The sequence below is a fragment of the Chelatococcus sp. GCM10030263 genome, assembly GCF_042666455.1.
In the GTDB taxonomy this organism is placed as follows: Bacteria; Pseudomonadota; Alphaproteobacteria; order Rhizobiales; family Beijerinckiaceae; genus Chelatococcus.
On the sequence record NZ_JBHTDB010000005.1, the window covers coordinates 1 to 459,674 of the forward strand.

401 protein-coding genes, 2 tRNA genes and 8 pseudogenes (1 of these 411 running past the window's edge) are annotated in these 459,674 nt (G+C 64.4%); 188 read left to right on the forward strand and 223 right to left on the reverse strand.

The features are described 5' to 3' along the window. From ACFQU1_RS10390 to ACFQU1_RS10430, 9 genes are all read right to left on the reverse strand, one after another. Positions 1-11,232 (reverse strand): beta strand repeat-containing protein (locus tag ACFQU1_RS10390; protein WP_378132121.1); only part of this gene is annotated, 11,232 nt, incomplete at its 3' end. 1,375 nt (positions 11,233-12,607) lie between these two features. Beyond that, positions 12,608-13,525, reverse strand: a complete 918-nt coding sequence (locus ACFQU1_RS10395) for an ABC transporter substrate-binding protein (RefSeq protein ID WP_378132123.1) — start codon at positions 13,523-13,525, stop codon at positions 12,608-12,610. Positions 13,526-13,534: 9 nt separating this feature from the next. Further along, the gene (locus ACFQU1_RS10400; protein WP_378132125.1) at positions 13,535-14,743 is read right to left on the reverse strand and encodes a 2Fe-2S iron-sulfur cluster-binding protein; all 1,209 of its coding nucleotides are present in this window, start codon (positions 14,741-14,743) and stop codon (positions 13,535-13,537) included. Next, positions 14,740-15,594 carry an FAD binding domain-containing protein gene (locus ACFQU1_RS10405; protein WP_378132127.1) on the reverse strand — a complete coding sequence of 285 codons (855 nt, stop codon included), beginning with the start codon at positions 15,592-15,594 and terminating at the stop codon, positions 14,740-14,742. Before ACFQU1_RS10405 ends, ACFQU1_RS10400 begins: the two co-directional genes overlap by 4 nt. A 1-nt stretch (position 15,595) precedes the next feature. Then, positions 15,596-17,950 carry a xanthine dehydrogenase family protein molybdopterin-binding subunit gene (locus ACFQU1_RS10410; RefSeq protein ID WP_378132129.1) on the reverse strand — a complete coding sequence of 785 codons (2,355 nt, stop codon included), beginning with the start codon at positions 17,948-17,950 and terminating at the stop codon, positions 15,596-15,598. Positions 17,951-17,993: 43 nt separating this feature from the next. Further along, complete coding sequence (locus ACFQU1_RS10415) at positions 17,994-19,079, reverse strand: ABC transporter substrate-binding protein (RefSeq protein WP_378132131.1); 1,086 nt, start codon at positions 19,077-19,079, stop codon at positions 17,994-17,996. Then, positions 19,076-20,092 (reverse strand): acetamidase/formamidase family protein, encoded by a 1,017-nt coding sequence (locus ACFQU1_RS10420; protein WP_378132133.1) that lies wholly within the window; start codon positions 20,090-20,092, stop codon positions 19,076-19,078. The genes ACFQU1_RS10415 and ACFQU1_RS10420 overlap by 4 nt, the downstream gene beginning before the upstream one ends. 1 nt (position 20,093) lies before the next feature. Continuing rightward, complete coding sequence (locus ACFQU1_RS10425) at positions 20,094-20,888, reverse strand: ABC transporter permease (protein WP_378132136.1); 795 nt, start codon at positions 20,886-20,888, stop codon at positions 20,094-20,096. Further along, positions 20,878-21,687, reverse strand: coding sequence for an ABC transporter ATP-binding protein (locus tag ACFQU1_RS10430; protein WP_378132138.1), 810 nt, complete (start codon positions 21,685-21,687; stop codon positions 20,878-20,880). Before ACFQU1_RS10430 ends, ACFQU1_RS10425 begins: the two co-directional genes overlap by 11 nt. A 442-nt stretch (positions 21,688-22,129) precedes the next feature. Between ACFQU1_RS10430 and ACFQU1_RS10435 the strand changes: the two genes are divergently transcribed. Next, positions 22,130-23,179: a Gfo/Idh/MocA family protein gene (locus ACFQU1_RS10435; RefSeq protein WP_378132140.1), complete on the forward strand. Its 1,050-nt coding sequence runs from the start codon at positions 22,130-22,132 to the stop codon at positions 23,177-23,179. Positions 23,180-23,204: 25 nt separating this feature from the next. On the opposite strand, the gene ACFQU1_RS10440 is transcribed toward ACFQU1_RS10435, so the two are convergent. The 4 genes from ACFQU1_RS10440 to ACFQU1_RS10455 all read right to left on the reverse strand — a co-directional run bounded on the left by ACFQU1_RS10440 (position 23,205) and on the right by ACFQU1_RS10455 (position 27,200). Further along, positions 23,205-24,020: an ABC transporter permease gene (locus ACFQU1_RS10440; protein ID WP_378132142.1), complete on the reverse strand. Its 816-nt coding sequence runs from the start codon at positions 24,018-24,020 to the stop codon at positions 23,205-23,207. Further along, positions 24,017-24,868: an ABC transporter permease gene (locus ACFQU1_RS10445; RefSeq protein WP_378132145.1), complete on the reverse strand. Its 852-nt coding sequence runs from the start codon at positions 24,866-24,868 to the stop codon at positions 24,017-24,019. The genes ACFQU1_RS10440 and ACFQU1_RS10445 overlap by 4 nt, the downstream gene beginning before the upstream one ends. Positions 24,869-24,963: 95 nt before the next feature. Continuing rightward, on the reverse strand, positions 24,964-26,094 hold the full coding sequence (locus ACFQU1_RS10450) for an extracellular solute-binding protein (RefSeq protein ID WP_378132147.1): 1,131 nt from the start codon (positions 26,092-26,094) through the stop codon (positions 24,964-24,966). Between the two features lie 11 nt (positions 26,095-26,105). Next, positions 26,106-27,200: an ABC transporter ATP-binding protein gene (locus ACFQU1_RS10455; RefSeq protein ID WP_378132149.1), complete on the reverse strand. Its 1,095-nt coding sequence runs from the start codon at positions 27,198-27,200 to the stop codon at positions 26,106-26,108. A 393-nt stretch (positions 27,201-27,593) separates the two neighbouring features. Between ACFQU1_RS10455 and ACFQU1_RS10460 the strand changes: the two genes are divergently transcribed. Next, positions 27,594-27,914 carry a hypothetical protein gene (locus ACFQU1_RS10460; RefSeq protein WP_378132151.1) on the forward strand — a complete coding sequence of 107 codons (321 nt, stop codon included), beginning with the start codon at positions 27,594-27,596 and terminating at the stop codon, positions 27,912-27,914. Positions 27,915-27,934: 20 nt separating this feature from the next. Here the strand turns inward: ACFQU1_RS10460 and ACFQU1_RS10465 are convergent, their stop codons facing one another. Both ACFQU1_RS10465 and ACFQU1_RS10470 read right to left on the reverse strand, forming a co-directional pair. Next, positions 27,935-29,245 (reverse strand): polysaccharide biosynthesis/export family protein, encoded by a 1,311-nt coding sequence (locus ACFQU1_RS10465; RefSeq protein ID WP_378132153.1) that lies wholly within the window; start codon positions 29,243-29,245, stop codon positions 27,935-27,937. Between the two features lie 47 nt (positions 29,246-29,292). Then, entirely contained in the window at positions 29,293-30,867 is a 1,575-nt protein-coding gene (locus ACFQU1_RS10470) for a lipopolysaccharide biosynthesis protein (protein WP_378132155.1), read from the reverse strand. 157 nt (positions 30,868-31,024) lie between these two features. Here ACFQU1_RS10470 and ACFQU1_RS10475 point away from each other — a divergent pair, with 157 nt between their 5' ends. Then, entirely contained in the window at positions 31,025-31,825 is an 801-nt protein-coding gene (locus ACFQU1_RS10475) for a glycoside hydrolase family 16 protein (protein ID WP_378132157.1), read from the forward strand. A 74-nt stretch (positions 31,826-31,899) separates the two neighbouring features. On the opposite strand, the gene ACFQU1_RS10480 is transcribed toward ACFQU1_RS10475, so the two are convergent. The 10 genes from ACFQU1_RS10480 to ACFQU1_RS10525 all read right to left on the reverse strand — a co-directional run bounded on the left by ACFQU1_RS10480 (position 31,900) and on the right by ACFQU1_RS10525 (position 44,204). Next, on the reverse strand, positions 31,900-32,961 hold the full coding sequence (locus ACFQU1_RS10480; RefSeq protein ID WP_378132159.1) for a glycosyltransferase: 1,062 nt from the start codon (positions 32,959-32,961) through the stop codon (positions 31,900-31,902). Next, on the reverse strand, positions 32,958-33,857 hold the full coding sequence (locus tag ACFQU1_RS10485; RefSeq protein ID WP_378132161.1) for a hypothetical protein: 900 nt from the start codon (positions 33,855-33,857) through the stop codon (positions 32,958-32,960). The genes ACFQU1_RS10480 and ACFQU1_RS10485 overlap by 4 nt, the downstream gene beginning before the upstream one ends. A 41-nt stretch (positions 33,858-33,898) precedes the next feature. After that, positions 33,899-35,131 (reverse strand): acyltransferase family protein, encoded by a 1,233-nt coding sequence (locus ACFQU1_RS10490; protein ID WP_378132163.1) that lies wholly within the window; start codon positions 35,129-35,131, stop codon positions 33,899-33,901. Then, positions 35,128-36,453, reverse strand: a complete 1,326-nt coding sequence (locus ACFQU1_RS10495; RefSeq protein WP_378132165.1) for a glycosyltransferase family 4 protein — start codon at positions 36,451-36,453, stop codon at positions 35,128-35,130. Before ACFQU1_RS10495 ends, ACFQU1_RS10490 begins: the two co-directional genes overlap by 4 nt. Beyond that, positions 36,453-37,418: a glycosyltransferase family 2 protein gene (locus ACFQU1_RS10500; RefSeq protein ID WP_378132167.1), complete on the reverse strand. Its 966-nt coding sequence runs from the start codon at positions 37,416-37,418 to the stop codon at positions 36,453-36,455. Before ACFQU1_RS10500 ends, ACFQU1_RS10495 begins: the two co-directional genes overlap by 1 nt. Positions 37,419-37,539: 121 nt before the next feature. Further along, entirely contained in the window at positions 37,540-39,372 is a 1,833-nt protein-coding gene (locus ACFQU1_RS10505) for a GumC family protein (protein ID WP_378132169.1), read from the reverse strand. A gap of 42 nt (positions 39,373-39,414) precedes the next feature. Next, positions 39,415-40,881 (reverse strand): hypothetical protein, encoded by a 1,467-nt coding sequence (locus tag ACFQU1_RS10510; protein ID WP_378132171.1) that lies wholly within the window; start codon positions 40,879-40,881, stop codon positions 39,415-39,417. After that, on the reverse strand, positions 40,872-42,167 hold the full coding sequence (locus ACFQU1_RS10515; RefSeq protein WP_378132173.1) for a polysaccharide pyruvyl transferase family protein: 1,296 nt from the start codon (positions 42,165-42,167) through the stop codon (positions 40,872-40,874). The genes ACFQU1_RS10510 and ACFQU1_RS10515 overlap by 10 nt, the downstream gene beginning before the upstream one ends. 4 nt (positions 42,168-42,171) lie before the next feature. Next, complete coding sequence (locus ACFQU1_RS10520) at positions 42,172-43,383, reverse strand: glycosyltransferase (RefSeq protein ID WP_378132175.1); 1,212 nt, start codon at positions 43,381-43,383, stop codon at positions 42,172-42,174. A 119-nt stretch (positions 43,384-43,502) separates the two neighbouring features. Then, positions 43,503-44,204 carry a sugar transferase gene (locus tag ACFQU1_RS10525; RefSeq protein ID WP_378132177.1) on the reverse strand — a complete coding sequence of 234 codons (702 nt, stop codon included), beginning with the start codon at positions 44,202-44,204 and terminating at the stop codon, positions 43,503-43,505. Between the two features lie 665 nt (positions 44,205-44,869). On the opposite strand from ACFQU1_RS10525, the gene ACFQU1_RS10530 reads away from it, so the two are divergent. From ACFQU1_RS10530 to ACFQU1_RS10540, 3 genes are all read left to right on the forward strand, one after another. Beyond that, positions 44,870-45,202 (forward strand): hypothetical protein, encoded by a 333-nt coding sequence (locus ACFQU1_RS10530; protein ID WP_378132179.1) that lies wholly within the window; start codon positions 44,870-44,872, stop codon positions 45,200-45,202. Between the two features lie 266 nt (positions 45,203-45,468). Further along, entirely contained in the window at positions 45,469-45,900 is a 432-nt protein-coding gene (locus ACFQU1_RS10535) for an Hsp20 family protein (RefSeq protein ID WP_378132181.1), read from the forward strand. Positions 45,901-46,004: 104 nt separating this feature from the next. Continuing rightward, complete coding sequence (locus tag ACFQU1_RS10540; RefSeq protein WP_378132183.1) at positions 46,005-46,274, forward strand: DUF1150 family protein; 270 nt, start codon at positions 46,005-46,007, stop codon at positions 46,272-46,274. 32 nt (positions 46,275-46,306) lie between these two features. Here ACFQU1_RS10540 and pheT read toward each other — a convergent pair whose 3' ends face one another. The 6 genes from pheT to ACFQU1_RS10570 all read right to left on the reverse strand — a co-directional run bounded on the left by pheT (position 46,307) and on the right by ACFQU1_RS10570 (position 52,900). Then, the gene (pheT, locus tag ACFQU1_RS10545; RefSeq protein ID WP_378132185.1) at positions 46,307-48,730 is read right to left on the reverse strand and encodes a phenylalanine--tRNA ligase subunit beta; all 2,424 of its coding nucleotides are present in this window, start codon (positions 48,728-48,730) and stop codon (positions 46,307-46,309) included. Between the two features lie 126 nt (positions 48,731-48,856). Then, positions 48,857-49,939: a phenylalanine--tRNA ligase subunit alpha gene (gene pheS / locus ACFQU1_RS10550; RefSeq protein WP_378132187.1), complete on the reverse strand. Its 1,083-nt coding sequence runs from the start codon at positions 49,937-49,939 to the stop codon at positions 48,857-48,859. A 158-nt stretch (positions 49,940-50,097) separates the two neighbouring features. Further along, positions 50,098-50,460: a 50S ribosomal protein L20 gene (gene rplT / locus ACFQU1_RS10555; RefSeq protein WP_378132190.1), complete on the reverse strand. Its 363-nt coding sequence runs from the start codon at positions 50,458-50,460 to the stop codon at positions 50,098-50,100. 38 nt (positions 50,461-50,498) lie between these two features. Next, entirely contained in the window at positions 50,499-50,699 is a 201-nt protein-coding gene (rpmI, locus tag ACFQU1_RS10560; RefSeq protein ID WP_378132192.1) for a 50S ribosomal protein L35, read from the reverse strand. Positions 50,700-50,915: 216 nt separating this feature from the next. Further along, complete coding sequence (gene infC / locus ACFQU1_RS10565) at positions 50,916-51,446, reverse strand: translation initiation factor IF-3 (protein ID WP_378132194.1); 531 nt, start codon at positions 51,444-51,446, stop codon at positions 50,916-50,918. A 179-nt stretch (positions 51,447-51,625) separates the two neighbouring features. Beyond that, positions 51,626-52,900 (reverse strand): glycosyltransferase family 4 protein, encoded by a 1,275-nt coding sequence (locus ACFQU1_RS10570; RefSeq protein ID WP_378132196.1) that lies wholly within the window; start codon positions 52,898-52,900, stop codon positions 51,626-51,628. A 53-nt stretch (positions 52,901-52,953) separates the two neighbouring features. Between ACFQU1_RS10570 and ACFQU1_RS10575 the strand changes: the two genes are divergently transcribed. Beyond that, positions 52,954-53,727 (forward strand): alpha/beta hydrolase, encoded by a 774-nt coding sequence (locus tag ACFQU1_RS10575; RefSeq protein WP_378132198.1) that lies wholly within the window; start codon positions 52,954-52,956, stop codon positions 53,725-53,727. Here the strand turns inward: ACFQU1_RS10575 and ACFQU1_RS10580 are convergent. After that, a complete protein-coding gene (locus ACFQU1_RS10580; protein ID WP_378132200.1) occupies positions 53,717-54,499 on the reverse strand; it encodes a HesA/MoeB/ThiF family protein in 783 nt (260 codons plus the stop codon). The two genes, ACFQU1_RS10575 and ACFQU1_RS10580, sit on opposite strands and share 11 nt — an antisense overlap. A 123-nt stretch (positions 54,500-54,622) precedes the next feature. On the opposite strand from ACFQU1_RS10580, the gene ACFQU1_RS10585 reads away from it, so the two are divergent. Together ACFQU1_RS10585 and ACFQU1_RS10590 are read left to right on the forward strand one after the other, a co-directional pair. Further along, positions 54,623-55,060, forward strand: a complete 438-nt coding sequence (locus ACFQU1_RS10585; RefSeq protein ID WP_378132202.1) for a cytidine deaminase — start codon at positions 54,623-54,625, stop codon at positions 55,058-55,060. Next, the gene (locus ACFQU1_RS10590; RefSeq protein WP_378132204.1) at positions 55,050-55,880 is read left to right on the forward strand and encodes a purine-nucleoside phosphorylase; all 831 of its coding nucleotides are present in this window, start codon (positions 55,050-55,052) and stop codon (positions 55,878-55,880) included. The genes ACFQU1_RS10585 and ACFQU1_RS10590 overlap by 11 nt, the downstream gene beginning before the upstream one ends. Before the next feature lie 24 nt (positions 55,881-55,904). Here the strand turns inward: ACFQU1_RS10590 and ACFQU1_RS10595 are convergent, their stop codons facing one another. From ACFQU1_RS10595 to ACFQU1_RS10605, 3 genes are all read right to left on the reverse strand, one after another. Beyond that, a complete protein-coding gene (locus tag ACFQU1_RS10595) occupies positions 55,905-56,771 on the reverse strand; it encodes a C40 family peptidase (RefSeq protein WP_378132206.1) in 867 nt (288 codons plus the stop codon). 62 nt (positions 56,772-56,833) lie between these two features. After that, a complete protein-coding gene (locus tag ACFQU1_RS10600) occupies positions 56,834-57,184 on the reverse strand; it encodes a MarR family transcriptional regulator (RefSeq protein WP_378132208.1) in 351 nt (116 codons plus the stop codon). A gap of 92 nt (positions 57,185-57,276) precedes the next feature. After that, entirely contained in the window at positions 57,277-58,671 is a 1,395-nt protein-coding gene (locus ACFQU1_RS10605; RefSeq protein WP_378132210.1) for a leucyl aminopeptidase family protein, read from the reverse strand. A 165-nt stretch (positions 58,672-58,836) separates the two neighbouring features. On the opposite strand from ACFQU1_RS10605, the gene ACFQU1_RS10610 reads away from it, so the two are divergent. Then, on the forward strand, positions 58,837-59,856 hold the full coding sequence (locus ACFQU1_RS10610) for a tetratricopeptide repeat protein (RefSeq protein ID WP_378132212.1): 1,020 nt from the start codon (positions 58,837-58,839) through the stop codon (positions 59,854-59,856). An 83-nt stretch (positions 59,857-59,939) separates the two neighbouring features. Here the strand turns inward: ACFQU1_RS10610 and ACFQU1_RS10615 are convergent, their stop codons facing one another. The 4 genes from ACFQU1_RS10615 to ACFQU1_RS10630 all read right to left on the reverse strand — a co-directional run bounded on the left by ACFQU1_RS10615 (position 59,940) and on the right by ACFQU1_RS10630 (position 63,321). Beyond that, positions 59,940-60,098, reverse strand: a complete 159-nt coding sequence (locus tag ACFQU1_RS10615; protein ID WP_378132214.1) for a hypothetical protein — start codon at positions 60,096-60,098, stop codon at positions 59,940-59,942. Between the two features lies 1 nt (position 60,099). Further along, positions 60,100-61,893: a protein-disulfide reductase DsbD gene (dsbD, locus tag ACFQU1_RS10620; RefSeq protein ID WP_378132216.1), complete on the reverse strand. Its 1,794-nt coding sequence runs from the start codon at positions 61,891-61,893 to the stop codon at positions 60,100-60,102. A 49-nt stretch (positions 61,894-61,942) separates the two neighbouring features. Continuing rightward, positions 61,943-62,497, reverse strand: coding sequence for a thioredoxin domain-containing protein (locus ACFQU1_RS10625; RefSeq protein WP_378132218.1), 555 nt, complete (start codon positions 62,495-62,497; stop codon positions 61,943-61,945). A gap of 113 nt (positions 62,498-62,610) precedes the next feature. Then, entirely contained in the window at positions 62,611-63,321 is a 711-nt protein-coding gene (locus ACFQU1_RS10630; RefSeq protein ID WP_378132220.1) for a L,D-transpeptidase, read from the reverse strand. A gap of 200 nt (positions 63,322-63,521) precedes the next feature. On the opposite strand from ACFQU1_RS10630, the gene ACFQU1_RS10635 reads away from it, so the two are divergent. Both ACFQU1_RS10635 and ACFQU1_RS10640 read left to right on the forward strand, forming a co-directional pair. Then, complete coding sequence (locus ACFQU1_RS10635; RefSeq protein ID WP_378132222.1) at positions 63,522-64,184, forward strand: response regulator; 663 nt, start codon at positions 63,522-63,524, stop codon at positions 64,182-64,184. 8 nt (positions 64,185-64,192) lie between these two features. Then, positions 64,193-65,581, forward strand: a complete 1,389-nt coding sequence (locus ACFQU1_RS10640; RefSeq protein WP_378132224.1) for an ATP-binding protein — start codon at positions 64,193-64,195, stop codon at positions 65,579-65,581. Between the two features lie 34 nt (positions 65,582-65,615). On the opposite strand, the gene ACFQU1_RS10645 is transcribed toward ACFQU1_RS10640, so the two are convergent. The 5 genes from ACFQU1_RS10645 to ACFQU1_RS10665 form a co-directional block, all read right to left on the reverse strand. Further along, entirely contained in the window at positions 65,616-66,140 is a 525-nt protein-coding gene (locus ACFQU1_RS10645) for a DoxX family protein (RefSeq protein WP_378132226.1), read from the reverse strand. Positions 66,141-66,343: 203 nt separating this feature from the next. Next, complete coding sequence (tcyN, locus tag ACFQU1_RS10650) at positions 66,344-67,105, reverse strand: L-cystine ABC transporter ATP-binding protein TcyN (RefSeq protein ID WP_378132228.1); 762 nt, start codon at positions 67,103-67,105, stop codon at positions 66,344-66,346. 25 nt (positions 67,106-67,130) lie between these two features. After that, positions 67,131-67,796 (reverse strand): cystine ABC transporter permease, encoded by a 666-nt coding sequence (gene tcyL, locus ACFQU1_RS10655; RefSeq protein WP_378132230.1) that lies wholly within the window; start codon positions 67,794-67,796, stop codon positions 67,131-67,133. Positions 67,797-67,804: 8 nt separating this feature from the next. Beyond that, the gene (gene tcyJ / locus ACFQU1_RS10660) at positions 67,805-68,605 is read right to left on the reverse strand and encodes a cystine ABC transporter substrate-binding protein (protein ID WP_378132232.1); all 801 of its coding nucleotides are present in this window, start codon (positions 68,603-68,605) and stop codon (positions 67,805-67,807) included. Positions 68,606-68,784: 179 nt separating this feature from the next. Further along, entirely contained in the window at positions 68,785-69,177 is a 393-nt protein-coding gene (locus tag ACFQU1_RS10665; RefSeq protein ID WP_378132234.1) for a response regulator, read from the reverse strand. 299 nt (positions 69,178-69,476) lie between these two features. Between ACFQU1_RS10665 and ACFQU1_RS10670 the strand changes: the two genes are divergently transcribed. From ACFQU1_RS10670 to ACFQU1_RS10680, 3 genes are all read left to right on the forward strand, one after another. Next, positions 69,477-69,791, forward strand: a complete 315-nt coding sequence (locus ACFQU1_RS10670; RefSeq protein ID WP_378132236.1) for a PepSY domain-containing protein — start codon at positions 69,477-69,479, stop codon at positions 69,789-69,791. A 45-nt stretch (positions 69,792-69,836) separates the two neighbouring features. Continuing rightward, a complete protein-coding gene (locus ACFQU1_RS10675; protein WP_378132238.1) occupies positions 69,837-70,442 on the forward strand; it encodes a general stress protein in 606 nt (201 codons plus the stop codon). 215 nt (positions 70,443-70,657) lie between these two features. Then, entirely contained in the window at positions 70,658-71,002 is a 345-nt protein-coding gene (locus ACFQU1_RS10680) for a hypothetical protein (protein ID WP_378132240.1), read from the forward strand. A 48-nt stretch (positions 71,003-71,050) separates the two neighbouring features. On the opposite strand, the gene ACFQU1_RS10685 is transcribed toward ACFQU1_RS10680, so the two are convergent. Together ACFQU1_RS10685 and fabF are read right to left on the reverse strand one after the other, a co-directional pair. Next, the gene (locus ACFQU1_RS10685) at positions 71,051-71,245 is read right to left on the reverse strand and encodes a hypothetical protein (RefSeq protein WP_378132242.1); all 195 of its coding nucleotides are present in this window, start codon (positions 71,243-71,245) and stop codon (positions 71,051-71,053) included. Positions 71,246-71,328: 83 nt separating this feature from the next. Next, positions 71,329-72,597, reverse strand: coding sequence for a beta-ketoacyl-ACP synthase II (fabF, locus tag ACFQU1_RS10690; protein ID WP_378132244.1), 1,269 nt, complete (start codon positions 72,595-72,597; stop codon positions 71,329-71,331). 256 nt (positions 72,598-72,853) lie between these two features. Between fabF and ACFQU1_RS10695 the strand changes: the two genes are divergently transcribed. Next, a complete protein-coding gene (locus tag ACFQU1_RS10695) occupies positions 72,854-74,185 on the forward strand; it encodes a class I SAM-dependent methyltransferase (RefSeq protein WP_378132246.1) in 1,332 nt (443 codons plus the stop codon). 36 nt (positions 74,186-74,221) lie between these two features. Here the strand turns inward: ACFQU1_RS10695 and ACFQU1_RS10700 are convergent, their stop codons facing one another. The 12 genes from ACFQU1_RS10700 to ACFQU1_RS10755 form a co-directional block, all read right to left on the reverse strand. After that, on the reverse strand, positions 74,222-76,276 hold the full coding sequence (locus tag ACFQU1_RS10700; RefSeq protein ID WP_378132248.1) for an ATP-binding protein: 2,055 nt from the start codon (positions 76,274-76,276) through the stop codon (positions 74,222-74,224). 1 nt (position 76,277) lies between these two features. Further along, positions 76,278-77,792 (reverse strand): ATPase domain-containing protein, encoded by a 1,515-nt coding sequence (locus ACFQU1_RS10705; RefSeq protein ID WP_378132250.1) that lies wholly within the window; start codon positions 77,790-77,792, stop codon positions 76,278-76,280. Continuing rightward, positions 77,773-78,204 (reverse strand): HigA family addiction module antitoxin, encoded by a 432-nt coding sequence (locus tag ACFQU1_RS10710; protein WP_378132252.1) that lies wholly within the window; start codon positions 78,202-78,204, stop codon positions 77,773-77,775. The genes ACFQU1_RS10705 and ACFQU1_RS10710 overlap by 20 nt, the downstream gene beginning before the upstream one ends. Before the next feature lie 73 nt (positions 78,205-78,277). After that, positions 78,278-79,252, reverse strand: coding sequence for a type II secretion system F family protein (locus ACFQU1_RS10715; RefSeq protein ID WP_378132255.1), 975 nt, complete (start codon positions 79,250-79,252; stop codon positions 78,278-78,280). A gap of 40 nt (positions 79,253-79,292) precedes the next feature. Further along, on the reverse strand, positions 79,293-80,273 hold the full coding sequence (locus ACFQU1_RS10720) for a type II secretion system F family protein (RefSeq protein WP_378132257.1): 981 nt from the start codon (positions 80,271-80,273) through the stop codon (positions 79,293-79,295). Between the two features lie 7 nt (positions 80,274-80,280). Beyond that, complete coding sequence (locus ACFQU1_RS10725) at positions 80,281-81,732, reverse strand: CpaF family protein (RefSeq protein WP_378132259.1); 1,452 nt, start codon at positions 81,730-81,732, stop codon at positions 80,281-80,283. Positions 81,733-81,764: 32 nt separating this feature from the next. Continuing rightward, a complete protein-coding gene (locus ACFQU1_RS10730; RefSeq protein ID WP_378132261.1) occupies positions 81,765-83,036 on the reverse strand; it encodes an AAA family ATPase in 1,272 nt (423 codons plus the stop codon). Further along, entirely contained in the window at positions 83,033-83,791 is a 759-nt protein-coding gene (locus ACFQU1_RS10735) for a CpaD family pilus assembly protein (protein WP_378132263.1), read from the reverse strand. Before ACFQU1_RS10735 ends, ACFQU1_RS10730 begins: the two co-directional genes overlap by 4 nt. A 7-nt stretch (positions 83,792-83,798) precedes the next feature. Next, complete coding sequence (locus tag ACFQU1_RS10740; protein ID WP_378132265.1) at positions 83,799-85,256, reverse strand: type II and III secretion system protein family protein; 1,458 nt, start codon at positions 85,254-85,256, stop codon at positions 83,799-83,801. A 29-nt stretch (positions 85,257-85,285) separates the two neighbouring features. Next, a complete protein-coding gene (cpaB, locus tag ACFQU1_RS10745; protein ID WP_378132267.1) occupies positions 85,286-86,068 on the reverse strand; it encodes a Flp pilus assembly protein CpaB in 783 nt (260 codons plus the stop codon). Between the two features lie 125 nt (positions 86,069-86,193). Then, positions 86,194-86,706, reverse strand: coding sequence for a prepilin peptidase (locus ACFQU1_RS10750; protein WP_378132269.1), 513 nt, complete (start codon positions 86,704-86,706; stop codon positions 86,194-86,196). A gap of 152 nt (positions 86,707-86,858) precedes the next feature. Further along, on the reverse strand, positions 86,859-87,059 hold the full coding sequence (locus ACFQU1_RS10755) for a Flp family type IVb pilin (RefSeq protein ID WP_378132271.1): 201 nt from the start codon (positions 87,057-87,059) through the stop codon (positions 86,859-86,861). 406 nt (positions 87,060-87,465) lie between these two features. On the opposite strand from ACFQU1_RS10755, the gene ACFQU1_RS10760 reads away from it, so the two are divergent. Genes ACFQU1_RS10760 through ACFQU1_RS10775 form a run of 4 tightly spaced genes read left to right on the forward strand, consistent with a single transcriptional unit; the run spans position 87,466 to position 89,942 of the window. After that, positions 87,466-88,023, forward strand: a complete 558-nt coding sequence (locus ACFQU1_RS10760) for a pilus assembly protein N-terminal domain-containing protein (protein WP_378132273.1) — start codon at positions 87,466-87,468, stop codon at positions 88,021-88,023. 4 nt (positions 88,024-88,027) lie between these two features. Further along, on the forward strand, positions 88,028-88,609 hold the full coding sequence (locus tag ACFQU1_RS10765; protein WP_378132275.1) for a TadE/TadG family type IV pilus assembly protein: 582 nt from the start codon (positions 88,028-88,030) through the stop codon (positions 88,607-88,609). Continuing rightward, entirely contained in the window at positions 88,609-89,274 is a 666-nt protein-coding gene (locus ACFQU1_RS10770) for a TadE/TadG family type IV pilus assembly protein (RefSeq protein ID WP_378132277.1), read from the forward strand. Before ACFQU1_RS10765 ends, ACFQU1_RS10770 begins: the two co-directional genes overlap by 1 nt. A gap of 35 nt (positions 89,275-89,309) precedes the next feature. Continuing rightward, on the forward strand, positions 89,310-89,942 hold the full coding sequence (locus ACFQU1_RS10775) for an HAD family hydrolase (protein ID WP_378132279.1): 633 nt from the start codon (positions 89,310-89,312) through the stop codon (positions 89,940-89,942). Between the two features lie 52 nt (positions 89,943-89,994). Here ACFQU1_RS10775 and ACFQU1_RS10780 read toward each other — a convergent pair whose 3' ends face one another. From ACFQU1_RS10780 to ACFQU1_RS10830, 11 genes are all read right to left on the reverse strand, one after another. Continuing rightward, positions 89,995-90,324, reverse strand: coding sequence for a hypothetical protein (locus ACFQU1_RS10780; RefSeq protein WP_378132281.1), 330 nt, complete (start codon positions 90,322-90,324; stop codon positions 89,995-89,997). A gap of 94 nt (positions 90,325-90,418) precedes the next feature. Further along, a complete protein-coding gene (locus tag ACFQU1_RS10785) occupies positions 90,419-91,918 on the reverse strand; it encodes a phosphomannomutase/phosphoglucomutase (RefSeq protein WP_378132283.1) in 1,500 nt (499 codons plus the stop codon). A 115-nt stretch (positions 91,919-92,033) separates the two neighbouring features. Continuing rightward, a complete protein-coding gene (gene upp / locus ACFQU1_RS10790) occupies positions 92,034-92,663 on the reverse strand; it encodes a uracil phosphoribosyltransferase (protein WP_378132285.1) in 630 nt (209 codons plus the stop codon). Positions 92,664-92,714: 51 nt separating this feature from the next. Next, a complete protein-coding gene (locus ACFQU1_RS10795) occupies positions 92,715-94,349 on the reverse strand; it encodes an ABC transporter ATP-binding protein (protein ID WP_378132287.1) in 1,635 nt (544 codons plus the stop codon). Next, positions 94,346-94,777, reverse strand: a complete 432-nt coding sequence (locus tag ACFQU1_RS10800) for a type II toxin-antitoxin system VapC family toxin (protein WP_378134006.1) — start codon at positions 94,775-94,777, stop codon at positions 94,346-94,348. Before ACFQU1_RS10800 ends, ACFQU1_RS10795 begins: the two co-directional genes overlap by 4 nt. Further along, on the reverse strand, positions 94,767-95,039 hold the full coding sequence (locus tag ACFQU1_RS10805) for a hypothetical protein (RefSeq protein WP_378132289.1): 273 nt from the start codon (positions 95,037-95,039) through the stop codon (positions 94,767-94,769). Before ACFQU1_RS10805 ends, ACFQU1_RS10800 begins: the two co-directional genes overlap by 11 nt. A gap of 32 nt (positions 95,040-95,071) precedes the next feature. Continuing rightward, positions 95,072-96,238 (reverse strand): ABC transporter permease, encoded by a 1,167-nt coding sequence (locus tag ACFQU1_RS10810; RefSeq protein ID WP_378132291.1) that lies wholly within the window; start codon positions 96,236-96,238, stop codon positions 95,072-95,074. Positions 96,239-96,242: 4 nt separating this feature from the next. After that, positions 96,243-97,340 (reverse strand): microcin C ABC transporter permease YejB, encoded by a 1,098-nt coding sequence (locus tag ACFQU1_RS10815; protein WP_378132293.1) that lies wholly within the window; start codon positions 97,338-97,340, stop codon positions 96,243-96,245. Beyond that, complete coding sequence (locus ACFQU1_RS10820; RefSeq protein WP_378132295.1) at positions 97,337-97,744, reverse strand: DUF4260 domain-containing protein; 408 nt, start codon at positions 97,742-97,744, stop codon at positions 97,337-97,339. The genes ACFQU1_RS10815 and ACFQU1_RS10820 overlap by 4 nt, the downstream gene beginning before the upstream one ends. After that, positions 97,741-99,627, reverse strand: coding sequence for an extracellular solute-binding protein (locus ACFQU1_RS10825; RefSeq protein WP_378134008.1), 1,887 nt, complete (start codon positions 99,625-99,627; stop codon positions 97,741-97,743). The genes ACFQU1_RS10820 and ACFQU1_RS10825 overlap by 4 nt, the downstream gene beginning before the upstream one ends. Before the next feature lie 29 nt (positions 99,628-99,656). Then, positions 99,657-101,456 (reverse strand): extracellular solute-binding protein, encoded by a 1,800-nt coding sequence (locus tag ACFQU1_RS10830; RefSeq protein WP_378134010.1) that lies wholly within the window; start codon positions 101,454-101,456, stop codon positions 99,657-99,659. Positions 101,457-101,792: 336 nt separating this feature from the next. Here ACFQU1_RS10830 and ACFQU1_RS10835 point away from each other — a divergent pair, with 336 nt between their 5' ends. Next, positions 101,793-102,980 (forward strand): pyridoxal phosphate-dependent aminotransferase, encoded by a 1,188-nt coding sequence (locus ACFQU1_RS10835; protein ID WP_378132297.1) that lies wholly within the window; start codon positions 101,793-101,795, stop codon positions 102,978-102,980. Between the two features lie 121 nt (positions 102,981-103,101). Then, complete coding sequence (locus ACFQU1_RS10840) at positions 103,102-104,157, forward strand: AbrB family transcriptional regulator (protein WP_378132299.1); 1,056 nt, start codon at positions 103,102-103,104, stop codon at positions 104,155-104,157. Between the two features lie 45 nt (positions 104,158-104,202). On the opposite strand, the gene ACFQU1_RS10845 is transcribed toward ACFQU1_RS10840, so the two are convergent. Beyond that, positions 104,203-104,955, reverse strand: coding sequence for a fumarylacetoacetate hydrolase family protein (locus tag ACFQU1_RS10845; protein ID WP_378132301.1), 753 nt, complete (start codon positions 104,953-104,955; stop codon positions 104,203-104,205). Positions 104,956-105,228: 273 nt separating this feature from the next. Here ACFQU1_RS10845 and ACFQU1_RS10850 point away from each other — a divergent pair, with 273 nt between their 5' ends. Beyond that, positions 105,229-105,432: a Thivi_2564 family membrane protein gene (locus ACFQU1_RS10850; protein ID WP_378132303.1), complete on the forward strand. Its 204-nt coding sequence runs from the start codon at positions 105,229-105,231 to the stop codon at positions 105,430-105,432. Between the two features lie 178 nt (positions 105,433-105,610). On the opposite strand, the gene ACFQU1_RS10855 is transcribed toward ACFQU1_RS10850, so the two are convergent. Both ACFQU1_RS10855 and ACFQU1_RS10860 read right to left on the reverse strand, forming a co-directional pair. After that, positions 105,611-105,859, reverse strand: coding sequence for a hypothetical protein (locus ACFQU1_RS10855; protein WP_378132305.1), 249 nt, complete (start codon positions 105,857-105,859; stop codon positions 105,611-105,613). Between the two features lie 277 nt (positions 105,860-106,136). Then, positions 106,137-106,601 (reverse strand): MarR family winged helix-turn-helix transcriptional regulator, encoded by a 465-nt coding sequence (locus ACFQU1_RS10860; protein ID WP_378132307.1) that lies wholly within the window; start codon positions 106,599-106,601, stop codon positions 106,137-106,139. Between the two features lie 541 nt (positions 106,602-107,142). Here ACFQU1_RS10860 and ACFQU1_RS10865 point away from each other — a divergent pair. Continuing rightward, positions 107,143-108,453: a porin gene (locus tag ACFQU1_RS10865; RefSeq protein WP_378132309.1), complete on the forward strand. Its 1,311-nt coding sequence runs from the start codon at positions 107,143-107,145 to the stop codon at positions 108,451-108,453. A 241-nt stretch (positions 108,454-108,694) separates the two neighbouring features. On the opposite strand, the gene ACFQU1_RS10870 is transcribed toward ACFQU1_RS10865, so the two are convergent. From ACFQU1_RS10870 to hemA, 6 genes are all read right to left on the reverse strand, one after another. Continuing rightward, positions 108,695-109,039 (reverse strand): EamA family transporter, encoded by a 345-nt coding sequence (locus ACFQU1_RS10870; RefSeq protein WP_378132311.1) that lies wholly within the window; start codon positions 109,037-109,039, stop codon positions 108,695-108,697. A gap of 1 nt (position 109,040) precedes the next feature. Beyond that, complete coding sequence (locus tag ACFQU1_RS10875; RefSeq protein ID WP_378132314.1) at positions 109,041-109,796, reverse strand: class I SAM-dependent methyltransferase; 756 nt, start codon at positions 109,794-109,796, stop codon at positions 109,041-109,043. An 11-nt stretch (positions 109,797-109,807) separates the two neighbouring features. Continuing rightward, a complete protein-coding gene (locus ACFQU1_RS10880; protein WP_378132316.1) occupies positions 109,808-110,785 on the reverse strand; it encodes a glycosyltransferase family 2 protein in 978 nt (325 codons plus the stop codon). Between the two features lie 283 nt (positions 110,786-111,068). Then, positions 111,069-112,559 carry a hypothetical protein gene (locus ACFQU1_RS10885; protein ID WP_378132318.1) on the reverse strand — a complete coding sequence of 497 codons (1,491 nt, stop codon included), beginning with the start codon at positions 112,557-112,559 and terminating at the stop codon, positions 111,069-111,071. Between the two features lie 300 nt (positions 112,560-112,859). Continuing rightward, a tRNA-Thr gene (locus ACFQU1_RS10890) sits at positions 112,860-112,934 on the reverse strand. A gap of 183 nt (positions 112,935-113,117) precedes the next feature. Next, positions 113,118-114,344: a 5-aminolevulinate synthase gene (gene hemA, locus ACFQU1_RS10895; protein WP_378132320.1), complete on the reverse strand. Its 1,227-nt coding sequence runs from the start codon at positions 114,342-114,344 to the stop codon at positions 113,118-113,120. A 238-nt stretch (positions 114,345-114,582) separates the two neighbouring features. Here hemA and ACFQU1_RS10900 point away from each other — a divergent pair, with 238 nt between their 5' ends. Continuing rightward, on the forward strand, positions 114,583-114,762 hold the full coding sequence (locus tag ACFQU1_RS10900; protein ID WP_378132322.1) for a hypothetical protein: 180 nt from the start codon (positions 114,583-114,585) through the stop codon (positions 114,760-114,762). 6 nt (positions 114,763-114,768) lie between these two features. Beyond that, positions 114,769-116,058, forward strand: coding sequence for a UDP-N-acetylglucosamine 1-carboxyvinyltransferase (gene murA / locus ACFQU1_RS10905; RefSeq protein ID WP_378132324.1), 1,290 nt, complete (start codon positions 114,769-114,771; stop codon positions 116,056-116,058). Positions 116,059-116,079: 21 nt separating this feature from the next. Here murA and ACFQU1_RS10910 read toward each other — a convergent pair whose 3' ends face one another. Next, on the reverse strand, positions 116,080-116,460 hold the full coding sequence (locus ACFQU1_RS10910) for a hypothetical protein (protein ID WP_378132326.1): 381 nt from the start codon (positions 116,458-116,460) through the stop codon (positions 116,080-116,082). 218 nt (positions 116,461-116,678) lie between these two features. Here ACFQU1_RS10910 and ACFQU1_RS10915 point away from each other — a divergent pair, with 218 nt between their 5' ends. Genes ACFQU1_RS10915 through ACFQU1_RS10930 form a run of 4 tightly spaced genes read left to right on the forward strand, consistent with a single transcriptional unit; the run spans position 116,679 to position 119,365 of the window. Next, positions 116,679-117,131 (forward strand): DUF2948 family protein, encoded by a 453-nt coding sequence (locus ACFQU1_RS10915; protein WP_378132328.1) that lies wholly within the window; start codon positions 116,679-116,681, stop codon positions 117,129-117,131. Further along, positions 117,121-118,413, forward strand: coding sequence for a histidinol dehydrogenase (hisD, locus tag ACFQU1_RS10920; protein WP_378132329.1), 1,293 nt, complete (start codon positions 117,121-117,123; stop codon positions 118,411-118,413). Before ACFQU1_RS10915 ends, hisD begins: the two co-directional genes overlap by 11 nt. A 23-nt stretch (positions 118,414-118,436) precedes the next feature. After that, a complete protein-coding gene (locus ACFQU1_RS10925) occupies positions 118,437-118,913 on the forward strand; it encodes a UPF0262 family protein (protein ID WP_378132330.1) in 477 nt (158 codons plus the stop codon). 5 nt (positions 118,914-118,918) lie between these two features. Then, entirely contained in the window at positions 118,919-119,365 is a 447-nt protein-coding gene (locus tag ACFQU1_RS10930) for a low molecular weight phosphatase family protein (protein WP_378132332.1), read from the forward strand. 9 nt (positions 119,366-119,374) lie between these two features. On the opposite strand, the gene ACFQU1_RS10935 is transcribed toward ACFQU1_RS10930, so the two are convergent. Further along, on the reverse strand, positions 119,375-120,091 hold the full coding sequence (locus ACFQU1_RS10935) for a TerC family protein (RefSeq protein WP_378132334.1): 717 nt from the start codon (positions 120,089-120,091) through the stop codon (positions 119,375-119,377). Positions 120,092-120,406: 315 nt separating this feature from the next. Between ACFQU1_RS10935 and ACFQU1_RS10940 the strand changes: the two genes are divergently transcribed. After that, positions 120,407-120,667, forward strand: a complete 261-nt coding sequence (locus tag ACFQU1_RS10940; protein WP_378132336.1) for a hypothetical protein — start codon at positions 120,407-120,409, stop codon at positions 120,665-120,667. Here ACFQU1_RS10940 and ACFQU1_RS10945 read toward each other — a convergent pair. Further along, on the reverse strand, positions 120,653-120,964 hold the full coding sequence (locus ACFQU1_RS10945; RefSeq protein WP_378132338.1) for a hypothetical protein: 312 nt from the start codon (positions 120,962-120,964) through the stop codon (positions 120,653-120,655). The genes ACFQU1_RS10940 and ACFQU1_RS10945 overlap by 15 nt on opposite strands. Positions 120,965-121,700: 736 nt before the next feature. Here ACFQU1_RS10945 and ACFQU1_RS10950 point away from each other — a divergent pair. Continuing rightward, on the forward strand, positions 121,701-122,120 hold the full coding sequence (locus ACFQU1_RS10950; RefSeq protein WP_378132340.1) for a hypothetical protein: 420 nt from the start codon (positions 121,701-121,703) through the stop codon (positions 122,118-122,120). Between the two features lie 47 nt (positions 122,121-122,167). On the opposite strand, the pseudogene ACFQU1_RS10955 reads toward ACFQU1_RS10950, so the two are convergent. Continuing rightward, positions 122,168-123,699: pseudogene (locus ACFQU1_RS10955) on the reverse strand (gamma-glutamyltransferase family protein). Positions 123,700-123,885: 186 nt separating this feature from the next. Beyond that, a complete protein-coding gene (locus tag ACFQU1_RS10960; RefSeq protein WP_378132342.1) occupies positions 123,886-125,100 on the reverse strand; it encodes an ROK family transcriptional regulator in 1,215 nt (404 codons plus the stop codon). 238 nt (positions 125,101-125,338) lie between these two features. On the opposite strand from ACFQU1_RS10960, the gene ACFQU1_RS10965 reads away from it, so the two are divergent. From ACFQU1_RS10965 to ACFQU1_RS11000, 8 genes are all read left to right on the forward strand, one after another. Continuing rightward, a complete protein-coding gene (locus ACFQU1_RS10965; RefSeq protein WP_378132344.1) occupies positions 125,339-126,820 on the forward strand; it encodes an ABC transporter substrate-binding protein in 1,482 nt (493 codons plus the stop codon). A gap of 127 nt (positions 126,821-126,947) precedes the next feature. Further along, the gene (locus ACFQU1_RS10970; RefSeq protein ID WP_378132346.1) at positions 126,948-127,886 is read left to right on the forward strand and encodes an ABC transporter permease; all 939 of its coding nucleotides are present in this window, start codon (positions 126,948-126,950) and stop codon (positions 127,884-127,886) included. Further along, a complete protein-coding gene (locus ACFQU1_RS10975) occupies positions 127,883-128,761 on the forward strand; it encodes an ABC transporter permease (protein WP_378132348.1) in 879 nt (292 codons plus the stop codon). Before ACFQU1_RS10970 ends, ACFQU1_RS10975 begins: the two co-directional genes overlap by 4 nt. A gap of 22 nt (positions 128,762-128,783) precedes the next feature. Next, the gene (locus ACFQU1_RS10980) at positions 128,784-130,031 is read left to right on the forward strand and encodes a Gfo/Idh/MocA family protein (protein ID WP_378132350.1); all 1,248 of its coding nucleotides are present in this window, start codon (positions 128,784-128,786) and stop codon (positions 130,029-130,031) included. Between the two features lie 151 nt (positions 130,032-130,182). Next, on the forward strand, positions 130,183-130,824 hold the full coding sequence (locus ACFQU1_RS10985) for a hypothetical protein (protein WP_378132352.1): 642 nt from the start codon (positions 130,183-130,185) through the stop codon (positions 130,822-130,824). Between the two features lie 4 nt (positions 130,825-130,828). Next, positions 130,829-131,641 (forward strand): hypothetical protein, encoded by an 813-nt coding sequence (locus ACFQU1_RS10990; protein ID WP_378132354.1) that lies wholly within the window; start codon positions 130,829-130,831, stop codon positions 131,639-131,641. 78 nt (positions 131,642-131,719) lie between these two features. Next, complete coding sequence (locus ACFQU1_RS10995; RefSeq protein ID WP_378132356.1) at positions 131,720-132,190, forward strand: HXXEE domain-containing protein; 471 nt, start codon at positions 131,720-131,722, stop codon at positions 132,188-132,190. Between the two features lie 181 nt (positions 132,191-132,371). Continuing rightward, entirely contained in the window at positions 132,372-132,944 is a 573-nt protein-coding gene (locus tag ACFQU1_RS11000) for an HXXEE domain-containing protein (RefSeq protein ID WP_378132358.1), read from the forward strand. 222 nt (positions 132,945-133,166) lie between these two features. Here ACFQU1_RS11000 and ACFQU1_RS11005 read toward each other — a convergent pair whose 3' ends face one another. The 4 genes from ACFQU1_RS11005 to ACFQU1_RS11020 all read right to left on the reverse strand — a co-directional run bounded on the left by ACFQU1_RS11005 (position 133,167) and on the right by ACFQU1_RS11020 (position 138,256). Then, positions 133,167-134,441 carry an LVIVD repeat-containing protein gene (locus tag ACFQU1_RS11005; RefSeq protein WP_378132360.1) on the reverse strand — a complete coding sequence of 425 codons (1,275 nt, stop codon included), beginning with the start codon at positions 134,439-134,441 and terminating at the stop codon, positions 133,167-133,169. Positions 134,442-134,503: 62 nt separating this feature from the next. After that, a complete protein-coding gene (locus ACFQU1_RS11010) occupies positions 134,504-135,631 on the reverse strand; it encodes a substrate-binding domain-containing protein (protein ID WP_378132362.1) in 1,128 nt (375 codons plus the stop codon). A 76-nt stretch (positions 135,632-135,707) separates the two neighbouring features. Beyond that, complete coding sequence (locus ACFQU1_RS11015) at positions 135,708-136,772, reverse strand: ABC transporter permease (protein WP_378132364.1); 1,065 nt, start codon at positions 136,770-136,772, stop codon at positions 135,708-135,710. Then, a complete protein-coding gene (locus ACFQU1_RS11020; protein WP_378132366.1) occupies positions 136,760-138,256 on the reverse strand; it encodes a sugar ABC transporter ATP-binding protein in 1,497 nt (498 codons plus the stop codon). The genes ACFQU1_RS11015 and ACFQU1_RS11020 overlap by 13 nt, the downstream gene beginning before the upstream one ends. Positions 138,257-138,422: 166 nt before the next feature. Between ACFQU1_RS11020 and ACFQU1_RS11025 the strand changes: the two genes are divergently transcribed. Continuing rightward, a complete protein-coding gene (locus ACFQU1_RS11025) occupies positions 138,423-139,292 on the forward strand; it encodes a helix-turn-helix domain-containing protein (RefSeq protein WP_378132368.1) in 870 nt (289 codons plus the stop codon). Positions 139,293-139,395: 103 nt separating this feature from the next. Here ACFQU1_RS11025 and ACFQU1_RS11030 read toward each other — a convergent pair whose 3' ends face one another. Next, positions 139,396-139,923 carry a 2,4'-dihydroxyacetophenone dioxygenase family protein gene (locus tag ACFQU1_RS11030; RefSeq protein ID WP_378132370.1) on the reverse strand — a complete coding sequence of 176 codons (528 nt, stop codon included), beginning with the start codon at positions 139,921-139,923 and terminating at the stop codon, positions 139,396-139,398. A gap of 106 nt (positions 139,924-140,029) precedes the next feature. Then, positions 140,030-140,800, reverse strand: a complete 771-nt coding sequence (locus ACFQU1_RS11035; protein ID WP_378132372.1) for an SDR family NAD(P)-dependent oxidoreductase — start codon at positions 140,798-140,800, stop codon at positions 140,030-140,032. Between the two features lie 394 nt (positions 140,801-141,194). On the opposite strand from ACFQU1_RS11035, the gene ACFQU1_RS11040 reads away from it, so the two are divergent. The 9 genes from ACFQU1_RS11040 (at position 141,195) to ACFQU1_RS11080 (ending at position 150,580) form a co-directional block, all read left to right on the forward strand. Next, positions 141,195-142,166 (forward strand): tripartite tricarboxylate transporter substrate binding protein, encoded by a 972-nt coding sequence (locus ACFQU1_RS11040; protein ID WP_378132374.1) that lies wholly within the window; start codon positions 141,195-141,197, stop codon positions 142,164-142,166. Positions 142,167-142,335: 169 nt separating this feature from the next. Then, a complete protein-coding gene (locus ACFQU1_RS11045; RefSeq protein ID WP_378132376.1) occupies positions 142,336-142,791 on the forward strand; it encodes a tripartite tricarboxylate transporter TctB family protein in 456 nt (151 codons plus the stop codon). 21 nt (positions 142,792-142,812) lie between these two features. Next, the gene (locus ACFQU1_RS11050; RefSeq protein WP_378132378.1) at positions 142,813-144,309 is read left to right on the forward strand and encodes a tripartite tricarboxylate transporter permease; all 1,497 of its coding nucleotides are present in this window, start codon (positions 142,813-142,815) and stop codon (positions 144,307-144,309) included. A gap of 287 nt (positions 144,310-144,596) precedes the next feature. Next, positions 144,597-144,800: a 4-oxalocrotonate tautomerase family protein gene (locus ACFQU1_RS11055; protein ID WP_378132380.1), complete on the forward strand. Its 204-nt coding sequence runs from the start codon at positions 144,597-144,599 to the stop codon at positions 144,798-144,800. Positions 144,801-144,996: 196 nt separating this feature from the next. Then, a complete protein-coding gene (locus ACFQU1_RS11060; RefSeq protein WP_378132382.1) occupies positions 144,997-146,013 on the forward strand; it encodes an ABC transporter substrate-binding protein in 1,017 nt (338 codons plus the stop codon). A gap of 33 nt (positions 146,014-146,046) precedes the next feature. Then, on the forward strand, positions 146,047-147,519 hold the full coding sequence (locus ACFQU1_RS11065; RefSeq protein WP_378132384.1) for a sugar ABC transporter ATP-binding protein: 1,473 nt from the start codon (positions 146,047-146,049) through the stop codon (positions 147,517-147,519). Positions 147,520-147,524: 5 nt separating this feature from the next. Next, positions 147,525-148,514 (forward strand): ABC transporter permease, encoded by a 990-nt coding sequence (locus tag ACFQU1_RS11070; RefSeq protein ID WP_378134012.1) that lies wholly within the window; start codon positions 147,525-147,527, stop codon positions 148,512-148,514. Further along, on the forward strand, positions 148,511-149,476 hold the full coding sequence (locus ACFQU1_RS11075) for an ABC transporter permease (protein ID WP_378132386.1): 966 nt from the start codon (positions 148,511-148,513) through the stop codon (positions 149,474-149,476). The genes ACFQU1_RS11070 and ACFQU1_RS11075 overlap by 4 nt, the downstream gene beginning before the upstream one ends. A gap of 195 nt (positions 149,477-149,671) precedes the next feature. Then, positions 149,672-150,580 carry a ribokinase gene (locus ACFQU1_RS11080; RefSeq protein WP_378132388.1) on the forward strand — a complete coding sequence of 303 codons (909 nt, stop codon included), beginning with the start codon at positions 149,672-149,674 and terminating at the stop codon, positions 150,578-150,580. A 9-nt stretch (positions 150,581-150,589) separates the two neighbouring features. On the opposite strand, the gene ACFQU1_RS11085 is transcribed toward ACFQU1_RS11080, so the two are convergent. Further along, positions 150,590-152,032, reverse strand: a complete 1,443-nt coding sequence (locus tag ACFQU1_RS11085; RefSeq protein ID WP_378132390.1) for an NAD-dependent succinate-semialdehyde dehydrogenase — start codon at positions 152,030-152,032, stop codon at positions 150,590-150,592. Positions 152,033-152,658: 626 nt separating this feature from the next. On the opposite strand from ACFQU1_RS11085, the gene ACFQU1_RS11090 reads away from it, so the two are divergent. Then, positions 152,659-152,735 (forward strand) — tRNA-Met (locus ACFQU1_RS11090). A gap of 66 nt (positions 152,736-152,801) precedes the next feature. Here the strand turns inward: ACFQU1_RS11090 and ACFQU1_RS11095 are convergent. Continuing rightward, positions 152,802-153,227, reverse strand: a complete 426-nt coding sequence (locus ACFQU1_RS11095; RefSeq protein WP_378134086.1) for a hypothetical protein — start codon at positions 153,225-153,227, stop codon at positions 152,802-152,804. Between ACFQU1_RS11095 and ACFQU1_RS11100 the strand changes: the two are divergent. Further along, positions 153,181-154,125: pseudogene (locus tag ACFQU1_RS11100) on the forward strand (DUF3363 domain-containing protein); the annotation flags it as partial. The gene ACFQU1_RS11095 and the pseudogene ACFQU1_RS11100 sit on opposite strands and share 47 nt — an antisense overlap. 305 nt (positions 154,126-154,430) lie before the next feature. On the opposite strand, the gene ACFQU1_RS11105 reads toward ACFQU1_RS11100, so the two are convergent. From ACFQU1_RS11105 to ACFQU1_RS11120, 4 genes and pseudogenes are all read right to left on the reverse strand, one after another. After that, the gene (locus ACFQU1_RS11105; RefSeq protein WP_378132392.1) at positions 154,431-155,378 is read right to left on the reverse strand and encodes an autotransporter outer membrane beta-barrel domain-containing protein; all 948 of its coding nucleotides are present in this window, start codon (positions 155,376-155,378) and stop codon (positions 154,431-154,433) included. A gap of 183 nt (positions 155,379-155,561) precedes the next feature. Next, complete coding sequence (locus ACFQU1_RS11110; RefSeq protein ID WP_378132394.1) at positions 155,562-157,184, reverse strand: DUF1254 domain-containing protein; 1,623 nt, start codon at positions 157,182-157,184, stop codon at positions 155,562-155,564. Between the two features lie 74 nt (positions 157,185-157,258). Next, a pseudogene (locus tag ACFQU1_RS11115) lies at positions 157,259-157,636 on the reverse strand (DUF1214 domain-containing protein); the annotation flags it as partial. 248 nt (positions 157,637-157,884) lie between these two features. Further along, the gene (locus ACFQU1_RS11120) at positions 157,885-158,754 is read right to left on the reverse strand and encodes a hypothetical protein (RefSeq protein WP_378132396.1); all 870 of its coding nucleotides are present in this window, start codon (positions 158,752-158,754) and stop codon (positions 157,885-157,887) included. A 240-nt stretch (positions 158,755-158,994) separates the two neighbouring features. Between ACFQU1_RS11120 and ACFQU1_RS11125 the strand changes: the two genes are divergently transcribed. Next, positions 158,995-159,999, forward strand: a complete 1,005-nt coding sequence (locus ACFQU1_RS11125; RefSeq protein ID WP_378132398.1) for an AraC family transcriptional regulator ligand-binding domain-containing protein — start codon at positions 158,995-158,997, stop codon at positions 159,997-159,999. 25 nt (positions 160,000-160,024) lie between these two features. On the opposite strand, the pseudogene ACFQU1_RS11130 reads toward ACFQU1_RS11125, so the two are convergent. Beyond that, positions 160,025-160,270, reverse strand: a pseudogene (locus tag ACFQU1_RS11130) (mannitol dehydrogenase family protein); the annotation flags it as partial. Between the two features lie 195 nt (positions 160,271-160,465). Between ACFQU1_RS11130 and ACFQU1_RS11135 the strand changes: the two are divergent. Both ACFQU1_RS11135 and ACFQU1_RS11140 read left to right on the forward strand, forming a co-directional pair. Next, complete coding sequence (locus ACFQU1_RS11135; RefSeq protein WP_378132400.1) at positions 160,466-160,741, forward strand: FAD-dependent oxidoreductase; 276 nt, start codon at positions 160,466-160,468, stop codon at positions 160,739-160,741. Between the two features lie 342 nt (positions 160,742-161,083). After that, positions 161,084-161,302: a hypothetical protein gene (locus tag ACFQU1_RS11140; RefSeq protein ID WP_378132402.1), complete on the forward strand. Its 219-nt coding sequence runs from the start codon at positions 161,084-161,086 to the stop codon at positions 161,300-161,302. A gap of 396 nt (positions 161,303-161,698) precedes the next feature. Here the strand turns inward: ACFQU1_RS11140 and ACFQU1_RS11145 are convergent, their stop codons facing one another. Further along, a complete protein-coding gene (locus tag ACFQU1_RS11145) occupies positions 161,699-162,721 on the reverse strand; it encodes a TRAP transporter substrate-binding protein (RefSeq protein WP_378132404.1) in 1,023 nt (340 codons plus the stop codon). A 251-nt stretch (positions 162,722-162,972) separates the two neighbouring features. Beyond that, a pseudogene (locus tag ACFQU1_RS11150) lies at positions 162,973-163,268 on the reverse strand (NAD(P)-dependent oxidoreductase); the annotation flags it as partial. A 331-nt stretch (positions 163,269-163,599) separates the two neighbouring features. Here ACFQU1_RS11150 and ACFQU1_RS11155 point away from each other — a divergent pair. Then, the gene (locus ACFQU1_RS11155) at positions 163,600-164,727 is read left to right on the forward strand and encodes an iron-containing alcohol dehydrogenase (RefSeq protein ID WP_378134014.1); all 1,128 of its coding nucleotides are present in this window, start codon (positions 163,600-163,602) and stop codon (positions 164,725-164,727) included. A gap of 143 nt (positions 164,728-164,870) precedes the next feature. After that, positions 164,871-165,617 carry an SDR family oxidoreductase gene (locus tag ACFQU1_RS11160; protein WP_378132406.1) on the forward strand — a complete coding sequence of 249 codons (747 nt, stop codon included), beginning with the start codon at positions 164,871-164,873 and terminating at the stop codon, positions 165,615-165,617. Positions 165,618-166,075: 458 nt separating this feature from the next. Here the strand turns inward: ACFQU1_RS11160 and ACFQU1_RS11165 are convergent, their stop codons facing one another. The 3 genes from ACFQU1_RS11165 to ACFQU1_RS11175 all read right to left on the reverse strand — a co-directional run bounded on the left by ACFQU1_RS11165 (position 166,076) and on the right by ACFQU1_RS11175 (position 168,406). Then, positions 166,076-167,353, reverse strand: a complete 1,278-nt coding sequence (locus ACFQU1_RS11165; RefSeq protein WP_378132408.1) for a TRAP transporter large permease — start codon at positions 167,351-167,353, stop codon at positions 166,076-166,078. Then, complete coding sequence (locus ACFQU1_RS11170; RefSeq protein WP_378132410.1) at positions 167,350-167,895, reverse strand: TRAP transporter small permease; 546 nt, start codon at positions 167,893-167,895, stop codon at positions 167,350-167,352. The genes ACFQU1_RS11165 and ACFQU1_RS11170 overlap by 4 nt, the downstream gene beginning before the upstream one ends. Before the next feature lie 220 nt (positions 167,896-168,115). After that, the gene (locus ACFQU1_RS11175) at positions 168,116-168,406 is read right to left on the reverse strand and encodes a DUF1330 domain-containing protein (protein ID WP_378132412.1); all 291 of its coding nucleotides are present in this window, start codon (positions 168,404-168,406) and stop codon (positions 168,116-168,118) included. Positions 168,407-168,617: 211 nt separating this feature from the next. On the opposite strand from ACFQU1_RS11175, the gene ACFQU1_RS11180 reads away from it, so the two are divergent. Beyond that, complete coding sequence (locus ACFQU1_RS11180; protein ID WP_378132414.1) at positions 168,618-169,427, forward strand: IclR family transcriptional regulator; 810 nt, start codon at positions 168,618-168,620, stop codon at positions 169,425-169,427. Positions 169,428-170,099: 672 nt separating this feature from the next. Here the strand turns inward: ACFQU1_RS11180 and ACFQU1_RS11185 are convergent. The 3 genes and pseudogenes from ACFQU1_RS11185 to ACFQU1_RS11195 all read right to left on the reverse strand — a co-directional run bounded on the left by ACFQU1_RS11185 (position 170,100) and on the right by ACFQU1_RS11195 (position 179,052). Then, a complete protein-coding gene (locus ACFQU1_RS11185) occupies positions 170,100-176,861 on the reverse strand; it encodes a hypothetical protein (RefSeq protein ID WP_378132416.1) in 6,762 nt (2,253 codons plus the stop codon). 331 nt (positions 176,862-177,192) lie between these two features. After that, positions 177,193-177,353 (reverse strand): annotated as a pseudogene (locus ACFQU1_RS11190) (helix-turn-helix domain-containing protein); the annotation flags it as partial. 220 nt (positions 177,354-177,573) lie between these two features. Next, positions 177,574-179,052: a sulfatase-like hydrolase/transferase gene (locus tag ACFQU1_RS11195; protein WP_378132418.1), complete on the reverse strand. Its 1,479-nt coding sequence runs from the start codon at positions 179,050-179,052 to the stop codon at positions 177,574-177,576. A 566-nt stretch (positions 179,053-179,618) separates the two neighbouring features. Between ACFQU1_RS11195 and ACFQU1_RS11200 the strand changes: the two genes are divergently transcribed. Together ACFQU1_RS11200 and ACFQU1_RS11205 are read left to right on the forward strand one after the other, a co-directional pair. After that, on the forward strand, positions 179,619-180,458 hold the full coding sequence (locus ACFQU1_RS11200; RefSeq protein WP_378132420.1) for an IclR family transcriptional regulator: 840 nt from the start codon (positions 179,619-179,621) through the stop codon (positions 180,456-180,458). 456 nt (positions 180,459-180,914) lie between these two features. After that, entirely contained in the window at positions 180,915-181,283 is a 369-nt protein-coding gene (locus ACFQU1_RS11205; RefSeq protein WP_378132422.1) for a nuclear transport factor 2 family protein, read from the forward strand. A 16-nt stretch (positions 181,284-181,299) separates the two neighbouring features. On the opposite strand, the gene ACFQU1_RS11210 is transcribed toward ACFQU1_RS11205, so the two are convergent. The 5 genes from ACFQU1_RS11210 to ACFQU1_RS11230 all read right to left on the reverse strand — a co-directional run bounded on the left by ACFQU1_RS11210 (position 181,300) and on the right by ACFQU1_RS11230 (position 185,944). Continuing rightward, positions 181,300-182,007, reverse strand: coding sequence for a class II aldolase/adducin family protein (locus ACFQU1_RS11210; RefSeq protein WP_378132423.1), 708 nt, complete (start codon positions 182,005-182,007; stop codon positions 181,300-181,302). A gap of 68 nt (positions 182,008-182,075) precedes the next feature. After that, positions 182,076-182,846, reverse strand: coding sequence for an ABC transporter permease (locus tag ACFQU1_RS11215; RefSeq protein ID WP_378132424.1), 771 nt, complete (start codon positions 182,844-182,846; stop codon positions 182,076-182,078). Between the two features lie 29 nt (positions 182,847-182,875). Beyond that, positions 182,876-183,691 carry an ABC transporter permease gene (locus ACFQU1_RS11220; RefSeq protein WP_378132426.1) on the reverse strand — a complete coding sequence of 272 codons (816 nt, stop codon included), beginning with the start codon at positions 183,689-183,691 and terminating at the stop codon, positions 182,876-182,878. 23 nt (positions 183,692-183,714) lie between these two features. After that, on the reverse strand, positions 183,715-184,851 hold the full coding sequence (locus tag ACFQU1_RS11225; protein ID WP_378132428.1) for an ABC transporter ATP-binding protein: 1,137 nt from the start codon (positions 184,849-184,851) through the stop codon (positions 183,715-183,717). Between the two features lie 25 nt (positions 184,852-184,876). Further along, complete coding sequence (locus ACFQU1_RS11230) at positions 184,877-185,944, reverse strand: ABC transporter substrate-binding protein (RefSeq protein WP_378132430.1); 1,068 nt, start codon at positions 185,942-185,944, stop codon at positions 184,877-184,879. 341 nt (positions 185,945-186,285) lie between these two features. Here ACFQU1_RS11230 and ACFQU1_RS11235 point away from each other — a divergent pair, with 341 nt between their 5' ends. The 5 genes from ACFQU1_RS11235 (at position 186,286) to ACFQU1_RS11255 (ending at position 193,234) form a co-directional block, all read left to right on the forward strand. After that, positions 186,286-187,587: an aspartate aminotransferase family protein gene (locus ACFQU1_RS11235; protein ID WP_378132432.1), complete on the forward strand. Its 1,302-nt coding sequence runs from the start codon at positions 186,286-186,288 to the stop codon at positions 187,585-187,587. After that, positions 187,584-188,843, forward strand: coding sequence for a Zn-dependent hydrolase (locus ACFQU1_RS11240; RefSeq protein WP_378132434.1), 1,260 nt, complete (start codon positions 187,584-187,586; stop codon positions 188,841-188,843). Before ACFQU1_RS11235 ends, ACFQU1_RS11240 begins: the two co-directional genes overlap by 4 nt. Then, the gene (speB, locus tag ACFQU1_RS11245) at positions 188,840-189,793 is read left to right on the forward strand and encodes an agmatinase (RefSeq protein ID WP_378132436.1); all 954 of its coding nucleotides are present in this window, start codon (positions 188,840-188,842) and stop codon (positions 189,791-189,793) included. The genes ACFQU1_RS11240 and speB overlap by 4 nt, the downstream gene beginning before the upstream one ends. A gap of 73 nt (positions 189,794-189,866) precedes the next feature. Beyond that, a complete protein-coding gene (locus ACFQU1_RS11250; RefSeq protein WP_378132438.1) occupies positions 189,867-190,826 on the forward strand; it encodes a D-2-hydroxyacid dehydrogenase in 960 nt (319 codons plus the stop codon). Between the two features lie 731 nt (positions 190,827-191,557). Then, the gene (locus tag ACFQU1_RS11255) at positions 191,558-193,234 is read left to right on the forward strand and encodes a sulfatase-like hydrolase/transferase (protein ID WP_378132440.1); all 1,677 of its coding nucleotides are present in this window, start codon (positions 191,558-191,560) and stop codon (positions 193,232-193,234) included. A gap of 21 nt (positions 193,235-193,255) precedes the next feature. On the opposite strand, the gene ACFQU1_RS11260 is transcribed toward ACFQU1_RS11255, so the two are convergent. From ACFQU1_RS11260 to ACFQU1_RS11270, 3 genes are all read right to left on the reverse strand, one after another. Then, a complete protein-coding gene (locus tag ACFQU1_RS11260; RefSeq protein ID WP_378132442.1) occupies positions 193,256-194,215 on the reverse strand; it encodes an amidohydrolase family protein in 960 nt (319 codons plus the stop codon). 126 nt (positions 194,216-194,341) lie between these two features. Then, positions 194,342-194,941, reverse strand: a complete 600-nt coding sequence (locus ACFQU1_RS11265) for a UbiX family flavin prenyltransferase (RefSeq protein WP_378132444.1) — start codon at positions 194,939-194,941, stop codon at positions 194,342-194,344. Further along, positions 194,938-195,519, reverse strand: a complete 582-nt coding sequence (locus ACFQU1_RS11270; RefSeq protein WP_378132446.1) for a TIGR02444 family protein — start codon at positions 195,517-195,519, stop codon at positions 194,938-194,940. The genes ACFQU1_RS11265 and ACFQU1_RS11270 overlap by 4 nt, the downstream gene beginning before the upstream one ends. 249 nt (positions 195,520-195,768) lie before the next feature. On the opposite strand from ACFQU1_RS11270, the gene ACFQU1_RS11275 reads away from it, so the two are divergent. Together ACFQU1_RS11275 and ACFQU1_RS11280 are read left to right on the forward strand one after the other, a co-directional pair. Further along, positions 195,769-196,194: an SRPBCC domain-containing protein gene (locus tag ACFQU1_RS11275; protein WP_378134016.1), complete on the forward strand. Its 426-nt coding sequence runs from the start codon at positions 195,769-195,771 to the stop codon at positions 196,192-196,194. Between the two features lie 27 nt (positions 196,195-196,221). Next, entirely contained in the window at positions 196,222-197,850 is a 1,629-nt protein-coding gene (locus tag ACFQU1_RS11280; RefSeq protein ID WP_378132448.1) for a UbiD family decarboxylase domain-containing protein, read from the forward strand. Positions 197,851-197,947: 97 nt separating this feature from the next. On the opposite strand, the gene ACFQU1_RS11285 is transcribed toward ACFQU1_RS11280, so the two are convergent. Beyond that, positions 197,948-199,018: an FUSC family protein gene (locus ACFQU1_RS11285; protein WP_378132450.1), complete on the reverse strand. Its 1,071-nt coding sequence runs from the start codon at positions 199,016-199,018 to the stop codon at positions 197,948-197,950. Between ACFQU1_RS11285 and ACFQU1_RS11290 the strand changes: the two genes are divergently transcribed. Next, on the forward strand, positions 199,004-200,410 hold the full coding sequence (locus ACFQU1_RS11290; protein ID WP_378132453.1) for a UbiD family decarboxylase: 1,407 nt from the start codon (positions 199,004-199,006) through the stop codon (positions 200,408-200,410). The genes ACFQU1_RS11285 and ACFQU1_RS11290 overlap by 15 nt on opposite strands. A gap of 162 nt (positions 200,411-200,572) precedes the next feature. Here ACFQU1_RS11290 and ACFQU1_RS11295 read toward each other — a convergent pair whose 3' ends face one another. After that, positions 200,573-201,163: a recombinase family protein gene (locus tag ACFQU1_RS11295; protein WP_378132455.1), complete on the reverse strand. Its 591-nt coding sequence runs from the start codon at positions 201,161-201,163 to the stop codon at positions 200,573-200,575. A gap of 480 nt (positions 201,164-201,643) precedes the next feature. Here ACFQU1_RS11295 and ACFQU1_RS11300 point away from each other — a divergent pair, with 480 nt between their 5' ends. Genes ACFQU1_RS11300 through ACFQU1_RS11320 form a run of 5 tightly spaced genes read left to right on the forward strand, consistent with a single transcriptional unit; the run spans position 201,644 to position 206,026 of the window. Further along, a complete protein-coding gene (locus ACFQU1_RS11300; RefSeq protein ID WP_378132457.1) occupies positions 201,644-202,420 on the forward strand; it encodes a 2-keto-4-pentenoate hydratase in 777 nt (258 codons plus the stop codon). A gap of 10 nt (positions 202,421-202,430) precedes the next feature. Further along, complete coding sequence (locus ACFQU1_RS11305; protein ID WP_378132459.1) at positions 202,431-203,219, forward strand: SDR family oxidoreductase; 789 nt, start codon at positions 202,431-202,433, stop codon at positions 203,217-203,219. Between the two features lie 13 nt (positions 203,220-203,232). Further along, positions 203,233-204,141 (forward strand): NAD(P)-dependent oxidoreductase, encoded by a 909-nt coding sequence (locus ACFQU1_RS11310; protein WP_378132461.1) that lies wholly within the window; start codon positions 203,233-203,235, stop codon positions 204,139-204,141. After that, positions 204,138-205,061, forward strand: coding sequence for a DMT family transporter (locus tag ACFQU1_RS11315; protein WP_378132463.1), 924 nt, complete (start codon positions 204,138-204,140; stop codon positions 205,059-205,061). The genes ACFQU1_RS11310 and ACFQU1_RS11315 overlap by 4 nt, the downstream gene beginning before the upstream one ends. Continuing rightward, positions 205,058-206,026 carry an NAD-dependent epimerase/dehydratase family protein gene (locus ACFQU1_RS11320; protein WP_378132465.1) on the forward strand — a complete coding sequence of 323 codons (969 nt, stop codon included), beginning with the start codon at positions 205,058-205,060 and terminating at the stop codon, positions 206,024-206,026. Before ACFQU1_RS11315 ends, ACFQU1_RS11320 begins: the two co-directional genes overlap by 4 nt. 54 nt (positions 206,027-206,080) lie before the next feature. Here ACFQU1_RS11320 and ACFQU1_RS11325 read toward each other — a convergent pair whose 3' ends face one another. The 10 genes from ACFQU1_RS11325 to ACFQU1_RS11370 all read right to left on the reverse strand — a co-directional run bounded on the left by ACFQU1_RS11325 (position 206,081) and on the right by ACFQU1_RS11370 (position 217,697). Beyond that, positions 206,081-206,518: a MaoC family dehydratase gene (locus ACFQU1_RS11325; protein WP_378132467.1), complete on the reverse strand. Its 438-nt coding sequence runs from the start codon at positions 206,516-206,518 to the stop codon at positions 206,081-206,083. Next, a complete protein-coding gene (locus ACFQU1_RS11330; RefSeq protein WP_378132469.1) occupies positions 206,515-207,771 on the reverse strand; it encodes a CaiB/BaiF CoA transferase family protein in 1,257 nt (418 codons plus the stop codon). The genes ACFQU1_RS11325 and ACFQU1_RS11330 overlap by 4 nt, the downstream gene beginning before the upstream one ends. Before the next feature lie 30 nt (positions 207,772-207,801). After that, on the reverse strand, positions 207,802-209,328 hold the full coding sequence (locus ACFQU1_RS11335; protein ID WP_378132471.1) for an acyl CoA:acetate/3-ketoacid CoA transferase: 1,527 nt from the start codon (positions 209,326-209,328) through the stop codon (positions 207,802-207,804). Between the two features lie 23 nt (positions 209,329-209,351). Continuing rightward, positions 209,352-210,419: a Gfo/Idh/MocA family protein gene (locus ACFQU1_RS11340; RefSeq protein WP_378132474.1), complete on the reverse strand. Its 1,068-nt coding sequence runs from the start codon at positions 210,417-210,419 to the stop codon at positions 209,352-209,354. Positions 210,420-210,550: 131 nt separating this feature from the next. Next, positions 210,551-211,339, reverse strand: a complete 789-nt coding sequence (locus ACFQU1_RS11345) for an SDR family NAD(P)-dependent oxidoreductase (protein WP_378132476.1) — start codon at positions 211,337-211,339, stop codon at positions 210,551-210,553. A gap of 68 nt (positions 211,340-211,407) precedes the next feature. Further along, complete coding sequence (locus tag ACFQU1_RS11350; protein ID WP_378132478.1) at positions 211,408-212,022, reverse strand: EthD family reductase; 615 nt, start codon at positions 212,020-212,022, stop codon at positions 211,408-211,410. 46 nt (positions 212,023-212,068) lie between these two features. Further along, the gene (locus ACFQU1_RS11355) at positions 212,069-212,896 is read right to left on the reverse strand and encodes a shikimate dehydrogenase family protein (protein ID WP_378132480.1); all 828 of its coding nucleotides are present in this window, start codon (positions 212,894-212,896) and stop codon (positions 212,069-212,071) included. 7 nt (positions 212,897-212,903) lie between these two features. Continuing rightward, positions 212,904-215,423, reverse strand: coding sequence for an ATP-binding cassette domain-containing protein (locus ACFQU1_RS11360; RefSeq protein WP_378132483.1), 2,520 nt, complete (start codon positions 215,421-215,423; stop codon positions 212,904-212,906). After that, positions 215,420-216,289: a branched-chain amino acid ABC transporter permease gene (locus tag ACFQU1_RS11365; protein ID WP_378132485.1), complete on the reverse strand. Its 870-nt coding sequence runs from the start codon at positions 216,287-216,289 to the stop codon at positions 215,420-215,422. The genes ACFQU1_RS11360 and ACFQU1_RS11365 overlap by 4 nt, the downstream gene beginning before the upstream one ends. 133 nt (positions 216,290-216,422) lie before the next feature. Beyond that, entirely contained in the window at positions 216,423-217,697 is a 1,275-nt protein-coding gene (locus tag ACFQU1_RS11370) for an ABC transporter substrate-binding protein (protein WP_378132487.1), read from the reverse strand. A gap of 257 nt (positions 217,698-217,954) precedes the next feature. Between ACFQU1_RS11370 and ACFQU1_RS11375 the strand changes: the two genes are divergently transcribed. Next, positions 217,955-218,797: an IclR family transcriptional regulator gene (locus ACFQU1_RS11375; RefSeq protein WP_378132489.1), complete on the forward strand. Its 843-nt coding sequence runs from the start codon at positions 217,955-217,957 to the stop codon at positions 218,795-218,797. Positions 218,798-218,807: 10 nt separating this feature from the next. Here ACFQU1_RS11375 and ACFQU1_RS11380 read toward each other — a convergent pair whose 3' ends face one another. Genes ACFQU1_RS11380 through ACFQU1_RS11395 form a run of 4 tightly spaced genes read right to left on the reverse strand, consistent with a single transcriptional unit; the run spans position 218,808 to position 223,054 of the window. Beyond that, a complete protein-coding gene (locus ACFQU1_RS11380) occupies positions 218,808-219,644 on the reverse strand; it encodes a shikimate dehydrogenase (protein WP_378132491.1) in 837 nt (278 codons plus the stop codon). Positions 219,645-219,678: 34 nt separating this feature from the next. After that, complete coding sequence (locus ACFQU1_RS11385) at positions 219,679-220,479, reverse strand: shikimate dehydrogenase family protein (protein WP_378132494.1); 801 nt, start codon at positions 220,477-220,479, stop codon at positions 219,679-219,681. Positions 220,480-220,504: 25 nt separating this feature from the next. Next, positions 220,505-221,290 (reverse strand): enoyl-CoA hydratase-related protein, encoded by a 786-nt coding sequence (locus ACFQU1_RS11390; protein WP_378132496.1) that lies wholly within the window; start codon positions 221,288-221,290, stop codon positions 220,505-220,507. 48 nt (positions 221,291-221,338) lie between these two features. Next, a complete protein-coding gene (locus tag ACFQU1_RS11395; protein ID WP_378132498.1) occupies positions 221,339-223,054 on the reverse strand; it encodes an FAD-dependent oxidoreductase in 1,716 nt (571 codons plus the stop codon). A 202-nt stretch (positions 223,055-223,256) separates the two neighbouring features. Here ACFQU1_RS11395 and ACFQU1_RS11400 point away from each other — a divergent pair, with 202 nt between their 5' ends. The 5 genes from ACFQU1_RS11400 to ACFQU1_RS11420 are packed head-to-tail and all read left to right on the forward strand — an operon-like array spanning position 223,257 to position 228,124. Beyond that, positions 223,257-223,877, forward strand: coding sequence for an NIPSNAP family protein (locus ACFQU1_RS11400; protein ID WP_378132500.1), 621 nt, complete (start codon positions 223,257-223,259; stop codon positions 223,875-223,877). A gap of 14 nt (positions 223,878-223,891) precedes the next feature. Beyond that, the gene (locus ACFQU1_RS11405) at positions 223,892-224,782 is read left to right on the forward strand and encodes an NAD-dependent epimerase/dehydratase family protein (protein ID WP_378132503.1); all 891 of its coding nucleotides are present in this window, start codon (positions 223,892-223,894) and stop codon (positions 224,780-224,782) included. Positions 224,783-224,793: 11 nt separating this feature from the next. Then, complete coding sequence (locus ACFQU1_RS11410) at positions 224,794-225,624, forward strand: sugar phosphate isomerase/epimerase family protein (protein ID WP_378132505.1); 831 nt, start codon at positions 224,794-224,796, stop codon at positions 225,622-225,624. A 41-nt stretch (positions 225,625-225,665) separates the two neighbouring features. Continuing rightward, entirely contained in the window at positions 225,666-227,393 is a 1,728-nt protein-coding gene (locus ACFQU1_RS11415; protein WP_378132507.1) for an FAD-dependent oxidoreductase, read from the forward strand. Next, positions 227,390-228,124, forward strand: a complete 735-nt coding sequence (locus tag ACFQU1_RS11420; RefSeq protein ID WP_378132509.1) for an SDR family NAD(P)-dependent oxidoreductase — start codon at positions 227,390-227,392, stop codon at positions 228,122-228,124. Before ACFQU1_RS11415 ends, ACFQU1_RS11420 begins: the two co-directional genes overlap by 4 nt. A 29-nt stretch (positions 228,125-228,153) precedes the next feature. Here ACFQU1_RS11420 and ACFQU1_RS11425 read toward each other — a convergent pair whose 3' ends face one another. Continuing rightward, a complete protein-coding gene (locus ACFQU1_RS11425; RefSeq protein ID WP_378132512.1) occupies positions 228,154-228,813 on the reverse strand; it encodes a hypothetical protein in 660 nt (219 codons plus the stop codon). A 65-nt stretch (positions 228,814-228,878) separates the two neighbouring features. Here ACFQU1_RS11425 and ACFQU1_RS11430 point away from each other — a divergent pair, with 65 nt between their 5' ends. The 7 genes from ACFQU1_RS11430 to aroQ are packed head-to-tail and all read left to right on the forward strand — an operon-like array spanning position 228,879 to position 236,306. Next, positions 228,879-230,243: a Gfo/Idh/MocA family protein gene (locus ACFQU1_RS11430; RefSeq protein WP_378132514.1), complete on the forward strand. Its 1,365-nt coding sequence runs from the start codon at positions 228,879-228,881 to the stop codon at positions 230,241-230,243. Between the two features lie 3 nt (positions 230,244-230,246). After that, the gene (locus ACFQU1_RS11435; protein ID WP_378132516.1) at positions 230,247-231,983 is read left to right on the forward strand and encodes an ABC transporter permease; all 1,737 of its coding nucleotides are present in this window, start codon (positions 230,247-230,249) and stop codon (positions 231,981-231,983) included. Positions 231,984-231,999: 16 nt separating this feature from the next. Further along, on the forward strand, positions 232,000-233,070 hold the full coding sequence (locus tag ACFQU1_RS11440) for an ABC transporter ATP-binding protein (protein WP_378132518.1): 1,071 nt from the start codon (positions 232,000-232,002) through the stop codon (positions 233,068-233,070). Continuing rightward, positions 233,070-233,846 carry a hypothetical protein gene (locus ACFQU1_RS11445; protein WP_378132521.1) on the forward strand — a complete coding sequence of 259 codons (777 nt, stop codon included), beginning with the start codon at positions 233,070-233,072 and terminating at the stop codon, positions 233,844-233,846. Before ACFQU1_RS11440 ends, ACFQU1_RS11445 begins: the two co-directional genes overlap by 1 nt. Further along, the gene (locus tag ACFQU1_RS11450) at positions 233,843-234,907 is read left to right on the forward strand and encodes an ABC transporter substrate-binding protein (RefSeq protein ID WP_378132523.1); all 1,065 of its coding nucleotides are present in this window, start codon (positions 233,843-233,845) and stop codon (positions 234,905-234,907) included. Before ACFQU1_RS11445 ends, ACFQU1_RS11450 begins: the two co-directional genes overlap by 4 nt. After that, positions 234,871-235,851 (forward strand): sugar phosphate isomerase/epimerase family protein, encoded by a 981-nt coding sequence (locus tag ACFQU1_RS11455; RefSeq protein WP_378132525.1) that lies wholly within the window; start codon positions 234,871-234,873, stop codon positions 235,849-235,851. Before ACFQU1_RS11450 ends, ACFQU1_RS11455 begins: the two co-directional genes overlap by 37 nt. A 14-nt stretch (positions 235,852-235,865) precedes the next feature. Next, complete coding sequence (gene aroQ, locus ACFQU1_RS11460; RefSeq protein WP_378134018.1) at positions 235,866-236,306, forward strand: type II 3-dehydroquinate dehydratase; 441 nt, start codon at positions 235,866-235,868, stop codon at positions 236,304-236,306. Positions 236,307-236,336: 30 nt separating this feature from the next. Here the strand turns inward: aroQ and ACFQU1_RS11465 are convergent, their stop codons facing one another. Then, the gene (locus ACFQU1_RS11465; protein WP_378132527.1) at positions 236,337-237,137 is read right to left on the reverse strand and encodes a sugar phosphate isomerase/epimerase family protein; all 801 of its coding nucleotides are present in this window, start codon (positions 237,135-237,137) and stop codon (positions 236,337-236,339) included. Positions 237,138-237,262: 125 nt separating this feature from the next. On the opposite strand from ACFQU1_RS11465, the gene ACFQU1_RS11470 reads away from it, so the two are divergent. Further along, entirely contained in the window at positions 237,263-238,063 is an 801-nt protein-coding gene (locus ACFQU1_RS11470) for a shikimate dehydrogenase family protein (protein WP_378132529.1), read from the forward strand. Positions 238,064-238,090: 27 nt separating this feature from the next. Here ACFQU1_RS11470 and ACFQU1_RS11475 read toward each other — a convergent pair whose 3' ends face one another. Further along, positions 238,091-238,879 (reverse strand): IclR family transcriptional regulator, encoded by a 789-nt coding sequence (locus tag ACFQU1_RS11475; protein ID WP_378134020.1) that lies wholly within the window; start codon positions 238,877-238,879, stop codon positions 238,091-238,093. A gap of 167 nt (positions 238,880-239,046) precedes the next feature. Here ACFQU1_RS11475 and ACFQU1_RS11480 point away from each other — a divergent pair, with 167 nt between their 5' ends. The 4 genes from ACFQU1_RS11480 to ACFQU1_RS11495 all read left to right on the forward strand — a co-directional run bounded on the left by ACFQU1_RS11480 (position 239,047) and on the right by ACFQU1_RS11495 (position 242,466). Then, the gene (locus ACFQU1_RS11480; RefSeq protein WP_378132531.1) at positions 239,047-239,667 is read left to right on the forward strand and encodes a nuclear transport factor 2 family protein; all 621 of its coding nucleotides are present in this window, start codon (positions 239,047-239,049) and stop codon (positions 239,665-239,667) included. 21 nt (positions 239,668-239,688) lie between these two features. Beyond that, a complete protein-coding gene (locus ACFQU1_RS11485; protein WP_378132534.1) occupies positions 239,689-240,756 on the forward strand; it encodes a maleylacetate reductase in 1,068 nt (355 codons plus the stop codon). Between the two features lie 112 nt (positions 240,757-240,868). After that, a complete protein-coding gene (locus tag ACFQU1_RS11490) occupies positions 240,869-241,747 on the forward strand; it encodes an intradiol ring-cleavage dioxygenase (RefSeq protein ID WP_378132536.1) in 879 nt (292 codons plus the stop codon). A 26-nt stretch (positions 241,748-241,773) separates the two neighbouring features. Further along, a complete protein-coding gene (locus ACFQU1_RS11495) occupies positions 241,774-242,466 on the forward strand; it encodes a hypothetical protein (RefSeq protein WP_378132539.1) in 693 nt (230 codons plus the stop codon). Between the two features lie 151 nt (positions 242,467-242,617). On the opposite strand, the gene ACFQU1_RS11500 is transcribed toward ACFQU1_RS11495, so the two are convergent. After that, on the reverse strand, positions 242,618-242,899 hold the full coding sequence (locus ACFQU1_RS11500; RefSeq protein WP_378132541.1) for a LysR family transcriptional regulator: 282 nt from the start codon (positions 242,897-242,899) through the stop codon (positions 242,618-242,620). A gap of 373 nt (positions 242,900-243,272) precedes the next feature. On the opposite strand from ACFQU1_RS11500, the gene pcaH reads away from it, so the two are divergent. From pcaH to ACFQU1_RS11530, 6 genes are read left to right on the forward strand one after another with little or no spacing between them, the layout of a single operon-like run. Continuing rightward, positions 243,273-244,016, forward strand: coding sequence for a protocatechuate 3,4-dioxygenase subunit beta (pcaH, locus tag ACFQU1_RS11505; protein WP_378132544.1), 744 nt, complete (start codon positions 243,273-243,275; stop codon positions 244,014-244,016). Then, complete coding sequence (gene pcaG, locus ACFQU1_RS11510; protein ID WP_378132546.1) at positions 244,016-244,642, forward strand: protocatechuate 3,4-dioxygenase subunit alpha; 627 nt, start codon at positions 244,016-244,018, stop codon at positions 244,640-244,642. Before pcaH ends, pcaG begins: the two co-directional genes overlap by 1 nt. A 41-nt stretch (positions 244,643-244,683) precedes the next feature. Beyond that, a complete protein-coding gene (pcaF, locus tag ACFQU1_RS11515) occupies positions 244,684-245,892 on the forward strand; it encodes a 3-oxoadipyl-CoA thiolase (RefSeq protein ID WP_378132549.1) in 1,209 nt (402 codons plus the stop codon). A gap of 46 nt (positions 245,893-245,938) precedes the next feature. Continuing rightward, a complete protein-coding gene (locus ACFQU1_RS11520) occupies positions 245,939-246,649 on the forward strand; it encodes a CoA transferase subunit A (RefSeq protein WP_378132551.1) in 711 nt (236 codons plus the stop codon). Next, positions 246,649-247,311 carry a 3-oxoacid CoA-transferase subunit B gene (locus ACFQU1_RS11525; protein WP_378132553.1) on the forward strand — a complete coding sequence of 221 codons (663 nt, stop codon included), beginning with the start codon at positions 246,649-246,651 and terminating at the stop codon, positions 247,309-247,311. The genes ACFQU1_RS11520 and ACFQU1_RS11525 overlap by 1 nt, the downstream gene beginning before the upstream one ends. Before the next feature lie 22 nt (positions 247,312-247,333). Then, entirely contained in the window at positions 247,334-249,241 is a 1,908-nt protein-coding gene (locus ACFQU1_RS11530) for a bifunctional sugar phosphate isomerase/epimerase/4-hydroxyphenylpyruvate dioxygenase family protein (protein ID WP_378132555.1), read from the forward strand. A 140-nt stretch (positions 249,242-249,381) separates the two neighbouring features. Here ACFQU1_RS11530 and ACFQU1_RS11535 read toward each other — a convergent pair. Beyond that, a pseudogene (locus ACFQU1_RS11535) lies at positions 249,382-249,684 on the reverse strand (alpha/beta family hydrolase); the annotation flags it as partial. A 393-nt stretch (positions 249,685-250,077) separates the two neighbouring features. Between ACFQU1_RS11535 and ACFQU1_RS11540 the strand changes: the two are divergent. Then, positions 250,078-250,662, forward strand: a complete 585-nt coding sequence (locus ACFQU1_RS11540) for a GNAT family N-acetyltransferase (protein WP_378132557.1) — start codon at positions 250,078-250,080, stop codon at positions 250,660-250,662. A 582-nt stretch (positions 250,663-251,244) separates the two neighbouring features. On the opposite strand, the gene ACFQU1_RS11545 is transcribed toward ACFQU1_RS11540, so the two are convergent. The 7 genes from ACFQU1_RS11545 to ACFQU1_RS11575 all read right to left on the reverse strand — a co-directional run bounded on the left by ACFQU1_RS11545 (position 251,245) and on the right by ACFQU1_RS11575 (position 261,014). Then, the gene (locus ACFQU1_RS11545) at positions 251,245-252,051 is read right to left on the reverse strand and encodes an ATP-binding cassette domain-containing protein (protein ID WP_378134022.1); all 807 of its coding nucleotides are present in this window, start codon (positions 252,049-252,051) and stop codon (positions 251,245-251,247) included. A 38-nt stretch (positions 252,052-252,089) separates the two neighbouring features. Then, on the reverse strand, positions 252,090-253,871 hold the full coding sequence (locus tag ACFQU1_RS11550) for a cyclic peptide export ABC transporter (RefSeq protein WP_378132559.1): 1,782 nt from the start codon (positions 253,869-253,871) through the stop codon (positions 252,090-252,092). Continuing rightward, positions 253,868-255,886, reverse strand: a complete 2,019-nt coding sequence (fhuB, locus tag ACFQU1_RS11555; protein WP_378132561.1) for a Fe(3+)-hydroxamate ABC transporter permease FhuB — start codon at positions 255,884-255,886, stop codon at positions 253,868-253,870. Before fhuB ends, ACFQU1_RS11550 begins: the two co-directional genes overlap by 4 nt. Further along, the gene (locus ACFQU1_RS11560; RefSeq protein ID WP_378132563.1) at positions 255,883-256,779 is read right to left on the reverse strand and encodes an ABC transporter substrate-binding protein; all 897 of its coding nucleotides are present in this window, start codon (positions 256,777-256,779) and stop codon (positions 255,883-255,885) included. The genes fhuB and ACFQU1_RS11560 overlap by 4 nt, the downstream gene beginning before the upstream one ends. Positions 256,780-256,791: 12 nt before the next feature. Then, positions 256,792-259,239 carry a TonB-dependent siderophore receptor gene (locus ACFQU1_RS11565; RefSeq protein ID WP_378132566.1) on the reverse strand — a complete coding sequence of 816 codons (2,448 nt, stop codon included), beginning with the start codon at positions 259,237-259,239 and terminating at the stop codon, positions 256,792-256,794. Positions 259,240-259,395: 156 nt separating this feature from the next. Next, positions 259,396-260,391 (reverse strand): FecR family protein, encoded by a 996-nt coding sequence (locus ACFQU1_RS11570; RefSeq protein ID WP_378132568.1) that lies wholly within the window; start codon positions 260,389-260,391, stop codon positions 259,396-259,398. A 107-nt stretch (positions 260,392-260,498) separates the two neighbouring features. Continuing rightward, positions 260,499-261,014 (reverse strand): RNA polymerase sigma factor, encoded by a 516-nt coding sequence (locus ACFQU1_RS11575; protein WP_378132570.1) that lies wholly within the window; start codon positions 261,012-261,014, stop codon positions 260,499-260,501. A gap of 302 nt (positions 261,015-261,316) precedes the next feature. Between ACFQU1_RS11575 and ACFQU1_RS11580 the strand changes: the two are divergent. Continuing rightward, positions 261,317-261,763: pseudogene (locus ACFQU1_RS11580) on the forward strand (type IV secretory system conjugative DNA transfer family protein); the annotation flags it as partial. A gap of 63 nt (positions 261,764-261,826) precedes the next feature. Here ACFQU1_RS11580 and ACFQU1_RS11585 read toward each other — a convergent pair. The 7 genes from ACFQU1_RS11585 to ACFQU1_RS11615 form a co-directional block, all read right to left on the reverse strand. Continuing rightward, positions 261,827-262,660 (reverse strand): CoA-transferase, encoded by an 834-nt coding sequence (locus ACFQU1_RS11585; protein WP_378134088.1) that lies wholly within the window; start codon positions 262,658-262,660, stop codon positions 261,827-261,829. Continuing rightward, the gene (locus tag ACFQU1_RS11590) at positions 262,657-263,565 is read right to left on the reverse strand and encodes a CoA transferase subunit A (protein ID WP_378132572.1); all 909 of its coding nucleotides are present in this window, start codon (positions 263,563-263,565) and stop codon (positions 262,657-262,659) included. Before ACFQU1_RS11590 ends, ACFQU1_RS11585 begins: the two co-directional genes overlap by 4 nt. Beyond that, a complete protein-coding gene (locus ACFQU1_RS11595) occupies positions 263,562-264,569 on the reverse strand; it encodes an ABC transporter permease (protein WP_378132574.1) in 1,008 nt (335 codons plus the stop codon). Before ACFQU1_RS11595 ends, ACFQU1_RS11590 begins: the two co-directional genes overlap by 4 nt. A gap of 56 nt (positions 264,570-264,625) precedes the next feature. Continuing rightward, positions 264,626-265,612: a sugar ABC transporter substrate-binding protein gene (locus ACFQU1_RS11600; RefSeq protein WP_378132576.1), complete on the reverse strand. Its 987-nt coding sequence runs from the start codon at positions 265,610-265,612 to the stop codon at positions 264,626-264,628. 136 nt (positions 265,613-265,748) lie between these two features. Beyond that, positions 265,749-266,423 carry an HAD hydrolase-like protein gene (locus ACFQU1_RS11605; RefSeq protein ID WP_378132578.1) on the reverse strand — a complete coding sequence of 225 codons (675 nt, stop codon included), beginning with the start codon at positions 266,421-266,423 and terminating at the stop codon, positions 265,749-265,751. Further along, positions 266,420-267,613, reverse strand: a complete 1,194-nt coding sequence (locus ACFQU1_RS11610; RefSeq protein WP_378132580.1) for a CaiB/BaiF CoA transferase family protein — start codon at positions 267,611-267,613, stop codon at positions 266,420-266,422. Before ACFQU1_RS11610 ends, ACFQU1_RS11605 begins: the two co-directional genes overlap by 4 nt. A 2-nt stretch (positions 267,614-267,615) precedes the next feature. After that, on the reverse strand, positions 267,616-269,094 hold the full coding sequence (locus ACFQU1_RS11615; RefSeq protein ID WP_378132582.1) for an FGGY-family carbohydrate kinase: 1,479 nt from the start codon (positions 269,092-269,094) through the stop codon (positions 267,616-267,618). 193 nt (positions 269,095-269,287) lie between these two features. Between ACFQU1_RS11615 and ACFQU1_RS11620 the strand changes: the two genes are divergently transcribed. From ACFQU1_RS11620 to ACFQU1_RS11635, 4 genes are read left to right on the forward strand one after another with little or no spacing between them, the layout of a single operon-like run. Further along, complete coding sequence (locus ACFQU1_RS11620) at positions 269,288-270,970, forward strand: thiamine pyrophosphate-binding protein (RefSeq protein ID WP_378132584.1); 1,683 nt, start codon at positions 269,288-269,290, stop codon at positions 270,968-270,970. Further along, on the forward strand, positions 270,970-271,992 hold the full coding sequence (locus tag ACFQU1_RS11625) for an ABC transporter permease (RefSeq protein WP_378132586.1): 1,023 nt from the start codon (positions 270,970-270,972) through the stop codon (positions 271,990-271,992). Before ACFQU1_RS11620 ends, ACFQU1_RS11625 begins: the two co-directional genes overlap by 1 nt. Positions 271,993-272,037: 45 nt before the next feature. Further along, the gene (locus ACFQU1_RS11630) at positions 272,038-272,958 is read left to right on the forward strand and encodes a substrate-binding domain-containing protein (RefSeq protein ID WP_378132588.1); all 921 of its coding nucleotides are present in this window, start codon (positions 272,038-272,040) and stop codon (positions 272,956-272,958) included. A gap of 55 nt (positions 272,959-273,013) precedes the next feature. Next, complete coding sequence (locus ACFQU1_RS11635; RefSeq protein ID WP_378132590.1) at positions 273,014-273,763, forward strand: ATP-binding cassette domain-containing protein; 750 nt, start codon at positions 273,014-273,016, stop codon at positions 273,761-273,763. 161 nt (positions 273,764-273,924) lie between these two features. Here the strand turns inward: ACFQU1_RS11635 and ACFQU1_RS11640 are convergent, their stop codons facing one another. Genes ACFQU1_RS11640 through ACFQU1_RS11655 form a run of 4 tightly spaced genes read right to left on the reverse strand, consistent with a single transcriptional unit; the run spans position 273,925 to position 277,198 of the window. Then, on the reverse strand, positions 273,925-274,671 hold the full coding sequence (locus tag ACFQU1_RS11640) for a CoA transferase subunit A (RefSeq protein ID WP_378132593.1): 747 nt from the start codon (positions 274,669-274,671) through the stop codon (positions 273,925-273,927). 5 nt (positions 274,672-274,676) lie between these two features. Next, positions 274,677-275,468, reverse strand: a complete 792-nt coding sequence (locus ACFQU1_RS11645) for a CoA-transferase subunit beta (protein WP_378132595.1) — start codon at positions 275,466-275,468, stop codon at positions 274,677-274,679. Then, positions 275,461-276,393: a CoA transferase subunit A gene (locus ACFQU1_RS11650; protein ID WP_378132597.1), complete on the reverse strand. Its 933-nt coding sequence runs from the start codon at positions 276,391-276,393 to the stop codon at positions 275,461-275,463. Before ACFQU1_RS11650 ends, ACFQU1_RS11645 begins: the two co-directional genes overlap by 8 nt. A gap of 28 nt (positions 276,394-276,421) precedes the next feature. After that, a complete protein-coding gene (locus tag ACFQU1_RS11655; RefSeq protein WP_378132599.1) occupies positions 276,422-277,198 on the reverse strand; it encodes an ATP-binding cassette domain-containing protein in 777 nt (258 codons plus the stop codon). 224 nt (positions 277,199-277,422) lie between these two features. Here ACFQU1_RS11655 and ACFQU1_RS11660 point away from each other — a divergent pair, with 224 nt between their 5' ends. Together ACFQU1_RS11660 and ACFQU1_RS11665 are read left to right on the forward strand one after the other, a co-directional pair. Continuing rightward, positions 277,423-278,481: a LacI family DNA-binding transcriptional regulator gene (locus tag ACFQU1_RS11660; protein WP_378132601.1), complete on the forward strand. Its 1,059-nt coding sequence runs from the start codon at positions 277,423-277,425 to the stop codon at positions 278,479-278,481. A 9-nt stretch (positions 278,482-278,490) separates the two neighbouring features. Then, complete coding sequence (locus tag ACFQU1_RS11665; protein ID WP_378132603.1) at positions 278,491-279,636, forward strand: CaiB/BaiF CoA transferase family protein; 1,146 nt, start codon at positions 278,491-278,493, stop codon at positions 279,634-279,636. 24 nt (positions 279,637-279,660) lie between these two features. Here ACFQU1_RS11665 and ACFQU1_RS11670 read toward each other — a convergent pair whose 3' ends face one another. From ACFQU1_RS11670 to ACFQU1_RS11680, 3 genes are read right to left on the reverse strand one after another with little or no spacing between them, the layout of a single operon-like run. After that, positions 279,661-281,409 carry an acetolactate synthase catalytic subunit gene (locus ACFQU1_RS11670; protein WP_378132605.1) on the reverse strand — a complete coding sequence of 583 codons (1,749 nt, stop codon included), beginning with the start codon at positions 281,407-281,409 and terminating at the stop codon, positions 279,661-279,663. Positions 281,410-281,446: 37 nt separating this feature from the next. Further along, entirely contained in the window at positions 281,447-282,286 is an 840-nt protein-coding gene (locus ACFQU1_RS11675) for a CoA-transferase subunit beta (RefSeq protein WP_378132607.1), read from the reverse strand. 4 nt (positions 282,287-282,290) lie between these two features. Then, positions 282,291-283,181: a CoA transferase subunit A gene (locus tag ACFQU1_RS11680; protein WP_378132609.1), complete on the reverse strand. Its 891-nt coding sequence runs from the start codon at positions 283,179-283,181 to the stop codon at positions 282,291-282,293. Positions 283,182-283,350: 169 nt separating this feature from the next. Here ACFQU1_RS11680 and ACFQU1_RS11685 point away from each other — a divergent pair, with 169 nt between their 5' ends. From ACFQU1_RS11685 to ACFQU1_RS11730, 10 genes are all read left to right on the forward strand, one after another. Beyond that, entirely contained in the window at positions 283,351-284,865 is a 1,515-nt protein-coding gene (locus ACFQU1_RS11685) for a sugar ABC transporter ATP-binding protein (protein WP_378132611.1), read from the forward strand. After that, positions 284,862-285,851 (forward strand): ABC transporter permease, encoded by a 990-nt coding sequence (locus ACFQU1_RS11690; protein ID WP_378132613.1) that lies wholly within the window; start codon positions 284,862-284,864, stop codon positions 285,849-285,851. The genes ACFQU1_RS11685 and ACFQU1_RS11690 overlap by 4 nt, the downstream gene beginning before the upstream one ends. A 23-nt stretch (positions 285,852-285,874) precedes the next feature. Next, positions 285,875-286,882 carry a substrate-binding domain-containing protein gene (locus ACFQU1_RS11695; RefSeq protein ID WP_378132615.1) on the forward strand — a complete coding sequence of 336 codons (1,008 nt, stop codon included), beginning with the start codon at positions 285,875-285,877 and terminating at the stop codon, positions 286,880-286,882. 119 nt (positions 286,883-287,001) lie between these two features. After that, entirely contained in the window at positions 287,002-288,015 is a 1,014-nt protein-coding gene (locus ACFQU1_RS11700; RefSeq protein WP_378132617.1) for a hypothetical protein, read from the forward strand. Between the two features lie 457 nt (positions 288,016-288,472). After that, positions 288,473-290,521 (forward strand): hydantoinase/oxoprolinase family protein, encoded by a 2,049-nt coding sequence (locus ACFQU1_RS11705; RefSeq protein ID WP_378132619.1) that lies wholly within the window; start codon positions 288,473-288,475, stop codon positions 290,519-290,521. Between the two features lie 15 nt (positions 290,522-290,536). Further along, positions 290,537-292,297 (forward strand): hydantoinase B/oxoprolinase family protein, encoded by a 1,761-nt coding sequence (locus ACFQU1_RS11710; protein WP_378132621.1) that lies wholly within the window; start codon positions 290,537-290,539, stop codon positions 292,295-292,297. Positions 292,298-292,361: 64 nt separating this feature from the next. Further along, a complete protein-coding gene (locus ACFQU1_RS11715; protein WP_378132623.1) occupies positions 292,362-293,942 on the forward strand; it encodes an ABC transporter substrate-binding protein in 1,581 nt (526 codons plus the stop codon). A 46-nt stretch (positions 293,943-293,988) separates the two neighbouring features. Continuing rightward, positions 293,989-294,942 carry an ABC transporter permease gene (locus ACFQU1_RS11720; RefSeq protein WP_378132625.1) on the forward strand — a complete coding sequence of 318 codons (954 nt, stop codon included), beginning with the start codon at positions 293,989-293,991 and terminating at the stop codon, positions 294,940-294,942. Continuing rightward, entirely contained in the window at positions 294,939-296,849 is a 1,911-nt protein-coding gene (locus tag ACFQU1_RS11725) for a dipeptide/oligopeptide/nickel ABC transporter permease/ATP-binding protein (protein WP_378132627.1), read from the forward strand. Before ACFQU1_RS11720 ends, ACFQU1_RS11725 begins: the two co-directional genes overlap by 4 nt. Continuing rightward, positions 296,846-297,841 carry an ABC transporter ATP-binding protein gene (locus tag ACFQU1_RS11730; RefSeq protein WP_378132629.1) on the forward strand — a complete coding sequence of 332 codons (996 nt, stop codon included), beginning with the start codon at positions 296,846-296,848 and terminating at the stop codon, positions 297,839-297,841. Before ACFQU1_RS11725 ends, ACFQU1_RS11730 begins: the two co-directional genes overlap by 4 nt. 9 nt (positions 297,842-297,850) lie before the next feature. Here the strand turns inward: ACFQU1_RS11730 and ACFQU1_RS11735 are convergent, their stop codons facing one another. Continuing rightward, complete coding sequence (locus tag ACFQU1_RS11735) at positions 297,851-298,741, reverse strand: LysR substrate-binding domain-containing protein (protein ID WP_378132631.1); 891 nt, start codon at positions 298,739-298,741, stop codon at positions 297,851-297,853. 97 nt (positions 298,742-298,838) lie between these two features. Between ACFQU1_RS11735 and ACFQU1_RS11740 the strand changes: the two genes are divergently transcribed. The 15 genes from ACFQU1_RS11740 (at position 298,839) to ACFQU1_RS11810 (ending at position 315,272) form a co-directional block, all read left to right on the forward strand. Next, positions 298,839-299,960 carry an NAD(P)/FAD-dependent oxidoreductase gene (locus tag ACFQU1_RS11740; RefSeq protein ID WP_378132633.1) on the forward strand — a complete coding sequence of 374 codons (1,122 nt, stop codon included), beginning with the start codon at positions 298,839-298,841 and terminating at the stop codon, positions 299,958-299,960. Beyond that, a complete protein-coding gene (locus tag ACFQU1_RS11745) occupies positions 299,941-300,243 on the forward strand; it encodes a (2Fe-2S)-binding protein (RefSeq protein WP_378132635.1) in 303 nt (100 codons plus the stop codon). The genes ACFQU1_RS11740 and ACFQU1_RS11745 overlap by 20 nt, the downstream gene beginning before the upstream one ends. Further along, positions 300,233-301,630 (forward strand): FAD-dependent oxidoreductase, encoded by a 1,398-nt coding sequence (locus tag ACFQU1_RS11750; protein ID WP_378132637.1) that lies wholly within the window; start codon positions 300,233-300,235, stop codon positions 301,628-301,630. The genes ACFQU1_RS11745 and ACFQU1_RS11750 overlap by 11 nt, the downstream gene beginning before the upstream one ends. Further along, a complete protein-coding gene (locus ACFQU1_RS11755; RefSeq protein ID WP_378132639.1) occupies positions 301,627-302,757 on the forward strand; it encodes an NAD(P)/FAD-dependent oxidoreductase in 1,131 nt (376 codons plus the stop codon). The genes ACFQU1_RS11750 and ACFQU1_RS11755 overlap by 4 nt, the downstream gene beginning before the upstream one ends. 303 nt (positions 302,758-303,060) lie before the next feature. Continuing rightward, the gene (locus tag ACFQU1_RS11760; protein WP_378132641.1) at positions 303,061-304,038 is read left to right on the forward strand and encodes an NAD(P)-dependent oxidoreductase; all 978 of its coding nucleotides are present in this window, start codon (positions 303,061-303,063) and stop codon (positions 304,036-304,038) included. Between the two features lie 199 nt (positions 304,039-304,237). Continuing rightward, a complete protein-coding gene (locus ACFQU1_RS11765) occupies positions 304,238-305,281 on the forward strand; it encodes an ABC transporter substrate-binding protein (RefSeq protein ID WP_378132643.1) in 1,044 nt (347 codons plus the stop codon). Between the two features lie 247 nt (positions 305,282-305,528). Then, positions 305,529-307,103, forward strand: a complete 1,575-nt coding sequence (locus tag ACFQU1_RS11770) for an ABC transporter permease (protein WP_378132645.1) — start codon at positions 305,529-305,531, stop codon at positions 307,101-307,103. Between the two features lies 1 nt (position 307,104). Next, positions 307,105-308,226: an ABC transporter ATP-binding protein gene (locus ACFQU1_RS11775; RefSeq protein WP_378132648.1), complete on the forward strand. Its 1,122-nt coding sequence runs from the start codon at positions 307,105-307,107 to the stop codon at positions 308,224-308,226. Beyond that, the gene (locus tag ACFQU1_RS11780) at positions 308,223-308,840 is read left to right on the forward strand and encodes a glutathione S-transferase family protein (protein WP_378132650.1); all 618 of its coding nucleotides are present in this window, start codon (positions 308,223-308,225) and stop codon (positions 308,838-308,840) included. Before ACFQU1_RS11775 ends, ACFQU1_RS11780 begins: the two co-directional genes overlap by 4 nt. A gap of 11 nt (positions 308,841-308,851) precedes the next feature. Continuing rightward, the gene (locus ACFQU1_RS11785) at positions 308,852-309,823 is read left to right on the forward strand and encodes a LysR substrate-binding domain-containing protein (RefSeq protein WP_378132652.1); all 972 of its coding nucleotides are present in this window, start codon (positions 308,852-308,854) and stop codon (positions 309,821-309,823) included. Positions 309,824-309,964: 141 nt separating this feature from the next. Beyond that, positions 309,965-310,891, forward strand: coding sequence for a 3-keto-5-aminohexanoate cleavage protein (locus tag ACFQU1_RS11790; RefSeq protein WP_378132654.1), 927 nt, complete (start codon positions 309,965-309,967; stop codon positions 310,889-310,891). A gap of 31 nt (positions 310,892-310,922) precedes the next feature. Then, positions 310,923-311,966 carry an ABC transporter substrate-binding protein gene (locus ACFQU1_RS11795; RefSeq protein ID WP_378132656.1) on the forward strand — a complete coding sequence of 348 codons (1,044 nt, stop codon included), beginning with the start codon at positions 310,923-310,925 and terminating at the stop codon, positions 311,964-311,966. Between the two features lie 70 nt (positions 311,967-312,036). Beyond that, positions 312,037-312,930, forward strand: a complete 894-nt coding sequence (locus ACFQU1_RS11800) for an MBL fold metallo-hydrolase (RefSeq protein ID WP_378132658.1) — start codon at positions 312,037-312,039, stop codon at positions 312,928-312,930. Next, positions 312,927-313,730 (forward strand): alpha/beta fold hydrolase, encoded by an 804-nt coding sequence (locus ACFQU1_RS11805; protein WP_378132661.1) that lies wholly within the window; start codon positions 312,927-312,929, stop codon positions 313,728-313,730. Before ACFQU1_RS11800 ends, ACFQU1_RS11805 begins: the two co-directional genes overlap by 4 nt. A 90-nt stretch (positions 313,731-313,820) precedes the next feature. Continuing rightward, a complete protein-coding gene (locus ACFQU1_RS11810) occupies positions 313,821-315,272 on the forward strand; it encodes an NAD-dependent succinate-semialdehyde dehydrogenase (RefSeq protein WP_378132663.1) in 1,452 nt (483 codons plus the stop codon). Between the two features lie 314 nt (positions 315,273-315,586). Here ACFQU1_RS11810 and ACFQU1_RS11815 read toward each other — a convergent pair whose 3' ends face one another. Continuing rightward, entirely contained in the window at positions 315,587-317,365 is a 1,779-nt protein-coding gene (locus ACFQU1_RS11815) for a DEAD/DEAH box helicase (protein WP_378134024.1), read from the reverse strand. A 475-nt stretch (positions 317,366-317,840) separates the two neighbouring features. Here ACFQU1_RS11815 and ACFQU1_RS11820 point away from each other — a divergent pair, with 475 nt between their 5' ends. After that, positions 317,841-318,551 (forward strand): L,D-transpeptidase, encoded by a 711-nt coding sequence (locus ACFQU1_RS11820; protein WP_378134026.1) that lies wholly within the window; start codon positions 317,841-317,843, stop codon positions 318,549-318,551. A gap of 539 nt (positions 318,552-319,090) precedes the next feature. Here ACFQU1_RS11820 and ACFQU1_RS11825 read toward each other — a convergent pair. The 3 genes from ACFQU1_RS11825 to ACFQU1_RS11835 all read right to left on the reverse strand — a co-directional run bounded on the left by ACFQU1_RS11825 (position 319,091) and on the right by ACFQU1_RS11835 (position 324,262). Beyond that, entirely contained in the window at positions 319,091-320,101 is a 1,011-nt protein-coding gene (locus tag ACFQU1_RS11825) for a TRAP transporter substrate-binding protein (protein WP_378132665.1), read from the reverse strand. Positions 320,102-320,162: 61 nt separating this feature from the next. Then, positions 320,163-322,199, reverse strand: coding sequence for a hydantoinase B/oxoprolinase family protein (locus ACFQU1_RS11830; RefSeq protein ID WP_378132667.1), 2,037 nt, complete (start codon positions 322,197-322,199; stop codon positions 320,163-320,165). Next, positions 322,196-324,262 (reverse strand): hydantoinase/oxoprolinase family protein, encoded by a 2,067-nt coding sequence (locus ACFQU1_RS11835; protein WP_378132669.1) that lies wholly within the window; start codon positions 324,260-324,262, stop codon positions 322,196-322,198. The genes ACFQU1_RS11830 and ACFQU1_RS11835 overlap by 4 nt, the downstream gene beginning before the upstream one ends. A gap of 479 nt (positions 324,263-324,741) precedes the next feature. Here ACFQU1_RS11835 and ACFQU1_RS11840 point away from each other — a divergent pair, with 479 nt between their 5' ends. Continuing rightward, positions 324,742-325,875 carry a hypothetical protein gene (locus tag ACFQU1_RS11840; RefSeq protein WP_378132671.1) on the forward strand — a complete coding sequence of 378 codons (1,134 nt, stop codon included), beginning with the start codon at positions 324,742-324,744 and terminating at the stop codon, positions 325,873-325,875. A 191-nt stretch (positions 325,876-326,066) separates the two neighbouring features. On the opposite strand, the gene ACFQU1_RS11845 is transcribed toward ACFQU1_RS11840, so the two are convergent. Continuing rightward, entirely contained in the window at positions 326,067-327,494 is a 1,428-nt protein-coding gene (locus tag ACFQU1_RS11845) for a gamma-aminobutyraldehyde dehydrogenase (RefSeq protein ID WP_378134028.1), read from the reverse strand. Positions 327,495-327,937: 443 nt separating this feature from the next. On the opposite strand from ACFQU1_RS11845, the gene ACFQU1_RS11850 reads away from it, so the two are divergent. The 14 genes from ACFQU1_RS11850 (at position 327,938) to ACFQU1_RS11915 (ending at position 344,662) form a co-directional block, all read left to right on the forward strand. Then, a complete protein-coding gene (locus ACFQU1_RS11850; RefSeq protein WP_378132673.1) occupies positions 327,938-328,834 on the forward strand; it encodes a LysR substrate-binding domain-containing protein in 897 nt (298 codons plus the stop codon). 143 nt (positions 328,835-328,977) lie between these two features. Further along, complete coding sequence (locus tag ACFQU1_RS11855; protein ID WP_378132675.1) at positions 328,978-330,690, forward strand: AMP-binding protein; 1,713 nt, start codon at positions 328,978-328,980, stop codon at positions 330,688-330,690. Beyond that, positions 330,690-331,775 (forward strand): hypothetical protein, encoded by a 1,086-nt coding sequence (locus ACFQU1_RS11860; protein ID WP_378132677.1) that lies wholly within the window; start codon positions 330,690-330,692, stop codon positions 331,773-331,775. The genes ACFQU1_RS11855 and ACFQU1_RS11860 overlap by 1 nt, the downstream gene beginning before the upstream one ends. A 60-nt stretch (positions 331,776-331,835) precedes the next feature. Next, positions 331,836-333,119: a 4-aminobutyrate--2-oxoglutarate transaminase gene (gene gabT, locus ACFQU1_RS11865; RefSeq protein WP_378132679.1), complete on the forward strand. Its 1,284-nt coding sequence runs from the start codon at positions 331,836-331,838 to the stop codon at positions 333,117-333,119. 235 nt (positions 333,120-333,354) lie between these two features. After that, positions 333,355-334,401, forward strand: coding sequence for a TRAP transporter substrate-binding protein DctP (gene dctP, locus ACFQU1_RS11870; RefSeq protein WP_378132681.1), 1,047 nt, complete (start codon positions 333,355-333,357; stop codon positions 334,399-334,401). A gap of 41 nt (positions 334,402-334,442) precedes the next feature. After that, on the forward strand, positions 334,443-335,018 hold the full coding sequence (locus ACFQU1_RS11875) for a TRAP transporter small permease (RefSeq protein ID WP_378132683.1): 576 nt from the start codon (positions 334,443-334,445) through the stop codon (positions 335,016-335,018). Next, positions 335,015-336,301, forward strand: coding sequence for a TRAP transporter large permease (locus ACFQU1_RS11880; protein ID WP_378132685.1), 1,287 nt, complete (start codon positions 335,015-335,017; stop codon positions 336,299-336,301). The genes ACFQU1_RS11875 and ACFQU1_RS11880 overlap by 4 nt, the downstream gene beginning before the upstream one ends. Positions 336,302-336,317: 16 nt before the next feature. Continuing rightward, positions 336,318-337,283: an alpha/beta hydrolase gene (locus ACFQU1_RS11885; protein WP_378132687.1), complete on the forward strand. Its 966-nt coding sequence runs from the start codon at positions 336,318-336,320 to the stop codon at positions 337,281-337,283. Between the two features lie 58 nt (positions 337,284-337,341). Then, positions 337,342-338,358, forward strand: coding sequence for a TRAP transporter substrate-binding protein DctP (dctP, locus tag ACFQU1_RS11890; protein ID WP_378132689.1), 1,017 nt, complete (start codon positions 337,342-337,344; stop codon positions 338,356-338,358). A gap of 51 nt (positions 338,359-338,409) precedes the next feature. After that, entirely contained in the window at positions 338,410-338,907 is a 498-nt protein-coding gene (locus ACFQU1_RS11895) for a TRAP transporter small permease (protein WP_378132691.1), read from the forward strand. Next, positions 338,904-340,211 carry a TRAP transporter large permease gene (locus ACFQU1_RS11900; protein WP_378132693.1) on the forward strand — a complete coding sequence of 436 codons (1,308 nt, stop codon included), beginning with the start codon at positions 338,904-338,906 and terminating at the stop codon, positions 340,209-340,211. The genes ACFQU1_RS11895 and ACFQU1_RS11900 overlap by 4 nt, the downstream gene beginning before the upstream one ends. 300 nt (positions 340,212-340,511) lie before the next feature. Further along, on the forward strand, positions 340,512-341,522 hold the full coding sequence (locus ACFQU1_RS11905) for a TRAP transporter substrate-binding protein (RefSeq protein ID WP_378132695.1): 1,011 nt from the start codon (positions 340,512-340,514) through the stop codon (positions 341,520-341,522). Positions 341,523-341,587: 65 nt separating this feature from the next. After that, positions 341,588-343,462 (forward strand): TRAP transporter large permease subunit, encoded by a 1,875-nt coding sequence (locus ACFQU1_RS11910; RefSeq protein WP_378132697.1) that lies wholly within the window; start codon positions 341,588-341,590, stop codon positions 343,460-343,462. 54 nt (positions 343,463-343,516) lie between these two features. Then, the gene (locus tag ACFQU1_RS11915; RefSeq protein ID WP_378132699.1) at positions 343,517-344,662 is read left to right on the forward strand and encodes a dipeptidase; all 1,146 of its coding nucleotides are present in this window, start codon (positions 343,517-343,519) and stop codon (positions 344,660-344,662) included. An 86-nt stretch (positions 344,663-344,748) separates the two neighbouring features. Here the strand turns inward: ACFQU1_RS11915 and ACFQU1_RS11920 are convergent, their stop codons facing one another. From ACFQU1_RS11920 to ACFQU1_RS11935, 4 genes are read right to left on the reverse strand one after another with little or no spacing between them, the layout of a single operon-like run. Then, positions 344,749-345,564 (reverse strand): ABC transporter permease, encoded by an 816-nt coding sequence (locus tag ACFQU1_RS11920; RefSeq protein WP_378132701.1) that lies wholly within the window; start codon positions 345,562-345,564, stop codon positions 344,749-344,751. Between the two features lie 2 nt (positions 345,565-345,566). Next, positions 345,567-346,424: an ABC transporter permease gene (locus ACFQU1_RS11925; protein WP_378132704.1), complete on the reverse strand. Its 858-nt coding sequence runs from the start codon at positions 346,422-346,424 to the stop codon at positions 345,567-345,569. Then, positions 346,421-347,119, reverse strand: a complete 699-nt coding sequence (locus tag ACFQU1_RS11930; RefSeq protein WP_378132706.1) for a TetR/AcrR family transcriptional regulator — start codon at positions 347,117-347,119, stop codon at positions 346,421-346,423. Before ACFQU1_RS11930 ends, ACFQU1_RS11925 begins: the two co-directional genes overlap by 4 nt. After that, positions 347,116-348,720 carry an AMP-binding protein gene (locus tag ACFQU1_RS11935; protein WP_378132708.1) on the reverse strand — a complete coding sequence of 535 codons (1,605 nt, stop codon included), beginning with the start codon at positions 348,718-348,720 and terminating at the stop codon, positions 347,116-347,118. Before ACFQU1_RS11935 ends, ACFQU1_RS11930 begins: the two co-directional genes overlap by 4 nt. A 411-nt stretch (positions 348,721-349,131) precedes the next feature. On the opposite strand from ACFQU1_RS11935, the gene ACFQU1_RS11940 reads away from it, so the two are divergent. The 7 genes from ACFQU1_RS11940 to ACFQU1_RS11970 all read left to right on the forward strand — a co-directional run bounded on the left by ACFQU1_RS11940 (position 349,132) and on the right by ACFQU1_RS11970 (position 358,148). After that, the gene (locus tag ACFQU1_RS11940; RefSeq protein ID WP_378132710.1) at positions 349,132-350,076 is read left to right on the forward strand and encodes a PotD/PotF family extracellular solute-binding protein; all 945 of its coding nucleotides are present in this window, start codon (positions 349,132-349,134) and stop codon (positions 350,074-350,076) included. Positions 350,077-350,161: 85 nt separating this feature from the next. Next, a complete protein-coding gene (locus tag ACFQU1_RS11945; RefSeq protein WP_378132712.1) occupies positions 350,162-351,337 on the forward strand; it encodes a dipeptidase in 1,176 nt (391 codons plus the stop codon). A gap of 34 nt (positions 351,338-351,371) precedes the next feature. After that, the gene (locus ACFQU1_RS11950; protein WP_378132714.1) at positions 351,372-352,436 is read left to right on the forward strand and encodes an ABC transporter ATP-binding protein; all 1,065 of its coding nucleotides are present in this window, start codon (positions 351,372-351,374) and stop codon (positions 352,434-352,436) included. A 256-nt stretch (positions 352,437-352,692) separates the two neighbouring features. After that, a complete protein-coding gene (locus ACFQU1_RS11955) occupies positions 352,693-353,748 on the forward strand; it encodes an ABC transporter substrate-binding protein (protein ID WP_378132716.1) in 1,056 nt (351 codons plus the stop codon). Between the two features lie 75 nt (positions 353,749-353,823). Beyond that, positions 353,824-354,933, forward strand: a complete 1,110-nt coding sequence (locus ACFQU1_RS11960; protein WP_378132718.1) for an ABC transporter ATP-binding protein — start codon at positions 353,824-353,826, stop codon at positions 354,931-354,933. 11 nt (positions 354,934-354,944) lie between these two features. Next, complete coding sequence (locus ACFQU1_RS11965; protein ID WP_378132720.1) at positions 354,945-356,666, forward strand: ABC transporter permease; 1,722 nt, start codon at positions 354,945-354,947, stop codon at positions 356,664-356,666. A gap of 3 nt (positions 356,667-356,669) precedes the next feature. Next, positions 356,670-358,148 carry an NAD-dependent succinate-semialdehyde dehydrogenase gene (locus ACFQU1_RS11970; protein ID WP_378132722.1) on the forward strand — a complete coding sequence of 493 codons (1,479 nt, stop codon included), beginning with the start codon at positions 356,670-356,672 and terminating at the stop codon, positions 358,146-358,148. A gap of 52 nt (positions 358,149-358,200) precedes the next feature. Here the strand turns inward: ACFQU1_RS11970 and phnN are convergent, their stop codons facing one another. From phnN to ACFQU1_RS12060, 18 genes are all read right to left on the reverse strand, one after another. Further along, positions 358,201-358,776 (reverse strand): phosphonate metabolism protein/1,5-bisphosphokinase (PRPP-forming) PhnN, encoded by a 576-nt coding sequence (gene phnN / locus ACFQU1_RS11975; RefSeq protein ID WP_378132724.1) that lies wholly within the window; start codon positions 358,774-358,776, stop codon positions 358,201-358,203. Positions 358,777-358,822: 46 nt separating this feature from the next. Continuing rightward, on the reverse strand, positions 358,823-359,557 hold the full coding sequence (gene phnL / locus ACFQU1_RS11980; protein ID WP_378134030.1) for a phosphonate C-P lyase system protein PhnL: 735 nt from the start codon (positions 359,555-359,557) through the stop codon (positions 358,823-358,825). Between the two features lie 22 nt (positions 359,558-359,579). Then, entirely contained in the window at positions 359,580-360,377 is a 798-nt protein-coding gene (phnK, locus tag ACFQU1_RS11985; protein WP_378132726.1) for a phosphonate C-P lyase system protein PhnK, read from the reverse strand. Further along, entirely contained in the window at positions 360,374-361,267 is an 894-nt protein-coding gene (locus tag ACFQU1_RS11990; RefSeq protein WP_378132728.1) for an alpha-D-ribose 1-methylphosphonate 5-phosphate C-P-lyase PhnJ, read from the reverse strand. Before ACFQU1_RS11990 ends, phnK begins: the two co-directional genes overlap by 4 nt. Further along, positions 361,267-362,376 carry a carbon-phosphorus lyase complex subunit PhnI gene (locus tag ACFQU1_RS11995; protein ID WP_378132730.1) on the reverse strand — a complete coding sequence of 370 codons (1,110 nt, stop codon included), beginning with the start codon at positions 362,374-362,376 and terminating at the stop codon, positions 361,267-361,269. The genes ACFQU1_RS11990 and ACFQU1_RS11995 overlap by 1 nt, the downstream gene beginning before the upstream one ends. Beyond that, the gene (gene phnH, locus ACFQU1_RS12000) at positions 362,377-362,997 is read right to left on the reverse strand and encodes a phosphonate C-P lyase system protein PhnH (RefSeq protein WP_378132732.1); all 621 of its coding nucleotides are present in this window, start codon (positions 362,995-362,997) and stop codon (positions 362,377-362,379) included. Further along, positions 362,994-363,491 (reverse strand): phosphonate C-P lyase system protein PhnG, encoded by a 498-nt coding sequence (gene phnG, locus ACFQU1_RS12005; RefSeq protein WP_378132734.1) that lies wholly within the window; start codon positions 363,489-363,491, stop codon positions 362,994-362,996. Before phnG ends, phnH begins: the two co-directional genes overlap by 4 nt. Before the next feature lie 35 nt (positions 363,492-363,526). Then, positions 363,527-364,669: an alpha-D-ribose 1-methylphosphonate 5-triphosphate diphosphatase gene (locus tag ACFQU1_RS12010; RefSeq protein WP_378132736.1), complete on the reverse strand. Its 1,143-nt coding sequence runs from the start codon at positions 364,667-364,669 to the stop codon at positions 363,527-363,529. Beyond that, on the reverse strand, positions 364,666-365,538 hold the full coding sequence (locus ACFQU1_RS12015; RefSeq protein WP_378132738.1) for a DeoR/GlpR family DNA-binding transcription regulator: 873 nt from the start codon (positions 365,536-365,538) through the stop codon (positions 364,666-364,668). The genes ACFQU1_RS12010 and ACFQU1_RS12015 overlap by 4 nt, the downstream gene beginning before the upstream one ends. Before the next feature lie 148 nt (positions 365,539-365,686). Next, the gene (locus tag ACFQU1_RS12020) at positions 365,687-367,159 is read right to left on the reverse strand and encodes an alkaline phosphatase family protein (RefSeq protein WP_378132740.1); all 1,473 of its coding nucleotides are present in this window, start codon (positions 367,157-367,159) and stop codon (positions 365,687-365,689) included. A 10-nt stretch (positions 367,160-367,169) separates the two neighbouring features. Continuing rightward, the gene (locus tag ACFQU1_RS12025) at positions 367,170-368,048 is read right to left on the reverse strand and encodes an ABC transporter permease (RefSeq protein WP_378132742.1); all 879 of its coding nucleotides are present in this window, start codon (positions 368,046-368,048) and stop codon (positions 367,170-367,172) included. A gap of 1 nt (position 368,049) precedes the next feature. Continuing rightward, positions 368,050-368,985 (reverse strand): ABC transporter permease, encoded by a 936-nt coding sequence (locus tag ACFQU1_RS12030; RefSeq protein ID WP_378132744.1) that lies wholly within the window; start codon positions 368,983-368,985, stop codon positions 368,050-368,052. Continuing rightward, positions 368,985-369,977 carry an ABC transporter ATP-binding protein gene (locus ACFQU1_RS12035; protein ID WP_378132746.1) on the reverse strand — a complete coding sequence of 331 codons (993 nt, stop codon included), beginning with the start codon at positions 369,975-369,977 and terminating at the stop codon, positions 368,985-368,987. The genes ACFQU1_RS12030 and ACFQU1_RS12035 overlap by 1 nt, the downstream gene beginning before the upstream one ends. Continuing rightward, entirely contained in the window at positions 369,974-371,023 is a 1,050-nt protein-coding gene (locus tag ACFQU1_RS12040) for an ABC transporter ATP-binding protein (RefSeq protein ID WP_378132748.1), read from the reverse strand. Before ACFQU1_RS12040 ends, ACFQU1_RS12035 begins: the two co-directional genes overlap by 4 nt. Then, the gene (locus ACFQU1_RS12045) at positions 371,020-372,591 is read right to left on the reverse strand and encodes an ABC transporter substrate-binding protein (protein ID WP_378132750.1); all 1,572 of its coding nucleotides are present in this window, start codon (positions 372,589-372,591) and stop codon (positions 371,020-371,022) included. The genes ACFQU1_RS12040 and ACFQU1_RS12045 overlap by 4 nt, the downstream gene beginning before the upstream one ends. Before the next feature lie 253 nt (positions 372,592-372,844). Next, entirely contained in the window at positions 372,845-374,116 is a 1,272-nt protein-coding gene (locus ACFQU1_RS12050) for a methylaspartate ammonia-lyase (RefSeq protein WP_378132752.1), read from the reverse strand. Between the two features lie 57 nt (positions 374,117-374,173). Then, a complete protein-coding gene (locus ACFQU1_RS12055) occupies positions 374,174-374,983 on the reverse strand; it encodes a metallophosphoesterase family protein (protein WP_378132755.1) in 810 nt (269 codons plus the stop codon). Beyond that, positions 374,983-376,542 carry an ABC transporter substrate-binding protein gene (locus ACFQU1_RS12060; protein WP_378132757.1) on the reverse strand — a complete coding sequence of 520 codons (1,560 nt, stop codon included), beginning with the start codon at positions 376,540-376,542 and terminating at the stop codon, positions 374,983-374,985. Before ACFQU1_RS12060 ends, ACFQU1_RS12055 begins: the two co-directional genes overlap by 1 nt. A 110-nt stretch (positions 376,543-376,652) precedes the next feature. Between ACFQU1_RS12060 and ACFQU1_RS12065 the strand changes: the two genes are divergently transcribed. After that, on the forward strand, positions 376,653-377,450 hold the full coding sequence (locus ACFQU1_RS12065) for a DeoR/GlpR family DNA-binding transcription regulator (protein ID WP_378132759.1): 798 nt from the start codon (positions 376,653-376,655) through the stop codon (positions 377,448-377,450). 314 nt (positions 377,451-377,764) lie between these two features. Here ACFQU1_RS12065 and ACFQU1_RS12070 read toward each other — a convergent pair whose 3' ends face one another. From ACFQU1_RS12070 to ACFQU1_RS12095, 6 genes are read right to left on the reverse strand one after another with little or no spacing between them, the layout of a single operon-like run. Beyond that, positions 377,765-379,081, reverse strand: coding sequence for an NAD(P)/FAD-dependent oxidoreductase (locus ACFQU1_RS12070; RefSeq protein ID WP_378132761.1), 1,317 nt, complete (start codon positions 379,079-379,081; stop codon positions 377,765-377,767). A 34-nt stretch (positions 379,082-379,115) separates the two neighbouring features. Continuing rightward, the gene (locus tag ACFQU1_RS12075; RefSeq protein ID WP_378132763.1) at positions 379,116-380,408 is read right to left on the reverse strand and encodes an NAD(P)/FAD-dependent oxidoreductase; all 1,293 of its coding nucleotides are present in this window, start codon (positions 380,406-380,408) and stop codon (positions 379,116-379,118) included. After that, entirely contained in the window at positions 380,383-381,822 is a 1,440-nt protein-coding gene (locus ACFQU1_RS12080) for an MmgE/PrpD family protein (protein ID WP_378132765.1), read from the reverse strand. The genes ACFQU1_RS12075 and ACFQU1_RS12080 overlap by 26 nt, the downstream gene beginning before the upstream one ends. A 37-nt stretch (positions 381,823-381,859) precedes the next feature. After that, positions 381,860-382,576: an amino acid ABC transporter permease gene (locus tag ACFQU1_RS12085; RefSeq protein WP_378132767.1), complete on the reverse strand. Its 717-nt coding sequence runs from the start codon at positions 382,574-382,576 to the stop codon at positions 381,860-381,862. Between the two features lies 1 nt (position 382,577). Beyond that, positions 382,578-383,294, reverse strand: coding sequence for an amino acid ABC transporter permease (locus ACFQU1_RS12090; RefSeq protein WP_378132769.1), 717 nt, complete (start codon positions 383,292-383,294; stop codon positions 382,578-382,580). 48 nt (positions 383,295-383,342) lie between these two features. Continuing rightward, entirely contained in the window at positions 383,343-384,194 is an 852-nt protein-coding gene (locus ACFQU1_RS12095; protein ID WP_378132771.1) for a transporter substrate-binding domain-containing protein, read from the reverse strand. A gap of 161 nt (positions 384,195-384,355) precedes the next feature. On the opposite strand from ACFQU1_RS12095, the gene ACFQU1_RS12100 reads away from it, so the two are divergent. The 11 genes from ACFQU1_RS12100 to ACFQU1_RS12150 all read left to right on the forward strand — a co-directional run bounded on the left by ACFQU1_RS12100 (position 384,356) and on the right by ACFQU1_RS12150 (position 397,384). After that, the gene (locus tag ACFQU1_RS12100; RefSeq protein WP_378132774.1) at positions 384,356-385,135 is read left to right on the forward strand and encodes an IclR family transcriptional regulator; all 780 of its coding nucleotides are present in this window, start codon (positions 384,356-384,358) and stop codon (positions 385,133-385,135) included. A 294-nt stretch (positions 385,136-385,429) separates the two neighbouring features. Then, positions 385,430-386,329, forward strand: coding sequence for a LysR substrate-binding domain-containing protein (locus ACFQU1_RS12105; protein WP_378132776.1), 900 nt, complete (start codon positions 385,430-385,432; stop codon positions 386,327-386,329). A 268-nt stretch (positions 386,330-386,597) separates the two neighbouring features. Continuing rightward, positions 386,598-387,515, forward strand: coding sequence for an ABC transporter permease (locus ACFQU1_RS12110; RefSeq protein WP_378132778.1), 918 nt, complete (start codon positions 386,598-386,600; stop codon positions 387,513-387,515). Positions 387,516-387,519: 4 nt separating this feature from the next. Next, positions 387,520-388,491, forward strand: coding sequence for an ABC transporter permease (locus tag ACFQU1_RS12115; RefSeq protein WP_378132780.1), 972 nt, complete (start codon positions 387,520-387,522; stop codon positions 388,489-388,491). Then, positions 388,491-389,570, forward strand: a complete 1,080-nt coding sequence (locus tag ACFQU1_RS12120) for an ABC transporter ATP-binding protein (protein ID WP_378132782.1) — start codon at positions 388,491-388,493, stop codon at positions 389,568-389,570. The genes ACFQU1_RS12115 and ACFQU1_RS12120 overlap by 1 nt, the downstream gene beginning before the upstream one ends. Further along, positions 389,563-390,570 (forward strand): ABC transporter ATP-binding protein, encoded by a 1,008-nt coding sequence (locus ACFQU1_RS12125; protein WP_378132784.1) that lies wholly within the window; start codon positions 389,563-389,565, stop codon positions 390,568-390,570. The genes ACFQU1_RS12120 and ACFQU1_RS12125 overlap by 8 nt, the downstream gene beginning before the upstream one ends. Before the next feature lie 24 nt (positions 390,571-390,594). Next, complete coding sequence (locus tag ACFQU1_RS12130) at positions 390,595-391,704, forward strand: NAD(P)/FAD-dependent oxidoreductase (protein WP_378132786.1); 1,110 nt, start codon at positions 390,595-390,597, stop codon at positions 391,702-391,704. A gap of 44 nt (positions 391,705-391,748) precedes the next feature. After that, a complete protein-coding gene (locus ACFQU1_RS12135; protein ID WP_378132787.1) occupies positions 391,749-393,491 on the forward strand; it encodes an ABC transporter substrate-binding protein in 1,743 nt (580 codons plus the stop codon). 65 nt (positions 393,492-393,556) lie between these two features. After that, positions 393,557-394,645: an NAD/NADP octopine/nopaline dehydrogenase family protein gene (locus tag ACFQU1_RS12140; RefSeq protein ID WP_378132789.1), complete on the forward strand. Its 1,089-nt coding sequence runs from the start codon at positions 393,557-393,559 to the stop codon at positions 394,643-394,645. Positions 394,646-394,701: 56 nt separating this feature from the next. After that, positions 394,702-395,817, forward strand: a complete 1,116-nt coding sequence (locus ACFQU1_RS12145; RefSeq protein WP_378132791.1) for an NAD(P)/FAD-dependent oxidoreductase — start codon at positions 394,702-394,704, stop codon at positions 395,815-395,817. Between the two features lie 550 nt (positions 395,818-396,367). Then, positions 396,368-397,384, forward strand: a complete 1,017-nt coding sequence (locus ACFQU1_RS12150) for an LLM class flavin-dependent oxidoreductase (protein ID WP_378132793.1) — start codon at positions 396,368-396,370, stop codon at positions 397,382-397,384. A gap of 192 nt (positions 397,385-397,576) precedes the next feature. Here ACFQU1_RS12150 and ACFQU1_RS12155 read toward each other — a convergent pair whose 3' ends face one another. From ACFQU1_RS12155 to ACFQU1_RS12185, 7 genes are all read right to left on the reverse strand, one after another. Then, the gene (locus ACFQU1_RS12155) at positions 397,577-398,743 is read right to left on the reverse strand and encodes an NAD(P)/FAD-dependent oxidoreductase (RefSeq protein WP_378132795.1); all 1,167 of its coding nucleotides are present in this window, start codon (positions 398,741-398,743) and stop codon (positions 397,577-397,579) included. A 7-nt stretch (positions 398,744-398,750) separates the two neighbouring features. Continuing rightward, entirely contained in the window at positions 398,751-400,382 is a 1,632-nt protein-coding gene (locus ACFQU1_RS12160; RefSeq protein ID WP_378132797.1) for an NAD(P)/FAD-dependent oxidoreductase, read from the reverse strand. Positions 400,383-400,544: 162 nt separating this feature from the next. Further along, complete coding sequence (locus ACFQU1_RS12165) at positions 400,545-401,297, reverse strand: amino acid ABC transporter ATP-binding protein (protein WP_378132799.1); 753 nt, start codon at positions 401,295-401,297, stop codon at positions 400,545-400,547. 2 nt (positions 401,298-401,299) lie between these two features. Continuing rightward, on the reverse strand, positions 401,300-402,154 hold the full coding sequence (locus ACFQU1_RS12170; protein ID WP_378132801.1) for an amino acid ABC transporter permease: 855 nt from the start codon (positions 402,152-402,154) through the stop codon (positions 401,300-401,302). Continuing rightward, the gene (locus ACFQU1_RS12175; protein ID WP_378132804.1) at positions 402,151-402,891 is read right to left on the reverse strand and encodes an amino acid ABC transporter permease; all 741 of its coding nucleotides are present in this window, start codon (positions 402,889-402,891) and stop codon (positions 402,151-402,153) included. Before ACFQU1_RS12175 ends, ACFQU1_RS12170 begins: the two co-directional genes overlap by 4 nt. A gap of 187 nt (positions 402,892-403,078) precedes the next feature. Beyond that, positions 403,079-403,936, reverse strand: coding sequence for a transporter substrate-binding domain-containing protein (locus ACFQU1_RS12180; protein ID WP_378132806.1), 858 nt, complete (start codon positions 403,934-403,936; stop codon positions 403,079-403,081). An 85-nt stretch (positions 403,937-404,021) separates the two neighbouring features. Continuing rightward, a complete protein-coding gene (locus ACFQU1_RS12185; protein WP_378132808.1) occupies positions 404,022-405,026 on the reverse strand; it encodes a GlxA family transcriptional regulator in 1,005 nt (334 codons plus the stop codon). Positions 405,027-405,108: 82 nt separating this feature from the next. On the opposite strand from ACFQU1_RS12185, the gene ACFQU1_RS12190 reads away from it, so the two are divergent. The 10 genes from ACFQU1_RS12190 to ACFQU1_RS12235 all read left to right on the forward strand — a co-directional run bounded on the left by ACFQU1_RS12190 (position 405,109) and on the right by ACFQU1_RS12235 (position 417,158). Then, positions 405,109-406,359, forward strand: coding sequence for a sarcosine oxidase subunit beta family protein (locus ACFQU1_RS12190; protein WP_378132810.1), 1,251 nt, complete (start codon positions 405,109-405,111; stop codon positions 406,357-406,359). A 22-nt stretch (positions 406,360-406,381) separates the two neighbouring features. Beyond that, positions 406,382-406,657, forward strand: a complete 276-nt coding sequence (locus ACFQU1_RS12195) for a sarcosine oxidase subunit delta (protein WP_378132812.1) — start codon at positions 406,382-406,384, stop codon at positions 406,655-406,657. Beyond that, positions 406,654-409,656, forward strand: coding sequence for a sarcosine oxidase subunit alpha family protein (locus ACFQU1_RS12200; protein ID WP_378132814.1), 3,003 nt, complete (start codon positions 406,654-406,656; stop codon positions 409,654-409,656). Before ACFQU1_RS12195 ends, ACFQU1_RS12200 begins: the two co-directional genes overlap by 4 nt. Beyond that, entirely contained in the window at positions 409,649-410,278 is a 630-nt protein-coding gene (locus tag ACFQU1_RS12205; RefSeq protein WP_378132816.1) for a sarcosine oxidase subunit gamma, read from the forward strand. Before ACFQU1_RS12200 ends, ACFQU1_RS12205 begins: the two co-directional genes overlap by 8 nt. Before the next feature lie 78 nt (positions 410,279-410,356). Then, the gene (gene purU / locus ACFQU1_RS12210; protein WP_378132818.1) at positions 410,357-411,220 is read left to right on the forward strand and encodes a formyltetrahydrofolate deformylase; all 864 of its coding nucleotides are present in this window, start codon (positions 410,357-410,359) and stop codon (positions 411,218-411,220) included. Positions 411,221-411,392: 172 nt separating this feature from the next. Next, positions 411,393-411,725: an ArsR/SmtB family transcription factor gene (locus ACFQU1_RS12215; protein WP_378132821.1), complete on the forward strand. Its 333-nt coding sequence runs from the start codon at positions 411,393-411,395 to the stop codon at positions 411,723-411,725. 128 nt (positions 411,726-411,853) lie between these two features. Then, entirely contained in the window at positions 411,854-412,624 is a 771-nt protein-coding gene (gene arsH / locus ACFQU1_RS12220; RefSeq protein ID WP_378134032.1) for an arsenical resistance protein ArsH, read from the forward strand. A gap of 339 nt (positions 412,625-412,963) precedes the next feature. Further along, positions 412,964-413,410, forward strand: coding sequence for a hypothetical protein (locus tag ACFQU1_RS12225; protein ID WP_378132823.1), 447 nt, complete (start codon positions 412,964-412,966; stop codon positions 413,408-413,410). Between the two features lie 2 nt (positions 413,411-413,412). Continuing rightward, on the forward strand, positions 413,413-414,537 hold the full coding sequence (locus ACFQU1_RS12230) for an exonuclease SbcCD subunit D (RefSeq protein WP_378132825.1): 1,125 nt from the start codon (positions 413,413-413,415) through the stop codon (positions 414,535-414,537). Further along, on the forward strand, positions 414,534-417,158 hold the full coding sequence (locus ACFQU1_RS12235) for an AAA family ATPase (protein ID WP_378132827.1): 2,625 nt from the start codon (positions 414,534-414,536) through the stop codon (positions 417,156-417,158). Before ACFQU1_RS12230 ends, ACFQU1_RS12235 begins: the two co-directional genes overlap by 4 nt. Before the next feature lie 19 nt (positions 417,159-417,177). On the opposite strand, the gene ACFQU1_RS12240 is transcribed toward ACFQU1_RS12235, so the two are convergent. After that, on the reverse strand, positions 417,178-418,074 hold the full coding sequence (locus ACFQU1_RS12240; protein ID WP_378132829.1) for an SDR family oxidoreductase: 897 nt from the start codon (positions 418,072-418,074) through the stop codon (positions 417,178-417,180). A 93-nt stretch (positions 418,075-418,167) separates the two neighbouring features. Here ACFQU1_RS12240 and ACFQU1_RS12245 point away from each other — a divergent pair, with 93 nt between their 5' ends. The 3 genes from ACFQU1_RS12245 to ACFQU1_RS12255 all read left to right on the forward strand — a co-directional run bounded on the left by ACFQU1_RS12245 (position 418,168) and on the right by ACFQU1_RS12255 (position 420,335). After that, entirely contained in the window at positions 418,168-419,001 is an 834-nt protein-coding gene (locus tag ACFQU1_RS12245; protein WP_378132831.1) for a helix-turn-helix transcriptional regulator, read from the forward strand. Between the two features lie 131 nt (positions 419,002-419,132). Further along, a complete protein-coding gene (locus tag ACFQU1_RS12250) occupies positions 419,133-419,492 on the forward strand; it encodes a hypothetical protein (RefSeq protein WP_378132833.1) in 360 nt (119 codons plus the stop codon). Positions 419,493-419,975: 483 nt separating this feature from the next. Continuing rightward, complete coding sequence (locus ACFQU1_RS12255) at positions 419,976-420,335, forward strand: nuclear transport factor 2 family protein (protein WP_378132835.1); 360 nt, start codon at positions 419,976-419,978, stop codon at positions 420,333-420,335. 129 nt (positions 420,336-420,464) lie between these two features. On the opposite strand, the gene ACFQU1_RS12260 is transcribed toward ACFQU1_RS12255, so the two are convergent. The 4 genes from ACFQU1_RS12260 to ACFQU1_RS12275 all read right to left on the reverse strand — a co-directional run bounded on the left by ACFQU1_RS12260 (position 420,465) and on the right by ACFQU1_RS12275 (position 425,100). Beyond that, complete coding sequence (locus ACFQU1_RS12260) at positions 420,465-421,970, reverse strand: tripartite tricarboxylate transporter permease (protein ID WP_378134034.1); 1,506 nt, start codon at positions 421,968-421,970, stop codon at positions 420,465-420,467. A 2-nt stretch (positions 421,971-421,972) separates the two neighbouring features. Further along, positions 421,973-422,431: a tripartite tricarboxylate transporter TctB family protein gene (locus ACFQU1_RS12265; RefSeq protein WP_378132837.1), complete on the reverse strand. Its 459-nt coding sequence runs from the start codon at positions 422,429-422,431 to the stop codon at positions 421,973-421,975. 161 nt (positions 422,432-422,592) lie between these two features. Next, a complete protein-coding gene (locus ACFQU1_RS12270) occupies positions 422,593-423,579 on the reverse strand; it encodes a Bug family tripartite tricarboxylate transporter substrate binding protein (RefSeq protein ID WP_378132839.1) in 987 nt (328 codons plus the stop codon). 387 nt (positions 423,580-423,966) lie between these two features. After that, positions 423,967-425,100 (reverse strand): mandelate racemase/muconate lactonizing enzyme family protein, encoded by a 1,134-nt coding sequence (locus ACFQU1_RS12275; protein WP_378132841.1) that lies wholly within the window; start codon positions 425,098-425,100, stop codon positions 423,967-423,969. Positions 425,101-425,284: 184 nt separating this feature from the next. On the opposite strand from ACFQU1_RS12275, the gene ACFQU1_RS12280 reads away from it, so the two are divergent. After that, the gene (locus tag ACFQU1_RS12280; RefSeq protein ID WP_378132843.1) at positions 425,285-426,475 is read left to right on the forward strand and encodes an alpha-hydroxy acid oxidase; all 1,191 of its coding nucleotides are present in this window, start codon (positions 425,285-425,287) and stop codon (positions 426,473-426,475) included. 215 nt (positions 426,476-426,690) lie between these two features. On the opposite strand, the gene ACFQU1_RS12285 is transcribed toward ACFQU1_RS12280, so the two are convergent. The 5 genes from ACFQU1_RS12285 to ACFQU1_RS12305 form a co-directional block, all read right to left on the reverse strand. Continuing rightward, positions 426,691-427,764: an ABC transporter ATP-binding protein gene (locus ACFQU1_RS12285; RefSeq protein WP_378132845.1), complete on the reverse strand. Its 1,074-nt coding sequence runs from the start codon at positions 427,762-427,764 to the stop codon at positions 426,691-426,693. Positions 427,765-427,815: 51 nt separating this feature from the next. Next, positions 427,816-429,477, reverse strand: a complete 1,662-nt coding sequence (locus ACFQU1_RS12290) for an ABC transporter permease (RefSeq protein WP_378132847.1) — start codon at positions 429,475-429,477, stop codon at positions 427,816-427,818. Positions 429,478-429,522: 45 nt separating this feature from the next. Then, positions 429,523-430,593, reverse strand: a complete 1,071-nt coding sequence (locus tag ACFQU1_RS12295; protein WP_378132849.1) for an ABC transporter substrate-binding protein — start codon at positions 430,591-430,593, stop codon at positions 429,523-429,525. 61 nt (positions 430,594-430,654) lie between these two features. Next, positions 430,655-431,752: a mandelate racemase/muconate lactonizing enzyme family protein gene (locus ACFQU1_RS12300; protein WP_378132851.1), complete on the reverse strand. Its 1,098-nt coding sequence runs from the start codon at positions 431,750-431,752 to the stop codon at positions 430,655-430,657. Between the two features lie 2 nt (positions 431,753-431,754). Then, the gene (locus ACFQU1_RS12305) at positions 431,755-432,858 is read right to left on the reverse strand and encodes an isocitrate/isopropylmalate dehydrogenase family protein (protein WP_378132853.1); all 1,104 of its coding nucleotides are present in this window, start codon (positions 432,856-432,858) and stop codon (positions 431,755-431,757) included. Positions 432,859-433,513: 655 nt separating this feature from the next. Between ACFQU1_RS12305 and ACFQU1_RS12310 the strand changes: the two genes are divergently transcribed. After that, positions 433,514-433,780, forward strand: a complete 267-nt coding sequence (locus ACFQU1_RS12310; protein WP_378132855.1) for a hypothetical protein — start codon at positions 433,514-433,516, stop codon at positions 433,778-433,780. A gap of 337 nt (positions 433,781-434,117) precedes the next feature. Here the strand turns inward: ACFQU1_RS12310 and ACFQU1_RS12315 are convergent, their stop codons facing one another. The 3 genes from ACFQU1_RS12315 to ACFQU1_RS12325 all read right to left on the reverse strand — a co-directional run bounded on the left by ACFQU1_RS12315 (position 434,118) and on the right by ACFQU1_RS12325 (position 436,586). After that, on the reverse strand, positions 434,118-434,510 hold the full coding sequence (locus ACFQU1_RS12315; RefSeq protein WP_378132857.1) for a hypothetical protein: 393 nt from the start codon (positions 434,508-434,510) through the stop codon (positions 434,118-434,120). Positions 434,511-434,583: 73 nt separating this feature from the next. Beyond that, the gene (gene groL / locus ACFQU1_RS12320) at positions 434,584-436,218 is read right to left on the reverse strand and encodes a chaperonin GroEL (RefSeq protein ID WP_378132859.1); all 1,635 of its coding nucleotides are present in this window, start codon (positions 436,216-436,218) and stop codon (positions 434,584-434,586) included. Between the two features lie 50 nt (positions 436,219-436,268). After that, positions 436,269-436,586 (reverse strand): co-chaperone GroES, encoded by a 318-nt coding sequence (locus tag ACFQU1_RS12325; RefSeq protein ID WP_378132861.1) that lies wholly within the window; start codon positions 436,584-436,586, stop codon positions 436,269-436,271. Positions 436,587-436,956: 370 nt separating this feature from the next. On the opposite strand from ACFQU1_RS12325, the gene ACFQU1_RS12330 reads away from it, so the two are divergent. The 4 genes from ACFQU1_RS12330 to ACFQU1_RS12345 are packed head-to-tail and all read left to right on the forward strand — an operon-like array spanning position 436,957 to position 437,936. Then, positions 436,957-437,217 (forward strand): hypothetical protein, encoded by a 261-nt coding sequence (locus ACFQU1_RS12330; protein WP_378132863.1) that lies wholly within the window; start codon positions 436,957-436,959, stop codon positions 437,215-437,217. Further along, positions 437,214-437,537, forward strand: coding sequence for a hypothetical protein (locus tag ACFQU1_RS12335; protein ID WP_378132865.1), 324 nt, complete (start codon positions 437,214-437,216; stop codon positions 437,535-437,537). The genes ACFQU1_RS12330 and ACFQU1_RS12335 overlap by 4 nt, the downstream gene beginning before the upstream one ends. Further along, the gene (locus tag ACFQU1_RS12340; RefSeq protein ID WP_378132867.1) at positions 437,530-437,658 is read left to right on the forward strand and encodes a hypothetical protein; all 129 of its coding nucleotides are present in this window, start codon (positions 437,530-437,532) and stop codon (positions 437,656-437,658) included. The genes ACFQU1_RS12335 and ACFQU1_RS12340 overlap by 8 nt, the downstream gene beginning before the upstream one ends. Then, on the forward strand, positions 437,655-437,936 hold the full coding sequence (locus ACFQU1_RS12345; RefSeq protein ID WP_378132869.1) for a DUF1488 domain-containing protein: 282 nt from the start codon (positions 437,655-437,657) through the stop codon (positions 437,934-437,936). Before ACFQU1_RS12340 ends, ACFQU1_RS12345 begins: the two co-directional genes overlap by 4 nt. A gap of 27 nt (positions 437,937-437,963) precedes the next feature. Here ACFQU1_RS12345 and ACFQU1_RS12350 read toward each other — a convergent pair whose 3' ends face one another. The 4 genes from ACFQU1_RS12350 to ACFQU1_RS12365 all read right to left on the reverse strand — a co-directional run bounded on the left by ACFQU1_RS12350 (position 437,964) and on the right by ACFQU1_RS12365 (position 447,845). After that, the gene (locus ACFQU1_RS12350; protein WP_378132871.1) at positions 437,964-446,501 is read right to left on the reverse strand and encodes a GH36-type glycosyl hydrolase domain-containing protein; all 8,538 of its coding nucleotides are present in this window, start codon (positions 446,499-446,501) and stop codon (positions 437,964-437,966) included. Between the two features lie 81 nt (positions 446,502-446,582). After that, a complete protein-coding gene (locus ACFQU1_RS12355; protein WP_378132873.1) occupies positions 446,583-446,969 on the reverse strand; it encodes a hypothetical protein in 387 nt (128 codons plus the stop codon). A gap of 317 nt (positions 446,970-447,286) precedes the next feature. Further along, positions 447,287-447,418 carry a hypothetical protein gene (locus tag ACFQU1_RS12360; RefSeq protein ID WP_378132875.1) on the reverse strand — a complete coding sequence of 44 codons (132 nt, stop codon included), beginning with the start codon at positions 447,416-447,418 and terminating at the stop codon, positions 447,287-447,289. Between the two features lie 214 nt (positions 447,419-447,632). After that, on the reverse strand, positions 447,633-447,845 hold the full coding sequence (locus ACFQU1_RS12365) for a cold-shock protein (protein WP_378132877.1): 213 nt from the start codon (positions 447,843-447,845) through the stop codon (positions 447,633-447,635). Between the two features lie 458 nt (positions 447,846-448,303). On the opposite strand from ACFQU1_RS12365, the gene ACFQU1_RS12370 reads away from it, so the two are divergent. Next, positions 448,304-448,546 (forward strand): glutathione S-transferase N-terminal domain-containing protein, encoded by a 243-nt coding sequence (locus tag ACFQU1_RS12370; protein ID WP_378132879.1) that lies wholly within the window; start codon positions 448,304-448,306, stop codon positions 448,544-448,546. A gap of 30 nt (positions 448,547-448,576) precedes the next feature. Beyond that, entirely contained in the window at positions 448,577-448,948 is a 372-nt protein-coding gene (locus ACFQU1_RS12375) for a glutathione S-transferase family protein (protein WP_378132881.1), read from the forward strand. A gap of 140 nt (positions 448,949-449,088) precedes the next feature. On the opposite strand, the gene ACFQU1_RS12380 is transcribed toward ACFQU1_RS12375, so the two are convergent. The 9 genes from ACFQU1_RS12380 to ACFQU1_RS12420 form a co-directional block, all read right to left on the reverse strand. After that, entirely contained in the window at positions 449,089-450,090 is a 1,002-nt protein-coding gene (locus tag ACFQU1_RS12380) for an ABC transporter substrate-binding protein (RefSeq protein WP_378132883.1), read from the reverse strand. A gap of 64 nt (positions 450,091-450,154) precedes the next feature. Then, on the reverse strand, positions 450,155-451,252 hold the full coding sequence (locus ACFQU1_RS12385) for an isocitrate/isopropylmalate dehydrogenase family protein (protein WP_378132885.1): 1,098 nt from the start codon (positions 451,250-451,252) through the stop codon (positions 450,155-450,157). After that, a complete protein-coding gene (locus ACFQU1_RS12390; protein ID WP_378132887.1) occupies positions 451,249-451,959 on the reverse strand; it encodes a GntR family transcriptional regulator in 711 nt (236 codons plus the stop codon). The genes ACFQU1_RS12385 and ACFQU1_RS12390 overlap by 4 nt, the downstream gene beginning before the upstream one ends. Positions 451,960-452,056: 97 nt before the next feature. Beyond that, the gene (locus ACFQU1_RS12395) at positions 452,057-452,389 is read right to left on the reverse strand and encodes a putative quinol monooxygenase (protein ID WP_378132889.1); all 333 of its coding nucleotides are present in this window, start codon (positions 452,387-452,389) and stop codon (positions 452,057-452,059) included. Between the two features lie 74 nt (positions 452,390-452,463). Further along, the gene (nanR, locus tag ACFQU1_RS12400; protein ID WP_378132891.1) at positions 452,464-453,192 is read right to left on the reverse strand and encodes a transcriptional regulator NanR; all 729 of its coding nucleotides are present in this window, start codon (positions 453,190-453,192) and stop codon (positions 452,464-452,466) included. Continuing rightward, the gene (locus ACFQU1_RS12405) at positions 453,189-454,070 is read right to left on the reverse strand and encodes an NAD(P)-dependent oxidoreductase (protein WP_378132893.1); all 882 of its coding nucleotides are present in this window, start codon (positions 454,068-454,070) and stop codon (positions 453,189-453,191) included. Before ACFQU1_RS12405 ends, nanR begins: the two co-directional genes overlap by 4 nt. 92 nt (positions 454,071-454,162) lie before the next feature. Further along, positions 454,163-455,173 (reverse strand): ABC transporter substrate-binding protein, encoded by a 1,011-nt coding sequence (locus tag ACFQU1_RS12410; RefSeq protein WP_378132895.1) that lies wholly within the window; start codon positions 455,171-455,173, stop codon positions 454,163-454,165. A gap of 54 nt (positions 455,174-455,227) precedes the next feature. Next, a complete protein-coding gene (locus ACFQU1_RS12415; protein ID WP_378134036.1) occupies positions 455,228-456,097 on the reverse strand; it encodes an ABC transporter permease in 870 nt (289 codons plus the stop codon). A 23-nt stretch (positions 456,098-456,120) separates the two neighbouring features. Further along, entirely contained in the window at positions 456,121-456,987 is an 867-nt protein-coding gene (locus tag ACFQU1_RS12420) for an ABC transporter ATP-binding protein (protein ID WP_378132897.1), read from the reverse strand. A gap of 151 nt (positions 456,988-457,138) precedes the next feature. On the opposite strand from ACFQU1_RS12420, the gene ACFQU1_RS12425 reads away from it, so the two are divergent. Further along, positions 457,139-458,209, forward strand: a complete 1,071-nt coding sequence (locus ACFQU1_RS12425; protein ID WP_378132899.1) for an Ldh family oxidoreductase — start codon at positions 457,139-457,141, stop codon at positions 458,207-458,209. A 56-nt stretch (positions 458,210-458,265) separates the two neighbouring features. Here the strand turns inward: ACFQU1_RS12425 and ACFQU1_RS12430 are convergent, their stop codons facing one another. Beyond that, the gene (locus tag ACFQU1_RS12430; RefSeq protein WP_378132901.1) at positions 458,266-458,499 is read right to left on the reverse strand and encodes an alpha/beta hydrolase; all 234 of its coding nucleotides are present in this window, start codon (positions 458,497-458,499) and stop codon (positions 458,266-458,268) included. Between the two features lie 76 nt (positions 458,500-458,575). Here ACFQU1_RS12430 and ACFQU1_RS12435 point away from each other — a divergent pair, with 76 nt between their 5' ends. Further along, positions 458,576-459,040, forward strand: a complete 465-nt coding sequence (locus ACFQU1_RS12435; protein WP_378132903.1) for a DUF1348 family protein — start codon at positions 458,576-458,578, stop codon at positions 459,038-459,040. Positions 459,041-459,231: 191 nt separating this feature from the next. Here ACFQU1_RS12435 and ACFQU1_RS12440 read toward each other — a convergent pair whose 3' ends face one another. Then, a protein-coding gene (locus ACFQU1_RS12440; protein WP_378132905.1) for a response regulator transcription factor crosses the window boundary here: on the reverse strand, positions 459,232-459,674 show its 3' portion. It continues 250 nt past the right edge of the window; only the last 443 of its 693 coding nucleotides appear in the window; the start codon falls outside the window, past its right edge; it ends in the stop codon at positions 459,232-459,234.

Sequence of the window (459,674 nt, forward strand, 5' to 3'; positions counted from 1 at the left end):
CGAGGTCGGGTCGACCTCGACCTGATAGGTCGCGCCGCTCGCCTGCGTGTAAGTGCCGGCGACCTGGAGCGTGCCGATCGAATGGCCGGGGGCGACGGTGGCGCCGGCGGCGACCGTCAGGCCCCCGACCGTGCCGTTGCCGGTGAGCCGCGCGCCCTGGTGCACGGTCACGGCGGAGCTGGCGATGGCGCCGTCCACCGCCAGGGTGCCGCCGAGGACATCGGTCGCGCCGGTGTAGCTGCTGGTGCCGGTGAGCGCCAAGGTGCCGGCATCGGTCTTGGCGAGGCCGGCCGAGCCGGTGAGCGCGGCGGCGATGGTCGCCGTATAACCGGCGCCGTCCGCCGTGCCGTCGCCGACGCGGACAATCGCCTGGGTGCCGCTGCTCGGCACCAGGGTGATCGACCCGCCCTGGACGGTGTAGCCGTCGGTGGCGAACTGCATGCCCGACGCGCGCACCTCGCCATTGGTCGTGTCGACGCTCACTGTGCCGGCCTTGCCCGCGAAGATGGCGAAGCTGCCGTTCGAGTAGGGCGCATTGGCCGCGCCGTTCACATCCGTCCAGTTGTCGTCGCCGGTTGCCCGCCAGATGCCGTCGCCGCCATTGATGGCGCCGTCGTTCTTCGGCCCGAGATCGCCGTCCCAGTAGCTGAGCGGCAGGCCGCCGCTGTTGACCAGATTGACCTGATTGGCGATCGACGTCTGCACGGAGGCCTGCGCGCCGGCCGGCAGGGTGCCGAGCTGGAGGCCATTATCGGTGAGCGTGCCGCTATAGCTGATGATGCGGTAGAGCCCCGGCCCGAAGCTGCCGCCGGCCGTCTGAGAGACATTCAAGGTGCCGTCGAGGGTGAGGTCGCCGCCGACCGTGAGGAGGTCGTTGAGGCTCCCGCCCGGCACATTCGCCTGGCCGAAGTCGTAGTTCAGGGCCGAGCCCATCCCGAGCGCGAGGCCGCCGTTGATGGCGAGCGTGCCGACGGCATTGGGCTGACCGGGATTGATCGCCCCATCGGCGACGGTGACGCCGCCGCCGATCACCCCCGTGCCGCCCAAGGTGCCCGTGGTCACGCCCACCGTGCTCGCCGCATTGCCGAGCGTGCCGTCGACGAGCAGCGTGCCGCCCGAGACGCTCGTCGTGCCGGCGAAGCCGGAACTGTCGCCCGTGAGGTGAGTGACGCCCGCCACCTGGTTGATCGTGCCGACGCCCGACATGGCTGTCGCGAAGGCGTAATCGGTCTCGGTGTGGTTGAAATTGACCCGACCCGTGCCGGGCGTTGCGAAGGTGAGCGTCGGCGCGTCGAGGGTACCCGCCGCCGCGGCAGGCTGGCCTTCCCCGCCGCCGATGTTGAGGACGGCCGAGGCCCCGAGCGCCAATTGGCCGCCGACGCGCAGCTCGCCGTCATCGGCGAGCGTAACGGTCGGGCTCGTGCCCGCGCCTTTGACAGCCAGATCGCCGGCACTCGAAAATATCGCGTTCGCGCCCGAGACGATGAGGGCCGCCGGGACGGTGACAGCCGTCATGTCGAACGAGCCGGTGCTCAGTTGCGCGCCGTCGAGCACGGACAAGGTTCCGCTGCGAATGTTCAAGCTGGTCGTATTCGTCCAGCTGGTTCCCGCGCCCGAGAGCGTGACCTTTTTGTCCCCTAGGGAGGTGAAGGGGGCGCCCATCAGCGCACTGTTGCTCAGGATCTGCGCGCCGTCGGCGATGTTCGCGTCCAACGCCGCTTGGGAGCGTGTCCCCAAAAGAAGCGCGCCACCGACTTGCAGCGATGAACCCGCACCATTGACGGTGAGCGTCGCGGCATCGGCCGCCAACGGAACGCCCCCGAAGTTGGCATCGCCACCGACCTTCACGACACCGCCATTGTCGATAACGACTTTGGATGTGCTGCCTGCGGCCTCCCCAACGCGCAGGGTTCCGGTCGAGAGCTCCGAACCGGCTCCGCTCACGGTAAGAGTGCTGTTGTCGTTCAGAGTCGTGCTGGCCGTGCCGTTGATCGAACCGCCGCCGGACAGCGTGAGCCCGCTGCCACCGTTGATGGTGGTGTTGCCGGAATAATTGCTGTCGCCGGTGAAGGTGTAGCCGGCGCCGCCGGTCAGGTTCACCGCGCCCGTGCCGGTGATGGCGCCTGCATAGGTCAGCACACCCGTGCGGTTGAAGGTCAGCGTGCCGTTGTTCGTCACGTCGCCGGTAATGGATCCGGTCGCGGCGCCATTGCCGACCTGCAAGGTGCCGGCGGCGATGGTGGTGCCGCCCTGGTAGCTGTTGTCAGCGGCGAGCACCAGCGTGCCCGCGCCGTCCTTGGTGAGGGCGCCGGCACCGGTGACGGCCTGGGTCAGCGTCGTCGTCGTTCCGGCGTCGGTGAGGAGCCTGCCGGCCCCGGCGAGCGTCACATCACGGTTGGAGGTCAGGCTGGCTGTCGTCGCCAGCGTGCCGCCATTGAAGGTGAGCCCGCCCGCCGCATCGCCCAGATTGGCGTCCGACGAAATGCTCAGCGTGCCGCCGTTGATCGCCGTGCCGCCCGTATAGCTGTTCGTCCCGGAAAGCACCAACGTCCCAAGATCGTCCTTCACAAGCTGCTGCGTTCCGGTAAGCGCCGACGAGATTGTCGCCACATAGGCGGCGCCGTCCGCCGTACCGTCACCGACGCGGATGACAGATGCCGGATTGGTCGGGTCGGCCGCATCCGCCGCCAGCGTGATCGTGCTGTCTTGAATGGTGTAGCCGCCGGTCGCGAACTGCATGCCGGAGGCGCTGACGCCTCCGGTATCGACCGTGACGGTCCCGGCCGTACCGGCGAAGATGGGGTAGCCGCCGTTCTGGTAGGCGGCATTGACTTGCCCGTCCTTGTCCGTCCAGTTGTCGTCGCCGCCCGCCCGCCAGGTGCCGTCGCCACCATCGACGGCATCATCGCCCTTCGGCCCGGCATCGCCGTCCCAGAAGTTCAAGGTCACGCCGGTGGTGTTGACCAGGTTGACCTGCTGGGCCACCGCGGTCTGGACGACATAATTGGGGGAAGTGACCGTCAGGCCCTGATCGTTCAGGCCTCCGGCATAGCTGATGACACGATAGATGCCGGGGCCGAAATTGCCGCCAGCCGTCTCCGTGACGTTGATCGTGCCGTCGAGGGTGAGACCGCCGCCGACCCTGATCAGATCGTTGAGCGGCCCGCCTTCCACCCCCGCCTGGCCGAAATTGTAGTTGAGGGCGGAAGTGCCCGCGAGCGTTAGATTGCCGTTGACATTGAGCGTGCCCGGTGCGGCGCCCAGATCGCCGGGACTGATCGTGCCGTCGGCCACATCGACGTCGCCGCCGATGATGCCGATGCCGCCGAGCGTGCCGCCGGTGGTAACCCACGTTTGCCCGTTTGCCGCCGACTGGTTGCCGTTCACGATCAGCGTGCCCGCGCTCACCTGCGTCTCGCCGGTGTAGCTGTTGTCGGCCGTCAGGATGGTGATGCCGCCGCCGATCTGCTGGACAGTGCCGGCGCCGGTGATCAATCCGGCGAAGGTGTAGCTGTCTGAGCGGTTGAAGGCGAGCGCGGCACCGTTGCTGATGGCGACGTCGCTCGCAAGCGTTCCGGAGGTGCCGCCATTGCCGATATAGAGAGCCCCGCCCTGAACGGCCGTGCCGTTGCCGTAGGCGTGATCGCCGATGAGCGTCAGCGTGCCGCTGTTCTGCTTCGTCAGGCTCTCGAAACCGGTGACGCTCGCCCCGTCGAGGATCAAGGTCGAGGCATTGTCGGCGACGAGCGCGTCGGTGCCGGTGCCGCCGTCGACGCCGGCGCCGTTGATCGCCGCGCTGTCGGCGAGCGTCAGGCTATCGTCGCCGTCGCCGAGGCGAAGCCGGCCACCGGCGGTGTCGAGCAGACCCGCAAGGGTCACGATATCGCTGCCGGCACCGAGGTCACCGTTGGCGCGCAGCGTGCCGCCCGTCCCGACGGTAATCGTCGCCGCCCCGGCATCGCCGGTGATGGCCGCCGGGCCCGCCCCCACAGCCTCGATCGTGCCGTTGACGGTGAGCGCGGAGGTGCCGGTCATGGCGAGCGTCGGCGTGGTCAGGTCGCCGTCGACCTGGAGCAGGCCGGCCGTGACACTGGTCCCGCCGGCGCTGTTGCCGGAAGCGGTCAGCACGAGTGTGCCGTCGCCGGACTTGGTGAGCGGGCCGGCCCCGGCCACGCTGCCGTTCAGCGTGGTCGTGGTGGCGCCGTCGACGAGGAAGGTGGCTGCGCCGGTGAGTGTCACCGCGCGGGCGCTCGTCAGATTCTGCGTCGTGTGTAGCGTGCCGCCATTGAACGTAAGCCCGCCCGTCACCTCGCCGAGATTGGCGTTCGAGGAAATCCGAAGCGTGCCGCCGTTGATCGTCGTACCGCCGGTGTAGCTGTTGGTGCCGGTGAGTACGAGGGTGCCGAGGTCGGTCTTGACCAATTGCTGCGAGCCGGCGAGCTCCGACGAGATTGTCGCCAGATAGCTGGTGCCATCCGCCGTGCCGTCACCGACGCGAATGACCGACGCCAGATTGGCCGGGGCGGACGCATCGGCGACCAGCGTAATCGCGCCGCCCTGCACCACATATCCATCGGTCATGAACTGCATGCCGGACGCGCTGACGCCGCCGGCATCGACGGTGACCGTCCCCGCCGTTCCCTGGAACACGGCGAAGCTGCCGGCATCGAAGCCGGCGTTCATGGCACCGTCGTGGTCGGTCCAGTTGTTTCCGCCGCTTGCTAGCCAAGTGCCGCTGCCGCCATTGACGGCGTTGTTGTTCTTCGGTCCGGCATCGCCGTCCCAATAGCTGAAGGCAAGGCCTGTCGTATTGATCAGGTTGACCTGGCCGGCGACGGAGGTCTGGATGGCAAGGTCGGATCCCGTGACGGTGAGGCCATTGTCCGCCAAGGTGCCGTTATAGGCGATGATACGGTAGACGCCGGGCCCGAAAGTGCCGTCCGTGGTCTGCGAGACATTGAGCGCGCCATCGAGCGCGAGATTGCCGCCGACCCGGATCAGGTCGTTGAGCGGACCGCCCTCCACATCGGGCTCGCCGAAATTATAGTCGAGGGTCGAACCGCCGCTGAGCGCCAGATTGCCGTTGATGGTGAGCGTGCCTGCCACCGGGCCGGTATTGCCGGGGCTGAGGGTGCCGCCGTCGGCGACAGTGACATTGCCGCCGATGATGCCGGTGCCGCCGAGCGTGGCGCCGCTCGCCACCGACGTCAGCCCCGTCGCCGCAGACTGGTTGCCGTGGACGAGCAGGGTGCCCGCATTCACCTGCGTTGCACCGCTATAGGTATTGGCGCCGGTGAGGACGGTCGTGCCGCTGCCGTTCTGCTGCACCACGCCCGAGCCTGAGATCACGCCACCGTAGGCGAGGGCGTCCGAGCGGTTGAAGGCGAGCGTGCCCTCATTGGCCACATTGCCGGCGAGCGTACCGGAGGCTCCCCCCGCGCCGATCTGCAGCGTGCCTGCCTGGATGCTGCTGCCGGCGCTGTAGACGTGGTCGCCAGTGAGCGTCAGGGTGCCTGTGCCGAGCTTGTTGAGGCTTTCGAAATTCGTGACCGTAGCGCCGTCGAGCGTGCGCCCGGCGGTGGTGTTGACGGCGAGCGTGTCGCCGGGGCCGCTCTCGCCCCCGCTGCCGGCATCGACGCCTCCGCCGCTGAAGACTGCGCTGTCGTTAAGGACAAGGGTGTCGTTGCCCCCCCCGAGGCTCAGCTTCGTTGCCGCGCCGGTATCCAAGGTGCCGGAGACATTGACGATGTCGCTGCCGCCCTCAAGATCGCCGCTCGCACGCAGAATGCCGCCGCTGTTGATGTTGATCGTCGCCGCGCCGGCGCTTCCGGTCATCGTCGTCGGCGCCCCCGCGGCGGCGCTCACCGTGCCGTTCGCCGCCACCGTCAGGGTCCCGGCGTTCATGGCGAAGGTCGACGTCGTCAGGCTGCCGGTCGCCGTGCCGTCGCCCACCTGCAGCGTGCCGGCATCGATCCGCGCCGCGCCGATCATGTTCGTCGCGGAGGTCAGCACGGTCGTGCCCGTGCCGATCTGCGCGATGTTGCCGGGGCCGCTCAGCGTGCCGGCGAAGTTGAACGTATTGTTGCGGTTGAAAGACAACGTCGAGGTCGCCGCATTGACGATGACATTGCCGGTGCCGGCGTTGCCGGTACCGCCGCCATTGCCGATCATCAGACTGCCGGCGTTGACGACAGTGTTGCCGCTATAGGTATTGTTGCCGGTCAGCGCCCAGGTGCCGGAATCGTTCTTGGCAACGGTGGTTAAGCCGCCCGGACCATTGATGATGGTTCCACCCATCGTGTTGAGGCCGGTGTTGGTGCCGCCGAGCGCCAGCGTGCGATTGCCGCTGCCGGTATAGGCAGCCGAGCCGGTGTTCGAAAAGACGATCGCCCCCGTGCCCGAGGATTCGATGAGGGTGATGCCGGTCGAGAGCGTGAACAGACGGTTGGTCGTGTCGCCCGTACCCGTGTAGCGCAGGGTCGAGCCGCTGCCGATCACGAGACTGGAGGCTGCGTTGGACGACCGCCCGATCGAGCTCGCCTCGCCGCCGTCGGCGAGCTTGTCGACCGCGAGCACGCCGCCCGAGATCGTGGTGACACCCGTATAGGTGCTGCCCGCGTTTTCCAGAACCCAGGTGCCGGTGCCGGTCTTGGTCACTGAGGTGGTGCCACTGGCCGGATTGTCGATGCGGGCCGACAGCGTGTTATTGCCGGTATTGGCGCCGCTGAGCGTCAGCGTGCGATTGCCGGAGTCCGGCAAGGCGACGGGCGCTGTGCTGGTGAAATTGATCGCGCCGGTGCCGGAGGCGTCGAGGGTGCCGCCGCCGGTGCCGAGGGTGAACTGCCGGTCGGTGCTGCCGCCGGTGCCATTATATTGCAACGTGCCGCCGTTGAGCACGAGATTGGTCGCCGCGTTGCTGGAGGCGCCGATCGAGCTGTTATTGTTGCCGTTGGCAAGGCTCGCCACGGCGAGAACGCCGCCATTGACGACGGTCGGGCCGGTATAGCTGCTGGCCGTGCCGGACAGCGTCTGTGTACCGGGGCCGCTCTTCACGAGGCCGCCCGTGCCGCTGATCCCGCCGCTGAAGGTCAGGCCGGCCCCGTGGCTCAGGGTGAGCGTTGCGGAGCCGAGCGTGACATTGCCGGCCCCGGCGAGGCCGGAAACCGTGTTGCTGAGATTGGCGAGGTCCAGCGTGGCCGTGTTGACGGTCATGCCGCCGGTGCCGAAGGCGCTGGTCGATCCAGCGCGCAAGATGCCGCCCGAAACTGTCGTCCCGCCGGTGTAGTTGTTGGTGCCCGACAAAACCAGGGTGCCGGGGCCCAACTTGACAAGCTGGCCACCGCCGGTCGCCTGTCCGGTGAAGGTCAGCGTGGTCGCGGCTTTCGATACGGTGATCCACCCACCCGTGGTGAAACCGCGATCGGTGGTCACGGTATCGCCCACGTAGTTCAGCGTGCCCCCGGCGAGAACCAGATTGGTCGGTGCGGCTCCGGACGCGCCGATATCGCTCGGCGAGCCGCCATTGGCGAGGCATGAGACGGCGAGCGTGCCCCAAATGGTCGTGGGCCCAGCATAAGTATTCTTGCAGCCGCTGACGGTCAGCGGGCCGGAGCCGAGTGTTACCCCGCCCGCGCCGCTGATGATGCCGCTGAAGACACTGCCGTTGCCGTCGATGATATAGCGGGTCGTGGACAGGACGCCCAGATTCACCGTCCCGTCGCCTCCGAGCCCGCCCGTTCTGACGTTGGCGATATCCGCAATGTCCAGCGTGGCTGGGCTATTCACCGTTATGGCTCCGGTGCCGAAAGCATTCGCGGAGCCGGCGCGCAAGATGCCGGCGCTCACCGTGGTGCCGCCTGTATAGGTGTTCGCGCCCGACAGCACCAAGGTGCCCGGGCCGTTCTTGGTCAAGCTGCCCGCGCCGGCGGCCACGCCGCTCATCGTGAGTGTCGTGGCGCCCTGGGCGACATCGATGGCGCCGCCGCCGGAACCGAGCGTGAAGCCGCGATTGCTGGTGGTCGTTCCCCCGAGATATTCCAGCTCGCCCCCGCCCTGCAGCACCAGGTTGGACGAGGCATTGTCGGCTGCGCCGATGCTGCTCGGCGAACCGCCATTAGCCAGCGTGGTGACGGCGAGCGTTCCGCCGCTTACGGTGGTGGTGCCGGTATAAGTGTTATTGGGATTCGACAGGGTCAGCGTGCCCGGGCCGGTCTTGATGAAGTTGGCACCGTCGGGGCTGACCACCTGCCCGGAGACGGTGAGATTGGCGGCGGCATTGGTGACGGAGATCGTGCTCGCGGTGACGGCGCCCGAGCGGGCGAGGGTGAAGCCGCGGTTCGTGGACCCGCCGGTGCCGGTATACTCCAGCGTGGCGCCTTCGATCACGAGGTTCGATGGGTTTGTCGACGCCGCGCCGATGGCGCTCGCGATGCCGGCATCTGCGACCGAATTGATCGAGAGCGTGCCCTGGCTCACGGTGGTGGCGCCGGTATAGGTGTTGAGGCCTGTGAGCGCCACGCGACCCGTGCCAGCCTTGCTGAAGCCGACAGTGCCGGTGTTGTCGACGATGGTCGAGGCGATGGTGAAGGTGCCGGTGCCGTTCTGCTGGACGCCCAGCACGCCGCCGCCGAGCGTGCCCGTCATCGCGCCGCCGGTGATCGTCTGGTTCGCCGCGCCCACCGAAGGGGCGACGATAATCGTGCCGTCCACCCCGAGGGTTTGGCCGTCGGCGACGGTGACGGTCGAGTTTCTCGGCACTGTATATTGCAGCCCGCCGATCTGAATGGAGGCGCCGACCGTGTTGAAGAAGGGCGTGTTCGCGGCCCCGCCCGAATCGCTCAGGATCTGGTTAGATTGCCAGAGGCTTGCGTCATCCTGCTGCACATAGTCGCTCGCGGTGAAGGCGACGATGTTGCCGCTTACCACCTTGGCGTAGTCCGTGCCGTTGACCGTGGCCCAGCCGCCGAGCGCGCGGTCGGCGCCGGTCGTGGTGATCGCGCCCGCGGTGGGCAGCACGAAATTGGCGAGGCCGCCCGTGCGGGTAATACCGCCGAGACTGATGGTGGTGCTGCCGCCGGTGTCGGAGGTGGCGCTTACCGTATTGTTGCCCGTCGTCACCGTCAGGCCACCGAAACTCTGGATATTAGTCTCGCCCGCCGCTCCCGTGACCCTGACCGTGCCGCCGTTCATGATGAGGGGGGACGACGCGGAGATGATGTTGCTGGTCGGCCCGCCGCTCGGCGAGAAGTCGAGTGCCAGCGTGCCGCCGCCGATGGTCGTCGCCCCGGTATAGGTGCTCTGGCCGGTGAGCGTCAGCGTGCCGGCGCCGAGCTTGGTCAAGCTGCCGCCGGTGCCGGTGATGCTGCCGGCGTAGCTGTTGGTGACGCCGGTGCCCAGATTGAGGGTGAGATCGCCGCTCCCCAACGCTACGGTGCCGCCCGTGCCGGCAAGCGAGGTCAGGGATAGGTCATTTCCATTGAGGTCGAGCGTGCCGCCGTTCACCGTCACGCTGGTGGTCGCGCTGAGGGGCGTGTCGGCGCGCAGTGTGCCGTTTTGGACGGTGACGCCGCCCGTAAAAGTGGTGGCGCCGGTGAGCGCCCAAGTGCCGGCACCGTCCATGACCACGCCGCCGGAACCGGTGATGTCGCCCGAGATCGTATTCTCGCCCGCGAAGCTGCCGCCGAGCGTGAGCGTATCGATGCTCGCCACCGGGTCGAACGTCACTGCGCCGCTCAGCGCCAGAGCGCCGGTGCCATTGTTGAGCACGCTTGAAAGGTTCGAAATCTGCCAGGTGCGGTTGCTGCCGTGACCGCTGCCCGTATAGTCCAGCACGCCACCGTTGATCTGGATGTCGGCAGGTTCCGCGCCCGTATTGTCGTTCGTGCCGAGCGAGCTGGCAGTGCCGCGGTCGGCGAGAGTCGAGATCGTCAGCGTCACTGCGCTGATGCTGTTGGCACCGGTATAGGTGTTGGCTCCGCCGAGCGTGATCGTGCGCGCCGTGCTGGTTCCGCTATAGGTTACAGTAGAGGTGCTGGTGCCGCTGATGGGCCCGGAGAGGTCGAGATCCGCGCTGTTGGCGCTTAACGAAATACCGCGGGCGGAGCCCTCGAGGCTGATGGTGCCGGTCAAGGCCAGGGTGCCTGTACCCTGGTTGACCAGTCCGACCCCTCCGTTGCTGGAAGGCGTAATCCGGAATGTGCGGTTGGTGCTGTCGCCGTCGCCGGTGTAGATTGCGAGGTCTACAAAATTGTTCACGCCCTGGATCACGATATCGCCGTTCGCTCCCAGAGAACTGGCGATGCTGGTATCCCTGACGGACGTGAACCAGATTCTTCCCTGGCCGGCGCCTTGCAGTATGGTCTGGCCGGTATAGGAGCTGGCGTCGTTACTCATGGTGACGCCGTTCATGACGGTGAGGGTCCCAGTACCCGTGACCAGGGCGGAGCCCACCCCAGCGCCCCTAACCGTGGCAGAGCCGTTCAGGACGACCTGGCGGTTGGTGCTCAGGGCGCCTGTGGCCCAGAACGTGGCGCTGTCATTCAGTGTCACGCTGTTGTTGATGTCGCCGAGCGCCTCGTTCGAACCGACGAGGAGCGTCCCCGCGTTGACGTTGATGGCACCCGTGAAGCCGTTTGTGCCGGTCAGGCTCAACGTGCCGGCGTTGACGTTGAGATTACCCGAGAACGTGTTGTTGCCGGATAGGGTCAGCGCGCCTGCGCCGTCCTTGGTCAGCCCCGACGTGCCGGCGACAATCGAGCTGATGGCAGAGGTGCCGGCGTTCACCGTGATCGTGGGCGTTGTGCCGTCGAGCGTCAGCGTGCCGCCCGCGATCGTATAGCCATTGACCTCAAACGTCAGATTATGGACGGTGATCGGCGCCCCCAGCGTCACCGTGCCGGCCGTGCCGGCGAAGATGGCATTGTCCAGCCCGGCGTTGTTCCAGGTGAAGAACGGGCCGGCCACCGCATTGTCGCTGGAATTCCAGAGAGGCGGATTCGTAGTATTCCAGGTTCCGGTGCCGCCGAACCCGATCCCCGATCCGTCGGCGTCCCAATATCGATTGGCGTCCTGCGCCATTGCCGGACTTGCGGCAGCTCCCATGATGAACGCCAGGGCGGCGAAGGTAGCGTTGCGCGGCCTCGCGAGCGTCGGAATGAGTTGCGCAAGATTGGGCGCGTAGCTCGCCGCCTCGCCCTTCCACTTGGTGAGACAGCCGCCTCGCGAAAGGTGCAAACCAAAGGCCTCCTTCCGGATACTATCCGCCGCCCTGTTAGTCGTCGTTGCGCGAGCTTGAGCCTCAATATTGGTTGCCGCCACCGTAGCCCTCATATCGCCCTCGCGTTACCTGCTTGGTGGCGTGTCGAGCCGCCGCCATTCGATGGCCAATCGTCGCCCGGCAGCTTCAATGAAGTGCCGATACGGATCATTAGGTGAATGTTGCAGAGAGTGACCCCGTCGCGGTGCGAACCCTCGGCGACTTGGCCTGGCTCTACTCGAAACCGCCGCTGGCCCACGCCGCCAGACCCTGAGTGAGGGTCGACCCAGTGCAGCGTGCGAAGGATAACCAAAGGGGCTACCGTCGGCCTTGAAACCGCCTGTAGACGCGTCATGCGTCCATGCCCACCAGCGCACGGCCTACTCAGCCCCAATACCCCACCCTCACGCCGTAATGGCTCCGGGAAAGCCGCCGTCTCAACAAACCCCAAACGCGGGGATCGAGAGCGCCAGAATCCGCGTTCGTCGCGTTTCGCCCCGAATCGCGATGATAACGATTGCTGGAGCGCGGGAACTTTTGCAACAGTGAATATGATAGACTAGGCCGTTAACAACTCGTTAACCTTAAGCGTACGCTTACTGGATCGAGTGCGCCCGGAGATGCACTCGCGCGAATATTGGAAATTGACCAGCGGTCGACGCGCCTGCTCGGTGTCGACACCGAGCAGGCGCGTCGACCAAACCTTATGATTGGTCATATGTGGATCGAACACCCCAAAGGCGAGGCAAAGATCGCGATCGCCTATACACGCGGGCGGAAAAGCCGGCAGCGCCCACCTGCTGAGCCGCGCTGGCCAGCGTGAGGCCATTCAGCGCTTCGCCAGGGCCGAGGGCTTCCAGGTTGTCGCCGAGTTCGCAGATCAGGAAACGGACGGCGACGACACCCTCGTAGGGGACCGGGTCTCGCCGCGGCCCTTGGGCAAGCCCGCAAGTTAAGGCGCCGATTATCGCCCCCGAACTTGATCGGCTCGCGCGTGACGTCAAGTTGCTTCCCGAGCTGATCGCCGACGGTGTCCCGGCCTTTATCGCCCGACGGGATGCACGCGAAGGCGGCTTGGTGCTGCATTCCTATGCCGCGCTTTCTGAAAAGGAACGCGCCAGGATAAACGTGAGCACGCGCGAAGCTTTGGCGAAAAAGAGCCCAAGTTCGCCGCCCGCGATCGTCCGAGCCTTCGGGAACTCAGTCCGTGCTGCGGATGTCTTCGCGGACAAAATGCTGCCGAGCGGCTCGTCCTGCACGCGAATGCTTCGAGGAAGCCCGCGACCGTAAGCGCTCTCCGCCGTTCGGAACTGGATAGGCGAGAGTGATGGCCTCTATCGCGACACATCGCGATCACGTCCAACGATGGCTGAACGGCTCGGCGACGACAGCCCCGTAAGGAACGTCGCAGTCGAGAATGCCGAGATCACGGGCAAAGCGGTTCATCCCCGTCACGAAGTCGGCCGACAGATGCGTCTGGTAGAACGGCAGGTCGCGCCGCACCAGTTCGACGATGTGCTCCGCCTCGCCCGGAAAGAGCTGTTCGCCGACCTTTGCGGCACGTCCGACATCGGCCTTCAGCAGACGGTGAGCGGCGGCGATGGCACGGACGGCACCGGCTGCCTTCTCGGGATTGCGGGCGATGAATTCGTCGGTCGCGGCGAGCGTCGCCATCGTATAGTTGAAGGCCCCGCTCGGCCCATCGCCGCGGCGGACGTCGAGCACGAGCGTGCCGATACCCGAGCGCACGGCGATTTCGGCCCCCATGCCGTTCGCCCAAAAACCATCGATCGTCCGCGCCTCCAGGGCGCGCGCTGCAGCCACGCCGAAGTTGACTTTGTTCTCGAGCGAGCCGGGCGTTGGCGCGATCGTCACGCCGTCGCGCTCGGGATCGATACCCGCCTCGATCAAAAGCTGGCGCAGGCCCATGCCGACCCAGGGCGCCGCACCGATGCGCCTGCCTTTGACGACGCTGAGATCGCCGCGCTTGGCGCCGAGGTCGGCGCGCATGACGAGAAACCAATACATGCCCTGCGACTGCGCGCAGAGGAGCTTGACGCCCTGCCAGCGCGGAAAGGCCGACAGGGCCGAATGCGCCGAGCCGGCGACGATGTCGATCGCACCGTCGCGCAGCCCGGCATAGGCCCGCTCGACGGGCGAGACCAGTTCGAGCTCGGCATCGATGCCCTCGTCGGCGAAGCAGCCGAGAACGACCGCCGCCTCCGCCGGAAAATAGGACGGCGAGATGATATCGGGAACGGCGATCTTCATCGGGCTCTCCTAGGGGGTACGCCTGAACCGGAAACGGCCGAGCATCTTTCTCACCCGCGCCATGATGACCGAGACGAGAAGTGCTGCCGGGTTGAGAGGAGCTTGATCGGCCGGGGCCTCTTCGCCCGTGGCGAGGCTATGCTCGAGCCGTCGTGCGAATTCACCGGCAAGCCGTGCCATGAGATCCTGCACGATGCCGCTGCGGCCGAACTGGGCGAGCGGCCCGGCGAGAAGTGCCCGCACGCTGAGGTCGACGCGCGTCCCGGTGCCGTCCGGGACGAGCGCATAGCTCACCTCGGCGCGCGCTCCCGAACCGCTCAAGCGGTCGCGTCCGGCACCGTAAAGGACACCGCTCCGGCCAGCCTCGTCGCGCAGGATCCGCGCGCGGCCGCTGAAGCTCGTGGCAATGGGGCCGACTTTGACGGCAACCGTGCCTTCGAGCCGCCCGCCGACAGGTGGCCCCGCGAGCTTCGCACCCGGCATGCACCGTGCAACACGTTCGATGTCGTCGAGCACGGCCCAAACCTCGTCGATCGGCCGGGCCACGACAAAGGACAGGGCGGTTTCGAGATTAGCCTGGCGCCCGCCGAGCCCGAGGTCCTCGTCCGCAACGCTGATGGCGTCGGCCTGGTCCCTTGCAGCTGCTGGGCGCTGGATGGTCTCGGCGGCGCGCGGCGAAAGCGGGATGCGCGATCCCACCGGGCCGAGCCCCGAAGGCCGGCTTCCGGCATCGGCCCGCGCCTGTTGGGCACCGGCCTGCCGTTCCGCGAGGACACGGCAGATCGCGCGCACAATGCCGGCATAGCCGGTGCAACGGCAGAGATTGCCGCTGAGCTCCTTGCGCACCCGCGCTGCGTCGGCATCCGGCAGGCGCAGCACGATATCGCGCGCGGTCACCAGCATGCCGGGCGTGCAGAAGCCGCATTGCAGCCCGTGCTCGGCCGTGAACGCCGCCCGGAGCGCCTCGATCACCGGGTCGGTTTCCAGGCCCTCGAGGGTCATCACCTCGGCGCCCCGGCACGATACGGCGTAGGTGATGCAGGAACGCGCCGGCTCGCCATCGATCAGGAGCGTGCATGCACCGCAGACGCCCTGCTCGCAGCGCAGATGCGTGGCGGTGAGATGCAGCCGCTCGCGCAGGAAATCGCCGAGATGCATGCGTGGCTCGGCTTCGCCGCTGATCGGCCGGCCATTGACGGTAAGCTCGATGCCGCTCATGGAGCAGAGACCTCGCGGGAAAAAGCTTCCTCAGCCGCACGCCGCAGCGCCGTGAGGTGGAGCCGCCGCGGCGCCCCTGCTGCGACGCCGTTGCGCGCCAGGAGATCCGTGCCGAACCCCTCGTCGAAACGCAGTGGTTGGGCCAATGGCCGCTCGCCGAACAGGGCGCGCGCGTCCGCGACGACGATTGGCTTGCCGTGGGTTGCGCCGATGACGGCGCGGAAGATATCTCGCTCGGGATCGAACAGCACGACCCCGCTCGCCATGGCGAATTTGCCGGTCTTGCGCGAGATCTTGGCATAGCCGAAACGCGCGGCTCGGGAGATCTTCGGGACGATGATGGCCCGCAAGAGCTCCGTCTCGGCGAGGGCGTTCTCGAAGGCGGCGGTCATGAAATCCGCGACAGGCACGCGGCGGGTGGCGCCCCGCTCTCCCCCGATCACGCAGGTCGCGCCGAGCGCCGGCAGGGTATTCACCCAGTCCGCGGCAGGATCGGCATGGCAAAGGCTGCCGCCGATGGTGCCGCGGTTGCGCACGGCGCGATAGGCGATGCCGCCGGCGATGCGCGGCAGCATGGGCGCCGTGCCGGTCGGCAGCCGTCCGTCCTCAATGACAGCGGCCGTGACCCCCGCGCCGATCGTGAGCCCGTCGGCATCCTCGCTCACGGCGGTGAGCTCGGCGACGCCGGAGATGTCGATCAGCAGACTTGGTTGGACGAGACGCAGATTGAGCATGGGGCCGAGCGATTGCCCACCGGCGATCAGCTTGCCGCCGCCATCCGCCGAGGCGAGCGCGGCGGCGGCATCCTCGATGCTCGCCGCCCGGACATAGTCGAAAGGCGCCGGCTTCATGTCAGGCCACCTGATCCGCGGGCGCGTGAGTGCGCTCGATGGCATCGAGGATGCGCTCGGGCGTGAGCGGCAGGTCGTAGACCGCGACCCCGAGCGGGCGCAGCGCATCGTTGACCGCCGAGACGATGGCCGCGGGCGGGCCCACCGCACCGCCCTCGCCGATGCCCTTCACACCGAATTCAGTGTGAGGCGAGGGGGTCTCCATGTGGAGGATGCGGATGTCCGGCACCTCGGTCGAACCCGGTAGGACATAGTCGAGCAGGGTGGAGGCGAGCGGCTGGCCCTGGGCGTCGAAGGGCATCGCCTCGTAGAGGCAGGTGCCGATGCCCTGCGCCGTGCCGCCGGCAATCTGGCCGTCGACGATCATCGGATTGACGAGCACGCCGCCATCCTCGACCACCACATAGTCGAGAAGCTCGACCAGGCCGGTCTCCGGATCGACCGCCGTGACCACGGCATGCGCGGCATAGCTGAAAGTGCCGCTGTCGCGGCCGGGACGATAGCCGCTGGTGACTTCGAGCCCGCCCGGGTTGACGTCCGGCGGCAACTGCTGCGGTTGCAGATACCAGGCGTGCGCCACTTCCTTCAGGGACACGCTCGCGCTGCCGCCGACCACGGCGCCGCCCTCGACGCCCACATCCTGCGGATCGGCTTGCAAGAGCCAGGCGCCGATGCGCTTGGCGCGTTCGGCGAGGGCGCGCGAGGCCTCAGCCACGGCACCACCGCCCATGACAATAGAGCGTGACGCGTAAGTGCCGGTCGAGAAGGGGCTGTAGAGCGTGTCGCCTTGCAGAATCTTGATCTTGTCGAAATCGACGCCGAGAATCTCATGGGCGATCTGGGCGAAGGTCGTCTCGTGCCCCTGCCCGTGGGAATGGGTGCCGACGCGAATTTCCACATCCCCGTCCGCCGTCAGACGCGCGCTCGCCTGCTCGTAGCCCGGCACGACCGGTCGTCCCCAGCCCGCCAACACCGAAGTACCGAGCGCGCCTTGCTCGCAAAAGATCGAGATGCCGACGCCGATGAGCCGCCCGTCTGGTTCGCCCCGGCGCTGCCTCTCACGGATCTTGTCGACGCCGATCGCTTCCGCGGCCTGACGCATGCATTCGGGATAATCGCCTCTGTCGAAAAACTTGCCGACGACATTGACGAAGGGCATCTGCTCGGCGCGCACGAGATTGCGCAGCCGCACCTCATGCGGCTCGAGGCCGGTCTCGCGGGCGATGCCGTCCATGATCATTTCGATCGCGAGGCAGACGCCGGTGCGGGCCACGCCGCGATAGGGCAGGATCGGGCATTTGTTGGTGGCGACGGCGGTTGCGCGGCAGCGATAGACCTGGAAGTCGTAGGGGCCCGGCAGGAGGCTGGCGATCTGCGAGGCCTCCAGCGCCGACGACGTCGGATAGACCGAATAGGCGCCGGCATCGACGCTCGCCGTGCAGTCAAGCGCAAGCAGCCTGCCGTCACGATCCGCATAGCCGGTGATGCGATAATGGTGCTCGCGGCAATCGGCATTGGCCGTCAGATGTTCGCGGCAATCTTCAAGCCACCGGACGGTCTGGCCGATCCGCCCCGCGAGCCAGGCGACGGCAACCTCCTCGCGCAGCAGCAGCCCCTTGTAGCCGAAGCCGCCGCCGACATCGGGCGAGATCACGCGGATGGCGCTGTCGGCGACGCCGAGGCAGTGGGCGAGCCCGGTCTGCACGATATGCGGCATCTGCGTCGAGGTGACGAGGGTGAGAAAACCGAGGCGGTCGTCCCGATAGGCGAAGCAGCCGCGGCCCTCCATCGGGAACATGCAGTGCCGGGCCGTGCGGATCTCGCGTGTGATGACGACAGGTGCCGTGCGCGCCACCGCCTCGATATCGGCATCGACCGCGATCTCGATGAAGACATTGTCGCCCCAGGCCTCGTGAACAAGCGGCGCGCCGGGCTCTTGCGCCGCCAGCATGTCGGTCACCGGCGGCAGTTCCTCGTAGTCCACGACCACCGCGGCGGCGATGTCCTCCGCCTCGGCGCGGGTCGGCGCGACGCATATGGCCACGAGCTCGCCGACATAGCGCACCTTTTCGGAGGCGAGGATCGGCTCCGAGGAATGTTTGAAGCCGGGCAAGGCGGTGGCCGCCCGGATCGGCTTCACGTCCGCGAGGTGAGCGGCCGTGAACACCTTCTCGGTGAGGGCGTCCGGGACGTGGATCGCCCTGATGCGCCCATGCGCCACCGTGCTGCGCACAAAGGCCACCTCCAGTGCCCCGGGCACCGGAATATCGGCGACGAACTGGCCACGCCCCCTGAGCAGCCGGTCGTCCTCCTTGCGGGTGACCGACGCGCCGACGCCGGCGGTGCTGCGCGCCATCATGGCCCCGCGAGATCGCTCATGAACGCCGCTATCCTGTTGCTCAAGCCTTGTGCGGCAGGTATTTAGCTGACCGCGCTTCGACTTCCGCCCACTCCTGGTCGGTCAGCTTGGCGGCGCCGATGAACTTGTTCGTATAGAGCTTGTCCGTGGGCGGCACGTTCGCCACGCCCATATAGGTCTTCACCGTGTTGACGGTCTCGGCCATGAGGCTCGGATCCATATAGCCGAGACCATTCTTCTTGACGGATTCGACGAGGCCCAGTGCCGTGCTCACGGCTTGGCCGTATTCGATCACCTTCTGGTTGGTGATGCTGCCGCCCTGGAATTCCTTGACGCTCTCGATATGCATCTCGACGGACTTCTCGGGGTTCAGATAGACATATCTCAGGCCGTCCATGAGACCGTCGACGAAAGCTTGGCAGAGCTCCGGCTTCTTATCGATGGTCGACTGCTTGCAGGCCACGACGTTGCTGAAGCTTTTGACGCCGTAGCTTTCATAGAGAATGCTGTTGATCTCGAGCCCCTGCGCCCAGAGACTCGGGGCGATGCTGCCGAAGAAATTGCCTTCCGCCTTCACCTGCTTCTCGATGAGCGCCTTGATCAAGGCGGCTGCATCCATCGTCACCTTGTTGACTTTGCTGTCATCGATGCCGGTCGCTTTGACGAAAGCCGGCCACAGCTGGAAGTCGCCGCTGCCGACGTCGAAGGCGATTGTTTGGCCTTCGAGCTGCTTGGGCTCGGTGAGGCCGGTCTCCTTCAGCGAGAAGATGCCGATCGGCGAACGTGGCCAGACGCCGGCGATAGCGGTGAGATCGAGGCCGCGCCCGGCACAGTTGAGCATGACGCTGAAGTCGATGATTCCGAAGTCGTACTGGCCCTGGTCGACCGGCACGCAGACCTTGCCGGAGCCAAAGCCGCGGTCGATGGTCACGTCGAGCCCGCGCTTTTCGAAGAAGCCCATCTTCTTGGCCACGAAGGCGTAGCTGAAGGTGCCGAGCGGCAGCCAGGGCAGCGTCATCTTCACCGGCGTAGCGGCGCGGACGATGGCCGGCATGGCGAGGCCGAGGGCGCTGCCGGCGCCAAGCGTGCCGGCCGCTTTGAGGATAGTGCGTCGGTCCAGGGTCATTGCTTGGGTTCTCCTATCGGTCCGGTCGTGACGAGAAAGGCGGGCTGGGAGGGCAGGCCGGCCAGCGGAGACCGGGGCAACATCACGTGAATGCCTCGGTTGCCGTTCACGAACTGCGTGACGCGCAGATCGGCGGCGACGCTGCAGAGCCGGTAGGCTTCGTGAAACGACAGGCGGTAGTCGTCGGTGAGCAGCCGGATCATGGCGCGCATGGCGAGCCTTGCGGCATCGTCCAGGTCTTCGTGAACGGCCATGGTCATCAGATGCGTCGGCGTCACGGCAATCGGCCAGTCGATCTCGACGTCGCGCCGCACGGACAGGCGGAAGCGCCCGTCGAGGCTAGTCTCAATGGCCGTCTGGTTGACCTCGCCATCGCCCTGTGCGGCATGCCCATCCCCCACGCTAAACAGCGCGCCTTCATTGGCGACGGGCAGGAACAGGCGAACGCCGGGAACAAGTTCCTTGTTGTCGATATTGCCGCCGTAGCGGCTGGGCGGCCGGCTGTCGAGGCGCCCCCAGCTCGGCGGTGGCGCGACACCCATCTGTCCGAAGAAGGGACGTGTCGGGATGGCGACGCCGGGAGCCACCACGGCAGTGCCGGTCTCCAGATCGATGGGGATGATGTGGGTGCGCTGGACGGGTTCCTCGCCCGCGAACATGCCCTTGAGCGGGCTGACGATATTGTAGCCGTAGGGCTGGGTGAGGCGGAGCTCGCGAATGTCCACCTCCAGGACATCGCCGGGCCTTGCCCCACGCACGGCGATCGGCCCGGTCAGGATATGCGGGCCCGTGCCGCATTCAGCGTTTCTCAGGAGGGTTTCGATCCCGGCCGGCAGCCACTCCCGCGGGACCTCGTGCGACGGATCGGCCGAGACCGTATTGATCCAGATCTCCTGCCCGTCGTCGATTTCGATCACCGGCGCGAGCGTCGCATCGTGAAACCCGACGTGAACCGTGTCCGCTCTCGCTTCGAGACGAGGGATGGTTGAATTTGCCGACGATTGGCTCGTCATATCAGCCCCTCCCTTCCGCGACGCTCATATCCGGAGACGACTGCCAATAGACGGCGCGGCGCTCCACCTCGACGATGATCCAGTAGAGCAGCAAGCCGCTGATGCTGAGCGCGACGATCGCCGCCATCATCAGCGGCGTGTCGAGCAGACCGCCCGCCAGCTTGATGAGGTAGCCGATGCCTTCCTGGGAGGCGACGAACTCCGAAACGATGACGCCGATGATTGCGAGCGTCACGGAGATTTTCATGCCGCCGAAGATGTAAGGCAAAGCATTGGGCATCCGGATCTTCCAGAAGATCTGCCAGCGCGACCCCATAAAGGTCCGGGCCATCTTGTAGATATCCTCATCGACGGACTGGAACCCCATGGTCGAATTGATCGTCATGGGAAAGAAGGCGATGAGAAAGGCGAGCAACAAGCTCGACATCGTGCCGGTGCCGAACCAGACGATGAAGAGCGGCGCTATCGAGATCTTCGGGATCACCTGAGAGACGACGAGGACGGGATAGAATCCCTTCCGCAGGATCTTGGAATAGGTGATCAGGATAGCGACCAAGATGCCGCCGACGACCGACAAGGCAAAGCCCAGCACCGTTAGGTAAAGCGACGGCCAGAGATGCGTCAGGATCAGGTCGTGACGGTCGATCATCACCACCGCGATCTCGGACGGCGGCGGCAGGATGATGCTGCGGATGCCGAGGAGGCGGACGGCGGCTTCCCAGCCGACGAGGATTGCGACCATGACCAGCGTGGGCCAATAGGCGGTGCTCGCCGCCGCGCGAAGCTTACTGTTCATGGCTCGCCTCGATCGACTTGCGCAGGCGACGGGTATAGCGGTTGAAGCCTTCTTCCTCGGTCATGGCGACGTTGCGCGGCCGTGGCAGATCGATCTCGACCTCGTCGATAATGGTGGCCGGCCGCCGGCCCATGACGAGCACGCGATCGGAGAGGAAAGCGGCTTCCCGGATGCTGTGGGTGACGAAGACGACGGTCTTGCGGTTCGCCTGCCAGATGCGCTGCAACTCGACGGCCATGTCGTCGCGCGTGATGGCGTCGAGCGCGCTGAACGGCTCATCCATCAACAGGGTGCCGGGATCGTGGACAAGCGCCCGGCAGATCGCCGCGCGCTGCCGCATTCCGCCGGAGAGCTGACGCGGCAAGGCTTGGGCGAACTCGTCGAGCTTCGTCATCTTCAGGAGTTCGAGGGCGCGAGGCCGATATTGCGCGAGCGGCAGCCGCAACAGCTCGATAGGAAACAGGACGTTGTCGATGATGTTGCGCCACGGCAGCAGCACCGGGCTCTGGAAGACGACCCCGACATCCCGACGCGGTGCCACGACCGGCTTGCCGGCGAGGACGATCTCGCCTGAGGTCGGCTGCGTCAGCCCGGCGATCATCATGAGAAGCGTGCTTTTTCCGCAGCCGCTCGGCCCGAGCAGACTGACGAATTCACCCTGCGCGATGTCGACGGTGATGTTCCGGATCGCCTCCAGCTTGTCGAAGACTTTTCTGACGCCCGCAATGCGCAGGGCAGAGCGGTCCTGCGACAAGCCCTCCCGTCCGGTGTCTGCCGCGAGGCCCCGGAGATTCATCATGTCAGTACCCCTCAACCGAAACGTCGGGGCCGAGGCTGCGTTGTGAGCCGAAGGGCGCCGAGCAACGGTGATCTTTTATTTATATACTATCTTTCTATCTTTAATAACTTAGTACCCGAGCTGATGCAAGCTGCCCGGCTATGCATCGCGAATAAAAATTAGGCAGAGTTCCAGGACGAGCAGTTTTGCCGATATGGGGCGCCTGATCTGTCGGCTGACTGCTATGTCCGGTGAGACGAATGCGACGGCGAACAGCGGTCTTATCGCGATGACGGCTGATGTCGGTTGCATCTGCAGCATTAATGAGCAGTGACGGATGCGTGGGGCTGCATGCTCCGCGTCTTTCTGTCATTCAATCATCATGATCGTGGTTGATCTCTGCTGCTTTGGCGCTACCTACTTTGGTAGTGGAGCATGGGGTGACGGTCTGGTCGAGGGGCGCATGAGAGATGCCGTACGCGTCGGCATCGTAGGAGCGGGGCGGACGTCCGCGTCGCATGCGAGAGCATTGCGGCGGCTGCCGCAGGTCTCGCTCGTCGGCGTCTTCGACGCGGACCGCGAACGGGCGGCGTCGCTGGCCGGCCGCTTTCAGGTCCCTCATCACTTCGATGATCCAGATGAATTCTATCGGGTGGCGAAGCCCGACATCGTCCACGTCCTCACGCCACCCGACACGCACGAGAACTTGGTGCTGGAGGCGCTGCGGCGAGGCTCTCACGTTCTCGTCGAAAAGCCGCCCTCGCTCACGTCGGCGGGTTGCGACACCATCGAGGAGACGGCCGTCACTGCTGGTCTCACGGTCGGTCTCAACGAGAACTTCGCCGCCGATCCCCGCGTGACGGCCGCCCGCCGGAAGATCGCGAGCGGCGCCCTCGGGCGGCTTGTCCATATCGATACCTTCTTCGGCTTCGACGGAAGCGCCCTTCGCGCCGATTTGTCCGACTGGCCCTGGGCCAAGTCCCTGCCGGGCGGCATTCTCGAAGATCTGCTCCCTCATCCGCTGACGGTGACGCGATCGCTGAGCGGGGAGGATCTTCGGGCGCAGCATTGGGAGGTTTTCCGCAGCGGGCGTCTCCCCTTCACCTTGCCAGACGAGTTGCGCTTGATGCTCTCGAACGGCGACGGCGTGACCGCTCAGGTGAAGCTGTCATTGTCAGCCCATCCGCCGGGCTTCGGCATCAAGGTCTACGGCACTGAGGGGACCTTTCAGATCGACCTGCGCAACATGCTCGTGAATCTCGACCGGGTGGGGCCGGGGGCCTCAGCCGTCGCCCGTGGCCTGCGCCTCAGCGGGTGGGCTTTCGAGATTTTGGGGCAGACCGCATCCAATGCGGTCGCGACGGGCCTTTTCCGGGCTCCACGGCCGGGCGATCCACTTTATCTGCTGCGAGCCCATTATGAGGCGCTGCGAACCGGCGGCGAATTGCCCGCGCCGATTGCGCGCGCCAAGCGCACGCTCCAGATCGCACGGCAGATCTGGCCCCATCCTTGATCGGATCGAACGGCGGGCGATGCGGTCAGCCGCCGACCCGTGACAGTACGTCGGCGCGCAGGAAGCGTTCGATGAACAGCATGAAGAGAACGGAAGGCACGAGCAGGATCAGCGCCGTGATGGAGGCGATCTGGTAATTGCCGCCCATGGCCGCCGAATAGAGCAGCAGCGGCAATGTGGTCACCTGCGGCACGCCGACGAAAAAGGTGCCGGTGAATTCATCGAGCGATTCGAGAAAGACGAAGATGCCGCTCGCGAGAATGCCGGGAGCGGCGAGCGGCAGCGTGACCGTAAGAAAGACGTGAAACGGCTTGGCGCCCAGATTGCGCGCGGCGAGTTCGAGTTCCTTGTCGACGGCGGCGAAGGCCGCGGCTGTTATCCATACGGAATAGACGAGCCCGTGCGCGGCATGGACCAGGACGACGCCGAGAACGGTGCCGTTGAGACCGAGATCATAGAAGATCCGCGCCACATTGATGTAGATCGCGACCGACGGAAAAGCCTGCGGCAGCAGGAAGAGCACCATGAGGACGCTGCGCGCCGGCAGCCTGAGGCGGCCGAGGGCATAGCCGGCCGGGATCGACAGCGCGAGCGCAACGACGACCGTGAGCACCGCGATCCAGACGCTCGTCCCGAGCGAGGCCATGGCGTCGCCGGTCGGCCGGAAGACCTGCGCCCAATAGCGCAGGCCATAGCTCACCGGCAGCTTGTAGGGCGTGTACCAGCGCTCGGCGACCGACCAGAGCGCGAGATTGGCGAGCGGGCCGATGAGCGCGAAGGCGAAGGCGGCGAGGAGTGCCGCCGCCACGACCGCGCGCAGGCCGGAGGCGAGCCGTGTCACGGCCGGCCCTCCTTCGCCACGCCCTGGCGCAAATAGAGGACCGCGGCCACCGCGCTGATGCCATACGAGATCACCCCGAGCGCATTGGCGGTGGCGTAGTCGCCATAGGCATTGATGCGGAAGGCCATGTCGACGGTCAGCATGGTGGGCTGCGAGCCGGCTACCATCATGGGCACCGACAGCACCGACATGATCGTCACGAAGGACAGGACCAGCGCGACGAGCAGCGTGGGCACGATCTGCGGCAGAGCGAGCTCGACGAGCACGCGTAGGCGCGACGCGCCGAGATTGCGGCCGGCCTCCAGCGTTGCGCGATCGATGGAGGCGAGGGCGCCCGCGATGAGCAGGGTCACAAAAGGCACCTGCTTCCACACGAAGGTGATGATGATGCCGCGCCAGTCGAGCAGGCTCACCGTCTGAAGCGGGTCGACGAGGCCGAGCGCCACGAAGGAATTGTTCATGAGGCCGTTCTTGGCGAGGAAGGTGCGCATGCATTGCGCCGCCACGATGAACGGGATGAAGAGCGGCCAGCGGTAGAGCGCCTTCAGCGTGCTGACGATCCACGGGGTTTCGCCGAGCGTGAGCACACCCGCGATGGCGATGGCGATCACCGCCGTGAGCGCCGTCGAGGCGACCACGATGAGAATGGTGAAGATGATGTCGCCGGAATAGAGCTCATAGGCCTTGGCGAACCAGGCGAGCGTCGGCCGCCCAGCCTCGTCGGAGAAGGCGGAGATGAGCGAGAAGGTGAGAGGATAGACAAAGAGCCCGGCGATGAGCGCCAGGCTCGGCGCAATCAGCACCAGGGCGAGCGGGCTTTGTGACGATGTCGATATGTTGGATCGCATAACACGGCGCCTGCAAGTCTATCCACCGAGACTTTCAGCCGGGCGTCCTCTCCCCGCACGCGGGGAGAGGGGACGAGCGCCACAGCTCGTCTTCTTCAATTCGCGACCTTCTTCTCGTAGCTCTCGAGAATGTCGTTGAAATAAGGGGCGACGGGGAAGGGCTTGCCATTGGCCGAGAGGTCATCGGGCGTGATGTCGCTGAAGAGCTTGTTCCAGGCTGCCTGGTCGAGCTTGCCTTCAAGGTTCTTGGCATCGATGCCGGGATACCAGTTGAACTTCTTGACAATGCCTTCCGCCTGGACCTCGGGGCTGGTCGCGAGCGCGATGAATTCTTCCGCGAGCTTCTGGTTGGCCGATTTGGCCGGGATGGCGTAGTACATCGGCTGGCCGGGCATGCCGGGTGCTGCGAGCTTCAGCTTCATATTGGGCGGCAGCTTGCCGTCGGCCTGCCAGGAATAGAACATGTCGACCCAGACCGGGCCCATGGCGATCTCGCCGCGGTTCAGCATGTCGAGCGTGCCGGCGTTGCCGGGCGTCATCACGACGTTTTTGTTGAACGCCTTGAGGTCGGCGAGCGCCTTGTCCCACGAAGCCTTCACGGCAGGGTCGTAGGGGCCGTTGATGAGCTTGCCGGCATCGCCGCCGAAGGCATAGATCCAGCCCGTGACGAAGGCGACGCCGGACATGCCGCCCTTTATCCCGTTATAGCCGAACTGCTTCGGGTTCTTCTGCGCCCATTCCTTCAGCTCGGCGAAGGTGTTCGGCGGGTTCTTGAGGAGATCGGCATTATAGGCGAGCGCCGTCTGCGATTGGAACATCGGGATGACGAAGCCGGAAACGTCAGCGCCGAGCGAATTCTTGGCGGTTTCGCTGGTCACGAGCTTCGCCGTCGGCACCTGGTCGGTGTATTTGGCGAGAAGACCTTCCTTCACCATGGTGCCGGCGGCCTTCTGGTGAATCACCAACACGTCGAAATCGGTTGCTGCCGCCGACTTCTGCGCATCGAGCTTCTCATAGATCTTCTGCGAGCCGGCATCGCCCGGACCGGTGCCGACGGAGACGATTTTCACGCCCGGATGCGACTTCTCGAAGATCGGGCCGAGATAATCCTTGACGTAGTCGACCATATTCTGGTCGCCGGCGGTGACCACGTTCAGCGTCTGCGCCATCGCCGGAGAGGCGGCGGCAAGCGCGATGAGGGACGAAACGATCGGTATGAGGCGCATGGGAATTTCCCTCAGTTCATTGAGCCGGTATCGGCTGCTGGGAAGACGTGAAGACGGCGGGGGGCGAGGCGCAGGCCCACCTGCACCCCCACGGGATGAAGCTCTGTATCGTCGACGGAGACCTCGCCGCCGGCGACCGTGACGCGGTACCGATAATGGCCGCCGGGATAGGCGCGGGCGGCGACGGTGCCAGGCGCGATGAGATCGCCGCCGGGCGGCGCATCGACCGCATCGAGGCGCGCGGCGTCGTCGCGGAAATAGGCGACGGCGGGCCCGGTCGGCAGAGGCCCGTCATAGGCAGCGTTCGCGGTCAGGCTGGGCACGCGCAGCACGGCCCCGCTTGCATGCCGCTCTATATGGACCGGAAGACTGTTCTCGGCCCCCATGAAGCTCGCGACGAAGGGGCTCGCCGGCTGGTCGTAGACCTCCTCCGGCGTGCCGACCTGCACCACGCGTCCGGCGCGCATGATGACGAGCCGGTCGGCCATGGTCATGGCCTCCTCCCGGTCGTGGGTCACGTGGATCGCGGTGAGGCCGAGCTTCTGCTGGATGGCCCGGATCTCGTGCCGCATCGTGAGGCGGATCTTGGCGTCGAGATTGGACAGGGGCTCGTCGAGAAGGAGGATGCTCGGCTCGATGGCGAGCGCCCGGCCGAGCGCCACGCGCTGGCGCTGGCCGCCGGACAAGGCCGTGACCTTGCGTTCCTCGTAGCCCGAGAGGCCGAGGAAGGCGAGCATCGCGGCGACCTTCTCGGCGATCTCATGTCGCGACTTGCGCCTGAGCTTGAGCCCGTAGCCGATATTTTGCGCCACGGTCATATGCGGCCACAGCGCGTAGGACTGGAAGACCATGGCCATGTCGCGCTTTTCCGGCGGCAGGGCGGCAAGGTCCCGCCCGTCCACCAGGATGCGTCCGCGACCGACGGGCACGAAGCCGCTGAGCGCCCGCAGGAGGGTGGTCTTACCGCAGCCCGACGAGCCTAAGAGCGCCGTGAAGCTGCCCGGCTCGAAATCCAGGTCGATCTCTTGCAATATCGGCGTTGCCCCATACGCGACAGCGAGGTCGCGAACGGCGATCGCGGCGCCGGTGCGCAGATTCCCGTGCACGCGTCAGCTCCTTCATCCCCGGTCTTGCTCATGCCGGGTTCGTCTGACAGCCGTATGACAAAACATTGCACAGGTGTGCAGTATGCGTGAAGCGAGGGCAAACCACGCGTAATGGTGGCCGTCCCGGCGGGTGTTTGCGCTGGTGATGAGCGGCTGTTCAAACGCGGTTGACGACCTGTGGTATTGTAGCCCCCGCGTCCTCCGCCCGATGGGCGGGGGGTGTTCGGTATGATCAAGGGGGTGTGCCGGAGCTCGTTAACGGCCTATCGCCGCTGCTGACGGGGCTAAATTGCCGAGGTTATGGTTAATTGCGACCTTTCAGGCGAGGCGTTAATCCCCTATTTTGGATAGAAGGCATCCGCATATGCAGGGGGCCGAGGAGGGAAGGGTGATATGATCACCTGGGTTGGGCTTGCCACCATCGGCTTCATATGCAGCCTATTCGTCCGGCTTCCGCTGTTTGGGCTTATTTCGCTTGCCGTCGTGCTCGTCGTCGGCTTCGCCGCCGGGCGTGATGGCGCCGCGGGCCTTGGTCTTACCCTGACGATCATTCTGGCCGTCGTCGCCTTGCAGGTGGGCTATTTCGTCGGGCTGTTGGGCAAGGTCCTGTTGGATCTGCGCACGAGGCGCCGTCATGCGGTGACGGAAAATGGCGGCGGGGACAGCCAGACCCCGCTGTTTTCGCCCCATGCGCGCAGCGAGCCGAACGAGTAGTCGGCCGACTTACGATCGGCTTACCGGTCGGCTTGGCCCAGCACCTGCGTGAAACCTGCGGTCCTGTCGGGCATGACCGATTTGACGCGGATCACGTCCCCGGGCTCGACCGTGGCATTGGCATCCACCTCGGTTTCGACGATCCGGTCGCCGTTCTTGCGCGAGATGAAGAAGCTGCGGGTCGGCTCCGCCGATCGCTCCGTCGCGAGCTGGGTCGCCGAGGTCTCGGTCTCGGCGATCAGCGCATCGGCGGTCTTGAGCTTCACGGTGATCTGATCGATTTGCGCCCGCGTTCCCTGCAGCTCCGTCTCGGTGTTCGATTTGAAGGCCTTCTGCAGGTCGAGGGCGTCGCGCTCCGCTTTCGAGATTTCCTGCCGGGCGCGCACGGATGCGGTCTGTAGATCGAGCATCTGGCCCCTGAGATCCGACAGTTCCTTCTCCAGGGAGAGCTGGCGCGCGTTGACCGAGAGGCCCTTCTGAAGGAGCGAACCGATATTGTTCAGATCACGCTGCGTGAGATCGACCTGCTCGTTCTGGTTGGCCAGTCGCCGGTCGAGTTCCTCCACCTCCTTCGTATAGAGGTCCTTCAGGGCGGCGAGCGAGGTGAGTTGCGACTGCAAGGCATCGCTTCTGGCCCTCATCACCGCCGTTTCGCCCGCGATCAGGCGCTCGGCGTCCTTGTCGTTGCGAAGTTCGGGAGGGATTTCGATGGTTGTGGCACCGGCGAGTTCCGCCTCGAGCCGCGCCCGGCGCGCAAAGGCGCGCCGGAGATCGAGCCGCGCGCTCGTCAGGTCGCCGCTCGCGCTGATCTGGTCACGGCCGAGGCGCAGGAGCCCTGTGTCCGGCAGGCGGTAGAACCCGCCCGACAGGCTGACGGCCTGCAGCACCGTCAGCCCCGGCCGGTAGGCATATTCGCCGGGCGTCTGGACGTCGCCCAGGACATAGACCGGCCTGAAGGTGATGACCTCCACCGAGACGGCCGGGCGGTTTTCAAGTCCGGCTCTCTTCTGCAGCGTATCCGAGACGGTCTCGCCGAATTCCGCGGTTGTCTTGCCGGCGGCCGGGACGTCCCCGAGCACGGGGATGGAGACGGCCCCTTCCGGATTGACGGCGTAATCGGCGTTGAGCGCGGTCCACTCGAAGGTCTCGCCCTTGCCGGCCCGATATTCCACCACCTTGATGCGCAGGCGGTCCTGGGGACCGAGCCGATAAGCGTCGGCGAGCGCCGCGAACGGAAAAAGCGCGATGCACAGCGACAGCGAAAGCCATGGCGACAGCCGGCGGAGATGTCGCCACCGGACGAGCCGCGGAGGAGACTCGGTGCCGATCATGTTCGTTCTTCCGTCGATGATGCCATGCGGCATAGGCAACTCCATTGTCAGGCTCCGGTTTCCTGTGGCAGCCGCGGGCCGGCCGCGTCGGGCGGCGGCGGCGCCAGGAACTTGAGCAGGGCGCGGGCAATTTTCGACATCGGCTTCGGCAGCGCCGAGGCGACCTTGTCGAGCAGGGTGAAGTCTGAAGGCGGAAGCGCCCGAAGAAGCCGCAACGCCAGGATATAGGCGACCGCTCCGGCCGGGATAGCTGCCAACAGCGACAATGGGCCGGGAATGGTGGCGATGCAGAGTGCGGCGGCTGCCCAGCAGGCGAAGCCCGCCAAGGCGAGGAGGCCGAGCGACCCGAAGGGCAGTGGATAACGGAGCCGCCGGACGACGAACCAGCATCCGATCCCAACCAGCAGGCATTGAATGGCGGCGCGTGAGGCTGCGGCCCCGATCAGTCCGAAGACCGGAATGAACAGGAAGCCTGAGAGGATGGAGAGAACCGCGCCGGTGGTCGCCGTATAGAAGACGAAGTCGCTGCGCTCATTGGCGTGGATGAGGTTCGTCGCCACGACGCTGGTAACGCTGACCGCTGCCGCCATGACCAGGATGATGGCAGCAAGTGTGGCGCCGCCAAAGGCCGGGCCATAGATCAGCGGCAGCAGTACCGGCATGACGGCCGCCATGCCGAAACAGGCGGGGAAGGCGAGCGCTGCCAGAAGCCGCGTGCCGGCGGCAAAGGCCGTCTTCGTGGCGTCCATGTCGCGCTGGCCGAGCTTGGCTGAGAACAGCGGCAGGAAGCCGGTCGTCAGCAGCTGCGGCCCCTGCACGGCGATGCTCGTCAGCGCCAGGGCGACGGTGAACTGGCCGACCGCCTCATAGCCCGACGAGCGCTCGAGAAAGAAGACTTCGATGCGCGACCAGACGAAGGTATTGGCGACATTTCCGGCCCAGGCGAAGAGCGCATAACGGAAGACGCGCTTGCGCAGGTCACTGTCGGGCGTTCCCGACGAGCGCATGAGCCGGCAGGCCATGATCGCAGGAAGCAGTTGGCCTGCCGCAAAGCCAGCGACTGCGCCGGCAACGCCGAACCACAGGCTGCCCATCGCAACGCAAGCAAGCTGGATCACGAGCGAGACGCCGGCCACCTTCGCCACCTGGTCGAAGGCCTGGGCGCCGCGCAGATAGGCATAGGCGTAGGCGCCGAGCGCCTGCGCCGCGACGAAGAGCGGCAACACATAGCGCAGCACGTCCGGCCCGGCCTTGCCAACGACCGGCTGGGCCGTGTGCCAGTGGCTCGCGAGACCCGGGAGCCCGCTGATCATCCACACGGCGATGACCCCGAGGGCGACCGAGACGCCGAGCAGGCGTCCGAGATGGCCGGATAGCCAGCTGGCGCGGTCGTTTTCGCCGCGTGCACGCAGATCCGGCACCGTCCTCATGATGGCCGGCGACATGCCGAGGTCGAGCACCGGCGCGAGCATCAGCACGAGCCAGACGACATAAGCCACGGCTCCGGTACCTTCCAGGCCGAGCATTCGGGCGACGATCACTCCGCTCAGAAAACTCGAGAGCGTAATCGATACGGCTGCCAGGGCGCCGAGGAAGGACTTCCGTGCAAATTGAACGGACACGCGGCTCTCCTTGTCAATCGCCGCCGGCGATATCTATATGCTCGCGCAGGATATTGAGGCTATTATTTGGCATATTATTATTTCTACTTGACGATAAAGAATGGATGTTCCAGTATCTTACGGTGGGGTGGTGATGGTTCAATGAATTGAGGTCGGAATGATTGTCTCCCGACGCAGCCTCCTCGGCGCCGTCCTGGTGCCTGCCTTGCCCCGTCTCGCCTGGGCTCAAGATGAGGCGACGATCGATCTCAGCCGATATGAGCTCGTCTTCGACGAGCCCTTCGACACCCTCGACGTGTCCGCCTGGGGCCCGGGCACCCGTTGGATCGCGCATACCCCTTGGAACGGCGACTTCGGCGATGCCCGCTTCGCCGATCCCGTCGAAGGCTTTCCTTTCACGACGGAAAACGGCGTGCTCAGGATCGAGGCGCGCAAGGGGACGGATGGCAAGTGGCGATCCGGCCTCCTGGCATCCGTCGATCGCAACGGCAATGGCTTCTCCCAGCGCTACGGCTATTTCGAGACGCGCGCGAAACTGCCGCCTGGGCTGGGGCTGTGGTCCGCCTTCTGGCTCATTGGCCGCACCAATCCCGGCTACACGGCCGAGGTCGACATCGTCGAGCACTACGGGCAGTTTCCGGAGCGCTTTACCAGCTCGGTCCATGTCTGGAACCGGGTGGACAAAACCAAGAGCCGCAGCGTTTACAGCCGGATCCCAGTGCCGAGCGGCTCGCTTTACGACGACTTCCACACCTATGGCGCGAGCGTCGATCCACAATGGATTCGGATCTTCCTCGACCGTAAGGAGGTCTGGCGGACGCCGACTCCGCCCGAATTCGACGTGCCGCTGTATCCGATCGTCAATCTGAACCTCGGTGCCGGCTGGCCGATCGATCAGGCGCCGAGCCCGTCCTTCATGTATGTCGATTACGTCCGCGCCTGGAAGCCGAAGGCTTAAGGGGAGCGCGCCTGCCGCTGCGCCGCGCCGGTTCGACGCTCGGCGCGCGGTGTCTCGTGAGGACTGTAGGGCCGTCATGCGGCTTTCCTCACGATCGCCAGCAAGCTCTCGAGCTGGTTGTCGAGGTTGAGCTCCGGGCGGCTCGAATGGACGAGCGCCGCCTCCGAGAGCCGGGCATAATGGCCCGCATCGCCCCACAAGCGGCGGAGCTCACCGGCCCAGATCTCAGCCGGCGCGTCATGGGGGAGAACGATGCCGCCCGGGCCGACGGCCTCAGGCAAGCCGCCCCTGTCGCTCGCCATCACCGGCAGCCCGCTGAACTGCGCCTCCGACACGACCCGCCCCCAGGTCTCGGCATCCCACTGGCTCGGCACGAGCAGCACGCGCGTGGCGCCGTAGATCGGCAGCATGTCGCGGCTGCGCTCCACGAGCTCGACATTCGGCAGGGCGCGGATGCGCGCCTTGAGGCGCATGAGCTCCTGGGTCTTCAGCGGCCAGCCCTTGACGAAGCGGAAGGGGATATCCGGGGTCAGTGCCGCGATGGCGAGAGCAAGGTCCACACCCTTCTCCGGCACCGGATTGATGAAGGTGACATAGCGTCGCTCGCCCGAGATGCGGTAGCGCTCCGGCCGGAAGATCGGCGGAATGACATGGGGCAGGATGCCGAAGCGGGCCTCAAAGCGTCGCGCCGTGTAGGTCGAGACGGCGATATAGGCTGAGAACGGCAGCTCCGACGGGTCGTCGTTCCAGCGGCGTTTGCCGATGTCGAATTCGAGCCCGTGCAGATAGGCGATTGAGGGTACGCCGCGGCGGCGAAAGGCCTTGCCGATTTCGATCATATTGCCGTTCTGGACGACGGCGACCTTCGGCATGGGCATGCCGGCGAGATCCGACCAGGGCCTGCGGGAGCGATAGACCTCGTAGCCGAGCCCGCTGTCGACCGAGACCTCCTTGCGCTGCACCGTATTGGCGAGCCAGCGTGTCGCGCCGAACCAGTCGCGTGGCGAGAGCTTGGACAAGACCTTGGTCTCGAAGCCGCGGCGGTTCAACTCGAGCGCCGTCTCGTGCGTGTTGATCTCGACCCCGCCGATCACCTGCGGCAGATGCGGCGTGCCCGCCGCCAAAAGGAGGCTCATGCGTTGTCCCCGCTGTTGCGGCCGCGACGCTGCCGGCTCCCCGATGGCGCCGCTCCCGACGCAGTCTCTTTCGCGGTGAGGAATAGCCACTGCTGACGCCCCTGCCTCCGTTCGTTCATCAGCTCGACCGTGGTGTCCGGCAGGAGCAGCGGCAGCCGCGGCAGCACGCCCTTTGGAAAATCGGACAACCGGCGTGGTCTGGCCCAAATGCGCTCGATGTCGTGCGTGGTCCGGAATCGGGAGATCAGGATGTCGGTCACGCCCGGCACGAGCGCATCATGCGTTTCGACGAGAATGTCAGTCTGGCGCAGGCCGTTGATCTTGTCGGGGGCGAGCAGGTCGATTTCCCCGCCCTCGATATCCGCGACGAGGATCGCCGGGGCTGCCGCCCGCCTGAGCTCGCGATCGAGATCGCAGGCGCTGCAGAACCCTTGCAGCCGCACGCGTTCGGCGACGCCGTTGGCCTTGGCCGCGCGCCGAAGTTGCGAATGGTGTTCCGGCAGAGCCTCGAAGGCGACCACGGATGCACCCGGCAGCTTCATGGCGAGGCCGATGGCGTAGTAGCCGTCAGCGGCGCCGACGTTCAGGATGGTCCGATAGCCCCGGGCGATGATCTGCTCGATCGCCGGCCGCAGCTCGAGCTCCTGCGTTCCAAGGAGATAGCCGAGCAGTTGCCGCCGTGAGGTCTGCGTGAGTTCCATCCGCATGCCGGCGAAGGGGCCGCTGAGAACCCGCCCGTCGGCGGCGCGTCGCACGCTGGCAGTCGCCAGATGCCATCGCGGCATGGCGATGAAGGCCAACGGCCTGCGAATGCGTTCGGGCAGCCGCCGAAAGTAGCGATAGAGCCGAAGGGCGGTAGGAGTGGACTCGATCGTAGTCCAGGTGGCGTGACGCATCGTGCCGGTTCCTCCTCCCGGAGTGAATGTTTGTTTGTGGCTCATCGTCCGTCGGTCCATACCGCCGCCTCGTCGAAGTCGCGGTCCGGCCGCAGGACCGTGCGTGCCCGGCCGGCATCGCCGCTGGGATGCGGGTTCCCCGAAAACGGCAGCGGGCTTGCGCTTGCTCCCGATCCGGTTCGAGACCGCGCCGGGATCAGCCGGACGCGCAGCCAGCGCTCGATCGGCGTCTCGATGAGATGATGGATGACGATCCCGGACGCGACAGAGGTGAAGAAGGCGGCGATGAGGAAGACTGATGCTGGCAGCGGCGGGTCGAGCGCCCACCAGACCTTCTCGGTCGCGATGACCACGAAGCTATGGAACAGGTAGATGCTGTAGGACGCATCGCCGAGCTTGATCAGCGGCGCGGTGAACCAGTTCACTTTCACCGGCCGGCCGAACACGCAAAGCGCGACGAGGGCGACGCAGACGGTCCAGAATATGAGCCGCCAGGCGAGCGGCACCTGATACGCGGTGGCGCTCAGGTCTGCGAGCTCTTGCGCAAAGATCCACACGGTCCAGGCAATCAGGGCGGCGCAGATCGGAAGCGGATAGGCGGTTATGAAGCGCGCAGCCGTGCTCCGCGCCTTCCACGCCACGGCGATAAGGGCGCCCGCCAGGAAGAGAAGGATCGTCGGATTGGTCCAAAAGGTAAGTGTCGTGATCGGGTCGCTCGTGTCGGTGAGCGGTTTTAGCAAGGTGCCCCCCAACACGAGGGCGAGCATGGTTGATACGAGGACGCCGATGCCGATCCGCCTCTCCCAGAGGAGGGCCACGGCGAATATCACGTAGAAGAACATCTCGTAATTGAGCGTCCAGCCCACTGCCAGCACCGGCCGTATCGCCGCCGTCGGGCCGGGATCCACGGACTGCGGGATGAAGAGCAGCGAATAAAGGACTTTCGTCGGGTCGATCGGCGCGCCTTTTATGGCGCGCAAGGTGAGCTCGGTCGCCGTTGCGATCCAGTAGAGCGGCACGATCCGGGCGAGCCGCCGGGCCATGAAGTTCGATGGCGCACCTCCTTTCCCGAAGGAATCATAGGAGGTGTGCACCATGATGAAGCCGCTGATGACGAAGAAGATATGAACCCCGAAGGCGCCCATATGCATGGCGGTGAGCTGGGTCGTCCACGCATAGGTGCCCCACTCCGCCTGGCGCAGGATCGCGTGGTCGACGACGACGAGACTGGCCGCTGCCCCCCGCATGATCTGAACAGAGTGGAGCCTGTTCATCGGGCGATGCCCCGCTGCAGCAGGTTGCCGTAGATCGTGAGAAGCGCGTCGGTCCAGCCGGATGGGGTCGGAGCGAGACGTCTGGCGTCCGTATGGGCTTTGCGGCTCATCGCAGCGACCAGTTCGTCGTCCTCTGCGAGACGCTGCAGGGCGGCAGCAAAGCCCGCCTCGTCATGCGGGTCGCAGGACAATCCGAAGCCACCGTCCACCACCTCGTCGGCGATCATCGCGTAGTCGGACACGAGAACCGGCAGGCCGCTCGTCAGGGCTTCCAGCGCCACCAGGCCGAAGGGCTCGCGATAGCGGCTCGGCATGACGAGCGCCCGCGCATCGGCCACCAGCTCGGCGATCTCCGCACTCGTCTTCCACCCGACCTGCTCGGCCTCGGGAAAATCTGCCGCGAGCTGGCCGGCAAGCGGCCCGTGCCCGATGATGCGCAAGGGCACGTTCGCGCGGCGCGCGGCACGGGCGAGAAGCTCGATGCCCTTGTCCGCCTCGAGCCGCCCGACGAACACGAAGCGGCTGTTGCGCTCCGCCTCGATCCGGCTCTCGCGCCATGGCAGGACCGGATTGCGCAGGCTCTGCAGCAGCTCCCGGGCGATGCCGCCGCGATGAAGATGTTCGATCATGCCGTCGTGAACGGCGAGCACCGCCCCGACCTTGCTTTCGCCGCCCAGGTCGCAGAGGGCGCGCAGAAGGCCCTGCCGGGCGAAGCGCCAGAGCTTGTGGGCGTGGTTGCGCCGGTCGCAGCGGGTGGCGAGGCAGGCGCCGCTCATCGGTGTGAGCGCACAGGGTTGGCTGTGCCGGAAATCGAAATAGCCGCCGTTCGGGCAGACCAGGAAGAAGTCGTGCGCATTGACGACGAGGCGCGGCGCGACCGGCGCCAAGGCGCGCAGGACCGCCGGCGACAGGATCTTCGACCATCCATGCAGATGATAGACAGTGTCCGGCGTGTCGTTCGCCGCGATCCACCGCCGGATCAACTGCTCAGCCTCGCGGTTATAAAGCCCCGTGACGAAGCCGCTGAGCTGGGAGTCGCGGATGTGCCGGCCGCCGAGGCCGACGAAGGCGACGCCCGGCAGGGCCGCAGCCCCGGTCGTATCGTCGCCGCTCAGGAAGGTCACCGGGACGGAACGCTCGGCCAAGTGCTGCGCGGAAGCGAGCGCAATGGTCGTGGCGCCGCCGCGGGCCACCGAGACGTCGTTGATGACGACCACGCGCGCCGGCCTCGGAAGGGCGTCTGTGGAGGCGATGACGCCCTGCGCGCCGAGGGTCGGAAGAGGAAGATCGAGAGGCGGTAGTTCAAGGCGTGCGTGCAGCATTACAGCAGCCTCCGCTCGAAATTGAGGATGCGGGCCGGCGTCAGCCGCCCGGTGAGGAGATCGGCGAAGGCGCGGGCATTGCCCACCGCCCTGCCGGTCCGGTCGATGTAGGGCTCCGGCCGCACCATCCCGATGAGATTGGCGAGGCAGTTCCGGCTCATGAGATGCAGGGCCTTGCGCCAGGAGCAGCTTCCCTTGCGCACGAGATAGAAGGGATTGGCGATCTGCGAATAGCCGAGGCGGATGCCCGACTGCCGGCCCGACTTGGTGCCGAGATGGACGCCGCTGGCCGCTTCCGTCTTTACGATGCGGCCATAGCGTGCGAGACGCCGGCTGAAGTCGATATCCTCGAGCCACGCATAGAGCGGCAACGCCTCGTCGAACATGAGCGCGTGCTCGCGCACCGGCGCGAGCCGCACGGCCATGTTGCAGCCATAGCCGTTGTAGACGTCCTTGATATCGCGCCAGTCGCTTCGCGCGTCGTGATCCTTGTCGAGCAGCGCGACGGCCGTCGCCATGTCGAGCCCCGGCCCGCCGATGCCGTCGGCGACCATGCGGCCGGTCGTCATGGCGACATCCGGATTGGAGGAGAACACCTTCTCGACCACCTCGATGTAACGGGCAGAGGGGATGAAGTCGTCGTCGAAGAAGACGACCACGTCGAAGCCGTCCAGATGGCGCAGGATTTGGTTGCGTTGGTGCGTGAGGCCGCGCGGTCCCTGTATCAAGCGGACATCCGGGGCGGCATCGGCGAGCCCGGCGACATCGGCCTCCGATGGCGAGCAGACCACGATGGCATCGGGCTTCCTGGTCTGCCCGTCCAGCGCGCGTATGGTATGGGCGACCACGCTCGGCCGCCCTGCCGTCGCAATGCCGACCGCCACGACGAGCGGGCGAACGCGCCCCTTGCGATCGAGGCCCGTCTCGGCTCCTTGCATTTCAAGCGCTTCTTCAGTCAACGACATCTTTTGCCCCGCATGCCCAGCTTCGAGATCATCTGTTCGGCGACAGCGCTGCGCTGCGATCGAGCGCAATGCCGGTCTCCACACTGGCCTCCATTGGACGGCGGTTTCCTCCACGCGCCGGTCAGGCCGCTTTGCGCGGTGATTTGCGCTTGACCTCTGCCGCCGGCATCTTGTTCAGCACCACTCCGAGCAGATTGCCGCGCCCCGCCCTGAGGGCATCGGCGGCATCGGCCACCGCCTCGACCGAGGTCGCGGTCGCATCGGCGACCAGCAGCACGCCATCGAGGTAGGGCGCGATGGCGCGTGCATCCGACGAGGAGTCGAGCGACGGCAGATCAAAGATGACGAGATCGAACAGCTGCCGCATTTCCCCGATCTGGAAGGCGCCCGCCTGCGTGCTGATGTGATCGCCCGGCGTGACCGCGGTGCGCATCTTGCCCGCAGGCAGGACGGGGAACTGGCGCGAAGCCTGGCCGGCGACGAGGCGGGCGAATGCGTCGGGCTCTTCCAAGGCCTGCATCAGGCCGAATTCCGCTCCGCCGGCGAATTCGCGGCTGACCGTCGGCTTCTCGACGCAGGTGTCGACCAGGAGCGTGCGCGTTCCCGAGAGGGTGCCGAGAAGCGCGAGGTTCACGGCGACGGTCGTCGCTCCTTCCCCGGCTTCTGCTGCGACGACGCCGATCAGGCGCGACTTGTAGGCCATGGTCGAGGCATTGAGCGATGTCCTGAGACCACGCATGTCTCTCAAGAGGAGAGACGACGGTCCCTCGGCGGTGATCCGCGGGATGCGTGTCGGAAGGGCGAGCATTTTTGGCTCGGGATGGATCTTCCGGCGTAGTCGCGGCAGGCCCGGTCCGGCCGGCTGAGGCCGCCGTTGCGTCCCGGCTGCGGTCACCTGGTGGATGATGCCGAGGCATGCCACGCCGACTTCGCTCGCGACCTGACCGGGCGAAAGAAGCCGCCGCACCGGCCGAATCGCCGCCACGGCCGTTCCGAGCCCCGCGCCGACGAGGCAGGCGAAAGCGAGGATCAGGCTCGCCTTCGGCCAGCTCTTGCTCAGCGGAATTGTTGCCGGCGAGACGATGCGAGCCACGCCCTCGGGATAGGAAACCCGCTGCACCGTCTCGGCGAGTTTATGCACGAAGGTTTCATAGACCTGCTGATAGGTCTGCGACGTGCCCTCGAGCTGCGCCAGCTTTGCCCGGGCCTCGACCTGATTGAGGCCCTCCTTGTCCCCTGCCAGCCTGAACTGTTCGGCGGCGCGCTGGGCCTCGAGCGTCTTCTGCTGGAGGTCGATAAGCCGCGACCGCAGCCAGTCCGTGGTGCGCTGAGCAGCCTCCGATCGGGCCGCGATGTCCTGATCGAGATAGGCCTGGGTGATGGCATTGGTGATCTTCGCCGCGAAGACCGGGTCCTGGGCGGTGAAGGCGACCTGAATGACGAGCGACTGGCCGATGCGGCGCACCGACATCTGCTGCTGCAGCCGGGCTGCCGCACGGTCCTCCTTCGTTGCGCCGCCGGACGAGACCTTGCCGGAACCCAGAAGAGCCCCCGGCAAGGACATGATGCGGGCGACGATCGAGGGGGCCGGCATGAAGCTCGGATCGTCGGCGAGGCCGAACTTGCGCACGACGGCGAGAGTCACCGGATTGGACTTGACCACCTCCATCTGGCTCTCGACCCGCGACTGGTCGGTCGTCGGCTCGGGCGGGCTGTCACCCTTGAACATGCCGTTGACGTCGACGGAGTCGGTCAATACTTCGGCCGTCGCCGTGAACCTCGGCGGCGTCACCAGCAGGTAGAGCAGCGCAAGCCCGGCAAAGCCGACTGTGAACAGCCCAATCAACCGATAGGACGAGCGCAGGAAGGCCATGATGTCGGCGACGCCGACGGAGTTCTGCCGCTGCTCTCGACCATCGGGAGGGATCTGGGTCACGAAGAAAGGCGCTTCCACGACGTCACCTCTCGATCCGGGTTGGAAGGGCGGAGGATGCTGTCATGACGGTGCTCCCGATGTTGCGCTCCGGGCTGTGACCATTGAACCGGCCAGCAACTGCGGCGCCGGCCGGCGCCGCAGGACGGTCGCCGGCGCGTGCACCCGCTCGCGTGCGCCTGCCGCGAGGCCGGCGAACATGCTGAAGGTGAGCCCTAGGTCGACGCCTCCGCCCGAGATGGACGCGGCGACGACAAGTGCGAGGCAGGCGGAGGCTGCCGCCCGGCTGATGGCGCCGTCGAGGGTTGCGGTCGCCACGCGGAAGCCGGGCACGACGATGGAAACGAGGAAACCCGCATAGAGCAGCAGGCCGAGAAGCCCCATATTGGCGAGGATGGCGACGAGAAAGCTCGACGCGCGCACGCTCCCGAGCCCCGCGCCGAACCCGCCGGTATCGAGGAAGGACCGCAGCGCAAATTCGTTCCAGCGCATGCGTTCCACGCCGGACTGGCTGTCCAGCTTGTTGACGACGGTCGCGTCGATCAGATTGCTGACGACGGTCCACAAGGAAGGCAGGACGACGATTGCGGCCAGGATCAGGAAGGGAACGCCGACGACCACCCCGGCCGCAAAGCCGAACTGCTGCCGCGTCGCTCTGCCCGTCTTCAGTTTCACGAGGCAATCGGTGAGGACGATGAGCGTGAAGATCACCAGGGCCGCATAGGCCGTGGTCGAGGTTGACAGCACGAGCGTCAGGCCGAGCAGGCCGGCGAGGCTCCCCGTGACGCGGGGCTCGCGCCCGGCAAGCCACAGGCTGAGCGTAAAGGCATAGAGCCCCAGCGCCATGTAGCTGTAGGCGCTCGCCTCCGGAAAGGAGCCGACGATGCGCTTGATGCCGCCGATCGCGCCGTCATCGAGCATGCGGTAGTTCGCGTTGCGGATGGGCTGCAGGATATCGGCCGTATGCGTGGCATAGGTGACGAGATCGGCGGCCGCGAAGAACAGGCACAGCCCGGCGGTTGCCGCCATGGCGCGCATGAGGGTGGCGCTGTGGCCGAGCCGCGCATAGCCGGCAACGAGCGCAAAGCAGATCACGTCACCGATGAAATAGGCGGATTGGGTGATGTTGCCCGACTGCGGCGCCAGAGGCAGATTGACGGTCGTCCCCACCGGGCCGCTGCGTGCCAGCGAGAAGACGTCGGTCATGCCGGCGAAGATGCGGGGGAGGAACACGGCAGTCAGGGCGCCATAGGCCACGACGGCCAGATACCAGGCGCCCGGCCTGGGCGGTGTGAAACTGGTGAGGGCGGCGGTCCGCAGCTGCGGGTGGAGCATCGCAGTCCCGGCGACGAACAACAGGATAAACGGCGCAGGCGGCACGCTCGCGCCGCCGAGCGCCGGCAGTTGCGCTACCGCCGCCGCCCCGAAGACATTGGCGATGGCGAGCGCATAGAACCCGTAGCTTGCACGGAGAAAGAAGATCAGGAGGCCGGCGAGGAGGGTGACGGCCCCGATCGGCTCTAGCGCCATGCCGTCGCTCCTTGGGCGAGACCCGCCTGCGCGAGCTCTGCCGGGGGGGCGAGCTCTGCCGCAACCGGCTCCCGGTCGGCCTCCGCCCCGCGTGGCAGCGCGGCGACCAGAGCACGGGCGAGTGCATCGATGGCATCGCTCGTGTCGTTCAACACGCGGCTGTGGACGCCCGCGTCGATGCCTTCGGCGCGAGCGCGCCCCAGCAAGGGCACAATGGTCGGGATGGTGGCCGCCGACAGCGGAACGGCGTAATCGGCCCGCTCGACCGAGGCGAAATAAGCGCTGAGCTTGCCGTCCCACAACAGGCCGATATGCGGCACACGGTAGGAATAGGCGAGGATCGATGCATGAAGCCGATGGGCGATGAGCGCGTCGAACTGGGCGAGCAGCGCCGCCAATTCCCGCGGCGTACCGCACCGTGGGACGATGCGAATATGAGTGCCCGTCGAGCCGGCCTGTCGCAGCCGCTCGCCCAGCATGCCGATGAAGGCCTCGTCTTCCGCCGCACCATTCGAGAAGAGGGCGACGTCATAACCGGCCGCAACCAGTGACTCGCTGAGCTGAACATAGAGCCCCATGACGGCCTCGTCGCCGTCCCGCACCGTATCCGTGCCGTGGTAGCGCAGAACCGCCGGATGGGTGACGCCGAGGCCGACCACCGGGCGCTCCCGCGCCGGACGTTCGGCTGCCGGCCAGACGCGGCTCGCGAGGAGCGCCGGGTCGCGCCCGACCGTGACGTCCTTGCCCGTGAGCTGTGCGAGTTCGCGGGCCGACTTGGTATCACGCGCCGCGATATGGATGTCGGCCGCGGAGCTCAAGAAGCGCAAGAAGAGCTGCCGTCCGCGGCGCGAGCGGATGGGCGCCGCGCCGACCGCGTGGACGGCGTAAGGGATGCGCAGGCGGCGGCATTCGTCTGCCGCCGCGCCGAGCTTCAGCGGGAAATTGAGATCGCCGTCCTGGATGAGCTGCCCGCCCCCGAACACCGCCACATCCGCGCCGGCTAGGGCGCGGCGCCAGAGGGGACGCAGCCGGCTCCGCAGCCTCGCTCCGAGCACGGCCTCCACTGCGATGTCGCGGCACCACCGCGGCATGCGCTGGAGAATGCCGAGCTTGGATACGCGCGCCTGCCCGCCTTCCGGGGCCCGCCACTCGGTCCGGCCGGCGAGATCGAGCGACAATACCTCTGCGCCGGCAAAGCGCCGCTCGAGCTCCCGCTCGAGACATTCGGCGATCGCCCCATCGCCCAGATTGGGGCTGTATTTGACGTTGAAGAGAACGATCTTCATCGCCTCAACTCCGCGCCGCACGGGGCGAAAGGCCTGCCTGCGCCTCGACGGCGAAGGGTGGAAGTTCGCCCGCGGCCCTCAGCCGGGGCCGTGCCGGTGCGACGGCATAGGCCTCGCGCTCGCCGCGCTGGGTGGCGAAGGCAGCGCGCACCGCGTCCTGCATCTGCTGCTTGAACTGGGAGCGGCTGAACTGGCGCGCATGGAAGGCAATTTGCGCCGGATCGAAAACCGAGGCTTCGAGCCGCTCGACGGCGGCATTGAGGCCCTCGACCGTCTGTTCCTGGAACAGCACGCCGGTGCTGCCGTCGACGACGGTTTCCGTGGCACCGCCTCTGTCGTAGGCGATCACCGGCCGCCCGCTCGCCATGGCCTCCACCGGCACGATGCCGAAGTCCTCTTCGCCCGGAAAGATCAAAGCGCGGCAATGGGCATAGTGGAACCGCAGCACCTCGAAGGGCTGTGGCCCCATGATCTCGACATTGGGACCGGCGAGGCCGCGCAGTTCCGACAGCATCTCGCCGCCGCCGATCACCACGAGCTTGCGGCCCGTCGCATTGAATGCGGAGACGGCGAGATCCGGCCGCTTGTAGCGCACGAGTTCGCCAACCATCAGATAATGGTCGCCGACTTCAGGCGCAGGCACGGCCGAAAAGGCATCCACATCGACGGGCGGATGAACGACCGCGGCGTCACGACGGTAATATTTGCGGATGCGGTCGGCGACGTTGCGCGAATTGGCGACGAATTTGTCGACCCGCGCCGCCGATGTCTGGTCCCAGTTACGCAGGTAATGCGCCATGAAGGGCATGCTCAGCCGGGTAATCCTGCCGGCCGATGCGCGATAGTCATGGTACATGTTCCAGATGTAGCGCATGGGGGAATGGCAGTAGCAGACATGCAGGGCCCCCGGCGGCGGGATGATGCCTTTCGCCGGTCCCGATTCGCTGCTGATGATCAAATCGTAGTCGCGCAGATCGAGATGTTCGAGCGCCAGCGGCATGAGCGGTAGGTACTTCTTGTACATCACATGCGCGCGCGGCAGGTTGGCGATGAAGGACGTGCGGATGGTGTGTTCGGCGAGCCTGGGCGAGATCGCCTCCGGCACGACGACATGGGTGAAGATATCGGCGTCCGGATAGAGCTCGCAGAGCCCCTCCAGCACCTTTTCCCCGCCGCGCATCCCGACGAGCCAATAATGGACGATCGCTGTACGCATGGCATGTTCCCGACGTGATCCAGAGGGGCTGACCGCCTACGCGGAACGGCCATAGCCGTGCCGTCGCGAATTAATGAGCCGGCGCATTATTGCGCCCGCCTCCAGCCTAGCCAGCGTGTTCAGTAAGTGCCTTTGGCGACGACGACAGCCGGCACCGTCTTGGCGATGATCACCAAGTCGGTCCACAGCGACCAGTGCTCGACATAGTCGCGGTCGAAGGCGACGCGTTCTCCATAGGAGACGTCGTTGCGGCCGTTGATCTGCCAGGCCCCGGTAAGGCCCGGACGGGAACGCAAGTAATAGCCTGCATCCTGTCCATAAAGGGCGAGTTCGTCGAACACCACGGGCCGGGGCCCGACGATGCTCATTTGCCCACGCAGGATATTGATGAGCTGAGGCAGCTCATCCAAGCTGAGCCGGCGCAGGACCGCGCCGACGGATGTGATCCGTGGATCGTCTTTCAACTTGCGCGTCGCTGCCCATTCGCGGGCGGCGTCGGGAGATGTCTGCAGATGGCGACGAAGCACCTCGTCGCTGTTGACGACCATGGTGCGGAATTTCAGGCATGGAAATAGTTGTCCGCCATGTCCGACGCGCATATGGCGATAGAGCACCGGTCCCCTGTCCGTCAGCTTGATGAGCAAAGCGACGAGCAGGAACAGCGGCGAGAACCAGATTAGCGCAAGGGAGGCGATGGAGACATCCAACGCCCGTTTGAGCAGGCCGCCTAGCGGTGCGACCTGCACGTCCGTGTCGAGTGGCAGTTGCGACGCCAGTGCCGCGTGGTTTGCACTCTCGTTTGCCGAGACATTGATGTTCATGGAGGCTCCCATCGATGCGTCCCGATGACAAGCTTCCCCCCGGTAAGATATACCCTTTATGAGTGAACCCCAGTTTGGCCCTTTGATAGTATGCGTAATCTGCAATAGGCACATGACTAATTTATGGCGCTGGCATGCCCAACTTAAGGCGAAGCTTAAGTTGGAATGTTACGATTCATGTATTTTAATGTATAACTTGCGGCTGGAGAAAAATAAAACGTTAGAAATCGCGCGAAATAAGCTGACTTCGTTATGCTGAAAAAATCGGCATTCGTTGTTAGACCATGATGACGTGGGCAACTTCTCGAATAACTTGGCGAGTTTGTCACGCTGACTTAGGCGGCTCCATAGCCGGCGCAACCAACGCGTGTGGCGTATAGTGGCCTTGTTGTAGAGGCTGGACAAGCAACCGCCGCCGCAGGCTGACCCTGCCCGACCGACAGTCATGCACGGAATGCCACATTCTTGGGCATCGCCCAGCGCCGAGGCCAACCGAACTGCGACCAAAATGCGGCCGATCCCCATCAAGGATACCGCAACTGCGAACTCCCGCAGACGGAAACGTAGCCTTGGCGATTCGGCGAGGCTCACGCCGAGCCTGTCGCAGCCCTTCGCGATGCTGTAGATTCTTTATAAGAGACGGCACAACGGAGAGGTGCATATTGATGTTCTGGCGCTTCCGCTCGCGAGCCCGCGATGAGCAGACCGATGTTGCGCGGCTTGTCCCGGTCAGAGCGGCGATCGAGAAGGCTCTGGCCGAGGCGGAACGCGAATTCAATGGGCTCAAGACGCGCTTGGAGGACGCGCGCGTCAGGGCCGCGCTCATGATGGGGAATGACCTCGAGGATGCGGCGCTGCAGCGCGATTCGGTGCCCCTGCGTGAGATCGAGGATTTCTTCCTCATCGCCGAAAGGCGCCTCCGCGGTCTCGACGACCAGATCGCGACCTTCCGCAAGCTGCGCGACATGGTCGACGGGATCGGCAGGCCGGAGGCCTGAGAGTGATCGCCTGAGGCCTAAGGTCGCGCTGGCCGAGGGGGGCTCCGGTTTCCCGAGACAGGTCCGTCGACGCTGACAATCATGGTCAGGGCTGCACCGGCCCAGTTTTGCCTTGGCTGTTAGCTTGGGCGCTACCCCTGGCCACTACCCTTGACCAGGGGACTTCGAGCCGCCATATGCCGTGATGACCAAAGGGGGATCCCCCGCGGCCAGAGAGCGCCACAAGGGCTCTATTCACGAAGTGCCTCGCAATAAGGGCTTCGCTCATGTCACGGGTACCGTCGCTGTCGTCGCCTTTTCTGCTCGGTTTCGACGAAATCGAGCGTGCCTTGGACCGGGTCGCCAAAGCGGCGACCGATGGTTATCCGCCCTATAACATCGAGCGGATCGCACGCTGTGAGAACGAGCCGGAAAAGCTGCGGATCACCCTCGCGGTGGCTGGCTTCACGCGCGACCAGCTCGAGGTCACGCTCGAGGAAAGCCAACTGGTCATCCGCGGCCGCCAGAACGAGGATCGAACGCGCCATTATCTGCACCGCGGCATCGCCGCGCGACAGTTCCAGCGCACGTTCTTTCTCGCCGACGGCATGGAAGTGATGGGTGCGGATCTCTCCAACGGGTTGTTATCCGTCGATCTGGTCCGTCCGGAGGCGGAACGCATCGTACGACGGATCGATATCGTATCCCGCGACGATTGAACCGGATGGCCCGTCCGCCGTTTCAGAATCAATAAGGGTGAAGGCCGACCGGAATCGCTCCCGTCGGATCCATAGGTTCACGACCGCTTCTCGAGGAGGGTGTGATGAACAACAGTGATGCTTTCGAATTCATCGGCGATGTGAGCGATGTGCAGGCCTTTGCGCTCGCTGGGGAGGGCAAGGTGGCCTATGTCAGGCCGATCCGCTCCGAGGATGTCAATCGTCTCTTTCCGCAGGTGCCGGAGATCCAGCCCGGTCTGGAGCTCTTTGCGCTGCTCGGTGCCGATGGCACGCCGATTCTCCTGACCGACTCCAAGGATGCCGCGATTGCCAATGCCTGGGAGAACAACCTGGAGCCGGTGAGCGTCCACTAACGCCCGCCGGGCCCGGGAGGGCAATCCGCTCCTCACCCTCGCAGGGTGGCGCCCGTCCTTTTGGCCACGGCCGCCACGATCTTCTCCGATACGGCCTCGATATCCTGATCCGTCAGTGTCTTCTCCATCGGCTGGAGAACGACGGCGACCGCGATCGATTTCTGGCCCGCGGCAATGCCGGGGCCTTCATAGACATCGAAGACCGAGACATCGGTGACCAGGGCGCGATCTGCGCCCTGGGCTGCCTTCAGGATCTCGGCGGCGGCAATATCCTTGTCGACCACGAAGGCGAAATCGCGCGTCAGCGGCTGGAATTCCGAGAGCACGAGCTTCGGCTTGACCTTTGTCGGCCGCGCTTTCGGCGGCGGCAGCAGATCGAGCGTGATCTCGCACGCGACCACCGGCCCCTTCATGTCGAGCGTAGCGAGAACGCGCGGGTGAAGCTCGCCGAAGGCGCCGATCACCGTCTTCGGCCCGAATTGCAGCGTCGCCGAGCGGCCGGGGTGGTACCAGCTCAGACCGCCCGGCACGACCTGCACGCCCGCCGTCGGGATGCCGAGCGCCGTGAGCAGACCGAAGGCATCCGCCTTGGCGTCGAAGGCATCGACCGGCTTTGCCTCGCCGTCCCAATGGCGGCCGACGCTTTCGGCATGCGCCGTGCCACGGCGAATGGCGACCGCCGACAGGCTCTGGCCGTCCGGCTCGTCCGAGGCGAAGACCTGGCCCACCTCGAAGAGCGCGACATCCGGGAAGCCGCGGTCGGCGTTCTTCTGAACAGCTTTCAGGAGAGCGGGCAGCAGGCTCGGGCGCATGTCCGAGAGATCGGCGGCGATCGGATTGGCGAGCGCCAAGGCCGCATTGCCGCCGCCGAACAGCTCCGCCTCTTGCCGGCTGATGAAGGACCAGGTCACGGCTTCCACGAGGCCGCGCGCCGCAAACGCACGCTTGGCGAGCCGGATGCGCTTCTGAAGGAGCGTCAGCACGGGCTTCGCCACGGCGGCATCGAGCCGCGGGAAAGGTGTCGAGGCCACCCGGTCTAGACCGGCGATGCGGATGATCTCTTCGGCGAGATCCGCCTTGCCCTCGACATCCGGCCGCCAGCTCGGCGGCGTCACAGTGGCGACCTCGTCGCCGTCGTCGGTCACGAATCCGAGCGCAATGAGATGCCTTTCCATGTCCGCTCGCGGCAGATCGAGACCGCTCAGGCGCTTCACCTCGCTCCAGGGGAAGCGAATCGCCGGCCGGGCGCTCTCGATTTCGCCAGCGAGGGTCACCGTGCTCGGAACGCCACCGCAGAAATCCAGCACCATGCGGGTCGCAAGCTCCAATCCCTGCATGGTGAAGGCCGGGTCGACACCACGCTCGAAGCGGTAGCGCGCATCCGTGACGATGCCGAGCTTGCGGCCCGTCTGAGCGATCGTGCGCGGGTCCCACAGGGCGGATTCGATGAGGACGTCGGTCGTCTCCTCGTCGCAGCCGGAAGCCTCGCCGCCCATGATGCCGGCGAGCGATTCCACACCCTGATCATCGGCAATGACCACCACCGAAGGATCGAGCTGGTAAGTCCGGCCATCGAGCCCGAGAAGTTCTTCCCCTTCGCGCGCGCGCCGCACCACGAGATTGCCCTTCACCTTCTTGGCGTCGAAGACGTGCAGCGGCCGGCCACGATCGAAGGTGATGTAATTGGTGATGTCGACGAGCGCGTTGATGGGCCTGAGCCCGATGGCGCGCAGCCTGCGCTGCAGCCAATCCGGCGACGGGCTGTTCTTGACGCCGCGCACGAGGCGCAGCCCGAAGGCCGGCGCGAGATGCGCATCCTCGGCGCTGAAGGCGAGGCTCACCTCGACCGGACAGAGGCTCTCACCGGGAATGGCGGCGACCGGCGGCGTCTTCAGCCGGCCGAGGCCTGCAGCGGCCAGATCGCGCGCGATGCCGGCGATGCCGAGCGCATCGGGCCGGTTCGGCGTGACGGCGATGTCGAAGACGGCATCGTCGAGCCTGGCCCAGGTGGCATAGGGCGTGCCCACCGGCGCATCCTCGGCCAGGTCGATGATGCCGTCATGGTCGTCGGAGAGCTCGAGCTCGGCTTCCGAGCAGAGCATGCCGTTCGATTCGACGCCGCGGATGACGCCCTTGCCGAGGGTCAGGTTCTTGCCGGGAATATAGGTGCCGGGCGGCGCGAAGACCGAGATCATGCCAGTCCGCGCATTGGGCGCGCCGCAGACCACCTGCACCGGCGCGCCATGGCCCGTATCGACGGAGCAGACGCGCAGCCGGTCGGCATTCGGATGCTGCTCGGCTGAGATCACACGGGCGATGACATAGGGCGCGAGCGCCTTGGCCTTGTCGTCGACCGACTCGACTTCGAGGCCGATGCGGTTCAGCGCATCCGCGATATCGCCGACGGACGCCTCGGTTTCGAGATGATCTTTCAGCCAGGAGAGCGTGAATTTCATCGTCTTCCATCCCTCTGACCGTCATCCCCGGCCTTGTGGCGGGGATCCCGATCAGAAGGACCTGGCCTGCGGATCGGGATGGCCGGGACAAGCCCGGCCATGACGGCTGATAGCTTCAATATCGGCTCAGCTGGACAATCCCCCGGCCAGCGTCGGCAGGTCGAGCGGGCGGAAGCCGTAGTGGTTGAGCCAGCGCACGTCCGCCTCGAAGAAGGGGCGCAGGTCCGGCATGCCGTATTTGAGCATGGCGATGCGGTCGATGCCCATGCCCCAGGCAAAGCCCTGATACTCGTCCGGGTCGAGGCCGCAATTGCGGATGACGTTCGGATGCACCATGCCGCAGCCCAGGATCTCCAGCCAATCCTCGCCCTCGCCGAAGCGGATCTCGCCGCCCTTGCGCGAGCACTGGATGTCGACCTCCGCCGAGGGTTCGGTGAAGGGGAAGAACGAGGGGCGGAAGCGCATCTTGACGCTCTCCACCTCGAAGAAGGCCTTGCAGAACTCCTCCAGGATCCACTTGAGGTGGCCGAGATGCGAGCTCTTGTCGATGACGAGCCCCTCGACCTGGTGGAACATGGGGGTATGCGTCTGGTCGCTGTCGCAGCGATAGGTGCGGCCCGGGCAGATGACGCGGATCGGCGGCTTCTCAGCCAGCATGGTGCGGATCTGCACGGGGCTCGTATGGGTGCGCAGCACCTTGCGCTCGCCGGCCGCGTCGGGCGCGAAGAAGAAGGTGTCGTGCATCTCGCGCGCCGGATGGCCCTCGGGAAAATTGAGCGCCGTGAAATTGTAGAAGTCCGTCTCGATATCCGGCCCCTCGGCGATGGAGAAGCCCATGTCGGCGAAGATCGCCGTGAGCTCGTCCATGACCTGGCTGATGGGGTGGATGCGCCCGCGCGTTTCCGGGCCTTCCTGGACGGGGAGGGTGACGTCGATGCGCTCGGAGGCGAGCCGGGCTGTGAGTGCGGCCTCGGTCAGCGCCGTCTTGCGCGCGGCGATGGCGGCCGCCACCCGGTCACGCAGGCCGTTGATCAGCGGGCCCTGCTCGCGCCGCTCGTCGGGGCTCATGCTGCCCAAGGTCTTGAGAAGCTCGGATACCGAGCCCTTCTTGCCGAGAGCGGAGACGCGCACGGCCTCCAGTGCGGCCTCGTCTTCGGCAGCCGCAATGGCGGAAGTGATCGTGGATTCGAGCCCTTGCAGATCGCTCATCGGTTCCTCGGCGGCAGTGAAATCGACCTTCGGTCGAGGATTGCGCGGCTCGGGGAACGCGGGCTCGCCCGAGACGCATGAAAGCCCGGCGGCTTTCGCCGCCGAACATGTCCGGCCTCGGTCTGGCGTGAGGGGAGGGGCTCCGAAGAGCCCCCAGGTCAGGCCGCGGGAAGTGCCGTCTTTGCCTTCTCGACGATCGTCTTGAAGGCCTCCGGCTCGCGGATCGCGATATCAGAGAGGACCTTGCGATCGATCTCGACCCCTGCCTTGCCGAGGCCGTCGATAAATCGGCTGTAGGTCAGCCCGTGCTCGCGTACCGCCGCATTGATGCGCTGGATCCAGAGCGCGCGGATCGTGCGCTTCTTGTTCTTGCGGTCGCGGTAGGCATATTGCATCGCACGATCGACGGCGGCCTTGGCCGTGCGGATCGTGTTCTTGCGGCGGCCATAGAAACCTTTGGCAGCCTTGAGGACTTTTTTATGCTTGGCGTGGGATGTCACGCCGCGTTTGACGCGGGCCATGATCGATCTCCTGGAATGGCGTTAGATAGCGGAAAAGCTCAGCCGTTGGGGAGGAAGAACTTCTTGACGTTCTTCGCGTCGCCGTCGAACAGCACGGTCGTGCCGCGCTGATTGCGGATGAACTTCTTGGTGCGCTTGATCATGCCGTGGCGCTTGCCTGCCTGTGCGGCGATGACCTTGCCCGTTCCCGAGATCTTGAAGCGCTTTTTGGCGCCCGATTTCGTCTTCAGCTTGGGCATTTGGCTCTCCTATGGCTTTGCAGGTGCGGTTACCCGCCCTGGCTCGCCGTCACATGTGATGTGAGCAAAAAGAACCGCCACGGCAGCCCTGGTGGCCGGGCGGTTCCAACGAGGCCGCGCTTATCGCAGAAACGGGGCCGATTGGCAACAGCGAGGTAGCGGCGCGACGGCAAGGTGCGTCCGGGCGCCCAAACTCGGTCTGACGGCTTACGAACCTCAGCGAGGCGCCAGGATCATGACCATCTGGCGGCCTTCGAGCTGGGGGTCGCTCTCGACTTTGGCCACCTCGGACATCTCGTCCCTGACGCGCAGGAGGAGCTTATAGCCGAGGTCCTGATGCGCCATCTCGCGACCGCGGAAGCGCAAGGTGATCTTCACCTTGTCGCCTTCCTCGAAGAAGCGCCGCACAGCCCGCATCTTGACGCCGTAGTCGTGGTCGTCGATGCCCGGCCGGAGCTTGATCTCCTTCACTTCGACGGTCTTCTGCTTCTTGCGCGCCTCGGCAGCCTTCTTTTGCTCGAGGAACTTGAAGCGGCCGAGGTCGAGGAGCTTGCAGACCGGTGGAACGGAATTCGGAGCGATCTCGACAAGGTCGAGGCCGGCTTCCTCGGCTGTGCGCAAAGCGTCGAACAGCGGCACGACGCCACGGTTCTGCCCACTTTCGTCGATCAGCTGGACTTCCCGAACACCTCGGATGTCTCTATTGGCGCGCGGTCCTTCCTTTTGCGGAGCCGCAATGGATCTCATAGGCCTGCGAATGGCAATTCTCTCCTGTTATCGTCCGGCTGCCCTGGCTTCGTCCGCGATGGCCGGGATAGGGGCCGGCGCGACGCTGGGCTGCCAAGACGGGTTGCTGTAGACGAGATGATACGCTGAACCAACGACATTCATGAGAACCGGGCTCAAAGTCAACAGGTTCCGGCGTTTCACGCTCCAGTGTCTTTATAAGAGGGTGTCGCGTTCGCTTCTTCGAAACGCCTGCGTTCGAGAAGCGCGGCATAGGTATCGAGAGTCTCGGATACCATGCGCTCCAAGGAAAAATGCTGCTCCACATGGGCGCGCGCCCGGGCGGCCATGCCCTGCAGGGCTGTTGCGCCCAGCGAAAGCGCATCTCCGATGGCACTCGCCAGGGCGGCTGCATCGCCCGGCGGCACCCGCCAGCCCGTGCGTTCGGAAGGCGATACCTGGGGTGGGCTCAACACCGTCTCCGGCACCGCGCCGAGATCCGAGACCACTACGCAGGTGCCCATGGCCTGCGCCTCCACCGCAACGCGGCCGAAGGCTTCCGGCTCCGTCGAAGGCACGGTGACGACCGAGGCCGCGAGAAAGGCCGCGGGCATGTCCTGGCAATGGCCGACGCGGTGCACGACTCCCTGGAGCCCCAGCCGCGCGATCCGGTTGTCGAGGTCGCGCACATAGCCGTCTCGGCCCTGGTGGTCGCCCGCCAGGACGAAGGCGACGTCGTTCACTCCCTGGTCCACGAGCTTGCGCGCCGCCTCGATCAGGACGGTCTGGCCTTTCCAGCCCGTCAGCCGCCCTGCGAGCAGCACGATGCGCTCATGCGGCGCCACGCCCCAGGCGCTGCGCAAGGCCTCGACGCGCGCCGGCGAGACCGCTCCCGGCGCGTATTCCGCGAGATCGGTGCCGCGATAGATGACGCGAATTCGCGACGCAGCGAAGGGGTGGGCGGCGCGGATGAGATCGGCGGTATAGATCGAATTGGCGATCACCGCGTCACCACGCGCCATCACCGAATTATACATGACCTTCACCGCCGACCGGCCGGCATAGCTGCCGTGGTAGGTCGTCACCAGCGGCAGCGTGAGGGTCCGCGCGGCGGCAAGCGCCACCCAGGCTGGCGCGCGCGAGCGCGCATGCAGCAGGTCCACGCCGTCATCGAGGCAGATCTTGATCAGCCGCCGCACGTTGAGCGCCATGGCGAGCGGATTCTTGGTGCGTGCCGGAAAGGGGATCCACACGCCACCCTTGGCCTGGAGTTCGCCGACAAGGCGGCCGCCTTCCGTCGCGACCAGCGCGCGCGCGCCCACCGCTGCAAGGGCAGCAGCCATATCGACCGTCGTTCGCTCGGCGCCGCCCGCTTCGAGTTCGGGTACGACCTGCAAGACGGTACGGCCTGCGAGCGGATGGCTTGTCACCGTCGGCAGGACAAGTGGCGCCCCCGCTCGTTTCGAAACGGTCACCGGTGTAAGACGCCTCCACGATCGATTCGCCAGCGTATGGCAGGAGAAGTCTTATGGCGAATGCGCCTGATCTGCAATTTTTGGCCGTCGGCGAGGGGGATGATGCCCGCAATGTTGCAATCCTGGCTCGTCCGGGGAGTGGCCCGGCAGTCGTCTGGCTCGGCGGCTTTCGCTCCGACATGCGCGCGACCAAGGCGACCGCGCTCGACGACTGGGCCGCGGAAGCGGGCCGGGCCTTCGTCCGTTTCGACTATTCCGGCCATGGGGAATCGGGCGGCGAGTTCACCGCCGGCACGATCTCACGCTGGCTCGAAGAGGCGCTCGCCGTGATTACGGCGAAGACCGAGGGACCGGCTGTGCTCGTCGGCTCGTCGATGGGTGGCTGGGTCGCGCTTCTCGCCGCGCTCCGCCTGAAGGTCGAGCGGCCCGACCATGCACCGGCCGGCCTCGTGCTGATCGCCCCTGCGGTCGATTTCACCGAGCGCCTGATGTGGGAGGCTCTTTCCGAGGATGCACGGCGAGAGCTCGAGACCACGGGTGCCTTCCTGCGACCCTCGCTCTACGGCGACCCCTATCCGATCACGCGCGGCCTGATCGAGGATGGGCGCAAGCATCTCCTGCTCGGCGGCGCCATCGAGCCCGGCTGCCCGGTGCACATCCTCCAGGGCATGGAAGATCCGGACGTGCCCTGGCGGCATGTGTTGGAAACGGTCGAGCATCTGCCCGGCGAAGCGGTGACGCTCACCCTGATCAAGGACGGCGACCATCGGCTGTCGCGGCCGGAGGATATCGAGCGGCTCATCGCCGCCGTGGCGGCTATCGCGTGACGTGGGTTCCGCTCAACGGGTTTTCCGAATCCCAGCTGTAGTTCAGCGTTTCGAAGCGCATGCTGAGGCCATCGACGAGGAGAAGGCGGCCGACGAGCCCCTCGCCGAAACCGACGATGGCGCGGATGACTTCGAGCGCCATGAGCGCACCCATCACGCCGGCGAGCGCGCCGACGATTCCGGCCTCCTCGCAGGTCGGCACGGTGCCGGGCGGCGGCGGCTCAGGAAACAGGCAGCGATAGGTCGGGTTCGGCGTGCCGTCGGCCCCGGCCTCATGCGCGCGAATCGTCGTGAGCGATGCATCGAAGGTGCCGAGCGCCGCCGAGACGAGCGGCTTTCTTTCATGAAAAGCCGCGTCAGCGACGAGATAGCGCGTCTTGAAATTATCGGAGCCGTCGGCGATCACGTCATAGTCGCGCAGCAGCGCGCGGACATTCTCCGCGTCGACTCGAACCGGATGCGTGACCACCTCCACATGCGGATTGAGGCGGGCGATCGCATCCGCCGCGCTTTCCACCTTCGGGCGGCCGACATCCGGTGTGCCGTGGATGATCTGCCGCTGCAGATTGGACAGCGACACCACGTCGTCGTCGGCGATGCCGAGCGTGCCGACCCCGGCGGCGGCGAGATATTGCAGGAGCGGGGCCCCGAGCCCACCGGCGCCGATGGCGAGGACCCGCGCCCGTTTGAGCTTCATCTGCCCCGGCCCGCCGACATCGCGCAGCACGATATGGCGCGCGTAGCGCTCGACTTCCTCACCCGACAGGCTCATGCGACCGACCCACAGCTCTTTGCGAAGACGCGCCGAAATATGCGCGATCTTCGGGTAAGATCATCCTGCCACAGATGGATGGCGTCGTCGTCAGATGCAACACGCCGGGGGAGCGGCAAGTCCATGGTGAAGCAGGATCCGGAGGATATCGAGAGATTATTCGCGGCCGCCCGTGCGTCCCGCGCCAGGGCCTATGCGCCTTATTCGGGCTTTCCCGTGGGTGCGGCCGTTCTGACCGAGAACGGGCAGATCCACGCCGGCACCAATGTCGAGAATGCCGCATACCCGGCCGGGCTCTGCGCCGAGGCCGGGGCGATCGGCGCGATGGTCGCGGCGGGCGAGACGCGGATCGCGGCCGTGATGGTCGTCGGTGGCGGCCACGAGCTCGTCACGCCTTGCGGCGTGTGCCGGCAGCGCATCCGCGAATTCGCGACGCCCGACACCATGGTGCATGTGGGGGACGACGCGGGCGTGCGCCGCAGCTTTACCTTTGCGGAGCTCTTGCCCTTCGCCTTCGGGCCGGCAAATCTCGGCTTGTCCGGAGATCACCATGACGAATGACACGCCGGAGAGCCGGCTCGACGAGGCCGAGGCGGTTCTCGCGTCCCATGGCATCACCGGCCCCTTCAATCAGGCGCTGGTGCTCGGCACCGGGCTCGGCAAGCTCGTGGAGGACATCGAGGACGCGATCGAGCTGCCCTATGCGGCGATCCCCGGCTTTCCGCAGATGAGCGTCTCCGGCCATGTGCCGCAGCTCGTCGCCGGGCGGCTGGAGGGGCGGCGGGTCCTGATCTTCGGCGGCCGGGCTCATTTCTACGAAACGGGTGATGCCCGCGCCATGGCGCTGCCTATCGCGCTGCTCGCCCGCTACGGCGCGCCCCCGCTCATCCTCACCAATGCCGCGGGCTCGCTCAAGCAGAGCATTCGCGTCGGCACGCTCTGCCTCATCACCGACCATATCAATTTTTCGGGGCCCAACCCCCTGGTCGGAGACCGCGGCGACGGACGCTTCGTCAATATGACGGACGCCTATGACCAGCACCTGCGCAAGCGCCTGAAGCTCGCCGCCATCGCGGCGGGGATCACCATGAACGAGGGCATCTACATGTGGTTCTCGGGGCCGAGCTTCGAGACGCCGGCGGAGGTGCGCATGGCGCGGATGCTCGGGGCCGATCTCGTCGGCATGTCGACTGTTCCGGAGGTCATCCTCGCCCGCCGCCATGGCATTCGGGTCGCGGCCATGTCCGTCGTCACCAATCTGGCTTCCGGCGTAGAGGGGGCACGGCCCAGCCACCGCGAGACCAAGGAGGTCGCGACCACCGCGGCCGCCAGCCTGCGCCGCGTCATCCGCGCTTTTCTCGCGCGGCCGGAGGAGATCTGAGGCGTCGGCTATAGGGCCGGCTCGTCAATCCCGCAGCCGCCGGATGCTGGTGATCGGCCCGCCACCTCGGGAGAGGATGCGCTCGGCGGCTTCCGCCAGCGGCTCGACCGCGACGAGCATGTGATAGGCATTGGCGTGAATGAGCCTGGTCTCGTTGAGCATCATGCCGACATGGCCTTTCCAGAAGACGAGATCGCCCCGCCTCAAACGTTCCTGCCGTTCGCCGCCGGGCACGGGCTTGGCGGCGGGCGAGGCCTCCTGGCGATAGGTGTCGCGTGGGAAATTGACGCCGGCGGCGCGCAACGAGAGCTGCACCAGGCCGGAGCAGTCGATGCCGAGGCTCGTCTTGCCGCCCCAGAGATAGGGTACGCCGACGAAGCGCTCGGCGGTCGCCATATAATCGGCGTCGCGCCAGCCGCGCGCCGCGGCGAGATGGCGGGCGATCACATAGCCGCCGCCGGCGAGTTGCGCGAAGGGCTCCGGGCCTTCCTTCACCACCGCCACTTCGGCGGCATAGGGCAGCGCCGCGAGCGGCGGCTGCTTGATGCTGGGACCCGGAAAGACGAAGCTGCGCGGCACCGTGACCACATGGGTCGGGGCGGGCGCCGACGCGCTGACCGCCTCGGTCGGCAGATAGCCGACATAGCCGTCGCGCAGGAGCTGGCCCCAGACCCAGCCTTCGTTCTCGTCGAGCACGGCAACCGGTTCGCCGGCGAGCGCTTCCGTATCGAGTGGGGCATCCGGCACCGGTTCGCGCCGCACGACCGCACTCGGCGCCACGATCCGGCAGAGCTGCGGCGTCACGTAGCGCTGTGCCTCGACGATGCCGCGCAGATGCACCGACGCAAGATCCGGCCGGGCGGGCGTCAGGCGGGGATCATGCGCTGTCATTCCGGAAGGCTCCTAACGGGGCAGATCTTCTAACGGGGTCTTCTTCTAACGGGGCAGGTCTTCTAGCGGGGCAAGTCTTTGGCCCGCGCCACGACAATATCACCGAGCCGCTCGACCGCCAGCGCCCCTTTCACCGTGCGCTGCACGAGCACATTGCGCCGGTCCGCGTCGTCGCGGCGGCGGGCCACCAGCTCGAGCTTACCCATGCTGTCGAGCGCGCGCGTAATTACGGGCTTCGTCACGCCGAGCTTGGCGGCGAGCCCGCGCACGGTATGGGGCGGCGTGTCCAGATAGACGGTCAGCAGAATAGCCATCTGCCGGAGCGACAGGTCGAACTCCTCGTCGCGCACGAGACCGAGCGTGACGTAATGCCAGAGCAGGAGCGCCTGCAGTGGTCTGAGTTCGACGGGCATCGGCCGGCATCTGGTTCGTTACGGACCCGTATTCTTATCGGGCCGGCCGTCCGCACCACAAGCTGCACTTGCCGTTGGAGTTAAGGACATCCTTACCGCGAGCCCGTGCCGAAGCGCTCCTTGAGATAGGCGTAGACGAGCCGCGCGCCCTGCACCTCGCCACCCTCGGGGCGTCCGGGCTTCACCGAGGGCGTCCAGGCGAAGATGTCGAAATGCACATGCGTCGCCTTTTCCACGAAACGGCGCAGGAAGAGTGCCGCCGTGACCGAGCCGGCGAAGCCGCCGCTCGAAATGTGATTGATGTCGGCGATCTTGGAGGAGAGGAGGCTGTCGTAAGGCCGCCACAAGGGCATGCGCCAGACCGGATCATTGACGGCCAGACATAGCGCCGCGAGCCGCTCCGCGACGGCGTCGTCGTCCGTATAGAAAGGCGGCAGGTCCGGGCCGAGCGCGACGCGCGCGGCGCCCGTCAGCGTCGCATAGTCGATGATGAGCGCCGGTTCCTCCTCGTCGGCGAGCGCCAGCGCATCGGCGAGGATCAACCGTCCTTCGGCATCGGTGTTGCCGATCTCGACGGAGAGCCCCTTGCGGCTCCTCAGGACGTCGCCCGGACGGAAGGCGGCGCCGGAAATCGCGTTCTCGACCGCCGGGATGAGCACGCGCAGGCGGACCTTCAGGCCGGCGTCTATGACCATATGGGCGAGCGCCAGCGCCGCCGCCGCCCCGCCCATATCCTTCTTCATGAGCGCCATGGCGCTCGCCGGCTTGATGTCGAGACCACCCGTGTCGAAGGCTACCCCCTTGCCGACGATCGTGACCTTCGGATCGGCAGGGTCGCCCCAGGTGAGATCGATCAGGCGGGGCGGAACAGCGGAGGCGCGCCCGACCGCATGCACCATCGGGAAGTTCTGCGCGAGGAGATCGTCACCGACGATGACATTGATCGCTGCGCCGTGACGCGCGGCGAGCGCCCGCGCTGCCGCCTCGATGCCGTCCGGCCCGAGGTCGTTGGCCGGCGTATTGACGAGATCGCGCCCAAGCGCGACCGCTTCGGCGATCCGCGTGAGTTCCCGGCCATCGACACCCTCCGGCAGCACGAGGCGGACGTCCGATGTCTTAGGGTTGGCGCGATAGCGCTCGAACCGATAGCTGCCGATGAGGAAAGCGAGCACTGCGGAAGGCGCCGCCTCGGACGGCAGTCCCTCGAGCCGGTAGGTTCCGGGCGGAAGGAGGCCGGGCAGCTTTCCGGGCATGAATGGGTCATGTCCGGCCGCCCGCGGGTCCCAGCCGAAGAGCACAGCGGCGATGCCGCCCTCGACGTCCGGCAAGACGAGGTGGCGGCCGTCTTTCGGTTCGAAACCTTGCGCCGCCACAAAGGCGCGCGCCGGCGGCGGCAGCGCGGCGATTGCGCTTGCAAAGGTTTCCGCGGAGACGATCAGGACGGGCGTGACATGAGCTGTGGAGGCATCGGCGATGGCAGGATGCAAGGGCGGGTCCTCAGCTGGCTAACGGCGCGATGGTCCTTGTTTCGTATCACGCACAGGAGAATGGAGCGAGGGGCCGGCGAGCGGCTTAACGGATTGTTAGGGTTAACCGACTATCAATACTAAGCCCCGCTCTCGCCGGGGGTGCACCCACTGTGAAGACAACGCATGGCCCTCTTGCCTCCACTCGGTGTCGGCTCGCGATCGAAGGTTTTGCGGATCGCCGCTTGCCTGGCGGTCACGATGCTCGGGGGCTGCATGTCGAGCCTCAAGAGCGATATCACCGCGTCGATCTTTCCGGCGAAGCGGCAGGCGACGCGTGTCGAGCCGACCCAGGCGGACTGGCGCGAGCTCGCCGAGAAGGCGGGCAGACGCTACGAGGCCGATCCCGGTGACAAGATCGCCGCCTTGGCCTATGGCCGGGCGCTCAGGGAAATCGGCCAGCACGAGCAGGCAGCCGCCGTGCTGCGCCAGGCCGTCATTCGCGCGCCTGGCGACAAGACCCTGCTCGCCGCCTATGGCAAGGCCCTCATTGACGTCGGCAATTTCAAGCAGGCGGGTGAGGTTCTTGCGCGCGCCCACACGCCCGACAATCCGGATTGGAGCGTGCTCTCCGCCCAGGGCACCGTCGCCGATCAGCTCGGCGATCACGAGGCAGCCCGTCGCTATTACCTGGCGGCGCTCAGGCTGGCGCCCGGTGAGCCGACGCTCCTGTCCAACCTTGGCCTGTCCTACGCTTTGTCGCGCGACCTGCCGCAGGCGGAACGGGCGCTGCGGCAAGCGGCGGCGAGCCCCAAGGCCGACGATCGGGTCCGGCAGAATCTCGCCCTCGTGCTCAGCCTGGAGGGCAAGGCCAAGGAGGCCGCGACCTTTATGCGGAGCGACATGCCGCCGGAGCAGCTCGCCGAGGCGCTTGCCTATTTCAAATCACTCAATGGCCAATCGTCGGCCATGACGTCGCGGCTGGCGCAGCGCTCCACGCCTACGCCCAACCTGGCCGATGGGGACATGAGCGTGACCGGCTCCTCAAGGACCGGCCTTGGGGGGCCCGAGCCGGAGATCGCCGGCAGTACCGTCCAGGTGAAGACCTCCGAGGCGCCGGTCAGGATCATCGCCGGCGATTCTGGCGGCATCCGCCCGTCCGTCGACGACGCGCCACAGATCGCGTTGAGACCCGCCGTCGAATAATGCGGCCGGGCTGAGTGTCGCATCATTTGCGACAGGTTGGAGCGCGGCAGTTGTGCTGTGCTGAGCAGCTCCCGTTGTTTCCCTCATCGTCCCATGCCCGCTTGCGCCGCCTTGAGGGCGTCATAGCGCGGGTCGAGGCGTAGCGCCATGACCTCGGCGGCGATCACGAATATCGCGGCTGCCAGCACGGCGGCGAAGCGCTCCGGGGCGAACATCAGCGGCCCGATCGTGATCGCGCCCATATCAGCGCTTCCCCTGCTGCGCAGAGGCCACCAGCGATTCGGCGGTTATGTCGCCGACCAGCCGCGTCGCGGGAACTTCGCTCGACGCAGCATCGAAGAAGATCATGGTCGGCGGACCGACGACTCCGAGATCGTGCAGCAAGGCGCGGTTCAGGCCGTCGGGCTTGGTGAGGTCGATCTTGATGCGACGGTAATCGCCCAGCGCCGTGAGGACCGTTGGCGCTGCGAGCGCATTCTTGTCGATGACCTTGCAGGTCACGCACCAGTCCGCAGTGAAATAGACGAGCGCGGGCTTGCCGCTCGACGATGCGCTTGCGAGCTGCTCCTTCAGTTCGGCAACCGATGCTGCGCTGTCGAAGCTCAAGGCCTCTGCCGCTTGCGGCGGCCGTCCGCCGCCTGAGAACCCGGCCAGCGGATGCAGCGGATCCGATGAACCGCTCGCCGCGCCGAGCGAGAGCATGCCGCCATAGAGCGTGAGAAGAAGGCCGGCGGTCTTCATCACCCGTTGGCGGTTGCTGGCGTTGCTCGTGAGATGGTCGAAGGCGCCGATGAATACACCGGCGCAGATCAAAACGATGCCCCACGCCGCCAATAGAGCGGTTGGCGGGAGGATGGGGGCGGCAAGCCACGTGGCCGCGCCGAGGAAGACGAGGCCGAATAGATATTTGACATAGACCATCCAAGCGCCGGCACGCGGGAGAACGCGGCTGCCGAGCGTGCCGAAGGCGATCAGCGGAAGCCCCTGGCCGAGGCCGAGCGCAAAGAGTGCGGCGGCGCCGAGGCGCAGGTCGCCGCTCTGGCCGATGTAGAGAAGCGCAGCCGCCAGCGGAGCCGTCACGCAAGGCCCGACGATCAGCGCGGAGGTGAAGCCGAGGGCAGCGGCAGATCCCGCCGATCCGCGCCGGCCGCTTTGGAGTGAAGTGATCCGATTAAGCCAGCGCGCGGGGAGCGCGAGCTCGAAGGCGCCGAACATGGAGGCGGCGAGGGCAACGAAGACGAGTGCCATCGCGCCTGCCGCATAAGTGGATTGGAGTGCGATCTGCAGGTTCTGGCCAGACCACGCGACGGCGATGCCGAGGAGGCTGTAAGCGGCGGCCATGGCGACGACATAGATGGCGGAGAGGGCAAAGCCTCGGCCCGCCGTCAGTTGCTCTCCCGACCGCGCCAGCGTCGCCGCGAGGATCGGATACATCGGCAGCACGCAAGGCGTGAAGGCGAGAAGCAGGCCAAAGACGAGAAAGCTTCCCACCACCCAGAGCGGTCCGCCACTGACGAGGAGCGTCGGTATGAGGCCCGTGCTGGTGCCGCCCGCCAATTTGAAGCCGGCAGAGGGGTCTGTATCCGCGCTATCGCTTCCCGCCAGCGGGTCGAAGACAGCATCAGCGATGGAAAGTGATTGCACGTCGACGATCTTTTCGATCGGCGGATAGCAGATGCTGTGGTCCTTGCAGCCTTGATAGCGGACCCTCAGCTCTGATGCGTCGTCGACGGAAGCGCTCGCAGTCGCCTGCTGCGTATAAATCTCGGTCGATCCGAAATTCTGGTCCTCCATCGCCTGTCCGCGCGGAAGGTCGAGCTGCACGGACTTGCCGGTGCCGGTCTCCCTGGCGGCCATGCGATCGCGGTACATGTAATAGCCGTCCGCGATCGCCCAGTTGAACTGCAGCCGCCCTGCCGCATCGCGGGTGACGGCCATCTGGAAGGCCTCATCCACGGGCAGGATGTCCGTTTGCGCCACCGCCCGCCCTGCCGCCATGCCGAGGACGACGGTAACGGCTATCATCAGAATTCGCATGTGCTGCTCTGTGTGGCGCGCCGGCGTCGGCGCCTGTGCGAGAGGGGCGTTATGATTTGCGCGGCCGGGCCTTCGGCTTTTCAGGACGCCCAGCGCCGGCTTTGGATTGCGAGAAGGGCCGAAGCCTCGCCACGAGGTTCTCGACGTCGAACCATCCAAGCGAGCGCGTCCCCGAGAGCTCCCGGCCGGTTTTCGTCTCGATGATGAACATGGTCGGCGGGCCCTTCGCGCCCAGGAGCTCCAGTAGGACGCGACTGTCGTCGTCCATCGGGGTAACGTCCACCTTGATGAGCGCCAGATTCGTCAGATGCTCGACGATGCGCGGGTCCGGCAGAATCTCCTCGTCGATGATGCGGCAAAAGCCGCACCAGTCGGCGGCGATGTCGACGAGGGCGTTGCTGTTGTGCCGGCCGGCTATGGCGACGGCCTGGACATACTGCGCGGCGGTACGGATCGGCCCGATTTTCGTGGAGATCGCCTGTGCAGGGCGAGCGAAGCCCGCGAGGCCGGCGATACCTGCGAATGCGCCGAGACCGCCCAGGACGGTGCGGCGGGAGCACGAAGCCGCAGGCAGCTGTCCAGGCTTGCGCGGTTCTTCCATCATCGGAACGACTCGATCTGTTGTGTCGGGATCACCTTCGCGCGGCAGCTTAAGGCAGGCTTAAGCTCACCAACACCGCTGCAAACCGGATGGAGGCTCACGACCGACTGGCGGGGTCACGCCTTCGTGCTCGCGACGGCCGACAGGAGCTGCGGGGACATGGCGGGGTCGGGGATGACCACAATCGGGCTTCCGTCGCGAACGTTGTCGTAGAGATGGATGACGTCCTGGTTGAGCAGCCGGATACAGCCGGAAGAGACGGCTTTGCCGATCGACGCCGGTTCCGTCGTTCCATGAAGACGGTAGAGGGTGTCACGCCCGTTCTCATGGATATAAAGCGCGCGTGCGCCGAGGGGGTTGCGAAGGCCCGGCGGCATTCCGCCATTCGCGACGCTGTAGGGCGCGAGTTCCGGCTGGCGTTGGATCATGCTGTCCGGAGGCGTCCAGCGCGGCCATTTGCGGCGATAGGCGACTATCGCACGCCCGGACCACTCGAAGCCTTCGCGGCCGACGCCGATGCCGTACCGCGTCGCGCGGCCGCCCGGCTTGACGTGGTAGAGATATTTTGCCGGCGTATCGACGATGAGCGTGCCCGGCTTCTCGCCGCTGTCATAAGCGACGTCCTGGCGCCAGAACTCTTCTGGAACGACCCTGGTGTCGACTGCCGGAATATGGAAGCCGCCGTCGTCCAGGGCCTGATACATCGCCGGTACCACGGGTTCGGGAATGATTTCAGCCTCGGCGACCGGCGGCGGCGATGGCCAGGTCGAAACGCAGCCCGAAAGCACCATCGCGCCCATCCCGCCGAGCACCACTCTGCGGCTCATCTGAAAACCGGGGCGGCGTGCTAAAGCCGTTGGATCGGATTTCTCCGAAGCCGCCATGGATGGCAGCGAGATACTCGATATGAGAACAGGCGACATCGTATTGCCCCTTTATCGCGGAAGCGATCGAGGGACAGGGGCGACCTTAAGCCAGCCTTAAGGCGTGGGCGGAGGATGGGCGGAGGCTGGAGACGGAGTGAGCCATGCGCGTGCTGGTCGTCGAAGACGACGAGATCTTGAAGGACGGGCTGCAGGTCGGGCTCGCGTTGAACGGCTTCATCGCCGACGCGGTCACGACCTGCGTCGATGCGGATGCGGCACTGGCGGCCAATCCCTATGACGTCGTCGTCCTCGATCTCATGCTTCCGGACGGCTCCGGTTTGACGGTCCTGAAGGCGCTCCGCCAACGGCGGAACCATGTTCCCGTGCTTCTGCTCACCGCGCGTGACAGCGTCGCCGACCGGATCAATGGGCTCGACCTCGGTGCGGACGATTATTTGGGAAAGCCCTTCGATCTCGATGAGGTGGCGGCGAGGTTGCGGGCGCTCGTCCGGCGCGCTGCCGGACGCTCCGCCTCTGTCCTGGAATGGGCGGACATCACCCTCGATCCCGCACGCCTGCATGTGGAGAAAGGGGGGCTGGAGGTCCGGCTGTCGCGGCGGGAATTCTCCGTCCTGCGCGCGCTGATGGATCGGCCCGGCACGGTGCTGTCGAAATCTCAGATCGAGGAAAAGCTCTACGGCTGGCAGGAAGAGATCGAGAGCAATGTCATCGAGGTTCATGTCCACAACCTCCGCAACAAGCTCGGCCAAGGCGTGATCGAGACGGTGCGCGGCGTCGGATATCGCATGGGCCTGTCCAGATGATCCGCTCGATGCGCGCACGCCTCTTCCTGATCCTCGTGGTCACCACCGGCGTCGTTTGGCTCTCGGCCGTCGTGTGGATCTACGGCAGCACGAAATCCGAAGTGGAGCGCGTGCTCGATGCCCGGCTGATGGAAGCCGCGAATATGGTCAGCTCTCTAATGACTGAGCGCGGCGTCGGTCTCGCCGACCGAGCTGAGACGAGCATGAGCAAAGTGATGCAGCCGGCGTCATACGAACGCCAGCTGGCCTGCCAGATCTGGTCCTTCGAGGGCAATCTGCTGAGCAAGACCGAGGGGACGCCCAGTGATGAGCTGACCGCACAACGGACGGGCTTTTCCGACACGGTCGTGAATGGCGAGACGTGGCGGGTCTATGCCGTCGAGAACAAAGACAGCGGCATCCGGGTTCTCGTCGGCGACACGCGTCGCATCCGCGCCAATCTCGTCGGCGACCTCATCAAGGGGCTGCTGCTCCCCCTGTTGCTGATCATGCCGATCCTGGCGGGGCTTATCTGGCTGTCCGTAAAAGGCGGGCTCGCCCCATTGAACCGTCTTGCCACCGCACTCGGCACCCGGTCTGCGGCAGATCTCAGCGCTTTGACCGACGATAAGTCGACGTCGGAAATGACCCCCGTCTTCAACGCGTTGAACGGGCTCTTCAAGCGGGTCGCAGACGCCCGCGAGCGCGAACGCAATTTCACGACCTTCGCGGCGCATGAATTGCGCACGCCCCTGGCCGGTCTCAAGACGCAGGCTCAGGTGGCGCTCGCGAGCAACGACCCGCAGATCAGGGAAAGGGCGCTCGAACAGATTGCGGTCGGCGTCAACCGCACGGGACGCCTGGTGCGCCAGCTCCTTGATCTCGCATCCGTCGACGCGGAAGAGAGGGAGACGTCCCAAGGCAAGGTCAACCCCGGCGACGCGCTCGCCATGCTGCGAGGCGAGTTCCTCGCCCATAGCGGACAGAACACGCAGGTTCTCATCACTGAGGCGCTCAGGGGCGTCGCTCTGGGGATCAATCCCGATCTGTTCTCGATCGCCGCGCGAAATCTGCTCGAAAATGCCCTGCTCCACAGTCCGCCTGGCGGGATCGTTCGATGCGACCTCGATATCGATGCCGAATGGGTGACCGTCGTCATCGACGACTGCGGGCCGGGCATTCCCGAGACCGAGCTTGCGCATGTCACGGAGCCGTTCTTTCGCGGCCGCAACAAGAGCGCCGTGGGAAGCGGCCTCGGCTTGAGCATCGCGCAGCTGGCGCTGGCACATGCCGGCGCAAGACTCGTGCTGCGCAACCGGGGTGAAGGCGGGCTCTCGGCCCGCATCGTTCTTCCAAGAGAGACGATGGCTCTTGCCGTCGATCCCGGCGCCACGCGCCACACCCGCTCCCCCGCGTGACGATCGCGCCGCCGGTTCGACGATGCAAGTCCGGTCAGATCCTCGCGGAGCGGTCGTCGGTCACGCGCGCCGGTGACCATCGAGCCCGCTTCAACAGGCCGTCGACCGAAAGAGGGCCGGCGCCTCCGAAACACAGGGCCGCGAGGCCGGCGAGATAAAGGAGGTCGGTTTCATAGCCCGGCTGCCCGAAGTGAGCGCCCGCTGCGTCGTAGGATTGCAGCTTGATCGAGCTGAAGCCGTTCGGAAGGTGGACGGTGAAAATCGCCACGAGCAACACGAAGACCATCGGGATCGTCGCGAGTGGCACGAGCGCTCCTATAACGATCAAGGCGCCGCCAACGACCTCGACGATAATGGTTGCCCAGCCGGCCAGAAAGGCCAGCGGCATGCCCATCGCGTGCAGCACGCCGATGAAATCTTCCGGTCCTCGTGCCAGCTTCGCATAACCATGTTGCATGAAGCCGAGGCCGACGATGAGGCGGAGCGGGATCGGGTACCAAGCGGGTGGAACGGGTAGCGGCGAGATGGCGAGGTCGCGAAGGCGGAGATGTTGGTTCATCTGGTAGTCTCCCTATTGATGCGAGTAGTAGTTCGCGAGGGAGGCGGCGATGGTTACAGTCCAAGAAGCAAATCCGATAATATAATTTCCGGTAGCAAGGCAGAAATATCCGTATAGTGCGATCACACTTGCCAATCGGCCTCACATCATACAGGGAAAGCCCGCCCGGCATGAGGCGATAGTCTTGTCTATGGCTAAAAGCATCAGGACCCGTTGGTGCGGCCGTCCAGGAACTTGCGTAGGAAGCGCTGGGTGCGCTCCTCGTGCGGCGCGGTGAAGAGCCGCTTTGCCTCGTCTTGTTCCACGATGACGCCATCGTCCATGAAGATCGCCCGGTCGGCGACGTCACGGGCGAACTGCATTTCATGGGTGACGATGACCATGGTCCGCCGCTCCTCGGCGAGGCTCCTGATGGTGGCGAGCACCTCACCGACCAGTTCCGGGTCGAGCGCCGAGGTCGGCTCGTCGAAGAGGATCACATCCGGCTGCATGGCGAGCGCCCGGGCGATGGCGACGCGTTGTTGCTGTCCGCCGGAGAGCCGGGCGGGGTAGGCGTCCGCCTTCTCGGCGAGGCCGACCTTGGCGAGCAGCGCGCGGCCGCGCTCTTCCGCTTCCCGCCGCGGCTCGCCCTTCACGATCACCGGGCCCTCGATGACGTTTTCGAGCGCCGTGCGGTGCGGAAAGAGGTTGAAGTTCTGGAAGACGAAACCGACGTGCTGGCGCAGGGTCCGCACGCGCGTCTTCTGCTCCTTGAGCGGAAGGTTGCCGTCGATCGCGATGTCGCCCACGCGGATGAGGCCGCTCGTCGGCGTCTCCAGGCAGTTGAGGCAGCGCAAGAGCGTCGTCTTGCCGGAGCCGCTCGGACCGACGATCGCGACGATCTCGCCGGTCGGGACAGAGAGGTCGATGCCGCGCAGCACCTCGGTGTCGCGGAAGCGCTTGGTGAGGCCCGATACCTCGATCATCGGCCTGTCGCTTCGAGCCTCCACCTCAGCGCTCCCGGCTGTGCAGCGTCACGCGCTTTTCGAGATAGGTCTGGCCGGAGGCGAGCAGGCTCGACAGCACCCAGTAGAGGAAGGCCGCCGCCAGATACATCGTGAACACCTCGAAGGTGCGCGCCGTGATGAGCTGGGCCTGGCGGAAGAGCTCCGGCACCTGGATGGTGGCGGCGAGAGAGGTGTCCTTGATCAGGCTGATGAAGCTGTTGCCGAGCGGCGGCAGCGCGGTGCGCGCCGCCTGCGGCAGGACCACGCGGCGCATGGCCTGCAGGGGCGTCATGCCGATGGAGAAGGCCGCTTCCCACTGGCCGCGCTCGATGGCGCCGATGGCGCCCCGCAGGATCTCCGACGAATAGCCGGCGACATTGAGCGAGAAGCCGATGAGCGCCGAGGTGATGGGGTCGAAACGGATCCCGAACTGCGGCAGCCCATAATAGATCAGGAAGAGCTGCACCAGGAGCGGTGTGCCGCGGATGAAGGACACATAGACACGGGCGATGAAATCGAGAACCCGGCTCGGCGAGAGCCGCATCATCGCCAGTGCAAAGCCGAGCGCCAGCCCGAAGATCATGCCGCCGAGGCTAAGCTCCACGGTATAGAGGGCGCCCCTGAGCAGCAGGGGCGCCGAATCGAGAACGAGTTGCAGGCTTGAGTCCATCCAGGCGGTTATTTCGTCACGTCCGTGCCGAACCACTGCTGCGAGAGCTTCGGCAGCGTGCCGTCCTGCCGCAACTTATCGATGGCTCCGTTGACGGCGGCGAGCAGCTTGGGATTGCCCTTGCGCATGGGGATGCCCGCCTCCTGCTTGGCGAAGGGCTCGCCGGTGCCGACGATGCGCCCGTTCGACTCCTTGACGAGATCGGCGGCGACCAGCCGGTCGTTCAGCACGGCGTCGATGCGGCCGTTGTAGAGGTCCTGGATTTTGGTCGCATCGTCGTCGTAGGTGCGGATGTCCGCCTTCGGCTGGTTCTCCTTCAGCCACTGCTCGTAATTGGTGCCGAGCCCGACGCCGACCGCCTTGCCGGCGAGGTCGTCCGGCTTGCTGATCTTCGTCTCGTCACCCTTGCGCACGATGATCTGGATGCCCGAGACGGTATAGGGGGCGGAGAAGTCGTATTTCTTCTTGCGCTCGTCGGTGATGGTCACCTGGTTGATGACCACGTCGATGCGGCCGGATTCGAGCGCGGCCAGGATGCCGTCCCATTTGGTGGGCTGGAAATCGGCCTTGACCCCGAGTTCCTTGGCGAGCGCATTGGCGAAGTCGACCTCGAAGCCGACGAGCTTGCCGCTCTCGTCCTGGTAACCGAAGGGCCGGTAGGTGCCTTCAAGCCCGACGAGGAGCGTGCCGCGGCTTTTGATGGTGTCGAGGAGGTCCTCCGCGGCACCGGCGGGCCCGGCGGTTGCGGCACCGAGGGTCAGCGCGAGCCCTCCGAGGAGAGCGAGACGGCGAAGACGGTCGAAATCCATGGAAGCCTCCTGCCCGGGGCGCCGGGAATTTTTGATTGCAACAAGCCTTAACCGGATTTCGCCGACCCGGTAAAGTGCGTCTCTTGGTGCAAGGGGCCGCCGTGGGCCTAGCCGGGAAGCCGCGCCTGGGCCGGTCGCCCGCTAATGGGGACGCGGGGTGGGCAAAGCTCAGCGCGTCGTTACTGCCTGCGCAGCGGGTGGATCGCAGCGGCTGCCTCGATCTCCAGCAACAGGCGCTCGGGGGCAAAGGGCTTGGGCAGGAAGCGCACGCCTGCCGGAAGGTCTCCCTTGGCGGGGGCTTGCCGACCGGAAACCACGACAACGATCATAGATGGGCTCTTCTCGCGCACGGCTCGGGTGAGCGCAAAGCCGTCCATCCCCGGCATCTCGACGTCCGTCACGAGGAGCTTGGCATCGGGATGAGCGGAAAGGGCGTTCAATGCCTCCTCCGCGCAGGAGACGGCAAGCACCTCGTGACCGGCGTCCTCGAGGGTCGCCGTGATCACGAGACTCACAAGGGGCTCGTCCTCCGCCACGATAGCCAAATGCGAATGGTCGCTTGCGCTGCACATGCAAGGCTAACTGCGACGATCAGCCCTGGTTCCTGGAGGCATAGTAGTTTTCTGCTTTCAGGCTCTCGGCTCGGTCATGTGCGAGCGAACTGCTCGCAATAGGACCTTTGTAGCCCTGCGCTCAAGAGATTAGTTCAGGGAACTTATTGTCAAGCAGACGATTAACAATGACTGGGCGGAGAACTTCTATTTATGAAGATAGAGTTAAATTCTGAATAAATGGGGCCCTATCCGGGAAAAGTGCCTGAGCACTGAGACGACGCCAAAATGTCAGTCGATACAACAGTTGGAGATATAATATGAGGCATGTTCTCGCCGCCGCCATTCTTGGGATTACCGCGAGTGCAGCCATGGCGCAAACGCCTCCGGCCGCCAATCCGGATCCAAGCACACCCGCTGTGAGCACGCCCGGTGCCAATAGTTCGGGAGCGCCGGCCGCTGGCGCCAATAGCTTCACGGAAGCTCAGGCGAAGTCGCGGATCGAGGCTGCCGGTTACAGCCAAGTCTCTGCCCTTGCCAAGGACAAGGATGGCATCTGGCGGGGCAAGGCCTCGAAGGCCGGAGCATCGCACGAAGTCAGCCTCGACTATCAGGGCAACGTCGTCCCCAAATAATACGCCGCGCCTCATCTTACTGCAGATCCTCAAAGGAGTGATCCAATGACAAAGACCGTATCCGCTCTCTATGACAGCTATGCCGATGCCTCCGCGGCCGTGACGACACTCGAACAGGCAGGTGTTGATTCGTCGGACATCAGCATTGTGGCCAATAACTCGGACAACTGGCATGCGGATGACCGCACGTCCGATGCTGCTGAAGGCGCTGGCACGGGGGCCGGGATCGGCGCGGCCATCGGCGGCGTCGGGGGGCTCCTCACAGGTCTTGGTCTTATGGCCATTCCGGGTGTCGGTCCCGTCGTTGCAGCCGGATGGCTTGCCGCTACTGCGGCGGGAGCCGCTGCTGGCGCAGCGGTTGGCGGCGCCACCGGCGGCCTCGTCGGGGCGCTGACGAATTCGGGCGTGCCCGAAGATCATGCGCATGTCTATGCTGAAGGCGTGCGTCGCGGCGGCACGCTCGTGACGGCGAAGGTCGACGAGGCGCGGGCAGGCCAGGCCGAGGCGGTCCTCCAACAAAGTAAATCCGTGGACGTCGGCAGCCGGGAACGCGCCTACCGGGAAAACGGCTGGTCGTCTTTCGATGAGAAGGCGCCTCCCTATGATCCGGACGAGGTTGCGCGCGAGCGGACCCGATACACCGCTCTGTGAGCTGACCTGTCTTCTTAGCCGAGCGAACTGTCGCATGGAGCCCGTCTTCTCCCGGAGAAGGCGGGCACATTCCGGTGACCGCGGCGTCGGTTCCGCTGCCGCGCAACTTCAGCAGAAGAAGCCCCGTGCCTTCACGATACCTCTAGCTTTGCTGCAACGTTCCGGCGCCTGCGCCGTTGAGCCTGAGCGCGACGTCTCACGCCATTGGAGGACCTATGCTGCACACAAAGGCCGCCGCTCTGATCGCTGGGCTCCTGCTTGTCGCCTTCGCGGCGGCGCCGGCCGAAGCGCAAGAGCCACCCGAGTCCGCTATTTGCCGTAAGGCTGCGATCGCCACATTGAAGGCCGAAACCGACCACTCGCCCCTGAAGGACGTGAAGCTCGACCTCGATAGCCTGACGGTGGCCAAGTCGAAGGGGGATATCGAAGGCATCAAGGTGACGACGGTCCTGATCGGCCAGGCGACCATTCAGCGCGAGAGCTCAGACGAGCCGCATACCTTCCTCTGCCTGCTCGGCGAGAACGACAAGGTCTTGCTCACCTTCTTCACCAAGCGCTGATCCATGTTCCTACGGCGTCACTGACCATTATCGCCGGTCGGCGTCGTGTTAAGCCTTTTCCTTGTCGTCCTTTGCGAGGCGGAGCGCTTTCAGCTTCGCGGTCTTGTCGCGAACGACCTTGCTTTCAGCTTCCTGCCGCGACAGTTCGCGACCGGGAGTGACAATGGCCTTCGATGCTCGTTTGAGCTGTTCGTCGGCGCGCTTGCGCGAGTCGCTTCGATTGTCTGCCATAGGTTTATCCATTTCAGTTGGCCAAGCTCGGCCGATTTCATCAAGGCACTGGAGAGGCGATACGTCCAGCGGGTTTTGTGCACGATCTTAATAGGTCAGATGCGGCGAAAGATAATCGACGCGTTGACGCCGCCAAAACCAAAACCGTTCGACAGGGCATAGGTGATCGGCTTTTCGCGCGCTTGCGGCCCGATTAGGTCGAGATCGCCGGCAGCGGGGTCGTGGTCTTCGAGGTTCAGGGTCGGCGGCAGCATGGAGGTGCGTAGCGCCTGGATGCTGAAGATGGCCTCGACGGCACCGGCCGCTCCTAGAAGATGGCCGATTGCCGATTTGGTGGAGGATATGGAGACGTCGGCATTGGGACCGAAGATCCGGCTGATCGCCATCAGTTCGGCCGCGTCCCCCATCGGCGTCGAAGTGGCGTGCGCGTTGATATAGCCGATCTCCGAGGGATCTATGCCGGCGGCGGTGATCGCAAGCCGCATTGCGCGCTGCACGCCTTCTCCGTCGGCTGGCGCGGCCGCCATGTGGAAGCCGTCTGAACTGGTGCCGTAGCCGACGAGTTCGGCGAGCGGCGTTGCGCCCCGTGCCAAAGCGTGGTCCAGGGCCTCGACCACCACCATGCCCGCGCCTTCGCCCATCACGAAGCCGTCGCGATGGATGTCAAATGGCCGGGAGGCGCGTTCGGGCTGGTCGTTGAAATGAGTCGAGAGCGCATGCGCGGCAGCGAAACTGCCGAGGCTGACACGTTCGATGCAGGATTCCGCGCCACCGCAGACGGCGACATCGGCTTCTCCGCTGGCGATCAGCCGCGCGCCGTCGCCGATGGCCTGGACGCTCGCGGCACAGGCCGTCACCGGCGCGCCGATCGGCCCGCGGAAACCGTGCCGGATCGAGACCTGGCCCGCCGCCAGATTGACCAGGAAGGAGGGCACCGTAAAGGGCGACAGCCGCCGTGCACCCTTGGTCTGCACCGTGATCATCGCCTCGCTCATCGCCGTGAAGCCGCCGATGCCCGATGCGATGATGGTCGCGGTCCGTTCACGCGCGTGCCCGCTCGCCGGGCGCCAGCCCGCCTGGGCGATCGCCTCTTCGGCGGCGGCGAGCGCGAGATGGATGAAGGGATCCATCCGTTTCTGGTCCTTGGGTGAAACCAGAGCCTGAGGATCATAGCCCGCTTCGGGGTCTTCCACCTTGGTCGGTACGCGTCCGCCGATCTTGGCGGCCACGTCGTGCACCATCGCGTCGGGAAGCCGCCTGATGCCGGAGCGGCTGGCGATCAGCCGGCTCCACACCGGTTCGACGCCGCAGCCGAGAGGCGAGACAAGCCCGAGACCGGTAACCACGATGCGGCGTTTGTTCACTCAGAGATCACTTCCGGGACGAGGAGACATCGTCCGCCGTGCGGCGGCGGACATCGAATAGTTGCCGATCAGACAAGGGAAAAACGTGAAACCTCATCCTCTCTGAGCGTTTCCAACGAGGAAAATCCAGCTTGCCTCCCAAAACCCAGCGTCGCGCATTGCTATCCATGGATAGCCATGCCGACAAGGCTTGCAAGGGATTGATTCGGCGTCAAGACTGGCGCTCGCGCATGGTGAACGGGAAAACGGGGGTGAGATGCTGCTGCTGTCCAATCTTTTGAACAAATTCGTCCGGAACGGAGCCATGCATCTGACCGACGCCGACGGGAAGGTGCATGTCTTCGGCGGCAAGGGTACGGGACCGGAGGTCCATGTGCGGCTCCACGACAAGGCGCTCCACACCAAGCTCTTCCTCAATCCCGAGCTGCACGCGGGCGAAGCCTATATGGACGGCACGCTCACCTTCGATCAGGGCTCGTCGGTCTACGACTTCCTCTATCTGTTTTCGATCAACCGCACCGGGCTTGGTGCGCACCAATCACAAAAGCTCATTCGCACCCTGTGGCGCGCCTTGAAACGCCGTCAGCAAGCCAATCCGGCCAAGGTCGCGGCGGCCAATGCCAGGCACCATTACGATCTTTCGACGGATCTCTATCGCCTCTTTCTCGACGAGGGGCTGAACTATTCCTGCGCCTTCTTTGAAAATCCCGAGACAGATACACTCGAAGACGCCCAGCGCAACAAGCTGGAGCGCATTGTTGCCAAGCTGAAGCTCGAATCCGGCATGAGTGTCGCCGAGATCGGATCGGGCTGGGGCTCGCTCGCCATTCAATTGGCAAAGAGTGGCGCGCATGTCACCGCGATCAATGTCTCGCCCGAGCAGCTGCGCATCGCGCGCGAGCGGGCAGCAGAGGCCGGGGTGGTGGATCGCATCGATTTTCGCGAGCTTGACTACCGCGCCCTCGAAGGGCGTTTCGATCGTGTCGTCTCGGTCGGCATGATGGAACATGTCGGCATCGGTCATTTCGACGATTATTTCCGCAAGATCAGCTCGCTTCTCACCGACAACGGCTACGCCTTCGTCCATTGCATCGGACGCATGACACCGCCCGGCACCACCGGGCCCTTCATCCGCAAATACATCTTCCCGGGCGGCTACGTGCCGGCCCTGTCGGAGGTCTTCGCCGCCACGGAGCGGGTTGGGATGTGGGTCGCGGACATGGAGGTATTGCGGCTGCACTACTATTACACGATCAAGCATTGGCGCGAGCGCTTCGAGGCCCATCGCGCCGAGGCGGCCGCGCTTTATGACGAGCGCTTCTGCCGGATGTGGGAGTTCTACCTCTGTGCGGTCGAGCTCGGCTTCCTCAACGGCTCCAACATGGTCTTTCAGCTCCTTCTGTCGCCGCAACGCGACGCGGTGCCCATCGTGCGCGACTTCATTTTCGAGGCGCGGCAGAAAAAGAAGGCTTCGCCGAAGCGGCGGAGCTCCGCGTCGGGAACGAATGCAGTGGATGGAGGCAGCGAACTCCCTCCCGGTGAGGTTCAGGACCAATTGCAAACGGTGAGCGGTCGAGCGAGGTCGTGAGGCGGTCGTCGCCTGCAAGCGCGCCAGGAAGGCCCCTCAGCGGTCCTGGGCGCCAGCACCCCTGGGCGCCAGCATCTTGGCGATCGCTGAAGCCAACTGCCCTTGCTGGTAAGGCTTGCTGATCCGCGGAATGTCCTGGCCAGCGCCAGGCGGCAGATCCGCATAGCCGGTAACGAGCAGGATCGGGAGGTCCGGCAAGGCTTGTCGAACAGCCTCGGCGAGCTGAGCCCCATTCATCTTCGGCATCGAGTAATCCGTGATGAGGAGGTCGACAGACCGGCCGTTCCCTAGAATCTCGAGCGCCTTGCTGCCGGAATTTGCCTCGATGGCCTCATGGCCGAGATCCTCGAGCATGTCGGCCGTGCTCATCGCGATCAGGGCGTCGTCGTCGACGACCAGAACCGTGAGTTTCCTGGCCGTGTGGGCTATCGCGGCGGAGGCCTCCGCCTTCTCGTCTTGTGGAGCGGCGTCCGTGACCGGCAACCAGAGCTCCGCCCTCGTGCCATCGCCCACCTCACTCTTCAGCCGAAGCGCGCCATTGAGCTGCATCGCCAAACCATGAACCATTGAGAGTCCGAGGCCCGTTCCCTTGCCGAGCTCCTTCGTCGAGAAAAACGGCTCCGTCGCCTTGGCGAGCGTCCAGGCGTTCATGCCACAACCGGTGTCGCTCACGACCACGCGCACATAAGGGCCGGTGGCGAGCTCGCTTCCGGGGCCGACTTCTTGCTGGCTGCCTTCGATCGTCAGCACGCCGCCCGTCGGCATGGCGTCCCGCGCGTTGACGATGAGATTGAGAAGGGCGAGCTCGATCTGGTTCGCATCGACGAGCACTGCCGGCAACTGCTCGGGAAGATCGAGGACGAGCTCGATTTGGCTTCCCACCGAACGTTCGATCAGGTCGGTCATGCCCCGCAGCAGTTCGACGAGGTTCCTCGGTTCGACCTGCAGATCCTGCCGGCGCGCAAAGGCCAAAAGCCGCTGTGTCAGCGCCGCCCCGCGCTTGGCGCCCTGCATGGCGCCGTCGATCAGCCGCGACGCTTTCGCGTCATGCGCGAGATGCTTGCGCAAGAGGTCTAGGTTGCCGACGACGGCCATCAGCAGATTGTTGAAGTCATGGGCCACGCCACCCGTGAGCTGGCCGATCATCTCCATCTTCTGCGCCTGCCGCAGGAGGTCTTCGGCGCGTTCCCTCTGCTCGATTTCTGCCAATACGGCGGCATGAGCCTGCTTCAGCTCGATGGTGCGTTCGGCGACGCGCTCCTCCAGCACCCCATTCAAGCGCCTGAGCGCTTCCTCGCTCACCTTCCGGTCGGTGATATCGGAGGCAACCCCCACCAGCCGGGATGTGCCCGCCGCCCGGTCCTTCACCAGGCGAGCCCTGATGTCGACCCAGTGGCTGGTGCCGTCCGGCCAGACATCGCGAGATACGAAGGCAAGATTGCCTCCATCTTCGATCGCGGACCATAGGGCGTCGGGGAATGATCTCTGGCTATCGGACTGGATGCTTCGGACCAGGTCATCGTAGTTCAGCGGCTCATCCTCGGCGCGGCCGAAGATCCCCTTGAACATGGCGGAAGCTCTCAGCTCCCCTGTCGCCAGATCCAGTTCCCAGGAGCCGAGCCGACCGGCTGCCAGGGCGGTTCTGAGCCGCTCTTCGCCCTCATGAAGCTCTTCCATCCGGGCGCGCGATTCATATTGGCGCTGGCGGCCCTTTTGGGCGGTTCTTGCAACGCTGATGAAAGTCGAGGGATGAAATGGCCGCTCCAGGAAGGTCACATTGCCGAGCAGCTCCGACAGGCGCGCTGCCGTCGGATTCCGCTCTGGACCACCGCCCCGTTGGGTAAAAATGATGAAGGGCAGGTCCGACCACGTTGGTTGGGAGCCGACCCAGCCCGCAAGCTGCCGCAGATCCGCCGACCGCGTGGCCTCCTCCGCAACGACAGCGAAGGATACGTTCTCGTTAAGCGCTTCATGAAAAACGGCGAGATCGGCGCAGACCACTGAATCGATCTTCGCTTCCGCCAGCAACGCGCCGACGATTGCCGCGTCACGACCGTGCGGCGTGAAGATAAGCGCCTTCGATGTAGTCAACTTATGAATTGCCGTCTCTCTCTGTGTCGTTCTTCAGCAAAGGGCTGGCACTTCCCACGAAGGTGGGCACGCCGCGCAGAACGCCTTGAAATTCTGTGAGCGGTTCGCCCATGATAAGGCCGCTTTTGCCGATGCTGAATTCCCGAATGCTGTCCTCGTGACGTCCACTGCGCTTCTTCATGATCGAAACGGCGCGTCGCACCTTCCCCAGCGCCTCGAAATAGCGCAGCAAGATGACCGTATCGGCGAGATAAGTAACGTCGACCGGCGTCTTCATGTCGCCGACCAGTCCGTGCTGCGCGACCGTCAGGAAAGTGTTGGCTCCCTGCCTGTTGAGATACTGCAGGAGCTCGTGAATGTGGAGAATGAGAGAGTTCTCAGTCGGCATGGCGGCCTGATAGCCATTCAGACTGTCGATGACGACCGTCTTCGCCTGTGCCTTGTCGGTCCGCTCGCACACCCGCGACGCGAACTCCCCAGGCGATAGTTCGGCCGCATCGAGCTGTTCGATCTGGAGCGAACCGGACTCCCGCATGGCCTCGAGATCAAAGCCCATTGCCCGCGTCCGGTCGAACAGTAGCCCGAGTTCTTCGTCGAACAGAAACATCGCGGCCTTCTCGCCGCGGTGCACGGCCGCCGCGACGAATTGCAGGGCGAAGGTGCTTTTGCCCGTGCCTGACGGCCCGAGGACGAGAGTGCTCGAGCCTTGCTCGATGCCTCCCCCCAGGAGAGCGTCCAACCCCGGGATCTCGCTGGTCATCTGGTTGCGCGGAAAGGTCCTGCGGTGTTCGAGCGCCACGAGGCGCGGAAACACCGTCACGCCACCCATCTTGATGCTGAAATCATGGTAGCCGCCGCGAAACGCCTGCCCGCGATATTTTGAAACACGAAGCCGCCTACGCTCCGCACCGTAGTCGGGCGCGAGCTCTTCGAGTTGAACGACCCCGTGCACGACGCTGTGCGCCGTTTTATCCGATGTCTCCGAGGTCCGGTCGTCGAGAAGCAACACGGTCGCGCGGTGGCGTGCAAAATAATGCTTGAGGGCGAGGATTTGGCGTCTGTAACGAAGTGAACTCTGAGCCAGAAGCCGAATTTCCGACAGGCTGTCCAGAACCACCCGGCTCGGCCTCACGCGCTCGAAGATGTCGAAGATCGATCTGGTCGCTTCGCCGAGTTCGAGATCTGAGGAATAAAGGAGGCTCTGCTGCTGGTCGGAATTGAGCACGCTCTCCGGCGGCACCAGCTCGAAAACGTCGATATTGTCCTCGAGCGTCCAGCCGTGGGACGCAGCACCCGCGCGCAACTCGCCCTCGGTCTCGGACAAGGTGATGTAAAGGCCCCGTTCTCCAGCTTGGGTGCCTTCGATGAGGAAACGAAGCGCGATCGTCGTTTTTCCCGTTCCGGGATTTCCTTCGAGGAGAAACACATTTCCCCTCGAAAAGCCGCCGGCCAGAATATCGTCGAGCCCAGGAACGCCTGTGCGGGCCTTATCAGGACTAGCTGCTATCTTTTCCATCCTCTCCCCCGATCTGTTTGATGACGTCATCTGGAAGAGCGCGCGATGGTATTCGCGCCAGCACGTCCTCACAGTCAGTTTGGATGCGAGACAACTCGTAGTCGTATTGGCGATCGAGCCAGAACCGTGAGGCTACTCCGCAAAAACGTTCAAGGCGAACCGCCATCTCAGGCGTAATGGCGGCTTCACCGGCCAGGATCCGGTGAAGGGTCTGACGCGTAATGCTGAGGTCGCGCGCAGCTTGGCTGACTGACAGTCGCAACGCCGGCAAGATATACCGGCGCAACAAAACGCCCGGGTGCTCCATCTTCCGGTGGCTCGGTTGGTCGTCAGCCCTCGCCTTCATGACGCCTGTAACGTCAAACGCGACAGCTGGGTTCCCTACCCATTTACCGAATCCGGAAGATTTCATCTCTTGCCGATGGGCCAAGCCTATGGCTGCATCGGCTTTCCGCTGTTTCGGAAGCGCTGACTACAATCCTCTTTCATTGCCATTTGAACACCTGGATCAGTGCCGGCGTAATGATTACCACGAAAAGAACCGGCAGGAAAAACAGGATCATCGGCACGGTGAGCTTCGGCGGCAGCGCAGCCGCCTTCTTCTCCGCCTCGTTCATGCGCATGTCGCGGCTTTCCTGCGAGAGGACGCGCAGCGCCTGGCCGATGGGCGTGCCATAGCGCTCGGCCTGGATCAGGGCGGTCGTTACGTTCTTCACCGCTTCGACGCCGGTGCGGGCGCCGAGATTCTCATAGGCCTGCCGTCGCTCCGAGAGATAGGAGAGTTCGGCGGTCGTCAGCATCAGCTCCTCGGCGAGCGCGATCGACTGCGCACCGACCTCCTGGCTCACCTTGCGGAAGGCCTGCTCGATCGACATGCTCGATTCCACGCAGATCAGCATGAGATCGAGCGCGTCAGGCCAGGCCCGCTTGATGGATTGCTGCCGCTTCTGGATGACATTGGCGAGGAAGAGCTCGGGCAGCTTGATGCCGAGATAGGTCGCGGCGATGACGATGCCGATGCGGACGAGGCCGGGGAAATGCCCGACCTGGAGAACGAACATATAGATGGCCGCGATTACGCAGAGGCCGATCGGCATGACAAGGCGGAAGAAGAGAAAATTGATTTCCGCCGAATGCCCGCGATAGCCGGCCATGGTGAGCTTCGCCTTCGCCGTCTCCGTCCCGAGCCATTGGCTCAGGTTGAGGCGCTCGACGACCTCCTTCATATAGGGCTTGGGGGCGGGCCGCAGATTGACGCGCTGATTGGCGGCGCCAAGCCGCGCGCGCTCGCGCTGGCGGATGCGTTCGCGCTCGAGCGCCACGGCCTTCATGCGCCGTTGCAGCCGGTCGCCGCCGACGAGCGGCATGGCGAGCGTCAGCACCGTCGCCGCGACGGCGATCGCGACCAGGAGGCTCGTGAGGAACTGGCGGTCTGCTAGGGTCGCGAGAAGCGCCGACATTGCCTTCTTCTTTCCGCATCGTGCCGGACGGACCGGCCCTTCAGATGTCGAAGCTGATCATTTTCTTCATGACGAAGACGCCGACGAGCATCCAGAGCCCGGAGAGGACAAGCGCGATGACGCCGGTATGGGTGGTCCAGAGGAAGGCGACATATTTCGGGCTGGTCATATAGACGAGGCCGGCCACCACGAAGGGCAGCGCGCCGATGATGCTGGCGGAGGCCTTGGCCTCCATGCTCATGGCGGTGATCTTGCCTTTCATCTTTCGCCGCTCCCGCAATACGCGCGAGAGATTGCCGATCGCCTCCGAGAGATTGCCGCCGGCTTGCTGCTGAACGGCGATGACGATGGCGAAGAAATTGGCCTCGGCCACCGGCACCCGTTCCGGCAAGCGCGCAACCGCTTCGGCGATCGGCATGCCGAGCACCTGCGCCTCGACGATGCCGCGGAACTCGCTGCGCACCGGCTCGGAGGCCTCGGAGGCGATGATCTTGATACAATCCCCGACGGGAAGGCCGGCGCGGATGCCGCGGACGATGATGTCGAGCGCGTTCGGCAATTCCTCGATGAAGCGGGTGATGCGTCGTTTCGCGAGAAAGCCGAGGCACCAGCGCGGCAGGCCGAAGAGCCCGACGAAGAACCCCGACGCCGCAATCAGCAGATTTTGCGAGATGACGAGGAGAATGAGCCCGGCGACGAACCCCAGCAGGGCGGAAAAGACATAGAACCGGCGCTTCGACCAGCCGAGCCCGGCGCGCGCCAGGCGGGTTTCCAGCGAGACCTTGTGTTTGGCCTTTTCGCGCGCCTCGAGCTCCTTCAGGCTCTGGGCGATCTGTTCGCGCCGCCGGCTGGCCGAGCCCTGGGCGCGTTCCAGCGCGCGCTGTGCCGGCGGGGCGACGAAGATCTTCTGGCGTTCCTCCACCCGGCCGCGGGCCGAGAGATAGGGCAGGAGGATGGCATAGGCGGTCGCTCCCGCCGCCACGGTCGCCAGCAGAACGACCAGGAGATCGTGGAGGTTCATCGGCCCCTCACGCCGATCCGGCGATGCCGGCCTTCTGCTCGATCGAGTCGAGCGCCTTCGCCAGGCGCTGCTCTTCGCCGAAGTAGCGCGCCCTTTCCCAGAAGCGCGGCCGGCCGATACCTGTCGAGCGGTGCTGGCCGACAATGCGCCCGTTCACATCCTCCCCGACGATTTCGAAGGTCATGAGGTCCTGCGTGATGATCACGTCGCCCTCCATGCCGAGGACCTCGGTGATATGCGTTATGCGGCGCGACCCGTCGCGCAGGCGCTCGGCCTGCACGACGACGTCCACCGACGCGCAGATCATCTCGCGGATGGTGCGCGAGGGCAGCGAGAAGCCGCCCATGGTGATCATCGATTCGAGGCGCGACAGGGCCTCGCGCGGCGAATTGGCGTGCAGCGTGCCCATGGAGCCGTCATGGCCGGTATTCATGGCCTGCAACAGATCGAAGGCCTCCGGTCCGCGCACCTCGCCGACGATGATGCGCTCGGGCCGCATACGCAGGCAGTTGCGCACGAGATCGCGCATGGTCACCTGCCCCTGGCCTTCGAGATTGGGCGGGCGGGTTTCCAGGCGCACGACATGCGGCTGCTGCAGCTGCAGTTCGGCCGCGTCCTCGCAGGTGATGACGCGCTCGTCATCCTCGATATAGCGTGTCAGGCAGTTGAGCAGCGTCGTCTTGCCCGAACCGGTGCCGCCGGAGATGATGACGTTGCAGCGCACCCGGCCGATGATCTGCAGCACGTCCGCGCCTTCGGTGGAAATCGAGCCGAAGCGTACGAGCTCATCGAGGGTGAGCCTGTCGCGGCGGAACTTGCGGATGGTCAGCGCCGGCCCGTCGATCGACAAAGGCGGGCAGATGACGTTGACGCGCGAGCCATCCGGCAGGCGCGCGTCGCAGATGGGCGAGGATTCGTCGACGCGCCGGCCCACCTGGCTCACGATGCGCTGGCAGATGTTCATCAGCTGCTGATTGTCGCGGAAGCGCACATTGGTCAGCTGAATGCGGCCATTGACCTCGATATAGGTCCGGCCCGCGCCGTTCACCATGATATCGGCGATGTCGTCGCGGGCGAGCAGCGGCTCCAGCGGTCCATAGCCGAGGACATCGTTGCAGATGTCCTCGAGCATCTCCTCCTGCTCCGAGATCGACATCACGACGCTTTTCAGCGCGATGATCTCTGTGACGATGTCGCGGATCTCTTCGCGCGCGCTGTCGGCGTCGAGCTTTACCAGCTGCGTCAGATCGATCGCCTCGATCAGGGCCCCGAAGATCATGCTCTTCGTCTGGTAATATTCGTCCGAATGGCGTGGCGGCTCGGTCGTGCGCGCCGCTTGCGCGGGCTGCTCGGGCGTCGCGGTGCGTGCTTCGAGCGAGCGCGGCTCGGTCGGTTGCCGCGCCGCGATGACGGCCGCAGGCTGTGTCGCCGCGCCCTGGTCCGTCCTCTTCCCGAACATCGCCGTCAAACCCCGTCAGCCGCCGTCGATCATCAGTGCCGCACCTTCATGCTCGCCAGTTTGGCAAGAAAGGGTTGCAGAAAGGTGGAGCCGGAAGCCGGCGTCTTGGCACGGCCCATGATCGTGGCCGCCAGCTCCTGGATGATCGTGGTGGCCTTGGCCGTCGGCTGGACTTCGTGGAGCATCTGCCCGTTATTGGCCGCCGTTCCGAAGAGATTGGCGTCGAAGGGCAGGATCGCTGCGGGCTCGATGGAGAGCGCCTTGGTGAATTCCGCGATCGCGATCTCCGGGCGCTTGGGCAGTCCGACCTGGTTCACGACGAGATGCGGCGGGCGATCGGAGGCCCGAGTCTGGCGCAGCATGTCCATCATATTTTTGGCATTGCGCAGATTGGCGAGATCTGGCGCGGCGACGAGCACGATCGCGTCGGCATCGATCAGCGTGCGCCGCGCCCAGCTCGTCCAGACATGCGGGACATCGAGCACGACTACCGGATTGGTCGCCCTGAGCGTCTCCAGAAGCTTATCGACAACGGTTTCATCGAGGTCCCACGGCCGGTCGAGAACGGCCGGGGCGGCGAGCAGGTTGAGATTGTCGGCGCATTTCACCATGAGCCGATCGAGGAAATTGGCATCGATCCGCTCCGGTGCCGCGAGCGCTTCGGCGACGCCTTGGGGCGGGTCCTGGTTGAGGTCGAGGCCGGCCGTGCCGAAGGCCACGTCGAGATCGACGATCAGCGTGGCGGCGCCGAGGTCGCGAGCGATCGTCGCGGCCAGGTTATGCGCGATGGTCGAGGCGCCGGTACCGCCCTTCGCCCCGACGACGGCGATGGTGCGGCCGAGGGGCGCAACGCCCGGCCCACTGAAGATCGTGCCGATGGCGGCGACCAGATCGAGCGGCGCGACCGGCGCGACGAGATAGTCGCTGACCCCGCGGCGCATCAGCTCGCGGTAGAGCTTGATGTCGTTGACATGGCCGATGACGATGACCTTCGTGTCGACATGGCAGACCTCGGCGAGGGCATCGAGGCCGCCGAGGGTCTCCTCGCGGCCGGCGACCGTTTCGACGATGACGACATTCGGCGAGGTGGTTTCGCTGAAGACCTGCCGGGCGGCCGCGATGCCGCCGTCATGCGTGCCGAGCTGCGCGCGCGCCATATGGCGGTCGCGTGCCGCCGCGGTCACAGCGCTGATCGCCTGCTGGGTCTCGCAGAAGGCCTCGATGGCGATGCGCGGAACGGGCGGGATGGGCGGGGCGATGCCGCCCTGATCCTCCGGCGCCGCAGTCTGCGCCGGCCGTGTCATTGGCCCACTCCGTTTTCGATGGACATGGCATCGTTATATTGAGTGGACGGGTCCTGCCCCTTGCGCAGCTTCTCGATGGCCCCGAGGCGCTTTTGCGTGTCGATGGGGCCTTCTGGGCGCGGGCGCACGAGGTCGAGCGGATCGGCAACCTGCGCGGCGAGATTGGCCTGGGAGGCGCAGCCGAGATTCCAATAGGGACGGTTCTTCCATCCGTCGGTGGAGGAGCCGCTCGCCAGATCCTGAGGCCACTTGCCACAACTGCCGGCGACCTTGGCGCCGAGCCTGATGAAGCTGAGGCGCACGACCGGCGCAAGGTTCGCGTCGCCGGGATGATAGCCGGAGACCATGACGTCCGAGGAGCGGATGCCGCTTGCGGCGAGAACGCGTCGCGCTGCCGCGAGCGTGTTGCGGACTGCCGCCTCCTGCCCGGTGTCGGCCGGGACGAAAGCGAGAATCCGGCTTTTGCCGTGCCTCAGGTAACTCGCCGCGAAAGCGCGGACATCATCGACCTGGCGGTGCCCGAGATTGCCGTTCGTGACGAAGACGTCGAGCGCCTCGGGCTTGTCGGTGATCTCGATGGGATGGCGCTCGCGGTAGTCGTAAGGGAAGGTTGAGCTCGTCACCACGCGGTTCGAGCCGCAGGACGAGAGGCCGACGCCCAGCAGCACGAGCAGGGCGAGCCGCGAGCCGCCCTCGCGCCGCTTCCTGCCGGCATGGAGCATGCGATCATTGGTCGGTGATGATTGACCGGTCATGCCGCCCTCAGTCGTTGATGAAGCCGATCCGGCCGAGGGAACTGGCCTTCGGTGGCGGGGCTTTCTTCGCGCCATAGATGCGGTTGACGCGCCCGAGAAAGACCGACTGCGGATCCATGGCGTCGGCGAAGCCTTCGTCGGGCTGCGTGATGTCACGGGCGCTGATGGGCTTGGCGAGATAGGGTGTGACCGCGATCATGAGTTCGGTCTCCTGCCGCTGGTAGTCACGCGAGCGGAACAGCGTGCCGAGGATCGGTACGTTCATGAGGCCGGGAAAGCCGTTGATCGCCTGCCGGGAGTTCTGCTGGATGAGGCCCGCGGTCACGAGCGATCCGCCGGACGGCAATTCGACGGTCGTCTCGGAGCGGCGCACCTTGAAGCCCGGCACGGTGAAGCTCGCGTAGCGGGCCGAGTTCTGCGGGTCGACCTCCGACACTTCGGTCGCGACCCGCAGGCTCATGCGGCCCTCGGAGAGGACGACGGGGGTGAAGGTGAGCGCGACGCCGAATTTCTTGAACTCGATGGTCGGCGTGCAGCTCGTGGTGGCGGTGCCGGCGCAGCTATAGCCCGAAGGAATCGGCACCTCGCCGCCGACGAGGAAGGATGCCGTTTCGCCGGAGATCGCGGTCAAGGTCGGCTCGGCGAGCGTGCGCGCCACGCCCGCTTGCTCGAGCGCCCGCAGGGTGACGCTGTTCTTCGACCCGAAATTGGCGGTCACGGACGTGTCCGGCGGCTGCCCCTGCAGGCCGAAGGGATTGTTCATGATGGAATCGAGGCTCAGATGCCCGAGATTCCAGGTGCCGGTGGAATCGACGCCGAGCTGCTTCAGCACGTTGCGCTGCACCTCGGCGACGGTCACCTTCAGCATGACCTGGTCCTTGGTGCGCAGGGTGAGTGCATTGATGACCTTGCCCTGAGACGCTCCTCCCTGACCTCCTCCGCTATTCGAGGCGAAGGCCGTGGCGATATCGACCGCGCGCTGCGCCTCGTCGGCGGAGCCGACCGTGCCGGTCAGCAGCACCGAGTCGCCAACAGTTCGCGCGTCGATCTGCGCGCCGGGCAGGGCGGTGCTCAGCGTCTGGCGCAAAAGATTGAGGTCGCGCCCGACGGCTATATCGAAGGCGGCGATCTGCCGGCCGTCGGCATCCATGGCGATCAGCGAGGTGGCACCGTCGCCCATGCCGATGATGAACAGCTTGCGTGCCGAACGGACAACCGCATTGGCGATCTTGGGATCGGCGACGAAGACCTCTTTGGCATCACGCGCCAGCGTGATCACCACCGAGCGCCCGATCGACAGGTCGATGTGGCGCGCGGGCGCGGCGTCGTAGGTATAGCTCGAGCGCAGGCCGACGGCGTCGAGATCGGCAGCCCGGGCCGGTAGCGCTGGCGCGGCGGCCATTGCGGCGAGAAGCGTTATCAGCCGAAGCCCGCGATGCAGCGCCTTCGTCTTGTTTGATGTCATACCCGGCGCCGCTCCCCCCATCGTCATAGTCAGCGCCTCGGGATTTCGACGGGCACACCGAAACGGATGACCGTAATGTTGTCGTTGCGGGCGACCGCGGGCGGGCTCTTGGCGTCGGTGATCGAGCGTAGTGTGAGAGAAAGCTGGCCGCTCCTCTCTGCATGGACGAGGACTTGCGCCTGCTCCGGGTCGACTTCGAGCGTCGCCGTTCCGCCGGAGGCCGTGCGCTCGCCGGCCTTTTCCTGCACCGCCTGGCCGATCGCGAGCACGCGGATGTTCTGCAGAATGGTCTGGGAGAATACCTTCTGGCCCCCGTCAGCGCCGCCCCGGTTCTCGAGCCGGACCGTCCAGATGACGTCGACGCGGTCATTGGGAAGGATGAAGCCGCCGGCCGTCGTCGCGCCATGCTCGTCGATGGTGATGGCAACCGCCCGTTTGCCCGTGGGCAGAACGGCGGCCATGAAGCCCGAGCTGCCCGCCTTGACCAGCGTGTCGCGCCGGATGATCTGGCCGCGGGTGAGACCCGTGCGGGCGTAGGCACCGGAGAATTCGGTCATCGCATCCGGCGCGGCGCGGCGCGTCACCGCCTGTTCGGGCAGGTTGTCGGCCGGCCAGGCCTGCCAGCGCAGCTTGGCGGGCTCGACGGCATCGCCCAGGCCGATATCCTCCGCCGCGACCAGGACGTCCATGGTCGAAGCGGTTGGAGCGGCTGTGGGGTTGGTGGGTGTCTGGCGCGATCCATAGGCCAGGAATGCCGCAGCAAGGCCGGCTGCGAGCGCGACGCCAAGAACGACAAAACGGGCTGATCTCATTGGCGCGACGAACCGGCGTACAGATAAGCTGAACTACTGCTCGTTTCTGCACTGCCATTCGTCAATTTATGGTTAAGAAAGTGTAGCCGTCCCAGGCGCTTGGACCGACGCTCCGAGAGGGCGCCTCAGACGCTGAGAACCGCTTTCCAGATGGCGGTTTGCGGATAGACGGCCAGCCCCCCCAAGGCGAGCGCGATGCCATAGGGCACGCCGGTGCCGGCGCTGTGCAGGCGCGCGAGCCAGGTCCAGCCCGTGGCAAAGGCGGGCAGCGGATAACGCCGGAGCCGCAGCAGGGCGAAGGTGAGTATTCCGCCGTAAACGGAGGCGATGAGGGCGTAGTCGAGGAGGAGCGGCGACCAGCCGATCCACAAGGCGGTGGCGGCGGCGAGCTTGGCATCGCCCCCACCCATCCAGCCGCAGGCGAAACAGCCGAAGGTAATAGCCAGCACGACGGCGCCGGCCACGAGATGGAAGCTGATCGTCGCGAGGTCGAGCCCGCCGAGCGCGGCCATGAGGAGAAAACCGCCCGCGAGCGCCAGCGAGACGCGGTTGGAGATCGTCATGGTGACGAGATCGCTCGCCGCGGCGAAGCTCATGAGCGCGGGAAAAAGGCCGAGAACGAGCAATTGGTTCAGCATAGGCGAGGTTGAGCTAGCTATCGACTGTCAGGCGAAATGCGGCCCTGGGTCACCGATCCTGTTATAGGCAGATTTCGCAAGCCAAGAAAGACAAGAAAAGCGACCACGAAGACGCTGAAGGGTCCTTCGTGGCCGCTTTGACGACTGTGATCTTAGCCGCCCGCGCCCGCGCCGCCGGTATTCGTGGTGGTGCTCAAGCCATCGCGAACCTCACCGAAAACGTTTTGAAGATTGGTTCCAATAGTAGTTAGGACGCCGATAATGACGACAGCAATAAGGGCAGCGATTAAACCATATTCAATCGCGGTAGCACCCGACTCATCTTTGACAAAGCGAGACAAAAGATTGCTCATAACTTGCTCCTTGCACCTGGCTCTCGCAACCGGACACCGTTGATTGTTTTGGCATCCACGGAACCGGGGGCGACGCTATCGTTCACTTGTTTCGCGTGTGTTAAATTTGGGCGAAAAGAAAGCCCGAGTTTGGCGACCATCCAAAATGGTTAATGGATTTATACTTGAATGTGAAGAAAATAGCAAGTTTAAATGAGACGGGAGCGCCCCTTTGCCCTAGCTTACCGGGAGAAGCTTGCCATAAAGGTTAACGGTGGCCCGTCGTCTCGCAGCTCTTCTGCCAAAGTCCGCGGCGACTGAACAGCTTGAATTGCCGATCGAAGCAAAAAAGTTGCGGCGATTAGTTAACTCTTCATGGTTAACGTGTAGCCTATCCAGGCTTCGGATTCCGTTTAAGGTTTTGAAAATGCGTCCGTTCCGTGTTGCGTCGGGTTCGGCTTTTGCATTCGACCCTGCCAAGGTTCCGTGCCTGCTGCGGCAGGGGCCAGTGCTGGCGCTGGTGCTCGGCACGGCAACTATATGGGCGCCATCCCCAAGCTTGGCTGCCGAAGCGATGGCCGAGGTCGCGGGACCGGCCACGGTGGCGCTAGAGACGATCGTCGTCACCCTCAATCAGGCCAAGATCATCCGCCTGCCGGCGAACGCGCAGACGGTGATCGTCGGCAATCCGGCGATCGCCGATGTCACGGTGCAGAAGAACGGAATCCTCGTCGTTACCGGCAAAAGCTATGGCATGACCAATGTGATCGCGCTTGATGCCAAGGGCACCGTGCTCGGGGAATCGCAGCTTCGGGTCGACAATGCCAATGACGCCATCGTCATGGTGCAGCGCGGGCTGGAGCGCCAGAGCTATACCTGCACTCCGACCTGCGAGCCGACCGTGACGCTCGGCGACGACGCTGGCTATTTCGAGAGCCTGCGGAAGCAAATCGAGGACCGCAATGGGCTCGCCGGCGGTAGATGACCGCATGCAACGCTCGTGCGTTCTAGGTCGGCATCGCCCCAAAGACCCGACGCGCCGTTGTTTCTGGCGCGACACGCGTGGCGTTACCGCCATCGAGTTGGCGCTGGTCGGGCCCTTTTTCCTGGCGCTCGCCTTCGCCATCCTTCAGACCGCGCTCATCTTCTGGGCACAGCAGGTGCTGGAGACCAATGTCGCCGATGGCGCGCGGCTGATCCTCACCGGTCAGACCCAGAACAATCCCAACCTCAAGAGCGACAACGAGCGCTTCCTCAGCCTGCGCGATGCGATCTGCGACCGCGGCCCGGTGGTCATGGTTGGAAGCGACGAGTGCAAGGCGAACCTCCATCTCGACGTGCGCGTGCTCTCGAGCTTCAACGACGCCGATCTCGCCGTGCCGATCGAAGATGGTCAGCTCAAAACGGACGGTTTCGGTTACCAGAACAGCTCTGGCAGCCAGATCGTGCTCGTGCGCGCCATCCTGGAGATCCCGGTCTATCTCACTTTCATGAATCCGGGGCTCGCGAATCTCGCCAATGGCTCTCGCGCGATCATGGCGACCGCGGCCTTCCGCACGGAGCCCTTCTGATGGGGGGCAGTTGCTCCATCCGCGAGCGCTGGCGCGCGGGCTGGGCTTTCAGGCGGTGGGCGGCAGGATTTGGCCAGCGCCTGCGCGGCTTCGCGCGTGCCGAGGAGGGCGTGGCGGCGATCGAATTCGCCATGATCCTGCCGGCGATGCTGTTGATCTATCTTGGGCTCGTGGTCATCACGACGGGGATCGCCATCGACCGCAAGGTCGGCACCATGGCTTTCACGCTCGCGGATCTCACCGCACGCGCGCAGGCGATCACCAATGCCGACCGGGATATCATGTTCAGTGCGGCGCGCGCGATACTCGCGCCCTATTCCGCGACTGGGGCCACCCTTGTGCTGACGAGCATCTATATCGACGATAACGGTCGGGCGACCGTGAGCTGGAGCGATGCCAATAAGGCCGGCGCTGCCCTCACGCGCGGCGCGAATTACGTGCTTCCCGACTATGCCGCGGGCCTGGCGATGCCCAGTTCCTCACTCATCATCGGCGAGGTGACCTATCCCTATGCGGAAGGCTGGACCGGTGTGCTCGCCTCGCTCGGCTTTTCCATCGGCGGCTTTCGCGATGGCATTCTCACCATGCACGAGAAGAGCTATATGAGGCCGCGCCTCGTCCCGCGCATTCCGCGCGTGGTGGACGAAGACACGGTTTATCCCTGACCGGGATCGTCCCGGCCGTGGCCCGGGAGATCGCGATGGATGAGAGCAGGCCGAGGAGAAGACCGCGTGTCGTCGTCTTCGACATCGGCAATGTGCTCATCGAATGGGATCCGCGCCATCTCTATCGCAAGATCTTCTCCGACGACGAGGCGCGGATGGAGCATTTTCTCGCCACCATCTGCGACGCCGCTTGGAACCTCGAGCAGGATCACGGCCGCAGCTGGGCCGAGGCGGTCGCCGAGCGCGCGGCGCTCCACCCTGAATGGCGGGAGGAAATCGCCGCCTATGATGCGCGCTGGATGGAGATGGTGCCGGGCGCGATCGCCGGCAGCATCGCTCTTTTGGAGCGCCTGCGGCAGGCCGGCGTGCCGACCTATGCGATCACCAATTTCTCGACCGAGAAATTCGTCGTGGCACGCGAGCGCTTTCCCTTTCTCGGCGGCTTCGAGGATGTGGTCGTCTCGGGCGAGGTCGGGCTCGTGAAGCCCGATCCGGCGATCTTTGCGCTATTTCTCGCACGCAATGGTCTCGAAGCCGCGGACTGCCTGTTCGTCGACGATATCGCCATCAATATCGAGACGGCGCGCGCGATGGGCTTCATCACACATCCCTTCACCACGCCGGAGGCCTTCGCGGCCGTCTTGCGAGCGAACGGCTTTCCGGTGTGACGTCGCCATTGGCTCCCGTGCGGGGCGCCAATGGCTGGCGACTGCGACGGCGCTAGCGGCGCAATGGCAGCTCCGTGCCGAGCTCCGCCTTGCCGGATCGCTTGTCCATGACGCATAGGAAGGCCCGTCCCTGGTCACCCCCGGCCTTCGCGGTCTGACCCTTTCGCCCGGTGACGAGAAGGGCGAGCCCGTAGCTTTCGCTGCCGAAGGGATCGACCTCTACGTCCACTTGGCCAAGACTCTGCGCCTTGGCGAGCTGAAGGCACTGGTTGCGCACCGCCGCGCGCATCTCATCCCACGCCTCCTCGCTCGAGGCTTGGGCACCCGTCGCTGCGGCGATGACGAGGACGGCGAGACCGAAAATCCCTGCGCTGCGGCGCATCAATACCATTCTCCATTCTTTCGTAGCCGTGCCTCGTGGCAGCCGGGCGCGCCGGTGGCCTCACGGTCCGCGCCGGCCGGCTCGCGTCGGACGATCAGATCGTCTGATTATAGGCGCCGACTTCCGGGTTCTCGCGCAGCACCGTATCGACCGCCTTGAACATTTCGCGCATGCGCGCTTCAGCGACCGGGCTTTCGACCACGACGACGAGCTCGGGCTTGTTGGAGGAGGCGCGCACCAGCCCCCAGGTGCCATCTTCCGCCACCACACGCACGCCGTTGACGGTGACGAGGTCGCGGATTGCCTGGCCGGCGACCTGCTCGCCCCTGGCCTTCATGTCCTCGAAGCGTTTCACGACGCGGGTGACCACCTCATATTTCACTTCGTCCGGACAATAGGGCGACATGGTGGGCGAGCCCCAGGTCTTCGGCAGCTCACGGTAGAGCTCGGCCATCGTCTTGTCCGGGTTGCGATCCATCATGTCGCAAACGGCGATGGCGGTGATGAGGCCGTCGTCGTAGCCGCGCCCGACCGGTGCATTGAAGAAGAAATGGCCGGATTTCTCGAAGCCGGCGAGGGCGTTGAGCTCCGTCACGCGGCGCTTGATATGGCTGTGGCCGGTCTTCCAGTAGTCGGCCTTCACGCCGTTGGCGAGGAGCACCGGGTCGGTCGCGAAGAGACCCGTCGACTTCACGTCCACGACGAAGGTGGAATTGGGATGGAGCTTGGAGAGATCGCGCGCCAGCATCACGCCGATCTTGTCGGCGAAGATTTCCTCGCCCTCGTTGTCGACCACGCCGCAGCGGTCGCCGTCGCCGTCGAAGCCGAGGCCGACATCGGCGCCGGTCTCGCGCACCTTGGCGGCGATGGCGTGCAGCATCTCCAGGTCCTCGGGATTGGGATTATAGCGCGGGAAGGTGTAGTCGAGCTCGGTGTCGAGCGGGATAACCTCGCAGCCGATCGCTTCCAAGAGCTGCGGCGCGAAGGCGCCGGCCGTGCCGTTGCCGCAGGCGGCGACCACCTTCAGCTTACGCTTGATCTTCGGCCGGTTCGTCAGATCGGCGAGATAGCGCTCGGGAAAGTTCTCGATGAACTCATAGGCCCCGCCCTCGCGCGTCTTGAAGGCTCCGTCGATGACGATGTCCTTGAGCCGCCCCATCTCGTCGGGCCCGAAGGTCACCGGGCGCTTGGCGCCCATCTTCACGCCGGTCCAGCCGTTGTCGTTATGCGAGGCGGTGACCATGGCGACGCAGGCCGTGTCGAGCGCGAACTGGCCGAAATAGGCCATCGGCGTGATGGCGAGCCCGATGTCCTTGACGCGCACGCCGCCGGCCATCAGGCCGGAGATCAGGGCGTATTTGATGGAGGAGGAGTAGCTGCGGAAGTCATGCCCCGTGACGAGTTCGGGCTTCACGCCGAGCTCGTGGATCAAGGTGGCGAGGCCAAGCCCGACGGCCTGCACGCCCATGAGGTTGATTTCCTTTTCGAACAGCCAGCGCGCGTCATATTCGCGGAAGCCCGTCGGCTTCACCATCGGCAGCGACTCGTAGTCGTAGGTGTTGGGCTTCAGGGACGGCTGAGGCTTAGGAAACATGGGCTACCACTTCATGAGAACGGTGGAACGGACGCTTCGCGTGTGCACCATACGCGTGCTCGCGAGCTTCGCACAGAGACCATGAACCGCAAGCTTAAGCTTGTCGGAAATAGGGTTATTTGGTGCCGAACATGCGGTCGCCGGCATCACCGAGGCCGGGCAGGATATAGCCGTGATCGTTGAGCCGCTCGTCGATCGCCGCCGTCCAGATAGGGACGTCCGGGTGCTCCGCCCGCATATGGGCGATGCCTTCCGGGGCCGCGAGCAGGCAGACGAAGCGGATCTCGCGCGCGCCGCGCTCCTTCAGGCGTGAGACGGCGGCGACCGCCGAATTGGCCGTCGCCAGCATGGGATCCATGACGATCACCAGGCGCTCAGCGAGGTCGGCGGGAGCCTTGAAGTAATATTCCACCGCCGCGAGCGTCTCCGGATCCCGGTATAGCCCGATATGGGCGACGCGCGCCGAAGGCACGAGCTCGAGCATGCCGTCGAGAAAGCCGACGCCGGCCCGCAGGATCGGCGCGAAGACGAGCTTCTTGCCGGCGATCTTCGGCGCCTTCATCGGTGCGAGCGGCGTCTCGATATCGACGAGTTCGAGCGGCAGGTCGCGCGTCACCTCATAGGCGAGGAGCATGCCGACCTCGTTGAGGAGCAGCCGGAAGCTCTTGGTCGACAGGTATTTGTCGCGCATCAGCGTGAGCTTGTGCTGCACCAGCGGATGACCGACGACCGTGAGACCTTCCATGGGCGTGCTCCTCGGCGCATCCGTCATCAATCGGCCACGCCTCGCGGCCGGTCAATCCCTGACGACCGCGCCATCGGCGGCCGCAAGCGAGAAGGCAGCCGCAAACAGCGCTTTGGTGTAATCCGTCTTCGGCCGAGCGAAGATCTCGGCGGCCTCGCCTTCCTCCACCACGAGGCCGTCCTTCATGACGATGATCGAGGATGCGAGCGCCCGCACCACCTTGAGATCGTGGCTGATGAAGAGATAGGCGAGCTTCTTCCTCTCCTGGAGATCGCGCAAAAGATCGACGATCTGCGCCTGCACGGACATGTCGAGGGCCGAGGTCGGCTCGTCGAGCACGACGAATTTGGGGTCGAGCGCCATGGCGCGGGCAATCGCGATGCGCTGGCGCTGGCCGCCGGAGAATTCGTGCGGGTAGCGGTCCATGGTTGCCGGATCGAGCCCGACATCAATGAGCGCGCGGGCCACCACCTCGCGCCGGTCCTCGTAGGAGAGCCCCCGCTTCTGCACGAGAAGCCCTTCCTCGACGATTTCGGCGACCGAAAGGCGCGGCGACAGCGAGCCGTAAGGGTCTTGGAAGACCACCTGCATGTCTTGCCGCAGCGGCTTGATGGCGGAAGAGGCGAGGCCGTCGATCCGCTGCCCCAAGAAAACGATCGGCCCCTCCGAGCGGATGAGGCGCAGCAGCGCGAGCCCGAGCGTCGTCTTGCCGGAGCCCGATTCCCCGACCACGCCCACCGTCTCGCCCGCGCGGACGCTGAGTGAGATGCCGTCCACGGCCTTCACATGGCCGACGGTACGCCGCAGGAAGCCGCGGTTGATCGGAAACCACACCTTGACCGGTCCCGCCTCGACGACGACCGGGGCGTCGGGCGCGATCCGGTGCGGCTCGCCCTTGGGCTCGGCGGCGAGAAGCTTCTTGGTATAGGCATGCTGAGGGTTCTCGAAAATCTGCCTGACCGGCCCGGCTTCGACGATCCGGCCGTCGGTCATCACGCAGACCCGGTCGGCGATCTTGCGCACGATGCCGAGGTCGTGGGTGATGAACAGCATCGCCATGCCGAGCCGCGACTTCAGATCGGCGAGGAGTTCCAGGATCTGCGCCTGCACCGTCACGTCGAGCGCCGTCGTCGGCTCGTCGGCGATGAAAAGGTCCGGCTCATTGGCGAGTGCCATGGCGATCATGACGCGCTGGCGCTGGCCGCCCGACAGCTGGTGCGGATAGGCGCCGAGACGGCTTTGCGCGTCGCGGATGCCGACGAGCTCCAACAGTTCGATGATCCGCTTGCGCGCCGCAGCCCCGGTCAGGTTCTTGTGCAGCCGCAGGATCTCGCCGATCTGGCGGTCGATGGTGTGGAGCGGATTGAGCGAGGTCATCGGCTCTTGGAAGACCATCGTGATCTCATCGCCGCGCACCTGCCGCAGCGCGTCGTCGTCGAGGGCGAGGAGGTCGCGTCCCTTAAACAAGACGCGGCCGGAGGGGTGGTGCGCGGCAGGATAGGCGAGGAGCTTCAGGATCGAGAGCGCGGTGACCGATTTGCCCGAGCCGGATTCCCCGACGAGCGCCACCGTCTCCCCGGGAGCGACATCGAAGGACACGCGGTCGACCGCGAGCGTCTCGCCTTCGCCCTGACGGAAGGCGACGGAAAGGTCCTGGACGGAGAGGAGGGGGGATGTTGCCGTCATTGCGAGAGATCGGCCAATACAAGCTTCTTTAATGGAGATGGGGGCCTCAGCCGGTCATCCTCGGTCAGGAAGCCGCCGCAATGGGTCGCAAGGGCCGTGGCCACGTGAATGGCGTCCGGTGTGGACATCCCGAGGGAAGCGCGCAGGTCGGCAGCGTGAAAGAGAAGCGGCCGATCGATGGCTATCACTTGGAGCGCGGGCCGGTGCTTCAGAAGTCGGCTATATCCGTTCGCCAGCTTCTGATTGCCGGTTTTGAGCGGATGCGGCAGAACCTCGATTATCGTCAACTCGCTGGTGACGGCCCGGATCTCTGAACGCTCGACCTTTTTCAGCCAGCGCCGTGCGACAATGCCGCGCTCGTCGTCCTTTTCCATACCGTAAATGAAGACATTCGCGTCGAAATAGATAGTTGGGCGCTCATTGGTCATGGCCACGCCGGATGCGCTCCATGATTTCGTCACGGTCGTCCCATTCGGCACGCAGAGCCCTGATACGCTCAACCGGATCGTCCGATGCAACGCGCTGGTCCTGCATCTCGTCGAGAATCCGTGTGAGCGGCACGTCCTCGTCCGCTTCAATGGGCTCGAGAATGACGCGCACCGCCGCCCCGAGATCGTGCCCTCGGCGCAGGTCCTCGGGCAGATTCGCGACAGGGTAGCTGTCGATCACAATGCGATCGCGGTCATCCATCACCATCTCCTCCCGCCTATCATACCATCCCCTCACTGATAGGTCTTGCGGGGATCGAAGGCATCGCGCACCGCCTCGCCGACAAAGATGAGAAGCGAGAGCATGATGGCGATCACGGCAAAGCCGGAGAGGCCGAGCCAGGGCGCCTGCACATTGGCCTTGCCCTGGTTGAGGAGTTCGCCGAGCGACGGCGAGCCGGGCGGCAGGCCGAAGCCGAGGAAGTCGAGCGACGTCAGCGTGGTGATCGAGCCGTTGAGGATGAAGGGCAGGAAGGTGAGCGTCGCCACCATCGCATTCGGCAGCAGATGCTTGAACATGATGGTGATGTCGGAAAGCCCGAGCGCCCGCGCCGCGCGCACATATTCGAAGTTGCGCGCCCTCAGGAACTCCGCCCGCACCACCCCGACCAGCGCCACCCATGAGAACAGGAGCAGGATGCCGAGCAGCACGAAGAACCCCGGCGTGATGACCGCCGAGATGATGATGAGCAGATAGAGTGAGGGAATCGAGTTCCAGATCTCGATGACCCGCTGCAGGATGAGATCCGTCCAGCCGCCGAAATAGCCCTGCACGGCCCCGGCGATGACGCCAACGACCGAGGAGATGATGGCAAGCGTCAGCCCGAACAGCACCGAGAGCCTGAAGCCGTAGATGACGCGGGCGAGCACATCGCGGCCCTGGTCGTCGGTGCCGAGCCAGTTCCACTCGATATCGCGGCAGCCGGTACCGCCGGTACGCTCGGCGATCGGCCGGCATTGCGCATCGTCGAGCATCCAGGTGGGCGGGGAGGGCGCCGGCACCGGCAGGTCGAGATTATGGGTGTTGTAGGAGAAGCGGATGGGTGGCCAGACCATCCACCCATGGGCGTTGATCTCGTCGGCGATCACAGCCGCGCGATAATCCGTCTGCGCGAGGAAGCCGCCGAATTTCTCCTCGGGATAATCGACGAAGATCGGAAAGAGGATTTCGCCCTTGTACATCGCCACGATCGGTCGATCATTGGCGAGGAACTCGGCAAAGAGCGTGACCACGAAGAGGATCATGAAGATCCAGAACGACCAATAGCCGCGGCGGTTCGCCTTGAAATTCTGCAGCCGGCGGCGGTTGAGCGGCGACAGCTTGAGAAAGCCCCTGCGGGGCAGGGGCGGCGCGAGCCGCTCCGAGGGGGCTACGTCGCGCAGGAGCGTGGCGTCGGTCATGGGATCACACCTCCCGCGTCTCGAAATCGATGCGCGGATCGATCCAGGTATAGGTGAGATCGGACAGGAGGTTCACGACGAGCCCGAGGAGCGAGAAGATATAGAGATTGGCGAAGACCACGGGGTAGTCGCGATTGACGATCGACTCGAAGGAAAGGAGCCCGAGGCCGTCGAGCGAGAATATGGTCTCGATCAGCAGCGATCCCGCGAAGAAGGCGCTGATGAAGGCGCCGGGAAAGCCGGCGATGACGATCAGCATGGCGTTCCGGAAAACATGGCCGTAGAGCACCTGGCGCTCGTTCAAGCCCTTCATCCGCGCGGTCAGAACATATTGTTTGCGGATCTCGTCGAGGAAGGAATTCTTGGTCAGCAGCGTCGAGGTCGCGAAGGCGCCGAGCGCCATGGCGGTGATCGGCAGGGTGATGTGCCAGAAGTAATCGAGGATCCTCTCCGGCCAGGGCAGTTGCGCCCAGTTTTCCGACGTGAGCCCCTGCAGCGGAAAGATCTGCCAGAAGGAGCCGCCGGCAAAGAGCACGATCAAGAGGATGGCGAAGAGGAAGCTCGGGATCGCATAGCCGATGATGACGACGACCGATGTCCACACATCGAAGCGCGAGCCGTCGCGCACGGCCTTGGCGATGCCGAGCGGGATGGAGATGGCGTAAGATATGAGCGTCATCCATAGGCCGAGAGAGATCGAGACGGGCAATTTCTCCTTGATGAGATCGAGCACCGGCACGTCGCGGAAATAGCTCTTGCCGAAGTCGAACACAGCGTAGTCGCGCAGCATCATCAGAAACCGCTCCGGAGCCGGCTTATCAAAGCCGAACTGCTTTTCGAGCTGGGCGATGAAGGCCGGGTCGAGGCCCTGGGCTCCGCGATAGCGGGAGCCGCCGCCGGTGGCGGCCGCTCCCTGTGCGCCGAAATCGCCGCCGCCTCCACCGATCCGGCCGAGCGCCCCGGCATCGGTTCCCTGCAACTGCGCCAGCACGCGCTCGACCGGCCCGCCCGGGGCGAACTGCACGAGCACGAAGGAGATGAGCATGATCCCCAGGATCGTCGGGATCATCAGGAGAACGCGCCGGGCGATATAGGCAATCACGGCCCGCTCCGTTCTCTGCCGATGCGACCGAGATGCGTCTCGCCGAAGCCGTCGGCATATTTCAAGCCATAACCGAGCAGGCGGTCAAAACCGACGTGAGCCGCCCAGATCGCGGCGATAGCAAGCATCAGTGTTGCGCCGAGCGCGAGGGATAGCGCGGCGAGAAGGGCCGGCACCACCGTCGTGTGCACGGCATTGTAAGCGACAGCGCCCGCCTTGGGGCCGGCGAGATAGCCGGCAAAGCTCACGTCCGGTGCGAAGAACAACCCGACATAAAGCCACCACGATGTCCGGGTGTAGGAAAAGACCGCCGTCGCGAGGGCGAGGAGCGCCAGGCCCTCCACCCTCAGGATGATTCGCGGCACGCCGCGCACGTCGCCGCCAACCATGCTCTTGCTGCTCATCCGCCGATCCGCCGTGCCTTGGCCGCGTCGTACCACCAGGTCACCGGCGCGCCGGTTGCATGTTTCGGCAGTGTTGCCGGCCGCGAGAAAAAGTCCCAGTAGGCGACCCAGGACTCGGAGCGATAATACATCGGCACCCAGTAATGGCCGGCGCGCAGCACGCGGTCGAGCGCCCGGCAGGCAATGGTGAGCGCGGCGCGGCTCTTGGCGCTGCCGATCGCCTCGATGAGGCGATCGATCGCCTCATGGGCGATGCCGGCTATATTCTGGGAGCCCGGCGTGCGCGCCGCCTCCGATCCATAGACCACGCGCAGCGAATCGCCCGGGGTCAGGCTGCCGCCCAGCGCCATGGAGATGATGTCGAAATCGAAAGCGTTGCGCCGCTGGGTGTATTGGGCGCCGTCCACGAGGCGGGAATGGGCGTTGATGCCGAGGCGGCGCAGATTGGCCTGGAAGGTCTGGGCATGCGGCTGCAGCGCCGGGTTCGAATCGAGGAACTCGATCTCGAACGGCTTGCCGTCCGGCCCTTTGAGCATCTGCCCTTCGCGCCGGCAGCCGGCATCGCGCAACATCTGGTCGGCTTGGCGCAGGAGCTTGCGGTCCGAGCCAGAGCCGTCGGAGACCGGCGGCATGACCGCCTCGCCAAAGACGACGGCGGGCAGCTTGTCGCGGAAGGGTTCGAGCAGCGCGAGCTCCTCGGGGCTCGGCTTGCCGACCGCCATATTGTCGGAATCCTGGAAGAACGAGCTCAAGCGCTTATAGGACGAGAACATGATGTTGGCATTCGTCCATTCGAAATCGAAGCAGAGCCCGATCGCCTCGCGAATGCGCGGATCGGCGAATTTCTCCCGGCGCGTGTTGAAGTACCAGCCCTGAGTGGGGATGGCCGCGCCGGTCCTGATCATCTCGCGCTTGACGCGGCCTTCGCGAAAAGCCGGAAAATCGTAGCCGGTCGCCCAGATGCGGGCGGTATATTCCTCGTTGTAATTGTAGACGCCGGCCTTGAACCCCTCGAAGGCCACCTCCCGGTCGCGGAAATACTCGTAGCGGATACGGTCGAAATTATTCTGGCCGATATTGACCGGCAGGTCCTTGCCCCAATAGTCCGGCACCCGCTCGATCTCGATGAAACGGCCCTGCTCGAAGCGGCCGACGCGATACGGCCCGGAGCCGAGCGGCGGCTCGAGCGTCGCGGCTTCGAAGTCGCGATTGGCCCAATAGGCCGCGGAAAAGATGGGAAGCGTCGCTACCGTGAGGTGGAGGTCGCGGTCGCGCCGCGGCGTGAACCGCACGAGCGCCACATGTTCGTCCTCCGCCTCGGCCGCGTCGAGCTCCGCCAAAAGCACGCGGAAGTTGGGATGGCCTTTGGCCTTCAGGACGTTAAGTGAAAAGGCGACGTCGCGCGCCGTCACCGGCGTGCCATCGTGGAAACGGGCCTCGGGTCTGAGCAGGAACCGGTAGCTCAGCTTGTCCGCCGAGATGCGCACGGAATGGGCAAGGAGGCCGTAGAGAGCGTCCGGCTCGTCGAGCGAGGAGACCATCAGGCTATCGAAGGTCTCCGGCATTCCGGCGGCACCATCGCCCTTCATCACATAGACATTGAGCGTGTTGAAGGTGTCGAAGCCCTGGTTGCCGGTGCCCTGCTTGATCTGCAGGGAGAGCACGCCGCCCTTCGGCGCGTCCGGATTGATATAAACGAAGTGCTTGAAATCCGGCGGATAGATGAGGTCGCCGAAGGAGGAAAGCCCGTGGCTCGTCGCCTCGCCGGCGGGCGGCGTCTCCTGGGCTGCGAGGCTGCGCGGCAGCAGGCCGGCGGCCAGTGTCGCGCCGCCGGCAAGCAGCACGCGACGTGTGAAATGGGGCGGCGCCGCGAGCCTCCGCAGGCTGCGGCCGTTCGCACCCTCCCGATCCGTCAAGGCCGCGCTCCCGCCTTGCCGGCGTCCTTCGACCACCAGATGCTCGGGAAGGATGACCCGCCATACTGCGGCATCGTCCCGGGATGGTCGAAGCGGTTCCAGCGCGCCGTCAGCTCCAGCATCATGTAGTATTGAGGCACCACATAGGCGTTCCACAGGAGCACGCGGTCGAGCGCGTGGGTTGCCGCGACCAGCTCCTCGCGGTTCTTGGCATAGATGATGCGGTCGACGAGGGCATCGACCGCCGGATTCTTGATGCCGGCGAGATTGTCCGAGCCCGGAATGTCGGCGGCCTGCGACGACCAATAGCCGCGCTGTTCGTTGCCCGGCGAAAGCGACTGTCCGATCACCGTCGCCGTCATGTCGAAATCGAAATTGCGCAGCCGGTTCTGGTACTGCGTGGCATCGACGGTGCGCACGCTCACCGCGATGCCGAGACGCTCCAGGGCGGCCTTGTAGGGCAGGGCCCAGCGCTCCATGGTCGAGTCGTAGCCGAGAATCTCGATGGTGAGCTGCTGGCCGGTCTGTTTATTGACGAGGCGATTGCCCTTGAGCTCGTAGCCCGCTTCAGCGAAGAGGCGTAGCGCCTCGCGCAGATTGGCGCGGGTCTTCTCCGGCGTGCCCCCCACGGGATTGGTATATTCCGTGGTGAAGACCTCCGGCGGAACCTTGTCCTTCACGGTGTCCAGGATCTCGCGTTCCAACCCCTGCGGCAGGCCGCTGGACGCAAGCTCGGTGCCGAAGAAGTAGGAGTTGATGCGCTGGTACCGGCCGAAGAACAAGGTGCGGTTCAGTTCCTCGAAATCGAAGGCGTAGTTGAGGGCGCGGCGCACGCGGATGTCCTTGAACTTGTCGCGGCGCAAGTTGAAGACGACGCCCTGCATGAGACCGAGATTGCGGATCGGGAACTCCTCCTTGACGACACGACCCTCGCGCACGGCCGGAAAGTCGTAGGCGGTCATCCAGTTGCGGATGACGTTCTCGCGCCGCCAGTCCACCTGGTCACCCTTGAAGGCCTCGAACAGCACGGTGGCGTCGCGGTAGTAGTCGATGCGGATCTCGTCGAAATTATTGGTGCCGCGGTTGACCGGCAGATCCTCGCCCCAATAGTTCGGCACGCGCTCATAAACGGCATAGCGTCCCGCTTCGAAGCTTTTGAGGCGATAGGGTCCGGAGCCGAGCGGCGGCTCGAGCGTCGTCGCCGTCACGTCACGCTTGCGCCCGTCGGGGCCGGCGCCCTCCCACCAATGTTTGGGAAGCACCGACAGTTGCCCGACGATCTGCGGCAGCTCCCTGTTGCCTTTTTGATCGAAGGTGAATGTGACCTCGTGGTCTCCCGTCTTCTCCACCTTCACGACATTATGCCAGTAGCGGGCATACATCGGGCTATTGGCCTTGAAGGCCTCAAAGGAGAAGATGACGTCCTCGGGGGTCACCGGCGTGCCGTCGCTGAAGCGGGCCTGCGGCCGCAGGCGGTAGGTGACCGAGGAAAAGTCCTCCGGATAGCTCACCGCTTCGGCGATGAGCCCGTATTCCGAGCCGATCTCGTCGGTGGCCGGCGTCGTGAGCGTGTCGAACACGCGCATGATGCTGCCCTCGAGCTCTCCCTTCACGCCCGCCACGACGGGATTGAAATTGTCGAAGCTGCCCATGGTGCCGAGGCGTACCGTGCCGCCCTTCGGCGCGTCGGGATTGACATAGTCGAAATGCGTGAAGTCCGGTGGATATTTGGGCTCGCCGATGAGCGACAGGCCGTGGCGCCAGACCGGCTCGGCGAGCACGGCCCGAGCCGGCATGGCGAGCGCGAGGAGACAGAGCACGAGGAGGCGAAGCCGCAATCAATCACTCCGTTCAATCTGGTCGCCGGCCGAAGCGGCGGCATGCATTGGGCGAACTCGTCTTACTATGGGCAATCGAGGCGCCGCCGCCAACCGTGCATCGCCGCCCACCCTTGTTACCTGCCGGCCTTCCCTTGCGAATCTGCCCCGATGGGGCGACATCAGCGAGGCATTTATCACGCATTTCAGGTCAATTGATCGCGAGATTTGATGGTTCCCAGCGCCCGATCCACGCTAAAGACCGGTTTCGATCCCGCGACGCGGGCCTCTTCTCAGACGGCGAATGATTCCACCATGATCGAGCAGGATCGTCTTTTGTCCGCCTTGCGCTCGGAAGCGCGGCAGGCACCCGTCAGCGGCATCGTCGATGTCTTCAACTACGGCCGCCACCGGGAAGGCCTGATCCCGCTCTGGGTCGGCGAAGGCGATCTGCCGACACCGGCCTTCATCGTGGAAGCGGCGAATGCCTCGCTCGCCGCCGGCGAGACCTTCTACACCTATCAGCGCGGCCTGCCGCCGCTGCGCGAGGCGCTCGCCGGATATATCGGGCGGATTTACGGTCGCCCTGTTTCGCCGGAGCGCTTCTTCATCACCAATGGTGGCATGCATGCGCTGCAGATCGCCGTCCGCATGGTGGCGGGAACCGGCGACGAGGTGATCCTTCCGACCCCGGCCTGGCCGAATTTCGCCGGTGCCATCGGCATTGCCGGCGCGCGCACGGTCGAGGTGCCGATGACCTTCACCGATCACGGATGGCTGCTCGACATGGAGCGGATCGCTGCGGCGATCACGCCGGCGACGAAGGCGATCGTCATCAACTCGCCCTCGAACCCGACGAGCTGGATGGCGAGCCGCGAGGACATCGCCACCGTTCTCGCCTTTGCCCGCAAGCACGGCCTGTGGATCATCGCCGACGAGATCTACGGCCGCTTCGTCTATGAGGGCGAAGCGGTCGCGCCCTCCTTCCGCGAGGTGATGGAGGCCGACGACCGCATCCTCTTCGTGCAGACCTTTTCCAAGAACTGGGCCATGACGGGCTGGCGCATCGGCTGGCTGGAAGCGGATCCGCGGCTCGGCCAGGTCATCGAGAACCTCGTCCAGTATTCCTCCTCCGGCACGGCCGCCTTCATGCAGCGTGCGGCGCTCGCCGCCTTGGAACAGGGCGAGCCGTTCTTTGCCGAGCAGTATGAGCGTGCACGCCACAACCGGGCGATCGTCTCGCAGGGTCTCGCGGCCACCAATCGCGTGCGCTTCGCGCCGGCACAGGGCGCTTTCTACCTCTTCTTCTCCGTCGACGGCGTCACGGACACCGACAGTTTCGCCCGGGTGCTGGTCGACGAGGCGGCAGTTGGGCTGGCGCCTGGCGGCACCTTCGGTGCGGGTGGCGAGGGGTTCTTCCGCCTCTGCTTCGCGCGCAACTCGCGGGATTTGGAGGAAGCCACGACCCGCCTGGCGACCGCGCTCCGCCGGATCGCCGGCTGAGCCGGCCATCCGGCTTTCTGCGGCTCCAGCCGCGCTGTTCGGCGCCGCGAGACGTTTGACGTAGCCTTGCGTGACGGGCATAGGAGCGTTCTCGCCCATCCCCCGCTGCACCCAAGCCTCCATGACCCCCAGTCGCTCCGTCGCTCTGGCCTTTGCTCGACAGCTCGGGCAGATCGCCTTTGCCGGCGCCGGCGGCCTCGTCTTCGCGCTCATCGGCGCGCCCGCCGCATGGGTCTCCGGCCCGGTTGCGGCAGTCGCGCTGCTCTGCCTTATGCGCAGGTCAGTCCCGGTGTCGATGCCGATCGTCGACCTCGCGATGTTGCTCGGCGGCATGTCGATGGGAGCTGCAGCAACCCCCGAGGCGCTCTCCGCCATGGGCAGCTACCCGGCGAGCCTGGCCCTGCTCGGCCTGTCGATCGTCGCGGTGATCGGCATGACCGCACTCTGGCTCATCCGCATGTCCGGCTGGAGCTGGACGGATGCGGTGCTCGGCGCCACGCCTGGCGCTTTGTCGACCGTGATAGCGGTTGCCGCCGATCGCGGCCGCAATGTCGGCGTGATCGCCGTGGTGCAGTCCTTCCGCCTGGCCGTGCTCGTCATACTGCTTCCGGTCGCCATCGTGCTCATGGGCAACGACATGGAGATCGCGCCTGCCAGGGAGGTCATGCCGCCCCTGCCGTTCGCGCTGGTGATCGGTGCATCGGCCGTCCTCGGGCTCGTGCTTCGGCGCATCAACATGGCCGCGCCCATGCTGCTAGGCGCCACGGTCGTGAGCCTCGTCAGCCATGCCTCCGGCGTGGTCCACGGCGGATTGCCGGCACCCGTTTATACGCTGGCGCTCGTCCTTATCGGCACCTTCGTCGGCTCGCGCTTCAGCACCGTAGACCGGCGCTCCCTCGTGGCAACCCTGCCGGCAGCCCTCGGCTCCTTGATTGTGTCCTTCGCCGTCGCCCTCATCTTCGCTGCGGCCTCGGCCCAGGTCGCCGAGGTGTCATTGGCTGCGGCGGTGATTGCCTTCGCCCCCGGTGGGTTGGAGGTGATGGCCGTGCTGGCGTTGCTCCTCGGGCTCGATCCGATTTTCGTCGGCACCCATCACCTCGCCCGGTTTATTCTGATCGGCCTTTTCCTGCCGCTGCTCATCGGCTGGATAGAGAAGCTGTCGCAACGGCAGAGGTGACCCCGTCCGGCGGGTTGGCGCTCGGCTAATGGATGAGAGAAGCGATCAGCGCGGCGTCAGCTTGGCGGCGAGGGGGCCAATGACGGTCATCGCCGCGATGGCGCTGGGCACGGGCACCTCGATGGCACCGCATAATGTGCCGGTCGTGATGAACTGCCCGCGCTTCAGCCCGCCGCAGTGCGATGGCGGCTCCGCCAGCATCGCCCGCATGGGCAATGCGATATCGCCTTGCGGATGGGCGACCGTCTGCCCCCAGATCATGTCGCCGTCGCGCATGACCGTGAGATGCAAGCTGTCGAGATCAGGCGAGCTCGCCCAAGGTGTCGATATCGACAGGAAATAGGCTCCATTCGACAGATTGTCGGTGAGCGTCGACAAAAAGGGCTGGGCTGTGCGGTCGCGGAAACGCGACTGAATGACCTCCATGCCGAGCGCGATGGTCGAGACCACCTCCGTGGCATCGGCGACGGCCTGGCCGGCCGTCACGTCTTCGTCGAGAATGAAGGCGATTTCCACCTCGATGACGCTGGGCGCATCCCGTGCCACCGGCAGTTCCGGCCCGCCCTTGCGCGTCAGGCGCTCGAGAACCGGCGCATAGACGGTCTTGCCTTGCGCATCGAAGCCGACCTTCCAGCCGGCGACCTCCGTTTCCAGCAGCTCGGCCACCCGTTCCTGAACGGCATAGGCGTCTGCGATACTGGTCACGAGATCGCTGGGCAGGTTTTCGATTCCCTCGCCGCTGGCATGGGCCGCCGCGAGGATGGCCGCCGCCCCTTCGATACGCTCCAATGCCGTCATGACGTCTCCAACCCATTGGCTCAAGAGCCAGACCAGCGGCATGATAGCCGCGCTATCCCGCCTTCGACCAGCCGATTGAGGCCAGCCTGTGACGGCTGGTCAGCCTCTGGTGGGCGAGGGGACAATCCGAGGCGCGATGGCGCGACGGAACTCTAGCGTGGCTTTGGGGTTGTCCTGAGCGAATGAACTGAAGCAAGGCTCGGACGTGGACGATCCCGTCAGCCGTTATGGGGCAGGTGCGAGTGCCACCGGCCCCTGTTCCAAGGGGTGCCTATGGCCATAACCGTTCTGACCCATGCGATCGTCACAATCCTGATCTGCGGGCTGGTGATCTGGCTCGTGTCCTTCCTACCCTTCGACGGCCGCATCAAGATGATCGTCCGGGTGGTGGTGGTCGTGCTGGGCCTGGTATCGATCGTCCGCTCGCTTGATCTGCTGGCGATCTCGCCGGCCCCCTCGACGCGCATCAGCGAATAGGAACCGTTCAGTCGGCTGTGCTGGCGCCTGGACCGTCGCGCCGCACCCGCTCACCGCGGGAGAGAGGCCTGTCGTCTCGGCATGTGATGTCCGCTCCTCGGCGGTTCGCACAGCTCATGCCGATCCTCGCTGAAAGAGCCTCCGGCGTGCCGGCCTGGCTCTCTCCGCGCAAGGATAGCTACGACGCTCGCGATGAACGCAGGTTCGGATTGCGGCGGAACTCTACGACGCCACCTGCGGCGATGACGGTTCGGGCAATTCCCTCGACCAGTTCCCGGTTCGAGAGCTTGCAATGGGGATTGGCGCGCCGGAATTCGGCAGCGGTCTGGTCGGCGCAGACCGGAAAATCACGCTTGATGGCGACGGCGACGTGCTTGCGGATCTCCTCGGATATGTCCTTTGGAATGGCTTGCGTGCTGCGAGGCATGTCAATCCTCCGCATAAATCGTGGCGCTCGGATCCTTGAGGGGATCATAGGAGCGCAACAGGTGCATGACGCTACATTGCGCTCTTTGAGTTGCGGAGTCGATGAATTTGAGACGGCCATGCCGGCGTCGCTCGGGTGACGTCGATCCGCCCTCCATCCGCGCGAGCGCCAAGCCGCATGTGCTTGGATAGGATCCCAGTTCGAGCAAAAAGCCCCTCATCGGGATGCGCGGAATTGGCGCAGAGCAAGCAGGGGGCATTCGGCCCAAAAGGATGGATTATGTCTCCAAGTTGCGGATGACGGACCTCATCAGAGTGACCAAAAGAGTCTTGCTCTCCTCCGAGAGGTCGCGGAGAGCCTGGGCGCCGATCTCATGGTAGGTTTTCTTGAGATATTCGGCCATCTCCCGGCCGGGTTCGGTCAGAACGAGCTTCTTGATACGGCGATCATGCGGATCGGGCTGGCGCTGGACGTAGCCGGCTTTCTCGAGCTCGTCGATCAACCGGACAGCAGTCGGCCCCTCGATTTCGAGATAGGCCGCCACCGAGGTCTGAGTCAGCCCCGCCTGATTGTACAAAATCGACAGAGTCCGCGCCCGGGCACGGGTCAAGCCGACCGAGGAAATTTTCGTGCTGATGGAAGTCGCCAATCGCCGCCTGGCCTTGCCCATCTCGACCAGAAACTGGTCTTCGAGGGAGGGGAGGGGCGGCAGCGATGTGCTTTCGACGGGGTAGCTTGCCATGGTGATCTCTTGGCTACGATCGATCTCCCTCCCGATATGAAACGCCTCTGGAGCGTTCTGTATAGTAAACATAAAACATAAGTCCTGAGCCGTATTTTATTGAGGTAGTCATGATCGTCAATTTGGCCGCCAATGGCGGATGTGAATGTGTGAACCGAATGGACACCAAGGCGAATCAACTTATCGTTACTACCTAAGTAAAGAGATCATCCACGATTGTGATAAAAAAATGGCGACGCAATCGATGCGCCGCCATCAAAGTGAAGGTCGATATCTGGAGGTCAGTCCAAAATATCGATTCCAATCTAGTAAGAGTTATCGGAATAAGCAATCCAAATTTATTAGCTTTCCTAACTAGTGTATTCGCAAGATATTAGGAATAACAACATTGTGTCTTATCAAAAACACAATTTCCGCAAATCGGTTGCCTGTCTGATGATTACAAGTAATAGACATTGAAAATTCTGCTCATCTATCGCTGTCTAGGCGAACTGCTCGAAGCGAGCGAGCTCAGCAGATTGGTAGATAGCGGAGATTGATGATGAAGCTGATGAAGGGCTTTCTGCTCGGTTCGATTGCGAGTGTCGCCGCAATCGTGCAGGCGCAGGCCGCCGACCTCCCCATGACGAAATCCGCGCCGGTGGACTACGTGCGTGTCTGCTCCGTGCATGGCGCCGGCTTCTTCTACATTCCCGGCAGCGATACCTGCCTGAGGGTGGGCGGCCGTCTCCGCGCTGATTACGTTTATGCGGAGCCGCTCTGGACGACGCCGGGAGACGGCCGTCAGAAGGATGCGACCGGCTTTCGCGCCCGTGCACGTCTGATCATCGACTCGCGCACCGCGACCGAATTCGGAACCGTGCGCGCCTTCTTCCGCTTGGATGTGACGCGCGACACCGGCTATTTCAACAATGGCTTCGCCTCGGGCAGCACCACCAAGACCAACCTCGACAAGGCCTTCATCCAGTTCGCCGGCATCACCGCCGGTGTGGCCCAGTCGATGTTCGACTTCTTCGCCGAGGATTGGAACTACGGCTCGGCGCCGAACGTCCTGCCCGGCTCCGACGCTGGCCAGACCCAGATGCTTGCCTATACCGCTACCTTCGGGAGCGGCTTCTCGGCGACCCTGTCGCTCGAAGACCGCAACCAGCGCAACATCGGCGCAACCGCGATCTTCGACGGCAGCGGCAATGTTCTCGCCGGCTATAACCCTGCAGGCGAGCGCATGCCCGACGTCGTCGGCAATGTCCGCGTCGACCAGAGCTGGGGCTCTGCCCAGCTGTCAGGCGCCATCCACCAGATGAATTCGTGGGAGCTCGACCCCTTCGGCGGCCGCATCGACGATGAATACGGCTACGCCGTGCAGGCCGGCGTGCATGTCTTCCTGCCGCAGCTCGCGGCCGGCGATAATCTGTGGTTGGAAGCGGCTTACGCCCAAGGCGCTCTCAACTACCTCGGCGTGACGGGCGACGTCTCCGTCGGCTCCTATGCAGACCTCATCGCGACCGACGGTGTCATCGTCGGCGACAGCATCAAGCGCACGACGGGATGGAACCTGCTCGCCGCCTTCACCCATTACTGGACGCCGAGCATCCGCTCCGGCGTCTGGGGCAGCTACACCGACGTGAACTACCCCGGCACGGTGACGGCGCCGAGCTACTCCATCCTGCGTGATTTCAAGGTCTACCAGCTCGCCGGCCAGCTCGTGTGGTCGCCGACGAAGGCCTTCGATATCGGTGTCGAGGTGCTCTACACGAAAACCGACGCCAGCCACAACGGCAATCCCTCGCTGGTCGTCAAGAACAGCCAGGACCAGTGGCAGACGCGCTTGCGGTTCCAGCGCGACTTCTGATCGGCCACCGCGACCGGTCTCGAGAACCCCGGCCCCCGTGCCGGGGTTTTTTGCGGGCGCGGGCATGGCCTCCGCCAGTCCAGATGCGTTGCCGTACTCCCGCTAAACGCTGCCGGGCCCCGGCAGATCGGTGCGGTGTCGGACGGGATGGGTCTTGGGGCATCCCGAGAAGACTGATGGGATCATGAGACGATCCCGGAGCTGGCCAATTCGCTGATTGGCAGCTTATCGGAACAAAGCCTCACGATTCTGCGCCAAGATAGACCAGAACGAGACCGACGATGATGGTAAGCCACCCTACCACGGAAATCGGGGCCGGGCGCTCGCCGAACCAGATAATGCTGGCAAGCCCGACGAGTACGAAGGTTAGAAGTGTGAACGGGTAAACCAAGAAAAGTGGGACGCGGGACAAGCCATAGAGCCACAACAAAACGCCGCCACCGTAGGCCGCAAGACCAAGTGCGACGTAACCGTTGACGAAAGACATAAGAGTCGTTCGATCGGTAGCACCGACCTTGAGGAGCACTTGTCCGAGCGCAGCAAATGCAGAACTGAGGGTCAGAACGAACGCAAGACTCGATGTCATCTCAACCGGCGTTTTGAATGGCGCGAAAGGTCGTCATTACGCGGTAGTTTATCCGCGAGAGCTTTGTCACCGTCTCGACCGAAAGGCTCCGTAGCAGTAGCTTGCGCGCCCTCCATGCCAAGCCGCCATATTCCTTTGCCTTGACCGCGGCGGGTAGCTGCGTTGCGCGTGCCGCATCCGACAAGCGCTCTTGGCCATCCCCGTTGGCGAACAGAAAGGCATTGAACCGGTACCACGGTTCGATGCTCCGATCCTTCGCTACTTGCGCTCGCAAACAGTCGAATCTGGCGTAACCATGCTTTTCGAACAGACGGGCCCAAAATTCGGGGGTCTGCTCATTGATGTGCATCTCTCCGCCTTGGCCCGGTTGAGCAGCGGAAAACAGAACAACGTCTCCAGAGGCACAAAGGCGAGCAATGAACGCCTCGGAGCAATCCGGCGGGATGTGCTCTGCCACTTCCATTGACTGCACCAGGTCGAAGCGCCGCCCGAGGTCCCAATGCTGCGTTATATCGGTTGCAACAAATCTGTCCGGAGGGACCGCCAGGCGAGCACGGTTTACATAAGCCCCATCAATTCCGACCACGTCATCGATCCCGAACTCGCGCCAGACACCGAGCCAAGTTCCTCGTCCGCAGCCGACGTCCAGAACGCTTTTCAGGCTCACTGCCTTCCGAACACTCGGAAGCAAGCCACGGGCCGACCGACGTGCTCCGGAGTCGACCCAATCAAAAAAGCGCTCATCATAGAGATGCAAGGCCTTTCCCTTCAATCACGATGCAACTGTTTGACGATGTACAATGGGCGCCCCTTCACCTGGATGAAGATTCGTCCAATGTATTCTCCGATAATTCCCATGGCGAATAATTGTACGGCTGAGAACGTCAGCAATGCCACCATGAGACTTGACCAGCCCGGTACGACGTCCTCGAACAGGTAGCTATAGATCGACCAGCCAATAAGTAGGACCGCGAGCGCCGCCGCCCCGAACGCCATCGTGTAGACGAAACGCAGGGGTGCTAAAGCGAAAGCGGTCATCGCATCCGAGGCCAGTGAGACCATCTTCGCGAGCGGGTATTTCGTTTCGCCTGCGAAGCGCGACGCCCGCTCATATTGGATCGCCACCTGGTTGAAGCCTATCCAAGACACCATGCCACGAATGAAGCGATGCGTTTCCGGCATAGAGTTGAGAATGTCGACGACCTGCCGGCTCATGAGGCGAAAATCGCCAACATCCGGCGGGATGTGCACTGATGAGACATGCGAAAGGACACGGTAGAACAGCTTCGCGCTCGCAATTTTAAACCAGTTTTCGCCGTCTCGGCGCCTCCGTTGGCCGTACGCCACGTCGGCGCCTTGATCCATGGCAGCCATCATCTCGCCGAGAAGCTCAGGCGGATCCTGGAGGTCCGCGTCGATGACGAGGATTCGCTCCCCCCGAACCACCGACAGGCCGGCGGACAAGGCTGTTTGATGGCCATAGTTGCGAGCCAAATCGACGATCACGACCCGAGGGTCACGCTTACGAAGACACTGCAGCGACTGAAGCGTACCGTCGGTCGAACCGTCATTGACGAAGATGAGCTCGAAGCGAGAGACTCCGAGATCGCTGCACACTCGGGCGAGCCTATCATAGCAAGCGCCGACACATTCGCTTTCATTGAAGCACGGGACGACGACGCTCAGCGAAATGCCCCGTGCCGCAGCGGCGGTCTCCTTCGTCGGTAGTGGACTGACGCCATGCATACGATCGCAAGCCCCCCTGCCATCTCGCTCTCTACGGGCTCTTCGCGCCCGATTAGGTATCCTTGTCGACCGAAATGTCCTAAAGATCAACGCTTTCGATAATCATTCTAGCAGTGGAATGCATCCCCGTCTGCCGCAAGGTGCTTCGACTGGCTTGAGCGATCACGAGGCACACCATGAAGCGATCGTTCTCGGGCATGGCTCGAATTCCAGAACGCCGCCGCACGTGGGATGCCTTTTGGCGCGATTACCCGACGGAATGTTGTCAACGCGTACCCGTAATCTAATGCTGCGGGGGCATGCAGACGAGGATTATGTCGTCGCGTTTCCTGACCTCCCAAGGACCGGATGCCCCATCACACAGCGTCTTGTCGACACGAACGAGTTGCAGGTCGAGACCGCTTGCTCGCCGGAGGATGTTGGCATTGCTCCATTCGGTCGAAAACGCGGACAGGTTCATGTCCATATACTGCGCTCGATGCAATTGAGCAACCGACCGCCAATCACTCACAATCGCGATCTTGACGCCTTGGTGGAGTGCTCCGATCCGCCTCAAGTCATCGACGATCGCACGTGCGATCACCTCGTCCTGCTCCGCCTGCCGAAACCGTTCGTGAAGGAGTGATATCTGGTTTGCGGCAGATAGGCATACGAAGGCTACAGCGAACCAGCGGGGCGCGGCCTGAATGCGGACGAGCTGCTTGAGCGCTGTCCAGGCGATGAGCAGGCATCCGACCTGCCAAAAGGCCGACTGCGACATGCTCCTAAGTGTTGGCCAATACGTAGCAGTCGTCAGGTTCATGGGATTGGGAGTAACGGCGACCGCCGCGGCGAAGGCCAGAGTAGCCCACCACGCATCGGCGTTTCGAGGCTGTTTCAGGATCCGCCAGATCAGGGCCCCCAAAATGCCGATCTGTGCGGCCGCATAGATGATCCGTTCATGAAGCGGAAACGTGATGCGATACGGGACAACACCGTTCCAGAATGGGTGGATGATGTCGAGGGCGTACGGTCCGAGATTGGCCGAAACTGAGGACACCGTTCCTGCTCGGCCCGAAGAGGGTAGTCCCATTACCGTGGCGAGACGCGTCGAAAGCAGGAACAAGACGCAGGCCAGAAGGAAGCCGGCTACCAGGGGGGCTAGGTTCCGTATCGAACGAGGCGACTTTTCAAACGTGAGTTGATCGTGGACCAACGCAAGCGCCGCAGCGAAGAGCAGCGTGAGTGCGAACGGCTGGTACGAAACAAGAGCGATCCATCCGGCTCCTCCGATGGCGGCGACGCTGCGCAACGGACGGTCTGATAATCGCCGGGCAGCGAAGATGGCCAAGCCGGATCCGCCTAGGGCAATCGCGTAATTGATGTACCCCATAGTGAAGGGATACAGTTCCGAAAAATAGCCATGCAGGCCGACGAGGAGCGTCATCCATGGCACAAGCGACGGCGGTAACCGTGCATAGCGGACGATCTGGTCTGAGCAGAACCAAACGCTCAGAGGGAAGGCAATGATCCAAAAGCCAGCGGTGCTGAAATAGTCATATCCGAAGCGGCTTACGACATAGTTTACCACCGAGACTGCGTAGCGATAATTCGCGGCGTTTCCGCCTATGAGCCAAACCGCAGCTTCGCCGCTATAGGCCGGCCCGATGTCGTCCGGGGTTGCGAGAAAAGGTCCGGCGGCGCACAAGAGGATCAGCGCCACTACACATAGGCTCGTGAGGAGCTCACGCATGATGCGGCTCTGGAAATTATTCGGGTCGGGCAGTTCGGCCATCATCGGATCCCCAGAAGCGACGGAGCCTTAGCATGCGTACGACACTGCCCTCAATCCACCGGTAGCCGACGATCTAGCCCAATTCGCAACGAAACCGCAGTTTGGACTGTTGCCTCATGGCTCCCGCCGCCATGAGTGGGGATCGAGAACAAATCGAAAAGGGAAGGGAAGAGACGGGTGCCGGAATATCCGTGGATATCTCTAGGGATATTCCACGTCCGCAGCACGCTCGTTTCGGCTTCACTGTGCCTGGAGCAGGTTATCCGGGCGCGGCCGTCGCGAGAAGTTCGAGAGTTTGTCTGGTGCTGCCGGAGAGGATTGAACTCTCGACCTCTCCCTTACCAAGGGAGTGCTCTACCACTGAGCTACGGCAGCATAGGCTTCGGGCTGAAAGCGGCCGGACACTGCCACAAGGCTCTGGCAGGTGCAAGGCCGCAAGCGCCGCTATTTCCTCCTGCGGCGCGTCGGCCACAAGAAATCCCCGGACGTCAGCGCAAGTGACTGAACGTCAAGGATTTGCGCGCAGGATCTCGCGTCGGAGACACAGCAGATTGTGCCTCAGGCAGCCGCAGCCCGGCTTTGCAGCGGCAGGCCGAGCTTGCGCCAGACGGTAACGAGGCCATGGGCCAAATGATCGACCAGATCGTCCGTATGGAACGGTGTCGGCGTGATGCGCAGACGCTCCGTGCCACGCGGCACCGTCGGATAGTTGATCGGCTGTACATAGATGCCGTGCTCCGTCAGGAGCAGGTCGCTGGCGCGCTTGGTGAGCTCCGGATCGCCGACGACGACGGGCACGATATGGGTCGGATTGCCCTTCACCGGCAGGCCGGCTGCGGTCAGCACGGCTTTCGTGCGCGCCACCTGGGCGCGGTGGCGCCGGCGCTCCTCTCCGCTGACGGCGAGATGCCGCACCGAAGCGAGCGCCGCAGCGGCGATCGCCGGCGGCAGCGCCGTCGTGAAGATGAAGCCGTGCGCATTCGAGCGGATGGCGTCGATGACGAGGTTCGAGGAGGCGAGATAGCCGCCGATGCAGCCGAAGCCCTTGGCAAGCGTCGCCTCGATGACGTCGAGCCGCTCACGCGCCCCGATCTCCTCGGCATAGCCTCCGCCGGTCGCGCCGTAGAGGCCGACCGCATGCACCTCGTCGATATAGGTCATCGCGCCGTAGCGCTCGGCGAGATCGCAGATGGCATGAATCGGCGCGACGTCGCCGTCCATGGAATAGACGCTTTCGAAGACGATGAGTTTCGGCCGGGCAGGGTCGGCCGCCTTCAGGAGCTCTTCGAGATGGGCGAGATCGTTGTGGCGGAAGATCACCTTCTCGGCGCCCGAGCGGCGCACGCCCTCGATCATCGAATTGTGGTTCTGCGCATCCGACAGGATGAGGCAGCCGGGCAGAAGCATGGCGATGGTGGCGATGCCCGTCTCGTTGGAGACATAGCCCGAGGTGAAGACGAGGGCGTTCTCCTTGCCGTGGATGCCCGCCAGCTCCCGTTCGAGCTCGACGATCGGCCGGCTCGTGCCGGCGATGTTGCGGGTGCCGCCGGCACCGACCCCCATGCGCCGCGCGGTCTCCGCGGCGGCTTCGATCACCGCCCCGTGCCGACTCATGCCGAGATAGTCGTTCGTGCACCACACGACCACATCCCGCGGACCGGCGGGAGAGTGCCAGATGGCTCTGGGAAAACGCTCGACATCGCGTTCGAGCGTCGTGAACACCCGGTAACGCCGTTCCTCACGCAAGGTGTCGAGGGCGGATTGAAAAAAATGGTCGTAGATCATCCAGCCTCCCGTGCGACCGGCGAATGCGCCCTGCGATCAGCCTCGAAACACAATCGCAACCCATCCCACCATAATTGGAGAAATTCCATATTGAAACCGGCGATACAAGACGTCGCGACGCCGCAGGCGCGGCCCGGGTCGGTCGGGGCCCCGGGGCAACGCCTCGGCCCCGTCAACCTTGCCTCTTGTTTGGGGCAGTGGAGATGGCTATTCGCTTGAGGCATGAGGGCAGTTGCACATGCCGAGGAACGAGATCGATAAGCGGCAGGCGCGTTTGGCGGCTGCATTGCGCGAAAATCTCAAGCGCCGCAAGGAGCAGGGCAGGGCAAGGCGTTCCGCCGTGGCGGAGACCGCCGAAGCCGACCTCTTGCGCGGCCAGGAACAGATGGACCGGCCGCGGCCGGAGACGAAGGACTGATTGTCGATGGATCGAATTCGCATCACCGGTGGTGAGCCGCTCAACGGCACCATCCCCGTCTCCGGCGCCAAGAATGCGGCCTTGCCGCTGATGATCGCGAGCCTTCTCACCGAAGAAACGCTCGAACTGCACAATGTGCCGCGGCTCGCCGATGTCGCGCTTCTTCTGCGCATTCTCGGCAACCATGGCGTCGATCACGCCATTGCCGGCAAACGCCCCGGCCAGACGGCCGAGACGGGCCAGAGCATTCGCCTCAAGGCCGGATCGATCATCGATACGGTCGCGCCTTACGAGCTGGTCTCGCGCATGCGGGCGAGCTTCTGGGTGGTCGGTCCGCTCGTGGCGCGCATGGGCGAGGCGCGCGTGTCGCTGCCCGGCGGCTGCGCCATCGGCACGCGCCCCGTTGATCTCCTGCTGATGGTTCTGGAGCGGTTCGGCGCCACCGTCGATATCGACGCGGGCTATGTCCTGGTGCGCGCTCCACGCGGGCTGAAGGGAGCCGAGATCAGCTTTCCCAAGGTCACCGTCGGCGGCACGCATACGGCGCTGATGGCCTCCGTGCTGGCGGAAGGCACCACGGTCATCGACAATGCGGCGTGCGAGCCGGAGGTGGCCGATCTCGCGCAATGCCTCATCAAGATGGGCGCCCGCATCACCGGCGCCGGCACGTCGCAGATCGTGGTGGAAGGCGTGGCGCGGCTCGGCGGTACCGAGCACACGGTGCTGCCGGATCGCATCGAGACGGGCACCTATGCCATGGCGGTCGCCATGACCGGCGGCGACGTGCTGCTCGAAGGCGCGCAGCCACATCTGCTGCAATCGGCCCTCGATGTGCTGACGCAGGCGGGTGTCGAGATCGCCGTCAGCAATGCCGGCATCCGCGTGAAGCGCAACGGTGCCGGAATTTCGCCGGTCGATGTCACCACTGAGCCCTTCCCGGGCTTCCCGACGGATCTTCAGGCCCAGCTCATGGCCCTGATGAGCCGCGCCAAGGGCACCACCCGCATCCGCGAGACGATCTTCGAAAACCGCTTCATGCATGTGCAGGAGCTGGCGCGGCTCGGCGCACGGATTCGCCTCGACGGCGACGTAGCCTATGTCGACGGCGTGGAGCGCCTGAAGGGCGCTCCGGTCATGGCGACGGATCTGAGGGCGTCCGTCTCCCTGGTCATCGCCGCGCTCGCAGCCGAGGGCGATACCATGGTCAATCGGGTCTACCATCTCGACCGCGGCTTCGAGGCGCTCGAGAGCAAGCTCGCGCGTTGTGGCGCCCGGATCGAGCGCATTTCGGGCTGATCCGGGCCGCCTAGCTGCTTCTCAGCGCACGATGCCGCGCTTGCGGCCGAAGCCGGGGATCTCGCAGCGGCAGGAGATGCCGCGCGGGGCCGAGACGCGGCAGTTTCCGCGTGATGTCACGCAGACGCGGCCCCAATCGGAGCGTCCACCGCGGCCGCGGCCCCAATCGGAGCGGCGATCGCGGCCCCGCCGGCCGTCGTCATCCCAGCCGTCGCGGTCATAGCCGCCACGTGGACCGCGACGCCAGTTCGGGTTGCGGTCGAGATCCCGCGGATTGTCTGGATAAAGTCCCTGCCCTTGCCGGTCGTAGCCGGGGGCGTATTGCGCCTGCGCGCTTGGCGGTGCGGCGAGCCAGCCGCCCGCCACCATGGCAAGCAGCAGGAAAAGGTACCGGTAAGACATGCTTTCCTCCAAAGATCCCCTCGGACCAGCGGCAGCCGGCACAATCGCCGCGAATCGCCTTGCCGCACGGCGGAACAGTAATAGTTAAACGCTGTTGGTTCATGGATGTTTCACGCCGGCCTCCGCGATCAGGCACCGTGGCGGTTGCGCGGTGCCCGCACGCGGGATAACACACCAGGGTGGGCCCCATTGGCATCGATCGGATGGCGGATTTGGCCATGGAGCAGATCAAGCTCGTTGCGCTCGATCAGGAGGATCTCGCTGTCGTGTCGGCGCATCTTCAGGATGCGCTTCTGCGAGTCGAGGACCTTGCCTACTTGCCGCGGCGGCGGTGTTTCATCATGGCGCTCCGCCGGTTCGACTGGGAAGCCGCGGATGCCGAGAAACCGCGTCGCAGGCTGTCGGCGCTTCACTTCAACAGGGTAGAAGCGGTCCGTCGGCAGAAGGTCGACCCCGCCCGTCCGAAAGACGTGCTCAACCTGCTGGCGATCGATTTCGTCGAGACGGAGGCGCCCTCCGGCCGTGTCCTCCTTCTATTCTCCGGCGGGGCCGTCATTGAGCTCAGCGTCGAATGCATCGAGGCACAGCTGAACGACCTCGGTCCCGTATGGGAGGCCTCGGGCCGCCCTGTCCATGACATTCTCGAAAATGACAGCAACGATGCCCGTTGAACTCGACAGTACGGCCGCTGACTTTCCCGAGCGTTTTGCCGCCCTCCTCGCCATGAAACGCGAGGTGGCGGAGGAGGTCGACCAGGCGGTCGCCGCGATCCTGCGTGAAGTCGCCGACCATGGCGACGGGGCGGTGATCGCGTTCTCTCGGCGGTTCGACCGGCTGGAGCTCACGCCGCAGACACTGCGTGTCAGCGAGGATGAGCTCGCCGCGGCCGCCGGCGCCTGCGATCCGCAGGCGCTGGCAGCGCTCGAAACGGCGCGGGCGCGCATCGAGGCCTATCACACCCGCCAGAAGCCGGCGGATATGCGCTTTACCGACGATCTCGGTGTGACGCTCGGCTGGCGCTGGACGGCGATCGCCGCCGTCGGCATCTATGTGCCGGGCGGTACGGCGAGCTATCCCTCGTCGGTCCTCATGAACGCCGTGCCGGCGAAGGTGGCGGGCGTCGAGCGCATCGTCATGGTGGTGCCGACCCCGGGCGGTGTGGTCAATCCGCTGGTTTTCGCGGCGGCCAAGCTCGCCGGCGTCGACGAGGTCTATCGGATCGGCGGCGCTCAAGCCGTGGCGGCACTGGCCTATGGCACGGAAAGCATCCGGCCGGTCGACAAGATCGTCGGGCCGGGCAATGCCTATGTGGCGGCAGCCAAGCGCCGGGTCTTCGGGCGCGTCGGGATCGACATGATCGCCGGCCCTTCCGAGGTGCTCGTGCTTGCCGATGGCACAGCCAATCCAGACTGGATCGCCGCCGACCTGCTCGCCCAGGCCGAGCACGACACGGCCGCCCAGTCCATTCTCGTCACCGACGACGGCGCGCTCGCCACGGCGGTGGCGGCCGCGGTCGAGGGTCAGCTTACCACCTTGCCGCGCGCCGAGATCGCCCGTGCCAGCTGGCGGGACTTCGGCGCGATCATACACGTTCCCACGCTGTCGGATGCCGTGCCGCTCGTCGATCGTCTCGCGCCGGAGCATCTCGAGATCATCGCCGCCGATGCCGAGCGCCTCGCCGCTTCCATCCGTAATTGCGGCGCGATCTTCCTCGGCGGCCATACACCGGAGGCGATCGGCGATTATGTCGGCGGGTCGAACCACGTGCTCCCCACCGCCCGGTCGGCGCGCTTCTCCTCGGGGCTCGGCGTGCTCGATTTCATGAAGCGGACCTCGATCCTGCACTGCACGGCTGAAAGCCTGGCGGTGCTCGGCCCTGCCGCGGTCGCGCTCGGCCGCGCCGAGGGGCTCGATGCGCATGCCCGCTCGGTGAGCATCAGGTTGAATCGGTGAGCGGCGGGAGCCAACCGGCGAGAATGGACGACCGACGCTGCCGGCTCGTGTCGGTGACGCTCGACGAGGTCTCGATCGGCCGGGGCAATCCCGATCAGGAGCATGAACGGGCCGTCGCCATCTGGGACATTCTCGAGGACAATACCTTCGCGGTGCCTGGCGACGACGGCGGGCCCTACGTGCTCTCCATCGCTCTGGTGGACAAGAAGCTCGCGCTCGACATTCGCCGCGAGGACGGCGCGCCGGTCGCCTTCCATGTGCTGTCGCTCACGCCGTTCCGGCGCGTCATCAAGGACTACAAGCTCGTCTGCGACAGCTATTACGCTGCCATCCGCAGCGCCTCGCCGGCCCAGATCGAGGCCATCGACATGGGCCGTCGCGGCCTGCACGACGAGGCCTCGCAGCTCTTGCGCGAACGGCTTCAGGGCAAGATCGACATCAATTTCGACACGGCGCGGCGGCTCTTCACCTTGATCTTCGCTCTTCACTGGAAGGGCTGAGCAGCATGGAGCCGCCGCCCCGCCAGGACCGGCGCATCCGAGCCGTCTTGTTCATGTGCGCGCATAACGCCGTGCGCTCCCCCATGGCGGCGGGCATCGCGCGTCATTTCTTCGGACGCTCGCTCTATGTGGAGTCCTGCGGCGTGCGGCCCGACGATCTCGACCCCTTCGCGGTCGCGGCGATGGATGAGGTGGGCATCGCCATTGCCGAGCACCGGCCCCAGTCCCTCGACGACCTCGTCGATACGAGCTTCGATCTGATCGTGACTCTATCGCCCGAGGCCCATCACCAGGCGCTCGAATTGACGCGCAGCCAGGCGCTCGAGGTCGAATATTGGCCGACCTACGACGCAACGGCCTGTCATGGCACGCGTGAACAGCGGCTTCAGGCCTACCGCGGCGTCCGCGACCAGCTCCTGGAGCGCATCCTGGGGCGGTTCAGGCGCAGCTGAACCGCAGGGTCATTCCGCGCTCTCCGGCGCTGCCTTATGCCGCCTCAGGAAGATCGCGATGGTGACGACCAGGATCGCGCCCACCACCGCGGCCGTATAGAGCAGGCCCGAAACCGGCATCGGCGCTCCCCCATGGGCGGTGTCCGGCGCGACGAGCTGGGACGCCGTCGTGGCGAGTTGGCCGACAATGAGCGGATCCGACACGAGCATCTCGCCGGCGATCCAGCCGAGCAGCAGCGCGCCCGCCCAGACGAAGACGGGAAACCGCTCGACGAGGGTCATGATGAGCGCCGATCCGACCATGATCAGCGGGATCGAGAGGAGAAGCCCGAAGACGAATAGCCATGGATTGCCATGTGCGGCGGCCGAAATCGCGACCACGTTATCCAGGCTCATGACGGCATCGGCGATTGCGATGGTGCGCACCGCCTGCCAGAGACTCGTGCTTTCGCGGATATCCTGCGCGCCGTCCTCCTCGCCGACCGCGAGCTTCACGGCGATCCAGATGAGGAGCAGGCCGCCGGCGATGCGCAGGAAGGGCAGTTCCAGCAGGCGGCTGATGATCAGCGCGAACAAGATGCGCAGGCCGACGGCGGTTGCCGCCCCCAGAAAAATGCCTAATCGCTTTTGCCCGGCTGGCAGCGAGCGGCAGGCGAGGCCGATCACCACGGCATTGTCGCCGGACAAAAGAATGTCGATCCAGACGATCTGGAGGACTTGCCACAAAATTTGTGTATCGAAAGACATTATGGCGGGAGACTTTCAGGCGAATAGCTCCGGATGAGGGGCAGACGTAGCCCGATCACATGACAGGGCCTTCGGGCTTTGCCCCAAATCTCGGCCTCTATGGCGTGCATCGGAGCATCGATAGAGCGGGTAGATATGCCGAACGCTGTGCATTTTCACCACCATTGCCGCACTGGGACAAGGTGCCGCTATGTCGCTGCCGCATGGTTCCGGTGCTCGCAGCACCGGCGATCCGCTTCCCTCGGTGCCGCGGGTGAGGTACCAAGGAGAGTTCAATGGGATGGCGCGCGGATCATGTGGCAGGCCTGGATGCGCTTATCGCGCGATATGACGCTTCTCGGCTTGGAGGCGCAGGAAGTCGTGGCGCTCAGGCTTATGCGCCTCGCTGAAGGCGGCACGGTGGCCGAGGCCGAGGCGGGCCGCATGGTCGACGAGAAGGTCTCGGCCTTTTTCGAAGCCGCCACCACCTTGGCGAGCGGCGGCGCGGCCGAACATGTGGTGAGCAGGTTGCGCCGGCGGGTCCGCGCCAACGGGCGGCGGCTACGGCGCCGATGAGCCTTCCGCGGCTGCGGCGCTGTTGCAGGCGGGGTGCCCGGCGGCATCGCTGGTGATCTGCCCCTCCGGCTTCAGGCGTCCGGTAACCGGATCGCGCCAGACGTGGGCCGTGAGAGCTCCGCAGTCGACCTGCTGCCGGCCGTCGCTCTGGCCGAAAGTAAGCGCCGCCCCGACCCACAGCGCAGTCCCCAGCAATCCGGCGGTCAGCCAGAGAATGCCCTGCTTCGAGAGGCGACGGGCAGCTCGGCCGCCTACGCCGCCCGTGATCAGAGATGGAACGCTGACAAACATTCCCATTGGGCTATCCAAGCCTTCTTTGGGCCGGCGCGCGTGGCGCGTTCTGCGCCAAACGTAGCTCCGACGGCGGATTGTGATCGCTTCAGGGTCTGAGGCTTTCCACGCGGCGCGGCTCTGCCGGCGCGCGGCCGGCGGACGCTGAATTGGCTCACCCTTGCCCGCGACATCTTTGTAGCCGCGGTGACGAGATCAGCATGTTACCGGCCGATCATGGCATCCGTGTGGGCCACGCGTTCGACCGCTCAATCGCGCTGATCCACAGTTTTTCGGCGCGCGCGCCGCGAATCATCTGAAGACGAACAAATAAAGAAGTATGATGATCGAGATCGGAACCCCGAGTATCCAGAGAATGATGCCACGCATTCTGCCTTCCTTTCCTGAACTCTCGGTCCGGATAACAGATCCTGCGCGAATTTGTTCCCGCTTGGCTTGAGGTTGGCCTTCTGTCTCTCAATTAGACAGTGAGGTACTTGGTGCTTCTGTGACCCGGAAATTCATTGCCGTATGCGATCGGTAATAGAGACATGCATCATGAGGATTCGTCCGATTTGGAGCGACGATATTCGGCTGAGCATGAGATGAGCGTCCTGAAATAGACGCGTGACATTTTCTGGCCATGCCAGTACCCCAGATTCGCTTCGATTCGCTGTCAGCGGACTTGCCCCCGGGTTCGTACAGATGTGATGTCGCTGTCGAATTCACTCGCGTATGACTGTGCCCTCGTTGGAGCGTAACCATGACCAATGTTCCGCCACAATCCGATATGGACCAATCGAGCACCGTCGCGGCGCTCGGCCTGCGTTGGGCTGCGTTGCGCGGCATGCTCGCCTCACCGCTGATCAATGCCGAAGACCAGAAGTCGCTGCGCGACGATCTCCTGCGCGAATTGCGCAGCGTCGAGCGGTCGATCGGCGGCATCGAGGCCCGCAATACCTTCGAGGTGTCGGCCAAGATCGATGTGATCAAGGAAGCGCTGACGCATATCGGGTTCGGCGACACGGGCTGGGGGCAGGATCTGCTCGAGAGCATCCGCCGCGACGTCATGAGCCTGACGCAAGGGGCTCCACGGAACGAGCAGCGCCAGCCGGGCGGCCCCATTCGCCAGATGGCAAGGGGCAATGAGAGCGCGCCGGCCCAGCCGCGAAGCGAGGGCTGACGTACCCGGTCTCCGGTCGAGGAAGGGCGGGGGTGTCCCGCCCTCCTTCAGAAGCCCAGCGCCACGCCGTCCTTGCGGTGATCTGAGGCGCCGAAGAGCGCACCGCTCGCTTCGTCGATCCAGATCATCTGGCAGCCGCCGAGCGGTTCGTCGGCAACGCTTGTGCGATGGCCGCGGCCGGCGAGATCGGCCACCGTCGCCTCCGGGAAGGTCGCTTCCAAGCTCAACGTCCCGTCGAAGGCAAAGCTGCGCGGACTGTCGCAGGCATGCTGCAGATCGAAGCCCCGGTCGAGGATCTGCGAGAGAACATGGGCGTGGCCGGCCGCCTGATATTGGCCACCCATCACCCCGAAAGACATCACCGCTCGGCCATTCCGCGTCAGCATGCCAGGAATGATCGTATGCATGGGCCGGCGGCGCGGGCCGATGGCATTGGCATGACCCGGCACGACACGGAAGCTCGCACCGCGATTGTGCAGGAGTACGCCCGACTTCGGCGCATAGATGCCGCTGCCGAAAGCGAAGAAGATCGAATTGATGAAGGACACGGCGTTGCGATCACGGTCGACCACGCTGACATAGACCGTGTCCTTGTGCTCCGTCTCGTCCCACGGCGGTGTCGGCAGGACGGCATCCCGGCTGATGCGGCCGCGCAGCCGGCCGATCGCCTCGTCCGCGAGGACGGCGTCCACGTCGAGAGCGCTGCCCTCAGGATCACCGACGAGCCGGTCGCGCAGGTGGTAGGCGCATTTCGTCGCCTCGGCGAGCAGATGCACCCGGTCGGCCTCGCTGAGCGAGGAATCGGCGAGGTCGAAGCCCGACAGAATGCGCAGGATGATGAGCGCCGCGAGCCCCTGGCCGTTGGGCGGGCATTCGTGCAGTCGATAGCCGCGATACTCGGCTGAAATGGGGTCGACATAATCGGCGCGCTGGGCGGCAAAGTCGTCGACCGTATGGAGCCCGCCGAGCGCCTTGAGGCAGGCGACGATCTCCTCGGCGACCGGCCCTTCGTAGAAGGCCAAGCGGCCATGCTTAGCAATGGCGCGCAGCGTCGCCGCCAGCGCCGGATTGCCCATGCGGCCACCGACCGCCGGCGGCCTACCGCCCGGCAGGAACTGCTTGACTGCCGCCTCGGTCGTCTTGAGCCGGTCGGCGTAGCGACGCCAGTCGAGCTGAACGCGCGGTGTCACGCGGTAGCCGTCTTCGGCGGCGGCGATCGCCGCCGCAAGCACCGCTTCGAGCGGCATCGTGCCATGGTCGGCCGAGAGCCGGCACCAGGCATCGACCGCGCCGGCACGGTGACGGCATGCGGTGAAGTGTCGGGTATCGCCGCGAAATCGCGCTCGCGATACCAGTCGAGCGACGCGCCGGCGGGCGCGCGACCCGAGCCGTTGATGGCGATCGGCATGCCGCCGCGCGGCGCATAGAGCGCGAAGCAATCGCCGCCGATGCCGGTCATATGCGGGTCGACCACGCATTGCACCGCAACCGCGGCGATGGCGGCATCGACCGCATTGCCGCCGGCCTTCAGGATATCGAGTGCGGCGAGCGTCGCGGCGGGATGCGAGGTCGCCGCCATGCCGCGTTCCCCGACGGCGAGGGAGCGCCCGGGGCGGATGAAATCACGGAGCGTTTCCAAGGTGATGTTTTCCGAACCGAAGTGAAGGAGCCCTAGTCTTGCAGAGAATGAGCGGCTGCGAAACACCGCTGTCGCCGGAGCGAGGCTCGGCTCACGCGTGTCGCGTGAACCGGCGAGCCGACTGGCTCACGCGCTGATTCGCCCTTCGACGATGGGCAACGACAAGCCACCGGTCGTGACATCGAGCCCGAACAGGCTGTTGTGCAGCTGACTCAGAGCCGTGCCGATGGCGCCGACCAGAGCGGCGCGGTTGCCGAGGAGGCTCACCTCGATGCGCGGCGTGACATGGCCGCAGCGGGCCAGATAATGGCGGATGCGCTCGAAGAGTTCGAGCCGCACGCCGATGCTGCCGCCGAGGACGACCACCTCCGGATCGAGGACGGCATTGACGGCGACGATGGCCGGGGCGATCAGCCGCGCCGTCTCGTCGATGGCAGTGGCGGCCGCCTCATCGCCCGCGGCGAGGGCGGCGAAGACCTCGCGCACATTGCTTGCGGCCGTGCCGCCATAGCCGCGGTAGCGCTGCAGGATGGCGCGACTGCCGACCGCCGTCTCCAGCGTCCCGAGCGTGAAGCCGCGCGGATCATAGGGATCTCCGCCGACCGGCAGATAGGCGATCTCGCCGGCCGCCCCGCGGGCGCCGCGCAGGAGCTTGCCCTCGGCGATGATGCCCATGCCGATGCCGGTGCCGAGCGCGATGAAGACGAAACTGCGCGTGGCCGCGCCATGGCCCTGCCACTGCTCGCCTTGCGCATGCAGGTTGATGTCGTTCTCGATGGCGACGTCGAAGCCCAGCCGGCTTTTGAGCCCGCCGATCACATCGATGCGGTCGACGCCGGGAATATTGGGCGCGACCTGGATGGAGCCGTCAGTCGAGTCGACCACGCCGGGGGTGCCCATCACGCCGAGGCGCAGCGCCTTGGGCCCGATCTCGGCCGCGGCCGCGAGCCGCCGGGCGAGATCGGCGATCTGGTCGAGGACGTGGACGCCGCCGCGGTGATCGGTCGGCACCTCCTCTTCCTGCACCACGATGCCCTTCAGATCGGCGATGGCCATGCGGATCTTCGTGCCGCCGAGATCGATGCCGAGCACGAAGGCGGCGCGGTCATTGATCTCGTAGGTCAGCGCGCTGCGTCCGATGGCGCCTTGCGTGCGGCCGCGCTCCCTGAGCCAGCCTCGCTCCTCGAGCTCGCGCACGACGTCGGAGGTGGTCTGTTTCGACAAGCCCGTCATCTTGGCGATCTGCGCACGCGAGATCGGGCCCTGGTGCAGCACGGCTTCCATGACCATGCGCAGGGAAATCTGCCGTGCGACGGGAGGCGTCGATGCGTCGGAAGCCATCAGGGCCCTCATTATGTCCGGGGCCTTGACTAAATGGCGCATGAGAACCCGTCAATACGCATCTCCAGAGGCTCGCGCTGTCAGGTTGCAACGGTATTAGGCGCCACTTTGTTCGAGGCCTTTACAAAAGTCGCGGGGCCGTGCCAAAATCGGCGCCGTAGAGCGAGCAGTACAACAATCCAGAAGCGGGGGTTCGGCAGTGAGGATCAGGCATGCGTGGTGGGTCGCGGCGTCCTTGATGGCGGCGACCATGGTGGGGGCGACGGCCGGCTCGGCCGCAACACTCAGGGTCGGCGTTCAGGATGATCCCGACGCCATGGATCCGGCGACGAGCAACACCTATGCCGCCCGCTTCATCTTCAGCGCCATGTGCGACAAGCTCGTCGACATCACGCCGGATCTGAAAGTCGTGCCGCAGCTCGCCACGAGCTGGGAATGGTCGCCCGACCACAAAGCGCTGACCTTCACCTTGCGTTCGGGCGTCAAGTTTCAGGACGGCACGCCCTTCGACGCCGAGGCGGTGAAATTCAACATCGAGCGCATGAAGACCATGCCGGAATCGAGCCGCAAGGCCGAGCTCGCTTCGGTCACGGGTGTCGATGTGCTCGATCCGCTGAAGGTGCGCCTCAATCTCTCGCAGCCCTTCGCGCCGCTGCTCACCACGCTGACGGACCGCGCCGGCATGATGGTGTCGCCGAAAGCAGCCAAAGAGCAGGGCAGCAATTTCGGCGTGCATCCCGTCTGTGCCGGGCCTTACCAGTTCGTCGAGCGCAAGGCGCGCGATGTCGTCCGGCTAAAGAAATTCCCGGATTACTGGAACGCCAAGGACATCGGCTACGACGCGGTCGACTACTACTATATCGAGGATTCGACCGTGCGCCTCGCCCGCCTGCGTGCCGGCGACCTCGACCTTATCGAGCGCGTGGCGCCGACCGATCTAGGCGCGGTGCGCGGCGACGGCAATGTCACGCTCCATTCCATCGGTGGCCTCGCCGTCTCGCATCTCATGATCAATATGGGCGCCGGCGAGAAGGCCAATAATCCGCTCGCCAAGGATGCGCGCCTGCGCGAGGCCTTCGAGCTCGCGCTCGATCGCAACGTCATCAACAAAGTCGCTTTCAACGGCGAATTCCTGGCCGATAACCAGATGATCCCGCCGTCGAGCCCCTTCTACAGCAAGGCGCATCCCGTGCCGGCGCGCAATATCGAACGCGCCAAGGAGCTGATTGCCGCCACCGGCCAGACCCGCGTGCCCGTCGAGATCACCTATGCGAATGCGCTCACCGACAACCGCGTCGGGCAGATCGTGCAGTCGCTCGCCTCGCAGGCCGGCTTCGACGTCAAGCTCCTGCCGCTCGAAAGCGCGACCGCCATCGAGCGCTATCTCAACGGCAATTTCCAGGTCTTCATCGGCAATTGGAGCGGCCGCAGCGATCCCGACGGCACGCTCTATGCCTTCTTCTCCTGCAACGGCTCGCAGAACGTCAATAAATACTGCAACAAGGAGCTGCAGCAGGTGCTCGACGAGGGCCGCGCCGAGAGCGACGATGCCGCCCGCGTGAAGATCTACGAAAAGGCGGCGGACATCTATCTCACCGACCGCCCGACGATCCCGATCTACCATCCGAACTGGTTCTTCGCCGCACGCAAATCGGTCGACGGCATCGTCATGTATCCGGACGGGCTCCTGCGGCTGACCGGTGTGAAGCCGAAAAGCTGATCGGGGGGAGGGCCTCGCCCGGCAGGGGGAGTGCCGGGCGAGGCTCGCCGTCTGGCCCCTCCCGCTTGTGGGCAGGGGTGAGGGGGCGGGATTACGCCAGTAGAGCAAGCGCCGAACGGACCTGTCGATGATCGGCTTCATCCTGCGCCGCCTGGCGCTCGCGATCCCGACGCTCTTCCTGGTGTCGGTGATGGTCTTCGGCCTGCAGAAGCTCCTGCCCGGTGATCCGGCGCTCGCGCTCGCCGGCGAGGAGCGCCAGCCCGAGGTCATCGAATATCTGCGCGAGAAGTACCACTTCAACGATCCGATCCCCGTGCAATACGGCTATTGGATCGGCGCGGTGCTCCACGGCGATTTCGGCACCTCGGTGCGCACCAAGCTGCCGATCGGCACCATGATCGTCGAGCGCCTGCCGGTCACCATCGAGCTCGCCGTGCTCTCGATGATCTTCGCGCTCGTCATCGGCCTGCCGACGGGAATTCTGGCGGCGCTCGGGCGCGGCACGATCATCGACTATGCCGCGAGTTTGCTGGGCCTTGCCGGCCTCTCCATCCCGAGCTTCTGGCTCGGCATCATGCTCATTCTTCTCTTTTCGGTCACGCTCGGCTGGCTGCCTTCCGGCGGCTATGTCAGCCCCTTCGAGAGCCTTGCCGGCAATCTTGAAGCCATGCTGATGCCGAGCCTCGTGCTCGGCACGGCGACGGCCGCCATCATCATGCGCCACACCCGCAGCGCCATGCTGCAGGTGATGCAGCAGGACTATATCCGCACGGCCCGCGCCAAGGGCCTGCGCGAGGGCTTCATCGTCGTCCGCCATGCCCTGCGCAACGCGATGATCCCGGTGGTTACCATGACGACGCTGCAATTCGCCGAGATGCTCGCCGGCGCCGTGCTGACGGAACAGGTCTTCGGCATTCCCGGCTTCGGCAAGATGATCGTCGACGGCGTCTTCAGCCGCGATTATGCGGTGGTGCAGGCAGTCGTGCTCTGCACCGCCGCGGGCTTCCTGCTCATGAGCCTCGTCGCCGATGTCGCCTATCGGCTCTTGAGCCCGAGGCTCGCATGACGACGCCGCCTACCCTCGCCACCGCCGCCCCGACCGCCGCCCTGCCGGCCCGCCCGCAGGCCTGGCGCAGGCTCTTTCGCCAGTCGAATGCGCTTGTCGGCGGCACCATCGTCCTCGTCTTCTGCCTCGCCGCGATCGCCGCGCCCCTCATCGCGCCCTATGATCCGAACGCCTCCGACTGGCTCGCGGTGCGCGAGGCGCCTTCTCTCGCGCATCTCTTCGGCACGGACGATCTCGGCCGCGACGTGCTCTCGCGCGTCATCTTCGGCGCGCGCGCCTCGTTGTCGGCCGGCGTCATCTCCGTCGTCATCGCCATGCTGGTCGGCGTGCCGTTCGGGCTCATCGCCGGCTATTTCGAGGGGCTCGCCGACATCGTCATCTCGCGCTGCACGGATGCGCTGCTCGCCTGCCCCTTCCTCATCCTGGCGATCGCCTTCGCTGCCTTCTTGGGCCCCAGCCTGCAGAATGCCATGGTGGCGATCGGCATCTCGGCCATGCCCGTCTTCGTCCGCCTCGCTCGCGGCCAGGTGCTCGTCGTCAAGCGCGAGGAATTCGTCGATGCGCTGCGCTCCATCGGCGTGCCGGACCGCCGCATTCTCGTCCGCCACATCGTGCCGAATGTGCTGCCGCCGCTCATCGTCCAGGGCACGCTGACCATGGCGATCGCCGTCTTGGCGGAGGCGAGCCTCGCCTTCCTCGGCCTCGGGCAATTGCCGCCGGCGCCCTCCTGGGGCTCCATGCTCGACACCGCCCGGCAGTTCCTGTCCGAGGCGCCGTGGATGGCGGTCTGGCCCGGCCTTGCCATCGTCACCGCCGTCATCGGCTTCAACCTCTTGGGCGACGGCCTCAACGACGTGCTCAACCCGAAGAACTAGACCAAACGCCAAGGATCCTCCGATGTCGCTGCCCACTCTCTCCACGCTCCGCATCGGCTTCATCGGCTCGGGCTTCATCGCCCGCTTCCACCTGCAGGCGCTCGCCGGCGTGCGCAATGTGGTGGTCGCCGGCGTCTACAGCCCGCGCGCCGAGCGCCGCCAGTCCTTTGCCGCGCTCGCGGACAGCCTCGACCTCGGCCCCTGCCGCGCCTTCGACAGCCTGGAGGCCATGCTCACCTCCGGCGAGGTCGATGCGGTCTGGATCACCAATCCGAACTACGCCCGCCTCGAGGCCATGGCCGAGATCCATCGCCTCGTGAAGGCCGGCGCGCCGATCCGCGCGGTCGCCTGCGAGAAGCCGCTGGCGCGCACGCTGAAGGAAGCGCGCGAGATGCTGCGCCTCGTGGAAGATGCCGGGCTGCTCCACGGCTATCTCGAAAACCAGCTCTTTTCCACCGCCGTGCAGCGCGGCCGCGACATCATCTGGCGTCGCGCCGTGCCCACCACCGGCCGGCCCTATCTCGCCCGCGCCGCAGAAGAACATTCCGGCCCGCACGAGCCCTGGTTCTGGCAGGGTGAGCAACAGGGCGGCGGCGTCCTCTCGGATATGATGTGCCACAGCGTCGAGGTCGGCCGCTTCCTGCTGACGGCGCCGAACGAGCCGCGCGAGGCGCTCCGCCTCGTTGCCGCCAATGCCACCGTCGCCAATCTCAAATGGACGCACGCGCCCTATGTCGACCGGCTGCGGGCCGCCATGCCCGGCGTCGATTATGCCAAGCGCCCGTCGGAGGACTTTGCCCGCGGCATCCTGACCTTTGCCGATCCCGACGGCCGCGAGGTGATGATCGAGGCCACTACCTCCTGGGCCTATGTCGGGCCGGGGCTCAGGATCACGCTCGAACTCCTCGGGCCGGAATATGCCATGGAGTTCTCCTCCCTCAACACGGGCCTTAAAATCTTCCTGTCGCGCGCCGTGGAGGGCTCGGCCGGCGAAGACCTCGTCGAGAAGCAGAACGCCGAGCAGGGCCTGATGCCGGTGCTGGAGGACGAGCCCGGCATCTACGGCTATACGCTGGAGAACCGCTATTTCGTGGATTGCTTCCGCCGCGGCGAAATGCCCTTCGAGACCTTTCGCGACGGCGTCGCCGTGGTCGAGATGCTGATGGCGCTCTACAAATCCGCCGAGCTCGGCCGCACGGTCGAGCTGCCGGACGCGGACCTCGACACTTACGTGCCCGTGGTGGCGAGGGGGGAGGGTGAGGGAAGGTGAAGGCACGGGGCACCATTCGATCCGCCGTGAAGGCTAGGGTTGCGCCTGCCCAGTTCGAGCCGCTGTCTGAGTAGTCATCCTAGATGCCCAGCGATTGATTCCGCGATCGCTGCAATCGCGCTAACAACTTGTCGTCGAATACACTTGACACATGCTGCTCGCTGCTCAAACTCCCTTCCAGGGGGAGGCGATTCTCGTGTCTACAAGCAAGATTTTTGTTGATTTGAAACAGCGGACTTTCACTATCGAAGTTCCGGATGAACGGCTCGAGGCCATTCTGGATCGAATTGAGTCACTGTTCAAAAATCACACGATTCCCGATGCTGAGATAGGCAGCCCGCTTGTTCAAGATTTCCCATCGTCGGATGATGACGAGGGGGCTTCTGAACGGCCTGAGCCCACTGCCAAAGTGAATTCGGAAGGCGGTAGGAAACGTGCTAAGGGAAATGGTAAGGCCAGGTCTTGGGAATTGGTTGACCTGCCTATGACGGTCGAGCAACGACAGGCTCTAAGAGGGTTTTTTAGTGAGAAGTCACCTGCAACTCAAAATGACCAAGTTGCGGTTGTTGCGGTCAAGCTGAAAGAATTCTTGGGAAAGTCTATGTTTAGTGGAGACGAAATCCACTCTGCCTTCAAAATTGTTGATTTGCCTACTCCTAAGAATTTACCGGCCGTCTTCACTAATATGAAAAAGGGCGGCATTTCAGGTTATAGCAACAGCCAAATAGTGGTTAGCTCTCATACCGAAGATTATGTGTCGTATCGTATGAGCGCTTCCAAAAAGAAGGGCTAAGGGGGTGGACTATCGAAGTTTTTTCGTCTCGACGCTACCACTGCGTGCCAACTTAATTATCGATAGGTCCGTTCTTATTTGTTCTTTCTTGAAGAAATTTGATCATAAGGGGGTGTTATCCATTGGCGAAATATGTCACTTTTTTGAAGAGGCGGATTTAGCCAGACCAAATTCCACGGTCTTGATGAGAAAAATGTCTGCAGATAAGCGAGTATCTGTTCGAGCAAGGCAGGTAAAAGCGTTGCACGCAGCCGATATGTATCTTGAAAAGGCATTTCCTGAGCTATTTACAAGTTTAGCTCCGAATGAGATTCCGGCGATAGATCGTTCTCTGCTGTCGGCAGCACCTTTTATTGATCAATCCTACCGGAGCGATTTAAGTGATATGGCGCGCCTCTATGAGGCTTTGCATGTCCTTGAGAATTCAATGCGTCGGCTGATTCAGGCTGTGCTTGAACGAAAACTCGGTAAAGAGTGGTGGGATGTCGCGGCGAGTAATCCGATGCAGAAGAAACATAAAGATCGTTTAGAAAAGGAGAACACTCGAAAGTGGCTCCCATCCCGTGCGACAACGGGACCATTGTACTCATTGGACTGGTCTGATCTCATTACTTTAATACGGAAATACGAGGCCGATTTCCTGCCTTTCGTAGGGGAGATCGATTTCATGCATCGCTATGCCGATCTTGGGCTCCTGCGGCACGTAGTGGCACACCATGGATTTATTGAGGATAACTCTGAGTTTCAGCGGATCGCGCTCGCACTGCGGGACTGGAATAGTCAAGTTGGTCCGTTAGTGCGGAAAGAGTTCCCCTGATTACCCTCGATCCAGCTTAACCCCCACACCCGTCAGCCATGCTACTCTCCCCCGTCACGGATCCTGAGGGAGATTCGCGTGAGTCTAACCGATCTGATCTGGCTCGCCACGGCGTGCTACGGCGTCCATATTCTCGAGGAATACCAGCTCGATTGGAGGGGTTGGGCGCGCACGACGCTGAAGCTGCCGGTGGAGTGGGCGGACTTTTATGTCGTCAATGCGCTCGTCATCGTCATCGGCATCGTCGCGGCCAATCTCGCCGCCTCCGCGCCGATGCTGGCGCTCGCCTTTCCGGCGCTCATGCTGATCAATGCCACCTTCTTCCACGTGGCACCTTTCCTGCGCACCAAGGGCCGGTTTTCGCCGGGCCTCATCTCGGCACTCGTGCTGTTCTATCCGGTCGGCATCGCCGCCTATTGGCGCGCCGCCGCCGACCGCGTCCTCGACAGCGAGACGGTCCTCGGCTCGCTCCTCATCGGCGCGGCGCTGATGGCCTGCCCCGTCGTCCTCCTGCTCATCAAGGACCGGCCGTATTTTCGGCAGCGGTGATGGGAGAGGGGGGCTGAGCGCTGGTACCAGGGCCGTCATGGCCGGGCTTGACCCGGCTATCCCGATTGGAAAACCTCGGCGCTCCACAACAATCGGGATAGCCGGGTCAAGCCCGGCCATGACGACAGAGCAATCAGTGTGTCATAGCGTCGGCGTTGACGGCGCAGCTGGGAGGGCGGCGATGAAATGGTTCCTGCATAACTGGATGTATGGCGGCTTCATCGCCGGCCTGTTTCTACTCGCCGTGCTGCCGGTGGTGGCCGATGCGCTGAGCCCGGCGCTCATCGCCGTCTATCTGCAATTGCCCATCTACATGCTGCACCAGCTCGAGGAGCATGACCGCGACCGCTTCCGGCGCGCCGCCAATACGCTCATGGCCGGCGGGCGCGAGGCGCTGACGACGCCCGCGGTGGTCCTCATCAATGTCGTCGGCGTGTGGATCGTCGATCTCGTCGCGCTCTATCTGGCGCGCTTCGTCCATCTCGGATTCGGCCTCATCGCCATCTATCTTATGCTGGTGAATGCCGTGGTGCATATCGTCGGCGCCATCGTCATGCGCGGCTACAATCCCGGGCTTGCCACCAGCATTGTGCTCTTCCTGCCCGCCGGCCTTGGCGGGCTCTGGCTGGTCTCCGCCGCGCCCGAGGTGACGGCCGCCGACCATATCCTCGGCCTCGGCATAGCGATCGTCCTCCACGCCGTGATCATCATCCATGTGAAGCGGCGTGCGGCGATGCTGGCGCGGGCGGCGTAGGGACTCGTCACCCCACCCCGGCTCGCTGCGCTCGCCGACCCTCCCCATCGAGGGGAGGGTCGAAACGTCCTCGGGATAACGCGGGACATGCAAAGCCGGCGCCGTTGCCCCTCCCCCTCTGTGGGGAGGGGTAAGGGGTGGGGGTGTAAGCGGCGCGCGAGTCCTCTTCTACCCCCCTCTCCACCTCTCCCCCTCAAGGGGGGAGAGAGCAGGTTGGCGCCTTCACCCCTGGTATTCCAAAATAAACAGCCCGCCGTTGTAGTCGTTGCTGTAGACGAGGCCTTGGGCGTCGACGAAGACATCGCAGGACTGGATGACGCGCGGGCGGTTCGGCCGGTGGTCGACGAGGCGCGCCGGCGCCGGCGGCACGAAGGCCGCGATCTCCTCCGGCCGGTAGGGGTTGCGGATGTCGAACACGCGCACGCCGGCGTTCTGATAGGTGGCGAAGATGAGCTCGGAACTCACGAAGCTGCCCGGCCGGTTCTCGTGCACATTATGCGGGCCGAAATGCCCGCCCTTGCGCACATAGTCGTCTTCCGCCGGCGTCGGGAAGGTGGAGATGCTGACGGGATTGGTGGGCTCGCGGATGTCGAACAGCCAGATGAGCTTGAGCCCGTCCTCCTGGTTGTCGAGCACCGCCTCGTCAAGCACCACGAGGAGGTCGCGGTCGGGCAGCGGCAGGCAGTTGTGCGTGCCGCCGCCGAAGGGCGGCGACCAGTTGCGGTGGGTGATGAGCTTGGGCGCCGTGCGGTCGGCGACGTCGATCATCACGAGCCCGGCGTCGCGCCAGGCGGCATAGGCCGTGTCGCCGCTGATGATGGGGTGATGCAGGCCGTAGCGCCGCTGCGGCGGCCATGTCGGCGTCTCGCCGGCGGCGAGATTCATGCCCGGCAGCCAATAGCGCCCGGCTTCGCGCGGGTTGGCAGGGTCGCTCATGTCGATGCTCATGAAGATATAGTCGGTGAAGCCGTCGAGCAGCGCCGAGACATAGGCCCAGCGCCCGCCCGTGTACCAGATGCGGTGGATGCCGCCGCCGGCGACCGGCATGAAGCCGATCTGCCGGGGCTCGGCCGGCCGCGAGATGTCGTAGACCGTGAGCCCGGCCGTCCAGTCGCGGGCGGCCGCGGCCTGGGCGGCGGCCGTGCCGACCTTTTGGCCGAGCGCGCCGGTGTAATACTGCTTCTCGTCCTGGAACTCGCTCGCCGCGAACATGTCCTTGGCATTGATGACGAGCAGCAGGTCGTCATGCGTTTGCAGATGGATGTTCCAGGTGTTGTGCGGCGCTGCGATGTAATTCACCGGCACGGGATTCCTGGGGTCGCGCACGTCGATGATGCTGAAACCCTTGGAGAACATGTGCCCGGTATAGGCGTAGCCCTTGTTGACCATGAGCTGCACGCCGTCCGGGCGGCCGCCCTGGTCGGAATGGCCGATGAGCCGCATGTTCCGGGCGTGATCGGGCTTAGGCAGATCTTGGCTAGCGACTTGGCTCGCCATGGCAGGTCTCCAAGGGTTCGACTGCGGAAAGGGAAGGGGCGGCCGGGCCGCCCCGGGCTTGTTCAGCTGCCGGCGCCCCAGATCTTCAGATAGGCGTCCGTATAGCCATTGTCGGGATCGTAGACGTCCTTCGCACCGCCATCGAATTTGATGTTCGAGGGAAGGAAGAGATGCGGCGGGGCGACATAGCCGCTGTCCTTCTGGCTGTTGAAGGCGCGGTTGGCCTCGTCGACGATCTGCCAGCCGTGCAGGCGCAGCGGCTCGGCGACGGTCGCCACCTGGTACTCGTTCTGGCGGATGCGCTGGAAGGCGGCGCCGCTGCCGTCGCCGGCGGAAATGTTGCGCGGATGCCCGTCGCCGGCGATGCCGGCTGCGGCGAGCGAGGGCGCCATGAAATCGAAGGTGAGATCATTGATGCTGAGTGCATAGGTCCACTGGCTGCCGTAGCGCTGCAGCAAAGTCGTGGTCAGCGGCGGCATGCGCGTGGAGACGTCGCTGAGCGGCGTGTCGACCACCTCGAGCAGCTTGCAGGTGGCGCAGGCCTTGATGATATCGGCCATCGCGTTCGATTTGGCGACGGCGATCTGGTAGACGCTGTCGGTGAAGATCACCGCATTGGCCTTGCCGTCGGAATCGGCCACCGCATAGGAGGCCGCGGCCTTCGCGACTGCCAGCGGGTCGGTCGTGATATTGGTGAAGAGCTTCAGCTTCTCGTCGGGACCGGGCTTGGCGGCGGCATGCCAGCCAAGGATCACGATGCCCTGCTGCGCGGCCTTCTCGAGGCCGGCGATCTGCTCATTGGCGTCGACCGCGCCGAGGATGATCGCCGAGGGCTTGGAGGCGATCGCCTGGTCGATGGCCGTGGAGCGTCCGGACACCGTGCCCTGGCCGTCGATGAGGCGGAAGGTCCAGCCGATCTTCTCGGCCGCCTCCTTCACGCCCTCGCCGACGCCGCGGGCGCCGCCGTTGCGCTGGTCGGCCGACACATAGATGAGGGTCTTGCCCGCCGTCGCCCGTGGCCCGGTGGTCGGGCCGTCCCAGGGCGGGTTGGGTTTGCTCGCCTGTTCCACATAGGCCCTGGCGTCGGAGACGGCATCGGCCGCGGCCGGATGCGCGGCCAAGATCAGGGCGGATGAGGTGACGAGTAGAACGGCAGCGATCGATTTGGCTGGCATGGCGCAGATTGACATGGGCAGGCTCCTGTTCCTCCGGATCGGCGATTTGACGCTTCTGGTGGCCGTCGCCTGGCTCGCACACGGGCGAAGCTCAGGCGGGCGGCGGGTCGGCTCCCTTGGCAGGCGATGCGATCACGCGGCGTACATGGCCGCGCTTGCGTTGGGCATAGCCGGCAAGCCCGATGGCGAGCAGCAGGGTGAGGCCGTTGAACAGCGGCTCCACATAGAAGGCGCCGCCCATCTGCTGGATGCCGGATATGCCGACCGCCAGAATGGCGACGCCGGCGATCGTGCCCCAGACATTGACGCGCCCGGGCTTGATGGTGGTGGAGCCGAGAAAGGCGCCCACGAGCGCCGGCAGGAGATATTCGAGGCCGACGCTCGCCTGGCCGATCCTGAGCCGCGCCGCGAGTACGACGCCGGCGATCCCGCCGAGGAGGCCGGAGACGACGAAGGCGCCGATGACGTAGCGGCGCGTCGGAATGCCGTTGAGCTGGGCGGCGCGCGGATTGGCGCCGATGGCATAGAGATAGCGCCCGATCGGCAGATATTCCGTGACGATCCACAGCGCGACGGCGAGCGCGAAGACGTAATAGGCGGCGATCGGAATGCCGAGCGGCTGCAAGGTGTAGAGCGCCGTGAAGCCCTGCGGCAGCATGCCGATGACCTGTCGGCCCTCCGTGTACCAGAGGGCGAGCGCATAGAGCACCGTGCCGGTGCCGAGGGTGGCGATGAAGGAATCGATATGCGCGAGCTCCACGAGGAGGCCGTTGAAGAGCCCGAGCGCGCAGCTCAGGACGAGCACGATGAGAACCGCGACCGGCCAGTCGAGCCCGAGCTGCGTCTGCAGCGCAATCGCCAGCACATGCCAGAGCACGATGCCGTAGCCGACGGTGAGATCGATGCGGCCGGCCATCATCGGGATCATGGCCGCGAGCGACAGGATGGCGATGATCGCCTTGTCGCCCAGGATCGAGCGCAGGTTCAGCATCGTCGGGAAGGTGTCGGGCAGCGCGATCGAGAAGATGACGATGAGAAGAACGGTGAGCAGCGGCAGGCCGTAGACGGGCAGAAGGCGCCCGAGGCGCTGGCCTGCGCTCAGGCCGGCGAGCTCGGCCCGGGTCGGTTCGAGAGCGGTCGACTTCAGGGATTGCATGGCGGCTCGATCGCCTCCGGGGGGCCAGGCGTGGGCGCGGGCGTCAGGGACGAGGCCCGCACCAGATGCTCGATGGACAACTGGTCTTCCCCGAGCTCGGCGACGATCTGCCCGCCGCGGAAGACGAGGGCGCGGTGGCAGATGGCTGCCACCTCCTCGAAATCGGTGGAGACGAGGACGACCGCCTGCCCCTCGCGCACGGCCTCGGCGAGAAGCCGGTAGATCTCCGCCTTGGCGCCGACATCGACGCCGGCGGTCGGATCCTCGAGCACGAGTACCGAGCCGCCGATGCGCATCCAGCGGGCGAGGACGACCTTCTGCTGATTGCCGCCCGAGAGCGTCTCGATGCCGGCGGTTGGCGCATTGGGCGTGAGGCCGACCCGCTGCCCGAGGCGGTGCGCCTCGTCCATTTCATGCTGCGGCCTGCGCCAGGCGAAGAGCCGCCGTCCGGAGGCGGCTGGATTGAGGAACATATTCTCCTGCACCGTAAGGCCATGGGCGACGGATTCGGCGAGCCGATCACCCGGCACGAGAGCGACCCCGCTGGCGATCGCGGCCGGCGGCCGCGACAAATCGGGTTGTGCTCCGGCGAGCCGGATCTCGCCCGCGCGGACCGGTTCGGTTCCGATCAAGGCGCGGCCGATCATTTCCTGACCCGCGCCACGCAGGCCGACCAGGCCGACGATCTCGCCCCGACCGACCGAAAAGCCGAGCGGTCCAACCTCGCCGATCGTCACTCCATCGAAGGTGAGCGCCGGCGCATGCTGCTGCCGCGCCGGGCGCACGAAGACGGACCCCGGCGGCCGGCCGATGATGGCGCGCACGACACCGTCGGCATCGGCTTCCTGCGTCCGCCGCTGGTCGACCAGCTTGCCGTCGCGCAAGACGGCGAGCCGGTCGGAGATGGCAAAGACTTCATCGAGCCGATGCGTGACATAGATCATCGCAACGCCGCTTGCCTTCAGTCCGCGCAGCACGCGGAAGAGGAGCTCCACCTCTTCCTTCGGCAGGCTGGCGGTCGGCTCATCGAGCACGAGAACACGGGCATTGACGCCGAGCGCCCGGGCGATGGCGACGAGCGACTTTTCCGTGCGCGTCAGATCCTGGACGCGCCGGTTCGGATCGATGTCATGGGCGATGGTGGCTAGAGAGCGCCCGGCTGCGTCCTCCACGGCTGTCCAGTTGATCAGCCCGCGCCGGCGGCGATAACCCTGGGCGAGGGCGATATTCTCGGCCACGGTCATCCATTCGATCAGGCCGAGATCCTGGTGGATGAAGGAGATCGCCCCGTCGTTCTTCGATGGATCGAAGGTCTCGCCGGAAAACCGGATCTCACCGGCATCCGGCCGGTATACGCCGGCCAGCATCTTGATCAGCGTCGACTTGCCGGCGCCGTTCTGGCCGAGAAGGGCAAGGATTTCTCCGGGGAATAGGTCGAGATCGACGCCACTGACCGCGAGCGTTCCGCCGAACGCCTTGGCCATGTTGCGAAACGAAAGAACAGGTTCGCTCCGCGATGATCGTCGATCATCGCGCGCAGCATCAGCTGTGCCCACCGGTCGTTTCCCCGTCTCGACTGAGTTGACAGCAAAGACATTCTATTTTGTATCGATTAGAGTGGCGTATTCCCGCAAAAGGGGCAACAATTTTTTGATTCAGGTCAACACGATCGCGCGGCTCGGTCGCTCGGCGCGGCCCTTCGAGCCGCTTCTGTCGGCAGAGCGGCGGCTGCTTTCGCCCGTTCCGGCCGCCAGAGCGCTGGCGCTCGGCGAATGGCAGGAGGGCTCGCTCGGCGATCCCTTGCACAAGCTTCTTCTGGTGGTTTCCGGGCAGATCGATCTGGAAGGTGCCTCCGGCGGTTGGTTGATCGTCCCCAACCACCTCGTCTTCATTCCGGCCGATCGCACCTTTGCCCTGCGCGCCTCGCCCGGCACGGTGGTGCAGGTCGCGCATGTCGACCCCGCCGATACCGAATGGCATCACGAAGGCTGCTGGGTCACCGCGGCAAGCCCACTCGCCCGCGAGATGCTGGCACAGGCGGTGCGCTGGTCGGCGGAGGATTTCAGCCGGCTCCCGGTCGCGCGCCTCTTCCTGCGCACGCTGGCGCATCTCTGCGCCGAGTGGTTTTCCAACCCGCGCATGCTGTGGCTGCCGGCCGCCCACTCACCTGAGATGCGGGCGGTCCTCACCTATGTGCGCGATCATCTGGCCGATGCTTCGCTGACGGGAGCCTGCACTGCCACCGGCATCTCGCCGCGCAGCCTGCAGCGCCGCTGCCAGGAGGAACTGCAGCTCGGCTGGCGCCAGCTCATCCGCGAGGCGCGCATCATGCGCGCCATGGAACTCCTCACCCAGGGGCGGCACTCGGTGAGCGCGGTTGCGCGAAGCATCGGCTTCCGCAGTCTCGGCGCCTTCACCGCTGCCTTCTCCGAACGCGTCGGAACAGTGCCTAGCGAGTTCCTGCGCCGTTATGGCGAGGGCGCGCGCGAGCGGGAAAATCGCGGAGCGGATTGGGCTTAAGACACTTGCCGCTAGCTGCTGCGGGTCAGCCGTTCCCCGGAGGGCAATTCATGTGTCGATGGGCGTTGGTCCCCTCGCCCCGCTTGCGGGGAGAGGGGACGCCTTACCGGATGAACTGGTCGATATAGTCGGCGCCGAGACCGTTCTTGGCGTAATGCGCCCGGCATTTGTCGATGCGGGTGAAGACGTCGTCATAGCCGACCGTCTTGCCGTCGGGGTCGACATAGATCATCGCACCGTTCACCTGAAACAGCGTGATCATCTCCTCCACATGCGGGTCGACGACGAGGGTATGCGTCTCGCCCGGCGCCTCATAGGCATAGGAGCCCTCGCGCGCCACCCAGTCATGTTCGAGATAGCGCCATTCGCCCTTGATGACATAGGCATGCACCGGTTGCGGGTGGCGATGGCGTGAGAGCACGCCGGATTTGCGCACCTTCAGCAGGTTCATCCAATAGCCGCGAGAGGCGGCCATCAAGAGCGGCCGGAACCAGACATTCTCCTCGACCGGAACCCAGATGCGCTCATCCGTGGGGATGGCATTCGGGACCACGAGCTCCGGCGGCGATTCCTTCGGCTGGGGATGGCGATAGGGCACCCACTTGTCGTTGGGGGCGGTCTGGTCGGTCATGATTGGTCTCCAACTGTCGAAGCATTTTCAAGCGAGGCGCATCCGGTTCGCGTCGAGACAATGCGAGGAAAATGGCAAGGCGCGTCCGGCTGGAAGGGATCGCGCATCAGACGACGAGATAACCGCCGTCTATGGCGAGAATGGCGCCTGTGACGAAACGGGCGGCGGGGGAGGCCAGAAAGAGCACGCCGCCGGCGACCTCTTCCGGCGTGCCCCAGCGGCCCATCGGCGTGCGCGAGAGGATCGGGCGGCTGCGCTCCTCGTCCTGCTGCAGGGCCTCGGTCAGCGGTGTCGCGATCCAGCCCGGCGCAACCGCATTGACGCGGATGCCGTCGCCGGCCCAGGCGGCTGCGAGGCTCTTCGTCAGCTGCCCGATGCCGCCCTTGGAGGCGCTGTAGGCGGGCACGCGCGGCCCGCCGAAGAAGGTGAGCATGGAGGCGACATTGACGACCGCGCCACGGCGCTCGGCGAGCTTCGTCTTTGCCGCGGCAGAGACGCGCATCGTCCCGGTGAGATTGATGTCGATGACATCCGCGAAGACGTCTGGATCGTGCTCGGCATCGCGGCGGATGACGCCGGCCGCGTTCACCAGGACGTCGAGTCCATCGAGCGTGCCGACGAGCCGCTCGATATCCGCGGCATTGCGCACATCGAGCACCGCGAAGGCAATCCCATCATTGGCGGGATCGTCGGCGGCACGCTGCCGCTCCGCCTCGGTCGCGCCGGTCGCCGTGACCCGGGCACCGAGCGTCTTGAACGCCCGGGCGACCCCGAGGCCGATGCCGCTGGTGCCGCCGGTGATGAGCACTGTGCGCTCCGCAAAGAGATCGGGCGCATAGGCGGTGGTCACGGGCGGCGGGCCTGCGTCAGTGTTCATGATCATCTGTCCAGCGAGAGACTCGCGGGCGAACCGCCCAGGTGGAAATGTCCGACCTGCAGCGGCCGACACGAGACGCGGATGCAAGGGTATCAGTCTTCGGAGCCTCTTCGCGACCTGATTCGCATCCTGGAAGGGCCACTACCGCCATCCCGCGCACCACCGACACTGCCCGGATCTGCGTCCCGATTGGCTGTTCCCTCCATATCCAACTTGGCCGAGCTGAACAAGAACAGAAGCTTGCGGCATGCTCGCGTTGATTGTCGGCGGGAGTCTTTGGTCGAATTGACATGCAACAGCTAGGGCGGGCTTGTTAGCGATCATGATTCCGTTCAGAGAGCAGAACGGACCAGAAGGGAAACGGGCAATCGTCAGCCCGCATCGGAGGAAATACATGCGATCGTTGCTGAAATCGCTGGCCTTTGGCCTGACCGCGGCTCTCCTCGGCCTCGCCCCTGCGGCGCATGCCGAATATCCCGAGCGGCCGATCACACTCATCGTGCCGTGGGGCGCCGGCGGCGGCACCGACGCGACCGCGCGCATCATCGGCTCGCTTCTCGAAAAAGAGCTCGGCCAGCCTATCAACGTGGTCAACCGCACCGGCGGCAACGGGGTCGTCGGTCATTCGGCGATCGCCTCGGCGTCGCCGGACGGCTACACCATCGGCATGCTGACGGTCGAGATCGCCATGATGCATTGGCAGGGGCTGACCAAGCTCACGCCCGCCGACTACACGCCGATCGCGCTGATGAACAACGACCCGGCCGGCCTGCAGGTGCGTGAGGATGCTCCCTACAAGTCGGTGAAGGACGTTTTCGAGGCGATCAAGGCCAATCCCGGCTCTCTCAAGGCCTCGGGCACGGGCCAGGGCGGCATCTGGCATCTCGCCATCGCCGGCATGCTCGATGCGGCCGGTCTGAAGCCCGGCGATGTGCCCTGGGTGCCGTCGAACGGCGCCGCTCCCGGTCTGCAGGATCTCGTCGCCGGCGGCGTGCAGCTCGTGCCCTGCTCCATACCCGAAGCGCGCTCACTGATCGACGCCAAGCGCGTCCGCAGCCTCGTCATCATGGCGGACAAGCGCAACCCGACCCTTCCCGACGTCCCGACGCTGAAGGAAGAGACCGGGCTCGATTGGACCATGGGCGCCTGGCGCGGCATCGCCGCCCCGAAGGGCCTGCCCCAGGACATCGCCGACAAGCTCACCGCCGCTCTCGAAAAGATCAATAAGAGCGAGGAATTCCAGAAGTTCATGAATGACCGTGGCTTCGGCATCAGCTGGGCGCCCGGCCAGGAATTCGGCGCCTTCATGGCCAAGAGCGACGAATCGCTCGGGGCGGTGATGAAGAAGGTCGGTCTCGCCCGCTAGGGCAAAATGCAGATCTTCGGTAAAGCGGGATCGACGCCTCCAAAAGACGTCGTCCCGCTTCGGCATTTTTCGAGTGAGATCCATCCTGGTCCGCGTGAGACAATGCGTCCAATCAAAAGCGTGGAGCCCTTGATCCGTACCGGATCAAGGCTCGAACCGAGGTCTGGTCATGCGTAGATCCGATGTCGTGACAGGCGGCGTTCTCGCGGTGTTCGCCGCTGCCGTCGCCCTGCATGCCCAGACTTTTCCGGACATTCCCGGCCAGCAATACGGCGCGGCGGTCTTCCCGACCGTCGTGGCTGTCGCGCTCGGGATTTGCGGCGTCCTGCTGGTCCTGCGCGGGTGGCGCGCCGCCCCGCGGGAGCCCACCCCGGATCGCGCGCTCTCCGCACACGGAATCCTCGGCTTTGTCGGCACGGTGGCGCTGGTCATTTTCTATGGCGTGGCGGTCGGCTTTCTCGGCTTCGTCCCGACGATGCTGATCGTCATCCTGCCGCTCATGATCTTCCTCGGTGTGCGCTGGTGGGTGGCTGCCATCGTCTCGCTCGCGGTGACATTCGCGACCTTCGAAATCTTCACGGTGCTCCTGCGCGTGCCATTGCCGCAGGGGCCTCTCTTCGGATGATACAGTTCTCTTGGGGTGAACATGCAGGCCATTGAAAAGGCCACCGAGCTCGTCTTCGCGCCCTCCGTTCTCATCACGATCCTGCTGGCGTCGATCTTCGGCATCGTCATCGGGGCCATTCCCGGCCTGACCGCCACGATGGCCATCGCACTGCTCGTGCCGGTCACCTTCTTCATGGATCCGATCCCGGCGGTCGGGGCCATGATCGCCTGTTCGGCCATGGCGATTTTCGCCGGTGACATTCCCGGCACGCTTCTACGCATTCCCGGCACGCCGGCCTCCGCCGCTTACACGGACGAGGCCTATGCGATGACCCGCAAAGGCGAGGCGGAAATTGCGCTCGGTGCCAATCTGCTGTTCTCGGCGGTCGGTGGGCTGTTCGGCACGGCCGTGCTGATCCTCGCCGCGCCGACGCTCGCCGAGGTGGCGCTGAATTTCTCCTCTTTCGAGTATTTCTGGCTGGCGCTTCTCGGTCTCACCTGCGCCGTCTTCATCGGCGCCTCATCCCCGCTCAAGGGCTTGATCAGTCTCTTCATCGGCCTTCTCGTCTCGACGGTCGGCCTCAACAACCCAGCGGGCGTGGCGCGCTTTACCTTCGACAACACCGATCTTCTCGGTGGTATCGGCTTCATCCCGGCCATGATCGGCCTCTTCGCCGTCTCGGAGGTGCTGCGCAGCATGGTGCATGGCGTCACCACCCTGCAGGTGACGCAGGCCAGGATTGGTGGGTTGTTCAAGGGCTGGGGTCGCCTGTTCGCGACCTATTGGCCGCAGCAGCTGCGTGGCAATATCCTGGGCACGGCGATCGGCACGCTCCCCGGCGCCGGTGCCGATATCGCCGCCTGGGTGGCCTATGCCGTTTCCAAGAAATTCTCGCGAACGCCGGAGAAGTTCGGCAAGGGCCATCTCGAAGGGATCGTCGAGAGTACCTCGGCCAATAATGCGGCCCTCGGCGGCGCCTGGGTGCCGGCGCTGGTCTTCGGCATTCCCGGCGATTCCATCACGGCCGTCGTCATCGGCGTGCTCTATCTCAAGGGCCTCAATCCGGGGCCGACGCTCTTCATCAATAATCCGGAGAGCATCTACGCGGTCTTCGGCATCTTCATCCTGGCCAATATTCTGATGGTTCCGCTCGGTTGGGCGGCGATCAAGGGCGCGCGGCCGATCCTCAAGGTGCCGCGCTCCATTTTGATGCCGAGCATCCTGTGCTTTGCCGTCGTCGGCGCCTTCGCCGTCAACAACACCGTTTTCGACGTCTACGTCATGCTGGCCTTCGGCGTCATCGGCTACATCATGGAGGAAAACGACATCCCGGTCGCGCCCTGCATTCTTGGCATCGTGCTGGGCCCCATGATCGAGGACAATTTCGTCACCTCCATGATAAAGTCGGATGGTGGCTTCCTCGCCTTTTTCGAACGGCCGATCGCCGGTGTGCTGGGCGTTGCCACGATCGCCATATGGATCGTGCCACCGCTTCTGCGGGCGCTGCGAGGCGGGCGATCACCGGTCACCGGGTAGGAGGCGGGCCAGATGGTCAACGAGCTGCCGTGTCCCCGTTTGCCGGTTGACTGAGCCGAGCGGGCTGCCGCTGAGCGCCGGTAGGCGATCGGATGCAGCCCAAGCATGCGCCTATTCCGGTTCCTGCTGGCGGCCTTCTTGTCAGCCCTTCGCCGGGGGTGAATGATATCCCAGGGGAGCTCTCCAGCCGTGCGTCGTCTCGCGTCACGGCCCTGCCGCCCTGCCGAAGATCTTTCAACCAAAAGCCCGCTTGCCAGCCGTGGCTGCGGGCGAGGGAGGACCACGCCATGCCTTTCGTGAATATCCGCATCCTGGAAGGTCATTCGCAGGAGCGGAAGAACGAGATGACGCGCCGTATCGTCGACGCCGTCAGTGAGATCGCCGAACTGCCGAAGGAATCCGTCTGGGTGGTGTTCGAGGACATCTCGGCCGACGACTGGTTCGTCGGCGATCGCTCCGTCCGCACCATCCGCTCGGAGAAGCGCTCATAGAAGTCGCAGTGAAGTTCACCTTCGGCGGCGAGGACTATCGCGATCTATTCATCACGGCCTCGATAACACTCTATCGAACCCCGGTGACTGTACCCGGGCGTCCGGTGTACTGAAGCGGCCGCGAATCATTGCTTGCGGCGGCGACGCATTGAGTTGTGGTGCAAACAGCGGGCAAGGCCCGATCGGGAGGACAGTCATGAAATATCTCGTCTCGACAGCAATCGCCGCCGTCATGGTCGCGGCGTCCCTCGGTGCGGCCTCGGCCGAGACCGCGAGCAAGCGCATTGCGCTCTCCAACAACTACGCCGGCAATTCCTGGCGCCAGGCCATGCTCCAGAGCTGGGACAAGGTGACGAAGAAGGCGGTTGCCGACGGTGTCGTCGCGGCGGCCGATAGCTTCACCACAGCCGACAAGGAAGTGCCGACCCAGGCCGCTCAGGTGCAGAACCTGATCCTGCAGGGATATGACGCCATCGTCATCAACGCCGCCTCGCCGGATGCGCTGAACGGCGCCGTCAAGGCAGCTTGCGACGCAGGCATCGTCGTCGTCTCCTTCGACGGTATCGTCAACGAGCCTTGCGCTTATCGCGTCGTGGTCGATTACAAAAAGATGGGCGAGGCACAGGTCGATTATCTCGCGCAGCGCCTGCCCAAGGGCGGCAATCTCCTCGAGATCCGTGGCCTTGCCGGCACGTCCATCGACGACGCCATCCACGCCGGCATCGCGGCGGGCGTCGCCAAGCATCCGCAGTTCAAGATCGTCGGCTCGGTCCAGGGCGACTGGGACCAGGCGACCGCGCAAAAGGCCGTGGCGACGGTGCTTTCCTCGCTGCCCGAGATCGTCGGCGTGGTCGATCAGGGCGGCGACGGCTATGGCGCGGCGCAGGCCTTCAAGGCTGCCGGGCGGCCGACGCCCATCATCATCATGGGCAACCGCCAGGACGAACTCGCCTGGTGGAAGGAGCAGAACAAGGCGAACGGCTACACCACCTGGTCGGCGTCCATCGCGCCGGGCGTGTCCTCGCTCGCCTTCTGGGTGGCGCAGCAGATCCTGGACGGCAAGCAGGTGCCGCATGATCTCGTCGTGCCCTATCTGGAGATCAGCCAGGACGGGCTGGACGAGGCCCTGAAGACGACGCCCGTCGGCGGCGTCGCCAATAAGGAATATTCGCAGGAAGAAGCCGTCCAGGCCATCGCCGCCAATGCCAAGTAAGACGGATCGGGCCTTCCCCGGCCGGTTGATGCCATGATGGGCACCAAGCGCAACATCGTCGAGCTCGCGGGTGTCACCAAGAGCTTCGGCGCAGTGCGGGCGCTCGCCGGCATCGACCTCTCGGTGGCGGCCGGCGAGAGCCTCGGGCTCGTCGGCCACAACGGCGCCGGCAAGTCGACCCTGATGAATGTGCTCGCGGGCACGCTCGCCCGCGATGCCGGCCGCATCGTCATCGCGGGCATGGAGAGGCCGGCCTATTCGGTGACGGTCGCCCAGAAGCTCGGCATCCGCTGCGTCTTCCAGGAGCTGTCGCTCTGCCTCAACCTCACCGTCGCGGAGAACACGCGCATCATCCACCCGCATATCCGCGGGTTTGGCTGGCGCCGCCGCGCCGGTGCGCTGATCGAGGCGAAGCTCGACGAGATTTTCCCGGGCCACGGCATCGCCCCGGACGAGATGGTGGGTGACCTCTCCCTCGGCCGCCGGCAGATGGTGGAGGTGGCGCGCGCCTTTACTGTCACCGACGATCCGCTCAATCTCGTCATTCTCGACGAGCCGACCTCCTCGCTCGATCCCAACACCTCGCGGCAGCTCATCGCTTTCGTGCGCCGCTTCGTAGACGGCGGCGGCGCGACGATCCTCATCTCGCATCTCCTGGGCGAGATCCTGGAGAGCTCGGACCGCATCGTCGTGATGCGCGATGGGCAGGTGGTGGCGAGCGATGCGGCAGCCGCCTTCGACCGTGCCAAGCTCATCGCCACCATGGGCGGCGCGGCCCGCGGCGTCGGCGAGGCTGTTGCGGGTACGGCCCGGACGCGGCGCGCCGATGCGCCGCTCAGCGTCCGCGCCCGGTTGGCCGGCGAACGGCGTGGCATCGAGCTGCGCGCCAATGAAGGCGAGATCATCGGGCTCGCCGGCCTTGCGGGCCACGGCCAGACGGATCTGCTCGTGTCGGTCTTCGAGGCGCGCAGCCGGCGCATCGCCGGCATCGAGGTGACTGCGCCCGTCGCCTTCGTCGCCGGCGACCGGCAGTCGGACGGCGTCTTTCCACTCTGGTCCATCGGCCGCAACATCACCATCCGCTCGATGCGGGCGCTGCGCCGCGGACCGCTCATCGCGCCCGAACGTGAAGATGCGCTGGCGCAGGAATGGCGGGAGCGCATCGGCATCCGCACGCCCAACGTCGGCAACAACATCCTGTCGCTCTCCGGCGGCAACCAGCAGAAGGCGCTGTTCGCGCGGGCGCTCGGCTCGGCCGCCCGCATCATCCTGATGGACGATCCCATGCGCGGCGTCGATATCGGCACCAAGCTCGATGTCTACCGGCTCATTCGGGCCGAGGCCGATGCTGGCCGCACCTTCCTCTGGTACACGACCGAAATGGAAGAGCTCGAGCACTGCGACCACGTTTACGTCTTCCGCAACGGCGTCATCGTCGCCGACCTCGGACGGGGCGAACTCACGGAGGAGAAAATCATCCAGTCGTCGTTCCAGGAGGTCGCGTGAATCCGATGTCCATGCCGGCCAAAGGTACGGGAACCCTGCAGGGCGCCGGCGGCACGCGGCGCATGCTGCGGCGCCTGTTGCCGGCGCTGTCGCTCGCCGTCGTCCTCGTGGCGATCTACGTGTTCAACCCGCGGGCCATCAGCTATTTCGGCCTGAATCTGATGCTCAACCTGGCGATCCCGATCGCGCTCGCGACGATCGCCCAGATGTTCGTCATCACCATCAATGAGCTCGACCTGTCGATCGGCCCCTATGTGGGCTTCGTCGCCTGCGTCACGGCGACCTGGATGCCAGGCGATCCGCTCATTGCCGCCGCCGCCATCCTCGCCGGCATCGCTGTCTATGCCGGCGTCGGCGCGCTCATCCATCTGCGCAACCTGCCGTCCATCGTGGTGACGCTCGGCATGAGCTTCGTCTGGCTCGGCGTGGCGCTCATCATCCGGCCGACGCCGGGCGGCACGGCGCCGGCCTGGCTGCGCGCCTTGGTCGGCTTCCATCCGCCCCTCGTGCCCTTTCCCATTCTGGCGGCCGTGGTCATCGCGCTCGCCGTGCATGTCGGGCTCATGACGACGTCTTACGGCGCCGTGCTGCGCGGGGCCGGCGGCAATGCGGCGGCGATCGGCCGGGCTGGCTGGTCGCTGCTGCGCATCAAGGTCACCATGTTCGCCCTGGCCGGGCTCTTCGGCGCCTTCGCCGGCATGATGCTCGTCGGGGTCTCGACCTCCGCCGACGCCAATATGGCCACTGGCTATACGCTGCTCGCGATTGCCGGGGTCATCCTCGGCGGCGGAGAGTTCATCGGCGGCCGAGTGTCGCCGATCGGCGCCGTCCTCGGCGCGCTCACGCTGCAGCTCGCAGCCGTGGCGCTCAACTTCTTTCGCCTGCCGCAATGGCCCTCGCTCCGCATCCCGCCGGAATGGCAGGTGGGAGCGCAGGGCATCATCCTGATCCTCATTCTGGCGCTGCGGGCTATCATCAATCGGGGGCGGTCATGACGAATGCGACCGGTGCCGCATCCCTGCGGCGCGTCTTCGAGGCGCCCTGGATCTGGTCTTTTCTCGGCGCGGCGGCCGTCTGGGCGGCGGCGATCGCCGTGGCGAGCGGGCAGGGCGCGCAGGGCATGTTGACCGCGGCGCTCGCCTTCGGGGTGTTCACGGTCATCGTCGGCATCGGCCAGATGTTCGTCATCACCCTCGGACCGGGCAATATCGACCTGTCCCTGCCCTCGACCATTGGCCTTGCCAGCGCCATCGCCATGAAGGTGATGGACGGATCGGATACGCGCATCGCGCTTGGTCTTGCGGCGGCCATCGGCGCGGGGCTGGTGATCGGCGTCGCGAATTATCTGCTCATCCGCCTCCTGCGCATCCCGCCGATCATCGCAACGCTCTCCATGAGCTTCATCCTGCGCTCCGTCGGCATCAGCTATGGGCGTGGACTGCAAATCAAGCCGCCGCCGGCCTTCGCCGATTTTACGCTGGCGCGCATCGGCGGCATTCCCGTGCTGGCGATCGCCGCCATCGTCTTTTCCATTCTCGTCGGCGTCATTCTCCACCGCACCGTCTATGGGCGCTCGGTGCTGGCGATCGGCCAGAACATCCGCGCCGCCAAGCTCGCCGGCGTTGCCGTGGAATGGACGAGCCTTGCGACCTACGCGCTCTGCGCCGCGCTCGCCGGCCTCTGTGGCGCCCTGCTTGCGGGCTTCACCGGCGGCTCCTCGCTCGACGTGGGCGCGGAATACCTCCTCTCCTCCATCGCCATCGTTGTCATCGGCGGCACGTCGGTGGCCGGCGGCATGGCCAATGTGCCTGGCCTCTGGGGAGCGGCGCTCTTCCTCTTCATGGTGGCGACGCTGCTCAACACCTCCGGTTTCGGCGTCGGCGTGCGCAACATCTTGACTGGTGTCATCATCATCGCCGTCATCGCCATTGCCGGTGGGCGCCGGCAAAGCCGTTAGGAGCGTATTCGAGCGAAGGGGATACCGGTTTGCGTCAAGAAGGCGCGATAATCGAGAAACGAGCTCTTTCGCGATTCGCGGAAGCACGAAAGAGCTCAGCCGGTTGCGGCGCGCCGCCACATTCTGGCCCGGAGCGCAAGGTCTGGTAACGCACTGCGGTCATGCCATGACAGGGCAGTCCGCCAAGGAGGCTCAATGATTGTCGTTTTCGGTTCCGTGAATGTCGACCTCGTGGCGCGCGTCGATCGCTTTCCGCATGCCGGCGAGACCGTCACCGGCAGCGACCACGTGGTGGCCGCCGGCGGCAAGGGCGCCAACCAGGCGCTCGCCGCCCGCCGCATGGGCGCGGATGTCACCTTCATCGGTGCGACCGGCACGGACGCCTTCGCCGATCTCGCCCTTGCGCATCTTCGCCGCGATGGCGTCGACCTCCGCCATGTCGCGGTGGTCGAGGGGGCGACGGGCCTCGCCTTCATCACCGTCGACGGCTATGCCGAGAACCAGATCGTGCTGTCGCCGGGCGCCAATGGCCGGCTGAAGGCAGCCGCTCTCGACGCTGTCGCGGTGAAGCCGAACGATGTCCTGCTCGTGCAGGGCGAGGTCTCGATGACGGAAACGGAGAAGGCGCTCGCCTGGGGCCGCGAACGCGGCATGCGCCGGCTGCTCAATCTGGCACCGGCCGTGCCCGTCTCGAGCCGGCTCCTCTCGCATGTGGACATTCTCATCGTCAACGAAGCAGAGCTCAGGCAGGTGGCCGAGCGGGTGGGCGCCTCAGGCTCGGCCGCGAGCGCCGCGGAGCAACTCGCGTCCGAACTCGGCCTCGGCGTGGTGGTGACGCTCGGCGCGCTCGGCGCCATCGCCCATGTGGATGGCGAGGTGGCGCGCTCTCCAGGATTTCCGGTGACGCCGGTCGATACCACGGGAGCGGGGGATGCCTTCGTCGGCGCCTTTGCGGCGGCGCTCGATGCCAGCCGGCCGGTGATGGAGGCCGTGCGGCTTGGATGCGCCGCCGGCAGCCTCGCCTGCCTCAAGGCAGGGGCGCAGCCGAGCCTGCCGACGCGCCAGGAGGTCGAGCGGGTTCTGACCGAACCCGCCGCCTCGTGAGCGGAGTGCTCAGCGGCCCAGCTGAGTCACATATTTGGTGTTGAGATAGGCCTCGATCGCCTCGATGCCGCCCTCCGAGCCGTAGCCGGACTCCTTCACGCCCCCGAAGGGCACTTCCGGCAGGGCAAGGCCGAGGTGATTGATGGTGAGCATGCCGACTTCGACGGAATCGGCGAGCGCCGCCATCCGGCCGCTCGACTGGGTGAAGGCATAGCCCGCAAGCCCGTAGGGCAGGCGGTTCACCTCCGGCAGCACCTCCTCGAAGGTCGAGAAGCGCGTCACGAGCGCGACCGGCCCGAAGGGCTCCTCGTTCATGATGCGCATGGAGGGCGTCACCCCGGTGAGCACGGTGGGCTCCAGGAAATTGCCCGTATTGCCCACGCGCTTGCCGCCGGTGGCCAGCTCCGCGCCGTTCTGCACCGCGTCGTTGATGAGGTCCTCGACCGCAAGCCGCCGGCGTTCGCTGACAAGCGGCCCCATGGTGGTATCGGGATCGAGGCCGCTGCCGACCCTCACGGCCTTGGCACCGGCGACGAATTGGTCGAGGAACGCGTCATGGACGCGTTCCTGCAGGTAAAAGCGCGTCGGCGACACGCAGACCTGGCCGGCATTGCGGAATTTCGCTCCGACCATCAGGGCTGCCGCCTGCTTCACATCCGCATCGTCCATGACGATGACCGGCGCATGACCGCCGAGCTCCATCGTCGTGCGCTTCATATGCGTGCCGGCGAGTGCAGCGAGCTGCTTGCCGACGGGCACCGAGCCGGTGAAGGACACCTTGCGGATCACCGGATGCGGGATGAGATAGGACGAGATCTCGGCCGGGTCGCCATAGACGAGATTGAGCACGCCCGGGGCGAGGCCGGCATCGGCGAAGACGCGGATGAATTCGGCCGGCGAGGCGGGCGTGTCCTCGGCCGCCTTAATGACGAAGGAGCAGCCGGCGGCGAGGCCCGCGCCGATCTTGCGCGCCACCTGGCTAACGGGGAAGTTCCAGGGCGTGAAGGCGGCGACCGGGCCGATGGGCTCCTTGATCGCGAGCTGCTGCACGCCCGGCATCCGCGCCGGGATGAGGCGTCCATAGGTGCGGCGCGCTTCCTCGGCGCACCAGTCGATGACGTCGGCCGACATCATGAGCTCGGCCTTGGCCTCGGCGAGCGGCTTGCCCTGCTCGAGGGTCATGACGCGCGCGATCGTCTCGACGCGCTCGCGCAGCAGCTCCGCCGCGCGGCGCATGAGCTTCGAGCGCTCGAAGCCGGACACCTTGCGCCAGGTCTCGAAGCCGCGGGCGGCGGCTGCCAGCGCCCGGTCGAGATCGGCCTTCTCGGCCTTGGCGACGGTGCCGAGCACCTCGCCCGTTGCCGGGTTGAGCACGTCCAGGCTTTGCCCCTCCGTTCCATGTGTCCACACGCCATCGATGAAAAGCAGAACGTCGGGATACGCCGTGGTCATGGATAGAACTCCCATTGGGCGGAGGCTCACACTGGAGAGCGGAAGAGCCGTGCACTATGTCGTCGGCCGGCTGGAGCGCATCTGCCGCTCTCACCGGTCGACCAGTGAAATGGCAGGTCGAGCACGCGAATTCAACTGCCGGGCGGTGGGTCGCGGCGCGACCAATGGCGCAAGGCCAGGGGAAGGCCGGTCTCAGGAAGATGACCGGATTCTGTAGGACTTTGCCGGCTCATCGCACCGTTCAACGGGTGTTGGCGCTATCAGTACGGTGTAGATGCCGTGCTGCCGCTCGGCCTCATTCTGTCGTCGGCGATCGCCGCGATCCTCGACAGGCGTAAAGGGCGAGCGACCGCCCCCCGGTTTCCAAAGCAGACAATCTCGGCAGGGCGAATGATGATTGCCCGTCATGGACGATCGTGGAGTCCTGATGCACCGCTTGCGATCTCGCGTTGTCCCATGCGGCGGCCGAGGGCCGAACTGCGGAGGGCAGGCGCGCGCTCGGGCCTTACGCCGATGTCCGTTGTCCGAGGTGCTTGCGCGGCCGAGCCTTGCCGGCGCCTTGCGTGCAGCTCCTGATTGACAGGGGTGCAATGGCTTCCTTATATCGCAGCCGCGCACGGCGCCGTGGCGGAGTAGCTCAGCTGGTTAGAGCAGCGGAATCATAATCCGCGTGTCGGGGGTTCGAGTCCCTCCTCCGCTACCACGCGTCCCCCACTATAGCGGGCCTGGGGGAACGCCTCTCCGCCAACCAGGGCGGCGAGCTTGCCCTTCACCTCGACCTCGAACCCTGCTCGTGGCCCTTCGGGTGGATAGTCACGCTGTGAACCAGGGCTCTGAAGCTCTGAACCAGCGGACCGCGGTCGTCGTCGGCCGCAGCGTGCTCGATCACGGCCTTGGCCAACCGGTCGACGGTCTCGCTGTACCGTTCCAGGGTCGCAGGATGGAGGCTGATCATCGAAGGCGCTTGGTCCAGGGTCGCGAGCTCCGCATCAACCTCGGCCCGCTGTGCCTTCAGCTCGGCAATCCGGTCCCGGGCGTCTTCCTCGCCGATGATGCCCCTGATGACGAGATCGATCGTGCGCTGCCGCTCGCGCTCGATGCGCGTCCGTTTTGCCTCGAGCCTGGTGCGTGTCGCCGTCCCTTCGGCGGCGAGGCGGGGACCGGACGAACTGGACGTTCTCGAGATCGGGCGCATGCGCAAGCTCGAACGGCTCGGTCTCGCCCGGCCGGTCGGGCCCGGACGATGGATCCTCGCCGAGACGGCCGAGCCGACCTTGCGCGAGCTCGGGATCCGCAACGACGTCATCAAGCGCATCGAGCAGGGACTCGCGGAACGAGACATCGAGCGCGATGGTGCGAGCTTCGTGCTCGCCGGCGAGAGCCTCGCCGAGCCGATCGTCGGCCGCCTGATCGCCCGCGGTCTCGACGACGAGCTGAAGGGGACGGCCTATGCGGTGGTCGACGGCATCGACGGGCGCACGCACCACATCCGCCTGCCGGACCTCGACGCGGCGAGCGACGGTGCTCCCGGCGCGATCGTCGAGGTCCGGCGCTATGACGATGCCCGGGGCCGCAGCCGCATGGCGCTCGCCGTGCGCTCCGACCTCGGCCTCGAGAATCAGGTGATCGCGCCGGGCGCGACCTGGCTCGACCGGCAGCTCGTCGCCCGCGGGCCTCTCCCGCTCGGCGAGGGCGGCTTCGGCGCCGAGGTGCGCCGGGCGATCGAAGCCCGGGCCGACCATCTGATCGGGGAGGGGCTCGCGCGCCGGCAGGGGCGACGGCTCGTCCTCGCGCGCGATCTCCTCGACACGCTCCGCCGACGCGAGCTCGACGCCGCGGCCGAAAAACTGTCCGCCGACACCGGCCTGCCGTATCGGCCCGCCGCGGCAGGCGAGCCGGTCGCGGGCACCTATCGCCGGCGGATCGACCTCGCCTCGGGCCGCTTCGCCATGATCGACGACGGCCTCGGCTTCGCCCTCGTTCCCTGGTCGCCGTCCCTCGAGCGGCACCTCGGCCGCGAGATCTCCGGGATCGCCCGGACCGACGGCGGCATTGCCGGGAGCTTCGGCCGGAAGAGGGGGCTCGGGTTGTGACGGGGCCGCTCGCCCCGGTCCGACGCCACAGTATGTGCAGGGGTTGGGGGCCGACACGCTTGACCCGAAGCAGACTCGCGGACACCGAGCCATGGGTGGCCGCTTCGCGCCCCATAATGGTCATTCCCGGGCTTAAAGGATTCGCCCGACAGCGGACGTTCGTTCGGCCGCGTCTGCCGAGCGGATTTAGAACGATCGTGCAATCAGCGTTCTTACCCGAGGCTGGGCGCCGAGCGCTCGCAGAGGAACGTCTGTTCCATGACAGCCGCGCTGATCGTACAAGCTGGGGGACCTGTGGCAGTTCGTCAGAAATGGAGTGCCATGCTGACGAACGGCCCGTGCATGGTCGTGTCGTAGCGGAAAGTGCCCGCGTGATTGCCGCTCGCTTCATAGTCCGTGTAGAGCACCCGGTAGCCGACGGCGGTCGACAGACTCTCGGTCCATTTGTAGCCGACTGAGACGAAGCCTTGCGAGGTGATCTGCGAGCCCACGCCGAAGCCGCCGATATCCACGAGCCCATTCAGGAACCATCGATCGGCCATGCGATACTGCAGGGCGAGCCCGACGATCGGGTCGATCCAATCTTTTCTTTGCTCATTGCTGAAGCTCAGCGCCGGGAGGGCACCCGGAGTAAGTGTCGCGTCGAGCGTGAGGCGCTGATAGCGCAGACCGGCCGTGACGCTGAGGTCGAGGTCGGGGTTGCCCAGCGGCAGGCGGTAGCCTGCAATGGCGGAGGCTATAAGCAGGCGCTGCTTGAATTTTGCGGTCGGGTTGTCGGCGACGTTCAGGGTCGCGTCGTCGGAGAGCTGCGACCATATGAGATCGGTGAGGATCATCCAGTCGCCGTTCTTGGCGAGGAAGGACCCCATGACGGCTCCGTCCAGCTTCTCCAGGACATCGGAGATGGAGGCGTCCACCTTGGCGGGCGGCAGGTTGCGGACGCCGACGGTGCCGTCGAGGGCCGTGAGCCAGCCGTAGAACGTCGCCTGGAATGTCCAACCGGGCAAGGCGGCAGGCTGAGTAGGAGGCGATGGGGGCAGGTCCGCGGCAGACCCTAATCGTGCGAACGCCGCAACACCGAGCATTGCTACGAGCACCGTCCGGAACAGTCCTGCCACACCATCCTCCTCAAGGGCCGCCGCCGGCCGTAAGCCCACAACGGCGGCGTTCGCCTCATGAACCTCGCGAATCGCGCTCGGCCCGACCACAATTTGCTTCCAGCATGCGCGAAGTCCGAGCAGTGCGTCGAGCATCTCCCCGCGGTCGTACTAGGCGTGTTCTTCCTCGGCCCCGTCTATTTGACGATGGACGTCGGTGATTGCGCCAGTCGCCGACCTCGGCCGTCCCGTACGCTTCGCCCGCCAGTCCTTCGCCGGTCGTTCGCCCTCTCGACGACTTCGGCGGAAACGCCAATACCGCGCCCTATGCCGTGGGGCTTACTGCACCAAAGCGATTTCACTCGGCCGCCAGGACTTGTCGAAGAAGGACGGGAGCGGGCTATAGAGGCGCAGAATCGTGAACCAGCCCTTCTTGGGGTCGGTCTGAATCCAGTTGCCGCGAGCTACACCTTTGGGCTGGTTGGGGCCGAAATAGACCGTTGTGGTGCCGTCGCTGGCCGCCTCCGCTGCGGGTGAAGGATAGCCTTGGCTGCCGGCGCGCGGGTATTTCTGCGGCGTCTGCAACATCGAGCGCGTCTGATTGTCATAGAGCGTGAAGGACCAGAACGCTGCCGCCGGAACGTCCTTCGGCAGGGTCACCTTGTAGGTCTTGGCACCATCGAACGGTTTGCCGTCGGAATCGAGGAACCCCATCAGGTACTGCGAGCCCACACCGGGGATACGCATGATCATGCCCGGCGAATCGAGCGTGTAGCCGTAGTAGAAGGCCGTGCGCGAATCGAGGGTGCGAGCGCCCGTCGGCGGTAAGGGCTTGAAGATGCCGCCCTCGAACGCGGGCGGAGGCGTCTCGAAGAAGGCGCCACCTTCCCACAGCATGTTGCCCCAATGCGAACCTTCATAGTAGGCCCACTCTGGATGCTTCATTGCAAAGCGCCAATTGAGCGCCCGACCCGTCGCCTGCCCGACCGCTGCGGCTTCGGACAGGATCTTCTTCATCCGATCGTCCGGCTTGAACGGCTTGCCATGCACGATGCCGATCGCGGCAAGCTGGCCGGCAAGTTCCACGTCGTAACTGGTGGCGGGCTGGTTCTGGACGTTCTCGTTGATCAGTTCGAAGAAGCCGAAGTCACTGGGCGGGATCGTATTGAACGAACGCCCCGAAGCTTCGATGAACTTCGTCTCGGGAACCTTCGGTTCGCCGGCGATGCGCACGGTTCCATCGAGGGCCTGGGCGATGCTGGAGCCGAAGGCCCCGGGCTGATAGGGATAGACCTTCATGTTGCGCTTGATGTTCTCCACAGCCGGCTTCGGATCGTTGTCGACCAGGTTCGCACGCGATGCATAGAGCGCGAAATTCGTCTTCGATCGGGCAATGAAGTAGCCGCCTTCCGGCAGCGGCCCTTTATAATCGGGGCCGACGATCAGGTACTTGCCGCCGAGTCCCCGATCGGGCCCTGGCTTGCCAATGTCGATGATCCACGAGAACCACATGTCGTTGATCGTGCCTGTGGCCCCCGACGGCTGCTCGATCACCATCGGGCCTTTACTCAGGTCGAGACCAGTGAAGTAGTATACTGTGTCTGCATTCGCGGTCAGGAACAGTGAGTTCGAGTCCATCAGCTCGGAGAAGATGACGACGTCTCCAGGCTTGGCGCCGATCTCCTCGACACCCTTGGCGATGGCCAGTGCGGACGCTCCCCGGAAGCTATTGTTGTAGACGTTGAGCGCGCGGGTGAAGTCCAGCGTGTCGTATACTTTGCGGGCGGTTTCGGCGGTTGGTGCACCGTCCTTGAACTCCAGAGTGCCGATGCGCGTCTGTGCCGCGTCGGGTGCGCCAAGCGATCGAACGGCCTCCTGCGACACCTGCGCGACGACAGCGACGGTGGGCAGCGTGAGGGCAGCGACCACGGTAGCGCCGGCCAATTTCAGGTAGCGTTTCATGGCTTTTCTTCCTTTGTCGCAGTTCGGGATTTGCGGTGCCTCACCCGGCACCGCGCACGGCATGGTCGCGATGATCACCGCGCCACATTCACACCGGGCGGTCGCCAAGTGCCGTTGCCGACTGGCAGGACCGACGGCTGCCCGGTCTTCGGCCAATACATCCGCGACGACAAATAGATTGGCCGATCCGGTGCCGGCAGCCAGTTCGCCTCCTTGTCCGCGCCGGGGGAATCTTTCTGAAGGTAGAGAGTTAGCGAGCCGTTGGCATTCTTCTTCATGCTCGGCAGCATTGCGGAGTTGATGAGATAGCGATTGATAGGGTTCTCGATCAGGAGCTGCGTCTTTCCGTCATACATCGTCACAGACCAGAACGCGCTGACCGGCGGCAACTGTCCGGCGGAAAATGTCAGCGTGTACTTCTCCTTGCTGCCGTCGAGCTTTTCGCCATTGGCGATGTTCTTCGCCTCAATCAGACTGGGCCATTCGGCCCTCGCCGTTTGGCAAGACAATGCCAGGATTGTGCCGGCCAATCCGAGGATTGCAACGCCAGCCGCCCGGCTGAATTGCGTCGTCATCTGTCCACCTCACTGAGAGTGCCTGCGGCGGTGCATGGTCTCTGGCTAACGACCGCAGTGGCGCGTGCAATCCAAAATACCGATATGCCCAAATGCGTAGTGACTTTGTCAGGCGATGCCATTCGCTATTTAGGAAAGAGGAACTGCAGTTGCGCCCGGATCTGCCATTTCGGCCCGACATCGTCGGGTGCGATGATGTTGTAGTAAGCGCCGAGCTGCGCATTGATCGGTTGCTTGCCGACCCGGAAGACCCGACCAACAGCTCCGCCGACCGGCAGCGTCCACCGATTGTCGTCGTCGGCCATCCAGTTCGCCGTGATGAGCGGAGAGGACGAAAGATACCATCCACCCTTGAAATTGTAGTTGACGAAGGGCTGCAAGGTCGTCTGGTTGACGTCCTGGCGACCGCCCTCCCCGGCAAATGACCAGATGTTGTTAATGAGCGCTCCAAAGACCCAAGGGCCCTCCATGATAAGGCCAACGGCCGAGGGGCCTGCGCCCCATTTTCCGGATCCGAGGTTTTTATCCGTGGCTGTCGGCAGCAGAAAGGCCGGCCCAATTCCCCAGATAAATTTGCCGGAATGTGCAGGCGATAGAAAAAGCGTCGCCGTTGTGTCGCCGAGACCGAAGGTCCGTTCGTCGCCAGGATAGAGTTTTGGCTGAGAAATAACAGGTACGATAGTTCGCGTTATCAAGTTCCATTCTGTTGAAATGTTGAATGGTATAACTGGCTGTATATTGATTATTTCTTGTGCCTTACCGAAGGGACCAGAACCAAAATTGGTATTGAACTGAAATGGCACGCTGATCATATCAGCGACCGGATTTTGGGCCGCCTTGGCGAGGTCCTCGGTGCTGGACGTTGCTTCCTGTGCCTGGGCTGCTCCCGACCACACCAGGGCCGTAACGAGTGCCCGTCCGGCCGGAAGCCATGAGAGGCGCGCCGCGACAACGTTCACGCGCGCCCGAAACACCGGCCTGGTCGCCGGGACCATGGATGCACTCGCTGCGGCAGAAGAGCCACAGATGGATCGAAAGCCCAAGACGCGACTGACGAGCAGGGGTATCTTCCTGACGCTCACGCCGACATGTCCTTCGCCTACATTCGAAGCTACGCCCACAGCCACAAACGAGTTTACTCGCTTGCCCCGATACACGTATACTGCAAAGCAGCAAAGTGACTTAGATACCACTCATTTTGCGCCACCGTGGCAGTATTTTGGAGTATCGTGGGCATGACAGAGGTTCCGGTCATCTCCAGCCACATACTTCACGGCATGCCGGCCTTTGTGCGTCAGGAGATGGGGGAAAGGGCGCTTCGGCAGGCCAATCGTGCGGTGGGCTTTGATCTCGAGCTTGTCGAGGGCCGGAATTGTTTCATCCCGCACGCGGCAGTTGTTGGCTTCGTCAATGCCGCGGCACGAGCGGCGGGCGAGCCTAACCTCGGGATCCTGATCGCCCCGGTGATGAATGTTGCCAACTATGGGAGTTTCGGGCGGTATGTACTTGGGGCCGAAACGCTAGGCGAAGCCATCGAGCACAGCATTAGCGCGCTGGGCTATCATAGCACGGATGACAGAATATCGGTCACAATCGTCGGTGACGAGATCCGGTATAGCTATGCCTTTGCCTTAGCCGGCCGGACCGGCTATGATATTATCGCCTGTGCGGCGGCTGGCGTCCTGCTGAGCGTCTTCAGGGCCTATTTGCCTGTTGACTGGAAGCCGCTGCGCATCGAGCTAGATCTCGATAAGCCGCGCCAGACCGAGTTGTTCGAAGATGCCTTTCAGTGTCCGGTCCTGTTCAACTCATCCGCAGTCACCGTTGTCATAGAACGCCATCATTGGTCTGCGGCCCTGAGGCATCCCTCTCGGCCGATCGTCACCATTGAGGATGTGGCGCGAGACCGACGGGGCGGCGCTCCACGCGAAGTGCTCGACGTTGTCACGGAGCAGATCCGCGCCCAAGTTCTCACTGGCAGCGTGTCCATCGATAGCGCTGCACAATCGATGGATACCAGCGTCCGAACGCTGCAGCGTGAACTGAATCGGGCTGGCACCGATTTTCGCAGCTTAGTGAACACAGCAAGGCTTCGTCGAGCCACCGAACTCCTTCGGCATACGAACGGCTCGATCACCCGCGTTTCGGCGGAGATGGGATATTCCTCTCCCGCCAATTTCGCGCGCGCTCTCCGAAAAGCGACCGGCCTTGCACCACGGGAGTTTCGCCTCAAAATCTAGCCGGGGCACGTCCGTCTGCCTGGCCCTGCGAGCCGTCCATGGCGATCTGCCAGGTGCGGTGCTTCAGCGCCCTGTTGCGGAAGCGTTCGATGAGCGAGGCCTTGTAGCCCGCAACGTCAGCGCCGGCCGGCAGGGTGAGCGTGACCGTCGTATCGTCCATGAGCGCTGCGACATAGGGATCGGCCATGGCATCGGCCACCGTTTCATGGCTGGCGAGATAGCCGAGATAGGCGATGGCCGAATGGCTGCCGTTGAGGAGCCGGAGCTTCATCTAACCCGCCGGTTCAAGAGTCGGCTAGGCGGTATCGGGAAGCTGCGCGGCAGTTTGTCGAGCGGGAAACACCGCGAAACTCCGACTTTTTGCAAATGACATATGGGACAGGTGAGGCTTTAATCGAACCGGAGGGTAGACCGGCGAGAGAGACGGGTTCATGCGCATGTTGAATCTTCGAAGGACGATCGAGGTATGGTGAGCCGCGGGCTCCAAGTCGTCGTGGTCGACGGCGGTGTGGTGGGTGCTTCCACCGCTTGGCATCTCGCGCGAGCGGGCGCGCGCGTGACGCTCAGTGATGCTTTTGGAGAGACAGCCCGAGATCCCCGGTGGCAGATCTCTTCGCGCAGCCGCCGAAGCTGTCACTACTTTCCGTCAATGCAGCGCACCGCCCTACGACAGCAGACGGATTGCTGCTTCGTAGATGTATGCCGGGGGCTGGGCTGTACGCGGTTGTCGCCCACCCTGTGATCTTGGCTCCATGCCTCGGCCGACCTGCCGCGAATGATGCATGCAAGCCTAGGCTTAGCGATTCTTGGATCATGTATTGCGCGGCAAGAAGGTCGCAGAAGTGTCATAACTAGAACGGCCGCTTCAGCCAAACGCCTCTCGATAGCGGACAGTCCGCTGTCGGCCCTCTGCGGTCGCAAAGCAGTCAGGCGAGAATGCGCCCCATCCCGGTCGTTCAGGCGAACTTATCCTTCGTTTCAGAGCGGACATCATTCGAGCGAGGGAGGGCGGCCGCCTCCAAGACCGGCACCGCACCATAGTCGTTTGAGCTTAGTCGGCATGGCCGCGCGAATTCATCCACACATGGACGAAGGCCGTCTCTATCACAACCATTTTGACGAGGCGCGAGCGGCCGTTGCGCCGGCCGAACCGCTTCCGTCGATGTGGCTCAATCAGTCGGTGACCAACCTGAGCGCGTTCCGCTACGAGGATTTCCGGTTGTTGCCCACGCCTCGATCAAGGCTCCGATCGCTGTCTGACGCCGCGCACCTTCGCATGTCCATCCACGTTGCCGTGGCTTGAAATGTCGTCATTGGCAGCGGATGCGGACTATGCTGCCGGCGCGGGGCGCTGACGCGATTTGCATCATCGGCGGCGAAATCTAAGGCCATGCGCGGTGCGTCTCGCTCCGCTCCCAGAACTGGCGACTGTGAGGCGCGGTTGCTCGCGGTGTGGGTCTAGCCCGATACCGCCATCGATTGGGTGCCGCATGACTCTTGGGGCAAGGGCATGCGTGGGGTCATCTGACGATCTTCAGGGCCGCTCGACCGAGCAAGAGCCATCGTACGCTCCGCCGACTTTGGCCTGCCCGTCGCGGTGCGCCGACGTGGCCGACGCCAGACGAGGCTCCGTGATCCGATTGAATTTAGAGAAGTGGCGATGCGGGGCTGCACCGCATCGCCGACATAGGCATGTTCTTTACTGACCGGCGACTGCAGCCATAGCCGCTCGTGCCTGCTCGACCACATCCGCGCCGATCTTCTCGCTGTATTCCTTCACGACAGGTGCAACGCGCTCGCGCATGGCTGCGAGGGCTTCGGGCGTGGGTTGGGTAATCTTGAAGCCCTTCGCCACGAGCTCCTGCTCCAGATCCTCCGCCGACTTGCGAGAAACTTTTCGCTGGAAGGCTGCCGATTCCTTCGCGGCGTCCATGACGATCGCCTTGTCTTCGTCCGAGAGGCTTCCGAACCATTTCTGGCTCGCGAGAAGAACGAACGGCGTGTAGACGTGGCCCGTCTTGGCCAGATATTTCTGCACCTCATAGAACCTTGCGGTATAGATCAGAGCGTAAGGCGTCTCCTGGGCATCGACGGCGCCATTTTCGAGGGCGCTGTAGAGTTCAGGCCAGGGAAGCGGCGTCGGATTGGTTCCCAGAGCCTTCCAGGTCGCGATGAACAACGGGTTGGGTATGACGCGGATGTTGATCCCTGCCATATCCTCCACCGTGTTGATGGGACGGATCTTGTTGGTCATGTGGCGGAAGCCGTTGTCCCACCACGCCAGCCCGACTATGCCGGTCTTTTTCTTCAGCTGCGAGAACAGCTGCTCGCCGACCGCGCCGTCCATGACGGCATCCACGGCGGCGAAGTCCTTGTAGAAGAACGGAAGGTCGAAGATCATGAACTGCGGAACAACGCCGACCAGGTTGGGCGTCGGGCCGACCATGATGTCGATGAAGCCGGCCTGAACCGACGCCTGCATCTCGGGCTCGCTGCCGAGCACGCCGTTGCCGAACGTATCGATCTTGATGCGACCGCCGGTCTTCTCGTCTACCAGCTTCGCGAAGTAGCGCGAAGCCTGCCCCACCGGATGATCTTCCGTGGGCACGTAGCCCAGGCGGGCATTCTGGGCCATGGCCGGCGTGGCGGCCAGAAGGCCTCCGACAAATGCCGCAGTCAGAAGCAAAAGTTTCATTGAGTTCTCCTCCCCAGGATGGTTCACGGAACCAGTATGCGCGGATTGTTCACAGACGCGAACAAGTCCGGTATTACGTGTATTGCGGCCTAAACTTTGGACGAGAGAAATTGTCCACAATATGGGCGAATTGTCCAACAAGATATGATGGGCAGACTACTCCCGATTGTCAACGCTTCTCGCCACGCTCCAAAGCACGGCGACGAGATGGCTGGCGTTGGGTTGACGCCTTGGCCGCTGTGCCGGTTGAGGCGCGCGGACCCTGGCCGCCACCGAGCCTAGGGCACGGGCGTAATCGCCGCTCCGCTTTGGAACCAGGCGATCAAGTTCCGCGTGAGGAGATCGGCCATCGTGGTGCGCGTCGCGATCGACGCGGATCCGATGTGCGGAAGGATCGTAAGGTTCTCGAGCGCCAGCATGTCATCCGAGACATTGGGCTCATCAGCAATGACATCGAGACCGGCCGCCGCAATGGTTCCTGTCCGGAGGGCGCCGATCAATGCATCTCGTCCACCACGGTTCCGCGGCCGACATTGATGAACACGCCCTCCGGTCCAAGGGCAGACAGCACGTCGTGTCACTGCCGGTGCGAATTTCCGCGAGCGGATCAGTGCAACGCCAACGTCACCGCCAGGTTGTCCACAATGTAGTCATTATGCCCACATTGATGCTAAGGTTATAACGCTGCTGTCAATGGCCGCCGCAGCGGGCCTGCGAAACGCCACGCTTGACATCTGAAGAGTTCCGATCGACACTTGGGCAATATGTCCACAATATGGACGCAAGTGGCGAGGGCGTCACGTTTTTGCACGGCTCCTCAAAGCGTGCCGAGTGCCACCCGGTGGCTGCGGCGGTGCATTGGGGGGCGGTATATCGAGGAGAGCGGCAGCGTGAATACTCGCGGCGTGAATACCATAACTTATCTTACAAACATTAGTTTCGGGCTTGGGGCGGCCGAGTCGTTAGCGGAAACTTTGCGCGAACTCGGAGTGTCGAACCCCCTGGTAATCAGCGATCACGGAGTCCGGGCCGCTGGCCTGCTCCAGCGCCGTGCTTTCGCGTTTCTGAACACCGCGCCGACTTTCCTGGACGTCCCCTCCAACCCGACCGAGAGCGCAGTTGCGGCCGGTCTGGAGCTATACAGACAAAGCGGTTGCGACGGGGTGGTGGCGATTGGCGGGGGCTCTCCGATTGATCTCGCCAAGGGTGTTGCGCTGCTCGCCACGCACGACGGCGAACTCGAGCGCTATGCGGCGATCCTGGGCGGCGTGGCGCGCATCACAGGCGCGGTGGCGCCGCTCGTGGCTGTCCCGACAACCGCGGGTACGGGATCCGAGGTGGGGCGCGCCGCATTGATCACGCTGAACAATGGCCGGAAGCTGGGGTTCATCAGCCCCTATCTGATCCCTCGCAGGGCGGTCTGTGACCCGGAGTTGACGTTGGGGCTTCCTCCGGCATTGACGGCCTCGACAGGACTCGACGCGCTGTCCCATTGCATCGAGACCTACCTTTCTCCCCGCTACAATCCGCCTGCCGAGGCAATTGCCGTCGACGGCTTCAAACGCATCTGGAAGGCTTTGCCCGTCGCCTACGCGGATGGCTCGAACGCGCAAGCGCGGAGCGATCTCATGATGGGTGCCCTCGAAGGGGGCATGACGTTCCAGAAGGGGCTTGGAGCCGTCCATGCGCTCAGCCACGCCCTGGGTGGTCTGAAGGAGGCGCAACTCCATCATGGGACGCTCAACGCCATCCTGATGCCGCCCGTCCTCCGGTGGAATGTGAAAGTCGAGGCCGTGGCTGAAAAAGTAGGCCACCTCGAGAGCCTGGCAGGACTTGACCAGATAACGCTCGCAGACGCGCTGGACGCGTTGAACCGCCGTCTGGGCATCACGCCGAGATTGTCCGAATTGGGTGTGCCCCGGCATGTCATCGATTGGGTATGTGAGCGGGCCCTCGCAGATCACAGCCACCCCACCAATCCACGCCCGCTGACCAAGGAAGACTACGCCTCGATACTTGAGTCCGTCTTCTAGAGCATTTCCGGTGAACTTCGGTTCACCGGAAATGCTCTAGGTCTTTGTTTATATGCATTTTCTTCACGCGAACCGGTGTCCACTTCGCTCGAAAATGCTCTAGGCCGGGAACGCCTTCAGACAGGAAGCGGGGAGGCAAGTCCTTGAGACCGATTGTAATCGTAACGGGCGCAAGCCACGGCATCGGCGCCGCGACGGCTCGGCTGTTCGCCGCTGACGGCTACGATATCTGCATAAACTATCTCTCGGACGCCGCGGCTGCATCGACGGTCGTTGAGGACTGCAGGGCCGCAGGCGCCCGCGCCATCGCGGTGCAGGCAGACGTGGGGAAAATCGAGGACATCCAGGCCCTGTTCAGCGCATGCGACGATGCGCTCGGGCGGGTGACCTGCCTGGTCAACAATGCGGGGATCATCGGCAATGCCTGCAGAATCGAGGATCTGCAGCCTGCAACCCTGGAGAGAACCTTCAGGGTGAACGTATTCAGCGTCATGTATTGTATCCAGGAGGCCGTGAAACGCATGTCGACCCGTCGGGGCGGGAAGGGCGGGACGATCGTGAATATGTCGTCCCTCGCGGCCTACCTTGGTAGCCCCAACGAGTACGTCCACTATGCCGCGAGCAAGGGTGCGGTCGAATCCATCTCCTTCGGTGCGGGCAAAGAGTTGGCATCGGAGGGCATTCGCGTGAACGCCATACGTGTCGGGACCACCAACACGCGGATACACACCCAAGGCGGAAACCCCGAGCGGCCAGCCAGGATTGCGGCGGCAACCCCCATGGGCCGCATCGCAGAGCCCGAAGACATCGCGCGCGCGGCCCTGTGGCTTGCGTCTCCTGGCTCCGGGTTCATGACAGGCACCCTGATCACGGTGTCCGGGGGGCTCTGACGCCCCAGGCATATCTCACAGGGAGTGCCAGGTTCCCTGGCACACTTGCCGAGATCGGTTGCCTCCCTCATTCCCGGACCTGCCACTGAACTTTCCTCCAGCGGCGATTGACGCGGATTCGAGCCGATTGAATCGCGGATTCTCAGGTCAGGCTCCTGTTCAAGCTGCCGCCCGTGATGGAGGGACGCCGCGCCGGCCAAGCGAGTTCTGAAGGCTGAACGAATGCCGACCAGTCGGCGTACCCCCAACCGGAAGCTTCTTTGTCTGGCTATCGAATGCCGGCGGCAAGGTCGCCTCGCCGAGCGCCTTCGCCTACCAGCACGCGCATTTGACCTGCTCCAGCGGTTGCATTTCCTTTCGCGTAAGGCGCCCCCGCTATCGGCCTCGTCGAGGCCCTGTGTCGCATGGGTGGAGAAGCCGTCGTCGAATATTTAGAGCAACTCCTCGATGGTTTGAGCTCAGTGCAACCAAGATGCTGGTACGGTCACCAGAGCCGGAAACAGAACCAGCAGCACAATGAGTACCATCTGAGCCACGAGGTAGGGCATGGCACCCTTCGTAGCCGCCTCCATTGAAACCCCGCTGATTCCACACACTGTGTTGAGCACCGTTCCAACAGGAGGCGTGATAAGGCCGACCGCATTGACCATCATGAAGATGACCCCGAAATAAACCGGGTCAATCCCCGCCGCCTTGACGATCGGAAAGAGGATAGGCACCAGAATTGTGATGCAGGGTGCGAAATCGAGCGCCGTGCCGACGACGAAGACGGCCACAACCATCATACCCATCAGCAGGATCGGCGAGTCGATGAATGGACCGAGGAGGCTGACAAGCTGGGCGGGCATATTGGAGATCGTCAGCATGAAGCCGGAGATCATAGAGGCTGCCACCAGAAGCATGATCACTGCCGTCAGGCGCCCGGAGGCCAGCAGCGCGTCATAGAGTAGCCGCGGTGTCAGCTCTCGATAAACAAACACCCCCACGAACAGTGCATAGGCGGCGGCAACGACGCCGGCCTCCGTAGGAGTGAAGAGACCGAACCGCAGTCCGGCCAGGATAATCACCGGCATCATCAACGCCCAACCGGCGGTCATGATGGTTTTCGGGAGGTCCCTGCGCGGGAGTTTGAGCCGGACCGACGCCGTTTCCTTTTTGGAGAGGAACCGCCAGGCGATCATGAGGCTCACCCCCATCAAAAGCCCCGGTATGATTCCGGCGAAGAATAGGCCGACGATGGAAATATTTGCGGTGACGCCCAGAAGGATGAACCCGACAGACGGCGGGATCACAGGGGCGATGATGCCCGTCGCCGCCATCAAGCCCGAGGCTCGACCCATGTGATAGCCCGCATCCCGCATAAGGGGGACCAGCATGACGGCTAGCGTCGCCGTATCCGCGATTGCCGACCCGGAGACGCTGGCAAGCACCAGGCCCGTGCCGATGACCACGTAACCGAGGCCGCCACGTATATGACCGACGAGCGCCAAGGCCACGTTCACGATCCGGCGGGAGAGGCCGCCTGCGTTCATGAGCTCGCCCGCAATAAGAAAGAACGGGATCGCCATCAGCGGATAGCTGTCTGCGCCATTGACCAGCCGTTGTGCCAGGATCTGCGCATCCAGATTTCCCATGAGCAGCATCATCGCAACGCCCGACAGCATCAGGGCGAAGGCAATGGGGACCCCGATGCCCATCGCACCGAGGAGAGAAGCGATGAATACCAATCCGCTCACGGTGTTTTCTCGGAATTTAGCGCCGGGGACACGACCGGTGGCAGCTCGACGTGCTCTACTCCCGACCAAGGGGCTGGCAGGAGGCCGCGCAGCGAGCGCCACAGATCAACAAGGAGAACCAGAGCCATCAGGATGGCGGCGGCGAACCCCGCGGCGTAGATGGCGCCGACGGGAATTCCCGATAGTGCCTGAACGTTGCCCCACTCGATGAGGGTGAGCGACCAGCTGCCCTTTGCCAGGAGCCAGCAGCACCAAAGCATCAGGCCGTATGAGGCAAGAAAGCAGACGAAGCGTGCCCCGCGAGGCAAACGGACGACTAACGAGTCGACGCCGAGATGCGCGCCCTTGGCCAGGGCCACCACGGATCCCATAAAGATGACCCAGACGAGGACCACACGGGAGACTTCGACGGCAAACGGAATGCCTGAGCTGAAACCGTAGCGCAGCACGACGTTTGTAAAGATCAAGAGGCTGATGACGGCCATGCCGATGACGACGAAGACGTCAAAAGCCTTGAAAAGCCACTGCAACGGTGCGGGCATAGTTCCCCCCAGAAGGTTGTGCGCCCATGCGACGTCCTCGCCGCACTCTGACGAGGCTACGGAGAAGGCGAGCATGGCGCCCCCGCATGCCGGTCGGGCCCGAAAGGCCCCATCGCGTGATCAAGCCCTGTGCTGCTACTCCGGCCGAACAGCGCACAGCGGCAGAAGCAACGTTCCCTCCAACCACCACTACAGGAAGGTTCAAACCTTGCTTCCGGCGTCAGACGCCTTCCACCACGGTCAGATGTGCCTTGGCGTACTTGGAGCGTGCCTCGATGGCCTTCCGATACTCAGGGGAGTTGTAGCAGGCGAGGGCAGTCTCGTAGTCCTTGAACTCGATCACAGCCACGCGGTTCGCGTCTGGCCCTTCCATGACCTGGTGTTTTCCGGCGCGAACGACAAAGGTCGCGCCGTATTTGTCGAAAGCGGCCTTGTTCAAGGCAATGTATTCTTTGTAGCCCTCCTGGTCTGCAATATCGACCATAGCAACCCAGTACCCTTTTTTTGTCATTGCTTATCCTCCCAGCAGCAATTCCCGCGCCCTCTCGCCGAAGGTCGGACTGCCCGATGCGTTCACTTTCGGTGCACGTGAACTTGCCGTTGACCCTCCCCGATCATACGACTAGAACCGAATTCCGGAACACTGACTACAATATGGACAATTTGCCCACGAAGGTGTAGTGCCGCCATGTTCCGTTGTCAAGCTTCCGGGGAGTTATGCCATGAGCCTGAGTGACCTCCAGGACGAAGCAGATGTGAGGGCTCCCAAACCCGTGCAGGGAGCGGCTTCGTTCTCGAAGTTCATGACGGTGCTCCAGATCATCGCGGATTCCCCCGGGACACTGGACATTGCCCAACTGACCAAGCGTGCGCGTTTCCCGCGGGGGACGGTCTACCGACTCGTGTCGGCGCTGATCGCCGAGGGACTCATCACGCAGTCCGGGGAGAGCGGAACGTTTCGCCTTGGGCCGCGCCTTCTCCAGCTCGCTGCCAAGACCTGGGAGGATTCCGACCTGCGGACGATCGCAAGGGATTTTCTGGTATCGCTCCGCGACGCAACGGATGAGGTCGTGCACCTTGCGGTGCCCAGCAACAACCAGATGGTCTACATAGACAAGTTGGTCGGCTCCAGCACAGTTCAGATGAAGACGAGCATTGGCGGCCAGGTTGAACTTCACTCCACATCCGTGGGCAAGGCGTGGCTGTCTGGCCTGCCGGACGAGCGGTTGCTGGAAGTTATCAAGGGGTTGGAGTTAAAGCGCCACACCGCCAAGACGCTAACGACGCCCGAGGCGCTGCTCGCGGAACTGAAGCGGACGCGCGAGCAGGGGTTTGCATTTGATGACGAGGAGAACGAGCCGGATATTCGTTGTCTCGGCAGCCCGATCTTCAATCGTCAGCGGGAACCGGTCGGAGCGATAAGCGTCAGTATGCCCGTATACCGGCACGACGCGCGACGTCACGAACTCTGCGCCAGGTTGGTGCGTCAAACGGCGGAACGGATCACTGCCGAATTATCCAGGATTCTGTAGCGCCGTCGTTCGAGGAGAGGCATCGAAAGACAGTTGTGCTCGTGCCCGATGACCTGGGGGCGCCGGCAGCTCGGCTGCCGCTGATCTATATCATTTAACTTGAGGCCCTACCCTCCTCTGGTTTTAGGGAGAGTGCTGGGTTCCATTTCTGACCTCATGCGGCTTGTTTTCCGGTGTAAATTTCATTGCGAGCTCGGCCGGTGGCATGTTGCCGAGCTCCGAGGATACTCTTTAGTGGTTGTAGTCTTCCTTTCATGAGGTGATGGCGCTGCGGGCCTTGGTCAGCATCGATGACTTGGCAGACTTTGACTGAGGCATGGCCCAGAACGGCAGCTCACCGGGAACATCTCATAACCGGACCGTCCGGCGAAGCCCCCGTGTGGCAAAATTTGCCTAGTCAGCTTCGCGCCCCATGTCGGTCATTCAGGGTATCGAGGTGACTACCCGAAAGCAGACATTCCGACGCGGTCTCAACGGCGGATTGAAGGTATAACAGCCTTTAGAGGCTGTTGAGGATGCTTCGCTTGAGGTTCGGAGCGTGACATGCGCCAGCCCAAGCTGTTCGAAGAGCCCCCCGCGTGGCTTGGCACCCCTTGTAACCGCCCTGCCGGCCGCATGAGGCCGGTTGCAACGTGTAGCCGCGTCGACTGCTACGCCGCCTCGCTATCCCGCTCAAAAATGATAGGCGAAGCGCAGGCTGCCCTGTTGCGCCAGGAACGAGTCACCGGCCGACAAAGTGTACTCGGCCTTCGCCTCGACGCCGTTCGCCGCGTAGAAGGTGAGGCCGGCCGAGACGTTGCCCAGGACGGCGGGCGAGTTCAGGTAGGTCTGGAAGGTGCCATTCTCCAATCCAGCCCCCACGACCCGCGATTTCACCACCCGCGAGTCGTTGGAGTTGAAGCTCAGCCCGGCGCTCAGGAACGGCCGCAGGATGGCGTCGTCGAGGGTGAAGCGGCCGCCGATCTCCACTGTCGGCGACACGATGACGCTCGTGTGAATGCTGCCCTGCACGTCGAGGGCGTAGCTCGCGAAGCCCCGCTCCCGGTAGCTAGGCGCGTTGGCGTAGACCAGGTCGAGGTCGATCTGGGGCCGGATGTACCAGCGAGGGAAGGCGAACTCGTAGCCGGCCCGCATCCGGCCGGCGACGAAGGTCATGCTGCTGTCGCTGTCGAAAACGCCCGTGCCTGAGCCGAAGCCCGGCAGGAAGACGAAGCGGCTGTTGTCGAAGCTGCCATAGGCCGCGGCCAGCGAGCCGGCCAGCAGCCACGGGCCCGCCACGTGCTTCAGCGAGACGCTGCCGTCGACGGAGAAGCCGTGGCCACTGGAGCCGTTGCTGGCCGACGACCAGCTCTGGCCGGCGCCGAACGAGCCGCCCAGATACCAGCCTGGCGCCAGCTCCTTCTGGCCACCCAGCCGGTACATCACGTCGGAGACGCGATAACCCTGGGTGTCCCTGGTCTGCCCCTGGTTGGCCCAGCCGGCGGTGACCTTTGCCCAGGCGCACTCGTCCTCGCCGAGTTGCGTGCCGGCGGTGACGAACACCGGGCAGCTCAGCGCCGCGCCCAGCACCGTGCCGGCATTGGCGAGCAGAGCGGTGGCCTGCGACTGCGCCGCCTCCGGGGAGAGCGAGCGGAGAGCCGAGATGTAGGAGCTGCCGCTGCCGCTGCCCATCTGCGAGAGATAGCCGAAGAAGGGCGCGAAGAACGCATCGGAGTTGCCCCAGGCGCCGTTAAGATAGCCTGCCAAGGAGCCCTCGCTACGCGACAGGGCCAAGCCACTCGGCGCGAAGCGCGCGTTCGGTGTCAGCGACAGCGTCTTGCCGTCGTTGCTCGTGTTCCAGTCGAACAGCAGCGAGGACGGCGCGACGGCACCCGCGTTGAGCGAACCGGCGCTCAGCACCGGGTAGGTGCCCGGCAGCAGGCGCGTCGCGGTGGGGACGATGGCCCCCTGGATGTCGGCATTGCCCGTGACGGTCAGCAGGTCCGCCCGGCGGGCCGACAGGGCGTCGATATCCACACCGAGGGTGCCGGACGATAGCTGCCTATAGTTGCCGGTGAGCGTCGTTGCGCCCACCGCGCCGCCGCCGCCGACATTGACGAGGCCGCTGTTCTCGACGAGGCCGGCCACGACCGCCGGCCCGGCATTGAAGGTTGCCGACGGCCCAATTTGGACTTGTCCCGAACCACCCGCATAGACGCTTCCGGTGATGACGCCTCCCAAGTTCTGCACGTCTATCGACCCCCCGCCAGTTGCCACGATGGCCGTACCGCTTGCTCCCAGCCCCGAAGTGACCTCGCTGGTGATATCAATGGAGACCATGCTCGCGCCGGGACCGTCGATCTGAATGGCGCTCGCGCCCGGTTGATCAGGTGTCGCCTGCGTACCGACGCCGCCTGTCACGGTACTGGCAAAAAAGCCGGGGGCGGAGGTGAGGACGTACTGGACTGACACTGTGCTGCCGGCTCCCCCACCAGGGCCGGTGCTCTGCGCGAAGATGCCAATGCCCTGGGGACCGCTGGCCGTAACCGTTGCGCCCAAAACGTTGACGACGACGGGGCCGCCGGCGCCGCCGCTCCCGGTGGACGAGCTGCCGGCGAACGTTCCGTTGCCGTCTAGCGTCAGCCCGCCGCCGCCGCCGATGCTCTGTGCGAGCACGCCCACCGCGCCAGCGCCGCTGACATTCACGCTTCCGCCGGTGTCGACGTAGACCGTCACGGCGCCGCCATTGCCGGAGCCGGCTTGCGACCGCGGACCTGGCCAATTGGTGGACAGGGAGGGCGAGCCGGTGGTGGGATACGCCACGCGAATGACACCACCGCCGCCGCCGATCGACTGCGCCACGATGCCGTGCGCCGCGACGCCCGTCGTCGTGATGTTGAGGTTGTTGCCGACGATGTTGACGGCGCCGCCGGAGCCGCCGGAGGCGTCGCCGCCGATCGTCGTCGTCACCGTCTGGGCGCTCGGCTGTGCGGTGATGAGGCCGCCGCCACCGCCGATCGACTGCCCCAGCACGCCGAAGGCGTAGTCGCCCGACGTCGAAATGTTGAGCGGATTGTTGGTGGAGTTGGGAGCAGCCTGCAGGTTGACGGTTCCGCCATCACCGCTCGCGCTCCGGCCGCCGCCGGCCGACAAGGTCAGCGTCTTGCCCGGAGACGTGAAAGTTGAGGCGAAGAGGCTGCTGCCGGCACCCCCGACGCCGCCGCCGCCACCGATCGACTGGAGCACGACGCCGTCGGCGGCCGTGCCCGTGGTGGCGATGCTGCTGCCATTGGTGTTGGTGTACTGGAGCTGTACATAGCCGCCGTTGCCGCCGACACCCCCGCCGCCGCTCGTAGACGCACCCAGCGAGATCGTCCCGGTCGCGTTGTCGGAGCCGTCGGCACCGACGCCGCCGCCGGCGCCGATGCTTTGGGCGATGATGCCGGCCGCGACATAGCCGGCTGTGGTGATGGCGGCGCCCTCGTTCAGATTGACGTAAACAGTGCCGCCATTGCCGCCCTGTCCGCCCTGCCCGCCGATGGCGTGGTCGATATTGACGGTGGTCTCCGGCTCTCCACCCGTGCCGGTTGCCGTGGCCGTGCCACCTTTGCCGCCGCCGCCGCCGATCGAATGCGCGATGACGCCGTTCGCCCAATCGCCTGACGTCGTAATCGCGTCATAGAGGTTCACATTCACGAGGCCGCCCTGGCCGCCGCCGCCGCCCGTGCCGCCCATCGCAATGGAGAGAGTGGTCTCCACCGCGACCTTGCCCTTCTCGAGGAAGCTCTTGACGTTGCTGATGCCTTGACGGGCCTCCAGCACCCGAATGATGGGGTTGTCCGCTGAGGCGTCCGCGCCGGACGAGCCGCCGATGCCACCGCCGCCGCCGATCGATTGCGCCACCACGCCGGTGGCATCGCCGCCATGGGTGACGATCGGAGCGGCAACGTTGACGTTGGCCGTGCCACCGTCGCCGCCGCCGCCGCTCGTGGTGCCGAACGACTCCTTGAAGTCGGGCTCGTAGTTGACGGTGCCGATCGAGAAGGTCTTGCCGACGTTCACCGACCCGCCCTGCGAGATGCCGCCGCCACCGCCGATCGACTGGGCCGCGATGCCGATCGACCCGGAGCCGAAGGTGGTGATGCCGTTGCCGGCAAACAGGGAGACAGTGACGTCGCCACCCGCGCCGCCGCCCCCGCCCATCGAGCCCAGTCCGATATTGGACGAGATGGTGGAGCCGGTGCCGACGGACTGCGTGTTGCCGCTGCCGGTACCCGCATTGCCGCCGCCGCCGCCGATGGAATGGGCCGTGATGCCGTTCGAGAAATCGCCGTAGGTGGTGATCGAGGTCGGCGCACTGCCGGCCGCGTCCTGCTGCGGCGCGCCGTTGACGATGGTGCCGCCGACCGCCACCAGCACGGTGCCGCCGCCGTTGCTGCTGCCGCCCGAACCGCCCATCGTGAAGGTCCGCGTGACGCCCAGCGACTGGGCCCCCTCCGGCACCGTCTGCCCATAGCCGACCACCACGGCCGAGGCCGACGAATCACCGCCGGCCCCGCCGCCGCCGCCGATCGACTGCACCAGCACGGCCGTGGAGCCCTGGCCGCTGGTGACGATGGAGCCGCCGCTCGACAGGCCGAACTGCGCGGTGCCGCCCGCGCCGCCGCTGCCACCGTTGCCGCCGAGGGCGGCCGACGCCGCCAGCCCGACCTGGTTTCCGCTTGGGCTATACGGCACGGCGATGGCCACGGACTCCGCCGTTGCCGTGCCGCCCAGGCCCCCGCCGCCGCCGATCGACTGCACCACGACGCCGAAGCTGTCGATCGGCAGCGCATTGCATTGCACCGTTCCGCAGATCCCGTTGGTCACGGTGCCGCCGTTGACGAGGAAGTCATTCTGGCCGGTTGAAATGAGCCCGCCCACCACGGTGGCGGATGCCGTGCCGCCGCTGTTGCCACTGCCGGCCGAGCCGCCGACCGCCACCGAGGCTGAGAAACCCGCCCCGATCGAGCCGGCGAGCGCATTGCCGCCGGTGCCGCCGCCACCGCCGATCGACTGCACCAGCAGGCCGGGCGATTTCGACCCTGCCGTCGTGATCGTCGCCCCGTTGGAGGTGATCGTCGCCGCCCCGCCGGCACCGCCGGCGCCGCCGGTGCCGCCGAGGGCGACCGAGGCGAACAGCCCCGTGCTGCTGGCGTTGCCGGCGTTGCCGCCGCCACCGCCGATCGACTGCATCACGACCCCCGCCGCAAAGTTGCCGGTCGTCGCCACCGCTGTCTGACCGCCGAGCGTGGCCAGCACCGCTCCGCCGCCACCGCCGGCGCCGCCGGTGCCGCCCACCGTGACACCGAGGCCGGCTGCGCTGCCGGCGTCGCCACCGCCGCCGCCGATTGATTGGCCCAGCATGCCGAAGGCGGAGGTGCCGCTCGTCCTCACGATGTTGGTGGCCGACAGGTCGATGGTGACGCTGTTGCCGGCAATCTGGAAGGGATCGCTGCTCGCACTGCCGCCAACCGTATAAATCACGCCGTTGGCCTGACCGCCGACCCCGCCGCTGCCGCCGATCGATTGCGCGAGGATACCCTTGGCGCCGTCGCCGCTCGTGCTGATGGCGCCGGTGTTGGCGATCATGATCGAGCCAACGCTGCCGGCCGAGGCGCCGGTGCCGCCACTGCCGTGAAAGACGCCAAAGGAGCTGCCGCCACTGCCGCCGGCGCCCGCCATGGATTGCGCAAGGATGCCGCTGGCTTGTGCGCCGCTCGTGCTGATGCTGCCGTTGGCGCTCACCTCCACATTGCCGGCAGTGCCGCCGCTTCCGCCGTTGCCGCCGCTGCCCGCATCACCGGTCTCGCCGTTGCCGTTGCCGCCGGCGCCGCTGAAACTCTGCCCGACGATGCCGTAGGAGCCGGAGCCCTGCGTGCTGATCGACGAGGCTCCGTCGAGCCAGATCGATAGATTGCCCGCATTGCCGCCGTTGCCCCCATTGTTGCCGCCGGCTGCCCCGATACCCGCTGCGCCGAAGCCGCCGATGCCACCGATGCCGCCCTCTGATCGCACGACGATGCCCGGTGAGTTCGTGCCTACCGTTGAAATGGTCGTGCCGGCGAGTGCGAGGGTCACCCCGCTCGAGTAGCCGCCATTGCCGCCCACGCCGCCGAACGCGCTTCCGATCGTCCCCTTAGCGCCGCCGGCATTGCCACCGTTGCCGGCAAGACTGGCCACGTAGATTCCCGGGGAGCTGCTGCCTGTCGTGCTCACGTTGACAGGCGCGCTGGCGGTGCCGACGAAATTGATGTTGACCGTCGATTGGACGTTGCCGCCATTCCCGCCGGCACCTCCGTCCGCGTGATCGAAGTTGGTCTGCGATCCGCCCGCGCCGCCGGCGCCGGCCTGCAGCACGGCCGCCACCCCCGGAGAACTCGTGCCGGCCGTCGCAATGGTGATCGCTGCGTTCGACGTCGCGATCGACACCGCGTCCTGCGGCAGCACGACATCACCGCCGCTGCCGCCATCGTTGTGCGGTCCCGACTGGCTTTCGCTGCAATCCTGGCCGTATTGGCAGCCGCTGTACTCGCCGTCGCCTCCCACACCATAGACGAGGACGCCGGGCAACTGGTCGCCGATCGTTTGGACGCTCGCGTTCCCGCTCAGCTGGACGCCCACGCCGTTAACGGCGCCGCCGTTGCCGCCGGGCTTGTTGCCGTTGTTGCTGCCGTACGGTCCGTAGCCTCCGTCGCCGCCGTACGCCGCCGCTAAAATGCCGGCGCCGGTTCCCAGCCCTTGCGAGGACGGAGGCGTGCCGGCCACCGTCAGGTTCACGCTGCCGCTATGATCGACGAAGACGAGTCCGCTGTCGCCCCCGGCGCCACCGGGAGAGTCATGGTTCCAGTTGCCGTTGCCGCCTTGGGCCTGGGCTTGGATGCCATAGACCCCGGTGTTGGCGCTTCCGACATTCTGCCATGTCCAGTCGAGCGAGACGGACGATGAGTTCGTCAGCCAGGCGCCGCCGCCGGCACCGCCCGCGCCGCCCCCGTGGCCTGGCCCGCCCGACCCCCCGTTGCCGCCGTTGGACAGGACCTGGATGCCGGCAAAGCCGAGCGTGCCAGTCGCCGTGATGTCGATCGGGCCAGTGTTGATGAAGGTCAGGCCGCCGGAAGAGCCGCCGGCCCCGCCGGACGATCCGTCGCCGCCTGCATTATTCGCCCAGATGCCGGCCCCGTTCGTCAGCCCTTTTGGACTGAGCATGAAGGCAGCGGAATTGTTGGAGGTGATCGCCTCGGTGCCGCCACCCGGATTGCCGGTGCCGCCTAGCCACTGTCGCCAGATGCCGAAGGTGTAGGGCACCGACTGCGCTACCGCATGGCCGGGAATGATCAGCCAGGCCGCCGTGCCGAGCAGCAGAGCGCGCCGCGTCAGCGGCCGACCGACCGAGAAAGTGTCGAAAATCGAAATCATACGCACCCCCAAGCTGCCGCATCGCCCCAGCTTCCTAAATAGCATCGGGTCCTCAGCTCGCCAAGAGTATCTAAGCACAGTTTCTCGCCATTCACGAACAGATTAGATCCCTGGGCGGCCGACGCACGTTTAATTCTTTATACCGGCCACAATCGCAACGGCGGAGGACGGTGTTCCCATGCGGCTATAGATCAGAATGCCGCCCGAACACGTCGTGACGTGGCAAGAACTCCAATAAGACGCGAGGACGAATGTCCTTCCAACGCTAGGCAGCACCACTAGGCTCAGGACTCAATGATCTCAAAGCCAGATGATGACGGCTGCGGCGATGCTTGTCGGCATAGGGATCGAGCTTGCTGGCCGGTCGGGGACGTGCAACCGGGGTTCGACGCTGTCCGCCCGCAGGTACTTGCGCACGGTGTTCCTCGGGAGGCCGGTGCGGCGGGATATCTCTCGGATCGAGCAATGATCCCGATGATGCCAACGCCTGATGACGCTTAATAAACTCCATGTCGATCACTCCGCTGTCCTCTGCGTGTGCCGTGTGAGACGTGGTGAAAACATCGGTCACTTCTCGATGGAAAAATCCGAGCCTACCGGGTCAACTCTCAATGGAAATCAACAGACCAAACTTATCCCTGGCCGGAAGTGGGGAGCACGTCAGCACAAATCCGAATGAGCGCTTTGAGCCGAAAGGTCACCCCGACCCTTCTCACTCGAAGCCCAACTTGCGATCAAGAGCGTGCTCGCCAGGGTGTCCGCGTGCGATCACCTTCTCGACGCCGCCGAAACGCCTGATGGTCTCCGCCTGGTCCGCAAACGCGGCCTCCGTGACGGCCTCGGGATCCACAATTTCGCGAAGCCATCCCCGGCATGCCTTCTCGGCATCCGCGAAACTCGCCTTTCCGGCCAGGTTAGTCGATTCGTTCGGGTCCGTTTCGAGATCGTAGAGTTCCGGCGAGAAACCGACATACTCGGTATACTTCCACCGTCCGCGGCGGATTGCAAAGCAGCCGGTGATCGAAGCGCCGGCGTGATACTCGGAGAACGCGGTTCGTTCAGCGTCGGGATTGCTGGCGATATAGATCAGCGAGCAGCCGCTAAGTCCTCTATTGGCTGGCAGGCCGGCAAGATGCAGCATCGTCGGCGCGAAATCAATATGGCTGACTTCCGTATTCACGACGCGCCCCGCCGGAACAAGCGGGCCGGCAACGATGTAGGGCACTCCGATGGAGGGCTCGAACATCGCGGAAGTGCTCCAAATGCCCTTGCGGCCCAGCATCTCACCGTGATCGCTTAGATAGATCACATGCATGTCGTCGAGATTTCCGGTCGCCTTGGCGGCGTCGAGTATTCGCCCCATGTTATGATCAAGGAAGCTGATCAGCCCGTAGTATCCGCAGATGGCGCGCCGCAGCTTCGCCGGATCGAAGAAGTCATCGTAATTCCACATCTTCATCATCGCCTGAACAACCGGATGAACCGATCGCGCGGCTGCATCATAATCCACCGGCAGCGGCACCTTCTCCTCATCATAGAGGCGATAGAATTCCTCCGGCGCCATCAGCGGAAAATGCGGAGAAACGAAGCTGACATACAACGCCCACGGCTTGCCGGACCGGCGTTCGGGGCTGTGAAGCCATTTGCAGGCTTCGTCGGTAATGAGCCGGTCATACTCTGTGTGATTGCTTTCGCCAGCACCTGCCGCCTCGGCCATTACGGCAGGTCCGCGAATGACGGTCCCCACGTTTGAACCGGCAACGCGCTCGGTGGGATATTGCGCGCCTTCCTTGCGCAACATGCCGAAAAGATCGCCGATTCCGTCGCGCACATGCATCGGCAGGAGTTCTTCGGTGAAGCCGTTATCGTCGTTAATGCTGCGGTAGTGATTCTTGCCTATCGAGGTGACGTGCCAACCCGCACTTCGCAACGCATGAGCCCATCCCGGCGGCACGCCATGATATGGATGCCCGTTGTCCCAGCTGCCGATTTCGTGCACTAGCTTCCCGGTCGCAAGGCTTGCCCGGCTCGGCACGCAAAGCGGCGATGTGCTGTAGGCGCGCTCGAACCGTGTGCCGCGCCGTGCCAGCGCGTCGAGATTCGGCGATTTAATGATTTCCGAGCCGTAGCAGCCGAGTGCGGATCTTGTGTGTTCGTCTGAACAGATGACTATAATGTTCGGCTGCGCCATGGCCTCCGGTCTCCGACGTTACGCATGCATGCAAAGACTTGCGCGAAAGACACACCCGCATGGATGGGATGTCAAAACTGATGAGCGAGGACACCGCAGCAAATCGTTTCAAGAGCGACTATACAGGCATCGTCGCAGCCAAATAACCACGACTTACGAGCTCGTTCAATCCGAAAAATGGATGTTTGGTCCATTTTTTGGAATATGAACTCCTATCGACGAGGCGATGCAAACGCGCGAAGCAATTTGCACAGGATCTCGACGTAGCGCTCCGAGAAGACCAGGGCCGTGCTCGCAAAGGCCATTCGGCCGGCCCCCTCGCCACGCTTCACCGCGCCGTGCTCAACATGCCCCGGCGCGGATCTTCCAGGAGCTCGCTCAAGCGCAAGCGCCCCAAGGCCCTCTCGAACCCCACCGTCCGCAAGCCGTCCTTGCAGCTTAACGATTCATGATTTAGCCCTGATGCGAGCGTGGTCGCGCATTGATTGGCACCGGGAACAATGCAGTACTCAAACTGGACGTTCGGTACGAATCCGTGCTGACGCCGAGGAATACCGAGCCATCAGATGTCCGAAAAATCTATCTCCGAATCGACCGGCTCTGCTCCGCTTCGCAGGGCTGCCAGCATCGTTGATGCGGTTGCCATGTTTCCGAACGGCGCGACACTTACCGAGATCGCGGAGATTGTCGGCCTTCCGTCGTCGACCGTTCACCGCGTTTCGACCAGCCTGGTCGGTATCGATTATCTCGAGATAGACCGAACCCGGCGCGTGTACCGCCTCGGATCGCGGGTCCGCCGTTTGCTGCATTTCACCCTGGACGCACCGACACTTGAAGCCGTCCTCACTCCGAGCCTTCGCGAGCTTGTCCAGGATATCAAGGAAATCGCGTTCGTTGCTCGTCTCGTCGGTCAACGCATCGAACTTGTGCATAGCGTTCTCCCCGAGCCCGCCGATCGCTCTCTCGTTTATCCGGGACACGAGTTCCCACTACATGCCACGGCAACGGGCAAGGCCATCTTTGCATTCCAGCCCAGCGAGGTCATCCAAAAGGCGTTGCAGCAGAAAGCGGAGAAATACCAAGCGACAACAATGACACGCAAGGAGGACATCCTGAAGGCACTTAAGGATGTTCGAAAGCGCGGACACGCCGTTCATGACTCTGAATATGATGCCGACGTCTACGCGGTTGCCTGCCCAATTGAGATCGAGGGCATCGGCGTGATGTACAGCGTTGGCATCGTCGGCCTGAAAGAACGCATGCAGCGCGAACATTCGCTGGACGAGGTAATCGTACGCCTGAAGGAAACGGCGAAGGCCCTGTCTCGGGTTCTGAACGCCCACCAGAAGCTTGCGGCCCGTCCGCAGAAGAGGGCCGGTCGCCCCACGAAGGCCGCGGGCCGCTGACGCGAACGGGGCGTATCCAGCAGTTCGGGACGTCAGCACCGGAATTCCGGAAAGCGCACGCCGCGACCGCGGGCGCTTGCCGCTCTCCGTCACAAACACCTGCCCTTCGGTGACCAGCACCCCGATGGCGTCAGCGGCCGATCATAGAGATCTGGCCGACCTGACTCGCCGCGTACCATGTCGAGCCGGCGTCATGTCATCCCACTCCAGCAGGATGATGTCTTTCGAGCCGTGTTGCGTCAGGTGATAGAGAATGTTTGCCGAGCAGCACACCCGCGCCGTAGGCGCCATCGATGTCGGAACGTCAGAGGATGCTTCCGGGAGACACTGTACCTCCCGCCATCGTCGCATTTTTAAGAATACATTTTCGAGTATCGAGATTTCATTTGAACCGCCCGAAGTCAACCGGTATGCATCATCTGCAGTGTCAGCTTCAGAACCTCGCCGAGGCCGAGAATGAGTTCAGTTCACCAGCTCCTGGATCGCTTCACTGCGGCGTGGAACGCGCACGATGTCGATGCACTGCTCGCCTGCATGACCGACGATGCCGTGTTCTGGGCGGCGGCCGGCCCCGCGCCTCACGGCGCCGAGGCGCGCGGCACAGCCTCGCTGCGAGAAGCATATGAAGCGATTTGGCAAACCTACCCTGACGCCGCCTGGCATGACGCGAAGCACATCGTCAGCAGCGATCGCGCCGTGACCGAATGGCGCTTCACCGGCACGCGCGCCGACGGCACGCGCGTCGAGGTGAGAGGTTGCGACGTCTTCCTGATCCGCGACGGCAGGATTGCGGTCAAGGACACGTTCCGCAAGCAGGCCGGCTGACGCCGCCGCCGCGGCCTTACAACTTGTAGTCCGGCGCCTCCCGATCGAGGAGCCTCATCGACGCGGTGAACAGGGCGTCGGCTCGGCTTGCGGGGCCCGCGAAATCCGCAGCGGTGGCTGCGGCGATATTGTCCGGGATCCTCTGCAGTTTCCGGTTCAAGCTGCAGGCCAGCACCTGCACCTGAGCGGCCCGCTCCAGATAGTATGTCAGCTCATACGCCTCCGCGATGGACCGGCCGCTGACGAAAACCCCGTGGTTGCGCGAAATCAGGATGTCCGCGTGCTTGAGCTTGGACGCGATACGCTGCGCCTCCTCTGCGAAGCCGAGACCGCCATACTCATCCTCGTAGGCGATGCGGCCGTGAAATCGCAACGCGTTCTGCGAAATCGGCTCCAGTACGGCGTCCATCGTGCACGCGATCGCCAGCGTGTAGGGCATATGCGAATGAATGACGCAGACCTGATAACCTTTCACCGCCTGAACCGCGCGGTGAATTTCGAACGTGATCTCGTCCACCGCCATGCGGCCTTCGACGACCGTGCCGTCCTGTCCGACCCTGACGATGTCGCTCGCCGACACCATTTCCCAGCAGATGTTGTCGGGCGTCAGCAGGAAGGTGCCGTCGCCCAATCCGAGGGACACATGATTGTCGATGCCTTCATTGAGCCCTTCCCGCTTCAGCAGCCGGTGCACGGCCGCCATCTCGATGAACTTGTTCTTCATGTTCGCACCTCCGGCTGTTGGCTATCGTCGCACGAGCGTCTGCTTCGTTCCGGCGGCCGTGACCGCCCTCAGTGAGACCGCGTGGATGGCGTTGCCCGCGTCAGAACGATGGCAATCGAGGCAAGCGCCACGTTGAAGACGACGAGGCAGACGGATACGGCCGCCAGCATCGGCGACAGATCGAAGAAGATCCCGTCCAACATCCGTTTCGGAAGCGTCGACGAGGTTGCGCTGCTCAGGAACATCGCGACGACGACTTCATCGAACGACACGACAAATGCGAAGATTGCACCCGCGAACAGGCCGCGCCACACCAGCGGCAGCGTGACATCCCAAAGCACCTGAACGGGCGAGCCGCCGAGGCTCATGGCGCCGTTCTCCGTATCGGCCGGAATATTGCGCAGCGCCGATGCGACGTTGAGGATGACAAACGGCAGCCCAAGGACTGCATGAGCCAGCACAAGGCCGAGCTTGGAGCCCGCGAGCCCGAGACTTGCGAAGACGGAATACATCGCAATCGCAAGAACGATATGAGGAATCAGCATCGGGCTGATAAGCACGAAGGAGAAAACCGCGAGCCCGCGCATGTGCTCGCGCGAGAGCGCAATCGCGGCGCCGCAACCCAGAATCGTCGCGATCAGGCTCGAATACGCGGCGATCTCCAGACTGCGTATCGTCGAGTCAAGCCACGCCCGGTTCGACAGATAGGCCTGATACCAGCGCATGCTGAATCCGGACGGGGGAAACCGCAGGGAGCTTCCCGGTTCGAGAGACAGCGGGAACAGCATCAGCACCGGCAGGATCAGGAAGACCAGCCCGAACAAGCCGAGCGCGAACATGGTTCGATCGATTGCCGAGCGCCGAGCGTTCATTTCACACCCGATAGGCGGCCAAGTCCGACAACCCTGGCATAGGCCAGAATGATCATCAGCACGAAGAAGAATAGGATGACGGCCGCGGACGCCGCCAGCGGCCAGTTCAACGTCACTTCGATTTCTCGCGTGATAAATGTGGCGGCGAGCAGCACCTTGCCGCCGCCCAGAAGCGCCGGCGTAACATAGAAACCGACCCCAGTCGCGAAGACGATCAAACTGCCGGCAACGATGCCCTGAAAGGCCAGGGGCAGCGTCACGTCGAAGAATGCGCGTGTCGGAGGGGCGCCCAGAGACGCTGCCGCTTCCAAATGCGAGCCGTCCTGGTCCTGAAGCGCGACATAGATGGGGAAGACCATGAAGGGCAGCAGCGCATTGGTCATCGCAAAGGCGACCGCGAACTCGTTGTAGATGAGATCGAGCGGCTGATCGATGATGCCGAGCGACATGAGGGCGTTGTTCACGGCGCCTCGCCGCTGCAGAAGGTAGATCCATGCATAGTTGCGGACTAGAAGACTGGTCCAGAACGGCAGCACCACGAGCAGGCCGATCACCGCCTTCGTCGCCCCCGTGGTGCGCGCCATCAGATAGGCGATCGGAAAGCCAAGAACTGCGCATGCCAGCGTCACCACCAAAGTGACGCGCAGCGTCACGGCGATCACCGATAGGAACCCGGACGACCCGAGCGCAGCGCCATAGTTCGACAGCGACAGATTCGGCGCGTCGAGGCTGATCGCGAACAGCCGGGCGAGGGGCAAGAGGAACAGGAGCCCGACGGCGAGCAAGGCTGGGCCGATAAGGAAAATACTCAATCGCCGAAGATCTTGCCCCCGTTTCAAGTTACCGCTTCTCCCGGTTGCGCGGCCAGGCCGGACTCCCGAGGGAGGATGAGCGTGTCCGATGCCCTCCAGTTCAGCCTGACGTCTCCACCCGGCCTTAGATCGACTCGCTGCAGATGATTGTTGGTCACGCGGACCATCAACCTCACGCCCGAGAGATTGACCACGACGCGCGTGGATTCGCCGAGATAGACGACTTCCTCGACCCGGGCCTGCGCGCTGTTGTCGTTGCTGACATCCGCCGCCGACGACGAGATCTCGACGCATTCGGGCCTGAGCAGCAGGCGGGCGGGACCTGAAACCTCCGCCGACGCGGCGCGAACGGCAAAGCCGTTGGCCAGCTTCGCAATCGGTCCTTCGGCCGTGTTGCTGACATCGCAATTCAGAAGGTTGGATTCGCCGATGAAACTCGCGACGAATTCCGTGGCGGGCCTTGCGTACAACTCCGACGCCGTTCCGAACTGTTCGATGCGTCCCTGCTTCATGATGGCGATGCGATCGGAAATCGCCATGGCCTCGATCTGATCATGGGTTACGAAAATCGTCGTGATGCCGAGCGTTCGCTGAATCCGGCGCACCTCGAACTGCATGCGATCGCGTAATTGCTTGTCCAGCGCACCCAGCGGCTCGTCGAGCAGCAGAACCTGCGGCTCGAACACGATGGCTCTGGCGAGTGCCACGCGCTGCTGCTGGCCGCCGCTGAGCGTCGTCGGGTTACGATCCGCAAAACCCGACAGGCCAACCAGATCGAGCGCACGGTCGACGCGCTCCAGCCGCTCATTGCGGGCGACGCCGCGTTTTGCCAGCGGATACGCGATGTTTCCCGCAACGGTCATGTGCGGAAAAAGAGCATAGCGCTGGAACACGAAACCGATGTTGCGCCGATACGGCGGCAGGTGCTCGATGCTGTTGCCGCCCAGGATGATGGCACCACCATCCGGATATTCAAGCCCGCCGAGCATCCGCAAAATGGTCGTCTTGCCGCAGCCGCTTGGCCCCAGCAGCGAAACGAGCTCGCCCCGCCGGACGCTGAACGACACGCCATCGACGGCCGTGAACGGGCCGAAGCGTTTCACGACCGCTTTAACTTCCAGTCCCGCGCCGTCTGCGCTGACGTTGTCCGCTGATGGCATCTTGCACTCGGGCGTCCGGCTCACATCATCCGGAAACAAGTTTGTTCCACCGGGGCGTCAGCTTGTCCAGATTGTTGGCCCACCAGGCGCCGTCGAGCTGAACCTGCTTGCTTAGGTGGTCGGGATACGTCGACAGCTTTTTCGCAAGCTGGTCGTCCTTGATGTGCTCGAACGCCTGCAGATTCGTCGGACCCGAATAATAGGCGCGCGCATAGGCGGCCTGCCGATCCGGCAGCGAGCAGAACTCTATGAAAAGGTTCGCGCTGTCCTTGTTCGGCGCGTTGTTCGCGAGCACCAGGGTCAGGAGGTTCATCACGGCTTCGTTGTAGACGAATTCCAGCTTGAGATTCTGCGACTGCATGTAGTGTGCGCGACCCGACAGGCATTCGCCGGCATCGATCTCGCCGTTCTGGAACAGCGATTCCATCTGCGAACTCGATTGCCACCAGACGTTGGTGATCGGCTTGACCTTTTCGAGTTTCGCGAACGCCTTCTCGACCTTGGCGTCGTCCAGCGGATTTACGGCGCCGGCGGCGACACCGTCGGCCATCAGTGCGTATTCGATATGGCGGGCAACCAGTGCGCCGAAGAATGCGCGGCGGCCCTTGAACTTGTTGGCGTCCCAGAAATCGGCCCAGGTTGTCGGGCCGCCGTCGGGATAGCTGTCCTTGAGATAGGCGAGACCCCAGGACACCGTGCCGTATCCGTAGCCCATCTCGTCGATTGCACCCGGGATATGCTTCTGTACATCGCTCATGCGGGCCGAGATCGGCTGCAGCAGCCCGTTCTTCTTGCCGATCGTCGCCCAGAAGGGCGGACCGTCGAGCAAATCGACTTCCACGCGCTTGGCATCCGCCTGGGCCTTGAGGCGCGCCAGCCCCTGGCCGCCCCAGGTCAGCTCTTCGACGATGATGCCTGTTTCCTTGGTGAACGGATCGAAGAACACCTGACGGAGGATGTCCTGATTGCTACCGCCCCAACCGCTGAAGACAATCTTCTTTGCCTGAGCCTGCGCGCTCCTGATGAACGACGGCGCAGCCAATGCCGCGACCGAGCCGGCCAACATGCCTCGACGAGACACCGTTCTGATCATCCGACGCCCCCTCTCGAAGGTTCGCGTTTTCCGCTTTACGGGAATTCATTCCGGAATTTATCGTAGATCCTGCGCGCCGCCGATGTCAAGCAGCGGAAACATGCAGTAGCGGCGAAATTATAGGCCTGAAATCGATCTTTCGCACTCGCGCCGCCGCTTCTTGCAATTCTCGAAAAATGGAATACAAATCGAAAAAATGGAAGTACGGCAGGAATGGAAGTACGGCAGGCTTGGCGGCCTTTCGACCGGGCGCCTTGCGATACGGAAAGCACTCCGCCGGGCCGGCAACCGCGGCGACGCGACCCCGCCGCAAGTTTGCCGAGACAAGCTCCGGAGGCCTCATGAGCGCGTTGATACACACCGGCCTGAATGCCGGGAAAGCCAGCGACATCCGCGTAGTCGGCGGTGAAGGCGTCTATTTCCATCTCGAGGACGGGCGGCGCGTCCTCGACGCCTCAAATACCGGCGGGCCTCTCGGACACCGCCACCCGGACATCGTCGAGGCCGTACGTAAGGCTGCCGAGAACCCCGTGATCAATGAAGGATGGGTGTGGTCGGTGCGCGAGAAGGCAGCCGACGACCTGATCGACATCGCATTCGATGGCGAAGGCTGGGCCGGCGGCGTGAGGTTCTTTCTGTCCGGCAGCGAGGCGAACGACATGGCGTGCTCGCTCTCCCAGGTCCTCACCGGCCGGACCCCGCTCGCGACGCGCATACGCGCGTATCACGGCATGTCCGGCCTATCGCAGCACCTGACGGTTCAGCCGCAATGGCACGGCGGACTCTCCGTTCAGAACGGAAAGTCGCGTCCGGTTCCGAACCCGTTCGATATCCGGCAGCTTCCAGAACCCTTGGGAGCGAAATACGGCCGGGCCTCGTCGAACCAGCCCCTCGGCGAACGGTTGGCGAATGCCGAGCAGATCCTTGAAGGTGTCGCGGCGACGATTATCGACTACACGCAGGGCGGGATCTATTACGACGCGGCCTATCAGGATCGCGTCGCGGAGGCCGCACGCAACGCGGGCTCGCTGTGGATCGCCGACGAAGTCGTCACCGGCGCCGGCCGCGTCGGACGCATGTTCGCGTTTCAGGGCGCCAGCAGCCGTCCGGACATCGTCACGCTCGGCAAGGGACTGGCGGGAGGTGCATCCCCCATCGGCGCGGTGGTGCTCTCCCAGGACATCGTTGAGCATTTGAAGGACAAAAGCTGGCAAACCTATTCGACGCTGCGCGGGCATCCGCTTGCGATGTCCTGCGTCCGCACGTTCCTGAAGGTTCTCAAGCGCGACAGGCTGATCGACCGGGTGAAGAGCCTCGAGGATATCATGTCACGGCGCCTGATCGAGATTGCCCGCAAGCATCCGTCGGTCGCCCGGGTCGACGGCAACGGCCTGCACTGGACGGTTGAACTCCACGGCCCCGACTGGCGAACCTGGGAGAACAACTCGATCGAGGTGCCGATCGCCTCCCGCGTGTCGAACAGGGCCCTGGAAGCCGGAGCACTGATTGGAACGAGCAGCGAGCAAATCTCACTCTTCCTTGCACCGGCCTTCACGATTTCCGAATCCGAGCTCGAGGCAATCCTCTCCGCGCTAGACTTCGGCCTTGATGTGGCCGACGACGAACATGGGCGCCGTGCATGACAGCGCGGCACGACCTTCGCATCAACGGCGACAGACTCTGGTCGTCACTGATGACGCATGCCCGGATCGGCGCGCTCGACAATGGCGGCATTTGCCGGGAAGCGCTGACGGTAGCGGACCGGGATGGCCGCGACCTGTTCGGCGCGTGGTGCCGCGCGACAGGACTGGACGTCGTGGTCGACCAGCTCGGCAACATGTTCGCAACGCGCGCAGGCACGGACGCGCGCAGGCTGCCGATCGCCTGCGGCAGTCATCTCGACACGCAGCCTTGCGGCGGAAAATTCGACGGTGTCCTGGGCGTGCTGGCCGGACTTGAAATCGCAAGGACGCTCCGGGACGCCGACATCCGGCTCGCGCACCCCCTGACTGTCATCAACTGGACGGCCGAAGAAGGAAGTCGTTTCTCGCCCTCTATGGCCGGGAGCGGCATCTATGCGGGCGTCTTTCCGCTAGGCGACGCCAAACGATGGACGGACCGCGACGGCACCGGCTTCATCGAGGCGTTGCGCGCTATCGGCTACGAGGGATCCGAACCCGTCGGCCTGCGCAAGTTCCGCGCCTATCTCGAACTTCACATCGAGCAAGGACCGCTTCTCGAAGCCCTCAACACATCCGTCGGGATCGTGACCGGCGCGCAGGACATGCGCTGCTACGCCATTACCATTCTCGGCACCGAAGCGCACGCCGGCACCACGCCCATGGAGACAAGGCTGGATCCGATCTCTGCCTTCAGCCGGATATTCGTTGCCTGTGAAAAATATGCGCGTTCCACCCGGGATGCGCGTTGCACCGTCGGTGCGATGACGCTGCAGCCGGGTTCTCACAGCGTGATCCCGCGCGAGCTGTCGTTTCTGATCGACCTGCGGCACCCGGACAATAACCAGCTGCTCAAGATGCTGTCGGTGCTACGGACGGCGCTGGAGGTCGAGCGTGCCCATGGCTACGCTATAACCTGCAGCGAAACGTGGTCGTCGCCTGCAATCGCATTCGACGCCGATTGCGTCTCCGCCGTGCGTCAGGCCGCCGAGGTGTGCGGCTACTCCGCCGGCGACATCGTCAGCGGCGCCGGCCACGATGCCGTTTATGTCGCACGCGTGTGCCCGACCGCGATGATCTTCACACCGTGCAAGGACGGCATCAGCCACAATGCCGCCGAGAGCATTACTCCCGAAGACGCCGAACGTGGCGCGAATGTGCTCCTTCAGGCGGTCCTCCACCTCGACAAAACATACGAAGAGCAAGAGAGAACATCATGAGCAACGGACTCTATGAACCCGTCGACGCGTCCGAATTTCCGCGGTTCTCCGATGTCGCCACGTTCCTGAGGACCAAGCGCGCGGACATGAGCAAGGACATCGATATCGGCCTTGTCGGGGTGCCATTCGATCTCGGCCTCAATTTCCGGGGCGGACCCCGCGAGGCGCCGGGCGCCGTGCGGCAGGCAAGCCGCGTGATCCGGCGGATTCATCCGACGTCGGGCGTCCAGCCGTACAAGTTGTGCAACGTCGCCGATCTCGGAGATGCGCCGGTCAATCCGATCAATCTGGACAAGAGCGTCAAGCAGATTGAGCAGTTCTTCGTAAACATGCTGTCGCTCGGCATCCGACCGATATCGGTCGGCGGCGATCATACGATACCGACCCCAATCCTGCGCGGACTCGCGCGCGCGGAGCCGGTGGGAATCCTGCAGATTGACAGCCATTCCGACACGCTGGACGAATTGTTTGGCACCAAGGTTAATCACGCGACCTTCATGCGGCGGGCCCTGGAAGAAGGCCTGATCGATCCGAAGCGCGTCGTCCAGATCGGCCTGCGCGGCTCGCGCTTCAGCGAAGATGACATCGCCTTCGGATACGAGGCCGGATTCACCGTCATCACGTTCGACGAATACGAGGAGATGGGCCGGGCGAAGGTGATCGAGACGATCCGCGACGTGCTCGGCACCGGGCGGACTTACATGACCATAGACATCGATGGTCTTGACCCGAGCTTCTGCCCCGGGACACCCGTTCCGGAAATCGGCGGCCTGACCCCACGAGACTGCCAGATGATCATCCGCTCCATACGCGGTGTGGATCTGGTGGGCGCGGACATCTCCGAGGTGGCGCCGTGTTACGACCCCACCGGCATCACCGCGGTAACGGCGGCAAACCTGATGTTCGAATTGCTGTGCGTCATGGCCGAGCGGGTGGCGTCGAACAGATAACGGTGTTCATTAACGCGGCGGCGATCCGAAGCGAGAACGCCGCAGCCACAACTCGGCGCGAACGGCCGGACACATGACAAACGCGGATGATCTCATCCACTTCCTGCATCCCGCCTACGACTTTGCCGCGGAGCTTTCAGCGCGGCAGGCGGGCCTGCGGTGCGTTCAATCGCGCTCGTTCGCGGAGGCGTTGCCGAAGATGGCGGAGACCGACATTCTCGTAGTGTCCAGTCTCTGGACCAGCGACATTCTCGCGAAGGCGCCGAAGCTGAAATGGGTTCAGTCGCCCGGAGCGGGGTACGACCAGTTCGATCTGGCTCGGTTAAAGGCGGCCGGCATCAAACTCAGCCATGCAAGCGGCCTCAATGCCAACGCCGTCAGCGAACACGCGCTTGCATTGATCCTGACCTTCACGCGACAGCTGCATCTGGCCAGAGACCGCCAGAGGCGCGCCGAATGGCGCGGAATGATTACGTTGAGGGCGCAACGCGAAAGCGAATTGAAAGGCAAGCTGCTGCTGGTTGTCGGGCTTGGCGTGATCGGGATGCGGATCGCGCAAAGCGCGCGATGGTTGGGGATGAACGTCGTTGGCGTTCGTCGCCGGCCACCCACCCCCTCGGAGACGCAGATGCGCATCGTACCGCCCGCGCAGCTTCACAGCGTTCTTCCCGAGCCGGACTTTGTCGTGCTTGCGTGTCCGCTTACGCCGGAAACGCGAAACCTGATGGGTGCGCGGGAGTTCGGGTTGATGAAGCAATCGGCCGTATTCGTCAACATTTCCAGGGGGGCCTGCGTCGATCAGGCCGCGCTGACGGAGGCGCTGGCACGCCGGGCGATCGCGGGCGCGGCCCTGGACTGCTTCGTGGACGAACCGCTGCCGGCGTCGGCGCCGCTATGGGCCTTCGAGAATGTCGTAATCACGCCGCACTCAGCTGGCGAACGGCAAAATCACGAGACAGAGGTGATCGACTTGCTGCTGGACAACCTTCAGCGCTTGCGGAACGGGGACGAACTGCGCAACCAGGTCATCTGAGATTGCCTGAATATGTACAGATGCTGCGCGCTCTTCCGGGGATAAATCAGCGGTCGTCAGGCACCGCGGCATAACGTCGGCTTAGCCGTGCGATATCTCGGCTGATGGGCTCATGCTGGTTCAGGTTAGAACCGCGCCGATGCGTCAGCCATGACGGTTCGAGAGCGACGGCCACACTCTAGATTGCGAACGGCAGCTCTGCGCCCCAAAGCAGACATTCCGACGCGGTCTCAACGACGAATGATAGGGATAACAGCCTCTAGAGACTGTTGAGGATACTCCGCTTGGGGTTCGGAGCGTGACATACGCCAGCCCAACCCGGCCGAAGCCAACCGGGCAACCCGAAAGTAAGGCGACAACTTCTCGCGCGTGGCCGGCCACTGTTACGGCCGACCGATGTCGGGATGGATCGAGGGCGGCTCGACGATCTGCTTTCCGTGGGCAAGCAAGTCGACACGCGCTCATTGTCGAGGGGATGGCTCACGCCGTCGCCTCGCGCCCTTGTTCCAATAACTTTAATAAGCTGTAATTCCGTTCGCTATCTATTCAACGCACCCGACTGAAACTATCGTGAAGCTGCAGCTTCCTCCATCGAATCCAGGAGACTCGGAACAATGGGTAAGCCAACTGGGCAGCGGCCGACGCCGTCGCGGCGTGATCTCTTTGCATCGGGCGCCACCCTTCTGGGCGCAAGCCTGCTGCCGGAACGGGCGCGGGCCGAAGGCGCGGTCGTGCCCTCTCCCATCAAGGCACCCGATGCGCCTCCGGGCGGCTACAACATCCTCTTCATTCTCGTGGACCAGGAGCATTTCTTCGAAAGCTGGCCATTTCCCGTTCCGGGCCGCGAGTGGATCAAGAAAAACGGCACCACCTTCAACAATCACCAGGGCGCTTCGTGCGTTTGCTCCCCGGCGCGCTCGACGCTCTACACCGGCCTGCACATTCCCCACACCGGAGTTTTTGACAACGCCAACGCCCTCTGGCAGCGGGACATGTCTACCGAGGTAAAGACCATCGGTCATCGCATGGCTCAACTCGGCTATCACGCTTCTTATCAGGGTAAGTGGCATCTCAGCGTCAACCTCGACCAGGTGACCGAGGCGATCGACGCGCCCTTCCTCGAATATCGCAAGATCATAGAGAGCTATGGATTCGACGATTTCTTCGGCGTTGGCGATATCAATGACACCACGCTCGGAGGTTATAATTATGATGACACCACGACGGCGTTCGTAACCCGATGGTTCCGCACCAAGGGACAGGAGCTCGCGCAACAGGGCAAGCCCTGGTATCTGGCGGTGAATTTCGTCAATCCGCACGACGTGATGTACGTCGATTCCGACCTGCCGGGTCAAACCGTGCAGGGCAAGCTGACGGCGATGCCCATCGCCCGCCCGCCCGCCAATGATCTCTACAAGGCGACATGGGATGAAGTTCCACTGCCCAACACGCGCACCCAAGCGTGGAGCGCTCCGGGCCGTCCCAAGGCCCATAAGATCTACCAAGAGGTGATGGACGTTCTGGTGGGCCAATGGCCGGACGAAGATCGCCGCTGGAGGGTACTGCAGAACTATTACTTCAACTGCATCCGCGACTGCGACCTGCAAGTCTACCGCGTGCTCGAATCGTTGAAGGTCAACGGGCTGGATCAGAACACCATCATCGTGTTCACCGCGGACCACGGCGAGTTGGGCGGCCATCATCAGATGCGCGGCAAAGGCAACTGCACCTACCGGCAGCAGAATCATCTGCCCTTGATGATCGTCCATCCCGCCTATCCGGGTGGGATCAGCTGCAATGCCGTGACGTCTCAGATCGATCTGACGCCGACCCTGCTCGCCTTGACAGGCGCCGATCCCGAGGCGCTGAAGAAGGCGAGCGCGGGCCTGCCCGGGCGGGACTTCTCGCCGCTCCTGACGGACCCGGCGAAGGCCACAGCCGAGACGCTGCGCCCGGCAGCCCTGTTCTGCTACGATATGTTGTCCTATCAGGACGCGAAATGGGCCACTCATTTCGACATCTATATGAAGAACAAGAAGATCCCGCTGGCCGACAAGCTTGTGGAGCTGCAGAAGAACGAACCCAATTTCAACAACCGCTGCAGCATTCGCAGCGTCTTTGACGGACGCTACCGCTTCAGCCGCTATTACCCTCCCATCGGCTTCAACACGCCCGACACCTACGAGGATCTGACCGCGAAGAACGACCTCGAACTCTACGACCTCCAAAACGACCCCGACGAGACCAACAATCTTGCGTTGAACCCCAAGGCCAACGGCGACTTGATCATGTCCATGAACACCAAGCTGAACGATCGCATCGCCGAAGAGGTGGGAGACGACAACGGCAGTTTCCTACCGATCCGCAACGGCAAATGGCACTTTCCACCGGCCAGCGAGCGTGGATAGTGAGGCCGCCCGTCGCCGCTCTCACTGTTCGATGTTCATGACCTCGATGGCGTTGAGGCGCGAAACCTTCGCGCGGATCGCATCGTCAATGGGGGCCGCATCGAGGAATCTGCCGGCAACGGCGGAGTCCTCGTACGGATAGTCCACGGAGAACAGCACGCGGTCGTTTCCGAGAGCGGAGAGCGCAGCGAGCAAAGGAACGTTGTCGCACTGGCCGGACGTCGTCACGAACATGTTCCGCCTCAGGTAAAAGGAAGGCGCCTCCTTCAGCGGTCGCTTTCGGTCGATCAACGCAGCACGGCTATCGAAGCGCCACAAATGATACGGCATCGTCTCGCCCATATGGCCGACAATGATCTTCAGCTTCGGATAACGGTCGAAGACGCCCGAGAACAGAAGCCGTAGGAAATGAGATGAAGTCTCGAAATTCCACTCCCATGTCGGCTTGACCAGCTCCGGGCAGTCTTGCAGAACGTGGGGCATCACCACGGAATCGGTGGGATGGAGGTAAAGCGGTGTATCGAGTGCCTCCATTCTTTCCCAGAAAGGATCATACCTCCGATCGTCCAGATAGATGCCGCCGGTATGGCCATTGACCATGCAGCCGACAAAACCCAATTCGGTGACGCATCGTTCCAACTCGGCAGCCGCTTCGGGCACGTCTTGCATGGGCAGATGGGCGAAGCCCCGATATCGGGTCGGCTGCTTTTGAATAGCGGCCGCGAGGTGGTCATTGGCGTCGCGAGCGAGCTTCACCGCAAGCCGCGCGTCTGCCTCGGCCTGGACTCCCGGTCCGGAAATGGACAGCACGGCGATGTCGATGCCGGCGGAATCCATCGCCGCTAGCCGCCGTTCTCCGAAATCATGCATCAGCTCGATCAGATGCTGGGCATTCTCTGGAGGCACCGCAGGCATCGCCGCCCGCATATGGGGTTCGAGTGCCGGCGTGATGAAGTGTTCTTCAAGCGCGATTTTGTTCATGGCGGACCCGCTTCTTGGGAGGAGGCCGACGACATACTCGGCCGGGATTATCTTCTCGATTGCGTCGTAAGATGATGCACAAGCGCCTGGCTCCGTCCGCTCATTACCCCACCATGCTGGCCGGGGCTATTGATCTGCTCGAACGACTGAATATTTCGGTTTACTGCTTTCCTTCCAACGCTTCGTCACATCGAGCCGGATGTCGAAAAGATCGAGGGCTCTGGCCACCGTCTGGGTCACGACGTCGTCGAGCGTCTGCCGGCCGTGGTAGAATGCGGGAACCGGCGGCATGATGATCGCCCCGTTCTGAGTGGCTTGCGCCATCAGCTGAATGTGCCCGGCGTGTAACGGGGTTTCCCGCAGCAGCAGAACGACGCGGCGGCGCTCCTTCAGGCAGACGTCGGCGGCGCGCACCGTCAGCTCATCGTTGTAGCAATGGGCAATGCCACTCAGCGTCTTGATGGAACACGGCGCCACCAGCATTCCGTCCGTCACGAACGAGCCGGATGAAATTGCTGCGCCGATATCCTTATGATTATGGACCTCGCCGGCCAAGGCCCGCACCTCGTCCGGCCGATGGCCAGTCTCCTCGGCCAATGTGCGGGCGCCCGAAGCGGTCAGCACCAAGTGTGTCTCTACATCTTTGACGTCTTTTAATAATTCAAGAGCGCGGACACCATAGATCGCGCCTGAGGCTCCAGTTATGGCGATAATCAAGCGCTTCATGAGGTGGGTCCTGTCGCAGCGGCAACTATGGTGCCCATGGCGTCCCTCTCCTGCTCGTCCGCCGGCCGACTTGCAAATGCTGCAACGACCGCTAGCATACCGGCCATAGCATTGTCACGGAGCGTGCCAGCGCTCTCGCGCTCAGGCATCTCCTCGGCGAGCATCTCGAGTTGATCGAGCTCGATCAACTCGGCCGAGATCTCGAGCTTCTGGAGCTCCGCGCGTAGGCGATGGGTCTCGTCGGAGGGGGCTGGGTGTGGTCCTTGCTTCAACCGCCGCCGGACGGCGCGCAGCGGGCGTACGACTTCCTGGTGCCAATCCACGACCCGAAGCCGTGCCCGCCGGGCATCCGCTTCGTCAAGCGCTCGGTCTTTGCACGCCGCCATCCAAACTGCCATGAGAAGGACGTTGACGTCCACTCCAGCGCGCTCCTGAAGAAGCAGACAGGCGGCGGGCACACCGTCGCGCTGATAGAGCCCGACCGCGTAAGGTTTCAAACCCTCTTCTTGCGGAAACATCCTCTCTCCTCTTCGGCTGCCGACCATTCCCTCAGGGACACCATAATGTTTCGTGGTCATATATCTTGTCGCGGGATGTCACCGCCTGCGCCTCTCACAACCATGAAGAACCATAACAGATTGGCGACAGCTCCCGACAATCCGCCGGCGGGCACCATTCCGGACGTCTTCCCCTTCTTGGCTAATGTTGTGCAGCCGTGCCGGCTAAACGTTAACAAAAAAACTATTGAGATTAACCTTACGGCTGTTTCATTCTACGGGGGACGGTATTATGACAGGCATACGGGCGAATATTCGGGAAGGGGCACCATGTCAGGTCATTCTCTACGTCACGCGGTTCATATCAACGCGGATCATCACAGCGTCTACAATGCCTTGACCACCCTCGATGGGCTGAAGGGCTGGACGATGGCCGAAGCGTCGGGCGGGGGCGATGTTGGTGCCAAATGGTCGCTGAACTATAAGGGCGGCCCGAGCTTCGTCTGGGAAATCACGAAACACGATGCGGATACGGTCGCCTGGAAATGTATTCGGGGCCCGGGCGACTCCGTCGGCACGACGGTGACCTTCAAGCTCGGGAAAGATCCGCACGGCCGCATACATCTTGCCTTCGATCATTCCGGATGGCCGCACCAGGAAGGCAATTTCGCCAAATGCAACAGCCTCTGGGGATTGATGCTTCACCAGCTGCGCGGCTTTGCTGAAAAGGGAACGGTTGCGCCCGCCTACTCCTGACACTCAACTACGAACGGGGCGTATACCATGCAGCAGTCGCTTTCTGACTTCGTCACCTCCCTGGACGCGGCCGGCTTTCTCGTGCGCATCAGCAGCGAGATTCGCGTCGACCAGATCCCGAAGTTGATGGAGGCAAACCCTACCAGGGCCGTTCTTTTTGAGAGGGTGAAGGACAGCGAGTTCGCCGTGCTCGCCAATGCCTATTCCAACCAGGACATGTTCGCCTGGGCGATGGGCTGCGACAAGACGCGGACCGGCCTCGAAATGGTCGAGCGCGCCAAGGGGCGCCTGAGGTGGGAAACGGTCACGACGGCGCCTTGCAAGGAGGTGATCCTCAAGGGTGACGACGTTGACCTCACGCGGCTCCCGCTCTTCCTGCATCACGACCGTGACGGCCACGCCTATACCAACGACAATCTCTTCATCAGCAAACATCCGGACACGGGTGTCTACGACTGGGGCATCTATCGCTCGATGTTCCGGTCGAAGAACGAAAAGTCGGTCGACATGACCTGCACCTCGCATCGCCAGCGCATTCACGCGATGGCGGCGGCGGCCAAGGGACAGAACCTGGAAGTGGCGATCGTGCTTGGCGGCCCGACGCTCGACAAGATCGCTGCGCTGGTCGGCGTCACCGCGGACACGGACGACTTCGAAGTGCTGGGCTCCTTCTACGGCGCGCCGGCGCGCATGATCCGCTGCGAGACGATCGACGTGATGGTGCCGGCCAATTCCGAGATCGTGCTGGAATGCGAACTGATGGCGCTGGAGGGTCTCGTTTACGACGAGGGACCCTACGGCGAGTTCACCGGTATGTACGGCGGCGGCATCAAACACAATTATCGCCTCAAGGTGAAGGCGATGACTTACCGGAAAGGCGGCATCTACCAGCACTGCACCATCGGCGGCCTGCATCCTTGGTATACCGACAACATGCTGCAGCTGCCGGCTATCGAGGCCGATCTCTTCAATGGCCTCAAGAACGGCGGCATCGACGTGCGCGAGGTCCGTTGCCCAGCGGGTGGCCTGTCGAATATCGCCTATGCCAAGATCAACCCGCTCGGCGCAGGTGACGCGAAGCAGGCGCTCGGCATCATGCTCACCTGCTCGAAGCAGGGGCTGCCCAAGATCGCCATGGTATTCGATACCGATGTCGATATCTGGGACGATCAGGCGGTGCTGGCGGCGATGGCCTATCGCTACATGCCCCACCGTGACACCGTCCGCCTGGACGGCCTCAACACCATGACGGTCGATCCAAAAAGCCCGAGCCTAGGTATTGCCTCAAAAATCGGCATGGACTGCACCGTGCCCCTGGGCCCGGAGTGGAATCCCAACGAGTTCGTGCGCAGCACCTTGACCGATCTCGGGGATCCGCCCGCCGACGTTGTCGCCATGAGCGAGGACGACCTCACGAAGGACATGGAGGCGCTGATCGCTGCGGCGCCGCGTGCCTGGTATGAGATCCTCAAGCATTACCACGGTCAGCCTTATCCTCTGCTCTACAGAGCCTTTGGAAATCTGCGCCACAAGCTCGGCCGCGTGAACGATCCGCCGTGGTACCGCTACACGCTTTTGGAAAGCCCCTTCGCCTGGGAGGCGAAGCCGCAACCGCCAAACCATTCCGACCCGCGCCATATCAAGACTTCGGGGTGAGGCCGCGAAGCTGATGGCTGCGAGTTCACGAGCCGGTTCATCTTCATCGGCACAGTCCATTGCAAGGACGACAGCACGGGCGCCCTGCCCGGATTGGTCACTCGGGCGACGCAGCAAGGGGGGCAGAGCCGGTGTTGGGCGGCTCGTCTTTTTTAGGCGACTTCGCCAGGACGGAGCGTGCCGCCGCAGTCACAAGGAAGGCGACCACGGTCCCGAGACACGCCTCGGCCAGCCGGTCGAAGAGCAATGGCGGCCAAGGCAGGCCGCGGCTGAGGTTGCTGATTCCGATGGCGAGGGGACAGATGAACAGCAGGGCGAGGCCGTATCGCTTCGCCACGAAGAGTTCCGCGGCAGCCTGGCAGAAGACGATGAGGCCGATCAAGGTCGCGTGCGAAGGTTCGAACGAGAACAGGACCGCCGCCGTTGCGACGCCGCCCATGGTTCCCACAATGAGGGATCGCATACGTTGATAGACCTGGGGCGACATCAGCGCTGGCATGAGGGCGGCCACGGTGACGGGAGCCCAGAAGGGGTGGCCTATTCCCAGGAGAAGTGCGATCAACCAGGCAGAAAGGGCACCGAGCGCTGCCGCGCCGATGGCCACGGCATGCTGGTAGCCGTCGAGCACCAAGACGCCCGCCGCCGCTCGGCCGCGCAAGCCGCCCGGGGTCGATTGCGACTCATCGGCATCGGCGCGGCTCAGGAGAGTCAGAAGAACGCAGACGGCTGCGCCGCCGGCCCCCACCAGCACGGCAACCGGCACCGCTTCCCACCTGGTCGGCAGTCCCGTGATGACGAGCAGCGCCAGCACGAAGAAGATTTCGCCTCTCGGCGTCCATCCCAAGATCGCGCCGAGACTGCCGATGCCGACCACCGTCAAAACGAGCAGCACGCCCAACAGCCACGCCGGTCCATGCGCTGCGGCAAAGACTGCAGCAACCGCGATGGTGGCGATCAGTGCCAACGACGCGACAATCTGCGTTTCGAGTCGTCTGCGCTTCACTTCGCTATGACCGTAGAGCGATGCGAGCGCGCCGAAGGCAGCGTAGACGGCAAGGTCCAGCCGATCGACGGCGTAGATGGCCCATAGCGGCAGACCAACCGACAAGCCGACCCGCACCGCCGCCTCGACGTCTTGCTTGGCCAAGTCAAAGTGAAAGTGGTGCATCAACGTCGAACTCGCTGGTTAGAAGGACAGAGGACCATGCTCTACCAAGATCTGCGTGCCTTTCTGACGGTTTTGAAGGAATCCGGGGAGCTCGTCGACGTTACCCGGCACATTGCCTTACAATACGATATCGCCAAGGCTCTCGCCAAGACAAGCGCGGTGCAGGGGCCGGCCCTCATGTTCAAGAATACTGGGACCGCCTTCCCGCTCGTCGCGGGCCTCTATGGCACGCGCAAGCGCGCGCTCATCGCTTTCGGCGCGACCGAGCAGACAATTCACGACAAGGTGCTGCAGGGTATCAACAACCAGATCGCCCCGGTGGATTTCGAGGGAACGCCGCCTTGTCAGGAAATCGTGCTGACGGGCGATGCGATCGACGTTACCAAGCTGCCGGTACCGGTCTATAGCCCCAAGGACGGCGGGCCCTATATTACCGCCGGCATCGTCGTATCGGAAAATCCAGAGACTGGCATTCCGGATATCGGCAATTACCGGTTCCAGATTCACGGTCCGAAGGAGATGGGCTTGTTCTCGGCGTCAAACCATCGCTTCGGCAAGAACATCGCATATGCAACGGCGGTGGGGAAAGAACTACATGGTGCAGTCGTGATCGGCGTCGATCCGATGACCATGTTTTCCTGCCAGGTTCAATCGAGCGATACGACCAACGACTGGTTCGTTGCAGGGGGCTTGCGTGGCGCGCCGGTCGAGCTTGCCGAGGCCGTCAGCAACGGGCTGAAGGTTCCGGCGCGCGCCGAAATCATCATCGAGTTCACGGTCGATACCAAAAATCAGAAGATGGAAGGTCCCCTTGGTGAGTATACCGGCTACTACACGCCGGCCTCGCCCAAGCCCGTGGCCAGGATCACGGCAATCACGCATCGCAAAGATGCAATCTTTCAGGGTCTACTGACCGGAAAGCCGATCACCGAAAACCACGTGTTGAAGCAGATCCCGTTCGAGACCTCTATTCTACGCCAGCTCCAGGCGCAGTTTCCAACAATCTCGGATATCTCGATCAACAGTTCCGGCGGCGTGCAGGTTTATGTGGTAATCGCCATGAAGCCGCGCTACGAGGGTGAGCCCAGACAGGCGATTCTGGCCGCCATGGCGTCGAACCTCCATCCCAAATGGGTCATCGTCGTCGATCCCGATATCGATATTCGAAACGCCGCCGAGGTCGAGTGGGCGCAGTCGTTCCGCGTCAAACCGCGTGAGGATGTCTTTGTCGTCGATCGCACGGCTGCAGGCCCCCTCGATCCTTCCACCGATGGCGGCTTCTCGTCCTCCGTCGGTATCGATGCGACCAAACCGTTCGGCGTGGAGTTCCCCGATGTTTCGGAAGTCCCGGGTTGGCGCGATTTCGATCTGCCCGAGATCAACAGGGGCTAACCCGGCAATAGGTGCATCGAGCTCGGCAAGAACGAGCTCATCTTACATGCCGCCTCGTTTTAATCTTCGACGATGCGACGGGATTGCTGCGGAGCACCACCTGGCGAGCTTCTCGGTGAAGGTCGCCCTGGCAGCAGTGAGCTGCCTGCCTCACCCCTTTTCTCACGTCGTTGCAAGCTGCCGCTGCCCGATCCGCTCGAATATCGTATAGGTTCCCTTGAACCAGGGTTCCTTGGAAAGGCGTGCACGCCACGCCGTCTCATGCGCTTTCTTGCGCGCGGGCGAGGCCAGCGCATCGGCATCGGCGAGGTAATGCAATGCGAGATGCGTATAGGTCTCGGGAACGCCGCCCACGACCCGCAGACCGGCGTATAGCTCGTTCTGAAGGAGCCCGCTTCGTCGTTGCGTATTGCCGTTGATCGTGGAGGCATTCCAAGCGCGCCCGCGCGGAGGCGGCACACGATCTCCGCTCAGATCGTGCGCGATGTGACGAGGTGTGCGCCCAGCGACGGACTCCCGAACGATCCGGCGCACGATTTCAGCTTCCGCTTCGACGATGACGCGCTTGCCGGGATGGCTGGATACGGCCGCGTAGCCGTAGGTGATGCCGCCGGTATCGAGGCCTTGCCCGATACGGCCCGCCTGACCTCGTCTGACCTTGTGCGCATTGTCTTCGCGATAGAGTTGGCCGACCAAGCCGCGAAGGGACATCGACATTGCCAGAGGAAGGCTGATGGCGCCGTTGCCGAACATCCGGGGTCCGCGGACGGGCTATGTCGCGATTATCCCACGTCAGGGGAATGCCGGAAAGCTGGTTGCCGGCTTCGTCGACTGGCTTGTTGGCGAAACGCTCGGATCGGCTGGCGTGGCTTCAGCTGGGGCCCAATTCTACTTTTCAAGGAGCAAACCGGAAGCTGACCTCAGTAGAAGACTTATCGCTTTGGAATAGTGTTCGAGCGGATTCTGCCTACTTGGAATTTTCGATCTGCCCACGACCACGGCCGAGGATCTGCGCCGGCTCGCGCAGCAGCTCAACTGAACAGGCCGGATCAACAGGGTCAGACGTTCAGCCGTTCACATCCGCCATCGGCGATGCCATCGGCAGGCACTGGGCGCAACCCTGCCGCGCGATTTCGCCACTTCTCAGCTATCATAAAAGTGGAATATAATTCCGATTATTGAATCCACAAAAGCAAAATGGCAGACGACACTGCTTCTGGGAGGTCCGGTTTCATGCGTGCCGAACTTGAGAGCCTCGCCGTAGCGTTGGCGGATGCCTGGAACTCTGGTCGGCGTGTGCCCGAGCCGGCGGGGTCTGGCCGCCCCCGCGATCGCAGCGAGGCTTATTGGGTTCAGGACAGGATGGCGGAGCTCTTAGGAGCAGATGTCGGTGGCTGGAAGATCGGCGCGGCGCTGCGGGCCGTGCAGATCGCCGAAGGGCATGACGGTCCCATTCCCGGCCGGATCATGCGCAACCGCATTTTCATCGGCGCGGTCGAGCTGCCGTACGCAATCTACGCAGACTATAACGCCGAGCTTGAATACGCTTTCCGCCTCAAACACACTCTTCCGGCGCGCAACACACCCTATACGCTGGACGAGGCGGCCGTCGCCGTGAACCTCGTTCCGGGAATAGAGATCGCTGGCAGCCGGCTCCACATCAGGAGCACCGATGCCAAGACTATGTTGGCGATCGCCGACAATGGCAGCGGCGGTGCCTTCGTATTCGGTGAGGATATCGTCAACTGGCAGGGGCTTGATCTGGACGCCCTGCCGATCGAGGCCGGCATGCCGGGCGAGCCCGTCGAGCTTTATCGCGGTGGCCAGCGCGGCGATGTCGTCGCCGTGCTCGCCGAGATGATAAACGGGCTGCTCAGCCGCGGAATCGCGCTCTCGGCGGGCGATTATCTATCGACCGGTTCGCTCTGCGTGCCGCTCCGGCTTCGGCAAGGGCAGCCCTTCGATGCCCGCTTCGGCGATCTCGGCAGATTGCGTGTGACGCTTGTCTGAGGAGTGCGGCATGACAAAGCAATTCGCGGGAAAAGTCGTTCTGGTGTCCGGTGGAAGCCGGGGGATCGGCTTCGGCATCGGACAGGCTTTCGCTTCTGCCGGCGCCGAGGTTGTTCTCGCCGCATCGTCCGAACAGACCCTCGCCGCCGCCGCTGCAGCGGTTGCAGCGAAGGTGGGCCGGCGGCCGGCGACGATCGCGGCCGATCTGCGCGCCGAGGTCGGATGTCGGGCGGTGTTCGAAGAGGTGATGACCCGATATAGCGGCTGCGACATTCTGGTCAATTCGGCGGGCGCGACGAAGGCTGGCGATTTCCTGGCGCTGCCGGATAACGACTGGCAGGATGGCTTCGATCTCAAGTTCTTTGCTTGCGTTCGGCTATGCCGGCTGTTCTGGCCCGTGCTGGCGGAGCGGCACGGGCACGTCGTCAACATCATCGGCGGTGCCGCGCGGACACCTGATCCCGGCTTCCTGATCGGCGGCTCGGTCAATGCGGCCATGGCGAATTTCACCAAGGGTCTTGCCGGGCTCGGCAAGCGCGCCGGCGTAAACGTAAACGCCATCTATCCTGGTATGACCGAGACGGAGAGGGTTGAACAGTTATTCGAGCAGCGCGCAAGAGCTGCCGGAAAGAGTTCTGCGGAAATCCGCCAAGAATTGATCGCCAGGGAAGGGCTGCAGCGGCTGGGGCGGCCGGAGGACATCGCCGCGCTGACGTTGTTCCTGTGTGGTGAGGAGGCTCGTCATATCCAGGGCGTAGCGATCGCCGTCGACGGCGGCGCGACACCTGGCCTTTATTGAGCGGGCGCTGGCCATGGACGCTCCAGCGCCGACGATCGGCTTCATCGGGCTCGGGGCGATCGGGGCGCCGATGGCACGGCGCATCCGAGAGGCGGGATATAAGCTCGTCGTGCACGACGTCAGCGAGCCGGCCTTGCATCGGTTTGCGGGCAGCGCGCGGCTCGCCCGGTCTGCCCGGGAGGTTGCCGATCACGCTGAGATCGTCATGGTCTGCCTTGCCAGCCTGCCGGCACATGACGACGTGATCCTCGGAGCCGACGGAATTGTGGCCGGAAGTGCGGCCCGCATCTGCGCGGTGACGAGCACGACCGGCCCGGCTCTGGTCACCAAGATGGAAAGCGGCCTTGCCGGAAAGGGGATCGCCGTTGTCGATGCGCCGATGACGGGCGGACGTATCCGCGCTGCCGCTGGTACGCTGACCGTGATGCTGTCGGGGCCGGATGATGCTGTGACCGAGGTCGAGCCCATCCTCCGCTGCTACAGCAGCCGGGTCGTCCGGTTCGGCGAAGTGGCTGGCCGGGCGCAGGTGATGAAGCTCGTCAACAACGTGATGTCGGCCGTCAACTTCGCCATCGCCGCCGAGGCGCTTGTTTTTGGCGCCAAGGCCGGGCTCGACCCGGAGGCGATGTTGGAGGTGATAAACAACGGCACCGGCAAGAACGATGCGTCGCTGACCGTCATTCCGCAGAACGTGCTGACGCGGCGCTTCGATTTCGGCTCGCCGATGGCGGTCATCCTCAAGGACATGGGGGCGGCGATCGCAGAAGCCGACCGGCTTGGTGCACCGGTGGCGATGACCCGGGCAGTGGCAGCAATGTTCGAGCGTGCCATCGCAGACGGCATTCCGGCACAAGCCGATCAGACGGAGCTCGTTCGCGATCTGGAGCGCGTGGCCGGCATAGCGGTGGCGCGCACCCGGTGAACCAGGCGCCGAGGCATCCTCTCCAGGCGGATACCGGGCTCGTCGCGCTCGGCCTCGCCGTCGCGGCGTTCAGTCTCTTCGCCGTTGGGGATGCCGCCTCGAAGCTGGTCGTGGCCGAAAGCAACGCCGGCATGGCGCTCTGGGGACGCAGCCTCGCTTTTGCCATCGTGATGCTCCCTCTCGTTCGACCGCGACACTGGCGGTCCGTGCTTCTCGATGTGCCGGTGCGTCTCTTGCTGCTGCGCTCGGTCTTTCCGTTCTTGGGCGGCGTCTGCGTCATCGCCTCAATGGCCTATGTGCCCTTGGCGCAGGTGACGACCATCTTGTTCGTGGCGCCGCTGATTAGCATGGCGCTCGGGCGCCTGGTCCTGGGAGAGGCGGTCAACCGGTGGGGCTGGTTGGCCGTCGCGCTCGGCTTTCTGGGGGTCGTGATCATCATGCGCCCCTTTGGCAACGGCTTCTCCTGGGTACTGCTGATCCCCGCGATGGGCGGAATCTTCACGGCCATCGCTCAGGTGATGACCCGGTTTGTAGCACAATTGGCTTCGCCGCGGTCGATCCTCGTCTACACGATGCTCGTAGCGCTGCTGCTGTCGACGCTCGCGCTGCCCTTCATCTGGCAGACTCCGACTCGCGGGCAATGGCTGTTTCTCGCTTCGTCCGGACTTTGTCAGGCCGTGGGTCAGGCGTGCATGATCGCAGCCTATGTGCGGGCCGGTGCATCGCGCATCGCCCCTTACTCCTATGCGCAACTCCTGACCGCCACGCTGCTCGGATGCCTCGTCTTCGGCGAGGTACCGGACCTCCTCAGCGTGCTCGGGGCAGCGCTCATTGTAGCCGGGGGCCTGGTGTCCCTCAAGTTTGCCGGGTGGAGACCCGCCGTTGCCATTTCAATGGACAGAGGGGTGAAGCAGCTATGACATTGCTGGTTACAGGCGCGATGGGGCATGTCGGCTATGAGATCGTGCGCAATCTCGCCCGGTCGCGTCCCGTAATCGCGCAGTATCACAGAACTTTCCGCCAGGCCGACGCGGACGCGCTAGGCGCCCATGCAACCTGGGTTGCATGTGACCTCACCGACTTGCAGGCGGTGGAGCGTCTGTGCCGGGAGCATGGTGTGGACTCCTGTATCCACCTCGCCGCGATGGCGAACGAGATGTATTGCCGGCCCGATCCCGTGGCGGCCTTCCAGGCCAATGTCGGTGCCGTCGTGAACCTGCTGGACGTCGCCCGCCGCCACGAATGGCGCCGCATGATCTATGGAAGCACGGGGAGTGTCTTCAAGAACGTCGATCCCGCGATGCCGATCATGGAGGATTTGCCTCCGGATGCCGACGGCCTCTACGGGACGACAAAAGCCTGCGGTGAGATTATGGTCAGGGCTTTCCGGGCGCAATTCGGTGTCGATGCCGCGACCGTCCGGATCTCTTGGATCTACGGGCCGCCGGTCGTGAACTATACCTTCGCGCGCGGCCCGATCCCGCCAATTCTGATCGATGCCCTGCGCGGCGTCGAGCGCAACGACGCCAGTGGCGGCAATTTTTCGGCCGGCTTCACCTACATCGACGATGTTGTCGAGGGGCTGATCGCGGCGGTCGATGCGCCCCGGCTCAACCACGCCATCTATCACCTCGCTCCGCTGCACAACTACGCCGTCTTCGAGGTGGCCGAGGCTGTCAAGTCCGCGGTTCCCGGTGCGGTCATCGCGATCGGCCCCGGTGCTATGCCTTGGAGTACCTACACACCCATTCGCGGGCCGATGGACGGTAGCCGCTTCATCGCCGATACGGGTTTTCGCACCCGCTTCGATTTGCGGCGGGGCATCGGCGCCTACGCAGCATGGCTACAGGCCGAGCCGGGACGTCTCGACAGCGCGGGACTATGAGAAGGGGCGAGGGGGCGGACGCGCCGACGCCACCCCCACGCCGCCCCACGCGGGTCAATGTTTCGTGTTGGGCACCCATTTCAGGATGTGGGTCGCGACAGCGACGAGGGCGCCGTCTTGATTGGTGACCCGGATCGCGCCGGTGGCACGTCTGCGCGCGGCATCAATCGTATCGATCTCGTAGTCGACCGTGACGGTGTCGCCGAAGAAGACCGGTCCGACGATCCTGATCCGGTCGTAGCCCAGGGACACCGGCGTCTCGTCCCCGTCGCGGGCCTTGGCGGTCACCATGCTAGAGGCGGCCGACATGTAGCCTATGATCAGTGCGCCATGGGCCTGCAGGCGCCCATAGCTGGACTTTTCCATGTAGGCCTTGTTGACGTGGTTGGGTGCCAGATCGCCGGTGATACCGGCGAAGAGATAAACGTCGCTTTCCGAGACCGTCTTCGCAAACTGCGCCTTTTGGCCGATGGTGACGTAGAATTGGCTCATGATGTTCCTCCCTGTGCAGCTTTTGCCTGTTCGGATTGCGCCGGCTCGGCCTGATAGAGCACGCCCTCGCGCGTCATCGCCGCGATTTCCGTCGACGAATAGCCGAGTTCGGCCGCGATCTCGGCGTTGTGCTCGCCGAGCCCCGGCGCGACCCGCATCGGCTCCGGCCGATAGTTCGAGAAATGGAAAGGCAGGTTCGGCAGCCTGATCGGCCCGAGCGTCGGGTGCTCTTGCTCGATCATCATGCCGCGCGCCGTGATCTGGGGATCGGCCAGCATTTCGTCGATGCGCTGGACGGGGGCGCAAGGCACGTCGATGGCTTCGAGCGCGGCGATGCAGGCTGTGACGGAGGCTTGCGCCGAGGTCCATTCTTTGACGCGGCGCAGTGCCTCCTCGCGATGGGCGTTGCGTCCGGCTGCCGTGTGGAAGCGCGTATCGGCCGCGAGTTCCTCGCCGCCGATAAGCCGGGCGAGACGCCGCCAGGCATCGTCCACCTGCGCGGCGACGACCAAATAGCCATCCTTTGCAGGAAAGACGCCGTAGACGGTCGAATCCGGAAGATCGTAGCCGACCTGCTGCGGCAGGACAGCGCCGCCGCTCAAGGTGAAGCACTGGATCGCATAGTCGTGCATCGAGACCATGCAGTCGTAGAGGGCTAGGTCGATATGCTGACCCTTGCCGGATGTGGCCCGTCTGAGAAGAGCCGCGCAGACTGCGGCCACACCATGAATGCCGGCATACATGTCGGCGATCGGGATGCGCAGCAGCGGCGGCGGCTCGCCGGGAATGCCGAGCTGCGCCATCGCGCCCGACATCGCCTCCGCGATCAGCCCGAAGCCGGCCTTGGCCGATCGCGGGCCCGTATGCCCATAGGCCGAGAGTGAGCAATAGACCAGCCGGGGATTGAGGCGGGCGAGGGCGTGATAGCCGAGGCCGAGGCGGGCCAGTGCGCCCGGGCGGTAGTTCTCGACGAAGACATCGGCCTCGGAAACCAGCTCGCGGACGAATTCCATCCCGGCGGGCTTCTTGACGTCGACGCAGATGCCGCGCTTGCCCATGTTCTGCTGGAGGAAAAAACCGCTCTGGTCGCCGACGAAATAGGGATGGTGGCGCCCGGCATCGCCGCCGGTCGGCCGCTCGACCTTGATGACGTCGGCGCCCATGCCCGCGAGGCAGCGCGAGAGATAGGGGCCGGCGAGAAAGTGGCTATAGTCGACCACCCTCATGCCCGCGAGCGGGGCTGGAGCTGACATGTGGTTCTCCGTCGTTCCGTCCGGCAGGTGTCAGCCGAAGCAGTCGGCCGAATAGATTCTGGGCTCGCTGGGGATCAGCGGCGTGAAGGCGATGCGCTCGAGGATGTCGCGGCGAATGTCGACGCCAGGGGCGATGTCGGTCAGGACGAGTCCGGCTTCGCCGAGGCGGAAGACGGCGCGCTCGGTGACGTAGATCACCTCCTGCCCGGCGATGCGCGACTGTTCGCCGGAGAAGGTGATCTGCTCGACGGCGGATACGAGCTTCAGCACCTCGCCCTGGCGGTTGATCGCGATCCTGCCGTCCCCGATCGCGACCTCTGTGCCCTTCGTATCGAAGGTGCCGCAAAACACGACCTTGCGAGCGTTCTGGGCGATGTCGATGAAGCCGCCTGGGCCGACGGGCACACCGCCGAGCTTCGAGACATTGACGTTGCCGTCACGGTCGAGCTCGCCGAAGCCTAGAAAGGCGAGGTCGAGCCCGCCGCCCGAGTAGAAGTCGAACTGCGACGGGCCGTCGATCATCGCTGAGGCGTTGCGAGCGAAACCGAAAAGCGTGCCGACCAGAAGCTCGCCGCCATAGGTGCCGTGCTCGATAGTCTGATAGTAGCGCTCGCCATCGCCACGCAGTTCGACGAGCCGCGCCACGGCGTCCGGAATGCCGAAGCCGTAGTTAAGCACCGCGCCGTCGGTGAGCTCCTGCGCCGCGCGCCGCGCAATCACCTGCCGGACGGTTATCGGCTGTGGCGGATGCACCAGGGCAGGGCCGCGGCGCTCGCCCGACATCAGCGGGTCGTAGACGGTCTCGTAGCCCATGCGCTGTTCGGGATCGACCACGACCGCATCGACGATCGCGCCGGGAATGCGCACCGACCGGGCCGGCAATGTGCCGACATCGACGGCGGTACGAACCTGCACGATGACCTTGCCGCCGCAATTATGCGCTGCCAGCGCCACGGCATAGATGTCAATATTGGCGGCCTCCTGATCAAGGCTGACATTGCCGTGAGCGTCAGCGAAGGAGCCGCGGATGATAGCGACGTTAACCGGGAACGGCTTGTAGCGGAGATAGTCGCGCCCATCGACCCTGATGCGTTCGACCAGCTCTTCCTTGGCGGCCTCGTTCATCCGCCCGCCTTCGCGGCTCGGGTCGACGAAGGTGCCGAGCCCGACATGGGTCATGAGCCCCGGGCGCTTGGCTGCGATTTCGCGGTAGAGCTGCATGACGACGCCGCCGGGCAGCACATAGGCCTCGATTTCGTTGTTGCGCGCCATCTGCTGCATGCGAGGCGACCAGGGCCAATGCCCCCCGATCACCTTGCGCACCATGCCCTTGTGGGCAAAGCAGTTCATGCCGCGCGTCTTGCGGTCGCCGATGCCGAGGGAATGCACCGCCGTCAGGTCACGCGGGTGACCGGTTTCGAGAAAGCGTTTCTCAACCGCGGTGAACAGGCAGGATGCCTCCATCAGGCCCCCGCCGCCGCCGACGAGGCCGATGGTGTCGCCGTCGCGGATGAGCGTGACGGCATCTTCCGCGCTCATGAATTTGTTCAAGGCCATGACCGGTTCCTGGGTCTGCGCGATCAGGCGGGGAGCTGGACGGTGCTGCCGCTTTCCGATGCCGTCCTGACGGCAAGCGTCGCCTCCAGCGTGCGCAGGCCGTCGCGGCCATTGATGACGGGCTCCTCCTCGCGTAGCGAGACGCTCGCGAAATGCCGAGCTTGACGGTGATAGGCACTCTCCGAGGCGAGGGCGAGCCTGTCCTCGTTCAAGTCGCTGAGCCAGCCCGGCTCGGTATCGCCGCGATAGCCGAAATGCCGGGCATCGGGCAGGGTCAAAGACCCTTCCGAGCCGGAGAAGACGTGCGAGGACACCTTCTGGCGCTGCAGCTTGCCGGTGGTCCCCGCCATCTGGTCGAACTCGCCCGAGGCCAGGTCCCAGCTGAACGGCGAGGCCGCCGTGTCGGAAAGGCTGATCGTGCCGAGTGCACCGTTGCGGAAGCGCAGCAGCACGGCCGCCGTGTCCTCGACCGGGAAGCCGCGAACCGCCGATGAACTTAGCGCCTGCAGGCTGTCGATCTCGCCGAAGACGTAGCGGATCAGGTCGATCTCGTGGATGAGGTTGATGAGGATCGGTCCCCCGCTCGCCTTGTCGCGGCGCCAACCGAGGTTGAAATAGCTCTCCGGCTTGAGCTGCGTGTAGATCACGGTCGCAATGGCCGGCTTGCCGATGATGCCGTCCGCCACGGCCTTGCGCACCGCTCTGACCGCCGGATTGTGCCGGCGATGATGGCCGACCAGAATCGGGACGTTCTTGGCCTCGGCGGCTTCGCAGAGCCGGCGTGCGGCCTCGACGCTCTCCGCGATCGGCTTCTCGACGAGGACCGCGATGTCATGGGCGATGCAGTCGAGTGCGACGGGGACGTGCTGATCGTTGGGTGTCGCGACGACGACGCCATCGAGGCGATCGGCCTCGATCATTGCGCGATAATCGTCATAGGTCTTGACGGCGCGGCCGGCGGCATGGTCGCGCGCGGCCTGCGTCGGATCGGCGACTGCGACGACCTCGGCATTCTCTGTCTCCTGCAGCACGGCAAGATGAGATTTTCCGATCACCCCGAGCCCGATTATCCCGATCCTTGCGCGCGCCATGATGTCCTCCGATTATTTCAGAACATTATACTGGAATAAAATTCCACTCCAAGACAATCCTGTATACCCCCATGCCTCCAGCGGGATGAGGGCGTTTGCCGCACCCGGCGGGTCGGGCATTCCGGGCGTCGTTATCGGGACTTTGCCAGCCCCGGCACATAGGACAGGATCGAGGAGGAGAAGCCCCCATCGGCGCGGATCGCTTCGCCGGTGACATAGCGGGCGTCCTCGCTGCCGAGGAACGAGACGACCCGCGCGATATCGTCTGGCTGTCCGACGCGCTTCAGCGGCACGATCTCGTCGCGCCGCCGCGCTATGGCTGGATCGGCGTAGATCGGCTCGGTCATTGGCGTGCGAATCATCCCGGGGCAGACGGCGTTGACGCGAATCCCATCCGGGCCCCATTCCTGGGCAAGCTGCTGACACAACATGATCAAGGCGGCCTTTGTCGATGAATAGGCACCCATCCAGGGATGGGGGAACATGCCGGACATCGAAGCGATGGCTACGAAGCTGCCTTTGCTGGAGCGCAGAGCTTCATAGACCGATTGAGCGAGCAGCCAGGGGCCGCGAGTGTTGACCGCGAAGAGACGTTCCCAGTTTTCGATGGGTAGAGACGCAAGAGGGCCGGGAGAGGTGATGCCGGCATTGGCCACGACGAGGTCAAGCCCGCCGCATGCGTCAGCTGCCTCGGCGGCAATCCGGGCGGGCACCGCGGGATCACCCATGTCCCCGGTGATGACGTGAGGCTGGCCCCCAAGTGCGGTGATCTGCGCGGCGATATCGGTCAGTGCCCCGGACGTCGCGCGTGCGGTGATGGCAATCTGGACGGTGCCGGATCTGGCCAAGCCGTCCTGGGTAAGACGCAAGGCGATGGCTGCGCCGATTCCGCGGCTCGCGCCTACTACAAGAGCTTTCATGCCATATCCCTTTGTCCTGAGACTCGGTTTCGCTAGGAGCGGCCGGAATCCGGCAGCTGTTGCCGCCGCTATACGATCCGCACCGTCCGCATCTGGAAGACGCCGAGCTTGAACGAGCCCCAGGCCAGTTCGGCGACCTGTGGTCCGGCGCGGCGTGCATAGGCCACATCGCTGAAATAGAGGTGGAAAAAGTTGTCGACCCGCTGGCCAGGGCGCGCCGAGCCGCGGCGCGTGATCGTCGAGACGACATCATCGCGAATGAGTTGGATGAAGCCAGGCAGTCGGCGCAGCGCGGCTTCGAAATGCTTTACTCCGGTCTGGTCGCCGCCATGGGCAAGAAGAACAACAAGTTTGCCCAACTCTCCGGCCATGCGGACCGGGGAGTCGCCGATGACGTAACCGGCCGCGTCTCCTAGAAAATTCGCCTCGTCCGCTATGACGGCTTGCGAAGCGTCGGCTGTGAATGCCTCGTCCATAGCTGCCGCATCGTCGAATTGAAGTTCGACAATGCCGCCGACGCGAAACGAAGTGGGCTCGTACTGCTCTTCGACATGGTTCTGAACATAGGTCCGGATCAAGGGGAGGCGGGCTACCAGTGGTCCGTGCCGTTCCTGCCAATATCGGGAAAAGAAGGCCTGATCGTCGCCTGGCCTTTTCTCAAGAATTGACAGGCGCTTGAACATGGCGTGTTCCACAACGTCGACAGAGGCGGCGGATTCCATGGGTCCGTCAGCCACTGTCCGCGGAAGAGCCGTGAAGGACGAAAGCGAGGCCGAGTTTCTGGGCTGCCTCGGTCATGTCGAGGCCGGTCGACGTCCTGCACCCCCGCTTGCGGGCCTCTTCGACCAGTGGCGAGATAGCCGGTGCGGTGATGACGCAGCCGACGAAGCTCTCGGGTCGAAGATGATTGACGTTGATCGGTAGCGGGTCGCCTGCGCGCATTCCCAGCGGCGTCGCATTGACAACAATGTCGAAGCCGGAGGGATCTGGCGAACCACCACGAACAGGCGTCGCGGTTCCGCTCCGCAGCTTGTCCAACAGGATACCGACACGTGCCTCATCGGTGTCGTGTACTGCGAGTTCGGTCACGCCCGCCTCGACCATAGCGAGTGCGATCGCCGATCCCGCTCCTCCTGCTCCAACGAGCAAGGCGCGGGCACCGTCGAAGACAGCACCACGGGCCTTGGCTGCTGTGACAAAGCTCAAGCCGTCGAAGTTCTCGCCGTGCCACCCGCCGGAATGCGTTCTCCGCATGTGCTGAACGGCACCGAGCAGGCGGGCACGATCCGACACCGTCTCGCAATGGCTGAAACAGGCGAACTTGTGAGGGATGGTGATGATGATACTGTCGATGTTCTCCGCTAATCCTACGCCGGCAAGGAAGGCCGGAAGGTCCGCGCTGGTAACGCGGATCGGCACGACAATATCATTCCGATCTGCCTCGACGAATTTGCGGGTAAGGCCCGAAGGCGACTTCACTTGAGCGATCGGGTCGCCGATGATCAAGTGAAGCCGGGTCGCTCCGTTCAGGTTCGCGGTGAGTGCCATGGTGCTCATCGTCGCCTCAGGCCGCAACGGCTTCGTCAGCTTGCACCACGCCGAGCAGCTTGGCCTGCAGGACATGATCTTTCTCGAGATCACCGGCATCGCCGCTGAAGGCGATGCTACCGTTGACCAGCACGACCGCACGGTCGGCGATGGGGAGCACGGTCTCGGCATGATGCTCGACGATAATCATGGCTACCTTGCCGCGCAGCTTGACGAGAGCCGCCATAACTTCCTCGACGACCGCGGGCGCGAGGCCCTCGAATGGTTCGTCGAGCAGGATCAGCGTGCTCGGCACGACGAGGGCGCGCGCGATCGCGACCATCTGACGCTCGCCACCGGAAAGGTTTTCGGCCTTGGCCTTCTGGCGGGCACGGAGGCGTGGAAAGAGCTCGAAGCACTCCTCGATGCTGAGCCCGCCCGCGCGCTGGGCGATCTGCAGGTTCTCCACCACCGTGAGGTTGGGAAACAGCCTGCGTCCTTCCGGCACCAGCGAGATACCGAGCCGGTTGATCTCATAGGGCTTGCGGGAGCCGATATCCGCTTCCGCAAATCTCAGCGAGCCCGCGTTCAGTGGCAGCGTGCCCGTCAGGGCTCGCAGCAGTGTCGTCTTGCCAACGCCGTTGCGACCGAGCAGGGCGATTGCCTCACCTTTGTGGACCGCGATGTCCACCCCGCTCAGCACTGTGCTGCCGCCATAGCCAACGGCCAAGCCCTTGGCCTCCAGCAAAGGCTTTCCGGCAGCATGCGCCATGCGTTCGATCGCCGGAGGCGCCTTTGCCTCGCCCTTGGCGGCGCCGAGATAGGCGGCGATCACCTCGGGGTTACGCGCGACATCCTCCGGCTTTCCGTCGGCGATCATCCGCCCCTGATGCAGAACTGAAATCCGGTCCGAGATTGCGAGCACGCGGTCGATGTCGTGTTCGATCAGAAGCACGGCATGCTTCTTCGACAGGTGCCGGATCAGTTCCGCAACAATCTGTCGGTCAGCCTCGGCGAGACCGGCGAGCGGCTCGTCGAGTAGAAGCAGTTTGGAGTCGATCGCGAGCGTGACCGCGATCTCCAGCAGCCGCTTGGCGCCGTGGGGAAGGTTCATGCAGGCTTCAGCCGCTCTGTCCGTGAGCCCGACCGCCTCAAGGATCGACCAGGTGCGTTCGTTGAGCGGCTCGATATCATGCGCATCCTTGAAAAAACCGAGCGCGCCGTGGCGCTGCGCTTGGACGGCTACGCGGACGTTCTCGAAGACGGAAAGGTTCGGGAAGATCGAAAGGATCTGGAACGAACGGCTGATGCCGAGCCGGGCGCGGGCAAACACCGGCAGCTTGGTGATGTCCTTGCCTTCGAACAGGATTGTGCCCCCACTCGGCGGCAGGACGCCGGTCAGCATGTTGTAGAAGGTCGTCTTGCCGGCGCCATTGGGGCCGATAATCGAGTGGAGTACAAAGGGACGAACCTCGAGATCGATGTCCTTGGCAGTCACAAGGCTTCCGAAACTCTTGCTCAACTTGCGCGTCTCGAGGACCGGCTTGTTCGGATCCATGGCTTGCGCCGCGCTCTCATAGGGTTTGATTACGGCCGGGCGAGGCGGAATAGTGTTGCGGGTCAGCGTCCAACGTTCTTTGCGAAGCAGGCGTTGAACTAGCCCCTGCATCCCTTCGGGGGAGAACAGGGCGAAGACGATAATGATAGGTGCGAAGATCAGCCACCAGTTCTCGGTGATAGCGGACAGCCGGTTCTCGAGAATGATGAAGGCGATCGCACCCCAGAGCGGCCCGAGGAAGTGATGCACGCCGCCGAGAACGGTCATTAGCAGAGAGTCGCCGGCCCGCTGCCAGCCGAGATTGTTGGCGTAAACGCCCTGCAACATCAGCGTAAGCAGCGATCCGGCATAGGCGACGAGCCCTGCCATAAGTACAAAGCCGCCGAGCTTCACCAAGTAAGTATTATACCCAAGGCTGCTCGCCCGTTGCTCATTATCTCGGATCGCTTGCAGCGCGCGCCCGAACGGCGCATGCACCAGCCGCCAAAGGAACCACATGCAGAGCAATACGGTTGCCAGGGCAAAGAGATGGAACTGCATCTCCGTCTGGAAACTTGGACGAGGCACCCCCTGAAGGCCGTTCTCCCCGCCCGTGACGGCAGTCCATTTGTAGGCAACTTCGAAGGCAATCTGAGAGCAGGCGAGCGTAAGCAGCGAGAAATACAGACCGCGCCGACGCAGGATGAGTGCGCCGAGCACCGCTGCCAGCGCCATGGAAATCAAGACCGCAAATATCAGCGCCAGGATGTCGTGCTTCACCGGTCCGAGCAAGAACAGAGCGGCGAAGTAGCTCGCGCAGCCAAAGAAAACCGAGGCGCCGAAAGGAACCAATCCTGTGTAACCGACGAGCAGGTTCACTCCTGCGCCATAGAGCGTATAGATTGCGATCTGAGTGATCAGGCTCACAGGCGCTCCCTGGGCGAGCCAGGCAAGGGTGAGCGCAGCAAATGCGATCGCTATCCAGAGGATCGGGTTGGTCAGGATGGTAAGGTTTTTCATTCGAACCTCTCCCAGCGCTCGCCGAAGAGACCGCGCGGACGGATGAGCAGGACGCCAGCCATCAGCACGTACATCGCCGCGCCCGACCAGGCCGGGGCGAACTGGATGCTCATGGCAGTGGTGACGCCTACGAGAAGACCGGCGATAATGGCACCGGAATAGGATCCAAGCCCGCCGATCGTGACGATGACGAAGGCGGGCATGATCGCGCCGGCCGCCATGCTGGGGATGACTGTCCAGAGGGGGCCGGCAAGCATGCCGGCAAGGCCGGCCAGTAGGCAGCCGATGCCAAACACTCCACTCAGCACGACGGGGAGGTTAATGCCGAGCAAGCCCACCATTTCAGCGTCGCGCGAGCCGGCACGGATGATGCGGCCGAACGGGGTGAAGCGTAGGAAAGCCCAAAAGCTCACCAACGCCAGGACCGTCACGATGAGCACCGCCATTCGATACTTGGTGATCAGGATAGGGCCGTATTCAACAAAGCCAGCGAGGAAGCGCGGAGGAGTGAACGGAACAGGGGCGCCGCCGAATATGAGTCGTAGCATCGCTTCAGCAAGCAAGGCGAGCGCGAAGGTCAGAATGAGGCCGAGCAGAGGCTCCTTGCCGTAGAGATGCCGTATCAGCGTCATCTCGACAATCATTCCGATAATTCCGACGATTACTGGCGACAGCAAGGCGGCCGGCCAACCAAAGTCGCGTCCCAGAACCAGCGCGAGATAGGCCCCTATCGCGAAGAAGGAGCCATGAGCAAAATTCACGATGCCGAGCATGCCGAAGATGATCGACAGGCCAATCGCGATGAGAACGTAAAGGAAGCCCAGAACGAGACCGTTAGCCGCCTGGGAGATGATCATGTCGAGCATGGCATGGCCCCTCCCGCGCCGGCGCAGGTCAGACTGCCGGGCGGGGAAGGCGCCACGTCAAAGACGTGGCGCAAAGTGAGAGAGACGCTGGAGCCGCAGCTTCGTCGCGTTGCCGCGGCTATTCGTTGGCGCCTTAGAGGCTATCCATCTTGCAGGCGCTGTCAGCGGCGGAGCCGAAGGCCGCGTCGATCTCGGCGACTGTCTTCGGCGCATTCTCGAGGACGTCGACATAGTCCCACTTGTTCGGGATCTTGTCCTTGACCTTGCATATGACCGTACGGCGTTTCATCTGATGGTCGAAGTCGCGATAGCCGACCTCAAGGTCGCCTTCCTTGACGCGCCAAGTCTCCAGCGCCTTGACGATGGCGCCCGGCTCCGTCGACTTGGCAAGCTCGATCGATTCTAGGAGCGAGCGCATGCCGAACCAGCCCATCCAAGCCTTGTCGGCCGGCGGCTCGTTGAACTTCTTCATGTAAGCATCGACGAAGGCCTTATCTTCTGGCGAGTTGCCCGGGTTATTGTAGACCCAGACCATCGTGTAGATGCCGGTCGCGGCGTCGGGGCCGACACCCCAAATATCGGTGTTTCCGATCGAGATTTCGGCGAAGGGTATTTTTCCCTTCATGCCGAGTTCGCTCCACTGCTTGAGAAACGTGGTCAAGTCGCTCGCCGAGAGGCCACCGATGACGACGTCCGGCTTGGCCGCGCGGATCTTTAGAATGAAGGAGCTGTAGTCGGGAGTGTTGACCGGCACCTCGTCCGAACCCACCACCGTGCCACCGTTTTTCGTGATGAAATCGGAGAAGCTCGCCTTGATATCCTGGCCGAAGGCGAAGGCGCCGGTGATCGTATACCAGCGCTTGCCAAGTTCCACGCAGTAGGGGGCAAGAACGCGCGTGTGCACGTCGACCGGAGGCTGCAGCCGGAAAGTATACTTGTTGCAGAGCTTTCCGGTCAGGTCGAGCGCAGCGGCATTGGCGGCGACGTAGGGAATCTTGGCCTTCTTGGCGACAGCTGAGATGGCGAGCGCGAGCGAACTCTGAGCGCCGCCGATGAGCGCGCAGACCTTATGCTCGTCGATTAGACGCTGCGCGTTGAGCTGAGCGCCTTGAGGATTGGGCTCATCGAGCCAGATGATCTCGATTGGGCGCCCGAGCAACTCATTGTTACGCTGCTCCGCGGCAAAGAAGCCGCCTTGGGCAAGATAAGTCGCCTGGTCTACGATGGCGCCGGTCTTGGCCCAGAGCATACCGATTTTGAGGGGCTCAGCCGCAGCAGCGTTGCCAACATAGGGCATCCCGAGCTTGTTCGCTGCCATCTGCGTTGCGGCGAGGCCGCCGGCTCCGAGGAGGAGGGATCGGCGCGACGTGCCGGCTCCCTTGCTGCCATTCCGATTTCGTTGGGTCATCAAGTCTCCTCCGGTGTTGTCATTGTTCTGGGGCGCCGTCTTTCGGGTCGCTGGGCGTACCAGTATCGTAAACTGGAATAAAAGTCCAGTTTACGATACCAGTGAATCGAGGCATTCGCTGCTGGTGGCAAATGTGGTATTTTACAAGGTGTTAGATCGGAATCACTTGTAGGTTGGCGGTGATGCGATCCGTCGGTAATTGTGAAAATGGTTCGGCGTCGGCTAACGTCAGTTCGCAACGCCTCTCGGAGACAATGATGCCCAGGATAAAAGAAAAAGGTGCGGGGCCGGATGGAATTCTGAAGCGGACCCTGCGGATCCTGGAGATTCTCTCCAGTCATCCGGGCGGGATGCCATTTTATGAGGTGGCGGACGCCATCAAGATCCCGCGTAGCGCGACCCATCGCCTTCTGGCGAGTCTGGTGCAGGAGGGGTACGTCCGGCAAGAACGTGATTTCGGTTTGTATGTCCTGACTGCCAAGATCGCCTCGCTTGGTTTGCGTTATCTCCAAGGCCATGGAATCACCGATCTGATGCAGCCGGTGCTCGACCGGCTGGCCCAGGAATGCGGGGAACTCGTACGCGTGACGATTCTGGATGAGGACAGGCTGGTATTTGTCGCCAAAGCGCAGGGCGCGAAGGCGGGTCTGCGGTACGACCCTGAAGCCGGCCAGGAGGCGAAGCTCTCTTGCTCGTCGTCGGGGCTGGCTTGGCTTTCTACTATGTCTGACGAAGAGGCGCTTGCCTTGGTCGAGAAGCAGGGCTTCGGCTCTCGCGAAGAATACGGACCGAACGCTCCACAAACCGCTCAGGCCATCCGTCGGCGGCTGCGTGAAGCCCGATTGCACGGTTATGTGGTCACCCAACAGACATTCTCGCAGTGGATGAACGCCATCGGAGCGCCGATACGGTCTTCGATCGACGGCCGCGTCACCGGCACGGTCAGTGTGGCCGGACCATTCATTCGCCTGACCGAGGAGCGCATGCAGCAGATCGCTCCCTTGTTGCTGGAAGCGGCCAGAGAGCTCGGCCAACTCAGCCAAACGATGCGCCCGCCCGTCGAGAAACCGGGCGGTCCGCGCCCGAATATTTTCGCCTGACACTGACTGGCTAGTGATTGAATGTCGCAAGAACGAGCGAGCGTAGAGGCTGATCGACGACGGGATCGACGCCGAACCACGCCTTGAAGCCGGGCCGGGCCTGGTGGAGGAGCATCGCGATGCCGTCGGCGGTTTTGAAGCCGGCCTGGCGGGCTTGGCGGAGCAGCGGCGTCTCCAGCGGAACATAGACGATGTCGGAGACGCAGAGGCTCGCCTGCGCTCCGGAAAGGTCGATATCGAGCGGTTCCGAGCCCGCCATACCGAGCGAGGTCGTATTGATCAGAAGATCGTAGTCGCCGATCGCGCGACTGCGTCGCTCCCAGTCGAGTACGGCGATCTCCGGCAGGCTTTCGGCGACCTGTTCCGCGCGCCTGCGGCTTCGGTTGGCAATGGTGACATGCGCGTGGGCCTCGCTGAGCGCGTGGCACACGGCGCGCGAGCCGCCACCTGCGCCGAGAACAAGCGCGCGTTTGCCATCTACGGCGATACCCGCTTCACCAAGCCCGGCCAGGAAGCCGAAGCCATCGGTATTGCTCCCGACGATTCCGCGCTCGTCGAAGACAAGCGTGTTGATGGCACCGATTCGGCGGGCCGATGTCTGGATGACGTCGCAGAGGGCGAAAGCCGCCTCCTTCCAGGGCTTGGTCACATTCGCGCCGCGAACTCCGGCCGCCCTGAGGCCGCGCACCGCAGCTTCAAAATCCCGCTCGACGGCAAGCGGAATATAGGTGCCGTCGATGCCGTAGCGCTCGAGCCAGTAGCCATGAAGCAAGGGCGAGCGCGAGTGCGTGACGGGCCATCCGATCACGCCGGCGATACGGGCGTTGCCCGTCAATCTTCTCGACATCGTCCGGGTCCTGTTTTGTCGATGCGGATCGCCGTCAGGCTGCGGTTTCGAGCCAGAAAGCGAGCATCAGCGAGGTTTCGGCCTCAAACATCTCGATGCCAGTCGAGGTCTTGCATCCGATCCGGCGCGCCATCTCGATCAGCGGTGTGATCGCGGGCTTGGTCACCACGTCGCTGACGAAGGTCGCGGGATCGAGGCCGGCGATATCGAAGGGCAGGGCGTCGCCCGGATGCATTCCGGCCGGCGATGCGTTGGAGACCGTGTCGAAGCCGGCAGGATCGGACGATCCGACGATTACTTTGCCCGGATGGGGACTCTCCAGCTTCGCGATCAGCGTGTCGCGCCGCGCCGCGTCCGCATCATGGACGGCGAGCTCGCGGACGCCGGCATCGAGCAGCGCGAGGCCGATCGCGCTGCCAGCGCCACCGGCTCCGATCAGCAGGGACCGCTTCCCATCCAGCTCGGCGTCGTTCTTGCGCATCGCGCCGACATGGCCGGGGCCGTCGAACATGTCGCCATGCCAGGAGCCGTCGGGATTGCGGCGCAGTACATTGGCCGAGCCGAGCACCTGGGTCGTCTTCGACATCGTGCGGCAATGCGAAACCACCGCGAATTTATGGGGCACGGTGATGCAGATGCCGTCGCAATTGGGCAAGCGGCCGGCGAGCGTGACGAAGGCGGGCACATCCTCAGGCAGGATGTCGACCGGCACCATGATGGCGTCCTTGCCGTTCTCCTCGAACAGCCGGGTCATGCCGTAGGGGGATTTCACCTGGGCGATGGGGTGGCCGATGATGAAATAGACGCGGGTCGCGCCGCTGAAGTTATCGAGCATCCATCCGTCCTCTTCCGGTTTTCCTTCAGCGACCCTGCCAGATCGGCTGGCGCTTCTCGGCGAAGGCCTTCGGGCCTTCGATCGCATCTTGGCTCGCCCAGAGCCTGACGGCCGTGGGGTGCTGGTCGAGGATGCTGCGTTCCAACGAGGAGGACAGACTTGCGAGCGCGACGGCCTTGGACGCTTCGATCGCGAGTGGAGCGCAGCGCACGATCTGCCGTGCGAGTTCCCGGGCCTTCGTCATCAGGTCGGCGGCAGGCACCACCTCGTTAATGATGCCGATCTCTGCGGCGCGCTGCGCGCTGATGCGCTCCCCGGTCAAGATAAGGCGCATCGCATGCTTCAGCGGCACTTGCCGCGCCAGGCGCTGCAGGCCGCCGCCGCCGAGCGCGGCGAGGCCGACCAGCGGTTCGGGCAGGCTGAAGACGGCATGCTCGGCCGCGATGGCGAGGTCGCAGGCGAGCACGATCTCGACCCCGCCACCGAAGGCATGGCCGTTCACAGCGGCAATCACCGGCTTGTTGAGGTCGAAGCGCATGCACAGCCCGGCGAAACCCGTGGTCGGCGACGCTTCGACCGAGGTACCGGCTTCAGCCTTGGCCTTCAGGTCGCTGCCGACGCAGAAGGCGCGTTCGCCCGCCGCAGTCAGGATCGCGACACGCAGCGTCGCGTCGGCGGCAAAGTGGTCGAAGATGCCGGCGAGCTCGTGATGCGCTTCATTGCTGAGCGCGTTGAGAACCTGCGGACGGCTGATCGTCACGGTGAGGATGCCGTCTTCGGCCGAGACCTCGGTGTATTTCAGCTCTGACATGGGAACTCCAAAAACAGCAGGGAGGAGCGCGAGACCGCACGAGATCGATCAGCCGGCGAGAGCATCCTCGACCGCGATGTAGGCGAACGCGATCGCCGGCCCGAGCGTGATGCCGGGCGCCGGATAGGTTCCAGCCATCACCGAATTCTGGTCGTTGCCGACCGCATAAAGGCCGCCGATCGGCCCGCTCTTGCCGAGCACGCGCGCACGGGGATCCGTTACTAGGCCTGCGCTGGCTCCAATGTCGCCGGGATAGAGCTTCACCGCGTAGAACGGGCCTTTCTCCAGCGGGCGCATCGTCGGGTTGGGGCTGTTTTTCGGGTCGCCCAGATTGCGCTCATAGGCCGTGGTCCCGCGTCCGAAATCCGGGTCGATACCCGTCGCCGCATAGCCGTTGAAGGTCTCGACCGTCCTCTGCAACTGTTTCGCGTCCACGCCGAGCCGACCCGCCAACTCGGCCAGCGTTTCACCCTTCACCAGATAGCCGTCCTTGAGCAGGAAACTCATGCCGCTGCCACCGGGGCGGACCATGCCGAGGCCATAGGTCTTGATCGCCTGATGATCTGCGATCAGGAAGGCTGGAATACAGGGCTCGTTGCGGTTCGCCTCGATCATCGCCTTGCCGGTGAGATGGTAGGAGGTGCTTTCATTGAAAAAGCGCCTGCCGGCGCTGTTGACGATGACCGTGCCGGGCTTGGCCCGATCGAAGACGAAATGGGGGAACACGGCCTTGGTGCCGTCCGCCCGCTGGCGGATCGAGACCGGTGCCCAGAAGACGTTCTCGACATTGCGGTCGCCGATGCGTCCGCCGGCGCTCAGCGCTAATTCGAGCGCGGCACCCTTGTGGCCGGGTGCTCCCGGCGTGTGGATGTCCGCATCCGGCACCAGCGCCTTGCGCAGGTTCGGGCTCCGGTTGAAGCCGCCGGACGCGAGGATCACGCCATGCACGGCGTGGACGTCCTGGCGTTTGCCGTCGCGGACGAAGCTGACGCCGGCGATGCGGCCATCTTCCTCGATCAGCTTGTCCACCTGGGCCTGCGTCCAGATGGTGCCGCCCCGCTTGAAGAACGAGTGCAACAGGCGGCCGATCAAGGCATTGCCCATGGTGAGCCGGGTGCCGCGCTTGTGGCTCAGCTTGTCGCGCGCATAGCGGGCGACCAGCGCCAGAGAGTAGCGGAACGACACCCAGGATTTCTTCAGGTTGAGCAGATGGGCGATGTCATTGCGGTCGACCATCAGGCCGTTGAGGATAGTAAATTCCGGGATCGGCGGCCGCACCAGATCGAACTTGTCGCCGAGCAGGCGACCGTCGAATGGAACCGGTTCCAGCGCGCGCCCCTTCATCGTCGCGCCCGGCAGGTCGGACATGTAGTCGGGGTGCAGCGGATAGGGCCGCAGCTTCACGTCCGTCTCGCGGTCGAGCAGTTCGACGGCACGTGGGCCGGCTAGGAGAAAGGCTCGGATCAACTCCTCGGACGCATAATTGCCCAGCGCATTGTGGAGAAAAATTTCAGCCTGCTCGACACTGTCCTGCGCTCCGACTTCGGCAGCATGGAACGTATTGGGAATCCAGATCGTCCCGCCTGAGAAGGCGGTGGTGCCTCCAACATACTCGGTGCTTTCGAGCAGCAATACGCGGGCGCCGCGAATTGTGCCGAACAGTGCAGCGGAAAGCCCGGCGCCGCCACCGCCGATCACGATGAGATCGTAGCACTCTACATTCTTCGCTCGTTCTGAGGCGATGGCGACATGTGATCCAGCCACGGTTCACTTCCTCTCCTTGACCGCGTCACAGCCTCCCGGCCGAGCGGCAATTCAGGCTGAGGCGGTCGAAATTGTCCGCCGCAACTTGCCCCGTTGTTGGGTGCCTTTGACAGCCGTATATTCAAATATGAAATAGAATTCCAGAATGAACTTTCATTTTTTGCACGATCCGGGTATGTCCTGTCGCAAACGAGCGGGAGGAATGCCGATGCGCTATGCCGTCACCAGGATCACGCCGGAAGTAGGAGGCCTGCCGAAGGTTCTCGCCGGAATCGAAGGAGCGGTCACCGGCCAAGGCTTTTCGGGGAAGTTTCTCGGCTGCTTCACGGCCGAGATCGGTGCTCTGAATCAGATCCTCATCTTGCAGGCTTACGAAGACGATCGCGCCCTCGCGGAAGATCGCTCTCGCGCGCTCGTCGATGGTGGCCTGTTCGGCGCGGCTGAGCATTTCGGCGAAGTCGAGACGACGACCTATGTGCCGTTCGATTTCGTCGCGCCGATCGCGCCGGGCAAATATGGCCCTGTCTATGAGATCCGAGTCTATGGAGTAAAAGCGACCGGCTTGAAGCCGACCATGGATCTCTGGCGCGCCTCCGTGCCAAAGCGCGCCAAGGTCTCGCCGCTGCTCGGTGCCATGTATGCCATTGATGGGGCACTGCCGCGCTTCCTCCATATCTGGCCCTTCACCTCGCTCGGCGAACGCATGGCCAAGCGGGCAGAGGCCGTCGAGCTCGGTATTTGGCCGCCGAAGGGCGGGCCGGCGCATCTTACCAGCTTGAGCTCGGCGATTTATCTGCCGACTCCCTTCTCACCGTTGAGCTAGGGTGAGGCGTCAAGATGCGTGTGCTCATAACCGGCGGCACCGGCTTCATCGCTGCCTGGCTGATTCGGCGTCTTCTGACGCGCGGAGCTGCCGTACGGGTTCTCGATATCGCCTCGGATAGCGGTGCCGTGCGCAACATCCTCGGCGCTCTCGCGGGCCGCGTCGAATGGCGGCTCGGCGACGTGCGCGACGGAGCGCTCGTCCATGAGGCGGCAGCCGGTTGCGACCGGGCCGTCGCGATGGCCGGTATCCTGACGCCGGCCTGCCGGGCCGATCCGATCCGCGGCGCCGAAATCAATCTGATCGGTACGCTCAACGTCTTCGAAGCGGCACTGCGCCAGCGCATGGTGCGTGTGGTCTATGCGAGCTCGGCCGGCGTCTTCGGGCCTGACAATGGCAGCATTCCCTTTCCCACGACCCATTACGGCGCCTTCAAGCTCGCCTGCGAAGGCAGTGCCCGGGCGTACTGGGCTGATCACGCCATACCGAGCGTCGGCTTCCGCCCCTACATCGTCTACGGGCCGGGACGCGGTGAGGCCGGCGCCAGCGCGGGGCCGACCCTGGCCTGCCGAGCCGCGGCGCAAGGCGTGCCTTACGAGATCGACTATGTCGGCCCGTCTGGGCTCGTCTATGTCGACGACGTCGCGGCGGCCTTCGAGGCGGCTCTGCTCAGCGATGCGCCGGGCGCCCACGTCTTTACCCTCGCGGGCAAGACCGTGACCGTGGACGAAGTCATCGCGGAAATTGCGCGGCAGGTGCCTGGAGCGAAGCTCAGTGCGCGTGGGCAGCCGATGCCGATCGCACCGGAACTCGCGCCGGACGACATCGCCTCGCTTCTGCCCGGTCTGCCCGAGACAGGCCTTGCCGAGGGCATCGCCGCCACCATCGCCTATTACCGCAATTAGGACAGCAAGGCATGAAGCGCCCGATCTCACTTGCCCATCTGACCGTCATCGAGCTCAACCCGCCGGACGTCTTCAGCGCCGCCGCAGAGGCCGGCTACAGCTATGCCAGCCTGCGCCTTGCGCCTGCTTCACCGGGCAAGGAAGCGCAGTTCCCGATGATCGGCGATACGCCGATGTTCCGCGAGACCCAGCGGCGGATCGCCGAAACCGGCGTCGCTTTGTTCGATTTCGAGATTCTGCGCATCAACCGTGACACGCGCCTGACCGATTTCCTGCCGGTGATCGAGACCGGAGCGAAGCTCGGCGGCAAATTCGTGCTCGTTGCCGGCGATGTCGAAGACGAGCCCTTCATGATCGACAAGTTCGCCGAGATTTGCGAGCTCGGCGCTCCCTTCGGCATCGGCATGGGTTTGGAGTTCATGCCCTGGACCGGCGTGAAGACGCTTGCATCCGCCCGACGGATCGCGGAGGCGACCAATCCGCCGAACGGGCACATCATCGTCGATGCGATCCATGTCGACCGCGCCGGCGAGACCGCTGCGGACGTGGCCGCTATGCCGAAGCATCTGCACTGCTATTTCCAGATTTGCGACCTGCCGGCTGAGCGTCCGAAGGACAACGAGACAATGATCTATCAGGCGAGGCAGGCGCGGCTGCCGCCGGGGGAGGGCGGGCTCGACCTCACCGGCATGTTGCGCGCCATCCCGGCGGATCTGCCGATCAGCGTCGAGATCCCGATGGCCGAGCTCGCCAAGACCATGCCGGCGGTCGCGCGAGCGCGGATGCTGCGGGAGAAGACCGAGGCGATGCTGCAGGTCATCGAAGCCCCCGCCCGCGGCTGACGCGTCGCGCCGCCATCGGCGAGGGCCGATCACAAATGGATATGAGCACTCGTTCCGAAGAGGATTGCGACCTCTTGGTCATCGGCTCGGGCGCAGGCGGCCTTTCGGCCGCCGTCTCCGCCGCCTGGCACGGGTTGAAGGTCCTGGTCGTCGAGAAGGAGCCGGTCTTCGGCGGCACGACGGCCTGGTCCGGCGGCTGGATGTGGGTGCCGCACAACCCGCTCGCTCGCGAGGCCGGGATCGAGGAGGATGGGCAAGCCGTCCGCACATATCTCCGCCACGAGCTCGGCAATCATTATGACGAGGCACGGATCGAGTCCTTTCTGGCGGCTGCGCCCGAGATGGTGTCATTCTTCCGCCAGCACACCTCCGTGCAGTTCATCGACGGCAACAAGATACCCGACATGCACGGCAATACGCCCGGCGCCGGGTTGGGTGGCCGCTCCGTCTGCGCCGCTCCCATCGATGGGCGTGAACTGGGGTCGCTAGCCACCACGCTGCGGCCACCGCTGCCGGAAATTTCGCTGCTGGGCATGGGGATCGCCTCGGGAGCCGACTTTGCCCATTTCCTAAACGCGACGCGCTCCTGGTCGTCCTTCGGCCATGTCGTACGCCGCATTGGTAGGCATGCTCTCGATTTCGTGCGGCATGGCCGCGGCATGCAGCTTGTCAACGGCAATGCGCTGGCCGCTCGGCTGCTCAAATCGGCCAGCGATCTGGGTGTCGATCTACGTTCGAAAGCGCCGGCCCGCCGGCTGCTGAGCCGAGATGGTGCCGTCATCGGTGCCGTAGTCGGCCACGATGGGCGGGAGACCCGGATCATGGCACGCGCCGGCGTCGTCCTGGCCTGTGGGGGCTTTCCGCATGACTATGAGCGGCTGAGGCAGCTCGTTCCGCACAATCCGACCGGGCGCGAGCATTGGTCAGCGGCGCCGCGCAGTAACACTGGCGACGGCCTTCGCCTGGGCGAGAGTGTTGGCGCTCTGGTCGACGGCGGACTTGCAGCGCCTTGCGCCTGGGCGCCGGTCTCGCTGGTGCCACGCAGGGGCGGATCGTTCGGGCATTTCCCGCATCTGGCCGAACGCGCCAAGCCCGGCTTGATCGCTGTCACGGCCGACGGTTGCCGTTTCGTCAACGAGGCGGACAGCTACTATGACTACATCGATGCCATGCTGAAGGCTGTTCCGCCCGGCGCGGAGCCCGTCTCGTGGTTGATCTGCGACCACCGCTTCCAGCGCCGTTACGGCCTTGGCTTCGCCAAGCCGGCACCGCTGCCGATCACGCCCTACATCGCAAGCGGCTATCTCAAACGTGGGAATACGCTCGAGGAACTCGCGCGTGCCTGCGGCATCGATCCGGACGGGCTGAATGATACGGTGGCGCGCTATAATGAGGCGGCCGCGCAGGGCCGGGATCCGCAGTTCCACCGCGGCGAAACGCCTTACAACCGGATGGGCGGCGATTGGGCCGTCAAGCCCAATCCGTCGGTTGCGCCGATCGGTGACGGCCCCTTCTATGCGGTCAGGATCGTGCCAGGGAGCCTCGGCACCTTTGCGGGGTTGAAGACCGACGAGCGGGCGAACGTGCTCGACGCGCAGGGTCGCGCGATCGCTGGGCTCTTCGCAGTTGGCGCGGATATGGCGAGCATCATGGGGGGCACCTATCCCGCCGGAGGCATCAATCTCGGCCCGGCGATGACGTTTGGCTATCTCGTCGGGCGCAATACTGCGACGAATGTTGGGGCGCGGAAAGTGAGGGCTGGATCGTGAGATTTGAAGGGCAGACAGCGATCGTCACCGGAGCGGCGCGAGGAATCGGCCTGGGAGTCGCGAGACGGCTCGCCGCCGAAGGTGCGCGCGTGGCGTTGTGGGATCTCGACTGGCGCGGTTCCGACTGGAACTCCAGCGGTTTCGAGCCCGCTCATAGGCAGGAGGTCGACGTTTCGGCCCTTTCAGCGGTCGAGGCGGCATTCGCAGCTTCGCGGGAAGCGCTCGGCCATGTCGACATCCTCGTCAATAATGCCGGCATCAATGGCCCAATCGAGACGAGCTGGAACTATCCGGTCGAGGCCTGGCAGAAGGTGCTGGCGGTCGACCTGAACTCCGTCTTCTTTTGTTGCAGAGCGGCCGTTCCGCACATGCTTGAACGCCGTTACGGCCGCATCGTCAATATCGCATCGATCGCCGGCAAAGAGGGTGGGGCGGGGCTCACTGCCTATGCCGCGGCCAAGGCCGGCGTCATCGGCTTCACCAAGTCTCTGGCACGCGAACTGGTTGAAAGCGGCGTGCTTGCGAACTGTATCGCGCCTGTCATCACTGAGACGGATCTGCTGAAGCAGCAGACGCCTGAGTTCACCGCCGCAGCGCGCGCGAAGATTCCGATGAACCGCTTTCTCAAGGTCGAGGAGATCGCCGCGACGGCGGCTTTCGCCGCAAGCCGCGAATGCAGCTTCACGACAGGCTTCACCTTCGACGTCTCCGGAGGCCGCGCCACCTATTGAAGGCCTAGACCGGGGAGGGGGATTGCTCGTCAGGCATCCTTCTGCAGCGAGCAGGACAGGCCGTATATCGAAATTTCATGGCGCAGTCCCCGCCCATGCAGTGATGCGGCGAGATCGCCCGCGACGCTCCGCAGGCTAGCGATGGAGAGTGCATCGAGCAGAAGGACGAGATCGTATCCGCCGGCATCCTCGCTGCGGCGCAGGCGCTTTTCTTCGCTCGTCAGGCTCGTCAGGGCTTGATCTAACTCTCCAAACCGTGCGCGCATGATCTCGTGTTCGATGAGCAAGGCGGCGCAGGTCGCCTTGAGTTCGGCCTTAAGCGCTGTGTTGCCGTCACTTGCGATCCGAAGGCATGCGGCCAAGCCCGACAGGCCGCTGCCAATCTCCCACTGCTTCTGGCACAAAGCGCGATGGACTCGCGAGTAGCGGGGCATCAGCTGGCGGGTCCACTCGGTCGGCGCGTCGAGCCTTGCCTGGTAGGCTGGTGACCGGAAAGCGTCACGGTTTTCCACGTCCAGGAAGCAGCCGAAGCGCTGCCCCCGACCTTCGATCAGCTCGTAGCGCTCTGCCGAGACGAAACCGGGCAAGGCCAGGCGCTCCGGTAGATGCTCGAAGCTGTGCCACCTCAGATACTCCTCGACATAGTCCGTCTCCACGTCGTGCCAGATGCAGAGCAATGCCGAGGTCATTGACGTCGAGGGCATGGTCGTACGCCTTCTAGACTGCCGCCTTATAGTTCCGGCAGCTGAGTGAAATGAAAAACTGGAATACCATACCAGTTTTTATATTGAAATCCGTTCAAGGATGTGGTCACGTTTCCCCAGCGGCCGGAGAGCCGATCGGGAGGTTCATGATGCAGCGGGTCAAATATGCTGCAGTGGGTTGCAGCGGCATGGGGCGTCGCCATCTGCATGGCTATGCCAAGCTGCTGGGCAGCAATCATCGCAACATCGAGCTCGCTGCAGTCTGCGATCTCGACGCCGGCCTGGCGAATGCGCTTGCCGATGAAGCCGGCGCGCTGACGGGTACACGGCCGCCCGCCTTCACCGACCTAGGGGAAATGGCCGCTGCGGTTCCCGAGCTGGAGGCGGCCGATATCACTACCGATGCGGGTTCACATCTGCCCGTTTCCCGAGCCTGCTTGGCAGCGGGCCTGCATATTCTTTGCGAGAAACCGCTCGGGCTGACCGTTTCAGAATGCCGCGCGATCATGGATGCCGGGCGCGCGGCGAACCGGATCGTCTCCGTCGCGGAGAACTTCCGGCGGGACCCGATGAACAGGCTGGTGAAGGCCTTGCTGGACGACGGCGCGATCGGAAAGCCGCGCCTGATGCGTGAAGAGTCGATCGGCGGCACCGACCTTATCGTCACCACGCCCTGGCGCCACTTCAAACATACCGGGACCGTCGTCGTCGATTCCGGCGTACACAACGCCGATATCATTCGGTTCTATCTCGGCGAGATCGTAAGCATCTATGGTGAAAGCCGTTTGCACGAGCCGGTGCGCCGGCCGCAGCCGCAGGCCGATGCGGCAGCGACCCAGCGCGATTCCTGGTGGGGGGCACGCTCACAGCTTCCCGTCGCGACGCAGGCGACGGGTGAGGACGCGATCTACGCGCAGATCCGGTTCGCGTCCGGCGTCATCTGCCAATGGGTGCTCGATCGCGCCGGGCACGGCCTTGCGCGCGACGAACGGGTGATCTACGGCGCGAAAGGGTCGATCACCGCGCCAGGCGATCGCAACGGCAGGCCTGTCGTGCTGCATCTCGATGATGGCAAGTCCATCACGGACGAGCACATCCTCGATTTCGCGCCGAGCTATCGGCTGACTCCCGTCGCCGCGACGCTGTTCGGCGACGCCCGGCCCTGGCGCTACGATTTCAGTTTCAACGACGTCGATCAGAAGCTGCTCGCCCTGCAACTGCATGAGCTGGCCGACTGCATCGGACACGGCACGCAGCCGGAGGTCACGGCCGCCGAAGGCATGGCCGATGTTGCCCTGGCTTATGCGCCGGTCGAGTCGGGCAGGCTTGGCCGGGCCGTCACGCTGGACGAGATCCTGAACGGCTCCGCATCACCTTATCAGGACGAGATCATCGAGCTCAGGCGATCGGCCTGACCGATGCTCCCCAAAGGAGACGACACCATTTACCAGAGTGGTCTCTTAGCCGCGGACGAACCGCAGCAGCGGTCGTGGTCGCCCCGGCTCCTCAGCAGGCTGGGCTGGCTCGCGCTCTTGTTCGCGGTGCTTGCCGTGCTGGTCGTGCTGCCGTTGCTTGCATTGATCCTGCGGGGCTTCATTGCCATCGATGGCGATCGCGCGTCCGCGAGCTTGGCCTCGTTCCAGAAGGTGCTGGGCGACGCGAGCTACTGGGTTGCGATGGGTAATACGCTGGTCGTCTCGATCGGCTCGATGCTGCTCGCGACGATCATCGGCACGCTGCTGGCGTGGTGTCTCGTGCGCACCAATGTGCCGCACCGCCAGTTCCTGGAGAGGGCGGCGGCGATGCCGATCTTCATCCCGCCCTTCATCGGCGCCTTCGCCTGGATATTGATCGGGGCGCCGCGCATCGGCCTGCTGAACCTGTCCTTCCGCTGGCTCGATCTGGGGCAACCATTCAATGTCTATTCCTATCTCGGCATCATCTGGGTGATGGGCATCTATATTGCGCCTTACGTGATGATGATTGTCGCGGGCGCACTCAGGAACATGGATCCGAGCCTGGAGGAGGCGGGGCAGGTCGCTGGTCTCAGCCGCCTGCGCACCATGCTGGTGATTACCTTGCCCGTCGTGGCCCCGGCCATCCTGTCGGGCGCGGTGCTCGCTTTCGTCGTCGGCATCGGGCTGTTCGGCACGCCGGTTCTGCTCGGCATGGCCCGCGAAATCTATCTCGTCACGTCACGCATCTATCTCGAGTTGCAGCAGTACCCGCCCGACGCCGGCATCGTGGCGGTGCTGGCGATCTATCTGATGCTGCTGTCAGTCTGCGCGAATGCAATCCAGCGGCGCATGCTGCGCGGACGCTCATATGTGACGCTCAGTGGTAAGGGGTTCAGGGCGCGGCTGGTGACGCTCGGCGGCCTGCGGATCGCAGTCGCTGCGGCGATCTGGCTTTATCTGGTGTTTACGGTCTTTGCGCCGGTGGCACTGATCGCTGCGGCTGCCTTCTCGACCTACGCCTGGTCCGGGATCTTCACCTGGAAGCATATGCAGTTCCTGTTGCAGACCGTGGACGTTCGCACGACTCTCGCCAACTCCCTCTTCATCACGATCGTGGCCGCAACGGCGACGACAGCGCTCGGCATCCTCATTGCCTGGGTCACCACGCGCTCACGCATGCTCGGTAAGCACTTGATCGAGGACGTGGTCCTGCTGCCGATGTCCGTTCCCAGCCTCGCCTTCGCCCTCGGCGTTTTCTTCTTCTGGCTTTGGATACCCTGGGGACTCTACGGAACGGTCTGGATCATCATCGTCGCTTTGATCGGCCGGTATGCCAGTTACTCGGTGCGCTCAATCTCGAGCAGTCTGATTCAGGTGCATCCCGAACTTGAGGAAAGCGCGCGCATCTGCGGTCTCAGTTGGGCGGGGACTCTGCGCCGGATCACGCTGCCGCTCGTCCTGCCGAGCATCGTGGCGAGCTGGGTCATGGTCTACAGCATCTTCGTCTCCGAGCTCTCGATCGTCCTGCCGTTGTACACGGCCGAAACGCGGACCCTCTCGATCCTTTCCTTCGACACCTGGTCGATCGGGCAATTTTCTCAAGTCGCCGCGCTGTCACTCCTGCAACTCGTGATGGGGGTAGGCGTCATGGTCGCCGTCGGCCTGATCAACCGCCGGCGGGGTATGGCCGTCGTATGAGACTGGAACTCCCCAGATGAGCGTCATCGTTTCCGCCCTGACCAAGCATTTCGGCGCAGTGCGCGCGATCGACGATCTGTCGATCGAGTTCCGCGAGGGCGCGATCACGGTCCTGCTCGGTGCCAGCGGCTGCGGCAAAACCACGACGCTGCGCTGTATCGCGGGGCTGGAGCAGCCGACGTCCGGCCAGATATCGATCGGCGGCGAGACCGTCTTTGCCTCCGCCCGCGGCATAGACCTGCCTCCTGAGCGGCGCGACCTCGGCATGGTCTTCCAATCCTATGCGATCTGGCCGCACATGTCGGTCTTCGAGAACGTGGCCTTGCCACTGCGGGCCAAGAAACTTCCCGCTGCCGAGGTCGCAGAGCGGGCTCGCTCCACGCTGACATCGGTGGGGCTCAGCCAGCAGATCGACCGCGGTGCGACGCAGCTTTCCGGCGGGCAGCAGCAACGTGTTTCGATCGCCCGGTGTCTTGTTGCGGACCCGCGCTTGATCCTCATGGACGAGCCGCTCTCGAATCTCGACGCCAAGCTGCGCATCGAGATGCGCCAGGAAATCAGGCAACTGCAGCGGCGGCTCGGTGCGACGATCCTGTTCGTGACCCACGACCAGGAGGAGGCGATGTCGCTAGCGGACGAGATCATCCTGTTCGACAAGGGCCAGGTCGTCCAGCGGGGCGCGCCGGAGGAGCTCTATTTCAGGCCGAAGGTTCGTTACGTGGCGGATTTCCTGGGCAAGGCGAACCTCTTTCCTGTCACGGCTCGATCGGCGGCCGAAGGTACCGAGATCATTACTGACGCCGGGATCGTCATTGCGCGCGGCAGCGTTTCCGGGGCGAGCCAGCCGGGGCGCGCGCTCGCCATGGTGCGCCCAGAGGCCTGGCGGATCGAACCGGCCGAAGCGGCGGGCCTCGCGGGGAAGGTCGAGGAGACGACCTTCATCGGCGATCGGCGCGAATTGCTCGTCGACACTCCGATCGGCGTTCTCACCGTCATGACTCTGGGCACGCGCAGCTTGGGTATTGGCGAAAGGCTGACCCTGACTGTGGAGCCGGAGTTCATGCATCTGATCGCGGAAGCAGCCTGATGCTGAAGGCGGGCAACGGCTTCTTTGCCATGTGGACCGGCGTCGCTCCGGCTGTGGCCCCGGCGTTCGAGTTGATGCATGCGCGTGATCATCTCGGGGAGCATCTGACGTATCTCGGTGAAGGGGGAATCCTCTGGGCACGGCGTTATGGCGAGGGGCAGGGCGCATTGCCACCCAGTTTCGCGTTCTACGGCATGGCGGATCTGGACCGGCTCACCGGGCCAGGTGCCGCGGATCGCCAGGTCCATGAGACCGAAATGTTCAAGACCATCCGGCCTCACTATCGCGATCGCATCGCCCATCACTGCCGCGTTCTCGGTAGCGCCGGAGCCGGAACAGGCAGCGGGGTCGCGACCTTTCTGCTCGACCTACATACAGATGGCGGCTCCCCACCGGAGCTAGCTGACCGCCTGACGCAGCTGCCTGCGGTCACAGCCGCCCACATCGGCATCATCGACTGGACGGTACCAATCCGCGCGGGCGGCATGCCGCCATCCTGCCCGGCCGGCGACGAGCGCCTCGGCATCGCCATCGTCGAGAGCTTCTCGCGTTGGCGGCTTGCCGCGGCTCTCGCGCCGATCACCGCGCTTCTGCAGGAGGCCGGCACTGTTCGCTCCGCTGGTCACTACGCCTTCAGCTACGCGCTCGATTACGCCGAGGTGCCAGCGCTGCTCCACCACCGCCGCGACCATGAGGTGGCGCCGCAGCGACATTGGCGCGAACACGAATCCGATCAATTTCGGCCGTCAGAAAACCAAAAGGGAGGAAGGACATGACTTATAAGATCGATCGTCGGACTTTGCTGTGGGCCGCAACGGCTTCGTCGGCGGCACTGGCCCTCGGCGGATTGGGTAGCCCCGTGCGTGCTGCCGATTCCGCGCTCGTTGCTGCAGCGGAAAAGGAAGGCCAGCTTGTCATTTATGGCGACCTCTTCACAGTTCAGATAATGGTGAAGAGCTTCAACGCGGCCTATCCCAAAATCAAGGTTACCACGGCGACGGGTGACGCGTGGCAGATCCTCAATCGCTTCATCTCGGAGAACCAAGCCGGTCGGCCGGTGATGGATGTGTTCTGGCAGGCCGAAGACACGATCATCACCGCCGACGACGCCGGAATGCTCGGGCCGATCGAGTTCGGCGAGAAGGCGAGCCTGCTAACATCCGCCATTCCGGCAAACGGCAACTATTTCCGCGGCAACGGCCAGCTCTGCCTGTTCGCCTGGCATAAGGACCAGATCGGTAAGAATCCGACACCCAAGGATTGGACCGACTATATCGACCCGCCCGCCGCCTGGGACGGTCTCGTCGCAACCACGAACCCCGCCTCCTCATCGGCCACCTTCGCGGTGATCGCTGCGCTCTATCAGCACTACGGTCAGGACAAGGGTGGCGCCATCCTCAAGGGCCTTCGCAAGATCAACACCGAACTTGTCGCCTCAATGGGTGTCATGACCACCAAGCTGCAGACTGGCGAGCGGCCAATCGACTTCTTCACCAATTCGAATGCGACCTCGGGGCTGATCGCGCAGGGCGTTCCCGTCGCGGTGCAGATCCCGGACTCCGGCGCGGTTGCGCAGTTCAATGCGGTCGCCGTCAGCAAGGTGGCCCCGCATCCGAATGCTGCAAAACTCTTCGTCGAACATGCGCTCGGCAAGCAGGCGCAGACCGATTTGCTCGATGCCGGCGCCTATTCGGTCCGAAAGGATCTTGCCTCGCCGGCGGGGCTGCCCTCGCTCGAGGAGGCCAAGCAACTGAAGCTTGACCTCGCCCAGGCGCTGAAGGACCGGGACGCGATCCTGAAATGGTGGTCCGCCAGCACTGGCTTCAACATCCGCTGACGCATCGAGGCCCCGTCACGCAGCCGATGGGCCGATGCCGTGGTGGGTCTCATTTCCTAATTTCAACCGGGACGATCGCCATGACAAGCGAACTGAACCTGCATGAATTCTCTATCGCCAACCTGACCGTCGGAGGCGGCGACCCGGTAGCTCTGATCGAGGCGGCCGGTTACAGTGGTTTCGGTGCGGTGGGGCTGGTGTTGCAGACGGCGATGAACAAGCCGCTCAGCCATGAGATTATCGGCCGGCCAGAGGTCATCCGAGCCATCAAGGCGGCCTCGAAGGCGGCCGGCGTGAAGGTCTTTGACGTCGAGGCCTTCGTGCTGCGGCCAGGCATCGACGCTGCGAGCTTCATCCCGGCGCTCGAGACGGGAGCCGAGCTCGGCGCAACCCATATCTCATCGATCGGCACGGAGATCGTCGACAACGACATGTTCCTCTCCGAGAGCGAGCGGATCGACCTGTTCTCCGAGTTATGCGAAGAGGCCGCGCGTTTTGGACTACATGTCGGCGTCGAATTCATGCGCTATCGCGACATACCCGACCTAACGGCCGCGCTGGCGCTGCTCGAGGCCGCAGGCAACAGCAATGCCGGTGTGATCCTGGACGTACTTCATTTCCACCGCACGGGGGGCACGCCTCAGCAGATTGCCGGCTGTCCGGCCTCGCGCATCGCGTATGTCCAGCTCTGCGACGCAGGGCCAGCAGTGCCTCGGCTTGAGGACCTCCCGGCCGAGGCACGGGGAGCGCGCCTGCACCTCGGTGACGGCGTCATTCCCCTCGATGCCATCCTCGACGTGTTGCCGAGCGGCCTCCAGATGGTCATCGAGACGCCCGTCGCCAGCGAGGCTACGCTGAGCCTTAAGGAAAAGGTCGATAGCGCGGCTGAGCACATCAAACGCTTTGCTGCATGGCGGGCGTCGCCCAGCAGCGCAACCGCCTGACGCGAGCGAATGCCATGCCCTTGCCAATCTACATTCTGAACGGCCCGAATCTAAACCTGCTCGGCGAACGAGAACCGCAAATCTATGGGTATGAAACACTCGAGGAAATCGAGAAGCGTTGCCAGCGTGCCGCTGAAAGCCTTGGCTTGGAAATCCGTTTTCTCCAAAGCAATCACGAAGGGCAGCTGATCGACTGGGTTCACGAGGCTCGCAAGGCGGCAGATGGTATCGTCATCAACCCGGCTGGATACAGCTTCACCTCGATCGGCCTGTTCGATGCACTGAAGGCCTTCGACAAGCCGAAGGTCGAGGTTCACCTCGCCAACATCCACAAGCGAGAGCCCTACTACCACAATTCCTATGTGGCGAAGACAGCCACCGCGGTCATCGTTGGGCTCGGGCCCTTCGGCTATGAATGCGGCCTGCAGGCCATCAAGCGCCTGCTGGTCCCTTAGGGTGCTTGCTCCGCCGTGACCGCGGACGCGTCAGCCGCGGCCGATACTTGCCAGCAAGGTGCGACAGGCAGCGCCGGCGCGCCTAGCTCTCTCGTGGTCGTCGTCGCCATAGGCCACGCTCGGCGCCTCCATCGCGATCGGCTTGTCTGCCGGCAACGCGCTGAGGAACGCTGCCAGCGGCAACCCGCCGTCGCCAGGATAGAGCCGCGCTTCCCGAGCCTCACTGCGCAAGCCATCAACTCCAGGGGATGCAGCGGGAGCGTCGCAAAGATGCCCATATGCGATCAGCGCGGGCTCGATCGCGGTAAGGTCGGAAGGTGAGCCGCCTGACCTACTGAGGTGCAGCGCGTCGACCAGCAGACCGGCGTTGCTCTGTCCTGCGTCTTTCAGAATTGCGTTCGCATAGGCCAGCGAATTCAGTGCCGTGTAAGGGATGAATTCGAAGCCGACGCCCATGTCATACTCGCGCGCCATGGCACAGCATTCGGCCAGCCGGTCCGTCATCCGGCTCCTGTCCGGATCGTTTCCGCCGACGAGCAGATTACGCGCGCCGAGCTCGGCGCCGGCTTCGAGCGCGGGCCGCAACATCTGCGCCTGCGTCTGCGGCCACAGCCAGACCGCTTCGATGTCGAGAAGGGTGAGGCCGCTAGACTGCAACGCAGCCTTGACCTGCCGGCGCAAGGCCGCATCGCTGACGACCGGAAAGAAGTCGCCTTGTGGAGCGGGATCGACCAGGCGCAAGCCCACCGCGTCGAAACCACCGGCTTCGGCGAGCGCGATAAGCTCGAGTGGACCGGCGTGCATGAAGGTGAGATGTGCGAGCGACAGCATGGTCGTGGCTCCCCGAGGAGGGCGATGACGACAGGCGCGTCGCCGCTATTGTTCCTAATCATAAATCAGTTCATAACCGTGATCAATTGCAACATTTACATTCGCAATGCCCCACGGAGAGAGCAATGCTGGACATGCTGAACGGCGAAACGAGGATATTCGTAATCATCGGCCATCCGATTGCGCAGGTGAAGGCACCCGCCGGAATGACCAAGGGGTTTGCGGAGCGTGGCCGCAACGCAGCGGTCATCCCGATCCACGTCCTTCCCGAGCACGTGGACGCATTCATCGACGCGCTGGAGCCCATCCGCAACGTCGACGGCATCATCGCGACCGTTCCTCACAAATTCGCTGCGCGGCGGCACTGCGCTTCGGTTTCGAAGCGCGCGAATTTACTCGATTCCGCCAATATCGTGCGGCGGAACCCGGATGGCGCCTGGTATGGCGACATGACCGACGGATTGGGTTTCGTTCGCGCGATGATGCAGACAGGCTGTCAACCGGAGGGAAAGCGCGCTCTGCTGGTCGGCGCTGGTGGAGCAGGCAGTGCCATCGGCCTGCAGATGCTCGATTCCGGAGTAGCCGAGCTCGCCATTTACGACATGGATCGCGCCAGGCGCGATGCCCTGATCGAGAAGCTGTCCAGCGTCCATCCCGGCAAGGTCATGGCTGGTTCGACGGATCCAGCGGGCTTTGACATCGTGGCCAACGCCACGCCGATGGGGATGAAACAGGACGATCCACTGCCTATAGACGCAGAGAACCTTAAGGCAGGCACCTTCGTCGGCGATGTGATCACGGTCCCGGAGGTCTCTCCGCTGCTCGAGATCGCCCGGCGGATCGGCTGCCGGACGCAGACCGGCGTTGGGATGTTCCTGGCTCAACGCGAACTGATGCTCGACTTCTTCGAAGGCAAGCCGATCTAAGGGCGTGGCCGCAGGAGCGAAGCTGGTTCAGGCGAGCCCAGTTCTCTGGCGTATCATTGCGACGGCTGCTTCGAGCGCAGTTAGGCAGCGCTGCTTCAATTGCGCATCGTAACGTGCAACAGGCAGTGCGATGTTGATCGCTCCGAGTGGAAATCCGGAGCGACTCAGGATCGGCAGAGCCATACCCGCGATGCCTGGGGTGAATTCCTCCGTGACAAAGGCGATGCCTGTGCGCTTGATCTCGGTGATTTCGGCTTCCAGCGCCGCGACGCTGCCGATCGTCTGCGGTGTGATCGCTTCGAAGCGCACACGGGACAGATAGTCCTGACGCATTTCTTCGGGCAGGTGGGCGAGGAGAGCCTTTCCTCCGGAGGTCGCGTAGAGCGGGGCCATGTCGCCGACACGCATGAGATAATGCAGCCGGTGGGTGCCGCTCGCCGTTGCCATGACTTCAGAGTGGTCGCCCTTGAGCACGTTGAGCGCGCAAGTCTCGTTGGTTGTTCGTGCCGTTTCTGCGAGCACGTCTGCGGCGACCTCCACGAGGTCCCGCGTCTCGGCGCTACGTTGCCCGAGCGCCACCACGGCCGGGCCGAGAAAATAGCCTTTGCTGACTGGATCGTAGTCGAGGTAGCCGCGACTGACCAAGGTCTTGAGAAGCTGCGTTAGGCTGCTCTTGGGGATCGCCAGCTGTGCGGCGATCTGGGTGTGGGTCTGTGCGGCGTTCCAGCGACGCAGATATTCGAACAGGTCGAGTACGCGCATGGCGGATTTGACGGAGCCCGACTCGGCCGATGGCGTGATTTTTTCCTGTTTCATCAAGTACCTGCGTCGGCTGTGTCAGCGATGGTCGATACTGAACGTTCGCCTCGCCGGTTTCAATATGCCCGGCATCCGCGCCCTCGAGAAGCCTAGGGCGAGCTTTACATTATGAACAAGTTCGCATACTAGAACTATTACATCTGCGCTGACAGGAGAAATCGGAGATGAGCGACGACTGGAGAGAGCGCCTGCTGATCCGGGACCTGGTAGAGAACTGGGCCGTCTGGCGCGACGCCGGCGACTGGGAGCGCTTCCGCACCGTCTGGCACGATGAAGGGCGGATGATGGCAACGTGGTTCCAAGGTACCGCCGACGAATTCATAAAGGTCAGCAGGGAAGGTTTCGAGAAAGGCGTCAGCATCCTGCACTTTCTCGGCGGCACTGCGATCGATCTCGCTGGAGAACGTGCGATCGCCCAGACCAAGATGACAATAAACCAGCGCGCCAGCGTCGACGGAGTCGTCTGCGATGTGGTCTGCACGGGCCGCTTCTACGATTTCCTGGAGAAGCGGCGGGGACGCTGGGGCATGGTGCTGCGACAGCCGATCTACGAGAAGGACCGGCTGGATCCGGTCGATCCCTCCGAGGCTCCCGCGCTTGACAGGCAGCGGCTCCAGAGCTTCCCCGCCGGCTATCGCCATCTTGCCTATTTGCAGTCGGGCTTGGGCTTTAATGTCAAGCCCGACATGCCGGGCCTCACTGGGCCGCTCGTCGAGGGTCTTTACCGGCGCGGCCGGGCTTGGCTCGAAGGAAAGCCGCTCGAAATGTCTCCACTAGCGGCCTGAGCGATTGGAGCAGGAGGCGCCATGCGGGAGTTCGTCTACAACGCGGCCCCGGCACGGGTCGTATTCGGGAGCGGCGCGCTGAAGCGTCTGCCGGACGAGGTAGAGCGTCTTGGCCTTGAGCGCCTGCTCGTAGTGTCGACGCCGGATCAGGAAGGTCAGGGGCGCCGCGTCGCGGATCTCCTTGGCAGCGCGGTGGCAGGCCTATTCCCCGGCGCCGTCATGCACACGCCCGTAGGGGTCACCGAAAAGGCGCTCGCGATTGTTGCCGCGGCGAAGATGGATGGTGTCGTCGCGATCGGCGGTGGCTCAACGACAGGGCTCGGGAAGGCGATTGCGCTGCGGACGGGGCTGCCCCAGATCGTGTTGCCGACCACTTATGCCGGGTCGGAAATGACGCCGATCCTCGGCGAGACAGAGGGCGGCGTGAAGCGCACGCAGACCGCCGCGAAGGTTCTGCCCAGCACGGTCATCTACGATGTCGATCTGACGCTGAGCCTTCCGCCGTCGCTTTCGGCTGTCTCCGGGGTGAATGCCATCGCACATGCCGCGGAAGCGCTTTACGCGCGGGACGGCAATCCGATCATTGACCTGATGGCGCAGGAGGGCATACGGGCGCTCGCCCGCGCATTACCGCGCATCGTCGAAGCACCGCAGGACGGGGCGGCTCGTGCGGATGCTCTGTACGGCGCCTGGCTGTGCGGCCTGTGTCTCGGTACTGTCGGCATGGCTGTACATCACAAGCTTTGTCACACTCTCGGCGGCAGCTTTGACCTGCCTCACGCGGAAACTCATACCATCGTGCTGCCGCATGCGCTTGCCTACAACGCTCGCGCCGCGCCACAGGCTATGGCGCGCATCGCCGCTGCGCTCGGTTCGGAAGACGCACTGATAGGCCTCGACAGGCTGCTCGCGCGCTTGAAGGTGAAGCGGGGGCTAGCGCAGATCGGCATGCCGGAATCCAGCATCGCTCGCGCTGCGGAGCTGGCAGTCGCCAATCCTTACTGGAACCCGCGCCCCGTCGAGCGTGGCGCGATTCATGAACTGATCCGCCGCGCATATGACGGAGAAGCGCCGCGAGCCGATTTCTAGGGGGCCGTCATGAATGTCTGCGATTCCGCGCGAGAGTTGGGCTCGCTGAAGTCCGGCCGCAGGCTAGTCCCCGTCCCGGTGGCCTGACCGCATCGCAAGCAGGGAGGAAACCATGCGTAACTTCGACGAGAACTCGATTACCCAGGCGGTGCTCGATCGTGTGGCGCGCGCTTCGGATGCCCGCACGCGCCAAGTCAGCCAGGCACTCGTGCGCCATCTGCACGCCTTCGTGAAGGAGGTCGAACCGAGCATGCAGGAATGGGAGGCGGCCATCGGCTTCCTCACGCAGACCGGGCAGATGTGCGACGACAAGCGTCAGGAGTTCATTCTGCTGTCGGACACGCTCGGAGTGTCGATGCTGGTCGACGCCATCAATCATCGCGACATGGCCGGCGCGACGGATACCACTGTGCTCGGCCCGTTCTATGTGCAGAACCCCGCAGTGTTTCCGCTGGGCTCAGACATCTCGGATGGAATGAAAGGCCAGCCGCTTTTCGTTTCTGGCACCGTCGCGTCGACTGACGGCACACCGCTCGCCGGCGCTGCCGTCGACGTTTGGCACTCCGATGAGGATGGCTACTACGACGTGCAGCAGATGGAAGAGTTGGGTGGACTCTCCATGCGTGCGCGCCTGTTCACCGACGCGAACGGTCGTTTCCACTTCTGGACGATCATGCCGGCCGCCTATCCGATTCCGCATGACGGGCCGGTCGGGAAAATGCTCGAGGCGCAGGGGCGCCATCCCTATCGCCCGGCTCACGTGCATTTCATGATCCATGCGGAGGGCCACGATCTCCTCGTTACGCATGTCTTCGTCGCCGGTGACGACTATCTCGACTCGGATGTCGTGTTCGGCGTCAAGGACTCGCTGATCCGCGAGCTTGTGCCCCATCCTCCTGGAGAAGCGCCAGACGGGCGCCTGATGGGGCGGGACTACCACAGTCTGCGCTACGATTTTCGTCTGAAACGTCTGTCCGCTTCGGCGGTCTGACAAACGCTGCAAGGAGGTCAGGCTTAATGCCCATAAAAGGTAATGCCTTCATCGCGATTTGGCATGACATCCGGTCGGAGTCGGAGCCGGAATACAATCGCTGGCACACCCGCGAGCACATGCCTGAGCGCCTGAGCATCCCGGGTTTCGCGCGTGGGCGTCGCGGAGTGGATTGGAACCGGGAACGGCATCGCTACTGGACGCTCTATGAAGGGCCGGATCTCGACGTCTTCGGGTCGCCGGCCTATCTGCAACGCCTCAACAATCCCACCCCCTGGACACAACGCATCCAGCCGGCCTTCTACAACTTCATCCGATGCGGGTGTGAAGTGCTGGTCTCGCTCGGGGAAGGCGTCGGCGGCGCGATGGCGACGTACCGGGTCAGCTTCAGCGGGATCGACGAGGGCGGCTTGCGCCGCGCGGCGCGCTCGATTGCCGAGGACATCATGGTCTTTGGCGGGGTCAGCAGCGTCCACATTGGTCTCGCCCGCCCGGAAAGCACCGGCGCGAAAACCAAGGAGACAGAGCTGAGAGGCAGCACTCCGGACGGATCGTTCGACGCGGCGGTTCTCGTCGACGGGATTGGACGCTCCGAGCTGGAGGCCGCGCTGCCGGCCATCTCCGCAGCCTTGGCCAAACACGCACTCCGGCCCGCGCCGGAAGATGTCGGGGTCTATGATCTCGCTTTTGCGCTCGATTCCCTGGCGTCAACCCAATGAAACTCGCCATGGCTAAAGCCGCCATCGACTCGCGCGGGCCAGCTTGAAAGACACTCCGATGACGGGTGCCGCCCGGGCCAGCGCGAGGCTGCGCGCGGTACGCTGGAAGAGCGTGACGCCGACGTCTTCTTTGAAGTCGCGGATCCGCTGCTCACGGCTTCAGTGTAACCAGGCTAGACATCGTGTAACGCAGGAAAATGTCGCCGAGTGGCGTGAGCACCATCGAGCGGCGTTTCGGCTCGAACAGGGCGGCGCTCAGGCAGTCTTCAAGTTCGTGGATCGTTTTCGAGACGGCCGGCTGACTCAATCCGAGAAGCGAGGCAGCCTTCACGCCGCTTTCGGGCGGGCAACTTCTATAAAGCAGGAGAGGTGTCGACGCTTGATGCGTCCATTGAGCTGAAGCGATCGACTCTGGTTCATTATAATAACCCATGAGTTATCTAAGGTTCGAAAAATGCTATTTAACATAAGTAAAAAAGCGAAGTATGATAGGAAATTGTTGAGACTACAGTCGCCTGACATGCTTTCGCACGCATCAATGGCAGGCTGGTACATTGGCGCGAACATGTCGCCGGCACGCCGCCGTGCGTGGTCATGGTCAATCCCTCGGGCGGATCTTCGAATTTGGGAAGATTGAAAGGGCGAATTTTGCCGAGATGAGCGAAGAACCTGCGAGATGAGTTCCGTCGAAGCCGCCCACGCGATCAATACTGCAGCCCGTGAAATTGAGCAGGATCAACATGCGAGCGGGATTGCCGCAGGATGAGTTGTGCTGCGGCAGCAGCTCCTTTGGAGGAGGCGCTCAGATGCGCAATGAGAATTCGACACATCAGGGCGGTTCCTTCTATCAGAGGGATCGCAGCTGGCACCCGCCCGCTTTCACCCCGAACTACAAGACGTCGGTCCTGCGTTCGCCGAAGAACGCGCTGCTCTCGCTCGGCAACACGCTTTCGGAAATGACCGGGCCGGTCTTCGGCCACGGTATGCTGGGCCAGCTCGATAACGATCTTATCCTCAACTACGCCCAGAGCGGCGAGCCGATCGGCCCGCGCATCATCGTGCATGGCCAGGTGCTGGACGAGGACGGCAGGCCGGTTCGCGGCGCGCTGCTGGAGTTCTGGCAGGCCAATGCCGGTGGCCGCTACCGCCACAGGAAGGAAAGCTACCTCGCCGCGATCGACCCGAATTTTGGCGGATGCGGGCGTACGATCACGGATGACGAGGGGCGGTATTGGTTCCGAACCATTAAGCCCGGGCCTTATCCCTGGCCGAACGGCGTCAACGACTGGCGCCCGGCCCATATCCACTTCTCGATCTTCGGCCACGCCTTTGCGCAGCGTCTGATCACGCAGATGTATTTCGAAGGCGATCCGATGATCTGGCAGTGCCCGGTTGTGATGGGAATACCTAGCCGCGAAGCCGTTGAGCAACTCGTCGCAGCGCTTGATCGGCAGGCGACGCTGCCGATGGATACGATGGCGTACAAATTCGACATTGTCCTGCGTGGCCGCCGCTCGACGTTGTTCGAGAACCGGATGGAGGGCAACTGATGGTCCAGCCGTTTCGCCGCCTGAAAGAAAGCCCCTCACAGACCGCCGGGCCTTACGTTCACATCGGAGCCACGCCCAACTTCTCGGGCATCGAAGGTGTCTTTCCACATGATCTCGGCTCCTTGCCGTTGCCCGCGAAAGCGCAAGGGCAGCGCATCATCGTCACCGGACGGATCTTCGATGGCAGCGGCACGCCGATCAAGGACGCGCTGGTCGAGATCTGGCAGGCCGATGCGCAGGGACTCTATCCCGGCCCGGGCGAGCGCCGCGGACAAGCCGATCCGCATTTCCCCGGCTGGTTCCGACAGCCTGTCGACACCACTACGGGCATTTATCGCTTCGAGACTATCAAGCCCGGAATCGTGCCTTATTTTGATGGCCGCCCGATGGCCCCGCACATCAGCTTCTGGATCGTCGCGCGTGGCATCAACATCGGCTTGCATACCCGGCTCTATTTCGGCGACGAGGAAGCTGCCAACGCGGCCGACCCGATCCTCGCGCGCATCGAGCATCGTGTCCGGGTGCCAACGCTAATCGCTACTCTCAGCGATGTGGGCAGCGTGCCGACTTACACGTTCGATATCCGCCTTCAGGGCGAGAACGAGACCGTCTTCGTCGATATATGAGACGACTACCATCCCTCTGAGGCGTATCGAGCAGACATAAAATGAGCGAAGCTTTCATCTGCGGCTATGTCCGCACCCCGATCGGCCGCTTCGGCGGGGCATTGTCCTCGGTGCGGGCGGACGACCTCGGCGCGGTGCCGCTGAAGGCGCTGGTCGAGCGTCATCCCAGCGTCGACTTCGGCGCCGTCGACGATGTGATCTTCGGCTGCGCCAATCAGGCGGGCGAGGACAATCGCAACGTCGCGCGCATGTCGCTGCTGCTGGCGGGTCTGCCCCGAGAGGTGCCGGGCACGACGATCAACCGGCTCTGCGGCTCGGGAATGGACGCGGTCATCACCGCCGCACGCGCCATCAGGGCGGGCGAGGCCGAAGTGATGATCGCCGGCGGCGTCGAGAGCATGTCGCGCGCGCCCTTCGTGCAGCCGAAGGCCGACACAGCCTTTTCACGCCATGCCGAGATCTGGGACACCACGATCGGCTGGCGCTTCGTCAACCCGCTGATGAAGGCGCAATACGGCGTCGATTCGATGCCGGAGACCGGCGAGAACGTCGCCGCCGACTGTGGGATCAGCCGCGCCGACCAGGACGCCTTCGCCCTGCGCTCGCAGCAGAAGGCCGTCGCGGCTCAGTGCAATGGTCGGCTGGCGAAGGAGATCGTGCCAGTCTCGATTCCGCAGCGGAAGGGCGATCCCCTTCGCGTCGAGGTCGACGAGCATCCGCGCGCCGATACCACGCTGGAGAAGCTAGCCAAGCTGCCGACGCCGTTCCGCAAGGAAGGCGGCACTGTGACTGCCGGCAATGCTTCCGGCGTCAATGACGGCGCAGCGGCGCTGATCGTCGCCTCGGAGAAGGCGATAGCGAAATACGGGCTGACGCCGCTGGCGCGCGTCCTCGGCGGTGCGAGTGCCGGCGTGGCGCCGCGGGTGATGGGGCTGGGGCCGATTCCCGCGACCCGCAAGCTCTGCGCGCGACTGGGCCTGAAGCCGACGGATTTCGACGTCGTCGAGCTCAACGAGGCCTTCGCCAGCCAGGGCATCGCAGTGCTGCGCGAGCTCGGGATCCCCGAGGACGGCGTGCATGTGAACCCGAATGGCGGCGCGATCGCGCTCGGCCATCCTCTCGGCATGTCGGGTGCGCGTATCGCCGGTGCGGCTGCGCTGGAAATCGCGTTCACCGGCAAGCGCCGCGCTCTCGCGACCATGTGCATCGGTGTCGGCCAGGGTATCGCCATCGCGCTCGAGCGGGCATGAATGACGATCACGCCTGCCGAGGCAGGAGCGAAGCGAAGAGGGACGGATGACTCGCAAGATCTACGACAGCCCTGAGGCAGCGCTGGACGGGCTGCTGTTCGACGGGATGACGATCATGTCGGGCGGCTTCGGCCTCTCCGGTAACCCCGAGAGCCTGATTCCGGAGGTTCGCCGGGCGGGGGTGAAGAACCTGACGGTGATTTCGAACAATGCCGGCGCCGACGGCTTCGGCCTGTGGATGCTGCTGGAGACCCGGCAGATCAAGAAGATGATCGCTTCCTATGTCGGCGAGAATAAGCTGTTCGAACAGCAATACCTCTCCGGCGAGCTCGAATTGGAACTTAACCCACAAGGTACGCTGGCCGAGCGCATCCGTGCCGGCGGCGCCGGCATCCCGGCCTTCTACACCAAGACGGGCGTCGGCACCGTCGTGGCCGAGGGAAAGCCAGTCGAGGAGTTCGAGGGACAGCTCTACGTCCGTGAGACCTGGCTCAGGGCTGATCTTGCAATCGTCAAGGCCTGGAAGGCCGATACAGCCGGCAATCTCGTTTACCGGCGCACCGCGCGCAACTTCAACCCGAACATGGCAACCGCCGGCAAGGTGACGGTGGCCGAGGTCGAGCAGATAGTGCCAGTGGGTTCGCTCGATCCGGAGGCGATCCACACCCCCGGCATCTATGTCGACCGTATCATCAAGAGCACGATCAACGAGAAGCGCATCGAGAAGCTGACGGAGCGCAAGAGGGAGGCTGCCTAATGGCTTGGACGCGAGAAGAGATGGCCGCCCGCGCGGCCAAGGAACTGAAGGACGGCTACTACGTCAATCTCGGCATCGGCATCCCGACGCTGGTGGCAAACTACATTCCGGATGGCGTCGACGTGACGCTGCAGTCGGAAAACGGCCTGCTCGGTATCGGTCCCTTCCCCTATGAGGGCGAGGCCGACCCGGACCTGATCAACGCCGGCAAGCAAACGATCACGGCACTGCCGAGCTCGAGCTTCTTCTCCTCGGCCGACTCGTTCGCGATGATCCGCGGCGGCCATATCGACCTCACGATCCTCGGCGCGATGGAAGTGGCGGCCAATGGCGACATCGCCAACTGGACCATTCCCGGCAAGATGGTGAAGGGCATGGGTGGCGCGATGGATCTTGTCGCCGGCGTCAAGAAGGTCGTGGTTGTGATGGAGCACGCCACCAAGGCGGGTGAATCCAAAGTGCTGGAGCGCTGCACCCTGCCGCTCACCGGCGCCGGCGTGGTCGACCTCATCATCACCGACCTCTGTGTCATGAGCTGCGACAAGGAAAAGGGGGGCGGGCTCACCCTGGTCGAGCTCGCGCCCGGCGCGACCCTCGACGAGGTCAAGGCCAAGACCGCGGCCCCCTTTGCGGTCCCCCCGGCGCTCGCCCAGGCCGCGTGAGCCAGCTTCCGAGGACGCATCCATGATTCCGTCGATCGCCACCGTCTGCGTCTCCGGCACGCTTCAGGAAAAGCTCGAGGCTATCGCCGCCGCCGGGTTTAAGGCGGTCGAGATATTCGAGAACGACCTGATCGCCTTCCCGGGCTCGCCTACGGAGGTCCGGCGCATCTGCGGCGATCTCGGCCTGGGTATCGTGACCTGCCAGCCTTTCCGCGATTTCGAGGGCATGCGGGAGGGGCGCCGTCAGCGCGTCTTCGAGCGGGCCGAGCGCAAGTTCGACCTGCTGCAGGAACTCGGCACGGACCTGCTCTTCGTCTGTTCCAGCGTCTCGCCCGAGGCACTGCCTGGCATCGATCGGTTGGCGGCCGATTTCGCCGAGCTCGGCGAACGTGCCGGCCGGCGCGGCCTGCGCGTCGGCTACGAAGCGCTGGCTTGGGGGCGGCACGTCTTCGATTATCGGGATGCCTGGGAGATCGTGCGCCGGGCGAACCGCCCCGAGGTCGGGATCGTGCTCGACTCGTTCCACATCCTGGCCCGTGGGATCGACCTCTCGGCGATCGGCACGATCCCGTGCGACAGGATCGCCATCGTGCAGATGGCGGATGCCCCGCTCTTGCAGATGGATCCGCTCTCCTGGAGCCGGCACTGGCGCTGCCTGCCGGGGCAGGGCGATCTCGATCTTTCCGGCTTCATGCGCGCGCTGGTCTCGACCGGCTATGACGGCGTGCTCTCGCTGGAGATCTTCAACGACCGTTTCCGCGCCGGCTCGGCTCGTTCCGTCGCGCTCGATGGCCACCGCTCGCTGATCTGGCTGCTCGACGAGACCGCGCGGCAGACGGTCACGCCTGTGCCCGGCGCGGTGCCGATGCCGCCGCCGGCCCCGGTCGAGGCGGTGGAGTTCATCGAGTTTGCGGTGTCGGAAGCCGAACGGCCGGGCTTCGAGAAGCTGCTGCGCGCGCTCGGCTTCACGCGTGCCGGTGCTCATCGTTCGAAGGACGTCGATCTCTGGACACAGGGCGATATTCGCATCGTACTGAACAGCGAGGCCGACGGTTTCGCCTATAGCTATCAGATCACCCACGGCACCTCGGTCTGCGCGCTGGGGTTGCGCGTGCCGGATGCGCAAGCCGCGGTCTCCCGCGCCAAGGCCCTGCTCGATGTGCCGCATGCCGGCGCAGTCGGGCCGGGCGAACTTGATATCCCGGCGGTGCGTGGACTCGGCGGCAGCCTCGTCTATTTCCTCGACAATGCCTCGGCGCTCGGCCGCTGGGCCGAGGTCGATTTCGCGGCGACGGCGGAAACAGGGAGCGATGCCGGCCTCACTGGCGTCGACCATGTCTCGCAGAGCATGCAGTACGAGGAGATGTTGACCTGGCTGCTGTTCTATTCCTCCCTGTTCGAGACGAAGAGGGCGCCGAGCCAGGCCGTGCTCGACCCCGGCGGCGTCGTCCAGAGCCAGGTTATCGAGAGCGGCCTCGATGGCCAGCGGGGCCATGGGCTGCGGCTCATCCTGAACGGCTCGCAAAGCCACCGCACGCTCTCGGCGCGCTTCCTCAACGACTTCTTCGGCTCCGGCGTGCAGCACATCGCCTTCGCAACCGACGACGTCGCTGCGATGGTACAGCGGCTGGTTGCCGACGGCGTGGCCATGCTACCGATTCCTGAGAATTATTATGATGACCTGGAAGCCCGCTCCGATCTGACCGAGCAGGACATCAAGGCGATGAAGGCGCTGAACATTCTCTATGACAGCGACGCTGCTGGGAGCTTCCGTCAGGCTTACACGCAGACGCTGGACGGCGGCCTGTTCTTCGAGATCGTCCAGCGCGACGCCTATGCCGGTTATGGCGCGGCTAACGCCGGCATCCGCCTGGCCGCGCAGGCGAGGCTCGCCCGCCCGATTACGGTCCCTGCGCCGAGCCATGGCTGAGGATCCGGCGATGACGTCACGGTCGTGCCCGGCTCGTGCGATCGATGATCTCGCCCGCGTCTCGTCAAGCCAGCGCGGGAGCACCTGCAGGCATCCGTTGAGGCCGTTGAGGTTATAGGCGGCAACCTCCATCATCGGCCTCAGCCAGCAATCCGATCTGCCCAGGCCGAAACCGCTTCCGCCATGATTTTGAGGTGGTCTGCAGGGGAAAACCCCGAGATGCTCTTGCGCGGCTTTAGATCGTGATCGCCGTCCTCCAGCCACAGCACCTCGATGGTTGGTGAGAGCGTGTAGGCGGAGACCTCCTCCCGCTTGCCGAACGCGTCGCGCGTGCCCTGCACGATCAGCGTCGGCGTCTTTAGATCGGCAAGATGGCGGGTCCGCAACTGCTCCGGCTTCGCTGGTGGATGAAAGGGATAGCCGAGGCACAGCAGGCCACGGATAATCCGGTTGCGGCCGCTTCAACGCCATCCGCTCGGGTCGAGGTCCGTTGAGCATTCTTACGCCCTCAAGTGACCTCTTCTGGAATGCGTGGCAACGCCTAGACCATGTTCCGAGAATTGACCTACGCTATTCTGTCCCACGGACTGAAGAGCGGCCGACCTGCCGCGGCCGTCGCCGGTGGTGTGCGCTACGGCCTTTCGTCCAGCGCGACCTGACCTAGCGACAGCCCGTCGAACCCACGGCGTAGTTCGTGGCCGGAATGGACCGGAGCAGATCTGGGAGCGCTGCGCCAGCAGCAACCGGGTGTCGCTCCCCCACCGTCCGGGTTACGATGTGTGGCTGAGCACGGGAGCGGGCGCCTCGTCGAACCACCTACGTCACTGGAGGGCAGCATGAAATCGTTGGCAGTGAGAGTTATGGCCGCGGCCGATGAGGATCCGGCGGTCGAAACGGTCGTGCTGGCGTTTGCAGCGGATCCTATGGCGCGATGGACCTGGCCGCATGCGCACCAGTACCTTGCGGCCATGCCACGACTGGTCCGTGCGTTCGGAGGCAAGGCATTCTCTAACAGAAGTGCCTTTTGCACCGACGGCTACGTCGGGGCGGCGCTGTGGCTGTCGCCCGGGGTGCATCCCGACGAGGAAGGGCTTGGTGCGGTAGTCGAGAGCACGGTTGCGCCATCTCTTGCCGCCGAAGCCGCAGCCATATTCGAGCGGATGGCCGAGTACCACCCGACCGAACCGCATTGGTACTTGCCCCTGATCGGCGTCGACCCGGCACATCAAGGCGAAGGTCACGGCGATGCCTTGATGGCCTATGCGCTCACGCAGTGCGATCGCGATCACGTGCCGGCCTATTTGGAATCCTCGAACCCGCGCAATATGTCGTTGTATCGGCGCCACGGCTTCGAACCGCTCGGCGCGATCCAGGTCGGTTCGTCGCCGACGCTCGTCCCGATGCTGCGGCGACCGCGTTGAGCCTGGCCGCTCCTGCGACCGTGCGGCGCAAGCCATGGAACGTCAGGCCGGGCTCGATCTTTCCGGCCTTCTCCATGGTCTTCAGGAATTTGAAGAAGCTGGTCCTGAGACCCGATTCCGTCCACGGGCGCCCTCGTGAGTTGGCGCATAGGGTGATCGGGTCCGGTACATCCTCCGTCGCGAGGATTGTTCGTCTGGCGACCTCTGCGGCGAGCATCGTCTTAAGACGGTGGGAGATAAGCGAGATCGCTCTCGCCGAAAATGGCCGCGGATTGTATATCGGCATCTTCGTTCAAATGCTTGGCGCGCCTACAGCTCGTGATAACGGCTAGGCGCCAGTGCTGAGGCATTGATGTGCTCGCCATCGGACGTCCGGAACTGGCCGAAGCCGACCCATCAAGTCTCTGGCACGGACATGGCAAAGGACGCGGCGAGACGGCCCGCGCCATCGCGGGCTAGAGCCAGGCCCGGCTCCTTCAGCTCGTTGGCATGCCATCTTGGCAGCCATATGCGCTGGCATTAATCTGGCATGATGCAGATCGCGATTTCCATTGTCGTGTCAGCCGCACCGTTCTCCTCTCCCTAGCAGGCTACGGCTACCGGATGTTCGGTCAGCGGATGGGCCATGACGGCCATATCGATGCCGTAGACGGTCTTCAGCGCTTGCGGTGTCATGATCTCCGAAGGCATACCGCGTGCGATGAGTCTGCCGGTGTGGAGCGCGAGGATCTCGTCGCAGAAGCGGGCGGCCATGTTGACGTCGTGCAGGACCAGCACGACGCCAAGGCCTTTGGAGTGGCTGAGTTTTTGAACGAGGCTAAGCACCTCGATCTGGTGGGCGATATCGAGCGCCGAGATCGGCTCGTCGAGCAGCAGGCATTCGGCGTCTTGGGCGACCAGCATGGCGAGCCATACGCGCTGACGCTCGCCGCCGGATAACGTGTCGACCAGACGCTCGGCGAAGGGCGCGATGTCGGTGAGCTCGATCGCTTCCTCGACCTTCTCGCGGTCGACCTTGCCGAAGCGGCCGAGCGCGCCGTGCCAGGGATAGCGGCCGAGCGCGACCAGCTCCTTGACCAGCATGCCCGAGGCCGGCGGCGTGTGCTGTGGCAGGTAGGCGAGCTTGCGCGCGAACGGACGGTCGCCCCATTCGGACAGGGTCTTGTCTTCGAAGCGCACCGTTCCGCCGCTCGGCGGCTGCTGGCGTGCGAGAATCTTGAGTAGCGTCGACTTGCCGGAGCCGTTATGGCCGATCAGGCCGACGATGCGTCGTGCCGGCAAGGTCAATGTCAGCGGTTCGAGCAGCATGCGGCCGGGAACGGAGAACGATACCGCGTCGAGATCGAACAGCGGAGGCGGCTTGAGGGACAATCGGCGAGTCCTGGACATGACGGGCAAGGTCGGGTCGACGGCTGTCGGATCGAAGTTCACATCCATAAGTCCGTTCCTCCCCCTCGCGTGTTGGCCGCGCCCAGACCGGGCGACAGGCTGGGTCCAGTCGTCGGCAGCCCTGTCCGTTGCGCTGCGCGAGGCGGCGCGAAGGCCGCGCTTTCCCGCGTGTCTTGGATTTCGATGATCTTTCCGGCCTCGAGCCACACGATACGATCGGCTATCTCGAAGTAGCGATCGTCATGAGTGATAACGACCACCGATTTGCCTTGGCGTTTTAGGTCCGGAAGGAGCTCGTTGTAGAAAATTCGACGAAATGTCGGGTCTTGTTCTGCCGCCCACTCATCGAAAACAATGACCGGCCGTCCTTCGAGATAGGCCTGCACCAATGCGAGGCGCTTGCGCTGCCCGGTCGACAGGTCCGTGGTCGTAAAATGATCGCCGTCAAGCCGAACCTTGTGAGCGATGCCGAGCTGGTCGAGATGGGGCTGCGCTTCACTGGGCAGCGCGCCATAGGCGAGATCATCGAACAGATAGTAGTCGGAGAAGATAGTGGTGAAGAGTTGCCGATAGTCGTCGCGGCGCTCTGCCGTGACAAGCTCCCCGTCCAACAGGATCGATCCTTGCTGTGGCGCATAGAGGCCGAGCAATAGCTTGATCAGCGTCGTCTTGCCCGACCCGTTCTCGCCCACGATGAAGAGCAATTCTCCGGGATAGACCGTCAGGTCGACAGGGCCGACGACGAAGGGGACAACGTCGCCTTTGGCAGGAAAGGCGTATGTGACATGACGCAGCTCTATCGATCCGATAGCTTGTCGTGCGGTGTTTGTCTCCGCCGCAGTGAGAGGGATGTTTGGCTCGCACCGATCGAGTTCGACGGACAACTCCGCAATGCGTTTGAAGGAAATGCGGGCCTGGTCGAGCGCTGGTAGCGCTGAGGCGAGTTGTGTGATCGGCCCCTTGATGTAAAGCAGAACAATAACCGCTCCGCTGATGACGGCCGCATCGATGCCGAATTTGCGCTGGCAAGCCAGAAGCAAGCCGATCACGACAAAGAATACGGCCGATCCGCCGGCATCGGCGATCCAGAACAGGCGCATAGCACGGCTCTTGAGGGCGGCGATACGATCCGCCGCGTCGGTGAGAAGGATGCCGAATATCCGGTTCCGGCGCGGCCGGCTGATCTTCAGTTCCTTCGCGCCCTCCGTAATTGCCCGGTATTGTCGATGCAATTCGTCCTGAGCGACCCGCACACCCTCGTAGTCGCGGATCCAGCCTCGCTTGGCGATGATGTTGATGACGATGCCCACCGCGAGGGAGGCGACCGCTATCACGAAGACGATGGGCGACAAAATGAACAGATAAACGAAGCTGCCGATCGTGACGGCCAGCGCAATGGCGTAGCCTGATATATTGAAGGTGAACACGCTGACTGTATCGACGTCATTCGTGAGCACAGCCACCAATCTGTGCGCGCGGTGAGCCTCAAGCACGGCGATCGGGGCGCGCAGGATACGGGCCGAGATTTCCTTTCGCAGCGCGGCGATCAACTTCTGGCCGACGATGCTGTTAAGCGCACCCGATATAGCCGTGCCGATGATACTGAGCGCACATAAACCGCCAAAGCTCGCCAACAATGGGAAGGCTGCGTCCTCCGGATTGTGTAAGCTGAGATTGATCTTCGCAAGCAGCCAGGCGGTGGCGAAACCACTCAAGACGCCGATACCGGTTCCGACCGACGCCAAAAGCCAGAATGGCCTTAACAGACGAAGAGCTTCGCGGATGACGCTCCGAAGATCATGTTCCTGCGAATTTCTCATGCAGACCCCCACCGCAACTGCCACACGAGGTACGGAGCGCCGATAAGCGTTGCGATCAGACCGGCCGGGACTTGCCATGGAAAGAGGATGTTCCGGCCGAGCCAGTCGGCAACCACCATGAGAAGTGCGCCGAGCATGGCAGCGCCGAAAAGCTGCGTCATGGGGCGCTGCAAACCCATCATCCGTGCCATGTGTGGTGCCATCAGCCCAACGAAGCTCAGCGGTCCGACGACCAGCGTGGCGGCCGCCGCCGCAATGGCCGCCAAGAGGAGAAGCGTCAGACGCGCAATGCCGACATTCAGTCCGACGCCGTGCGCGCTGGAGGCTCCGAGTGGGAGGATGGCGAGCCAGCGGGCAGTGAATGGTGCGACCGCCAGCGCGGCCACGGCGACAGCGCAGGCGATGCCGGCCTGCGCGGCGGTGACGCCATACGTCGATCCCGACATCCATGTCAGCAACATGCCAGTGCGCGGATCGCCGCTCGTCAGTGCGATGGAGGAGATCGCCGACATGAAAGATGCCAGCGCGACGCCTACGAGGAGCAGACGCTCCGGCGAGAACGACGAGCGCCCGGATATACCGATCAGGGCGAGGAGCGTCAGTGCCGCGCCAGCGCATGCGGCGGGGAACATCCATGCTGGATCGAAGCCGGGAATGAAGAGCATTGCGAGGATCACGGCCACTGTTGCGCCGGAGGAAACCCCGAGAAGTTCGGGGCTTGCCATCAAGTTGCCTGTCATGCGCTGCATCAAGACGCCTGCTGCGGCGAGCATCGCGCCGCAGGCAAACGACGCGAAGACCCGCGGGGCGCGCCAGGGCGACAGCAGTTCGAACTCCGGCCATGAGGCCACTTGCCAGCCATCCGGGGTGCGACCGACGATCACGGTCAGCGCCAGTCCCGCCGCCAGAGCCAGGGAAATGCCCATCATCAGGTGTTGTAGCCCAGAACCGCTCCGCCGGAGCGTGGCGACAGCCTCCGCGCGCGGAGCGGCGACATGCGTCCTCATGCGGAAGACGAGCCAGATCAGCAGCGGGGCGCCGAGTAGGCCCGTCGCGGCTCCGGTCGGAATTTCCTGGGGGATGAAGGTCAGCATCTGCACGAGCTGATCCGTCAGCAGCAGTAGGCTCGCGCCGAGCAAAGGCGCAAGAACGAGACGCTGGCGCAGCGTGCGCCCGCCGAGCGCGCGGGCGAGCGCCGGCGCGGCCAGACCGATGAAGCCGATGACGCCGACCGCGCTTGTCACGAAGGCAGTGAGCGCCACAGCGAGAGCGAGGAGGAGAACCCGGACGCGGCGAACCGGAACGCCGAGGCTGCGTGCGCCCTCATCCTCCAACCCCATTAAGTCGAGCGGGCGTGCCAGCAGCCCACAGAGAAGACCGATCCCCGCGGTTTCGATCGAGAGGTTACGCGCGGACTGCCAGCCGTTCTGCGCTAGCGATCCAGTCTGCCAGAGAAACAAGGAACTGAGATAGTCATCGTGGAGTACAATAAGGACGGCGCTAAAGGAGCCGCAGATCAAGCTCACCAGAAGGCCCATGATCACGAGGGTGGTAGGTGCGAAGGCGCTTCGCGAGGCAAGGCTGAGAACGAGCAAGGTCGCGAGAGTGCTTCCACCAAATGCAACCCATACCTGCACGGACGCAAGTAACCAAGGCGCCCAGAGCATTGCGATTGAAAGGGCGAATTGAGCTCCAGCCGACACGCCAAGCGTCGCAGGCTCCGCCAGTGGATTGCGGAGTACATGTTGGAAAATCACCCCAGCGAGCGCCAACGCGGCACCGGCAGTCAGCGACACGGCTAGTCTGGGCAAAAAGCTATGATAAAATAAGAGTTGTGCCGGATCCGCTGTTACACCGTGTGCTATCGCTTGCATCCATAGCGAAATCGGTAGCAGATCAGCCGCCCGTTCTACGGTAAGAAGAAGTGCCACTGTTAGTAGCGCAACGGCGAAAATCGCTGGCGACCCACGGACCTGCTGAAAACCGCAAGACCTATGCACGGCGGCGCCTTTCATTCTGGGCGTCCCAATGCCGCCGTCAGCGAGCGAGCGAGCGACACCGCAGAAGGTAAGGCTCCAAAGGGCCAGACGTAGCCAAGCGGTTTGACAGCCCTTTGCTGAACGACGCGCAGCGACGACCAGAGACTGCTATTGCTCAAAAGCCGAAGCGCAGCATCAGATTGTGGGCCGGTATGTAGATAAAGTAGTTCGGCTTTCGGATACTCAGCCAGATCTTCGATACCGAGCGTTGAACTCCCCGATGCACTAAGCGGTCCTCTGTATGCGTTTTTGAGCCCGAGCCGGTCCAGAACGTCATGGAAGAGGCTACCTTGAGTATAGATCGACAGGTGACGTCCGTCAGGCAACAGCACGCAGATCAGTAGCGCGCGCTGCAGGAACGTCCGGCATCTGTTCTCAAGTGCATCGAGTTCCTGGTCGCACCTTCGCAGATATTCCGTCGCCTCTCGCGGCGCACCTAGCTCTCGACCTATCTCCGAAGTCAGGATCAAGGCGTTGTTGAGCAGGTTGCTGGTCGGGGCGCGCGGATTGGTTAAGCGGACGGGGGCAATGCGCCGCAGCGATGGAAGCAGGTGTGCTTGCCATGGCGCATAGAAAATGAGGTCTGGTTTGAGGCGCTGGATCAGCTCCAGATTGGGCTCGAACATGGAACCAAGTTCGACAATATCCCGATCCGGTATGGTGTCGAACAAGCGCTCCTGCCCGCCGCGATAAGGGCTGGAGGTCGCGATCGGCACTTGACCGATGGCGACCATTGTCTCGGCGCTCGCCCAGTCGAGCGCCACGATACGATGGAACCTCCCGGCAGATGCGCTGCAGGTGCTGGGCACAACAGCGGCCGTTCCCGCGCCTACGAACGCTCCGATAAGCTGCCGACGGGTGATCGCCATCTCTTCCCACCGCTAGAATTCGAATGACGCGGAGAGAGTGAAAGTTCGCGGCGCACCACGATAAAGAGACGACGATTGCCAGTATGATTCATTGAAGACATTGGTGACGTTCGCCGAGATCGTAATCGGCTTGCCGTTCTGGCGATCGAACGTATAGCGGGCACCGACGTCAAACCTGGTCCAGTCATCCAGCTTTTGTGTATTGGCCTGGTTAACGTAGACTGGGCTCGTATATATACCTCGGGCCGTCAGCGTCAGGCCGGAGATGAATGGTGTGTCCCATTCAAAGCCAAGATTGATACTCGCCTTCGGAGCATTCGTCGGTGAATTCCCGTCGAAAGCGTGGTCCGCGGTGTCCTCCAACTCGGGGCGGAGGAGCATCGCGCCGCCGAGCACACGAACGTTGTCAGCGAGCTCACCAAAGATATTGAATTCGACGCCCTGGTTACGTTGTCGACCGTCAACGACATATCGATTGGTATTAGGGTCGTTGAACGCGCTCGGTTGCGTGATGTCGAAGACACTCACCGTAGTTGCAAAATGAGCCCAATCAACTTTAACACCAGCTTCGATTTGCCTTGAAACCATGGGCGGGAAGACTTCTCCGGCGTTCGCGCTGCCGGTTGGAGCAATAACCCCCTGTGTCAAGCCTTCGATGTAGTTGGCATAGAAGGACACGTTTTCCCATGGCTTAACGACCAACCCTATGGCCGGCGTCCATGCGCTCTCGTTATAATCCGACACGAGTGCGCCAGTACGACTATTGAAATTTTTGGCGGTTACATTCTGGTAACGAACGCCAAGGGTAAGCTGCAAGCGTTCGTCGAAGGCAGAAAGTGTGTCCGCTATCGCGAAGCTGTTCAGACCTGTTTCGGCTGTTTTCGGTAGCGCGCCGAACGACGGAAGTGGTGGCTGCGAAACAACCGATGGATTATATATGTTGGAGCCAATGCTCGGCAGCGACCCGTTGAGGCCGCCGCTCGTCTGCGAAAACCGGCTCGCGGCTACACTCAACTTGTGTTGAATTGGTCCGGTGTCGAAACGCGCTCGAATGCCGGTTTCAGTCGAATAGGAATTCCAATATTCGTTGGCAGCTAGAAAGTTTTCTGTGAAGTCGCCATTAGGCAATAATCCACTGCCATAAGGGAGCAGATATTGATCCTTGTAGCGCCGCCCGCCGATAGCTGCGTAGGCGGTTACGTTATCGGTGATATCGACCTCTCCACGCAAAACCCCATACCAAGTCTGACTGTTGTAATACGTCCACGGTTGAAAGATCTGCTTGTTGGGTTTGGGTGGCGCTGGAATGAAGTCGGTCCCAGGGAATATGGCCCCTTCGGTGCCGGAGTAGCGCAGGTTCAAGTAGCCGAGGTCGGCTGACAACCGAACGCGGTCTCCCTGATAGTCCAAGCCCAGCGTGGCTTCGCCTTGGCGCTGCGACGTATCCCGGTAAGAATCGCCGTCCCGAAAAACACCATTGAACCGAATGCCGAACTCGTTGTTTGTGCCGAAACGTCGGGCAACGTCAACTTGTCCGCCGAAATTGGAATCTGAAAGATAGTTTCCTGTGATACGTGCCAGAGGCGTTTCGCCAGCTTGTTTAGGAACAATGTTGACTGTGCCTCCAACCGCTCCACCAGGCGACATTCCGAACAGCAATGCGCCGGGGCCTTTCAGAACTTCGACACGTTCGGCGGAAGCGATCGAGCCTTTCCAATACGGGTAAATTCCATAGAGCCCGCCGAAGGCGACATTGGAGTTCGCAACAGAAAATCCACGGATGTAGAAGGTCTCGCCCCCATTAGCTTGGGATGACAAGACACGCGCGGATGGATCATTGGCGAGGACGTCGCCAATGGAAGTAGCGCCCTGATCCCTTATGGTTTTGTCGGTGAAGCTTGTTGTATTGAAAGGAGTATCAAAAATGCTTCGGTTACCTAATAATCCAAGCTGTCCACCGGTCGCCACCTGCCCCCCTGCATAGGGCGGCGGCGTGTTCCCGATCATTGCTGTCGATTTCTCTCCCTGTACGGTGATCGTGTCGAGAACGATGGAACCGTCCACGCCGATGCTTTCTCCTCCCGGTGCGGTTGCGCCGAGGATCGTCACCGTGTTGGCATTGGTGAAGCTATAGCGCAGGCCGGAGCCGGACAGCAGTTGTGTCAGCGCCTGCTCTGTCGACATCATGCCGGCGACGGCTGGCGCTGTCGCCCCCGCAGCGACGGACGTCTGATAGGCGATCTGCACGCCGGTCTGGTCCGCAAGCGAACGCAGGGCGCGATTCAATGGCTGGCTCGGGATGTTGAAACTGTGCGTGCGCGCGGTCTGTGCGGCGGCTTGCGGGATCGGCAGAACAGTCGCGAGAGCGCCCAGGCAAAGCGCCGTGTTCATCATCAGTGTCGTCAGCAGCGGGCGGTGCGCACGCCGGGAAATGGTCTGTCCTGCACTGTCGTCGTTCATCGTGTCCCAAGCCCTCTTTCTGAGAAACGGCCCGCGCGGGCCGTTGATCGAAGGGCGTGGGTGGTGCTTTGCCTAGTCCCTTCACTACATTGACGCGTGAGGGGCCGTTTTGCCTAAAGACGAAATCGCAACTTTTTTGAAAAAGTTTCGCGGGCGTCAGGTGATCAGGATCATGACGCCGGGAATCCGGCGCGCCACAAGGCCCTGCGTCTTCGCCAGCGCCTGCACGGCGTCGAGCGCGTCCTTCGTCGAGAAGATTGCGCTGACCGGCACGTCCGGCCGTGCCCCCGGACCCAACACGATGCGCTCGGGCACGTAGCGACCGAGCTCGGCGACCGCAGCCGAGAATGACTTACCCTCGAAGATCACCCGGCCGCTGCGCCATGCCAAGACGACATCGGTGTCGACCGCAGAAGCCGGCAGCGGCGGCTCGCCAGTGACATAGCTCGTCTGCTCATTCGCGACGAGCTCGACCTTGCCGGCCAGGGTCTCGTCGAGATCGGTCGGGGCGGCCGGACCTGCGACGCGCACATGGCCTTCCTGCACCGTGACCGTCGCCAGGTTCTCGATCGCCTTCACGGCGAAGGTGGTGCCGAGCGCATCGCTGTTGCCGCCGAGCGCAGCAACCCGGAACAATGATGAAGAGTCGGGACGGACCCTGAATTCGGCCTCTCCCTTCAGCAGCGTGACGAGACGAAGCCGTGGCGTGAAGTCCACTGCTATGGCGCTGTCCGTATTCAGCATCGCGACCGAGCCGTCAGGCAGAGGGATTTCCGCCTGTTGTCCAACGGCGGTGGTGAAATCGGCATTCCACAACAATTGCAGGCGGGGCATCGCGATCATGGCGGCCGCCGCCGTAGCCGCCGCGCCGCCGCCGATCAGGAAACCGCGACGGCCGATCAACCCTCGCCGCTGTTGCGGCGGACGAACGGGCGGCATGCCGTCGGATTCCCCGTCGAGGACCTGCAATTGCTGCCAGAACACGCGCTCGCGTTCGAAGGCCCGTTTGTGCTCGGGTGAGCGGTCGCGCCAAGCCTTGAAGCGCTGAAGCTCCGCCTCGCTGACATTGCCGGAGGTGAGGCGTACGATCCAGTCGCGCGCGTCCAGGGCGATCTTCCGGTCGATGTCAGCGGGTTTGTCGGACTCTTCCATTCACTCGGCGCAACAAGGGTTTATCGGCAGATGCACTCAGATTCGAGCGCTTCTACCTTATAGACGCGTGAGAGCGCCCTTTGCCTAAAGAGATTTACAGAAAAAATTCAGTCGGCGAGTTCGTCGCGGAGCTCGGCCAGGCGTTCGAGCGCACGCCGGATATGGTAATAGACCGACTCGTCGCTGATGCCGAGCATTTCGGCGATCCGCCGATGCGGTATCTGCTCGACGCGGTTCATCAGGAAGATGCGCCGCGTCTTCCCCGGGAGCTCGTTGAGCACGGCGCACACCGAGCAAAGGTTCTGACGGCCGATCAGCACCCGCTCGGGCGACGCCTCGTCCGCGGTATCCCACAACAGCCCGCAGACTTCCGCGTCGATCTCTGCGCGGCGGCGCTCCTTGCGCAGATGTCCCGCAACCGTGGTGTGCGCGACCTGGGTGATGTAAGCGCCGGGATTGTCGATCGGGCTGTCGTAGCGCGTGTTTTCCAGCTTCAGCCACGCATCCTGCATCAGATCCTCGGCCGTCGCACGGCAGCCGGTGCGCGCCTGTGCGACCGCCTCGAGACGCGGCCGCACCTTGACGAAGGCGCCGATCAGTTTTGCGAGTTTCAGCCTGTCCACGCCGACCACAATGATGAAAACAACAACGTACCCCCGTCATACGCGCGGGCCATTGGCGACCTAAAGGATTGAGAAAATCGCTGCAACGGCAATGATTTAGAGAAATTCTAGCCTGGCGCCGAAAGCCTGTGCGTTCTTGTCAGCTTTAGTGCTTGATTCTATTGGGTTGCCCGGGAGCTGATGCATATCACCGCCAGCCCATGAGTCGTGCTGCGATGCGGCGCTTTCTCCCCGCGCGTTGCGTAATCGCAACAGCCGCTGCCGGTTATAGGCTCCTTTAGATTGTGAAATTAACCCTTTGCCGCCACGCCGGCCCGGAGCACGTGCTGTGCTTCGCGCTGACACGCTCCGGCAAGGGCGTCGGCCTCGTCGTGGCGACGCTCCTGACCTGGCCCGGGTCGGCCATCGTCCACGATATCAAGGGCGAGAATTGGCAACGCACCACGGTTGGCGCGGCCGCTTCGGCTGCGTGCTCCTGTTCGATCCGACCAACCCGGCGTCATCGGCCTACAACCCGCTGCTCGAGGTGCGCCGGGGCGACGCCGAGGTGCGCGATGTAGAACATCGCCGACATCCTCGTCGATCCCGAGGGGGCTCTGGAGCGCCGCAATCACTGGGAGAAGACGAGGCATTCGCTCCTCGTCGGCGCGGCCGCGACCAGCCGCTGCGACTGGCGCATCGCCGATCCCGTCGCGGGGAGGGGGCCGACCACCCTCTATCTCATCGTGCCGCCCTCGGATGCCTTCCGCATCGAGCAGAGGACCGCGAGCTCTGAGCTCTGGTGCTCGCAAACGCACTCGCGTCACGACCACCTACTGAGCGCCGCCTGCGAGCTCCGGCATGAGCACACCGCGCGGGTCGACCTCACGCCGCAGGATCGAGAGTTCCTCGTCGGTGGGTGTCTCCGTCTCCGGAACCGAGGAGAGATCCCCGAGATCGAAGCCGGTGGCGTCCTGCAGTTCCTGCCGGGGCACGCCCTGGTGGATCGAGCGCACCTTCATGCGGCCGGCCTCACGGTCGAAATCGAAGATGCATTTCGGCGTGAGAACCATGCAGGGTCCGCCCCAGTCGAGGCCGAGCTTCGTCCGCCCTTCGAGACCGCCGGGATAGCCGACGCCGGAGACGTAATCGACCTTCTCGACGAAGTTGCGCCGGTCGTGGTGAGGCATCATCACATATTCGCGCCGGAACAGGGTCATGTGCTCGGGCTGCAGAATAGGGCCGACGAGGCGCACCTTCGGCTTCTCATGCGGCCCGATGCAGACGCTGTTGATATTGCCGACGCGGTCCACCTGCACGGCGCTCGAGAAGCCGAAGCTCACGTCGCCGCGCTTCAGCACGAATTGGCCGGGATAGTCGACCATCTGCGCCTCGCAGGGCAGGTCGCGCAGCATGGCGCTGTGCTCGGAATCCGGCAGGCGGTCGAGCTCGCTGAAATCCGGATTGTGATAGCAGCCGGCGAGCAGGATCGTCAGGTTCGGCGCCTGCATGCGCTTGGCGAGCTCCATCCCGGCGAGCGGAATGCCCGTGCCGAAGAGCGCCGCGGCCGCGCCGGTGAGGAGGCCGGTGAAGCCCACTTCCCCGTCCGCGAAGCTGCGGGCGAGCACGACGGCGAGGGTCTCGTTGAGGCTGGCAGAGGCGGTCATGCGAGGCTCCCGAGATCGTTGAGCCGCGACAGCTGTGCGGCGCCGAGCTGGTCGAGATAGGCGAAATGGTCGGCGGGCTCGTGCACCCAGCGGTCGAGGTAGCGGGCAAAGTCGCTGTCGGTGGCCGAGGCGGCGACATAGGTGTCGAGATGCGCATCGTCGGCGAGGTAGCGTCCGAGCGTCGGTGTCGGATGGGAGCCCCACGGGACTTCCACGACGGCATTGATGCGGTAGGACGGCAGCTCGACGAAGCGCGCATGCCGCTTGATGAAGGAGCGCGGTACGATCTTCTCGGCCGTGACGATGACCTGATCGCAGGAGCGAGCCATCAGCACGTCCTCGCTCTGCGGCAGCAGCCGGCGAGCCGGGATCACCACATTGCCCTGCTCGTCGGCGGCGATGGCATGGACGACGACCACATCGGCATTGGCGGCGGGAAGCGCATGCAGGCGCCGGCCGGTCATAGGGCAGGGGAATTCCTTGATCTCATCGTTGTAAGTGACGACGTCGTTGCCGCCGAGGAATTTGGCGGGCCAGAAGTCGAAGCCGTCCTGGTTGGCGCGGAAGCGATCCCAGGCCGCCATTTCCGGATAGTCGACAACCTTGAGGCGCCCGGCCTCGACGGCCCGCCGGTAGTTGCGCGCAAGGCCGTGCTTCTCCAGGCCGACATAGGAAGTCTCGACCTTGGCGAGGCATCCCGCACCCGCGAGCATGTCGACATCGTAGGAATGGGCCGACCCGACGATCGTGAGATCGCGTCGCCCCTGGCGAATGAGCGCACGCACGAAAGCCATCGGCTTCTGGTAGACGGCAAAGCCGCCGAGCGCGAGCCGGCAACCGTCCGGCACGCGGTCTGCGGCCTCGGCGAGGCTGATCAGTTTGGAGATGAGGGGCGCTTTGCTCATGCCGATCCACTCGCTCGTAAACGCGGGCGGCGGAGCATACTCCACCACACCGCGAGGATGATGACGAGGCCTTGGGCGATCAGGAAGACGATGGGATCGATGCCGGCCAGCACCATGCCGTTGCGCAGCACGGCCACGAACATGACGCCGAGCACGGTGCCGATGAGGCGCCCGTGGCCGCCGTTCAGGCTGGTGCCGCCGACGATGACGGCCGCGATGACATCGAGCTCGATATGCTCGCCCACCGTGGCGCTGCCGGAGTTCAGCCGCGACACCAGCATGATGCCGCCGATCGCCGCGAGAACCTGCACGATGACGAAGACGGCGATGCGGATCGCACCGACCGGCACGCCATAGCGCGAGGCGGTGACCGGATTGCCGCCCACGGCATAGAGATGGCGCCCGAAGCGCAGCTGGCTGAGCACGAGCCACCCGAGGCCGATGGTGACAACCATCAGCGCGACGGGCGCGGGTACGCCGAGGATCGTGCCATACCACAGGCTGTCGAAGGCCTGCGGCATGGGTCCGATGGTGAGGCCATCGCTGATGTAGAAGGCCACGCCCCGCACAGCTGAAAGCAGGCCAAGCGTCGTGATGAAAGAGGGAATGGCCCAGACCACCCGAAGCATGCCGATGAAGGCGCCGATCAGGACGGCAATGCCGACCGCCAGCGCGCTGGCCGTGACCAGCGACCAGCCGAGATTGATCACCAGCAGCGACATGACCGTGCCGGCGAGGCCGACCGTCGCACCCACTGACAGATCTATCTCGCCGGCAATGATCACCATCGTCATGCCGACGGCGATCATCGCCACCACGGAGGTCTGGGTGAGCAGCGTCGAGAAATTCGCGACGCTGAGAAAGTTTTCCGCCGTCACGGAGAAGTAGATGATCAAGGCCACCAGCGCGAGGCCGACGCCGATCTCAGCGCGCCAGGAGGCAAGGATCGCTCTCAGTCGCGCAGAGCCGGCGGCCTCGCGGGGCTGGGCGAGCGTGCTGTTCATGGACATGGGTCCTCGCAAATGAAGGGCGAGTGGGCCGTGATGCCCCCGGGCCACGCTCAGTTGGAGAGCGACCGAAGGAGTTCGAGATAATCCTTGACCGCCTGCGGCTGGCTCTTGGTGTAGAGCTTCACCGGCACGTTCACATAGCGGGGCTGGGCCTCTCCCCGCTTGGCCTTAACGGCGGTTTCCACGGTGAGATAGCCGACCCGGTAGGGCTGCTGGTCCGCCACGGCTTCGACATTGCTCGCGGGATCGAGCAGCATCTGCGCGAGATCCTGGCTCATGTCGATGCCATAGAGCTTGGTCTTCGTATTGGCGCGCCGCGCGGCGGCCGCGGCACCGGCGAGCGAGCCGGCATTCGAGGCCCAGACCGCCGTGGTGTCGGGCTTGCGGCGGAGAATGTTTTCGAGGCCGTCGGCGCCGTCCTCCGGCGTGGCCGCGGTGACCTCGGCCACCAGCTCGTATTTCAGACCTTCGAGTGCGGAGAGAAAGCCGGCACGGCGGGGCTGCATGTTAGCGTTGATCGGCGGCAGCGTGATCATGCCGATCGAGGGTTCGCCGGGCTGGCTCTCGATATAGCGTCGCAGCTCCTTGCCGACCGCTGCGGCGAGCTCGTGGCTGTCGACACCGATGGTGTGACTGGCGATGGACGTATCCTCGAGCTTGGTGTCATACTCGACGATCATGATATTGCGGCTCTGGGCCCGGCGCGCAGAGGCCACCGAGCCCTGCTTGTCGAGCGGGGGCATGATCAGCACGTCGACGCCCCGCGTGATGAAATCCTCGACCACCTGGCTCTCGGTTGGCAGCTTGCGCTGGTTGAGGCCGAATTGGATGGTCGCGCCGTATTTCTCGGCGGCATCGCGCATCCCCCGTTCGATCTGCTGCCAGAACTGCGAGTCGCGGGCATAGATGATGGCGCCGATGGTGAGCTTGTCTTGGGCCCGCGCAGGGGCGGACAGGGGCGCAGAAAGACCGACGGCGAGGCTCGCGGCGGCGGCGAGCGCCAGCATGGGCGCTTTAAGCCAGTGAACAGCAGACATGCTTCGTCCCTCCAGGTGAGGCCGACCCCGGCCTGTGCGGTGTCGGCGGTTTTGGCGTTCCCTTGGCGTCTCGATGCGCCCTTCAAGAAACGATTTCCGAAAACGTTTCTGTGAACTCAATTGAGCAGGACAGGGCTCAAAGGTCAACCGTGAAGAGGGCCATGTCCGGTCGAAGCAGGTCTGGAACCACGACATGGCCGCGGGCGCGGCAGATGTCCAGGCCGTCCCGCCAGTCGCTGGCGCCCGACACCATGACGAAGCGGGCCGCGAAGGCTTCGGCCGCTTCCATGTCGGCGCGGCTGTCGCCGAAATAGAGCAGCGGCCGGGCGATGACGCACGATGCGAGGAGATCGGCGATCTGCTCGACCTTGAACCGGTCGCCGCCGCGAACGGCCTTCAAATGCCCGGCGATGCCCCGGCCCTGGAGCAGAAGCTCGAGGTCGGCGGCCTCGGCGGCGGAAACGACGACGCAGGCAAGCCCGGCTGCATCGAGCCGTCGCACGAGTTCTAGCGCGCCTGGAATGGCCGGACAGCTCTGCAGCGCCGCAAGGGTCGTCGCGGCAAAGGCGGAAACGGCCCGCTCGGCTTGTGCGTCGGCCTGGGGATCGCGCAGGATCTCGTGAAAGAAATGGGCGAAGAGCTGCCGGCGGTGCAGGCCCGGATGGGCCTGCTGATAGGCGCAGAACATCTCGACGGCTTCGGCCGGATGCGTGGCGACGACCGCCCGGAAGGCCTCGGCCTTGATCCGGTTTGAATCCAGGAGAACACCATCGCAATCGAAGATGACGCCGCCGTATGGCTCGAAACTCATCCGATCACCTTGCGCGCCATGAGGTCTTCGCACTGCTCTCGCGACCAGCCGAGCCACTCGGCCGCAATCTCGTAGGTATGCTCGCCGACGAGCGGGGCAGGGCGCCGCACAGCACCCGGCATTTCACCGAGGGTGACGGTGATGCCGTGCGTCTGATAGGCGCCGGCGCGGGGGTGCTCCACCGTCAGAATTTGATCGCGTGCCTTGAGCTGCGGGTTCTCCACCACATCGGCCATGGTGGCGACCTTCGCGCAAGGGATGCCGGCGCGGTCCATGGCCTCCACGACGGCATCGGCCGTATGCTGCGACACCCAAGCCCCCACTTCGGCCTCGATCGCATCGGCATTCTCGACGCGGGACTTGGCCGTGGCAAAACGCGGATCCTGCAGCAGGCCTTCCCGGCCGATGGCATTCACCAGTCGCCGGAACAGCGGATCAGTGCCCGAGGCGATATGGACCCAGGCGCCGTCCGACGCCTGGAAGGTGTTCACCGGCGCGGTGTAGCGATCGCGGTTGCCCTGCCGTCCCATCGTTTTGCCGAGTACCGCTTGTTCGGGAATGGCCGTCATCAGGAGGCTCGCCGCACTTTCGAGGAGGGTCGCCTCGACGAGTTGACCCCGGCCCGTCTGCTGGCGCGCGGCAAGCGCCGTGAGCGCCCCGATCGTGCCGTAGAGCGCCGTGGTGTAGTCGATCACGAAAGTCCCGGCCATGGTCGGCGGTCCGTCCGGATCGCCCGTGATATCCATCATGCCGCTCATCGCCTGGGCGATGACGTCGAAACAAGGGCGCTGGGCGAGGGGCCCGGTCTGCCCGAATCCGGAGATGCGCACCATGATGAGGCGGGGGTTGAGCGCCGAGAGCGTCTCCCAGCCGCAGCCCATTTGCTCCATGGTGCCGGGCCGGAAGTTCTCGATCAGCACATCCGCCTTGCTCGCGAGCTCGCGCAGCACGGCCTGCGCCTCGGGATTGCGGAAGTCGAGGGCGAAGCTGCGTTTGTTGCGGTTGTAGGTCATGAAATAGAGGCTCTGGCCGCCGAGCTTCGGCTCGTTCTCGCGCGTGTCCTCGCCGCTGTCGAGACGCTCCACCTTGACCACGTCGGCGCCGTGGTCGGCGAGCTGCATGGCGCAGAACGGCCCGGCGATGAAACGCGACACGTCGAGCACCTTCAATCCTTGCAAAGCGGTGGACATTTTCACAATTCTCCTGCCTCCGGCACGGGAAACCGGCTGAGCTGGTCGCGGTACGCGGTATAGCGTCGCCTGAGCCGCGCATAGAGCGCCACCGCCTCTCGATCCGGCTCGATGCATTCGCGGATACGGACCATGGCGGCGCTGGCTTCCTTGAGGTCGGCATGCAGACCAACCCCGACGGCGGCCAGCATCGCCGCCCCGAGCGCCGAGGCCTCGACAACCTCCGGCACGATCAGCCGCTGGCCGAGGAACGCGGCGCGGATCTCGAGCCAGAGCCGCGATTCCGCGCCGCCGCCGACCGCACGAATGTCCCGCACAGGCGTGCCAGCGGCCGCAAGAGCGTCGAAGACATCGGCGACTTCGGCGGCCGCACCTTCGAGCGCGGCGCGAAAGATATGTCCGCGGCCGTGCTCGAAGCCGAGCCGGGCCATTCCGCCCCGTTCGGTGGCGTTCCACCGCGGCGTCCTCGAACCCGCCAGAACGGGTGAGAAGATCAGCCCCTCGCTGCCCGCCCGCACGGCGGCGGCTTCCGCCGTCAGGGTCTCGATGTCGGCGTTCAACACGCGGGCAAGCCAGGCGACGACCCCGCCCGTCGCTGCCATGGGGCCGCCGACGCTCCAGGCGCGGCCGACCGGAAAGCGGTTCAACACCAAGCGCCGGCCGGGGTCGAAGCACGGCCGGTCCACGCAGGCGAGGATGACGTCGGTCGTCCCCATGACATTGACCGCGATGCCGGGCTCGACCATGCCACCGCCGATGCCGCCGACGGTCCCATCCGGGCCGCCGACGACGGCCGGCGTTCCTTCGAGCAGCCCCAGCGCCATGGCGCCTTGCTGTGTCAGGCGTCCGGCGATGCCGGTCGCATCGCGCACCTCGGGTAGCAGATCGCGTGAAAGTCCGAGCGCCGCAATGAGATCCTCGCTCCAGACGCCCCGGGTCACATCGAACAGTGCCGTATAGGAGGCCCCGCCCGGATCGCACAGGACGTCTCCGCAAAGTCGCAGGAGCAGCCAGTCCTTGACGGAGAGCACCTTGCGCGTCTGCTTGAAGACCTCGGGACGGTGCTCGCGAAACCACAGGAGGCGCGGCGCCGTCAGTTCCGGGTCGAGGCGACGGCCGGTTGTCCCGTAGATCGCGCCTGCGCCGAACCGGTCTTCGATGAGCGCGGCCTCCCTGGCAGCGCGCTGATCTTGCCAGGTGCAGATGGGCGCGAGCGGCTCCCCGTCGGCATCGGCCAGCACCATGCCGAGCGCGGCCGTGACGGCGACGGCGGCCACGGCCTCCGGACGAGCCCCCAGCGCGCGCGCGGCTTCCGTCGCAGCGGTCCAGAGGGAGACCGGATCCGCTTCCGCCAGAGGCGGCTGATAGGTGACCGCGAATGGGCGGCTCGCCTGGGCGACGCACCGGCCGGTCGCGTCGAAAAGGGCGGCTCTGATGCTGCTCGTTCCCGCGTCGATCGCGAGGATCAGGTCACGTCCCATAGCCCGCCTTTGGGGTGCGGTCCGCGGTCGGAACGGTCGAAAAACAGCTGACGAAGGTCATCGAATCCATAGGTAGGGTGATGCTGTCGCCATAAATGCACGAAAAACGATTTCCGAAAACGTTTTTTTCTGGTAGCGATGCCGGCAAAGGCGCGAGAGCCGCCGACCATCCAGTCAAGCAGGAGAGCCGCAGATGACGACTTCGCAACCCGCGCCAGGGAAGATCAGCGCCGCCCGCGCCGTCGTCCAATGTCTCAAGCTGGAAGGGGTTGAGTTCATATTCGGCGTGCCCGGAGGGCAGACGCTCTCGATTATGGATGCGCTCTTCGACGAACCGGGCATTCGCTTCATCACCACGCGCGACGAGCGCGCCGCCGCGCATATGGCTGACGGCTACGGTCGGCTCACCGGCAAGCCCGGCGTCTGTCTTGCGACCACCGGGCCCGGCGCGACCAATCTGATAACGGCGGTGGGCGGCGCCCATCGCGATTCGAGCCCGGTCGTCGTGATCACCTGCAACAACCGGCGCCGTCACATCGGCCAGGACGACAACCAGGACGCCGATCACGTCACTCTCTTCCGCCAGTTCACGAAGCTTGCCCGCTTCGTGCCCGATAGCGAAGGCATCCCGCAGGCCGTGCGTGAGGCCTTCCGCGTCGCCACGACCGGCAATCCCGGGCCGGTGCTCCTCGATTTCGCACGCGACGCGGTCGAAGGCGGCGAGATCGCCTTCGAGCCGATCAAGCCGGAGAACTACCGCTTCAACGCGCGCCCCGTCGCGCCCGAGCCCTCCATTGCGGCCGCCGCCGAGGTGGTTGCCGTGGCCGAGAAGCCGGTGCTGTGGCTCGGGCGCGGCGCGATCATCGCCCAGGCCAGCGAAGCGGCTTTGCGGCTCGCCGAAGCGATGGGCATGCCGATCGTCACGACCTTCAACGGCATCTCGGCGGTGCCGGGCGACCACGACTTGAGCTTCGGCCCGCGCAGCCGCTTCGGCACGAAAGTCTCGAAGCATCTGCTGCAAGAGGCCGACTGCATCCTCGCCGTCGGCAACAGCCTGAACGCAGCCTCCACCTCGCGCTGGACGCTGCCCATCACCCGCAACATCGTCCAGGTTGACCTCGATCCGGCGATCATCGGTCGCAACTATCCCGTGGCCGTCGGCGTCATCGGCGACGCCGCAGACGCTCTCCAGCGCCTTACGTTGGCGCTTCAAGGCAAGGCCACCGCGACCGCAGGGACACGCGCCGATTGGCTCGGCACGGCCCGGCGCCTGCGCGAGGAGTGGCGGCGGGAAGTCTTCGCCCCATCGCATGCCACGTCGACGCCCATTAAGCCGCAATGGGTGATGAAGGCCCTGGGCGATGCGGTCGACGGAAATACCATCGTCGTGGCCGACGCGGGCAATCCCGGCGTCTGGACGCATATGCTGCCGATCAAGACGCCAGGCGCCTACATGAAGCCGGTTGGTTTCGGCAATATGGCCTTCGGCCTGCCTGCCGCCATCGCCGCAAAGCTCGCCCGGCCGGAGCAGGATGTCATCGCCATCGTCGGCGACGGCTCGCTCGGCATGAGCATGGGCGATATCGAGACGGCGATCCGCGAGAAGGCGCCGCTGACCCTGGTCGTGATGAACGACATGGCCTACGGCAACATCAAGCAGGAAGAGCTGCATTTCCACGGCCAGCGCTATATCGGCGTCGATTTCGGCGATGTGGATTACGCCGGCGTCGCCAGATGCATGGGCGGCGACGGCGAGAAGGTCACGCGGCCGGGTGACCTCGCCGCGGCGATCGCTCGCGGCAAGGCGTCCGACCGCCTCTATCTCATCGACGTGCGCATCGACGGGGCGGAGAACGTCTGGAAGGATCCCATGTGATGACGACAGAGGTCGGTTCGAACACCACGCCGCCATCGCTCATCCAACGCCTCCTGGGCGGGCACGGGGACGAGCGCGGCCGTGATCTCGTCCTGCGCTGGCTGATGACCAATGCGGCCTTTGTCGGACTGGTCCTGCTGATCATCATCTCGACGCTGCTGTCGCCGTATTTTCTCACGGAGCAGAACCTCTTCAACGTCCTGCGGCAGTGGACGATGGTCGGGCTCATCGCGGTCGGCCTCACCTTCGTGATCATGTCGGGCGGAATCGATCTCTCGGGCGGCGCGATTCTCGCCTGCGCGACCGTGATCGGCGCGCTCACCATGCCGATGTTCGGGGCGGCCGGCGCGATCGTCGCCGTGCTCCTGGTGGGTGCGGCCTTCGGCTATCTGAACGGCGCCGTCATCACTTGGGGGCGCGTCACGCCTTTCGTGGCGACCCTCGGCACGATGACGATCGCTCGCGGCATCGCCCTGATGCTCAGCGATGGACGCACGGTCATCACCGAGACGCCGGAGTGGTTCCAGTTCTGGTTCGGGCGGGGCTTCATCGGGCCGGTGCCGGCACCGGTGATCATCGCGGCCACCTTCTTCATCGTCGCCGGCGTGATGCTGCGCATGACGCGCTACGGCCGGCTCGTCGCCATGGTCGGCGACAATGAGGTCGCCGCCTATCGCTGCGGCGTGAACGTGCCGCGGGTCAAACGTAGCGTTTATGTCATCCACGGCGTGGGCGCCGCCCTGGCTGGGCTCTTGTTTCTCGGCCGGCTCGGCGTCGGTGAACCGTCCGCCGGCGCGCTCTTCGAGCTCAACGGCATTGCGGCGGTGGTCATCGGCGGCACGCCCTTTACGGGTGGCGCAGGCGGCGTCGGCCTCACCTTCATCGGCCTGATGGTGATCGGTCTCACCTACAACATCTTGAATCTGCTCTCGGTCTCACCTTACGCGCAGGACATCGCCCGCGGCGTAATCATAGTGGTTGCGGTCATGTTCAGCGTGCGCAGCATCCGGGCCAAGCGATAGGCCCGCAGCGGCTCAAAACAAGCAACAAGGGAAGCGGAGGAAATCATGAAACGATCGACATTCATTGCCGGGCTTGCCGCCAGTGTCGTCCTGCTCGGCGGCTATAGCGCACAGGCCGAGGACAAGGTCTGGAATATCGTCGTCGCCCAGCCCAATGTCGAGCATCCCTATCGCGTCGGCGGCATCGAGCGTACCAAGGCCTGGGCGGCCGGGCGCAAGGACGTGAAGCTCACGGTTATCGACGGGCGCCGCGACAGCGCGATCCAGCTCGCCGGCCTCGAAGACGCGCTCGTGCGCGGCGCCGATATCGTGGTGATGTCGCCCAACGATTCCGACGCGCTCGCGCCGATCGCCGCGACAGCGAAGCGCGCCAAGGTGCCGCTCGTGATCTTCGACCGCAAGCTCAACGTGCCGGACACCGACTACGCCGCCTTTATCGGTGGCGACAATGTCGAGATGGGCAGGATCGCAGCGCGCCACATCGCCGACAAGATCGGCAAGAAGGGCGTCGTCATTCAGATCGAGGGCACACCTGGCGCGTCCGCCACCACCGACCGGAAAACCGGCTTCGAGGAGGTGATGAAGCAATATCCGGACATCAAGGTCTACAGCTATGTCGGCCATTACCGGATGCATGAGGCGGCCGCGGCGATGGAGGACGCGGCCATCGCCCATCCGGACGTCGTGGCGGTTTTCGCCCACAACGACTCCATGGCGTTAGGCGCCGGCAAAGTGCTCGCCGAGCGCGGCAAGAACGGGCTCGTCATCGTCGGCATGGACGGCGGCCTGGAGGCCTGCCAGGGGCTGAAGGAGGGGAAGATCACCGGCTCGGTCCACTATCCGACCATGTTCCCCGAAGCGCTCGAACTCGCCATGAACGTGCTCGCCAACAAGCCCGTGCAGAAGGTCAATCTCGTCGAGACGCCCATGCTGACCGCCGAGAACCAGACCCAATACTGCAAGTAACTCCCCGAATAGCGTCGCCGGCCTCACCCGCCGGCGACCGCCGAGGCGAAGACGCATGAGCAAGCTTCTCGAACTTCAGGGCGTGACGAAGAGCTATGGCGCGGTGCGAGCGCTGAAAGGTATCGACCTCACGCTTAACGCCGGCGAAGTGCTGGCGCTCATCGGCGACAACGGCGCCGGCAAGTCGACGCTCATCAAGGTGATCTCCGGCGCCATCGTGCCGGATGGCGGGCGCATGCTGTTCGAGGGGCGCGAGGTGCAGATCCGGCGTCCCGAAGACGCCCGTGCGCTGGGCATCGAGACGGTCTATCAGGACCTCGCCCTATTCGATAATTCGAATATCGCCGAAAACCTCTTCGCCGGGCGCGAGCCGGTGCGACGCATTTTGGGCATTCCCTTCCTGCGCAAGGCCGAGATGCATGCGGAGAGCGCGCGCATTCTCGAGACGTTGAAGATCCACATCAATTCCACCAAGGCGCTGGTGAAGGAGCTCTCGGGCGGCCAGCGCCAGACGGTGGCGATCGGACGCGCCGTCGCCTTCTCGCAGCGGATCGTCATTCTCGACGAGCCGACCGCCGCGCTCGGCGTGCCCGAACAGGAAAAGGTGCTGGAGCTTGTGCAGCAGCTCAGAGGGGACGGCTATTCGGTCGTGCTCATCAGCCACAATCTCGACCATATCTTCCGCGTCTCGGACCGGATGCATGTGCTGCGCCGGGGCGAGACCGCGGGCTTGCTCCATCGCGCCGACACGACGCCGGAGGAGGTGGTGCAGCTGATCACCGGCGCAAAGCGCATGGTGCATTAGTGGATTTCGCCCGGCGTTGAGAGGCTCTTACATCAGCCCGCGCGACCGCGAGCCCCCTCCGGCGCCGCTACGCGACGACCTCCCCCTTCAGGGGAGATCTCCGTATAGGCGGCGGCTCCCAGTGAGCCCGCGTCGGCCCCGCCTTCCGTGGCTGGACGACATCATCCCCGCAGGGCGCGGTTGGTGCTGACGGCCATCAGGCGTCTGGCGCCGATGCGGTCGAGACGGGCTGCGTGGTCGGCCGTGCTGAAGACATGGGCGTCGAGCCAAGCACCTAGCGCCGCCGGTGAGCGGGCGGCCTCGACAGCCTCGGCCAGCGCCTGGCCGTCAGCGGCATAGCGTGTTTCGCAGGCGCCGGGATAGGCGCCGAATGGTGCCTCCACAACACAGGCGATAACGGAGCCGGCCAGGAACGGCTTGGTCGGTCGCGCAGCGATCGCCTCGCGGCTCACCAGCTGCTCGACAGAGACGATCACCGTTCTTGCAGAACGGGCGAGCAGCAGGTCCGGCAATTCCGGCTCCCATTCTTCGGCGGCAAAGCGCAGATTGCCGGCATCGTCGGCAAAATGGGCATGCAGCAGCACGACGTCCGGCCGAAGCGCCGGGGCTGCCCCATTGCCGACCAACGGCACGAACGGCCATCCGAGCGCTGCGGCGCGGATGCCATCGCGGACCTTCTCGCCGACATCGATGCGCTCCGCGCAGCCCGCCGCAGCGAGAAGGTCGAAAGCGACGCCGCCGTCCCAGCCCGTGAGGTGTAGGCCCTTGCGGCCCTGGCGCAGGATTTCACAGACGAGCGCCATTGGCGGCCGGCGACCGGCGTGACCGCCGAGAGCGACGAGATCGCCGTCCTTGATCAGTTGCACCGCGGTGGCGAGCGATGCGACCTTGCTGGATGACGCAGGCATAGGCATCAGTTCCCCGAATTGGCGCCGGCACTCGCCCGGCCGACATAGATCCCCTCGGGATCGATCACCTCGCGCAACAGGCGCAGGAGATGCCCATCGGGCTCGGGCTCGGTGCCGAGCGTCGGCGCGGCCGGCAGCGGGAAGGCGACATGATCCTGAACCTCTTCGAGCGTCACACCCGGATAGAGGCGCTCCACCCGCATGCGCTTGCTGCCCGGATCGAAGCCGAGGATGGCGCGGTCGCTGATCACCCGGATGGGACCGGCGCCGGGCAACCCCGCCGCCTCTCGCCCGCTGGGTCCCGTCAGGAAGCCGGGCGTGGTGAGATACTGCAGCTTCTCGACGAAACGCTTGCGGTCGAGCCGGGCGATGATGACGAAGCGCTTGGCCATGCTCGCGATATCGTTCGCTCCACCGCTGCCCGGCAGCCGCACCTTGGGCCGCGCATAAGGGCCGATGACGGTGGAGTTCAAATTGCCGTAGGGGTCGATCTCGGCTGTCCCGAGAAAGCCGATGTCGATCTTGCCCTGCTGCAGCAGGCTCAAGGCATAGAAGGTGCCGGCAACCTTGGCGGAGCCATGCGCGAGGCGGTAGTCGCCGACGCCTGTCGCGAGATCGACCGGCTGCGGGTCGATGATGCCGGATTCGAACACGAGATTGACGGATGGCGCATGTGTCGCCTTGGCGAGATAGGCCGCCACCATGGGCAGACCCGTGCCGATGAAGGCCGTGTCGCCGTCGCGGATCTCGCGCGCCGCAGCGACCGCCATATATTCGTCGCGGCTGACATCAGCCATGGCGCGCCTCCTTGAGATAGCCGAGTGCGGGATCGACGCGCAGCCTGAGGAGCCGGGAGATGGTCAAGGCATCGAGATAGGCCCAGTGATCCGCTATCCCGTGCACCCAACGGTCGAGCCAGTCGGTCGTGCCGGCGTCCGTTTGCGACGCGGCATAATATTCGGCGAGATGAGGCGCATCGTGGTCGTAATAGCCATAGACGCCGGTGGGATGCGCGCCATAGGGGACGTGGACCACCATGTCGACCATGAGTGCCGGCAGAAGCGTCATCTCCGGCTGGCGGCGGATCACAGCCGTGTCGACGATCTCCTCCACCGTCACGATGACGAGGCCCGCCGCGCGTGCCTGCTCCTCGATGACGGAGGTCGTGCCGAAGAGCTGCACATTGCCGAGGCGGTCGGCGCGCGCTGCATGGATGACGGCCACGTCCGGCTTCAGCGGCGAGACGGCAGTGACGACGCCGTCGCCGAAGGGCGATTCGAGACGCTGCGCCTTTTCCGCGGCCTGCTCGAAGCCCGAGACGGCGAGGATATCCGTGCCCGCCATCGCCCGCATCGGCATGAAGGGCAGACCCAAGCCCGCCGCCATGAGGCGGGAGACCATGCCGAAATGGCTGTGGTCCTCGACGGCGAGGGTGCCGGCCTCGACGGCCTTTGAGAAGCGCCGGCAGCGCCCGTAACCCTCGAACATGAAATTGGAGAAGTAGACCTTTTCGAGCAGGCCGGCCGCCGCCAGGAATTCGGCCACCCAACATTCGGCCACGCTCATCAGCGTAAGCCGCGAGCGACCCTGCCGGATGAGCTCACGCGAGAAGGCGAGCGGCTGATGTGAATGGGCGAAGCCGCCGGCCGTCAACGACGCGCCGTCCGGCACGGCGCGAGCGGCCTCCTCCAGCGGCGTGATCTTGGAAGGCGAACCCGCCATGGACAGTCCTTGCTCGGGGGGAGGGCCGTCAGGCGGCCTCGATCCAGGTCTGGCGCGCGCCGGTGATCAGCGAAACGATGTCGTCGCCGCTGACCCCGGTGGTCGGCACGTCACCCACCTTCATGCCGTGCCGGAGCACGACCACGCGCTGACTCATTTCGAGGACGAGCGGCATGTTGTGGCTGATGAGCACGATCGACACGCCCTCTTCCTGCAGCCGGCGCACCGCCTCCATCGCCCGCTTCGTTTCCTGCACGCCGAGCGCGGCGGTGGGCTCGTCGAGCAGCACGAGGGCGGATTTCCACAGCTTGGTGCGGGCGAGGGCGACCGCCTGGCGTTGGCCGCCGCTCAGGCCCGAGACATTGGCGTCGGCGCGCGGCACGTTGACGGACAGGCCGTTGAGAGCCTCGTCCGAGGCCGCGCGCATGCCGCGCTTGTCGAGAAACCGCAGCGGTCCGACGCCCCACATCCGCTCGCGGCCGAGAAAGATGTTGTCGGCGACGTTCAGGTTCTCGCAGAGCCCGAGATCCTGGTAGACCGTCTCGATGCCGAGTTTGCGCGCGACATCCGTGGACGCGATGTCCACCGGACGCCCGTCGAAGCGGATCTCGCCTTCGCTCGGCTGGATGGCACCGGAGAAAATCTTGACGAGCGTCGATTTGCCGGCACCATTGTCGCCGACCAGGGCAACCGTCTCGCCCTTGCCGATTCGGAGGTCGATGCCGCGCAAGGCCTCGACCGCGCCGTAGAATTTCTTGATGCCGCGAGCTTCGAGCAGAACTGGCCGGGTCGCGCCGGATTGCATTTGGTGATCCTCCCTGGCCCATTTCGCTTCAGAAAAACGACGCCGAAACGATTTCCGAAAACGTTTCTTGGAGAGCGAAGTTACACGTGCTATCACTGCCGCGTCAACCGTGGTCCTGACCTGCTTGCGATGCGCTCCATCTCGGGCTCTGATTTCTCGATAATGCTATGTTCGCCTCAGCGGTCGATCGTCGTCCGCAGGCGCGCGCCAGGGAGCGTCCAGGCATGAAGGACAGGAAGCGCGTCACCATCCGCGATGTCGCCAACGAATGCGGCATCGCCTTGTCGACAGTTTCAAATGCGCTCGCCGGCAAGCCGCATGTCAGCGAGGAGACCAGGGCGCAAGTGAAGGAGGCGGCGGAGCGCCTCGGCTATCGCGCCTCGGCCGTGGCGCGGGCCTTGCGCATGCAGCGCAGCTTCACCATCGGCGTGCTGATCGCCGATGTGACCAACCCCGCCTTCCCAGACTTCGTCCGCGGTGTCGAGGACGTGGCCATGCGGGAGAAGTGCAACCTCCTCCTGTGCAATACGGACGGGGAGGAGGAAAAGCAGATCTGGCACATGCGCGCCCTGCTCGACAGCCAGGTCGACGGCATGGTGCTGATCTCGCAGCACACCGACACGCCGCGCGTGCGCGAGCTTCTCGATTCGGGAACGCCCTTCGTGCTGGTGCAACGCCGGACCGCGCGTCACCAGGACGACTATGTCGGCTCGGACAATGTCGGCGGCATCACGCAAGCCGTGGAGCATCTCGCCGGGTTCGGGCACCGGCGCATCGGCTTCGTGCGTGGCCCGCTGGGATCCTCGACCGCCGCCGAACGGCTCGAAGCCTATAAGGCGGCGGTGCGCCGCCTGAAGCTCGACCGCTCGCCCGACCTCGTCTTCAACGGCGATTACAATCTCCCGACCGGCTACGACGCGGGCCTGCATCTTCTGTCCTTGCCAGAGCGGCCGACCGCCATCATGGCGAGCAACGACCTCAACGCCATGGGCGTCATCGAGGCGGCGATGGAACTCGGGATCGAGGTGCCGTCGGACCTGTCGGTCGTCGGGCTAGACGACATCCAGCTCGCTTCCTTCCGGCGCATCGATCTGACGACCATCCACCTGCAGAAGCGAGCCATGGGCGCCGCCGCTGCCGAGATGCTGATGAAGCGCATCCGCAACCGGCGGCCGTCGCCGGCCCGCGAACAGATCTTCCCGACGGGCCTTGTGGTCCGCGGAACTACGGCACGCGCGGCGCAGGTCGCCTCGAGCCGCAAACGCAAGAAGCTAGCCGTATAGGGAGAGGAAATGGCCGGTTCGCTGGAGGGGCTCAAGGTTCTTGATCTGTCGCGCTTCATCGCCGGGCCGATGTGCGGGATGCTGCTCGGCGACATGGGCGCGGATGTCGTCAAAGTGGAGCGGGCTGGCAAGGGCGAAGATGGCCGGGTGATCGCCCCCAAGGTGGGCGGCGAGAGCCTTTATGTGATGATGTACAACCGCAACAAGCGCAGCCTGACGCTCGACTACCGGAGCCCGGAAGGTCAGGAGCTTCTGCGCAACCTCGCGGCCGAAGCGGACGTGCTCATCGAGAACTTTCGCCCCGGAACCCTGGAAAAGATGGGCTGCGGCTGGGAGGAGCTCTCCGCCCGCAACCCCCGCCTCGTGATGGTGCGTATCTCCGGCTTCGGCCAGAACGGCCTCTTTGCCGAGCGGCCCTGTTTCGACGTCATCGCCCAGGCAATGAGCGGGCTCATGGAGATCACCGGTGAGGACGGCGGCAAGCCCGTGCCCTCCGGCGCCTTCATCATCGACCAGGTGACGGGGCTCTATGCCACCGTCGGCGCGCTCGGCGCGCTGCAAGCCCGTGAACGCACCGGCCGCGGCCAGGTGGTGGATACCGCGCTCCTCGACAGCGCCGTGACGCTCCTGCTCACGGCCATTCCCGAATATGCACTGTTCGGCGTGGAGGCGACGCGCAAGGGCGCCCGCGACCGCTATTCGGCTCCCGCCAACAATTATCTCTGCCGGGACGGCCGCTGGGTCCACGTCAATGCCGGCAACGACGCGCTTTTTCCCCGGTGGTGCAAGGCTGCCGGGCTCGCAGATCTCATCACCGATGAGCGCTTCTCGTCGCATGCGGCGCGCATGGCGAATGCCGACGCGATCGAGGCCATTGTCGCCGACTGGGCCGCCCAGCACGATGCCGATGCGATCGTCGACATGATGGTTCGCGCCGAGGTGCCTTCCGGCAAGGTCGCCACGATCGCCGAGGTCGTCGCCAATCCGCAGCTGAAGCACCGGGAGCAGATCGTCGACATCGACTATCCCGGTATCGGCAAAGTGCCGATGCACGGCGTCACGGTGAAGCTGTCGGGGACCGCCAACAGCATCCGCCGGCCCGCACCGTCCATCGGCCAGCACACGTCTGAAGTTCTGACTGACTGGCTGGGGTGAGGCACCCGCCTTAAGGCGTTTCCGTCAGAGTTCCAAGGCCGGGCTGCCGTCGAAGCTCGTGATCGGCGGGTAGGCCTTGGGATCGGTCACCACGTCGAGCACGCTCGTGCCCGGCCGCGCAAAGGCTTCGCGCAAGGTCGTGGCGATCTCCGCCGGGTCTTCGATGCGCAGGCCGTGACAGCCGCAGGCCCGGGCGATGGCCGCGTGGTCCATCGGCTCGAAATCCACCACGTCCGTGTGCCCGCCGAAGATCACGTCCTCGGCATGCTTCTGGTAGCCGAGGATTTGGTTGTTGAGCACGGCGACAACCACGTCGAGGCGCATGCGTCGCGCGGTTTCAAGCTCCGACCAGACATGGGCGAAGCCGCCATCGCCGGCGAGGCAGAAGACCCGCGCCTGCGGCCGCGCCACCTTGGCGCCGAGCGCGAAGGGCAGGCCCCAGCCGAGGCCGGCTAGCCCCCGCGGCGTGATGAAGCGCATGCCTGGCCGCCGTGCGCGCAGATAATTGGCGACCCAGATCGACGAATAGCTCGCATCCGCCACCACGATGTCGTCGTCGCGCAGCTGCGCATCGAGCTCGGCCATCAGCCGCTCGGGCCGAATCGGCTGGGCGTCGGAGCCTCTGGCGGCGGCGCTCTCCTCCTGCCAAGCCTGACGGCCGGCGGCGATCTGGGCCTCGATCGCTGCGCGCGCCGCGCGCCTGCGAGAAAGATCGCGGGCGGCGAGCGCCTCGGTCAGCGCCTCCAAGGTCAGCTTGGCGTCGCCGACGAGGCGGACTGCCTCGTAATTGCGGCCGACCTCCGTGCCGTCGATGTCGAGATGAATGATCGTCGCACCTTTCGGCAGCAGCGACCAGGAATCGGTGCCGTTCTGGTTGGTGCGGTTGCCGACCAGCAGGATGACATCCGCCCCGCTCACGAGCTCCCGCTGATGGCGGGCAACGCCACGGGTGCCCATGAAATAGCCGACCACGCCGACCGAGAGCGGGTGATCCTCGCTGACGGCGCCCTTGCCCATGGTCGTGGTCGCGACGGGCAGGCTCGCCTGTTCCTGGAGGGCGGCCAGCACCTCCTGCGCGCCGGAGAGATGGACGCCGCCGCCGGCGATGACGAGCGGGCGTTCGGCAGCGGCCAGGAGATCGGCGGCTTCGCCCACGTGGGCGGGATCGGCGACCATGCGGTCGAGCGGGAAGGTGCCGAGCTGCGCCGCGCGATGGACGGCAGCATCGGAAGGAACGTCAACGAAGAGATCGACCGGGCAGAGCAGCACCGCCGGCCCCATCCGGCCCGTCGCGGCCGCAGTGAAGGCCATGTCGATATAATCGTCGATGCGGTCGACCTCCGTGACGCGCCGGATCCATTTGGCCGAGCCTTTGAAGAGCTCGAGATGATCGAGATCCTGAAACGCGTTCTTGTCGGTGTGCTTGCGGTCGACGTCCTGCACGATGGCGAGCATCGGCACGGAGGCCTTGAGCGCCTCGGCGAGACCGGGAACGAGCAGCGTTGCGGCCGGCCCATTCTGCGCGGTGACGACGCCGACGCGGCCGGAAACGCGGGCATAGGCATCCGCCATCACGGCGCCGGCGTTCTCGGTGCGATAACCGATCTGGCGGATGCCGAACTGCGGCGCGATCAGATGGAGCGCGGAGGGGATGCTCTGGCCGAAGATCGCCGTGACGCCATGCCGGCGGAGCGCTGCCGCGATCACATGGGCGCCGGAGCCATTTGCGATCTTGAGCCCGCGGGCGCGCCGGCCCTCCATCGTCTCCGCCATGTCGTTCCTCCTGATTTCGGCTTTTCTCGCGCCGGGCTCAGACCCGCATCATCACGCGTCGAGGATCGATGACCTCGCGCAACAGGCGCAGCTCCTCCGCCTCGGGCGGCGCAGTGATCTGAATCTGCGCCGGAATTTCCGGCGCAAATCCCATAAGCGCCAGGACATCGTCGAGCGCCACTCTCGGATGGAGTGACTTGAGGCGCATGCCGCCGTCGGGCCCGAAATCGAAGATCGCCTTGTCGGTGACGACGAGCGCCGGCCCTGGCCCGGGCAGGCCCAACTCGCGCCGCGGCGTGCCGCGCACGCGATGTCCGACGCTCGTCACGAAATCGACCGCGTCGACGAAGGTTCGGCGGTCGAGATCGACCACGATGATCGGGCGGCGCACGAAGGCGAGATGTTCCGGCTGCGCAAGGCAGCCGACGAGCCGCACCTTGGGACGGTCGTAGTCGCCGATGGCGGTGATGTTGAGATTGCCCCAGCGGTCGACCTGCGCTGCCGATTCGAACGACACGTCGAAGCGGCTGCGGGCCAGCATGTCGCATTTGAAGCCCGTGTCGGCAGGGCAGGCGGCCGCCTGCCAACGCGTCAGGCTGTCCTGGCGCAAATTATCCGGCATGCGCGAAAGGTCGGGATCGAGCAGATTGCCCCAATAGACGGTGGCGCCCGGCGCATAACTCAACTGGGCGAGACGTGCGGCCGTCAGGGGAATGCCGACGGCCAGCGTAAAGGCGCGGCCGTTCGTACCGACGCCGACGAAGATCAGGTCGTCGTCCTTGATCTCGCGGGCGATGACGCAGGCGGCGAGCTCGTTGGTCGTGAAGCCGGCCGGAGCGCCGGAGGCGGGGAGGGGGCTAGCGGTCGAGGCGCTCATGGCGTCAGCCCTGCTGGACGGAAAGGGACGGCAGGCGGGCAGCGGCTCCGCTCACTGCGAGATAGTCGCCGTGCGAGCGGGGGCTCAGGACGAAGCGGTCGAGATAGGCCGCCATGCCCTCGACCGTTCGGGCATGGTCGAGATAGAGCCGCAGGTGCTCCTCGTCTTCGTCATAGAGCGAATCGCAGGCCGCCGGATGGGCGCCTTGCGGCACCTCGACAATGGCCTCGACCCACTGGCCCGGAATGTAGGTGAGGGTGGGGCGCCTTTTCACCTCCTCGTGGGGGATGATTTTCTCCACGGTGACGATGAGGCGCTTGGCGGCGCTCGCCATGAGCTGGTCGATGTCGTCGCTGTCGCGCACCACCGGCCATTGCACGTTGCCGTAGCGATCGCCCGCATAGCCGTGAATGATGGTGAAACCCGCCTCAGCCGCCGCCACCGCATGCAGCTTGTCGCCGGTGAACGGGCAGATCATGGGCCGGATCTGCTCGGGATTATGCGCGGCCATATCGGAGCCGAGCAGGGAACGTACGGGCATGAAGGCAAGGCCTGCCGCCGCCGCGCGGAAGCGGGCGACGATGGCGCATTCGGAGAAATCGCGCACTGCGATCGCGCCGCTCTCAACGCCGCGCCGGAAATTGGGTGCAAGACCGTGGTTGAACATCCCCGCATAGATGCCCTCCCAACGCTTCACCGCGCCGGCTGCGGCAAGGAGGTCCGTGGCGGTGGTCGTTGCCCAGGTGAGGAGGGTCAAATTCTTGACGCCGCGGCGGATAAGCTCCCGCGCGGCAGCATTCGGCTGGCGCCGCAAGAGGCTGCCTCCGAGCGCGAGCGTCGCACCGGACGATAGGGGAGCGAGGGCGGCCTCCAGTGAAACGAGCTTGTCTTTCATAGCGGCTCCGGACCCCATAGACGTCCAAAATTCGTATTCGCAGGGTCCACGAGCGCAATTTTCGGCTTGCACACCCCGTACAAAAACGTTTTTATATGCGCGTCGCGCCAATCACAAGTCCGAAAATTGCGCGTATCTGCGCTATTGCAGTCGGGAGGGAGAGAAACGCTTGACCGCCGCCTCAATCTTTCTCGACATTCGCGATATTTCCAAGAGATTCACGGGCGTTGTCGCGCTCGACAAAGTGTCTCTGTCTCTGCATCGTGGTGAAATACATGCAGTCATCGGCGAGAACGGCGCCGGCAAATCCACCTTGATGAAGGTCATTGATGGAATATACGCGGCCGACGAGGGCGATATCTTTCTCGACGGTAAGCCGGTGAAGATTTCGGATCCGTTCACGGCGCTCGGCCTGGGCATCAGCATGGTTCACCAGGAGCCGAAGCTCTGTGGCTGTCTGTCTGTATCAGAAAACGTTTTTATGGGGCGAATGCCGCATACGCGCTGGGGCGCGGTCGACTGGGCGGAGGCGCATCGCCGGGCCGGGGAACTGATGGCGCGTGTCGGCCTCGACCTTGATCCGCGCGTTGCGGTCGAGGCGCTCTCCATCGCCCAGCGCCAGCTCATCCAGCTCGCCAAGGCACTCGCCTTCGATGCGCGGCTGATCATCCTCGACGAGCCCACGGCCAGCCTGACGCCGGTGGAGGTGGATCGGCTGTTCGCGATCGTCAAAGGCCTGCAAGCCGAGGGCGTCAGCTTTCTCTACATCTCCCACCATCTCGACGAGATCTTCCGCATCGCCTCGCGCGTCACCGTGCTCAAGGACGGACGTCACGTCGCGACACTCGACCTCGCCAAGACCACCAAGGAGGCGCTCATCGGGCTGATGGTGGGCCGCGAGCTCGGCGATCGCTTCCCCGAAAAGGGGCGCCGCCCGGGCAAGACGGTGCTCGAAGCCGAGAACATCTCCGGCAAGGGCTTTCGTGAGGCGAGTTTCGCGTTGCGTGCCGGCGAGATCCTCGGCCTTTCGGGCCTCGTCGGCGCCGGACGTACCGAACTCGGGCGGGCGCTCTTCGGCGCTGACCCCACTTCGGGCGGCCGCATCTTGATCGACGGGGCGCCGGTCGACTTGCGCAGCCCCGCCGACGCCATCCGCCAGGGCGTGGCCTATATCGCCGAAGACCGGCGCGACGGCCTATTCATGCCGCTCTCCGTGCGCGAGAACATCACGCTCGCCGCGCCGGAGCGCCACAGCCGTCGCGGCATTCTGAACATCCGCGACCAAACCGCTCAGGCGAAAACCTTCATCGACCGGCTGAAGGTCCGCACACCCCATGCCGAGCAGCGCATTGCGCTGCTGAGCGGCGGCAACCAGCAGAAATGCATTCTCGCCCGGTGGCTCCTGAAGGGCGTGCGCGTGCTCATTCTCGACGAGCCGACGCGCGGCATCGACGTCGGCGCCAAACGCGAGATCTACGGGCTCGTCGACGAGCTCGCTCGCGAGGGGATGGCAGTTCTGCTGATCTCCTCCGAACTCCCCGAGATCCTCGGCATGGCGGATCGGGTGCTCGTGATGAGCGGCGGCCGCATTACCGGCGAGGTGGAGGGCGCCCGCGCGTCCGAGGAGCGGCTGCTCGCCCTCGCGCTGCCGACAGAAATTCCCCAGCAAGGGCTCAACGCATGACCGACAGCGCCATCCCCGAAGGCACGGCCTCGTCCAAGTCCGCCAAGGCTGGCGCTCGCGGGCTCCTCGGCTTTCTCGTGCGCTACAGCAACGTGCTGGCGCTCGTGCTGCTCCTCGTCGCAGCAAGCCTCTTGTCGCCCTATTTCCTGTCGTCGCGCAATATTCTCAACGTCTTGCGCGGGGCGACTATGATCGGTCTCGTCAGCATCGGCATGACCTTCGTCATCCTGAACCGCGGCATCGACCTATCGGCGGGCTCGATCGTCGGACTGTCGGCGGCGCTGATGGCTGCCTTCGCGCCCTACGGCGTCGGCGTCGCGGCGCTCGTCGGCATCGCGGCGGGGGTGGCGGTGGGGATCGCCAACGGCTTGCTGATCACGCGGCTCAGCCTGCAGCCCTTCATCGCGACGCTCGCGACCATGATCTTCGTGCGCGGGCTCGTCTATATCTACACGGACGGCAGCAATATCATCGTGCGGGACGCATCGCCCGCCTTCACCTTCATCGGCTCGGGCTTCATCGGCCCGGTTCCCGTGCCCGTCATCCTGTTCGCCATTGTCTGGCTGATTGCCGCACTCGTCCTGCGCTACACGATTTTCGGCCGCGCCATCTATGCCGTCGGCGCCAATGAGGAAGCGGCGCGGCTCTCGGGCATCGCCGTCGAGCGCAACAAGATCGAGGTCTATACGGTCAGCGGCCTGCTCGCGGGCCTCGCTGGGGTCGTGCTGGCGAGCCGCCTCACGGTCGGAGAGCCCAATGCGGGCACGCTTTACGAGCTCGATGCGATCGCAGCGACCTTGATCGGCGGCACCACCTTCGACGGCGGCGTCGGCGGGGTCGGCGGCACGGTACTGGGCGTGCTCATTTTGGCGTTCCTCTCGAACGTCCTCAACCTGCTCAACGTGTCCCCCTACTCACAGATGCTGCTGAAGGGCGTGATCATCGTCCTGGCGGTGGTCATGAGCGAATGGAGAAAGCGGCGCTGAACGCCCGCATTGGAGGAGGAACCATGACACAAGGCGACAAGGGGCGGGCGAGCCGCCGTGACATTCTCAAGCTTGGCGCAGGCGCTGCGGCCTTCGCGGCGCCGTCGATCTGGTCGAGCGGGTCCTTCGCGCAGGCGGTCGAGGGCAAGACCGTCGGCTTCACGATGTCCTTCTCCAATACGGAATGGATCAAGCAACAGCAGGCGGGGGTCGAGGAGATCGCCAAGAAATACGGCCTCAAGACAGTTGTCTACGATGCCAATGATCAGCCGGCGAAGCAGATCCGCGATATCGAAGACCTCATCACCCGCAATGTCGATATCATCATCATCTCGACCTATTACGCCGAGGCGATCACGCCGGCGGTGCGGGAAATCAACCAGGCCAAGATCCCGATCGTGGTGCTGAGCTCGCCGCTCGCCGGCGGCGTCGATTTTGCGTGCCATCTCGCGACCGACACCCTGGCCACGGCCCGGTCGGCGGGCGATTACTATGTCAAGAAGCTGAACGGCAAGGGGCTCGTGGTCCAGATCGAGGGCAAGCCCGGCTCGCTCATCAACCAGCAGCGCGGCAAGGGCTGGCGCGAGGTGGTCGAGAAGCATCCGGACATCAAGATCATCGGCCATATCGTCGCCAATTACGACCGCACCCAGGCGATCAAAGGCATGGAGGACATGCTGCAGGCCAATCAGCAGATCGACGCGGTCTACTGCCACAACGACGACATGGCGCTCGGGGCCGTCCGCGCCGCCAAGGAGGCGGGCCGCAAGGACCAGATGTGGTTCACGGGCTATGACGGCCTGACCGTCGAGGCGCTGGAGGGCATCTACAAGGGCGATCTCGAAGCCGTCTGGGAATATCTCCCCTTCGGGGTCGAGGGGGTCGAGGCGGCCGTGCAGATCCTGCGCGGCAAGCCCATCCAGAAGACCATTTCCTTCGAGTCGCCGCTGATCACCAAGGCCAATGTCACCGAGTGGTACGATCCCGACGCGCGCAAGCGCAAGGTGCTGCCCTCGCGCCTGACCTTCTGACCCATGGCCCCGGCCCGGCGTCTCCTGGAGAGTTCGGCCGGGTTTCTTTCTTCCGCGTCGGCGAGGCCGAGATCTCCGAGCCGGCGCATGCTCGATGACTTAAGTTCAAGGACAAGACGATGAGCCAGTCGACTGCAGATGCCCCGTGGCGCGACTTGACCGATCCCCGCCGGGCCGCCACCGTCGAGGATCTCGAGGCCGGGCTGAAGGAGCCGGTCTTCGAGAACCTTGAAATACCCGAGCAACTCGGGCCGGTGACCATCACGGTCGACGATCACAAGATCAAGCGCTTCTCCTTCACCCAGGACGACTACGGGCCGTGGTATCTGCAGGGCTGCCCGAATTTCGGCGGCGCGCGCATCGGCCAGCCGGCACTGCTCGGCAACGACCTCGTGCAGCTTTTCACGACCCGCTACCGGGCGAGCAAGACGGTCGGCTTCCACACCGAGGAGCAGATGTGGTTCGACAGCCCCGTGAAGATCGGCGAGCGCGTCACCCTGTCCGGGACCTATGTGGAGGCCTATGAGCGGCGCGGCCAGGGCTATGTCGTGATGGAAGCGCAGGCCGTCGGCGAGGATGGGCGCAGCATCGTGCGCCATCGCGGCGTCGAGATCTTGCGCACCGTGCCGGGTTTGATCGCCGGCCGGGGCGCGAGCGAAACACCCGAGCGCCGGGTGACGGGGGAGGTTCCCGCCGATGCGCGGCCCATCGAGGCGGTTGCGGCCGACACGTGCGTCGGCGACGTTCTGGCGCCGCTGAAGAAGACATTCACCGCGGAACAGACGGCGGTGTTCTCGCGCATCGGCGAATTCGTGCGCAACACCCACAACGACCTCCAGATCGCACGCGAGGCGAAGCTGCCCACCTTGATCGTCCAGGGCCAGCAGCAATATGGCGCCGCCGCGGAGCTGATGGCGCGCGTCTTCGGCGCCGCTTGGTTCACGCAAGGCTGGCTCAAGATGAAGTTCATCAAACCACTGCAGATCTTCGATCCTGTGGAGTTTTCCGGCGTCGTGACCTCCGTGACGAAGGACCCGGAGGGCTGGCGGCTGATCGAACTCGAGGTTTGGGCCCGCCGCGCATCCGATGGGAAGCTGACGGCGGTAGGCTGGGCCAGCTGCAGGGTCGACTGAACCGGCCGTTTCGGCCATCGATCTCGCTTCCGAAGTCGTGCAGCTAACGTCGAAGACTGCCGCACTACGGAATTCTGAGAGCTTCGAAATGGTCGGCGCAATCTCGCCGCGCTCAAGCAAGCAGGTCATCATGGACAAGATCCCGCTGCTGCGCGAATTGCGCGGCGGCCAAAGCGTCCATTGGCATGTCAGTTAGCGCGCGCTGCTGCCATAGGTGGCGCCGGCTTCGGACGGAGCGGGATCGAACCGCCACACAACGTTGTGCGCGAGGCATGGGGGCCATGGCCGCAGCGAGACCCGGCGAAATCTATAACCTTTCTGAATAACGTGACGTGTTTTCGGACTTTGACACCATGGCCTTGGCTGTCTGATCGTACGCATCAGGTGGTAAACCCGCGCGGGAAACGACCCGGAGAGGTCCGCGCGGTTGCAGTCCAACCAGAGGGACGGCTGACACATGTACCGTATTGGCGTCGACGTTGGTGGCACGTTCACCGATTTCGTCCTCTTCGACAGCGAAGCCGGTTCGTTCTCCTATTTCAAGGTGCCCTCGACGCCTGATGATCCATCAGTCGCGATCGCCGAAGGCGTAGTGGAGATGCTGAGCCTCTTCTCCGTACCGCCGAAGGACGTCTCCTATTTCGGCCACGGCACGACCGTCGCCACCAATATGATCATCGAGCGGCGCGGGGTGGATACCGGTCTCGTCACGACGAAGGGCTTCCGGGACGTGCTGGCGGTCGGCCGCCAGACCCGGCCCGACCTCTACGACTACGGTCATCGCCGGCCCGACCCTCTCGTCGAGCGCTACCGGCGCAAGGAAGTGCCGGAGCGGATGACGGCTGGCGGCGAGGTGCTGCTGCCGCTCGACGAAGCGGCGGTTGCGGAGAGGGTCTCTGAGCTCAAGGCCTCGGGTGTCGCCGCGGTTGCCGTCTGCTTCCTGCACGCTTATCGCAATCCGGCCCACGAAGAGCGCGTGCGCGAGATCATCGCGCGGATCGCGCCGGATCTCTACGTCAGCATCTCCTCGGACGTGCTTCCCGAGTTCCGCGAATTCGAGCGCACCTCGACCACCGTCCTTAACGCCTATGTCGGGCCCAAGACCCGCCGCTATCTCCACCGGCTGCGGGAGCGCATCGGCCAATCGGGTATCACCGTCGAGCCGATGACCTTTCACTCGAACGGTGGGCTCCTCCCGGTCCGGACCGTCGAGCATCTGCCGGTCCTGACTTGCCTTTCGGGACCTGCCGCCGGCGTGGTCGGTTCGGCCGCGGTCGGCAAGACGATCGGCTGTTCGGAGATCATCACCTTCGACGTCGGTGGCACCAGCACGGACGTGTCGCTGATCACCGAGGGCCGGCCCCGCTTCACCTCCAACCGCCTGGTCGCCGGCTATCCCGTCAAGATGCCGATGGTCGACATTCACGTCATCGGCGCGGGGGGCGGCAGCATCGCGGCCGTCGACGAGGGCGGCGCGCTCAAGGTGGGCCCGGTCAGCGCCGGCGCCTCGCCGGGGCCGGTCGCCTACGGCAAGGGCGGCACCAAACCGACCTTGACCGACGCCAATATCGTGCTCGGCCGCCTCAACCCCGTCGCGCTTCTCGACGGGCGCATGCCCGTCGACCGGGAGGCCGCCGCGCGCGCCATCGAAACACAGATCGCAAAGCCCCTCGGGTTGTCGCTGGAGGAAGCCGCCTACGGCATCCTGCGCATCGCCACGGCCAATATGAGCCGCGCCATCCGGGCGGTCACGATCGAGCACGGGCACGACCTCGGGGATTTCACCCTCTTCGCCTTCGGCGGCGCCGGCCCGCTGCACGCCGCGGACGTGGCGGTGGAATGCGGGATCCGCAAGGTGGTGGTGCCGCAGGAGCCGGGCACGCTCTGCGCACGCGGCATTCTGCTTTCCGACATCAGCCGCGATTTCGTGCGCACGCTGCTCGCCGTGGTCTCGCAGGATACTTGGCCCGAGGTGGTGCGAAGGCTCCAAGAGATGGTCACGGCCGGCGACGAATGGCTCGAAGCCGAGCGGATTGCGACGGAGCTGCGGTCTTTCCAGCTCGCGATCGACGCCCGCTACGTCGGCCAGAGTCACGATATCCGCGTCTATGTGGAACGGGAGAAACTCGGCGATCTGGCGGGCTTCATGACCGCCTTCCACCACATCCACCGCGCCGAGTTCGGCTATGACCTGCCCGAGCGCAAAATCGAAGTGGTGAATTGCCGGGTGCAGGCTGTCGGCTTTATCCAGAAAGGCCGTGCGAAAGGCGCCGCCGGCGCTGCAGGAGCCACGCTCGACGCCGCGCTCACCGGCAGCCGCCATGTCTATGTCGGCGAGCGGGAGGGCTGGGTGACGACGCCTGTCTACCGCCGCTCGGCGCTGCCGGCGCGCGCCGAGATTCCGGGACCCGCCATCATCGAGGAAATGAGTGGCACGACGGTGGTGCTGCCCGGCCAGACCGCCCGCCTTGACGAAGCCGACAACGTCCAGATCGCGATCAGCTGAAAGCCAGAACGAGCGATGCCCAATCTCGCCACCGCGGCCACCATGCAGAACGGCGCCGAACGGACCTTCGATCCGATCGCCATGGAAGTTTTCAATAATCGGCTGCTCACCATCACGGAGATGATGGCGATCAGCATGATGCGCTCGTCCTTCTCGCCGCAGATCAAGGAGAGGCGCGACTTCTCCGTCGGCCTCTTCGACCGGCGGGGCTGGCTCGTGGCACAGGGCACGCATATTCCCGTCCATCTCGGCTCGTTGCTCGGCTGCGTAGAAGGTCTTCTCAAGCGCTATCCGCTCGAAGACATCCGCCCGGGAGACGCCTTCATCTGCAACGATCCCTATGTCGCCGGCGGCACGCATCTACCGGACATCTCGATCGCAACGCCGATCTTCTTCGACGGTGCGCTCGTCGGCTTCGCCGCCAATATCGGCCACCATTCGGATGTCGGCGGCGCGGTGCCGGGCTCGACGGCGGCCAATGCGAAGACCCTCTTCGAGGAGGGATTGCGCATCCCGGTCATGCGGGTCGCCCGCAGCGGCCTCGTCAACGAGGAATTGATCGAGCTCGTTGCGCTCAATTCGCGCCTGCCGGAGGAGCGTGCTCTCGACCTCAGGGTGCAGATCGCCACCAACGACCGCGGCGTGGAGGCGACGAAGCAGCTGATCAACCGCATGGGCGTCGCTAAATTCGAACATGCCGTCGAGGATGTGCTCGCCTATACGCGGCGGCGCCTCAAGCGTCGCATCGCCGATCTCGCGCCGGGCAAGCACAGCTTCACCACCTTTATCGACGACGACGGCCTCGGCGAGGGCGATCCGGTGCCGATGGCCGCCACCGTCTTTACCGAAGATGGCAAGCTCGTCATCGATCTCGAAGGCACCGGCAAGGAGGCGCGCGGCGCGCTCAACGTCGCTGAGAGCGCGCTGCGGGCGACCGTCTACTATTGCGTCAAAACGCTGCTCGACCCCGAGCTTATGGCGAATGCCGGCCTGATGGATGCGATCGACATCCGCGCGCCGGAAGGCTCGATCGTCAATCCACGGCCGCCAGCCGCCTGCGGCGCGCGCACCATCGCCTGCCAACGCCTCGCCGGTGCGATCTTCGGCGCCTTCCAGGGCCTCGTCGCCGAGAGCACGAGAATCGCTTCGGGCCATGACAACCTGCCCTCGATCTCCTTCTCGGGCCGCCGGCCGGACACGGGCGAGGTCTACGTCTGCGGTGAATCCATGGGAGGCGGTGGCGGCGCACGCAGCGACAGCGACGGCATGGACGGTATCCACGTCCACATCACCAACAGCCTGAACCTCCCGACCGAAGCCTTCGAGAGCGAATATCCCGTCCTCGTCGAGGAATACGGGCTCGTTTCCGGCTCCGGCGGCCCGGGCCGCCACCGCGGCGGCATGGGCATCACCCGCCAGGTGCGGGCCTTGCACGACGGCACGATCTTCTCCGGGCGCTCGGATCGCCACAAGCACGGCGCGCCGGGCTTCGAGGGCGGCTGGGACGGCGGCCGCGGGCGCCTTTTGCGCAATTCCGGCCGGCCCGACGAGGAAAGCCTTTCCTCCAAGATCGCGCATCTCGTGCTGAAAGCGGGCGAGACCGTGCGCATCGAGACACCCGGCGGCGGCGGCTTCGGCCCGCCCGCGGAAAGGCCGATCGCGGAGCTCGCCCGCGACCTGCGCGACGAGATCATCTCGGTGGCCGAGGCCGAGAAGGCCTATGGCAGCGAACATACCAAGGCGGCGCTGGCCATGCTCGCGGATCCGCCATCCTGAGACTTGCGGCAGAACACCGTCTGCAGGCGCATTCACAGCAATAATCCGGAAAACGGAGGGGAGAATGACGACGATGGACAAATCGATTACCGGAGCCGGTCGCCACATGGTCCTCGACCGTCGGCGGGTTCTTCTGGGCACGTCAGCCGGTCTCGGCGGGCTGGCCCTGACGAAAGCCGGCCTCGGCACGGCACGCGCGGCCACCAGCGATACGCTCGTCTATGGCCTTTCCGCCTTTCCGCCGGGGATCGCGCCCTTCCAGCACGCGGGGGCTGCCTCGAACACCGTGAAGCTCCTGATCTTCCGGGGACTGCTCGGCCTCGACAGCGAGGGCAAGGTGGTCGCTGACCTCGCCGAGAGCTGGGCGCCCGACGGCGACCGCGCCTATGTCTTCAAGCTGCGCTCGAACGCGAAATTCCATAACGGCTTGCCGGTCACGGCGAGCGACGTGAAATTCTCGCTGGAACAGATCTCGGCGCCGGAGTCGACCGCCTATCTCATCAACGAGTTCCGTGGTGTGGAGCGGATCGAGGAGATCGATCCTTCGACCGTCCGCATCGTGATGAAGGAGCCGACGCCATCGATCCTTGAAAATCTCGCAGGCCCGTACGCTCCCATCATCTCGGCCAAGGCCCATGCGAGCGATCCCGCCAATCCGATCGGCGCGGGGCCCTACAAGATCACCAAGACCGAGAAGGGCGTCGCCATCGAATTCGAGCGCTTCGCTGATTATTACAAGCCCGGCCTGCCGAAGACGCCGAAGCTGCGCATGATCGTCTACAAGGACGAGAGTCTCCGGGTGGCGGCGCTCGAGTCGGGCGATGTCGACATCATCGAATATGTGCCCTGGCAGAACATGGACGCCATCGCCGCCAATTCGCAGCTCGTGCTGCAGGAGTCGCTCGGGCCGATCATGTATCTGAGCTTCAACGTCGAGCGGCCCCCATTCAACGACAAGCGCGTGCGCCAGGCCGTCGCCTATGCGATCAAGCGCGAGGACATCGTCAAGGCGGCCTTCTTCGGTCGTGGTGCGCCGCTCGCGGGCCTGCCGATCGGCCAGGAATCGGAGTTCTACAGCGACGCCCTCGCCAATCTCTGGCCCTATGACCCTGACAAGGCGAAGCAGCTGCTGCAGGACGCCGGCGCCCTCGGCACCAAGGTGACGCTTCTCTCGACCGGCACCTACAACATGCACAAGGACACCGCCGAGATCGTGCAGCAGCATCTCATGGCGGCCGGCTTGATGGTGGAGCTCAGCCTGCCCGAATGGGGCGCACGCGTCGCTCAAGGCAACAAGGGCCAGTATCAGTTCGCCGTCAATGGCGGCGCCATGGCGATCGCCGATCCTGATGGCTTGACGGGCCTCATCGGCACGCAATCGCCATCGTACCGGCGCTCCTTCGGCTATTCCAGCTCGAAGGTCGATCAACTCCTGGCGGAAGCCCGGCACAGCACGGAGTCGGAAAAGCGCAAGGCGTTTTACGCACAAGTGGCGGAGGTCGTAGAGGACGAGGTTCCGCTCTGCTCGCTGTCCTGGCGCTCGCAGGGCTATGCCATGACGACGAAGGTCAAGGGCTTCGACACCATACCAGGCATCCTGAACAGTTACTCAGGGTTCATCCTGGAAGACGCGTATATCGGATGATGAGCGTGCCGCATCATCGAGACGAGGCCAGGTCGGCAGCGGAGCCATGCTAGTCTATACCGCAAAGCGGTGTCTTGCGGCATTGGCGCTGGTCTATGTCGTCGCCAGCATCGTCTTTCTGTCGCTCTACCTCGTGCCTGGAGACCCGGCCGAAGTATTACTGTCGACCGGCGGCGTCGCGCCGCCGCAAGAAGCGGTGGACGAGCTCCGCCGCCAGCTCGGGCTCGACAAGCCGTTGCTCCACCAATACGGCGCCTATCTCACGCGGATCGTCCAGGGCGATCTCGGCACGTCCTTCGGTGACGGCACACCCGTTGCCGAATCCATTATGCAGCGTCTGCCGCGAACGCTCGAACTGGTCGCGGCGGCGACCGGCCTTGCCGTTCTGATCGGCGTGCCGCTCGGCGTCTGGGCCGCCCTGCGGCGTGGCCGCCTCATGGATCGGCTCTTGAGTTTTATCGCCAGCCTGTCGCTTTCGATACCGGTGTTCGTGCTCGGAACGACCTTCATTCTGGTCTTTTCGCAGCAACTTAAGCTCTTGCCTGCAGGCGGCTATGTCCCCTTCGCCATTTCGCCCTGGCGTCACCTCGTGAGCCTGTTGATGCCGGCAACGGTCATTGCCGTCGGCTTGGTCGCGGTCGTCTTCCGCATGATGCGCACGACCGTGCTCGGCGTGCTCGACCGGGACTGGGTGCGCACCGCCCGTGCCAAGGGGCTTTCGGCACGCAAGGTCCTCATGAAACATGTGGTGCGGAACGCCCTCGGACCCGTGGCGACGGTGATCGGGCTCGAAATGGGCGCCCTTCTCGGCGGCACCGTGCTCGTCGAATTCGTCTTCAACTGGCCGGGACTGAGCGGCATGCTCGTCACGGCGGTGGAGAACCGCGACTATCCGGAGGTGCAGGGCGTTGTGCTCGTCATCGCCGTCCTGTTCATCGTCCTCAATCTCGTCGTCGATCTCCTCTATTCCGTCCTCGATCCGCGGGTGCGCTACGAATGAGCCGCGCCAGGATCCTCAAATCGCCTCGCGCACGCGTTCTGGCGCTGCCCGTATCGGCTTTCGCGCTCCTGATCCTCGTCGCCGTCTTCGGGCCTGTGCTGGTCGGCATCGACCCGACCGCCATGGATATTTCCGGCCGATTGGCTGGCCCCTCCTGGACGCATCCGCTCGGCCAGGACGAATTCGGACGCGACATCCTCAGCCGCCTCCTCTACGGCGCGCGCGTGTCGCTCACGGTCGCCTTCACCGCCACCCTCCTTGCCGCCGCGGGTGGCATCGCGGCCGGGCTCATTGGCGGCTATTTCCGGGGGATCGCGGAGTTCCTGACGCTCAGGGTCGCCGACGTCGTGCTCGCTTTTCCGCCGATCCTGCTCGCGCTCCTCGTCGTCACCGTGGCAGGTCCGGGTGCCGCGACGCTGACGGTGGTGCTCGCTGTCCTCTACATGCCGAAGTTCGCCCGCGTGACTTATGGCGAGGTGCTGTCCGTCAAGAATCTCGAATATGTCGAGGCGATGAGGGCGCTCGGCGCCGGAAACGGCCGGATCTTGCTCGGGACGGTGCTGCCCAACCTTTTCGCGCCGCTTCTCGTGCAGTTCTCGCTGACGATCGCCGCCGCCATCATCGTCGAATCGGGCCTCAGCTTTCTCGGTCTGGGCGTGACGCCGCCGGCTCCCTCCTGGGGGCTGATGATCCGCAGCGCGCGCAACTACATGGACCTCGACCCGACCGGCCTCGTTTGGCCTTGCCTCTGCCTGGTGGCGACGATCTTCATCGTCAATTCCCTGTGCGATACGCTGCGCGATGCCTTCGATCCGCGTGTGCGCCAAGCCGGATTTGGCAAGATGCGTGCGCCGAAGACACCTGTTCCCGCCGATCGGGCGCCCGCCCTGTCCTCCGGCGAGCAGCTGCGCATCGATAATCTGCGCGTCGAATTCGCCACGCCCGCCGGCACGATCAGCGCGGTCAAGGACGTCTCGCTCAGCATCCGGCGCGGCGAGACGCTCGCTGTCGTCGGCGAGTCCGGGTCTGGCAAGTCTGTCACCAGTCTTTCGGTCATGGGTCTCCTGCCGGCCGAAATCGCGCGCGTCGCCCAAGGCAGTATTCTCTTCGCGGACAAAAGCGGCATCGGACGCGATCTTACCCGGGCCGGTCCACAGACGCTCCAGGCCATGCGCGGCGAAGATATGGCGGTCATCTTCCAAGAGCCGATGACGAGCCTCAATCCGGTCTACCGAATCGGCGACCAGATCGCGGAGGCGGTCCTCGCCCATCGCAAGATGAGCAAGAGCGAGGCGCGTGCCATCGCCCTCGACATGCTGCGACGGGTCGGCATGTCGGATCCCGAGCGGCGGCTCGATCAATATCCGCACGAGCTTTCCGGCGGCATGCGCCAGCGGGCGGTGATCGCGCTCGCCCTTTCCTGCAATCCGGCTCTGCTCATCGCAGACGAGCCGACGACTGCACTCGATGTGACCATCCAGGCGGAGGTTCTGGCGCTCATCAAGTCGTTCCAAAGGGAGCGCGAAGGCGGGATGAGCGTGCTCTTCGTCACGCATAATCTGGGCATCGTCGCCCAGATCGCCGACCGTGTCGCCGTGATGTATGCCGGCTGCGTCGTGGAGACGGCGAGGACGGAGGCGCTCTTCGCCGCGCCGCGCCATCCCTATACGAAAAGCCTGCTATGCTGCATTCCGCGGGTCGATCGGCTCGATGAGCAAGATGGGTGCAAGCCGCGCCTCGAAGCCATACCCGGAACGGTTCCGGGGCCCTTCGACAGCACGCGGGGATGCGCCTTCGCCCCGCGCTGCAGCCATGCTCACGAGGATTGCCGCGAGATCGTGCCTGCGCTCATGGAAGCCGGCCCGGATGGTCATTTGAGCCGCTGCCTTCACTGGAGGGACCTGTGATCGATCCGGTGCTTCGCGTCGACGGCTTGGCCAAGCATTTTCCGGTCGGCCGCGGCTGGTTCGGACCGCGCAGGACGGTGCGGGCGGTCGACGGCGTGAGCTTCGACGTCGGCCGCGGCGAAATCCTCGGCCTCGTCGGTGAATCGGGCTCCGGCAAGACGACCGTCGGGCGCGCCATCCTGCGTCTGACGGAGCCGACGGCAGGAAAAGTGCTGTTCGACGGCACGGATGTGACCACAGCCACCCCCGATGCCATGCGCGCGCTCCGGCGGCGCATGCAGATCATCTTCCAGGATCCTTACGCCAGCCTCGATCCGCGCCGGACCGTGCGCGATCAGATCGTGACGGCCTTCCACATCCACGACCTTCATCCGCGCGCCGAACGGCGCGATCGGGCCGCCGAGATCCTGCGCCGGGTCGGTATTCTTCCCGAGCAGATGGATCGCTATCCACACGAATTCTCAGGCGGTCAGCGGCAGCGGATCAGCATCGCCCGGGCGCTCGCCCTCGGGCCCTCCTTCATCGTGGCCGATGAGGCGGTGTCCGCGCTCGACGTCTCGATTCAAGCGCAGATCGTCAATCTGCTGCTCGACCTGCGCGATGAACTCGATCTGACGATCCTGTTCATCTCCCACGATCTCGGGCTCGTCGAATATATTTGCGACCGCGTCGTCGTCATGTATCTCGGGCGCGTCGTCGAGATCGGCACGGCACGCGAGCTCTATCGGGCGCCGCGCCACCCCTACACGCGCGCCCTGCTTTCGGCGATCCCGATCCCGGATCCAACAGCGCGGCGCGCATCGGCCGTGCTCGGCGGCGATGTGCCGAGCCCGATCTCGCCCCCTGCAGGCTGCGGTTTCCGCACGCGCTGCCCGCACGCGGTGGAGGCCTGCGCCCTCGAGGCCCCCGCTCTTCGCCCTTTCGGCGAAAGCCAATCCGCAGCCTGCATTCGCGACGACGTGGTTTTCGCGTCGGGTCTGCCGAGCGCCTGAGCCGGTTCGTCATGCGGTCCGGTCGAGCGCGTGAACCTCTTCGATGAACTGCGCGACGAGAGCGCTGTTGCGGCTGTCCTTGCGCCAGCAGAGCAGGAAATCCGATGTGATCGCCGGAACGATCGGCCGGATTGCGACGCGGCTCCGAACGGAGCGCGCCATCAGAGGGTGCACCACGCCGATGCCCAAACCTTCGACCACACATTGGCAGAGCACCTGGGCCGTCGTCGTCTCGATAGCGACATTGGCCTTCGCCCCGGCCTCTTCGAACAGGAGCTCGGTGAGCTGGCGGGTTCGCGCATCCTTGCTGTAGGTGATGAGCGGCGCGCTTTCCATGTCGCGGGGCGTCAGTGTCCGCTTGCGCGCGAGGGGATGATCGCGCGGCAGGACGCAGACGAGCGAGTCGCGCAGAATGGTTTCGGTTTCGAGATAGGGCACCTCGACGCGGCCGCTGATGATGCCGATATCGACCTGGCGATTGGAGACCCATTCCACCACGAATTGTGAGCCGCGGACCGCGAGCACGATATGCACGCCGGGGCGCGCCTTAAGGAACCGGCTCACGACCGCGGGCGCGAAGTCGCTGAGCGCAGGGATGACGCCGATGGTTAGCCGTTCTTGCTGCTCTCGCTTGAGCGCCTCGACAGCCTGCTCGACCTGGCGCAATCCGGCGAAGACCCGGTCGATCTCTTCGTAGAGCCGCATGGCTAGAAAGGTTGGAACGAGCCGCCCCTTCACCCGGTCGAAGAGGCGCAGTTCCGTATCCTCCTCGAGATGGGCGAGCGACTTGCTGACCGCCGGCTGGGAGACGCGCAGGAGGTCGGCCGCGGCACTCACGCTGCCGGTTTCGATGAGGGCGCGGAAGGCGTCGATCTGCCGGAGGGTCGGGGGGCGTTTCAACCTATAGCCTTTTGGAATAGCGGAGCGAGTTTTTTGCCTTTGACGTTTTAGAACGGCGGCTCCTACCATGCCAAGTCTCATCGTGCGGAGAGCACCCGTGCAGACTTTCGATGTCATCGTCGTGGGCGCCGGCATGGTTGGTTCCGCGAGCGCCTATGGCCTCCTTCGGCTTGGACAGCGTGTCTGCGTGCTCGATGCAGGCGATGGAGATTTTCGCGCGGCTCTGGCCAATTTCGGCTTGGTCTGGGTGCAAGGCAAGGGCAAGAACATGCCCGCCTATCAGCGATGGACCGGATTGAGCTCTGATTTATGGCCCGAATTCGCGCGCGAACTCGAAGATCTGAGCGGGATTTCTCTCCAGTATGAACGAAAAGGCGGGCTCAGCTACTGTCTGGGTGAGAAAGAATACGCGGCGCGGGCCGAACATCTTCGTGCGCTGCGCGTTCAGGCGCCCGAGTGCAGTGCGGATGTCGAGCTGCTCGACCGTGCCGCGCTGGACCGCCTTATGCCGGGACTGCATCTCGGCCGCGACGTCACCGGGGCGAGCTATTGTCCGCGTGACGGCCACGTCAATCCCTTGCGTCTCCTAGGGGCACTCCATCTGGGGATCGAACGGCTCGGTGGATCGCTGCGGCGCAATCACGAAGTGACCGCGCTCGCTGCGCGCGACGGCGGCTTCCGGGTGAGGGCAGGCGCCGAGACGCTCGAAGCCGGCAAAGTCTTGATTGCGGCCGGCATCGCCTCGGGTGAACTCGCACGGTCGGTCGGCATCGACGTTCCGCTTCGCCCGCAGCGGGGCCAAATCCTCGTGACGGAACGGCTGGCGCCGTTCGTTCCCTTGCCATCCAATGGTATTCGCCAGACGGCGGATGGAACGGTCATGCTGGGTTCGACGCGCGAGGAGGTTGGGCTCGACCGCGGCACCACCGCCCGGCACGGCGCGGCCATGGCGGCACGCGCCATTCGGATCTTTCCGGTGCTGAAGTTGGCCAATCTGGTGCGGCAGTGGTCCGGCTTCAGAGTGATGACGCCGGATTCCTATCCCTTCTTCTCCGAATCCCGGCAGCACCGAGGCGCGTTTCTCGCGCTCTGCCATTCCGGCGTGACGCTGGCGGCTGCCCATGCCCGGGTCCTCGCCAGCGATCTCGTCAGCGGCTCGCCGTCGCCCCATAGTTCTCCCTTTTTCGACAGGAGCTTCGATGTTCCGAAAGCTGCATAGCGCGCCCCGGGGCGCGGTGACCGTCACGGTCGACGGCATCGACGTGGAGGCGGACGATGGCGAGCCCGTCGCCGCCCTTCTGCTGCGCCTCGACGGCGGCGTGGCGCGCACCAATCCCGTCAGCGGCAAGCCGCGTGCGCCCTATTGCATGATGGGTGTCTGCTTCGATTGCCTCGTGAAGGTGGACGGCGTTGCCTCCATCCAGTCCTGCCTCACACCCGTGCGACAGGGACTGACCATCGAGCGCCAGCGCGGCGTCAGGGACCTCACCGATGCCGCGTGATGTCGACATTCTCATCATCGGGGCTGGGCCTGCCGGTATGACCGCCGCCATCAGGGCCCAAGCGCTGGGGCTCACGACGGTCATTCTCGATGAGCACGGCGCCCCGGGCGGGCAGGTCTGGCGTGCCGTGGAACGCCGATCCGGAGCGGGGCAGGCCGAAGCGCTTGGATCGGACTACGCGCGCGGCAACGAGGTCGCCAATCGGTTCCGGACCTGCGGCGCCGAATACCGGCCGGAAACGCAGGTCTGGCAGATCGAACCCGGCTTCCGCATCTTCACATTGTGCAAAGGCGAGGTCGACGTCATCTCGGCCAAGACCGTCGTCATCGCGACGGGCGCGATGGAACGGGCACGGCCCTTTCCGGGCTGGACGCTGCCTGGCGTGATGACGGTGGGTGCCGCCCAGATCCTGCTGAAATCCGCCGACCAGATTCCGGACAGCCCCGTGTGGATCGCCGGTTGCGGTCCGCTGGTCCTGCTTTACGCCAATCAGCTCATTGCCGCGGGTGGCCGGATCGCAGGTATTCTCGATACGGCGCCGAGCGGCAGCCTGGGACGTGCCCTGCCTCATCTGCCGCGGGCGCTGGGAAGCCTGTCCGATCTCGCCAAGGGCCTGAGATGGCTGAAGGCCCTGCGGCACGCCGGCATTCCGGTCAGCCGCGGGGTCACCGGCTTTGCGGCGGAAGGCAGCAACCGGCTCGAGGCGGTTTCGTACCGCACGGCCGCTGGCAGGTCGCAAACCGTCGCGGCCGATGTGCTGTTGGTGCACGAGGGCGTCATCCCACGCATCCATGTGACCCTTGCACTTGGCTGCAAGCACGCGTGGAACGCCCTTGGGCAGTATTTTGCGCCCGTCTCGGATGAATGGGGCGAAACGTCCCTTCCCGGCCTCTTCGTCGCCGGCGATACCGGCGGGGTTGCCGGTGCCAAGGCGGCGACGCTCTCCGGCGAGATCGCGGCCTATGGCACCGCACGGTACCTTGAGCGGCTGGACGATGCTGGAGCCCGTGCGGGTGCCGCGTCGGCCCGTCGCGCCCTGCGGCGTGCGCTCGCCCTGCGGCCCTTCCTGGATGCGCTCTATCCCGCACCACCCATGACAGCGATCGGTGATGAGACGGTCGTCTGCCGCTGCGAGGAGGTCACGGCCGGCAGCATCCGCGCGGCCGTGCGTACCGGGGCGACAGGGCCAAACCAGGCGAAAGCTTATACGCGCTGTGGGATGGGCCCCTGTCAGGGCCGCCAGTGCGGCTATCCGACGGCCGGCCTGATCGCCGACATGCTCGGCAGCACGGTGGCCGATATCGGCCTTGCGCGGGTTCGGCCGCCTTTGCGCCCGGTGACGCTCGGCCAACTCGCGTCTCTCGACGAGAAAAGGCCCGCAGCATGAGCTCCAGGCGTTTCGACGCGATAGTCATCGGGGGCGGTCTCCATGGGCTTTCGGCCGCGCTGCATCTGGCGCGCGAAGGCCAATCGGTCTTGGTTCTCGAACGCTCCTGGATCGGGCGCCACGCCTCCGGGGCCAGCGCAGCCGGCGTACGGACCTTGGGGCGCGATATCGCAGAGCTGCCGATCTCTCTCGAAGCCAAGCGCATGTGGCATGCGATCGAAGAGCTCGTGGGAGATTCCTGTGGCTTCCACGCTCATGGACAGGTTCGCGTCGCCGAAACCGACGACGGCGCGGCACGGCTCGCGCAGCGTGTCCAGCAGACGGAGAAGCTCGGCTTTCGCCATGAGGAATTGATCGACGGGCGCGAACTCCGCCGCCTCGTTCCGGCTCTCTCTCCCCATTGTCGAGCGGCCATCGTCGTACGCGACGACGGCGCCGCCGACCCCCATCGGACGCTGCGTGCCTTCCGTCGTGCGGCTGAGGGCCTTGGCGTCGTCATCGCCGAGGGCGAGGGCGTTCAAGCCATCGAACCGCGCAGCGGTGGCTGGTCCGTGGCAACGGCGACCTCTTGCTATGAGGCCGCCAGCCTCGTCAATGTAGCCGGCGCCTGGGCTGCCGAAATCGCGGCTATGGTGGGCGACGATATCCCAATCGGCACGAAGGCATCGATGATGATGGTGACGGAGCGGGTCGGCCGTTTCATCGAGCCCGTGGTCACCGTCATCGGCCGCAATCTCTCCTTCAAGCAAACGGATGTCGGCACGATCCTGATCGGCGGCGGCCTGCAAGGGCGCTACGACCTCACGGCCGAGACAGCCACAGTCGACCTCCTGCAGCTTGCCAGGGGTGCGCGCGCGGCGAGCGAGCTCTTCCCTGCCGTCCGAAACGTGCCGATCGCTCGGACCTGGGCCGGACTGGAGGCCAAGACCGCCGATCTCTTGGCCGTGGTCGGCCCCTCGCCGAGGGCGGCGAATGTGGTTCACGCCTTCGGCTTTTCGGGTCACGGCTTTCAACTCGTCCCGGTCGTCGGCGCCATCGTCGCCGATCTGATCATCCGCGGCCGGACGGATCGGCAAATCGAAGGCTTGAGCCCGCGACGATTGATGGCGCACCCCCTCGCGGCCTGAGCTAAGCGTTCTCGGATTGCGCAGGCCGCAGGGGCCCCTCGGGACAGAATGAGCCCGAACATTGAAGCGCCTCCATGATTTCCTCGCGCAAGTTTTCTTATTGCTCGAAAGATATCGCCTCAGGTTCGTATAGAGCGTCAGTGCGGCAGGTCTTTTCTTCCGGTTATCTGCGAAAGATCGATGCCCATCGTGGTGCGTCAAACGATTAAAGATGCGTTCGATTGAGTTTTTGTCGCTTTCTCGGCGCCTTCTTTGCCGACACTCTGGCGCGCTGCGGCTGAAGACCCACAAGGGAGAAGCTCGATGGACTCCTCCACCCCGCCGGCAAACGCCAAGTCATCTCTGACCATCATCTGCCATCTGTCGGAAGAGCGGCGGACCGCACTGGCCCGGCATCCGGCACGACCGGCGGTCCTGCCCGCTCTCCGGCCTGAGGCGCCCTGGCAAATTCCGCAGGATGCGGAAATCCTGTTCACGGAAGCGCGCGGCTGGAACAACGCTCCGCAAGAGGCGCCGTCCGGCTGGCCGGGCAGCCTGCGCTGGTTGCATGTCGTGGGCGCCGGCATCGACGGCTATCCCGACTGGATCCGTGCCGTTCCGGCCATAACCTGCGGGCGAGGCGTCAATGCCAACGCAATCGCGGAATATGTCCTCGGCGCGATCCTGCTGCACGACAAGCGCTTCCTCGAATGCGTGATCACGGACGCTGCGGACTGGCGACCCCTGTCCCTGCGTGGACTGTCCGGCAAGACGCTGGGCCTCCTCGGACTGGGCGCGATCGGGACCGAGGTGGCCAGACGCGCCCAGGCCTTTGACATGCGGATTAAGGCGTTCCGCCGGTCCGGCGCACCACCCATGGACAAGGCCGTCGCGCTCGTCGACAGCGCCGCGGAGCTCTTCGCCATATCCGACCATCTCGTGCTGGCCGCGCCGCTGACGCCCGAGACCCGGCACATCGTCTCACGCGAGGCCCTGGCGCGAGCGAAGCCGGGCTTGCATCTCGTCAACATCTCGCGCGGCGGCCTGATCGACGATGAGGCTCTGCTGGCAGCCCTCGACGAGGGGCGCATCGCCACTGCGACGCTGGACGTCACCGAACCGGAGCCGCTGCCGGCAGGGCACGTCTTCTATCGACATCCCCGTGTCCGGGTGACGCCGCACTGTTCATGGAGCGCCGAGGACGTCACGGCAAAAATCATGCAGCGCCTATTCGCAAATATCGACCGCTACCTGGCCGGCACCGCCTTGCATGACCAAGTCGACCGCCAGCTAGGCTATTGAGAAGGTCTGTAATTTTCTAGATTCCGATAGCTCTTGGTGTAACTCCGGGCGCGGGGAGCCACGTCGTTCCAATTGAGAAAAAATCAATCGGTGCCCGAAAAATCTCGTTTGATCCTCCGGCCCTTTCGTATTGAACTAGATCCAAACCGGCAAAAGCCGGGAGCGGCCGACCGCGAAAAAAAACATCTGAAGGAAGCCCATGTCGATAACGAGATGCCGCATCGTCGCTGGCCTGACCGCCTGCGGCCTGACCTTGAGCCTCGCGGCCTCCCCTGCGCGCGCCGTCGATCCAGCGCTCGTCGCCGCCGCGAAGAAGGAAGGGCAGTTCAACTGGTACACCACGCTGGTGGTGACCCAGGTCGTTCGTCCCCTAGCCCAGGCTTTCGAGAAAAAGTACGGGATCAAGGTGAATTTCGTGCCGGCCCCCTGGCAGGAAACGGCCCTGCGGATCACGAATGAAGGCCGCGCGAATGCGATCAAGGCCGACCTCTTCGACGGGGCGCCGACCTTCTTCCCACTCAACGCCGCCGGCCTCGTCGATGCCTACAAGCCGGAGGCCGCAAAGAACTTCCCCGATGACATGAAGGAGCCGAACGGGCTCTGGACGGCCCATATCCTGCAGCCGGCGACTCCGGCCGTGAACACCGACGCGGTCGACAAGAAGGATTTCCCGAAGACCTACGAAGATTTGCTGCAGCCGAAGTGGAAGGGGAAAATGGGCTGGACCACCTCGCCGAGCGCTGCAGGACCGGTCGGCTTCATCGGTAACATCCTGCTCACGATGGGCAAGGACAAGGGCATGGACTACCTGCGCAAGCTCGCCGCGCAGAAGATCGCCAATATCCCGAGCAACCAGCGCGTGGTCCTGGACCAGGCAATTGCGGGGCAATATCCGCTGGTGTTGTCGATCTACAATTACCATGCTGCGATCAGTGCCGCGCAGGGCGCACCCATTGAATGGCTGAAACTTGACCCCGCAGTGATGCACATCGGCTTGTTTGGGCTCATCAAGGGTTCCCCCAACCCCAACGCAGCTCGTCTCTTCGTCGAGTTCGCGCTGTCGGACGAAGGCGAGCAGATCCAGGCGGATGCCGGCTACATTCCGGTCAGCCCTAACGTGCAGGCTAAACGGCCAGAGCTGAAACCCGGCCCGGGAACCTACAATGCCCGCCTGATCACGCCGGAGATGTATGCCCAGCACGAGGCCGAGTGGCTGGCGATCTACAAATCCCTCTTCGAATAGGGCGATGAGCTTCCGGCTTCGCCGGATTCTGGCCTTCGGCCCCGATCAAGCCTTCGGAAGGGTTGCCGCCGCATGACGACGCTCGACTCCAAATACGCCCCCGCCCCACGATGGACCTTGCGCTTCTTCGCAGGCCACAATCGTCATCTGGCGCTCGGCGCGGCGGTGGCGCTGATCCTTGCTGCGCTCGTCCTGCCGCCGGTCTGGACGCTGGTACGGACGAGCTCTTGTCGAGACCCGAACCGACATGAGCGCCGGCGGCTGGACGCTGCAGCATTATATGCAATTGCTTGCAGGCAAAGACCTGCTCGGCAGCCTCTGGAACTCGGTCATCTTCTCGGTCTTCGCGACCATTGTCTCGCTACTCTTCGGCGGGTTGCTCGCCTGGCTGGTCGAGCGCACAGACGTACCGCTGAAGGGGCTCGCCTTCATCACCACCATCATCTCGCTCGGCACGCCCTATATCCTCTACGTCACGGCCTGGCTCTTCCTGCTCGGGCGGGCCGGTCCGTTCAACGACCTCTATCGACTCTACGTCGATTCCGGCGCGACGCCGTTCAACGTCAATTCGCTCACCGGCATGGTGCTGATCGAGGGCTTCCTCTGGTCGCCGCTGGTCTTCCTGCTGCTGTCCTCGACCTTCCGCGCCGCCAATGCCGAGATGGAAGAGGCAGCGCGCATGTCCGGCGCCTCGGTCTTCGACACGATCCGGCTGATCTCGCTTAAGCTGGCCTGGCCGGCGATCGCGGCGCTCGCGCTCTTCATCTTCATCCGCAACATTGAGGCCTTCGAGGTGCCGGCGCTCGTCGGCATGCCCGGCCGCGTCAACGTCCTGACCACCGACATCTATCGCAGCATTAAGCAGATGCCGCCCGATCTCGGCTATGCGAGCGCGTTTTCCGTGCTGATGATCGCGATCGTGGGGGTGCTTCTCTACGGCTATGGCCGGATCTCGAAACAGGCCGAGCGCTATGCCAGCGTCACCGGCAAGGGCTATCGGCCGCGGCCGTTCCGCCTCGGCGGCGCGCGCTGGATCGGCGCCGCGGTCATTCTGTTCAATTTCGTGGTGGTGCTGCTGCTGCCGCTGCTGGCCATTCTGTGGATGTCGGTGACGCCGTTCATCCGTCCGATGCGCCTTGCCAACCTCAACTTCATCACCGGCAAGCATTTCGTCGCGGTGCTCTCGTCGGAGTATTATTACGGCCTCGCCATCAATACTCTCGTCGTGGCGGCGGGCGTCGCGACGCTCGCCATGGCGTTGACACTGGTAGCAGGCTGGCTGGCGGCACGACGCAAGGCGGCGGCCGGCCTGATCGATCAACTGATCACCGTGCCGCTCGTCTTCCCGGGGCTGGTGCTCGGCGTCGCCTTGCTCGAGATCGCCTTGCGTTCGCCGCTGCCGATCTACGGCACGCTCTGGCTGATCGGGCTGGGCTTCCTGATCCGCTACATCCCCTACGGCATGCGCTACTGCTATGCCGGCATCCTGCAGATCCATCCCGAGCTCGAACAGGCTGCCGGTGTCGCGGGAGGCAATGTCGCGCAGGTGCTGCGGCGCATCGTGGCCCCGCTACTGATCCCCGCGCTCGCCGCTGGCTGGCTCTTCATCTTCCTGATCGCGTCCAAGGAGATGGCGATGCCGCTGTTGCTCGCCGGCTCGGATTCGCAGACGATCTCCGTCGCGATGTTCGACCTCTGGTCAAACGGTCAGAGCGGCGAGGTCGCGGCGTTGGGCCTGCTCTGGGCCGGGTTGATGACGCTTTTCGCCACGATCTTCTACGTCTTCTCGCGCCGCCAGTCGGCCTCGACCTTCGGAAAGTGACATGCAGAACGCTGCCACCCTACTGGAGGTCGCCGGCCTCTCCAAGATCTACGCCAATACCGGAGACGGACCGGCAGGTGGCTTGCGAAGTGCGGACTTCGCCCTGCCGCGCGGCACGTTCTTCACCCTGCTCGGCCCCAGCGGCTGCGGCAAGACCACCACGCTGCGCTGCATCGCCGGTCTGGAGCAGCCCGATCAGGGCCTGATCCGCATTGGCGAGGATGTGATGTTCTCCTCACAGAGCAATGTCGCGGTGCCGCTCAACCGGCGCAATATCGGCATGGTCTTCCAATCCTATGCGATCTGGCCGCATATGACCGTGTTCGAGAACGTCGCCTTTCCGCTGCGGGTCGCGAAGGACCGCAGCTATGGCAAGGCCGAGATCGAGCGCATGGTCGGCGAGGCGCTGGAAACCGTCAGCCTCGGCGGTTTCGGCAGCCGCTCCGTCACCCGGCTCTCGGGCGGCCAGCAGCAGCGCGTCGCGCTCGCCCGCGCCATCGTGCGCAAGCCGCGGCTGCTTTTGCTCGACGAGCCCTTGAGCAATCTCGACGCCTCGCTGCGCGAGGAAATGCGCAACGAGCTGCGCCGGCTGCAGCAGCAGATCGGCGTCACCACCGTCTATGTGACGCATGACCAGCACGAAGCGCTCGAGATGTCGGACCGCATCGCGGTGATGAACCAGGGTCGCGTCGTCCAGATTGGCGCGCCGCGCGACATCTACTTCGATCCGGCGAACACCTTCGTCGCCCGTTTCGTCGGCACGACCAACTGGCTCGAAGGGACGATCGAGCCGAGCGATGCCAACGCACCGCGTGTGCGGCTCGCCGATGGCAGCGTCATCGCCTGCCGGGCGAATGACGAGGTCCGGCCGGGCGAGCGCGTCAGCGTTTCGATTCGCCCCGAATCGATCCGCCTCGGCGCGGCGGCCACCGGCGACCAGAACAGGCTTCAGGGCGCCATTGTCTTTTCCAGCTTCGTCGGCAACATGACGCGCTACCAGCTGTCCTGCGGCGAGGCCCTGCTCCAGGCCTATGACGTGCCCAATGCGCCGCACGGCAAGGGCGACAGCGTGCCGTTCTCCTTCGCCGCGTCCGACGCGCTCGTCTTCCGGGACCAGCCATGATGCGGCTCTACTGGTCTTCCCGGTCGCCCTTCGCACGCAAGGTCATGGTCGCTGCGCACGAAACTGGCACAGCCGGCAAGATCGAGCGCATCCGCGTCGCCGTCGGCTCGGCGCTGATGAGCGAGGAGGTTATGCATTACAACCCGCTCAATAAGATCCCGACCCTTGTTCTCGACGACGGCGCCGCGCTCTTCGATTCGCGCGTGATCATCGCCTATCTCGACGGGTTCCGTGGCTCGCCGCGGCTCGTTCCGCAGGATGCGCATCAGCGCGTCGCCGCGGCGCGTTGGGAAGCGCTCGGCGACGGCATCATGGAGAATTCGACCCTCACCATCGGCGAACGCAAGCGCGAGGCGCTGCACTCGGCGAAGCACGACGCGGCCTATCGCAAGAAGACGGTGGCGACCCTGACTTTGCTCGAGAAGGAGGCACAGGCGCTGGCCGCGGCCCCGTTCGGGATTGGCGCCATCGCGATCGGATGCGCCCTTTCCCATCTCGATTTCCGTTTTGGCGACGAGAACTGGCGCGCCGGCCGGCCAAACCTGGCGCGCTGGTTCGAGACCGTCGCGACGCGCTCGTCCTTCATCGCCACCGCCTTCGAAGAGATCTACTGAGAGGTCGCGCGATGGTCTGGCATCTTCCCCCGCTGAATGCCCTGCGCGCCTTCGAGGCCGCAGCACGCCATCAAAGCTTCACGCTCGCGGCCGAAGAACTGCACGTCACGCCGGGTGCGATCAGCCGCCAAATCCGGACGCTGGAGGCAGCGCTTGGCGTCCCGCTCTTCGTCCGCAACAACCGCGACGTGCGCCTGACCCGCGAGAGCGAAGCCTATCGCGATATCCTGTCCGAGGCGTTCCGGCGCATCAATGCCGGCACCGACAGCCTGCTGAACACGCGCCGCGACGGGCCGCTGCGCATCGTTTGCTCGATGGTCTTCGCAATGCGCTGGCTGTTCCCGCGCCTGCCACGCTTCCATGCCCGCTATCCCTACCGGCATATCGCCGTCGCGACCTCGCTCTCCACCATTCCCTTCCAGTTCGACACCGAAGCCGCCGATGCGATCATCCGCCTCGGTACGGACGAGTGGCCCTCGAACATCGTGAACCACCGGCTTTTCGGCAGTGAGTTGGTCGCGATCTGCAGCCCGAAGCTCCTGGAAAGCGGGCCGCCCTTGAACACGCCCGACGATCTGCGCAACCACACGCTGCTCTATTCGGCGCTGCGGCCGCACAGCTGGCCGCGCTGGCTGCGCTCCGCCGGCGTCACGAATTTCGATTTCGACAAGGCTGCCGTCCGGCTGGAAAGCTCGGCACTCACCTACCCGGCCGCAATGGAAGGGCTCGGCGTCGCGCTGGGCGAGCGCGCCCTGCTCGGCGACGACGTCGTCAAGGGGCGGCTGATCACGCCTTTGAATTTCTGCCACAAAAATCCCGAGAGCTTCCATCTCATCTATCCGCGCGAGACCGAAAACGTCCAGCGGCTCAAGGAATTTCGCGCCTGGGTCCTCCAGGAGGCCAGCGACAGCCGGTCCGAGATCGAAGCGCCCGAAAAAGCGGGCGAGCTCAGTTATCGGCCTCCGGAGAGTAATCGTCAATGAGATTCAGCCAACAATCAATTGAACGGTTGATAAAAAATCAATTGAGCGAAAGTTTAAATCGCTTGAGAATTGCCATTGCGCGGCGCTAGTTTGTGCATGGACTTTGATTTTGTTGAAATAGACTGTGAGGATTGTATCGTCATGCCCTCGGCGAAATCTGTGATCGTAACATGCGCGGCCACCGGCGCCGGGCTGACGCCGTCCATGTCACCCTATCTGCCGACCACGCCCGAGCAGATCGCAGAGCAGTCGATCGCCGCCGCAAAGGCCGGCGCTGCGATCCTGCACCTGCATGCACGCAATCCGGAGGACGGCCGTCCCACCAATGACATCGCCGTCTGGGAACAGTTCGTGCCCAGGATCCGGGACAATTGCGACGCGATCATCAACATGTCGGCCTCTTTCGGTGCAACCGCCGAGGAGCGCGCCTCGGCCGTGCTCGCGCTGCGACCCGAGATCGCCACCGTGATCGTCGGCTCGATGAATTATGCGCGGTTCAAGAAGGCCAAGGATCTCGGCATGACCGAGTTCAAATACGACTGGGAGCGCGAAATGCTCACCAGTGAATCGGCCTACAACGTCGTGACCAACAACACCTTCGCCAAGATCGGCAGGCTGATCGAGATCTTCGTCGACAACGACATCGCCATCGAATTCGAATGCTACGATGTCGGGCATCTCTACATCCTGGAATACCATATCAACCGGATCAAGGGGCTGAAGCGACCGCTGATTATCCAGTTCCTAACCGGCATCCTCGGCGGCATTCCGTCCGACATCGAGCATCTACTGCACATGAAGCAGACTACCGAAAAGCTCTTCGGTAAAGATGTGCAGCTCTTCATCCACGGCACCGGCCCGCAGAACATCAAGGCGGCCACCTATGGCGGGCTGATTGGCAGCCATGTTCGCGTCGGGCAGGAGGACAACCTGCTGGAAAGGGAAGGCGTGCTGTTCAAGTCGAACGCCGAGCAGGTCGAGAAGATCAAGCGCATCCTTAACGAGTTCGACATTGGACTGATCGACCCGACCCAAGCGCGCGAAATGCTGGGGCTGGCGGCGCGCTGAAACGACCGGCTGCACGGTCAAGGAGGCGACCATGAGACTGACTCGTCGAACGCTGCTCGCCGCCGCCGGCGCCGCCGCGCTGAGCAGGCCGACGGGAGCCGCCGCGCAGGCGGCCTCCGCCGATCTCGTCGCCGCGGCTCGCAAGGAAGGCGAGGTCGTCTGGTACACGACGCTAATCGTCAATCAGGCCGTCCGGCCCTTGGTCGACGCCTTCGAGAAGACCTATCCCGGCGTGAAGGTCCGGTTCGTGCCAGGGCCGCCGGTCGAGACCGCGACGCGCATCCTGAACGAGGCGAAGGCTGGCGCGGTCAAGGCTGACGTCTTTGACGGCGGATCGACCTTCTTCCCGCTCCATGCGGCGAAGCTGGTAACGAAGTACATCCCGGAAGCCGCCAAGGAGTGGCCGGCAGAGTATCGCGACGCCGAAGGGTATTGGACGGCGAGCAATCTCTATGTCCTGTCCCCGGTGATCAATACCGATCAGGTCGACCCCAAGGACGCACCGCGCAGCTTCGAAGACCTGCTCGCGCCTCGCTGGAAGGGCCGGATGGCCTGGCCCGACACACCCAGTGCCTCCGGCCCCGCGGGCGTGATTGGCAATGTCCTTCTCAGCATGGGGCAGGAGGCCGGCATGGCCTATCTGCGAAAGCTCGCGGAGCAGAAGATCGCCAACGTGCCGGCGGTCCAGCGCGTGGTGCTCGACCAGTGCATCGCCGGCGAATACCCGCTGGTGCTCTCGGTCTACAATAACCACGCCGACATCAGCGCGGCGCAGGGCGCGCCGGTGAAGTGGCTGGTCATGGAGCCGATGGTGGTGACCTTCGGCATGGCGGGCATCCTCGAGGATGCGCCACATCCGAATGCCGCGAAGCTGCTCATCGAGTTCCTGCTGGGCGAACCCGGCCAGAACGTGCTGCGCGAGGCCGGCTACCTGCCGGTCAATCCGCTGGTCAAGCCGACGACGCCGGAATTGCTGCCCGCTTTCGGCAAGTTCAAGGCCCAGGTGATCTCGCCGGCCCTGTTCGAGCGGAACGAACGTGACTGGCTCAAGATTTCCGAGGATCTGTTCCATTGACCGAGGCCGGACACGACCAGGTCCCGCTGCATAGGCTCGAACAAGGACCGGAAGCGAGGATGGCGCGCCCATGATATTCACCCGCAGGATCGGGCGGGCCGAGGTGACGAACGTCATCGAGTATTCGGGCCCTACCCATGACCCAGCCGTCGTCTTTCCCGAACTCGGCGCGGAGGATCTGGCGCGCATCGCGCCGAAGCTCGCGCCACATCATTACGTCGTCGCGATGAACCGCTTCATCGTGACCATCCAGCTCTGGGTGGTCCGCTTCGACGACAAGGTGGTCGTGATCGATACCGGCGTCGGCAACTTCAAGACACGCGCCGCCGCCCGCATGAATATGCTGAACACACTGGTGCTGCCCTGGCTGGAGGCGGCCGGCGCCGGGCCCGACAAGGTCACCCACGTCGTCATCACGCATTTGCATTCCGATCATGTCGGGTGGAACACGCGCCTGGTCGACGGACGCTGGCTGCCGACCTTTCCCAACGCCCGCCACTTCATGCCGAAGGCCGATTTCGATCTGTTCGACGCGCAATACCGTGACGGCAACGCCCTCGCCAGCGCCGGCTCCTTCGCCGACAGCGTGCTGCCGGTAGTGGAGGACGGCCTCGTCGAATTCGTCGAACCGGGCCAGATCATAGCCGGCTGCCTTGAGGTCGAGCCACTGCCGGGCCATACGCCCGGGCAATACGGTTTGCGCCTGCGCTCCGAGGGGCAAGAGGGCATGTTCTGCGCCGACGTCTTCCACAGTCCGATGCAGATCGCTCTACCCGAGCTCAATACCGCTTTCTGCATGCAGCCCGAGGCGGCCCGCGCCACGCGCCGCGCCTTACTGTCACGCGTGGCCGACCGCAACGCGCTCGTCATGCCCTGTCATTTCGGCGCGCCCTATTGCGGCTATATCGTCAGCTGCCCGGACGGCGGCTTCAATTTCCTGCCTGAAACCGCGACGCTGCGATGAAAACCGGCTGGGCCGAGGTCAACGGCGTCTCCCTGCGCTACACGCTTTCGGGCGAAGGCGATGATGTGCTCGTGCTCATCCATGAGATGGGCGGCACGCTGGAGAGCTTCGACTTCGTCATCGACGCGCTCGGTCGCCATTGCCGCGTCCTGCGCTACGATACGCGCGGCGCGGGCCTCTCGGAGAAGGTCCGCGGCGAGGTCGAGCTTGCAGATCTCGTCGTCGATCTCGCCATGCTTCTCGACGAACTCGGTCTGCACGGTCGCGTGGCTGTGGCGGGATGTGCGGTCGGCGCTGCGATCGCAATCAGCTTCGCTGCGAACTATCCTGATCGCGTCAGCGCTTTAATTGCCATGGCTCCCGCGACCGGGCTGCCGCCGGAACGCAAGGCCGCGGCACGAGAGCGGGCCGATGTGCTGGAGCGGCAAGGCACCCGCCCCTCGATCGATGCACGGCTGGAGAGCTCCTATCCGCAAGCCCTGAGACAGGATAAGGCCCGCTTCGAAGAAACCCGTAAGCGCCGGCTTGGGATGGACCCGCTCGGCGTCGCTGCGCTGACCCGGATGTTGGCAGAGCTGGACCTGACCCGCGATCTCGCGGCCGTGCGCTGCCCCACGCTCGTCATCGCGGGTCGACATGACGGCGACCGGCCACCGGCCGTCGTGGCTCCTGTCGCGGCGGCGATCCCCGGCGCGCGCCTGGTGACGCTCGAGACCGGGCATTTCATGGCATTGCAAACGCCGGAGCTGGTCGCCGAGGCGATCGAGGCTTTTCTGGCGGAGCAAGCCGTGCCGCGATGACATGGCCGGCAGAGATCCTTCACAGTTCTGCTGTAATCCAGCCCGCTCGTGTTGCGGCACGGGGTTCGAGACCGCCAACGGATAGTCGACATGCTGACACTGAACGATCCCACCCTCCTGAAATCGCAGTGCCATGTCGATGGCACCTGGACCGGCCTGGGTGTCGACGCGATCGAAAACCCGGCGACGGGCGAGGTTCTGGCCAAGGTGCCGCGCTTCGGCGCGGATGAAACCACCGCCTCGGTCGAAGCCGCGTCGCGCGCCTTCAAGCCCTGGGCGAAGAAGAGCGCCAAGGACCGGTCGCAGATCCTGCGCAAATGGTTCGAACTGATCATGGCGAACCAGGAGGACCTGGCGCAGATCATGACGGCCGAGCAGGGCAAGCCGCTCAGCGAATCCCGCGGTGAGGTCGCCTATGCCGCCTCCTTCGTCGAGTTCTATGCAGAAGAGGCCAAGCGCATCTATGGCGAGACCATCCCCTCTCCCTTCCCGAATTCCCGCATCATCGTCCAGAAGCAGCCGGTCGGCGTCTGCGCCGCGATCACGCCGTGGAACTTTCCCGCGGCGATGATCACGCGCAAATGCGCGCCGGGCCTGGCGGCCGGCTGCACCTTCGTCGTCAAGCCCGCGCCCGACACGCCGCTGACCGCGTTAGCTTTGATGGAGATCGCCATCCGCGCCGGTTTCCCCAAAGGCGTGCTGAACATCGTCACCGGCGACGCAGTCGCGATCGGCAAAGTCATGACCTCGCATCCGGCGGTGCGATTCATTGGCTTCACCGGGTCGACACCCGTCGGCAAGCTCCTGATGCAGCAGGCCGCCTCTACCGTAAAGAAGGTGGGGCTCGAGCTTGGCGGCAATGCGCCCTTCATCGTCTTCGATGACGCCGATCTCGATGCTGCCGTGCAGGGTGCGATCGCGGCGAAGTTCCGCAACATGGGTCAGACCTGCGTCTGCACTAACCGGCTCTTCGTCCAGGACGGCATCCACGACGCCTTCGTCGAGGCTTTCGCCGAAGAGGTCGCCAAGCTCAAGGTCGGCAACGGCATCGAGGTCGGCGTCGCACAGGGGCCGCTGATCAACGAGCGCGCTGTCGAGAAGGTCGAACGCCATGTCGCAGATGCCGTTGCCAACGGTGCAAGGGTTGTCGTGGGCGGCCACCGCCATCCGCTTGGCCGCAGCTTCTACGAGCCGACCATACTGGCGGGCGTGACGACGAAGATGCTGATCACGCGCGAGGAAACCTTCGGCCCGGTTGCGCCAGTCTATCGCTTCAAAAGCGAGGACGAAGTCGTCGCCATGGCGAACGACACGCCCTTCGGCTTGGCAGCCTATTTCTACACGAAAGATCTCGGCCGCGCCTTCCGGGTAGCCGAGGAGCTTGAATACGGCATGGTCGGCATCAACTCGGCCATTCTCGGCACCGAAGTCGCACCTTTTGGCGGTATCAAGGAATCCGGCCTCGGCCGCGAAGGCTCGCTCCACGGCATCGAGGAGTTCGTTGATATCAAATACATGTTGATGGGGGGACTTGGCGCTTGAGGCTGATTGTTTTCAGACGCTGAGATTTTGAAGGACGGGCCAACCGCGTCATTGCCGACAAGGCTTATGATACACACTCGGGCCAGCTTGCCCACGTGCTCTATCCAGTGAAGAGCGCGGGGCCTGTCCGTATGTCCAGGTGGTCGACGTAGCTGCCCAAGAACGGTCCGAGCTTTCGATCGAGATCTGAGCCGCGCGAATAGCATTATGGCCAGCGGCGCTTGAAGGGCCGCACGATGGCGGCCGCTACATCGAACGTGTCGTGTGGACCGCCCAAATGGCGCTCGGCCTGCGCGACCGCCCGTTCGACATGTTCAGCCCGGGCGCTTCGGTTTGCCCCTGTGCTTGCGGGCTTGGTCGTGATCCGCAGGCGCGGCCTTGCCACGGTGCGCTGGCTTCTTTGCCGGCTCTGCGTCTTTGCGGAATTTCGGCTTCGCCTGCCATCCTGTCCCGCGCACCTCTCCAGCCGGTGCGATGACGATACCGCGCTCGGTGCCGCCGGGCCGTTTGATGTGCTCTGCGAACCCGGCCGCCTTGTCCGCGGCGATCTCGAACCGGGTTTGGGTGTCCTCGATCCTGATCGAGCCGACGTCGCGCTTGGTCACGCCGCCAGCCTTGCAGATCATCGGCAGCAGCCACTTCGGGTCGGCGCGCTGCTTGCGGCCGAGCGAGAGCGTGAACCAGACGCTGCCCTCCATCTCCGGTCCGCGCAGGTCACGCGCCGGGACCGGCCCGCGCTCGATCCGTCTGTCATTCGTGGACGGTCTCGCCTGCATCTCGGTGACTTGCAGAGGGGTAAGGTCCTCCGGCACAGGGCGCGCCGTGAGCTGCTGGCGCAGGAAGGCCGCGGCGAGGCGCTCCGGGGCAACCTTCGCAAGCAGGTCCGCCACGAATGCAGCTTCCCCTTCGTCAGGCTCGCCGGTGGAGAGCGCCGCGTCCATAATGTCCCTGCGATAGCGTGCCTCGATCTCAGCGATGCCGGGTGCGGCACGCTCGACCGCCGTCAGCTTGGCCATCGCAAGCACGCGTTGCGCCGCGCGGCGCCGGTGCTCGGGCACGATGAGGACGCACACGCCCTTGCGGCCTGCACGTCCTGTCCGGCCGGAGCGGTGGAGTAGCGTCGCGGGGTTGCTCGGCACGTCGGCATGGATCACCAGGTCCAGGTTCGGCAGGTCGATGCCGCGGGCCGCGACGTCGGTCGCCACGCAAACATGTGCCCTGCCGTCTCGCATTGCCTGCAATGCGTTTGACCGCTCGGACTGTGCCATTTCGCCCGACAGTGAGACCACCGAAAAGCCGCGGTTGGCAAGGCGTGCGGTGAGGTGGCGCACCGCCTCACGCGTGTGGCAGAACACCAGCGCGCGAGTGCTGTCGGAGTTGAGCAGCGTGTTGATGACGGCGTGTTCGCGCTCGTCCCGCCGCACGAGCATCATCTGGTATTCGATGTCGGCATGCTGGTCGGTCGAGGCGGTCACCGCCACGCGTTGCGCATCCTTCTGAAAGGTCTTTGCGAGTTCCGCGATGCCGCGTGGCACAGTCGCCGAGAACATCAGCGTCCGGCGTTCCGCCGGAGCCGCGCCGAGGATGAATTCGAGGTCCTCGCGGAAACCGAGGTCCAACATTTCATCAGCCTCGTCGAGCACAACGGCGCGCAGCGCCCCAAGGTCCAGCGCGCCCTTGGTGATGTGATCGCGCAGGCGCCCGGGCGTGCCGACGATGAGATGCGCGCCTCGCTCCAGCGCGCGGCGTTCCTTGCGCATATCCATGCCACCGACGCAGGTCGCAATCTGAATGTTCGTCGCCTCGTAGAGCCAGTCGAGCTCCCGCTGCACCTGAACTGCCAGTTCTCGGGTCGGCGTGATGATCAGCCCCAGCGGCCGGTCCGCGGGCTCGAATTGTCCCGCGCTCCCGAGCAGGGTCGAGGCGATGGCGATACCGAAGGCAACCGTCTTGCCTGAGCCGGTTTGCGCCGAAACCAAGACGTCTGCCTCGACATAGCGTCTGTCCGCCATCTCCAACTGGACTGGTGTCAGCTGGCTGTAGCCCTTCGCTTCGAGCGCAGATGCAAGGGCGGGATGGATAGGGGCCGACAAAAAATCGGCTTCGTGGGCTGGAGCCATTTGGGGAACCTCTGTAACCGAGCCGCATACCACAGCCGGCGCCTAGATAACTAAGGATTCGTCATCGGCACCATCGCGACCCCAATGATTGCTCGAGCCGCATCTGCATTCAGGCTGCGGCGTAGTCGCCTTCCCAGCACGAGGCGGAACGACCGCTCGCCGCTCAACCGGCTCGAAACCGGGCGAACCGTTTCCGGCCCCGGAAAGCCGGGTGAATGAACCAGGGCGCCGCTGACCTGATCTGCATGTTTTTGGCGAAGGCAGCGCCCAGTGAAACTGCAAGACCGCATGAACGATACCGATTTCGTGCAGGGAAAGCCCCGCGCAGCGGAGCGCTGAACTTGCCAATCGAGCCGTATGACGGCAGTCTCTGCTCGGCAAAGATGTTCAGCGGGTGAATGCGGGAGTATTCTCCGTCGGGCAACAGGACATGGGAAGCTCCGAAATCATGATCATGGACGGTGGAATCGCCGGTGCCGGCGAGATAGACGAGATAGGTCTGCCTGGACCTCGGTCAGGGCTTCTCAACCGCCGCTCGTTTCTGTTCGGCTCTGCCGTCGGTCTCGGCGCGCTAGGGCTAGGCGGTTGCGTGACCTCCGACGGCATGAGCCGCGCGGAGGCGGCGAAGGTCTACGGGCCGGTCCCCGACGAGAAATTTCCGATCCCGGCGGTCGATGTCAGCAAGGTCGATCCGAAATATTATCGCCGGACGGTGCGCTACGACACCAAGGAAGCGCCCGGTACGATCATCGTCGATCCCGGCAATTACTACGTTTACCGCGTCGAGGACGACGGAAATGCCACGCGCTATGGTGCCAATGTCGGCCGCGCCGGGTTCCTGTGGAGCGGTGACGCTTATGTCGGGCGCAAGGCCGAATGGCCGACCTGGACACCGCCCAAGGAGATGATCCGGCGTCAACCCGAGGCGGCCAAATACGCCAGCGGCATGCCGGGCGGTCTCGACAATCCGCTCGGTGCCCGCACGCTTTATCTCTATCAGAACGGCGCTTACACGCTCTATACGATCTACGCCAGCAGCGTGCCCGAGTCGATCGGCTCAAACATCACAAGCGGCTGTGTCGGCCTCCTCAGTCAGGACATGATGCATCTCTATTCACGAACCCCGATCAAGACGAAGGTCGTCGTCCTGCCGGCATAGGCACGGCGTCAGTCACCGTGCAGGCGCCGCCGGTGCGCGCAGTGCAAGAACAGGGCCGCTCATAGAGTCATAGCGATCGTGGGGGAGCGTTCCCTCAGAGATCGACGGCGCGACCTCCTTATCAAGCAACCTCTCGACCATCCAAGAATCGGGTGTTGCGAACCCCGCAACCAAATCCCGCAACATAAAAAGGCTGTCCCATCACAGGACGGCCTATTTTATATTCTGGGCTAAAGAAACTCGCTCGCTCAGCGCACGTAACGCTCCTCAGCAACGCCGCGGATGGGGGACGGTCCGGCGCGAGCTCACTTGATCGATCAGCGTGCGGAAGACCGCCGCGCCGTTTGGGCCTTCACCTCGTCGTTCTGCAGGCTGTCCTACGGGGCGGCCACGCGGTGGCGGTTATCTCCGCCATTTCGATGCAGGAGCGGCGAGTTGATCAGATTGAACCGAAGCCGCCTCTGAGCACGAGATCAGACTAGCGCAAGCTCGACTATGGTGCCGCGGCCCCTCTGAGCTGGGCTGCCGCCACCGGCTATCTAGCCCAACTTGCCACAGTATTTCTCCAGCAAAGCCCAGCCTTCATCGCCGTACCTGGATTTCCAGGACGCGTAATAGGTACCTCTGTTCAGCCTCTCGCGGAAGGAGGCCAGATCCGGCGTGTTGAAGCGCATGCCCTCGGCCTCGAGCTGCTTCCTGATTTCCGCTTCCCCGTTCATGGTGTCGGAGCGTTCCAGCGACGCAGCTTGGTTCACGTTGCGAACGACGATCTGCCTGACATCGTCCGGGAGGCTGTCCATGCGGCGCTGGTTGGCGATGCACCAGGTGCCCGCCCACATGTGGTTCGTCAGCGAACAGCGCCCCTGCACCTCGAACAGCCGGCCGGACTGGATCACCACCAGGGGGTTCTCCTGGCCATCGACGATGCCCGTTTGCAGCGCAGGATAGAGATCGGCCCAATTGATCGCCGTGGGCGCTGCACCGAGCGCCTCGAACAGCGTGATATAGACCGGGCTGCCGGGGACGCGCAGCTTGAACCCGGCAAGGTCCTCGGCCGTCTTGATCTCTCTGTCCTTCGAGGTGATCTGGCGGAAGCCATTGTTCCAGATGCTCTCCATCACGAAAAGGCCGGACTTGCCGATCTCGCCGCGTAAATAGGCGCCGAGGTCACCGTCCATGGCGCGCCAGACGGTGTCGTAGTCGGGAAAGGAGAAGCCCATGGCATACATGCCGGCGCGCGGCACCAGCGTCGACAGCACCTCGCCGCCGATATTCTGCATGTCGATCGCCCCAGAGCGGACCTGCGACATCACCGAGGCATCATTGCCGAGCTGTGAATCGGAATAGACCTGAAGCTCGACGGTTCCTTGCGTTTCGCTCGCGATGCGCTCGGCCGCCTGGCGGGCCCTTACGACCATCGGATGGGTGGCCGGGAAACCGACCGACCAGCGCAGCCGGTGTTCCGGCGCGGCTTTGGCAGCGTGGAAGGCGCCGATCCCAGCAATGGCCAGGCTCGAGCCGAGAAGCTTGCGCCGTGTAAGTCCAGTCATAGCACCCTCCGGTTGTGGATCGTTTGTTGTCTTGGCTCACGGCAGTTTCAGCGAGATGCCGCTAAGCGTTGCTCCGCGGAGCGCGCCCGGCCGCGGTTTGTGTGACGGATTGGAGCCGACGGTTTTCGGCTGCGTTTGCCTGCAGCTCCAACAGCCGGCTGAGATCATCGACCGATTGGCCCGCCAAAAGAGCGGCGAAAGCGGCGGCCCGGATGCGCGGGCGGTCTCGCGGATCGATCGACTGCAGCCGGTCCCTGATCGTTTCGGCGCCCGCGCCGTATGCCTCCATCCAGGCGCGTCGCTCGGGGCCGAAATCGATGGCGCGCGGATCGGCGGTCGCGCGCGCATGCCGAAGCCGTTCCGTGCCGGCTTCGTCGATGGCATCGTTCATGATGGCGACGCCATAGATCTCAGCCGCACGCGCCAGCGAGACGAAGCCGTCGCGCACATCCTTCAACACCCGCTCCGGATCCCGGAGGAAGGGATCGCCGAGCCCGCCGCCGCCAATCCCTCGCTGAACGAGAATGTCGCCGACCTCCGGGCGCAGGATGAGCATCTTGCCGAGGTCACGCAGGGATCCGTCCTGCGAGCGCAGGGCCGTGCGGCCGCGCGTGCCACAGAGACCGCCCGCCGCGCCCCAGGGCTCGAAGCGGTAGCGCTCCTTGCCGCGCATCACCACCGTCACGTCCGGTTCGGTGACTTCGAGGACATATTCCACCGCGAAGCCGCCGCGCCATGTTCCCGCGCCCTCGCTGTCCGCGACCAACCCGAATTTCCGCACGAGGATCGGGCTTTCCATTTCCAGGATCTCGGTGGGCACGTTCCGGAGAAAGGCAATGGCGAGGTCCACGCCGGACACGCCGTCGCATCCGGGAACGCCGCCGCTTCCGCCTTGCACTGGATTGGCAATCGCGATGCGCTGCTCCAATCCGGATAGCGGCGGCGCGGCAATGATGGTCAATCCGTTCTGACTCGCGCCGACGGCGGGGATCTTGCCGGGAATGGCCTGAGACAGCGCCCCGAGTGTCGCGTCGAAGATGCGCATCGCCGTCATGAAGCGGTTGCCGCAAGCCGCGGGAAAGGCCGCATTCACGACCGAGCGCTCGGGGAGCTTCAGCGCTATGCAGCGCAGGATGCCGGCGTTCAGCTTGAGCTCCGGCCGGCTTGTCGAGACGAAATTGATGAGAGCGAAGGAGAGCAGCGGGTGTCGGCGCTGTCCGCCGGTGGGCAGGTTGAGCGATGCCGGCACTTGCGGGTCTGAGCCCGTGAAGTCGAGCTCGATCTCGCCGTGGCCATTCGATGTCAGCGTGAGTTCCAGACGGATGGGCACGTCGCTGACGAAGTCGTCGTCGAGATAATCCACGAACCGATAGGATCCGGCGGGAATTTCGGAAAGCGCGCGTCTGGCCTGTTGTTCGGTCAGATCAAGGGTCCGGGTGATCGCGCTTCGGACGGCCTCGAATCCGTATTTGCGGGCCAGGCGCTGCATGCGCAATTCAGCGCGATCCATGGCGGACAAGAGAGCGTTGATGTCGCCGAGATTGCGTTCCGGTATGCGGCAGTTGTCGGCGAAGATGTTCCACACCGCGTCGTTGAAGACGCCTTCGCTGTAAAGCTTCGTGGGCCGGATGCGCACCCCTTCCTGAAAGATGTCGTTGGTCGTCGTCGCCAGGCTGCCGGGCGCGCCGCCGCCCACGTCGGAAGCGTGGATGAACGTCCATGAAAAGCAGAGCAGCCGGTCGTCCACGAAGATGGGCTTCAGGAGAAACACATCCGGCAGATGCATGACCATGCCAGAGGTCGAATAGGGATCGTTGGTGATGAGCACATCGCCCGGCCTCCAAGTCTCGAAGGCCTCGATTCCCGGCTTCAGCGGTGTCCCGCACAGGACGGGCACGCAACTGCGCGGATAGGCGAACATCTCACCATTGTCGGCGACGAGTGCTGCCGAGTAATCGAGCGTCTCCTTCACGAAAACCGTATGCGCGGCCCGCATGACGATCGCCGACATTTCCTCGACGATCGCCGAGAAATGGTTGGCGATGATCGCGCTTTCGATGAGCGCGCGATAGTTCGTTTCCGCAGGGGCCGGGTTCATGGCTGCGTGCCTCGATCGAGAATGATGGCGCCCGAGCGATGGTGTCGCGCAGCCCAGCCGTCAGGGACGAGCGTGGTGGAATCGGATTGGCTGATCACTGCCGGGCCGGTGATGACGGCGCCTTCGGGCAGATCGTTCTTGGCGAACAACCCGGCTTCCCGCGGCTTGCCCCGCAGCCAGATGGCCATTCTACCGGGCGGTCTGTGGCCGGCAGCCTGAACCGGTTCTGCGAAGCGACGCGCTGGAAGCTGGGCGCTGACATGGGCTCTGACTTCTTTCACGAAGACTGCAGCCGCGCGCTCCTCATGTCCGTAGATGCGCCGGTAGGCCGCGTGGAAGCACTCGCGAAGCTCGTTCTCCCGCCCTTCGGCAAGAAGCGCGGGCTCGATGGCGACGGTGATCTCGAAGCTCTGGCGCTCGTAGCGCATCTCCGCGCTGAATGTGACGACTTCGCATTCGTGCGCCAGAAGCGTCTCCCGCGACAGCCACGCCCGCGCCCGGGCTTCGAGCCCCTGCCGCGCCCGCCGGAGGGTGGATCCTGCTCCGTCCTCCACTGTCCGATAGACCGGCTCGATGAGGTCGCCTTCCAGATTGGCCTGGAGCGCTCCGATGGCGCTCAGGATGCCCGGTCGGGGCGGAATGACGACCCGGTCGATATAGACCTCCTCGGCGACGAGCGCGCCGAGGAGCGGACCCGCGCCGCCGAAGGGAACGAGCGCGAAATCCGGCGCATCCACGCCGCGTTTGGCAATGACCTTGGTCATCTCGGCTGCCATGGCCGCGACGGCGATCGACACGGCGCCGTCGGCGGCGGCCTCGGGGCTGCAGCCGAGCCTCGCGGAGGTCGTCGACAGGGCGGCGCGGGCCTTGCCGCCATCGAGAGTGATCTGGCCGGCGAGGGGCTGGCCCGCCGGCAGCCAGCCGAGCAAAAGGATGGCGTCCGTCAGCGTCGGCTCGGTTCCCCCGCGGCCGTAACAAGCTGGTCCGGGGTGAGCGCCGGCGCTCTTCGGCCCAACCGTGATGCCGCCAGTCTCGTCGACGCCGATGATCGATCCGCCGCCCGCGCCGATGCTCGATACGGCAATGGTGGGAAGCAGCAGCGGCAGGTCGGCGACATGCTCGTCCGCGCTGAGAACGGGATGGCCGCCGCGGATGACTCCAATGTCGGCGCTGGTGCCGCCGACATCCATCGTCACCACGTCGGCCTCGGCATAGCCGCACTCGCGCAGGATGCCGGCGGCGCCGATAACGCCGCTCGCCGTGCCGGACAGCAGCGCCGAGGCCGGATTGTCGCGGAGGCTCAAGGCACGCTGGCAGCCGCCGTTCGATTTGGTGATGTGAGGTTCGGTCGCAATTCCGCGCTCAGCAGTGCCGCGGAGCAGATCGTCGAGGTAGCGTCCGACCGCCGGGCGGATATGGGCATTGATGGAGGCGAGCACGCCGCGCTCGAATTCCCGTGCCTGCGGCCAGACATGCGACGACAGTTCGAGCGGCTGATTGTCGAAGCGCGATGCGACGATGCGCGCGACCTCTTCCTCGTGACTTGCGTTGATATAGCTGTGCAGGAGGCAGACGACGATGATGTCCGCTCCGTCTGCACGCAGCTCGGCCACGCGTGCGAGGACGTCTTCGCCGTCGATGGGTTCGACTTCTTCTCCCGCGGCGTTCAGCCTGCCGCTGATCTCCTTCACCATCCGCCTTTCCACCAGGGGCGGCGGCCGTCGAGAGGTGAAGACCGTCGGCACGGGTATGGCGAGCCTTCCCAGTTCGAACAGGTCGCGAAAGCCGGTATTGACGAGGGCTCCGAGACGAGCCCCGCGTCGCTCGATGAGCGTATTGACGGCGATGGTGCTGCCGTGGATGTGCACGAGCCGGTCGAGGTCCTGCCGCTGAAGCAGGCCGCGCGACAGAAATTCATCGATGCCACGCAAGGCCGCAACGGCGGGCGCCTCAGGCGTGCTCGGTACCTTCAGCGCGTGAACCTGCCCGCTTGCGTCCAGCAGGGCAAGATCGGTGAACGTGCCACCGACATCGAGGCCAAGCCAGACGAAGTCTTTGCTCATAACAACTGTCCCCGGACATTGTTGCTGTCGCGCGGAGGTTCTCGCCTCATCGACGCGCCAGTGTTGCCAAAGATACAAGCGGCTTCAAACGTATAAGAAAGAAGAGCGGTATCGTATTTTTCGATGGCGCGGCTCCTTTCCCAGTACACCCGATGTGGCTTTGCGCCCGCATGGTGCGCCGGCAAGTCCGCGGCTGACTTGACGGGTCATCCATTCTGCCGCTACAACTTCCCTTAATGAGCGTAAATTAAGTGCAGAAAGGAAAGCCGAGATCGCGCTCGGAACGGCCGAGCGTATCAGCTCAGCGATGGTGTTGGTGTGCAGGGCGCTGGATGACGGCGTGACCCCTGGAGCCGGCCGCGCATGAAATTTTGCTCACCCCAAGTCATGCGCAGGTCATTCGATGACTGGCGCCGCGAATATCTTCAGCAATTCGGGGGCTGCCACGTACGGAGCCGCCCAAGATCGGGAAGGAACTCATGACAGATGATAATACGCCGGAAACTGGCGAGGCGCTGCATCCGACTTCTGCCATTCCCGAGGCGAACTGGTCGCCCGTCGCGCGCTTGGCCAGCAGTATCTGGTTCGGCATGGATTCGGCCAACCGCTGGATCTTTATCAACAAGTTTGGTGTGACCGAAACGGCCCGGCTGGAATTCGAGTTCCTCCGCAAACACCAGGAAGCTCACTTTCTGGATGGTTCGGCTAAACTTGGGCTCCTCGATCATCCCGACCACGTCCGTTGCGCCATGTATCACTGCCTGTCCAATCTCCTGGGCGGCCTCGACATGGGCTATCAGGGCGACAATGGCGATGGAAAAGCCTGGGTCTTCTATTTCGCACCGCAGGCCTATGCGACCGGCCCACTGCAGCCGACCTCGGCGCATTCTGCAGTGCCGATCGAAGTGGTGCTGCGCACATTCGAGGCTTGGCACGCCAACAATGGGCCGGTGCTGGGCAACGACCGCCTCTTCTTTACCCTGACCGATCTGATCCAGGCAGGCGGACCTTATGACGCCGGCTATTTCTCCGAGGCGCCCGGGCCGGTGCCCCCCGACAAGCGCTATGTCATTCGGCTCGGCGAGGAACGCGGAATTCCCGGCTCGCCTCCGGCGCTCGGGCCAGCCGAGTGGCCGCAGGGCCGGCGTGACGGGGCACTGCGCAAGTATAGTGCCGAATATGCACTTGGCGGACTGGCGCAGATTGCGCAGTTCAAAGGTATGGACGTCGCCATCGACATCGCAGAGCACTCGCATCGTGATGTCTTCGTCGCCTGGGCACGTCCGCTCGCCGCAGAGTGGAAGATCGATCGGAAGGCCTCACCCGAAAGGCAGGTGAGTTGGTTTTTCGAACAGTGCTTCGGCCTCCTGGGCGACACATTCACGACCATCGAGGACGGCCGGGATGTCCTTCTGAAGCACGATCGGACCCGCCTGCGCGTTCCGCAATATCCCGGCTGGGAATATCCGCCGGCCGATATCGAGCGGGCCTTTGCGCGCGCCTGGGCTGTGATCTCCCGGTCGATCGGCCCCGAGGTGCTCGTCCATGTGGAGCAATCACGCTCTGAAGGCGCCGAGGCGACCGTCTGGCGTTTCCGTCGCAGCGGACGATAGGCGGGCCGATGTCGTACCCTCGCCGGGCGATCTCGGCGAGGGCGTCATCCGGCCAAACGGTGCTTCGGCAATAGGTCATGGAGCGGATGCCGGAATCTGCTCCTTCAAATGTCGGCATTCGGAACAGCCGAACGCGCGGCGGGGGGGCGCCCCCGCCGCGCAATAGACGAGTAACGGGTGACTCGCTCGGCTCAGGCGAAGCGCACCATCACATGGCGAACGACGGAGTAATCTTCGAGGGCGTAGACGGACATGTCCTTGCCGTAGCCCGACTGCTTCAGGCCGCCATGCGGCATCTCGCTGGCGAGCATGAAATGGCAGTTGATCCAGGTGCAGCCGTATTGGAGGCGAGTGGCTGTTTCCATCGCCCGGCTGATGTCCGAACTCCATACGGATGAGGCAAGGCCGTATTCGGAATCATTGGCCCAGGCTACCGCCTGCTCAGGTTCGGAGAAGCGCGTGACGGATACGACCGGCCCGAACACCTCCCGCCGCACGATTTCGTCGGACTGCAAGGCGCCCGCGACGACCGTCGGCTCGAAGAAGAAGCCGGAGCCACTCGCCGGCCGTCCGCCGGCGGTGATCTCGATATGCGAGGCCTCGCGCGCCCGCTCGACGAAGCTCGCGACCCGGCCACGCTGCCGTTCGGAGATCAGGGGGCCGATATGATTCTGCTCGTCGTCCTCGTGCCCATAGCCGATCGTGCCGACGGCGGCGGTGAGATCCGCCACGAGGTTGTCGTAGATCTTGGGGCCTGCATAGATCCGGCAGGCTGCCGTGCAGTCCTGGCCGGCGTTGTAGTAACCGAAGGTCTTCAAGCCCTCGATCACCGCCGAAAGATCGGCGTCGTCATAGACGATGACCGGGGCTTTGCCGCCGAGTTCGAGATGTGTCCGCTTGACGGATTTGGCTGCCGCGGCCAGCACCTTCTTGCCCGTGGCGATATCGCCGGTGAGCGAGATCATCGACACCTTGGGATGGTGGATCAGCGCGTTGCCGACGCTTTCGCCCCGTCCGAGCACGACGTTGAGAACGCCGGCGGGAAAGATTTCCGCTGCGATCCGCGCCAGTTTCAGGGTGGTGAGCGGGGTCTGCTCGGACGGCTTGAGCACAACCGTGTTGCCCGCGGCGAGGGCCGGCCCAATCTTCCAGGCCGCCATCATCAGCGGATAATTCCAGGGCGCGATGGAGGCGACGACGCCGATCGGGTCGCGGCGGATCATCGAGGTATGGCCGGGCAGATATTCGCCGGCGGCGCTTCCGGTCTGAACCCGTGCGGCGCCGGCGAAGAACCGCAGCACGTCGACGATGGCGGGTATCTCGTCCCGCAAGACAGCCCCGTAAGGCTTGCCGCAGTTCAAAGCTTCGAGCCGTGCGAAGTCGGCCGCTTCCGCCTCGATACGATCGGCGAGCTTGAGCAGATAGCCGGAACGTTCGGCGGGTGTGGTTCGCGACCAGGCGGCAAAGGCTCGCTCGGCCGCGTCGACCGCGGCATCGATCTGCGGCGGGGAGGCTTCAGGAAGTTCGAGAATGGTGGCGCCGGTCTTGGGCGCCAGGATCTTTTCCGGTCGTTCGCTCCCCGCGACGAACTCGCTCCCGATCAGCATCTTGGCGTCCAAATCGACGTGCGCTGGCGTGGCCGACATCGTGACTCCTGTGGTCTTGCTATCCTCGTCGCCGGTATGACGAGGAGAGTTGAACATGGGCTGCGCCAAGACCGCCTTGGCTCGCCTGGACGCTTGTCGCGGGGCAACCCATCGGCCCGCCCGTCGGCATCTGTCCGCGCGGCGCGGTCCTCAGGGCCTGGCATATCCTTCAGCCGAGGCCCCTCTGCCGTGACACCATTCAGTATACCGGCTTTCGACCTGTATGGCGCCAGCTTCCGCAAAATGATCTTGGATGGCCATGACAAAATGCAGAAACCGGCAATCGGAAAAATACATAGCACCGAAATCCCTCGGCAGTTGCTCGCGAGTACGATGCCGAAGCGCTCGCTTTCAAGGGATAGTACTCGGCTGCCGCAGCTGACCAGGCATTCTCATCTGAATCGGGGGTATCGATCGTGGCATTTTCCTTCCGACAGATACGCTATTTCGTGGCAACCGCAGAGACCGGATCCGTATCCGTGGCGGCGCGTCAGCTCTCCATCTCGCAATCCTCGATCAGCAAGGCCATTCAGGACCTGGAGCATGATCTCGGATTCAAGCTGCTCGAGCGCGCCTCGCATGGAATGACGCTGACACTGAAGGGGCAGCAGTTCTTCCGCCACGCGCAGAAGATCCTTTCGGAGGTGGCGAGTGCCCGCACTGCCTTCTCCGGCGCCGCGACCAAGCTCGAAGGGGAGCTCCGGCTCGGTGTCACACCGATCGTTTCCGCCTATGTGCTGGCCGATATTCTCGCCCGCTTTCGGCGCGCCTTTCCGCTCATCGACGTAACGGCTGTCGAGGAGACGCGTGAGCATCTCGGCCATATCCTCATCAGCGGCGAGTTGGATATAGCGATCATGATCCTGCCGGGCGACGGAATGTCCGCGTTCAACACCGAACCGGTCGCGATCTCGCGTTACAAGGTCTGGATTCCGATCGGTCATCCGCTGGGCCGCCTGGACCAGGTGAGCTTCGCCGATCTCTCGACGCAACCGCAGATTCTGTTGAGCGGCGACGAGATCGACGATGTGTCGGACATCATCTGGCGTCGCCGCAACGTGCATCCGCCGATCGCCTTCAGAACTCGTTCGATCGAGGCCGTTCGCAGCCTCGTGGCGACAGGCGCCGGTATCGCCGTTCTTCCCGATCTCGCTTTCAGGCACTGGTCGCTGGAGGGCGACAAGATCGAGGAGCGCGAGATCGAGGATGGTCTTCCCCCCGTTCCTGTAGGTCTCGTCTGGCGTCGCGGCTCGCAACTCTCGGAAGCCGCGCAAAGTTTCGTCTCCATGGCCCACAGCGGGCGGGGTCGATAGAAAATTCGAAAATCACGCTCCTAAAAAAAGAATTTGCGAAATCTTCCCGCTCGCCCAACCCTGGTTCCGGCGAGCCTTCTCGGCACGCTGGTGATCCCTGACGAGGACGACGTCGTCGATAGCCGCATTGATGCGGCGATCTTGTGACCGTCACCGCGCCGTTCGCACCGCATCACCATTCTGTCGGCCGCAAAAAAAAGACCAATATTCGGAGATCTTGTATGGCGCTGCGACGAACCACTGTGGAAGAGCTTGCAACGAAAGCCGCGCGGACGGTCGGTGCGCGCCTTGCCGAGCATGTGGCGCGCACGCCGGACAAGGTCCTCCTGTCGATGCCCGGCGTGGAATACACCTACGCCAGCTTCCATGCCGAGACGAACCGGATGGCGCGCGGCTTTCAACGGCTGGGCGTGAAGAAAGGCGACACGGTTTGCCAGATGCTGCCGAACTGCCCGGCTTTCCTGCTGAACTGGATTGCGCTGGCAAAGTTCGGCGCGATCGAAGTGGGCGTGAATACCGAGTTCTCGGGCGACGCTTTGGTGCGGCTCCTGAACGTATCGGAAGCCAGGATCCTTGTTCTCGACGCGCAGTTCGATGCAGCCATCGCCAAAGTTGCTGCGGAGCTCGTACATCTGGAGCACATCATCATCCAGGGGCCGAGCGAATACCGCGCCCACGAAGGCTTGTCGCACTTTACCATCAGCAGGCTGGAGGATCTGCCGGACGCCTCGGCTGAAGATGTGGCGGCGGATGTTTCTCGTATCGACACCTTGATGCTCGTCTTTACGTCCGGAACGACGGGCGTGTCCAAGGCGGTGGAGATCAGTCACAGTTACGCGCTGCATTTCGCCGCGGAAATGATCGACAATTGGGGGCTCGGCGAGGATGATGTTCTCTATTCGCCTTACCCGCTCTTTCACACCGAAGCGTCGGTCCTGACCTTCCTAACCGCGCTTCATTGTGGCGCTCGGGCGGCCATCGCTCCGAAATTCAGTGCATCGCGCTTCTGGGACGAGATACGCCATTATGGCGTGACCTTCACGACCTTCATGGGCGCGGTCACGACGATCCTCTATAAGCGCCCGCCCGAACCGAATGATGCGGACAATCCACTGCGCCTCGTCTCGAGTTGCCCGACGCCGCCATTCTGGCGGGAGTTCGAGAAGCGCTTCAACCTGAAGATCGTCGAGACATATGGCGCGACGGAATGCTGCCAGCCGAGCTGGGATCCGCTCGATGTTCCGCATCGCGACGGCGCCTGCGGCAAGATCACGGATCGTTATGAAGTGCGGATTGCGGACGATTTCGACGAAGCCGTTCCAACCGGCACGATCGGCGAGATCCTCATCCGGCCGAAAGAGCCCTACACGATGATGACCCGTTACTTTCGCAATCCGGAAGCAACCGCCGAGGTCTTCAAGAATCTCTGGTATCACACAGGGGATCTCGGTCATCGCGATGGCGACGGATATCTCTACTTCATCGGGCGAAAGAAGGATTCGATCCGCCGTCGCGGCAAGAACATTTCCGCCTTCGAGGTGGAAGAGATCCTGAACAAGCATCCCGCGATCCTCGAATCGGCCGTCATCGGCGTGCCCTCGGAGTTCACCGAAGACGAAGTGAAGGCCGTCATCGTGCTCCGGCCCGACCGGTCGGCGGACCCCGTCGAGATCATCGCTTGGGCGATGGACAACATGCCTAAGTATTACGTGCCGCGATACGTCGAGATCACGGTAGAGCTTCCTAAGAGTTCTACAGGAAAGGTGCAGAAGGTTGAGCTCCGCGAGCGGTGGAGAAACGCCAGTACCTTCGACGGCGAAGCTGGCACTATCATCAACAATGTGGAAGCTCGATAATGTCTGACACGATCTGGAAGGGGCCGAACTGGTCCAAGGAAGCGCGGCTGTCGAGCCAGGTGTGGTTCTGCATGGATGCGGCGACGCGCTTCATTCTGTTCGAGCGCTGGGGGCGTGAGGCGACCGTCGAGCTGGAGTTCCAGTTCATGCGGCAACATCAGCTGACGCATTTCCTGGACGGTGTGCAGAAGCTCAACCTGATGAGCGATCCGCACCCGCAGCTCTGCGCCAAATACCACTGCCTGTCGAACCTGCTCGGCGGGATCGACATGGGCTACCGGGATGAAGGCGAGCGGGCCTGGGTGTTCTACATGCCGCCGCATTTTGCCGGTGCGAGCCCGCTGTTGCCGGGACCGGCCACGCCGGCCGTTCCCATCGACATCATGATGGCTAATTTCAAGGCTTGGCATGCCAATAACGGCGTGCTGCTGGGCAATGATCGCCTGCGCTTCGTCGCGACCGATCTGATCTTCGCCGGCGGCCCCTTCGACGCGGGCTACTGGGACGAGGCGCCGCGCCCCTTGGGGCCTGACGAGCGGCTGGAGATCCGCCTCGGAGAAGTGCGCGGTCGCCCTGGGCCTCCGCCCGAACTGGGCGTGGCCACATGGCCGCAGGAGCGGCGCAACAAGGCTCTGCGCAAGTACAACGCCGAATACGGCATCGGCGGTCTGGCCGAGATCGCGCGCCGCCGGACCATGGAGGAAGCCGTCATCATCGGCGAGGCCTCGCATCGGGCCGTCTTCGTGAGCTGGGCGCGGCATTTGATCGAGGAATTCGGCATCAAGGAGACGCGCCCCGGGGCACGCACGGCAGACCTCTTCCAGAAGTCCTTCGAGCTGCTTCAAGACGAGTTCGATCGACATGCCGAGGGCAAGGATCAGCTCCTGGTGCACAAGCGGACCCGCTTGAGCGTGCCGCAATACGAGAACTGGCAGGTGCCGCCGCGGCCCATTGAGGAGGCCTTCGCGCGGGCATGGACGGTCGTCTCGCGCGCCGTCGGCGACCCCGTCGAGGTGTCGATCGTGCAATCGCGATCCGAAGGAGCCGATCACACCATCTGGCGTCTGCGCCCCACCGATTGGTGAGCGGATTAAGCGTGGCGCGGCGGAACCGCGTCACCGGGCCTGCGAAAGGGGGAGCAACCCATGTCGAATGCCGATCTTCTCGACCGCCGCTTGCGGGCCGTACCGCGTGGCGTCGCTACCGCCTATCCGGTCTACGCCGCAAAGGCGGATAATGCCGAGCTATGGGATGTGGAAGGCAACCGGTATGTCGACTTCGCCGGCGGCATCGCGGTGGTCAACACCGGGCATAGGCATCCGCGGGTGGTCGAGGCCGTCCGCCGGCAGCTCGATGCCTATACGCATACCTGCTTCCAGGTGATCCCCTACGAGCCTTACATCGCCGTGGCGGAGCGCCTCAACGCGCTCGCCCCGTTCTCCGGACCCGCCAAGACGATCCTCTTCAGCACCGGGGCGGAAGCCACGGAGAATGCGGTGAAGATCGCGCGCGCCGCGACCGGCCGCTCGGGCATCATTTCCTTTGCGGGCGGCTTCCACGGCAGAACGCTCGTGGCGTCCGCGATGACCGGCAAAGTGGTGCCGTACAAGAAGAACTTCGGCCCGATGCCGCCCGAATTCTGGCATCTGCCCTTTCCGGTTGCCCATCACGGGGTGAGCGTGGCCGACACGCTGCGAAGCCTCGAATTCCTGTTCCGGGCGGATGTCGAACCCTCGCGGGTCGCTGCTTTCATCATCGAGCCCGTTCAGGGGGAAGGCGGCTTCTACGAGGCTCCGCACGAGCTTCTCGCAGAACTCCGCAGGCTTTGTGACGCGCATGGTATCCTGCTCATCGCCGACGAGGTGCAGACCGGCTTTGCCCGAACCGGCCGGATGTTCGGCATCGAGCACTCCGGAATCGAGCCGGATATCGTCACGGTGGCGAAATCGCTGGCGGGAGGCTTCCCCTTGTCCGGCGTCATCGGCCGTGCCGCGATCATGGACGCGCCGGAGCCTGGCGGGCTCGGCGGCACCTATGCCGGCAACCCGCTCGCCTGCGCCGCGGCGCTCGCGGTGCTCGATGTCATCGACCAGGAGAACCTCCTCGCGCGCGCCAATCAGATCGGTGCGGCGACCAAGGAGCGGCTTACCGCGATCGCCAGTCGCAATGACGTCGTTCCGATCATGGCCATTCGTGGTCCGGGTGCCATGATCGGCTTCGATATCGTGCGGGAGCACGGTGCCTATCAGCCCGACCCGGAAGCGACGAAACGCGTGACCCAGGCAGCGCTTGCCGAGGGGCTCGTTCTTCTGTCCTGCGGCGTCTTCGGCAATGTGATCCGGATCCTTGTTCCGCTCACCGTGCCGGATGCGATCCTGGAAGAGGGATTGCAAAAACTCGAACGCGCGCTTGTCGCGGCACGTCTGTGAAGTCGTTTCCGCTCACCAGGGCGCAAGTCCCGAACAAGGTCGGTATGCCCGGATAAGAGATATTCGAATTTCGCGATCGACCTTTTCTCAAATTAGAAATGGCGGGGTGCTTCATCCGGATCAATGCTTGATCAGCCGATGCGACAAGCCGGCCGGATGCTCCTAGTCGGCCCTGCATACCGAGCGCACATCAACAAATCCCGATGCAAGAACGTCGGAGGGGAAAGGATTGCACATGAGCATGCGGCATGTACTTTCGAGCTTCTCATCGCGTCGGAAGAACGGCGCCCTAACCGCGCGGATCCTCGTGATCGGGGCAACCATGCTCCTCGGTGCGGGCATCGCCCCGGCCGAGACGCTTCGCCTCTCGACCTTGAAGATGCCTGGCTCCGACAGCGTCAAAGCCCTCGAAGAATTCAAGGCGAAGGTTGCGGCAGATACCAACGGGCGCGTCGAGATCAAGATCTATCCGGCCAGCCAGCTCGGCGATTGGACGGAGGTCTATGAGCAGGTCATCCAGGGTTCGGTGGACATGGCGCTACAGTCGCTGTCATCGGCCGATGACCGGCGCCTGGCGATTACCTGGTTTCCCTATGTCTTCACGGATTACAAATCGGCCGAGACTTCGCTCAGCCCAGGCGGCACGGCCTTCGAAATCGTCAACGGCATCGTGGCGGACAAAGGCATTACGCTGCTCGCGGTCTATGGCACCGGTCTCGGCGGCGCCGGATTTTCGAAGCCGGTCAATGCTCCGGAGGATCCGGATGCCAAGCACAACCTGAAGGTCAGGGTCTGGCAGGGCGGCACGACCCACCGCGTCATGCTGGAGCGGCTCGGCTACAACGTCGCGACGCTCGCCTATTCCGAACTCTATACGGGCATGCAGACCGGCGTCGTCGATGGGCAGATCGGCGGCACGGCGCAGATGGCGCTCGACGCCTTCAAGGATGTCACCAAGACCTGGATCCAATACAACGATCATTACGAGCACGATTGGCTCTTCATCAATTCGGGGAAACTCGCCTCGCTCTCGCCCGAGGACCAGAAGGTCATTCGGAAATATGCAGCAGAGATGGCTGCCAAGCGCTTCGCCGAGACCAAGGCCGCTGAGGATGCGGCGCTCGCAGAAATGCGCAAATTGGGCATCACGGTCGTCACCTTCGACCCAGCCACCCTCGACACGATCGTCAAAGTCGTGCGGCGCGAAGTCTGGCCGAAGATCGTCGGCGAGGTCGGCGACGACATCATGGCGCGTCTCAAGCAGTCTCTGAATATCGAGTGACAGGGCTCGACGGGGGACCAAACGACCGCGAGGAGCCCTGCATGCGACCTCCAGCTGTGCCCGACGGGACCGACGTTGCGGAGCGTTCTTCGTCCGCCGCCCTGCACCGGTCTTGGTCGGTCAAGGGTGGAGCGGCGCTGTGGAAGTGGCATCTTGATCTGCAATGCATCGCCATGGCCGCCTGCATGGCCGCGCTGACGGTCTCCATCTTCATCGAGGTCGTGACCCGTTACGTCTTCAGCTATTCGATCTTCGCGCTCGAGGATTTTGCCAAATTCGCAGCGAGCTACATGTATTTCATCGGTGCCGCACACGGCGTATGGCAGAAAGAGAATGTTTCGTCGAGCATGCTCGAATATGTCATTCGCGGAAAAAGCGCACTGACCGTCGCGACACATCTCCGTGAGATTATAACGATCGTGATATCCTTCTGGATATTTATTTGGGCCTGTCGCTATCTCCATTTCGTCTATCTGCGCAACACCATCTCCGTCGAACTCGGCCTGCGGCTCTACTGGGTATTCGGAATCATACCGCTGTCGATGGGGCTGATGACCCTCTACCAGGCGCTCCACTATCTCCAATGGATCGGCGCAAAGCGAGCAGCGGCATCATGAGCATCTTCATTGCCGACGGGCTGCTGCTCGCCTTTCTGATAGCACTCGGCGTGCCCATCTCGCTGAGCTTCGCCGGCGCGGTGATCTTCCTCGTCCTTGTCGGCGATTTCGGCGACCCGAGCTTTCTCATCGGCGCCGGCTACACGCAGATCGCCTCGAGCGCCATTCTCGCCGTGCCTTTGTACATCCTGGCCGGCAATATCATGAGCCGAGGCGGCATGGCCGCCTGTCTCGTCAGCGCGGCCGAGCGCCTCGTCGGCAAGACGCGCAGCGGCCTCGGCCTGATCACCGTCGTGGTCACGGCGGTGTTCGGCGCGATCTCCGGCTCCGCCGTCAGCGCAGTTGCGGCCGTCGGCTCGATCATGATCCCGCGCATGGTCGAAGCCGGCTACAGCCGCGGCTATGCCGCCTCGCTTGTTTCCGCTGCTTCGGTGCTCGCGCTGCTCATTCCGCCGACACCACTGATGATCATCTATGGCTGGGCAACAGGTGCGCCGATCATCGCCTGCTTTCTCGCCGGTGTCGTGCCCGCATGCCTGCTGATCGGCATCTTCATCGTCATCAATGTCGTTTATTCGCGCCGTAGATCGGTCGTCGTACTTCCGTCCGAGCAGAGGTCGGCACGGCTGCCGTTGCAAACGGCAGGTACGCTCGCCGTGCCTTTCATTATTCTCGGCCTCATCTACGGCGGCGTCACGACATCGACGGAGGCCGCCGCCGTGGCGGTGATCTATGCCATCCCGATTACGCTTCTGCTCTTCCGCAGCCTCGGCTACCGCGACATCTTCAGCCTGACCTGGCAGTCGGCACAGATGACCGGAATCATTCTGATCATGGTCTTCTTCGCGGCGATGCTCAGCCGTCTCTGGATCATGGAGAATATTCCGCAGGAGATCCTGCGCGGATTGATGGCAATCAGCACGAATCCTATCGTCATTCTGCTCATGGTGAATTTCTTTCTGTTCCTCATCGGCATCTTCATGGACGACGTCAGCGGAATTCTGCTGTCGGCGCCGCTGCTTGCGCCGGTTGTCAGCACGGTCGGCGTGGACCCGATCCAATTCGCGGCCATCGTCGGAACGAATCTCGGCATGGGCGTGCTCACGCCGCCTACCGCGCCGATCCTCTATTTCGGCGCCATGATCGGCAAGACGGCCATAGAGCCCATGGTGAAGCCGACGCTCGTCTTCATCCTCTGCGGCTATCTGCCGGTGATCCTGCTCACGACTTTCATGCCGGAACTTTCGAAGGCGCTTCCTCGCCTCGTGCTGGGAACGCCGTGAGGCATAGGTGAAGACGATGGCAAAACCCGTTCGTTTCTACAGCCCTTATGACGACGTGCATCCGGATATGCACCCGTTCCTCGACGCCTGGGCTGCGGTCACGGAGGTGCCGCTGCATAGGCTCTCCGCCAACGAGGTGCGGGCCAAGCTCAATAGCCTCGGCAAGGACAGCCGTCCGCCGCGTCCCGCGGGCGTCGAGGTCGAAGACATCCGGTCGCGGCTCGGCGATCGCATCCTGCCGATGCGGATCTATCGCCCCGCGGGCGCTGTCGGACCGCAGCCTGTTCTCCTCTATTTTCACGGCGGCGGCTGGACGATCGGCAGCCTCGATTCGCATGATCGATTTCTGTGCTTCTACTGCGAGCACAGCGGCGTCTCTATCGTCGCGGTCGATTACCGCCTTTCGCCGGAGCACAAACATCCAGCGCAGATCGAGGACGCCTATGACTCTCTGCTTTGGCTGGCGGAGAATGTCGAGCAGTTGGGCTTTGATCCGATGCGGCTCGGCATCGGCGGCGACAGCGCCGGCGCGCAGATGGCGACCGCCGCCTGCCTCCTGGCGCGCGAGCGGGGAGGGCCGCAGCCCCGCTTCCAGCTGCTGATCTATCCCGTGCTCGACAGCAATTTCGACCGCTATTCGTGGTGGCGCTACCGCGACGGGCCCATCCTGACGCGGGATTGGCAGATTTGGTGCTGGCAGAACTGGCAGCACGGCGACAGCCCGGTTCCCGATCCGATTGCCTATCCCTTGCAGGCGGAGGATCTGTCGGGTCTGCCGCCGGCCCATGTCGCCGTGGCGGAAATCGACATCCTTCATGATGAGGGCGTGTCTTACGCGGAGCGGCTGCTGAAGGCGGGCGTGCCCGTGACGCTCCAGGTCTGCCGGCGGCTACCTCACGGCTTCATGCGGGCGATGTCTGCCAGCGACTATGTCGCCGGGCAGATGCGCCTGATCGCCGATGCCATGCGCGCTGGTCTTTGAGAGCGCCCGCTACGCCCATGCGACTGCTCGTGCAGCAACAATAATCGGAGGGTAACAGATGACGACCATACGTTCGAAAATGGCGGGCGCCATGCGGATCGGCCTCGCCGCGATGGCATCCATGGTTCTGCTGTCGGTGGGGAGCGAGGCGGCCGAGCGGGTGGTCTGGCGCGCTTACACGTACAACACCGTGGCAACGGTGGTGCCGAATGTCGGCCTCACGCGGATGTTCGAGGAGATTGAGAAGAAGAGCAATGGAATGCTCCATATCGATCTGCATCTCGGCGGCTCGCTGCCGATCAACGCCACTAACATCACCGCCGCGGTGAGCGATGATGTCGTGACGCTCGCTGATGATGCTTTTTTCACGGGCAATATTCAGATCGGCAATCTGCTCAGAATGCCGCTGCTCCTGCAGTCTTTCGCCGACTACAAGACCGCTCAGGAGATCATCTTTCCCTATATGGAGCGGGCCTATGCCAAGAAGGGCATCATCCTTCTCGGGCAATACACCTATCCGCCGGCGGTATTCTGGTCACGCAAGAAGCTGGAGGGCGTGAAGGACATTGCCGGACAGAAGATTCGCACCAGTTCCACCGAACAGAGCGAGCTCGTGCGGCGCTTCGGCGGCATACCCGTCACGATCACCACGCCGGAGGTGGCTCCGGCTGTTGATCGCGGCGTCATTGACGGCAATCTCACGAACAGCGGCAGCGTGAACAGCCTGTGGCGCGATCTCTTCAAGTATCGCTATGACCTGCCGACCTCCTTCGTGAACGCGCCGATCATCGTCAACCAGGCCGCTTTCGAACAAGTGCCGCCCGAGACCCAGGCTATCGTGCGCGAGGCGGCCAAAGGGGCGGTGTCCTGGATCACGGATGCCATTCTCGCCGACGAGGATCGGCTCACCCAAAAACTCGTCACCGAGACAGGCTTGAAGGATAACAAGGCGAGTCCCACCGACATTAAAGCCGTCGAGGCCGGTCTCGTGGCCTATTGGGAGCAATGGGCGAAGGATCATGGGCCGGAAGCCGTCGAGGCGCTTGCACGGATCCGTGCCGCGGTAGGGCGGTGAACAGATGGTGCCATGGCGCTACGTCTTGAATCGGCTTGGTGAGGAGGCGAGATGACCACCGAACAGCCTAAGCCAGGCATTCTGGAGAAGCTTTGCGAGCTGGCTTGCGCGCTCTGTATTCTCGCGTCCATCGCATCGATCGTCATCGAGATCGTCGCACGGAACCTGTTCGATCTTTCCTTCCAGCTCTCGGATGAACTCGGCGGATATCTCCTGGTGGCGATCACCTTTCTCAGCCTGTCGGTCTGCCAGGTTCACGGCGCCTACCATCATGTGGAATTCGTGCAGGCGCGCTTGCCGCCCCGCGCCCGGCACACAAGCCGCGTGATTTTCGACGCTATCTCGCTCGCCTTCTGCCTCATCCTGATCTGGCAGTTCTATCGGCTGACGAGCCGTTCCTGGAGTTCGGGAGACTTCGCGCCCACCATCATGCAGACGCCGATGTGGCTGCCGCAGCTCAGCATGCTCCTCGGGGTCGCGGCATTGCTCGTGCCGCTCGGGCGATCGCTGGTGTGGAACTTCGCCGCCGCGCTCAAACCGAATGCATGACAATGTCGCCTGAACTCGTCCTTGCTCTCTCCTTTTCGCTGTTCCTCCTCCTCCTCGTCGGCGGCATGGCCGTGCCCTTTGCGATCGCTGTTCCCGGCGTGGTCTATCTTTATCTCCTCGGCGGGGCGCCAATGCTGCGTGGGCTCGGCTTCGTCGCCTGGGGCAGCATGAACAGCTTCATGCTCACCGCGATCCCGATCTTCGTGCTGATGGCCGAGATCATCCAGCACAGCGGCCTGGGCATTCGGATTTATCGCGGCCTGGGCAGGCTCGTGAGCCGACTGCCAGGCGGACTCTTGCAGACGAATATCGCGGGATGCGCGCTCTTTGCGGCAATCAGCGGCTCGAGCGTCGCAACGGCCGCCTCGATCGGCGGGGTTGCGCTGCCGGAACTTGCACGCCGTCGTTATGACCCCGTGCTGTCGGTCGGCTCGCTGGCCGCCGGCGGAACGCTCGGCATACTCATTCCGCCGAGCATCATCATGATCATCTATGCGTCCTTTACCGAGACGTCGGTCGCCAAGTTGTTCATGGCCGGTGTCGTGCCCGGTGTGCTGCTCACGGCGATGTTCATGGGTTATATCGCCCTGCGCTCACGCATAGGGCCGAGTATTCAGGGAGGCGTTGCGGAGCATGACGACATTTCGATCCGTGCGGCCCTCGTGGAGATCGCACCGGTAACGGTCTTGATTCTCGCCACTTTGGGATCGATCTATCTCGGCCTTGCAACGCCGACCGAGGCCGCGGCGGGTGGATGCGTCATCGCTTTGATCCTGGCCTGGACGGTCGGTGACCTGCCCTGGTCGCGCTTCGTGGAATGTCTTCAACGAACCGTTCGTGTGGTCGGCAATATCCTTTTCATCATCGCGGCGGCCTATATCTACGCCTATGCGATCAGCATGGGGCGTGTCGGCGAGAGCCTGACCGCCTGGCTCGTGTCGCTCGACCTCAGCAAATTCGAATTCTATATCGCATTATTCGTTCTCTACACGGTGCTAGGCTGCCTGGTGGAGAGCGCTGGCATGATCGTCATCACCGTGCCCTTGCTCTATCCCGTGTTGCAGCAATACGGCATCGACCTCATCTGGTTCGGCATCGTCTTGGTCCTCTACATCGAGATGGCGCTCATTTCGCCACCGATCGGCATCAATCTCTTTGTCATCCAGAGCATCTGGAAGGGAAGTTTCCGCGACGTGGTCGTCGGGACTATTCCGTTTCACCTGCTCATGATCGTCCTCCTAATCCTACTGACATTGTTTCCAGAAATCGCCTTGTGGCTGCCGTCGCAAATGCTCGGCGAATGACGGTGACCTGCCTCAGTGGTCCGGTATGGTGCATGTAGAATGCGAGCCGCAGCTTCGCGGCTATCGAAAACAACGATAGAGAATACAGAAAAATAGATATTGCGCAGACCCATCGTCGTCCTAGCATGCCCGAACCGTCGGATTGAGCCGACCTTAGGGAGGTCCCGGGCTGAGGTCGCCGTAGAGGCCCCGGAGCGAGACTTAAAGCTATCGCCGCCTTCGAGGCCGAGGAGGCTCGGCTTCACATGATCTGTGCTCGGTGCCGCGAGGGATCGCCGGCGCTCAGGGAGACATTTTGCCATGAGGACCACGCGACGCTCGGTATTGGTGGGTACGGCCGCGGCCGGCTTCGGCCTTTTCTCCATCAGGCCCTCCCATGCCGCTCCGGAGATTACACTTCGCTTGTCGAACAACGTGAGCGCCGACCACCCCCTTAGCGTCAGGGCAAACCAGGCGGCGAAGCGGATCGCAGCCGAGACCGACGGGCGGGTCGAGCTCAAGGTCTTCATCAATAGCCAACTCGGGGCCGATACGGACGTGCTCTCGCAGGTTCGCTCGGGAGCGATCGATTTCCAGATGATTTCCGGCGAGGTGCTGTCGACGATGGTGCCGACTGCCGGCATGTATGCCATGGGCTTCGCCTTTCCCAATTACGACAAGGTCTGGAGCGCCATGGATGGCGACCTCGGCAGCTATATTCGCCGCCAGATCGAGGCCGCCGGGCTCTATGTCATGACCCGGATGTGGGACAATGGCTTCCGGCAGATTACTTCTTCGAGCAAAGAGATAAAGACGCCGGAGGATCTTCGCGGCTTCAAGATCCGCGTGCCGGTAAGCCCCATCTACACTTCGTTGTTCCAGGCCTTGGGTGCCTCGCCGGTCGGCCTCAATTTTTCCGAACTCTATTCGGCCCTGCAGACAGGCGTCGTCGATGGCCAGGAAAATCCTCTGGTCGTGATCCAGACGGCCAGACTCTACGAGGTGCAGAAATATTGCGCGCTCACCAATCACCTCTGGGGCGGCACCTGGTTCATCGGCAATCGCGCGCGCATGGAAAAGCTGCCCCCCAATCTGCGCGACATCGTGACCAAGCATATCAATGAAGCAGCCCTCGACGAGCGGGCGGACATTGCCCAGACCGCCGCCAAGGTTCGGGCTGATCTGAGTGCCAAGGGAATGACGATCAGCGAGCCGAACCTCGAGCCGTTCAAGGCGATGCTCAACGGGAGCGGCTTCTATGCCGGCTGGCAAAAGCGCGTCGGCGACGAGGCCTGGGCGCTCCTGGAAAAATATGTCGGGCCGCTCGGCTGAAGATTTCACCCGCGGCCCCCGACGATGCCGGGCGGCCATGACATCACCGAGGCCTTGAAGCGGCAATGACCGAAGTTCAAGTTGATACCGGATTGGCCGACCTGCCCGCGGCCGAGAAGCGGGGGCGCACCCGCCTCGTGAAGCCGGTGCTCGCCGTCATAGAGGCCTTCGCGGCACTGCTCGTGGTTGTCGAGGTAGGCCTGCTGCTCGCTGGTGTCATCGCGCGCTACGTGTTCAACCGGCCCTTGCTCTGGTCCGACGAACTGGCCTCCACGCTGTTCGTCTGGCTGATCATGCTGGGCTCCGTCGTCGCTCTCAGCCGCGACGAGCATCTGCGCCTGACGCTGTTCGTGCGCAAGGCCAGTCCCACCGGTCAGCGCTGGCTGCAGGCCATGGCGATGATCGTGGTCTCGACCTTTCTCCTCGTGATGCTGCTGCCGTCCTTCGAATATGCCCGAGACGAATGGATCGTCACGACGCCGGCGCTCGGCATCAGCAACAGCTTCCGCGTGGCCGGTATCGGTGTCGGCATCGTGCTGATGCTGGTGGTGGCTCTGCTGCAGCTCACCGAGCGGGTCACCTTGCGCATCTTCCTGGCGAGCGCCGGTATCGCGCTCGCGACCGCCGCCGCTCTGTGGCTTGCCGCGCCCCTCCTGATCGCCATCGGCAACTACAACATCGTCGTCTTTTTCGTTCTGCTGGTTGGCGTCTGCATGGTGATCGGCGTTCCCATCGCCTTTTGCTTCGGCATCGCCACCATTGCCTTCCTGCTCCTGACGACGACCGTTCCCATTACGGTCGTGGTCGGGCGCATGGATGAGGGCGTATCCAACATTCTGCTGCTCTCCGTGCCTGTGTTCGTCCTGCTCGGCTGCATTTTGGACGTCACGGGAATGGGGCGGGCGATGATCGACTTTCTCGCCTCACTTGTCGGCCACGCGCGGGCTGGCATGTCCTATGTGCTGCTCGGCTCGATGTATCTGGTATCGGGAATTTCGGGCTCCAAGGTGTCGGACATGGCCACCGTGGCGCCGGCGCTTTTTCCCGAGATGAAGCGGCGTGGGCAAAGTCCGCCGGAGATGGTGGCGCTGCTCGCGACGGGCGCCGTTATGGCCGAGACGGTGCCGCCGAGCATCATCATGATCGCCGTCGGCTCGGTCACGGGTGTGTCGATCGCCGGGCTGTTCAATGGCGGGCTTGCCGTTGCCGCCGTTCTCCTCATCGGCCTCGCCATTCTTGCCCGATTGCGCTCGCGAGGCGAAAATAGGGAAGGGGTCGTGCGGGCGCCGTGGTCGCGCGTGGTCAAGACCCTCGTCATCGCGCTGCCGGCGCTGATCCTGCCGTTTCTGATCCGCGGCGCGGTGGTAGAGGGCGTAGCGACGGCCACCGAAGTCTCCACCTTCGCGGTTGTCTACGCCTTGCTCGCGGGCGTTGTCTTCTACGGCGGCATCGACCGCCGGCGCATCTTTCCCATCCTGGTGGAGACCGCCTCGCTCAGCGGCGCCATCCTCTTGATCCTGGGCACGGCCCAGGCGGTCGCCTGGTCGCTGACGCAGACCGGCTTTGCCCAGCATTTCGGCGATGTCATGAGCGGGCTGCCGGGCGGCTGGATCACGTTCATGATCGTGTCGATCCTCACTTTCGTCCTACTGGGCTGCCTGCTCGAAGGGTTGCCGGCGATCGTGCTGCTCGGTCCGTTCATGTTCCCCATTGCCCGCAGCCTCGGCATCAACGATGTGCATTATGCGCTGGTGGCGATCGTCTCCATGAATATTGGCCTGATGGCTCCGCCGATAGGCATTGGATACTACGTTGCCTGCAGTATTGGGCGCGTCTCGCCGGACGAAGCGATCTGGGCCGTGTGGCCTTATCTCGGCGCCTTGCTGCTCGGTCTCCTCGTCATCGCCTTCGTGCCCTGGATCGCTGTCGGCTGGTACTGAGACGGCGCGACCTGCCCTGCAACTTCCCACATTCGTTGGATTGGAGGCTCTGAAATGTCTGCTGGCGAGACGCACAGCCTGGACGCGCATGCATATGACTTGCATAAAAGGTCGATCATCGTCGACACGCATAATGATGCGGTGGTTCGGATCCTCGATCTCGGCCATGACCTCTCGCAGGCCTGCAACAACGGCTTCATCGATCTGCCCTCCATGCGGGAGGGCAATTTCACCGCGCAGTTCTTCGCCATTCAGCTGCCGCCGAAATGCTACGCCCTGGGGACGGCGAAGCAGCATCTCGTCACCATGCTCGATGCGGTGACGCAGTTTTGCGAGCGCAATGCCGACCGCATCCAGATCGCGCGGAGCGCAGCGGATGTCCGTGCGCTCGCCGCCGCAGGCACGCATGCTGCGATCCTGACGCTCGAAGGTGCGCATGTCATCGGCGAAGATCTGCACGAGCTCGAAGACCTTGTGCGCTGCGGTGTCCGCCTCATCACGCCCTGCCACTTCTTCAGCAGTTCCTGGTCGGATTCCGCCACCGACGCGCCGCTTCACGGCGGGCTGAGCGAGCTCGGAAAGCGCGCTGTCGCCGAGATGAACCGCCTCGGCATCATGATCGACGTCTCGCACGTGTCGGACGAGGCTTTCTGGCAGATTCTGGAACTGAGCCGCCGGCCGGTGATCGCCACCCATTCCTGCATTCGCGCGCTCGTCAACCACCCGCGCAACCTGACGGACGAGATGATCAAGGCGCTCGCCGCCAAAGGGGGCCTCGCCGGAATCAATTTCTTTCCGGAGCAGGTTTCCGAGCGCTACTACGCCGACATTCGCGAGAAGGCAGCAGCGATCGCGACCAAGGACGAGCTGGAAAACACCATCCCGATCGCATTGTTGATGCGGGCGGCGGAGAGGGATCCCGAGGCCAGCTACAATATCGTCATGGATCTCGGCATCCCGCAGCCTACTCTCGCCGAATGTGTCGACCACATCGACTATGTCGCGAAGCTCGTCGGGCCCGACTATGTGTGCATGGGCAGCGATCATGGCGCGGTGCGCTTCGAGATCGTCGGGCTCGAGGATTGTTCGAAGCTGCCGAACCTGACGCGCGAGCTGCTGCGCCGCGGCTACTCCGACGAAGACGCCCAGAAGGTTCTCGGCGAGAACGTGCTGCGCTTCATGGAACGTCACGACTCCTGAAGCGCGACAACCGGTTTGGCGGCCGTCTCCCACGGCCGTCGGCGCCCGGGGCCGGCAACGCAGCGCCGCCTCGGGCGCTTGCCGTTTCAGAAGGAGCGCGTGAGGCGCACGAAGCGGCCGGCGATGACGAGCGCGGCGATGACAACGACGATCTGGACGGTGGAAACCGCCGTCACGGCCGGATCGACCCGCCATTCAATGTAATTGACGAGCGCGATCGGCAAGGTGGTCACGTCGGGCCCCACGAGGAGTAGCGACATTTCTAGCTCGACGAAGGAGACGATGAAGCTGAAGAGCGCTGAGGCAACGATGGCCGGCCGGATGATGGGTAGGGTGATCCGCCGCAAGACCGTCCAGCGCGAGGCGCCGAGGCTGGTGGCAGCCTCCTCGACGGATTGGTCGAAATGGATCAGCGAGGCCGTCGTCAGTCGGACCGTCCAGGGAATGGCGATGACCACATGGGCGAGCACCAATCCGAAGAGAGTGCCGGCCAGCTGCAGCCCCGTCGCCAACTCGATCTGAATGAAGAAGAGATAAGCGCCCGTGCCCGAGACGATCGCTGGCACCATCAGGGGAGACAAGAGCAAGGTCGCAAGGCCATCGCGCCCCCAGAAGCTACCCCGGGCCAGGACGAAGCCTGCCGGCACGCCGACGAGCAAGCTGCCCAGCGTAGCCGCGAGCGCCAGGATGATGCTGCTCCCGAAGCCCGACCGGAAGGTGGCGACGTCCCACGCCGCCTGATACCAGTCCAGCGTATAGCCCTGCGCTGGAAAGGTGATGATCCGGTTGGTGAAGAAGCTCGTTCCAATCACCGCGACGAGCGGCAGCAACATCAGGAAGAGACTGACGACAACGAGCGTTATGCGCGCGAGCACCGGTCCTGGGATGGATGGCCGCCTCATGATCAAAGCCTTCCGTACCACTTCTGCATTGTCTTGGTCGCCACGATCGTGACGACGACCGACAGAAGCAGAAGCATGAAGGACAGGGTTGCGCCCATGGGCCAGTTGTTAGCCCGCACGATCTGCTCGTAGATCTTCGGTGCCATCATGTGAAAGGCCGGGCCGCCGATGAAAACCGGTGTGGCATAGGCGCCCATGCCGAGCACGAGCGTGAGGATCGTGCCGGCAAAGATGCCGGGCATAGCGAGAGGCACGAGGATGCGTCGCGCCATGGTGAGGGATCCCGCGCCCAGCCCGGAAGCCGCTTCCTCGAGTGCCGGATCGATCCCGTCGATGACGCTTTGAATAGCGACCACCATGTAAGGCAACAGGATCGAGACCAGGCCGATGATGACGCCGGTCGTGGTATGCATCAGCTGCAGCGGGGTTTCGATAAGTCCCGTCGCACGCAACGTGCTGTTGATCGCTCCCCCCTCGCCGAGCATGACGATCCAGCCGATCGTGCGCGCCGCATTGCCGATCAGTAGCGGCGTGATGAGAATGAGAAAGAGCAGCTCTTTCATCCGCCGCGACTGGGTTCGCGAGATCGTGTAGGCCAGTGGAAAGCCGAGGACGAGGCAGATGAGCACACAGATCGCTGAGACCGCGAAAGTTCGCGTGAGGACGCTGAGGTAAAAGGGGTCCGTCAGCGCCTGGACATAGTTGTCGAGCGTCACCGCCTCGACCATGAGCTGAACCGGATCGAAGCGGTTCAGGCTGAAGCGCAGAAGCAGCAGCTGTGGCAGCACGATGACGAAGACGATGAGCGCCGTGGCTGGACCAAGCGCCAGAACGGGAAGCTCGTTCGGCGCCTTTCTCATCGCGCGTTGGCGTCGCGGCCGTCGCCGTCGCAAATTCCGACCATCCGCAGTGCCAAAGCGGCGTGATGTTCGGAGATCTGTGAGAGGGTCAAGCGGCCTCCCGGCTTGAACCAGGAGGTGACGAACTCACCCAGGCTGAGAACTGCGTAAGTGGTTGCCACCACATCGTCGACCAAGAACAGTTTCTGTTTCATTCCGGTTCTGATGATGGTGCGCAGTTTGCCTGTCAGCCGATCGTGCAATTGATCGAGCTCTGCCCTTTTCTCGGGAGAGAGCTTGGCGCGAAACTGTCCATAATTGTAGAGCGCCTGGAATCCTTCTTCCTGCTCGTAATATCTGAACTGGTGCAAGACATGCGCGCTGACGAACTCCCGCAGTTGCTCGCGCGGATCGCTGGCCGTGACGCTGGTATCGATCGTCTCGAGCAGTGCCTCGGCCATCCGTTGCAGGAAGGCGAGGCAGATATCTTCCTTGGAAGCGAAATGCCAATAGAGAGCGGGTGCCGAAATGCCGATGGCCCTGGCGATGCTGTTCATGGTCACGCCTTCGTAGCCGTGTTCCTTGAACAGGAGCGCGGCAACGTCAACGATGCGCTTGGCTGTATCGTCTCCGCGCCCCTGCAATACGGTTGCAGAGGCGGGCAGATTCGCTTTTCCCGGAGCGCGGCCGGCGGTAGCGCGTTTGGCCGGGCTCATTGGACCGCTCCCGCAGCCGCCTGCCGGCCGTCGCCGGCGTCGAAGGTGGAAGCATTGCGCCAGTTGTCCCGGAGTAATTTCTTTTGCACTTTGCCCGTCGAGCTCTTCGGGAGCTCTTTGCAGAACTCGACATAGCGCGGTACCATATATTTCGGCATTCGAGACCGGCACCAGTCCACCAAGACCGCCGGATCGCAGGCCTGTCCGTCGCGCAGGACGACGACGGCTTTGACCTCCTCCTCGGTCAGCTCCGATGGCACACCGATGGCAGCAACTTCGAGCACCGCGGGGTGCTGCATCATGACTTCCTCGATCTCATGGGCGGACATATTGTTGCCGCGCTTGCGAATGGCATCGGATCGGCGTCCGTGATAGTAGAGCCATCCATCCTCATCAATCCGGCCGAGATCGCGCGTGTGGTACCAAAGGTTCCGCCAGGCCTTGGTCGTCTCCACTGGATCGCGGAAATAGCCCGACATGTGCTGATGTGCGAAATTGGGGCGCACGAGGATTTCGCCGATCTCCCCTACCGGCAGCTCACGGTCGTCATCATCGGCAATCCGCACCTGATAACGCTCGAAATCGACCTTTCCGCAGGTGCCGCGCTTGGCTCTATCCTCGTCGTCGCCGAGCGCCCAGCAGACATGGCCGCATTCGGTCGATCCGTAGATTTCGGTGACCTGAATACCGAATCGCTCCGAAAACTCCGGCCAGATCTCCGGCCGCGGTCCGCCCATCGCGAGCCTCACCCTGTGGTCGCGGTCGGATGGGCTCGGCGGCTGTTTGTAGAGGATCGCCAGCACGGCGCCCATGAAGTCGAAGATCGTCGCCTGGTGGCGACGGATATCGTCCCAGAACCGCGAGGCGCTGAACTTCTCACCGATTGCGGTCGTCGCGCCGAGATCGAGGGCGGCAATATAGGTCAAGATTGCCGCATCTGTATGGAAGAGCGGGTAGCAGGAATAGATCACGTCATCTTCCCGATACCCCAGATGCGAGGTGAGATCTCGCGCCATATCGAGGCAATATCCATGGCTGATCGAGACCGCCTTGGCCGGACCCGTGGTCCCGGACGTGAAGATCAGCATCAGCAGGTCGGATGGAGCGATCGACGGCGCCGTCCAGGGGAGGGGAGCCGCGATTGCCTCAGCATAGGCAATGACGCGAAAGCGGGCCAGTCTCGGGTGCTCGTTCAAAACACCGGGATTGCCGCGAAGAATGATCGTCTCGAGACAGGTGAGCTCATCCGCGACCTCGGCGAGCGCCACCACATAGCTCTCGTCGAGGACGAGAACCTTCGCCTCTGAGAGTTCCAACAGATGAACGAGCCCCTTGCTCGTATATTCGGTGTTGATGCCAACCTGGATCGCGCCGAGCTTGCACGCCGCCATCCAGGCGACGATGTAGTCCGGACAGTTCGGCAGCATCAGGCAGACTGGGTCGGCCTTGGCCACTCCTTCCCGTTGCAGCGCGCCCGCCAAGTTGCCGGACAGGCGGTCAACCGTCTCATAGGTCAGGCGTTCATCCCTGTAGGACAGGAGGATCTTGTCGCGATGCGTCCTCGCCCGCGCGGCGAGCAACTGGTCGACGGTCTGCAGCACGTTTTTCGTTCCTTAATGAGTGTTAAATGGATATCGCCGAGGCTTTCGGCTGTCAATATACGGCGGCCAGATCTCGCTTCACTCTGCTGGCGGCTGTCGCAAGTCTGCCCGTTTGAGCACGGGCGTGTGCTGGACGTGGGCAGCAGATGCGCCCGTTTGGAGCGGGGCTACCGATTGCTGGATTGATCGCGCATTTCGTGAGCTTGACACCCGCCGTTTCGACCAGTTAGCATCCTTAATGAACGATAATTATAGTGGCTGTATCCGGCAGCCCAGAAGGGGTCCACAGCGAGCGATCGCGAAGGGAGAGCGAATATGACTATCGGTCGGCGAACATTCTTGAAGGCCTCGGGAGCCACGCTGCTCACGGCGGGTATCGGCGCTCCGCGTGCTTATGCGCAGGCGAAGCCGATGATCGTCGGCAACTGGGGAGGAGACTTCGCGAATAAAGTTTCTCGTATATTGGAACAAGACTTCGCGAAGCGGTACAATGTAACCTTCTCCTACCAATATGGTGATGGCGCGAGCCGCCGCACGCGACTCCTGGCGGAGCGCAATCTGCCGCGTTCGACCATGGACATCGCCTGGCTGACCGATCAGGATGCCTATGACGTCAAGCAACACGATCTCCTGGTCGATCCTTTGGATCTCAGCAAGATCCCGAACTATCAAAACGTCTACGAGAGTTTGCGCGCGCCCTTCTACGTGCCCTTTCTTATCCAAAATCTCGCGATTCTTTACAATCCACGCAAGATTCCGGAACCCCCGACGTCCTATGCTGATCTATGGGACCCGCGATGGAAGGGTCGCATCGGCATCATGGACTTGAACTTCCGCCTCTATGTGATGGTCGCCTCGCTCCTGCAGACGGGAAAGCTGTTCGACACGGATGCGGCCTTTGCCAAGCTGCGTGAGCAGAAGGACACCATGGCGCCGAAGTTCTACCCCTTCCATGAGCAGCTCGGCATGGCTTTTGCCAATGAAGAGATCTGGATGGCGTTGAATTTCACGGCGCGAGGGCAGATGTGGAAGGCTGAGGGCTTGCCGGTCGAAGTGGCTTATCCCAAGGAGGGAATGCTCACCATGTCGACCGGCGTATGTATCCCGAAGAAGGCGGCGCAGCCCGAGCTGTCCTACAGCTACATCAATGAGATGCTGACGCCGAAAGTCCAGGGGGACTTTGCGGCGGTGCATTTCTTCGCTCCTGCCGTCAAGAACGCGCAAATTCCCGAAGATCGCCGTGCGCAGATCGAAATTCCGGACAAAGAACTGAAGAAGATGTTGGTGGTCGATGCGGCCGAGGCGGGCAAATACCAGGCCATATGGCTCGACCGCTGGAACCGCGAGATGAAGTGAGCCTGGGACCCGAGGGGCCCCAATCGTCCGTCGAAGATCGTCCCCAAATCGTCTCATTGCCGCCGGTGCGGTGGTGGGAGCTGCCGTGAGAGACTCCAAGGATATGCTGGATACCGCCGCCGACCGTCCCAACCGCCAATTGGCTCGCGACCTTCACTTCAGCTCCATCATCGCCGACACTCACAATGACGTGGTCGTCAGGCTGCTCAATCTCGGACACGACCTTCGCCAGAAGCTCGGCAACGGCTTCGTCGATCTTCCTTCGATGAAAGAGGGTAACTTCACGGCGCAGTTCTTTGCCTTTCAGGTGCCGCACAAGCACTATGCACGCGGAGACGCCAAGGAGCAGCTAAAACGGATGATGGCGGCCGTGATCGGCTTCTGCGAGGAGAATGCCGATCAGATTGCGCTGGCACGGACGAGCGCCGATATACGCGCCTTGGCAGCGGAAGGGCGGCAGGCGGCGGTCCTGTGCATCGAAGGCGCGCATGTCATTGGTGAGGACCTCGCGTCCTTGCAGGTGCTGCATGACCAGGGCATCCGCTATATTACCCCGGCCCATTTTTACACGAGCAGCTGGTCCGATTCCTCCACCGACAACGCCGCGCATGGCGGCCTCAGCCCGCTTGGCGTCGAGGCGATCAAGGAGATGAACCGTATCGGCATCGTCGTCGATGCGGCGCATATATCGGACGAAGCCTTCTGGCAGGTGCTGGAGATCACATCGCGCCCCGTCATGGTGTCCCACGCCGGTGCGCGCGCGCTTCTGCCTCATCCCCGCAACATCACTGACGAGATGATCGCGGCCGTCGGCAAGATGCGGGGGCTGATCGGCGTCTGCCCCTATCCGGAGTTTCTCACCCACGACTTCTACCGCGCCATTGAACGCAAGGCGCTCGAGGTCTCGTCCGAGGAGGAGATCCGCAGGACAATTCCCTCGGCCATCCTCATGGCCCATGCGCAGGATAATCCTGAGGCGAGCTACAATATCATCTCAAATCTGGGTATCGAGCTCCCGACGATTTGGGATTACATCGACCATATCGAGCATGTCGTGCGGCTGGCGGGGGTCGATCATGTCTGCATGGGCATCGACCACGGAGCCATTCAGTTCGAGATCCGCGGCTTCGAGGACTGCACCAAGCTTCCAAATTTGACGGAGGGCCTCCTGGATCGCGGCTTCACGCCGGCCGAGGTCAAGAAGATCATGGGCGAGAACGTTCTGAACTTCCTTGATCGCCATGACCGCCAGTCGTCTTGATCGACTGTCTCTTTCCGATGCGCGAGTGCGAGACATGGCCGATCTGAGGATCGAGAACCTGCGAAAGACGTTCAGCAGTTTCGTTGCGGTCGAGGATTTCAGTCTCTCGGTGCGCCGCGGTGAACTCGTGACGTTTCTGGGGCCGAGCGGTTGCGGCAAGACGACGACGCTGCGGATGATCGCTGGTTTCGTTACGCCCCAGAGCGGTCGCATTCTCTTTGGCGGCCGCGACATTGCCCATCTCGCGCCTCAACATCGCAATGTCGGCATGGTTCATCAAGGCTATGCGCTCTTCCCCCATATGACGGCGGCACAGAATGTCGCCTTCGGACTGGAGATGCGCGGGGTGTCGAAGCCGGAGGTGGCCCGGCGGGTCGACGAGGCCTTGGCCATGGTGCGCATGACCGATTATGGGCAGCGCCTGCCGCGACAGCTGTCCGGTGGGCAGCAGCAAAGGGTTGCCTTGGCGCGGGCCTTCGTCATCAATCCGGATGTGCTGCTCTTGGACGAGCCGCTTTCGGCGCTGGACGCCAAGCTGCGCGAAGACGTGCGCCGGGATATCCGCAAGCTTCAGCAGACGCTCGGTCTGACCACGATCCTGGTGACGCACGACCAGGAAGAGGCTCTCAGTACCTCCGATCGCATCGTCGTGATGCATGCCGGGCACATCGAGCAGATCGGCACGCCGCGTGAGATCTATGGGAGACCCCAAAGCCGGTTCGTGGCCGACTTCATGGGCAGTTCCAATGTCCTGAAAGGGCGGCTCGAAGACGGCCTGTTCGTCACGGATTTCGGCGCGAAGATCATGCTGCCTCATGGCGAGGCCCCCGCCGCAGGAGACGTGACGGCGGTCGCCGTTCGCCCCGAGCACATCAAGGTGGGAACCGGCGAACCGGACAGTCACCGCAATCGGCTCAGTGGCCGGTTGGAAGATTTGGAATACCTCGGGTCGGCGCTCGTTTTGAAGGTTCGGGTAGCGGGCGGACAGGAGATGCTCGTCAAGCTTCCCGAAACGGCAAGCGACCCATCGGCATTGCCCTTGGGAGCGATGGTCGAACTGTCCTGGGACGCTGGCTCGACCTGGCCGCTGCATAGCTGAACGGGAAAGCCGGCCTGTTTCCTTCGGCAGGAGCGTGCACGCGCGGTGATCCATGGGGTGTGCACAAGGTGGCGGAGATGTCGTCTGGGGCGTAACGCGCTCCCTTGCACAGCTGCTCAGGCCGATCGCAGAGGTCGAACCGGCGAAATCTTACGTCCGGCCAGGCAAGCATATCGCAACGTGCAGACCCAGACTTCTATGTGAAGCGAGTGAGCAAACGGCGGAAAAGCTGCCGAAGATACAAGAGGGGTAAAAGATGAAAAACCTGAAGCGTGTTCTCGGTAGCATAGCCTTTCTTTTCGTCGCCGGAAGTGCCTCTGCGGCTGAGCAGATCGTGGTGAATTCATTCGGTGGCGAATTTCAGGCAGCCCAAAAGAAGGCTTTTTTCGAGCCGTTCCAAAAGGCGACATCCATCGTCGTGAAGGAGGACAGCGGAGCGAGCGTCGGCACCATCAAGGCGACCGTGCTTGCCGGAGACCCCCGCTGGGACCTCATCATGATCGCGAGCGGCGACTATCCGACGCTCGTCAAAGAAGGGCTCATCGAGACAATCGACTACGACAAGATGGACCCGGGCGTTGTCGCCGAGTTGCTCCCGGATGCCCGCAAGCCGTCCGCGGTGGTTGGTCACTTCTATGCCTGCGGAATTGCTTACCGCACCGATCTGAAGACGAAGGGACATCCGACGAGCTGGGCCGAATTTTGGGACACGAAGCGGTTCCCGGGTCCTCGGGCCCTGCCCAAGGCCGATTATTGGGTTCCTGCGTGGGAAGCAGCGCTCCTTGCCGACGGGGTGAAGCGGGAGGAACTCTATCCCCTCGATTTCAAGCGGGCGCTGAAGAGCCTCGACAAGATCAAGGACTCTGTCCAGGTCTGGTATAGCGACACCGCCGCAGGCGTGCAGGCGCTGGTGAGCGGCGAGGCCGATTACGCCTTCCTCTGCCACAACCGGGTCGTCGCCGCTCGCAACCAGGGAGCGCCGGTCGATGTCGAGCACAACGAAGCGATTCTCTTGAGCGACATGTGGGTGGTTCCTAAAGGTGCGAAGAACAAGGACAACATCTGGAAGTTCCTCAGCTTCTACATGACCGGCGCGCCACAGATCGAGCTGATGAAAATGCAGCCCGTCGCGCCTTCGAACGGGAAGGCCTATGCAATGATTGCGCCCGATATCGCCAAGGATCTCGCCACCTCACCACAGAATGTCGTGAAGATGGTTCCCTCCAACGCTGAATTCTGGGGTACGGAGGCGCCAGGTGGAAGCCAGCGCGATTACTCGATCAAGCTGTTTGAAGATTGGTTCGGTCGATGACCGCGCTCGAGGCGCTGGCCGTCGCACGGTTTTCTTTATATGCCGGCCTGCGCACCGGGCCCGAGGTGCGGTCTGATGAATTTGGCGACTGACCGGCGGACCGCCAAAAGCAGCTCGGCCGGCGCGACACTGGAGGTGCGGCGCCTCACCAAGCGGTTCGGCGCCTTTCCGTCGGTAAACGAGGTCAGTTGGACAGCCGAGGCTGGCGAATTCATCGCTCTCCTCGGCTCGTCCGGCTGCGGAAAGAGCACCAGCCTGCTGATGATCGCCGGGCTTCTGATGCCGACGAGCGGCGAGGTCCTCATCGGCGGCAGTGACGTGACAACATTGCCGCCGGAGCGGCGCAACATCGGCATGGTCTTTCAGGACTATGCGCTGTTTCCCCACATGTCCGTGCTTGAGAATGTGGCCTTCGGCCTGCGCATGCGTCGGCCGAGCCGCGCCGACGCTGCCGTTCTGGCCGAGCGGGCGCTCGAACGGGTAGGCCTTGCCGGGCTCGGAGGCCGGACGCCCGCAGCCTTGTCCGGCGGTCAGCGCCAGCGCGTCGCGCTGGCGCGCGCACTCGTCTACGAGCCCCCCGTGCTGCTGATGGATGAGCCGCTCGGCGCGCTCGACAAGCAGCTTCGCGAGCAGATGCAGCACGAGCTGCGCAAGCTCCACCGCGAACTCGGCGTCACCATCATTTACGTCACCCACGATCAGCGTGAGGCCTTGACCATGGCTGATCGCATCGCGGTCATGCGAGCCGGCCGTATCGAACAGATCGGCACGCCGCCCGCGGTGTTCAGTCGCCCGGAAACGCGCTTCGTCGCGTCATTCCTCGGTGACTGCTGCTTCCTGCGGCCAACGAAGGTCGAGGCTGTGGGCGAGACCTCCTGGCATGTGCATTTCGGCGAATGGGCCCTGCCGGTGCGCGGCCCGCGCGCCTTGCCGAACGAACCGGAGGTCGCGATCAGGCCCCACGAAATCCGCATATGCGCACCAGATGACGCCGGCAGCGCTGTTCTGCCCGTCACGCTGCTCGACGTGGTCTTCGAGGGCGAGACCTTCGAATACCTTGTCGTCACGCGCGACGGCCAGAATCTCTCCGTGCGCGTCCCCGCGCGAGAACACCATGATACCGAGCGGTCGCCGGGCGCCGAGATGTTCATCTCCTGGCCGCCCGATGCGGCATGGCTCGTCTGACGGGGGCGGGGATGACGCGAACATTCGGCGGCACCGTCATGCTCCTGGCCGCAGGCGCCTATCTCGCCGCCTTCTATCTCCTGCCGATAGGGGACGTGCTCTGGCGCAGCTTCGGCAACGGCGGTGAAGCCTACGCCGCTGTCCTGTCGTCTCCGGCAACCCTGCGCGTCCTGACCCATACGGTCTTCTTCGCCTTCGAGGTCACCCTATTCTCGCTCGCCCTTGGGCTGCCCATCGCCTACATCGCTTGGCAGTCGCCGCCGTCGCGAGCGGCACTCATCCTGCTGATCGCCTCCCTGCCGCTCTGGACGAGCCTCCTGGTCCGCACCTTCGCCTGGCAGGGCATCCTGGGACGAGGCGGGGTTCTCGCCTGGATGCTTTCCGATCTGTTCGGCATGTCGGACGTTCCGCGCATGAGCAACAACAGCTTCGGGGCGTTGGTCGGCAGCGTCTATGTCATGGTGCCTTACATGGTCATGGCGCTCTATGCATCCTTCCGCTCTATCGATGCACGCCTCTTCAGCGCTGCGCGCACACTCGGCTCCGGCCGCACGCAGGCCTTTGTGGGAGTCTTCCTGCCGCTCGCCACGCCGGGCATTTCCTCGGGCTGTCTGCTGGTCTTCATCTTGTCCGTCGGCTTCTTCGTCCCGCCGGCGCTGCTCGGCGGACCCCAGGATCAGACCGTCGCGATGCTGATCGCCCAGCGCGTCAATGTCCGGGGAAATTTTGAGGAGGCGGCGGCACTCAGCGTCCTCCTGCTGGCGACCATCTTCGCCATTCTCGGCCTCATGGCGGGGCTGCCGCCGCTCCTGCGCCGGCTGTTCAGAGAGCCGGGCGAGCAGGCGGGGCGATCCTTCGCCGCCGACGCTGCCGCCTGGCTCACACCCCTCCGGCCCTTGCTGCGCCCCCTTGAATCGCGGCTGCTCTGGCAGATCATGGTCGTCGTCGTTCTCGCTGTGCTGCTGCTGCCCTTTGTGGTCATCGTGCCGCTCGCTTTCTCGGCGGCCAGCTATATCCAATTGCCGGTCCGGGAATGGTCGCTGCGCTGGTTCGAGCAGGTCGCCGACTCACGCCTCTGGCTCGAGGCGGCCGGCAACTCGATCCTGATCGCCGTAGTTGCCGCCTCGATCGCCGTGCTGGTCGGCGTGGCCGCAGCCATCGGCTTGCGGGGACGCGGCGCCTCGAGCGCGCGTGTGCTCTTTGCCCTCTTCATGGCGCCGGCCATCCTGCCCGTCATCGTCTATGCCATAGGGGCGTTCTTTCTGGCGGCGCGGGCCAGTCTCGTCGACACGCGCACGGGGCTCATGATCGCGCATTCGGTTCTCGGGCTGCCCTTTGTGCTCATCACGGTGAGTACCGCACTGGCCACCATGCCGAGCAATCTCGAAGGCGCAGCGCGCACGCTCGGTGCCGGCCCGCCACAGGTGCTGGCCCGCATCACCTTGCCGCTGGTGACCCCGGCGATCGTGACCGGCGCGATCATGGCGTTCCTGGCGTCCTTCGACGAGGTGGTGGTGGCGCTTTTCCTGAGCGGCGTCACATCGCGAACGCTACCGAAGGAACTATGGCAGGCATCCACCTTGCAGGTGAGCCCGGTCATCATGGCGGTTGGGCTCTATATCGTTGCCTTCATGTTGCTGGTCGCCGCGGCGAGCTGGGTGCTGCGCGCCGCTCTGGAACGACGTCATGCCGTTCCCCCTACCCGTTTGCGCAAAGGTGCCGTGGAGGCTTGACCCGTGCCGATCTCACCACATCTTCTCGATCGTCTGAAAGACAGAGACCTCGTCGCCGATACGGGGTTCATCGCCGGCGCCCCGGTCGCGACGAGCGAAAGCGGCAAGACTTTCGACGTCACCAATCCCTCGACCGGCGAAGTCCTCGCGACCTTGCCCGATTGCAGCCGCAGCGAGGCCGCCCGGGCTATCGATGCGGCCTTTGCGGCGCAGAAGGCCTGGGCCGCCCGAACCGGCAAGGAACGAGCCGCCGTGCTGCGCAAGGTCTACGATCTGGTGGTCGCCAATCTGGACGATCTCGCCACGATCCTGACAGCCGAAATGGGCAAGCCCTTGGCGGAGGCGCGTGGCGAGATCCTCTATGGCGCATCCTACGTCGAGTGGTTCGCGGAGGAGGCGAAGCGGGTCTACGGCGATACCATTCCCGGCCACCAGCCCGACAAACGGATCATCGTGACCAAGCAGCCTGTCGGCGTCGCGGCCGCGATCACACCATGGAACTTCCCCAACGCGATGCTGGCCCGGAAAATGGCGCCGGCTCTAGCCGCCGGCTGCGCCATGGTCGCCAAGCCCGCGGCGGAGACGCCGCTCTCGGCGCTCGCCCTCGCCGTTCTGGCCGAGCGTGCCGGCCTGCCCAAGGGCCTGTTCAACGTGGTGCCGTCGACGGATGCCGCCTCGGTCGGGCGCGAATTCTGCGAGAACGCCAAAGTCCGCAAGCTCACCTTCACCGGCTCGACGAATGTGGGCAAGATCCTGATGCGCCAGGCTGCGGATCAGGTTTTGAAGCTCAGTCTCGAGCTCGGCGGCAATGCACCTTTCATCGTCTTCGACGATGCCGATCTGGACGCTGCCGTCGAAGGAGCGATCGTCTCCAAGTATCGCAACAATGGGCAGACCTGCGTCTGCGCTAACCGGCTCTATGTCCAGGCCGGGATCTACGATGCCTTCGCCGAGAGGCTCGCGGTGCGCGTCAGCGAGATCAGGGTCGGCGATGGCTTCGAGCCGGGCACCGGCGCGGGGCCGCTGATTTCGGAGAAGGCGCTCGCCAAGGTCGAGGAGCATATTCGCGATGCTACCGAACAGGGCGCGCGCATTCTCGTCGGCGGCCGGCGCGATGCGAGCGGCGGCCTGTTCTTCGAGCCGACCGTGCTGACTGGTGCTACCTCCGCCATGAAGGTGGCGCGCGAGGAGACTTTCGGGCCGATTGCGCCGCTGTTCAAGTTCGAGACGGTCGACGAGGTCGTCGCTTTGGCCAACAATACGGAGTTCGGCCTCGCCTCCTATCTTTATTCCCGCGACGTCGCGAAGATCTTTCGGGTGGCCGAAGCCTTGGAATACGGCATGGTCGGTATCAATACCGGGTTGATTTCCACGGAAGTCGCGCCGTTCGGCGGCATCAAGCAATCCGGACAGGGCCGCGAGGGCTCGAAATACGGCATCGAGGAATATCTCGACATCAAGTATCTGTGCCTGAGCCTATAGCCTGAGCCCTTGGCCGGCTCCGTCTTCGCGAGCGCTGACCCAAGGGTCTTCCCTATGGGGCTGACCTTCGTCCGCTCTTGATCGCCAGCAGGATGCGAATGAGGGCTTCCCCACCCGCCTCGGGGGATCCGGAGTTGTCGATCTCATAGGTCGGAATTTCGACGGCCTCGACGGAGGGCTGCCGTGCCAGACGATCGGCGATCATGGCTTCAGTCTCGCGGCCGCGGGCCCGAAGGCGAGCAGCGATGATCGTCGGCGGTACAACGATTGTGACGACGTGAAGATCGGGAAAGCGCGAGCGAGCTTGCGGCACGGCCGCCCGCGATCCGTTAGCGACGACAATGCCGCCTCGCGCCATCCAGTCGCGGATCACGGTTGGCAGGCCATAGAAGATGTCGTGAGCCTGCCAGTGCAGCGCGAACGACCCGCCCTTCACGCGTCGCTCGAACTCGGCGATATCGATCGTCTCGTAGTCCTCGCCGACCGCGGGCGGGCGCGTGACCGTGCGGCGGATGAAGTGGAACTGCTGGTCTGCGCCCAGTCGTCGGCGCGCATGGTCGATGAGAGTGTCCTTGCCCGCACCGCTGGGGCCGACGACAAGGACGAGTTGGCCGCGGAGGGGCGTCATTGATCTCACACCGCCTCTGCGGATTAAGGCGACGACGGTGCTTGCATCACGCGGGCACCTCCGCCGGCCGGGAAACCGGAGGTGATTGGCCACTGGGTCGGCTGCCAACGTCAAACAGCCGATCGGCAACCGCCTCGCGTACCTCCTCGTCGTGGAAGATGCCGACAATGGCGGTACCACGGGCCTTGGCCTCATGGATCAGTGTGATGACGGTCTGCCGATTGGTGGCGTCGAGCGAGGCGGTCGGCTCGTCGAGCAGCAGGATCGGACGGTCGGCGATGAAGCCGCGGGCGATGTTGACCCGCTGCTGCTCACCGCCGGAGAAGGTTGCCGGCGCCAGGGACCACAGCCGCTCCGGAATGCGCAGCCGCGACAGCAGGGCACGCGCCATGGCGTGGGCGTCCTCGGCCGGAATGCCGCTCGCGACCGCCGGCTCAGCCACGATGTCCAGGGTCGGCACCCGCGGAATGACGCGCAGGAACTGGCTGACATAGCCGATCGTGCGGCGGCGGATCTCGATCACTTCCCATGGTTCGGCCGCGAGCAGGTCGACCATGGTGCCGTTGTGGCGCACGAGGATTTCGCCGGCATCGGGTTTGTAGTTGGCATAGAGCGAGCGCAGCAGCGTCGACTTGCCGGAGCCAGACGGTCCATGCAGGCACACACATTCGCCCGAAGCCACCTTGAGCTCGATTCCTTTGAATACCGGGAGCTCCGTCCCTCCTTGAGCATGAAGGATGAAGGTCTTGCAAAGGCCGCGAGCATGAAGTCGCAAGGTCATTTGATTGGTTCTCCTTCGCCGGTCAGGCCTGCAGAACCGACGAGACGAGCAACTGGGTGTAGGGGTGGTGCGGATCATCGAGCACCTGGTCGGTGAGCCCCGCCTCGATCACACGGCCGCGCTGCATCACCATCAGCCGGTCGGCCAGGAGGCGCACGACGGCGAGGTCGTGGGTGACGATGATCGCGCCTATGCCGAGTTCGCGCACGAGGCCGCGCAGGAGGTCGAGCAGCCGCGCCTGCACCGACACATCGAGGCCGCCAGTCGGCTCGTCCATGAAGACGAGACGCGGTCGGGTCACGAGATTGCGGGCGATCTGCAGGCGTTGCTGCATGCCGCCGGAGAAGGTCTTGGGCTTGTCGTCCGTGCGCGACACGTCGATCTCGACCTTCCTGAGCCAGTCTTGTGCCTCGGTTCGGATCTGGCCGTAGTGGCGGGCGCCGATTGCCATCGGCCGCTCGCCGATATTGCCCCCCGCGCTGACGTCCATCCTGAGCCCGTCGCGCGGGTTCTGATGCACGATGCCCCAATCGGTGCGGGCGAGTTGCCGTCGCTCGGGCTCAGATAGCATGAGGACGTCGGTTGGGCCGCGTTCCTTCATGTCGTAGACGATCGTGCCGGTGTCGGGTGCGAGCCGCCCGGCAAGGCAGGCGAGCAGGGTCGACTTGCCCGAGCCGCTCTCGCCGACGATCCCGAGTACTTCGCCCGGCCTTAGAGAAAACGACACGTCGAGGCAGCCGACCTGGGTGCCATAGGACTTTGACAGGCCGGAGACCGCGATTAGCGCGGGCCTCGACGCGAGCTTGCGGAGTGCAGTCACCGTGCCGCCTCCTTGACCAGCTTGCCGGCCGCCGCGGTCTCGGCCTGTCGCTGGTTGCAGAAGTCGGTATCGGAACACACGAACATGCGCCCGCCGCGGTCATCGGTGATCACCTCGTCGAGATAGGACGTGGTGGAGCTACAGAGGGCGCAGGAGTTCTGCCAGGTCTGGACCTCGAAGGGATGATCGTCGAAATCGAGGCTCCTGACCGTGGTATAGGGTGGGATGGCATAGATGCGCTTCTCGCGGCCGGCGCCGAACAGCTGGATCGCCGGGGAGTTCTCCATCTTCGGATTGTCGAACTTCGGGATCGGCGACGGCGACATCAGGTGTCGGCCGTTGATCATCGCCGGATAGTCATAGGTCTTGGCGATACGGCCGAAGCGGGCGATGTCCTCGTAGAGCGCCACCTGCATGATGCCGTATTCGGCATAGGCGTGCATCTTGCGCGTCTCCGTCTCGCGCGGCTCGAGTTTACGCAAGGGCTCCGGCTGCGGCACTTGATAGACGAGGATCTGCTCTTCTACGAGCGGGGTCTCGGGGATGCGATGCCTGGTCTGGACGATCGTCGCCTCCTCGGTCCGTTCGGTCGTCGCGACGCCCGCCACCGTCTTGAAGAAGCGGCGGATCGAGACGGCATTGGTGGTGTCGTCGGCGCCCTGGTCGATCACCTTCAGCCGGTCGTCGGAGCCGATGATAGAGGCCGTCACCTGAATGCCGCCGGTGCCCCAGCCATAGGCGAGCGGCATCTCGCGCCCGCCGAACGGCACCTGGTAGCCCGGGATTGCCAGCGCCTTCAGCAGCGTCCGGCGGATCATCCGTTTGGTCTGTTCGTCGAGATAGGCGAAGTTGTAGCCGCCGCCGGCGGGAGTATCGCTGGTTCCGAACATTACTCGGCGGCCTCTCTTGTCTGTTCTACTTCGCGCTCGGCACGCAACTGGCGAACGAGCTGAAGCTCGGCCTGAAAATCGACGTAGTGCGGCAGCTTGAAATGGGTGACGAAGCCATCGGCCTCGATATTGTCCGTATGCGACAAGACGAATTCCTCGTCCTGGGCCGGATAGCGCACCTCCTCACCGAGTTCACGCGCCCGGAGCGCCCGGTCGACCAGGGCCATGGACATAGCCTTGCGCTCGCAATGGCCGAAGGTCAGCCCATAGCCGCGGGTGAACTGCGGCGGCCTGTCGACCGTGCCGCGGAACTGGTTGATCATCTGGCATTCCGTTACGGTGATCTCGGCCACCGCGACGGCAAAACCGAGCTCCTCGGGCACGATTTCGACCATCACCTCGCCGAGCCGGAGTTCGCCGACAAAGGGATGGGCGCCGCCATAGCCGCGGGTGGTCGAATAGGCGAGGCCGAGCACGAAGCCTTCGTCGCCGCGGGCGAGATTCTGCAAGCGCTGGTCGCGGCCAGCTGGGAACCGCATCGGTTCACGGCTGAGGTCGAATACCTCGGCTTGGCCCTCGGCCGTTTCCTCTTCGATGAGGCCTTCGCCGCCGAGGAGATCGATGACCCGCGGCAGGGCCGGAGCGAGGGGCTCGTCGGCCAAGGGGGCCGACAAGGGAGCCCGGTCCCGCTCGCCGCCGCCGGCCGCGAGCGTGAAGTCGAGCAGCCGATGGGTGAAGTCGTAGGTGGGCCCCAGCACCTGGCCGCCGGGAATATCCTTGAAGGTCGCCGAAACGCGTCGGCGGACCGCCATCGCGGACGTATCGATCGGCTCGGAGAAGGCGATGCGCGGCAGGGTCGTACGATAGGCGCGCAGAAGGAACACCGCCTCCACGATATCGCCCTGCGCCTGCTTCAGCGCTAGCGCAGCGAGCTCGCGGTCATGGACCGAACCCTCGGTCATCACCCGATCGACGGCGAGGCCGAACTGCTCGCTGATCTGATCGAGAGTGAGTTCCGCGACCGATGAATCGCCGCGGCGCGTCTCGGCGATCAGCCTGTGAGTGTTGAGGATGGCCTCCTCGCCACCCTTGACGGCGACATAGGCCATTCAAGCCTCCACACGGATAGTGCGCGGCAAGCCGATCAAGGCGTTGTCGCAGGTGAAGAATACGTCGATCCCTAGTGGATAAAGCTCCCCGTTGAGCTCCCACTCCGGCCAGAACCAGTCCGGCAGTCCGGCGATGCGGACCGCGATGCTGCCCTTGATCCCCGGCCCGGTCCAGCTTGTCGCGCGCCCGTCGGTGAGCGAGGGAACCTGCACGATCAGGGTGGTCGAGCGGTCGGGATATTCGACATCTCCGGGATGAAAATCGATGAAGCGGGGCAGGGTGGCCGGATCGGTCGAGATGGCGAACCGCGCCCGGCGCTCCTGATCGACGAGCGGTACACCGCAATGGAAGCTCAGCCATCGGCGTGGCGTCGGCGCGCGTGCGCCGGGGTCGGCCCAGAGCGGCGTCTCGAGATCGAGCAGCGTTAGGCAAAGCGCCGCCGTCGCCCGGTTGAACGGGACCGGTGCGGTCAGCTCCCGGCCGAGTGGCACGACCCGCCCGGGATAGGCCGTTGCCCGCATCGCAGCGCGGAACACAGTCTGTGCATCGAAGACCGGTTCAGTGAAGCCCGGCAACAGGCCGGCATCGGCGGACCCGGAGGCTGAAACGGGAAGGCTCATGCCAAATTCTCTCCGCGCACCATCGTGAAGAACTCGACCTTGGTGGCGGCGGCCTTGCGGCTGCGGTCGAGGCGCCGTTCGTTCTCGGCCGCGCTGAGCGGCGCGATCACGCCGGCCAGCAAGGCCTCGCGCCGGTGGTCGTTTTGGAGCAGAGCATCGAGCTTGGCGGCGATTTCGGCGTGTCTGTGATCGCGCCCCTGCACATAGCCGTGGCCGACCGTTCCGTCGGCGAGCCGCACCGAGCAGCGCGTCACCGTCATCTCGCCGAGATTGAACACCATTCCCGTGCCGCCTGCGCGCCCGCGCACCATGACCAGGCCAACTTGCGGTCGCCGCAGCCACTCGAAGTCAAGGCTGGCGATGTCGTCCGGCACCAGCGCCTCGACGTCGCTTCGTCGCGCTCGCGACATCACACCGATCCACACGGAGCGGGCATTGGCGGTTCCGGAGGCGTCCATCGGCTCCAGCGGCTGCGCAGTCGGTCTCTTCGTCATTGTCTGTCCATCGGGCGCGGAATCGTCGATGTTGTTCAAAAGCATTGCCGTCCGGCGACCCAAACGTTGCGGATCACGGGCACGCCCTCGAACAACCGCACGCGCAGGAGATCGGCGCGCAGCCCCGGCGCGATGCGGCCACGGTCAGTGAAGCCGATGAGATCGGCCGGATTGGCGGAGATCATGGCGATGGTCTGAGCGAGATCAAAGCCGCGTGCCGCGAGCGTGAAGGCGGCTTGCAGGAGGCTCCCCGGGACGTAATCGGAAGTCAGAACATCGAGCAGCCCTTCCTCGGCCAGTTCGATCGCGCTGATATTGCCCGAGTGAGAACGGCCGAGAACGACGTTCGGCGCTCCCATGACGATCTTCATGCCGCATGCACGTGCGTGCCGCGCGGCTGTGACCGTCGTCGGGAATTCGCTGATGGTGATGCCATTGTCGCGGGATTCCTCCACATCCGTCGCGGTGGTGTCGTCGTGGCTGGCGAGCGGGACGTTCCGCAGGCCGCAGAGCTCGCCAATCCGCGCCCGGCTCGGCGGGACGTGTCGCCGCTGGTGTTCGAGGCGTTCGGCCAGGTAAAGTGCGAACTCGTCGTCGGTCCACATCCGCGCGTTCTTCTTGCGCCGGAACTCACGGAACAGCGCGAGGTCATGCCATTGGCGCTGACCGGGCGTGTGATCCATGAGGCTCGCCAGCCGCAGGCTGCCGTTGTCGATATGACGCTCGACGAGCGCCAGCAGCCCCGGATCCGACAATTCGCAGCGGAAGTGAAAATAGTGATCCGCCTTGAACAGACCGGCGGACCGGCCGGCGGTGAGGGCGCGGATGATGGCGTCGAGCATGCGCGTCCTCTCGCCGCCGCTGTCGTAGTCGCCGAGCGAGAGCGCATCGAGGACGGTGGTGATGCCGCTGCCGATGAGCTGCCAGTCATGCGCGAGCGCCGCCGAGAGCATCGACGGCCATGTCACTCCCGGCCGCGGATGAACGTGGTGCTCGACATGGTCCGTGTGAATGTCGATGAGCCCGGGGATGAGGAAGTCGCCCTCGCAGTCGATCTCGCTCATTGCCGTACCGGGAGCGCCACGTGTATCGGCGAAAACCTGATGCGAAATGGCGAGGTCACCTTGAGCGACGGCGTGTTCGTGAACAACCCGAGCGTTGACGAGACGCGTATTCATTTGTCTTCCACGTTCGGTAGACTGATGACGTCCGGGGTCTTGGATTGCCCGTCGCTCGGCAGGAGCACCGTAACACCCGCTTTCTCCAGCGCGGCAGCCAGATCCCCAGGCGGCGGTGTATCGGTGGCGAGAAGGTCGACCTCCTCGAGCGGCAGAATGAGGTGAGCATCACGCCGGCCGAATTTTGCGCTGTCCATGACGAAGGCGATGCGATGGGATCGTGAGCAGAGCGTCCTCACCAGCACGTTGTGGGTCATCGTTGGGCCCAGGATGCCGTGCATCGGAGTGATGGCGCTCGCTCCCATAACGCACAGATCGAACAGCCGGAGCTCCAGGTTCTTCAAGACTTCGAACCCTCCGACGGTTCGCGTCTGCGGGTTGACGACTCCACCCAGCAGCGTGACCGTGCAACGGCCCGACGCTGCCATGACGGTGGCGATGTCGATCATATTGGTCGTAATCGTCAGCGCCTTGTCAGTGCGTGCCAATTCCTCGGCGACGAGGAGCATGGTGGAACTCGCGCCGAGGTAGACGTTCATGTCGTCCTCGAACAGGGGCATGGCCGCCTTGGCGGCCAGCTGCTTGGCGTGGCGGTCGACCCGCAGGCGTTCGGCGACCGGACGACGAGCGGTCAGATCGATGGTCCTCATCGGCGCCGCTCCTCCGTGAACGCGACGAAGATGCCCGGCTTCCTCCAAGTTGCGGATGTCGCGACGGATCGTCTCCTGCGAAACGCCGAGCCGTTCGGCGATTTCGCCGACGGAGACGATTTCACCGCGGTTGATCAGCTCGAGGATGCTGCGCTGGCGTTCCGCACTGAGAAGCGTTCCTCCCTTGCCCTGCGATATGGAACCGCTTCGGCCGGCCATGGCCGCTCCTTTCGCTACGTGCGACGGACGGGTCGCGCGTCTCTACTTCTGCTGCAAATATGACAGCGATATGAACATTCGTGTGTTTATGTTGTTTTTTGTGCGTTTTGGTGAGTTATTTTCGCTTTCGACGTCTGTGACGATCGGCTCATACACGGCCACCCTCGAGAAGGATGCGTGAAGCGCCGCGCTGCACGCTCGTGAGTTGCTGCCGGAAGCCGCCATTCCCGACTTGATGGACCTGGCGGACGCACGGCTCGGGAACCGGCGCCAGCAGTGAATGGCCGGTCATCGTCTCTGGCGGCGGCAGGCCGAGCGCGGCGAGGACTGTGGGAGCAATGTCGATGATGCCGCAGGCTCGCGGATCGAGAACCCCGCCGGTGAAGCCGGCGCCGCGCGCGATCAACACGGTATTGAGCTCGTTCGCATTGAGCCCGCCATGCATGCCACCGCCGACCGGCAAGGTTCCTTCGGTGACGATCCCGACGCCGGGATAGCCGTAGGCGTCCGGCCCGTCCTGCGAGCGCAGCACATAGACGAGGTCGGGCGCCCGGGAATGGTCGAGTTCGACGAGCGAGAGGGAGAAGCTGCCGGGAACTTCGCCTTCGACTCCATTACCGCCCGGCGAGAACAGCATGCCGAGGAAGTCCTGGTCCATCAGCCAGCGCGCAATTGCGTCGCGTCGGGCAGTGCCGCCCTCCAGGATACGGATCTCGCCCATATTGCCGTCCGTCAGAGCGATCTGCATGCCCGCGAGCATCCGCTCGTCGGCGCGTCGGTTCGCGTGGCCCGCGGCGCGAAGAAGGTCGAAGAGTGGCAACGTCTCCGACATGGTGATCTGCCCATGGTCGGATGCGGCGATCACCGTATAGCGATCGGCATCCGGCTGCGCCGCAATCCAATCGAGTATCCGGCCGAAGGCCTCGTCGGCCGCCTTGACGATGCTCAGCGTTTCGTCCGACCCGAGGAAGCGGTAGTGAAAGGACGTGTCGGGCTCGTTGAACCAGACTAGGGCGACGTCGGGCCTCAGCCGTTCCAGCACGTGCTCGCGGAAGACGCGCTCCGCGTAGTCGATCTCGGCGAAGCGCGGCAGTTCGCGCGGGGGCAGCGGACCGAAGCGGGCAACGACCTCGTCGACCGCGTCCGGCGTGACGGTGCCATCCCTGCCATGCATCGAGAAGGTCCAGTGCCCATGGCGTGCCGCGAGCGGGTTCATGACGTAGGCGGCACCGGCGGAGCCGGTATGGACGACGGCCATGCGACGCCCGTCACGCGCGAGCACATCGGCAAAGGTGTCCGCATCGACGAGACGCCGGCCCGTGCGCCGCTCGACGAGCCCGACATCGGCAAGGCTGCCGAGGTCCAGCACATGCTCCGCGGTGACTTCGGGATAAAGGAAGCCGTTGCCGACGACGCCGTGGAGGCGCGGCGGAGCTCCGGTCGCGATCGACGTCGAGGCCGGGCGCGTCAGCGAGGGGAAGACGCTGCGGGCTTCCCGAAACCAGGTGCCGCCCTTGGCGAAGCGGGCGAGGTTCGGCATCCGCTCTGGCGTGACGAAATCGGGTCGGAGGCCGTCGAAGACACAGATGACGACGCGGTCGGTGGAACTGGTCTGGCTCATCGGGATCTCGTCAGCGCAGGGTGGGATCGAGGCGGTCGCGCAGCCAGTCGCCGACGGTGCTGACGGCGAGCGTCGACATGACGATCGTCAGCGCCGGTGCGAGCATGATCCACGGCGCGCGGGTGAGATATTCGCGTCCGTAGCCGACCATATTGCCGAGGCTCGTCATAGGCGGTTGGACACCGAGCCCGAGGAAGGAAAGCCCGCTTTCCATCAGGATGATCTCGGGGAAGGTCAGCGTCATCGACACGATCAGCGTCGAGGCGATGTTGGGCAGGACGTGACGCAGATAAACCCGCAGCGGGCTCGCCCCGATCTGGCGGATCGCTCCCGCATAGCCTTGCGCGCCAGCTGCGACGGCGAGACCTCGCGCGATGCGCGCATAGCGCTCCCACCCATAGAGCCCCATTAGTCCAATGAAGAGCGGCAAAGAATTGCCGAAAAAGGCGAGCACCGAGAGGGCGAGGATGAGAAAGGGCATCGCCGCCTGGAAATCAGTGAGCATCAGAACGATCTGCTCGATCCACCCGCGAAAATGCGCGGCGAGGAACCCCATGAGCGTGCCGAAGCCGGCCGAGATCAGCGTCGCGCCGAAGGCGACGAGCAGCGAGATGCGGATCGAGACGACAAGACGCGAGAACACGTCGCGGCCGAGTTCGTCCGTGCCGAGCCAGTGCAGCGGATGAAAAGGCGCAGCTAATCGATTGCGCAGGTCGTAGGCGGTGAACCGGTAGGGGGCGATGAAATCCGCGCCCACGGCTACAACGATCATCAAGGCGATCCAGCCCAGACCGACCCAGACGAGGAATGGCATACGGCTGCCGCCTTTGCGCCGGATCGTCCGATCCGGCGCAGCGACCATGCGTGCGTTCGCGCCGATCTCGGCCATCTCAATGCCTCCCGGTTCCGGCGGAGTGGCGCAGCCGTGGATCGAGTGCGCCGTAGAGCAGATCGACGGTGACGTTCGACGTCACCATGGTGACTGCCACGAGCAGCAGGATGCATTGCACCACGGCGAGGTCGCGACTCGCGACGGACACGACAAGCAGGCGACCGATGCCCGGCCAGGAGAAGACGCTCTCGACCACGACCGCCCCGGCGATCAGGTTTCCGACCATGAAGCCGATGATGGTGACAATGGGGATCGCCGCATTGGGCAGGGCGTGGCCACGTATGGCGACGGCCCACGGCGCGCCCTTGGCACTCGCCGTGCGCATGTAGGGTTGACCGAGCACCTCCAGCATGGCGCTGCGGGTGAAGCGGGCGAGCACGGCGGCACCGCCGATCCCGAGCGTCAGCACCGGCAGGATGGCGTGACGCCAGCCCTCCTGTCCGCCGGAGGGCAGCCATCCGAGCTGCACCGAAAAGATCAGGACCAGCACGAGGCCGAGCACGAAGCTCGGCACGGTGAAGCCGGCAACCGCGGTCACCATGACCATGCGATCGATCGGGCTGTCACGATGCAGAGCGGCATAGATGCCGGCCGGGACACCAATGCCGAGCTTCAACGCGAGGGCCGGAATGGTCAGTGCCAGCGTGGCGGGGATGCGCTCCAGGACGAGATCGAGCGCCGGCCGACCGTCGCGCATCGACAGGCCGAGCTCGCCCTGTCCGATCGCGGTGAAATAGTTGAGGTATTGCAGCCACAGCGGATCGTCGAGCCCCCAGGCCTTGCGGAAGGCGACGATCGCATCCGGCGATGCTTCGACCCCCATGATGAGGAGGGCCGGATCACCCGAAAGCCGGAGCACCACGAAGGCGAAGGTGACGACGAGCATAACCGTCAGCAACGCGCGACCGAGACGGATGAGGACGAAGCGCAGCATCAACCCGCGGCCTTCAACAGACGAGGCTCGTCATGCGCGACATGACAGGCGGCGCGACGCCCATCCGGCAGCGGCAGGAGCGCGGGGCTCTCGACCCTGCAGCGCGCCCGTGCCGCAGGGCAGCGCGGATGGAAGGCGCAGCCCGAGGGGCGCGCGGCGGGGTTCGGCGGATCACCCTCGAGCACGATCCGCGGCCGGCTGCGCCGTCCGGGCATCGGCGCGGCCGAGACCAGCGCCTGGGTATAGGGATGGGCCGGCGCCTGGAGCAGGAGATCGGCTTCGCCCTCCTCGACGATGCGTCCGAGATACATCACCGCGACGCGGTGGCTGACCTGGCGAATGACCTTTAGGTCGTGGCTGATGAAGAGCAGGCTCAGATCGAACTCGTGCTGCAGGTCGACGAACAGGTTGATCAGTTGCGCCTGGATGGAGACGTCGAGCGCCGAGACTGGTTCATCGCAGACCAGGAGGTCGGGCTTGGTAGCGAGCGCGCGGGCGACGACGGCGCGTTGGCGTTGACCACCGGAGAGTTCGTGCGGGTAACGCCGGCCCTGGTCGGCGCGCAGGCCGACCGACTGCAGCAGCGCCAACGCCATCGCATCGCGGTCCTTCGGCTCGCCAAGACCGTGCACGTCGAAAGGCTCGCGCGTCTGCTCCATAATCGGCAGGCGCCGGTCCAGCGCACCGAGCGGGTCCTGATAGATCATCTGCATGCGCGACCGCAGACGGCGCCATTCGCGCGAATCGGGTGGCGGCAGCGGAGCGCCTTGGAAAAGCACATCGCCGGCGTCGGGCGCCTCCAGCCCCAGCGCGAGTCGGCCGGTTGTCGATTTTCCCGAGCCGGATTCCCCCACCAGGCCGAGCGTGCGGCCACGCTCGACCGTCAACGAGACACCGTCGACGGCCCTGACATCGACCGTTCGCCCCAGGAGGCCGCGCCGCATCGGATAACGCCGCGAGACGTTGCGCAGGTGAAGCAACGGCACGCTCATGCGAAGACGGGCTCCGGCCGCCCGGCGGCGTGGCTCGGGGCTATCCGGACGCAGGCGACGAGGCGTTCGGACGCCTTCTCGACGAGCGGCGGGACGGCGTGATTGCAGGCCTCCGCCCGGCGTGGGCAACGCGGCGCGAAGGCACAGCCTGCCGGGAGGTTCCAGGGCTCCGGCACATTGCCCTCGATCGCCGCCAGCCTGCGGCGCATGCCTTCGAGCGGTGGCAGCGCCGCCAGAAGCCCCTGGGTGTAGGGATGCAGCGGCCGGGCAAAGAGGTCCTCCGTGCGCGCTGTCTCGACAATGCGGCCAGCATACATCACGCAGACGCGCTCGCATGTCTCGGAGATGACGCCGAGATCGTGGCTGATCAGCACCAGCGCCATGCCGGTCTCGCGGCGGATCGTGGTGAGCAATTCGAGGATCTGGGCCTGGATGGTGGCGTCGAGCGCCGTCGTAGGCTCGTCGGCGACGAGCAGATCGGGTTCGCCGGCCAGCGCCATGGCGATCATGACGCGCTGGTTCTGGCCGCCGGAGAGCTCGTGCGGAAAGGCTTCGAGCCGGCGTGCGGCATCCGGAATGCCGACGAGATCGAAGAGGCGCTTCGCCTCGGCGCGGACCGTGGCACCGGACAACCCGCGGTGGAGAGCGAGAGCCTCGCCGACCTGGCGGCCGAGGCGGATGACCGGGTTGAGTGCGCTCGCCGGATCCTGAAAGATCATGGCGATGCGTCCACCTCGGATCTTGTCCAATACGGCCGGTGCCGCTCCGATGAGCTCCTGAGCGTCCAGCCGAACACTGCCGGATACCTCGGCTTTCTTCGGCAGGAGACCGAGCGCGGCGAGCCAGGTCACCGACTTGCCGCAACCCGACTCGCCGACGAGCCCTATCGCCTCGCCGCGCGCCACCGTCAGGTCGATACCGTGGAGCGCGCGCACGCCATCGAAGGCGACGGTGAGGTTTTCGATCGCCACCAGCGGCGGGCGTGCAGCGGCGGCTGTTGCGCCGCTGTCGGAAAACACCGCCGTAGCCCCTCGGTTGAAGGTCATGTCCGGGAGAAGGCCCGGTTGAACGGACCGAAGTCGAGATCGAGCGTCTGGCCGGGAATCCACGGAACGTTCTTGCGCTTGCCGTAGAACTGGCCGGACACGTGCAGGATCACGCAAGGAGGATCGTCGTTGTGGATGATCTCCAGCATCCGCCGGATGAGCTTGCGCCGCTCGCCGGGATCGACGGTGTCCCTCAGCTTAGCGCCGAGCGCGAAATGCTCCTCGTTCTGCCAGATGCCGACCTGCTTCGGCAGGGTTCCGTTCGGCCCGAATTCGCGCCAGGCTTGGCCGAGGTAGTCGGGGAAGATCGCCGTCGACGAGCTGTCGTAGATCGCATGCACCGGCTTACGCTGGATCTGTGCGAAGTTCTCCATCATCTCGATTTCGACATTGAGGCCGACGGACCGCCACATCTCGATCATCGTCTGCGCGCCGGCGACCTGATTGGTATAGTAGTTGCTCAGCAGCCTGTAGGTGATCGGCTCACCATCGTAGCCGCTTTCGCGGACGAGCTGGCGCGCGAGTTCAGGGTCGTAGGCGAGTGCTGGGAAGTCGGCGACATAGCCGTCGCCGAAGCTCGGCATCTGAAAGCCGTTCGGCACCGGCACCCGATTGTCCCACAGCGCTTCCACGAAGAGCTTGCGGTCGATCGCCAGGCTCAACGCGCGGCGCAGGCGCGGATCCCTGAAGATGGGAGCGGTCTGGTCGATGCAGAGAAAACGAATGTTCTGAACGGCGCCTCCGCTGACTTCGAGATCGGTATGGCGCGCGATGTCGGGAAACTGGTCGGGCGGCACGTCGGTGATGATGTCCACCTCACCCGCCAGGAGCGCATTCATGCGTGAGGCGAGCTCGGGAATGATGCGATACTCGATGCCGGAGAACGGCGGCTTCCCGCCCCAGTAGCCGTCATGGGCGGCGAGCACGACATTGACGTCGAGCTTCTGGCCGACGATCCGATAGGGACCCGTGCCGACCGGCGCGGCGGTCCATTTCTCCCACGAGCCAGCGGTCTCGAAGGCGCGCTTGCCGACGATCTCCGCTCCCCAGGCGGCGAGGCGCTGTTCGAGCAGCGCGTCGTTGCCCTTGGCGTGGAGGACGACCGTGCGGGGATCGATCACCTCGACGCGCTCGATGGTGTCGAGCGTCTGCATCGCGATGGAGCGTCCCGACTTGCCGGGGCCGAAGAGATGATCGGGACCCAAGGAAAAGGCTACGTCTTCGGCCGTGAAGGGGCTGCCGTCGTGGAAGCGCACACCGTTGCGCAGATGGAGGCGCAAGGCGCGCGAGTCGATCCTCTCCCAACGCTCCGCCAGCGCCGGACGAAGCGCCATATCCTTGGCGTGATCGAAGGCGATCAGCGTGTCGAACATCTGCGGCACGACGCGTCGCGTCGCGGTGTGGTTGAAGAGCACCGGCTCCACCGCCGGCGGGAAGCCGGACATGGCGACGGTCAGGCGGCGTCGCCCCTCCGACTGCGCCAGCCCGGGGACGGAGCTGGCCGCGAGAAGTCCGCTCGCGGCGCCTCCCGCGACGACCTGCCGCCGCGTCATCGAAAACTCAGCCATCTGCACCTCCGCGTCTTACATTCGCGGGCAAGCTAGGCGGGGTGAATGACATTGGTGTGACCGTTTTCATGCCTTATTTTGGGTTATTGACTGTTTATGTGTGTTTCATTTGCCGCCTTCGGTTCTCGTCACGAGCATTGCCAAACCATGGGGCGCAGTTGTCGCTGCGTGCCGCCAAGAGATCGCCGTTCCCGTTTTCGACAGGAGAGACTGCTAGGAGGCTGCTGCCTGGGCGCGCGTAGTAGAAGCTCTCCTAAGTCCTGACATCGACCTGGAACTTCTCGGAATTACGCCGGCCATGGCCGAGAGGGAGGAGAGCCAACGCTCTGGCCATTTCGTTGCGCGCTATCATCACGCCTTCGTCGCCGCCGAGCCCCGGTCTGGCCAGCATCACCTCCGGCTGACAGGCGAGCCCGATATGGGCGCTTATGCGAGCTGATTGATCCGTCTCGTTCGCGCTGCCGCCGAGGAATGCCTCCATATTGTGCGCGTGGCACAGTCTCACGGCCTCGATGCTGTTCGTTACGCTGCCGAGATCCGGCATTTTGATATGGAGGTAGTCTCCCGCGCCCGCGCGTGCAAAAGCTTCGAAATCGTCCAGCGTGTTGCACCATTCGTCGACGCCGAGCTTGACCCGGCCGCCGCGCCGTCGCATCTGGCCGGTCAACTCCGCGAAGAGGTCAATCTGCTCGTCGCGACTCGCCGCCAGCCACGCACATTCGATGCGGAGACCGAAGGGCGCCGCCGCGTCGGCCAGCCGCTCGAGAAAATCGATCAGGTTCTGGCCGGGGACATCGAATACCCGGGCGAGATGGCCCGACATGTCGAATTGGAGTTGCGGGCGGTAGCCGGGTTCGCTCAAGGCGCCTATGCGGGCGGCGATTCTCGCCACATGGGCGAGCAACGCCTCTCCCTTGCGACCGAGATGACGATCATCGTCGGTCACGAAGGCATGCGGCAGCACGTCGACCTGCTTCAGGATCAGGCGGTCCAGCGTCTCCTCGTCGTCCATTCCCGCGCAGGCGAGTAACGCCGGCGGCTGCGTCGGCATCGACAGGCCATAGGTGTCGGCGATGAGCCCGGCCATCGTTTGCCGTTGCGCCAGCGATGCCGCATGGAGGAGTGCCTGACTCACGCCGTAACGCACGGCGGTATGCCAACGCCCCGCTGGCTGATCGAAAGCCATCGCCTGCGTCTGCCAATGGGCCGCATCACATCCGGCGAGATGATCCCGCAGTTCGGTGCGCAACTTCTGCAGGTGCTGATCCGGCACGAAGGGCGGCTCACGGCCGGCCGAGCCGGCGTAGACGACATCCACACAATCGCCGAAAGCGACTTGGCCGTCGTCGAGCAACAAAATGATTGAGAGGCATTCGGAAGGTTGAACGATCCTCGAAAACCCGGGCGTGACCGGTTCTCCCCTCCAGAAGAACCCGTCCGCAACCGCGCCTTTTCGCAATGCGGCCGCGTCGATGTGAAAATGGCCAGCCGACCCTTTCGCAAACAGAACATCTGCAATCTTCATATTGTCACCTCATCCCGCCACCGAGAACCGAGCCGAAGTTAATGGAGCGATGCTTCGTCACGCCACCTCGAGCGGAACGGGATCGAAGGCGTATTCCGGAGGCGTCGCGATCATGGCGAAGCTGGCATCCTCGCCGTCGAGCCTCAGGGCGACGAAACCTGGAGTACGAATGCCGACCGGCCCGAACCCATGCGTTGCGCGTCCCACCATCGTCGCGCTCGGCAGCCAAAGATGGGTTGCCCCGTCGAGGACGAGGGCGCGGTGATGATGATAATGTCCGGAAACAACCAACCGGATGCGCGCGCCGGCTAGGGCCTGCAGGCGTTCGCGAGCGGCCCTGGCGACACAGTTCGGCTGGTCATCCTCCGAACCATTCCAGACCGAGAAGGGCTTGTGGCACACCAAAGCGATCGGTCGGCGGCCGGCGTCATGGACCGCATCGGCCAGCCACGTCCACTGATCCGCTTCCCGCGGTAGATCGGTGCCGAAGAGTTGGGCGTTGACCCCGATCACCCGCCAGCCGGCAATATCGATGCTGAACCGGTCACTGCGATGGAGACGCACAAACCTCTCCACACGCTGCGCGCTGACCGATCGCCCCATCCACGGATCGGAGACATTGTCCCCCACGTCGTGATTGCCGGGTACGACGAGAACCTGTGGCGCAAGTGCCGCCACGGCTTCGGCAGCAAAGGCGTGATCCTCGCCGTCGTCGCAATCATCGAAAACGAGATCACCCGCGACGATCGCGACACTTGGGCTGACGGCCGCAACCTGGTCTGCGACCGCCCGCCAGGCCGGCGTCGTATGGCCGCGACGCTGCGACAGGTGCGGGTCGGACAGGAGTGCGACGAGTGCGCGCCCCATCAGATCGCTCCCAAGTTGCCAGGGCCGAAATCCATCTGGTGCGCCGGGTACGGCTTCCAGTCCAGATCCGCTCGAACCCCATAGAACATGTTCTGTTTGAACAGGAGCACCATCGGCGGATCATCCCATTCCAGGATGTCCAGCATACGGCCGAGCATGCGGCGTCGCTCGTTGACCTCGCCGCTGTTCCCGATCGCACGGGAGAGCGCATTGAATTCTTCATTGCTCCAACTGTCTTCGATCCTCTGCACTGCGCCGGTTGGCCCAAAGTTCCTTACGAGATCTGAGAGCGGGTCCGGATACAACATCACGGAAGAATAGTTATACATGCCGGCCCCAGGTCGGCGGTACCATTGGGCGTAGTTCTCGACGAATTCGACCGCGACATTGATGCCGACAGCGCGCCACATCTCGACGAGTGCTTCAGTCGTCTGCCGTTCGACCAGGTAATAGGTGCCGGTTGTCCTGAAGGTGATTTTTTCACCGCGATAGCTCGAAGCTTTAAGGAGCTCGCGTGCGCGGTCGGGATCATAAGCTGGCCCGGGCCGGTCCGGGTCATAGAGCGGCCCGAAAGCAGGTGACTGGAATCCGTTGGGTATGGTCGTCCGCCCCAGCCAGAGTGAATCCACGAGCAGTTGGCGGTCGACGGCGAGACTGAGTGCGCGCCGTAAATTGACGTCTCGCAATTGCGGATTGTGCTTGACGTCGAGGACGACCATGCGGGTCACGTTCGACCCCGCCTCGACCACCTTGAAGCCGGGGTTGCTCTCGATCTCGGAAATGGCGTCCGGCGTGACGTCCGTGGCGATATCCCAGTCGCCGGCCAGAAGACCGGCGATACGGCCGGCGGCTTCCGGTACGGCGCGGAAGTGGATGCCGCCGAGCGGCGGTCTTCCGCCCCAATAGGCGTCGTGCGGACTGAGCGAAATCCCGTAGTCGCGTCGGATTTCGCTCACACGATAGGGGCCGGTGCCGACGGGCGCCATCGCCCACGCCTGCCAATTCGGCGCGGCGCGGAAGGCGGCGCCGCTGATGATCTGTCCGCCCCATGCTGCAATGCGGCGGTCAAAAGCGGGATCATTCGTGTTGGTGATCAACCGCACGGTCCGGTCGTCGACCTTCTCGGCGCGTTCGAAGGTCGGAAGGAAGCCGCGGGCGGCAGCGCGACCCGGCGCGTTTTCACCCATGAGCCTCTCGTCGCCGAGCGACACAAGCACATCGTCGGCGCTAAGTTCGCGACCATCGTGAAATTTGACGCCCGATCGCAGCGTGAATTCCCAGGTGCGCGCGTCGACCTGCGACCAGCGTTCAGCCAAGGCGCCGCGCACCCTCATGTTGTTCTTGAAGTCGAGGCCGAGCAGTCCTTCGAAGACGTTATACTGCGTCCGATACCAAACCGAGGACGTACCGGGCGTGTCCATCGGCTCCATAGTCGGGGGAAGGGCCTGGGATGCGATCGTGATCGTACGCCGCTGCTGCGCGAACGACCGCGGCGCTGCTCCTAGAACGGCGGTCCCGACCCCGGCGGCAAGCAGGGTGCGACGAGAGAGTTCGGTCATGGTTCGCTCCTAATGCGTTGCGATTACGCTTAGGGGGCGGCGATGAAGGTGCCGTGACAGATTTTGACTGAATGAGACAGTTCTTGACCGTTTCGCGGAGAGGTGAGACCATGCGCGTCATTGCTCCGTGGATTTCCGCATCGATGCTTGGGCCGGCCAGACGTCACCGCATTCTCGAACTGCTGGCAGAAAGCTCAGAGGTTCGGATCGCCGCCTTGGCTGGAGAACTCGGCGTTTCGATCGAGACTGCCAGGCGCGATCTGGAAGAACTGGAGCGACGCCGCCTTCTGCGCCGCGTTCATGGCGGGGCTGTCACTCTGCGTCCGCCCGATTTACCGCCTGTTCAGACGCGTATAAGTCTGGACAATGCGGCAAAGGGCGTGATCGCCGAAGCTGCACTCGAATTCGTGCCACCCGGTGCCTTCGTTTTTCTCGGAGCTGGCTCGACGACATTGGCGCTGGCCGGACGGCTTGCGCGGCTGCCCGTCAAGGCAACATTTGCCACCAATATGATCGATATCGCGGTCGCACTGAAACAAGGTCCTCACGAGGTGCATCTGAGCGGCGGCGAATTGCATTCCCGCACTCACGCTCTGGGTGGTCCCGAGGCGCTACGTTTTATTGAAGGCAAGCTGTTCGACTTGGCCATCACCGGTGCGGCGGCGATCGACGCCGACCACGGCGTAATGGGGCCGACACTCGCGCATGCAGCCATCACCGATATTCTCGGGCGGCGCGCCCGGCGGCGCATGGTACTCGCGGATTTTTCGAAGTTCGGCCGCAGCGATCGTTATCGCCAAGGAGATTTTTCGGAAATCGATATCTTGGTGACGGACCGCCGGCCTCCGGATCCGTTTCCCGCACGTCTCGCGGCAGGGCAGGTTCGCCTGGTCATCGCATCGGCGTGAGACACGCCACATGGAGACAGAGCGCAGGTGCAGACCTGGGAAGTGGGCCGTGCTCCACTCAGCAGGCACTGCAACCGTTACAGGCGTTTCCGTGCCGAACGGGTGCGTCGCCTATCCCGACATCAAGGAGGGCGAGCACGGCGTTCCATAGATCTGCTACAGGCGCTGCGATGTAGAAGCGCGAGCAATCTGGGATTGCTCAACAAACCGGTTCTTTCCTCACATCTTGACCGTTGCCGGTCTGGCCACTGAGACTTCGCTTTGCTTCCTGTGAGGACGACCTCCGCGGGGCTATTCGGCGGCGCCACGACGAACTATCCCAAACGTCGATCGAACCCGTCTTTGATGTTGTACCAGGCGGTGACCCAGGGGATGAACCAGGGGCTGCCGGTATACCAGGCCTTCTCCGGGAACTGGGACATCTCGAAGGCCGATGGCCGCTCCTGGATGCCCATCGCCCTTCGCGCGATCTCCCGCCCGAGATAGCTCATCATCGCGACGCCGCTCGCATTGCAGCCGAGGGCGTAGAGCACACCGTCCCGCTCGCCGATATGGGGCTTGCGATCGAAGGTCATGGCGACCGTGCCGCGCCAACAATGGGTGACACGGACGTCGCGCAGCTCGGGCCAGATTGCGCACATCGTCTGGTGGATCAGCCCGGCCGCGACGCCTTCGTCGCGGTCGAAGGCGGCGGGGCGCGCGCCGAAGATGATCCGCCGGCCGTCCGTCGACGGACGCATGGCGATGAGATTGCGCTGGGAGTCCGAGACCATTCGCCCGCCGGGCAGCAGCCGCTGAATTGTCTCGCGCGGCAATTCCTCGGTGGCGATATGGTAGCTCGCGACCGGAATGAGCTTCCGGCGAAACCAGGAGAATGCGCCCGTCGTATAGCCGTTGGTCGCCAGGACGACATTGCGCGCGCGGATATCCCCACGCGGCGTGCGGATGCGGTGCCGCGGCCCCTCGCGCACAAGCTCGACAACTTCGGCATGAGAGAAGAGCTCGGCGCCATGCCTGCGCGCGCGGTTGCGCAAGGCGCGATGGTAGAGGCCTGGATGCAGGCTGCCGTAATCCTCGACGAGAATGCCGCCGCAGTAGAAATCCGTCGCGATGACGGCGCCGAGCTGCTCGCGGCCGAGGTCCCGCACCGTGACGCCCGTATGCTGGCGCAGGAGGTTTCCGAGGCGGATGAGACGCTCGTGATGGCGGTCGCAATAGGCCGCGAGGAAGCGGCCGCAGCGCTCGAAGCCGGCATCGAGCCGTTCGCCCTCGATCAGGCTCGTGACATAGTCGAAGGATGCGATCGAATCGCGCAGCATCAACGCGAGCCGTTCGGCCGATATGTCCCGGGTCGGCCCCGCCAGCAGGATCTTCTGACCGCCGGTCACGCCTCCGGTGTTGCGCGTGCTCGCGCCGATGCCGAGCGGGCCGGCATCGAGGAGGACCACCCGCCTGCCATAGCGCCCGAATTCGGCCGCGGCGTTGAGCCCGCAATAGCCCGAGCCGATCACCACGACGTCGGCCTCCTTCGGCAGATCTTCGCCCGCGGGCGTCGTCTCCGGCGGCGCGGCGTCCCACCAATAAGGATCCGGCTTGAAATCGGGGTGGAGGATTGCGGCATCAACGGTCATGGCGGGCTCGCAGGTCGTCCGGCCATTCGGAAGGTCACGACAGCTTGCGCTCGATGCCGTCGCGCAGGTGGTACCAGGCGCTGACGATCGGCAGGAACCAGGGCCGGCCCGTGTAGTAGGGCTCGGTCGGAAAGTCGGGCGTGTCGAAGGCGCAGGAGCGATTTGTCTTACCGAGCAGCTTGAGCGCAGTCTGATGACCGAGATAGGTCATGAGGGCGACGCCATTGCCGTTGCAGCCGATAGCGTAGTGGACGCCTTCGTCGCGGCCCATATGCGCGACCTTGTCGAAGGTCATCGCCACCTTGCCACGCCAGCTGTGGGTGATGCGGAAGGGGGCGAGTTGCGGCCAAACCTCCTGAAGGCGCCTGGCGAGATTGCGTGCGGCGGCCCGCTCGTCCATTTCGAGGAAGCTCGGCCGGCTGCCGAACAGAATGCGCGTGCCGTCGGGGGAGGGGCGGGTGTAGTAGAGCTCGCGCTGGCTGTCGGAGATCATTCGACGCCCCGGATTGATCGCATCCATCAGCTCGGGCGGCAGGGGCTCGGTGGCGATCTGGTAGCTGTAGACCGGGATGATGCGCCGGCGAAGATTGGGCGTCGCCTTGCCGGTATAGCCATTGGTCGCCACCACGACCTCCTTGGCCCGGATGATGCCGCGGCCCGTCTCCACGCTGAAGCCGTCGTTGTCGCGGGTGACCCGCTTGACCGGCGCGTGCGAGAAGAGCCTGGCGCCGCAGCGGCGCGCCAGATCGCGCAGCGAGCGGGCATAGAGTCCAGGATGCAGTCCACCGTAGTCGTCGACGACGATGCCGCCGTGATAGAAATCGGTCGCGGTGATGCGTCGCTGCTCGGAACGGGGAACGACGTGGACGGTGACGCCGGTTATCGTCTCCAGAAGTTCGCCCTGCTCGCGCAGCCGGTCGAAATGCTTCGGCACATAGGCGGCGAAGAAGCGGCCGCATTTCTGGTAGCCGGCATCGAGCCCCTCGCGGGCGATGAGATTCTCGATGTGCTCGAAAGAGGCGACGGAATCGGCGAGGAGTTCGGCAATGCGCCCTCGGGCCTTGCCGCGCACCGCACCTGTCATCACCATCTTCTGGCCGCTCGAGACCATGCCGCCACTGCGCGTGCTCGCACCGGCGCCGAGCCCCTCCGCATCGACCACGATCACGTCGGTGCCGTTGCGGGCGAGTTCGGCCGCGGCCGAGAGCCCGGCATAACCGGACCCCACGATGACGACATCGGCACGCGCGGGCAGGGCGTCGCGGGCCTCCTCTGGAGGGGCCCCATCCCACCAATAGGGATCAGTGCTGAAGCGCGATAGGTCCATCGATCAAGTCCTGTCGGGAAGCGCGCGGGTCAAACCGCGCCGCGGAGCAGAGGGCATCGAAGCCGCGGGCGGCGTCGGGTAGACGGTCGAGCGCGAGCAAGGTTTCGAAAACCTCCTTGCAGGTCGGCCCCAGCCTGCTGGCGGCATTGGCCGTGAACTTCGCCGAGAGCTGGTCCTTGCTCAGCCGGTGGCTGCGACTGCCGCTCGGCTGTTGCGTGTGGCGTTCGAGGACGGTGCCGTCCTGCAGGAGGAGGCGCAGGCGGCTCGCAAGCGTGATGCGACCGTCCGGCTTCGGCAGGGACGGGTCGGGGCATATCACGACGCGCTCCATCAGGCTCCGTGTCTCGGGCGCCAGCACGAGCGCATCGTCAAATTCGGCGAGGCCGAGGCGGCCCCGCAGCAGCCCGGCGGCCAGGCAGAACGGCATGCTGAACTTGCCTTCGAGCGCCGTGCGCGCGTTGTCGTGAATGAGGATCCGGGGTGCTGCCTCGTCGACATCCACCTCGATCCGAAGGATCCGCTGCGGTTCGATCCTGTGTTCGGCCATGAGCGCGAACAAGGAATCGAGCGCGGTATGCGCGCAGGTGCAGCAGGGATAGGCCTTGATGGTGATGCCCGGAGCGTCGATCAGCCAGGGGGCGCCGAACGCTTCGGCGATGTCGTCGGGGGGGACGCGTCCACCGAAGACGGGAACGAAGCCGAGGGGGCCGAAGAGGCTCCCGGGCGTCGAGGACACCCCGTCGCGGGCAAGTTCGGCGGCCATGAGGCCGCTGCGGGCGGCATTGCCCGTCTGCAGGGATTTCGTGTCGCTGCCAAAGTTGCTGCGCAATCCGCCCGCGAGCGAGGCGGCGATGCCGAGCGCATGGCGCAGCCTCTCACGATCGAGGCCGAGCACGAGGCCCGCGGAAACGGCCGCGCCGAGAGCGCCGAGCGTTGCGGTGGCGTGGAAGCCGCGGGTGTAATGGGCCGGATTGAGCATCGCGCCGAGGCGCATGACCAATTCGACCCCTGCGACATAGGCCTCGACCAGACGCGACCCCGGAACCGTGACCAGATCGGCGGCGGCACCTGCCGCGGTCAGGATCGTTACCGTGGGGTGAGCCAGCGAAAGCTCGGCTTCGTCATCGTCGAAGTCGTCGACGTGACCGGCGACCGCATTGAGCATCGCCGCATCGCGCGCCGGCAGCCAGCCGGCGCCGCCCCAGACTCGCGCGGCGGACTGCGATTGGGCCGGCTGCGGCGCGAGGGTGCGACTGATGCGGGCGAAGCTGTCGGAGCCCAAGCCGGCCGCGGCCACGCCGGCGAAGTCGGCGATATGCTCGCAGGCGAGCGCGCGGATGGTGGGCGGCACCGATGACGCGCGCTCCACGATGGCGCGGGCGAGGGCTGCTTCACGGCTGGCGATGTCCGGCATTTCAAGGTTCCGTGGAAAATATGGAGACGACGCCGGCTCACGACCGGGCGAGAACTTGCGGACCATCCCCGCGCGGCCTGTCCACTGCGGGACGTTCATGCTTGCCGAGCGAGGTCTCGAGCCGGCTGCTGAGCAGCGAGAGCGTCGCGCAGATGACGAAATAGATGACGAGGATCGCGCCGTAGAGGGTGAAGGGCGACAGCCCGCCTTCCATGATCGTCGCGCGTTCGATGACGATCTGCCCCGTCTTGAGCAGTTCGCGCACCCCGATCAGCGCACCGATCGACGTTGCCTGGACGAGTTGCGTCACGAGCCCGAGATACGGCGGAAGGATCGGTCGCAAGGCTTGCGGCAGCACGATCAGGCGCAGACGCTGCAGCGTTCCGAGGCCAAGGGCCGCGCCCGCCTCCGTTTGTCCCTTTGGCACGGCCAGGATGCCTGCACGGATCACGATGGCGCCGTTGGCACCGCCCCAGGCGCCGAGCCCCGCGACCGTCGCGCCGAAGGGATCGAGCGCGATGCCGATCGCCGGCGCGACGAAATAGATCATCATCACCGTCACGAAGAGCGGCAGGTCGCGCATCGCTTCGACGAGGGCGCGACACGGCCTGCGCAGGATGGCGCGGCGCGCCAGCGTTCCCGCTGCCAGGAGTGAGGCCAGCACCGTCGCGACCACCAGTACGCAAGCCGTCAGCGCCAGGGTCATCAGCAGGCCCTGCAGGAGGATCTCGCGATTGGCGATGAGCGTCATCATGTCAGCGCACCTTGAATGGGCGTTGCAGGCGCTGCTCGAGCCGGCCGGCCGCCGCCGACATCGTCAGGACGAGGACGAGATAGAGGGCACAGAGTGCGGCGAAGAGCTCGATGGTGCGGAACTCCAGGGAGATCCGGTCGATGGCGACGAAGGTCATTTCGGCAAGGCCGATCGCCTGCAGGTAAGACGAGTTCTTGACCATGGCGATGCTGGTGTTGAGCATCGAAGGCACGGCCGTTCGCAGCGCGATGGGAAGCGCGATGAGCAGAGCGTATTGCCAGGTCTTCAGGCCGAGCGAGGCGGCCGCTTCCTTCACGCCGTGCGAGACCCCGAGATATCCGGCGCGAAAGCTGTCGAGGTGGTAGGAGCCGCCCCACAGGGCGAGGCAGGCGACGCCCGACCAGAAGGCGGAAAGCCGCAGCCCGATCGCCGGCAAGCCGTAGAAAATGAAGAAGAGCTGCACCAGGAGCGGCGTGTTGCGGATGAAGGCGGCGTAGCTGCGCGCCGGCCAGACCAGAAGCGCGTTGCCGGACAGGCGCATGGCCGCTCCCGCCGCGCCGATCACGAGCGAAATGACGATGGCGAGAAGGCTGACGAGCAGCGTCATCTGCAGCCCTGCGAGGAGCGCGGGCAGCGTGTCGTACAGATAGGTCCAGTCGAAGGCGTCGGTCATTGCAGCCGGCCGGATGGGACGGCCCGGGGCGGTCCGTCGTGACATGCGGGGCGATCGCCGGCCGCAAAGCGGCCGGCGGGACGGCGAAGCCCGTCAGCTCTTCGGCGGGTCGCTTTCGTAGGTCTTGATCATCTCGTCGCGGACGAGTGGATCGGAGACGACGAGCGGGACGACCTTGGAATAGAACTTCTCCGCACGGAGCTTGACGATCTGGGCGTCGAGAAAGGCCTTCCATTCGGGCTCGTTCTTGCGAATGCCCGCGCCGATGAAGGCGACGTCGAAGATCTGCCCGTCTGGCAGGATTTTCAGATCCTTGTTGGCGGAGAGAATGGAGAAGAGAACGGATGTATCGCCCGTATAGCCGTCGGCGCGGCCCTGGCGCATCGCCTGCAACGCCTCGGCGACGCTGTTGAGGCGCAGCGTCTCGATCTCCGGCATGTTCTTCTCGAACCAGGCGGCTTGCGAAGCGCCCTTGAGCATCGAGACGGTCTTGCCCTTGAAATCGGCGAGAGACTTGGCCTCGCCGTTCTTGACCTGCAGGACGCTGCTCGCGCCCCAGGCATAAGGAATGGTGAAGTCGATCACCTTCTGCCGCTCGGGATAGATGCCGAGCGTGGCGATGATCACGTCGACCTTCTTCCCGTTTAGCGCCGGAATGCGCGCTTCCGACGTCACGCATTGCAGCGCGGCCTTGTCCGGCGATCCGAAGGCGATCTCCGCCAGCCGCTTGGCCATCTCCACCTCGATGCCGGCGAACTTGCCGCTGGCGTCGAGAAAGCCGGACGGCGGGTAGTCGCATTTCACCCCGACGCGAAGCACGCCCTGGCTCTTGATGAAATCGGGCAGGGCAGGCTCCGCTGCCTGGCTTGCACCGACACCGAGCATCAGCGCGACCACGGCCGCGGACAGCCGGCCACTTCCGGCACGGATAGTGGAAAAACGCATGGCGATCCCCTCGATTAGAAATGGAGCGTCGTCGATGTCTTCATCATTCCGACAGCTGAACTGTGACTCGCACCCTACGAGCACGTCAACAGATATTTCGTATCGTGGTGTTTCATGTTATTTATATTCCATATTTTGGAATATTATCATTGGAGAGAAGCATGAAGGCGGCGGGCGGTACACAGGCGTTGGAGCGGGGACTCGCGGTGCTGGAGGCGATCGCCGAAGCACCGGCCAACGGGGTGCGGCTCTCGGACGTCGCCGAACGCTGCGGTCTCGAACCGCCGACGGCGCACCGTCTGGTTGCAGCACTGGAACGCTACGGCTTCGTGGGCCGGGTGGGCGACAGCAAGCGGCTCGGCCTCGGCCCGAAGCTGTTTCAGCTCGCCTCGCTCAGCGAGGATCAGGGCGGCCTTGTCGCCGCCGCGCGGCCGGGGCTCGTGCGGCTCGCCTCCTACAGCGGCGACTGCATGTTTCTGATGGCGAGGTCAGGCTTCGACGCCGTCTGCCTCGACCGGCAGGACGGCGAATATACGATCCGCAGCTTGACCGGGCATATCGGCGGGGCCACGCCGCTGGGGCTTGGTCCGGGCAGCACCACCATCCTCGCCCATCTTCCGAAGGACGAGCGCGAGGCCATTCTCGCTGCCAATCGTCGTCGCATCGAGGCCTTGGGCCATGCGTTGCCGTCTGAGGACGATCTCGCGCGCATCCGCGAGCACGGCTATTGTCACGAGATCAGCAGGTCGATTGCCGGCATCGTGGGCGCGGCCGTGCCGATCCTGACGCCCAAGGGACGGCCGATCGCCGCGCTCGCCATCGGCGCGACGGAAGCGCGCCTTCCCGAGCCGCGGCTCGCCGCTGTCATTGCCCGCATGCGGGAGGAGGCGTCCCTTCTCAGCCTCGCAATAGCGAATTCTCGGACGGCCATGCGGTCATAAGCCCACTTCCTCGACAAGGCATTTGGCCGGCGCGGGCTTGCCTCCGTCGTTAGCCATCGCCGACCTGCAGAGGGTGCACGGATTCTTCCGAAAGCGCTAAGCAATGCAGGGTAGGTAATCGCATCGGACTTCCGCCCCGGGAGGCGCCTCGACAAATTGCGGCTATCACCTTCGTGTATGTAGCGCACAACTTCGATGCTCTGCCGTTGCTGGGATCTAAGCACCTGTTGCCGTTGGAGGAGTTTTTGCCTGAGCTAACGCAGTCACTGGGACCCGAGGAGAGGCGTTTCGGCCATGAACCTAAAACATATCGAGCTGTTCCGTTACGTCATGGAACATGGAACCCTGACGCGGGCCGCCGAGATACTGTCGATCTCCCAGCCGGCCGCAAGCAAGATGCTGCATCAGCTCGAGCGCTCGGCGGGGATCACTCTCTTCGAGCGCAGCAAAAGTCGGCTGCGGCCGACGCGCGACGGCGAGCTCTTCTTCGCGGAGGTGCAACGCACCTGGGAAAGCATCGAGCGTCTCGAGCGGGTCACGAAGGATATCCGCGAGCTGCGCTTCGGCCGCATCAATCTCGGGATCATGCCTATGCTCGCCGGCACCATTCTGCCGCCGCTCGTCGCGCAATTCTGCCAACGGCATGAGAATACCACCGTGGCACTGCACTCGCGCAGCTCCGAGCGAGTGATCGAATGGGCAATTACCGGCCAGATCGACCTCGGCCTGGCCAATTCCTCGACGCCGCATCCCAATGTCTCCTGTCGTGTGATCGCCCGCATTCCCGGGGTCTGTGTCGTGCCGGAAAACCACCGCCTCGCCGCTCGGCGCGAGCTGAGGCCGGAGGATCTCCGCGGTGAAAATTACATCTCGATCGGTCATATCGAGCGACGGACCGTGATCGCGCGTGTATTCGAGGCGGCTGGCGTCGATCTGCATACCTTCATCGAGGCGCCGATGGCGAATATCACCTGTGCCTTGGTGGCGAGCGGCGCCGGTGTTGCCATCGTCGACGAGTTCAACGCCCGGCTGTTCTCCGGGCGCGGCTTAGTGGCGAAGCCCTTTGCGCCGGACGTCGCTTTTCCGGTTTGGCATCTGCATCCCAATACATTGATCGGCTCGTCGCTCGCGGACGCGATGACGCGCGATATCGAGGATGAATTCGAGCGGCTCGGGTATCGCGCGGACGGCTGATCAGGGACTGCGACGGTCGACAGTCCATAACCAGATGGAATGGCCTTCCAAAATCAAATACATTGACCCGCCCAATTTCGGAAAATAAGCTCCCTAAAGAATAGAGGGTGTCAGAGCGAAAATCTCTGATCGGGAGCGTGCTACATAATAAGCGCCTATAATATAGCCAATAATGGCGCCTTAATGTGCAGCAGTCTCGCAACGAAAAGGCGGCGATATGAGGGTAGCCGTTTTTTTAACCAGACGACTGCTGTTCGCTGCAATCCTTATGCTCGGTGTCAGCGCAGCGATTTTCTTTCTGGTCAATTCCATCGGCAATCCGATCGAATTGATGATGTCGCAGACCCCCGGAATGACCGGGGAGGTCATGGATCGCGTCAAGGTCTACTACGGGCTCGATAGCGATCCACTGACACGCTATTTCATCTGGCTCGGCCGTATCCTGCACCTCGATTTCGGCACGAGCATCGTCTACAATCAACCGGTCGGCGGCCTCATTCTCGCCTGGGGCTGGCAGACTCTAAAGATTCAGCTCCCCGCCATTATGATCGCGCTCGCCATCGCGATCTTGTTCGGCGTCACTGCGGCGCGCCGCCAGCATTCAAAGGCGGATTTCGCGGTGATGAGCACGGCGCTGCTCGGCCAGTCTCTTCCTGCATTCTTTCTCGGCGTCCTGCTGATCTTCCTTTTCTCATATACCTTTGAAATCTTCCCGAGTTACGGCGCCTATTCTACGCGCGCTCCACTATGGGGCAGTCCTCTTGCCGACAGTCTCTGGCACATGGTGCTGCCGGTCGCGATGCTCACCTTCTTCAACACGGCGACGCTCACCCTCCTCATGCGCTCCAACATGGTGGACGTCTTGAAGAGCGACTATGTCGCCGCCATGCGCGCGAGTGGCATCCCCGAGCGCCGCGTCATCTATATCCATGCGCTGCGCGCCGCCTTCATCCCGATGCTGACCTATCTCGGTCTCCTGATCGGCCTGATGCTCGGCACGGCGCCCGTCACCGAGACCGTCTTCACCTGGCCGGGGCTGGGTTATCTCTATGTCTCGGCGATCCAGCAGCTCGATTATCCCGTCATCATGGGCGCGAGCACCGTCATCGCTTTCATGCTCATCGCCACCACCCTTTTGACGGACGCCATCTACGTCCTGATCGATCCGCGCATCAGTCTGGAGTGAGCAGGTGAGCGACCCAGCGATCACGACCGGGCCGACGACCTCCCCGCCTGCGAGCACGCCGCGGCAGGTCTCCGGCGCCAAGGCGCGCCGTGTCGGCATCTGGCGCCAGGGCTGCCAGCGCTTCGCCAAAAGTCGCACCGGCATGCTCGGCCTTGTGCTCGTGCTCCTCGTCGTCGCCACGGCCGTGATCGGGCCGTTCATTGCGCCCTACGGCGCGGACGATCAGAGCGCGATGCTCGATCCCGGCGCCAAGGCGCCGCCGAGCTGGGCTCATCCGCTCGGCACCGATCGCATGGCCTACGATGTCGCAAGCCGCGTCATCTACGGCGCGCCGACGGCGCTCGCGGTCGGCCTCGGGGCGATGTCGATCGCCTCGCTGATCGGCATCGTCGTCGGCGGGATCGCCGGCTATCGGGGCGGCATGACCGATGAACTGCTGATGCGCTTCACCGATTTCTTTCTGGTGATTCCTGTATTCGTCGTCATTCTGGCCGTCGTGCGCCTCCTCGGCGGCGCGATCGTCAACACGCCGTTTGAAAGTATTCCTTACCTCAACCTGGGCGTGATCATCCTCCTGATCGGCGTCTTCTCCTGGGCGCCCATCGCGCGCATGACGCGAGCCGAGTTCCTCCGGCTCAAGAACCAGGAATTCGTCGAGGCGGCGCGCTGCATCGGCGCGACCTCGGCCGACATTCTGTTCCGCCATATTCTGCCCAATGCGCTGCCCTCGCTCATCGTCGTCATCGCGCTGGGCATCGGCGGCGCGGTCTTGGCCGAAGCGATGATCGGCTTCCTCGGCTTCGGCGATCCGGCGGCGGTGAGCTGGGGCCAGCTTCTCTACTTCAACTACGAGGCGCTGAAGGTGGCGCCCTGGGCGGCGCTGAGCCCGGGCGTGGCTATCTTCATCACGGTGCTCGGCTTCAATCTGCTGGCGGACGGCCTCACCGACGCCTTCAACCCGAGGGCCAAAAGCTGATGCGCGCGACCGTGACGGCAAGTCCCATCCCCCACGAGGCGGGCGCCGTCACGGCCCCGGCGCCGTCGCCCGTCCTCGTCACCGTCGAACATCTCAGCATCCATTTCCCGCCCTGGAATGCGCCGACGCGCGTCGTCGAGGATGTGAGCTACGAGGTGCGCGCCGGCGAAACTATGGGCATCGTCGGCGAGACGGGCAGCGGCAAGACATTGTCGAGCCTCGCGATCCTGAACCTGCTGCCGCCGCCGGCCCGCATCGCCCGCGGCCGCATCCTGTTCGAGGGCGAGGATCTCGCGGCGAAGTCGCAGGCGCAGATGCAGCGCCTGCGCGGGCGCAAGCTCGCCATGGTGTTCCAGAACCCCGGCTATTCGCTGAACCCCTTCCTGACGGTGGGCACGCAGCTTGCCGAAATCCTGCGCGTGCACGAGCGGCTCCCCCGCCGCGCGGCGCTCGACCGTGTCGAAGCACTGCTCGGTCTCGTCGGCATCAGCGATCCCGGCTCGCGGCTCGGCCAATATCCGCATGAGATGAGCGGCGGCATGAAGCAGCGCGTCTGCATCGCCCGCGCGCTCCTCTGCAACCCGGCGCTCGTCCTTGCCGATGAGCCGACGACGGCGCTCGACGTCACCATCCAGGCGCAGATCCTCGACCTCTTCGAGGATCTGAAGGCGCGTATCGGCATGTCCATGATCTTCGTGACGCACGATATGGGGGTTGTCGCGCGCATCGCCGACCGCATCACGGTGATGTATGCGGGCCAAGTCTGCGAGACCGGCGACAAGCGCTCCATCTTCACGCGTCCGCTGCACCCCTACACCCAGGCGCTGCTTGCGAGCACGCCGCGCATCGACCGGCGCTACACGGTCGATGCCGCGGGCCGCCGCGAGCGGCTCCCGACCGTCGGCCGCGCCGTGACGGCCGGCGTGCCGCAGCACGGCCGTGGATGCCGCTTCGCCGACCGCTGCCCTGAAGCCTCGCCGGACTGCAGCGGGCTCGTGCCGCAGGCGGCGGTGATCGAGCCCGGCCGGGTCGTGCATTGTCTCAAGCGTGGCAGCTCCGGAGTGCCCGATCATGGCTGAGACTGCCGTCGCACCAGCCCCGCTCCTCACCGTCGAGGGGCTCGCCAAGAGCTATCTCATTCGCCGACGGGACCTCTTGCGCCAGCATGTCGTGGGCGAGATCAGGGCCGTCAACGACATCAGCTTCACGCTTGCTGCAGGCGAGACGCTGAGCATCGTGGGGGAATCGGGCTGCGGCAAGACGACGGCCGCCCGCTCGATCCTGCATCTGGTCGAGCCGACGGCAGGAGACATCCGGCTCGACGGCGCCGACGTGCGCGCCACCTTCGGGCGCGACAGGCGCAGCGAGGTGCTCGCGCTGCGCCGCAAGATGCAATACGTCTTCCAGGATCCCTATCTCTCGCTCAACCCGCGTTGGAGCATCCGCCAGATCCTGACGGAGCCGCTGCGGGTGCACGGCCACGTGCCGCAGGCGCGCTGGGACGCGGAGGTCGAGGCGCTGCTCGACCGTGTCGGCCTGCCGGCCGATTATGCCGAACGCTATCCACATGAGCTCTCGGGCGGCCAGCGGCAGCGCATCGGCATCGCGCGGGCGCTCGCCGTCGATCCGCGGCTTCTGATCTGCGACGAGCCGGTGTCCTCGCTCGACGTCTCCGTGCGCGCGCAGGTGCTCAATCTCCTCGCTGAACTGCAGGAAGAGCTCGGCCTCGCCTATCTCTACATCTCGCACGATCTCGGCTCGGTGCGCTTTCTCAGCAACCGCATCGCGGTGATGTATCTCGGTAATCTGGTCGAGGTCGGCACCGTGGACGAGATTTTCGACCGGCCGCGCCATCACTACACCGCAGCGCTCATTGCGGCGGTGCCGACGCCTGATCCGGCGGCGCACGGCCGGCGCGCCACCGTCACGGGTGAGGCGCCGAGCGTGCTGCAGCGGCCCTCCGGTTGCGCCTTCCACACGCGCTGTCCGGCGGCATTGCCCGTCTGCGAGCGCGAGACGCCGGTGCTCGCCGCCCCCAACGGCGAAACCCACAGCTTTGCCTGCCATAACCCGCGCTGAAGCGCGGCCAAAGGAGTTCTGTTCATGCATGTCATCGTCGTCGGGGCCGGGATCGTCGGCAGTTCGGTGGCCTATCGGGCCGCGCAGAGCGGGGCGCAGGTCACTGTGCTCGAAGCGTCGCGCGCCGGCGCCGGCACCTCCGGCGTCAGCTTCGCCTGGACCAATGCCAACAACAAGCCGCCACGCGCCTACCACGACCTCAATGTCGCCGGCATGCGCGCCCACGCCGCGCTGCGCGAAGAATTCGGCAGAGCGCCCTGGTTTCACCAGAGCGGCAGCCTCGAATGGCGGGTGGCGCGCGCGGAGGTGGCGGCGCAGAAGGAGAAGGTCGCGCGGCTCAAGGAGTGGGGCTATGCCGCGGAATTCATCGACAAGGCGCGTCTCAGGGAGCTCGCGCCGGCGGTGGCGGCCGAGGCCATTCCGGACGAGGCGGCGATCGTCTATTGCGCCGAGGAGGGCTGGGTCGATCCCGTGCTCTATGCCGGCACCATGCTGCGCGCCGCGCGGGACCGCTACGGCGCGCGGCTGAAGACCGGGATCACCGTCACCGGGCTCGAAACCCGCAATGGCCGCGTGATCGGCGCGCGCGACGCCCGCGGCGAGCTGCATGGGGCCGATGTGGTCATCAACTGCACCGGTCGCTGGTCGAATGACACCGTCGAAGGCTCCGCGCCGACCGTACCGCTCGCGCCGACCGTGGGCTTCCTCGTTTTCACGCCGCCGGTCGGGATCGATCTGCAGCGCCCCCTTCACGGGCCCGACCTCGACATCCGTCCGGATGGCGCCGGCCGGCTGATGGTGCGCAAGGACTCGCTCGACGACCGCTTCACGCGGCTCGAGAGCCGCACGCCCGATTGCGAAGAGGCGAAAATCGCCCTCGCCAGCGCCGCCGAGATCCTGCCCGAGCTCGCCGGCGTGGAGGCGGAGGCCGTGCGCACCACGGTTCGCCCCATTCCCGCCGACGGCTTGTCGGCGGTCGGACCCGTCCGTGGGCTCGAAGGCTATTACGTGGTCGTGACCCACAGCGGCGTCACGCTGGGACCGCTGCTCGGCCAAGCCGTGGCGGACGAAGTGGTGCGCGGCAGGCAGCGCTCCGACCTCGGGCCATTCCGCCCGGGTCGCTTTCAAGCCTGAGAGTGACTGCGTTCGTCTCTCATTCGAACAAGAGGGGATAGGCGATGACACAGCATACGACGCGACGTGACGTGCTGAAATGGACCGGGGCGGGCGCAGTCGCGCTCGCCGCGAGCGGCGTGCCCCATCCGGCTCTGGCCAAGCCACCACTCTTCAAGATCTATCTGATGATCTTCAACAACGTCCAATCGCGCATGATCTGGACGGATCTGATCGGCAAGCAGCTCGTCCGCCTCGGCATCGACGTCGTGCCGAGCTTCCAGCCCCCGTCGGTCGTCATCGCGCGGCGGGCTAATCCCGAAGGCAAGACACATGTCGAAGGCGGCTTCGACATGTATTCGGAGCGCATCTATTACAGCGGCCTCGTTCCGTTGCCCGAGACGCTGTTCCACAGCAAGTTCATCCCGCCGAATGGGCAGAACTACTATCACATCCACGATCCCGTGATCGACGCGGCCATCGAGAAATATTCGCGCGCCGTCGATCCGGCGGTGCGCAAGGAGGCGCTCACCGCCTTCATGAAACGCTGGTACGAAACCGAGCCGCTGCACATGGTCTACTATCCGGAGGATGTGATCATCACCAATCCCAAGCTGACGGGTATGAATGAGACCACCTATAATCCGGTGTTCTTTCCGCGGCCGGAAAATTGGACCATCGAGGGGGCCACCGGGGATGTGGTCGCGACCTTTGCCTCTTGGCAGCCGCCGAGCCAGCTCATACCCATGTATTCGAGCGGGTACAACGAATCGAACATCTTCGGGCCCGTCTATAACGCGCTGCTCGAATACGACAGCTGGGAAAAGAAAAACCTGGTGCCCGCGCTTGCGGAATCGATCGAACATTCCCCGGACGGCAAGGTCTGGACGATCAAGCTGCGGCAAGGCGTGACATGGCACAGCGGCGAGCCTTTCACCGCCGAGGACGTCATCTTCACCTGGGATACCGTGATCGACAAGAATTACGCGAGCCTCTACCAGCATCCCCTCGCGACAGTGATGGGCAGCAAGGATGCCTACAAGATCACGGGCCCCAACGAGATCACCGTGACCCTGCCGCAGCCGAACGTGCTCTTCCACGATTTCCTGCTGCCGGTCATCGCCATGATGCCGAAGCACGCCTATCAGGGGCTGAAGCCGGAAGAGCTGCGCGGCCATACCATCAGCACGTGGCTCGGCACTTTCCCGGTCAAGACGTCCGACGGCAAAGTCTTCGAAGCCAAGGGCGGCGTCGGCACCGGACCTTGGATCCCGCAAGGCTTCGACCCCTCGCGCAAGGCGTATAAATACGTCAAGAACAAGAACTACTGGAAGAAGACACCCGGCAATGTCACGACCTTCTATGTCGTCAACATTCAGGGTGCCGATGCGGTTCTGAGCGCGGTCAAGGGCGGCACCATCGATGCCCACGACCCCATGTACGACGTCGGCACCCTGCTCGATACGATCGATCCGTCATGGGGCAAGGTCAACCGCTTCGACTCGTTCAAGTGGATGCAGACCTGTCTCAACCTCAACCATCCCGTCTTCGGCACGGGTGTCGAGACGCCGCTCGGCAAGAAGGATCCGAGCCGCGCGGCGGAGGCCGCCACCTATGTGCGCAAGGCGATGAGCCACGCGATCCCGCGCGAGCAGATCATCAAGAACATCGTCGGCGGCGTCGGCAAGCCGGGAACGGTGCCGATCCCCTATACTTCGGCGGATTACGACCATGAGCTGCTGAAGCCCATTCCCTATGATCTTGAGCTGGCCAAGCAGTATATGGAAAAGGCCGGATACGAATACTGATACCCTTCAAACGAGCGAGCCCCTCGTCGAGCGGGCTCGCCATTCTGCCTCAAGGAGTGCACGGAATGCGCATCGCTATATTGGGTGCGGGGTCGATCGCCTATGGCAATGCGGCCCTGCTCGCTTCGCTCGGCCACGAACCGGTGCTCTGGTCGCCGTCCGGGCGAAGTGCCGGGAGCCTCGCCAATGGCGAGCCGCTGGTCGCTCAAGGAGCCATCGAGGGCCGCTTCCGCATGGATGTCGCCCGTTCGATCGCGGAGGCCGTTGGGAGCGCCGAGGTCGTACTCTTTGCTTTGCCGGCGAACGGACATCGCATGGCGATGGATGCGGCCGCTCCCCATTTCAAGCCCGGTCAGGTCGCGATCATCAGCTCCCATACCTCGTTCAGCGGCCTTTACCTCGCCAGGGCGATCGCCGAGCGCGGGCTCGACATCCCGGTCGTCGTCTGGGGCACGACCGTGACGGCCGGGCGGCGCGCGGGGGATGCGGCGGTCAACGTCTCGACTGTGCGCGCCAAGGTCGACATGGCGACGATCCCGGTGTCGGCTGCGGCACGCGGGCTCAAGATCTGCCAGGTCCTCTTCGGCGAGCGCTTCGTCGAACGCGCCGACGCGCTCGCGATTTCCCTGTCGAATCTCAATCCCCAGAACCATCTCGGCATCGCGCTCTGCAATTTCACGCGCATGGAGCACGGCGAGACCTGGGGCCAGAACGAAAACAACACAGATTCCGTAGGCCGTCTGTTGGAAGCACTCGATGCCGAGCGAATAGCCATTGCGGAAGCTGCAGGCTACACCGTGCGCACCATCCGCGAGCACTACCATCTCTCTTTCCATGTCGAGCCCGGCCCGGTTGGCGAGATGGCGCGCGAGCTCGCTGCCCGTGGCAACGGCGGCAATGGTCCGACGAGCACCGATACGCGCTATGTGCTTGAGGACGCGCCCTTCGGCCTCTACCCGACCGTGCTGCTCGGGCGGCTGACCGGGCGGGAGGCGAAGCTCCACCAGGCCGGCATCGACATTTTCTCGGCGCTCTACGGACGTGACTTCGCAGGGGAGAACGACCTTCTCGGGCCGCTCGGTTTCGCCGACATGACCCTGGCGCAGCTCAAGGCGCTGGTCCGCGACGGCTGGCCCGTCGAGAAAGCGGCGTAAGCACAGGCAACACTGCGGTCCGCGGCTGTCGCGGGCCTTTCTCATCGGAGATCGTCATGGCGAATATCATCGTCGTCGGCGCGGGCGTTGTGGGAACGTCCGTCGCCTACCGTCTGGCACAGGCCGGCGCCAAGGTTACTGTCATCGAGGCGACGCGCGTCGGCGGCGGCACCTCGGGCATCAGTTTCGCCTGGACCAACTCCTGCAACAAGGCGCCGCGCAGCTATCACGACCTCAATGTCGCGGGCATGCAGGCCCACGCCGCGCTCAAGGAGGAGTTCGGCGCAACGCCGTGGTGGCACGGCGGCGGGCGCATCGAGTGGAAGGCGGAAGCCGACCGCGAGGACCAGCGCGCGAAGGTCGGCCGTCTGCAAGACTGGGGCTATGCCGCCGAATGGATCGATCGCAAGCAGCTGGCGGAGCTCGAACCCGACATCGATCCGCGCGCCGTTGGCGACGCGCCGATCGCCTTCTATCCGAAGGACGGATGGCTCGACCCGGTGGTTTACGCGCATGCCATGATGAGCGCGGCACGCAAGCTAGGTGCGGCCTTGCGCATCCAGACGAAGGTGACCGGCCTCGTCGTCGAGGGCGGCAAAGTCAAAGGCGTGCGCAGCGAAAGCGGCGAAGTCATCGGCGCCGATCTTGTCGTGAACTGCACGGGCCGCTGGTCGAACGACACTATCGGCGAGACGGCGCCGAACGTGCCACTCGCGCCGACAGTTGGCTTTCTCGTCTTCACGCCGCCGGTACCGGCCTCGATCCAGCGCGTCGTTGCGACGCCCACCTGCGATTTCCGCCCGGACGGCGCCGGCCGCCTGATGCTCCATTGGGGACCGGCCGATGCCCTCGTCAATCCGGAGATCACGGACAGGCCGGGCACCGAGCAGGCGGCCGATCTCGTCGACCGCCTCACCAAAATTCTGCCCGGCATCGCGCCGGTGAAGCCCGAGGCGTCGCGCGTGACGAAGCGGCCCATCCCGAAGGACGGGTTCTCGGCGATCGGACCGGTGCCGGGACTCGATGGCTACTACGTGATGGTGACCCACAGCGGCGTCACGCTTTCGCCGGCTCTCGGCGCGATCGCCGCCGACGAGATCATGCGCGGCGTCGCGCGCAAGGAGCTGGCCGATTTCCGCCCGGAGCGCTTCTTTCGACCAGCGCGACCCTGACCTATGACGGCCCGACCATCGTCGAGCGCTACCTCCCAGATATGCTCAAGGCAACCGAGGCGATGGAGCGTTTCCTCGAGGCGAGAAGCTAGCCGCCCGCGGCACCGCACCTATGTCCGTCCTAAAGATCGGTGACAGAACGTTCCAGACGTCACGCAGGTTTATCGAGTGGGGATCCCTCTTCGCTCTGTCTCGCAGTCCTTTCTTTTGTGGGCTCTCCCCTCTCATATGAGCACGCTTGACGGGAGCCTTCGATGGCAATGTCACCCGATGCAGGGAAGCTTTGCCGGTCAGTTCAGGCGCACGAACGAAGGCGTTAGCTAAGGTCTGGCTGGGGTAGGGACAGGCGGTAGCGCTCCTCTGCCTTCCCCCAGGTTCCTCGTGGGGCATCTGGCTAGACCTTTGGCCAAGCAACCCTTTGAGACGGCCTGCGGATGCAGCGTCCGGCTGCCGGCGCCTGCTTGTAAACCGTCGGGTTTCGGATATGGCCTTGTCGTGGGCGACCCGCGACGCCACTTCGGGCGCGTCGACATCCAATTCGAAGGTCCACATGAAGAAGATCGGCTTTCTCTCGTTCGGCCACTGGTCGGCCTCGCCCCAATCGGCGGCGCGCTCGGCCAGCGATGTCCTGCTCCAGTCGATCGAGCTCGCGGTGGCGGCCGAGCAGCTGGGGGCCGATGGCGCCTATTTCCGCGTCCATCATTTCGCGCAGCAACTCGCATCCCCGTTCCCGCTTCTCGCCGCGATAGGCGCGCGCACGAAGCGCATCGAGATCGGGACGGGCGTGATCGACATGCGCTACGAGAACCCCTTCTACATGGTCGAGGATGCCGGCTCTGCGGACCTGATCAGCGGTGGCCGCCTGCAGCTCGGCATCAGCCGCGGCTCGCCCGAGCAGGTGATCGAGGGCTGGCGCTATTTCGGCTATGCACCGGCCGAGGGGCAGGACGATGCCGATATGGGCCGCCGCCACGCCGAGGTCTTCCTCGACCTGCTGAAAGGGGAGGGGTTCGCCCGGCCCAATCCGCAGCCGATGTTTCCAAACCCGCCCGGGTTGCTGCGCCTCGAGCCGCATGCGGCCGGGCTGCGCGAGCGGATCTGGTGGGGCTCGGCATCGAATGCCACCGCCGTCTGGGCGGCGCAGATGGGCATGAACCTGCAGAGTTCGACGCTAAAGGCGGACGAGAGTGGCGAGCCTTTCCACGTCCAGCAGACAAGGCAGATCCGTGCCTATCGCGAGGCGTGGAAGCAGGCCGGGCATGCACGCGAGCCCCGCGTGTCGGTTTCACGCTCGATCTTCGCGCTCATGAACGATCGCGATCGCGCCTATTTCGGGCGCGGCGACAGCAGCGACCAAGTTGGGATCATCGACAATATGCGTGCGGTGTTCGGGCGCTCCTATGCCGCCGAGCCCGACAGACTCATCGAGCTATTGCGGGCAGACGAGGCGATCGCCGAGGCGGACACGCTGCTTCTGACCGTCCCGAACCAGCTCGGGGTGGCCTATAACGCACATGTGCTCGAGGCCATCCTCACGCATGTGGCTCCCGGGCTGGGTTGGCGCTAGCGCCCCTGGTGATAAACGGGCGAGGTGCGGGCGGACCTGTTCCGGGCCGGTATCTCGTCACCGGCGAGTGGCTCGCCGGTGTCGAAAGCCGCTCGGCGGATCCGCTGCGTAGCGTCCGGGCGCGCCCAGAGCACTCTCGACAGCAGCATGCTCGGCAAGGGCATGATGCTCAGGCAAGAACCTGGCGCTGCGTTACGCCTCCAGAGCTTCTTCCGCGGCCAGAGCCCGCCAGCCCTGCAACTCCCGCCAGTTCGGTTCCAGTTGCGCGAAACGCGCCAGCTTGAAGGACGACAAATCGGCGAAGGAACAGGCGCCGTCGACGACGAGGTCGCGAATGGCACGGCCGCTGGCCGGCGAGAGCCCGAAACCGACGCTGGACAGGGTGGCGACCACGACGTTGTCAGGCGAGCTCAGCCTGTCGATCACCGGCCGCCCGTCGGGCGTGTTCTCGATCACGCCGGCCCAGGAGCGGATGATGCGGGCATGCGCCGCCTTGGGCAGCAGCTCGGCGAGCCTGCGGCCAAGATGGCCCATCAGCGGCGTGCTCGGTTTGGCCGGCGCGGCATGGTCGGGCAAATCCAGCCACTCATGGGGGCCTCCGCCATAGGCGAGATTGCCGCGGAGCGTCTGGCGCCCATAGAGGCCGTTGCCATCGACGCCGCCGTAGGGCATGAGCGGCAGCGGCTCGGTGATGATCATCTCGGCGCGGGCCGAGGCCATCGGCAGTTCATGGCCGAGCATCGCCGACAACAGTCCCGTATGCGGGCCGGCGGCGATGACCAGGTTATCGCAGGCGATCAGCCCGCGCTCCGTCTCGACCGCCGTGACCTTGCCGCCGGCGGTGTGAAACCCCGTCACGGCGCAATGCTGCATCACGCGTCCGCCGTGGTCCTGCATCGCCCAGGCATAGGCTTGCAGCGTGCGGTGCGGATTGGCGTGGCCACCGAAATGATAGAAATAGCCGCCGACCATGGTGTCGCCGGCGAGCGGCACGAGTTCGCGGATCTGCTTGACGTCGAGAATGTCCGATTTGAAGCCCTGGCGCGCGGCATTGCTTAGCGCACGCCCGTAAAGCGCCATCTGGTGCTCGCTGGAGGCGAGCCTGATGCGGCTTGGCGAGAATTCCGTCGGATAGCCGAGCAGAGCGTCCATTTGCGGCCAGAGCCGCTGCTCCTCGACGAAGAGGGGCGAATGATGGTGCGAGCAGCCGCCGCCGTTGCGGCCGGACGCCTCCCAGCCGATCATGCCTCTCTCGAGAACGAGGACATCGACCCCCTCGCGCGCCAGCCACCAGCCGGCGCTGAGGCCTGTCACGCCACCACCGATGATGACGACGGTGGCTCCCTTCGCATCTGTCATCGTCGCCTCACTCACTCGCCACGGGGCCGGTCGCATCGTTGGTCGCGACGGTGTAGAGCTCCGGCACCTCCCAAAACGGGCGCCATTGCGCATGCATGCCGAACCAGGTGTCCCAATGCTCGGCCTGCTCGGGGGACTCCGGTAGCTGGCCGGCCAGCGAGAGCGGCAAAGGGCGCACCGGCCCGCGATAGCTCGCGAGCGGTATGGAAGACAGCGGCACCGCCTCGCTGAGCGCCAGCAGAGCGGTGACCTGCTCGCGGCAGCGCCGGCCCTGGCACGGCCCCATGCCGGCCCGGGTCAGCCGCTTGATCTGGTCGGGATGGGGCGGCTCCGCGCCCAGCAACGCCGCGAGGGAGCGGTCGTTGCGCTTCTCGTTGGTCCATTCGAGATAGCGCGGCGGGCGGACCTCGAGGATCTCGCGCGCCGTCACCTCCTCGCATTGGCACACATGGAACTCGGCGCGCGCCTGGATGATGCTGGCGTTGACCCAGGCAAGGCGATAGGCGGAAATATCGTAGGTCGCCGCATCGGCCTCGATTGCCGCGGGGACGGGGCGATCATCGGCGATGCCGAGCTCTGCCGCGATGGCCGCTACCGCGCGCCGGCCTTCATTCTCGGCAATGGCGCGGTCGAGGCTTTTTGCCGGCCAGATGCCTGCGCAGTCCCCCACCGCAAAGACGTTTGGCCGCGATGTGCGCTGATCGCCATCCACCCGCGGCGCATAGCCGCCACGGTCCGGCTGGAAGGCGATGCTGCAGCCGAGCGCATCCATGAGGTCGACGACCGGTGTCGTCCCGACAGCCAGGACGATGCCGTCACAGGCGATGGCGCGTTCCTGGCCGATGGCGCAGCCCGTCTCGTCCATGGCGCTGACCAGTGCGGCTTCCACACCGTCCCGTCCGGTGGCCTCGCGGACCACATGGCGCGTGAGAATGTCGGTGCCGTGAGCGCCCAAGGCTGCCACGAGATCGGCGGGACCGAGTGGCGCGGCAGCCTGTTCGACGATCGCCGCGACGTTCGTGCCGGCCTCGCGCAACGCGAGCGCTGCCGACAGCGCTTCCGCCGATGAACCGAGCAGGACGACGCGGCGCGGCGCGAGGGCGCCATAGCGTGTGGCGAGCGCGACAGCCGCCGTGGCACCCAGCACCCCGGGCTTCTCCCAGCCAGGAAAGCCGAGGCCCATATCGCGCCGGCCGGCGGCGACGATGACGTGCGCAGCGCCGATCATCCAGGAACGCTCCGCGTCGACCAGCCCTGCGACCGTGCCGGGCAGCCAGCCGACGCCTGGGCCGTTCCCGTAGAGCCCCCAGCAGGCCGTGCCAAGGCGCAGATCGACGCCGGCCTCGAAGGCGACTGCGATCTGCGGTTCGGAGGCGATGAGCGCCTCCATCATGGCATTGCGGTTGCGCACAGCCGCGGCCATGCCCTGGCCGTAGTGCAGGGGGACCTCGTCGCCCATGGCCGTGAAGGAGATCGGATTTTCATCAACCAGTATCACGGACAGGCCGCGCTCGGCGGCGTCTGTGGCGGCCGCAAGGCCCGCCGGGCCTGCGCCGATCACCAGAAGCTGAACCCGCTCCTCGACATGCAATGGCTTGCCGGAAATGGATTTGGGGTCATGCGGGACGAGAGGGGCCATGGCGCGTTTGCTCCAGGAGGATGAAGGCCATTGTTTCCCAGCGCCGCAGGCCGCAGCGGCCGATTTGCGACGGGCGCTTGCCCGAATGCGACATGGCCTTTGGCCAGATCGACTTCGACAGCCGCATTCGCCACCGCGCGAGGCATAGCCGGCGCGCGACGGCTATAGCACCTTGTCGAGGAAGTTCCTGGTGCGTTCCTCGGCGGGCGCGCCAAAGAGCTGGGCCGGAGGCCCATGCTCGACGATCAGCCCGCCGTCGGTGAAATAGACATGGTCGGCGACTTCCCGCGCGAAGCCCATTTCGTGGGTGACGAGAATGCAGGTCATGCCCTCGGCGGCGAGATCCTGAATGGTGACCAAGACCTCTTTCTTGGTCTCAGGGTCGAGGGCGGCCGTCACCTCGTCGAACAGCATCACCTTGGGATTCATCGCCAGCGAGCGGGCGATGGCGACACGCTGCTGCTGGCCGCCGGACAATTCGCCCGGATAGGCCGCAAGCTTGTCGGAAAGGCCGACCTTGGCGAGCAGGCTCAGCGCCCGCGTCTCGACGGCGGCCTTGTCCTCCTTGAGCACATGAATTGGCGCCATCATGACGTTCTGCAGCGCCGTCTTGTGCGGAAAGAGGTTGTACTGCTGAAAGACGATGCCGACATCGCGGCGCAACGCCAGCTTGTCGAGCTTGGGATCATTGACCTCGCGCCCCGCGACCTTGATCGAGCCCTGAGTGATCGGCACGAGAGCGTTGATGCAGCGCAGCAGAGTCGATTTTCCGGAGCCCGACGGGCCGATGATGCAGACGGTCTCGCTGCGCCGCACGGTCAGCGCGACATCCCGCAGGACCTTGAGGGCGCCGAAGGATTTTTCCACGCCCTCGACCACGACGACGGGCTCACCCAGTTGATGCCGGCTCGCCATGGTCAGGCCTTCACGTTGAAGCGGCGTTCGAGCGCGAGCGTCGCCCGCGCGATGGGATAGCAATAGGCGAAGAACATCACGAGCAGCAGCAGATACATCGGGATCATCAGTTCGGGCCGGCTTTCGGCAACCAGGGCGGCGCGCGTGATGGTGAGGCTGTCCTGAATGCCGACCACCGAGATCAGCGTCGTCGCCATCGTCAGGATGGCGTAGAGGTTCATCCAGGGCGGGATCATGCGCTTGAAGGCCTGCGGCAGGATAATCATCCACATGGTCTGGCGCCGGGTGAAGGCGAGCGACTCGGCCGATTCCCACTGGCCCGCGGGGATCGACCTGATGCCGCCGCGCACGATTTCGGAGACATTGGCCGCCACCGGTAGCGACAGCCCGATGATGGCCTTGACCCAGGCCGGGAAGGCGATGGTGACCCCCATGACCCTGAACTCGAAGGGCAGCAGGAACATGGCGTAGAACAGCAGCACCAGCCACGGCGCATTGCGGAAGAATTGCGTCAGCGCCCAGGCGCCCTTGCGCATCGGCCACAGCAACGAGACCTGCGCAATGCCGACCAGCACCCCGACCACCGTGCCGAGCGCCATGGACAGGAAGCTGATCAGGATATTGAACAGGAAGCCCTGGAAGATCAGCGGCGCCCAGCGCAGCAGCACGGCGACCACACTTTCGACGGCCGGTCCGGCCGCGGCCTGAGCGAAGGCGAGCGAGGCGCCGAACAGAACCGCCAAAACGGCAAGCGTCGCGCCACTGATCAGCGCAGGCACGGCAAGGCCCGAGGATGGCAGCGGCGTGGGCGCCCTGAAGGGTAGGAGCACGGGCAGGTCGGTCGCAGCGCTCTTCATGTCGAATAGCCCGGAATGCGCAAAGCTCTCTCCCAGCGACCCATGATCCACGCCAGGACGGCGACAAGGCCGACATAGGTGACGAGAAGTACGTTCATCATTTCACGGACATTGAAGACCTCCGACCAGATCTGCGAGGCGGCATACAGCAGATCGGGCACGCCGATGGCGTAGGCCAGCGTCGTCGTCTTGACCAGATTGATCAGATTGTTGTTCAGCGCCGGCAGGCAGATACGGAAGGCAAGCGGCAGTACGATGTGGAGATAGAGCTTGAAACGGCTGTAACCGAGCGATTCCGCCGCCTCCACCGTCGTGCTCGGCACGGCTTCGATGCCGGCGCGGAAGATCTCGACATTGAAGGCTCCCGCGAAGAGCGAGAAGGCGACGATCGCCCAGCCGGTGCCGGAGACGAGGGGGGATTGGCCACCGAAGCCGTCACTCACCGTCGGCAGCAATTGCGCCACCGCGAAGTAGAAGAAGGAGAGCTGCACCAGAGGCGGCGTGTTGCGAAAGAACTGGACATAGGCACGCACCAGGAGCCGGCCAACTCGGGACCGGCTGCCGGCCACCCAGGTGCCGAGCAGCCCCAGCACCAAGGATGCGGCAATCGACACGATGCAGATGTGGATGGTGGTCCAGAGTCCCGTCAAAAACCGGGACTGGTCGAAGCCATCATAGAAGATCGAGAAATTCAGCCCGTGCGTGTCGTTGAGCCATTGGAAAAAGGAGGCGATCACGGCTTTGGGCAGGCCTCTATATGAGCCATCGAAACGGAGATCCGCTCTGCACCCCGGACGGGCCCTGCCTGCCTTTAGGGGGAAGGTAGGGCCAGGGGGCCAACGGCCGGGGTGCAGAGCAGAGCCATTGCCCCTGGACACTGAGGGACAGGGAGCAACGGCGTTCCATCAAATTCACCCGCCCTCGCTAGGAGGCCGACTTCAACTTCTTATTGGTCTCGATCAGATAGGGGCTCTGCTTGATGCCCCATTTGCTCTCGAGCTCGAGCAGCTTGCCGCTCTTGTGCCAATCGACCGACATGTCCTTGAGGAGCTTGCCGAAGGGCGCGTCCATATCCTCCAGTCGGATACCGATGGCCCAGAGCTGCGGATCTTCCGAAACCAGCGGCATTTCATAGTTCGCCCATTTCGCATCGCCGCTCGCAAGGGTCGAGACGATCAGCGTATCGTCGAAGAGGAAGGCGACGCAGTTGTTGCCCTGCAAGGCGTTGAGCGCGTCGGGCACCGAGGGGAAAACCACCAATTCGGGCATGTACATCTGCGTGACGCGGCGATTGTAATAGGCACCTTGTACAGCGCAGACCTTGCGGCCCTTCAGGTCTTGCCAAGTCTTCAGATTGGCGCTCTTGGGAGCCAGCACGTTGGTAGCGCCCGCATAATAGTTGGGCTCCACCATCCCGACCACCTTGCGCCGGTCCGGTGTGTCACCCATCGTCGCCAAGACCATGTCGATCCGGCCTTGTTTGAGGAATTCCATCCGGTTCGCCGCGACGACCGGAATCATCTCCAACTTGACGCCGATCTTGTCCGCGACTGCCTGGGCCAAGTCGATTTCCAGCCCGACGATTTTGCCTGACGGCTCCAGGAAGCCCCATGGCTTGTAGTCGTTCTTGACGCCGACTGTCAGGACGCCTTTTTCCTTGACCTTGGCGAGCGTGTCCTGGGCGCGTGCGGGCAGAGAGCTGAGCGTGGCGGCGCAGGCGAGCGCCAAGGCGAGCAGCGGTTTTAGGCCGGCCAAAGACTTCATGGCGATCAGAGATTTCATGACGTCGTTCCCCGTGTTTTCTGATCGCCTAGAGTTCCGGCCCGAGGGCCATATGATTTGTCGCCATGCGACGTTTTCTTGACGGTTAGCGCCAAAGCGGGCCGTGCGGCGCGCGCTCGGTGCGCGGCGAATGACCGAAGCGGCCGCGATAAGCGCGCGAAAAGTGGCTCGCGCTGGTAAAGCCGCAGGCAAGGCCCGTTTCCAGTACCGATAGACTTGTCTGTCGCAGCAGGTCGCGGGCACGCTCGAGCCTTAGAGCGAGATAATGCTCGCCGAGCGAACGGCCGAGATGCAGACGAAAGAGTCGCTCCAACTGCCGCAGCGACACGCCGGCCATACGCGCCAGCTCCTCCCGCGACAGCGGGTTCTCCAGATTCTGCTCCATGCGTCCGACGACGCGCAGGAGCGGCGCATGGCTGATGCCGAGCCGCTCGCGCAGCGGCATGCGCTGGGGACCTTCTCCCTGGCGGACATGGGTCTGCAGGAACCATTCGCTGACCGCGATCGCCAGCGCGCTGCCGTGCTCGCGGGCGATGACGGCATGCATCATGTCGAGCGGGGCGGTGCCGCCGCTCGACGTCAAGCGATCCCGGTCGATCTCGTACAGCGAACGGCGCAGGTCCAAGTCCGGATAGTCCTCGAGGAAGGCCGGCGCATGCTCCCAGTGAATGGTGAAGCGGTAGCCGGACAGCACATTGGCACGCGCCAGGACATAGGGACCACCCGAAATGCCGCCGAGTTTGACGCCGCGGCGCGCCAGTTGCCGGAGCCAGCCGAAAGTCGGCGGGTGCTGGAAGCCCGCCGGATTGCCGCCGGCGCACACGAAAACATAGTCGAAACGCATCTCGTTGCCGACGCCGCAATCGGCATCGATGCTGATGCCGTTCGAGGCCGGCGCGGGCGTGCCATCGATCGAGATATGGCTCCAGCGATAGAGCGCGCGCCCGGAAAGGCGGTTGGCGGCACGCAGCGGCTCCACGGCCGAGGCGTAAGCCAAAAGCGCAAAATCGGGGATCAGCAGAAAGCCGACATGGGCCGGTCCCTCTCGGTCCTTGTCGCTCATGGTCAAGCTGGCGTCGCTGGCAGTCACGTCGACCAGCCTATGTCCGGCAATGTCAGGTTGACAAGTCTGGCACGCTTCAGTGCCCGGCCATAGCTCCGGATCCAAGCCGATGCGCTATTCAATCTTCTCGCTCGCGGCGCAGACGCTGGCCGGCCATCGAGGTTGGAAGCCGGCCTGGCGCGACGCCACGCCCAAGCCCGCATACGACGTACTGGTCATCGGCGGTGGCGGGCATGGGCTCGCAACAGCCTACTACCTCGCCAGCCAGCACGGCATCACCAATGTCGCGGTCATCGAGAAGAGCTATATCGGCTCCGGCAACGTCGGTCGGAACACGACGATTATCCGCTCCAACTATCTGCTGCCCGGCAACACGCCATTCTATGAGTGGTCTTTGAAACTGTGGGAGGGGTTGGAGCAGGACATCAATTACAATGCCATGGTGAGCCAGCGCGGTGTGCTGAATCTCCACCATTCCGACGCGCAAAGAGACGCCTTTGCGCGGCGCGGCAATGCGATGCGGCTCGCGGGTGCCGATGCGGAGTTGCTCGACCGCGAGCAAGTTCGTGCCATGGTGCCCTTTCTGAACTACCAAGATGGCCGCTTCCCGATCGAGGGGGGATTGCTGCAGAAGCGCGGCGGCACCGTGCGGCACGATGCCGTCGCCTGGGGCTATGCGCGCGCCGCCGATCAGCGCGGCGTCGACATCGTGCAGAACTGCGAAGTCACAGCGCTGACGATCGAGGGTGGGCGCATTACCGGCGTCGAGACCACGCGCGGCGCGATCCGTGCCGGGAAAGTCGCGCTCGCCGTCGCCGGCAACTCCTCGCGGCTCGCCAGCATGGCCGGAATGCGCCTGCCGATCGAAAGCCACGTGCTGCAGGCCTTCGTTTCGGAAGGCGTGAAGCCCTTGATCGACACGGTCGTGACCTATGGCGCCGGCCATTTCTACATCAGCCAGTCCGACAAGGGCGGGTTGGTGTTCGGCGGCGACATCGACGGCTACAATTCCTACGCCCAGCGCGGCAATCTGCCGGCAGTCGAAGACGTGATGGAATCGGCTGTCGCCTTGTGGCCCGGCGTCAGCCGGCTGCGCCTGTTGCGCCAGTGGGGCGGCATCATGGACATGTCGATGGACGGCTCGCCGATCATCGACCACACGCCTGTCCAGGGCCTCTATCTCAATGCCGGCTGGTGTTACGGCGGCTTCAAGGCGACGCCGGCATCAGGCTGGTGCTTCGCTCATCTGATCGCGCGCGACGAGCCGCACCCGGTCGCCACCTCCTACCGCCTCGACCGGTTCGCGACAGGCCGCGTGATCGACGAAAAGGGCGTCGGCGCCCAGCCGAACCTGCACTGACCGGGCCCAGGATAACTTTCCCATGCGCATGACCTGCCCCTGTTGCGGCACCCGCGACATCCAGGAATTCACCTGTCTCGGCGACGCCAATCCCAGGCGTCCCGACGGGCTCGAGACGACCGAGGCGGCAATGTTCGACTATGTCTACCAGCGCGACAACCCGGCCGGGCGCCATCGCGAGCTCTGGTATCACGGTGCCGGTTGTCACAGCTGGCTGGTGGTGACGCGCGACACGCTGAGCCATGCGATCGAGGCCGTCGAGCCGGCGAAGGCGCAGGGCAGGGGAGTGGCGGCATGAGGCGCTCGCAGCCTTTCCGCCTGAGCGACCGTGGACTGATCGACCGCAGCCGTCCCTGTTCCTTCCGATTCGACGGTCGCCATTATCAGGGGTTCGCCGGCGACACACTGGCCTCGGCCCTGCTTGCCAATGGCCTTAGTCTCGTCGGCCGCTCGTTCAAGTATCACCGCCCGCGCGGCATTCTCTCGGCTGGACCGGAAGAGCCGAATGCCCTGGTCGAACTGCGCACCGGCGCGCGGCGCGAGCCCAATACACGCGCCACTGTTGCGGAGCTGTTCGACGGACTCGAGGCGAAGAGCCAGAACCGCTGGCCCTCGCTCGATCTGGACATCCTGGCGATCAATTCCCTTGTTGGCCCGGCGCTGACGGCAGGCTTCTACTACAAGACCTTCATGTGGCCGGCGAGCTTCTGGGAGAAGGTCTACGAGCCCCTGATTCGCCGCGCGGCCGGACTTGGGCGGGCAGCGGGGCTCGCGGACCCCGACCATTACGAGAAAGCCTTCGCCTTCTGCGACGTGCTGGTCATCGGCGGCGGGCCGGCCGGCTTGGCGGCGGCCTTGGCGGCGGGTCGGACGAGCGCCCGCGTCATCCTCTGCGACGAGGATTTTTGTCTCGGGGGCAGGCTGCTTGCCGAGCAGCGCGAGATCGACGGGCGGCCTTCGGGCGAGTGGATCGCCCAGGCCTTGGCCGAGCTCGGCAGCCTTCCGGACGTGCGCGTCATGCCCCGCACGACGGTCTACGGGGTTTTTGACCACGGCACCTACGGCGCGGTCGAGCGGGTCGCGGACCATCTGCCCAAGCCGCCGGCCCACCAGCCGCGCCAGCGCGCCTGGCGCATCGCCGCTCAACGTGCCGTATTGGCGGCCGGGGCGATCGAGCGGCCGATCGTCTTCGCGGGCAATGACACACCCGGCGTCATGCTGGCCGGCGCGGTACGCAGCTATATCAACCGCTATGGTGTGCTGCCGGGGCGCGAGGCGGTGGTCTTCACGGCAGGCGACGATGGCTGGGCGACGGCACGGGATCTCGCGGCCGCCGGAGCACGCGTTGCCGCGATCGTCGATGCGCGCCCGCAGATCGACGCGGCGCTGACGGCGCTCGCCGGCCGGATCGGCGCGCGCCTGTTCACCGGAAGCGTCGTCACCAGCGCCACCGGTGGCAAGGCGCTGAGCCGCATCATGATCCGCAGCGCCGCAGGGCGCGAGGAGCCGCTCACCTGCGATCTGCTCGCCGTCTCGAACGGCTGGAACCCGACCCTGCACCTGACCTCGCACCAGAACGCCCGGCCAGTCTGGGACAACGACATCCACGCCTTCGTGCCCGGCCCGAGCGCCAGCGGTCTGGTGCCCGCTGGCCTGAGCGTCGCTGGCAGTGCCGCGGGACGTTTTGCCCTCGCACAGGCACTGGCCGATGGTGCAAGGCTCGGTGCTGAGGCGGCGGTGGCCTGCGGCTTCTCATCGCCACCACAAATCCCTCTGCCGAAGACCGAGCCGGAAGCTACGGGCCTCGCGCCGGTTTGGCGCGTCAAGGGCGGCAAAGGCAAGGCCTTCGTCGACTTCCAGAACGACGTTACCGATACGGATGTCGAACTCGCCGCGCGAGAGGGCTTCAAGCCGGTCGAGCATCTGAAGCGCTACACGACGCTCGGCATGGCGACCGACCAGGGCAAGACCTCGAATATCGCCGGGCTCGCCATCATGGCCGAGCAGACCGGTCAGACCATCCCCGCGACGGGCACGACGATTTTTCGACCGCCCTACACGCCGGTCGCCATCGGTGCGCTCGCCGGCCATCATCGCGGCCGGGACTTCAGGCCCATCCGACTGACGCCCACCCATCAATGGTCGAAGGATCAGGGCGCCGTCTTCGCCGAGGCGGGGCTGTGGATGCGGGCGCGATATTATCCGCGGCCCGGCGAGGGCGACTGGCTCGCCACCGTCAACCGCGAGGTGCTCGCGGTGCGCAACGGGGTCGGCATCTGCGATGTTTCGACGCTCGGCAAGATCGACATACAGGGTGGGGATGCGGCCGAATTCCTCGAGCGCGTCTATATAAACGGCTGGAGGACGCTTCCCGTCGGCAAGGCCCGCTATGGGTTGATGCTACGCGAGGATGGCTTCGTCATGGACGACGGCACGACCTCGCGACTGGATCAGACGCATTTCCTGATGACGACCACTACGGCCAATGCGGCCAAAGTGATGCAGCACCTCGAATTCTGCCATCAAGTGCTGTGGCCGCAGCTCGACGTGCGCATGGTGTCCGTCTCCGAGCAATGGGCGCAGGCGGCGGTTGCCGGGCCGAAATCCCGGGAGGTGGTGCGCGGCGTGGTCGATGCCCAGCACGACCTCTCGAACGAGGCCTTCCCCTATCTCGCGGCGCGCGCGGTGACGGTCGGCGGCGGCATCCCGGCGCGGCTGTTCCGCATCTCCTTCTCTGGCGAACTCGCCTATGAACTGGCGGTGCCGGCCGACTACGGCGACGCGATGATGCGGGCGCTGATGGCGGCGGGTGAGCCGCATGGCATCACCCCCTATGGCACCGAAGCGCTCGGCGTCATGCGCATCGAGAAGGGCCATGTCGCCGGCAACGAGCTCAACGGCCAGACCACGGCGCGCGATCTCGGCTTCGGGCGCATGATGTCGTCGAAGAAAGACTTCATCGGCCGCGTCATGGCGGGCCGCGAAGCGCTGGTCGAGGCCGAGCGGCCGAGCCTGGTCGGCTTCCGGCCGGTGGATCCACGCCAACGCTTGCGCGCAGGTGCGCATTTCGTCGGCCTGGGCAAGCCGGCGGCGATGGAACATGACGAAGGCTATATGACCTCGGTGGCCTTTTCGCCGGTGCTGAAACACTGGATCGGCCTCGGCCTCCTGAGAAATGGGCCGCTGCGGCTCGGGGAGCGCATCCGGGCGGTCGATCCCTTGCGCAACGGCGACATCGAGGTCGAGATCTGCCATCCGGTCTTCGTCGATCCCGAAGGAGTGCGCCTCAATGGCTGACGCTGCGACGACTTCCGGCTGGACGCCGCGCGGGCCCTGGGCCGACATCCTGCCCGCCGGGCAGCTTGGTGCTTCGGGCAAGCCCGGCATCGCGATCGCACCCCGCGAGCGACTCGGGATCGCCAGCCTGATCGTCTCGGACGGCGGCCATGCGGCATTGGCTCAGGCGGTGAGCTCCCGTTTCGGCCTTGAGCTGCCGTTGACGCCGCGCGCCGTTTGGTCGGCCTCCCATGCCGTCGTCTGGGCGGGCCCTGGACAATGGATGCTGGTGGCTGAGCGCAGGCTTGGCTTGGCCGACGATCTGCAGTCACTGTCCGACGTCGCAGCGGTTGCTGATCAGAGCGACGGCCGCGCCGCGCTCAGGCTATCGGGTCCAAGCGTCCGCTCCGCCCTGGCCAAAGGTTGCATGCTCGATCTGCATCCCCGCGCTTTCCCGACAGGCGCGGCCGCCTTGACGCAGATCGGGCATGTCGGCGTACATTTCTGGCGTGGCGCCGACGCGCCTGATGGCTCGGTGTTCGAGATCATGGTGGCGCGCAGCATGGCCGGCAGCTTCTGGTCCTGGCTCTCCGCCTCGGTGGCCGAGTTCGGCTGCGCGGTAGCAGCACCGGGCCCAAGTTGAGCGCAGCGCATCGCGGCCCGTTTCCACGCCACTTCCCGTCCCATCGTAGTGAAGGGCCGCCCGCCGGCGGCATCAGCCATGCCCGAGCGCACCGCCATTCTCACCTTGTCCTGCCCCAACCGCCCCGGCATCGTCGCCGCCGTTTCGACGCTGCTGTTCGAGGTCGGCTGCAACATCCTCGACGCCCAGCAGTTCGACGACACCGAGACCGACCGCTTCTTCATGCGCGTCGTCTTCAATCGCTTGGACGAGCGCCATAGCCATGCCGACATCGCCGGCGCGGTGCGTGAACTGGCCGAGCAGTTCGGCATGGAGTTCACGTTGCGCGAGCGTGAGGCGAAGAAGCGGGTCATGTTGTTGGTATCGAAGTTCGACCATTGCCTGGCCGATCTGCTTTATCGTTGGCGTATCGGCGAATTGCCCATGGACATCACCGCCATCGTCTCCAATCACGGACGCGACAGCATCGCCTCGACCGATATCGGTGATCTGCCGTTCCATCACCTACCGGTGACGCGCCATAGCAAAATGGAGCAGGAAGCCCAGATCTGGCGGTTGGTGCAGGAGACGGGCACCGATCTTGTCGTGCTCGCGCGCTACATGCAGATCCTATCGGATGCGTTTTCGGCCAAGCTCTCCGGCCGCTGCATCAACATCCATCATTCTTTCCTGCCCGGCTTCAAGGGCGCCAAGCCCTATCATCAGGCGCATGAGCGCGGCGTCAAACTGATCGGCGCAACGGCGCATTACGTCACGCCGGATCTCGACGAAGGTCCGATCATCGAACAGGACGTCGAGCGCATTTCCCATCGCGATACGCCGGGCGACCTGGTGCGCAAGGGTCGCGACATCGAGCGCCGTGTGCTGGCCCGTGCCGTGCGGCATCACCTCGAAGACCGGGTCGTGCTCAACGGCAAGAAAACGGTCGTCTTCACCGATTGATAGCCTGCATCTCTTCGGGCCGGCAGTCGCTGCCGCAATCGATCCCTGCGATGCTCCGTAGAACGGCCGCGAGACAGCGTGGCTTGCAGGAAATGTCACGAGGTGAAGCTTAATTTCGATGATAATGGAAATAGCGGTTGACCTCTCAATCGCGCAACGGTAGCGTATTTCCATGAAGGTCGAACAAGCAGCTACGCAGCTTGAAGCCCTCGGCAACTCAACCCGCCTGCAGGTCTATCGGACCTTGGTGCGAGCTGGCGATGCCGGATTGCCTGTCGGGCGACTGCAAGACAAGCTGGGAATCGCAGCCTCGACGCTCTCGCACCACCTGCATCGGCTCATTCTGACCGGCCTTGTGACGCAGGAGCGCCAGGCGACCACGCTGATCTGCCGTGCCAACTATCCGGCGATGAACAGCCTCGTCGGCTTCCTGGTGGACGAATGCTGCGTCGACGGGCCGTGTGCGCTCAATCAGGGAGAGGCTGCGCCGGCCGAGAGGTCCTGAGGGATGACCTCGAGCCGCCGGTGAGAGCACCTGAGCTTGCCGGCATCACCGAAACGGGAGCGCGCGACGACGCTCGCGCGCTCAGAGATCGACAAAGCCGCCAGCCGAGGGTGGGCGGAGGAGAGCATATGAGAGTGCGAATATTGCCGGATCCAGACCTGCTGCCCGCCCTTGAGAAAGGTTACGCCTCTCGGCGCCTGACGATCGGCCTTCCGACGGCTGATTTGGACCATCCTCCACGTATCCTGTTGCTCTACGGCTCTCTGCGTGAACGCTCGTACTCCCGCCTCGTCGTCGAGGAAGCGGCTCGCCTTGTCCGGTTCTTCGGCGCCGAGCCACGCATCTTCGATCCTTCTGACCTGCCGTTACCGGATCAGGTAAAGGGCGACGATCATCCGGCGGTGCGGGAATTGCGGGAGCTTTCCATGTGGTCGGAAGGGCAGATCTGGTGCAGCCCGGAGCGTCACGGTCAGATCACTGGAGTCATGAAGGCGCAGATTGATCATTTGCCGCTCAACAGCGGTGGAATGCGCCCGACGCAAGGCCGCACGCTCGCCGTCATGCAGGTGTGCGGCGGCTCTCAGTCCTTCAATGCCGTCAACACGCTGCGACTGCTCGGACGCTGGATGCGTATGTTCACGATCCCCAACCAGTCGAGCGTTCCGAAGGCTTTCCAGGAGTTCGACGAAGCCGGGCGAATGAAGCCATCGAGCTACTATGAGCGGATTGTGGACGTCGTGGAGGAACTCGTCCGCTTCACCGTCCTGCTTCGCCCTCACGTCGCAACGCTGACGGATCGCTATTCGGAGCGCAAGAAGGCGCCCGGTCCCGCAAGCGATGTCACGACCGATCTGTCGGCGATCGCAACCGCTCATCAACGGCAAGGGGCTTCCGCGTGATCGGCGGAAGCGTGCGTGGCGCCGATCGAGAGCCGGAAGACCCTGATCCTATCGGCGCATCGCACGGGGGGAGTTCCTCGAAGTCGAGCCAGGTCAACCGTGAAGCGCTCAGCCGCTAGCTCGAAGTAGCCGGCCCACGATGAGCCGTGGCAGGAGGCGGTTTCTTCCTGATCATCATCCGACCATGCTCGAAAATGTCCACACGCCATGTCGTTGGATTGCTGTACGGGCTTGTGTGACCTGCCGGGACGCTATCCACCGGTGATCGGCCGCCCTGACGACGGGAGGTCTTCTTAAGCTTGCAAAAATTCGCTACGCTCTCCTTTGGGGAGTACACTAATGGAATTGAATGGAATTTATAATACAGCTGAGGATGATTGTGTTCTTGGTGAGAAAATCGAAAGTCCTGCGATCGTTGCAAACGTCGCAACCAGCTTTACCTATGCGTCCTATCAAAATGCGATTCCGGTTGTCCGATCGATTCTGATCGAGAACAACAGCGATCAGCATAACGAGAACTGTAAAGCCGAGCTGACGTCTTATCCGTCTTTCCTGAGACCTAAGTCGCGGGCAGCTGATCGGCTGATACCCGGGGACAGGCTCACCTTGGCCGATCGGAAGGTCGAGCTCGACGCCGGCTATTTTGCGGGCCTCAACGAGGCGGAACGCGGCGAGATCAGGCTGCGCCTTTCCGCGGGAGGCGAGGTTTTCGACGAGCAGCGCCTGCCCGTCTGGCTGCTCGCGCGGGCTCACCAGCATATCGCAACAACTCATCAATCCGGATAGGCATGTTCCGTTTCATCCATACGAGCGATCTGCATCTCGGCAAGCGCTTCGGCAATTTCTCCGGCGATCTGCCGAGCCGGTTGCGCGAAGCGCGGCACATGGTGATCGCGCGTCTTGCGCAGCGCGCGCGGGAACAGGGCGCGACGACGATCCTGCTCGCCGGCGATACATTCGATACCGAGACGCCGACGCCGGATGTCCGGCGGCAGGCGCTCGCGGAGATGGGGCACCATGCGCCGATCCGCTGGGTGGTCCTGCCCGGCAACCACGATTCGCTGCAGGCGACACAGCTTTGGACGACGCTGATAGCGGAGGCGCCGGAGAATGTCGTCTTGGCCGTCGATGCCCGGCCGATCGAACTGGCGGCGGACGCCGTGCTGCTGCCGGCACCCTGCACGACACGGCGGCCCGGCCGCGACCTGACCGAATGGATGGACGGCGAAGGGACGCCTGAAGGAACCATCCGCGTTGGACTCGCGCATGGCGCGATCCGGAGCTTCTCGGAGGAAGGAAACGCCTCCGAGATCATCGCACCGGACCGGGCTCGGCGCGCAGGCCTCGACTATCTGGCACTCGGCGACTGGCACGGCGCGCTCGAAGTCGATTCTCACACGCGCTACAGCGGCACGCCCGAGCCCGACCGATTCAAGCATGATCAACCCGGTGGAGCTTTGCTGGTGCGCATTGCCGGTCCCTCTTCCTTGCCGGAGGTTACGCCGCTGGAGACGGCCAGTTTCGCTTGGCTCAGGCTCGATCTCCACCTGCTCGATAGCGACGATCCCGTGGCGGCGCTGGAGGCCCTGTTGCCGGAGCCCAGGCACCGTCGGCAGACGCTTGCCCGCGTGGTGGCGACCGGACGCAGCCGGCTGCCGAAGCGCACCGCCCTGGCGGGGGCGATCGAGAGCGCGGCGCCGGATTTCGCATTCTTGGAACTCGATGACGCCAGCCTCGCGACGGAGTGCGAGGCAGACGACCTCGACATGATCGATCGTGCTGGGGCGTTACGCGAAGCCGCGAACGTGCTGCTTGCCGAGGCCAGGGATGAGAGCCGCTCCGCCGCTGATCGCGACATCGCGCGTGCCGCGCTCGCTCGGCTCTATTCCTATGCGCAGGCGGTTGCGGCATGAAGATCTCGGCGCTGCGCCTGTTCAATGTGAAGCGTTTCGCCCGCCGCGGTGTCGCGATCGAGGGGATCGGCGACGGCGTCAACGTGCTTTGCGCCGTCAACGAGTTCGGCAAGTCGACGAGCTTCGAGGCGCTCCATGCGCTGTTCTTCCAGCGGCATTCGGGCACGCCCGATCCGATCAGAAAGCTGCGGCCTTACAGCGGCGGTAATCCGCTGGTGGAGGCCGATATTACGACCGCAGAAGGCCGTTTCCGCATCGCCAAACAATACTATGGCGGCGGATGGGCGCGGGTGACCGACCTCGCCTCCGGACAGCTTGTGGCCCAGGCAGACGAAGCCGAGAATTTCATCGCCCGTCTGATCAAAGGCGGCACGGCCGGGCCGGCCGGCCTGCTCTGGGTGAGGCAAGGCATCACGGGCATCGAAAAGCGTAGCGGATCCGAGGAGGAAGGCGAGAAACAGATCCGCCGAAGTCTCGTCGAATCGGTCCAGGGCGAGGTCGAGGCCATCACCGGCGGTCGGCGCATGGCCGAGATCATGGCCGCCACGCAAGAGGCTCTTTCGGAGCTCCTCACCGCCACCGGCAGGCCGAAGGCCGGCGGGCGCTACGCCGCCGCTATCGCCGAGCGCGACAGGCTCGCTGCTGACGAACAGGAGCTCTCGGACGAAGTCGCCGCCTTGCGCGCGGCGCTGGACAAACGGTCGTCGGCTATGAAGCGGCTCGTTGAACTCGACAGGGCCGAGGACAAACAGGAGCGGCGCAAGGCGATTGAGACGGCGCAGGCGGCGTTCGACACAGCCAAGACGCATAGCGAAAAGCTCAAGACGGCCGAAGCCGAACTGAAGCTCGTTCGCGAACGCCGGGATGGCGCCGATCGGGAGCTCAAGGCGTTCCGCGCCGCCCTGGAGAAGGCCAAGGCGTTGCAGCGAGGGCTGCAGGAGGCCGAGCAACGCCGCAGTGAAGCGCTTGGCAGACGCCACGCCACCGAGGCGGCGATCGAGAAGACACGGGCCGACGTCGCGGCGGCGGAGGCCGAAGAACAGGCGATGCGCGACCTGCTCGCTCGTCTTGATGCGGCATTGAAGGCGCGCGAGGCGTCGGAGCGCCTCATTGAGTTGAAGGAACGGCTGAGGGAGGCAGAAGCCACCCGCCAGGCGCTGGAGGAGGGCGAAGCGAAGCTCGCCCTCGTGAGGATCCCGCCGAGCGCCATCGACGAGCTTCAGGCTCTCGAAGTCGAGCTCGCCCGGCTGCGCGCCGTCGAAGCGGCTGCGCGCTCCTCGGTCGTCATCGCCTATGAGAACGATGCGGCTGCCCCTGTGACAATGGACGGTAGCCCGCTTACGGATGGCGAAGAGCGCGGCTTTGACGGGCAGGCGCGGCTTTCCGTGCCGGGCATCGGCACGATCACGCTGCGGTCCAATCGCCCGGCGCGTCGCGACGGTCGCCTGGAACAGGCCGAAGAGAAACGGCGCACGCTGCTTGCCGCGATGGAGGTCGCAGACCTCGCTGCCGCGCGGGCGCGGCAGGTGCGCGCGCAGCAGATGGAGGCCGAACTGCGCGAGCTTCGAGGCCGGCTGTCGCTGCTTGCGCCGGAGGGCCTGGCCAAGCTCCGGGAGGAGGTCGAGGCGCGCAACGCGACCGGCGCCGAGGCTCTCGAACTGAAGGAGGATCCGGCGCAGGTCCGGTCCTCACTCGCCGAAGCCGAAGAGCGGCGGAAGAACGCGAGGCAGGCCCTGCGAGAGACGGAGCCCCTGCGGGAAGGCGCAGGCGAAGCCTTCGTTGCGGCTGAGATAGCCTTGGCTTCGCTAAAAGCCGACCACGCGCAGGTCGAGGCCATTCTTGGGGCCCATGAGGAGCGCGACGAACGCGAACGCATCTTGTCGAAAGCGCTGGACGAGTTCGACCGGGCACTCGCTAAGGCTGAGGCACATGCGGACAAGCTGCGCGCGGCGGCCGCCGACCTCGACTCCGCCGAGGCGGCGTTGAAGCGTGTCCGCTCGGTCGCGGAGGCCGCCGAGATTGAGGTGAATTCCCTCCGTGAAACCATTGCCGGCCTGAACGCTGAGATTCGCGCGCGGTCCGATGAGGCCGTGGAAGAGAAATGGCGCGAGACCGCCGAGGCGCTCTCTGCGGCGACCGCCCGCGTTGCAGCTTTCGACAAGGAAGTGGCTGTCTCGCAGCGGCTGGCTGCGGCACTGGAGGCTGCCCGGTCGGACGCCCGCGAGCTCTATCTCAAGCCCGTCATGGCCGAGCTGAGGCCACTTCTCCGGCTGCTGTTCGACGACGTCTCGATTACCTTCGACGACAAGACGCTCTTGCCCCAGACGCTCCTGCGCAACGGCCAGGAGGAGGAGGTCGATCGCCTGAGTGGAGGCATGCGGGAGCAGCTCTCGGTGCTGACGCGTCTGGCCTTTGCGCGGCTGCTCGCCCGCGACGGGAGGCCGGCACCGGTGATTCTGGACGATGCGCTCGTCTATTCCGACGACGACCGCATCGAAAAGATGTTCGACGCGCTCCACCGGCAGTCGAGAGACCAGCAGATCATCGTCTTCTCTTGCCGCCAGCGCGCCTTCCAGAAGCTTGGGGGAAACATTCTTCAGATGACCGATTGGCAGCCGTAAATCGCTCTTCCCACAAGCGTCAGTCTTCGGCCATGTGCAGCCGTTCAAGATCGGCGATCAGCCCCGGCCCGGTCGGTTGCCATCCGAGCGTCTTGCGCGTCTGCTCACTCGACGCGGGCATGTCGAGACCGGCGAACATTGCGAGCCAGCCGAAAATGTCCTGAACCTCGTCCCGCGCGACGGATTTCACCGGCAGGTTCAGCCGCCGGCCGATGGCTTCCGCGATTGCACGCATCGGCACACCTTCCTCCGCGACCGCATGATATTTCGCGTTGGGCTCGGCCCTTTCGATCGCCAGCCTGTAGAGGCGGGCGACGTCGAGAACATGGGCCGCCGGCCAGCGGTTGAGTCCCTCGCCCACATAGGCGCACACGCCCTTCGCGCGATACATCTCGATCGCCGGCGTGATGAGACCCTGCGTGACCGGATCATGAACCTGCGGCAGGCGCACCACCGACACGTTCACGCCATCCGCGGCGACCGCGGCAGCGGCCTCTTCCGACGCGGCACGGGGATGCGTGTCGGAACCGACAATCGGGTTGTCTTCCCTGGCCGGCTCGCCGGGCACGGAATTGGCGATGCCGGTTCCGGAGGTCACGATGAGCGGCCGATCGGAGCCGGCGAGGACGGAGCCGAGTGCCGCGATGACACCGCGGTCATCCTCGCAGTTCTGCACAAATCTCGAAAAATCATGGTTGAAGGCGAGGTGGATGACGCCGTCCGAACGCGCGGCAGCGTCCTTCAGGCTATCCGGGTCCGCGATCGATCCACGATAGGGCTCGGCGCCGGTGGCAGCGAGGGCCGCGGCCTTCTCTTCCGAGCGGTAGAGGCCGATCACTTGATGGCCCGCCGCGATCAGGTCCTTGACGACCTTCGAGCCGATGTTTCCCGTAGCACCAGTAACAAACACACGCATGAGCAAAGTCTCCGGCTTTCGTCGGCGACAAATCTGTGCTCATGTTTTATTCTGGTAAAGTAGTGAGATTATCATATTAAGATTGCTAACAGGATGACCGACCTTCTTGCCTCCGAGAATGCGCTCGGAATCTATCTGAGGGACCGGCGCATGAAGCTCGACCCGGCCGCTCTCGGCTTTCCCTCAGAGCGCCGCCGCACGCCCGGCTTGCGCCGGGAGGAGGTGGCGCAGCGCGCCAATATCAGCCCGACCTGGTATACATGGCTCGAACAAGGGCGCGGCGGTGCGCCTTCGGCCGACGTGCTCGACCGCATCGCGCGCGCGCTGATGCTGACCGACGTCGAGCGCGAGCACCTGTTCCTTCTGGGCCTCGGCCGCCCGCCGGAAGCGCGCTACCTGAAGAACGATGGCGTGACGCCGCGTCTGCAGCGCGTGCTCGATGCGCTCGACCCCAGCCCCGCCCTGATCCGGACCGCGACCTGGGATGTCCTGGCCTGGAACCGGGGGGCCACCGCGATGCTGATGGATTATGGATCGCTGCCGCCGGAACAGCGCAACATCCTGCGTTTCATCTTTCTCGACCCGCGGGCTCGCGCGGCCCAATATGACTGGGAAAGCGTGGCGCGCTTCGCACTGGGCACGTTCAGGGCGGATGCGGCCCGCGCCGGCGCGGCGGCGGAGGTGGAGCCTCTCGTCGACGAACTCTGCAGCCTGAGCCCGGAATTCAAGGCGATGTGGGCCGAAAATGACGTGCGGAGCGGCCGACACGAGGCCGTCAAGCACATCCGCCATCCGGTGCTCGGTCCGCTCGCCTTCGAATATTCGGCTTTCGCGGTCGACGGCCGGACCGACCTGGCGATGGTGGTCTACAATCCGGCGACGCGAGAGGATGTCGACCGGATCAAATCCCTGATGGGCGAAGGATAAGCGCATGGCGACACTTTCCGCTTTTGGGCGGGAGGTGCGATGCCGCGAGGGGGCTGGTCGGTCTCTTAGTATTTCCGAATTGCTATCTGATGACGACGCAGCTAATACGCTCCACGGTTGGGGGAGAATTCATGACGAAGCTGCCATTCGTTACTGCTGCAATTACCCTTTTCGTGCTCGCCGGCTGCGTGCATCCCGAAGCAAAGCGGCGAATAGAACAAGCGCAAGCGTGTAAGGCAAAGACTTTTACCAGTTCATCCGATCGGGCTGAATGCATCATAGCTGCCGAAGCGGGGCTACCTATGGACTCTTTGCGCGTACGTCGGTTCGCAGTTTTGCGTGCGCTTGCTCAGAAGGTGGATGCTGGGGAAATCACGCAGGCAGAGGCCGACAGAGAATACGAGAATTGGCTTGAAGACAGGCGGCGCGAAGAACGAGCCAAGCAGATGGGACGGGCTGCTATGTTTGGGGCAATGGCCGGGGTGCACTAAGCATTGCGCTACCGATATCGTCGTCTTCGTCGCACGAGCCTTGCCGTGCCGCATTCTCGTCTCGGTCTTCGCCAAGGCGCCGCACCTGATGGCGGGCCGGCTATTTGATGCCTTTTCGCTGGGCGTCGGGCTCTTGGCTCGCGCCAGTCGCTCCGGAGGTCAAGACCGGCCGCCGCGGATGAGGGAGAGCTGATACAAGCTGCATGCCGACTGCTGCGAGGTGAACTGGCGAGGTGAACTGGCGACGTCGGACTTTGATGATCGAAGCGAGGGCCTGCCTCTCCCTGCCTCTCCCTGTCCCTCACCACCCGCGCAAGTCCCGTGGCACTGTCGGTCTCCTGCCTTTGATCCCTAATTTATAATATGATAATAACAAACTGCCCGTCGGTCGGTAAGCGCATCGCGCGACCTGCCGCGGGCGGGGCTGGAACTCCCGCAGGGGCCTAATGCGCGGGAGGCGGCAATCAGGCTTAAGGGAGCGCCATGTCTCGATCTGCAGCTCTCGGGGAGCGGGTCCTCGAATATTTCCGGCTTGTCGACCAGGCACGCCTCGACGAGATGTACGACATGTACACCGACGACATTTTCTATAAGCGGGCAGGCGTGGAGCCGATCATCGGCAAGGCCGCGTTTATCGCCTTCTTTCAGGGGCCGCGCGGGATCGATCGCGTTCGGCACGAGATGAAGGTGGTGGCGGTGGAGGGGAACTGCGTCGCGGTTGAGGGGCGCGCCCGGGCGACACTTCTATCGGGCGGCAGCTTCGACAGGCAGATCGCGGAGTTCTTCTGGTTCGACGGCGACCGCGTCTCGCGGCGCCATGGCTATGTCGACGCGGCGCTCTGACCCCGATTGAAATTCAGCGCCTCCGACGAGTCGAGGCGCCCATAAACTGAACAGACAACGAGGCGGGCGCGGCCTGCCTTTTCGCGCGCCCTCAAGCGGCAGCGGTTCACGCAGGCCTGCAGCGGCTCGTCAGTCCTCTTCCTGGAACGCGACCTCACGCGTTCGCCGGAAGGCGGGCACCAGCACCAGCACCAAGCACCCGCCAGCGACCAGCAGCAGGGTCAAGCTGATCGGCCGGTTGACGAAGATCATCGGGTCGCCGAAGGAGACCTGCATGGAACGCCGCAGGTTCTCTTCCATCAGAGGGCCGAGCACGAAGGCGAGCAGCAGGGGCGCCGGCTCGCAGTGCCATTTGATGAACAGATAGCCGAAGAAGCCGAAGATCAGCAGCAGGTAGACGTCGATCACGCTGCTGTTCACCGTGTACACGCCGATGCAGCAGAACACGAGGATCATCGGATAGAAGATGTGGTAGGGCACCTGCAGCAGCAGCGTCCAAACGCGGATCAGCGGCAGGTTGATCACCACCAACAGGGCGTTACCGACCAGCATGGAGGCGATCAGGCCCCAGAAGATCTCCGGGTTACTGGTGATGACCCGCGGTCCGGGGGTGATCCCGTGAATGAGCAGCGCGCCGGCCATGAGTGCCATGAGCGCATTGGATGGAATACCGAGCGTCAGCAGCGGGATGAACGAGGTCTGGGCGCCGGCGTTGTTGGCGGCCTCCGGCGCCGCAACGCCTTCGACCGCGCCCTTGCCGAAGCGATGGGGCTCCTTGGACACGCGCTTCTCGATCGAATAGGCGGCAAACGAGCTCAACATGGCTCCGCCACCCGGCAAAATGCCGAGGATTGAGCCGATGATGGTGCCGCGCATCGCCGCCGGCCACGATCGGCGGAAATCATCACGCGTCGGCCAAAGATTGCTGACCTTCTTCTCGATCACCGACTGATGCTGGACTTTCTCGAGATTGCGGATGATCTCGCCGACGCCGAACAGGCCCATGGCGAGCGGAATGAAGCCGATGCCGTCGAACAAGCCGGGAATGCCGAGCGCCATGCGCAGCGAACCCGACTCGACGTCGGTGCCGACGCAGCCGAGCAGCAGGCCGAGCACGATCATGGCGAGCGCCTTCAGGATCGAGCCGTGCGCCAGCACGATCGCGGCGATGAGGCCGAGCACCATCAGTGAAAAATATTCCGCCGGGCCGAACATCAACGCGAGCTGCGAGATCGGCGGCGCAAACAGCGTGATGACGAAGGTGGCGAAGACGCCGGCGAACAGCGAGGCGAGCGCGGCGACCGCGAGCGCCGGTCCTGCCCTGCCGCGTCGTGCCATCTGGTGGCCGTCGAGGCAGGTGACGACCGAGGAGTTTTCGCCCGGCATGTTGATCAGGATCGCAGTCGTCGAGCCGCCATACTGCGCGCCGTAATAGATGCCGGCGAGCATGATCAGCGCCGAGACCGGCGGCAGATAGAAGGTGATCGGCAGCAGGATGGCGATCGCCGAGAGCGGACCGATGCCCGGCAGGACGCCGATCAGCGTGCCGACCAGCGTGCCTACGAGGCAATACAGGATGTTGCCCGGCTGCAGCGCGATCGAAAAGCCGTGAAAGAGAGCAGAAAAACTGTCCAGCATCAGCGCACGAGAGCCATGGGCCAGATCTGCATGGGCAGACCGAGCGCGATGGGGAAGACGAGGACGATGAAGGCCGCCATGCCGATCGCGAGAAGCACCGCTTCATAAAAGCGTGTGCCGCGATGCGCGAGGCAGGCGACGAGCACCGTGCCAGACACGGCAATGATAACGCCGAGGTGGAAGATCGCGAGCGCAAAGAACAGGATGCTCGCGAGCACGAAAAACATCTGCCGCGGAAACCAGCGCTCGAAGACCTCGCCCTCCCGGGCAAAGCCCTGCAGGATTATGGCGAGACCGAGTGCGATCTCGATGAAGACGAGTAGGCGCGGGAAAAACCCTGGACCCATGGCCGCCACCGTGCCCGGGTTGAGCGGCCAAGCGAGGATGAGCGCGAATATGGCGATGGCCACGAGGGTGATGCCCACCAAGACGTCGTTCAGGTTCTTGACGTGAGGCATGATGTTCTACTGGGGCGCCGGAGACCGGCCGGAACGTGTTCGACGGGAGCTTGCCGCCTTTGCGAGGCGGAAGACGCTCCAGTCGGGCGATGCTTGCAGAGCCGGCTGCCCGGAAAACGTCCCGGGCAGCGGCCTTCGCATTTCGTGCTTTCAGCCTCGCGTCAGATGCGGATCTTCGCCTCACGCACGACTTCCTCGACCACCACACGCCAGTTCTCCAGGAACGCTGTGAAGTCGGCGGTGGAGCTGCCGACCATATAAGTGCCCTGACCGGCGAGCTTGTCGTAAGTGGACGGGGTTTTGGTGGCCTGCGCCACCGCCTGCTGCATCTGGGCGATGATGTCGGCTGGGGTGCCGGCGGGCGCGAAAATGCCGCCCCAGTCGGCGTGATTGGCCTTGGGCAGCCCCAGTTCGGCGAGTGTCGGCACGTCCGGGAATTCCTTCAGGCGCGTATCATTGCCGACCGCGAGCAGGCGGACCTTGTCAGCCTGGATCATTGGGTTGAGGGTCGAGACGTTCAGCACCGCGAGGTCGATCTGTCCCCCGACGACGTCGCGCGCGATTTCCGGCGCCAAGCGATAGGGGATGTTGACGAACTTGACGCCCCCATAGAGCTGGATCGCTTCGACGACGATGTGCGGCACGCCGCCGACGCCCGAGGTGCCGTAGCGGATACGGCCCGGATTGGCTTTGGCGTAGTCCATGAGTTCCTTGAAAGTCTTCCACGGCGAGTCCTTAGCCACCGAAATGGTCTCGGGGTATTTCACCATCTGGGTGACGGGCAGGAAGTCTTTGGCGTAATTGATCGGCACGTCTTTCATCAGCAGCGGAGTGACGAGCTGCTGCAGGCCGTTCATCAGGAAGGCGTAGCCGTCACGCGGCAGCGCGAGCACGGCCTGCGCGGCGACAAGCGAGTTGCCGCCGGTGCGGTTCTCGACGACCATCGGCTGCTTGAGGATTTCCGCGACTGCCTGGTAAGTGATGCGCGTTGCGATATCGCCACCGCCGCCCGGGCCGAAGCCGGTGATGATTTGGACGGGTCTGGTCGGCCAGGCCGTCTGAGCCTGCGCACCCATCCGTCCCGCCGCCAGCACCATAGACGTGGCGAGGGTCATCTTCAGCGCATCGCGCCTTCCAATCGTCTTCATTTCGATCTCCTCCCGAACTCTAGCGAGCGGCGCGTTCCCATGATGCGCCCTATTTTTTTGAGCACGCCTACGACATGCCTAGCTTCCGCCGTCCCCCGGCCCAGTGTGCCGTGCGGGAGGGGGCCAGGCTGCATAGATAATTTCATAATACTAATGTGTCGCACCCCGCTGTCAACCCGACTGGCGAAGTATTCGCCGGGCGGCCGGCTCGGATTGATCGCCGCCGCGCGGGTGAGGGCCACGCGCTGCTGCTCGCCGCCGGAGAGCTGTGCTGTATAGACGTCGACCGGCGCGACAGCTTCACCTTCGAACAGCGCGGGCCTTGACCGTTCTACGATTTCGCCCTGCACCACCAGCGGGCCATGCCGCCTGCGACTTCTCGACGGTCTATGAAGCGCGGAAGCGCTCGAGCGCGGCGCGATCAATTTCGATGCCGAGCCCCGGCCCGGTGGGGATCGTCACGACACCTCGCCTGTGCTCGATCGGCTCGGCGAGGACCGCCTGCCGGATCGGATGCTCGGTGCGGTCGAACTCCAGTATCGGCTCGATCGGCGAGAGCGAGGGCGGCGTGAAAGCTGGCACAACCGCGAGGAGCTGCAGCGACGCTGCCATGGCGACCCCGGAGCCCCAAACATGCGGCAGGCAACGCATGCCGTAGACCATCGCCATGTCGGCGATCTTCTTGCACTCGGAAATGCCGCCGGCGGAGCAGGTGTCGGGCTGCAGGATGTCGAGTGCGTTGCGGGCGAAGATGTCGCGCATGCCGTAGCGGGTGAACTCGCATTCCCCGCTGGCGATCGGCATCGTGAGCGCGTCCCGCACCCGCTGGTGGCCGGCGATGTCCTCCGGCGGGACCGGCTCCTCGAACCAGCCGATGTCGAGTTCCTCGATCATCCGGCCGAGACGGATCGCCGCGACCGCGTCAAAGGCATGATTGGCGTCGATCATCAGCCCGATGTCGGGCCCAATCGCCTCGCGCACCGCACGCACCGCGCGTGCATCCCGGTCGACGCCGAAGCCGACCTTCAGCTTCACCGCATGGAAGCCATCCGCGACATAGCTCGCAGCCTCCTCGGCGAGATATTCGACGTGATCGTCGCGCTGGCGGCCGTAGAGGCCGGTGGCATAGGCCTTGATCTCGGTGCGCAGCGGCCCGCCCAGCAGGCGGTGGACGGGCTGATTGAAGAACTTGCCCTTGAGGTCCCACAGCGCGATGTCGATGCCACTGAGGCTCTGGATAACCACGCCCTTCTGGCCGTGGTCGCGGTAGCGGGCATAGACCTCCTGCCAGATCCATTCGGTGCGTAGCGGGTCCTGGCCGATCAGCAGCGGGGCGATGGCCTCGACCACGGCCGAATTGATTCGCGCTGGGCCGTAGCACTCGCCCCAGCCAACGAGGCCCTCGTCGGTCTCGATCTCGACGAGCATGGACGTGCGCGTCGAGTACCAGGCCCGCGAATAGGCGAAGGGTTCGGCCAGCGCCGCTTCCAGCACGTGCGTCCTGACTTTGTTGATCTTCACACTCGCCCCTTCCTGCGCCTTATCAGCACCTGTGGACCTTCTGTGTCCATTTAGATAATATTATAATATAATAAAGGCAACCGCATCCGGGGCTCGCTCCCGTGCGGCGGCCTCTGGAGTTGGGCGGGACCAAGCCGCCTCATGTAAAACCGAATGCAGCGGCGAATACCCGGAGTTTCGACAGATGAAGATAGACAAGGCGCTTACCGTCGAGGACCTGCGCAAGGCCGCCAAGCGCCGATTGCCGCGCATCGCTTTCGACTTCATCGAAGGCGGCGTGGATTCGGAGCACGGGATCGCCCGCAACGAGCGTATATTCAGCCAGTGCCGCCTGCTGCCGCGCTACTTCGTCGACGTCTCCAAGCGCAGCCAAAAGACGACGATTTTCGGCAAGACCTATGATAGCCCCTTCGGCTTCTCCCCGACCGGCACCCCCGACCTGTGGCGCCCGGGGGCGGAGGGCCTGCTCGCCCAGACCGCGGGCGAGCTCAACATTCCCTTCCTGCTGTCCACGGCCGGCAACAATACCGTGGAGAAGGCGGCGCGGTTGGCGCGCGGGAATCTCTGGTTTCAGCTCTACACCACGCGCGACCGGGCGATCGCCGACTCGCTGATCGGCAGGGCGAAGGACGCCGGCGTCGAGACCCTGGTCGTCACCGCCGACGTGCCGGTCGCCCCCAATCGCGAACGCAACATGCGCAACGGCTTCTCCCGGCCGCTCCGCAAGACCCTGTCGCTGGTGCTCGACGGCATGCGGCATCCATCCTGGACGTGGAATTACCTGCGCACCGGCGGCATGCCGCTGATGGGCAGCTTCGCGGCCTATGCCCCGCCGTCGGCCACGCCCGACGAGGTCGCCGATTTCTTCGGCACCCAGCTTCCCACCCCCGACCAGACCTGGCGGGACTTCGAGCACCTGCGCAAGATGTGGCCGGGTCACCTGGTCATAAAGGGCATCCTGCATCCGGAGGACGCGCGGCGCGCGGCGGAGATCGGCGCCAACGGCATTTATGTCTCCAATCATGGCGGCCGCCAGCTCGACGGCGCCCCATCGCCGCTCGAAGTGCTGCCGGCCATACGCGAGGCGGTTCCCGGACAGACGATCGTGATGGACAGCGGCTTCCGCCGTGGCTCGGATATCATCATAGCGATGGCGCTCGGCGTCGACGTCGTGCTGCTCGGCCGCGCGCCGCTGTACGGCGTATCGGCCTTCGGCCGCGAGGGTGCGCGCAAGTTGGTTTCGATCCTGCGCCGGGAGATCGACCTCAACCTCGCCCAGATCGGCTGCCCGGACATCAATGCGCTCGACGAGAGCTTCGTCGTCCCGCCGCCCACCATCCGCTTCGGCAACGGGCGCCCGACCTTCCAGTCGTAAGAGGGCGGCGAGGTGGTTGCGCCTTGCCTTCGTCGGCCGCCTCAGAACACCGAACCAGGTGGCGCCAGCGTCGCGGTGCCGAGGCCGTGCCGGTCGATCTCCTCGCGCGTCGCTCACATCGCCGAGGTGGCGGGGCCGACGGCGATAGCCGCCGGCGCCAGCGCACGGGTGTTGCTTGAGCGGGCGGCATTCGACATGGAGCTCATCCAATCCGTTCAGGTGCCCGGCGCGAACAGGTGCATCTGCGTGAGCTCGGTCGAGAGCCGCAGGCTGTCGCCGGGCTTCTCGGCCCGGTAGCCCGGCAGGGTCACCGTCTGCGGTCCGATCGGCGTCGTGACGATAAATTCGGTCCGGTCGCCGAGGAACATCAACGATTCTATGGTGCCGGGAAGCCCCCGTCCGCCGTCGCCATGCGCGCACCAATATTCCGGCCGCACGAGGCATGAGGCCGAGCGGGCGCTCTCGCCGGGCAGCGCGGCGCCACGGGCGAGGACGAACTGGCCGTCGGCGGTGCGGACCTCCATGGCCTTGCCGGTGATGTCGATGACGCCGGGGAAGATGTTAGCCTTGCCGAGGAAGCCCGCAACATAGTGGTTGACCGGCTTGCGGTAGATGTCCGCCGGCGCGCCCTCCTGCACGATGCGCCCGTCGCGGAACAGAAAGATGGTGTCAGCGAGCGACATCGCCTCTTCCTGGTCGTGGGTCACAAATACCATCGTGGCATTGGTCAGGCGCTGCAGATCCTTCAGCTCCTTGCGCATCTCGGCGCGCAGCTTGGCGTCGAGGTTGCTCAGCGGCTCGTCGAGCAGCATCAGCCGCGGGCGGCTGGCCACACAGCGGGCGATGGCGACGCGCTGCTGCTGGCCGCCGGAGAGCTGGGTCGCGCCCCGATCGCGCATCGCTCCGAGGCCGACGAGCGCCAGAGTCTCGTCCACCCGGCGCGTCACCTCCGCAGGCGGCAGCCCGCGCGCCTTGAGCGGCAGCGCCACGTTCTCGAACACCGTCATATGCGGCCAGATCGCATAGGACTGGAACACCATGCCGAGGTCGCGCTTCTCCGGCGGCAGGTTGATGCGCTGCCGGTCGCAGAAGACAGGCATGCCCTGGATCAGGATCTGGCCGGAGTTGGGGTGCTCGAGCCCCGCGATGCAGCGCAGTGTCGTGGTCTTGCCGCAGCCGGAAGGGCCGAGCAGCACGGAGATCGCCTCCGAGCGGAACCGCGTGGTCAGATCATCGATGACCGCCGGGCCGCCGTAGGACTTGTTCAGCTTATTGATCTCAACACTCATATCGGGGTGACACCTCCGGAGCGGCGGCGGGCATGTGCGGGTGCGCGGCCCTCATGCGGCGACCCCGGCGGCCGCCCCGCGGCGCGACGCCAGCAGGCTGACCGCCTGCATGATCAACACGCCGACCACGAGCTGAAGAATGGACAGCGAGGCGACGCGAGAAAAATACCCAGCGAACCAGCTATCGAAGGTCAGGATCGAGAAGGTGCGGGTGTCGGCGTTGTAGAGCATCATCACCATCGACAGCTCGGTCATGAAGATCGAGTAGAGCAGCACCCAGCTCGATACGATGCTCGGGCGGATCAGCGGCAGGGTGATCCGCCCCACCGTCCGCGCCGGGCCGTAGCCGCTGATGCGCGCGCTTTCCTCAAGCTCGGGATGGATCTGCACCAGGCTGCCGGAGATGGTGCGCACGGCATAGCCGGTGAAGCGGCCGATAAAGCCGATGATGATCAGCCACACGGTGGCGGCGATGTCGAAGGGCAGACGCAGCCAGAACGCCGCCACCCCGATGCCGAAGGCGATACTCGGCACCGACAGCGGCATAAGCACGAGATATTCCAGGAGCTTGCGCCCCCTGACCGCTGTGCGGCACGACAGCCAGGCGATAGCGATGCCGAGCACCGAGCCGAGCGTCGCCGCCATGATGGCGATGATCAAGCTGTTCTTCAGCGTGTCGTGCACGTCCGACGAGTTCCAGAGGAACGCGTAGTGCTGGGCAGTGAACACGCCGGACCAGGCATAGGTCGAGAGCGAGGCCACGGCGATGACCAGCACCGGAATGATCACGGTGAGGGCGATGTAGAGCGCGACCAGGGCGAAGATTACGAAGCGCATCGCCCCGAGCTCGATCTGCCGCGGTCGAAAGCCCTTGCCCGTGACGGTGATGAAGCTGCGCCCCCTCAAGAGCCGCTGCTGCAGGAACACCGCCAGCAGCGAGAGCGCCATCAGGTAGATCGCCAGCACCGCCATGACGCCATAGGCGGGCGGCACCTGCTGCGACTCGAGATAGATGCGCGACGTCAGGGTGAGGATCTGCCGCGCCCAGCCGAGCAGCACCGGCGTTCCGAACAGGCCGATGGCGATGACGAAGGTGAGCACCGCGGCCGACAGCACGGCCGGCGCGATCACCGGCAGGGTGATGGTGAGCGCGACCCGCCAGCGGCTGAGGCCGGCCACCTGCCCGACCTCTTCCATGCTCGGGTCCATGCTGCGCAGCGCGCTGGCGATGATCATCAGCGCATAGGGTGCCATATAGATGCCGATCACCCATGTGATGCCGACGATGGAATAGACGTCGAGGAACAGCGGTAGCCCGACCACGCCGAGCGCCACGTTGCCCAGCCCGATGCGCGGCGCCGCCAGCAGGATCCAGGCGAAGGCGCCGACGAAGGGCGGGATGAAGATCGGCAATATCGCCAGGCGCTCCAGCAGCGCCGCCGCCGGGGTGTTGGTGCGCACCAGCGCCCAGGCGAGCGCAATGCCGATCACGGTCGCGACGATGGTGGCGCCGATCGACACCACCAGCGTGGTCGCGAGCGACGACCAATAGGGCCAATGCGTCATGACCTGGACGAAGTTGTCGAACCCGAACCGCCGCCCCTGCGGCCCGGGAATCGTGAACGCGTCGAAGAACACGGAACAGAGCGGCAGCACGACCAGCACCACGAGCAGCAGCGAGACCGCCGCCAGGACGAGATGTCGAGACTTCATGATCGATCCGGTAATAGTGGCCGCTATCCCGTATTCCCCGCCGGCTCAGGAAATGCCCATCGCCGATTTCCACATCTCGATCACCATATCGCGGTCGCGCAGGGTATCGGCCGGGCCGGCGGCCATGAGCTTGATCGATTTGCGCGCCGGGAAGCCCGTGGGCGCGATCTCGTCGGTGCTCGACGGGTAGGTGCCGTTGGCGGCCATGATCTCGGCGCCGTCGCGGCTCATCACGAAATCGATGAATAACGCCCCGGCGCGCGGATGCGGGGCGTCCTTCGGCACGGCCATGGCGCCGACTTGCATCATGCTGCCGCTGGTCGGCAGGATGAAGGCGGCCGGCGCGCCCTGTTCGCGCATGCGCTTGAAAAAGGCCATGTGCATGGTGACGGTGAGCGGTCGCTCGCCGGAGGTCATCTTGGCGACCTGCACCCCGGTGTTGGGCGCGATCTCGGTGCCGAGCCGCTTCCACGCGTCGAGGATGGCCTGCGTCTTCTCCTTGCCGAGCCCCTGGTAAAGGCCGATCAGCACGCAGAGCGCCGTGCCCGAGTTGCGCGGGTCGGAGGAGATGATGAGGTCCTTCCACTCGTCGCCGAACTTGGTGAAGTCTTCCCAGTCCTTCGGCAGGGGAAGGTCCTTGGTCGCGTCACTGTTGTAGATGATCGGGGTCAGCATGCGCTGGGTGATGACGTAGCCGGTATCGGACACGGCATCCTTGGGATAGCCCGCAGTGGTGTCGAGATCGCCGAATACGCCCTCGCGGTAGCCGAAGAGCAGCGTGTCGTCATTGGCGCAGAGCACATCCGCCACCATGCGGCCGGCGCTCTTCTCCGACATCATGCGATTGTAGCTCTGCCAGCCGCCGCCCGGCACCGAGGTCACCTTGATGTCGGGATACTTCTTCTTGAAGCCCTCGACGAGCTGCGGGACCATGCTGGAGTCGCCATAGACGGCGACCTGGCCTTCTTTCTTGGCTTCCTCGATCAGCTTGGGCTGGTCGGCGAGCGCCGGGCGGAGCAGGGCGCCCCCGGCGGAGGCGAGGACCGAGCCCGAAACCAGGGTGTTGAAGCCACGACGCGTCCAGCCGCGCGACTTGCCGTTGTCGAAAGACGTCATTTTCGTTCCTCCCATATGACTATTTTGCCGACCCCCGTCTTCGCGGCTGCCGGTTACGCTTTCAGGCTGCAAATCGTCGAATGGCCTCCTCGTCCAGCGCGAGACCGAGACCCGGGCCGCTCGGAGCGACAATCCGGCCGTTCTCGATTGTCGGCATGGCCTGGAGAATGCGCTCCGAACGCGGCACGTATTCGGCCAGATGGCCGTTGGGTATGGCCGCCACGAGATGCACATGCACCTCGGGAATGACATGGCCGCACACCCGCACGTCGTGCGCCTGCGCGAGGCTTGCGACATGGCGCCAGGGGGTTATGCCGCCGATCCGGGCGAGATCTATGATGATGATGCCGGCACCACGCGCGCTGATGAGCTGCTCGTATTCCGCCAAGGTGTAGAGGTGCTCGCCAGTCGCGATCGGCACTTCGAGCAGGCCGGTCATACGCCGCAGGCCGGCGAGGTTGCGATGGTTGATCGGGTCTTCCAACCAGTGGATGCCCGCATCCTGAAGCGCGCGGCCGCGGTCGAGCGCGGTATTGACGTCCCAGGTCTCGGTGGCGTCGACCATGATGAGCATGTCGTCGCCCACCGCCTCGCGCACGGCTTTCACCCGGCCGACTTCGCCGGCCGCGGTGCGCTCGTTGCCGATGCGCAGCTTCAGCGCCGAAAACCCGGCGTCCCGGTGCCGGCGTGCCGACTGCGCCAGTTCGTCGAGCGACAGCGAATACCACAGGCCGTCCGAGGCATAGGTCGGCACGCGGTCGCGATAGCCGCCGAGCAGACGGTGGAGCGGCTGCCCAGCCACCTTGCCCATGGCGTCCCACATGGCAATGTCGAGCGGGGCGATGGCGTAGCTGACCATGCCGCCCGGCCCGATCCACTCCGCCGCCCGGTCGAGCTTGGCCCAGGCCTTCTCCGGCTCGAACACGTCCATGCCGACGAGCAACTGGCCAAGCTCGCGCGTGGCATCGGCGAGGGGGCGCATGAGCGAGTCGTTGAGGAGCACGACATAGCCGAACCCCTCGACGCCGTCGGTCGTGCGGATCCGCGCCAGAACGTGCCAATAGGCGGTGATCTTTTTGCCCGCGGCGAAGTAGGGCGTGTCGAGCGGGACCCGCAAAAGATCCACCCGCACATCGGCGATCTCCGTAGCGAGGGGCATCGCTAGGCGACCTCCACCGAAGCGCGCAGCTCACCGATAACCGCGGCGGTTACGTCCTTTGTGAGCGCGGCGCCGCCGATATCCCTCGTCCTCACCCCGCCGGCCAACGCCCGCGACACGGCCGCCTCGATCCGGTTGCCGGTCGCCGTCAGCGAGGCGTCGCCATGGCGTTCGGCCAACCAGTGCAGCATCATCGCGCCGGCGAGGATGGTGCCGTAGGGGTTGGCGATGCCCTGGCCGGCGATGGTCGGCGCGGAGCCGTGTGCCGCCTGGAAGAAGCCATGATGATCGCCGAGCTCGGCCGTAGGCGACATGCCCATGCCGCCGACCGTGACCGCGCCGAGGTCGGAGATGATGTCGCCGAACAGGTTCTCGGTGACGATCACATTGTAGAAGTCCGGCCGCTCGACGAGATGCACGGTCATCGCGTCGACATAGGAATAGTCCTTCTCGACGTCCGGATACTGCTCCCCAACCTCGTCGAAGACGCGACGGAAGAAGGCGAAGCTGCGGAGCACGTTCGCCTTGTCGCAGCAGGTCACGCGCTTCTTGCCGTCGCGCGGGGCGCCGTTGCTCTTGCGGGCGATCTCGAAGGCGGAGCGGCAGACCCGCTCGATGCCCTTGCGCGTGACGATCAGCATGTCGACCGCCATCTCCTCGCGCACCACGGCGCCGGCCCCGCGGCTCGCATACATGCCTTCGCTGTCTTCGCGGATGATGGTGTAGTCGATCTCGCCGACTTCGCGGCCGCGCAGCCGGGAGACGATGCCCTCGCGCAGCTTGATCGGGCGAACATTGGCGTAGAGGTCGAGCTGGGTGCGCAGGCCGAGGCCGATGTCGACGCCCGCTTCCGTGCCGTCCGGATGAACGACGCCCGGCAGGCCGGCCGCGCCGTGCAGGATCGCGTCGGCTTTACGGCAGGCCTCCATGGTCGCCTTCGGGGCGCCATCGCCGGTCTTGAGGAAGTGTTCGGCGCCGGCCGGGTATTCCGTGAATGCGAGGAGCTTGCTGTTGCCGATCGCCGCCTGGATCACGTCGATGGCCGACTGACAGACCTCCGGCCCGATGCCGTCGCCGTGGATCACCGCGATCTCATAGGTTTGCATGCACGTCTCCTCGACCTTTCTGCTGTGTTGTTCTTGCCTTCACTTCCGCCCGCTCCGGGCGAGGTGGAAGGCCGTTTCGGCGCCGCGCATGACGGCCCTGCTGCGAGGGACCTCTGCAGTGCCTCTCATTCCGTGGTCCGCGCCTGTGTGCTGGGATGATCGGCGACCGCCCGCACGGCGAACGCGATGTCGGGCGCCGCGGAAGCTCTGCCGCGGCGACGGATGCATCCGGTCGGGCGGTGGCGGATGGTCAGCACGTCCTCTCCCAGTCGACGCCGCATTTCGAAGTGACGCGGGCTATCGTCGCTTTAGTATTATGATATGAAATTTGGAAGTCAACTTCGTTTGGTTTCCTTCAGATTGCGGCCACGCAGGACCTCGACAACGCTGGCGGTTGCGGGCTTCCGACGTGATGTGCGTATTGCGCATGGCGCGGCGGGCGATGGTCGTGGTCTCGCTGATCACGCGGTCAGGAAGCCGCGGCAACGGCACCAGCTCACAGCTGACGTGGAACCCGCGCCAAGGCGGCAAGGATCATCCGCACTGACGATGAAAGGGCAGCCTACGGCGGAGGCTCCCGGAAGGCAGGGCAGGTGCCGGCTGGCCCGCCGGAAGGGCGCAGGAGCCCGCGCTGAGCAGCGGGCCGAGCCGGGCGATGCGCAGCAACGGCGCGACCCTGGCTTCAAGCGTGTTCGTCATCTGGCCGGGCTTGCGGCTGCCATCTTCGGCGGAGCGTGGGCTCCGCTATCGCTTGGTTCTGATCGCTCTGTGCAGGGCTCTCGATCAGCAGAACGATGCAGCCGATGAGAAGGGCCATGCCGGCGAGAAGCGGCGGAACGAAGGCTTCCCTCACCGCCGTGACAAACGCAATCAGGATGATCACGAACAGCGCCAGGCCGCATGGCGAGGCAGCGAGCGATGATAACGCGCTGCTGCAGCTCGTTTTGTATTCGGAAGATTGTCTGAAGTGACACTACAGCCTAATGACAGCCGACGGATGTTCGATGTGCGGCGCATCGCCTCCAGCTGCTCGCAGCTGGTCCAGTCTGTCCAAAAAATGGCTGTGTAATACTGCGTTTCGGGATCTGCGATGCCGGATTGGTTACTTCCGCGGGAAGTGCTGCGGTTCACATGCGTTGCCGACAGGAATCCCGGGACGAAGGCCGAAGGAGACATCGCGAGTTGCTCTCATACCGTGTCGCCGGACGGAGAGAAGGCACGCGAAACCGCTGGGAGCGCCAGCGGTTCCGGAAGGGGCCTTATACGCCGAGAGCGGTCGCGCAGCCTTGAACGCCGAGCCTGTCGGCGGAGGTCTGTCCAGGCATCGTCGCCCAGCCGCCGGTTTCTACGAACTGACGCTGCTTGTAACTGTCGCTAATCGCCTTGAACTCGACACGCTTAGCGTCCGCATCCGAGGCAGCGTTGAAGCGCTCGACACAAATCGCGGATGCCAATTCTCCGCGAGCGACGTCGCCCGCAGTCGCTGCCGCGGTGCGGGACGTGCCGCCCGTCACCCAGCCGCCCCAGTTGAATCCGATGATCATCGTGAGGGCTGCTGTTGCAATGCAGGCCCATATGAGGACCGTCTTGGTGGGATTGTAGTTCTCGAAGCGTTGCGTGAACGAGTTATTGCCGCTGTTCTGCGTGGCCATTGGAATTTCCCCTGTCGTTGCTGGTCGGGTTCTGCCGCTCGGCCTTGGTGGCCGAGCGGTTCAGGCACTGTTCTCAGTAGCCCATTCCGCCCATGCCGCCGTTGCCGGCTGGCGGGGCAGGGTCCTTTGCCGGGATGTCGGCGATCATCGCCTCGGCGGTGATCAGGAGCGCCGCGATCGAGCCGGCATCCTGGAGAGCGGTCCGCACGACCTTGGCCGGATCGACGATGCCAGCCTTGATCATGTCGACGTAGGTTTCCGTCTGCGCATCGAAGCCCTGATTGTGGTCCTTGCCGTCGGTGAGCTTTCCCACGACGATCGAGCCTTCGACGCCTGCGTTCTCGACGATTTGCCGGATCGGCGCTTCGAGCGCCCGGCGCACGATCGAGACGCCAGCCTTCACGTCGGCATTTTCGCTGGCCAGCGACGCGAGGACAGCCCTGGCGCGCAGCAGCGCCACGCCGCCACCCGGCACGATGCCCTCCTCGACGGCGGCTCGGGTCGCGTTGAGCGCGTCGTCGATGCGGTCCTTCCTCTCCTTGACCTCGGTCTCGGTCACGCCGCCGACGCGGATGACTGCGACGCCGCCGGCGAGCTTCGCCAGCCGCTCTTGCAGCTTTTCCTTGTCGTAGTCGGACGTGGTTTCCTCGATCTGTGCCTTGATTTGCCGGATACGCTCCTGGATGGCCGCTTTCTCGCCGGAGCCGTCGACGATCGTTGTCGTCTCCTTGTCGATCAGCACACGCTTTGCCCGCCCGAGCATGTCGATCGTGACGTTCTCGATCTTGATGCCGAGATCTTCTGCGATCAACTCACCGGCGGTCAGCACCGCGATGTCTTCCAGCATGGCCTTGCGGCGATCGCCGAAGCCCGGCGCCTTGACGGCCGCGACCTTGAGGCCGCCGCGCAGCTTGTTGACGACGAGCGTGGCGAGCGCCTCGCCCTCCACGTCCTCGGAAATGATCAGCAGGGGCCTGCCGGTCTGCACGACCGCCTCGAGGATGGGCAGCATGGCCTGCAGACTGCCGAGCTTCTTCTCGTGGAGAAGGATATAGGGATCATCCAGCTCGACGCGCATCTTCTCGGCATTGGTGACGAAATAGGGCGACAGATAGCCCCGGTCGAACTGCATTCCTTCGACCACATCGAGCTCGGTTTCGGCGGTCCTGGCTTCCTCGACGGTGATGACACCCTCGTTGCCGACCTTGTCCATCGCCTTGGCGATCATCTCGCCGATCGCGGTGTCGCCATTGGCCGCAATTGTGCCGACCTGCGCAATCTCGCCGGAAGACTTGACCTTCCGGGCGCGGGCCTGGATTTCCTTGACCACGGCGGCGACGCCGAGATCGATGCCGCGCTTGAGGTCCATCGGGTTCATGCCGGCGGCGACGAGCTTGGCGCCCTCGCGCAAGATCGACGCGGCAAGCACCGTCGCGGTGGTGGTTCCGTCGCCGGCGAGGTCGTTCGTCTTCGACGCCACCTCCCGCACCATCTGCGCGCCCATATTCTCGAACTTGTCTTCAAGCTCGATTTCCTTGGCGACGGTGACGCCGTCCTTGGTGATGCGTGGAGCGCCGAAGGACTTCTCGATGATCACATTGCGGCCCTTGGGGCCGAGCGTCACCTTGACGGCGTTGTTGAGCAGCTCCACGCCGCGCAGCATGCGATCGCGGGCATCGGTGGAGAATTTGATTTCCTTGGCAGACATGATGTTCGTCCAGTTCGGTCTTGAGTTTTGGAGGGTCGGAGATCGGCCGGTCAGGCGGCTTTTTTGCCAGCCGCTTCGGTTTTCTCGACGATGCCCATGATGTCGGCCTCGTTCATGATCAGCAGGTCTTCACCGCCGATCTTGACTTCTGTGCCGGACCACTTGCCGAACAGGATCCTATCGCCCGCTTTGACGTCGAGCGGGACCAGTTTGCCGCCTTCGTCGCGAGAGCCGGGGCCGACGGCGATGACTTCGCCTTCCTGCGGCTTTTCCTTAGCCGTGTCGGGAATGATGATCCCGCCCTTGGATTTCACATCGCTTTCCGCGCGTCGGATAACGACGCGGTCGTGCAGTGGACGGAATTTCATTGGGCTCTTTCTGCGGCCGGCGCATAAGGCGACCGCACTGTTCACATAGCATGTTTGGCACTCGAATAATAGGAGTGCCAATAATATTTCTCGGACGGCCCGAAAAAATGGAAATCTTCGCCCGGCTATTTTGACGGAGTGAGCCCATTAAGCGCGAATTATTTCGCTTTGTACGGCTCTCGCCGCACCAACGGCAATATTGAGGTTCAAATCCCCAATAAAATGAGACCTATGCCTTGTGTGAAAATCATTCGAAGCACATGTGTATGACACGTCGATTTGGCCGGTTTGGCTTTCGCGGGTCCAGCGCGTGCTGGGCGTGCGACCTGCCATTCACGGCCTCTGCGTGTTCCTGCGGAGATCCGCCGCCATGACCAGTCGCACCACGCAGACCGTCGCCTGCTTTTCCCATCCCTTCCTGCTGCCCGGCTTCGATGGGCCGCAACCAACCGGAAACTACCGCGTCGATTACGACGAAGAGTCGATCGACAGCGCCTCCAGGCTTGTCTGGCGACGTGTCGGCGCTTTCATTTTCCTGCCGGCGATCGGCGCGCGGGGCACGATGCAACAGATGGTGCCGATCAATCTCGCCGACCTCGACGCTGCACTCGAAAAGGACCAGCAATCATGAACGCTCCAGCCATCCCGCAACGCAATGCCAGTTCGATCCAACGCGATGAGGGAACGCAGGTCGATGCGACAACGCATCTTTTCGCGGTGGGGCAGCTCGTTCGGCTGAAGGCCGGGTTCATGACGTCCGCCGTCAAGTCCGCGGACATTTATCGCATCATCGCCAAGCTCCCGCCGAAGGGAAATTCGCCGCAATACCGCATCCGCAACGATGACGAACGTCATGAGCGGATGACGACACAAGACAATCTCGAGCCGGTGAGCATGGTGCAATCGGACGACGGCGCAACGCTCACCGAAATGACCTCGGACAATGGCTGAGGAAGAAAAGCGCGGCAACCGCGAGATCGGAACGCCGAAGCAGGAAACGCCGCCACTGAAAGCCCAGCGCGCGGCCCCTGTGCAAGCCCGTTTACCTGAAACCATCGTGTGGCAGTCATGACGCTGGCCTTTCCGAACCCGAGCCGTAGCTTCGACAGATCAAGGAATGCCGTCCGCTTCAGCGGCTATGACGGCATGTTCGAAGTGCCATTCTTCGTCGAGGCCGGCGTGCTCGCCCGGTCGGGAGCCGGAGCGGGGCCGGATCAGACGGATCAGTCCGAAGCGGACTACCTGAGCGCCTTCGACGCGCGGCGAAGCGCGATCCACGATGTCGCGCGCAAAGCCTACTCCAACGGTCGTCGTACCAACTATATGCTGACGGCCTCCGATTTCCGATGAGGGCAGGCGGCCGTCGCCTGTCCTTCGTCAGATGAGCAACAGCAGATCGTGCGCGCTGCCGTCGAGCGGGATGCGCGCGCCTCTGTCGGGTGAGGGAACGCGCAGTCCGTCCAGCACCGAATGGGGCTCGCCGCCCGCTTCCCTACCGGCAGATCGAACCTCGATCTTGCAGACCGTTTCCCCGATCTTCACCGTCGCCTCGAATCCCGGCCAGTCCGCGGGGATGCGGGGATCGACGAGGAGGACGTCGCCCACGCGGCGAATGCCGAGAATGCCTTCGACGCCGGCGCGATGCATCCAGCCGGCAGAGCCCGTGTACCAGGTCCAGCCGCCCCGCCCCGCGTGAGGCGCGACCGAATAGATGTCGGCCGCGACGACATAGGGCTCGACCTTGTAGCGCTCCGCCGCCTCCGGCGTACGGGCATGGTTGATCGGATTGAGCAGCGCGAAAAGATCATGCGCCTTGTCGCCCGCGCCCAGCTTGGCGAAGGCGAGCACCGCCCACATTGCGGCGTGGCTGTATTGTCCGCCGTTCTCGCGCAGGCCTGGCGGATAGCCCTTGATGTAGCCGGGGTCGAGCGGCGTTTCATCGAAGGGCGGCGTGAAGAGCAGGGCAAGCCCCTCGTCGCGGCGGATCAGATGGCGCTCGAGCGAGGCCATGGCCGTGCTGGCACGGGCGGGATCGGCGGCGCCGGACAGTACCGCCCAGGACTGCGCGATGGAATCGATGCGGCACTCATCGCTGTCCTTGGAGCCGAGCCAGGTGCCGTCATCGAAAGTCGCCCGGCGATACCATTCACCGTCCCATGCCGATCGCTCCAGCGCTTGCTGCACCGAGGCTGCATGGGCGCGCCAGCGTCGGGCACGTTCGGGAGCGCGCTCGTCCGCGAGCGGCGCGAAGAGTTGGATAGTGCGTATCAGCAGCCAGCCGAGCCAGACGCTTTCCCCCTTGCCGCCTGCGCCGACGCGATTCATCCCGTCGTTCCAGTCGCCCGTGCCCATCAGCGGGAGGCCCAGTTCGCCGGTGAGCGAAAGAGCGTGGTCGAGGCCGCGGGCACAATGCTCGAACAGCGAGGCCGACGTGTCGGCTAGCATCGGTTGAAAGAAATGCTCGTGCTCCTCCGGCCGCAATTGCGGCCCTTCCAGATACGGTACGCTCTCGTCGAGGATCGTGGCCTCGCCCGAGCCCTCGACATAGGTCGCCGTGGCGAAGGCGAGCCATACATGATCGTCTGAGATGCGGGTGCGCACACCCTGGCCCGATTGCGGCAGCCACCAATGCTGGACGTCGCCTTCCATGAACTGCCGCCCCGCGGCACGCAGAATATGGCCGCGCGTTTCCGCCGGCAGCGTCAACGTCAGCGCCATGCCGTCTTGCAGCTGGTCGCGGAAGCCGTAGGCACCGCTCGCCTGGTAGAAGGCGGAGCGCGCGGTGATGCGGCAGGCGAGCGTCTGGTAAAGCAGCCAGCCGTTCAACATGATGTCCATCGCCCGGTCTGGCGTCTTGACTTGGACCGCGCCGAGCACCCCATTCCAGTGATCGGTCACGGAGGCGAGAACGGCATCGAGGTCGGTCTTTCGATACCGCGCGACCAGCGCCCGTGCTTCTTCCAGCGAGGCGCATTGGCCGATGAAGGAGACGACCTCGACGGTCTCGCCAATGCCGAGGTCCACGACCGTCTGCAAGGCGGCGCAAGGATCGAAGCCCGCGCCGGTGTTGCCCGAAAGGGGAGCCTTTCCCACGAGGCCGAGAGGGGAGGCGGGTCCGCCGTTGTGGCCGAGAAACTCGGTGCGGTTACCGGTCCAGGCGGTCTGCCGGCCGCCGAGATCGGCGAAGGCGATACGGGAGGCGAATGTGGTGCTCCATGGATTGCGTGCAAGCATCGCGCCGGTCTCGCCATCCAGTTCGGTGGTTATGAACGGGGCCGATGCCCCGCGCACTGTCCCGAGCACCCATTCCGCATAGGCGGTAACGGAGAGCCGACGAGGCTTGCCGGACCGGTTGGTGAGCTTCAGGCGGGAAATCTTGATGGGATCGTCCAGCGGCACGAACTGCAGCAGGTCGAGTGCGACGCCGTTCGCCTCATGCTCGAAACGGCTGTAGCCGAACCCGTGCCGCGCCACATAGATGCCGCCGTCGCGGATCGGCTGCGCGGTCGGGCTCCACAGATCGCCAGTCACCTCGTCCCGCACATAGATCGCCTCCGAAACCGGGTCGGCGACCGCGTCGTTCGACCATTGGGTGATCTGGTTCTCGCGGCTGTTGGCTGCCCAGGTATAGCCGCTGCCCTCGGCGGAGACCTGGAAGCCGAAGGCGGAATTGGCGACCACGTTGATCCAGGGGGCCGGCGTCGTCTGATCCTGCCGGAGGATCGTCACATATTCCCGTCCGTCCCTGTCGAAGCCGCCGAGGCCGTTGAAAAACTCGAGGGCTGGCTGATCGCGGAGCGGGGCTGCGTCCCGCACGGAAGCCGGCCGGCGGCCACGGTCACTGGGGGCCGGCGGATCATAGGGCTGGTGCAGGCGGGCGAGCTGATCGGCGATGCTGCCGCGACGCGCCACCAGCACGGCGCGGGCGATCGACTGCAGAAGCGCACGCGACTCCACGCTCATGAGATCGGCGCGCAAGGCATAGACCGAACCCTGCGCCAGCTCCGCGCCGAGGAGCGGACGGGACGCGTTGCTGCGCACCGCCGTCTCGATGGCGATCTGGAGATCCTGCACATAGGAGGAGGCGCGCTCGTTGATGATGACGAGGTCCACGGCAAGGCGCTTCATCCGCCAATACTCGTGAGCACGCAGCAATTGGCGCACCTGCGCGATGTCCTCGACGTCGTCGATGCGCAGCACGATGATCGGCAGGTCGCCGGAGATGGAATGCTGCCAAAGGCCGGACTGCGGACCAGCACCCCGGGCGATCGCATCCGATGGTGACCGGAAACGCCGATCTGCGTAGAGCAGCGGCGCGGCGAGCCGCTGGAAGTCGGCGGCTTCCTCCACCCGCACGTCGATGTGCCGAAGCTGGACCTGGGCCTGCGTCCACGCCAAGGTCTTGGCCCGGTCGAACGCGTTGCGGTCGTGGTGAGTATCGATGAGGTCGAGGAGTTCGTCCCGCGAGGAGGCGACCACCGTCCAGAAAGCGACGCGCGCGGCTTTGCCCGGCGCGATGCGCAGGCTCTGGCGCAGCGAGAAGATGGGGTCCAGCACCGTGCCTACGGTGTTCGACAAGGACCGGTCGGCCGAGATCGCATCAGCCGTGCCGAGGCCGCGGCCGCGGCCGATGAAGCGGGCACGGTCGGTCTCATACTGCGGACCGGCGGCTAACTCGCCTTCCACGACGGCGAAATGCGCCGCCCATATCTGCGGCTCGCCCGGCGTGCGAGGGCGGCGCGTGGCAAGCAGGGCGCCGAATTCCGGCAGATGCTCGGTCTGCACGAACATCTTGGCGAAGGCCGGGTGCGCATTGTCGGCGGCGGGCGTGGTGAGGACGAGCTCGGCATAAGACGTCAGCTCGATCTCGCGGAGCCGCCGTCCGCTGTTGGTCAATGAAACGCGCCGGACCTCGCCATTGATCTCGCCTGACACGATGACGTCGATCGTGGTCGTCAGACCGGTGTCGCGATGGTTGAACTCGGCGTGGTCCTCGCCGAACACGACATCTCCTTCGCCGCTCGCACCTTCCATCGGTTGCGCAGTGGCGGACCAGATGTCGCCGCTCTGGATGTCACGGGCGAAGATGAAGGAGCCGCAGTCGTCGCGGGTCGCGTCCTCGCGCCAGCGCGTCACGGCAATGTCGCGCCAGCGGCTGTAGCCGCCTCCGGCCGCGGTGACCATGACGGCGTAGCGACCGTTCGACAGCAGATGCGTGATGGGCGCCCCGGTTGCGGACCCCGTGAGGCGGCGCACCGTCGCAGCATCGTTGTGGGCCTCTCCGGCCGATGCTCGGACCTCTTCGGCACGGGGATGGGCCACGACGACATCGCGCGGCATGCGCTCCTGCAGCAGCAATTCGCTCGCCTGGATCATCGGCTCGCGATGGAACCTAGCGCGCATCTCGCCTTCGCGCAGCGTGTTGGCAATGGCGACGATGGTCATGCCCTGGTGATGGGCCATGAAGTTGCGCACGATCGCCACGTCCTCGCCCTCCGGAACGCGCGAGCGCGTGAAGTCGAGTGCTTCGTAGAAGCCGTAGCGGCCCTCCGCGCCCATTCGGGCGAGGCGGTCATAGTTTTCCCGGGCGCGCCGCGGATCCACCATGCTGGCGAGACCGGTCGCATAGGGCGCGGTGACGATGTTGTCGGAAAGCCCACGCTTGAGACCGAGACCGGGCACGCCGAAATTCGAATACTGGTAGGTGAATTCCATGTCGCGGGCGTTGTATGCGGATTCCGACATGCCCCACGGAATGCCCAGCGACCGGCCATAAGCTTGCTGCCGCTCGACCACGAGGCGGTTTGTCTGTTCGAGCACGCTTCCGGCCGGCGCGCGCATCACGAGCGATGGCATGAGATATTCGAACATCGACCCGGACCATGAAATCAGAGCCGAGCCGCTCCCGAGCGGCGTCGAGAGCCGGCCGAGCCGGAACCAATGGCGGGTCGGCGCATCGCCCTTGGCAATGGCGAACAGGCTGGCAAGACGCGCTTCGGACGCCAGGAGGTCGTAGCAGCTCGGGTCGAGCCCGTTATCGGCAAGCGAATAGCCGATCGAGAGCAGCTTCCGCTTCGGATCGAGAAGAAAGGCGAAATCCATTTCCATGGCCAGAGCGCGCGCGGTGTCGGCGAGCACCCGGAGGCGACGTTTCAGGTTCTCCGGCGCCTCGGCGACACCGAGGCGGTCGCGGTCGTGTTCAGCCACGACCTTGCCGATGGCATCGATCCAGTAGGCGATGTCCGTGGAGCTGTCGTCGTCCACGGTCGGGATGACACCCCGCGCGATTTTGGCGGCCTTGTCGACGAGGCGGTTCAGGGTGGGGGCGAGGGCCTCGAAGGCCTGAACGCCGTTCAATTGCGCGTCGATCTCGTCCAGCACCGCGGCCAGCGCACGCCCCTGGTCGCTGCCGGCGGTCGGCAGCGTCGCCATCGCCGCGCGCGACAGCGCGAGGGCATCGGCCACGCCCTGGCGGGCATTCGGGTTGACGTAGGCGTCCAGCCACTCTTCGCAGGCATTGGCCAGCGCAATGAGATGGCCGGCGAGATTACCGCTGTCGACAGACGAGACATAGGCGGGCGGCAGCGCCGCGAGATCCTGTGTGCCGTACCAATTGAAGAAATGCCCGCGGAAGCGTGGCAGTCTTTTCAGCGTTTCGAACGTCGCTTCCAGTCGCTCGATGGTCTGCGTCGTGCCTGCCCAGCCGAAGTCGCGGGCTGCCACGGCCGATAGCAAATAGAGGCCGATGTTGGTCGGTGATGTCCGATGCGCGACGACGGGGGTCGGTTCCTCCTGAAAATTGTCGGGAGGAAGCATGTTTTCGGCCGGCGTGACGAAGGTCTCGAAGTAGCGCCAGGTGCGGCGTGCGATCAAACGCAGGTCGTTCGCGTCGGCATCGAGAACCGCGCGGCGCTGCGGGGCGGTAGGCGAGCGGCTTGCCCATTGTGCAACAAGCGGCGCCCAGAGCCAGAGCAGGGCGAACGGTAGCACGACCGGCCAGGAAGAGGGCGCAAGGACGAGCGTGGCCACCGTCAGGGCGAGGGCAAGCGACGTACCGCCGGCCAGCTTCCGATAGAAGCCGAGGACATCCAGCCGCGGACCGGCCGAGGACTTGGCCGCGGTTGTCCATTCCAGAAGATGGCGGCGCGTCACGAGCAATCGCACCAGGGTCCGGATGAGGGCGTCGCCCGCCTGCCACGCCTGATCGGGCAAAAAGACGAGCGACATCGAAGTCTGGGCGACGGCGAGCCGCAGTTCGGCCGCGAGGCGGGCGACATGGCTGCGCAGACGTATGTCGGCCCGGCCCGGAAGGACCGAGAACAGGATCGGCAGGAATGCCGGAACCGCGAGAGCGCACAGCACCAATAGCGTGCCCACGAGCGCGGCCGGCAGGGGAAGCAGCCAGCACGCGAAGAGGGTGAGGAAGGTGAGCGGGGCCAGCACCGAGCGCCGGAGATTGTCGAGCATCTTCCAGCGGCCAACCGGCGTGATCGCTCGTGGGCCTTTTCCGGGTGCGAGAATCCAAGGAAGGAGCTGCCAGTCGCCGCGCGTCCAGCGATGCTGCCGCCTGGCGACGACATCGTAGCGGGAGGGAAATTCCTCAACGACCTCCACATCCGACGCAAGGCCGGCGCGTGCGAACACGCCCTCTAGAAGATCGTGGCTGAGGAGCGTGTTTTCCGGGATCCGGCCGGCAAGGGACGCCTCGAAGGTGTCGATCTCATAGATGCCTTTGCCCGTATAGGAGCCTTCTCCGAACAGGTCCTGATAGACGTCGGATACAGCCGCCGCGTAAGGGTCCATGCCGCCAGGGCCGGAAATGACCTGCTGGTAGAACGAGCCTTCGCGGCCGATCGGCAGCGAGGGCGTGACCCGCGGCTGGAGAATGGCGTAGCCGCCGACCACCCGTTGCGCAGCCGCGCTGAATTTGGGGCGGTTCAGCGGATGCGCCATCTTGCCGATTAGCCGCAGCGCGGTGTCGCGCGGCAGGCGGGTGTCGGCATCGAGCGTGATGACATAGCGCACATCGGCGGGAACCTGTGGCGGCCGGCCGGCGATGGGCATGAAGGAGGTATCGTCGGCACCGCGCAGGAGACGGTTGAGCTCATGCAGCTTGCCGCGCTTGCGCTCCCAGCCCATCCACTTGTTCTCGCCGGGATTGAACCGGCGCCGACGGTGCAGCAGAAGGAAGCGGTCGCCGCTCGGGCCGGGGCCGTGCCGCTGGTTCAGCTGCTCGATCGCCATGACGGCCCGGTCGAGCAGAGCGGCGTCCCCGGCCAAGACCTCCTGGTCGGCGTCGATGCCGTCCGATAGCAGGGCAAAAGTGAGTTCGCCGCCGGCGCCGGAAAGAAAATGGACCTCGAGCCGTTCGATCTGTTCCAGCAGGTCGGCCTCGCTGGTGAGCAGCACCGGCACGGCGACGAGGGTGCGCAGCGAGGTTGGAACACCCTCGGCGAGTTCGAGACCGGGCAGGCTGGTGACGCCGAACATCCAGGCCACCGCCCGGTTCACGAGGGCCGTCGCGACCTCGCTCGCCGGAATGAAGCCAAGCAGCGCGAGCACGGCGAGCCAGCCGCCGGAAAGGCCGGCCGTGGACAGCGCCCAAAGCGCGAGCGCGATGAGGCCGAGCGTGGCGGCAAGGATCGTTCCGATATATCCGCCGATACCGAGCCGGATGCTGAGGCGGCTGAGGCCGAGCCTGAACGGCGGGCGGAAATGGATCGTCCGCTCGAGCTTGCTGCGTCCTTCGGCAATCAGATAATAGCCCGGATCCCGGGCAGGCTCCGCCTCTTTGCCGTCTGACGCGGTAGATGCTGCCTTCAGGGCGAGCTCGGCGATGCTCAGTTCGGACACCTCCGAGCCGCGGGCGAGCTGCTCGATCGCGCTCCGATAGAGGTTGCGGGTCGGAAAATCCATGGCATCGAAGGCGCTGCCCGCCCGCAGCCGGTCATCGACCAGGCTCACGCTCTCGAAGAGTTCGGCCCAGTCGATGTCGGAGATCAGCCGCATGCTGGTAATGACATTGCGCACGCTGACGTTGGAGGCCCCCAGCCGCTGCTGGGCATGTTCAACCACGCCGTCGATCGATGCGCCTTGCGCCCTCAGCCGTTCCTCCAGCCACCCGAGAGCCGGCGTCGTGCGAGGATCCTGGTCCCTCAGCCGCTTGACGAGCTGAGCGGCGAAGACTTCGCTCAGCGGCTCCGGCGAGCGGATCAGGATATCCGCGTCGAGTGCAGAGCGGGCTTCTCCCGAGGCGTAGAGCCGGTCAGCGAGGAGATCGGCGTCCCGACGCGATTGGCGCCCGAGCGTGATCTGATCGGCGAGCCGGCGCAGGTTCTCGATGAGCACGATGCGCAGCGTGATCGCGACGGCCCACAATTCGCCGATCGTCAGCGGCTGGACGCGCTGATAGGCAGCAATGAAACGGCGCAGCACGTCGGGATCGAAATGGCTGTCCGTGTGCGCGACATAGGCCCAGGCGATGCCCAGCACGCGGGGATAGCCCGCGAATGGCCCTTCGGCGAGCTTCGGCAATTGCCGATAATAGCCGGGGGGAAGGTCGTCGCGTATCTCGCGGATCTGTTCTTCGACGAGATGGTAGTTATCGAGCAGCCATTCCGCCGCCGGCACCACGGCATGCCCGCCCTCGACGACGACTGCTGTCGCGCGATAGGCAGCGAGCAGGGCGGTGGCGTTGCTTTTCAGCCGATTATGGAGGGAAGGGGCCTGCGGCGGCTTCGACGTGATCGGCTGGGCGGCTGCCAGGCTTTCAGCGTGCTGTTCCAGCCGCTCGACCCCGAACAGTTCCTCTCGGATCGGCGCGGCATCGCTCCAGACGGTGCCTGCCCACCCGCGGCCTTTCCATGGCAGCAATTGATCGCGGGAAATACGAGGAAAATGAGCGAACGAGTTCATGAATGCCTTCCGGTCAAGATCGGTGCCAGAGGCATGCGCGGACAGCGCCCGAGGAGGTTTGTGGTAGCTGCGGCGTGGTCACTAAGCTTCGCGTGACGCCCGGATAGGGCGGGCGGAGCGAGGACGATTCGTTTGCATCGGGACGAAATCGCGCCGTCCTGACCGGCGGCGCCAATCGGCTGCCGCCGGCAATTCGCCGACGACATCGACATGCGCAGCGCCATCGTCCGACGACAGGCGCTTCTCGGAAAACCGAAGTTTCAGCAGCCGTCCCTCGGCGGTCCTCAACTGCACGTCGGTGCGGCCGAATACCCCCCTCAGCGCCGATGCAGAAAGGCGGATTTCGCCACAGCTCGTCACCTCTCCGGCCTCCGAGAGGTAGCCGTCGAAGTCATATTGCGTCCGCGCCACGGGCACGTTGCCGCACACCAGAAGACCGGCTCCCCGAAGTCCACCGAGATAATTCATGACCGATCGTCCTCTTGTTGGGCGGACGGGCGAGGCCCGGACGCCGGCTTTCAACGCGTTCGCTAGTCCTCCGAATTGAAGACTTGCTCGGATTGAAGACATGCTGGATGTGCCAGGCCTGGACGTGCCAGGCGCGCAGGCGGCCGATAGGCACCATCTTAGGCATGCGCCGGCAACCAACGGAGACGTCGGGGATCTCCGCCTTGTCGGCTGCCAATTGATGGGTGCCCGCCAGCCGCGGGCCATCGTGTCCCGTCAGCTGATTGAATGCCTGAACGCGACCGTCGTTCCCGGCTCGGGACGGTCACGGCATCACCTCAGCTCTTCTTTTTGGGAACTCCGATCGAGGCCGGGGACCCCTTGGCAAAGGTGACCTCCGCCACGGGCTCCTTCTTCGGCTTCTTCGGCTTCTTGGCTTCTCGATTGCCGCGTTGCTGACCCTTGGCCATGCCCGTCTCCTATATGTCGTGCTGCTTGATGAGTGTCTGAGAAACGAAAAGCCCCGTGACCTCGAGGGGCGCGGGGCTGAAAGGCGCCGAGCGCCCTAACATGGCAGAGGCTTTCGCAGCGCTCATCCAGGCCGCCATCACATCGGAGGGCGACTTGATACGGGCGATACGGTATCGGCGAGCTCGGACGTCCGCTGCCGCCGATGGCGTGCAATCAGCTCAGCGGCTGGAGCTTGTCGGCGGACATCTTGCCGCTTCTTTGGTCGGTGACGAGCTCGAAGCTCACCTTCTGACCTTCGCGCAGGTCGTTCATACCGGCGCGCTCGACGGCACTGATGTGAACGAACGCGTCGTTGCCGCCATCATCTGGCGCGATAAATCCAAAGCCTTTCTGGGCATTGAACCATTTTACGGTTCCCGTGGGCATGGGAATCCCTTCCATATTTTGTACATCTGGCTCGCCCGCAAAGATGCGGGCCGTCGAAATCGCAATTTCAGGAAAAAAGAACTTAGTGACATACTGCCGGACTAAAGTTCATCTTGCCATTTATCGACCTCGTGAATATGTGCCTCCGCCGGCGATATTACAAGAAGTGATTTTTGAGTGACTAACGTCCGGAATCGCAATTTTGGTGCGTGACGCGGGCCAATTGTGGTGCCTGACGCGGGCATTGACATGAGCCGGATATATTCACGCGTCGTGCCCGGCAGCTCCCTGCGCGTCGGGGAGCGGGATGCCGCGACTGCCTCGCCTGAAGCCGTGAAATCCCGGGGCAAAAAAGTCGCCCCGAATGTCGGGAGCCAGCCCTCTCCGCCCGTCCTTGATTTGCGCCTCCTAATCGGGACGGAGCCGCGCTTGTTCTGCAACCGCAGCAGAAAACGCATATGATCACGTTGACGACGTACAAATGGGTTCCGGACTTCGCGCAGCCGCTGATGCGGGCATTTCGGGTGCGCTGGGCGCTGGAGGAGGCGGGTCTGCCCTATGAGGTGCGCCATGTGGAGCTCGGACCACCGCAGAGGTCGGCCGAGCATCTCATGCGCCAACCATTCGGACAGGCGCCAGCGATCGACGAGGACGGTCTTTTGCTATTCGAGAGCGGCGCCATCGCGCTTTACATCGCCTAGACGAGTGAGGCGCTGCTGCCGAAGGACCCGATGGGGCGCGCGCGAGCGATTGCGTGGCTGTTCGCGGCGCTGAACTCGGTGGAGATCGCGATCCAGCAGCTCGGCGAGATCGATTTCTTCCACAAGGACGCGGAGTGGGCCAAGGAGCGGCGACCACAGGTCGAGGCATTCGTGAAAGACAGGCTTTCCATGCTGGCGCAGGCGCTGGGGGATAAAGATTATCTGGAAGAGCGCTTCACGGTGGGCGACCTGATGATGGCGGACGTGCTGCGGATCATCGGGCATTCGGATCTGTTCGACGCATATCCGACGCTGAAGGCTTATCGGGAGCGCTGTGAGACGCGGCCAGCGTTCCAGCGGGCGCTGAAGGCGCAGGTAGAGGGTTTCAGTCAGGCGGCCTAGCCCCGGATTGCCGGATCAATCCGCTGCATGGTCGTTCGTCCCTGTCACGCTCACATATGTCGGCAGCGCCGCTGGCTTCCTCTGCGGCACCTCGGCGCTGCCTGTCCTCACGGGGAAGGAGTTCGGTTCAAGAGCCTTCCTTAACGTGCCTTCGCCTCCGGGAAGAGCATCTCGGTTTTCCAGTCCTTGGGCGGATTTTTGAGGCGGCCGACCTTGCCGAGGAAGGTGGTGAAGGCACCGAGATTGAGCACCTCGGTCGTGAAATGCGAAGTGGGATGGTTCATGATCGCGAGGATCTCCTCCTTCGGCGTCTTGTCGCGGCTCATCCGGCCGTAGACGTCGGCAGCCCAGGCCTTGTCCTTGTTGATGAGCGCCGTCGCTTCGTCGAGGGCGTCGAGGAAGGCCTTGTAGAGCTTCGGGTTGTCCTTGCGAAACTCGCCCGTCGTCGCGATCACGTTGAAGGAGATCGGCCCGCCGAGAATCTCGTCGGAGGTCAGGATCGTGCGGATCTTCGGATCCTTGAGCTGGATGAATTCATAAGGGGGCGAGGAGAAATTGGCGACGATCTCGCTTTCGCCGGCGAGCATCATGGCGGTTGCGTCCGGATGGGCGAGTGACACGGTCAGGTGATCGAGCTTGTCATAGTTCTCGTCGCCCCACTCCTTGGCAGCTGCCATTTCAAGTGCAGTCGCCTGGCCCGAAACTTTGACCGCCGGAACCGCGATCCGATCGTTGTCCGTGAAGTCCCGAATTGATTTGATCCGGGGATCACGCACGTTCAGCATCCAGGCCATCGCGTTGAGGCCGCTTGCCGCGCGCACATCGAAGTTTCCGCGAGTTTTCGACCAGATGGTGATGATGCCTGTCGGCCCGAGGCTAGCGAAGTCCAGATTGCCGGAAATGAGCGCATCGTTCATCACGTCGCTCGACCGGAAAGTCGACCACTCGACGGTGATGTCGCCGAGACCGGCCGCCTTGGCATGCTTTTCGATGAGCTTCTGTTCTTCCATGATCATCAGCTGTACGTAGCCGAGGCCATATTGCTTGGCGATGCGCAGCTTGTCTGCCTCCGCCGCCGCGGTGCCGGCCGCGAATACCATGGCCAGCACGGCCGCAACTACGGTCGAGATTGATCGTTTCATGTCGTCCTCCCTCTCCTTTTGGGAAAGGGCCGATCAGGCCCTTTCCATGTAACGCGGTGTCGGCTCAGGCGGCCTCGCCGAGGCGGGCGATGACCGCCTTGGCGATATCGCCGGTGCTGCTGCGGCCGCCGATGTCGTGGGACCGCACATCCCCTGCACCGAAGGCAGCGTCGACCGCATCCTCGATTTCCTGGGCGGCAGTCGCGCAGCTCTCCATGCCGTGCCGCTCTCCGAGCCAGTCGAGCATCATGGCGAGCGACAGGATCATCGCGGTCGGATTGGCGATGCCGCGGCCGGCGATATCCGGCGCCGAGCCGTGGCTCGGCTGGAAAAGGGCGTGCGCATCGCCGACATCAGCGGAGGGAGCAAAGCCCATGCCGCCGACGAGACCGGCGCCGAGATCGGAGAGAATGTCGCCGAAGAGGTTCTCCGTCGGCAGGACGTCGAAGTCCCACGGCCGGCGCACGAGATCGAGCGCCATGGCGTCGATATAGTGATGGGCGGCATCGACGTCCGGAAACTCGCGCGCGATCTCGTAGAAGATCTTGCGCATGAAGGCGAAGGAGCGGAAGACATTAGCCTTGTCGACGATCGTGACCTTGCCGCGCTGGCCGCGCCGCTCGGCGCGTCTGGCCGCCAGGCGGAACGCAAAGCGGCTCAGCCGCTCGGTCACGTCGCGCGTGATGACCATCGTGTCGCGTGCGAGCCTGTCGCCTTCCACGACGCCGTCTTTGCGCAGCGCGAACATGCCCTCCGTCGACTCGCGCAGAATGACGAGGTCGATCTCGCTGGCGCGCGGGGAAGCGAGCGCAAGCGGCACGCCGGGGATGGCCCGGATCGGCCGCACGCCGGCGTAGAGTTCCATGCGGACGCGAAGATCGAGCTGTGGGGCGATCTCCGTGCCGTCGGGATAACGCACGTCCGGCCACCCCATGGCGCCGAACAGCACGGCGTCGGCCGCTTCCGCCGCCTTGAAGCCTTCCTCCGGCAGGGCGACGCCCGTCTCGCGGTAGTGGATGGCTCCGCCCGGAACGGTCTCGCGGCGGAAAGCGAGGCCGTGCCGGCGTTCGACGACGTCGAGCACGGCGAGCGCCGCCTCCGTGACCTCGATCCCGATGCCGTCGCCGGGCATTACGGCAATGCGGAAGGCGTTGTCTTTCATAGGTGGGTCAATCCATAGCGTTCGATGATGGACATGAGGTCCACCGCCGCGCGTTCGCGGTGGCGGCGGTAGAGTTCGCGGGCCCGGTCGGCATCGCCGTCGAGGATCGCCTGAAGGGCTGCCCGGTGCTCGCGCGTGGACTTGATGGGCTTTGGGCGCAGCTTCAGCGTGAACATGCGCGCCCGGTGGGACTGGTCCCATACCGTCATGACCATGGCCGCGAGGCGACGATTGCCGCAGAGCTCGACAAGGCCGAGATGGAAGCGCTCATCCGCCTTTGCCCAGCCGTCGAGATCGTCGCGCGCGAGCGCCGCTTCCATGGCGGCGCAAGCCTCGACGAGTGGCGCGCTCTCCGCGGCCGAGGGATGGCGGGCGGCCAGAAGCGCGATGGCTGTCGGTTCGAGGCTCGTAAGTACCTCGTAGATTTCGCGCATGTCATCCGGCGAGAGGGGCAGCACGCGCATGCCGTGGCGCGGCACGACGGCGACGAGACCTTCCTGCGCGAGGCGAACCAACGCCTCCCGCACCGGCGTCCGCGATATGCCGAGGTCGTCCGCGAGCACCTGTTCGAGCACCTGCGTGCCGGGCGCGTAGACATTGTCGAGAATACGCTGCTTGACGCGCCGATAGGCGGTTTCCGCGGACCGGGGGCTCGCTTTGGGCGTCGGTTCGACGATCGCTTGCGCTGAGGCTTCTTCGTAGTGCATATCCGATAACGTATACGCAAACGAGTACATTGCAAGAATGAAGATCAGCGTTCAGCCGAAAAGCTTCTGGCTTCGGCTGACCGGCGGGGCCGCGCGGTCAGAGTCCGGTTGCAAGCGACGGCGCAATGGTGGGCATGAGGCCCACGAGGTCCAGCTCGATAAGCCGTTTTTCGCGGACCATCCCCGCCACTGCCTTGTCGAAGGCATGGAAGTGGGGGCTGCGGCAGTGGTCGTCGAAGGCCGCCTTGTCGCGATAGATCTCATAAAGGACGATGCGATCGGCCTGGTCTTTCGGTACGAGCACGTCGAAACGCTCGCAGCCCGGCTCATCGCGCAGAGAGGTGGCGGCATTGGCCGTCACGCGTTCGAGGAAGGCAGTCCTGTCCTGCGAGTTGACCAGAAATTCGACGATGATCGTATAAGCGCTCACGCGCACCTCCTAAGATCGCAAACACCGGCGATTGCTCGCCGCCGATGGGGTTGATAGCGCTGTCGGTTGCGCGTTCAGTCCTTGAAGCTCTTCCAATAATATTGGGCGACTTGGCTCAGATGTTCGCGCATGGCGAGTGCGGCTGCAGCCGGATCCCGTGCAACGACTGCCTTGAAGATGCGCTCATGCGCCCGGCAGGCTGCACGCTCGGCACCCCGCGCCTTGAGCGAGGTGCTGCGCTGTTCGGTGAGCCACTCGACGAGCGCCGTATGCAGCGCCGTGAAGATCGGATTCTTCGGGATCCCGGCGAGCACGTAATGGAACGCGACGTCCGTACGCTCGAAGGCGGGCGTCTTGCCGATGGCCTTGCGGTTGGCCTCGAGCGCGGCTTCGAGCCGGGCGATGTCTTCATCGGTGGCGTGCTCGGCGGCGAGCTGCGCGACGCCGGTCTCAAACAAGAGACGCGCCTGTTGGAAATGGTGCACGCCGCCGCTCTGGGCCAGAAGATGCCGCGCGACGCCCGACAATTCACTGATGATCGTGCTCGGCGTCGGCAGCGCAACGCGCGCCCGCTCGCCGCTATTGATGGTGACGAGGCCCATGCGTTGCAGCGCGAACAGTGCCTCCCGCACGGAGCTGCGCCCGACACCATAGCTTTCCATGAGCTCGCGCTCGGCGGGCAACTGGTCGCCCGGCGCATAGTCGCCTTCATGAATGGCCGTCTCGATCCGCTCGACGATCTCCTCGTAGAGCTTACGCCGTCTGATCGGCTTCTGGTCACGCAAGGAGGTCGCCGACGTCATGCGACGCCTCCACTGCGCCGCGCAAGCTCGACGAAGAGCCCGCTGTGATCGAGGTCGCCCGCATGCGCGAGGAGCCCGCGAAACAAATCGGCCGTCAGTTCCGCATAGGGCGTGGCGAGGCCGATGGCACGAGCGGCGCCGAGCGCGTTGTCGAGATCCTTGAGATGGGTCGCGGAGCGCCCGCGCGTGGTGAAATCCCGCGCGATCATGCGCTCGCCGTGCAGGTCGAGCACGCGGCTGTCGGCGAAGCCGCCACGCAGCGCCTGCCGCACCTTCGCCGGGTCGGCACCGCCCTTTTCGGCCAGCAGGAGCGCCTCGGCAACCGCGCCGATCGTCACGCCGACGATGATCTGATTGGCGAGCTTGGCGAGTTGCCCCGACCCGCTCGGCCCGACATGGGCCGGCCGCCCCATGAGCCTCAGCAGCGGCTCCACGCGGGCAAAGACCTCGGCCTTGCCGCCCACCATGATGGCGAGCGTGCCTTGCTCGGCGCCGACCGTGCCGCCCGAGACCGGCGCATCGAGATGACCGATTCCGCTGTCCGCCAGCCGGCGGGCGTGGCTGCGCGCCTCCTCGACCCCGATCGAGCTCATGTCGACCACGATCGCGCCCCTCTTCAGCGCCGATGCCACGTCCTGCCGGAAGAGGACATCCTCCACCACCGGGCCGTTCTCCAGCATCGTGATGACGACATCGGCCGAGGAGACCGCCTCGGCCGCGGTCGCGGCGACACTCGCGCCGAACGGCGCGAGCGTTTCGGCCTTTTGCCGGGAACGGTTCCATACCCGCAGGGTCTGACCGGCCTCGAGCAACCGCCGCGCCTGTCGTGCGCCCATCAGACCGATGCCGAGAAAGGCTATGCTGCCATTCGATGCCATATTGTCCGCCGTCGAGATTGAGGGGTCGGATTTCCGAATTCTGCTCAAAGGCTTACCGAACGGCCGAATATTTGCGCAAGCCGCTTCGTGACTCAGCTTCCCTTGAGATCGTGCACATTCTCGAAGAAGAACTCCTTCCAAGAGGTCGGTGCTACCTTGATGCGCCCGATCTGGTGGAGAAAGGTCGCCATCTTCAGGGTCTGCTGCGGCGTCAAGGTCATCTCCACCTGCGGATCGGCAATCATGGCGTAGAGCTCGTCGACCGATTCCTTCGTGCCCGTTATGCGCTTGTAGGCTTCTGCCGCAGCACGTTTGTCCTTGTTGATGAGATCGACTGCTTCCTTGATGCCTGCCACGAAGGCCGCATATGCTTTCGGGTTGGCTTCATAAAACCGCTTGGTCGTGTAGGCGACCGTGTTGCTGGCCGGTCCGCCGAGCACATCGTAGCTGCTCAGGATCTGGTGGACCCTGGGATCCTTCTTTTCCTGATGTTGGTAGGGCAGTGCCGAGAAATGGGCCATGATGGTGTTCCCGCCCGACAGGAGCATCGCCATGGCTTCGGGATGGGGCAGAGAGACGGTGAGCGGGTCGAGCTTGTCGTAGTTCTCCGGTCCGAACTCCTTGGCAGCGGCCATCTGCAGGAGAAGCGCCTGGTTCGAGACCTTGACCGTGGTGACCGCGATCTTGTCGTCCTCGGTGAAGTCGCGGATCGACTTCACCTTCGGATTCGTGGTGACCAGCTCCATCGGCATGTTCACCAGACCGCCCACGCCGCGCACTTCCATGGGCAAGCCCTTGGTGCGCGCCCAAAGCGTGAGCAGCGAGGGCACACCGCCGGCGCCGAAGTCGAGATCGCCGGAGACGATCGCTTCCGTCATTGCCCCCGGCCCACCAAGCTTGAGCCAGGTAACTTTCAGATCGTCGAGACCGAGCTTCTTGGCATTCTTCTCGACGAGCTGGGCATCCTCCATAATCATCAGCGGCAGGCTGCTCAGACCGTATTGCTGGGCTGCGCGGATCTCGCTGGTCTCGGCCGCAGCGGTGCTTGCCTGAAGCAAGGCGATTGCGCCAATCATAAATCCGCCGGCTATGTAGTTCTTCATTATACTTATCCTCCCTGTTGAATCGTTTTTTGTGTCTCCACGCGAGCGCGCGGTTTACTGCTGCATGCCCCAGCGCTGGACCGTGCGCCGTTCGACGACGCGGAAAATGACGGATTCCACGAAAAGGCCGATGAGAATGACCGCGAGCAGGCCGGAAAAAACCCGTGCGGTATCGAGCTCCGCCCGTGCCTCGAAAATGTACCAGCCGAGGCCGCCGGAGCGCGACGATACTCCGAAAACGAGCTCGGCCGCGATCAGCGTGCGCCAAGCGAAGGCCCAGCCGATCTTGAGTCCCGCGAGGATTGCGGGAAAGGCGGCGGGCATGAGGATGTGGACGACATAGCGCATGCCCGTGAGGCCGTAGTTGCGACCACTCATGCGCAGCGTCTCCGGCACACCGCGAAAGCCGGTCAGCGTGTTGAGCGACACCGCCCAGAGCACCGAATGAACGATGACGAAGACGAGCGAGCCCATGCCCAGGCCGAACCAGATCAGGGCGAGCGGCAGCAGCGCGATTGCCGGCAGCGGGTTGAACATCGCTGTCAGCGTGTTCAGAAGATCCGTGCCGAAGCGGGTCGAAACGGCGAGCGTCGTGAACAGCGCCGCAAGCGCAAGCCCCGCGCCATAGCCGAGCACGAGCGAGCGCAGCGAGGTCAGCACGCGGTCGATCAGCGTGCCGCTGGCGACATCGGCCGTGAAGGTGGCGATGGTGTCGCTGAAGGACGGAAAGAGCAGGGGGTTATTGAGCCAGCGCGCATAAACCTCCCAAACGACGGCGAGGGTAACCAGGATTGCGATCTTGCGCAGACCGTCGTTGTTGAGCAGCCGCTCGACCAGCGACAACGGCCGGGCGACCTCGCCGACCCCGCTCGCATCGATCGGCTCCCGTTCGAATTCCGGCCGCGACGGAGGAACCGCTCCCATCTCGCGCCGCATGGCGGTCGTGCTCATGCTCGCCCTCCCTTATTTTGTGCCGTTCCCGTCTCGTGTTCGAAAAGAAGTCCGTGGATGCGCTGCGACAGCGCGCCGAAGGCGGGCGTATCCATCGTCTGGAGGCTCAGCGTGGACGCGTCGAGCTCCGCCCTGACACGCCCAGGATGGGGCGACAGCACGAGAATGCGCGAGCCGACGAGAATAGCCTCTTCGATCGAATGGGTGACGAACAGCAGGGTGAAGCGCACCTGGTCCCACAGGTCGAGCAGCTCTTCCTGCATCTTCCGCCGTGTGAGTGCGTCAAGCGCGGCGAAAGGCTCGTCCATCAGGAGGATGTCGGGCTCCATAGCCATCGCACGGGCAATTGCCACGCGCATCTTCATGCCACCCGAGAGCATGTGCGGGTAAACATCGCGGAACTTGGAGAGCTTCACCTTCTCGATCACGGAAAGCGCCCGCTCTTGGGCGTCCTTTCCGCGGAACCGACCGGAAATGCGCATGGGGAAGAGCACGTTTTGGAGCACGGTCTTCCAAGGCATCAACTGTTCGAATTCCTGGAATACCATCACACGATCCGGCCCAGGACTGCCGATTTCGCGCCCGCGCAGCCGGATGCTGCCTTCCACGGGTTTCATAAAGCCGCCAACGGCCTTGAGAAGCGTCGATTTTCCGCAGCCAGAAGGCCCGAGAATGACGTAGCGATCCTGTTCGAGGACAGAAAAGTCGACTTTATACGTGGCTGTTACCAAATGCTGCGGTGTCTTGTACTGCAGCGTAAGCCCCCGCACCTCGAGAAGATCGGTGGATGTTCCAGCTTCCGGTTGGCCGGGAGTTTGGGAAATTTCGCCGGGTATCTCCCGGCGCGACGATGCCACTGGCATGTTGCTAGTCCTCCACGTTTGCTCCCGGTTTCTTCGATCCCGGCTCTTGCGTCTCGGGTTCGATGTTGGTCTACCTATAGACCTATCAGACCACGCACGTCAAATGCGCAGGGCCGAACGGCCCCGCAGGAGGAAAGGTCAGGAGGAGACTATGGACAGTAAAGCAAGCGTTCTTGTCGGCGAAACGGCGCTGAAAGCCTATTGTTGCGCCGTGTTGAAGCATGTCGGCGTGCCGCCGGATGAGGCGGCGCTGATCGTCGACAATCTTGTCGCGGCCGACCTGCGCGGCGTCGAATCGCACGGTGTCGTGCGGTTTCCGATTTATGTGCAGCGGATCGAGGATGGCGGCACGAATCCGCGACCCCGTCCGCGCATTGTGCGCGAGACGCGGACAACGGCGGTGCTCGACGGCGACAACGGCATGGGCCAGCTCGTCGGCGCGCGCGCCATGGAGATCGCTATCGACAAGGCGCACGACGGCGACTGCGCCTTCGTCGCCGTGCGCAACAGCAACCATTTCGGCGCGGCTGCCTATTACACAGAGATGGCGACCCGGCACGACATGATCGGGCTAAGCTTCACGATCGGCGGAATCAATCACATGACGCCCTGGGGCGGCGCTGAGGCTATGCTCGGCAACAATCCCTTCGCTGTCGCCTTTCCAACCGCGGAAGATTTCCCCGTCGTGCTCGACATGGCCTGCAGCGTAGCGGCCCGCGGCAAGATCATCGTCGCGGCGAAGGACGGCACGCCCATCCCGTCCGACTGGGCGAGCGGGCCGGACGGGGCGCCGACCACCGATCCGGTCGAGGCTCTCAAGGGCTTCGTCCTGCCTATCGGTGGCCCTAAGGGGTATGCATTGACGCTCACCATCGGGCTCCTCAGCACCATGCTATCGGGCGCCGCCTTTGGCTCAGAAGTCACGCATATGTATGACGAGACCACGACCCCGCAGAATGTCGGCCACCTCTTCGGCGTCCTGCCGATCGGTGCCTTCGAGGACGTCGACCTCTACCGGGCGCGCATGGCCAAGGCGATGGCGGACATCCGCGGCGTGAAGAAGGCCCCCGGCGTTGAACGCATCTATTTGCCCGGCGAACGCGAACACGTGGCGCTCCTCGATCGTCGCCGCGACGGCATTCCGCTCAAGACGGCTGTCTTCGAAGAGCTGGTGGAGCTCGGCCGGAAATACGGCACCATTCTCGAAGCCGATGCGCGCTAGGCGACCAGGACCGACGATCTTGACCGGAATGCCGACCTTCATCCACCTCGTTGCTTTCAGGCGATGCATTTGAGCGCGGCATAGGACTCGTCGAGCTGCGTCGGGAATTTTGCTTGCGGAAGGGGCGTGTATTCGACGAAGAAACCGACCTGTCCCGAGCCCACGACCATGTCGCGCAGGAGGCGCTGGTGGTTGGCGAAGTTGCCGACCATCCAGACGCCGCCATGGATGAAGAACAGCACGCCGGACTCGCCCGAGACCCGCTCCGGCTTCATGATGTAGATCTTCACCGGGACGCCGTCCCGGGTGATCGTGCGCTCGGTCGTGGTGACCCCGATCCCGCGTGATCAACGAAAGGAATATAACATGGCACGACCCCCTTTGCCGCCGTTCGACGAAGCCAGTGCGATAGAAAAGGTGCGGCTGGCCGAAGACGGCTGGAACAGCCGCGACCCGATCAAGGTCGCCCAAGCCTATTCGGTGGACAGCCAGTGGCGGAATCGCGCTGAATTCGTCCAGGGCCGTGAGCAGATCGAAGCCTTCCTCACGCGCAAGTGGAGGCGCGAGCTCGACTACCGCCTCATCAAGGAACTTTGGGCCTTTGGTGGAAATCGCATCGCGGTGCGGTTCGCCTATGAATACCAAGATGACAGCGGCAACTGGTACAGGGCCTACGGCAACGAGAACTGGGAGTTCAACGAGAACGGCCTGATGCGGCGACGCCTGGCCAGTATCAACGAGCATCCTATCGCCGAGGCCGAACGCAAGTTCCACTGGCCCCTCGGCCGTCGTCCCGACGATCATCCGGGTCTCAGCCATTTCGGCTTCTGAGGGGGCGTTCTTCGAAGATGGTGGCTAGAGGTACGAACTCACCCTATTGTCCGGCCGGTTTTATCAGTGATCGCGCCGGACGATAGGGGATCACATGTTCAACGCTGGGCATGTCAGGCGCCGCGGTCGGCATGATTGTCGGGCGACCTATACAAAGCATTGCATTCGGCGCGATCCGGCCAAAGCACGCGTCAATCCCCCTCGCGGAAGCGGTAGCCGACGCCGGTTTCCGTGCGGATGTAGTCGGGCTGTTCGGGATTGGTCTCGATCTTCTGCCGGAGCTGGCGGACATAGACGCGCAGATATTGCGGGTCCTGGGCCGCGCCCCACACCCGTTCCAGGAGAAAACGGTGGGTCAGCACCTTGCCCGCGTGCTGCACGAGAACGCGCAACAGCTCGTATTCCTTCGGCGACAGCTTCACCTCCTCGTCGCGCAGCTTGATGATGCGGCGCACCAGATCGATCGAGAGGTCGCCGGCACGGAAGAGCGGCTTCTCGCCCTGTTGCTGCAAGCGGTGGCGCAGCGCCGCGCGGATCCGCGCGATGAGCTCGTTCATGCCGAAGGGCTTCGTCACATAGTCATCGGCCCCGAGATCGAGCGCCTGCACGATGCCGGCTTCGTCGGTGCGGCTCG

Coding starts and splice junctions, on each gene's coding strand:
- ACFQU1_RS10395 (WP_378132123.1), bottom strand. CDS start 13,525: ATGAAGATCGCCGTTCCCGATATCATCTCGCCGTCCTATTTTCCGGCG.
- ACFQU1_RS10400 (WP_378132125.1), bottom strand. CDS start 14,743: ATGAGCGGCATCGAGCTTACCGTCAATGGCCGGCCGATCAGCGGCGAA.
- ACFQU1_RS10405 (WP_378132127.1), bottom strand. CDS start 15,594: ATGAAGCCGGCGCCTTTCGACTATGTCCGGGCGGCGAGCATCGAGGAT.
- ACFQU1_RS10410 (WP_378132129.1), bottom strand. CDS start 17,950: ATGGCGCGCAGCACCGCCGGCGTCGGCGCGTCGGTCACCCGCAAGGAG.
- ACFQU1_RS10415 (WP_378132131.1), bottom strand. CDS start 19,079: ATGACCCTGGACCGACGCACTATCCTCAAAGCGGCCGGCACGCTTGGC.
- ACFQU1_RS10420 (WP_378132133.1), bottom strand. CDS start 20,092: ATGACGAGCCAATCGTCGGCAAATTCAACCATCCCTCGTCTCGAAGCG.
- ACFQU1_RS10425 (WP_378132136.1), bottom strand. CDS start 20,888: ATGAACAGTAAGCTTCGCGCGGCGGCGAGCACCGCCTATTGGCCCACG.
- ACFQU1_RS10430 (WP_378132138.1), bottom strand. CDS start 21,687: ATGATGAATCTCCGGGGCCTCGCGGCAGACACCGGACGGGAGGGCTTG.
- ACFQU1_RS10435 (WP_378132140.1), top strand. CDS start 22,130: ATGAGAGATGCCGTACGCGTCGGCATCGTAGGAGCGGGGCGGACGTCC.
- ACFQU1_RS10445 (WP_378132145.1), bottom strand. CDS start 24,868: ATGCGATCCAACATATCGACATCGTCACAAAGCCCGCTCGCCCTGGTG.
- ACFQU1_RS10450 (WP_378132147.1), bottom strand. CDS start 26,094: ATGCGCCTCATACCGATCGTTTCGTCCCTCATCGCGCTTGCCGCCGCC.
- ACFQU1_RS10460 (WP_378132151.1), top strand. CDS start 27,594: ATGATCACCTGGGTTGGGCTTGCCACCATCGGCTTCATATGCAGCCTA.
- ACFQU1_RS10465 (WP_378132153.1), bottom strand. CDS start 29,245: ATGATCGGCACCGAGTCTCCTCCGCGGCTCGTCCGGTGGCGACATCTC.
- ACFQU1_RS10475 (WP_378132157.1), top strand. CDS start 31,025: ATGATTGTCTCCCGACGCAGCCTCCTCGGCGCCGTCCTGGTGCCTGCC.
- ACFQU1_RS10480 (WP_378132159.1), bottom strand. CDS start 32,961: ATGAGCCTCCTTTTGGCGGCGGGCACGCCGCATCTGCCGCAGGTGATC.
- ACFQU1_RS10485 (WP_378132161.1), bottom strand. CDS start 33,857: ATGCGTCACGCCACCTGGACTACGATCGAGTCCACTCCTACCGCCCTT.
- ACFQU1_RS10490 (WP_378132163.1), bottom strand. CDS start 35,131: ATGAACAGGCTCCACTCTGTTCAGATCATGCGGGGGGCAGCGGCCAGT.
- ACFQU1_RS10495 (WP_378132165.1), bottom strand. CDS start 36,453: ATGCTGCACGCACGCCTTGAACTACCGCCTCTCGATCTTCCTCTTCCG.
- ACFQU1_RS10500 (WP_378132167.1), bottom strand. CDS start 37,418: ATGTCGTTGACTGAAGAAGCGCTTGAAATGCAAGGAGCCGAGACGGGC.
- ACFQU1_RS10510 (WP_378132171.1), bottom strand. CDS start 40,881: ATGGCGCTAGAGCCGATCGGGGCCGTCACCCTCCTCGCCGGCCTCCTG.
- ACFQU1_RS10515 (WP_378132173.1), bottom strand. CDS start 42,167: ATGAAGATCGTTCTCTTCAACGTCAAATACAGCCCCAATCTGGGCGAT.
- ACFQU1_RS10520 (WP_378132175.1), bottom strand. CDS start 43,383: ATGCGTACAGCGATCGTCCATTATTGGCTCGTCGGGATGCGCGGCGGG.
- ACFQU1_RS10525 (WP_378132177.1), bottom strand. CDS start 44,204: ATGAACATCAATGTCTCGGCAAACGAGAGTGCAAACCACGCGGCACTG.
- ACFQU1_RS10530 (WP_378132179.1), top strand. CDS start 44,870: ATGTTCTGGCGCTTCCGCTCGCGAGCCCGCGATGAGCAGACCGATGTT.
- ACFQU1_RS10535 (WP_378132181.1), top strand. CDS start 45,469: ATGTCACGGGTACCGTCGCTGTCGTCGCCTTTTCTGCTCGGTTTCGAC.
- ACFQU1_RS10540 (WP_378132183.1), top strand. CDS start 46,005: ATGAACAACAGTGATGCTTTCGAATTCATCGGCGATGTGAGCGATGTG.
- pheT (WP_378132185.1), bottom strand. CDS start 48,730: ATGAAATTCACGCTCTCCTGGCTGAAAGATCATCTCGAAACCGAGGCG.
- pheS (WP_378132187.1), bottom strand. CDS start 49,939: ATGAGCGATCTGCAAGGGCTCGAATCCACGATCACTTCCGCCATTGCG.
- rplT (WP_378132190.1), bottom strand. CDS start 50,460: ATGGCCCGCGTCAAACGCGGCGTGACATCCCACGCCAAGCATAAAAAA.
- rpmI (WP_378132192.1), bottom strand. CDS start 50,699: ATGCCCAAGCTGAAGACGAAATCGGGCGCCAAAAAGCGCTTCAAGATC.
- infC (WP_378132194.1), bottom strand. CDS start 51,446: ATGAGATCCATTGCGGCTCCGCAAAAGGAAGGACCGCGCGCCAATAGA.
- ACFQU1_RS10575 (WP_378132198.1), top strand. CDS start 52,954: ATGGCGAATGCGCCTGATCTGCAATTTTTGGCCGTCGGCGAGGGGGAT.
- ACFQU1_RS10580 (WP_378132200.1), bottom strand. CDS start 54,499: ATGAGCCTGTCGGGTGAGGAAGTCGAGCGCTACGCGCGCCATATCGTG.
- ACFQU1_RS10585 (WP_378132202.1), top strand. CDS start 54,623: ATGGTGAAGCAGGATCCGGAGGATATCGAGAGATTATTCGCGGCCGCC.
- ACFQU1_RS10590 (WP_378132204.1), top strand. CDS start 55,050: ATGACGAATGACACGCCGGAGAGCCGGCTCGACGAGGCCGAGGCGGTT.
- ACFQU1_RS10595 (WP_378132206.1), bottom strand. CDS start 56,771: ATGACAGCGCATGATCCCCGCCTGACGCCCGCCCGGCCGGATCTTGCG.
- ACFQU1_RS10600 (WP_378132208.1), bottom strand. CDS start 57,184: ATGCCCGTCGAACTCAGACCACTGCAGGCGCTCCTGCTCTGGCATTAC.
- ACFQU1_RS10610 (WP_378132212.1), top strand. CDS start 58,837: ATGGCCCTCTTGCCTCCACTCGGTGTCGGCTCGCGATCGAAGGTTTTG.
- ACFQU1_RS10615 (WP_378132214.1), bottom strand. CDS start 60,098: ATGGGCGCGATCACGATCGGGCCGCTGATGTTCGCCCCGGAGCGCTTC.
- dsbD (WP_378132216.1), bottom strand. CDS start 61,893: ATGCGAATTCTGATGATAGCCGTTACCGTCGTCCTCGGCATGGCGGCA.
- ACFQU1_RS10625 (WP_378132218.1), bottom strand. CDS start 62,497: ATGATGGAAGAACCGCGCAAGCCTGGACAGCTGCCTGCGGCTTCGTGC.
- ACFQU1_RS10630 (WP_378132220.1), bottom strand. CDS start 63,321: ATGAGCCGCAGAGTGGTGCTCGGCGGGATGGGCGCGATGGTGCTTTCG.
- ACFQU1_RS10635 (WP_378132222.1), top strand. CDS start 63,522: ATGCGCGTGCTGGTCGTCGAAGACGACGAGATCTTGAAGGACGGGCTG.
- ACFQU1_RS10640 (WP_378132224.1), top strand. CDS start 64,193: ATGCGCGCACGCCTCTTCCTGATCCTCGTGGTCACCACCGGCGTCGTT.
- ACFQU1_RS10645 (WP_378132226.1), bottom strand. CDS start 66,140: ATGAACCAACATCTCCGCCTTCGCGACCTCGCCATCTCGCCGCTACCC.
- tcyN (WP_378132228.1), bottom strand. CDS start 67,105: ATGATCGAGGTATCGGGCCTCACCAAGCGCTTCCGCGACACCGAGGTG.
- tcyL (WP_378132230.1), bottom strand. CDS start 67,796: ATGGACTCAAGCCTGCAACTCGTTCTCGATTCGGCGCCCCTGCTGCTC.
- tcyJ (WP_378132232.1), bottom strand. CDS start 68,605: ATGGATTTCGACCGTCTTCGCCGTCTCGCTCTCCTCGGAGGGCTCGCG.
- ACFQU1_RS10665 (WP_378132234.1), bottom strand. CDS start 69,177: ATGTGCAGCGCAAGCGACCATTCGCATTTGGCTATCGTGGCGGAGGAC.
- ACFQU1_RS10670 (WP_378132236.1), top strand. CDS start 69,477: ATGAGGCATGTTCTCGCCGCCGCCATTCTTGGGATTACCGCGAGTGCA.
- ACFQU1_RS10675 (WP_378132238.1), top strand. CDS start 69,837: ATGACAAAGACCGTATCCGCTCTCTATGACAGCTATGCCGATGCCTCC.
- ACFQU1_RS10680 (WP_378132240.1), top strand. CDS start 70,658: ATGCTGCACACAAAGGCCGCCGCTCTGATCGCTGGGCTCCTGCTTGTC.
- ACFQU1_RS10685 (WP_378132242.1), bottom strand. CDS start 71,245: ATGGATAAACCTATGGCAGACAATCGAAGCGACTCGCGCAAGCGCGCC.
- ACFQU1_RS10695 (WP_378132246.1), top strand. CDS start 72,854: ATGCTGCTGCTGTCCAATCTTTTGAACAAATTCGTCCGGAACGGAGCC.
- ACFQU1_RS10705 (WP_378132250.1), bottom strand. CDS start 77,792: ATGGAAAAGATAGCAGCTAGTCCTGATAAGGCCCGCACAGGCGTTCCT.
- ACFQU1_RS10710 (WP_378132252.1), bottom strand. CDS start 78,204: ATGAAATCTTCCGGATTCGGTAAATGGGTAGGGAACCCAGCTGTCGCG.
- ACFQU1_RS10715 (WP_378132255.1), bottom strand. CDS start 79,252: ATGTCGGCGCTTCTCGCGACCCTAGCAGACCGCCAGTTCCTCACGAGC.
- ACFQU1_RS10720 (WP_378132257.1), bottom strand. CDS start 80,273: ATGAACCTCCACGATCTCCTGGTCGTTCTGCTGGCGACCGTGGCGGCG.
- ACFQU1_RS10725 (WP_378132259.1), bottom strand. CDS start 81,732: ATGTTCGGGAAGAGGACGGACCAGGGCGCGGCGACACAGCCTGCGGCC.
- ACFQU1_RS10730 (WP_378132261.1), bottom strand. CDS start 83,036: ATGACACGGCCGGCGCAGACTGCGGCGCCGGAGGATCAGGGCGGCATC.
- ACFQU1_RS10735 (WP_378132263.1), bottom strand. CDS start 83,791: ATGACCGGTCAATCATCACCGACCAATGATCGCATGCTCCATGCCGGC.
- ACFQU1_RS10740 (WP_378132265.1), bottom strand. CDS start 85,256: ATGACATCAAACAAGACGAAGGCGCTGCATCGCGGGCTTCGGCTGATA.
- cpaB (WP_378132267.1), bottom strand. CDS start 86,068: ATGAGATCAGCCCGTTTTGTCGTTCTTGGCGTCGCGCTCGCAGCCGGC.
- ACFQU1_RS10750 (WP_378132269.1), bottom strand. CDS start 86,706: ATGCTGAACCAATTGCTCGTTCTCGGCCTTTTTCCCGCGCTCATGAGC.
- ACFQU1_RS10755 (WP_378132271.1), bottom strand. CDS start 87,059: ATGAGCAATCTTTTGTCTCGCTTTGTCAAAGATGAGTCGGGTGCTACC.
- ACFQU1_RS10760 (WP_378132273.1), top strand. CDS start 87,466: ATGCGTCCGTTCCGTGTTGCGTCGGGTTCGGCTTTTGCATTCGACCCT.
- ACFQU1_RS10765 (WP_378132275.1), top strand. CDS start 88,028: ATGCAACGCTCGTGCGTTCTAGGTCGGCATCGCCCCAAAGACCCGACG.
- ACFQU1_RS10770 (WP_378132277.1), top strand. CDS start 88,609: ATGGGGGGCAGTTGCTCCATCCGCGAGCGCTGGCGCGCGGGCTGGGCT.
- ACFQU1_RS10775 (WP_378132279.1), top strand. CDS start 89,310: ATGGATGAGAGCAGGCCGAGGAGAAGACCGCGTGTCGTCGTCTTCGAC.
- ACFQU1_RS10780 (WP_378132281.1), bottom strand. CDS start 90,324: ATGCGCCGCAGCGCAGGGATTTTCGGTCTCGCCGTCCTCGTCATCGCC.
- ACFQU1_RS10785 (WP_378132283.1), bottom strand. CDS start 91,918: ATGTTTCCTAAGCCTCAGCCGTCCCTGAAGCCCAACACCTACGACTAC.
- upp (WP_378132285.1), bottom strand. CDS start 92,663: ATGGAAGGTCTCACGGTCGTCGGTCATCCGCTGGTGCAGCACAAGCTC.
- ACFQU1_RS10795 (WP_378132287.1), bottom strand. CDS start 94,349: ATGACGGCAACATCCCCCCTCCTCTCCGTCCAGGACCTTTCCGTCGCC.
- ACFQU1_RS10800 (WP_378134006.1), bottom strand. CDS start 94,777: ATGACCAATGAGCGCCCAACTATCTATTTCGACGCGAATGTCTTCATT.
- ACFQU1_RS10805 (WP_378132289.1), bottom strand. CDS start 95,039: ATGGATGACCGCGATCGCATTGTGATCGACAGCTACCCTGTCGCGAAT.
- ACFQU1_RS10810 (WP_378132291.1), bottom strand. CDS start 96,238: ATGACCGACGCCACGCTCCTGCGCGACGTAGCCCCCTCGGAGCGGCTC.
- ACFQU1_RS10820 (WP_378132295.1), bottom strand. CDS start 97,744: ATGAGCAGCAAGAGCATGGTTGGCGGCGACGTGCGCGGCGTGCCGCGA.
- ACFQU1_RS10830 (WP_378134010.1), bottom strand. CDS start 101,456: ATGCCGGCTCGGGCCGTGCTCGCCGAGCCGGTCTGGCGCCACGGCCTG.
- ACFQU1_RS10835 (WP_378132297.1), top strand. CDS start 101,793: ATGATCGAGCAGGATCGTCTTTTGTCCGCCTTGCGCTCGGAAGCGCGG.
- ACFQU1_RS10840 (WP_378132299.1), top strand. CDS start 103,102: ATGACCCCCAGTCGCTCCGTCGCTCTGGCCTTTGCTCGACAGCTCGGG.
- ACFQU1_RS10845 (WP_378132301.1), bottom strand. CDS start 104,955: ATGACGGCATTGGAGCGTATCGAAGGGGCGGCGGCCATCCTCGCGGCG.
- ACFQU1_RS10850 (WP_378132303.1), top strand. CDS start 105,229: ATGGCCATAACCGTTCTGACCCATGCGATCGTCACAATCCTGATCTGC.
- ACFQU1_RS10855 (WP_378132305.1), bottom strand. CDS start 105,859: ATGCCTCGCAGCACGCAAGCCATTCCAAAGGACATATCCGAGGAGATC.
- ACFQU1_RS10860 (WP_378132307.1), bottom strand. CDS start 106,601: ATGGCAAGCTACCCCGTCGAAAGCACATCGCTGCCGCCCCTCCCCTCC.
- ACFQU1_RS10865 (WP_378132309.1), top strand. CDS start 107,143: ATGAAGCTGATGAAGGGCTTTCTGCTCGGTTCGATTGCGAGTGTCGCC.
- ACFQU1_RS10870 (WP_378132311.1), bottom strand. CDS start 109,039: ATGACATCGAGTCTTGCGTTCGTTCTGACCCTCAGTTCTGCATTTGCT.
- ACFQU1_RS10880 (WP_378132316.1), bottom strand. CDS start 110,785: ATGCATGGCGTCAGTCCACTACCGACGAAGGAGACCGCCGCTGCGGCA.
- ACFQU1_RS10885 (WP_378132318.1), bottom strand. CDS start 112,559: ATGGCCGAACTGCCCGACCCGAATAATTTCCAGAGCCGCATCATGCGT.
- hemA (WP_378132320.1), bottom strand. CDS start 114,344: ATGATCTACGACCATTTTTTTCAATCCGCCCTCGACACCTTGCGTGAG.
- ACFQU1_RS10900 (WP_378132322.1), top strand. CDS start 114,583: ATGCCGAGGAACGAGATCGATAAGCGGCAGGCGCGTTTGGCGGCTGCA.
- murA (WP_378132324.1), top strand. CDS start 114,769: ATGGATCGAATTCGCATCACCGGTGGTGAGCCGCTCAACGGCACCATC.
- ACFQU1_RS10910 (WP_378132326.1), bottom strand. CDS start 116,460: ATGTCTTACCGGTACCTTTTCCTGCTGCTTGCCATGGTGGCGGGCGGC.
- ACFQU1_RS10915 (WP_378132328.1), top strand. CDS start 116,679: ATGGAGCAGATCAAGCTCGTTGCGCTCGATCAGGAGGATCTCGCTGTC.
- hisD (WP_378132329.1), top strand. CDS start 117,121: ATGCCCGTTGAACTCGACAGTACGGCCGCTGACTTTCCCGAGCGTTTT.
- ACFQU1_RS10925 (WP_378132330.1), top strand. CDS start 118,437: ATGGACGACCGACGCTGCCGGCTCGTGTCGGTGACGCTCGACGAGGTC.
- ACFQU1_RS10930 (WP_378132332.1), top strand. CDS start 118,919: ATGGAGCCGCCGCCCCGCCAGGACCGGCGCATCCGAGCCGTCTTGTTC.
- ACFQU1_RS10940 (WP_378132336.1), top strand. CDS start 120,407: ATGTGGCAGGCCTGGATGCGCTTATCGCGCGATATGACGCTTCTCGGC.
- ACFQU1_RS10945 (WP_378132338.1), bottom strand. CDS start 120,964: ATGGGAATGTTTGTCAGCGTTCCATCTCTGATCACGGGCGGCGTAGGC.
- ACFQU1_RS10950 (WP_378132340.1), top strand. CDS start 121,701: ATGACCAATGTTCCGCCACAATCCGATATGGACCAATCGAGCACCGTC.
- ACFQU1_RS10960 (WP_378132342.1), bottom strand. CDS start 125,100: ATGGCTTCCGACGCATCGACGCCTCCCGTCGCACGGCAGATTTCCCTG.
- ACFQU1_RS10965 (WP_378132344.1), top strand. CDS start 125,339: ATGGCGGCGACCATGGTGGGGGCGACGGCCGGCTCGGCCGCAACACTC.
- ACFQU1_RS10970 (WP_378132346.1), top strand. CDS start 126,948: ATGATCGGCTTCATCCTGCGCCGCCTGGCGCTCGCGATCCCGACGCTC.
- ACFQU1_RS10975 (WP_378132348.1), top strand. CDS start 127,883: ATGACGACGCCGCCTACCCTCGCCACCGCCGCCCCGACCGCCGCCCTG.
- ACFQU1_RS10980 (WP_378132350.1), top strand. CDS start 128,784: ATGTCGCTGCCCACTCTCTCCACGCTCCGCATCGGCTTCATCGGCTCG.
- ACFQU1_RS10985 (WP_378132352.1), top strand. CDS start 130,183: ATGCTGCTCGCTGCTCAAACTCCCTTCCAGGGGGAGGCGATTCTCGTG.
- ACFQU1_RS11000 (WP_378132358.1), top strand. CDS start 132,372: ATGAAATGGTTCCTGCATAACTGGATGTATGGCGGCTTCATCGCCGGC.
- ACFQU1_RS11005 (WP_378132360.1), bottom strand. CDS start 134,441: ATGGCGAGCCAAGTCGCTAGCCAAGATCTGCCTAAGCCCGATCACGCC.
- ACFQU1_RS11010 (WP_378132362.1), bottom strand. CDS start 135,631: ATGTCAATCTGCGCCATGCCAGCCAAATCGATCGCTGCCGTTCTACTC.
- ACFQU1_RS11015 (WP_378132364.1), bottom strand. CDS start 136,772: ATGCAATCCCTGAAGTCGACCGCTCTCGAACCGACCCGGGCCGAGCTC.
- ACFQU1_RS11020 (WP_378132366.1), bottom strand. CDS start 138,256: ATGGCCAAGGCGTTCGGCGGAACGCTCGCGGTCAGTGGCGTCGATCTC.
- ACFQU1_RS11030 (WP_378132370.1), bottom strand. CDS start 139,923: ATGACCGACCAGACCGCCCCCAACGACAAGTGGGTGCCCTATCGCCAT.
- ACFQU1_RS11035 (WP_378132372.1), bottom strand. CDS start 140,800: ATGAACACTGACGCAGGCCCGCCGCCCGTGACCACCGCCTATGCGCCC.
- ACFQU1_RS11040 (WP_378132374.1), top strand. CDS start 141,195: ATGCGATCGTTGCTGAAATCGCTGGCCTTTGGCCTGACCGCGGCTCTC.
- ACFQU1_RS11045 (WP_378132376.1), top strand. CDS start 142,336: ATGCGTAGATCCGATGTCGTGACAGGCGGCGTTCTCGCGGTGTTCGCC.
- ACFQU1_RS11050 (WP_378132378.1), top strand. CDS start 142,813: ATGCAGGCCATTGAAAAGGCCACCGAGCTCGTCTTCGCGCCCTCCGTT.
- ACFQU1_RS11055 (WP_378132380.1), top strand. CDS start 144,597: ATGCCTTTCGTGAATATCCGCATCCTGGAAGGTCATTCGCAGGAGCGG.
- ACFQU1_RS11060 (WP_378132382.1), top strand. CDS start 144,997: ATGAAATATCTCGTCTCGACAGCAATCGCCGCCGTCATGGTCGCGGCG.
- ACFQU1_RS11065 (WP_378132384.1), top strand. CDS start 146,047: ATGATGGGCACCAAGCGCAACATCGTCGAGCTCGCGGGTGTCACCAAG.
- ACFQU1_RS11070 (WP_378134012.1), top strand. CDS start 147,525: ATGTCCATGCCGGCCAAAGGTACGGGAACCCTGCAGGGCGCCGGCGGC.
- ACFQU1_RS11075 (WP_378132386.1), top strand. CDS start 148,511: ATGACGAATGCGACCGGTGCCGCATCCCTGCGGCGCGTCTTCGAGGCG.
- ACFQU1_RS11080 (WP_378132388.1), top strand. CDS start 149,672: ATGATTGTCGTTTTCGGTTCCGTGAATGTCGACCTCGTGGCGCGCGTC.
- ACFQU1_RS11085 (WP_378132390.1), bottom strand. CDS start 152,032: ATGACCACGGCGTATCCCGACGTTCTGCTTTTCATCGATGGCGTGTGG.
- ACFQU1_RS11095 (WP_378134086.1), bottom strand. CDS start 153,227: ATGCGCCCGATCTCGAGAACGTCCAGTTCGTCCGGTCCCCGCCTCGCC.
- ACFQU1_RS11105 (WP_378132392.1), bottom strand. CDS start 155,378: ATGCTCGACGCACTGCTCGGACTTCGCGCATGCTGGAAGCAAATTGTG.
- ACFQU1_RS11110 (WP_378132394.1), bottom strand. CDS start 157,184: ATGAAACGCTACCTGAAATTGGCCGGCGCTACCGTGGTCGCTGCCCTC.
- ACFQU1_RS11120 (WP_378132396.1), bottom strand. CDS start 158,754: ATGGTCCCGGCGACCAGGCCGGTGTTTCGGGCGCGCGTGAACGTTGTC.
- ACFQU1_RS11125 (WP_378132398.1), top strand. CDS start 158,995: ATGACAGAGGTTCCGGTCATCTCCAGCCACATACTTCACGGCATGCCG.
- ACFQU1_RS11135 (WP_378132400.1), top strand. CDS start 160,466: ATGGTGAGCCGCGGGCTCCAAGTCGTCGTGGTCGACGGCGGTGTGGTG.
- ACFQU1_RS11140 (WP_378132402.1), top strand. CDS start 161,084: ATGGACGAAGGCCGTCTCTATCACAACCATTTTGACGAGGCGCGAGCG.
- ACFQU1_RS11170 (WP_378132410.1), bottom strand. CDS start 167,895: ATGCCCGCACCGTTGCAGTGGCTTTTCAAGGCTTTTGACGTCTTCGTC.
- ACFQU1_RS11175 (WP_378132412.1), bottom strand. CDS start 168,406: ATGACAAAAAAAGGGTACTGGGTTGCTATGGTCGATATTGCAGACCAG.
- ACFQU1_RS11180 (WP_378132414.1), top strand. CDS start 168,618: ATGAGCCTGAGTGACCTCCAGGACGAAGCAGATGTGAGGGCTCCCAAA.
- ACFQU1_RS11185 (WP_378132416.1), bottom strand. CDS start 176,861: ATGATTTCGATTTTCGACACTTTCTCGGTCGGTCGGCCGCTGACGCGG.
- ACFQU1_RS11195 (WP_378132418.1), bottom strand. CDS start 179,052: ATGGCGCAGCCGAACATTATAGTCATCTGTTCAGACGAACACACAAGA.
- ACFQU1_RS11200 (WP_378132420.1), top strand. CDS start 179,619: ATGTCCGAAAAATCTATCTCCGAATCGACCGGCTCTGCTCCGCTTCGC.
- ACFQU1_RS11205 (WP_378132422.1), top strand. CDS start 180,915: ATGAGTTCAGTTCACCAGCTCCTGGATCGCTTCACTGCGGCGTGGAAC.
- ACFQU1_RS11210 (WP_378132423.1), bottom strand. CDS start 182,007: ATGAAGAACAAGTTCATCGAGATGGCGGCCGTGCACCGGCTGCTGAAG.
- ACFQU1_RS11215 (WP_378132424.1), bottom strand. CDS start 182,846: ATGTTCGCGCTCGGCTTGTTCGGGCTGGTCTTCCTGATCCTGCCGGTG.
- ACFQU1_RS11225 (WP_378132428.1), bottom strand. CDS start 184,851: ATGCCATCAGCGGACAACGTCAGCGCAGACGGCGCGGGACTGGAAGTT.
- ACFQU1_RS11230 (WP_378132430.1), bottom strand. CDS start 185,944: ATGATCAGAACGGTGTCTCGTCGAGGCATGTTGGCCGGCTCGGTCGCG.
- ACFQU1_RS11235 (WP_378132432.1), top strand. CDS start 186,286: ATGAGCGCGTTGATACACACCGGCCTGAATGCCGGGAAAGCCAGCGAC.
- ACFQU1_RS11240 (WP_378132434.1), top strand. CDS start 187,584: ATGACAGCGCGGCACGACCTTCGCATCAACGGCGACAGACTCTGGTCG.
- speB (WP_378132436.1), top strand. CDS start 188,840: ATGAGCAACGGACTCTATGAACCCGTCGACGCGTCCGAATTTCCGCGG.
- ACFQU1_RS11250 (WP_378132438.1), top strand. CDS start 189,867: ATGACAAACGCGGATGATCTCATCCACTTCCTGCATCCCGCCTACGAC.
- ACFQU1_RS11260 (WP_378132442.1), bottom strand. CDS start 194,215: ATGAACAAAATCGCGCTTGAAGAACACTTCATCACGCCGGCACTCGAA.
- ACFQU1_RS11265 (WP_378132444.1), bottom strand. CDS start 194,941: ATGAAGCGCTTGATTATCGCCATAACTGGAGCCTCAGGCGCGATCTAT.
- ACFQU1_RS11270 (WP_378132446.1), bottom strand. CDS start 195,519: ATGACCACGAAACATTATGGTGTCCCTGAGGGAATGGTCGGCAGCCGA.
- ACFQU1_RS11275 (WP_378134016.1), top strand. CDS start 195,769: ATGTCAGGTCATTCTCTACGTCACGCGGTTCATATCAACGCGGATCAT.
- ACFQU1_RS11280 (WP_378132448.1), top strand. CDS start 196,222: ATGCAGCAGTCGCTTTCTGACTTCGTCACCTCCCTGGACGCGGCCGGC.
- ACFQU1_RS11285 (WP_378132450.1), bottom strand. CDS start 199,018: ATGCACCACTTTCACTTTGACTTGGCCAAGCAAGACGTCGAGGCGGCG.
- ACFQU1_RS11295 (WP_378132455.1), bottom strand. CDS start 201,163: ATGTTCGGCAACGGCGCCATCAGCCTTCCTCTGGCAATGTCGATGTCC.
- ACFQU1_RS11300 (WP_378132457.1), top strand. CDS start 201,644: ATGCGTGCCGAACTTGAGAGCCTCGCCGTAGCGTTGGCGGATGCCTGG.
- ACFQU1_RS11305 (WP_378132459.1), top strand. CDS start 202,431: ATGACAAAGCAATTCGCGGGAAAAGTCGTTCTGGTGTCCGGTGGAAGC.
- ACFQU1_RS11310 (WP_378132461.1), top strand. CDS start 203,233: ATGGACGCTCCAGCGCCGACGATCGGCTTCATCGGGCTCGGGGCGATC.
- ACFQU1_RS11320 (WP_378132465.1), top strand. CDS start 205,058: ATGACATTGCTGGTTACAGGCGCGATGGGGCATGTCGGCTATGAGATC.
- ACFQU1_RS11325 (WP_378132467.1), bottom strand. CDS start 206,518: ATGAGCCAATTCTACGTCACCATCGGCCAAAAGGCGCAGTTTGCGAAG.
- ACFQU1_RS11330 (WP_378132469.1), bottom strand. CDS start 207,771: ATGTCAGCTCCAGCCCCGCTCGCGGGCATGAGGGTGGTCGACTATAGC.
- ACFQU1_RS11335 (WP_378132471.1), bottom strand. CDS start 209,328: ATGGCCTTGAACAAATTCATGAGCGCGGAAGATGCCGTCACGCTCATC.
- ACFQU1_RS11340 (WP_378132474.1), bottom strand. CDS start 210,419: ATGGCGCGCGCAAGGATCGGGATAATCGGGCTCGGGGTGATCGGAAAA.
- ACFQU1_RS11345 (WP_378132476.1), bottom strand. CDS start 211,339: ATGAAAGCTCTTGTAGTAGGCGCGAGCCGCGGAATCGGCGCAGCCATC.
- ACFQU1_RS11350 (WP_378132478.1), bottom strand. CDS start 212,022: ATGTTCAAGCGCCTGTCAATTCTTGAGAAAAGGCCAGGCGACGATCAG.
- ACFQU1_RS11355 (WP_378132480.1), bottom strand. CDS start 212,896: ATGAGCACCATGGCACTCACCGCGAACCTGAACGGAGCGACCCGGCTT.
- ACFQU1_RS11360 (WP_378132483.1), bottom strand. CDS start 215,423: ATGAAAAACCTTACCATCCTGACCAACCCGATCCTCTGGATAGCGATC.
- ACFQU1_RS11365 (WP_378132485.1), bottom strand. CDS start 216,289: ATGCTCGACATGATCATCTCCCAGGCGGCTAACGGTCTCGTTCTGGGC.
- ACFQU1_RS11370 (WP_378132487.1), bottom strand. CDS start 217,697: ATGACCCAACGAAATCGGAATGGCAGCAAGGGAGCCGGCACGTCGCGC.
- ACFQU1_RS11375 (WP_378132489.1), top strand. CDS start 217,955: ATGCCCAGGATAAAAGAAAAAGGTGCGGGGCCGGATGGAATTCTGAAG.
- ACFQU1_RS11380 (WP_378132491.1), bottom strand. CDS start 219,644: ATGTCGAGAAGATTGACGGGCAACGCCCGTATCGCCGGCGTGATCGGA.
- ACFQU1_RS11385 (WP_378132494.1), bottom strand. CDS start 220,479: ATGCTCGATAACTTCAGCGGCGCGACCCGCGTCTATTTCATCATCGGC.
- ACFQU1_RS11390 (WP_378132496.1), bottom strand. CDS start 221,290: ATGTCAGAGCTGAAATACACCGAGGTCTCGGCCGAAGACGGCATCCTC.
- ACFQU1_RS11400 (WP_378132500.1), top strand. CDS start 223,257: ATGCCGATGCGCTATGCCGTCACCAGGATCACGCCGGAAGTAGGAGGC.
- ACFQU1_RS11405 (WP_378132503.1), top strand. CDS start 223,892: ATGCGTGTGCTCATAACCGGCGGCACCGGCTTCATCGCTGCCTGGCTG.
- ACFQU1_RS11410 (WP_378132505.1), top strand. CDS start 224,794: ATGAAGCGCCCGATCTCACTTGCCCATCTGACCGTCATCGAGCTCAAC.
- ACFQU1_RS11415 (WP_378132507.1), top strand. CDS start 225,666: ATGAGCACTCGTTCCGAAGAGGATTGCGACCTCTTGGTCATCGGCTCG.
- ACFQU1_RS11425 (WP_378132512.1), bottom strand. CDS start 228,813: ATGACCTCGGCATTGCTCTGCATCTGGCACGACGTGGAGACGGACTAT.
- ACFQU1_RS11430 (WP_378132514.1), top strand. CDS start 228,879: ATGAAAAACTGGAATACCATACCAGTTTTTATATTGAAATCCGTTCAA.
- ACFQU1_RS11435 (WP_378132516.1), top strand. CDS start 230,247: ATGCTCCCCAAAGGAGACGACACCATTTACCAGAGTGGTCTCTTAGCC.
- ACFQU1_RS11440 (WP_378132518.1), top strand. CDS start 232,000: ATGAGCGTCATCGTTTCCGCCCTGACCAAGCATTTCGGCGCAGTGCGC.
- ACFQU1_RS11445 (WP_378132521.1), top strand. CDS start 233,070: ATGCTGAAGGCGGGCAACGGCTTCTTTGCCATGTGGACCGGCGTCGCT.
- ACFQU1_RS11450 (WP_378132523.1), top strand. CDS start 233,843: ATGACTTATAAGATCGATCGTCGGACTTTGCTGTGGGCCGCAACGGCT.
- ACFQU1_RS11455 (WP_378132525.1), top strand. CDS start 234,871: ATGGTGGTCCGCCAGCACTGGCTTCAACATCCGCTGACGCATCGAGGC.
- aroQ (WP_378134018.1), top strand. CDS start 235,866: ATGCCCTTGCCAATCTACATTCTGAACGGCCCGAATCTAAACCTGCTC.
- ACFQU1_RS11465 (WP_378132527.1), bottom strand. CDS start 237,137: ATGCTGTCGCTCGCACATCTCACCTTCATGCACGCCGGTCCACTCGAG.
- ACFQU1_RS11470 (WP_378132529.1), top strand. CDS start 237,263: ATGCTGGACATGCTGAACGGCGAAACGAGGATATTCGTAATCATCGGC.
- ACFQU1_RS11475 (WP_378134020.1), bottom strand. CDS start 238,879: ATGAAACAGGAAAAAATCACGCCATCGGCCGAGTCGGGCTCCGTCAAA.
- ACFQU1_RS11480 (WP_378132531.1), top strand. CDS start 239,047: ATGAGCGACGACTGGAGAGAGCGCCTGCTGATCCGGGACCTGGTAGAG.
- ACFQU1_RS11485 (WP_378132534.1), top strand. CDS start 239,689: ATGCGGGAGTTCGTCTACAACGCGGCCCCGGCACGGGTCGTATTCGGG.
- ACFQU1_RS11490 (WP_378132536.1), top strand. CDS start 240,869: ATGCGTAACTTCGACGAGAACTCGATTACCCAGGCGGTGCTCGATCGT.
- ACFQU1_RS11495 (WP_378132539.1), top strand. CDS start 241,774: ATGCCCATAAAAGGTAATGCCTTCATCGCGATTTGGCATGACATCCGG.
- ACFQU1_RS11500 (WP_378132541.1), bottom strand. CDS start 242,899: ATGGGTTATTATAATGAACCAGAGTCGATCGCTTCAGCTCAATGGACG.
- pcaH (WP_378132544.1), top strand. CDS start 243,273: ATGCGCAATGAGAATTCGACACATCAGGGCGGTTCCTTCTATCAGAGG.
- pcaG (WP_378132546.1), top strand. CDS start 244,016: ATGGTCCAGCCGTTTCGCCGCCTGAAAGAAAGCCCCTCACAGACCGCC.
- pcaF (WP_378132549.1), top strand. CDS start 244,684: ATGAGCGAAGCTTTCATCTGCGGCTATGTCCGCACCCCGATCGGCCGC.
- ACFQU1_RS11520 (WP_378132551.1), top strand. CDS start 245,939: ATGACTCGCAAGATCTACGACAGCCCTGAGGCAGCGCTGGACGGGCTG.
- ACFQU1_RS11525 (WP_378132553.1), top strand. CDS start 246,649: ATGGCTTGGACGCGAGAAGAGATGGCCGCCCGCGCGGCCAAGGAACTG.
- ACFQU1_RS11530 (WP_378132555.1), top strand. CDS start 247,334: ATGATTCCGTCGATCGCCACCGTCTGCGTCTCCGGCACGCTTCAGGAA.
- ACFQU1_RS11540 (WP_378132557.1), top strand. CDS start 250,078: ATGAAATCGTTGGCAGTGAGAGTTATGGCCGCGGCCGATGAGGATCCG.
- ACFQU1_RS11545 (WP_378134022.1), bottom strand. CDS start 252,051: ATGTCCAGGACTCGCCGATTGTCCCTCAAGCCGCCTCCGCTGTTCGAT.
- ACFQU1_RS11550 (WP_378132559.1), bottom strand. CDS start 253,871: ATGAGAAATTCGCAGGAACATGATCTTCGGAGCGTCATCCGCGAAGCT.
- fhuB (WP_378132561.1), bottom strand. CDS start 255,886: ATGAAAGGCGCCGCCGTGCATAGGTCTTGCGGTTTTCAGCAGGTCCGT.
- ACFQU1_RS11560 (WP_378132563.1), bottom strand. CDS start 256,779: ATGGCGATCACCCGTCGGCAGCTTATCGGAGCGTTCGTAGGCGCGGGA.
- ACFQU1_RS11565 (WP_378132566.1), bottom strand. CDS start 259,239: ATGAACGACGACAGTGCAGGACAGACCATTTCCCGGCGTGCGCACCGC.
- ACFQU1_RS11570 (WP_378132568.1), bottom strand. CDS start 260,391: ATGGAAGAGTCCGACAAACCCGCTGACATCGACCGGAAGATCGCCCTG.
- ACFQU1_RS11585 (WP_378134088.1), bottom strand. CDS start 262,660: ATGACCGCCTCTGCCAGCCTCAACGAGACCCTCGCCGTCGTGCTCGCC.
- ACFQU1_RS11590 (WP_378132572.1), bottom strand. CDS start 263,565: ATGAGCAAAGCGCCCCTCATCTCCAAACTGATCAGCCTCGCCGAGGCC.
- ACFQU1_RS11595 (WP_378132574.1), bottom strand. CDS start 264,569: ATGAACAGCACGCTCGCCCAGCCCCGCGAGGCCGCCGGCTCTGCGCGA.
- ACFQU1_RS11600 (WP_378132576.1), bottom strand. CDS start 265,612: ATGTCTGCTGTTCACTGGCTTAAAGCGCCCATGCTGGCGCTCGCCGCC.
- ACFQU1_RS11605 (WP_378132578.1), bottom strand. CDS start 266,423: ATGAGTTTCGAGCCATACGGCGGCGTCATCTTCGATTGCGATGGTGTT.
- ACFQU1_RS11610 (WP_378132580.1), bottom strand. CDS start 267,613: ATGTCCACCGCTTTGCAAGGATTGAAGGTGCTCGACGTGTCGCGTTTC.
- ACFQU1_RS11615 (WP_378132582.1), bottom strand. CDS start 269,094: ATGGGACGTGACCTGATCCTCGCGATCGACGCGGGAACGAGCAGCATC.
- ACFQU1_RS11620 (WP_378132584.1), top strand. CDS start 269,288: ATGACGACTTCGCAACCCGCGCCAGGGAAGATCAGCGCCGCCCGCGCC.
- ACFQU1_RS11625 (WP_378132586.1), top strand. CDS start 270,970: ATGACGACAGAGGTCGGTTCGAACACCACGCCGCCATCGCTCATCCAA.
- ACFQU1_RS11630 (WP_378132588.1), top strand. CDS start 272,038: ATGAAACGATCGACATTCATTGCCGGGCTTGCCGCCAGTGTCGTCCTG.
- ACFQU1_RS11635 (WP_378132590.1), top strand. CDS start 273,014: ATGAGCAAGCTTCTCGAACTTCAGGGCGTGACGAAGAGCTATGGCGCG.
- ACFQU1_RS11640 (WP_378132593.1), bottom strand. CDS start 274,671: ATGCCTGCGTCATCCAGCAAGGTCGCATCGCTCGCCACCGCGGTGCAA.
- ACFQU1_RS11645 (WP_378132595.1), bottom strand. CDS start 275,468: ATGGCTGATGTCAGCCGCGACGAATATATGGCGGTCGCTGCGGCGCGC.
- ACFQU1_RS11650 (WP_378132597.1), bottom strand. CDS start 276,393: ATGGCGGGTTCGCCTTCCAAGATCACGCCGCTGGAGGAGGCCGCTCGC.
- ACFQU1_RS11655 (WP_378132599.1), bottom strand. CDS start 277,198: ATGCAATCCGGCGCGACCCGGCCAGTTCTGCTCGAAGCTCGCGGCATC.
- ACFQU1_RS11660 (WP_378132601.1), top strand. CDS start 277,423: ATGAAGGACAGGAAGCGCGTCACCATCCGCGATGTCGCCAACGAATGC.
- ACFQU1_RS11665 (WP_378132603.1), top strand. CDS start 278,491: ATGGCCGGTTCGCTGGAGGGGCTCAAGGTTCTTGATCTGTCGCGCTTC.
- ACFQU1_RS11670 (WP_378132605.1), bottom strand. CDS start 281,409: ATGGCGGAGACGATGGAGGGCCGGCGCGCCCGCGGGCTCAAGATCGCA.
- ACFQU1_RS11675 (WP_378132607.1), bottom strand. CDS start 282,286: ATGAGCGCCTCGACCGCTAGCCCCCTCCCCGCCTCCGGCGCTCCGGCC.
- ACFQU1_RS11680 (WP_378132609.1), bottom strand. CDS start 283,181: ATGAAAGACAAGCTCGTTTCACTGGAGGCCGCCCTCGCTCCCCTATCG.
- ACFQU1_RS11690 (WP_378132613.1), top strand. CDS start 284,862: ATGACCGACAGCGCCATCCCCGAAGGCACGGCCTCGTCCAAGTCCGCC.
- ACFQU1_RS11695 (WP_378132615.1), top strand. CDS start 285,875: ATGACACAAGGCGACAAGGGGCGGGCGAGCCGCCGTGACATTCTCAAG.
- ACFQU1_RS11700 (WP_378132617.1), top strand. CDS start 287,002: ATGAGCCAGTCGACTGCAGATGCCCCGTGGCGCGACTTGACCGATCCC.
- ACFQU1_RS11705 (WP_378132619.1), top strand. CDS start 288,473: ATGTACCGTATTGGCGTCGACGTTGGTGGCACGTTCACCGATTTCGTC.
- ACFQU1_RS11710 (WP_378132621.1), top strand. CDS start 290,537: ATGCCCAATCTCGCCACCGCGGCCACCATGCAGAACGGCGCCGAACGG.
- ACFQU1_RS11715 (WP_378132623.1), top strand. CDS start 292,362: ATGACGACGATGGACAAATCGATTACCGGAGCCGGTCGCCACATGGTC.
- ACFQU1_RS11720 (WP_378132625.1), top strand. CDS start 293,989: ATGCTAGTCTATACCGCAAAGCGGTGTCTTGCGGCATTGGCGCTGGTC.
- ACFQU1_RS11725 (WP_378132627.1), top strand. CDS start 294,939: ATGAGCCGCGCCAGGATCCTCAAATCGCCTCGCGCACGCGTTCTGGCG.
- ACFQU1_RS11745 (WP_378132635.1), top strand. CDS start 299,941: ATGTTCCGAAAGCTGCATAGCGCGCCCCGGGGCGCGGTGACCGTCACG.
- ACFQU1_RS11750 (WP_378132637.1), top strand. CDS start 300,233: ATGCCGCGTGATGTCGACATTCTCATCATCGGGGCTGGGCCTGCCGGT.
- ACFQU1_RS11755 (WP_378132639.1), top strand. CDS start 301,627: ATGAGCTCCAGGCGTTTCGACGCGATAGTCATCGGGGGCGGTCTCCAT.
- ACFQU1_RS11760 (WP_378132641.1), top strand. CDS start 303,061: ATGGACTCCTCCACCCCGCCGGCAAACGCCAAGTCATCTCTGACCATC.
- ACFQU1_RS11765 (WP_378132643.1), top strand. CDS start 304,238: ATGTCGATAACGAGATGCCGCATCGTCGCTGGCCTGACCGCCTGCGGC.
- ACFQU1_RS11770 (WP_378132645.1), top strand. CDS start 305,529: ATGAGCGCCGGCGGCTGGACGCTGCAGCATTATATGCAATTGCTTGCA.
- ACFQU1_RS11775 (WP_378132648.1), top strand. CDS start 307,105: ATGCAGAACGCTGCCACCCTACTGGAGGTCGCCGGCCTCTCCAAGATC.
- ACFQU1_RS11780 (WP_378132650.1), top strand. CDS start 308,223: ATGATGCGGCTCTACTGGTCTTCCCGGTCGCCCTTCGCACGCAAGGTC.
- ACFQU1_RS11785 (WP_378132652.1), top strand. CDS start 308,852: ATGGTCTGGCATCTTCCCCCGCTGAATGCCCTGCGCGCCTTCGAGGCC.
- ACFQU1_RS11790 (WP_378132654.1), top strand. CDS start 309,965: ATGCCCTCGGCGAAATCTGTGATCGTAACATGCGCGGCCACCGGCGCC.
- ACFQU1_RS11795 (WP_378132656.1), top strand. CDS start 310,923: ATGAGACTGACTCGTCGAACGCTGCTCGCCGCCGCCGGCGCCGCCGCG.
- ACFQU1_RS11800 (WP_378132658.1), top strand. CDS start 312,037: ATGATATTCACCCGCAGGATCGGGCGGGCCGAGGTGACGAACGTCATC.
- ACFQU1_RS11805 (WP_378132661.1), top strand. CDS start 312,927: ATGAAAACCGGCTGGGCCGAGGTCAACGGCGTCTCCCTGCGCTACACG.
- ACFQU1_RS11810 (WP_378132663.1), top strand. CDS start 313,821: ATGCTGACACTGAACGATCCCACCCTCCTGAAATCGCAGTGCCATGTC.
- ACFQU1_RS11820 (WP_378134026.1), top strand. CDS start 317,841: ATGATCATGGACGGTGGAATCGCCGGTGCCGGCGAGATAGACGAGATA.
- ACFQU1_RS11825 (WP_378132665.1), bottom strand. CDS start 320,101: ATGACTGGACTTACACGGCGCAAGCTTCTCGGCTCGAGCCTGGCCATT.
- ACFQU1_RS11830 (WP_378132667.1), bottom strand. CDS start 322,199: ATGAACCCGGCCCCTGCGGAAACGAACTATCGCGCGCTCATCGAAAGC.
- ACFQU1_RS11835 (WP_378132669.1), bottom strand. CDS start 324,262: ATGAGCAAAGACTTCGTCTGGCTTGGCCTCGATGTCGGTGGCACGTTC.
- ACFQU1_RS11840 (WP_378132671.1), top strand. CDS start 324,742: ATGACAGATGATAATACGCCGGAAACTGGCGAGGCGCTGCATCCGACT.
- ACFQU1_RS11860 (WP_378132677.1), top strand. CDS start 330,690: ATGTCTGACACGATCTGGAAGGGGCCGAACTGGTCCAAGGAAGCGCGG.
- gabT (WP_378132679.1), top strand. CDS start 331,836: ATGTCGAATGCCGATCTTCTCGACCGCCGCTTGCGGGCCGTACCGCGT.
- dctP (WP_378132681.1), top strand. CDS start 333,355: ATGAGCATGCGGCATGTACTTTCGAGCTTCTCATCGCGTCGGAAGAAC.
- ACFQU1_RS11875 (WP_378132683.1), top strand. CDS start 334,443: ATGCGACCTCCAGCTGTGCCCGACGGGACCGACGTTGCGGAGCGTTCT.
- ACFQU1_RS11880 (WP_378132685.1), top strand. CDS start 335,015: ATGAGCATCTTCATTGCCGACGGGCTGCTGCTCGCCTTTCTGATAGCA.
- ACFQU1_RS11885 (WP_378132687.1), top strand. CDS start 336,318: ATGGCAAAACCCGTTCGTTTCTACAGCCCTTATGACGACGTGCATCCG.
- dctP (WP_378132689.1), top strand. CDS start 337,342: ATGACGACCATACGTTCGAAAATGGCGGGCGCCATGCGGATCGGCCTC.
- ACFQU1_RS11895 (WP_378132691.1), top strand. CDS start 338,410: ATGACCACCGAACAGCCTAAGCCAGGCATTCTGGAGAAGCTTTGCGAG.
- ACFQU1_RS11900 (WP_378132693.1), top strand. CDS start 338,904: ATGACAATGTCGCCTGAACTCGTCCTTGCTCTCTCCTTTTCGCTGTTC.
- ACFQU1_RS11905 (WP_378132695.1), top strand. CDS start 340,512: ATGAGGACCACGCGACGCTCGGTATTGGTGGGTACGGCCGCGGCCGGC.
- ACFQU1_RS11910 (WP_378132697.1), top strand. CDS start 341,588: ATGACCGAAGTTCAAGTTGATACCGGATTGGCCGACCTGCCCGCGGCC.
- ACFQU1_RS11915 (WP_378132699.1), top strand. CDS start 343,517: ATGTCTGCTGGCGAGACGCACAGCCTGGACGCGCATGCATATGACTTG.
- ACFQU1_RS11920 (WP_378132701.1), bottom strand. CDS start 345,564: ATGAGGCGGCCATCCATCCCAGGACCGGTGCTCGCGCGCATAACGCTC.
- ACFQU1_RS11925 (WP_378132704.1), bottom strand. CDS start 346,424: ATGAGAAAGGCGCCGAACGAGCTTCCCGTTCTGGCGCTTGGTCCAGCC.
- ACFQU1_RS11930 (WP_378132706.1), bottom strand. CDS start 347,119: ATGAGCCCGGCCAAACGCGCTACCGCCGGCCGCGCTCCGGGAAAAGCG.
- ACFQU1_RS11940 (WP_378132710.1), top strand. CDS start 349,132: ATGATCGTCGGCAACTGGGGAGGAGACTTCGCGAATAAAGTTTCTCGT.
- ACFQU1_RS11950 (WP_378132714.1), top strand. CDS start 351,372: ATGGCCGATCTGAGGATCGAGAACCTGCGAAAGACGTTCAGCAGTTTC.
- ACFQU1_RS11955 (WP_378132716.1), top strand. CDS start 352,693: ATGAAAAACCTGAAGCGTGTTCTCGGTAGCATAGCCTTTCTTTTCGTC.
- ACFQU1_RS11960 (WP_378132718.1), top strand. CDS start 353,824: ATGAATTTGGCGACTGACCGGCGGACCGCCAAAAGCAGCTCGGCCGGC.
- ACFQU1_RS11965 (WP_378132720.1), top strand. CDS start 354,945: ATGACGCGAACATTCGGCGGCACCGTCATGCTCCTGGCCGCAGGCGCC.
- phnN (WP_378132724.1), bottom strand. CDS start 358,776: ATGACGCCCCTCCGCGGCCAACTCGTCCTTGTCGTCGGCCCCAGCGGT.
- phnL (WP_378134030.1), bottom strand. CDS start 359,557: ATGACCTTGCGACTTCATGCTCGCGGCCTTTGCAAGACCTTCATCCTT.
- ACFQU1_RS11990 (WP_378132728.1), bottom strand. CDS start 361,267: ATGTTCGGAACCAGCGATACTCCCGCCGGCGGCGGCTACAACTTCGCC.
- ACFQU1_RS11995 (WP_378132730.1), bottom strand. CDS start 362,376: ATGGCCTATGTCGCCGTCAAGGGTGGCGAGGAGGCCATCCTCAACACT.
- phnH (WP_378132732.1), bottom strand. CDS start 362,997: ATGAGCCTTCCCGTTTCAGCCTCCGGGTCCGCCGATGCCGGCCTGTTG.
- phnG (WP_378132734.1), bottom strand. CDS start 363,491: ATGACGAAGAGACCGACTGCGCAGCCGCTGGAGCCGATGGACGCCTCC.
- ACFQU1_RS12010 (WP_378132736.1), bottom strand. CDS start 364,669: ATGAATACGCGTCTCGTCAACGCTCGGGTTGTTCACGAACACGCCGTC.
- ACFQU1_RS12015 (WP_378132738.1), bottom strand. CDS start 365,538: ATGGCCGGCCGAAGCGGTTCCATATCGCAGGGCAAGGGAGGAACGCTT.
- ACFQU1_RS12020 (WP_378132740.1), bottom strand. CDS start 367,159: ATGAGCCAGACCAGTTCCACCGACCGCGTCGTCATCTGTGTCTTCGAC.
- ACFQU1_RS12025 (WP_378132742.1), bottom strand. CDS start 368,048: ATGGCCGAGATCGGCGCGAACGCACGCATGGTCGCTGCGCCGGATCGG.
- ACFQU1_RS12030 (WP_378132744.1), bottom strand. CDS start 368,985: ATGCTGCGCTTCGTCCTCATCCGTCTCGGTCGCGCGTTGCTGACGGTT.
- ACFQU1_RS12035 (WP_378132746.1), bottom strand. CDS start 369,977: ATGAGCGTGCCGTTGCTTCACCTGCGCAACGTCTCGCGGCGTTATCCG.
- ACFQU1_RS12040 (WP_378132748.1), bottom strand. CDS start 371,023: ATGACCTTCAACCGAGGGGCTACGGCGGTGTTTTCCGACAGCGGCGCA.
- ACFQU1_RS12045 (WP_378132750.1), bottom strand. CDS start 372,591: ATGGCTGAGTTTTCGATGACGCGGCGGCAGGTCGTCGCGGGAGGCGCC.
- ACFQU1_RS12050 (WP_378132752.1), bottom strand. CDS start 374,116: ATGAAGATTGCAGATGTTCTGTTTGCGAAAGGGTCGGCTGGCCATTTT.
- ACFQU1_RS12055 (WP_378132755.1), bottom strand. CDS start 374,983: ATGGGGCGCGCACTCGTCGCACTCCTGTCCGACCCGCACCTGTCGCAG.
- ACFQU1_RS12060 (WP_378132757.1), bottom strand. CDS start 376,542: ATGACCGAACTCTCTCGTCGCACCCTGCTTGCCGCCGGGGTCGGGACC.
- ACFQU1_RS12065 (WP_378132759.1), top strand. CDS start 376,653: ATGCGCGTCATTGCTCCGTGGATTTCCGCATCGATGCTTGGGCCGGCC.
- ACFQU1_RS12070 (WP_378132761.1), bottom strand. CDS start 379,081: ATGACCGTTGATGCCGCAATCCTCCACCCCGATTTCAAGCCGGATCCT.
- ACFQU1_RS12075 (WP_378132763.1), bottom strand. CDS start 380,408: ATGGACCTATCGCGCTTCAGCACTGATCCCTATTGGTGGGATGGGGCC.
- ACFQU1_RS12080 (WP_378132765.1), bottom strand. CDS start 381,822: ATGCCGGACATCGCCAGCCGTGAAGCAGCCCTCGCCCGCGCCATCGTG.
- ACFQU1_RS12085 (WP_378132767.1), bottom strand. CDS start 382,576: ATGATGACGCTCATCGCCAATCGCGAGATCCTCCTGCAGGGCCTGCTG.
- ACFQU1_RS12090 (WP_378132769.1), bottom strand. CDS start 383,294: ATGTCACGACGGACCGCCCCGGGCCGTCCCATCCGGCCGGCTGCAATG.
- ACFQU1_RS12095 (WP_378132771.1), bottom strand. CDS start 384,194: ATGCGTTTTTCCACTATCCGTGCCGGAAGTGGCCGGCTGTCCGCGGCC.
- ACFQU1_RS12100 (WP_378132774.1), top strand. CDS start 384,356: ATGAAGGCGGCGGGCGGTACACAGGCGTTGGAGCGGGGACTCGCGGTG.
- ACFQU1_RS12105 (WP_378132776.1), top strand. CDS start 385,430: ATGAACCTAAAACATATCGAGCTGTTCCGTTACGTCATGGAACATGGA.
- ACFQU1_RS12110 (WP_378132778.1), top strand. CDS start 386,598: ATGCTCGGTGTCAGCGCAGCGATTTTCTTTCTGGTCAATTCCATCGGC.
- ACFQU1_RS12120 (WP_378132782.1), top strand. CDS start 388,491: ATGCGCGCGACCGTGACGGCAAGTCCCATCCCCCACGAGGCGGGCGCC.
- ACFQU1_RS12125 (WP_378132784.1), top strand. CDS start 389,563: ATGGCTGAGACTGCCGTCGCACCAGCCCCGCTCCTCACCGTCGAGGGG.
- ACFQU1_RS12130 (WP_378132786.1), top strand. CDS start 390,595: ATGCATGTCATCGTCGTCGGGGCCGGGATCGTCGGCAGTTCGGTGGCC.
- ACFQU1_RS12135 (WP_378132787.1), top strand. CDS start 391,749: ATGACACAGCATACGACGCGACGTGACGTGCTGAAATGGACCGGGGCG.
- ACFQU1_RS12140 (WP_378132789.1), top strand. CDS start 393,557: ATGCGCATCGCTATATTGGGTGCGGGGTCGATCGCCTATGGCAATGCG.
- ACFQU1_RS12145 (WP_378132791.1), top strand. CDS start 394,702: ATGGCGAATATCATCGTCGTCGGCGCGGGCGTTGTGGGAACGTCCGTC.
- ACFQU1_RS12150 (WP_378132793.1), top strand. CDS start 396,368: ATGAAGAAGATCGGCTTTCTCTCGTTCGGCCACTGGTCGGCCTCGCCC.
- ACFQU1_RS12155 (WP_378132795.1), bottom strand. CDS start 398,743: ATGACAGATGCGAAGGGAGCCACCGTCGTCATCATCGGTGGTGGCGTG.
- ACFQU1_RS12160 (WP_378132797.1), bottom strand. CDS start 400,382: ATGGCCCCTCTCGTCCCGCATGACCCCAAATCCATTTCCGGCAAGCCA.
- ACFQU1_RS12165 (WP_378132799.1), bottom strand. CDS start 401,297: ATGGCGAGCCGGCATCAACTGGGTGAGCCCGTCGTCGTGGTCGAGGGC.
- ACFQU1_RS12170 (WP_378132801.1), bottom strand. CDS start 402,154: ATGAAGAGCGCTGCGACCGACCTGCCCGTGCTCCTACCCTTCAGGGCG.
- ACFQU1_RS12180 (WP_378132806.1), bottom strand. CDS start 403,936: ATGAAATCTCTGATCGCCATGAAGTCTTTGGCCGGCCTAAAACCGCTG.
- ACFQU1_RS12190 (WP_378132810.1), top strand. CDS start 405,109: ATGCGCTATTCAATCTTCTCGCTCGCGGCGCAGACGCTGGCCGGCCAT.
- ACFQU1_RS12195 (WP_378132812.1), top strand. CDS start 406,382: ATGCGCATGACCTGCCCCTGTTGCGGCACCCGCGACATCCAGGAATTC.
- ACFQU1_RS12200 (WP_378132814.1), top strand. CDS start 406,654: ATGAGGCGCTCGCAGCCTTTCCGCCTGAGCGACCGTGGACTGATCGAC.
- ACFQU1_RS12205 (WP_378132816.1), top strand. CDS start 409,649: ATGGCTGACGCTGCGACGACTTCCGGCTGGACGCCGCGCGGGCCCTGG.
- purU (WP_378132818.1), top strand. CDS start 410,357: ATGCCCGAGCGCACCGCCATTCTCACCTTGTCCTGCCCCAACCGCCCC.
- ACFQU1_RS12215 (WP_378132821.1), top strand. CDS start 411,393: ATGAAGGTCGAACAAGCAGCTACGCAGCTTGAAGCCCTCGGCAACTCA.
- arsH (WP_378134032.1), top strand. CDS start 411,854: ATGAGAGTGCGAATATTGCCGGATCCAGACCTGCTGCCCGCCCTTGAG.
- ACFQU1_RS12225 (WP_378132823.1), top strand. CDS start 412,964: ATGGAATTGAATGGAATTTATAATACAGCTGAGGATGATTGTGTTCTT.
- ACFQU1_RS12230 (WP_378132825.1), top strand. CDS start 413,413: ATGTTCCGTTTCATCCATACGAGCGATCTGCATCTCGGCAAGCGCTTC.
- ACFQU1_RS12235 (WP_378132827.1), top strand. CDS start 414,534: ATGAAGATCTCGGCGCTGCGCCTGTTCAATGTGAAGCGTTTCGCCCGC.
- ACFQU1_RS12240 (WP_378132829.1), bottom strand. CDS start 418,074: ATGCGTGTGTTTGTTACTGGTGCTACGGGAAACATCGGCTCGAAGGTC.
- ACFQU1_RS12245 (WP_378132831.1), top strand. CDS start 418,168: ATGACCGACCTTCTTGCCTCCGAGAATGCGCTCGGAATCTATCTGAGG.
- ACFQU1_RS12250 (WP_378132833.1), top strand. CDS start 419,133: ATGACGAAGCTGCCATTCGTTACTGCTGCAATTACCCTTTTCGTGCTC.
- ACFQU1_RS12255 (WP_378132835.1), top strand. CDS start 419,976: ATGTCTCGATCTGCAGCTCTCGGGGAGCGGGTCCTCGAATATTTCCGG.
- ACFQU1_RS12265 (WP_378132837.1), bottom strand. CDS start 422,431: ATGCCTCACGTCAAGAACCTGAACGACGTCTTGGTGGGCATCACCCTC.
- ACFQU1_RS12270 (WP_378132839.1), bottom strand. CDS start 423,579: ATGAAGACGATTGGAAGGCGCGATGCGCTGAAGATGACCCTCGCCACG.
- ACFQU1_RS12280 (WP_378132843.1), top strand. CDS start 425,285: ATGAAGATAGACAAGGCGCTTACCGTCGAGGACCTGCGCAAGGCCGCC.
- ACFQU1_RS12285 (WP_378132845.1), bottom strand. CDS start 427,764: ATGAGTGTTGAGATCAATAAGCTGAACAAGTCCTACGGCGGCCCGGCG.
- ACFQU1_RS12290 (WP_378132847.1), bottom strand. CDS start 429,477: ATGAAGTCTCGACATCTCGTCCTGGCGGCGGTCTCGCTGCTGCTCGTG.
- ACFQU1_RS12295 (WP_378132849.1), bottom strand. CDS start 430,593: ATGACGTCTTTCGACAACGGCAAGTCGCGCGGCTGGACGCGTCGTGGC.
- ACFQU1_RS12300 (WP_378132851.1), bottom strand. CDS start 431,752: ATGCCCCTCGCTACGGAGATCGCCGATGTGCGGGTGGATCTTTTGCGG.
- ACFQU1_RS12305 (WP_378132853.1), bottom strand. CDS start 432,858: ATGCAAACCTATGAGATCGCGGTGATCCACGGCGACGGCATCGGGCCG.
- ACFQU1_RS12310 (WP_378132855.1), top strand. CDS start 433,514: ATGCGCAGCAACGGCGCGACCCTGGCTTCAAGCGTGTTCGTCATCTGG.
- ACFQU1_RS12315 (WP_378132857.1), bottom strand. CDS start 434,510: ATGGCCACGCAGAACAGCGGCAATAACTCGTTCACGCAACGCTTCGAG.
- groL (WP_378132859.1), bottom strand. CDS start 436,218: ATGTCTGCCAAGGAAATCAAATTCTCCACCGATGCCCGCGATCGCATG.
- ACFQU1_RS12325 (WP_378132861.1), bottom strand. CDS start 436,586: ATGAAATTCCGTCCACTGCACGACCGCGTCGTTATCCGACGCGCGGAA.
- ACFQU1_RS12330 (WP_378132863.1), top strand. CDS start 436,957: ATGACCAGTCGCACCACGCAGACCGTCGCCTGCTTTTCCCATCCCTTC.
- ACFQU1_RS12335 (WP_378132865.1), top strand. CDS start 437,214: ATGAACGCTCCAGCCATCCCGCAACGCAATGCCAGTTCGATCCAACGC.
- ACFQU1_RS12340 (WP_378132867.1), top strand. CDS start 437,530: ATGGCTGAGGAAGAAAAGCGCGGCAACCGCGAGATCGGAACGCCGAAG.
- ACFQU1_RS12345 (WP_378132869.1), top strand. CDS start 437,655: ATGACGCTGGCCTTTCCGAACCCGAGCCGTAGCTTCGACAGATCAAGG.
- ACFQU1_RS12350 (WP_378132871.1), bottom strand. CDS start 446,501: ATGAACTCGTTCGCTCATTTTCCTCGTATTTCCCGCGATCAATTGCTG.
- ACFQU1_RS12355 (WP_378132873.1), bottom strand. CDS start 446,969: ATGAATTATCTCGGTGGACTTCGGGGAGCCGGTCTTCTGGTGTGCGGC.
- ACFQU1_RS12360 (WP_378132875.1), bottom strand. CDS start 447,418: ATGGCCAAGGGTCAGCAACGCGGCAATCGAGAAGCCAAGAAGCCGAAG.
- ACFQU1_RS12365 (WP_378132877.1), bottom strand. CDS start 447,845: ATGCCCACGGGAACCGTAAAATGGTTCAATGCCCAGAAAGGCTTTGGA.
- ACFQU1_RS12370 (WP_378132879.1), top strand. CDS start 448,304: ATGATCACGTTGACGACGTACAAATGGGTTCCGGACTTCGCGCAGCCG.
- ACFQU1_RS12375 (WP_378132881.1), top strand. CDS start 448,577: ATGGGGCGCGCGCGAGCGATTGCGTGGCTGTTCGCGGCGCTGAACTCG.
- ACFQU1_RS12380 (WP_378132883.1), bottom strand. CDS start 450,090: ATGAAACGATCAATCTCGACCGTAGTTGCGGCCGTGCTGGCCATGGTA.
- ACFQU1_RS12385 (WP_378132885.1), bottom strand. CDS start 451,252: ATGAAAGACAACGCCTTCCGCATTGCCGTAATGCCCGGCGACGGCATC.
- ACFQU1_RS12390 (WP_378132887.1), bottom strand. CDS start 451,959: ATGCACTACGAAGAAGCCTCAGCGCAAGCGATCGTCGAACCGACGCCC.
- nanR (WP_378132891.1), bottom strand. CDS start 453,192: ATGACGTCGGCGACCTCCTTGCGTGACCAGAAGCCGATCAGACGGCGT.
- ACFQU1_RS12405 (WP_378132893.1), bottom strand. CDS start 454,070: ATGGCATCGAATGGCAGCATAGCCTTTCTCGGCATCGGTCTGATGGGC.
- ACFQU1_RS12410 (WP_378132895.1), bottom strand. CDS start 455,173: ATGAAGAACTACATAGCCGGCGGATTTATGATTGGCGCAATCGCCTTG.
- ACFQU1_RS12415 (WP_378134036.1), bottom strand. CDS start 456,097: ATGGGAGCGGTTCCTCCGTCGCGGCCGGAATTCGAACGGGAGCCGATC.
- ACFQU1_RS12420 (WP_378132897.1), bottom strand. CDS start 456,987: ATGCCAGTGGCATCGTCGCGCCGGGAGATACCCGGCGAAATTTCCCAA.
- ACFQU1_RS12425 (WP_378132899.1), top strand. CDS start 457,139: ATGGACAGTAAAGCAAGCGTTCTTGTCGGCGAAACGGCGCTGAAAGCC.
- ACFQU1_RS12435 (WP_378132903.1), top strand. CDS start 458,576: ATGGCACGACCCCCTTTGCCGCCGTTCGACGAAGCCAGTGCGATAGAA.